Origin of the sequence: Robiginitalea aestuariiviva (genome assembly GCF_029537735.1) — a bacterium.
In the GTDB taxonomy this organism is placed as follows: Bacteria; Bacteroidota; Bacteroidia; order Flavobacteriales; family Flavobacteriaceae; genus Robiginitalea; species Robiginitalea aestuariiviva.
Window position 1 is genome coordinate 826,838 of the sequence record NZ_JARPUQ010000001.1, and the last position, 461,373, is coordinate 1,288,210.

The 461,373-nt window shown below is 55.0% G+C and carries 409 protein-coding genes and 3 tRNA genes (2 of these 412 only partly in view); 193 read left to right on the forward strand and 219 right to left on the reverse strand.

All coding sequences use genetic code 11. The features are described 5' to 3' along the window. The 5 genes from OZ410_RS03700 to OZ410_RS03720 all read right to left on the reverse strand — a co-directional run. Window positions 1-60: the start of a 3-keto-disaccharide hydrolase gene (locus OZ410_RS03700; RefSeq protein ID WP_277706567.1), read on the reverse strand. Its footprint begins 732 nt before the window's first position; the window shows 60 of its 792 coding nt (coding positions 1-60); its start codon is at window positions 58-60; its stop codon lies off the left edge, out of view. A gap of 710 nt (window positions 61-770) precedes the next feature. Then, window positions 771-1,838, reverse strand: a complete 1,068-nt coding sequence (locus OZ410_RS03705; protein WP_277706568.1) for a DmpA family aminopeptidase — start codon at window positions 1,836-1,838, stop codon at window positions 771-773. Window positions 1,839-1,978: 140 nt separating this feature from the next. After that, a complete protein-coding gene (locus tag OZ410_RS03710) occupies window positions 1,979-3,385 on the reverse strand; it encodes a glycoside hydrolase family 30 protein (protein ID WP_277706569.1) in 1,407 nt (468 codons plus the stop codon). Between the two features lie 25 nt (window positions 3,386-3,410). Beyond that, window positions 3,411-4,997 (reverse strand): serine hydrolase domain-containing protein, encoded by a 1,587-nt coding sequence (locus OZ410_RS03715; protein ID WP_277706570.1) that lies wholly within the window; start codon window positions 4,995-4,997, stop codon window positions 3,411-3,413. Between the two features lie 155 nt (window positions 4,998-5,152). Then, window positions 5,153-5,497 carry a hypothetical protein gene (locus OZ410_RS03720; protein ID WP_277706571.1) on the reverse strand — a complete coding sequence of 115 codons (345 nt, stop codon included), beginning with the start codon at window positions 5,495-5,497 and terminating at the stop codon, window positions 5,153-5,155. 127 nt (window positions 5,498-5,624) lie between these two features. On the opposite strand from OZ410_RS03720, the gene OZ410_RS03725 reads away from it, so the two are divergent. After that, window positions 5,625-8,756: a WD40/YVTN/BNR-like repeat-containing protein gene (locus OZ410_RS03725; protein WP_277706572.1), complete on the forward strand. Its 3,132-nt coding sequence runs from the start codon at window positions 5,625-5,627 to the stop codon at window positions 8,754-8,756. Between the two features lie 179 nt (window positions 8,757-8,935). On the opposite strand, the gene OZ410_RS03730 is transcribed toward OZ410_RS03725, so the two are convergent. Together OZ410_RS03730 and OZ410_RS03735 are read right to left on the reverse strand one after the other, a co-directional pair. Continuing rightward, window positions 8,936-10,228 carry an aminopeptidase P N-terminal domain-containing protein gene (locus tag OZ410_RS03730; protein ID WP_277706573.1) on the reverse strand — a complete coding sequence of 431 codons (1,293 nt, stop codon included), beginning with the start codon at window positions 10,226-10,228 and terminating at the stop codon, window positions 8,936-8,938. Between the two features lie 90 nt (window positions 10,229-10,318). Next, window positions 10,319-10,618 carry a hypothetical protein gene (locus tag OZ410_RS03735; protein ID WP_277706574.1) on the reverse strand — a complete coding sequence of 100 codons (300 nt, stop codon included), beginning with the start codon at window positions 10,616-10,618 and terminating at the stop codon, window positions 10,319-10,321. A 112-nt stretch (window positions 10,619-10,730) separates the two neighbouring features. On the opposite strand from OZ410_RS03735, the gene OZ410_RS03740 reads away from it, so the two are divergent. The 5 genes from OZ410_RS03740 to OZ410_RS03760 all read left to right on the forward strand — a co-directional run bounded on the left by OZ410_RS03740 (window position 10,731) and on the right by OZ410_RS03760 (window position 18,438). Beyond that, the gene (locus OZ410_RS03740; protein WP_277706575.1) at window positions 10,731-13,580 is read left to right on the forward strand and encodes a WD40/YVTN/BNR-like repeat-containing protein; all 2,850 of its coding nucleotides are present in this window, start codon (window positions 10,731-10,733) and stop codon (window positions 13,578-13,580) included. Between the two features lie 203 nt (window positions 13,581-13,783). Next, window positions 13,784-14,452, forward strand: a complete 669-nt coding sequence (locus OZ410_RS03745; protein ID WP_277706576.1) for a succinate dehydrogenase cytochrome b subunit — start codon at window positions 13,784-13,786, stop codon at window positions 14,450-14,452. 2 nt (window positions 14,453-14,454) lie between these two features. Beyond that, a complete protein-coding gene (locus OZ410_RS03750) occupies window positions 14,455-16,458 on the forward strand; it encodes a fumarate reductase/succinate dehydrogenase flavoprotein subunit (protein ID WP_277706577.1) in 2,004 nt (667 codons plus the stop codon). Between the two features lie 8 nt (window positions 16,459-16,466). Beyond that, the gene (locus OZ410_RS03755; RefSeq protein ID WP_277706578.1) at window positions 16,467-17,213 is read left to right on the forward strand and encodes a succinate dehydrogenase/fumarate reductase iron-sulfur subunit; all 747 of its coding nucleotides are present in this window, start codon (window positions 16,467-16,469) and stop codon (window positions 17,211-17,213) included. A gap of 70 nt (window positions 17,214-17,283) precedes the next feature. Further along, on the forward strand, window positions 17,284-18,438 hold the full coding sequence (locus OZ410_RS03760; protein ID WP_277706579.1) for a methionine aminotransferase: 1,155 nt from the start codon (window positions 17,284-17,286) through the stop codon (window positions 18,436-18,438). Here OZ410_RS03760 and OZ410_RS03765 read toward each other — a convergent pair. The 9 genes from OZ410_RS03765 to trhO all read right to left on the reverse strand — a co-directional run bounded on the left by OZ410_RS03765 (window position 18,435) and on the right by trhO (window position 27,599). Next, window positions 18,435-19,595, reverse strand: a complete 1,161-nt coding sequence (locus tag OZ410_RS03765) for a serine hydrolase domain-containing protein (RefSeq protein ID WP_277706580.1) — start codon at window positions 19,593-19,595, stop codon at window positions 18,435-18,437. The genes OZ410_RS03760 and OZ410_RS03765 overlap by 4 nt on opposite strands. Before the next feature lie 4 nt (window positions 19,596-19,599). After that, window positions 19,600-20,130, reverse strand: a complete 531-nt coding sequence (locus tag OZ410_RS03770; protein WP_277706581.1) for a GNAT family N-acetyltransferase — start codon at window positions 20,128-20,130, stop codon at window positions 19,600-19,602. A 373-nt stretch (window positions 20,131-20,503) separates the two neighbouring features. Then, entirely contained in the window at window positions 20,504-21,157 is a 654-nt protein-coding gene (locus OZ410_RS03775; RefSeq protein WP_277706582.1) for a 3-oxoacid CoA-transferase subunit B, read from the reverse strand. Window positions 21,158-21,214: 57 nt separating this feature from the next. After that, complete coding sequence (locus OZ410_RS03780; RefSeq protein WP_277706583.1) at window positions 21,215-21,589, reverse strand: four helix bundle protein; 375 nt, start codon at window positions 21,587-21,589, stop codon at window positions 21,215-21,217. A gap of 77 nt (window positions 21,590-21,666) precedes the next feature. Further along, window positions 21,667-22,365 (reverse strand): CoA transferase subunit A, encoded by a 699-nt coding sequence (locus OZ410_RS03785; RefSeq protein WP_277706584.1) that lies wholly within the window; start codon window positions 22,363-22,365, stop codon window positions 21,667-21,669. Window positions 22,366-22,407: 42 nt separating this feature from the next. Further along, entirely contained in the window at window positions 22,408-24,759 is a 2,352-nt protein-coding gene (locus OZ410_RS03790) for a penicillin-binding protein 1A (protein ID WP_277706585.1), read from the reverse strand. Between the two features lie 4 nt (window positions 24,760-24,763). Then, on the reverse strand, window positions 24,764-25,246 hold the full coding sequence (locus OZ410_RS03795) for a gliding motility lipoprotein GldH (protein WP_277706586.1): 483 nt from the start codon (window positions 25,244-25,246) through the stop codon (window positions 24,764-24,766). Beyond that, complete coding sequence (locus tag OZ410_RS03800; protein WP_277706587.1) at window positions 25,239-26,405, reverse strand: PSP1 domain-containing protein; 1,167 nt, start codon at window positions 26,403-26,405, stop codon at window positions 25,239-25,241. Before OZ410_RS03800 ends, OZ410_RS03795 begins: the two co-directional genes overlap by 8 nt. Window positions 26,406-26,534: 129 nt before the next feature. Then, the gene (trhO, locus tag OZ410_RS03805; protein ID WP_277706588.1) at window positions 26,535-27,599 is read right to left on the reverse strand and encodes an oxygen-dependent tRNA uridine(34) hydroxylase TrhO; all 1,065 of its coding nucleotides are present in this window, start codon (window positions 27,597-27,599) and stop codon (window positions 26,535-26,537) included. A gap of 299 nt (window positions 27,600-27,898) precedes the next feature. Between trhO and recA the strand changes: the two genes are divergently transcribed. The 4 genes from recA (at window position 27,899) to OZ410_RS03825 (ending at window position 31,456) form a co-directional block, all read left to right on the forward strand. Next, window positions 27,899-28,900 carry a recombinase RecA gene (gene recA / locus OZ410_RS03810; protein WP_277706589.1) on the forward strand — a complete coding sequence of 334 codons (1,002 nt, stop codon included), beginning with the start codon at window positions 27,899-27,901 and terminating at the stop codon, window positions 28,898-28,900. An 84-nt stretch (window positions 28,901-28,984) separates the two neighbouring features. Further along, window positions 28,985-29,398, forward strand: a complete 414-nt coding sequence (locus OZ410_RS03815) for a hypothetical protein (protein WP_277706590.1) — start codon at window positions 28,985-28,987, stop codon at window positions 29,396-29,398. 50 nt (window positions 29,399-29,448) lie between these two features. Continuing rightward, window positions 29,449-29,982, forward strand: a complete 534-nt coding sequence (locus OZ410_RS03820) for an RNA polymerase sigma factor (protein WP_277706591.1) — start codon at window positions 29,449-29,451, stop codon at window positions 29,980-29,982. A 10-nt stretch (window positions 29,983-29,992) separates the two neighbouring features. Then, entirely contained in the window at window positions 29,993-31,456 is a 1,464-nt protein-coding gene (locus tag OZ410_RS03825) for a porin family protein (RefSeq protein WP_277706592.1), read from the forward strand. A gap of 18 nt (window positions 31,457-31,474) precedes the next feature. On the opposite strand, the gene OZ410_RS03830 is transcribed toward OZ410_RS03825, so the two are convergent. Then, window positions 31,475-32,227, reverse strand: a complete 753-nt coding sequence (locus tag OZ410_RS03830; RefSeq protein ID WP_277706593.1) for a lysophospholipid acyltransferase family protein — start codon at window positions 32,225-32,227, stop codon at window positions 31,475-31,477. A 152-nt stretch (window positions 32,228-32,379) separates the two neighbouring features. Here OZ410_RS03830 and trpS point away from each other — a divergent pair, with 152 nt between their 5' ends. Beyond that, entirely contained in the window at window positions 32,380-33,348 is a 969-nt protein-coding gene (gene trpS / locus OZ410_RS03835) for a tryptophan--tRNA ligase (RefSeq protein ID WP_277706594.1), read from the forward strand. Between the two features lie 159 nt (window positions 33,349-33,507). On the opposite strand, the gene dprA is transcribed toward trpS, so the two are convergent. After that, window positions 33,508-34,638 carry a DNA-processing protein DprA gene (dprA, locus tag OZ410_RS03840; protein WP_277706595.1) on the reverse strand — a complete coding sequence of 377 codons (1,131 nt, stop codon included), beginning with the start codon at window positions 34,636-34,638 and terminating at the stop codon, window positions 33,508-33,510. Between the two features lie 33 nt (window positions 34,639-34,671). Between dprA and OZ410_RS03845 the strand changes: the two genes are divergently transcribed. Both OZ410_RS03845 and OZ410_RS03850 read left to right on the forward strand, forming a co-directional pair. Then, the gene (locus OZ410_RS03845) at window positions 34,672-35,658 is read left to right on the forward strand and encodes an HU domain-containing protein (RefSeq protein WP_277706596.1); all 987 of its coding nucleotides are present in this window, start codon (window positions 34,672-34,674) and stop codon (window positions 35,656-35,658) included. A 52-nt stretch (window positions 35,659-35,710) separates the two neighbouring features. Continuing rightward, window positions 35,711-36,229, forward strand: coding sequence for an acyl-CoA thioesterase (locus OZ410_RS03850; protein ID WP_277706597.1), 519 nt, complete (start codon window positions 35,711-35,713; stop codon window positions 36,227-36,229). Here OZ410_RS03850 and OZ410_RS03855 read toward each other — a convergent pair. The 19 genes from OZ410_RS03855 to OZ410_RS03945 form a co-directional block, all read right to left on the reverse strand. Continuing rightward, on the reverse strand, window positions 36,226-37,062 hold the full coding sequence (locus OZ410_RS03855) for an aldo/keto reductase (protein WP_277706599.1): 837 nt from the start codon (window positions 37,060-37,062) through the stop codon (window positions 36,226-36,228). The two genes, OZ410_RS03850 and OZ410_RS03855, sit on opposite strands and share 4 nt — an antisense overlap. A 10-nt stretch (window positions 37,063-37,072) precedes the next feature. Then, complete coding sequence (locus OZ410_RS03860; RefSeq protein WP_277706600.1) at window positions 37,073-38,269, reverse strand: murein hydrolase activator EnvC family protein; 1,197 nt, start codon at window positions 38,267-38,269, stop codon at window positions 37,073-37,075. Between the two features lie 32 nt (window positions 38,270-38,301). Next, entirely contained in the window at window positions 38,302-39,078 is a 777-nt protein-coding gene (gene lolB1, locus OZ410_RS03865; RefSeq protein WP_277706601.1) for a lipoprotein insertase outer membrane protein LolB1, read from the reverse strand. Next, window positions 39,075-39,962, reverse strand: a complete 888-nt coding sequence (locus OZ410_RS03870) for a tetratricopeptide repeat protein (protein ID WP_277706602.1) — start codon at window positions 39,960-39,962, stop codon at window positions 39,075-39,077. The genes lolB1 and OZ410_RS03870 overlap by 4 nt, the downstream gene beginning before the upstream one ends. Before the next feature lie 38 nt (window positions 39,963-40,000). Continuing rightward, on the reverse strand, window positions 40,001-40,435 hold the full coding sequence (dut, locus tag OZ410_RS03875; protein ID WP_277706603.1) for a dUTP diphosphatase: 435 nt from the start codon (window positions 40,433-40,435) through the stop codon (window positions 40,001-40,003). Continuing rightward, on the reverse strand, window positions 40,432-41,898 hold the full coding sequence (locus OZ410_RS03880) for a lipopolysaccharide biosynthesis protein (RefSeq protein WP_277706604.1): 1,467 nt from the start codon (window positions 41,896-41,898) through the stop codon (window positions 40,432-40,434). Before OZ410_RS03880 ends, dut begins: the two co-directional genes overlap by 4 nt. Window positions 41,899-41,951: 53 nt before the next feature. Further along, a complete protein-coding gene (locus tag OZ410_RS03885; RefSeq protein ID WP_277706605.1) occupies window positions 41,952-42,476 on the reverse strand; it encodes a hypothetical protein in 525 nt (174 codons plus the stop codon). A gap of 121 nt (window positions 42,477-42,597) precedes the next feature. Beyond that, window positions 42,598-43,464: an ATP synthase F1 subunit gamma gene (gene atpG, locus OZ410_RS03890; protein WP_277706606.1), complete on the reverse strand. Its 867-nt coding sequence runs from the start codon at window positions 43,462-43,464 to the stop codon at window positions 42,598-42,600. 55 nt (window positions 43,465-43,519) lie between these two features. Continuing rightward, window positions 43,520-45,100, reverse strand: coding sequence for a F0F1 ATP synthase subunit alpha (atpA, locus tag OZ410_RS03895; protein ID WP_277706607.1), 1,581 nt, complete (start codon window positions 45,098-45,100; stop codon window positions 43,520-43,522). Between the two features lie 54 nt (window positions 45,101-45,154). Beyond that, window positions 45,155-45,691, reverse strand: coding sequence for an ATP synthase F1 subunit delta (atpH, locus tag OZ410_RS03900; RefSeq protein ID WP_277706608.1), 537 nt, complete (start codon window positions 45,689-45,691; stop codon window positions 45,155-45,157). A 3-nt stretch (window positions 45,692-45,694) separates the two neighbouring features. Continuing rightward, window positions 45,695-46,195, reverse strand: coding sequence for a F0F1 ATP synthase subunit B (locus tag OZ410_RS03905; RefSeq protein ID WP_277706609.1), 501 nt, complete (start codon window positions 46,193-46,195; stop codon window positions 45,695-45,697). Between the two features lie 78 nt (window positions 46,196-46,273). Further along, window positions 46,274-46,465 (reverse strand): ATP synthase F0 subunit C, encoded by a 192-nt coding sequence (gene atpE / locus OZ410_RS03910; protein WP_015753297.1) that lies wholly within the window; start codon window positions 46,463-46,465, stop codon window positions 46,274-46,276. A 39-nt stretch (window positions 46,466-46,504) separates the two neighbouring features. Continuing rightward, window positions 46,505-47,638, reverse strand: coding sequence for a F0F1 ATP synthase subunit A (atpB, locus tag OZ410_RS03915; RefSeq protein ID WP_420917743.1), 1,134 nt, complete (start codon window positions 47,636-47,638; stop codon window positions 46,505-46,507). Between the two features lie 104 nt (window positions 47,639-47,742). Continuing rightward, window positions 47,743-48,147 carry a DUF6168 family protein gene (locus OZ410_RS03920; protein ID WP_277706610.1) on the reverse strand — a complete coding sequence of 135 codons (405 nt, stop codon included), beginning with the start codon at window positions 48,145-48,147 and terminating at the stop codon, window positions 47,743-47,745. Window positions 48,148-48,149: 2 nt separating this feature from the next. After that, the gene (locus OZ410_RS03925) at window positions 48,150-48,344 is read right to left on the reverse strand and encodes an AtpZ/AtpI family protein (protein ID WP_277706611.1); all 195 of its coding nucleotides are present in this window, start codon (window positions 48,342-48,344) and stop codon (window positions 48,150-48,152) included. Between the two features lie 22 nt (window positions 48,345-48,366). Next, a complete protein-coding gene (locus tag OZ410_RS03930) occupies window positions 48,367-48,816 on the reverse strand; it encodes a bactofilin family protein (RefSeq protein ID WP_277706612.1) in 450 nt (149 codons plus the stop codon). Window positions 48,817-48,821: 5 nt separating this feature from the next. Further along, window positions 48,822-51,377, reverse strand: coding sequence for a type IX secretion system periplasmic lipoprotein PorW/SprE (gene porW / locus OZ410_RS03935; protein ID WP_277706613.1), 2,556 nt, complete (start codon window positions 51,375-51,377; stop codon window positions 48,822-48,824). A gap of 153 nt (window positions 51,378-51,530) precedes the next feature. Then, window positions 51,531-52,235, reverse strand: coding sequence for an ABC transporter ATP-binding protein (locus OZ410_RS03940; RefSeq protein WP_277706614.1), 705 nt, complete (start codon window positions 52,233-52,235; stop codon window positions 51,531-51,533). Window positions 52,236-52,249: 14 nt separating this feature from the next. Beyond that, window positions 52,250-53,725 (reverse strand): DUF5687 family protein, encoded by a 1,476-nt coding sequence (locus OZ410_RS03945; protein WP_277706615.1) that lies wholly within the window; start codon window positions 53,723-53,725, stop codon window positions 52,250-52,252. A gap of 125 nt (window positions 53,726-53,850) precedes the next feature. On the opposite strand from OZ410_RS03945, the gene OZ410_RS03950 reads away from it, so the two are divergent. Continuing rightward, the gene (locus OZ410_RS03950; RefSeq protein WP_277706616.1) at window positions 53,851-54,903 is read left to right on the forward strand and encodes a ferredoxin--NADP reductase; all 1,053 of its coding nucleotides are present in this window, start codon (window positions 53,851-53,853) and stop codon (window positions 54,901-54,903) included. 1 nt (window position 54,904) lies between these two features. On the opposite strand, the gene OZ410_RS03955 is transcribed toward OZ410_RS03950, so the two are convergent. Both OZ410_RS03955 and OZ410_RS03960 read right to left on the reverse strand, forming a co-directional pair. Next, the gene (locus tag OZ410_RS03955; RefSeq protein ID WP_277706617.1) at window positions 54,905-55,687 is read right to left on the reverse strand and encodes a patatin-like phospholipase family protein; all 783 of its coding nucleotides are present in this window, start codon (window positions 55,685-55,687) and stop codon (window positions 54,905-54,907) included. Window positions 55,688-55,774: 87 nt separating this feature from the next. Further along, window positions 55,775-57,322, reverse strand: a complete 1,548-nt coding sequence (locus OZ410_RS03960) for a Do family serine endopeptidase (protein WP_277706618.1) — start codon at window positions 57,320-57,322, stop codon at window positions 55,775-55,777. A 348-nt stretch (window positions 57,323-57,670) separates the two neighbouring features. On the opposite strand from OZ410_RS03960, the gene OZ410_RS03965 reads away from it, so the two are divergent. The 3 genes from OZ410_RS03965 to OZ410_RS03975 all read left to right on the forward strand — a co-directional run bounded on the left by OZ410_RS03965 (window position 57,671) and on the right by OZ410_RS03975 (window position 59,900). Then, window positions 57,671-58,006, forward strand: coding sequence for an arsenosugar biosynthesis-associated peroxidase-like protein (locus OZ410_RS03965; RefSeq protein WP_277706619.1), 336 nt, complete (start codon window positions 57,671-57,673; stop codon window positions 58,004-58,006). A gap of 23 nt (window positions 58,007-58,029) precedes the next feature. After that, window positions 58,030-59,085, forward strand: coding sequence for an arsenosugar biosynthesis radical SAM (seleno)protein ArsS (gene arsS / locus OZ410_RS03970; RefSeq protein ID WP_277706620.1), 1,056 nt, complete (start codon window positions 58,030-58,032; stop codon window positions 59,083-59,085). Between the two features lie 200 nt (window positions 59,086-59,285). Then, complete coding sequence (locus OZ410_RS03975) at window positions 59,286-59,900, forward strand: TetR/AcrR family transcriptional regulator (protein ID WP_277706621.1); 615 nt, start codon at window positions 59,286-59,288, stop codon at window positions 59,898-59,900. Here the strand turns inward: OZ410_RS03975 and OZ410_RS03980 are convergent. The 3 genes from OZ410_RS03980 to OZ410_RS03990 are packed head-to-tail and all read right to left on the reverse strand — an operon-like array spanning window position 59,864 to window position 62,500. After that, the gene (locus OZ410_RS03980) at window positions 59,864-60,946 is read right to left on the reverse strand and encodes a glycosyltransferase family 9 protein (RefSeq protein ID WP_277706622.1); all 1,083 of its coding nucleotides are present in this window, start codon (window positions 60,944-60,946) and stop codon (window positions 59,864-59,866) included. The genes OZ410_RS03975 and OZ410_RS03980 overlap by 37 nt on opposite strands. Then, window positions 60,930-61,535: a DUF4254 domain-containing protein gene (locus tag OZ410_RS03985; protein WP_277706623.1), complete on the reverse strand. Its 606-nt coding sequence runs from the start codon at window positions 61,533-61,535 to the stop codon at window positions 60,930-60,932. The genes OZ410_RS03980 and OZ410_RS03985 overlap by 17 nt, the downstream gene beginning before the upstream one ends. Before the next feature lie 26 nt (window positions 61,536-61,561). Next, on the reverse strand, window positions 61,562-62,500 hold the full coding sequence (locus tag OZ410_RS03990; protein WP_277706624.1) for a DUF6427 family protein: 939 nt from the start codon (window positions 62,498-62,500) through the stop codon (window positions 61,562-61,564). A gap of 39 nt (window positions 62,501-62,539) precedes the next feature. On the opposite strand from OZ410_RS03990, the gene OZ410_RS03995 reads away from it, so the two are divergent. Continuing rightward, complete coding sequence (locus tag OZ410_RS03995) at window positions 62,540-62,761, forward strand: DUF6341 family protein (RefSeq protein ID WP_277706625.1); 222 nt, start codon at window positions 62,540-62,542, stop codon at window positions 62,759-62,761. An 18-nt stretch (window positions 62,762-62,779) separates the two neighbouring features. Here the strand turns inward: OZ410_RS03995 and purD are convergent, their stop codons facing one another. The 8 genes from purD to OZ410_RS04035 form a co-directional block, all read right to left on the reverse strand. Beyond that, a complete protein-coding gene (gene purD / locus OZ410_RS04000; RefSeq protein ID WP_277706626.1) occupies window positions 62,780-64,054 on the reverse strand; it encodes a phosphoribosylamine--glycine ligase in 1,275 nt (424 codons plus the stop codon). 64 nt (window positions 64,055-64,118) lie between these two features. Beyond that, the gene (locus OZ410_RS04005; RefSeq protein WP_277706627.1) at window positions 64,119-65,105 is read right to left on the reverse strand and encodes a UDP-glucuronic acid decarboxylase family protein; all 987 of its coding nucleotides are present in this window, start codon (window positions 65,103-65,105) and stop codon (window positions 64,119-64,121) included. 12 nt (window positions 65,106-65,117) lie between these two features. Next, on the reverse strand, window positions 65,118-66,428 hold the full coding sequence (locus OZ410_RS04010; protein ID WP_277706628.1) for a UDP-glucose dehydrogenase family protein: 1,311 nt from the start codon (window positions 66,426-66,428) through the stop codon (window positions 65,118-65,120). A gap of 117 nt (window positions 66,429-66,545) precedes the next feature. Beyond that, a complete protein-coding gene (locus OZ410_RS04015) occupies window positions 66,546-67,904 on the reverse strand; it encodes an undecaprenyl-phosphate glucose phosphotransferase (RefSeq protein ID WP_277706629.1) in 1,359 nt (452 codons plus the stop codon). Between the two features lie 57 nt (window positions 67,905-67,961). Further along, window positions 67,962-69,050 (reverse strand): DUF1972 domain-containing protein, encoded by a 1,089-nt coding sequence (locus OZ410_RS04020; RefSeq protein ID WP_277706630.1) that lies wholly within the window; start codon window positions 69,048-69,050, stop codon window positions 67,962-67,964. Then, on the reverse strand, window positions 68,995-70,764 hold the full coding sequence (locus OZ410_RS04025; RefSeq protein ID WP_277706631.1) for an O-antigen ligase family protein: 1,770 nt from the start codon (window positions 70,762-70,764) through the stop codon (window positions 68,995-68,997). Before OZ410_RS04025 ends, OZ410_RS04020 begins: the two co-directional genes overlap by 56 nt. Window positions 70,765-70,766: 2 nt before the next feature. Beyond that, window positions 70,767-71,879, reverse strand: a complete 1,113-nt coding sequence (locus OZ410_RS04030; protein WP_277706632.1) for a glycosyltransferase family 4 protein — start codon at window positions 71,877-71,879, stop codon at window positions 70,767-70,769. Between the two features lie 468 nt (window positions 71,880-72,347). After that, entirely contained in the window at window positions 72,348-73,340 is a 993-nt protein-coding gene (locus tag OZ410_RS04035) for a hypothetical protein (RefSeq protein WP_277706633.1), read from the reverse strand. On the opposite strand from OZ410_RS04035, the gene OZ410_RS04040 reads away from it, so the two are divergent. Next, the gene (locus OZ410_RS04040; protein WP_277706634.1) at window positions 73,321-73,587 is read left to right on the forward strand and encodes a hypothetical protein; all 267 of its coding nucleotides are present in this window, start codon (window positions 73,321-73,323) and stop codon (window positions 73,585-73,587) included. The genes OZ410_RS04035 and OZ410_RS04040 overlap by 20 nt on opposite strands. Window positions 73,588-73,615: 28 nt before the next feature. Here OZ410_RS04040 and OZ410_RS04045 read toward each other — a convergent pair whose 3' ends face one another. The 16 genes from OZ410_RS04045 to OZ410_RS04120 form a co-directional block, all read right to left on the reverse strand. Then, a complete protein-coding gene (locus OZ410_RS04045) occupies window positions 73,616-74,962 on the reverse strand; it encodes a hypothetical protein (RefSeq protein WP_277706635.1) in 1,347 nt (448 codons plus the stop codon). A gap of 146 nt (window positions 74,963-75,108) precedes the next feature. After that, window positions 75,109-76,410, reverse strand: a complete 1,302-nt coding sequence (locus OZ410_RS04050) for a lipopolysaccharide biosynthesis protein (RefSeq protein ID WP_277706636.1) — start codon at window positions 76,408-76,410, stop codon at window positions 75,109-75,111. 148 nt (window positions 76,411-76,558) lie between these two features. Beyond that, window positions 76,559-77,602, reverse strand: a complete 1,044-nt coding sequence (gene pseI / locus OZ410_RS04055) for a pseudaminic acid synthase (protein ID WP_277706637.1) — start codon at window positions 77,600-77,602, stop codon at window positions 76,559-76,561. Further along, window positions 77,599-78,480 (reverse strand): methionyl-tRNA formyltransferase, encoded by an 882-nt coding sequence (locus tag OZ410_RS04060; RefSeq protein ID WP_277706638.1) that lies wholly within the window; start codon window positions 78,478-78,480, stop codon window positions 77,599-77,601. The genes pseI and OZ410_RS04060 overlap by 4 nt, the downstream gene beginning before the upstream one ends. Beyond that, window positions 78,477-79,043 carry a GNAT family N-acetyltransferase gene (locus OZ410_RS04065; RefSeq protein WP_277706639.1) on the reverse strand — a complete coding sequence of 189 codons (567 nt, stop codon included), beginning with the start codon at window positions 79,041-79,043 and terminating at the stop codon, window positions 78,477-78,479. Before OZ410_RS04065 ends, OZ410_RS04060 begins: the two co-directional genes overlap by 4 nt. After that, a complete protein-coding gene (gene pseF, locus OZ410_RS04070; RefSeq protein ID WP_277706640.1) occupies window positions 79,027-79,719 on the reverse strand; it encodes a pseudaminic acid cytidylyltransferase in 693 nt (230 codons plus the stop codon). Before pseF ends, OZ410_RS04065 begins: the two co-directional genes overlap by 17 nt. Continuing rightward, the gene (gene pseC / locus OZ410_RS04075; protein WP_277706641.1) at window positions 79,712-80,896 is read right to left on the reverse strand and encodes a UDP-4-amino-4,6-dideoxy-N-acetyl-beta-L-altrosamine transaminase; all 1,185 of its coding nucleotides are present in this window, start codon (window positions 80,894-80,896) and stop codon (window positions 79,712-79,714) included. Before pseC ends, pseF begins: the two co-directional genes overlap by 8 nt. Next, window positions 80,896-81,912 carry a UDP-N-acetylglucosamine 4,6-dehydratase (inverting) gene (pseB, locus tag OZ410_RS04080; protein ID WP_277706642.1) on the reverse strand — a complete coding sequence of 339 codons (1,017 nt, stop codon included), beginning with the start codon at window positions 81,910-81,912 and terminating at the stop codon, window positions 80,896-80,898. The genes pseC and pseB overlap by 1 nt, the downstream gene beginning before the upstream one ends. A 288-nt stretch (window positions 81,913-82,200) precedes the next feature. Continuing rightward, on the reverse strand, window positions 82,201-83,055 hold the full coding sequence (gene rfbD / locus OZ410_RS04085; protein ID WP_277706643.1) for a dTDP-4-dehydrorhamnose reductase: 855 nt from the start codon (window positions 83,053-83,055) through the stop codon (window positions 82,201-82,203). Further along, complete coding sequence (gene rfbC / locus OZ410_RS04090; RefSeq protein WP_277706644.1) at window positions 83,052-83,597, reverse strand: dTDP-4-dehydrorhamnose 3,5-epimerase; 546 nt, start codon at window positions 83,595-83,597, stop codon at window positions 83,052-83,054. Before rfbC ends, rfbD begins: the two co-directional genes overlap by 4 nt. Further along, on the reverse strand, window positions 83,594-84,466 hold the full coding sequence (gene rfbA / locus OZ410_RS04095) for a glucose-1-phosphate thymidylyltransferase RfbA (RefSeq protein WP_277706645.1): 873 nt from the start codon (window positions 84,464-84,466) through the stop codon (window positions 83,594-83,596). The genes rfbC and rfbA overlap by 4 nt, the downstream gene beginning before the upstream one ends. A gap of 19 nt (window positions 84,467-84,485) precedes the next feature. After that, window positions 84,486-85,547: a dTDP-glucose 4,6-dehydratase gene (rfbB, locus tag OZ410_RS04100; protein ID WP_277706646.1), complete on the reverse strand. Its 1,062-nt coding sequence runs from the start codon at window positions 85,545-85,547 to the stop codon at window positions 84,486-84,488. After that, window positions 85,544-86,545: a hypothetical protein gene (locus tag OZ410_RS04105; protein ID WP_277706647.1), complete on the reverse strand. Its 1,002-nt coding sequence runs from the start codon at window positions 86,543-86,545 to the stop codon at window positions 85,544-85,546. Before OZ410_RS04105 ends, rfbB begins: the two co-directional genes overlap by 4 nt. Continuing rightward, the gene (locus tag OZ410_RS04110) at window positions 86,538-88,220 is read right to left on the reverse strand and encodes a DUF6909 family protein (RefSeq protein ID WP_277706648.1); all 1,683 of its coding nucleotides are present in this window, start codon (window positions 88,218-88,220) and stop codon (window positions 86,538-86,540) included. The genes OZ410_RS04105 and OZ410_RS04110 overlap by 8 nt, the downstream gene beginning before the upstream one ends. Window positions 88,221-88,284: 64 nt before the next feature. Further along, on the reverse strand, window positions 88,285-89,784 hold the full coding sequence (locus OZ410_RS04115; protein ID WP_277706649.1) for a GH3 auxin-responsive promoter family protein: 1,500 nt from the start codon (window positions 89,782-89,784) through the stop codon (window positions 88,285-88,287). A 2-nt stretch (window positions 89,785-89,786) separates the two neighbouring features. Further along, entirely contained in the window at window positions 89,787-90,656 is an 870-nt protein-coding gene (locus OZ410_RS04120; RefSeq protein WP_277706650.1) for a M23 family metallopeptidase, read from the reverse strand. A gap of 166 nt (window positions 90,657-90,822) precedes the next feature. Between OZ410_RS04120 and OZ410_RS04125 the strand changes: the two genes are divergently transcribed. The 3 genes from OZ410_RS04125 (at window position 90,823) to OZ410_RS04135 (ending at window position 94,056) form a co-directional block, all read left to right on the forward strand. Then, a complete protein-coding gene (locus OZ410_RS04125) occupies window positions 90,823-91,005 on the forward strand; it encodes a twin-arginine translocase TatA/TatE family subunit (protein ID WP_277706651.1) in 183 nt (60 codons plus the stop codon). 252 nt (window positions 91,006-91,257) lie between these two features. Continuing rightward, on the forward strand, window positions 91,258-93,699 hold the full coding sequence (locus OZ410_RS04130) for an OmpA family protein (RefSeq protein ID WP_277706652.1): 2,442 nt from the start codon (window positions 91,258-91,260) through the stop codon (window positions 93,697-93,699). Window positions 93,700-93,894: 195 nt separating this feature from the next. Further along, window positions 93,895-94,056, forward strand: a complete 162-nt coding sequence (locus OZ410_RS04135; protein WP_277706653.1) for a DUF6747 family protein — start codon at window positions 93,895-93,897, stop codon at window positions 94,054-94,056. Window positions 94,057-94,120: 64 nt separating this feature from the next. On the opposite strand, the gene OZ410_RS04140 is transcribed toward OZ410_RS04135, so the two are convergent. The 3 genes from OZ410_RS04140 to OZ410_RS04150 all read right to left on the reverse strand — a co-directional run bounded on the left by OZ410_RS04140 (window position 94,121) and on the right by OZ410_RS04150 (window position 97,987). Continuing rightward, window positions 94,121-95,122, reverse strand: coding sequence for a DUF4837 family protein (locus OZ410_RS04140; RefSeq protein WP_277706654.1), 1,002 nt, complete (start codon window positions 95,120-95,122; stop codon window positions 94,121-94,123). An 11-nt stretch (window positions 95,123-95,133) separates the two neighbouring features. Further along, window positions 95,134-96,693, reverse strand: coding sequence for a lytic transglycosylase domain-containing protein (locus tag OZ410_RS04145; protein ID WP_277706655.1), 1,560 nt, complete (start codon window positions 96,691-96,693; stop codon window positions 95,134-95,136). 103 nt (window positions 96,694-96,796) lie between these two features. Further along, complete coding sequence (locus tag OZ410_RS04150; RefSeq protein WP_277706656.1) at window positions 96,797-97,987, reverse strand: phosphoglycerate kinase; 1,191 nt, start codon at window positions 97,985-97,987, stop codon at window positions 96,797-96,799. Window positions 97,988-98,092: 105 nt separating this feature from the next. Between OZ410_RS04150 and OZ410_RS04155 the strand changes: the two genes are divergently transcribed. Both OZ410_RS04155 and OZ410_RS04160 read left to right on the forward strand, forming a co-directional pair. Next, complete coding sequence (locus OZ410_RS04155) at window positions 98,093-99,229, forward strand: DNA polymerase III subunit (RefSeq protein WP_277706657.1); 1,137 nt, start codon at window positions 98,093-98,095, stop codon at window positions 99,227-99,229. A 12-nt stretch (window positions 99,230-99,241) separates the two neighbouring features. Continuing rightward, window positions 99,242-99,640: a DoxX family protein gene (locus tag OZ410_RS04160; RefSeq protein WP_277706658.1), complete on the forward strand. Its 399-nt coding sequence runs from the start codon at window positions 99,242-99,244 to the stop codon at window positions 99,638-99,640. 46 nt (window positions 99,641-99,686) lie between these two features. Here OZ410_RS04160 and OZ410_RS04165 read toward each other — a convergent pair whose 3' ends face one another. From OZ410_RS04165 to OZ410_RS04185, 5 genes are all read right to left on the reverse strand, one after another. Further along, the gene (locus tag OZ410_RS04165) at window positions 99,687-100,196 is read right to left on the reverse strand and encodes an OmpH/Skp family outer membrane protein (protein ID WP_277706659.1); all 510 of its coding nucleotides are present in this window, start codon (window positions 100,194-100,196) and stop codon (window positions 99,687-99,689) included. A gap of 244 nt (window positions 100,197-100,440) precedes the next feature. After that, the gene (locus OZ410_RS04170; protein ID WP_277706660.1) at window positions 100,441-101,277 is read right to left on the reverse strand and encodes a class I SAM-dependent methyltransferase; all 837 of its coding nucleotides are present in this window, start codon (window positions 101,275-101,277) and stop codon (window positions 100,441-100,443) included. A 63-nt stretch (window positions 101,278-101,340) separates the two neighbouring features. After that, entirely contained in the window at window positions 101,341-103,209 is a 1,869-nt protein-coding gene (mnmG, locus tag OZ410_RS04175) for a tRNA uridine-5-carboxymethylaminomethyl(34) synthesis enzyme MnmG (protein WP_277706661.1), read from the reverse strand. A gap of 1 nt (window position 103,210) precedes the next feature. Continuing rightward, entirely contained in the window at window positions 103,211-103,630 is a 420-nt protein-coding gene (ybeY, locus tag OZ410_RS04180) for an rRNA maturation RNase YbeY (protein ID WP_277706662.1), read from the reverse strand. After that, on the reverse strand, window positions 103,623-107,024 hold the full coding sequence (locus tag OZ410_RS04185) for a hypothetical protein (RefSeq protein ID WP_277706663.1): 3,402 nt from the start codon (window positions 107,022-107,024) through the stop codon (window positions 103,623-103,625). Before OZ410_RS04185 ends, ybeY begins: the two co-directional genes overlap by 8 nt. Window positions 107,025-107,095: 71 nt before the next feature. Between OZ410_RS04185 and OZ410_RS04190 the strand changes: the two genes are divergently transcribed. The 3 genes from OZ410_RS04190 (at window position 107,096) to OZ410_RS04200 (ending at window position 110,726) form a co-directional block, all read left to right on the forward strand. Next, window positions 107,096-108,142 carry an alkane 1-monooxygenase gene (locus tag OZ410_RS04190; protein WP_277706664.1) on the forward strand — a complete coding sequence of 349 codons (1,047 nt, stop codon included), beginning with the start codon at window positions 107,096-107,098 and terminating at the stop codon, window positions 108,140-108,142. 49 nt (window positions 108,143-108,191) lie between these two features. Further along, window positions 108,192-109,712, forward strand: a complete 1,521-nt coding sequence (gene gltX / locus OZ410_RS04195; RefSeq protein WP_277706665.1) for a glutamate--tRNA ligase — start codon at window positions 108,192-108,194, stop codon at window positions 109,710-109,712. 84 nt (window positions 109,713-109,796) lie between these two features. Further along, window positions 109,797-110,726, forward strand: a complete 930-nt coding sequence (locus tag OZ410_RS04200) for an SPFH domain-containing protein (protein ID WP_277706666.1) — start codon at window positions 109,797-109,799, stop codon at window positions 110,724-110,726. A 239-nt stretch (window positions 110,727-110,965) separates the two neighbouring features. Here OZ410_RS04200 and OZ410_RS04205 read toward each other — a convergent pair whose 3' ends face one another. Continuing rightward, window positions 110,966-112,654 carry a glutamine--tRNA ligase/YqeY domain fusion protein gene (locus OZ410_RS04205; RefSeq protein WP_277706667.1) on the reverse strand — a complete coding sequence of 563 codons (1,689 nt, stop codon included), beginning with the start codon at window positions 112,652-112,654 and terminating at the stop codon, window positions 110,966-110,968. 278 nt (window positions 112,655-112,932) lie between these two features. Between OZ410_RS04205 and OZ410_RS04210 the strand changes: the two genes are divergently transcribed. The 6 genes from OZ410_RS04210 (at window position 112,933) to OZ410_RS04235 (ending at window position 132,309) form a co-directional block, all read left to right on the forward strand. Beyond that, the gene (locus tag OZ410_RS04210; RefSeq protein WP_277706668.1) at window positions 112,933-115,185 is read left to right on the forward strand and encodes an Ig-like domain-containing protein; all 2,253 of its coding nucleotides are present in this window, start codon (window positions 112,933-112,935) and stop codon (window positions 115,183-115,185) included. An 8-nt stretch (window positions 115,186-115,193) separates the two neighbouring features. Beyond that, entirely contained in the window at window positions 115,194-117,341 is a 2,148-nt protein-coding gene (locus tag OZ410_RS04215) for a PorP/SprF family type IX secretion system membrane protein (RefSeq protein WP_277706669.1), read from the forward strand. Beyond that, entirely contained in the window at window positions 117,342-130,787 is a 13,446-nt protein-coding gene (locus OZ410_RS04220; protein WP_277706670.1) for a T9SS type B sorting domain-containing protein, read from the forward strand. Window positions 130,788-130,806: 19 nt separating this feature from the next. Further along, window positions 130,807-131,769 carry a PorP/SprF family type IX secretion system membrane protein gene (locus tag OZ410_RS04225; RefSeq protein ID WP_277706671.1) on the forward strand — a complete coding sequence of 321 codons (963 nt, stop codon included), beginning with the start codon at window positions 130,807-130,809 and terminating at the stop codon, window positions 131,767-131,769. A gap of 45 nt (window positions 131,770-131,814) precedes the next feature. Further along, the gene (gene folB / locus OZ410_RS04230) at window positions 131,815-132,174 is read left to right on the forward strand and encodes a dihydroneopterin aldolase (RefSeq protein WP_277706672.1); all 360 of its coding nucleotides are present in this window, start codon (window positions 131,815-131,817) and stop codon (window positions 132,172-132,174) included. 64 nt (window positions 132,175-132,238) lie between these two features. Beyond that, window positions 132,239-132,309 (forward strand) — tRNA-Cys (locus OZ410_RS04235). A gap of 33 nt (window positions 132,310-132,342) precedes the next feature. Here OZ410_RS04235 and OZ410_RS04240 read toward each other — a convergent pair. The 3 genes from OZ410_RS04240 to rnr form a co-directional block, all read right to left on the reverse strand. Further along, a complete protein-coding gene (locus tag OZ410_RS04240) occupies window positions 132,343-133,008 on the reverse strand; it encodes a LysE family translocator (RefSeq protein WP_277707169.1) in 666 nt (221 codons plus the stop codon). 6 nt (window positions 133,009-133,014) lie between these two features. Next, window positions 133,015-133,674 carry a head GIN domain-containing protein gene (locus OZ410_RS04245; RefSeq protein ID WP_277706673.1) on the reverse strand — a complete coding sequence of 220 codons (660 nt, stop codon included), beginning with the start codon at window positions 133,672-133,674 and terminating at the stop codon, window positions 133,015-133,017. 65 nt (window positions 133,675-133,739) lie between these two features. Further along, window positions 133,740-135,926, reverse strand: coding sequence for a ribonuclease R (rnr, locus tag OZ410_RS04250; protein WP_277706674.1), 2,187 nt, complete (start codon window positions 135,924-135,926; stop codon window positions 133,740-133,742). Window positions 135,927-136,530: 604 nt separating this feature from the next. Between rnr and OZ410_RS04255 the strand changes: the two genes are divergently transcribed. The 3 genes from OZ410_RS04255 to OZ410_RS04265 are packed head-to-tail and all read left to right on the forward strand — an operon-like array spanning window position 136,531 to window position 138,340. Further along, window positions 136,531-136,962, forward strand: a complete 432-nt coding sequence (locus tag OZ410_RS04255; protein WP_277706675.1) for an RpiB/LacA/LacB family sugar-phosphate isomerase — start codon at window positions 136,531-136,533, stop codon at window positions 136,960-136,962. 21 nt (window positions 136,963-136,983) lie between these two features. Beyond that, window positions 136,984-137,895, forward strand: coding sequence for a cation diffusion facilitator family transporter (locus tag OZ410_RS04260; RefSeq protein WP_277706676.1), 912 nt, complete (start codon window positions 136,984-136,986; stop codon window positions 137,893-137,895). A gap of 1 nt (window position 137,896) precedes the next feature. Next, window positions 137,897-138,340: a GNAT family N-acetyltransferase gene (locus OZ410_RS04265; protein WP_277706677.1), complete on the forward strand. Its 444-nt coding sequence runs from the start codon at window positions 137,897-137,899 to the stop codon at window positions 138,338-138,340. Here OZ410_RS04265 and OZ410_RS04270 read toward each other — a convergent pair. From OZ410_RS04270 to OZ410_RS04300, 7 genes are all read right to left on the reverse strand, one after another. Next, the gene (locus tag OZ410_RS04270) at window positions 138,337-138,714 is read right to left on the reverse strand and encodes a hypothetical protein (protein WP_277706678.1); all 378 of its coding nucleotides are present in this window, start codon (window positions 138,712-138,714) and stop codon (window positions 138,337-138,339) included. The two genes, OZ410_RS04265 and OZ410_RS04270, sit on opposite strands and share 4 nt — an antisense overlap. Before the next feature lie 87 nt (window positions 138,715-138,801). Next, window positions 138,802-139,866: a Gfo/Idh/MocA family protein gene (locus OZ410_RS04275; RefSeq protein WP_277706679.1), complete on the reverse strand. Its 1,065-nt coding sequence runs from the start codon at window positions 139,864-139,866 to the stop codon at window positions 138,802-138,804. After that, window positions 139,863-141,989: an outer membrane protein assembly factor BamB family protein gene (locus tag OZ410_RS04280; protein WP_277706680.1), complete on the reverse strand. Its 2,127-nt coding sequence runs from the start codon at window positions 141,987-141,989 to the stop codon at window positions 139,863-139,865. Before OZ410_RS04280 ends, OZ410_RS04275 begins: the two co-directional genes overlap by 4 nt. 47 nt (window positions 141,990-142,036) lie before the next feature. Continuing rightward, window positions 142,037-142,891, reverse strand: coding sequence for a fructosamine kinase family protein (locus tag OZ410_RS04285; protein WP_277706681.1), 855 nt, complete (start codon window positions 142,889-142,891; stop codon window positions 142,037-142,039). Between the two features lie 9 nt (window positions 142,892-142,900). Next, window positions 142,901-143,824: an MBL fold metallo-hydrolase gene (locus tag OZ410_RS04290; protein ID WP_277706682.1), complete on the reverse strand. Its 924-nt coding sequence runs from the start codon at window positions 143,822-143,824 to the stop codon at window positions 142,901-142,903. Between the two features lie 3 nt (window positions 143,825-143,827). Then, entirely contained in the window at window positions 143,828-145,456 is a 1,629-nt protein-coding gene (locus OZ410_RS04295) for a S41 family peptidase (RefSeq protein WP_277706683.1), read from the reverse strand. Continuing rightward, window positions 145,380-145,820: a ribonuclease P protein component gene (locus OZ410_RS04300; RefSeq protein WP_277706684.1), complete on the reverse strand. Its 441-nt coding sequence runs from the start codon at window positions 145,818-145,820 to the stop codon at window positions 145,380-145,382. Before OZ410_RS04300 ends, OZ410_RS04295 begins: the two co-directional genes overlap by 77 nt. A gap of 122 nt (window positions 145,821-145,942) precedes the next feature. Between OZ410_RS04300 and OZ410_RS04305 the strand changes: the two genes are divergently transcribed. Beyond that, a complete protein-coding gene (locus tag OZ410_RS04305) occupies window positions 145,943-147,799 on the forward strand; it encodes a glutamate-cysteine ligase family protein (RefSeq protein WP_277706685.1) in 1,857 nt (618 codons plus the stop codon). Continuing rightward, a complete protein-coding gene (locus tag OZ410_RS04310; RefSeq protein ID WP_277706686.1) occupies window positions 147,786-149,027 on the forward strand; it encodes a succinylglutamate desuccinylase/aspartoacylase family protein in 1,242 nt (413 codons plus the stop codon). Before OZ410_RS04305 ends, OZ410_RS04310 begins: the two co-directional genes overlap by 14 nt. On the opposite strand, the gene OZ410_RS04315 is transcribed toward OZ410_RS04310, so the two are convergent. From OZ410_RS04315 to OZ410_RS04330, 4 genes are read right to left on the reverse strand one after another with little or no spacing between them, the layout of a single operon-like run. After that, the gene (locus OZ410_RS04315; RefSeq protein WP_277706687.1) at window positions 149,024-150,874 is read right to left on the reverse strand and encodes a M1 family metallopeptidase; all 1,851 of its coding nucleotides are present in this window, start codon (window positions 150,872-150,874) and stop codon (window positions 149,024-149,026) included. The genes OZ410_RS04310 and OZ410_RS04315 overlap by 4 nt on opposite strands. A gap of 14 nt (window positions 150,875-150,888) precedes the next feature. Then, complete coding sequence (locus OZ410_RS04320; protein WP_277706688.1) at window positions 150,889-152,505, reverse strand: S8 family peptidase; 1,617 nt, start codon at window positions 152,503-152,505, stop codon at window positions 150,889-150,891. Between the two features lie 17 nt (window positions 152,506-152,522). Continuing rightward, the gene (locus OZ410_RS04325) at window positions 152,523-153,428 is read right to left on the reverse strand and encodes an SMP-30/gluconolactonase/LRE family protein (protein WP_277706689.1); all 906 of its coding nucleotides are present in this window, start codon (window positions 153,426-153,428) and stop codon (window positions 152,523-152,525) included. Further along, window positions 153,412-154,272: an MBL fold metallo-hydrolase gene (locus OZ410_RS04330; RefSeq protein ID WP_277706690.1), complete on the reverse strand. Its 861-nt coding sequence runs from the start codon at window positions 154,270-154,272 to the stop codon at window positions 153,412-153,414. The genes OZ410_RS04325 and OZ410_RS04330 overlap by 17 nt, the downstream gene beginning before the upstream one ends. A 180-nt stretch (window positions 154,273-154,452) precedes the next feature. On the opposite strand from OZ410_RS04330, the gene OZ410_RS04335 reads away from it, so the two are divergent. After that, complete coding sequence (locus OZ410_RS04335; protein ID WP_277706691.1) at window positions 154,453-156,321, forward strand: cation:proton antiporter; 1,869 nt, start codon at window positions 154,453-154,455, stop codon at window positions 156,319-156,321. A gap of 19 nt (window positions 156,322-156,340) precedes the next feature. On the opposite strand, the gene OZ410_RS04340 is transcribed toward OZ410_RS04335, so the two are convergent. The 3 genes from OZ410_RS04340 to OZ410_RS04350 all read right to left on the reverse strand — a co-directional run bounded on the left by OZ410_RS04340 (window position 156,341) and on the right by OZ410_RS04350 (window position 159,576). Continuing rightward, window positions 156,341-156,568 (reverse strand): GTP-binding protein LepA, encoded by a 228-nt coding sequence (locus tag OZ410_RS04340; protein ID WP_277706692.1) that lies wholly within the window; start codon window positions 156,566-156,568, stop codon window positions 156,341-156,343. A gap of 67 nt (window positions 156,569-156,635) precedes the next feature. Continuing rightward, window positions 156,636-158,432 carry a translation elongation factor 4 gene (lepA, locus tag OZ410_RS04345; protein WP_277706693.1) on the reverse strand — a complete coding sequence of 599 codons (1,797 nt, stop codon included), beginning with the start codon at window positions 158,430-158,432 and terminating at the stop codon, window positions 156,636-156,638. Between the two features lie 40 nt (window positions 158,433-158,472). After that, window positions 158,473-159,576: a TolB family protein gene (locus OZ410_RS04350; protein WP_277706694.1), complete on the reverse strand. Its 1,104-nt coding sequence runs from the start codon at window positions 159,574-159,576 to the stop codon at window positions 158,473-158,475. A 37-nt stretch (window positions 159,577-159,613) separates the two neighbouring features. Between OZ410_RS04350 and OZ410_RS04355 the strand changes: the two genes are divergently transcribed. From OZ410_RS04355 to dusB, 3 genes are all read left to right on the forward strand, one after another. Continuing rightward, window positions 159,614-160,843, forward strand: a complete 1,230-nt coding sequence (locus OZ410_RS04355; RefSeq protein WP_277706695.1) for a M28 family peptidase — start codon at window positions 159,614-159,616, stop codon at window positions 160,841-160,843. A gap of 86 nt (window positions 160,844-160,929) precedes the next feature. Next, window positions 160,930-163,341, forward strand: a complete 2,412-nt coding sequence (locus OZ410_RS04360) for an outer membrane beta-barrel family protein (protein WP_277706696.1) — start codon at window positions 160,930-160,932, stop codon at window positions 163,339-163,341. 54 nt (window positions 163,342-163,395) lie between these two features. Next, entirely contained in the window at window positions 163,396-164,388 is a 993-nt protein-coding gene (gene dusB, locus OZ410_RS04365; protein WP_277706697.1) for a tRNA dihydrouridine synthase DusB, read from the forward strand. On the opposite strand, the gene OZ410_RS04370 is transcribed toward dusB, so the two are convergent. Both OZ410_RS04370 and rbfA read right to left on the reverse strand, forming a co-directional pair. Then, window positions 164,385-165,593: an ABC transporter permease gene (locus tag OZ410_RS04370; protein ID WP_277706698.1), complete on the reverse strand. Its 1,209-nt coding sequence runs from the start codon at window positions 165,591-165,593 to the stop codon at window positions 164,385-164,387. The two genes, dusB and OZ410_RS04370, sit on opposite strands and share 4 nt — an antisense overlap. A 1-nt stretch (window position 165,594) precedes the next feature. Then, a complete protein-coding gene (gene rbfA / locus OZ410_RS04375) occupies window positions 165,595-165,987 on the reverse strand; it encodes a 30S ribosome-binding factor RbfA (protein WP_277706699.1) in 393 nt (130 codons plus the stop codon). Between the two features lie 50 nt (window positions 165,988-166,037). Between rbfA and mce the strand changes: the two genes are divergently transcribed. From mce to OZ410_RS04400, 5 genes are all read left to right on the forward strand, one after another. After that, window positions 166,038-166,442, forward strand: coding sequence for a methylmalonyl-CoA epimerase (mce, locus tag OZ410_RS04380; RefSeq protein WP_277706700.1), 405 nt, complete (start codon window positions 166,038-166,040; stop codon window positions 166,440-166,442). Window positions 166,443-166,574: 132 nt separating this feature from the next. Beyond that, the gene (locus OZ410_RS04385; protein WP_277706701.1) at window positions 166,575-167,669 is read left to right on the forward strand and encodes an FIST signal transduction protein; all 1,095 of its coding nucleotides are present in this window, start codon (window positions 166,575-166,577) and stop codon (window positions 167,667-167,669) included. A 1-nt stretch (window position 167,670) separates the two neighbouring features. Then, complete coding sequence (locus OZ410_RS04390; RefSeq protein WP_277706702.1) at window positions 167,671-168,840, forward strand: sensor histidine kinase; 1,170 nt, start codon at window positions 167,671-167,673, stop codon at window positions 168,838-168,840. A 94-nt stretch (window positions 168,841-168,934) separates the two neighbouring features. Then, a tRNA-Ile gene (locus OZ410_RS04395) sits at window positions 168,935-169,008 on the forward strand. A 386-nt stretch (window positions 169,009-169,394) separates the two neighbouring features. Beyond that, a complete protein-coding gene (locus tag OZ410_RS04400) occupies window positions 169,395-169,685 on the forward strand; it encodes a DUF2188 domain-containing protein (RefSeq protein WP_277706703.1) in 291 nt (96 codons plus the stop codon). A gap of 67 nt (window positions 169,686-169,752) precedes the next feature. On the opposite strand, the gene OZ410_RS04405 is transcribed toward OZ410_RS04400, so the two are convergent. The 4 genes from OZ410_RS04405 to OZ410_RS04420 form a co-directional block, all read right to left on the reverse strand. Then, complete coding sequence (locus OZ410_RS04405) at window positions 169,753-171,249, reverse strand: SulP family inorganic anion transporter (RefSeq protein ID WP_277706704.1); 1,497 nt, start codon at window positions 171,247-171,249, stop codon at window positions 169,753-169,755. Window positions 171,250-171,315: 66 nt separating this feature from the next. After that, window positions 171,316-172,272 carry a TIR domain-containing protein gene (locus tag OZ410_RS04410; RefSeq protein ID WP_277706705.1) on the reverse strand — a complete coding sequence of 319 codons (957 nt, stop codon included), beginning with the start codon at window positions 172,270-172,272 and terminating at the stop codon, window positions 171,316-171,318. A gap of 88 nt (window positions 172,273-172,360) precedes the next feature. After that, window positions 172,361-173,749 (reverse strand): MltF family protein, encoded by a 1,389-nt coding sequence (locus OZ410_RS04415; protein ID WP_277706706.1) that lies wholly within the window; start codon window positions 173,747-173,749, stop codon window positions 172,361-172,363. Between the two features lie 97 nt (window positions 173,750-173,846). Next, window positions 173,847-174,008, reverse strand: coding sequence for a hypothetical protein (locus OZ410_RS04420; RefSeq protein ID WP_277706707.1), 162 nt, complete (start codon window positions 174,006-174,008; stop codon window positions 173,847-173,849). Window positions 174,009-174,235: 227 nt separating this feature from the next. On the opposite strand from OZ410_RS04420, the gene OZ410_RS04425 reads away from it, so the two are divergent. The 9 genes from OZ410_RS04425 (at window position 174,236) to OZ410_RS04465 (ending at window position 184,601) form a co-directional block, all read left to right on the forward strand. After that, window positions 174,236-176,647 carry a zinc-dependent metalloprotease gene (locus OZ410_RS04425; RefSeq protein WP_277706708.1) on the forward strand — a complete coding sequence of 804 codons (2,412 nt, stop codon included), beginning with the start codon at window positions 174,236-174,238 and terminating at the stop codon, window positions 176,645-176,647. Window positions 176,648-176,820: 173 nt separating this feature from the next. Further along, window positions 176,821-177,219, forward strand: a complete 399-nt coding sequence (locus OZ410_RS04430) for a DUF983 domain-containing protein (protein WP_277706709.1) — start codon at window positions 176,821-176,823, stop codon at window positions 177,217-177,219. Beyond that, window positions 177,216-177,848, forward strand: coding sequence for a Crp/Fnr family transcriptional regulator (locus tag OZ410_RS04435; protein ID WP_277706710.1), 633 nt, complete (start codon window positions 177,216-177,218; stop codon window positions 177,846-177,848). Before OZ410_RS04430 ends, OZ410_RS04435 begins: the two co-directional genes overlap by 4 nt. After that, the gene (locus OZ410_RS04440; protein WP_277706711.1) at window positions 177,845-179,575 is read left to right on the forward strand and encodes a SulP family inorganic anion transporter; all 1,731 of its coding nucleotides are present in this window, start codon (window positions 177,845-177,847) and stop codon (window positions 179,573-179,575) included. The genes OZ410_RS04435 and OZ410_RS04440 overlap by 4 nt, the downstream gene beginning before the upstream one ends. 67 nt (window positions 179,576-179,642) lie before the next feature. After that, on the forward strand, window positions 179,643-181,061 hold the full coding sequence (locus tag OZ410_RS04445; RefSeq protein WP_277706712.1) for an MBL fold metallo-hydrolase: 1,419 nt from the start codon (window positions 179,643-179,645) through the stop codon (window positions 181,059-181,061). 116 nt (window positions 181,062-181,177) lie between these two features. Beyond that, a complete protein-coding gene (locus tag OZ410_RS04450; protein WP_277706713.1) occupies window positions 181,178-182,590 on the forward strand; it encodes an MBL fold metallo-hydrolase in 1,413 nt (470 codons plus the stop codon). Between the two features lie 221 nt (window positions 182,591-182,811). Then, window positions 182,812-183,375 (forward strand): Tll0287-like domain-containing protein, encoded by a 564-nt coding sequence (locus OZ410_RS04455; protein WP_277706714.1) that lies wholly within the window; start codon window positions 182,812-182,814, stop codon window positions 183,373-183,375. Next, complete coding sequence (locus OZ410_RS04460) at window positions 183,372-184,079, forward strand: aspartate/glutamate racemase family protein (protein ID WP_277706715.1); 708 nt, start codon at window positions 183,372-183,374, stop codon at window positions 184,077-184,079. Before OZ410_RS04455 ends, OZ410_RS04460 begins: the two co-directional genes overlap by 4 nt. Window positions 184,080-184,094: 15 nt before the next feature. Further along, window positions 184,095-184,601 (forward strand): rhodanese-like domain-containing protein, encoded by a 507-nt coding sequence (locus OZ410_RS04465; protein WP_277706716.1) that lies wholly within the window; start codon window positions 184,095-184,097, stop codon window positions 184,599-184,601. Window positions 184,602-184,617: 16 nt separating this feature from the next. Here the strand turns inward: OZ410_RS04465 and OZ410_RS04470 are convergent, their stop codons facing one another. The 4 genes from OZ410_RS04470 to OZ410_RS04485 are packed head-to-tail and all read right to left on the reverse strand — an operon-like array spanning window position 184,618 to window position 188,143. Continuing rightward, window positions 184,618-185,499 (reverse strand): sterol desaturase family protein, encoded by an 882-nt coding sequence (locus OZ410_RS04470; protein WP_277706717.1) that lies wholly within the window; start codon window positions 185,497-185,499, stop codon window positions 184,618-184,620. Window positions 185,500-185,501: 2 nt separating this feature from the next. After that, window positions 185,502-186,449 carry a sulfurtransferase gene (locus tag OZ410_RS04475; RefSeq protein WP_277706718.1) on the reverse strand — a complete coding sequence of 316 codons (948 nt, stop codon included), beginning with the start codon at window positions 186,447-186,449 and terminating at the stop codon, window positions 185,502-185,504. Beyond that, window positions 186,433-186,921 (reverse strand): monoheme cytochrome C, encoded by a 489-nt coding sequence (locus OZ410_RS04480; RefSeq protein ID WP_277706719.1) that lies wholly within the window; start codon window positions 186,919-186,921, stop codon window positions 186,433-186,435. Before OZ410_RS04480 ends, OZ410_RS04475 begins: the two co-directional genes overlap by 17 nt. A 1-nt stretch (window position 186,922) precedes the next feature. Beyond that, entirely contained in the window at window positions 186,923-188,143 is a 1,221-nt protein-coding gene (locus OZ410_RS04485; protein ID WP_277706720.1) for a sulfite oxidase, read from the reverse strand. A gap of 228 nt (window positions 188,144-188,371) precedes the next feature. Between OZ410_RS04485 and OZ410_RS04490 the strand changes: the two genes are divergently transcribed. From OZ410_RS04490 to OZ410_RS04510, 5 genes are all read left to right on the forward strand, one after another. Further along, window positions 188,372-189,619: an NAD(P)/FAD-dependent oxidoreductase gene (locus OZ410_RS04490; RefSeq protein WP_277706721.1), complete on the forward strand. Its 1,248-nt coding sequence runs from the start codon at window positions 188,372-188,374 to the stop codon at window positions 189,617-189,619. Window positions 189,620-189,699: 80 nt separating this feature from the next. Further along, on the forward strand, window positions 189,700-190,260 hold the full coding sequence (locus OZ410_RS04495) for a YeeE/YedE family protein (RefSeq protein ID WP_277706722.1): 561 nt from the start codon (window positions 189,700-189,702) through the stop codon (window positions 190,258-190,260). Next, a complete protein-coding gene (locus OZ410_RS04500; RefSeq protein WP_277706723.1) occupies window positions 190,260-190,673 on the forward strand; it encodes a YeeE/YedE family protein in 414 nt (137 codons plus the stop codon). The genes OZ410_RS04495 and OZ410_RS04500 overlap by 1 nt, the downstream gene beginning before the upstream one ends. Before the next feature lie 103 nt (window positions 190,674-190,776). Next, entirely contained in the window at window positions 190,777-192,129 is a 1,353-nt protein-coding gene (locus OZ410_RS04505) for a glucoamylase family protein (protein WP_277706724.1), read from the forward strand. Continuing rightward, window positions 192,119-192,964: an endonuclease/exonuclease/phosphatase family protein gene (locus tag OZ410_RS04510; protein ID WP_277706725.1), complete on the forward strand. Its 846-nt coding sequence runs from the start codon at window positions 192,119-192,121 to the stop codon at window positions 192,962-192,964. Before OZ410_RS04505 ends, OZ410_RS04510 begins: the two co-directional genes overlap by 11 nt. On the opposite strand, the gene OZ410_RS04515 is transcribed toward OZ410_RS04510, so the two are convergent. Further along, a complete protein-coding gene (locus OZ410_RS04515; RefSeq protein WP_277706726.1) occupies window positions 192,961-193,719 on the reverse strand; it encodes a sulfite exporter TauE/SafE family protein in 759 nt (252 codons plus the stop codon). The genes OZ410_RS04510 and OZ410_RS04515 overlap by 4 nt on opposite strands. 67 nt (window positions 193,720-193,786) lie before the next feature. Between OZ410_RS04515 and OZ410_RS04520 the strand changes: the two genes are divergently transcribed. Both OZ410_RS04520 and OZ410_RS04525 read left to right on the forward strand, forming a co-directional pair. After that, window positions 193,787-195,619 carry a sodium:solute symporter family protein gene (locus tag OZ410_RS04520; RefSeq protein ID WP_277706727.1) on the forward strand — a complete coding sequence of 611 codons (1,833 nt, stop codon included), beginning with the start codon at window positions 193,787-193,789 and terminating at the stop codon, window positions 195,617-195,619. 3 nt (window positions 195,620-195,622) lie between these two features. After that, window positions 195,623-196,711: an acyltransferase family protein gene (locus OZ410_RS04525; RefSeq protein ID WP_277706728.1), complete on the forward strand. Its 1,089-nt coding sequence runs from the start codon at window positions 195,623-195,625 to the stop codon at window positions 196,709-196,711. Here OZ410_RS04525 and OZ410_RS04530 read toward each other — a convergent pair. After that, window positions 196,701-197,300 (reverse strand): riboflavin synthase, encoded by a 600-nt coding sequence (locus OZ410_RS04530; RefSeq protein ID WP_277706729.1) that lies wholly within the window; start codon window positions 197,298-197,300, stop codon window positions 196,701-196,703. The genes OZ410_RS04525 and OZ410_RS04530 overlap by 11 nt on opposite strands. Window positions 197,301-197,358: 58 nt before the next feature. Between OZ410_RS04530 and pdxA the strand changes: the two genes are divergently transcribed. The 8 genes from pdxA to OZ410_RS04570 all read left to right on the forward strand — a co-directional run bounded on the left by pdxA (window position 197,359) and on the right by OZ410_RS04570 (window position 204,874). Beyond that, entirely contained in the window at window positions 197,359-198,435 is a 1,077-nt protein-coding gene (gene pdxA, locus OZ410_RS04535) for a 4-hydroxythreonine-4-phosphate dehydrogenase PdxA (RefSeq protein ID WP_277706730.1), read from the forward strand. Between the two features lie 56 nt (window positions 198,436-198,491). Beyond that, complete coding sequence (locus tag OZ410_RS04540; RefSeq protein WP_277706731.1) at window positions 198,492-199,037, forward strand: YceD family protein; 546 nt, start codon at window positions 198,492-198,494, stop codon at window positions 199,035-199,037. Window positions 199,038-199,042: 5 nt separating this feature from the next. Continuing rightward, complete coding sequence (gene rpmF / locus OZ410_RS04545; protein ID WP_277706732.1) at window positions 199,043-199,240, forward strand: 50S ribosomal protein L32; 198 nt, start codon at window positions 199,043-199,045, stop codon at window positions 199,238-199,240. A gap of 162 nt (window positions 199,241-199,402) precedes the next feature. After that, complete coding sequence (locus OZ410_RS04550; protein WP_277706733.1) at window positions 199,403-200,398, forward strand: beta-ketoacyl-ACP synthase III; 996 nt, start codon at window positions 199,403-199,405, stop codon at window positions 200,396-200,398. Window positions 200,399-200,425: 27 nt separating this feature from the next. Further along, complete coding sequence (gene accB, locus OZ410_RS04555) at window positions 200,426-200,917, forward strand: acetyl-CoA carboxylase biotin carboxyl carrier protein (RefSeq protein ID WP_277706734.1); 492 nt, start codon at window positions 200,426-200,428, stop codon at window positions 200,915-200,917. 59 nt (window positions 200,918-200,976) lie between these two features. Then, window positions 200,977-202,332 (forward strand): acetyl-CoA carboxylase biotin carboxylase subunit, encoded by a 1,356-nt coding sequence (gene accC, locus OZ410_RS04560; protein ID WP_277706735.1) that lies wholly within the window; start codon window positions 200,977-200,979, stop codon window positions 202,330-202,332. Between the two features lie 25 nt (window positions 202,333-202,357). After that, window positions 202,358-203,476, forward strand: a complete 1,119-nt coding sequence (locus tag OZ410_RS04565; RefSeq protein ID WP_277706736.1) for an NAD(P)/FAD-dependent oxidoreductase — start codon at window positions 202,358-202,360, stop codon at window positions 203,474-203,476. 69 nt (window positions 203,477-203,545) lie between these two features. After that, entirely contained in the window at window positions 203,546-204,874 is a 1,329-nt protein-coding gene (locus tag OZ410_RS04570) for a GntP family permease (protein ID WP_277706737.1), read from the forward strand. Here OZ410_RS04570 and OZ410_RS04575 read toward each other — a convergent pair. The 6 genes from OZ410_RS04575 to OZ410_RS04600 all read right to left on the reverse strand — a co-directional run bounded on the left by OZ410_RS04575 (window position 204,871) and on the right by OZ410_RS04600 (window position 211,557). After that, window positions 204,871-205,848 (reverse strand): ABC transporter ATP-binding protein, encoded by a 978-nt coding sequence (locus OZ410_RS04575; protein ID WP_277706738.1) that lies wholly within the window; start codon window positions 205,846-205,848, stop codon window positions 204,871-204,873. The two genes, OZ410_RS04570 and OZ410_RS04575, sit on opposite strands and share 4 nt — an antisense overlap. A 54-nt stretch (window positions 205,849-205,902) precedes the next feature. Next, window positions 205,903-208,059, reverse strand: a complete 2,157-nt coding sequence (locus tag OZ410_RS04580) for a prolyl oligopeptidase family serine peptidase (protein WP_277706739.1) — start codon at window positions 208,057-208,059, stop codon at window positions 205,903-205,905. Window positions 208,060-208,143: 84 nt separating this feature from the next. After that, window positions 208,144-209,133 carry an aspartate-semialdehyde dehydrogenase gene (locus OZ410_RS04585; RefSeq protein ID WP_277706740.1) on the reverse strand — a complete coding sequence of 330 codons (990 nt, stop codon included), beginning with the start codon at window positions 209,131-209,133 and terminating at the stop codon, window positions 208,144-208,146. A 203-nt stretch (window positions 209,134-209,336) separates the two neighbouring features. Beyond that, window positions 209,337-209,744, reverse strand: coding sequence for a large conductance mechanosensitive channel protein MscL (gene mscL, locus OZ410_RS04590; RefSeq protein ID WP_277706741.1), 408 nt, complete (start codon window positions 209,742-209,744; stop codon window positions 209,337-209,339). 68 nt (window positions 209,745-209,812) lie between these two features. Next, entirely contained in the window at window positions 209,813-210,919 is a 1,107-nt protein-coding gene (alr, locus tag OZ410_RS04595; RefSeq protein WP_277706742.1) for an alanine racemase, read from the reverse strand. Next, a complete protein-coding gene (locus OZ410_RS04600) occupies window positions 210,919-211,557 on the reverse strand; it encodes a thymidine kinase (protein ID WP_277706743.1) in 639 nt (212 codons plus the stop codon). The genes alr and OZ410_RS04600 overlap by 1 nt, the downstream gene beginning before the upstream one ends. A 106-nt stretch (window positions 211,558-211,663) precedes the next feature. Here OZ410_RS04600 and OZ410_RS04605 point away from each other — a divergent pair, with 106 nt between their 5' ends. From OZ410_RS04605 to OZ410_RS04620, 4 genes are all read left to right on the forward strand, one after another. Continuing rightward, the gene (locus OZ410_RS04605) at window positions 211,664-212,347 is read left to right on the forward strand and encodes a hypothetical protein (protein ID WP_277706744.1); all 684 of its coding nucleotides are present in this window, start codon (window positions 211,664-211,666) and stop codon (window positions 212,345-212,347) included. 64 nt (window positions 212,348-212,411) lie between these two features. Continuing rightward, entirely contained in the window at window positions 212,412-213,092 is a 681-nt protein-coding gene (gene rsmI, locus OZ410_RS04610) for a 16S rRNA (cytidine(1402)-2'-O)-methyltransferase (RefSeq protein ID WP_277706745.1), read from the forward strand. 54 nt (window positions 213,093-213,146) lie between these two features. Then, the gene (locus tag OZ410_RS04615) at window positions 213,147-214,199 is read left to right on the forward strand and encodes a succinylglutamate desuccinylase/aspartoacylase family protein (RefSeq protein WP_277706746.1); all 1,053 of its coding nucleotides are present in this window, start codon (window positions 213,147-213,149) and stop codon (window positions 214,197-214,199) included. Continuing rightward, window positions 214,196-215,320, forward strand: coding sequence for a DUF819 family protein (locus OZ410_RS04620; RefSeq protein ID WP_277706747.1), 1,125 nt, complete (start codon window positions 214,196-214,198; stop codon window positions 215,318-215,320). The genes OZ410_RS04615 and OZ410_RS04620 overlap by 4 nt, the downstream gene beginning before the upstream one ends. Before the next feature lie 12 nt (window positions 215,321-215,332). On the opposite strand, the gene OZ410_RS04625 is transcribed toward OZ410_RS04620, so the two are convergent. After that, window positions 215,333-215,923 carry a carboxymuconolactone decarboxylase family protein gene (locus OZ410_RS04625; protein WP_277706748.1) on the reverse strand — a complete coding sequence of 197 codons (591 nt, stop codon included), beginning with the start codon at window positions 215,921-215,923 and terminating at the stop codon, window positions 215,333-215,335. Between the two features lie 46 nt (window positions 215,924-215,969). Between OZ410_RS04625 and OZ410_RS04630 the strand changes: the two genes are divergently transcribed. Both OZ410_RS04630 and recJ read left to right on the forward strand, forming a co-directional pair. Next, on the forward strand, window positions 215,970-216,398 hold the full coding sequence (locus tag OZ410_RS04630) for an OsmC family protein (RefSeq protein WP_277706749.1): 429 nt from the start codon (window positions 215,970-215,972) through the stop codon (window positions 216,396-216,398). 46 nt (window positions 216,399-216,444) lie between these two features. Beyond that, the gene (gene recJ / locus OZ410_RS04635; RefSeq protein ID WP_277706750.1) at window positions 216,445-218,157 is read left to right on the forward strand and encodes a single-stranded-DNA-specific exonuclease RecJ; all 1,713 of its coding nucleotides are present in this window, start codon (window positions 216,445-216,447) and stop codon (window positions 218,155-218,157) included. Here recJ and OZ410_RS04640 read toward each other — a convergent pair. Further along, complete coding sequence (locus tag OZ410_RS04640) at window positions 218,154-218,930, reverse strand: UDP-2,3-diacylglucosamine diphosphatase (protein WP_277706751.1); 777 nt, start codon at window positions 218,928-218,930, stop codon at window positions 218,154-218,156. The genes recJ and OZ410_RS04640 overlap by 4 nt on opposite strands. 8 nt (window positions 218,931-218,938) lie before the next feature. Next, complete coding sequence (locus OZ410_RS04645; RefSeq protein ID WP_277706752.1) at window positions 218,939-219,391, reverse strand: 6-pyruvoyl trahydropterin synthase family protein; 453 nt, start codon at window positions 219,389-219,391, stop codon at window positions 218,939-218,941. Between the two features lie 85 nt (window positions 219,392-219,476). Between OZ410_RS04645 and OZ410_RS14470 the strand changes: the two genes are divergently transcribed. Next, window positions 219,477-219,635, forward strand: a complete 159-nt coding sequence (locus OZ410_RS14470; protein ID WP_338156643.1) for a hypothetical protein — start codon at window positions 219,477-219,479, stop codon at window positions 219,633-219,635. Between the two features lie 48 nt (window positions 219,636-219,683). Further along, window positions 219,684-219,992, forward strand: a complete 309-nt coding sequence (locus OZ410_RS14475; protein ID WP_338156648.1) for a 2OG-Fe(II) oxygenase — start codon at window positions 219,684-219,686, stop codon at window positions 219,990-219,992. 5 nt (window positions 219,993-219,997) lie between these two features. Here the strand turns inward: OZ410_RS14475 and OZ410_RS04655 are convergent, their stop codons facing one another. The 3 genes from OZ410_RS04655 to OZ410_RS04665 are packed head-to-tail and all read right to left on the reverse strand — an operon-like array spanning window position 219,998 to window position 222,563. Continuing rightward, window positions 219,998-220,771 carry an enoyl-CoA hydratase/isomerase family protein gene (locus tag OZ410_RS04655; RefSeq protein ID WP_277706753.1) on the reverse strand — a complete coding sequence of 258 codons (774 nt, stop codon included), beginning with the start codon at window positions 220,769-220,771 and terminating at the stop codon, window positions 219,998-220,000. A gap of 15 nt (window positions 220,772-220,786) precedes the next feature. Next, entirely contained in the window at window positions 220,787-222,121 is a 1,335-nt protein-coding gene (locus OZ410_RS04660; protein ID WP_277706754.1) for an MATE family efflux transporter, read from the reverse strand. Then, window positions 222,114-222,563 (reverse strand): GNAT family N-acetyltransferase, encoded by a 450-nt coding sequence (locus OZ410_RS04665; protein ID WP_338156644.1) that lies wholly within the window; start codon window positions 222,561-222,563, stop codon window positions 222,114-222,116. Before OZ410_RS04665 ends, OZ410_RS04660 begins: the two co-directional genes overlap by 8 nt. A 121-nt stretch (window positions 222,564-222,684) precedes the next feature. Here OZ410_RS04665 and OZ410_RS04670 point away from each other — a divergent pair, with 121 nt between their 5' ends. Beyond that, complete coding sequence (locus OZ410_RS04670; protein WP_277706756.1) at window positions 222,685-223,482, forward strand: universal stress protein; 798 nt, start codon at window positions 222,685-222,687, stop codon at window positions 223,480-223,482. A 261-nt stretch (window positions 223,483-223,743) separates the two neighbouring features. On the opposite strand, the gene OZ410_RS04675 is transcribed toward OZ410_RS04670, so the two are convergent. Next, window positions 223,744-223,817 (reverse strand) — tRNA-Ala (locus tag OZ410_RS04675). 124 nt (window positions 223,818-223,941) lie between these two features. On the opposite strand from OZ410_RS04675, the gene OZ410_RS04680 reads away from it, so the two are divergent. Further along, a complete protein-coding gene (locus OZ410_RS04680; protein ID WP_277706757.1) occupies window positions 223,942-224,652 on the forward strand; it encodes an SDR family oxidoreductase in 711 nt (236 codons plus the stop codon). Here the strand turns inward: OZ410_RS04680 and OZ410_RS04685 are convergent. The 4 genes from OZ410_RS04685 to OZ410_RS04700 form a co-directional block, all read right to left on the reverse strand. Beyond that, window positions 224,630-227,389, reverse strand: a complete 2,760-nt coding sequence (locus OZ410_RS04685; RefSeq protein WP_277706758.1) for a PD-(D/E)XK nuclease family protein — start codon at window positions 227,387-227,389, stop codon at window positions 224,630-224,632. The genes OZ410_RS04680 and OZ410_RS04685 overlap by 23 nt on opposite strands. 65 nt (window positions 227,390-227,454) lie before the next feature. After that, complete coding sequence (locus OZ410_RS04690; RefSeq protein WP_277706759.1) at window positions 227,455-228,813, reverse strand: OmpA family protein; 1,359 nt, start codon at window positions 228,811-228,813, stop codon at window positions 227,455-227,457. Between the two features lie 112 nt (window positions 228,814-228,925). Beyond that, window positions 228,926-230,119 carry a glycine C-acetyltransferase gene (kbl, locus tag OZ410_RS04695; RefSeq protein ID WP_277706760.1) on the reverse strand — a complete coding sequence of 398 codons (1,194 nt, stop codon included), beginning with the start codon at window positions 230,117-230,119 and terminating at the stop codon, window positions 228,926-228,928. Window positions 230,120-230,123: 4 nt separating this feature from the next. Then, on the reverse strand, window positions 230,124-233,258 hold the full coding sequence (locus OZ410_RS04700) for a UvrD-helicase domain-containing protein (RefSeq protein ID WP_277706761.1): 3,135 nt from the start codon (window positions 233,256-233,258) through the stop codon (window positions 230,124-230,126). Between the two features lie 96 nt (window positions 233,259-233,354). On the opposite strand from OZ410_RS04700, the gene OZ410_RS04705 reads away from it, so the two are divergent. Further along, window positions 233,355-233,963: a superoxide dismutase gene (locus OZ410_RS04705; protein ID WP_277706762.1), complete on the forward strand. Its 609-nt coding sequence runs from the start codon at window positions 233,355-233,357 to the stop codon at window positions 233,961-233,963. A gap of 658 nt (window positions 233,964-234,621) precedes the next feature. On the opposite strand, the gene OZ410_RS04710 is transcribed toward OZ410_RS04705, so the two are convergent. The 4 genes from OZ410_RS04710 to purN all read right to left on the reverse strand — a co-directional run bounded on the left by OZ410_RS04710 (window position 234,622) and on the right by purN (window position 238,794). Further along, window positions 234,622-236,523, reverse strand: coding sequence for an amidophosphoribosyltransferase (locus OZ410_RS04710; RefSeq protein ID WP_277706763.1), 1,902 nt, complete (start codon window positions 236,521-236,523; stop codon window positions 234,622-234,624). Between the two features lie 36 nt (window positions 236,524-236,559). Then, entirely contained in the window at window positions 236,560-237,486 is a 927-nt protein-coding gene (locus OZ410_RS04715) for a PfkB family carbohydrate kinase (RefSeq protein WP_277706764.1), read from the reverse strand. An 83-nt stretch (window positions 237,487-237,569) separates the two neighbouring features. After that, window positions 237,570-238,205, reverse strand: coding sequence for a ribonuclease H1 domain-containing protein (locus OZ410_RS04720; protein ID WP_277706765.1), 636 nt, complete (start codon window positions 238,203-238,205; stop codon window positions 237,570-237,572). Continuing rightward, complete coding sequence (gene purN / locus OZ410_RS04725) at window positions 238,198-238,794, reverse strand: phosphoribosylglycinamide formyltransferase (protein ID WP_277706766.1); 597 nt, start codon at window positions 238,792-238,794, stop codon at window positions 238,198-238,200. The genes OZ410_RS04720 and purN overlap by 8 nt, the downstream gene beginning before the upstream one ends. 123 nt (window positions 238,795-238,917) lie before the next feature. Between purN and OZ410_RS04730 the strand changes: the two genes are divergently transcribed. The 5 genes from OZ410_RS04730 to pyk all read left to right on the forward strand — a co-directional run bounded on the left by OZ410_RS04730 (window position 238,918) and on the right by pyk (window position 243,265). Then, on the forward strand, window positions 238,918-239,151 hold the full coding sequence (locus OZ410_RS04730; RefSeq protein WP_009778413.1) for an acyl carrier protein: 234 nt from the start codon (window positions 238,918-238,920) through the stop codon (window positions 239,149-239,151). A 107-nt stretch (window positions 239,152-239,258) separates the two neighbouring features. After that, the gene (fabF, locus tag OZ410_RS04735) at window positions 239,259-240,509 is read left to right on the forward strand and encodes a beta-ketoacyl-ACP synthase II (RefSeq protein WP_277706767.1); all 1,251 of its coding nucleotides are present in this window, start codon (window positions 239,259-239,261) and stop codon (window positions 240,507-240,509) included. Between the two features lie 7 nt (window positions 240,510-240,516). Further along, window positions 240,517-241,248: a ribonuclease III gene (gene rnc / locus OZ410_RS04740; RefSeq protein WP_277706768.1), complete on the forward strand. Its 732-nt coding sequence runs from the start codon at window positions 240,517-240,519 to the stop codon at window positions 241,246-241,248. A 106-nt stretch (window positions 241,249-241,354) separates the two neighbouring features. Next, window positions 241,355-241,816, forward strand: a complete 462-nt coding sequence (locus OZ410_RS04745; RefSeq protein ID WP_277706769.1) for an IPExxxVDY family protein — start codon at window positions 241,355-241,357, stop codon at window positions 241,814-241,816. A 6-nt stretch (window positions 241,817-241,822) separates the two neighbouring features. Continuing rightward, on the forward strand, window positions 241,823-243,265 hold the full coding sequence (gene pyk / locus OZ410_RS04750) for a pyruvate kinase (RefSeq protein ID WP_277706770.1): 1,443 nt from the start codon (window positions 241,823-241,825) through the stop codon (window positions 243,263-243,265). Here pyk and dinB read toward each other — a convergent pair. Further along, complete coding sequence (gene dinB / locus OZ410_RS04755) at window positions 243,262-244,344, reverse strand: DNA polymerase IV (RefSeq protein WP_277706771.1); 1,083 nt, start codon at window positions 244,342-244,344, stop codon at window positions 243,262-243,264. The genes pyk and dinB overlap by 4 nt on opposite strands. Before the next feature lie 74 nt (window positions 244,345-244,418). Between dinB and OZ410_RS04760 the strand changes: the two genes are divergently transcribed. Both OZ410_RS04760 and OZ410_RS04765 read left to right on the forward strand, forming a co-directional pair. After that, window positions 244,419-244,889, forward strand: a complete 471-nt coding sequence (locus OZ410_RS04760; RefSeq protein ID WP_277706772.1) for a CYTH domain-containing protein — start codon at window positions 244,419-244,421, stop codon at window positions 244,887-244,889. Then, window positions 244,880-245,386 carry a YciI family protein gene (locus OZ410_RS04765; protein WP_277706773.1) on the forward strand — a complete coding sequence of 169 codons (507 nt, stop codon included), beginning with the start codon at window positions 244,880-244,882 and terminating at the stop codon, window positions 245,384-245,386. Before OZ410_RS04760 ends, OZ410_RS04765 begins: the two co-directional genes overlap by 10 nt. 7 nt (window positions 245,387-245,393) lie before the next feature. On the opposite strand, the gene pheS is transcribed toward OZ410_RS04765, so the two are convergent. The 13 genes from pheS to OZ410_RS04830 form a co-directional block, all read right to left on the reverse strand. Continuing rightward, on the reverse strand, window positions 245,394-246,413 hold the full coding sequence (gene pheS, locus OZ410_RS04770; protein ID WP_277706774.1) for a phenylalanine--tRNA ligase subunit alpha: 1,020 nt from the start codon (window positions 246,411-246,413) through the stop codon (window positions 245,394-245,396). Between the two features lie 120 nt (window positions 246,414-246,533). After that, window positions 246,534-248,399 (reverse strand): SulP family inorganic anion transporter, encoded by a 1,866-nt coding sequence (locus OZ410_RS04775; RefSeq protein WP_277706775.1) that lies wholly within the window; start codon window positions 248,397-248,399, stop codon window positions 246,534-246,536. Between the two features lie 94 nt (window positions 248,400-248,493). Beyond that, complete coding sequence (locus tag OZ410_RS04780) at window positions 248,494-249,123, reverse strand: carbonic anhydrase family protein (protein WP_277706776.1); 630 nt, start codon at window positions 249,121-249,123, stop codon at window positions 248,494-248,496. Between the two features lie 12 nt (window positions 249,124-249,135). Further along, window positions 249,136-250,716, reverse strand: coding sequence for a SulP family inorganic anion transporter (locus OZ410_RS04785; protein ID WP_277706777.1), 1,581 nt, complete (start codon window positions 250,714-250,716; stop codon window positions 249,136-249,138). Window positions 250,717-250,779: 63 nt separating this feature from the next. Beyond that, window positions 250,780-251,085 carry a hypothetical protein gene (locus tag OZ410_RS04790; protein WP_277706778.1) on the reverse strand — a complete coding sequence of 102 codons (306 nt, stop codon included), beginning with the start codon at window positions 251,083-251,085 and terminating at the stop codon, window positions 250,780-250,782. Between the two features lie 55 nt (window positions 251,086-251,140). Then, window positions 251,141-251,911 carry a tetratricopeptide repeat protein gene (locus OZ410_RS04795; RefSeq protein ID WP_277706779.1) on the reverse strand — a complete coding sequence of 257 codons (771 nt, stop codon included), beginning with the start codon at window positions 251,909-251,911 and terminating at the stop codon, window positions 251,141-251,143. After that, window positions 251,912-253,690, reverse strand: coding sequence for a BatD family protein (locus OZ410_RS04800; protein ID WP_277706780.1), 1,779 nt, complete (start codon window positions 253,688-253,690; stop codon window positions 251,912-251,914). Further along, window positions 253,691-254,518, reverse strand: coding sequence for a tetratricopeptide repeat protein (locus OZ410_RS04805; protein WP_277706781.1), 828 nt, complete (start codon window positions 254,516-254,518; stop codon window positions 253,691-253,693). After that, the gene (locus OZ410_RS04810; protein ID WP_277706782.1) at window positions 254,519-255,565 is read right to left on the reverse strand and encodes a VWA domain-containing protein; all 1,047 of its coding nucleotides are present in this window, start codon (window positions 255,563-255,565) and stop codon (window positions 254,519-254,521) included. A 7-nt stretch (window positions 255,566-255,572) separates the two neighbouring features. Further along, on the reverse strand, window positions 255,573-256,574 hold the full coding sequence (locus tag OZ410_RS04815; protein ID WP_420917744.1) for a vWA domain-containing protein: 1,002 nt from the start codon (window positions 256,572-256,574) through the stop codon (window positions 255,573-255,575). Continuing rightward, the gene (locus OZ410_RS04820) at window positions 256,571-258,208 is read right to left on the reverse strand and encodes a hypothetical protein (RefSeq protein WP_277706783.1); all 1,638 of its coding nucleotides are present in this window, start codon (window positions 258,206-258,208) and stop codon (window positions 256,571-256,573) included. Before OZ410_RS04820 ends, OZ410_RS04815 begins: the two co-directional genes overlap by 4 nt. Next, entirely contained in the window at window positions 258,205-259,071 is an 867-nt protein-coding gene (locus tag OZ410_RS04825; protein ID WP_277706784.1) for a DUF58 domain-containing protein, read from the reverse strand. The genes OZ410_RS04820 and OZ410_RS04825 overlap by 4 nt, the downstream gene beginning before the upstream one ends. Window positions 259,072-259,135: 64 nt before the next feature. Beyond that, a complete protein-coding gene (locus OZ410_RS04830; RefSeq protein ID WP_277706785.1) occupies window positions 259,136-260,137 on the reverse strand; it encodes an AAA family ATPase in 1,002 nt (333 codons plus the stop codon). 162 nt (window positions 260,138-260,299) lie between these two features. Here OZ410_RS04830 and OZ410_RS04835 point away from each other — a divergent pair, with 162 nt between their 5' ends. From OZ410_RS04835 to OZ410_RS04845, 3 genes are read left to right on the forward strand one after another with little or no spacing between them, the layout of a single operon-like run. After that, on the forward strand, window positions 260,300-261,175 hold the full coding sequence (locus tag OZ410_RS04835; protein ID WP_277706786.1) for an aldo/keto reductase: 876 nt from the start codon (window positions 260,300-260,302) through the stop codon (window positions 261,173-261,175). Window positions 261,176-261,186: 11 nt separating this feature from the next. Then, entirely contained in the window at window positions 261,187-261,933 is a 747-nt protein-coding gene (locus tag OZ410_RS04840; RefSeq protein ID WP_277706787.1) for an SDR family NAD(P)-dependent oxidoreductase, read from the forward strand. Further along, window positions 261,930-263,066, forward strand: coding sequence for an ATP-binding protein (locus tag OZ410_RS04845; protein ID WP_277706788.1), 1,137 nt, complete (start codon window positions 261,930-261,932; stop codon window positions 263,064-263,066). The genes OZ410_RS04840 and OZ410_RS04845 overlap by 4 nt, the downstream gene beginning before the upstream one ends. On the opposite strand, the gene OZ410_RS04850 is transcribed toward OZ410_RS04845, so the two are convergent. Both OZ410_RS04850 and OZ410_RS04855 read right to left on the reverse strand, forming a co-directional pair. Next, window positions 263,063-264,994, reverse strand: coding sequence for an amylosucrase (locus tag OZ410_RS04850; protein WP_277706789.1), 1,932 nt, complete (start codon window positions 264,992-264,994; stop codon window positions 263,063-263,065). The genes OZ410_RS04845 and OZ410_RS04850 overlap by 4 nt on opposite strands. Beyond that, window positions 264,991-265,944 carry a carbohydrate kinase family protein gene (locus tag OZ410_RS04855; RefSeq protein WP_277706790.1) on the reverse strand — a complete coding sequence of 318 codons (954 nt, stop codon included), beginning with the start codon at window positions 265,942-265,944 and terminating at the stop codon, window positions 264,991-264,993. The genes OZ410_RS04850 and OZ410_RS04855 overlap by 4 nt, the downstream gene beginning before the upstream one ends. A gap of 216 nt (window positions 265,945-266,160) precedes the next feature. On the opposite strand from OZ410_RS04855, the gene OZ410_RS04860 reads away from it, so the two are divergent. From OZ410_RS04860 to OZ410_RS04870, 3 genes are read left to right on the forward strand one after another with little or no spacing between them, the layout of a single operon-like run. Next, window positions 266,161-267,279, forward strand: coding sequence for an SPFH domain-containing protein (locus OZ410_RS04860; protein WP_277706791.1), 1,119 nt, complete (start codon window positions 266,161-266,163; stop codon window positions 267,277-267,279). A gap of 40 nt (window positions 267,280-267,319) precedes the next feature. Then, window positions 267,320-268,405: a TFIIB-type zinc ribbon-containing protein gene (locus OZ410_RS04865; RefSeq protein ID WP_277706792.1), complete on the forward strand. Its 1,086-nt coding sequence runs from the start codon at window positions 267,320-267,322 to the stop codon at window positions 268,403-268,405. Next, complete coding sequence (locus OZ410_RS04870) at window positions 268,402-269,127, forward strand: metallophosphoesterase (protein WP_277706793.1); 726 nt, start codon at window positions 268,402-268,404, stop codon at window positions 269,125-269,127. The genes OZ410_RS04865 and OZ410_RS04870 overlap by 4 nt, the downstream gene beginning before the upstream one ends. A 16-nt stretch (window positions 269,128-269,143) precedes the next feature. Here OZ410_RS04870 and OZ410_RS04875 read toward each other — a convergent pair whose 3' ends face one another. The 6 genes from OZ410_RS04875 to OZ410_RS04900 all read right to left on the reverse strand — a co-directional run bounded on the left by OZ410_RS04875 (window position 269,144) and on the right by OZ410_RS04900 (window position 273,978). After that, window positions 269,144-269,662, reverse strand: coding sequence for a hypothetical protein (locus OZ410_RS04875; protein ID WP_277706794.1), 519 nt, complete (start codon window positions 269,660-269,662; stop codon window positions 269,144-269,146). A gap of 503 nt (window positions 269,663-270,165) precedes the next feature. Continuing rightward, window positions 270,166-271,719 (reverse strand): L-piperidine-6-carboxylate dehydrogenase, encoded by a 1,554-nt coding sequence (gene amaB / locus OZ410_RS04880; RefSeq protein WP_277706795.1) that lies wholly within the window; start codon window positions 271,717-271,719, stop codon window positions 270,166-270,168. A gap of 90 nt (window positions 271,720-271,809) precedes the next feature. Beyond that, window positions 271,810-272,175, reverse strand: a complete 366-nt coding sequence (locus tag OZ410_RS04885; protein ID WP_277706796.1) for a DUF1304 domain-containing protein — start codon at window positions 272,173-272,175, stop codon at window positions 271,810-271,812. Between the two features lies 1 nt (window position 272,176). Next, complete coding sequence (locus OZ410_RS04890; protein WP_277706798.1) at window positions 272,177-272,719, reverse strand: 3-hydroxyanthranilate 3,4-dioxygenase; 543 nt, start codon at window positions 272,717-272,719, stop codon at window positions 272,177-272,179. A gap of 78 nt (window positions 272,720-272,797) precedes the next feature. Next, window positions 272,798-273,277, reverse strand: a complete 480-nt coding sequence (locus OZ410_RS04895) for a CAP domain-containing protein (RefSeq protein ID WP_277706799.1) — start codon at window positions 273,275-273,277, stop codon at window positions 272,798-272,800. Between the two features lie 182 nt (window positions 273,278-273,459). Then, window positions 273,460-273,978: a CvpA family protein gene (locus OZ410_RS04900; protein ID WP_277706800.1), complete on the reverse strand. Its 519-nt coding sequence runs from the start codon at window positions 273,976-273,978 to the stop codon at window positions 273,460-273,462. A 71-nt stretch (window positions 273,979-274,049) separates the two neighbouring features. On the opposite strand from OZ410_RS04900, the gene OZ410_RS04905 reads away from it, so the two are divergent. The 3 genes from OZ410_RS04905 to OZ410_RS04915 are packed head-to-tail and all read left to right on the forward strand — an operon-like array spanning window position 274,050 to window position 276,446. Next, on the forward strand, window positions 274,050-274,406 hold the full coding sequence (locus OZ410_RS04905) for a hypothetical protein (RefSeq protein WP_277706801.1): 357 nt from the start codon (window positions 274,050-274,052) through the stop codon (window positions 274,404-274,406). Further along, entirely contained in the window at window positions 274,403-274,717 is a 315-nt protein-coding gene (locus OZ410_RS04910; RefSeq protein ID WP_277706802.1) for an antibiotic biosynthesis monooxygenase family protein, read from the forward strand. The genes OZ410_RS04905 and OZ410_RS04910 overlap by 4 nt, the downstream gene beginning before the upstream one ends. 58 nt (window positions 274,718-274,775) lie before the next feature. Then, window positions 274,776-276,446 carry a glycerol-3-phosphate dehydrogenase/oxidase gene (locus OZ410_RS04915; RefSeq protein ID WP_277706803.1) on the forward strand — a complete coding sequence of 557 codons (1,671 nt, stop codon included), beginning with the start codon at window positions 274,776-274,778 and terminating at the stop codon, window positions 276,444-276,446. Here OZ410_RS04915 and OZ410_RS04920 read toward each other — a convergent pair. Beyond that, entirely contained in the window at window positions 276,443-277,432 is a 990-nt protein-coding gene (locus OZ410_RS04920; protein ID WP_420917745.1) for an NAD(P)H-dependent glycerol-3-phosphate dehydrogenase, read from the reverse strand. The two genes, OZ410_RS04915 and OZ410_RS04920, sit on opposite strands and share 4 nt — an antisense overlap. A 138-nt stretch (window positions 277,433-277,570) precedes the next feature. Between OZ410_RS04920 and OZ410_RS04925 the strand changes: the two genes are divergently transcribed. Then, on the forward strand, window positions 277,571-278,491 hold the full coding sequence (locus OZ410_RS04925; RefSeq protein ID WP_277706805.1) for a nicotinic acid mononucleotide adenyltransferase: 921 nt from the start codon (window positions 277,571-277,573) through the stop codon (window positions 278,489-278,491). A gap of 72 nt (window positions 278,492-278,563) precedes the next feature. On the opposite strand, the gene OZ410_RS04930 is transcribed toward OZ410_RS04925, so the two are convergent. Continuing rightward, complete coding sequence (locus OZ410_RS04930; RefSeq protein ID WP_277706806.1) at window positions 278,564-279,415, reverse strand: AraC family transcriptional regulator; 852 nt, start codon at window positions 279,413-279,415, stop codon at window positions 278,564-278,566. Window positions 279,416-279,558: 143 nt separating this feature from the next. Between OZ410_RS04930 and OZ410_RS04935 the strand changes: the two genes are divergently transcribed. Continuing rightward, window positions 279,559-280,527, forward strand: a complete 969-nt coding sequence (locus tag OZ410_RS04935; protein ID WP_277706807.1) for a phytanoyl-CoA dioxygenase family protein — start codon at window positions 279,559-279,561, stop codon at window positions 280,525-280,527. Between the two features lie 12 nt (window positions 280,528-280,539). On the opposite strand, the gene OZ410_RS04940 is transcribed toward OZ410_RS04935, so the two are convergent. From OZ410_RS04940 to OZ410_RS04950, 3 genes are read right to left on the reverse strand one after another with little or no spacing between them, the layout of a single operon-like run. Then, the gene (locus OZ410_RS04940) at window positions 280,540-281,022 is read right to left on the reverse strand and encodes a c-type cytochrome (protein ID WP_277706808.1); all 483 of its coding nucleotides are present in this window, start codon (window positions 281,020-281,022) and stop codon (window positions 280,540-280,542) included. A gap of 41 nt (window positions 281,023-281,063) precedes the next feature. Then, window positions 281,064-282,026, reverse strand: coding sequence for a YheT family hydrolase (locus OZ410_RS04945; RefSeq protein WP_277706809.1), 963 nt, complete (start codon window positions 282,024-282,026; stop codon window positions 281,064-281,066). Between the two features lie 48 nt (window positions 282,027-282,074). Further along, window positions 282,075-283,046, reverse strand: coding sequence for an NAD(P)H-dependent flavin oxidoreductase (locus OZ410_RS04950; protein ID WP_277706810.1), 972 nt, complete (start codon window positions 283,044-283,046; stop codon window positions 282,075-282,077). Between the two features lie 103 nt (window positions 283,047-283,149). Here OZ410_RS04950 and OZ410_RS04955 point away from each other — a divergent pair, with 103 nt between their 5' ends. Continuing rightward, a complete protein-coding gene (locus OZ410_RS04955; RefSeq protein ID WP_277706811.1) occupies window positions 283,150-283,626 on the forward strand; it encodes an acyl-CoA thioesterase in 477 nt (158 codons plus the stop codon). Here OZ410_RS04955 and OZ410_RS04960 read toward each other — a convergent pair. From OZ410_RS04960 to OZ410_RS04970, 3 genes are read right to left on the reverse strand one after another with little or no spacing between them, the layout of a single operon-like run. After that, a complete protein-coding gene (locus tag OZ410_RS04960) occupies window positions 283,601-284,503 on the reverse strand; it encodes a DMT family transporter (protein WP_277706812.1) in 903 nt (300 codons plus the stop codon). The two genes, OZ410_RS04955 and OZ410_RS04960, sit on opposite strands and share 26 nt — an antisense overlap. After that, a complete protein-coding gene (locus OZ410_RS04965; protein ID WP_277706813.1) occupies window positions 284,500-284,853 on the reverse strand; it encodes an arsenate reductase family protein in 354 nt (117 codons plus the stop codon). The genes OZ410_RS04960 and OZ410_RS04965 overlap by 4 nt, the downstream gene beginning before the upstream one ends. Window positions 284,854-284,857: 4 nt before the next feature. After that, window positions 284,858-285,610, reverse strand: a complete 753-nt coding sequence (locus tag OZ410_RS04970) for a DUF3298 and DUF4163 domain-containing protein (protein ID WP_277706814.1) — start codon at window positions 285,608-285,610, stop codon at window positions 284,858-284,860. 119 nt (window positions 285,611-285,729) lie between these two features. Here OZ410_RS04970 and OZ410_RS04975 point away from each other — a divergent pair, with 119 nt between their 5' ends. From OZ410_RS04975 to OZ410_RS05010, 8 genes are all read left to right on the forward strand, one after another. Further along, entirely contained in the window at window positions 285,730-286,890 is a 1,161-nt protein-coding gene (locus OZ410_RS04975) for a cystathionine gamma-synthase (protein WP_277706815.1), read from the forward strand. A gap of 151 nt (window positions 286,891-287,041) precedes the next feature. Beyond that, entirely contained in the window at window positions 287,042-288,385 is a 1,344-nt protein-coding gene (gdhA, locus tag OZ410_RS04980) for an NADP-specific glutamate dehydrogenase (RefSeq protein ID WP_277707171.1), read from the forward strand. Between the two features lie 89 nt (window positions 288,386-288,474). Further along, window positions 288,475-289,194, forward strand: coding sequence for a DNA repair protein RecO (recO, locus tag OZ410_RS04985; protein WP_277706816.1), 720 nt, complete (start codon window positions 288,475-288,477; stop codon window positions 289,192-289,194). Next, a complete protein-coding gene (locus OZ410_RS04990) occupies window positions 289,178-291,607 on the forward strand; it encodes a TonB-dependent receptor plug domain-containing protein (protein ID WP_277706817.1) in 2,430 nt (809 codons plus the stop codon). The genes recO and OZ410_RS04990 overlap by 17 nt, the downstream gene beginning before the upstream one ends. A 129-nt stretch (window positions 291,608-291,736) precedes the next feature. Beyond that, window positions 291,737-295,138, forward strand: coding sequence for an isoleucine--tRNA ligase (ileS, locus tag OZ410_RS04995; RefSeq protein ID WP_277706818.1), 3,402 nt, complete (start codon window positions 291,737-291,739; stop codon window positions 295,136-295,138). Between the two features lie 4 nt (window positions 295,139-295,142). After that, entirely contained in the window at window positions 295,143-295,526 is a 384-nt protein-coding gene (locus tag OZ410_RS05000; protein WP_277706819.1) for a TraR/DksA family transcriptional regulator, read from the forward strand. Window positions 295,527-295,590: 64 nt separating this feature from the next. Further along, window positions 295,591-296,181 carry a DUF4097 family beta strand repeat-containing protein gene (locus tag OZ410_RS05005; RefSeq protein WP_277706820.1) on the forward strand — a complete coding sequence of 197 codons (591 nt, stop codon included), beginning with the start codon at window positions 295,591-295,593 and terminating at the stop codon, window positions 296,179-296,181. Window positions 296,182-296,245: 64 nt separating this feature from the next. Continuing rightward, entirely contained in the window at window positions 296,246-296,866 is a 621-nt protein-coding gene (locus tag OZ410_RS05010) for a lipoprotein signal peptidase (RefSeq protein ID WP_277706821.1), read from the forward strand. On the opposite strand, the gene OZ410_RS05015 is transcribed toward OZ410_RS05010, so the two are convergent. Beyond that, window positions 296,863-297,426 carry a 5-formyltetrahydrofolate cyclo-ligase gene (locus OZ410_RS05015; RefSeq protein WP_277706822.1) on the reverse strand — a complete coding sequence of 188 codons (564 nt, stop codon included), beginning with the start codon at window positions 297,424-297,426 and terminating at the stop codon, window positions 296,863-296,865. The two genes, OZ410_RS05010 and OZ410_RS05015, sit on opposite strands and share 4 nt — an antisense overlap. Window positions 297,427-297,925: 499 nt before the next feature. Here OZ410_RS05015 and uvrC point away from each other — a divergent pair, with 499 nt between their 5' ends. The 10 genes from uvrC (at window position 297,926) to OZ410_RS05065 (ending at window position 312,456) form a co-directional block, all read left to right on the forward strand. Further along, window positions 297,926-299,716, forward strand: coding sequence for an excinuclease ABC subunit UvrC (gene uvrC / locus OZ410_RS05020; RefSeq protein ID WP_277706823.1), 1,791 nt, complete (start codon window positions 297,926-297,928; stop codon window positions 299,714-299,716). Between the two features lie 14 nt (window positions 299,717-299,730). Beyond that, window positions 299,731-301,986, forward strand: coding sequence for a patatin-like phospholipase family protein (locus tag OZ410_RS05025; protein WP_277706824.1), 2,256 nt, complete (start codon window positions 299,731-299,733; stop codon window positions 301,984-301,986). 186 nt (window positions 301,987-302,172) lie between these two features. Further along, entirely contained in the window at window positions 302,173-303,315 is a 1,143-nt protein-coding gene (hppD, locus tag OZ410_RS05030) for a 4-hydroxyphenylpyruvate dioxygenase (protein ID WP_277706825.1), read from the forward strand. A gap of 413 nt (window positions 303,316-303,728) precedes the next feature. Then, the gene (locus OZ410_RS05035) at window positions 303,729-304,475 is read left to right on the forward strand and encodes a DUF3108 domain-containing protein (protein WP_277707172.1); all 747 of its coding nucleotides are present in this window, start codon (window positions 303,729-303,731) and stop codon (window positions 304,473-304,475) included. Window positions 304,476-304,484: 9 nt separating this feature from the next. Continuing rightward, complete coding sequence (locus OZ410_RS05040) at window positions 304,485-305,450, forward strand: tryptophan 2,3-dioxygenase family protein (RefSeq protein WP_277706826.1); 966 nt, start codon at window positions 304,485-304,487, stop codon at window positions 305,448-305,450. Window positions 305,451-305,454: 4 nt separating this feature from the next. Next, entirely contained in the window at window positions 305,455-306,774 is a 1,320-nt protein-coding gene (locus OZ410_RS05045; RefSeq protein WP_277706827.1) for a M23 family metallopeptidase, read from the forward strand. After that, entirely contained in the window at window positions 306,755-308,389 is a 1,635-nt protein-coding gene (gene pgi / locus OZ410_RS05050; RefSeq protein ID WP_277706828.1) for a glucose-6-phosphate isomerase, read from the forward strand. Before OZ410_RS05045 ends, pgi begins: the two co-directional genes overlap by 20 nt. Window positions 308,390-308,560: 171 nt before the next feature. After that, a complete protein-coding gene (locus OZ410_RS05055; protein WP_277706829.1) occupies window positions 308,561-311,278 on the forward strand; it encodes a TonB-dependent receptor in 2,718 nt (905 codons plus the stop codon). A 127-nt stretch (window positions 311,279-311,405) separates the two neighbouring features. Beyond that, window positions 311,406-311,843, forward strand: a complete 438-nt coding sequence (locus tag OZ410_RS05060; protein WP_277706830.1) for a hypothetical protein — start codon at window positions 311,406-311,408, stop codon at window positions 311,841-311,843. Window positions 311,844-311,865: 22 nt separating this feature from the next. Further along, window positions 311,866-312,456, forward strand: a complete 591-nt coding sequence (locus OZ410_RS05065; RefSeq protein ID WP_277706831.1) for a 3-keto-disaccharide hydrolase — start codon at window positions 311,866-311,868, stop codon at window positions 312,454-312,456. Here the strand turns inward: OZ410_RS05065 and OZ410_RS05070 are convergent. Continuing rightward, window positions 312,443-313,510: an endonuclease/exonuclease/phosphatase family protein gene (locus tag OZ410_RS05070; RefSeq protein ID WP_277706832.1), complete on the reverse strand. Its 1,068-nt coding sequence runs from the start codon at window positions 313,508-313,510 to the stop codon at window positions 312,443-312,445. The genes OZ410_RS05065 and OZ410_RS05070 overlap by 14 nt on opposite strands. A 77-nt stretch (window positions 313,511-313,587) precedes the next feature. On the opposite strand from OZ410_RS05070, the gene OZ410_RS05075 reads away from it, so the two are divergent. The 4 genes from OZ410_RS05075 to OZ410_RS05090 are packed head-to-tail and all read left to right on the forward strand — an operon-like array spanning window position 313,588 to window position 319,003. Then, window positions 313,588-316,320, forward strand: coding sequence for a TonB-dependent receptor (locus tag OZ410_RS05075; RefSeq protein ID WP_277706833.1), 2,733 nt, complete (start codon window positions 313,588-313,590; stop codon window positions 316,318-316,320). Next, a complete protein-coding gene (locus OZ410_RS05080) occupies window positions 316,308-317,699 on the forward strand; it encodes a DUF5689 domain-containing protein (protein WP_277706834.1) in 1,392 nt (463 codons plus the stop codon). Before OZ410_RS05075 ends, OZ410_RS05080 begins: the two co-directional genes overlap by 13 nt. Before the next feature lie 59 nt (window positions 317,700-317,758). Continuing rightward, window positions 317,759-318,229 carry an ankyrin repeat domain-containing protein gene (locus tag OZ410_RS05085; protein WP_277706835.1) on the forward strand — a complete coding sequence of 157 codons (471 nt, stop codon included), beginning with the start codon at window positions 317,759-317,761 and terminating at the stop codon, window positions 318,227-318,229. 3 nt (window positions 318,230-318,232) lie between these two features. Then, window positions 318,233-319,003 carry a nitrilase family protein gene (locus tag OZ410_RS05090; RefSeq protein ID WP_277706836.1) on the forward strand — a complete coding sequence of 257 codons (771 nt, stop codon included), beginning with the start codon at window positions 318,233-318,235 and terminating at the stop codon, window positions 319,001-319,003. Here the strand turns inward: OZ410_RS05090 and OZ410_RS05095 are convergent. Both OZ410_RS05095 and OZ410_RS05100 read right to left on the reverse strand, forming a co-directional pair. After that, window positions 318,987-320,600 carry an Ig-like domain-containing protein gene (locus tag OZ410_RS05095; protein ID WP_277706837.1) on the reverse strand — a complete coding sequence of 538 codons (1,614 nt, stop codon included), beginning with the start codon at window positions 320,598-320,600 and terminating at the stop codon, window positions 318,987-318,989. The genes OZ410_RS05090 and OZ410_RS05095 overlap by 17 nt on opposite strands. Before the next feature lie 58 nt (window positions 320,601-320,658). Beyond that, entirely contained in the window at window positions 320,659-321,153 is a 495-nt protein-coding gene (locus OZ410_RS05100; protein WP_277706838.1) for a ComF family protein, read from the reverse strand. Between the two features lie 253 nt (window positions 321,154-321,406). On the opposite strand from OZ410_RS05100, the gene OZ410_RS05105 reads away from it, so the two are divergent. Further along, window positions 321,407-322,303: a hypothetical protein gene (locus tag OZ410_RS05105; RefSeq protein ID WP_277706839.1), complete on the forward strand. Its 897-nt coding sequence runs from the start codon at window positions 321,407-321,409 to the stop codon at window positions 322,301-322,303. Window positions 322,304-322,340: 37 nt separating this feature from the next. Continuing rightward, entirely contained in the window at window positions 322,341-323,894 is a 1,554-nt protein-coding gene (locus OZ410_RS05110) for a glycine--tRNA ligase (protein WP_277706840.1), read from the forward strand. Here the strand turns inward: OZ410_RS05110 and OZ410_RS05115 are convergent. Beyond that, on the reverse strand, window positions 323,891-325,966 hold the full coding sequence (locus OZ410_RS05115; protein ID WP_277706841.1) for a TonB-dependent receptor domain-containing protein: 2,076 nt from the start codon (window positions 325,964-325,966) through the stop codon (window positions 323,891-323,893). The two genes, OZ410_RS05110 and OZ410_RS05115, sit on opposite strands and share 4 nt — an antisense overlap. A 108-nt stretch (window positions 325,967-326,074) precedes the next feature. Here OZ410_RS05115 and OZ410_RS05120 point away from each other — a divergent pair, with 108 nt between their 5' ends. From OZ410_RS05120 to OZ410_RS05130, 3 genes are all read left to right on the forward strand, one after another. Further along, entirely contained in the window at window positions 326,075-326,839 is a 765-nt protein-coding gene (locus tag OZ410_RS05120; RefSeq protein WP_277706842.1) for an exodeoxyribonuclease III, read from the forward strand. Between the two features lie 19 nt (window positions 326,840-326,858). Beyond that, window positions 326,859-327,896, forward strand: a complete 1,038-nt coding sequence (locus OZ410_RS05125; RefSeq protein WP_277706843.1) for an NADP(H)-dependent aldo-keto reductase — start codon at window positions 326,859-326,861, stop codon at window positions 327,894-327,896. Window positions 327,897-327,981: 85 nt separating this feature from the next. Beyond that, entirely contained in the window at window positions 327,982-329,400 is a 1,419-nt protein-coding gene (locus tag OZ410_RS05130; RefSeq protein ID WP_277706844.1) for a hypothetical protein, read from the forward strand. On the opposite strand, the gene radA is transcribed toward OZ410_RS05130, so the two are convergent. The 5 genes from radA to panC form a co-directional block, all read right to left on the reverse strand. Further along, window positions 329,397-330,755 (reverse strand): DNA repair protein RadA, encoded by a 1,359-nt coding sequence (radA, locus tag OZ410_RS05135; RefSeq protein ID WP_277706845.1) that lies wholly within the window; start codon window positions 330,753-330,755, stop codon window positions 329,397-329,399. The genes OZ410_RS05130 and radA overlap by 4 nt on opposite strands. Window positions 330,756-330,821: 66 nt before the next feature. Then, window positions 330,822-331,967 carry an alpha/beta hydrolase gene (locus OZ410_RS05140; protein WP_277706846.1) on the reverse strand — a complete coding sequence of 382 codons (1,146 nt, stop codon included), beginning with the start codon at window positions 331,965-331,967 and terminating at the stop codon, window positions 330,822-330,824. Between the two features lie 25 nt (window positions 331,968-331,992). Continuing rightward, window positions 331,993-332,958, reverse strand: coding sequence for a lysylphosphatidylglycerol synthase transmembrane domain-containing protein (locus OZ410_RS05145; protein WP_277706847.1), 966 nt, complete (start codon window positions 332,956-332,958; stop codon window positions 331,993-331,995). A 2-nt stretch (window positions 332,959-332,960) separates the two neighbouring features. After that, complete coding sequence (panD, locus tag OZ410_RS05150) at window positions 332,961-333,311, reverse strand: aspartate 1-decarboxylase (RefSeq protein WP_277706848.1); 351 nt, start codon at window positions 333,309-333,311, stop codon at window positions 332,961-332,963. A gap of 13 nt (window positions 333,312-333,324) precedes the next feature. Further along, complete coding sequence (gene panC / locus OZ410_RS05155; protein ID WP_277706849.1) at window positions 333,325-334,173, reverse strand: pantoate--beta-alanine ligase; 849 nt, start codon at window positions 334,171-334,173, stop codon at window positions 333,325-333,327. Window positions 334,174-334,275: 102 nt separating this feature from the next. On the opposite strand from panC, the gene OZ410_RS05160 reads away from it, so the two are divergent. From OZ410_RS05160 to OZ410_RS05185, 6 genes are all read left to right on the forward strand, one after another. After that, window positions 334,276-335,085 (forward strand): glycogen/starch synthase, encoded by an 810-nt coding sequence (locus OZ410_RS05160; RefSeq protein ID WP_277706850.1) that lies wholly within the window; start codon window positions 334,276-334,278, stop codon window positions 335,083-335,085. Between the two features lie 6 nt (window positions 335,086-335,091). Continuing rightward, window positions 335,092-336,891, forward strand: coding sequence for a DUF4270 family protein (locus OZ410_RS05165; RefSeq protein WP_277706851.1), 1,800 nt, complete (start codon window positions 335,092-335,094; stop codon window positions 336,889-336,891). 108 nt (window positions 336,892-336,999) lie between these two features. After that, window positions 337,000-338,847, forward strand: coding sequence for a glutamine--fructose-6-phosphate transaminase (isomerizing) (glmS, locus tag OZ410_RS05170; RefSeq protein ID WP_277706852.1), 1,848 nt, complete (start codon window positions 337,000-337,002; stop codon window positions 338,845-338,847). A 250-nt stretch (window positions 338,848-339,097) separates the two neighbouring features. Next, window positions 339,098-341,881: a TonB-dependent receptor gene (locus tag OZ410_RS05175; RefSeq protein WP_277706853.1), complete on the forward strand. Its 2,784-nt coding sequence runs from the start codon at window positions 339,098-339,100 to the stop codon at window positions 341,879-341,881. Between the two features lie 152 nt (window positions 341,882-342,033). Next, complete coding sequence (atpD, locus tag OZ410_RS05180; RefSeq protein ID WP_277706854.1) at window positions 342,034-343,542, forward strand: F0F1 ATP synthase subunit beta; 1,509 nt, start codon at window positions 342,034-342,036, stop codon at window positions 343,540-343,542. A 30-nt stretch (window positions 343,543-343,572) separates the two neighbouring features. Next, complete coding sequence (locus tag OZ410_RS05185; protein ID WP_277706855.1) at window positions 343,573-343,851, forward strand: F0F1 ATP synthase subunit delta/epsilon; 279 nt, start codon at window positions 343,573-343,575, stop codon at window positions 343,849-343,851. A gap of 49 nt (window positions 343,852-343,900) precedes the next feature. Here the strand turns inward: OZ410_RS05185 and OZ410_RS05190 are convergent, their stop codons facing one another. Continuing rightward, window positions 343,901-344,446 (reverse strand): GNAT family N-acetyltransferase, encoded by a 546-nt coding sequence (locus OZ410_RS05190; RefSeq protein WP_277706856.1) that lies wholly within the window; start codon window positions 344,444-344,446, stop codon window positions 343,901-343,903. A 47-nt stretch (window positions 344,447-344,493) separates the two neighbouring features. Between OZ410_RS05190 and OZ410_RS05195 the strand changes: the two genes are divergently transcribed. From OZ410_RS05195 to bioD, 3 genes are read left to right on the forward strand one after another with little or no spacing between them, the layout of a single operon-like run. Further along, window positions 344,494-345,648, forward strand: coding sequence for an aminotransferase class I/II-fold pyridoxal phosphate-dependent enzyme (locus tag OZ410_RS05195; protein ID WP_277706857.1), 1,155 nt, complete (start codon window positions 344,494-344,496; stop codon window positions 345,646-345,648). Next, the gene (locus tag OZ410_RS05200) at window positions 345,641-346,021 is read left to right on the forward strand and encodes a putative signal transducing protein (protein WP_277706858.1); all 381 of its coding nucleotides are present in this window, start codon (window positions 345,641-345,643) and stop codon (window positions 346,019-346,021) included. The genes OZ410_RS05195 and OZ410_RS05200 overlap by 8 nt, the downstream gene beginning before the upstream one ends. Before the next feature lie 2 nt (window positions 346,022-346,023). Further along, on the forward strand, window positions 346,024-346,650 hold the full coding sequence (gene bioD / locus OZ410_RS05205; protein ID WP_277706859.1) for a dethiobiotin synthase: 627 nt from the start codon (window positions 346,024-346,026) through the stop codon (window positions 346,648-346,650). Here the strand turns inward: bioD and OZ410_RS05210 are convergent. After that, window positions 346,635-348,116, reverse strand: coding sequence for an ArnT family glycosyltransferase (locus OZ410_RS05210; RefSeq protein ID WP_277706860.1), 1,482 nt, complete (start codon window positions 348,114-348,116; stop codon window positions 346,635-346,637). The genes bioD and OZ410_RS05210 overlap by 16 nt on opposite strands. A gap of 65 nt (window positions 348,117-348,181) precedes the next feature. Here OZ410_RS05210 and bioA point away from each other — a divergent pair, with 65 nt between their 5' ends. The 4 genes from bioA to OZ410_RS05230 all read left to right on the forward strand — a co-directional run bounded on the left by bioA (window position 348,182) and on the right by OZ410_RS05230 (window position 352,709). Then, window positions 348,182-349,471, forward strand: coding sequence for an adenosylmethionine--8-amino-7-oxononanoate transaminase (gene bioA, locus OZ410_RS05215; protein WP_277706861.1), 1,290 nt, complete (start codon window positions 348,182-348,184; stop codon window positions 349,469-349,471). After that, entirely contained in the window at window positions 349,461-350,615 is a 1,155-nt protein-coding gene (locus OZ410_RS05220; protein WP_338156645.1) for a beta-ketoacyl synthase N-terminal-like domain-containing protein, read from the forward strand. The genes bioA and OZ410_RS05220 overlap by 11 nt, the downstream gene beginning before the upstream one ends. A gap of 83 nt (window positions 350,616-350,698) precedes the next feature. Next, complete coding sequence (bioB, locus tag OZ410_RS05225; RefSeq protein WP_277706862.1) at window positions 350,699-351,781, forward strand: biotin synthase BioB; 1,083 nt, start codon at window positions 350,699-350,701, stop codon at window positions 351,779-351,781. Window positions 351,782-351,848: 67 nt separating this feature from the next. Then, complete coding sequence (locus OZ410_RS05230) at window positions 351,849-352,709, forward strand: cupin-like domain-containing protein (RefSeq protein WP_277706863.1); 861 nt, start codon at window positions 351,849-351,851, stop codon at window positions 352,707-352,709. Here the strand turns inward: OZ410_RS05230 and OZ410_RS05235 are convergent. The 4 genes from OZ410_RS05235 to OZ410_RS05250 all read right to left on the reverse strand — a co-directional run bounded on the left by OZ410_RS05235 (window position 352,706) and on the right by OZ410_RS05250 (window position 357,807). After that, entirely contained in the window at window positions 352,706-353,179 is a 474-nt protein-coding gene (locus tag OZ410_RS05235) for a regulatory protein RecX (protein WP_277706864.1), read from the reverse strand. The genes OZ410_RS05230 and OZ410_RS05235 overlap by 4 nt on opposite strands. Continuing rightward, window positions 353,176-355,605 (reverse strand): alpha-L-rhamnosidase-related protein, encoded by a 2,430-nt coding sequence (locus OZ410_RS05240; RefSeq protein ID WP_277706865.1) that lies wholly within the window; start codon window positions 355,603-355,605, stop codon window positions 353,176-353,178. The genes OZ410_RS05235 and OZ410_RS05240 overlap by 4 nt, the downstream gene beginning before the upstream one ends. Before the next feature lie 100 nt (window positions 355,606-355,705). Continuing rightward, entirely contained in the window at window positions 355,706-357,256 is a 1,551-nt protein-coding gene (locus tag OZ410_RS05245; protein ID WP_277706866.1) for a ribonuclease E/G, read from the reverse strand. 260 nt (window positions 357,257-357,516) lie between these two features. Further along, window positions 357,517-357,807 (reverse strand): HU family DNA-binding protein, encoded by a 291-nt coding sequence (locus tag OZ410_RS05250; RefSeq protein WP_277706867.1) that lies wholly within the window; start codon window positions 357,805-357,807, stop codon window positions 357,517-357,519. A 120-nt stretch (window positions 357,808-357,927) separates the two neighbouring features. Here OZ410_RS05250 and mutY point away from each other — a divergent pair, with 120 nt between their 5' ends. Genes mutY through OZ410_RS05275 form a run of 5 tightly spaced genes read left to right on the forward strand, consistent with a single transcriptional unit; the run spans window position 357,928 to window position 362,313 of the window. Beyond that, window positions 357,928-358,980, forward strand: a complete 1,053-nt coding sequence (gene mutY, locus OZ410_RS05255) for an A/G-specific adenine glycosylase (protein WP_277706868.1) — start codon at window positions 357,928-357,930, stop codon at window positions 358,978-358,980. A gap of 15 nt (window positions 358,981-358,995) precedes the next feature. Continuing rightward, complete coding sequence (locus OZ410_RS05260) at window positions 358,996-359,463, forward strand: single-stranded DNA-binding protein (RefSeq protein ID WP_277706869.1); 468 nt, start codon at window positions 358,996-358,998, stop codon at window positions 359,461-359,463. Between the two features lie 19 nt (window positions 359,464-359,482). Continuing rightward, window positions 359,483-360,811, forward strand: coding sequence for a gliding motility-associated protein GldE (locus OZ410_RS05265; protein WP_420917746.1), 1,329 nt, complete (start codon window positions 359,483-359,485; stop codon window positions 360,809-360,811). Continuing rightward, window positions 360,801-361,358 (forward strand): gliding motility lipoprotein GldD, encoded by a 558-nt coding sequence (gene gldD / locus OZ410_RS05270; RefSeq protein WP_277706871.1) that lies wholly within the window; start codon window positions 360,801-360,803, stop codon window positions 361,356-361,358. The genes OZ410_RS05265 and gldD overlap by 11 nt, the downstream gene beginning before the upstream one ends. 4 nt (window positions 361,359-361,362) lie before the next feature. Then, window positions 361,363-362,313 (forward strand): pyridoxal-phosphate dependent enzyme, encoded by a 951-nt coding sequence (locus OZ410_RS05275; RefSeq protein WP_277706872.1) that lies wholly within the window; start codon window positions 361,363-361,365, stop codon window positions 362,311-362,313. Here OZ410_RS05275 and OZ410_RS05280 read toward each other — a convergent pair. After that, window positions 362,310-362,750 (reverse strand): hypothetical protein, encoded by a 441-nt coding sequence (locus tag OZ410_RS05280; RefSeq protein ID WP_277706873.1) that lies wholly within the window; start codon window positions 362,748-362,750, stop codon window positions 362,310-362,312. The genes OZ410_RS05275 and OZ410_RS05280 overlap by 4 nt on opposite strands. 60 nt (window positions 362,751-362,810) lie before the next feature. On the opposite strand from OZ410_RS05280, the gene OZ410_RS05285 reads away from it, so the two are divergent. Then, a complete protein-coding gene (locus OZ410_RS05285) occupies window positions 362,811-363,710 on the forward strand; it encodes a DMT family transporter (protein ID WP_277706874.1) in 900 nt (299 codons plus the stop codon). Between the two features lie 17 nt (window positions 363,711-363,727). Here OZ410_RS05285 and OZ410_RS05290 read toward each other — a convergent pair whose 3' ends face one another. Next, window positions 363,728-365,806: a M16 family metallopeptidase gene (locus tag OZ410_RS05290; protein ID WP_277706875.1), complete on the reverse strand. Its 2,079-nt coding sequence runs from the start codon at window positions 365,804-365,806 to the stop codon at window positions 363,728-363,730. 4 nt (window positions 365,807-365,810) lie between these two features. Further along, window positions 365,811-367,130 carry a M16 family metallopeptidase gene (locus OZ410_RS05295; protein WP_277706876.1) on the reverse strand — a complete coding sequence of 440 codons (1,320 nt, stop codon included), beginning with the start codon at window positions 367,128-367,130 and terminating at the stop codon, window positions 365,811-365,813. Between the two features lie 172 nt (window positions 367,131-367,302). On the opposite strand from OZ410_RS05295, the gene OZ410_RS05300 reads away from it, so the two are divergent. The 3 genes from OZ410_RS05300 to rpmA all read left to right on the forward strand — a co-directional run bounded on the left by OZ410_RS05300 (window position 367,303) and on the right by rpmA (window position 368,721). Next, on the forward strand, window positions 367,303-367,752 hold the full coding sequence (locus OZ410_RS05300) for a DUF4199 domain-containing protein (protein ID WP_277706877.1): 450 nt from the start codon (window positions 367,303-367,305) through the stop codon (window positions 367,750-367,752). 126 nt (window positions 367,753-367,878) lie between these two features. Beyond that, window positions 367,879-368,418 carry a 50S ribosomal protein L21 gene (gene rplU / locus OZ410_RS05305; RefSeq protein ID WP_277706878.1) on the forward strand — a complete coding sequence of 180 codons (540 nt, stop codon included), beginning with the start codon at window positions 367,879-367,881 and terminating at the stop codon, window positions 368,416-368,418. A gap of 42 nt (window positions 368,419-368,460) precedes the next feature. Next, window positions 368,461-368,721, forward strand: coding sequence for a 50S ribosomal protein L27 (gene rpmA / locus OZ410_RS05310; RefSeq protein WP_277706879.1), 261 nt, complete (start codon window positions 368,461-368,463; stop codon window positions 368,719-368,721). A 192-nt stretch (window positions 368,722-368,913) separates the two neighbouring features. Here the strand turns inward: rpmA and ahcY are convergent, their stop codons facing one another. Continuing rightward, window positions 368,914-370,230, reverse strand: coding sequence for an adenosylhomocysteinase (ahcY, locus tag OZ410_RS05315; RefSeq protein WP_277706880.1), 1,317 nt, complete (start codon window positions 370,228-370,230; stop codon window positions 368,914-368,916). A gap of 136 nt (window positions 370,231-370,366) precedes the next feature. Between ahcY and OZ410_RS05320 the strand changes: the two genes are divergently transcribed. From OZ410_RS05320 to OZ410_RS05340, 5 genes are all read left to right on the forward strand, one after another. Further along, window positions 370,367-371,017 carry a 4'-phosphopantetheinyl transferase family protein gene (locus tag OZ410_RS05320; RefSeq protein WP_277706881.1) on the forward strand — a complete coding sequence of 217 codons (651 nt, stop codon included), beginning with the start codon at window positions 370,367-370,369 and terminating at the stop codon, window positions 371,015-371,017. Window positions 371,018-371,079: 62 nt separating this feature from the next. After that, complete coding sequence (locus OZ410_RS05325; protein ID WP_277706882.1) at window positions 371,080-371,340, forward strand: thiamine-binding protein; 261 nt, start codon at window positions 371,080-371,082, stop codon at window positions 371,338-371,340. Continuing rightward, window positions 371,324-371,956: a nicotinamide riboside transporter PnuC gene (gene pnuC, locus OZ410_RS05330; protein ID WP_277706884.1), complete on the forward strand. Its 633-nt coding sequence runs from the start codon at window positions 371,324-371,326 to the stop codon at window positions 371,954-371,956. Before OZ410_RS05325 ends, pnuC begins: the two co-directional genes overlap by 17 nt. Then, window positions 371,917-374,025 (forward strand): DUF4301 family protein, encoded by a 2,109-nt coding sequence (locus OZ410_RS05335; protein WP_277706885.1) that lies wholly within the window; start codon window positions 371,917-371,919, stop codon window positions 374,023-374,025. The genes pnuC and OZ410_RS05335 overlap by 40 nt, the downstream gene beginning before the upstream one ends. Before the next feature lie 703 nt (window positions 374,026-374,728). Further along, window positions 374,729-376,963: a TonB-dependent receptor gene (locus tag OZ410_RS05340; protein ID WP_277706886.1), complete on the forward strand. Its 2,235-nt coding sequence runs from the start codon at window positions 374,729-374,731 to the stop codon at window positions 376,961-376,963. Here the strand turns inward: OZ410_RS05340 and OZ410_RS05345 are convergent. After that, window positions 376,960-377,406, reverse strand: a complete 447-nt coding sequence (locus OZ410_RS05345; RefSeq protein ID WP_277706887.1) for a Rieske (2Fe-2S) protein — start codon at window positions 377,404-377,406, stop codon at window positions 376,960-376,962. The genes OZ410_RS05340 and OZ410_RS05345 overlap by 4 nt on opposite strands. A 121-nt stretch (window positions 377,407-377,527) precedes the next feature. Between OZ410_RS05345 and greA the strand changes: the two genes are divergently transcribed. The 4 genes from greA (at window position 377,528) to OZ410_RS05365 (ending at window position 379,419) form a co-directional block, all read left to right on the forward strand. Next, a complete protein-coding gene (gene greA / locus OZ410_RS05350; RefSeq protein ID WP_277706888.1) occupies window positions 377,528-378,001 on the forward strand; it encodes a transcription elongation factor GreA in 474 nt (157 codons plus the stop codon). A 77-nt stretch (window positions 378,002-378,078) separates the two neighbouring features. Beyond that, window positions 378,079-378,342: an autorepressor SdpR family transcription factor gene (locus OZ410_RS05355; protein WP_277706889.1), complete on the forward strand. Its 264-nt coding sequence runs from the start codon at window positions 378,079-378,081 to the stop codon at window positions 378,340-378,342. Further along, window positions 378,339-378,983 (forward strand): SdpI family protein, encoded by a 645-nt coding sequence (locus tag OZ410_RS05360; RefSeq protein WP_277706890.1) that lies wholly within the window; start codon window positions 378,339-378,341, stop codon window positions 378,981-378,983. Before OZ410_RS05355 ends, OZ410_RS05360 begins: the two co-directional genes overlap by 4 nt. Before the next feature lie 43 nt (window positions 378,984-379,026). Next, a complete protein-coding gene (locus OZ410_RS05365; protein WP_277706891.1) occupies window positions 379,027-379,419 on the forward strand; it encodes an HIT family protein in 393 nt (130 codons plus the stop codon). Here the strand turns inward: OZ410_RS05365 and OZ410_RS05370 are convergent. Together OZ410_RS05370 and OZ410_RS05375 are read right to left on the reverse strand one after the other, a co-directional pair. Further along, window positions 379,412-379,762 carry a hypothetical protein gene (locus OZ410_RS05370; protein WP_277706892.1) on the reverse strand — a complete coding sequence of 117 codons (351 nt, stop codon included), beginning with the start codon at window positions 379,760-379,762 and terminating at the stop codon, window positions 379,412-379,414. The genes OZ410_RS05365 and OZ410_RS05370 overlap by 8 nt on opposite strands. Next, the gene (locus OZ410_RS05375; protein WP_277706893.1) at window positions 379,759-380,913 is read right to left on the reverse strand and encodes a sensor histidine kinase; all 1,155 of its coding nucleotides are present in this window, start codon (window positions 380,911-380,913) and stop codon (window positions 379,759-379,761) included. Before OZ410_RS05375 ends, OZ410_RS05370 begins: the two co-directional genes overlap by 4 nt. 107 nt (window positions 380,914-381,020) lie before the next feature. Here OZ410_RS05375 and OZ410_RS05380 point away from each other — a divergent pair, with 107 nt between their 5' ends. The 4 genes from OZ410_RS05380 to aat all read left to right on the forward strand — a co-directional run bounded on the left by OZ410_RS05380 (window position 381,021) and on the right by aat (window position 384,472). Next, entirely contained in the window at window positions 381,021-381,914 is an 894-nt protein-coding gene (locus tag OZ410_RS05380) for a flavin reductase family protein (protein WP_277706894.1), read from the forward strand. A gap of 69 nt (window positions 381,915-381,983) precedes the next feature. Then, window positions 381,984-382,361, forward strand: a complete 378-nt coding sequence (locus OZ410_RS05385) for a DUF3127 domain-containing protein (protein WP_277707174.1) — start codon at window positions 381,984-381,986, stop codon at window positions 382,359-382,361. A gap of 41 nt (window positions 382,362-382,402) precedes the next feature. Further along, a complete protein-coding gene (locus OZ410_RS05390) occupies window positions 382,403-383,779 on the forward strand; it encodes a short-chain fatty acid transporter (RefSeq protein WP_277706895.1) in 1,377 nt (458 codons plus the stop codon). 24 nt (window positions 383,780-383,803) lie between these two features. Beyond that, window positions 383,804-384,472 (forward strand): leucyl/phenylalanyl-tRNA--protein transferase, encoded by a 669-nt coding sequence (gene aat / locus OZ410_RS05395; RefSeq protein ID WP_277706896.1) that lies wholly within the window; start codon window positions 383,804-383,806, stop codon window positions 384,470-384,472. On the opposite strand, the gene OZ410_RS05400 is transcribed toward aat, so the two are convergent. From OZ410_RS05400 to OZ410_RS05410, 3 genes are read right to left on the reverse strand one after another with little or no spacing between them, the layout of a single operon-like run. Continuing rightward, window positions 384,469-385,056, reverse strand: coding sequence for a hypothetical protein (locus OZ410_RS05400; protein ID WP_277706897.1), 588 nt, complete (start codon window positions 385,054-385,056; stop codon window positions 384,469-384,471). The genes aat and OZ410_RS05400 overlap by 4 nt on opposite strands. Next, the gene (locus tag OZ410_RS05405) at window positions 385,043-385,606 is read right to left on the reverse strand and encodes a DNA-3-methyladenine glycosylase I (protein WP_277706898.1); all 564 of its coding nucleotides are present in this window, start codon (window positions 385,604-385,606) and stop codon (window positions 385,043-385,045) included. The genes OZ410_RS05400 and OZ410_RS05405 overlap by 14 nt, the downstream gene beginning before the upstream one ends. A 35-nt stretch (window positions 385,607-385,641) precedes the next feature. Beyond that, on the reverse strand, window positions 385,642-385,992 hold the full coding sequence (locus tag OZ410_RS05410; protein ID WP_277706899.1) for a hypothetical protein: 351 nt from the start codon (window positions 385,990-385,992) through the stop codon (window positions 385,642-385,644). A 151-nt stretch (window positions 385,993-386,143) separates the two neighbouring features. Here OZ410_RS05410 and OZ410_RS05415 point away from each other — a divergent pair, with 151 nt between their 5' ends. From OZ410_RS05415 to OZ410_RS05435, 5 genes are all read left to right on the forward strand, one after another. Beyond that, window positions 386,144-386,830 carry a TetR/AcrR family transcriptional regulator gene (locus OZ410_RS05415; RefSeq protein ID WP_277706900.1) on the forward strand — a complete coding sequence of 229 codons (687 nt, stop codon included), beginning with the start codon at window positions 386,144-386,146 and terminating at the stop codon, window positions 386,828-386,830. After that, entirely contained in the window at window positions 386,823-388,499 is a 1,677-nt protein-coding gene (locus OZ410_RS05420; RefSeq protein WP_277706901.1) for a peptidase domain-containing ABC transporter, read from the forward strand. Before OZ410_RS05415 ends, OZ410_RS05420 begins: the two co-directional genes overlap by 8 nt. Then, the gene (locus OZ410_RS05425; RefSeq protein WP_277706902.1) at window positions 388,492-389,841 is read left to right on the forward strand and encodes an HlyD family secretion protein; all 1,350 of its coding nucleotides are present in this window, start codon (window positions 388,492-388,494) and stop codon (window positions 389,839-389,841) included. Before OZ410_RS05420 ends, OZ410_RS05425 begins: the two co-directional genes overlap by 8 nt. Window positions 389,842-389,845: 4 nt before the next feature. Next, the gene (locus OZ410_RS05430; RefSeq protein WP_277706903.1) at window positions 389,846-391,270 is read left to right on the forward strand and encodes a TolC family protein; all 1,425 of its coding nucleotides are present in this window, start codon (window positions 389,846-389,848) and stop codon (window positions 391,268-391,270) included. 84 nt (window positions 391,271-391,354) lie between these two features. Then, window positions 391,355-391,981 (forward strand): thioredoxin family protein, encoded by a 627-nt coding sequence (locus tag OZ410_RS05435; RefSeq protein WP_277706904.1) that lies wholly within the window; start codon window positions 391,355-391,357, stop codon window positions 391,979-391,981. Here the strand turns inward: OZ410_RS05435 and OZ410_RS05440 are convergent. The 5 genes from OZ410_RS05440 to OZ410_RS05460 form a co-directional block, all read right to left on the reverse strand. Then, a complete protein-coding gene (locus tag OZ410_RS05440) occupies window positions 391,940-392,629 on the reverse strand; it encodes an energy transducer TonB family protein (RefSeq protein WP_277706905.1) in 690 nt (229 codons plus the stop codon). The two genes, OZ410_RS05435 and OZ410_RS05440, sit on opposite strands and share 42 nt — an antisense overlap. Window positions 392,630-392,724: 95 nt before the next feature. Beyond that, the gene (gene truB / locus OZ410_RS05445; RefSeq protein WP_277706906.1) at window positions 392,725-393,435 is read right to left on the reverse strand and encodes a tRNA pseudouridine(55) synthase TruB; all 711 of its coding nucleotides are present in this window, start codon (window positions 393,433-393,435) and stop codon (window positions 392,725-392,727) included. Window positions 393,436-393,446: 11 nt separating this feature from the next. After that, entirely contained in the window at window positions 393,447-394,247 is an 801-nt protein-coding gene (locus OZ410_RS05450; protein ID WP_277706907.1) for an undecaprenyl-diphosphate phosphatase, read from the reverse strand. After that, a complete protein-coding gene (locus OZ410_RS05455; protein WP_277706908.1) occupies window positions 394,248-394,517 on the reverse strand; it encodes a DUF3098 domain-containing protein in 270 nt (89 codons plus the stop codon). Window positions 394,518-394,551: 34 nt separating this feature from the next. Beyond that, window positions 394,552-395,430, reverse strand: coding sequence for a cell division protein FtsX (locus OZ410_RS05460; protein ID WP_277706909.1), 879 nt, complete (start codon window positions 395,428-395,430; stop codon window positions 394,552-394,554). A 116-nt stretch (window positions 395,431-395,546) separates the two neighbouring features. Here OZ410_RS05460 and leuS point away from each other — a divergent pair, with 116 nt between their 5' ends. From leuS to OZ410_RS05475, 3 genes are all read left to right on the forward strand, one after another. After that, a complete protein-coding gene (gene leuS, locus OZ410_RS05465; protein ID WP_277706910.1) occupies window positions 395,547-398,384 on the forward strand; it encodes a leucine--tRNA ligase in 2,838 nt (945 codons plus the stop codon). A 224-nt stretch (window positions 398,385-398,608) separates the two neighbouring features. After that, window positions 398,609-399,712, forward strand: a complete 1,104-nt coding sequence (gene ald / locus OZ410_RS05470) for an alanine dehydrogenase (RefSeq protein WP_277706911.1) — start codon at window positions 398,609-398,611, stop codon at window positions 399,710-399,712. Window positions 399,713-399,819: 107 nt separating this feature from the next. Then, entirely contained in the window at window positions 399,820-400,515 is a 696-nt protein-coding gene (locus tag OZ410_RS05475) for a zinc metallopeptidase (protein ID WP_277706912.1), read from the forward strand. Window positions 400,516-400,524: 9 nt separating this feature from the next. On the opposite strand, the gene OZ410_RS05480 is transcribed toward OZ410_RS05475, so the two are convergent. Both OZ410_RS05480 and OZ410_RS05485 read right to left on the reverse strand, forming a co-directional pair. Then, entirely contained in the window at window positions 400,525-400,995 is a 471-nt protein-coding gene (locus tag OZ410_RS05480) for an Lrp/AsnC ligand binding domain-containing protein (protein ID WP_277706913.1), read from the reverse strand. A 45-nt stretch (window positions 400,996-401,040) separates the two neighbouring features. Continuing rightward, window positions 401,041-402,414, reverse strand: a complete 1,374-nt coding sequence (locus OZ410_RS05485) for a saccharopine dehydrogenase family protein (RefSeq protein ID WP_277706914.1) — start codon at window positions 402,412-402,414, stop codon at window positions 401,041-401,043. A 70-nt stretch (window positions 402,415-402,484) separates the two neighbouring features. Here OZ410_RS05485 and OZ410_RS05490 point away from each other — a divergent pair, with 70 nt between their 5' ends. Together OZ410_RS05490 and pckA are read left to right on the forward strand one after the other, a co-directional pair. Further along, on the forward strand, window positions 402,485-402,874 hold the full coding sequence (locus OZ410_RS05490) for a DUF423 domain-containing protein (protein WP_277706915.1): 390 nt from the start codon (window positions 402,485-402,487) through the stop codon (window positions 402,872-402,874). A gap of 65 nt (window positions 402,875-402,939) precedes the next feature. Further along, on the forward strand, window positions 402,940-404,556 hold the full coding sequence (gene pckA, locus OZ410_RS05495; protein WP_277706916.1) for a phosphoenolpyruvate carboxykinase (ATP): 1,617 nt from the start codon (window positions 402,940-402,942) through the stop codon (window positions 404,554-404,556). 65 nt (window positions 404,557-404,621) lie between these two features. Here pckA and OZ410_RS05500 read toward each other — a convergent pair whose 3' ends face one another. From OZ410_RS05500 to OZ410_RS05510, 3 genes are read right to left on the reverse strand one after another with little or no spacing between them, the layout of a single operon-like run. Next, window positions 404,622-405,368 (reverse strand): uroporphyrinogen-III synthase, encoded by a 747-nt coding sequence (locus tag OZ410_RS05500; protein ID WP_277706917.1) that lies wholly within the window; start codon window positions 405,366-405,368, stop codon window positions 404,622-404,624. A gap of 5 nt (window positions 405,369-405,373) precedes the next feature. Next, entirely contained in the window at window positions 405,374-406,033 is a 660-nt protein-coding gene (locus tag OZ410_RS05505; RefSeq protein ID WP_277706918.1) for a DUF4271 domain-containing protein, read from the reverse strand. After that, on the reverse strand, window positions 406,033-407,697 hold the full coding sequence (locus tag OZ410_RS05510) for an ArnT family glycosyltransferase (protein ID WP_277706919.1): 1,665 nt from the start codon (window positions 407,695-407,697) through the stop codon (window positions 406,033-406,035). Before OZ410_RS05510 ends, OZ410_RS05505 begins: the two co-directional genes overlap by 1 nt. A 128-nt stretch (window positions 407,698-407,825) precedes the next feature. Here OZ410_RS05510 and OZ410_RS05515 point away from each other — a divergent pair, with 128 nt between their 5' ends. The 3 genes from OZ410_RS05515 to OZ410_RS05525 are packed head-to-tail and all read left to right on the forward strand — an operon-like array spanning window position 407,826 to window position 410,273. Next, a complete protein-coding gene (locus OZ410_RS05515; protein WP_277706920.1) occupies window positions 407,826-408,554 on the forward strand; it encodes a polyprenol monophosphomannose synthase in 729 nt (242 codons plus the stop codon). A gap of 1 nt (window position 408,555) precedes the next feature. Next, complete coding sequence (locus tag OZ410_RS05520) at window positions 408,556-409,890, forward strand: dihydroorotase (protein WP_277706921.1); 1,335 nt, start codon at window positions 408,556-408,558, stop codon at window positions 409,888-409,890. Continuing rightward, window positions 409,890-410,273, forward strand: coding sequence for a DUF4296 domain-containing protein (locus OZ410_RS05525; protein ID WP_277706922.1), 384 nt, complete (start codon window positions 409,890-409,892; stop codon window positions 410,271-410,273). Before OZ410_RS05520 ends, OZ410_RS05525 begins: the two co-directional genes overlap by 1 nt. Window positions 410,274-410,279: 6 nt before the next feature. Here OZ410_RS05525 and OZ410_RS05530 read toward each other — a convergent pair whose 3' ends face one another. After that, window positions 410,280-411,290 carry an NAD-dependent epimerase/dehydratase family protein gene (locus OZ410_RS05530; RefSeq protein WP_277706923.1) on the reverse strand — a complete coding sequence of 337 codons (1,011 nt, stop codon included), beginning with the start codon at window positions 411,288-411,290 and terminating at the stop codon, window positions 410,280-410,282. Window positions 411,291-411,386: 96 nt separating this feature from the next. Here OZ410_RS05530 and tyrS point away from each other — a divergent pair, with 96 nt between their 5' ends. Together tyrS and OZ410_RS05540 are read left to right on the forward strand one after the other, a co-directional pair. Continuing rightward, the gene (gene tyrS / locus OZ410_RS05535) at window positions 411,387-412,682 is read left to right on the forward strand and encodes a tyrosine--tRNA ligase (protein WP_277706924.1); all 1,296 of its coding nucleotides are present in this window, start codon (window positions 411,387-411,389) and stop codon (window positions 412,680-412,682) included. 12 nt (window positions 412,683-412,694) lie between these two features. Continuing rightward, entirely contained in the window at window positions 412,695-413,336 is a 642-nt protein-coding gene (locus OZ410_RS05540; protein WP_277706925.1) for a hypothetical protein, read from the forward strand. Here OZ410_RS05540 and OZ410_RS05545 read toward each other — a convergent pair. The 3 genes from OZ410_RS05545 to OZ410_RS05555 all read right to left on the reverse strand — a co-directional run bounded on the left by OZ410_RS05545 (window position 413,333) and on the right by OZ410_RS05555 (window position 415,160). After that, window positions 413,333-414,310: a long-chain-fatty-acid--protein ligase gene (locus OZ410_RS05545; RefSeq protein ID WP_277706926.1), complete on the reverse strand. Its 978-nt coding sequence runs from the start codon at window positions 414,308-414,310 to the stop codon at window positions 413,333-413,335. The genes OZ410_RS05540 and OZ410_RS05545 overlap by 4 nt on opposite strands. Before the next feature lie 75 nt (window positions 414,311-414,385). Next, a complete protein-coding gene (locus OZ410_RS05550; RefSeq protein ID WP_277706927.1) occupies window positions 414,386-414,700 on the reverse strand; it encodes a T9SS type A sorting domain-containing protein in 315 nt (104 codons plus the stop codon). A gap of 151 nt (window positions 414,701-414,851) precedes the next feature. Then, complete coding sequence (locus OZ410_RS05555; protein ID WP_277706928.1) at window positions 414,852-415,160, reverse strand: T9SS type A sorting domain-containing protein; 309 nt, start codon at window positions 415,158-415,160, stop codon at window positions 414,852-414,854. Window positions 415,161-415,380: 220 nt separating this feature from the next. On the opposite strand from OZ410_RS05555, the gene OZ410_RS05560 reads away from it, so the two are divergent. The 9 genes from OZ410_RS05560 (at window position 415,381) to OZ410_RS05600 (ending at window position 421,775) form a co-directional block, all read left to right on the forward strand. Then, window positions 415,381-416,067 (forward strand): response regulator transcription factor, encoded by a 687-nt coding sequence (locus OZ410_RS05560; RefSeq protein WP_277706929.1) that lies wholly within the window; start codon window positions 415,381-415,383, stop codon window positions 416,065-416,067. Next, a complete protein-coding gene (locus OZ410_RS05565; RefSeq protein ID WP_277706930.1) occupies window positions 416,067-417,128 on the forward strand; it encodes a sensor histidine kinase in 1,062 nt (353 codons plus the stop codon). Before OZ410_RS05560 ends, OZ410_RS05565 begins: the two co-directional genes overlap by 1 nt. A gap of 58 nt (window positions 417,129-417,186) precedes the next feature. After that, on the forward strand, window positions 417,187-417,864 hold the full coding sequence (gene trmB, locus OZ410_RS05570) for a tRNA (guanosine(46)-N7)-methyltransferase TrmB (protein WP_277706931.1): 678 nt from the start codon (window positions 417,187-417,189) through the stop codon (window positions 417,862-417,864). Continuing rightward, complete coding sequence (locus tag OZ410_RS05575; protein WP_277706932.1) at window positions 417,861-418,490, forward strand: LysE family transporter; 630 nt, start codon at window positions 417,861-417,863, stop codon at window positions 418,488-418,490. The genes trmB and OZ410_RS05575 overlap by 4 nt, the downstream gene beginning before the upstream one ends. A gap of 2 nt (window positions 418,491-418,492) precedes the next feature. Further along, window positions 418,493-418,825 carry an MGMT family protein gene (locus tag OZ410_RS05580; protein WP_277706933.1) on the forward strand — a complete coding sequence of 111 codons (333 nt, stop codon included), beginning with the start codon at window positions 418,493-418,495 and terminating at the stop codon, window positions 418,823-418,825. A gap of 87 nt (window positions 418,826-418,912) precedes the next feature. Next, window positions 418,913-420,052, forward strand: a complete 1,140-nt coding sequence (locus tag OZ410_RS05585; protein WP_277707175.1) for an Mrp/NBP35 family ATP-binding protein — start codon at window positions 418,913-418,915, stop codon at window positions 420,050-420,052. A 2-nt stretch (window positions 420,053-420,054) separates the two neighbouring features. Then, on the forward strand, window positions 420,055-420,294 hold the full coding sequence (locus OZ410_RS05590) for a NifU family protein (protein ID WP_277706934.1): 240 nt from the start codon (window positions 420,055-420,057) through the stop codon (window positions 420,292-420,294). A 64-nt stretch (window positions 420,295-420,358) separates the two neighbouring features. Then, entirely contained in the window at window positions 420,359-421,420 is a 1,062-nt protein-coding gene (locus OZ410_RS05595; protein ID WP_277706935.1) for an NAD(P)/FAD-dependent oxidoreductase, read from the forward strand. Window positions 421,421-421,442: 22 nt separating this feature from the next. Continuing rightward, complete coding sequence (locus OZ410_RS05600; RefSeq protein WP_277706936.1) at window positions 421,443-421,775, forward strand: 2Fe-2S iron-sulfur cluster-binding family protein; 333 nt, start codon at window positions 421,443-421,445, stop codon at window positions 421,773-421,775. 15 nt (window positions 421,776-421,790) lie between these two features. On the opposite strand, the gene OZ410_RS05605 is transcribed toward OZ410_RS05600, so the two are convergent. From OZ410_RS05605 to OZ410_RS05615, 3 genes are all read right to left on the reverse strand, one after another. Continuing rightward, window positions 421,791-422,168, reverse strand: a complete 378-nt coding sequence (locus OZ410_RS05605; protein WP_277706937.1) for a HEPN domain-containing protein — start codon at window positions 422,166-422,168, stop codon at window positions 421,791-421,793. A gap of 58 nt (window positions 422,169-422,226) precedes the next feature. Then, on the reverse strand, window positions 422,227-425,757 hold the full coding sequence (gene nifJ / locus OZ410_RS05610; protein WP_277706938.1) for a pyruvate:ferredoxin (flavodoxin) oxidoreductase: 3,531 nt from the start codon (window positions 425,755-425,757) through the stop codon (window positions 422,227-422,229). 190 nt (window positions 425,758-425,947) lie between these two features. Beyond that, the gene (locus OZ410_RS05615) at window positions 425,948-426,301 is read right to left on the reverse strand and encodes a 4Fe-4S dicluster domain-containing protein (RefSeq protein WP_277706939.1); all 354 of its coding nucleotides are present in this window, start codon (window positions 426,299-426,301) and stop codon (window positions 425,948-425,950) included. Between the two features lie 143 nt (window positions 426,302-426,444). Here OZ410_RS05615 and OZ410_RS05620 point away from each other — a divergent pair, with 143 nt between their 5' ends. Further along, window positions 426,445-428,304: a 2-oxoacid:acceptor oxidoreductase subunit alpha gene (locus OZ410_RS05620; protein ID WP_277706940.1), complete on the forward strand. Its 1,860-nt coding sequence runs from the start codon at window positions 426,445-426,447 to the stop codon at window positions 428,302-428,304. Between the two features lie 3 nt (window positions 428,305-428,307). Next, window positions 428,308-429,318, forward strand: a complete 1,011-nt coding sequence (locus OZ410_RS05625) for a 2-oxoacid:ferredoxin oxidoreductase subunit beta (protein WP_277706941.1) — start codon at window positions 428,308-428,310, stop codon at window positions 429,316-429,318. 30 nt (window positions 429,319-429,348) lie between these two features. Here the strand turns inward: OZ410_RS05625 and OZ410_RS05630 are convergent, their stop codons facing one another. The 7 genes from OZ410_RS05630 to OZ410_RS05660 are packed head-to-tail and all read right to left on the reverse strand — an operon-like array spanning window position 429,349 to window position 434,793. After that, a complete protein-coding gene (locus tag OZ410_RS05630) occupies window positions 429,349-429,924 on the reverse strand; it encodes an electron transport complex protein RnfA (RefSeq protein WP_277706942.1) in 576 nt (191 codons plus the stop codon). Window positions 429,925-429,926: 2 nt separating this feature from the next. Further along, window positions 429,927-430,532 (reverse strand): RnfABCDGE type electron transport complex subunit E, encoded by a 606-nt coding sequence (locus OZ410_RS05635; RefSeq protein ID WP_277706943.1) that lies wholly within the window; start codon window positions 430,530-430,532, stop codon window positions 429,927-429,929. Further along, the gene (locus OZ410_RS05640) at window positions 430,529-431,137 is read right to left on the reverse strand and encodes an RnfABCDGE type electron transport complex subunit G (RefSeq protein WP_277706944.1); all 609 of its coding nucleotides are present in this window, start codon (window positions 431,135-431,137) and stop codon (window positions 430,529-430,531) included. The genes OZ410_RS05635 and OZ410_RS05640 overlap by 4 nt, the downstream gene beginning before the upstream one ends. Continuing rightward, the gene (locus tag OZ410_RS05645; protein WP_277706945.1) at window positions 431,134-432,144 is read right to left on the reverse strand and encodes an RnfABCDGE type electron transport complex subunit D; all 1,011 of its coding nucleotides are present in this window, start codon (window positions 432,142-432,144) and stop codon (window positions 431,134-431,136) included. The genes OZ410_RS05640 and OZ410_RS05645 overlap by 4 nt, the downstream gene beginning before the upstream one ends. 2 nt (window positions 432,145-432,146) lie before the next feature. Further along, a complete protein-coding gene (rsxC, locus tag OZ410_RS05650) occupies window positions 432,147-433,475 on the reverse strand; it encodes an electron transport complex subunit RsxC (protein WP_277706946.1) in 1,329 nt (442 codons plus the stop codon). Further along, window positions 433,468-434,355, reverse strand: coding sequence for a Fe-S cluster domain-containing protein (locus OZ410_RS05655; protein ID WP_277706947.1), 888 nt, complete (start codon window positions 434,353-434,355; stop codon window positions 433,468-433,470). The genes rsxC and OZ410_RS05655 overlap by 8 nt, the downstream gene beginning before the upstream one ends. A 6-nt stretch (window positions 434,356-434,361) precedes the next feature. Beyond that, complete coding sequence (locus OZ410_RS05660; protein ID WP_277706948.1) at window positions 434,362-434,793, reverse strand: SoxR reducing system RseC family protein; 432 nt, start codon at window positions 434,791-434,793, stop codon at window positions 434,362-434,364. Window positions 434,794-435,010: 217 nt separating this feature from the next. Here OZ410_RS05660 and OZ410_RS05665 point away from each other — a divergent pair, with 217 nt between their 5' ends. Beyond that, window positions 435,011-437,200 carry an acylase gene (locus OZ410_RS05665; protein WP_277706949.1) on the forward strand — a complete coding sequence of 730 codons (2,190 nt, stop codon included), beginning with the start codon at window positions 435,011-435,013 and terminating at the stop codon, window positions 437,198-437,200. Window position 437,201: 1 nt separating this feature from the next. On the opposite strand, the gene OZ410_RS05670 is transcribed toward OZ410_RS05665, so the two are convergent. The 8 genes from OZ410_RS05670 to OZ410_RS05705 form a co-directional block, all read right to left on the reverse strand. Next, window positions 437,202-437,840, reverse strand: coding sequence for a hypothetical protein (locus OZ410_RS05670; protein ID WP_277706950.1), 639 nt, complete (start codon window positions 437,838-437,840; stop codon window positions 437,202-437,204). A 61-nt stretch (window positions 437,841-437,901) separates the two neighbouring features. Further along, a complete protein-coding gene (locus tag OZ410_RS05675) occupies window positions 437,902-438,984 on the reverse strand; it encodes a dipeptidase (protein WP_277706951.1) in 1,083 nt (360 codons plus the stop codon). Between the two features lie 6 nt (window positions 438,985-438,990). Further along, a complete protein-coding gene (locus OZ410_RS05680; protein ID WP_277706952.1) occupies window positions 438,991-440,106 on the reverse strand; it encodes a D-TA family PLP-dependent enzyme in 1,116 nt (371 codons plus the stop codon). A 2-nt stretch (window positions 440,107-440,108) separates the two neighbouring features. Continuing rightward, a complete protein-coding gene (locus tag OZ410_RS05685) occupies window positions 440,109-440,573 on the reverse strand; it encodes a RidA family protein (protein WP_277706953.1) in 465 nt (154 codons plus the stop codon). Between the two features lies 1 nt (window position 440,574). Further along, window positions 440,575-441,891, reverse strand: a complete 1,317-nt coding sequence (locus tag OZ410_RS05690) for a gluconate:H+ symporter (protein ID WP_277706954.1) — start codon at window positions 441,889-441,891, stop codon at window positions 440,575-440,577. A 70-nt stretch (window positions 441,892-441,961) separates the two neighbouring features. Further along, the gene (locus OZ410_RS05695; RefSeq protein ID WP_277706955.1) at window positions 441,962-443,122 is read right to left on the reverse strand and encodes an acyltransferase family protein; all 1,161 of its coding nucleotides are present in this window, start codon (window positions 443,120-443,122) and stop codon (window positions 441,962-441,964) included. Between the two features lie 81 nt (window positions 443,123-443,203). After that, window positions 443,204-444,379: a helix-turn-helix domain-containing protein gene (locus OZ410_RS05700; RefSeq protein WP_277706956.1), complete on the reverse strand. Its 1,176-nt coding sequence runs from the start codon at window positions 444,377-444,379 to the stop codon at window positions 443,204-443,206. A 7-nt stretch (window positions 444,380-444,386) separates the two neighbouring features. Further along, complete coding sequence (locus tag OZ410_RS05705) at window positions 444,387-445,283, reverse strand: metallophosphoesterase (RefSeq protein WP_277706957.1); 897 nt, start codon at window positions 445,281-445,283, stop codon at window positions 444,387-444,389. A gap of 123 nt (window positions 445,284-445,406) precedes the next feature. Between OZ410_RS05705 and OZ410_RS05710 the strand changes: the two genes are divergently transcribed. Then, window positions 445,407-447,779, forward strand: coding sequence for a GAF domain-containing protein (locus tag OZ410_RS05710; protein WP_277706958.1), 2,373 nt, complete (start codon window positions 445,407-445,409; stop codon window positions 447,777-447,779). Here the strand turns inward: OZ410_RS05710 and OZ410_RS05715 are convergent, their stop codons facing one another. Further along, entirely contained in the window at window positions 447,780-448,982 is a 1,203-nt protein-coding gene (locus OZ410_RS05715) for a Pycsar system effector family protein (RefSeq protein ID WP_277706959.1), read from the reverse strand. 12 nt (window positions 448,983-448,994) lie between these two features. On the opposite strand from OZ410_RS05715, the gene OZ410_RS05720 reads away from it, so the two are divergent. Then, entirely contained in the window at window positions 448,995-452,735 is a 3,741-nt protein-coding gene (locus OZ410_RS05720; protein WP_277706960.1) for a metallophosphoesterase, read from the forward strand. Here the strand turns inward: OZ410_RS05720 and OZ410_RS05725 are convergent. Continuing rightward, window positions 452,725-453,588 (reverse strand): hypothetical protein, encoded by an 864-nt coding sequence (locus OZ410_RS05725; protein WP_277706961.1) that lies wholly within the window; start codon window positions 453,586-453,588, stop codon window positions 452,725-452,727. The two genes, OZ410_RS05720 and OZ410_RS05725, sit on opposite strands and share 11 nt — an antisense overlap. Before the next feature lie 143 nt (window positions 453,589-453,731). On the opposite strand from OZ410_RS05725, the gene OZ410_RS05730 reads away from it, so the two are divergent. Continuing rightward, window positions 453,732-455,384, forward strand: a complete 1,653-nt coding sequence (locus OZ410_RS05730) for a solute:sodium symporter family transporter (RefSeq protein WP_277706962.1) — start codon at window positions 453,732-453,734, stop codon at window positions 455,382-455,384. Window positions 455,385-455,427: 43 nt separating this feature from the next. On the opposite strand, the gene OZ410_RS05735 is transcribed toward OZ410_RS05730, so the two are convergent. The 4 genes in view from OZ410_RS05735 to OZ410_RS05750 are tightly spaced (at most 42 nt apart) and all read right to left on the reverse strand, a layout consistent with a single transcriptional unit that may run on beyond the window. Beyond that, window positions 455,428-456,330, reverse strand: a complete 903-nt coding sequence (locus tag OZ410_RS05735) for a GyrI-like domain-containing protein (protein ID WP_277706963.1) — start codon at window positions 456,328-456,330, stop codon at window positions 455,428-455,430. A gap of 42 nt (window positions 456,331-456,372) precedes the next feature. Continuing rightward, entirely contained in the window at window positions 456,373-457,713 is a 1,341-nt protein-coding gene (locus tag OZ410_RS05740) for a vanadium-dependent haloperoxidase (protein WP_420917749.1), read from the reverse strand. Continuing rightward, window positions 457,713-460,967, reverse strand: coding sequence for a VCBS repeat-containing protein (locus OZ410_RS05745; RefSeq protein WP_277706965.1), 3,255 nt, complete (start codon window positions 460,965-460,967; stop codon window positions 457,713-457,715). Before OZ410_RS05745 ends, OZ410_RS05740 begins: the two co-directional genes overlap by 1 nt. Then, window positions 460,960-461,373, reverse strand: partial view of a VCBS repeat-containing protein gene (locus OZ410_RS05750; protein ID WP_277706966.1) — the final stretch only. 2,937 nt of this gene lie beyond the right edge of the window; only the last 414 of its 3,351 coding nucleotides appear in the window; its start codon lies beyond the right edge, outside the window — the gene reads right to left on this strand; the stop codon is at window positions 460,960-460,962. Before OZ410_RS05750 ends, OZ410_RS05745 begins: the two co-directional genes overlap by 8 nt.

A 461,373-nucleotide genomic window follows, 5' to 3' on the forward strand; every position in this document is an offset into this window, starting at 1 on the left:
GTCGGTTTTACACGAGAAAATAACGGCCAGAAGGGCCAGGGAAAAGATGGTTTTTTTCATTTGGGTGGTTTGAATGGCTTAAGGTACGAAATCGGAATAAAAATTTTGAGAAGATGTTAAGCTAACCGCCGCTGCGCCGCGGTAGGCTCATTCCTTTCTGAACGGATATTAGATGCTCTGCGGCTGCACCGCGGTAGGCTCATTCCTTTCTGAATGGATATTATATGCTCCGCGACTGCGTCGCGTCGCCACTTTATGTTCATTTTCTTTGCTGGCCCAAAGAAAACGAACCAAAAGAAAAGGCCTTTCCGGCGAACTTCTGCCCCTTGAAATCTACGTCAGGCCAGTCGCACGCTGCGTAAACTACGCGGCTGCGCCGCTCCGACCCAGCTTGCCTTCGGCAGCGACTAACCTTCCTCGATTTCTTACGGTTCAGAACTTATGCCGGCATTGGGATAAAACCAAGGAATTCTTGGCGCTAACGGAGGCAATGCTTATCCCAAGCCCAAGCCCGTAAATTATAATTCCGCCGCAGGCGGAAAACCCCCGAGGTTCAGCGTAAGGTATCGGAAGCGTTAAGAAGGCGGGAAGCCTTGGACCGTCTTTAGCTTCCGGTGCCTGGTTTTGCAGTGCAAACTGAAAAAACGCCTAAGCGAGGGCGCCGTTTTCTTTGCTTCGTTTCTTTTGGGCGAGCAAAAGAAATGAAGAGATAGGGCGAGGCGGCGCAGCCGCCGAGCCTTTTGCCCCTGCCAGGAAATTTAGGCCTCCCCCTATTCTTTCAAGACTTGAAGTACTTTGCTCATATCGAGCGCCTCGATGGTACCCCGATGTCCCGACAGGGTTTCCGCTGCGGTAAGCGCATTCCAAATGGCCTCTTCGGTGGCTTCAATGGCCGCCAGGAACAGGGGAGACATGGCGTCGTTATGCAAGGTTTCCACGGTGGCGGTAATGCCGTTTGGGGTGTACAGAATGCGGTTCTGGGGGGCGGTGGAAACGGCAATCACATAGTCCCCGCTGCCGTTGCTGGCAATGCCCCCGGTGCGGGCCAGGCCCAGCATGCAGCGCTTGGCCAAACGTTTCAGGTTGCGGGCATCCAGGGGGGCATCCGTAAGCACCACCATCATACAGGAGCCGTCCGTGTCGTAGCGGTAGTTGCGGGGGATGCGGTTCAGGGCAGCCGCCAGGTTTTTTCCATTCAAAGTCAGGACCCCGCCAAAGTTGGCCTGTACCAACACGCCCACCGTGTAGCCGTTGGATTTCTCCGGCAACACCCGGGAGGCGGTGCCAATCCCCCCCTTAAACCCAAAGGCAATGGTGCCCGTACCGGCCCCTACATTTCCCTCGGCTACCGGACCGGGGCCGGCTGCGGCAATGGCCTGCAACACATCGGCCTGGGTCAGGTGGCGCCCGCGGATGTCGTTCAGGTAGCCGTCGTTGGTTTCCCCCACCACGGCGTTTACCGAGCGCACCTCTTCATTTCCCGGCTGGGTAAGCGTATAGGAAACCAGGGCCTCCACCCCCGTGGCCACACCTAAGGTATTGGTGAGCACAATGGGGGTTTCCAGGTTCCCCAGTTCCTCTACCTGGGAGTACCCGGCCAGCTTCCCGAAGCCGTTGCCCAGGTAAATGGCCGCCGGCACCTTTTCCTGGAAGAGGTTGCCGCTGTGCGGCAGGATGGCCGTTACCCCCGTGCGGATGGAATCCCCTTCTACCCGGGTGGTGTGCCCCACGGTTACTCCGGGGACGTCGGTAATGGCGTTATGGGTGCCCGGGCGCAGCACGCCCAGGGCAATGCCGTAATCCCGCAGGCGGGTCTGGCTGTGGAGGGATGGGGCCATAAGGCAACAAAGCATTAGGGTGAGGACAACAATGGGCTTCATAGGGGGTAAGGTACTAAATGTTCGGGGTGGGGTGCAAGGGGGTTGCAGGGTGGAGGGGTAGCTTGTCGCCGGGTGGGCGGGTGGGCTCCCTAAGGCCTTCAGCCGCCACTGCCCCAAACCACCGTGTTGATTTCCCCGGCTTCCATGCGGAACTGCACGCGGGTGCCTCCCAGGCTTACCGCCACTTCCCGGGGCGTGCCGGAGGTGTTCTGCAGCAGCAGGGCCACCCCGCCGTCCGGGGTGTGGTAGGCCACATTGTTCAGCCCTTCCGGCTGGGTGGAGCCCATGCGCACCGAGCCTGGGGGGATGAATTTGGAACTCTGGGCCACAATGTAATAGGCCGGGTTGCGCGTTACCACGTCCCCCTGCAGGGTTACCCCGCCCAAACAGCGGTCACAGCCGCCGCGGTCCGTATGCGGGTCCTGGTTTTCGTCCGCCGCCAGGTTCCATTGCAGCACCACTTTCGCCCAGTTGTTGGGCGCGCCAATCATCAGGTTTTCGGTATGCCAGGCCACGTTGTCCGCAAAATCCCCCGGGGCCCCGATCCACTGTTCGGTAAAGTAGAGGTGCTTGCTGGGGTGGCGGGCATGCACCTGGCTTAAGGCGTCTATACTTCCCCCATAGAGGTGAAAGGCCGAGCCGTCTATAAAGGGAGCGGCATCCGGGCGGTCCAGGATGGAAATGGGATATTCCGGCTTGTCTGCGTTGTGGTCGTAGATCACAATTTTGGTGGTAATCCCGGCGGCCTTAAAAGCCGGCCCCAGGTGGTTGGCGATAAAATCTGCCTGGGCTTCGGCCGGCATGTACAGGCTGGGGTTGTTGCCCGGGTGCAGGGGTTCGTTCTGCACCGTAATGGCATCGATGCGGATGCCGTGACCGGCCATCCCCTGCAGGTATTTGACGAAGTATTGGGCGTAGGCGGGGTAGTACTCCGGCAGCAGGCTGCCGCCCCGGGTGTCTTTGTTGTCCTTCATCCAGGCCGGGGGCGACCAGGGGGAACCCATAAGCGTTATCCCGGGCTGGATCTCCAGGATTTCCTTCAGGGTGGGGATCAGGTACAGGGTATCGTACCCCAAAGAAAAATGCTCCAGGTTGGGGTCGGTTTCCCCTGCCGGCCTGTCGTTATACGACCAGGGAAATTCATCCAAATCCGAAGCGCCTACACTCAGGCGCAAGTAGCTGATGCCTATGGCCTCCGGGCGCCTTCCAAACAGCTCTTCCAGCAGGGCCTGGCGGGCCCCGGCCTGCATGCGTTGCAGGTTTAGCGCACTGCCGCCGGTCAGGGTAAACCCGAAGCCGTCCATGGTCTGGAAGGTTTGGCCCGGATCCAGGGTAATGGACACCGCTGCAGGGTTTTCGGCCGGGGCTGTAACCAGGGTATCCGGCTGCAGGAGCAGGGCCTGGTCCAGGGTAGTCCGGTAGCGGATGGCGCCATTTTCCTCCGCCTCAGGGGGGTGGCAGGCGGCCAGGGCCAGGAACATCAGCGGGAATATTTTGAATTTCATTGGGGCGGTCATGTTAGGGTGTGCTTTATTCGTCATTGGCCTCAAAGCGCACATCCAGTTGCTGCACTTTGGGGTCCTTTTCCGGGGTCAGGGTAAAGAAAATGGAGACCTTGCCCTTTTGAGCCGGCAGCTCAAAACGCCCCCGGAGTTGATTTTCGGGTTCCAGGGGGTCTATGCCTGCAATTTCCCCGGCCTGTTCCAATACTTCATCGATTTCGGCCCGGCGGGCCTCCCGGGACTGGTCCAGGAAGAAATTTTCGGCCATCAGCCGGGCTTCCAGCTCCGGGTTGCCGGTGCGGACCCAATCGGCCACTTCGGCCTGCCGCTGCTCCAGGATTTCCGAAACCGGGAGTTTGCGGGGTTGAAGTTCCAGGGTGTCGAACAAGAGTTTATAAATCTCCCGCAGGGGCCAGGGGGAGGTGTAGGTGAGGTTCCCAAAGGCCATCAGCCCCACCCCGTATTCCGGAAAGAACACATAGTTGCTGCCAAAGCCTGGCAGGGCGCCCCCGTGAGTCACCTGCCGCACCCCGTTGCAGAACGTGGTGCTGCCCAGGCCATAGCCGTAGCCGGAAAGCACCGGGCAGGGTTCCCCCCGCCAGTCGCGCCCCTGGGCATAGAGTCGGGGGTACCTGGGTTGGTGCATTTCCCGCAGGCTGCTGCGTGATATGGGGCCGGCATCCTCCCCGGAACGGGGGGGCCAGGCCGAGAGGTGGAAGCTTACATATTTACTGAAATCCTCAATGGTAGTAATAAGCCCGCCCATGGCCCCGTAGGAGCCGTCGTGCAGCATGGGTTCGGTTTTCCATTGCTCGTCTTCCCACCGGTACCCATGGGCCAGCAGGGCTGCCGGCACGCTGTCGTATTCCCAGCAGGAATTGCGCATGCCCAAGGGCTCAAAGATGTGCTCCCGGATATACGCCTGGTAGGGCTGGCCCGAGACCCGGGAAACGATTTCGCCCAAAAGGGCGTAACCGGTATTGCTGTATTCATAGCCAAAGGAGGCGGGGTTGCTAAAGGAGACCCCTCCCTCCATCAGGTCGGTGAGCATCTGCACCGGTTCGTCCAGCTGCCGGTCGCCCCAGGGGTTGTCTTCCGGGAAGCCGGCCGTCATGGTGAGCAGATTCTGTATGGTGATGGGTGGGGTATCCGAGGTGAGGGTTTCCAGCCCTGCCATTTCGGGGATGTATTTCGCCGCCGGGTCGCTTAGGGCAAGTTTGCCCTGGTCCCGCAACCGCACTATGGCCATGGCGGTAAAGCTCTTGGTCATTGAGGCAATGCGGAAGGCGGAAGCGGGGGTAGCGGCCGCCTCGGTGTCCAGGTTTAACACCCCGGAGGAGGATGCGATCACCAGTTGGTCATCCACCACTACCCCATAGGCCATGCCGGGGATGTGTTTCTCCTTTTGGTGGGCTTCCATCAGCTCCTGCAGCTGCCCGGCAATGCCCCGGATCTTTTCGGCCCGGTCATCCGTCTCAAATTGGGCGGGGCGGTAGGTGGCCGATACGGGATGGGCCAACATTGGGGTTTGAATTTCATTTTGGGGTTCATTTTTGCAGGCGAAGAGGCCCGCAAGCAGAAGGGCCGGGGCCAGGAGGCGGAAAGGCGTTTTCATCGGTTCAGGTTTGCTGCTAATAAGGTACGAATTCGCATGAAGAAATAGGGGGTGGGCGCTTTCAGGAATTGGAGACTGCTGGGAAGTTGCAGGCTTGGACCCGATCTTGTTGCCGGGTGGGCGGGTGGGCCCCCTAAGCGGCACCGCCCCGCGCCCTACTTCCGCTTCACAAACAGCCGCAGGTAAAACAGCCCCAACAACATCAGCCACCCGGCCGGGTATGGCAACAGAAGCACCGCCCAGCCATTGGCCAGGGTGCTCTTGCCTCCGAACCCACCCAGGGCGGAGAGGAGCCATAGGGCCGCCACCCCAAAACCGATGAGCCCGGCAGCCATTTTGTAGTAGCGCGCATGGGGGTCCTGGTAGCTGTGGGTTACCCAGGCCAGTACCCCGGCCCCCAGGGCAATGAGCAGGCTGCCTTCCAGGGGGTCCAGGGTGCCCAGCAATACCAGCACCACCCCGGCAATAAACCCGAGCTGCAATCGCTTTTCCCGCTTCATCTTATAAAGGTACGCTTTTGCATGGGCCCGGCAGGCATTCGGCCCCCTTCTTTCCCCCGGATATGCCATTTGAAAAGACAAACAATTTGTATCTTCAACAGCTGACTAATTCGAATACCATCCAAATATGAAAACACTTCTGTTTCGGGCAGGCCTGCTAGTCCTTGCCCTCTGCCTGCTTCCCCTATCTGCGGAAGCCCAGCGCAGGAACCGTGCCCAGACCAACACCTACCCGGAATCCCTGTACTCGTCCATGGAGTACCGCCTGGTAGGGCCCTTCCGCGGCGGGCGTTCCGCTGCAGTTACCGGCGTGCCCGGCCAGCCCAACCTCTTTTACTTTGGCGCCACCGGCGGCGGGGTATGGCGCACCCAGAACGGGGGGCGCACCTGGGAGAACATTTCCGACGGCTACTTTGGCGGCAGTATTGGCGCCGTGGAAGTAGCGCCCAGCGACCCCAACGTGATTTACGTGGGCGGGGGCGAGACCACCGTACGCGGGAATGTCTCCAGCGGGTACGGGGTATGGAAAAGCGAGGATGCCGGGAAGACCTGGACGGCCGCCGGCCTGGAAAAATCCCGCCACATCCCCCGGCTGCGGGTGCACCCCACGGACCACAACATCGTGTTTGCGGCCGTGCTCGGGAATATCTACAAGCCCACCCAGGAACGGGGCATCTATAAGAGTACGGACGGGGGCCAGAGCTGGCGCAAGGTCCACTTTGTAAACGACATGGCCGGGGCGGTAGACCTCACCTTCGACCCCACCAACCCCCGCATCCTCTACGCCAGCACCTGGCGGGTGCAGCGTACCCCCTACAGCCTGAGCAGCGGGGGCGACGGTTCCGCCCTGTGGAAGTCTACGGACAGCGGGGAAACCTGGACCGAAATCTCTAAAAATGAAGGCTTCCCGGAAGGCACCCTGGGCATTATCGGGGTAACGGTATCCCCGGCAAACCCCCAGCGGGTTTGGGCCATTGTGGAAAACAAGGACAAGGGCGGGCTCTACCGCTCCGAAGACGGGGGCAAAACCTGGGCCCAGGTAAACAGCGAGCGCAAACTGCGCCAGCGTGCCTGGTACTACACCCGGGTGTATGCCGATACCCACGATGAAGATGTAGTCTATGTGTTGAACGTACAGTACCACAAATCTACCGACGGGGGCAGCTCCTTCAGCACCTTTAACGCCCCCCATGGCGACCACCACGACCTGTGGATTGCCCCGGAAGACCCCCAGCGCATGATTATGGGAGACGACGGGGGCGCCCAGATCTCCTACGACGGGGGAACCACCTGGAGCACCTACTACAACCAGCCCACGGCCCAGTTCTACCGGGTGACCACGGACAACGCCTTCCCCTACCGCATCTATGCGGCCCAGCAGGACAACAGTACGGTGCGGATCCGCCACCGCTCGGATGGAGGGGCCATAGACGAGAACGACTGGGAACCCACCGCCGGGGGGGAATCCGCCCATATTGCGGTAGACCCCGAAAATGACGACATCGTATACGGCGGCAGCTACGGCGGGTACCTGACCCGGGTAAACCACGACACCGGCACCGAACGCGGTATTAACGTCTGGCCGGACAACCCCATGGGGTACGGGGCCGAAGGGATGAAATACCGCTTCCAGTGGAACTTCCCCATCATCTTCAGCAAACACGACCCCAAGAAGCTCTACACCTTCTCCAACCACGTGCACATGAGCACCAATGAAGGGCAGAGCTGGGAGCTCCTAAGCCCGGACCTGACCCGCAACGACCCGGAGAAACTGGTCTCCAGCGGCGGACCCATTACCCAGGACAATACCGGGGTGGAATACTACTGTACCATCTTTGCCGCCAACGAAAGCCCGCTGAAGGAAGGCCTGCTGTGGGTAGGCAGCGACGATGGCCTGATCCACGTCTCCCGCAACGGGGGCGACACCTGGGAAAATGTAACCCCGGCCAACATGCCGGAGTGGAACATGATCAACAGCATTGAGCCTTCTGCTTTTGACGAGGGCACCTGCTATGTGGCGGCCACCCGTTACAAACTGGGAGATTTCCAGCCCTACCTGTACAAGACTACGGACTACGGGAAAACCTGGCAGCAGATCACCAATGGGATCGACAGCGAGCATTTTACCCGTGTGGTACGGGAAGATCCGAAGCGCAAAGGCCTGCTCTATGCAGGTACCGAAACAGGCATGTACATCTCTTTTGACGACGGGGCTTCCTGGAATCCCTTCCAGCTGAACCTGCCCATTGTGCCCATCACGGACCTGACCATTAAGGATAACAACCTGATTGTGGCCACCCAGGGGCGCAGCCTGTATATCCTGGACGATCTGACCGTGCTCCACCAACTGGACGATGCCAAGCGCAACGCCGCGGCGGTGCTGTACCAGCCCAAGGACGCCTACCGCACCAAGGGGCGGGCCAGCAGCACCCCCTCCCTCACTGAAGGGCAGAACCACCCGGCCGGGGTAGTCACGCATTTTTACCTGAAGGCATTCGGGGAAAAGGACAGCGTGGCCCTGACCTATACCACCACTGCCGGCGATACCCTGGCCAGCTTCAGCACTTTTGCCAAGGAACGGCGGGAAAAACTGGAGGTGAAAAAAGGCGGGAATACCCATGTGTGGGACACCCGCGGGAAAGGGGCCGAACGCCTGCCGGGCATGATCCTATGGGCGGCGCGTCTCACCGGGCCCAAAGCCGTACCCGGCACCTATCAGGTGCACCTGACGGCCGGGGGCACCACCCAGTCCCAGACCTTTAACATTGTCCCGGACCCGCGGGCCGAGGTTTCCGTGGCAGACATGCAGCGGCAGCACGACTTTATTACCGAAGTCAATGAAACGGTAGACCGGGCCCACCAATCCATCAAAAAGATCCGTAAGATCAATGAGCAGCTGGATGCCTTTATGAAGCAATACAAAGGGAATGAAGCCACAGCCGAACTCCTGGAAAAAGCCAAGGCGATGAAGGAAGGTTTCGGGGATATCGAAAAAGCCCTGTACCAAACCCAGAACCGCAGCAACCAGGACCCGCTGAACTTCCCGATCAAGCTCACCAACAAGCTGGCCCACCTGAACAGCCTGGTTGGCCGGGACGACTTCCCGCCCACGGCCCAGGACCTGGCGGTGAAACAGGAACTCAGCGCGGCCATCCACACCCAGCTGGAGGCCTTCGACAAGATGGTGGACGAGGAAATAACTGCCTTTAACAAGGCTTTCAACGCCCTGAACCTAAACTACCTCTTTATTGAAGAGTAGTTTTTTTTTTTTTGAATACACACACAAAAACCCCGGCCAGGTGGCCGGGGTTTTTAATTGGCAAATACGTGAATTTGAAAATCTGAAAGTGGGATTTGCGGTCGGCTGAAAATCGTGTTGAGAACTCCCGCAGCACACGTCGATACCCATGCGCTGACGCACATTCACCCGGGGTGACACTAGGCATTCATCAAGGCCTCGATTTCCTCGGCCAGGATGGGGATGCCCGCCATCAGGTTTACCGGGGCCCCGGTTTCCTGGATCACCACATCGTCTTCCAGGCGAATGCCGAATCCCTCTGCAGGAATGTAGATGCCGGGTTCCACGGTAAAGACCATATTGGGTTTCATAGGGGTTTTAAGCGCCCCGTAGTCGTGGGTGTCCAGCCCCAGGTGGTGGCTGGTGCCGTGCATAAAGTACTTTTTATAAGCCGGCCAATCCGGGTTTTCCTGCTGTACGTCTGCCTTGTCCAGCAGGCCCAGGCCCAGGAGTTCGGAAGTCATGATCTTCCCCACCTCCTTGTGGTACTCCGCCCAGAGGGTGCCGGGCACCAGCATTTGGGTGGCGGCGTCCTTCACGCGCAATACGGCGTCGTACACCTCCCGCTGCCGCTTGGTGAACTGCCCGCTTACGGGGATGGTGCGCGTCATATCGCTGGAGAAATTGGCGTATTCGGCCCCCACATCCATGAGGATCAGATGGCCCGCCTGGCATTGCTGGTTGTTTTCGACATAATGCAGCACATTAGCATTGTTCCCAGAGGCGATAATCGGGGTATAGGCAAAGCCGCGGGAGCGGTTGCGCACAAATTCATGCAGGAATTCCGCTTCGATCTCGTATTCCCAGACCCCGGGTTTCACAAAGCCCAGGACCCGGCGGAACCCTTTCTCGGTTATGCTGCATGCGGTGCGAATCTGCTCGATTTCCTCGGCCTCCTTCACCCCGCGTATCTCCTGCAGGATGGGGTTGCTCTTGGCCACGCGGTGGGCGGGAAACTTCTCCTTGCAGGTTTTAATAAAACGGGCCTCCCGGGTTTCGGTCTCCACGGCCTGCCGGTAGTGTTCATTGGTGTTGAAGTAGATGGTTTCCGCTTCGGTCATCAGGTCAAAGAACACCTTGTCGAAATCCGTGAGCCAGTACACGGTGCGAATCCCTGAAACGGCATAGGCCTGCTCCTTGGTGAGTTTAGCGCCCTCCCAGATGGCGATGTGTTCATTGGTTTCCCGCACAAAAAGGACTTCTTTGTGTTTGGGGTCCAGGGCATCCGGGAAGAGCAACAGGATGGATTCTTCCTGGTCCACCCCGCTCAGGTACAGGATATCCGAATGCTGGCGGAAGGGCATGGTGCTGTCCGCACTAATGGGATAAATGTCATTGGAATTGAACACCGCCAGGCTTTTTGGCGCCATATGTGCCGTGAATTTGCGCCGGTTGCGCACGTACAGGTCCGATGGGATCGGGTCGTATTTCATGGGAATTTTCGCTTTGTTTCAAAGGTAGGGAATCGACATAAAAAAAGGGGACTCCAAGGAGCCCCCATCGGTATTTAGGTTGGTTAATTACTAACGGGTAAAGGCGTTTTTCAGGGCGCCGATCACAGCCATGACCACACCACCTCCTACGCCGCCGCCGGCAACGCTTCCCAGGATGGAGGAGAGGTCCATGCTCCCGGCCGCTTCGGCCATTTCTCCACCGCCAAGGCCCAGCATGCCCAGCAGCCAGCCGCCTACTCCCCCGCCAACGATACCGGCCAGGGAATTCCCGACGGTGCCCAGCGAGAGATTTTTCAATATCTTTCCGGCTACATTGCCGCCTACGGCACCGGAAACCAGCTGAATAATTAATGGGAGGTATTCTTCCATATGTTCTAAAGGTTAGGTTTAAACAGGAAATAAATTAACAAAATATTAAGCAACCCCGCAATCGTTTGTGTAAAAATTTGAGGATTCCACAATCCAGCCAAAAACCCTTCCTATGACACGTATCCGTATTTCCCTGCTGCTCTTATTATGCTCCCCCGCACTCTTTGCCCAATCCCGGGCCACTTCTGCCCAGGATGTCTGGGCGGCCCTGGACCAGATGGCCCGGATGCAGGAGGCCTCCCTGGTGAAGAACCTCCGCCTGGAAAATATCGGCCCCAGCATTATGAGCGGGCGGGTGGTCGAACTGGCCGTAAACCCGGCCCGCCCCGAGGAATTCTTTGTGGCCTATGCCTCTGGGGGGCTGTGGCATACCCGCAATAACGGGACGCACTTTGAGCCGGTTATGGACCAGACCCCTACCCAGAACCTGGGGGCCGTAGCCGTTCACTGGCCCTCGAAGACCGTCTGGGCCGGTACGGGCGAAAACAATGCCTCCCGTTCTTCCTATGCGGGCATCGGGCTGTATAAATCCACCGACCTGGGAAAAACCTGGACCCATATGGGCCTGCCGGATTCCCACCACATTGGCCGCATTGTAATCCACCCGGACAACCCGGACGTGGTGGTCGTGGCCGTAGCCGGGCACCTGTATTCCGAAAACGGGGAACGGGGGATCTACCGCACGGCGGATGGGGGCCAGACCTGGACCCGCACCCTGTTTGTGGATGAAGCCACCGGCGCCATAGACCTGGTGGCCGCACCCGGGCGCCCGGATATCCTGTACGCCTCCTTCTGGGAACGGGATCGCAAAGCGTGGAACTTTACCGGCAATGGCCCCGGTTCCGGCATTTATAAAAGTATAGACGGGGGCATAACCTGGAACCTGGTGAGCGAACCCGGTGCCGGTTTCCCTACCGGGGAAGGGGTAGGCCGCATTGGCCTGGCCGCCTTCGACGCCAATACGGTTTACGCCGTGGTGGACAACCAGGACCGCAGGCCCGAGGCAGCAGACCCATCCGAAGACACGGGCCTATCCAAGGAAGATTTCAAAGGCATGTCTGCCAAGGCCTTCCTGGCCCTGGATAACGGGGAGCTGGCAGAATACCTGCGCAACAATCGCTTTCCGCGGGAGTATTCGGCCCGGTCGGTGAAAGATATGGTCCGCAAGGGCACCGCCAAGCCGGCGGACCTGGCCACCTACCTGGAAGACGCCAACAGCCTGCTCTTCGATACCCCGGTGGTGGGGGCGGAAGTCTACCGTTCGGAAGACGGGGGCCGTTCCTGGCAGAAAACACATGAAGGTTATATAGACGACCTGTATTACAGCTATGGCTACTACTTCGGTCAGATTGAGGTAGCGGCCTACGACAAAAACCAGATCTACATTGCCGGGGTGCCCCAACTGCGCTCCACGGACGGCGGCAAGACCTTTGCTGCTATCGATGGGGACAATGTGCATTCGGACCACCATGCCCTCTGGATTAACCCGGATAACCCCGGCCACCTGATTAACGGGAACGACGGGGGGGTGAATATCTCCTACGACTACGGCGCCCACTGGATCAAAAACAACGCCCCCCAGGTGGGGCAGTTCTACGCCATTGCCGTAGACAACCAGAAGCCCTACAACGTCTATGGCGGGCTGCAGGACAACGGGGTGTGGAAGGGCCCGCACAACGCCACGGAATCCACCTCCTGGCACGGCAATGGGGAGTATCCCTGGAAACGCCTGCTGGGCGGGGACGGCATGCAGGTACAGGTAGACCCCCGCAATGCCAGTACGGTATATACCGGCTTCCAGTTCGGGAATTACTTCCGCCTGGAGCTGGACCAGGACAAGCGCACCCCCATTCAGCCCAAGCATACCCTGGGCGAAGCGCCCTACCGGTTTAACTGGCAAACCCCCATCTTGCTCTCTTCCCACAATGCCGATATTCTTTACCTGGGCGGGAATAAACTCCACCGCTCCATGGACCGGGGCGATACCTGGGCGGCCATTTCCGAAGACCTGACCACGGGCGGGAAAAAAGGAAACGTCGCCTTCGGCACCCTGACCACCATATCCGAATCCCCCTTCCAGTTTGGCCTGCTCTACACCGGCAGCGACGACGGCCTGGTGCACCTGAGCCGCGATGGAGGCGGCAGCTGGACACGGATTTCCGACAGCTTCCCGAAAGGCCTCTGGGTAAGCCGGGTGGCTGCCTCCGCCCACGAAAAGGGCCGGGTCTATGTGGCCCTGAACGGCTACCGCTGGGATGATTTTACCCCGTATGTGTATGTAAGCGAAGATTACGGCAACACCTGGAAATCCCTGGCTAAAGGGATTCCGGCTTCGCCGGTGAATGTGGTCCTGGAAGACCCGAAGAACCCGGACCTGCTCTATGTGGGCACGGATAACGGCCTGTACGTGTCCCTGGACCGCGGCCAGCACTGGCAACTGATGCAGAACGGCATGCCCCGGGTGGCCGTACACGACCTGGTGGTACAGCCCGAGGCCGGCCACCTCTTGGTGGGCACCCATGGGCGCAGCATTTATAAGGCAGACATCCGCCCCCTGCAAAACACCGGGGCTGCAGACCTGGAAAAACCCCTGCTGGTCTACGACCTGGAAAATCTGCGGCATTCCGGCCGCTGGGGCAGCTCCTGGTCTACCTGGGGCGAGGCCTTTACCCCCGGGGTGGACGTGCGCTTTTACAGCGCGAAAGGCGGCGTGGTTTCGGCCGAGGTCCGGAGCGCGGACGGGGTGGTGGTGAGCGCCACAGAGATGGAGGCCGACCCCGGCTTTAATGTGCTCTCGTATGACGTGGCCTTCTCCAAGGAAGGGAAAAGCGCTTACCTGAAGAAAAACAAGGCCAAGCTGGAGGTGGCAGACAACGGCAAGACCTACCTGCCCAAAGGGGAATACACCGTGGTGCTGAGCCTGGGCGGGGCCACAGCCGAAGGCAGTTTTACGATCGAATAAGGCCGATGGGCCGGCGCCCGAAAGCCCTCGTATGGTGATGAACTGCATCCCCCCGCAAATCCCCGGAAAAATGCCGATTTGCAGCCCGAAGGCGAGGCAGGCACTTTAAATCCGTTCTAAATGCTGCAGCATCAGGGGCAAAGTTTGTTAAAACGCCTTCCGGGCTGTATTTTTGTAAGGCTAAAAAATTAAACCAAATCCATATGAGCGGATTCGCTACCTCATCCATTGCCCGAAAGGTCGTTATGGCGCTTTCCGGGCTTTTCCTGGTGCTTTTCCTGTTGCTGCACGTAACGATCAACCTCTCCTCGGTGGTGAGCCCGGATACTTTTAATACCTGGTCTCACTTCATGGGGTACAACGCCGTGGTGCAATTCCTCATGCAACCCATCCTCATTGCGGGCGTAATCGTCCACTTTGTGATGGGCTTTGTACTGGAGGTGCGCAACAACAAAGCCCGGGCCGTCAAGTACGTACAGTACAAGGGCGGCGCCAATGCCCCCTGGGTTTCCCGGAACATGATCATTTCCGGCCTGGTCATCCTGGCCTTCCTGGGGCTCCACTTTTATGATTTCTGGGTGCATGAGATGACCTACAAATACCTTGAGGCCAACCCGGAGGACCCCACCCGCTACTACGCGGAGACCGTAGAGAAGTTTGCCCCCATCTGGCGGACGGTGATCTACGTGGTGTCCTTTGTACTGTTGTCCCTCCACCTCTGGCACGGATTTGCCTCCTCCTTTCAGTCCATGGGGGTTAACAACAAGTACAGCCCGGCCATTCGCAACTTCACCCGGCTTTACGCCATTGTGGTGCCGCTGCTGTTTATCTTCATCGCCTTATACCATCACCTTAACCCGATAACGCACTAACTATGGGAATCCTGGATTCTAAGGTCCCTTCCGGCCCGCTGGCCGAGAAATGGACCCAACATAAAAACGACATCAACCTGGTTAGCCCGGCCAACAAACGCAATATCGATATCATTGTGGTTGGTACCGGTCTGGCAGGGGCATCGGCCGCGGCCACCCTGGCGGAATTGGGCTATAACGTAAAGACCTTCTGCTACCAGGACTCTCCCCGGCGCGCCCACAGTATTGCCGCTCAAGGGGGCATCAATGCCGCCAAGAACTACCAGGGCGACGGCGACAGCCCGTACCGTCTGTTCTACGACACCATTAAAGGGGGCGATTACCGTTCCCGCGAAGCCAACGTATACCGCCTGGCCGAAGAGTCCGTGAATATCATTGACCAGTGTGTGGCCCAGGGGGTCCCCTTTGCCCGGGAATACGGCGGGCTGCTGGACAACCGCTCCTTCGGGGGGGTACTGGTATCCCGCACCTTCTACGCCAAGGGGCAGACCGGCCAGCAATTGTTGCTGGGGGCCTATGCGGCCATGAACCGGCAGATTAACCGCGGCAAGATCAAAAGCTACAACCGGCACGAAATGCTGGATTTGGTCCTGGTGGACGGCAAGGCCCGGGGCATCATCGCCCGCAACCTGGTAACCGGCGAAATCGAGCGCCACGGGGCGCACGCGGTGGTCCTGGCCTCCGGGGGATACGGGAATGTGTTCTTCCTCTCCACCAATGCCATGGGTAGCAACGTAACCGCAGCCTGGCGGGCCCACCGCCGGGGCGCGTTCTTTGCCAACCCCTGCTTTACGCAGATCCACCCGACCTGTATCCCCGTGTCCGGAGACCATCAGTCCAAACTCACCCTGATGTCCGAGTCCCTGCGGAACGACGGCCGTATCTGGGTGCCCAAAAAACTGGAAGATGCCCAGGCCATCCGGGAAGGGAAACTCAAGCCCACCCAGCTTGCCGAGGAAGACCGGGATTACTACCTGGAGCGCCGCTACCCGGCCTTCGGGAACCTGGTCCCCCGGGACGTGGCCTCCCGCGCCGCCAAGGAGCGTTGCGATGCCGGCTATGGAGTAAACAAGACCGGAGAAGCCGTTTACCTGGATTTTGCCTCGGCCATCCAGCGCTATGGCAAGGAAAAAGCCCTCACCTCCGGGATCAAAGACCCGGATGCCGCCACCATCACCCGCCTTGGGGAAGAAGTGATTGCGGCCAAATACGGCAACCTCTTCCAGATGTACGAGAAGATCGTGGATGAGAACCCGTACAAGACCCCAATGATGATCTACCCGGCTGTGCACTACACCATGGGCGGGCTGTGGGTAGACTACAACCTGCAGACTACCATCCCGGGATGCTACTCGGCCGGGGAAGCCAACTTTAGCGACCACGGCGCCAACCGCCTGGGGGCCTCCGCCCTGATGCAGGGCCTGGCCGACGGCTACTTTGTGCTGCCCTACACCATTGGGGACTACCTCTCCAACGACATCCGCACCGGTCCCATCGACACGAATTCCGAAGCCTTTGATAAAGCCGAGGCAGACGTGCGCACCCGCATGGAGCAATTGGTGAACAACAAGGGCACCAAGTCTGTGGACTACTTCCACAAAAAGCTCGGGAAGATCATGTGGGATAAATGCGGGATGTCCCGGAACGAAGCAGGCCTGAAAGAAGCCATCGCGGAAATTGCAAAACTCCGGGAGGAATTCTACACGGATGTCCTGATCCCCGGCGGCATGGACGAGATGAACCAGGAACTGGAGAAGGCCGGCCGCGTGGCCGACTTCCTGGAGCTTGGCGAACTCTTTGCCAAAGATGCCCTGCACCGCAACGAATCCTGCGGCGGGCACTTCCGGGAAGAATATCAGACCCCGGAAGGGGAAGCCCTCCGGGACGACAAGAACTTTACCTATGTGGCTGCCTGGGAGTACAAGGGTGAGCCCAAGGATGCCGTCCTGCACAAGGAGGAACTGACATACGAAAACATTGAACTGAAAACCAGAAGCTACAAATAAAACGTTCTATGAAGCTATTACTGAAAATATGGCGCCAAAAGGACGCCTCCTCCCCGGGAAAAATGGTGGATTACCCCATTGACGGGATTGAAGGGGACATGTCCTTCCTGGAAATGCTGGACGTACTCAATATGCAACTCATCGAGAAGGGGGACGAACCCGTAGTCTTTGACCACGACTGCCGCGAAGGGATTTGCGGGAGCTGTTCCCTGATGATCAACGGGGAGCCCCACGGGCCGGACCGGCTGATCACCACCTGCCAGTTGCACATGCGCAAATTTAAGGACGGGGATACCATCGTAATCGAGCCCTTCCGGGCCACCGCCTTCCCGGTGATCAAAGACCTGATGGTAGACCGTTCCGCTTTTGACCGCATCCAGCAGGCCGGGGGCTATATCTCTGTGAACACCTCCGGGAATACCGTGGATGCCAATGCGATCCCGATCGAAAAGGAGGCTGCGGATGATTCCTTCAATGCCGCCACCTGCATCGGTTGCGGGGCCTGTGTGGCCGCCTGTAAAAACGCCAGCGCCATGCTGTTTACCTCCGCCAAGGTTTCCCAGTTTGCCCTGCTGCCGCAAGGGCGGGTGGAAGCGACCGAGCGGGTACAGAACATGGTACGGCAGATGGACCTGGAAGGCTTCGGGAACTGTACCAATACCGGCGCCTGCGAGGTGGAATGCCCCAAGGGTATTTCCCTGGAAAACATCGCACGTATGAACCGGGAATACCTCATGGCAACCGCCAAAGGGTAAGGCCCCGGCATAACTCTCATAACCCCTGCCGACACCGGACAGGGGTTTTTTTGTTTTAAACCTGAAAACCATGGCCGCAACTCCAAGCCTCCACTCCAAACTCCCCCTCTGGGAACCCTCCATCTTCGACACCATGAACCAGGTGTCCCGGAAATACAATGCCCTGAACCTGGCGCAGGGGTATCCGGACTTCGGCACGGACCCGGAACTGGTTCGCCTGCTGCAACAGGCCGTTGCAGACGGCCATAATCAATATGCCCCCATGGCCGGGGTGTATACCTTGCGGGAAGCCATTGCGGCTAAAACGGAATCCCTGTACGGGGCCTGCTATGATCCCGAAACGGAAATCACCCTTACCAACGGGGCCACCCAGGCCATATTTACAGCCATTGCGGCCAGCATCCGGCCCGGGGATGAGGTGATCATCTTTAAGCCGGCTTATGATTGTTACGAGCCTACGGTAAAGGCCCATGGGGGGATCCCGGTGTTGCAGCAGCTGCAGGGAGAGGATTTCCATATCGACTGGGAAGCCCTGGAAGCGGCCATCGGGCCCAAAACCCGCATGCTGGTGCTGAACAGCCCGCACAATCCCAGCGGCACGGTCCTGAAAGCAGCGGACCTGCTGCGCCTGGAAAAATTACTGGAAAACACGAACATCCTGGTGTTGAGTGACGAGGCCTATGAGCACCTGGTCTATGACGGGTTGGAACACCAGAGTTTCTGCCGGTACCCCGGGCTGCGGGAGCGCACCTTTATTTGCGCCTCCTTCGGGAAGACTTTCCACGTTACGGGATGGAAATTGGGGTATTGCCTGGCCCCTGCCGCCCTGATGCAGGAATTCCAGAAACTCCACGAATTCATTGTCTTCTCGGTGAACCACCCGGCCCAGCGGGCCGTATGCCAGTACCTGGAGGACCCCTCACGCTACCTGGACCTCAATGCGTTTTTCCAACGCAAACGGGACCTCTTCTTAGAAGCCCTGCAGGGCTCGCGCTTCCGATGGAAACCGTCTGAAGGCACCTATTTCCAGTTGCTGGATTACAGTGCCATTTCCGGGGAACCGGACCGGGATTTTGCCGAGGCCCTGGCCCGGGAACACGGGGTAGCCGCCATTCCCATCTCGGTCTTTAACCTGAACCGGGAAGACCGACACCAGTTGCGTTTCTGCTTCGCCAAGGCCGATGATACCTTGCTTAGGGCCGCCGAAATCCTCTGCCGCCTCTAGGGTAACGCCTCAAAGACCTTGGCTACAAAAGCGCCGATCTCGGACGGTTCCAGCCAGCGCAAGACCATAACCACATCCTGGTCCGGGGCCACCACAATAAAGTTGCCGCCAAATCCCGCGGCGTAATAGACGTTCTCGGGCACGCCTTCCCAATGCCTGGGTCCCTGTTGATTCAGCCACCACATGTACCCATAATTGGGATTGGGGGCAGAAGGGGTGGTAGCCTCCCGGATCCATTCGGGGCTGATAAGCTGCTTACCATCCCATTTTCCATCCGAAAGGAAGAGTAGTCCAAAGCGCGCCATATCCTCCGCGCTGATAAAGATCCCGGCCCCGGAGTGCCCGCCTCCGGTTACCGATTGCATTTTATAGCCGTCTATGGTGGTCCAGGCATGGTCGTACCCAAACCACCGCCAGGTGGTGGAGGCCCCAATGGGATCCATAATGTGTGTTTTCAGTACCGCCGGCAGGGGCTGCCGCCACAAATGCGTAAGGGAATAGGCCAGGACGTTTACGCGCACGTCGTTGTATTCCATGACCGTGCCCGGCTCCCGCAGCTCCCGAAAGCGCCAATCGTCCAGGCCCCCTTCGCGTGGCGGGCGGTCTGCCCAGTCGTGCAACCCCCAAAGGGAGCCGGACCAATCCGAATTCTGCTGCAGCAGGTGCGCCCAGGTTATTTTGGCATTGTGGGCCCCGCTAAAAGTGCCATCCCAAATGGTCTCGCCTACCGGGGCCTGGGTGTTTTGGAGCAGGCCCTGATCCGAAGCCACCCCGGCTACGGTAGACAGGAAACTCTTGGTCACACTAAAGGTCATGTCTACCCGACGGATATCCCCCCAGGAAGCTACCATATACCCGTTTTTAAGGATCATCCCGGCAGGCCCGCCCCGCTTTTTCACCGGCCCCAGGATTTCGTGAAACGGCTCCCGCTGGAACCCCTCCAGGATAGCCCGCCGCAGATCGCGGGGGCCGGAATACTCGTGTGCTTCCGCAAAGGCCACAGCCTCGCTGAGGCGGGATGCATTAATCCCCACGGCGCGCGGCGCCCTGGATTCCCATTCCGCGCCATGGGGCGGGTAATACCAGGTGTCCTGGGCAGGTGCATTCGAGACGGCAAACACGGCCAGCAACAGCAAGCCTAAGTGGATCTTTTTCATGTATTCAGGGTTTTGGGTTGATCTCCCACCGCATCATCCAGTCCATTTGGCGGTCCTGGCCAATGTAATAGGGGTGTTTGTCAAAAATAACGAATCCGTGGCGCTGGTAAAACGCCATGGCCCTGGGATTGTGCTCCCATACCCCAAGCCATACGTACTCTTTCCCGGCCGCAAGGGCCCACTGCCCTACCTGTTCCAGCACCCAGGCGCCAATGCCGGCCCCTTGTTCTGAAGCCAATACATAGATGCGCTCCAGTTCCATGCCGGCATCCTCCTGCAGTTCGGTCTGGGCATTTCCCCAGTTTACTTTCAGGTATCCTACCCGCATGCCGTCCTTGCAGATAAAGGAAAAACGGGTTTGGGGGTGGTGGATTTCAGACAGGAGTTGTTTGGGGTGGAAAGCCGATTCCAGATAGGCCTGGAAATCTTCCGGGTTATTCTGGGCGGCAAAAGCCTCGGTAAAGGTATGGATGGAGAGTTGGCGAAGAGCCTCCAGGTCTTCCGGGGTACAATCGATCAGTGCAAACTGGGCCATGGCCTAAAAATACGATGGCGCGACCTAAGCCGCCACTTTTGCCCATTAAAAAAGCCCTTTCTTTGGGGGGAAAGGGCTTTTTTACTTCATAGGTAAATGCTAAAGCATGAATAGCTTTTTAGTGAGGCGGATGAATCCACGAATAAAATCGTTGTAATAAATCCGAACCTCTTCCTGCTTAGGCATTTGGTTCACTTTGGATTCCATAGTTCATAGGTTTGCGGGACATGGTTTTTGAGGGTTTCTCAAAAGCCGCCTAAATATAAAACGCCAGGCCGAAAAAACCTGAGAAATGTTGTAAATATTGGGCTGTGCGTGGTAAAATTCCCACCACCTGTAATGAGGGTAATTTGCGAAAGGTAGTTTTCGGGCCTCAGAGGGCCATTTCAGGGACCTCGTCCGGGATAGTCAGACGACCTTCAGTGGCGTTGCGAATGTCTTCCACAGATACCCCGGGAGCTCGCTCAAGCAAGAGGAAACCCGCTGGGGTAATCTCCAGCACAGCCAGGTTGGTGACCACCTTTTTCACACACTGCACCCCGGTGAGCGGCAGGGTACATTCGCGCAACAATTTGGACTGCCCCGCTTTGTTGGTATGCATCATGGCCACGATGATGTTTTCGGCAGAGGCCACCAGGTCCATGGCTCCCCCCATTCCCTTCACCATTTTACCTGGGATTTTCCAGTTGGCAATGTCGCCGTTGTCCGCCACTTCCATGGCCCCCAGGATGGTGAGGTCCACATGCTGCCCCCGGATCATGGAGAAACTCAGGGCCGAGTCGAAGAAAGAAGCCCCGGGCAGGGTGGTAATGGTCTGTTTGCCGGCGTTGATCAGGTCCGGGTCTTCTTCCCCTTCCCAGGGAAACGGTCCCATCCCCAGCACGCCGTTTTCGCTCTGGAATTCCACCGAGATATCGTCCCGCACAAAATTGGCCACCAGGGTGGGGATCCCTATACCGAGGTTTACGTAGTACCCATCCTGTACTTCCTGGGCAATGCGTTTGGCAATTCCGTTTTTATCTAACATTTGTTCAATTTGAAAATTTGGCAATTGGAAAATTTGAAAATGGCGTCCCTCTTCTTTTCATTTTTCAATTGTTGTTCTATTCCTTCTCTTACTGGTGGCTATTATTTTCGAAATAATGAGCATAATCTCATTCAACTCTCCTTGTAATTCTTTAGGTGGGCTCGGATACAGGTTAGATGCCTCACACAACTTCAACCAATAATTAGTTTCTTCCCCTTCTTTGGCTGCAATCTTGAATTTGTGGATAAAGTCGGCATTGCTTTCGGCATTCTGTGCTTCTGAAACATTGGCCCCAATTGAAGTGCCTGATTTAAACAATTGGGCACTCATTTCAAATTTTCTCGATTTACGCAGGATTTCTGTAAATCCTATTAAATGCAATGCGAAATCAAAAGTTCTCTTTACAATAAGATTGTTTTGGCTGGTACCCATAGCATGCAGATTTATAATCCCATTCTACCATATGACCGTGCACAATCCTATCATTTTCAAATTTGCAAATTCACTAATTATCTCATGCGCACCGTTCGTTGTTCAATGCGCTTCTCGTATCCGGTTCCCTGGAATATGCGCTGCACAAAGATGCCGGGGATGTGGATTTCATTCGGGTCCAGGCTGCCGGCCGGGAGTAATTCCTCTACCTCGGCCACGGTAATCCGGGCAGCCCCGCACATGCAGGGGTTGAAGTTTCTGGCGGTACCCTTAAAGACCAGGTTCCCGGCTTCATCGCCTTTCCAGGCCTTGACAAAGGCAAAATCCGCCTGGAAGGCTTCTTCCATTACGTACATCTTCCCGCCAAATTCGCGCGTTTCCTTGCCCTCGGCTACCTCGGTCCCGTACCCGGCAGGGGTAAAAAAGGCAGGGATGCCGGCCTGGGCGGCCCGGCACTTTTCGGCCAAAGTGCCCTGGGGGGTCAGGGTTACTTTCAATTCCCCACTGAGCATCTGCCGTTCAAACTCGTCATTTTCGCCCACATAGGAAGAGATCATATGGTCTACCTGCCGCTCCTGCAGGAGCAGGCCCAGGCCAAAATCGTCCACCCCGGCGTTGTTGCTGATGCAGGTCAGGCCCCCCACCCCCAGGCGCACCAGTTCGGTGATGGCGTTCTCCGGGATGCCGCACAGGCCAAAGCCCCCAAGCATCAGGGTCATGCCGTCGGACACCCCCGCAAGGGCCTCCGAGGCGTCAGCTACATTCTTTCGTATCATAACAGCTATTTCCTTCTTAAAGGTACAAAAAGGGTGGGTGCCCTAAAAGTCGATATCGTCCAGGTCGTCCTCCAGGGGCGGGGCGGTTTCCTCATCTGCTTCCGGAGTTTTAGAGCAGTCAATCCGGATGCTCATGTCCTCCGGCTCCTCAAAATCCTCTTTGGATACCTCCAGGTCGGGGTCGGCGTAATTCTCGCGCATATACAGCCCCCAGATGGGAAGGGCCATAGAGGCCCCCTGCCCGTAGGCAATGCCCTTAAAGTGCACGGAGCGGTCCTCGCCCCCAACCCAAACCCCGGTAACCAGGTTAGGTACCATCCCGATAAACCACCCGTCACTCTGGTTCTGGGTGGTCCCGGTCTTTCCGGCAATGGGGTTATCAAATTTATAGGGGTACCCAGTAATCACTTCCTTATATACGATGTTGTTCACATTGGAGGTGTGCCGTAGTCGGGTCCCGGAGCCGCCCTGGGTAACGCCTTTGAGCAGGTCCACCATGGCGTAGGCTACTTCCTCACTCAGCACATCCCGGGTTTCGGGGGTATATTCGTAGAGTACGGTCCCGTTCCGGTCTTCAATCCGCGTAACCATGACCGGCTTCACATAGACCCCTTTATTGGCAAAGGTGCCATAGGCCCCCACCATCTCATACACGTTAAAATCCGGGGTGCCCAAGGCAATAGAGGGCACCTCGGGGATCTCCCGGGTAAGGCCCAGGTTTTTTACGATGGAAACCACCGGCTTGGGGCCAACCTCATCGATTAGCTGGGCGGTTACCGTATTCACGGAATTGGCCAGGGCCGCCTTCAGGGTATAGCTGCGGCCGGAATATTTCCCGTCTGAATTCTTGGGGCACCAGGGATCCGGGTTGCCGTGTTTCCCGGCTTCGATGCAGTATTGGGTATCCGGCAGGGTGTCGCAGGGGGAGCGGCGCAACTGGTCTATGGCTGCGGCATACACAAAGGGCTTAAAGGTAGAGCCGGCCTGGCGGGCACCCTGAATCACGTTGTCGTACTGGAAATGGCGATAATTCACCCCGCCCACCCAGGCTTTTACATGCCCGGTCTGGGGCTCCATGGACATCATGGCCGCCCGCAGGAAGGTCTTGTAGTAGCGGATGGAATCCAGGGGGGTCATCACCGTATCTTTCTCGTAGGTCGGAGCCTTGCTCCAGTCAAAGACGGTCATTTCCGCTTTCTGGTTAAAGGAGTCCCGGATTTCCTTTTCGCTCTTGCCCTGGCGCTTCATGGCCCGCCACCGCTCGGAGTTCTTCATGGCACGCTCCATAATCCCCCGTATCTCATCCGAGGTAAGGTCCAGAAAGGGGGTGGTGGGGTTGCGATCCGGGGTATTTTGTACAAAAAATTCCTTCTGCAGACGCTCCATATGCTGGCGCACGGCATCCTCGGCGTGGGCCTGCATGCGGGAATCAATAGTGGTATACACTTTCAGGCCATCCAGGTAGATGTTCCAGGTATCCCGCTCCCCTTCCAGGGCCGGTTTGGGGTTTTTGGCAATCCAGTCCTTCAGCCAGCCCTGCAGGTACATGCGGAAATAGGGCGCCGGGCCCTGGCTGTGTGTTTCCGGGTTGTAATTGATATCCATTTCCAGGGCGGAGAGGGAATCCCGTTGGGCTTCGGTAATGTATTCGTATTTAGCCATCTGGGCCAGGACAGTGTTGCGCCGGTTGCGCACCAGTTCTTCCCGCCGGATGGGGTTATACAGGGAGGAATTCTTCAGCATCCCCACCAGCACGGCAGACTCTTCCGCCTTCAGGTCCCGGGGTTCCTTGCCAAAGAAGATTCGGGCAGCAGACCGGATCCCATCGGCATTGTACCCGAAGTCGTAAATATTCAGGTACATGGCAATGATCTCTTCCTTGGTATAGTTGCGCTCCAGGCGGGTGGCTATGACCCATTCCTTGACCTTCTGGGTTATGGCTTCCATCAGGTTGCGGGAGCGAACCCCTACGAATAACTGCCGGGCCAGCTGCTGGGAGATCGTACTGGCGCCGCCCCGTTGCCCCAAAAAGGCCACGGCGCGCAGCGTGCCCCGCGCATCAATGCCGGAGTGCTCGTAATAGCGGGCATCCTCGGTAGCCACCAGAGCGTCCACCAGGTTTTTCGGGAGTTCGGTAAAGGGCACATCCGTGCGGTTCTCGTCCAGGTATATTTTCCCGAGGGTCTTGCCGTCGGAAGAAATGATTTCGGTGGCCAGGTTGGTCTGGGGATTTTCCAGGCGCTCAAAGGTGGGCATTTCCCCGAATACGCCCCAGGAGGCCAACAGGAAAACAGCAGCTACGATAAAAACTCCGCTGCCAAAGAGGATCCAGAACCATTTGATGAAAGGCCAAAAGCGATTGTTGGGTTTCTTTTTGCCGGGTGTACGTGCCATGTGCTTAGTCTTGTTTCAGTTCCAACTGCAGTCCCACATCCAATACCCCGGGAAGGGATTCCAGCCCCGCAACGCTCCCATTGCGGCGCATGGCTTGTGAGACCCGTACGGTATATACGCCATTTTCGGGAAAAACGACGTCGCGGCGAAATCCGAGTTTGTTTGTGATCACACTACCGGTGCCGCTGCCCAACCAACGCCCACTGGCGTCGGCCATTTCATATTCCAGGGTATCCCGGGTTGCCGTGCCATCCGGGCCGGTCATTTCTGCGATCAGAAAAAGGTTGCTGAACGGGTAGGAGGCATCGTTGCGCAGCAATATATACAGGTTATGGGCGCGGGTGGTATCCTGCGGCTGGAATTGGAATTCCATGACCTGGTCCCGGCCCCAGGCACCCCCCTGGGTACTTTGATATTCCGAGTAGGCGGGGGCATTGCAGGAAGCCCCAAGCAACAGGACTGCGAGAATCAGGAGGAGTCTATGCATTTTTTACCTTGCCTTTGGGTGATGGATTTCTGCGCTTCTTGCGCCCCTTTTTGCGCCGGCGGTTGTTCTTGGGCCGGTCAAACCGGGTGAGGCTGTCCTGCCCCACGGCGTTCTCGAAGGTAACCTCTTCTGCACTGTAATTCTGTGAGGCGTATTCCTCCAAACTGTTCACGCGTTGCTTTTTCGCATTCAGGGCCAGGATTTCCAGTACCTGGTCCTTGGTCAGGGTATGCCAGTTGCTGGGGTCTTCCTTGTAGGAAAACCAGAGCACTCCTTTGAAAATGTCGCTTTTTTGGCAAAATGCCACCCCTTTTTCGGTTTGCAGTCTGGCATCGGTGGGCGGGAAATCCTTCAGGGCATCCAGGTAGGTATCCAGTTCGTAGTTCAGGCAGCATTTGAGCTTCCCGCACTGACCAGCCAGTTTTTGGGGGTTCAGGGAAAGTTGCTGGTACCGGGCCGCAGCCGTGCTCACCGAACGGAAATCCGATAGCCAGGTAGAACAGCAGAGCTCGCGCCCGCAGGAACCAATCCCTCCCAGGCGCTGGGCTTCCTGCCGGTACCCGATCTGCCGCATCTCGATGCGGATGCCAAAGGCTTTGGCCATGTCTTTGATGAGCTGGCGGAAATCCACCCGGTCTTCGGCGGTGTAATAAAAGGTGGCCTTGGAACCATCCCCCTGGAATTCCACATCGGAAATTTTCATTTGCAGGCCCAGAATAATGGCCATTTCCCGGGCTCGTTTCTTGATTTCCTCTTCCTGCCCGCGGCATTTCTGCCATTTGTCTATATCGCGCTGGGTAGCCTTGCGGTACAGCTTGGGCAGGTTGGCGTCTGCCGGCACTTTTTTGCGGCGCATCTGTACCCGGACCAGTTCCCCGGTCAGGGTCACAATGCCCACATCATGGCCGGATTTGGCCTGAGTGGCCACTACATCGCCCAGGGCCAGGGAAAGCCCCTCCGTATTCCTGAAAAATTCCTTTCTACTATTCTTAAACCGGACTTCAACCGCATCGAAGGCCTCCTGCCCTGCCGGCAACGACATATTGGAAAGCCAGTCAAAAACGGTGAGTTTATTACAGCCATCCGTACCGCAGGTACCATTGTTCCTACATCCGCGCGGCTGTCCATCCGAACCGGTTGAACAACTGCTACACCCCATTTCATATATATTGATTCCTGCCCCTATCCCTTCGGGCGGGCCGGAATTGGGTTCATACTAAATTTCCTTCCGTAAATATAGGACAATTTTAGCACAGCCTGGCGGGGTGCACGGGAGGGATTCAGGGCCTCAGGACACCGGATCCGGTTGTTCTGCTGCAGGGCTTTTTTTGAACTTCAGGACTTCTGAGCGCCCTTTCTTGAATATCAGGTTGCTCTTCTGTTTGCCCTTGCGGAGCTTTTTTTGCTCTTCCTCGGGCAGGGCCACGATGTCCTTGCAGGCATCCGAACAGCAGTGATCCATGGCCCGGGCACAGTCCTCGCACTGGATAAACAGCAGGTGACAGCCCTCGTTGGCACAATTCACATGGGTGTCGCAGGGTTTGCCGCACTGGTGGCATTGCGCAATCACATCTTCTGAAATGCGTTCGGCCCGGCGGTGGTCAAACACGAAGTTTTTACCGCGGAATTTGTTTTCCAATTGCTGCTGGCGCACCTGGCGGGTGTATTCGATAATCCCGCCTTCCAGCTGGTAAACCTGCTTGAAACCCTTGTGGCGGTAGTAGGCGCTGGCCTTTTCGCACCGGATGCCTCCGGTACAGTACATCACCAGCTTCTTGGACTCCTTATGGTCGCGCAGTTGCTCCTCGATCAGGTCCAGGGAGTCCCTGAAGGTATCCACATCCGGAGTTATCGCCGTTTCAAAATGGCCGATCTCGCTCTCGTAATGGTTGCGCATATCCACCACGATGGCCTCGGGGTCTTCGATCAGAGCATTGAACTGGGCCGCACCCACATGGATGCCCTTGTTCGTAACGTCGAAGGCATTGTCGTCCAGCCCGTCGGCTACTATTTTACGGCGCACCTTGATCTTGAGTTTCAGGAAGGATTTGTTGTCCTGTTCAATGGCGATATTCAGGCGAACGCCCTCCAGGAAGGTGATGCTGTCCAGGTGCTCCTTGAACCGGAGGAACTGGTCCGCTGGAACGGAGAGCTGGGCATTAATCCCCTCGCGGGCTACATAAATCCGACCCAGGACATCCATGGCGCTCCAGTGGATGAACAGGTAGTCTCTGAAAAGTTGGGGGTTGCCCAGGTGCGCATATTGGTAGAAAGAGATCGTAAGGCGGTCTTTCCCCGCCTCTTCAATAAGGGCTTCTCTTTCTTTTGCGCTTAACGTATTGTACAGTTGCATGCTATACGAATATGGGTTAAACAAAAGAATGATGGAGCTGCAAAAATAGACAAAGCTTTGAGATACAGGCAAAAAAAAGCGCCCCGGGAATCTTCCCGGGGCGCCGTGGACCGCAATCAAACTTTCTCCTTCATAGCAGAATCGTGAAATTCAGATGCGGTTTCACGCTTTTTCTTTGCCTTGCTTTTGTGCCTGTATACAGGTTAGATGCGCCAGAAGGCAAAAGGTTGCTTTGGCCATTGTGATTCTAGCAAAAGAAATGGTAATTTAGCCCTCCTCTAATGTAATCCCACACACCCATGAGCAGTGAAAAAGAAGCGAAACTGAAAGCCTTAAAACTAACCCTGGACAAACTGGACAAGACCTACGGCAAAGGTGCCGTAATGAAGATGGGAGACACCGTGGTCCAGGATGTTGAGGTCATTCCTTCCGGCTCCCTGGGGCTGGACATTGCCCTGGGGGTTGGCGGCTATCCCAAAGGCCGGGTCATCGAGATCTACGGCCCGGAATCTTCCGGGAAAACCACCCTTACCCTGCACGCCATTGCAGAGGCCCAGAAAGCCGGAGGTATTGCCGCTTTTATCGATGCAGAACACGCCTTCGACCGCTTCTACGCCGCCAAACTTGGGGTAGATATCGACAACCTGATCATCTCCCAGCCGGACCATGGGGAACAGGCCCTGGAAATTGCAGACAACCTGATTCGCTCCGGCGCCATCGACATTGTGATTATCGACTCTGTAGCGGCCCTGACCCCCAAAAGCGAGATTGAGGGTGAAATGGGAGATTCCAAGGTAGGGCTGCATGCACGCCTCATGTCCCAGGCCCTTCGGAAACTTACGGGCTCCATCAGCAAGACCCATTGTACCGTAATCTTTATCAACCAGTTACGGGAAAAGATCGGGGTGATGTTCGGAAACCCGGAGACCACCACCGGAGGGAATGCCCTGAAATTTTATTCTTCCGTTCGCCTGGATATCCGCCGCTCCACCCAAATCAAGGATACGGATGGCAACGTACAGGGGAACAAAACCCGGGTGAAAGTGGTTAAAAACAAAGTAGCACCCCCTTTCAAGACTGCGGAATTCGACATTATGTATGGGGAAGGCATCTCCAAGATCGGAGAAATTCTGGACCTGGGGGTAGCCTATGAAATCATTAAAAAGAGCGGCTCCTGGTTCAGCTATGGCGATACCAAACTGGGGCAGGGACGGGACGCCGTCAAAGTGCTCTTAAACGACAACCCGGAACTGCTGGAGGAACTGGAGGGTAAAATCAAAGAGGCCATAAAGGCCATTTAAGGCCTTCCCCCTTTTTTCAGGGCTTTTCCAAGCAACCTTTGACCGCTCCGGGCATCTAGTATACACTATAAAACCGATGCCGGTATGAAACTGTTCAAGGGAATATCCATTTTGCTTTTGCTGGTGGCCCTCCAGGGTTGCGATGTAAACGACGACGATGTCGACTATCACTTTGTAACCCTGAACATTGTGGATGCGGTACTGCCGCAATCCTTCCAGCAAAACCAGACCTACGAAATTCTGGTCACTTACCAATTGCCTAACGGCTGCACCTCTTTCGAGGGGTTCGACATCATTTCCGAAGACACCACTATTCGCCGGGTGGTGGCCATTGGGTCGAAACGGGACGGCCAGGCCTGCACCCAGGCTATTGAGGAAGTCCAGACCAGTTTCCAGTTCATCTGCCTGTATTCAGACACCTATGTCTTCCGGTTCTTTACGGGCCTGGACGAGAACGACGTACCCCAGTATATGGAGTACGAAGTGCCGGTGAACTAAACCTTGGAAGGCCACCCTTACCAGCCCACCGCATAACCGAACCAACACTTTTGACCGAGGAAGAACTCATAAAGCAGTGCAGCAAGGGCAACCGTGAGGCACAGGAATACCTCTATCGCAGGTATTCTGCTGCCCTGTTCGGGATATGTCTGAAATACTCCCGAAACAAGGCGGAGGCCGAAGACAATCTTCACGACAGCTTTATGATCATCTTCGAGAAGATCCACCAGTTCCGCAGAAAGGGTTCTTTCGAGGGCTGGCTAAAACGCATTACGGTGAATACCGTTTTGCAGAAATACCGCAAGCAGGAGCCTATGGCCGTGGTCAGGGAGACCCTAGAAAACCAGGAGGCCCAGGAGGCGCCCAGCCTTGAGGGGGTGCCCCTGCCAACCCTGCTGAAATGCATTCAGGAACTGCCGAACAAGTACCGGATCACCTTTAACATGTATGTGTTGGATGGCTACAGCCATAAGGAGATCAGTGAGGCCCTGGGAACATCGGAAGGGACGTCCAAATCCAACCTGGCGCGCGCCCGATCCATCTTAAGAGATAAGTTAAAGAACATCAATATCCATATTGCCTAACCCTACACACATGGACCCAAAAGATTCAGACCAATTATTCAGGGAACGCCTGGGGAGCTTTTCCCAGGCTCCGGAGCCGGAGGTATGGGACCGGATCCGGGCCTCCCTGGATCGCAAAAAATCCAGGCGCGTATTGCCCATTTGGTGGTACGGCGCCAGTGCAGCTGCCATTTTAATCCTGGGGCTGCTCCTATGGAACCCCTGGGGGCCCGGGGGTGAAATTGAGCCGCTGGCCCCGGCCATATCGGACACCGAAACCCGGACGGCCCCCGAGCAACCCGATACCGGAACCCTGCCCATCGAGACCCTGCCGGAATCCGGAGTTACCCAGCAAAGTAGTACCGAAGAGGTGATCCGGGAGACGCCCGCTACTCAAAAGCCGCTTTCTCCAGGGGTACCCCGCCGTGAGCAGGTTACGCAGGCCCCTGCACGGGAACCCGGGGCATCCCGTATAGCCGGTGCTCAGTTAGCGGTTTCCGAAGCTCAGGAAGCAACCGATCCTAATGAAGTGGCATCGGAAATTGTCAATAATACCGATCGGGATATAGATGAAACATCCATAGACGCCACCCGTACAGCGCCCATAACTACTCGCAACACAGACCAGGCCTTGCTGGCCCAGACACAGGCGGATAAGGCTGCAGAATCGCCCAAAGACTCGCTTGTCGAAAACCAGAAGCGATCCCTTTTTGAGGTCCTGGAGGAACAGGAAGAGGCGGCTTTGACCCAAACCGAAAACACACAAGGCAAATGGAGCGTTGGGCCCAGCCTGGCCCCGGTCTATTCCAACGCCTTCGGGGACGGGTCCCCCATTTCGCCCAATTTTGCTCCGAACAACAAATCCGGGACCGTACATATGAGCTATGGCCTTGAAGTGGCCTATGCCGTTTCGGACCGGGTGAGTTTCCGCTCCGGGGTACATCGCGTGGATTACGGCTACAATACCAACGATGTGGCTTTTACTTCCACCATGGCCGTAGGGCCTTCCTCCCTGATACGGACCATCAGCTATTCCGAAAATGCCAAAACCCTGGTGGTGCAGAGTACTGCCGGCAGTGATGCCAGCGCCATAACGCAAAATGCAATGGACGTGGACGGTCCCAGCCCGCAGCGCGAAGGCCGGATGGAGCAGTCCTTTGCCTATCTGGAAGTTCCCCTGGAAATGGAATACCGGGTGCTTACCGGTCGTTGGGGCATCAATATTATTGGAGGGGTAAGTTCCCTTTTCCTTACGGACAATGCGGTACGCCTGAATGCAGATGGGGGCACTACCGAACTGGGGGAAGCCACCAATATGAACAGCGTGAACTTCAGCACCAATTTCGGCCTGGGGTTCACTTACGACCTGAGCCCGGCCATGCAGTTGCGCATGCAGCCCATGTTCAAATACCAGCTGAACACGTTTTCAGACACGGCAGGCAACTTCCAGCCCTATGCCCTGGGCGTATACAGCGGTATGCGGTTTCGTTTTTAAATATTCCGTAAGGTATATTTAGTCGACTGTCCCTTTGGGGCCGGCTTCCAGGTGTTTCAGGATCCGGGCCCGGACCTGGTCTTTCAACCGGTGCCGGTCTCCGTCCAGCAGGCCCGTGGTCTCCTGAAAGGACAATACCCGTACCCGGAGCGGGCCCGGTACCCCGGCAAAGAAACGAAAGGGAAAGCGGCGTTTGCAATCGTAGAAAACCATCGGTACAATCGGGATCTGGTGGGCAATTGCCAGGCGAAAGGCACCATCCTTAAAGACGTCCAGGATCACGGATTCATCCGGCACCCCGCCCTCCGGGAATATACAGATCCCAAGGCCCCGCTGGAGCCGCTGGTTGGCACGGCGATATACCGCAGACCGACTTCGGGCATCGGCCCGGTCTACCATAATAGAAACCCGCTTGTAGAAAAACCCGAAAACAGGAATGCGGACCAGCTCTTTCTTTCCCACAAAAACAAACGGTATTTTGGAAACCCTCAACATCAGCATGATGTCCAGCATACTGGTGTGGTTGGCCACCAGCATGTAACTCTTCCCTTTTTCCAGGGGTTGGTCAAACTCGATTTTCGGTACGCAGCCCATCCCGTAGAGGATGGTGGAGGCCCAAAGGTTGCGGGCCAGCCAGTAAAACTGGGGGAAAGTGCGTTCGGACAGGGTGGATAGGATCAGCAGGGGGGCGAAAAAGATAATGGGGAGGGCTACCAGAAGGTAGAACCAAACCCGCCATAACGCCTGTGCCGCCCTGATCATCACACTCATGGTCTCCAAATGTAAGCAAATGGGGCATTTTGCGCATCCCTGTACCCATTAATGACGGGAATGTACCGTCCCGGCTGGCCTTTTTGCCCCCTTATATTGGGGAATTGGCTGAAGGCCTTTACCTTTGCGCTTTACCCAAAGCCAAGAGCCTTATGCCACGGATCCTTACCGGCATTCAAAGTACCGGCACGCCCCACCTCGGAAACATCCTGGGCGCCATACGCCCGGCCATCGAAATGGCCGCCGGCCCCAGCAATGATTCCTACCTGTTTATTGCGGATATGCACTCCCTGACCCAGATCAAGGACGGGGAAACCCTTCGCAACAATACCTATGCCACGGCTGCCACCTGGCTCGCTTTTGGCCTGGATATCGACAAAACTGTTTTTTACCGCCAGAGCGACGTGCCCCAGGTTACCGAACTGGCCTGGTATCTGGAGTGCTTTTTCCCGTACCAGCGCCTTACCCTGGCCCATTCCTTCAAAGACAAGGCGGACCGGTTAGAAGACGTCAATGCCGGGCTATTTACCTACCCCATGCTCATGGCCGCAGACATCCTCCTCTACGATGCGGACATTGTGCCCGTGGGCAAGGACCAGTTGCAGCACCTGGAAATGACGCGCGACGTGGCCATGCGTTTCCACAACAAACTGGGGGAAACCTTTGTACTGCCCGAGGCGAAAGTGCAGGAGGAAACCATGTACATCCCCGGTACGGACGGCCAGAAAATGAGCAAGAGCAAGGAGAACACCATCGACCTCTTCCTGCCGGACAAAGCCCTGCGTAAACAGGTGATGGGGATTGTAACGGACAGCACCCCCCTGGAAGACCCCAAGGACCCGGATACCGATACCGTTTTTGCCCTCTACAGCACCCTGGCCCGCCCCGAACAGGTGAAAGAAATGCGGCGGAATTACGAGCAGGGCAATTACGGATATGGCCATGCCAAGCAAGCCCTCTATCAATGCATCCTGGAGGAATTCGGCGAGGCCCGGGAACGGTTCCACTACTTTATGGACCATAAGGACCAGATTGACGAGGCCCTTGAAAAAGGGGCGGAAAAGGCCCGGAAGGTAGCCAATGAAGTACTGGACCGGGTACGCACTAAACTGGGCTACTAAATATTCCCAAACCGACCGCCGGGTCGGAAACTGAACCCATTATCGGATCGTTGTACCGGGAAAATTCCGATCAACACAGGCAAAAATCCCATAAAGGCGTATAAACCGGGCTATCCTTCCCTTTAAACCTTTGGCTAACCGACCGAAGCGTCGGTGCCCTCATCCCTTCCGGGCATAGCGTTTTCCCGGATAGGGGCGGATATAGCCCCCCATTTCCAGCTGAAACAGGGCCAGGGCTACCGCTGAAACGGGAATCCCGCACCCCACGGCGATATCATCCAATTGCCGGGCGCCATCCCCTTCCAGAAAACCCCAAACAGAAAGTGCCGTTTCCCCCAATTCTTCGGGTGGTGGCAAGGCTGCAGGTGCCAGGGGGCCTTCAGGGGCATGCCAGGGCAGGGCAGGGCCCAGATCCGCGGCTTGCTGCAGCAATTCCGCCTTTTGTTCGCGGATGAGCTTGTGGCATCCCGCACTGTTGGGGTCGGTTAGGCGCCCAGGCACGGCAAAAACCTGCCGGTCGTATCCAAAAGCCAGGTCTGCGGTCACCAGGCTGCCGCCCTTTTCGGGGGATTCCACCACAATGGTGGCCTGGGCCATGCCTGCAATAATGCGGTTCCGCCTCAGGAAGAATCCCGGCTCCGGTGGGGTGCCGCTGGGAAATTCGGTTACAAAACCCCCACGAGACATCAGTTCGGCCTTAAACCGGTCGTGTTCGGGGGGATATATACGGTCCAGGCCATGGGCCAGGCAGGCTACGGTCTGCAGCCCTAGCCGTGCTGCTTCCCGCTGGGCACAGATATCCACCCCATAGGCATACCCGCTAATGATCAGGGGGTCATTCCCGGCCAAATCCCCCACCAGCCGCCGGCACATTTGGCCCCCGTAGGCCGTCATCCGGCGCGTGCCGACAATGGCAATCGCGGGCCCTGTCGGGTTCAGATCCATTTCCCCCAAAGTGTAGAGCAGGATGGGGAAATCCGCACACTGCAACAACAACTGCGGGTATTCGGGGTGGGTAAAGGGCAGGCAACGTATACCTTTGGCGTGTACAAACGCCCATTCCTTGCGGGCCCGGTCCCGATACCGCGGCTGGCGCAATCCTTCCCGCGCTTTGGGGGATAACCGTACCCCCTCTGCCTGCAGATCCCGTTCAAATACCGCCCGGGCACTCCCGAAATGGCTAATCAGCCGCCTGGCCTGTACCGGGCCCAACCCGGGAATTAATTGCAGCCGGATAAATGCAAGGGTCTCTTCCTCCGCCAGTTGACCAAATATTTTACCCTTTCCCACGTTAGTATTGTTGATAAAACCTCCTGCCCCACGTTGCCGGAAAGGTTGAATTTTTCCATCTTTGCCTATATGGGACTCTCCGAATACATCGATGCATTACTTTACAGGTACCCCTGTGTGGTAGTGCCCGCCTTTGGTGCATTCCTGACCCAAAATAAGCCCGCCTACCTGCAAAAAGAGAGCAGTACCTTCTATCCGCCTTCCAAGGCCCTCTCCTTTAACGGGCAACTCAAGAGCAACGACGGCCTGCTGGTTAACCATATTGCCCAGGCGGAACAACGGCCTTTCGAAGAAATCCTGGAACGCGTACAGCAAAAGGCCCGCGAATGGAGCCGTACCCTCCATGCCGAGGGCGAACTGGAATTACTCCCCCTGGGAACCTTCAAAAAGGAAGCCGAGGGCAACATCCGGTTTGAACCCCGCAGCAAATCCAATTACCTGACTGCCTCTTTCGGGCTTGCCTCCCTGGTAGCCAACCCGGTAAGCCGGGAGGTCATGAAGGAAGAGGTCTCCGAAATGGAGCAGCGCATCCCCTTCTCCATTACCCCTGAAGCCCGCAACACCCCTGGGTTACGCCCGCTGTTAAAATACGCTGCGGTAGTCCTGCTGGCCCTTTCTGCCGGTATCAGCGGCTTTAGTTTTTATCAACAACAGGGCCTGCGGTACGAGCAGGTATGGAATGCCTCCGAGCAGGAAGTTACCCGTACCATTGAAGCAGCCACCTTTTTCAGCACCAGCCCGCTGGAACTACCCGCCATCACCCTGGAATTGGAGCGACCCAAAGCCGAAAAGGTCCACCACATCATTGCCGGGGCTTTCCGGTACCGCCAAAATGCGGATAAGAAAATCCGGCAGTTGCAACGGCAGGGCTATGCGGAGGCCTTTTATGTGGGCACCAACCCCTATGGCTTACACCAGGTAGCCTACGGAAGTTACTCCGATGCGCAGGAGGCCCTGGCCGCCCTGCGGGAAATCAAGCGCACCGTATCCCCGGACGCCTGGCTGCTTTCCCAGAAGTAAATCCCTTTTCTCCTTCGCCCCGGGGGCGTATCTTTGCGCCAAAACCACCCGGATGAACGCCAAGACACCCAGCGAATCCCGTACCGTGATGACGGACCTGGTCCTGCCCAGTGAAACCAACCCCCTGAACAACCTTTTCGGGGGCGAGCTCCTGGCGCGCATGGACCGGGCAGCCAGTATTGCGGCCCGCCGCCATAGCCGCCGGATTACCGTTACCGCGTCTGTTAACCACGTAGCGTTTAACCGCTCTGTGCCCCTGGGGAGTGTGGTTACCGTGGAAGCGGCCCTGTCCAGGGCCTTTAAGACCTCTATGGAGGTGTTTATAGACGTATGGATCGAAGACCGGTTTAGCGGGGAACGCACCAAGGCCAATGAGGCTATTTACACCTTTGTAGCGGTGGATGATACGGGCATCCCCACGGAGGTGCCCCCCATCCGGCCGGAAACAGACCTGGAAAAGGAGCGGTACGAAGCCGCCTTGCGGCGCAAGCAATTGAGCCTGGTACTGGCCGGCAAGATGAAACCCCACGATGCCACGGAGCTGAAGGCCCTTTTTATGGGCGGGGACTAAAAGTCGAAGGTATCCGGGTCCGGCCCGAAACGGTGGCCGCGGTCCAGGGCGTCAATCCGCTGCATATCCGCTGGCGAAATTTCAAAATCAAAGAGGTCCGCATTCTCCAGGATGCGGGATTGGCGTGAAGACTTCGGGATGGTAGCCACCCCCTTTTGCAAATCCCACCGCAACACCAGCTGCGCCGGGGTCTTCCCGTAATGGCCGGCCATTTCCAGTAATTCCGGCTGGTCCTTTATCCGGCCCTGCATCAGGGGCGACCAGGCCTGGTACTGGATCTGGCACGCCTGGCAATACTCCAATAATTCCTGTTGCACCAGATACGGGTGGAATTCCATCTGGTTCACCATGGGGCGGATGCGGGAGGTTTCTTCCAGGGCTTCCAAATGGTGCTTCAGGAAGTTGCTGACCCCTATGGCCCGAACCCTTCCTTTCTTATAAAGCTCTTCCATCGCCCTCCAGGTATCCCGGAACTTGCCGCGTACCGGCCAGTGCACCAGATACAGATCCAGCACTTCCAGTCCCAGCTCCTCCATACTGCGCTCAAAGGCATCCAGGGTGCTGGCATACCCCTGGTCTGCATTCCAAACCTTACTGGTTACAAAGATGGCCTCCCGTGGCAGGGCACTTTCCCGGACCGCCTGCCCCACCCCGGACTCATTGCCGTAAAAACTGGCGGTGTCAATATTCCGGTACCCGGCCTCCAGGGCCCAGGCGATGGCCTGTTCTACCTCCCCCCCGTTTTCGGAAAGGTATACCCCAAGCCCCAGGTAGGGCAGGGTAACCCCATTCTGCAAAGGGAAACCCCCTGAAATATCTGATATTATACTCATTGGTTTTGTATTAAAGGCGATAGATCCATTCCTCCGGATTCAGGCGCGTAGCATCCCGATACAGATAAAATTTGAGCTGGGTAAGCCCATTAGACTGATTGGTATAAACCTCGCCGAGGGCCTCTTTAGCCTGTACCTTGTCGCCTTTCTTTACATAGAGTTGCGAGAGGTTGTAATAGGTGCTGATGTAGTTCCCATGCTTGATTTGCACGCCCTTGTTACCCCCTGGTACGGCCAGGATGGCAATAACCTCCCCTTCAAAGACCGCCCGGGCTTTGGCCCCCTGGTCTGTGGCGATAATGACCCCGTTGCTCTGGTGCTTGATGCCCGGATAAACCGCATCCTGGTATACGCCGTAACCCTGTTTCTTCACCCCCTTTTCCACGGGCCAGATCAGCCGGCCCTTGTTGGCCGAAAAATTGCTGGCCAGGGCACTGGCCTCGGGGGTAAGCGCGAAGGTACTGGCAGTACCGCCGCGGGCCCGGGATTCCCGGTTCGATTCGGCAATGGCCGAACGGATAAGGCGTTCAATCTGCCGGTCTATGGCACGGGCTTCCTTGCGTTTGGCTTCAATTTCGGCCGCATACCCGCTCTCGTTCTGGCGGATGGTCTTGAGCAATTCCTTCTGGTTTTGCACTTCGGCCATTAACTGATCCCGCACCCTGCGGTTCTGGGTAATGAGAAGCTCCTTTTCCTTCCGCTGGGCGGTCAGGTCTTGGTTCAGGGTGGTGAGTTCAGTGGTTTTTTCCTGGATTTCACGCCCCTGCCGCTCCCGGAATTGGGCGTATTGCTTCATATACTGCATCCGCTTAAAGGCCTGGTACCAGGATTCTGAGGATAGCAGGAAAAGCAACCGGTGCTGTTTGGAGCGGTTGCGATAGGATTTACGGATCATTTCGGCATAATCCGCCTTCAGGCGTTCCAGGTCTTCCCGCAGCTTACTGATGTTCCGGATGTTGGCATTGATGCGGCGGTTTAAGAGGTTGGACTGCTGGTTGGTGATTCGGATGAGTTGCTGCTGCCGGCTTATTTTCTGGTCCAGGGCCTCCATTTGGTCCAGGACACTCCCCTTTTGGCGACGTTCACTCAACAGCAGCCGGTTAATCTCCCGGATCTCCTGCTCTATCTGCGCTTTGCGGGCCTCTAAGGCCTTTTGTTCGGAGTTCTGGCCATAGGCGCCGGAGGCTGTCCATAAGGCTGCCAGCACGCATAAAACCGATGTATGCCTCCGCCAGGCGCTCACTTGGCTGCGATGGGGTTAAGGCCTTTGGGGATGCGATAGGGAAACCGCAAGTCCCGGTTGATTTCGACCTGTTTATAGGTAATCCCGATATCGATGCGCTGGTCCGCCTCAATGGCCGCAATATGTACCCGGTCCGGCACCACCTGCCCGGAAACCTGCTGGTAGCTGGAATACCGGATCTCCATAAGGCGTCTGGCCTCCGGTTGGGAAAGTTGCTGGGATGCCAGACGGAAATAACTGGGTTCGATCTGGAAAAACAGCTTGTACAGGCCGGCCGCCACCCGGGGTTTTAACTCATATGCCTCTTCGGAATAGTCCAGGTCGTATTTGGCTTCCCGCAAATCCACGACAGCCTGGCCCAAAAGCAGATTCTGCAATTTCTCAAAATCGATTTCAGAACCCAAGAGGCCGCTCAGGTAATCGAAGTCCCCGTCAAAAAATTCGTTTTCCAGTTTGTTGTAAAAAGAGACCCGGGTGGGGGTTATATAGACTTTGACCACCCCCAGGGGGGCGCTCAGCCAGATGATTTCGTTCCGTTTCATCCGGAAGGATACCGTTACGCTTTGTTCGGCTTCCCCATCGGAATAGTCTATGCCCATGCGGCCGCTCAGGGTTTTAAAATCGGAGCGGGCGGACATGTGGTTGCGGATCACATTGCGCACCGTTAATCGCGGGTCGATTTTAGCCCCGCCCAATACCTTGGTGGACCCGCAGGAGGAGGCCATGAAGACCAGAGTCAGCATCCAAATGGTATTTCGAATCAGCGCTTTCATAATCCGGTTTTGATTTTATCGGCGTACCACTTTGCCTTTTCGGGATGGCCCAACAGGCGGTGCGCTTTTTCCAGGGCCTGGTACATACGGATGCCCCAGGCACCGGGTTCCAGCAAGAGGGATTCCCCGGTCTCCAGTTCCACAAGGGCTTCGGAGGCACGGTCCAGTTCCAAAAGGGCCAGTCCCCTGAAAAAGTAGAATTGGGGCTGCAGGGGGTAGCGCTCCACGGCTTCTGTAGCCCGGGCTAGCAGGGCAGGCCAGGCCTGCTCCTGTTCCAGGGTAGTGAGCTCCAGCACCCATTGTTCATCTTCGGAGGGAGCGGTTTTTTCTATGACCTGTTGGGCCGGGGTATCCGCCGCTAATTCAGGAACGGTTGCCAGTTGGGCCGCCCGTTGGCGAAGGGCCTGGATTGAGCCGGTTTCCGGAAGGCCTTCCAGATACGCCTGGGCTTCCTTCCCCTTTTCCTGTTCCACATACCAGCGGGCCAGGTTTTCCCGAACGGCTGGTTGCTCAAGAGGCACCCCCTGTATTTCCTTTTCGGTTTGATGGCGGGCCTGCAGTACCCGCATCAGGGTATGCAGGTACCAGTATTCCTCCGGCCGGGCCTTTACGGCAGCCAGGGCATGTTCCCGGGCTGCATCCCATTGCTGGGCCGCGGCCAGCACCCGGGCCAGTTCGTGGTCTACCACGGGGTTATCCGGTTCCATTTTCTGGCATTCGTACAACAGGTCCCGGGCCCGGTCGTAATTTTCGATCCCCTTTTCCCGTAAGGCTTCAAAAAAAGCTTCCTGAAAGGCATCCGTATAGGCCTCAAGGAAAAGTTCGGCGCTGGGTATATCCTGGGCATGGGAAACCCTTCCTGCGAGCATGCAGGCCAGTAGCATCCATATGCCAGGGTTTTGCACTTTCATTGCGTTTATGCTTACTTCTTTCCCGTACTGCCAAAGCCACCCGATCCGCGCTCCGTTTCACTCAGGGCCCCGGTTTCTTCCCAGGATACCTGCTCAAAAGGCGCCACCACCATTTGAGCAACACGATCGCCGTGGGTTATGGTCACGGGCTGGTTGGATACATTCACAAGAATCACACCAATCTCACCCCGGTAATCGGCATCGATGGTGCCCGGGCTGTTCAGCACAGTAATCCCCTGTTTGGCCGCCAGGCCACTGCGGGGTCGGATTTGGGCCTCGTACCCCGGGGGTAACTCCAGGTACAGGCCGGTAGGGATAATGGCCCGCTCCAGGGGGGCCAGCTCCACCGTTTCTTCCAAATGTGCCCTGAGGTCCAGCCCGGCGGATTGCGGGGTCTGGTATTCGGGCAGCGGGTGCCCGGAACGGTTGATCACTCTAACCTTCATCTTCCACCTATCAATTTGAATAACAACTCCTTTTCGAGCCGATACAACACTCCCAAAAATACAAAAAGAAGGGGGAGGCCTGCATACAAGCTTCTGTTAAAACCATAGAAGGCCACGGCCGAAAACACCAGGGAAAGGCCCAGGTAAAAGGCAATTTTCCGCAGGTTATAGGGTATGGGGTAATACTTCCTGCCCAACAGGTAAGACAGGACCATCATGCTGCCATAGGCCGCCAGGGTTGCCCAGGCCGAGGCGTAATACCCGTAAACGGGAATAAAAATCACGTTAATCGCAATGGTGATAACCGCCCCCACAATGGAAATCACGGCCCCAAATCGAGTGCGGTCGGTAACCTTGTACCAGACCGAAAGGTTGTGGTAGACCCCCAGGAAAAAACTGGCCAGCAAGATGATCGGGACAATAGTCATGGCCTCCCAATAGGCCTCGTTCTGGATAAACAGCACCTTCAGTACATCGGCGAAGACCACTACGGCAAGCAGGATTACACTGCCCAGCACCACAAAATAGTTAGTGATCTGTGCATAGGCCCTTTTGGGGTTTTCGGACTGGGCATGGCTGAAGAAAAACGGTTCAATCCCCAGGCGGAAAGCCGTGGCAAACAGGGTCATAAACATAGCCAGCTTATAGCAGGCCGCGTACTTGCCCACCTCGGCACGGGCGGCGTCCTGGCTCATGGGCAACAATTCGGACAACAGGTATTTATCGAACACCTCGTTAATGGTAAAGGCAATCCCGGCCACCATAACGGGCAGGCCATAGCGCAGCATACGCCGCAGCAGGGCCCGGTCCCATTCCCATTTCAGCTGTATGTAATTCCCACTGAGGATAAGCAGGGTAATCCCGCTGGCAATCAGATTGGCGATCAGGATATAGGAAATTTGGAAATCCGGCAGGTAAAGCCTCCCCCAGATCCCTGTGGGGTCTTCCGTGGCCAGTTTGGGCAGGGCCAGCAGGAAGAAGAGGTTAAACAGGATGTTGGTGGCCACATTGGCCACTTTAATAAAGGCGTATACCCCCGGTTTTTCCATGGCGCGCAGGCGGGCAAAGGGAACAATCACCAGGGCATCCAGGCTCAGGATGATCAGGAAATACCAGAAATAGGAGGTGTCGATATTCATCAACCCGGCCAGGGGGGTGCGGAAGGTGGCCCCCAGCAGGAAAAAGCCAAAGGTGGAAGCCAGGATCGAAATCAGGGCGGTAGACAGCACGCGGCCCTTGTCCTGTTCGGCTGCATGGAAGCGGAAAAAAGCCGTTTCCATCCCATAGGCCAGGATTACATTAAAGATGGCAAAGGCGGTGAAGATCAGGGTCAGTTCCCCATAGCCTCCGGGGGGCATGACCCCCGTATACAAAGGCACCAGAAGGAAGGACAACATGCGTGGGAGCACCGTTGCCAACCCATAGATAAAGGTTTGCTTAAAGAGTTTCTGAAACAGCTTCAAAGGGGGCGGCCTTATGGTTCCCTAAAGTAGACATTTCCCGAACGCAGACAAAGTCAGTTTTGGGGCCGGGTCGGGAGGATACGACCGGGTTTCTCTACAATCCCGTCAATCCTGAAATAATAAGTGCGCCCATCTGCCTTACGGGTGTAGGCCAGTACGGCCTGGTCCCGCTCCAGCTCAAAAGGCATGGCCTGGGTTTCCGGCAGGGGCATGGGCGGCTGGTTCCCCACTTCCCGGGTGGAATCTGCATGCATTACCCGGTCCGGGACCTGCAGCGGCGTCCGGGTGTAAGAGGCCGTTAAGCGCATCCCGGTATCGGTGTCCTCTATTCGGGGATCCAGGGCACGCCCACGGAAATAAAGGGTTTCCAGGACCATGGCTTCCGGGTCTTCAGGTACCCAGCGCATGCTCAATACCGTGCCGGAGCCTGAAGCTTCGCGGCCCCCGGTCCAGTCCCGGACCACAGGGTCCGAAATCCGGAAGGGCGGGTCCGCCTCAAAACCCTTTTGGGAGGCGCAGCCCAGGGCGCCCAGCACCAGCAGGGTCATTCCCAATGGTATGCCGCGTAAAGATTTCATAGGCTATCTTTCTTGTAAAGATAGGGAACCAATTATGATGCCAAAGCCCCAAACCCCTCCCCAAAGGCATAAAAAAACCCTGGCCGGGGCCAGGGTCTGTTTTTTTTGGGATTAAGGCCGATTAGGCGTTGCTCAGGGCTTCCGCACCGCCAACAATCTCCAGGATTTCGTTGGTGATGGCAGCCTGGCGGGCTTTGTTGTAGGTCAGGGTGAGCTGTTCCTTCAATTCGCCTGCGTTGTCTGTCGCCTTGTGCATGGCCGTCATCCGCGCACCGTGCTCGCTGGCAAAGGAATCCCGAACCGCTTTGTACAGCTGGGTCTTCAGGGATTTAGGGATCAACTGCTCCACGATTTCTGCCTCGGAAGGCTCAAAAATGTAATCGCCTTTGGTGGTTTCCGCTGCCTCTGCCGCAGGTTGGATGGGCAGGAAGGTCTCGGTAGTCACGATCTGGGTGGCCGCGTTTTTGAAGCGGTTGTACACCAGCTCAATACGGTCGTATTCCCCGGTGGAAAAGCGCTCCATCAGTTCATCCGCAATGGCGGCTACAGCCTCGAAGGTAAGGTCGTCGTAGATGGCACTGTGGTCGGAAACCAGGGTCTGCTGCTTGCGCAACAGGTCTCCGGCTTTTTTCCCGATGGTCACAAAATGCACCTGCTTGCCGGCATAGGTATCCTTGACCAGGGCAGCGCACTGCTTGCTGATGTTGGCATTGAAGGCGCCACACAGGCCCCGGTTGGAGCTGATGGCCACCACCAGTACCTTCTGTACCTCGCGCGCCTCTGCATAACGACTGCCGCCGTCTGCATCCAGGTTGGCGCTCAGGTTCTGCAGCAACTCGGTGAGTTTATCCGCATAAGGGCGCATGGCCGTGATGGCATCCTGGGCTTTTTTCAGCTTGGCCGCAGACACCATTTTCATCGCAGAGGTGATCTGCATGGTGGAAGACACCGATGCGATCCTATTGCGTATTTCCTTAAGGTTTGCCATTTACGATGGTTCTTAAGCCCCCGGGGTGGCCTGCTGGCCGCCCCGGGGATGGGTATTAGGCTTTATACTTGGCCGACAGGTCCTTACACACAGCGGTAAGGGTATCGGTTATCTCGTCGGTAAGCTTTCCTGCCTTCAGGGCATCCAGCACATCGCGGTGCTTGGCCCCGAGGAATTCCAGGTAATCCCGTTCGAATTCCTTCACCTTTTCTACCGGCACATCGCGCAGCAGGTTCTTGGTCCCTGCAAAAATGATGGCAATCTGGTCTTCTACGGTAAAGGGGTCTCCCTGGGCCTGCTTCAGGATTTCCACGTTGCGGCGACCCTTTTCGATTACGTTCAGGGTAGCGGCATCCAGGTCGGAACCGAATTTGGCGAAGGCTTCCAGTTCGCGGAACTGAGCCTGGTCCAGCTTCAGGGTACCGGCCACTTTCTTCATGGATTTGATCTGGGCAGAGCCCCCAACACGGGATACGGAGATCCCCACGTTGATCGCAGGGCGAACCCCCTGGTTAAAGAGATCCTGCTCCAGGAAGATCTGACCGTCCGTAATGGAGATCACGTTGGTCGGGATATAAGCGGAAACGTCGCCCGCCTGGGTTTCGATAATCGGGAGGGCGGTAAGGGACCCGCCGCCTTTTACCTTTTCCTTCAGGGATTCCGGGAGGTCGTTCATGTTCTTGGCCACGGAGTCGTCATTGATCACCTTGGCTGCGCGCTCCAGCAAGCGGGAGTGCAGGTAGAACACGTCCCCGGGGTAGGCCTCGCGTCCGGGCGGACGGCGAAGCAGCAGGGATACCTCACGGTAGGCTACCGCCTGTTTGGACAAATCGTCATAGATGATCAGGGCCGGACGTCCGGTATCGCGGAAGTATTCCCCAATGGCAGCCCCGGCAAAGGGAGCGTACACCTGCATGGGGGCCGGGTCGGAAGCGTTGGCCGCTACAATGGTGGTGTAAGCCAGGGCGCCTTTGTCCTCCAGGGTTTTGGCAATGGCTGCCACGGTGGAGGCCTTCTGGCCCACGGCTACATAGATACAGTATACAGGCTCGCCTGCATCGTAAAACTCTTTCTGGTTGATGATGGTGTCGATACACACGGTGGTTTTCCCGGTTTGGCGGTCACCGATCACCAGCTCCCGCTGGCCACGGCCAATCGGGATCATGGCATCAACAGCCTTAACCCCGGTTTGCAGGGGCTCGTTTACCGGCTGGCGGTAGATTACCCCGGGGGCTTTCCGCTCCAGCGGCATCTCGTACAGCTCTCCGCCAATAGCGCCTTTTCCGTCAATGGGGTTACCCAGGGTATCCACAACACGGCCTACAATACCTTCTCCTACGTTGATGGAGGCAATGCGCTGGGTACGCTTTACGGTGGCCCCTTCCATTACTTCCTTGGACGGGCCCAGCAGTACAACCCCCACGTTGTCTTCCTCCAGGTTCAACACGATGCCTTCCAGGCCGCCGTCGAACTCCACGAGCTCCCCGTACTGGGCATTGGAAAGGCCGTAAACCCGTGCAATACCGTCCCCTACCTGGAGTACGGTTCCTACCTCGTCCAGGGTGGCGGTGGCCTCAAACCCGGATAATTGCTTCTTTAAGATTGCTGATACCTCAGCGGCTTTAATTCCTGCCATTTTCTTAGTCGTATAAAAGGCGACCCCGCCGTACGGGCGGGTCGGAGTTTACAATTATTTCTGTACTAAAGTTCTTTTTAAATGGGCCAGCTTGCCGTCCAGGCTGGCATTGTATTCCAAATCCCCCACGCGCAGCACAAAGCCGCCGATCATATTGGGGTCAATCTCGTTGTTCAGGGTCACATCCTTACCGGTAATGACCTTGAGTTGTTTGAGGATTTTCTGCTCCAGGGCTTCGGTAAGGGGCACCGCAGTAAGTACGCTGGCCACATCCTGCCCCTTGAGCTCCTCGTAGAGTTGGATGAACTGCCCGGCCACTTCGTCGAGCAGGCCAATACGCTTGTTTTCCTCCAACAGGGCGAAAAGGTTAAGGGTGGTCTTGGAAGCCTTTTTGAAAAGGCCTTCCAGGATCGCCTGCTTGTCCGACCCCTTGATCACCGGGCTGTTCAGAACCGTGCGGAGGTCCCGGTTTTCGGCCAGGGTCTCGCGGATCAGGATCATGTCCTGCTCCGCCTGCTCCAGTTGCTTCTGCTCCTGGGCATACTCCATAACGGCCTTGGCGTAACGCGCTGCAGCTCTCAGTTCACTCATGGATTAGCGGAGTTTGATGTCGCCCACCAGCTGGTCGACCAGTTTCAGTTGTTTATCCTTGTTGCTCAGTTGCTCGCGCAGCACCTTTTCGGCAATCTCCACGGACAGCTCAGCCACCTGGGCCTTGATATCGGCGATGGCAGCTTTCTTTTCGCCTTCAATGCTCTGCTGGGCCTGGGCGATGATCTTCTCGCCCTCTGCCTGTGCCTGGCTCTTGGCGTCGGCTACCATTTTATCCTTGATGTCGCGTGCCTCCTTCAGCATCGCTTCGCGCTCTGCGCGGGCTTCCTGCAGGAGTTTCTCGCTGTCGGCCGTAACGTTCTGCATTTCCTTCTTGGCTTCCTCGGCGGCGGCCAGGGCACTGCGGATACCTTCTTCCCGCTGCTCTACGGCCTTCAGGATGGGTTTCCAGGCAAATTTGTGCAGCAACCACAGCAAAAGGGCAAAGAGGATGATCTGCCAGAAAAACAGACCTGCTGAAAACTCGTTGACTAACTTTTCCATTGTTTTGTTGTTGTTTGGGATTCCAGAAACAAGGGCGACCCGGACCAACCGTCAGGGTCGCCTTTGTGTGGGCTTGACTTATCCGGCGAAAATCGCGGCGAAACCAATACCTTCAATAAGCGCCGCTGCAATCAGCATCGCTGTTTGAATCTTACCGTAGGCTTCGGGTTGGCGGGCAATCGCCTCCATAGCGCGTCCACCGATCATACCGATACCGATACCGGCACCGATTACGGCCAGACCTGCACCTACTACACTTGGAATTTCCATAAAACAGGTATTAAAGGATTAAACAATTCGATTCTAAAATTATAAATGTGCCAGTTCGGGTTCGTCCCCATGGTCGTGGTCGTGCTCTTCAGAAGCAAATCCGAAATACAGGGCCGCCAGCATGGTGAAAATATAGGCCTGCAGCAGGGCTACCAGTACCTCGATCATCGAAATGGCAAAGCTCAGGCCGAAGGACAGCGGTCCGCCGATCCAGCTCTTGAATATAAAAATCAACCCGATCAGGCTCATCAGTACCACGTGCCCGGCTGTCATGTTCGCATAGAGACGGATCAACAGGGCAAAGGGCTTGATAAAGATCCCCAGGACTTCAATCGGCACCAGGATCAGGTAGAGGATGGCTTTCCCATACCAGGGCATCCCGTCGCCCAGGGGGTCAAAAATGTGTTTCCAGTAGTCCTTGGTCCCTGTAAAATTGGTGAGCAGGAATACCAGGACGGCCAGGGCCGTGGTTACGGCAATATTCCCGGTAACATTTACCCCCAGGGGAGTAAGGCCAAACATATTCAGAAACCAGATAAAGAAGAATACGGTGAGCAGGAAGGGCATGTACCGCTTGTATTTCTTCTCGCCAATGTTGGCAATGGCAATATCGTCGCGGATGTAGAGTACAATAGGCTCAAAGAAGCGCCCGATACCCCGGGGCACAGCCCCGTGTTTGGCGTAGCTGCGCGCCAGGCTGCTGAAGATCCACAGCAGCAACAGGGCGGTCACCAGCATCATAAAGACGTTCTTGGTGATGGAGAAATCCAACGGCTTGGCGTTGGTGGGGTGGTGGTGGTCGTCCAGAGTTACGTCCCCGGCGGCATTGGTCTTGTAGATTTTACTGTGGTAGAGGGTATAGTAATTGCCATCGACCTCAGCCACGGATTCCCCGTGGTGCAAACGGGAGGAAGAGAAGATTTTCAGGCCGTCATCCCAGAGGATTACCGGCAGGGGGAAGCCCACGTGGTGCATTTCGCCAGCATCATCCGTGTAGGAGAACAGGGTAAAATCGTGGGAGTCCTGAAGGTGGTGTTCGATGAATGCGTCTATCTCGGCCTTGATCGCTTCCCGGGAGTTTCCCTGAACTTCCGGGCTTTCTTTGGCAAATGCCGCAGATCCGATCATAAAGAGGGAAAACAGGAGGCATTTGCTTACAAAGGTCATTCGCATATTGCTCAATTCTAGGGGTCGCTAAAAATCGCTGCAAATGTAAGCTATTCCTCTAAAAAGAAAAAAGCATTTAAAAGTTTATTTTAAGGCGGTTAGCCCCGGGCTCAGGGGGTTTCTTCCTTTTCCAGTTGCCGCAGCAATCCCGAGGCAAAAACCACCTCCAGGACTAGGGCCGTCAGGTAGGGGGCAAAGAAGGAAAAGAATTCGGCCCGGCTCAGGGTGTCGTCGGCATGCAGCTCCGGGTAGATCAGCAGGAAGAATGCGAGGAATTTCAACAGGCTTCCCCCGATAAACAGAAAGCCCAGGTAGTGGCTGGCCCGCTGCCGGAAGACGTACAGGACGGCTACGATCCCAAAGGCGAGCACAAAATTTACAGTATAGGACCGTGGGAGCAGGTCGCCCAGGGCAGGGAGACCCATTTGGGCCCGGATAAAGGCATGCCCCGCCAGCACCAACCCCATCGCTAAAAGCAGTACCCCAAAAAACCGACTAAGGAACCCAACTTTCATGTTCAGTATTTAACATGCCGGATCTGGCGCAGCACCACCCAAAGCGCAATCCCGACCGCCGCTAAGGTGCAGAGGGCAGTAAAAAGACGCTTTTCATTCTGGTAATGGGCATCCAGCCAAAGGCCTGCCTGGGCCCCCAGATAAATGATAACCCCCATCTCCACGGCAATCCCGGAGAGTACTGCCAGGTTCCGCAAGGGGCTGCGATTGGGTTTTGGATCAGGAGACTTTGGCACGTTCGCCTTTATTGGCCAGGCTGCCTAACCCGGACTTCGGGTCGGAACCGGCAGCGGCTGACCCGGCAGATCCCTTCCCGGACATGTTGCATGAGGCGTTAAACGTAGCGCCGGGCTCTACAGAGAGTTTGGAAACACTCACGGTCCCTTCGATTACGGCGGTGTTTTTCAGGGCCAGCAGGTCGCTTACGATGAGTTCCCCGTTAAAGCTGCCCTCAATATCGGCATTGACGCATTCCACCTTGCCGTGGATATAACCGTCCTTACCTATGACGACTTTTCCGGAGGTTTTCACATTGCCGTCCAGCTTCCCGTCTATACGGAAGTCCGCTTCGGAAATAATGTCCCCTTTGATTTTGGTATTCTTCTCAATCCTGTTGGGCTGCCCTCCGATTTCGTTCATAGTCCTAGGTTTTTTGTTATCTGAAAACATGGTAATTAGGGTTTTGGGGTTTGAATTTGAGCCAGGTATTCCGGCAAATTCTTGTGGATTTGTACCACCTGATAATTGGGCGATAAAATTACAAAATTCTCATTATCAATCCGGTAATCCCGGTTCTTTTTCAGCAATTCCACATAGCCCAGGGCGCGGTCGCGGGTGGAGAACCCATGGACCACCACAAACTGGTCCTCCAGGTTGTAAATGTCCCGCGATACCCGGTTGTTGTAATTCAGGTCGGTGATGGATTTTTCCAGCCGGGCCATCAATTCCTCGGCCTCGGCCTGCTGGTACCTTTTAAATGGAAAGACCACCTTCCAGTTCTGGGTGCCCCGGGCACTTAAAGAGGTTGTAAATTCCCGGGATTCCACCTGGGGCAGCTGCTCGGTCACGATCTGATGGGCTTGTCGGCCCTCGGGCGTGTTGGGATAATTCAGGGCTACATAATTCAACGCCTCGCGGAAGGGTTCAAAGCCTTCCAGGCGACCTATGGCATTGGCCTTAAGCAACTCGAGTTTGGGTATCAGGGGGTCTCCGGTCCATTGGTTGATCGCCGCTTCGGCCCCGGTAATCACCTGCAGGTAGCGCTGGGCCTCAAAAGCTTTGAAGAGTTGGCCATAGCGCGCCTGGGGGCTGTTCTCCAGAGCGGCCAGTTCAATTTCCGGGTTGGTCAGGATAGCGGCGTAGCGTGAGTCCGGGTGGTTGCGGATAATCTCCTGCCGCATGCCTTCCTGCAAAGGGCTGCCCTGGGCCTCATAAATCTTGTAAAGGTTGTACTTGGATGGCAACACCAGCCGCGCTTCAGGGTTGCTTTCTAACACCGCTTCCAGCTTGGACGCCGCCAGCAGGGGTTCCGAAAACTTTTCTTTGTAGATCAACCCCAGCTGGTAGTTGGCAAAATTGCGCTCCCGCCTTAAGCTGTCTGCCACGGCAGGGTCTGTGGGAATCCGGTCCAGGTAGTAATCCAAATTGAATTTTTCATCTTCCGGGATTCCGGCCGGGCCGTCCCCACCCTGGCTGGCCAGGTCGCCGGGGGCGTCGGTATTCAGTACCCGGGCTTTGTTGCTCCACCGCCAGTTGTCTTCCAGCTCCCGGTTGCCCCACCGGTCCTTAAAGGCGGTACGGCCATAGCCCAGGCTGGTGATGTTGTAGAAATAGAATTTCCCGCGGTTTGCCTTACCCCCGCGGCTTTGTGCAAAGGCGTTAAACCCGGCTTCGGCCCGGTCTTCGCGGACCTTGGCCTCTGCCTCGGCCAGGGCCCGCAGGGAATCGATGTGGGCCTGGAAATAAATGCGCCGCTGTATCGGGCTCATCTCGTACAGGTGCAGTACGCTGTCTGCGTGGTGCACAATATTCTCGTTGGCGATAACGTCGTCCAGGTTTTCCCGTTTTTTCCGGATGGCCCGGTGGCGGCGGGTGCCATCGTCCAGATTTAACAGTACGCTATCGTAATAGGCCCCGGCCTGGCTGAAGGCATTTTCGTCAAAGTAGTACCCCGCCAGGTCCTCGTAATTAAAGGCGCTAATCACACGGTCATTATCGGTAGCCCTCAGGGAGCGGTTGTAATAGGCTACCGCCAGGCTGTCCTGCCCGGTCGTTTGGTGAAAATCGGCGAGTTGCCGGTATATCTTATCCAGGAAAGGGCGGTTCTCCCGTTGCCGCTCCAGGCGGGTCAGGTATTCCAGTACCGCCTCCCTGTTTTTTGGGGTGACCGGGGTGTTCTGTATTTTTTTGAGGTGGGCATTGAGCCAGTAAACCCGGGGGACTTTCCGGTTCAGGGCAATAACCTTGTCGAAGGCCATGTTGGCGCTGTCGCGATGCCCCAGCTGGGTGTACAATTGCCCAACGATAAAATGGTAGCGGGCCCTTTCCTCGGGCTTCCGGGTATACGCCGCCGCTACGCGCAATTGCATCAGGGCCGAATCCGGCGCCTGCAGTTCCACAAAGGCCTGCCCCATAATGGCCCGGGCGTCCGCGTATTCCTGATCCTTCAGGTCTTCGTACCGCAGCAGGCGCTTGAGGTTTTTCAGGGCCAGTTCCTGGTAGCCCAGGCGCAGATGGGTTTTTTCCCGCCAGATGGACGCCTCATTGAGCTTGTCGCTCTGGTCGTATTTCCGGAGGATGTAGTTGAAGGCTTCCAGGGCCGGGATGTAGCGCTCATCAAAGTACCGCGCCTTGCCCAGCAACAGGAAGGCCTCGTCCGTCTGGGGGTTGCGCTCCCGGTCGTCAATGTCCATACTGTGCTTCTGTATGGCCTTGGCCGCCTTTTCCTCGGCCTTCAGGAAATTCGGGTTGTTGTCTTCCGAATCCAGCTTGATTTCCCCGGAAACTTCCAGGCGCTCTACAGGCAGCAGTTCCCAATAATTGTCCCGGTAATTGTTGCGCAGCTCCTCCCGCCCGGCTTCAAAGGCCAGGTTGCCGTTATACAGCACATTGTACTTGGTATTCAGGGCGTGCCAGTTGCGGTTCACCAGGGCGTCCTTTTTGGTGGAACAGCCCACGGCGAGCAACAGCAGCCCCGCGAGGAAGGTCAAAGATGCAGATCGAAGCTTCAAATTTCCCGGTATTCGTCAGTTATCAAAACTGCAAATAGGGGGTTTTAGTATACCGGGAGCCCTATAAATGTCGGGGGATTGTCGACGAAGTGCCTTTAAGGGTGGGGAGCCTGGCATTGGGGCCGTGCCCTGAACCGTGTGCCCGATTGAAAATCAGGCGATCTGCCCCTCAAAAAAGGTCTCCAGTTCGCGCAGGGTTTCCGGGGTGGTTTGGATATCCCGCACCACTTCGCCTTTGGAGAGGACCACAATCCGCTCGCAGACTTCGGTTACGTGAATCAGGTCGTGGCTGGAAACCAGCACGGTAACTTCCCGTTTGGCGGCCAGGTCTTTGATTACCTGTTTCAGGCGGATCTGGGTGGTGGGATCCAGATTGGCAAAAGGCTCATCCAGGATCACTACTTCGGGGCTGCCGATGAGGGCAGCCACAATGCCCACCTTCTTCTGGTTTCCCTTGGAAAGGTCCCGCAGGTACTTCTTCTGCCCCAGGATTTCGCCGTGGAAAAATTCCGAGAAATTCTCCAGTAGGGCATCCACGTCGGCCCGGGACTGCCCCCGCAATTCCCCAATAAAGTAGAAATACTCCTCCGGGGTCAGGTACCCGATCAGGAAGCTTTCGTCAATAAAGGCCGAGGTAAAGGGTTTCCAGGCTTCGCTGGAGCGGACCTCCACCCCGTTATTTACGATATGGCCTGTGGTGGGCTGGATCAGGTCCAGCAACAGGCTAAAAAGGGTGGTCTTCCCGGCCCCGTTGTTGCCGACCAGCCCAAAAGCCTGCCCCTTGGGGATTTCCAGGGATTCCAGGTTCAGGACGGTTTGGGTGCCGTAGGTCTTAGTGAGGTTTTTGGCTTCTATCATGGCAATGCGATGGTTCAGGCCCCTTGCTGCTTGTAGGCCAGCAGGGTTTTGTATTTCTCTTTTTTGTAAATCTTTTCAATCATCCGGAAGGCGCGCTCCTTAAAGGCAAAGCCGGCCAGGCCCACTACAACCACCATCAGGTACCCGGCCGTATCGTTCCAGAGCAGCTGCCCCAGCCAGAACACCAACAGGGGGAGGAGGAGTTTGGGGATGGTCAGCAGCAGGGTTTTACCGTTAAAGGCCTGCCGGTCCCCGAAGGCTTTTTTGTTGGATCCCAGGTCTATTGGGGTTTTGATATAGGCTCCACCCCAGAGTACCAGATAGGAGTTCACCCCCAGGTTATAGACCGTCCCAACCAAGATGGCCAGATAAGCCTTCCACCCGAAATAAAGGTAAAAAACCGCCAGCAGGGCACTGACCCCCGTAGCGATCACGATGAGCCACCATTTGGAATTCAGGTATTCCCGGTAGCGGATGTTCTGGCTCATCATTAAGGGGTAGTAGGCGCTGTCCCAACTGGGCACGTACTGCCCGAAGGTGAAGAGGAAGCCCCCGGAAACAAAAATACCGGCAAACACCTGCATGACGGGGGTTTCATACACCTCCACCGAACCGGTAAAGAAGAAAAGGCCGTAGAACAGGAAGAGGAAACTCACCAAAACTGTGGTCCGGGAGCGCTTGTTGCGCTTGATGAGTTTGATGTCGTTTTTCAGGAAGGTGCCCAGGTTGCCAAAACGGTTCAGCCAGGTATAGTCTTCGGTTTTGCCTACCTCCTGTTTGGCCGAAAGGCCGGCATCCAGATACATATGCCGCTTAAAATAAGTATAAGCCCATGCGATGGTCCCTGCCAGCACCCCCCATGGGAGGACGGCCGTCCACGGCACATCGTAAAACAGATCAAAGACGGGGGCGGTATATACGGTAACATCGAACCACCCGTAATACTGGGCAATGCCAAAAAGGGCCAGCACCAGCACCAGAGGGTAAAAAACCCGGTCCACATTGTTGAGCAGGATGTTCAGGAAATTGTTGGTGAGAATCAGGGCCAGGCAGGCCAGGTGCCACCCTACCACCGAAAGAACCGGATACCCTTTAACAAGCAAGACCACGGAAAATGGGATGAAGAAGAAGGCGTGGCTGATGTTAAAAAAGGAAAGCAGGGTCTTGCCCAGGGCATACCGTACCACCTGGGTCTTAGGCAGCGGCAGGTAAAGCAGGGGCCGGATGTTCATCACCGGCATCTTCTGGAGCATATACCTGAGGTAGAGGTCGAAGGCCAGGTAGTAAATCAGGAACCGGTTCACCACCCGCAGCGGATCGCCCAGGCCGGCTTTTTCGATAATGAAATAGGACCCCACCCCCAGGCTCAGGAAGACCAGGATAAAATACAGGGCCCCCAGGGCCATCAGGATCTTAAACCAGATTTCCGTCTTAAAGGAAGCCGAGCGGACAAAGGCCTTCCATTGAAGGCGGATAAAATGTTTGAACATCGGGTTGGTAACTTTGTTCGAGCTGTTAGTATCGCCGAAGGCTTTTTTGTTACACCTAAAAAACCCCTGCCCGAATTGGGGCAGGGAAAGCTACGGGTTTCTTAATTTTGCACAAAAATTTTTGGATGGCCTCATTTGTGACCCTACCCGTTTCTGAAATCCGGCAACTGACACCGGATGCCGTGGAAGTCTGTTTTAAAATCCCCGCAGACCAAAGGGCTGCCTTTGCCTTTCGGGCCGGGCAGTATATCACCCTGAAACAAACCATTAAGGGAGCGGAAGTTCGCCGGGCGTACTCCATTTCCTCGGCCCCACATGGCGATACCCTGTGCGTAGGCATTAAAAAAGTTTCCGGCGGGGTGTTCTCCACTTTTGCCAATGAAACCCTTCGCGCCGGGGATACCCTGGAGGTGATGCCGCCCCAGGGCCGCTTTGTTTTTGAACCCGAGGGTGGGGCCCGAAACCTGGTAGCCATTGCGGCCGGCAGCGGAGTGACCCCCATCATGAGCATCATGCGCACAGCCCTGGAAGAAACTTCGGATGCGCGCGTAGTGCTGCTGCTTGGGAACCGCAACCCGGGGGAAGCCATGTACCTGCAGGACATCCAAGACCTTTGCAATAAATATAACGATCGGTTTTTTGCCTATCACGCCTACAGCCGGGCCCAGGAGGACGGGGCCCTCTTTGGCCGTATAGACCGGAGCCTGCTGAATTTTGTATTGAAAAATAAGCACAAGGGGGAGGTGTTTGACCGCTACTACCTCTGCGGCCCGGAAGAGCTGATCCGGGAAGCCGAAGGCACCCTCACCGAAAGCGGCGTGGCCCCGGAGGCCATCTTGCACGAACTTTTCACCACCCCGGATGCCGGGGAGGAAGCGGCTAAAGTAATTGCCGAAGGGCAGGCCCAGGTAGAAATTATCCTGGACGACCAAACCTATACCCTGGCCATGGACCAGAAGGACGTAATTCTGGATGCAGCCCTGAAGGCCAAAATAGATGCCCCTTATAGTTGTCAGGGCGGGGTGTGCAGTACTTGTATTGCCCGGATCACCGAGGGCAGTGCCCATATGGCCAAAAACCAGATTTTAACGGATTCCGAAATTGCCGAGGGATTGGTGCTCACCTGCCAGGCCCACCCGACCAGCCCTACCCTGCGGGTAGATTACGACGACGTGTAGTTCAGGAGGTTTGGCGCCCCAGGGCTTCCAGTTTCCGGGCGGCATGGTCATACCCGATCTGGTAGGCTTCTTCAATCCCCTTTTTGTCCAGCACTCCGATCTTTTCCAGCTCCATGGGTTCGAATACCAGGTCGCAGCTGTGGATTTTTTCACGGTTGATGGCGTACATCATCAGCCCGGTTGTCCGGTTGGTGAGCTGAATGGAAGATGAGATTTCCTTTTTTGAAATTTCCGTAATCACCGAAACATTGCTGCCAATCACATAGTCCACCTGAGTCCGGATAGGTTCCAGCGGGAAATTGTTCATGATGCCACCATCTGCATAGAGCTCCCCTTCAATAGCCACCGGGCTGAATACCGGGGGCAGTGCCGCGGAAGCCAGGAGGGGACGGATGAGCTCCCCTTCATAAAAGAAGCGCTCTTCTCCCTTTTGCAAATTGGTGGCTGCTACAAACAGGGGGCGTTGCAGGGCGTCAAAACGGTTTTCGGGCCAGTATTTGGAAAATAAGCCCTGATACCGTTCGGTATCCATGAGGCCCGGTTTGCTGAAACTGAAGAAGTTATATCGGAATATCGGGGTTTCCTTAAAGAACTGCAGCATCTGCCGGGTATCGGTCCCGGAGGCGTACAGGGCCCCAACCAGTGCCCCCACACTGCTGCCGGACACCCAATGGGGCTGTATATCGAATTCCCGGAGTGCATGCAGGGCCCCGATGTGGGCCATCCCGCGGACACCCCCGCCCGAAAGCACCAGCCCCACCTTATTCATTTCCGGCAATTCCATCCCCAGTGATTTCCTACAAATATAAAGCGGCGGGCCATAGCTCCAAGAACTACGGCCCGCCTTCTTTAATTCAATGTCAGGGTCTGGTCAGGAATCCAGGCCAAACGCATAATAGTACCGCTTGGGAGAATCCGGATACCGGCCTTCGAGCATCACTCCGCCGTTGCGGGAGCCATCCAGAGCTTCGCGCAGGCCTTCTACACTGTTCACAGCCTTACCGTTAACAGCAGTGATAATAAAGCCATCCCGCATCCGCGTTTCCTGCCGTAGCTTGCCCGGCAGCAGGCGGGAAACCGCTACCCCCCCATCCAGGCCAAGGGTTTCTGCACGCTCCGGGTCCAGGGCTTTGAATTCGGCCCCCAGGTCCTTAAAGAAGGTGCCGCGATCCGCAGCCACCAGCGCGGTATTCCCGGCTGTGTTTTTCAAAACCACCTCGCGGGTGAGGGTCTTGCCGTCCCGCACCAGGCGAATGCTAACCTTGTCGCCCGGGCGATACCCGGCAATAAGCTCCTGCAGGCGGGGCGAACTGCCCACAGCCTTGTCATCCACGCCGGTAATAATATCACCAGTGGCAATGCCGGCTTCCGAGGCCGCGCTGTTCTCATTCACGGCGGCCACAAAGGCCCCGGGAATCATCTCGATTTGTTTTTCCCGGGCCAGGCGGCCACTCATGTTCTGGATCTGAACCCCCAGGATCCCGCGCTGTACGGAGCCAAAATCCAGCAGATCTTCCACCACCTTAGACACCAGGTTGCTGGGCACGGCAAAACCGTATCCGTTATAGGTGCCGGTGCGGCTGGCTATAGCCGTATTGATACCGATAAGGTCCCCATTCAGGTTTACCAGGGCGCCCCCGCTGTTCCCGGGGTTGATGGCCGCATCGGTCTGTATAAAACTCTCTACCGCCAGGGCTTCCCGGTTAATGTTGATGTTACGCGCCTTGGCGCTCACAATCCCGGCCGTAACCGTGGAGTTCAGGCTAAAGGGGTTGCCGATGGCCAGCACCCATTCGCCCACCTCCACATCGTCGGAATTCACAAAGGCCAGGGGTTTCAGCTGCTCTGCATCAATTTTAAGCAGGGCCAGGTCCGTAGTCGGGTCAGTGCCCACCACTTCGGCCGGGTAGGTTTCATTGTTGTGCAGGGTTACTTCAATCTGCTCGGCATCTGCAATCACGTGGTTATTGGTCACAATGTACCCCTTGTCGTTGATCACCACCCCAGAACCGCTGCCGATTTGCGGCAGGATTTCGGGTGCTTGCCGGTCGGGCTCGGGTTCAGCAGGCTGGCCCGGTTGTGGGCTGTATGGCTGAAACGGGTTCTGCCGGAAAAACTCCCGAAACGGGTCCGGCAGTTGACGGTACCCAGCCGCCGGGCGGGAAGCCCGGGAGGTAACATGCACCACCGCATCCAGAACCTTATCCGTGGTTTTGGTGAAGTCCAGGGGTTGGATGTTCCCATCTTTATCGGCCGTGTACAATACCGGCTTTTCCCCTTGGTAAGCCGCCGTTTGCAAGGCTTCGGTTTCCGACTGCCCCTGCCGGGACAGGCCAATTACCCCTAAACTTACAAACAGTGCGATGGCGCCGGAGAACAGATACGTCCTGAGCGGGCCGTTCATTTTAATCTCTTTCATCTTCATTTGCTTTAAGGTTACGCTTTTTGAAAATCTGCTTTCCAGGGCGCAAAGGATATGCCAGAGGCAGGGGGTGTCGTGCTAAACTTTTGTAAAAATTGCCCCTAAGGCCCTGTTCCCATCCGGATCGCCTCCAGCTAACGGCAGGAATAAACCGCAGCAGGACATTGCCCGCCAACCCGGGCTGACAATCCGTCCTGAATCCTGTTAAAATTTCATGGGGCCGTAATGCAGGCATAACCTGTGCGACGAAAGTTGCAATCCACAGCGTTCCGGCATTGACCCGGGCCACAGAAAAACGTACCTTCGATCCCTTTCTGAGGCCGCCGGCCACCTAAAAAGAATCCTATGGCATCACAGTATTACGACCCCGCAGACCTGAGGAAATTCGGGAAGATTACAGAGTGGAGTGAAGAGCTCGGCACCAAATTTTTTGAATATTATAATAAGGTCTTTGAGGAAGGCGCCCTGAGCGCGCGGGAAAAATCCCTGATTGCCCTGGCGGTTTCCCATGTGGTTAAATGCCCCTATTGCATTGATGCCTATACCAAGGACGGGCTGCAGCGCGGGATCACCAAGGAAGAAATGATGGAAGCGGTACATGCCGGGGCCGCTATCGAAAGCGGCGCCACCCTGGTGCACGCCGTACAGATGATGAACAAACACAACAAACTCTCCATGTAACGGAGGCCCCAAAAAACCGCTCCATGGCCACAAAATCCCTCAAAGCCCGAAACAAGGAATTGGCAGCCACTGCCTACCAGCTTGATATCCTAAACGGCGGCCTTTTTGCCGATGGCGAATTGCCACGTTTTGCTGATAAGCTGGCGCAAACCGGGCAGGGGCCCCTCAGGCCGCGGCAACTGGAAATCCTGCAGATCAACCTGGGGTATATGTGCAACCAGGTCTGTGAGCACTGCCATGTAGATGCCGGGCCGGATCGCAAAGAGATCATGACGCGGGAAACCATGGAGCAGTGCCTGGAAGTGATCCGCACCACCGGTGCCCACACCCTGGACCTGACCGGCGGGGCCCCCGAGATGAACCCGGATTTCCGCTGGTTTGTGGAGCAGGCCGCCCAGGCCGGGATACAGGACTTTATTGTGCGATCCAACCTGACCATTATCCGGGCCAACAAAAAGTACCACGACCTGCCGGAGTTCTTTGCCCGGCACAACATCCACGTAGTTTCTTCCCTGCCCCATTATACCCGGGGGAAAACCGACAAGCAACGGGGTAGCGGCGTCTTCGACAAATCCATTCAGGCCCTTAAAGACCTGAACGCGGTAGGGTACGGGATGCCGGACAGCCCCCTGCGGCTGGATTTGGTCTACAACCCGGCCGGGGCTTTCCTCCCGGCAGACCAGCAGGCCCTGGAACACGATTTCAAAAAAGCCCTGATGGAAGATTTCGGGATTTCCTTCCACCAGCTCTTCGCCATCACCAACCTCCCCATTTCGCGTTTCCTGGATTACCTGATCGCCTCCGAAAATTACGAGGACTATATGACGGCCCTGGTGGATGCCTTTAACCCGGCTGCCGTAGCCAATGTGATGTGCACCAATACCCTCTCCGTAAGCTGGGACGGATGGCTGTACGACTGCGACTTCAACCAGATGCTGGGGCTGAAGGTCAACAACCCGGTGCGCCATATTTCCGAATTCCACGAGGCAACCCTGATGGACCGGGATATTGTGATTTCCCAGCATTGCTATGGCTGTACGGCCGGCGCGGGCAGCTCCTGCCAGGGCAGCGTGGCCTGACCTTATGCGCTTCATCCCGTAAACTGCGTCGTTGGACCGACTGCCTGGTCGGTTTCTCCGTCGGCTTTTTCGGTCGTTGATCGGGATAATTGTCGCTGGACGAATTTTTTGTAGGGTTTATCTTAAAATGCTGGGGGCCTCCCCTTACTGCGGGTTCTTTGTATAGACCGATCCGTCGGTTTCCCAAATCAATACCTATCATGGACAAGAACCTCAAAAGCATGACCACCATGCACCGGATGCAACAAACCGGGCTGGAGCTGTTCTACAAACAGGGCTTCTACAATACCAGTGTGGACGACATCCTGAAAAGCCTCGGGCTTTCCAAAGGGGCCTTCTACTACCACTATCCTTCCAAAGAGGAATTCTTTATCAATATTGTACAGCAACTGGTCTTCCGCAAGGTGTATAGCATGCTCATCGAGCCGGTAGAGGGGCGGAACAATCCCTTACACGCCATTGAAGTATGCCTGGACGAGGCCCTGGAAACCGCGGAACACAACACCATGGATTACGGGTTTGTGCTGGCGAATTTCATCAACGAATTCAACGGGCGCAACGAGCAGATCACCAAGTACCTCACGGACATTTGCAAGGTGTGGGAGGTGAACCTGGTAGCAACGCTGCAAAAGGGAAAAACGGACGGCTTTGTGGAACGTCATGTAGACAGCGAAGCCGTAGCCACCTATATCATTTCATCTTATTTCGGGATCCGCACCCTGATGGTGAGCGGCAATAAAAAAGTGTTGCGCTACCAGTACATACAGCAGCTGCGGAATTACTTCCGGTCCCTCTCACCCGTGGTCATTGCCTGACCGGGCGGCCTTAGGAATTCCAGGATTTTTGAAGCAACCGCCTCCAGCGGGATACTCTCCATGACCGACTCATAGCCAGCAGGCACCTTATTCCCGTATACAGACGTTGGGATGGCCGGGTATTGCTCGCGGTCCGAAACCAGGGCATGGGCTTCGGGTTGCCCATAGGGCGCAAACCCCAGGTAGGGGTGGGTAACGCCCCAGAGGGTGAGTACCGGGACCCCATACATGGCCGCCAGATGGCCATTCCCGCTATCCATAGCCACCATCAGGTCCAGGTTGGAGATCAGGGCCAGCTCTTGTTCCAGCCCCGCCTTGCCGGCAAGGGAAACACAATTGCCAAAACGGGCCGCCCAGCCTTCCAGAATTTCCGTTTCCCGGGCCCCGCCCCCCAGCAGATACACCGTTAGCCCGGGTTCCTTTTCCAATAACGCCAGGACGCGTTCGGTAAGGGCTTCCGGGTAGCACTTCCCGGCATGTGCCGCAAAGGGTGCAAAACCAAGCCGGAGGTGGCCCTCCACGCGCAGGGAGGCAAAGGCCTCAGGCCAGGGTTCTTTCGGGAGGATATCGGCCGGGGTGAGCTCCAGGGGAAAACCCAGGCTGTCAAAGACCTCCGCATAGCGCTGGTGCGTGGTTTTTAAGGGGCGGAAGAAGGGTTTTTGAGTGGCCGTAAGGGCTTTCTTTTCGGCCCGCCCTTTATCCTGCCTGCGTACCGGGGTGCCGGACAGGGTAAAGAATATCCCCAGGATTCGGGTGCGCAAGACGTTGTGGAGGTCTGCCACCCCGGTAGGCTGGGATTGCCGTAAGGCGCGGAACAACTTCCAGAGGCCGGTCAGACCCTGGAATTTTTGTTTCGTATCTATGGGAAAGACCTCTGCCCCGGGAATCTTTTGAAAAAGCGGAGCATAGGCGGTTTTGGTGGCCAGCAGCAGACGGATGCCCGGGTTGGCGCGGCGCAGGGCAAGCAGGACGGGAAGGGTCATAGCCACATCTCCCAGGGCAGATAACCTGAGGACTAAAAGCCGTGGGTCACTGCTTTTTTTCACGCAATACGGGGTTGAGCTCCTCGTCGTTGTACATCTTCATCTGCTTGTACACCTTCATGTACTTGCGACCGGCCTCAATGTCTGCCAGCAATTGGTCGATGGCCGTGGAAAGATCCTTGCGTTGCTCCAGCAATACCTCCAGCTTGGCCTGGCACCCCTGCCGGTGTGCCTCGGCGGCCTCGGGGCGGGTAGCCTCCTCCCGCATGTGATAGATCTTCAGCGCCAGGATGGAGAGGCGGTCTATGGCCCAGGCGGGGCTTTCCGTATTGATGGTAGCCCCGTCCTGCACTTCTACCGATTGGTATTTTTGAAGGAAGTAACTATCGATATACTCCACCAGGTCCGTGCGGTCCTGATTGCTCGCATCGATTTTACGCTTGAGCTCCAGGGCGGCCACGGGGTCGATCTCCGGGTCCCGGATCAGGTCTTCGTAATGCCACTGAACCGTGTCGATCCAGTTTTTCCGGTAGAGCAGGTGCGCCACCTCGGTTTTGGGATAGGGGTTCTCGAAGGGTTGGTCTACCCGGTCCTTTACGTGATATGCATCAATACACGCCTCAAAAATGCCAAAGGCAAAATCGCTGAACATCTGAACGGTTTTGGGCAAAGATACGCTTATTTCAACACCCACTGGGTGGCAAAGACGGCCGCTGCGGCCAGGGTAAGTCCAATGAGAACGGCCTCCAGCATTTTTTCCTTTTTCAGGGTTTCCAGGTATTTGGACATCAGGGTTGCCCCGGGAAAGAAGGCCAGTAATTCCACATGTGCGCCCTGTCCCGTTTCCAGTAAAACCACTGCCATGGACAGCAGGAAAGCCAGCACGGTAAGCCGCATTACTACAATCCGGCCCTGCCCGCTTTTCCCCAATCGCAGGAATGCCACTCCCGAAGCGGCTAAAACCAGGAAGGAGAACCCGCCCAGCCGCAGGTGCTGGTCCCATTGTTCCCAAACCCCATCCCACCGGATGCCCCTAAACTGATAATGTTCCCTGAAAAAGTCCAGGTCTCCCCATTGCAGGGCCCAGGCCAGGGCCAGTAAGCCAAAGACGGCCATGGCAGCCAGGGGGACCAGCCAGGTGCGCAGCGAACGGGGTTCAAAAACATAGACAAAAACCCAGCAGAGCAACAGGTACAGCAAGGCCCAGGGGATAAACAGGCTGGCCACCAGAAACCAAAGCGTTGCGTCAAAAACCTTGTACCGCGTGGCCTTCAGCGACCGGAGGCTAATCAGCCTGCGCAGCCCCAACAACACAAAAAAGTGCCCCAGCAGCCCATCGGGGTCCAGCAGCACCTTGGGAAAGGTCAAAACCAGCAGGGCAAAGAGCAGGATCACGTAGGAGTGGGTAGCCGTGAGCTGGTTACGCTGCACAATAAAATTCAGCAGGAAGACGCTCAGCAACAGGGCAGCCATCGGGACCAGGGCTTCCACGGGGTTTTGGGGCCGGGCTTCCCCCGGGTAAAGCCAAAGGCGGCAAACCCAGAAAAGCACCGTTAGGAAGGCCAGTACCAGGATGTAATTTACCGGTTTTGTTTTCCCAAAAACACTTGAAATCATCGCTGGTTTTCGTATGTTTGCACCGTAAATATAGGTACTATGAGAGCTTTTTTTGAAGGAGTGGAAGACTTATTCGTGAATTTCCTGTTCAAGCCTTTTGATTTTTTCCGCTTCCTTGAAAACTGGTGGACCGCCAATACCGTCAACTGGATTTTTGTAATCATAGGGGCGGTAGCCATGGTTTATTGGCTCCAGCAATTACGCATCTTTGATGCCCAGGGGGAGGAAGACCACAGCATCACATCCCACTCTTACCTGTAGTAAGGCCCCCGGCCTTTACTACAGGTCAAACCCGATATCTTTCCGGAAATTGGCATCCTGAAATTGGATGCCTTCTATTGTTTTATAAGAGGTTTTAAGGGCCTCCTTAAAGTCTTGTCCATACGACGTAACGGCCAGCACGCGCCCGCCACTGGTGTGTACACTGCCGTCGGGCCCCGCCTGGGTGCCGGCGTGGAATACCACCGAATCGGATGTGTTGCCCAGCCCTAAAATTTCGTGTCCCTTGGCGTAGGAACCGGGGTAACCGCCGGAGACCATTACCACCGTGGTAGCCGCTTCCGGGCTCACCTCAAGGGTGGTTTTATGCAGGGTGCCGTTCGCCGTGGCCTGCATCAGCTCCAGGAAATCCGACGCAATCCTGGGGATGACTACCTCCGTTTCCGGGTCGCCCATCCGCACATTGTATTCGATCACATAGGGATCGTCCCCCACCTTGATCAGACCAATGAAAATAAAGCCTACATAAGGGATATTTTCCTGTTTCAGGCCCTCCACGGTAGGGATAATAATGCGCTCCTCAATCTTTTGCATAAACCCTGCATCGGCAAAGGGTACGGGGGAAACAGCGCCCATCCCGCCTGTATTCAGGCCGGTATCCCCTTCCCCGATCCGCTTGTAATCCTTGGCTGTGGGGAGGATTTTATAGGAGTTGCCATCGGTGAGCACAAAACAGCTGAGTTCAATCCCGGAAAGGAATTCCTCGATCACCACCCGGGCACTGGCCGCCCCGAACTTGGCTTCCAGCAACATGGCCTTGAGTTCTTCCCGGGCCTCTGCCAGGGAATCCAGAATCAATACCCCTTTCCCGGCCGCCAACCCATCTGCCTTCAGCACATAGGGCGGAGTAAGGGTTTCCAGGAAGGCGTAACCCGCCTCCAGGTCTTCCGGCCCAAAACTGCGGTAGGCCGCCGTAGGGATGTTATGGCGGCTCATAAAGGCCTTGGCGTAGTCCTTGCTGCCCTCCAGCATGGCCCCTACCTTAGCGGGCCCGACAATGCCGATATGGCGCAGCTCCTCCCGGGCTTCAACGAAATCCCGGAAGCCTTGTACCAGGGGCACTTCCGGCCCAACCAGGATCAGGCCTATTTCATTTTCCAGGGCGGCGTTGCCAATGGCTTCAAAATCTTCGACGGAAAGGGGCAGGTTTTTGGCCAGGGCGGCCGTTCCCGCGTTTCCGGGAACCGCATATAGCTTCCCGATTTGCTTACTCTGGTGCAGCTTCCACAGCAGGGCGTGTTCGCGCCCCCCTGATCCCAGTACCATAACGTTCATAGGAGTGGTGTTTGCGCAAAAATAGGGCTTGGGGCCCAAACAAAAGGCGGTTTCCGGGAAAAGATCAGCGGCGGTTGCGGGCTGTGAAATCCCGGTGCTCCCGTTTCATGAGTTCCTCCGGCGACAATTGCCGGAAATACTCAAAGGTCTTGCGCATGCCTTCTGCCCGCTCCACCCGGGGTTCCCACCCCAGGATCTCGCGTGCCTTGGCAATATCCGGCTGCCGTTGCATGGGGTCGTCTTCCGGCAGGGGTTTGTACACGATTTTCTGATCGGTGCCCGTAAGCTTGATAATTTCCTCCGCAAAATCCCGGATAGTGATTTCGTGGGGGTTCCCGATGTTGATGGGCAGGGTGTAATCGGAGAGCAACAGGCGGTAGATCCCTTCCACCTGGTCGTCTACATAGCAAAAAGACCGCGTCTGGGAGCCGTCCCCAAAAACGGTCAGGTCTTCCCCCCGTAGCGCCTGCCCCATAAAGGCCGGGATTACCCGCCCGTCGTTCAGGCGCATCCTGGGGCCATAGGTGTTGAAGATGCGTACAATCCGGGTATCCAGCCCGTGGAAGCGGTGGTAGGCCATGGTGATGGATTCCTGGAAGCGCTTGGCCTCGTCGTACACGCCCCGGGGGCTGATGGTGTTTACGTTCCCAAAATAGGTTTCCGGCTGCGGGTGTACCAGCGGATCCCCGTATACTTCGGAGGTGCTGGCTATCAGGATGCGGGCCTGCTTTTCCTTGGCCAGGCCCAGCAGGTTATGGGTGCCCAGGGCGCCCACTTTCAGGGTTTGGATGGGGATTTTCAGGTAATCGATGGGGCTGGCAGGGCTGGCAAAGTGCAGGATGTAATGCAGGGGCCCGGGCACGTGCACGAACTTGGTGACGTCGTGGTGGTAAAACTCGAAATGCTCCTCCCGGAACAGGTGCTCGATATTTTTGAGGTCCCCCGTAATGAGGTTGTCCATGGCGATCACGTGATAGCCTTCGGCCATAAAGCGGTCGCACAAATGGGAGCCGAGGAAACCGGCGGCACCGGTAATCAGGATACGTTTCAAGCCTGTAGTGTTTTAATCCCCATGCCCGCGGCCAATGGAAGCGTAATGGAACCCTTCCTCCTGCATTTCCTGTACGTCGTACAGGTTACGCCCGTCAAAAATCACGGGGGCCTTCATGAGTGTTTTCATCTTGTTGAAATTCGGGTTGCGGAACACCCCCCATTCGGTACAGATTACCACGGCATCCACCCCTTCCACGGCCCCGTACATGCTATCGGCAAACCGGATGGCATCCCCCAGTTTGCGGCGCACATTGTCCATGGCCTCCGGGTCGAAGGCAGTTACCGTTGCCCCTGCTTCCAGCAGGGCCTCGATCATGTAGAGGGAAGGCGCCTCCCGTATATCGTCCGTTTCCGGCTTGAACGCCAGCCCCCACAGGCCAAAGTGTTTCCCTTTCAGGTCTTTCCCGAAATGGCTGTGGATCTTTGGCATCAGGGCCGTTTTCTGCCGTTGGTTCACCCGCATTACCGCATCCAGGATCTGGAAGGCATAACCGGAATCCTTCCCGGATTTGTGCAAGGCCTTTACGTCCTTGGGGAAACAGGAACCCCCGTAACCGATTCCCGGAAAGAGGAACCGCTTGCCAATGCGGGAATCCGTGCCAATCCCAATGCGCACCTTGTCTACATTGGCACCAACCTCCTCACAGAAATTGGCGATTTCGTTCATGAATGTAATCTTGGTAGCCAAAAAGGCATTAGCTGCGTATTTGGTTAATTCCGCGGACTTCTCGTCCATGATGATCACCGGGTTGCCGGAGCGCACAAACGGCTTGTAGAGCTTCTCCATGAGCTTGATGGCGCGTTCTGAGCTGGCCCCTACCACAATGCGTTCGGGCTTCAGGAAATCGTCCACCGCAAACCCCTCGCGCAGGAATTCCGGATTGGAAACCACGTCAAAGTCGCATTGGGCGTTTTGGGCAATGGCTTCCCGTACCTTTTCGGAGGTGCCCACCGGCACCGTGCTCTTATCTACAATGACCCGGTATTCGGTGAGCAGCTTCCCGATATCTTCGGCCACTCCCAGCACGTACTTCAGGTCTGCAGACCCGTCTTCGTCTTCCGGGGTGGGCAGGGCCAGGAATACAATTTCCCCATGCTCCAGGCCTTCCTGCAGGGAAGTGGTAAAGGTCAGGCGGCCGGCGTTGATGTTGCGCTCAAAGAGCACGTCCAGGTGCGGCTCGTAAATGGGCACTTCCCCGGCCTGCATGCGCTTGACTTTGTCCGCATCAATGTCCACGCATACCACCTCGTTGCCCGTTTCGGCCAGGCAGGTGCCGGTGACCAGGCCTACGTAGCCGGTGCCGATTACTGATATTCTCATGTGTGTCGATTAATTCCTGCGGAAGCCCTCCTTTTTGATCTCTTCATTCTGGGTCTTACTCCGCTGCTTCCGCCTCACAAAAATAGTGGGAATAAGCGGAACAACCGCCTGAAAGGCCTAATAGGCCTTCTCCTCCCCCTTGAACACGTTTAAAACCGTCTGCACGATGATCTTTATATCCAGCAGGAACGACCAGTTCTCAATGTAGAAAATATCGAACTTGATCCGGTTCTGGATGTCGCTGTGCTTCTCGATTTCGCCCCGGTAGCCCCTTACCTGGGCCAGGCCGGTAATCCCCGGCTTTACAAAATGCCGCACCATATATTTGTCCACGCTTTCCGCATACTCATCGGTATGTTTGAGCATGTGCGGCCGGGGCCCCACTACGGACATATTTCCAAACAGCACATTGTAAAACTGAGGCAATTCGTCAATGCTGGTCTTCCGGATGAATTTCCCGATGGCGGTCACCCGCATGTCGTTCTTCCCCGCCTGCATCCGGTCTGCGTCATGGTTCATTGCCATAGACCGGAATTTATAGCAATAAAAAGGGCGGTTGTCCAGCCCGGAGCGCTGTTGCACAAAAAAGGTAGGGCCCTTAGACTCCAACCGAATCAATAATGCCAGGATGGGGCCCAACCAAATAAGCACTCCGAAAATCACTATCAGACTAAAAGCGATGTCGAACACCCGCTTCACAAAGGCATTGATGGGGTTATGAAGCGGAATATCCCGCAATGAAAGAATGGGCAGGTAATCGTAGTATTCGAATTTGAGCTTTTTGGTATAGATATTCTTATTGTCCGGGAGGAATTTTAGGGTCTTCAGGTTATTGTCTGCAAAATTGATGAAGGCCGTCAGTTCCGCGTTACGCAATTCAGAAACCGAACAGTATATTTCGTCGACGTTCTTCTCCAGGATGTAGCCAAAGCACTCCTCCAGATCAAATGAGGCTTTGGTAGGCGAAAACTGTTTCAGGAAACTATACCCATATTCCGCATGGTCGGTAAAAACCTTGATAAGCTGGTCGGTCTTTTTGTTCTTGCCCACTACAACTACATTCCTCAAATTCCCCTTAACGGTTTTCCGGTAACGCATCAGGAGGTAATAATTGATGAACTTGATGATGCTAATGGTCACAAAAACCAGCGCTACATATTGCGCCAGCGCCAGCCGGCTCATATTGGGTTGCTTGAAAAAGCCGATAAAGGCGTAGAGGATGAGGAAATAGAAAAATAACTGGCGAAAAAGCAATTTGAGGATATGGGTGACCTTGGTATATCGGAATACCACATAAAATTCCGTGAGAAATGCTATGATTATCCAGGCGACAGAAACATATAGATGAAAAAGTATCCCCTCAGCTATGTTAATAGGCAACCGATCTGCCCAAACATTGATCACAAACAGATCAACCAAGTAAGACAAAGGCGTGATTAAGAATGAAAATCTATGCCTGTTCTTTAAAATTCCCATCTAACTCTCCTAGAAAACTCATCAAAGCTAACCAATCTGTGTTGAATTCATAAGTGCTTATCGCTCCAAACAATCCTCCATGAGCTTCTCATATTTACGATTTATCAAATCCCAGCTATAAAGAGATCTAATTTTGGAGATGTTATTAGAAATCCATGTTTGATGCTCAGATTTGGAATTCCTTAATAGCCTAAGTACATCCTCGGAGGTGTCAAAAAAGAAGGCATCATTCTCGAGGATACTCCGGTTAAAAATGTTGTTATGGGCTATGATCAGGGCATTTGAGGCCATGGCTTCCAAGAGCGAAGGGTTAGTGCCTCCCACAGAATGTCCGTGAAAATACAATTGTGAGTAATACCTCAGATTATCCAAAGCCCTTATATCGTAAATACCGCCCAAAAATTTAATGTGTTCTGAGGCACTATACCGGTCCTTGAGATATTCCCCATATGCGGTCTCATGTTTCCCTACCACCAGAAAACAGGTCTTGTTAGGGTCCATGGATATCCCATCTAATATGGTCTCAATATTATTTTCAGGCTCCAACCTGGCAATTAGCATATTATAGGCATATGGGGAAAGCTCATATGAGTTAAGAATTTCGGGGTTTGGCGTTTCAAAAACCTCGGCTCCATATGGTATGTATGTAGAATCCTTTTGATATTCGAGCTTTAGGTACTCTTGAATCCCAAGGGAATCCGCTATAAGGTGATCACTGTACTTCACGCCCCACTTTTCTGCATACTTCAAAAACTTGCGCACCCTAGGGCTATACTTACTGCGCTTCCATTCCAGTCCGTCCATGTTGGTAAGAATAAACGCCTTTTTGGGGAGCAGCCAGCCCCAAACAGAACTACTCGTATAACCCAACTGTAAAATGATATCGAAAGCCTTTCTTCTTGAATCGAGAATGCAATTCAGATCATAAATGAATTGTCCAAAAGTCCCTACTTTATGCTCAGGGTCATAGCAATGGATGATATTTACTCCCTTGAACTTGTTTTCTTTGAAAGGATGATTGTGGGGGCTATAAACATATATCTCATGCCCTTTAGATGCCATATAAACGGAAAAGTATTCAGCAAACTGTTCAAATCCTCCATGAAAGTTTGGAACGCCTCTTGTTCCTAAAATGGCTAATTTCATTATAACAGTTATTATTTGTCAGTAAAAGTAATACTGTTGTAAAAAAGTAGACTCCACGCACTCTACCGAAAACTGATTCAGTTAACATTGAAACAAACAGGAACAAACTAAAGACCATTAATAATTTATTCCGTGTTTTTATTCCAACCACAAAAGCCCAAGTAGGAATTGCCAATAAAATTACAAGTCCAAAAGCTCCTGTTTTCCAAAAAGTATCTACGAATTGATTGTGTGGGTTGTAACTTGAATGGTGAACTAAGCCCTTGTTGTTTAGTCGTTGCTTAAGCTCTTTAAAATTCGAAGCAGTAACTCCTTTCCCAAATATATATTCCTTCCAATTATCAAAAGTGGAAAACACTTCTTTCCAGACTAAAATGCGTATAGAAAGCCCATTCACTCTGGGGTCATTAGAATCCACATATTCTTCATTGAGCACACTTAAATCATGCAGGTTTAATATTTCATTAAACCTGGTTTGAATAGGTTTAAACAAAACGCCGAAAAGTAATATTATGAAAGCCCCGGCGAGAATTTTTTTAATGTTCCTTTTTAAACTTATATAAAATGCCAGATATAAAGCTACACAGGCAATTAACACCAATTTAGACCCAAGTAGAATTAAAGCTACAAATAAGAATAGTTGAAGTGCGCTTTTGAACTTATAGTCAACCCGCGTTTCTAAATAGCAAATAGACAAAAACAATAAGTAGGAAACATATACCGGATGAAGGAATTTCGAAAAATTTTCAAAAGAAAAAAACTCCTTATTTATCGTTATACCATAATCAATCAGGGCAAAGGTGAATAAGAATAAGCTTAAGAATAATCCGGATACCATTAAATAATAAATACTTTCTTTTAGCCTGATTGAACTCAAAAGGAGAGGGATAAAAACAAAGGGGAGAAATTTTTCAACCATTGAAAAGTCTCTTATCTCGCCGACTCGTATAAATAGGGTGTTCAGAAAATAAACGACAAAAAAAGCCAGAAAAAGAAGGTTAATCCAATTTGATGAAAATGATTTAACATCTAAATTTTTAATGTAAAAAAATAGACTAATAATCAGGAGAATATTAAAAAGGGGGTGCGCCGAATAAATAGAAAACAAATACGCAATGAATATATATTCCTTTGTTTTTGCTTTTGATAATTCATTAACAATATTTGTTTCTATCAATAGGAATAGAAAAACAATGACTAAGAGTGATATAGTTAAAAAAAATCTGAAATACGGTATTTTATTACATATCGTATAGGGCAGTTCAATAAAGCCATTAACCTCAAGTACGTTAAAAACGCCATCAACCTTTACCTCAATATTTTCAGAGCTGAAAAACTCTGAAAGGACTAAACTGCTTAACTCTTTATTGTCCTTTAAAAATGTGAGTTTTTTTAGTTTAAATTCCTTTCCCGGGTATTCAAAATAAATCCGAAACTTCGAAATTTTTTCATCATCTAACCCTTCCAATAGAATAGTCGAATCATTTGCTTTTTGAAATTTATAGACTTTCTTAAAATCAAGATCTGCAGAAAAGTTCTTATAGGCGTATAAAATAGGTAGCCCCTTATGCAATGCGGTCTTGTTGAGTTCTACCCTGATCGTATCAAACCCTGTTGAAAAGAAGGAATATTTTTTATTGATGTAAAGTATGCAGATAAAAGCAAATCCAATGATTAAGAAGAGATAGATAATATTTGCTTTCTTAACTATCATTCTTACTGGGAATAATCATTAATTACTCTGACCAATTGCTTGGCACTATTTTCCCAACTGTACTTCGCCAAAATTTCTTTATATAAACTCAAAAAGTTATAATTGTTATTGATAAAAAGAGAGTTATACATTTTATTCTTTAATTCTTCTACATCATAAGGGTCAAAAGTAAGCTCAGAAGGCAAATTAAAATCCTTCATTGCCGTCTTATTGGAAATCAAGATTCGTTTTCCAAAAACCATTGCTTCCAAAACCGGTATGCCAAATCCTTCTGCATAGGATGGAAAGACAAATAAAGAGCAATTTGCATAATAATGCTTTATCTCTTGGAAATGGACATTTTGCAGCCAATATACATGATGTTGCAATTCAGACTGATATTGATTCAGATAATCGCTTAATAGCGGATCATTTATGTCCCTAGAACCAATAAATACAAGCTTAATTTCTTTTTCATAAATCCTCGACTCAAAAAATGCCCTCAATACGGTTATGTGATTTTTGCGAGGTTCTATCCTGGATACATAGAGGATATACTTTTTTCCCTTTATATACTCTTCTGTTTGATAATTTCGGTTTAGTTGATAGAAGTCCTTTTCTACACCATTGAATGTTAAATGTATGTTTTCCAGCGGTATTCGATACAATTCGGAAATTTTACTTTTGGAATAATTTGATACTGTAAGTAATATATCAGCTCTTTTGGCAGACAATCTAAAGAGCAATCCATTGACCAGTCTGTATTTTAAAGGAAAGTACTTTCTAAACTCCTTCTGTTCAAACAAAATATCATGAGTAGTTACAATGTGCTTACAGTTCTTTAATAATGGTGATATGTATTGAAAATGTGCATAATCAATGTTATTTTTTTTGATTATGGACGGAAATTCAATCAAAAGTCTTTTGAATTTGTTTTTACTGGTTAGTTTCAAATAATGGACGTGCGGATGCTTTCCGAATTCAATTTCTAAATTCTCAGTATTTTTTGCCACCATAAAAAACGTCCAATTTGGACATAGCCGAAATAAGGCTATATAGAGTCCTTTTAAATAAGTCCTCGTTCCTTGATGTTTTCCGTCGAAAACATGGGCATCTACAAGAATATTAAGGTTCAATTTTTATTTTTTTAAGCTTATTTACCTTCCGATAATATTTCAAATAAAGCAGGAAGCCCTTTTTAAAGGTAAAAGGTATAGCCTTTAAAACTACTTTCAAAGTTGTCTGCCGCAGGTAAGTAAAAGTATCTTTCAAGTTATCACGCTTATTGCAGATACCCCAAGGCAGTCAATCCACTGCTAATTACGTCTTAGATAAGCGAATATGTTTATGCCTGGGTGGCAAGAGAAGGGCTTCCGACAAAACTTTTGTTAAAACCCTAGGGAGAAAGATAAAGTATGAGAAAATCTATCTGAAACCTCGTAAAGATGCAATGGATCTTTACTACTACTGGCCGAGTACTTAGAGTATTACGACTATAAGAGTAGACATCAATCTATCGATTATGAAATACGTGCTGAAATATTCAAAAAATCAGCATGAAGTTTATCTACATTTGAAGGAAGACACTCCTAAATAATGGGAATCTACAGTTTAGAAATGTACCATTCATCCCTACGCTTTTCACTTATTGTTTTTATATAAAAACCAGTTAACACAAGAATTATCACAAAAAACCACAACAATTGAGTGTTGAAATTTGAGTTTAAAAGAATGATCAATAAAGTAAGCTTAAAAAATAAGCTTTGGTTCTTTACCTGTCTCCATAAAAATACTCCAACTAGTAATATTCCAATAATTCCATAATCATACAAAAAACCCGGGAAAAAAGGAGGTCTAAATACTAGATTTGAGTTCCATTCTTCGGGATAAATGATTTTGGTGAAAAACTGTTCAGAGCTAGATGCCCCATAACCAATATAACTATGGTAATCCAAAAGATTTATTTGTTGAATATATCTGACAAAAGGGCCAATCCTTGCATGAGCACTTGAATCAATTAAATTAAGCTCATGTATAAAATTTCCTTTAAAAGAAAAAAAAAGGAAAACTACATCACGCACTCTTTCAACACCTCTACCACCAAGATTAGTAAAAAAAAACAAAATACTACCAGTAAAGATCAAAAGAAGAAAAATTGTTAAATGCTTCTTTGAAAACCTTATTTGACCAAAAACCAATAGCGCTAGAGCTATATATCCGATTGACGATTTAAAAAAAGTAATCATATATAGCAACATCAAGAAGTATACTACTAATTTCCTCTTTTCATAAATAAGTTCATTCAGAGCCGCAAATGCTATTATTACTACAAGTGCCGCATAGGAAGGCTCAGAAGACAAAGAATGAAATCTGTAAGTATTTGTTATATGATTATATTGAATCCCTAGTTGTCCTGTGCTCTGAAAATATCCTTCCGGGCGATGAAGCTCCTGTAAATCAAATAATACTATTAATTGCGAAAAAATAAGTGTGAAGAAAAAGAAAACGATAATGCACTTTAGTGCCTTTAGAAAACCTTCAACTGGTAAATATTTCTTTGAATAATAAGTCAGGTATATGAAATATATAATAAACAAGAACGAATATATTACTGACGTAATCCTGAAAGCGCTGATATTAAATGCTGAAGCTATAAGGATGTATAAAAAAATCAATGATGGTAAGCCGGTGATTATTGGAGGAATTTTAACCCTTAAAAAAGAAATTAAAACAATAAATAAAAACCCAACAACCACATATAAGGAAAACGAGACCCGCCCAATTTCAAAAGCAATCAGATTGGTAAAGGCCAAAAACAATAGAGCAATGACTAAAGATAATTGAATTAAATAATGTTTGTTTAATACATACATTATTTAATAATTTTCGTGAAAGCCTCACTTAGGAATTGAATATTCTGTTCTTTTATAGATCTTGGGTCACCAAAAGAATCTGACATGATGCCATCAAAGGAGTTTTCCATCAACCATTTTGAAAATATGTCAACACCTACTCCACTTTGATTCTTATTCAGCAGGTCTTCAAAAGAATTCGTCCTAAAATCCTTCCAGGATACCTCCATGCAATGCTTCATCCTATTAAAAAATACAGGAGCAAAGGTAAACGCATACTTCCCCATTAGTGCCGCCTCATAGGCAATTGTTCCTGAAACTGTAAAAACAGCCCTAGATATATCTAATAACTTATGTGAGTCCTCCCGATGATTTATTAAATATACATTTTTCAATTTTTTGATTTCCCTGTAAAAACTGATGCTTCTATCACCGATTGCGTTTGAGTGTTCCTTTACCAATAAAATATGGTTCATTGGAAGTATCCTCCAAATATTTTTAATTAATTCAATTTGATTCTCATAATATCTCCCCAAAACGTCAATTGAGGCTTCTGGCTGTTTGTGAAGGGTGAATAAAATAAAGTTAAGATCCTCAGGAAGTTCCTTTCGCGATTTCTCCTTGATCAAATAATTGAAAACTATTCTATTTAGAATTTCTTTCGATCTAATTTTAAAAAGTGTGAAGGGATTACTGTAAAGTGTTGGATCATTTGAATCTTGGTTGGTCCGTAAAACAAAATTTTTCAGAAGAGTCAGGTTATACCTTATAGAACTTTTTCTGGCAACAATTTTGTCATTAAGTTTGAGATATGAAGGCTTTTCAATTTCTATTTTATATTGTCCCGATAAAGAGGATATGGAAACCTCTTTAATTATAGATTGAAATTCATCAGTAAAAAAAGCAAACCTTCGATTAGGAATTCTTATTGTATGAGGATTTAAAAATTCACAATTAAGCTCTTTCGCCTTTAGCGTTAATCTATGCAAAAGAAGTTCATGAGCCCACGTAATTTCACCGAAAATATGACTCAAATTATTTCTTTTAATGAACCCATAGTATTCAAAGGCAAGTATTTGAAGATAGTCATAAGTCCATTGTTTAGATTCATACTTTAAAACCCGGTCTCCATAGATTAGTTCATTTAATTTCAAATCAAAAGGAAGTGGATTTTTCTCTAGTTTTAATATGTCCTTTTTTCCAATATACAATAGTTGTTCTTCCGGAAATTCTTTTCTAAGCTCTTGAAATTGTTTTTTACTTGGAATTATCCAATAGGAGTTAATTCCATGCTCTTTTAACTGATTTGCAATTTCAACAAAAACATATGTTTTGTAGTAATTCGCAATAAAACATATGTTCTTCATTTGATTTAAAGACAAAGTTAAAAGGTATTTATTGACACAAGGTTCCTTACCTTGAGGTTAGTACTTTCAGAAGTAGAGATTAATAGCCTTAACAATAATATTATCCACAACTTTTAAATTTTATGACGCAATTAAGTATTTAACCTTTATAAAATTTCCCTATCAGAATTGTTGTTTCGGTGACAACCTTTTACCGCAGTATAATCAATTCTAATTGTGTCCTCGATGGCTTTTTTATTACTTATAACCCCCTTTATTACCGCCAAAACTAAAAAAGCAAATAGCGTCGCAATAGAGGCGCCTATAAGCTCATATCTGGGAATCAATATAAGGTTCATAACAACATTAATTGTCATTGCAATGAGGGCTGAAGTCAGAATTAACCGGTCTTTCTTTTTAACATAAAGATCGTAATGATAGACATTAGAGATTGTTAAGAGCAACGACCCTCCAAGGAGAAAATAAAGGGCGTTTAATTCTTCTAAAAATGAACTTTTGTTCATGAATCGAAGAAAAAACGGCGCTAATGCAGCAACGAATACTATTAATAGTATAGTGGTCAAAAGACTTCTTTTAAAAAATATTCTGCGCAGCCTTTTATATTGTAGTGCCTCTTCAGCAGTTTTAACAAGTCTTGGATAAAACACCATAGTAACAGCACTGAAAGTAAATATTTCAACAGAATTAGAAAACTGTGCATAAGCAGTATATACTCCGAGTAGTTGCTTCCCGTGAAAAAAATCAATCATATATCTATCTGCAAAATTTATAACTTGAAATGATATAGATCCCATAAAAAATATGCCTGCTGTACGCACACCCCTTTTAATGAAACCAATATCAATTCCTTCAAATTTAAAGCCTCCTAGCCCTATGATTGACAAGAATATGCTACCAAATACTAGAGTTGAGGCCCAGGAAAATCCAGCCCAAAGCCAAAGGTATCGTTTAAGATCAACAGGATTGTCGATTAAAAAGAAGTCCATTAGAACTACCCAAATCCACAGTCCAGATCTGAAAAAGAGCATAAGGTTGGCTAAAACAGACCTTTCTAATGTAGTGAACACGCGATAGAGTTCCTGACCTAAATGCTCGGATATGATTAGTAACAAAAGGACAAGGAAAAGATCCGAATCTAAAAAATTAAAATAAAATATGGCCCAGAAACTTATGGGCAAAACTATTATATAGGCAAGCAAGTGAAATACAAATTGCCCTTCTAATTTGGAGTGCATACCTGACTCGCCTTCCTTTAGTATTTCGCGAGTATTAAAAACATAAAAATCAAACCCCAAAACATAAATTAGCAAGGCAATTGTAGTTACAACAAGACCAAAAGTTCCAAGGTTTGATTCGTCCATCGAATATTTCCCCAGAAAAAGTAAAAATGCGAATTTTGAAAGCAGAGTCAGTGCTCGTAAGGATATATTCGAAAAACCCGTCTTCATTAATCAGATTTAGTTTATAACACTCATCGCATAGGATTAAGCACAAAACATAATTTTATTATGCCCTGACTATAGCTTAGTTATTAGCTTTACAATATTCTAATACTGCGCAATACTTTTATTATCAAAAAGACTAAAGGATCCCCTTTTAAAAATCAAACATATCGAAATCGAGCGGTTCACCCCTTTCAACATCCTTCGTGAATCTTCTTCCCAGAATCTCCTTATAATATTTTGGATGAAGACCATATCCAGGCCGAATGGACCTTACATTCTCTTCAGTCAAAATATCTCCAGATATAACATCCTTAACAACAAAAAGCGACCTTGCAAACTTCCTATTCTTCTTAACCTTTTCAGAAAGGGTGTAATCCACTTTCCCCAGTAGTTTTTCTGTGTTCCGGACTGCTGTAACCATTTCGCCAAACTCTTGTTCATCAAGCGAAAAATCCGCATCAGGACCACCTATAGATTTATCAAGAATAAAATGCTTTTCTATGATCTTTGCACCCAAGGTGGTTGCGGTTACCGGTGCCACCCACCCATAAGTGTGGTCCGAAAATCCAATAACCACCCCAAACCTGGATCTCATGTCTGTTATGGTGTTTAAATTCGCCAACTCCAATGGGGCAGGATAAGATGAGGTGCATTTTAAAATTGAAATGTCATTATTTCCTACCTCTCGGCAAGTATTTATGGCGAGTTCAATGTCGTCTAATGTGGCTATTCCTGTTGAAATTATAATTGGCTTCATTTTTGAAGCCGCATATTTAATCAAAGGGATATCTTGAATTTCGAAGGATGCAATTTTATAAGCTGGAACATTCAAATCCTCAAGAAAGTCTACTGCGGTTTTGTCGAAAGGAGATGAAAAGCAGATTAGGCCCTCTTCTGCAGCAATTTTAAATAGTTCCTTATGCCATTCCCAGGGAGTAAAGGCTTCGCCATAAAGTTCATAGAGGGTTTTTCCATCCCACAGGGTTCCACCGTCTATTTTAAAATAGTCTTTAGAACAGTTTATCGTTAATGTATCTGGCGTATAGGTTTGTAATTTAATTGCATCTGCACCAGCTCTTTTCGCTGCGCGAATCGTTTCTATTGCAACCTCTAATTTACCATTATGGTTTGCAGAAAGTTCCGCTATAATAAAACAGGGGTTGTCACCACCAATATTTTTGTCTCCTATTTTCATTTTAAATCTGTGCTTGACTTAAACAATTCTCCCGTTTCAAATGATATCTCCATATCAGGGCAAATAATTTCAACCTCCAACGCACCGTTTGAAGTTTTAATGGTTAACGGATTTGTGTGCAGAATTGTACCATTTTTCTGTTCATAATGGTATCCGACTGAGCTTGCTTTACTGCTTCTGAAAATAATTCTTTCTCCTTGATAATAGGAAAATGCGCCAGGATAAGGAGGAGCTTGGGCACGAATCCAATTCTGTATTCTTTCTCGATACCAATCCCAATCAATTTCTCCATCTTCAGGGGTTCTTTTTCCAAAATAAGTAGCTTGAATCTCATCTTGAGCTATTCCTTCAAAGTCATTCATTGATACAAGATCAAAGACTTTATCCACCAGCTTAGGGTATACTTCAGCAAATTTATTTAGTATGGTATAGCCTGTGTCATTGGGTAATATTGGGATTTTCTCTTGAGCTAAAATTCGCCCGGTATCGCAATTTTCATCTATGACATGAGCCGTTATCCCTGTTTCTCTTTCGTTATTTATGATGGCCCATACATGAGGTGTTCTGCCCCTGTATCGAGGCAATAGAGAACCATGAATATTAAATGCAAGTTTAGAAGGCAATTGTATCAAATCGGATTCAATAAGGAACAAATAATTAATGGATACCAGAACATCTATCTCCTTGTCTGCCACAAAGGCTGTACATCGGCCCTTTCTAGGGTTTCCGATAAAAACAGGATAGCTGCTTCTATTGGCGAAATCTACAATAGCATCTGACCCTGCATCCGTAAACACAAATTCGATTTGGTGTTTAACAGAAAGATGTTTTAGTAATTTGAAGCCGAGACCCCCACTTGCGAGTAATCCTATCTTCATGGCGCATTCAGTTTGGAGTGAATTACCACATCAATGAATCTTTTATTATATAAACAATGCTGTTTTAATCGTGCATCCTCAAAATAGTGAGCCTCTTCCAGCGCATGGTATAAATGCGGTCTTAAATCAAAGGCATAAACATATAATTTATGAAGTCCCAACTCCATAAATCCAAAGGCTTCGATCAATTCTAAATATTTCTTCCAATGGAATTCGAATTCATTTTCCTCTAATGATGTATTCATTATGAAAGAAATTTCGGCATTAAGATCAGTCCAATTTATATGTACCAACCCACCGTAACCGATACACTTTCCATCCTTTGTATATGAAAAAAGATATTGTTCAGGTCTGGATTCCTCAAATAAGGATTTAACTACGCCAATAAAGTAATTATCCTGATCTATCGGTTCAAGAGGACGCTCCTGTCTAAGGTGATAAATCTGTTCATTTCGCCATTGCCTAATAGCCTCTCGGTCTTCCCATCGAATAGGAATAATCCCGTATTTACCTTTGAAAAAAGTATCCTTTCTTACGCTCGCATACTTAGTTGGCCATTCCATGCATCAGCTTATATTTTAATTCTGCCAATTGCCAGTCTACCTCATTATCTATATCCTGGACTTCGGTATCCTTGAGTACTATATACCCTGTGTTTTTGGTTATCAGGGCTCCATTGCTTTTGAATTCTATAGCATCGAACCAATAAAACTGACCACAGTCGTGAAAACGAGGTTCAAGATCCTGGGAGCGCTTAAGAGCATATTCTGTGCTTTCCCAGAACACCTGAGCACCTGATATTTTCAATGCGCGCTGTATGGGAAAGCCAAAGCAAACAACCGGGAGAACCGTATCAAAGCCCTGTAATAGATTCCTATAAGCCGCAACAAGGGTTTTAGCATTCAAAAGTGGCGCACATGGATAAATACAACAGACATTATCAAATGTGCGCTGAAACTCCTCATATCTGGACAAAACCTCTATTAGTACTGAGGCGGTGGTAGCAAAGTCATCCGAATTTTCCTTGGACCTGAAAAAGGGCACTTTTGCCCCATATTTTCGAGCTACTTCAGCAATTTCTTCATCATCCGTTGACACCATTACTTCTTCGAAAAGGCCAGATTCCAATGCGGCCTCTATCGAATAAGAAATAATGGGTTTGCCCAAGAAGTCACGTATATTTTTCCTTGGAATTCTTTTGCTGCCTCCACGGGCCGGTATAATGGCCAAATTACCCATAAAAAGATCGGATCTTTTCAATTACGTAGTCCTGCTCTTCATCAGATAGAGTAGGGTACATGGGCAAGCTTATACAGCCTTCATAGTACTTTTCTGCTTGAGGCATATCTCCCTCCTTCCATCCAAATTGCCGATAATAAGGCATTAAATGGCATGGGATATAATGGATTTGGGCGTAGATCCCCTGTTCTCTTAAATATTCATACAGCCCAAGCCTGTCTTCAACCTCAATAACATATAAATGGTAGGCGTGACCTGCAACTATTCCGGATTGCCCCTTAATAAAAGGTGATCCTTTAAAGGCTTTGAAATATTTCTCAGCTATACGCCTTCTTCTTTCCAGCCCTTGGTTGGCTCGCTTCAACTGTGAAAGCCCCAGCGCACATTGAAAATCAGTAATTCTGTAATTAAATCCTAGTTGTTGCATTTCCATATACCAGGCTGGATACCCGTCTTCTCCCCCTGCAAAGGCAATGCTGTTGGTGAACTTACTTTCATCCTTTAGGATCCCATGGGTTCGCAGTTGAAGTAGAGTATCATAGAGCTCTCGGCTATTGGTGGTAATCATACCTCCTTCTCCAGATGCTATGTGTTTTACCGGGTGAAAAGAAAAGATGGCCAGGTCCGCAAAGTTTCCATTGCCACAATTTTGTCTTTCGCCTTTGGAATCCATGAAGTAACCTCCCGGGGCATGGCAGGAATCCTCTATAATCCATAAATCATAGGCTTCTGCCAATTCTTTAAAGGCTTCCAGATTAACTGCTCTACCGGCAAAATCCACCGGTATGATACCCTTATACGTGCCTTTTGGAGCGTTCTCTAAAATCGCCCTTACCGAATTTATATCAAGCAAATAGGTGTTTGGATCAATATCGGCAAAAACGACTTCTCCACCACAGTAACGGACACAATTTGCAGAAGCCGCGAAAGTAATGGGTGTAGTAATGACTTTATCACCAGGCTGCACATCTAATGCCAGGGCGCACAAGTGAAGTGCTGCTGTACCATTGGAAACCGCTACTGCATATTCAGCGCCTACATAATGGGCAAATGCCTCTTCAAATTCTGAAATTTTAGGGCCTTGGGTTAGGTAGTCCGAAGTTAGGGCCTCGGCAACCGCTTTTATATCGTCCTCCGTTATATGCTGTCGGCCATATGGAATTGCTCTTGTTTTCATTATTTGGCAAATGAAGGGTCTACGTGTTCTGTTATAAGACTTCTTAATGTGTCTACGGTTTCCCATTCATCATTCTCACCCGAATTATAACTGAAGCCTGGGGCTACTTTTTTCGCCTTGAAGTTTGTGATGAAATCCTCCAGACTCCACCTATGGGTGGCGGGTATAATCGCATAATAGGTCCCCAGATCATAGGTGTAAAAGGAGTCAGAAGGGGTAATCATTTCTTCATGTATTTTTTCCCCAGGACGAATGCCAACCACAGGCTTAGCCGAGTCCGGACCAATAGCTTCAGCCACATCCAAAATCCGATAAGAGGGTATTTTGGGGACAAACAATTCTCCTCCCCAGGCATGCTCTAATGCATGCATAACCATATCCACCCCTCCCTGAAGAGAAATGTTGAAACGAGTCATATTGGGATCAGTAATAGGTAAATCCAACCCTTTCTTTTTGCGTTTGATAAAAAAGGGTATAACGCTGCCATTAGACCCCATTACATTGCCATAGCGCACCACTGAGAAGCGAATGGGGTTGTCCCCTTTTATATTATTGGCGGCTATAAAAAGCTTATCTGAAGTGAGTTTTGTTGCTCCGTACAGATTGATCGGGGCGCAAGCTTTGTCTGTAGACAGGGCAACTACCCGTTCTACCTGAGTCTCAAAACAGGCGTCTACCACATTCTGAGCCCCTCCAATATTGGTCTTAATGCATTCCTCCGGGTTGTATTCCGCGAGGTGAACATGTTTCATTGCAGCTGCATGAATGACATAATCTACCCCTTTAAATGCTCTTACAAGTCTGGCCTTATCCCGTACATCCCCGATAAAAAAGCGTATTTGGGGAAATTTTTCAAGTGGGTACTCCTGAGCCATCTGAAATTGTTTCTGTTCATCCCGCGACAAAATGATCAGTCTTCTAATTTCGGGATGAGTTTTAAAAATATGCTTGGTAAGTGCTTTACCCAGAGAACCTGTCCCACCCGTAATTAATAATGATTTTCCTTTGAATTCCATTTATTTGCTTTTTAGTATGCTTTTCTTTTGGTCTTCGAACAAGAATACGGTGATTCTCTCCCCTTTTGGGCACATCTTGTGCTTGTTGCTTGCTTTATATAAAACCCTCATCATTGGCTTCATATGATTAAAGGTTTCCTCTTTCTCAATCTATTAATCTCATCTTTGTCATAGCCCTATGACGTTAAACTCTATAGATATTAATAACTCAAGGCATCTGCTTAAGATGGAGAATTAAGTCCTTTATCATATGTTAATCGAGCACTAAAATCATTAGTAATTTATCCTCTAATCGAGTTTTGACAAACAGGACCTCAAAGTTTGCCTCCAATGGGGAATTGTAATTCCTAGATTCTCCTTGATCTTTGCTTTATTCAAAACACTGAAGGAGGGCCTTTGTGCATCTGTTGGATAATCCTGAGTAGTTATAGGGATGACTTTAATATCTTTCTGTAATTCTTCAAATATGGCCACTGCAAAATCATACCAGCTTGCCACACCTTCGCTGCTATAATTATAGGTCCCGAATCGATTGGACCCCGAATCTATAATTTGGAGGATTATAGAGGCTAAATCAATGGCATAGGTAGGTGTTCCTACCTGATCTGCTACAATTCTAATTGAGTCCTTTTCCTTTCCTAAACTAATCATCGTTGTAACAAAATTGCGCCCATATTCGGAATACAACCACGACGTCCTTATAATAAAGCGCTGCGGGCAGATCTCCTGAATGAATTTCTCCCCTTCCCATTTGGTTTGGCCATATACCCCTAATGGATTGGGCTCGTCCTCTTCGGTATAAGGAACCTTCCTCTTTCCGTCAAATACAAAATCTGTGGAGATATGGATAAGCGTAGTATTGAGCTCCCTGCAGGCCAATGCAAGGTTTTTGGGCCCGACGGCATTGATAAGATATGCCTTCTCAGGCTCGTCCTCGGCCTGATCTACCTGGGTATAGGCCGCACAATTAATGCAAAAATCCGGGCGATGCCTATGAAAAAAGGCATTTACCTGCTCCCTGCTGGTAATATCCAGTTCCTCGGCGTCCGTAAATATAAATTCCCAATCCGCAGACTTCCCCGCATCGCGCTGCAGGGTCTGCCCCAATTGCCCTTTGGCTCCTGTTACTAAAACCTTCTTCATAACCTTGCGCGTTCAAGCTTCGGGAGCAACAGGTCTTTCTCTGATACCAACAATTGCTCGGAAGGCAACTTCCAATCAATGTTCAGGCTAGGGTCATTATAGATGATCCCGCCTTCTGCTTCTTTGTTGTAAAAATTATCGCATTTGTAGAAGAAGTCCACATGGTCGGATAACGCGACAAACCCATGTGCAAACCCCCTGGGAATAAATAGTTGCTTCTTATTGCTCGCACTCAACAGTACCGAAATGTGTTGCCCGAAAGTGTCCGAATCCGGCCTCAGATCCACGGCAACGTCCATTACCTCGCCACGAAGTACCCGCACCAGCTTGGCCTGGGCAAAATCCCCTGTCTGGTAGTGCAGTGCCCTGACAACTCCCTTTTTAGAGTAAGACTGGTTGTCCTGTACAAAGTTTATCTGAATGCCTGAGGCTTTTTCAAACCGTTCTTGGTTGTAGGTTTCCATGAAGTACCCGCGGTCGTCTTCAAAAACCGCTGGCTCCAGAAGAAAGCAACCGGATAGCCTGGTTTCCAAAACTTTCATACCTTTCGGTTTTTAAGCGCTCCCAGCAAGTTGATGCCATACCCGCTCTTGAGCAGTGGGGTGGCCAGCTTTTCAAACGCACCAGCATCAATATACCCCATTTCGTATGCTGCCATCTCGATCGAGCCAATTTTAAGGCCCTGTCGCTCTTCAATAACCTCTACAAATTGCGAGGCCTGCATCAGGGACTGGAAGGTTCCTGTATCCAGCCAGGCTGTTCCCCGGTCCAGGATGCTCACATGGAGCTTCCCCCTTCTCAAATATTCTTTGTTGACATCTGTGATCTCCAGTTCGCCCCTTTGGCTTGGGGTAATATTCCGGGCGATTTGAACCACGTCATTATCATAGAAATAGATGCCCGGCACCGCATAGTTGGATTTGGGGTGTTCGGGTTTTTCCTCTATGCTGATGGCCTTCCCTTCTTCATCGAACTCCACTACCCCATAGCGCTCCGGGTCGTGTACCCTATAGGCATAGATAATTCCGCCATCGGGATTATTGTTTGATTGTAACAACCTGGACAATCCGGAGCCATAGAAGATATTGTCCCCAAGAATCAGGGCCACCTTATCATTACCGATAAATGAAGCGCCAATAAGGAAGGCCTCTGCCAACCCATTGGGGGCTTCCTGCACGGCGTATTCGAATCGGCACCCGTATTGTGATCCATCCCCGAGCACTTCCCGGAATAATGGCAGGTCTTTGGGGGTAGAGATAATCAGGATCTCGCGGATACCGGCGTACATTAAGGTGGACAAGGGATAATAGATCATCGGCTTGTCATATACCGGCATGAGTTGCTTGCTGATCGCAAGGGTGATCGGATGTAGTCGGGTACCGGAGCCTCCGGCCAGGATAATCCCTTTCATATTAGATTCTTTTTGGGGATTATTCCCCGTAGTACGTGGCGTAATATTCCTGATACGCGCCCGAGGTGACATGATTTAACCAATCGGTATTTTTTAAATACCAGTCGATGGTCCGGTCAAGGCCTTCTTCAAAAGTAACCGATGGTTTCCACCCCAGTTCAGTATGGATTTTATGGGCATCGATGGCATAGCGTAAATCATGACCGGGCCGGTCCTTGACAAACGTAATAAGGGACGCTGAGGTCCCTGGTTCACGCCCGAGCTTCTCATCCATCTTGGCGCATAACAGGCGTACCAGGTCAATATTCTTCCACTCATTAAACCCTCCAACATTATACGTCTCGCCCTCCTTACCGCGGTGGAAGATCAGGTCAATCGCGGCAGCGTGGTCTTCCACAAACAACCAGTCCCGGGTATAATTCCCATCCCCGTAAACAGGTAGTGGCTTTTGGTTTATGATGTTATTTATGAAAAGGGGGATGAGTTTTTCAGGAAAATGGTAAGGTCCGTAATTATTGGAACAATTACTCATTACAAAAGGCAAACCATAGGTTTCCCCATAGGCCCTAACAAAATGGTCCGAACTCGCCTTGGAGGCCGAATATGGGGAATTTGGGGCGTAGGCCGTGTCTTCAGTAAAAAATCCTTCGTCCCCAAGGGTTCCGTACACCTCATCCGTACTCACGTGGTAAAAATGTTTCCCTTCATATTCCCCTGCCCAATGCTTCTTTGCAACATTCAAGAGGTTGACGGTGCCTATTACATTGGTACGCACAAATGCCAGGGGGTCTGTAATAGAGCGATCTACATGGGATTCGGCAGCGAGGTGGATGATTCCGTCAAACCGGTATTTTTCAAATAAATCCTCCAAAAACGCCGTGTCTGTTATATCCCCTTTTTCAAAATGGTAATTGGGGGCAGCTTCAATATCCTTCAGGTTTTCCAGGTTGCCCGCATACGTGAGGGCATCCAGGTTCACAACCCGATATGACTCGCTGTACTTAGTGACAAATAATCGAACCACATGGGAGCCGATAAAGCCTGCGCCCCCGGTAATTAATATTGTTTTGGAATAACTCATTGGATATGAAGTTCTGTGGCTTTCTTATTCAAGAAGCGGATAATGGCTAACAGGAAAAATCCGCCAAGTAAAATCAGGGGGAAAAAGACCACCCGCTTCTGGAACAGGGGTTTCTGTACCTTATGGGGCTTCCCGAAATTGACTATTGTAATCGCTTCCTTACGGCTTTCCAGCTCCACTCGCTTAGCTTCTGTATCCCTGATAAGTTGGTTTTTCAGAGAAAAGAGTGAAGGCACGTTCAGGGGTTCTTGGTTCTCCAGTACAAGCCGGCCTTCGGTTGACGCCTGCTCTTGCAGCATCTTTTGGGTATAGTTCTCAATGAGTACATCGACCTGCCGGATCAGGGAGTCATTGCGTTGAATGCGGTTCATCGCATTTTCGGTATACATTTTGACCAGCTGATTATAGTACGGATTGGAGTTGATATAGTCCATCAGTTTATGGGCATAATCCTCCCCAATTTGGGCATCCCGGAAATAAAAGGTAATGCGCTGGTCCTTGGTGGTCTTGTCCTGGAGTTCACCACGCAATATATCCGAAATCCCCCCATTCCCGTCAAAATCCTTGAGCAACTCCAAAAATTGCATTTCCTGTTCAAAAGCAGAGTTGTTTTGCGCCTTAAGGGGGACAACCAAAATCTCAAAATCCTTCATCTGCTGCACATCCATCCCCAGGGAGGCGAAAAAGGCAGTGTCTTTGGCCTTTATATCAGCCTGCACTTCGCTGATAACATCATACAAATAGTTCTTGGTGTCCAGGTTGGGGGTCACAATCACATCCAGTTTTTGCTCGACCCCAACTAAAAGTTTAAGGCCCAGGCCAATCCCCACACCCAGGATGGTGAGCCCGCCCAGCCAGAAGATGTTTTTCCGTAAATAGACGTAAACGGAGAGCAGGCCCCGGAAAATGCGGTTAAAGCCTTTGCCGATCAGGGCAAACAGTTGGCCCAGGTCTATTTCGTCCGAGGAGCCCGTAGGGGTGTTGTCTGGTTTAGCCATGCGCGTTTGAGTTAAAGATTTGCATCAGTATTTTATCGGTGATCAGATAGGTAGGTTTAACCCCGGCGGTGCCCAGGCCCCCGGAGGCCAGGGTGTGTCCGGTTTTAAGCGGGTTGTCCGAGGCGTAGTACGCGTAGCGCACCTGCACGTCTTCCCGTATGCTTTTACGTATGCGGGAGGCACTTTGGATCGCTTTCTGGTAATGCACCCCTTCCATTTCCAGCCCGATCACGTTCCAGGTGGAGTTCAGGAAGAAGGTGAGGATATCTTTGTTCTGCAGGGAAGTTCCCAACACGGTAACCATGGTGCCTTCGCAGACTTCCAGGCCACAATCCTCAAAATCCGCTTTGCTGAGCTGGTTCGGAAAGGGATAGTTGTCTGCGGTGCCTTCAAAAATATGGGCCGAAGGGATCATCAGGTCCCCCTTGTCGCCCTGCAGGATGCCGGCCTTCCCCATGATGGAAATGGAATGCACGTCCAGGTAGTGCAGGTTGCCGTTAATGCGGTAGGGCTTCAATAATTCGTCTACGCTTTCGTAGGCCTGTTCCCCGAAGGCGTAGTCCATAACCAGGATCACGGGTTTGTCCTTACGGAAGGCTTCGGAGCGCTCGTAACAGCAGGCCTCGTCCGTCATGGATCCCGTATCGAAGATCTGCACGTCGATGTTGGCGCCGGAGGTGTCGTCCAGCTGTATCATCCCGTTTTTGGCCGCCAGGTTGGCCACCTTGGTCCGGAGTTTGTCATTTTCGGAATGGCTCAGGGCCTCAAACACCTCCAGGGCACCGGCCTTGGGCATTTCCTTACCCAGGGCCTTGCGCGCAAACAGCGTGTTGAGGACGCTGTGCATGTTGGAGCTGATGATGTGGATGGGCCTGCCCAGGAGCCCCTTCCTGTGCAGGGTTTCCTTGATGGTGTTGGCCCAGCGCTCCCCGTGGATGTGGTGGCCCAGCCGCTCCCGCAGCAGGGCACTGAAGGTTATGGTTCGTTTATCCCCACTGGTACGCTCTTCTATGGCCAGGCGGCCCAGCCAGTATACAATCTTAAGGAAGCGTTCGGGGTCGGATTTGGTGGCGAGTTTGGCATGAACCTCCATGACGTCCACAAAAGAACGGCCCAGGATATTGGCGGTGTGGATCAGGGCCACTTCCCGGTCTGCCTGGCTGAGTTTCCCCTTTTGCACGGCATCCTTGAGTTTGCCCCAGTCCCGGATGGTGGTTTCGTTTTCCTCGTCAATAAGTACCCGCCGGCCAATCTTGTCGGATTCGATAAACAGGAAGGTCAGGTGGGTCAGGATGTCGTAGATGTCCGAACGGCCCCGGGTGATCTCAATGTTCATCTGCTGCTCGTCGATCCGGTAGCAGTTGCGCCGGCGTTTGGGGGGGACAATGGCCTTAAAATGGGATTTGCCGTAGCCCTCGTCCGAAGTGAGGTTGATGTATTTGCACTGCTCGATCCCGTGGGGCAGGCGCTCCAGCACATAAATAAGACCCTCCAACTCTGCCTTGTCTTCGGCAATGGACCCGTAAATCTCCGGGCGCAACTGCAAGAGGGCATTTCTCAGGGTCTCCCCGGAAACCCCCATAGGCTTGTAAAACCCGCGGTTGAGCAGGTGGCGCATGGTGATGTACATGCGCTCGATGGCGTTGGTGGATTCCTGGGATCGGGTTGTTTCCATAGCTAACTCTGGGACAAAAATACATTTAATTTTCCTACAAGAAAGCAGGGGGAGCCCGATCTCCCTATGCCCCGGACAGGGCCGCCAGGCCTTCGGCCAGCTTGCGGTCGTTGGCAAGGCGTTGCACCTTGTTCTGCCCGCCCAGCTTCCCGATGGACTTCATATAGGCCTGGAACCCGCCTTTGGCAACCTTCCGCACCTTCAGGGTTTGGAGGATATTCCCGTCGATCAGGTCGAAGTAATAGCTGTTCTGCTGCTGCATGGCCTGGTCCAGCACCTGGATAAAGGTCTCCAGGTCTTCCGGCTCCCGTTCGAACTCTACCCACCACTCGTGGTAAGGCAACCCCTTTTCGGGCGGGTCGATCATGGGCGCTACTGTGAATTCCGAGACCTGACCCCCGCATTGGTTCAGGGCTGTTTCCATGGCGTATTCCACCTCCTTGGCAATGACGTGTTCGCCAAAGGCGGATATAAAATGCTTGATGCGGCCCGTCACGATCACGCGATAGGGTTTCAGGGAGGTAAAGGCCACGGTGTCCCCCAGGTTATACCCCCAAAGGCCGGCATGGGTGGAGAGGATCATCACGTAATTGACCCCCAGTTCCACCTCCCCTATGGTATAGCGCCTGGGGTTGGCTTCCTGGAATTCGTCGGCCCGGATGAATTCATAGAAGATACCCGCGCTGAGCAGGAGCAACAGGCCCCGTTCCCCCTGCTGGTCCTGGTAGGCAAAGAACCCTTCGCTGGCCGGGAACAGCTCAATGCTGTCCACATGCCGGCCGATAAGTTCCGTAAAGGTGTTGCGGTAGGGTTCAAAGTTCACGCCCCCATATATAAACAGGTTAAAATCCGGGAAGAGCTCCCCTACGGATTTTCCGGTTTGCTTTCGGAGTTTCTCAAAATACATCTGTACCCAGGAGGGAATACCCGCAATAACCGACATAGGCTGGTTAGCAGTCTCCTCCACAATACGGTCTACCTTGGTTTCCCATTCTTCAATACAGTTGGTCTCCCAGCTGGGCAGGCGGTTTTTTTGGAGGTAGCCCGGCACGTAATGGGCCGAAATCCCGGAAAGCCTTCCGGTTTGGATGCCGTTTTTTTCGGTGAGTTCGGGGCTGCCCTGCAGGAAAATCATTTTCCCGTTTACAAAGGCCGAATTCCCCGTCTGGTGAATGTAGTTCAGGATGGCATTGCGGGAGGCCCGTACCTGCTCGCGGATGGATACCCGGGTAATGGGGATATACTTAACGCCGGAGGTGGTACCGGAGGTTTTGGCCAGGTACAGGGGCTTGCCAGGCCATAATACATCTTCCTCACCCTGCAGGATGCGGTCTACATAGGGCCGGAGTCCTTCGTAATCCCGCACGGGGACCTCCCTGGCAAAATCGGCTGGGGTCTGGATACGGTCAAAATGGTGGTCCTTTCCGAAGGCGGTATTTCCTGCGGAGCGGATCAATTCCCGGAAAACCCGCTGCTGGGCGGGCACGGGGTTGGCAATCCACCAGGCATTCTTCCGGTGGACATAGGCAGCAAAGATTCGGGAGGCAATCTCCTTCAGGGTCATGGTCAGTCGAAATCTACGTAGTTGAGCGGATTCACCGGGCGGCCTTCCTGCCACAGTTCAAAATGGAGATGGGGCCCGGTGGTAAATTCGCCGGTATTCCCGACAGATGCTATCACCTCGCCGGCCCGCACCACATCACCCTGGGATTTGGCCAGGGAACCGTTGTGTTTGTAAACAGAAGTGAGGTCGTCCGGGTGTTCCAGGATAATCACATAGCCTGTGGCGGCCGTCCATTCCGCAAAGATTACCCGCCCGTTGGCTACTGCCTTGATGGGGGTGTCTACGGCTGCCACTACATCTACGGCGTAATGTTTTTGGTCCGGGTCATAACCCTGGGTGACCGTACCGCTTAAGGGGGTATACAGCAACTTGCTGCCATCGGCCGCGGGCCGTTCAAAAAGGTTGTATTTGTCTTCCAGGGCCACCTGGGCACGCAATACGCTGTCTTCCCGGATGGGGCTGAGGTCAAATTCCGCAGGGTCCAGCTTGAAGGGTTCAAAAACCGAGTCCCGGGCCAGGGAATCGTTGGCGATATCCCCGCGCAACACACTTCGGATATTATCAATATACCGATTGGTGTAATTAAGTACAGTGACCAGGGAGTCCGTTTTAAAGGTGAGTTCGGTGGCCTGCCGCTTCAGGGCCGTGGACGAATAGCCTGGGATGTATTCCCGCAAAGGGGTAAAGGCGATTAGCAGGGTGGTAAAGGCGATTAGCCCAATAGCAAGGAGGGAACCCGTAACAAAGACATTCAGCCGGCTCAGTTTAAAGGAGATCTTTTCCTCGAAGGTGCTTTCGTTGAGGATAACCAGCCGGTATTTGTGGAGGAGTTTGCGTTTGATCTCCTTCCGCCGCTTTTCTTGCTTTGCCATAATTCCTGCTGCGTTAAGCCCCTTGGTCCTCCCAGGTGTGCAGGACCTGACAGGGGGCATCGGTTAGCATTTGGGGCTTGAACCGTCTAAAATACATCTTATGCCAGAATTAAAGGGGCTAGAATTGGTTTTTTCCGTACATTTACCCTACTTAAACCGAGTTGGAATGAATGCACTTACTTTTTTCCTCGCCATAGGCCCCTGGCAGATTGCCATCGTTGTAATGGTGGTATTGCTGTTGTTCGGAGGCAAGAAAATTCCGGAACTCATGCGTGGGCTGGGAAGCGGAATCAAAGAATTCAAGGACGCCTCCCGGGAAGACGATAAACTGGAGGACAAAAAAGAATAGTCCCGTCCGCACTATATGAATAAGCGCCCTGGAGGCGCTTTTTTTATACCTTTTGGTATGGTCGAAAGGCCCATTTTTTCAGGTGCTGATCGACAAACCGCGTCCTGACAAAACTACAAGGAAGCGGCTTTCACGACAATTTCGAAACACTTCACAACAAAAAATAATCCCGGGGAGGCATAAGCATTACTTTCGGCGTTATGGGATGGAGGGGAACCGTTTCATCAACTCTAGTTTCAACAGAACCAACTCATGACCCACCCAAGGCGATCTCTGATCTTTATCCTTTGCACGCTGGCCACACTGGCCCTGGGAGCGCAGTCCGATTACTCCGGGAGCGCGGCATATGCCGACGCCGGAACCCCGACCGCACCCGGAGCCCTAAGGCAAGCGACGGCATCCCCGACCCTTACTACCTGGGAATCTTTCAGCCAAAAGGCGCGCTCCATGCATGTGGGGGCGCGACAAATGGATGGACCCATTGCCCTGCAGCCCGGTTTTTACCTGATTGCAGGGGCTTTTCAGGATTCCAGGAACATCCGCAGGTTGTTGCGCCAATTCAAGCGAAGCGATTTGGAACCCGGACAGTTTATAAACCCCGAAAACCAGCTTAATTACGTTTACGCCCAAAGCTATACCGACCCTCAGGAAGCCCTGCATGGGGTGGTTTCCAAGCTTAACGGCGCCTATGAGGGAGACCTCTGGATTCTGGCCGTGGGCCTGGATGCGTCCGAAGAAGAATTGGCCGAAAATACCTACCTGATCCAACAGGATCCCGGCGAAAAAAGCCCCGATAAGCTTATTCGCAAGGCCGATGAATATTTCGATAAGATGTGGTATGCAGAGGCCGCGGAGCTTTACGAGTCCGCCATTGCCCGGGAACCTTCAAATGCCGATGCCCGCGTGCTGAAAAACGTAGCAGACGCACACTACTTTAATACCAATATGGAGCGGGCCCTGTACTGGTACGACCGCCTGTACGACCTGCAGTCCGACCGTATGTCTGCCGAAAACCTGTTCCGGTACGCCCATTCCCTGAAAGGAAACGGCAAATATGCCCGGGCCAACCGGTTTATGAAACTCTACAACCGCGCCATGGAAACGGAAACCATCCGTCCCAACAAGACTACCCTCGAGGCGCGGCAAACAGCTCTGGACGATATTCTGAATGCCGAAGATGGTTTCCGCATCAAAAATGTTTCGGTTAACTCCAAGTACTCGGACTTTGCCCCTATGTTCTATGGGGACGACAAGGTAGTATACGCCTCCTCCGTAGACAGCGCCTTTTTTAATACCAGAAGGTATAAATGGAATGACCAGCCCTACCTGGACCTCTATGTGGCCCGGGTAAACGCCGAAGGGGAAGACCTGGGCGGGGCAGTAAAATTTTCCAAAACGCTAAACACCAAATACCATGAGGCCGGGGTTACCTTTTCCCCGGACGGGCAAACCATTTACTTTACCCGGAACAATTACAAGAAGAAACTGCGCCGGGACAAAAACGGGGTAAATCATCTGAAGCTGTATATGTCCCATAAAGTGGGCGGGCAGTGGACCGAAGCCGTGGAACTTCCCTTTAACGGGGAGGACTATTCCACCGGCCACCCGGCGTTAAGCCCGGACGGAAAACAGCTGTATTTTGCCTCGGACATGCCCGGAAGCATAGGCGAAACCGACATTTTTGTGGTCGATGTGCTGGGAGACGGACAATTTTCGGAACCGCGCAACCTGGGGCCGGAAATCAATACCGAGAAAAAAGAACTCTTTCCCTTCATAAACGGGGAAAAGCTATACTTCTCCTCCGATGGGCACCTAGGCCTGGGCGGCCTGGACGTTTACGAGGTGTCTTTTGACGCCGAAGCGGAATCCGGGTTCCTGGAGGTGCGAAATGTGGGCAAACCCATCAATAGCAATAAGGACGACTTTTCCTTTATTATCAACGAGGATACCCAAAAGGGTTATTTCGCCTCCAACCGCAGGGGCGGCAAGGGCGATGACGACCTGTATTCCTTCCAGCGCCTGTTCCCCGAAGAAGCCAACGAAAATGCCATTGCAGGGGTAGTGACCGACCTGATTACGGGTGAAAAAGTCCCCGATGCTATGGTTGGCCTGCTGGATAGCACCAATGTGAAACTCAAGGAAATGGTGACCGACGATGGCGGCAGCTTTGTCTTTGAGGACCTCGAAAGCAATACCCGGTATAAGGTGGTGGTAGACGGAGACACCTACCAGCAACAGGAATGGGAGGTAGAAACCGGCAACAATGAGCCCGTAAACATGGCCGAAATGCCGTTGCGCAAGCTGGAAGAGCGCATTATAGTGGAACAAGGCGTACGCAAGCTTAAAACGGATAATATCTACTTTGACTTTGACCGCTATGCCATCCGGGATGATGCGGCCCGCTCCCTGGACAAGCTGGTCGACACCATGAACGAATACCCGACTATGGTGATTGCCATTGAATCCCACACGGATTCCCGCGGAAAACGCGCCTATAACAAGTACCTGTCCGAAAAACGAGCCCAATCCACCCGCGATTACCTGATCCGCAAGGGAATTGCCCCGGCACGGATCCAAAGTGCCAAAGGGTATGGGGAAGAACGCCTGCTCAATGGCTGTGACGGCAGTGTAGCCTGCAGCGCAGCGCAGCACCAGCTCAACCGGCGGTCCGAATTTATCGTAGTCAGCATGTAACCCGGTTCCCCAAAAGAATATGAGGGCCTGACACCTGGCGGTGTCGGGCCTTTTTTGTGCAATCTGACCGCAAAGTGTCTCACCCTTAGGGGTATACCGGGTGGTGTTCAGCCAAAATTTAAACCGTTTGTCCGATTCTTTGTGCCTTTTGCAGGAAAATTCCCAACTTCGGGTTATCCCGATTCTTATCATGTTATGGAAAACCGTATAGAAGCACCTCCGTCCCTGCTCGCTTCCCTGGGCAGTAAATTCCGGTACCTGATCAAACGCCATTTCAGAATCCTTTCCTGGCTCTGCTTTGGCATCTGGCTGCTAACGATGTACGCCTTGTTGCATGTTCTGAGTGCGGGATTTTAGACATTACGCACTAAAAAGCCCCATGTGATCACATGGGGCTTTTTTTATTACAAAATAGCTGGGTTTAAGGGGAAACGCTAACCACCGTATCGAATTTGACGGTGCGCAGGATGGCCTCCAGCTCGAACATATAATCCCGTTTATTGGTTGCCGGGGCAAAGGTAAAGCCCTCCAGGACCATTAGCCGGTCCCGTTCCGGGTCATTGATGATGTAGGTGAGAAAGGGCCCGGCCATGGGGTAATTCACAATCTCCCAGATCCCGCGAACCTCTACGGCTTTCATTCCCCCGATTTCCGCCGGCATCACATAGGGCGCAAAGGCCTTTTCCGTACCCATATAGGTTATCTTATCCGGCACATCAGGACCGGGAATGAAGGCCTCTCCAATAGAGTCCCGCATCCGGATAATGTCGCGTACCAGGGTAGAGTCGTTTTTGAAAAAACCCCCCGGCAGCTGATAGGCGATAATATTCATGCTGCCCTTCTGGATTTCCCGGTCTATCCAGACAAAATTGTCTTCCTGCTTGCCCACCTTATACAGGGACGGGAGTCGCAGCCCTATCCCGAATTTGTCTTTCAGCACCGTCTCCTTGCTCAGGGATCGCAAAAAGCGGTCCTGGGACTCCTGCAATTCCATCTGCCGGATGGCGTTTTTGATCTGTGGGGCAAAACTGGAGATATTGGCAATCAGGGCAGAGTCCGTGGCTCCCTTAATGACCCCGACCTTCTGGGGGGTAGCGTACAGGTCGTCCTGGACCTGCGCCCCGTTAATGCTGTCTTTGGAAACATAGAGCACAGCGCGGCGGTGGCGCGTGGTGCCACGAAAAACCGAAGGCGGCATGTGTTCCAGCGTAAATTCGGGCTCATCCCAGGTAAGGCCCAGTACGGGGGCGGCAAAAAACTCCCTGACCTTATCGCCCACCTGGCCTTCCCACAACCCATTATCCATCACCACTGCCACGGTGTTGATGGCCCCGATGGACTGGGGCTTATACTTCTTTTTGGGGGAATCCTGACAGCCTGCCAAAACCAGAACACCCAACAACATTCCTATGATCCTATTCATGTGGTTTGGTTTTAAGATGAACAATTACAGAGTTTAAGCCGGGTTCCCGGCTGCAGGTTGTTCCCGCTAATACCGTTCCATTCCCGCAGGTTCTCGATAGAAATCCCGGGGTAAAGGCGGGAAATGGTCCATAAGGAGTCTCCGGGGCGCACCACATGAACCTTGGGCTGGCTCCCGGATGCGGAAGCTGTCTGAGGGGCGGGCTTGGAGCTGGGTTGGACCGATGCAACCGGTCGCCTGGGGTAAATCGTCAGGCGCTGTCCGACGCGCAGGTTGTCGCTGCGCAGGCCGTTCCAACGTTTGATCTGGCTAACACCCACCCCATAGCGCTCGGCAATTTTCCCCAGATAATCCCCGCTGCGCACGCGATAGCGGATGCGGTCCTGGGCCTGCACCAGCTGGGGCAGGGGCTTTTCCCGGGATTCCAGTTCCCGGCTGGCCCAGGTGTAGATGGAATCTTCATGGGCCACAAAACGGCCCAGGGCCCGGACCGGGAGGCGCAGGGTATAGGGTTTGCCGGCAACTTTTGGGATAATATCCAGCTTATAAGCCGGGTTGAGCAGTTGGATCTCCGCCTCCGGCAAGCCGGTGTATTTGGATATTTGTGCAAAGGTGAGGGTGTTCTTTACCCATACCGTGTCGGTTTCGAAATAGGGGCGGTGGGCCTGCCGGTAGTTCAGCCCGTGTTCTTTAGCATAGGCAAAAATGTACAGGGTGGCATAGAAAGCCGGTACATAGCCCGCGGTTTCCCGGGGCAGGAAGGGACGGATATTCCAGTAGTTGGTGCGCCCGCCGGAGCGGCGGATAGCCTTGTTTACATTACCGGGGCCGGAATTGTACGCAGCCAGCGCCAGATCCCAGTCCCCGAAAATTTCATAGAGCTTGGAGAGGTATCGGCAAGCCGCCTCGGTGGCCAGGAGGGGGTCGCTGCGCTCGTCCACATAACTGCTGACCTCCAGATCGTACATTTTACCCGTCCCGAACATAAACTGCCACAGACCTGTTGCTCCAACCCGGGATTTGGCCCGGGGGTTCAGGGCGGATTCCACAATAGCCAGGTGTTTGATCTCCAGAGGTAAATCGTGTTTGTCCAGGGCCTCTTCAAACATCGGGAAATAGAATTGGCTGGCACCCAGCATCCGCTCCATCAGGTCCCGCTTGCCAGTGAGAAAGGCATTGATAACGCGTTCCAGGGACGGGTTGTACCCGATATGGAAAGGCGTCTGCTCGTCCAGCCGGGCCAGGCGTTCCTTCAGCACTTCCGTGGAAACGGCTTTTTCGTTTTCGGAGAGCGCAGTGTCCGTTTCGGCAAGGGCCTCCTGCAACTCCACAAACCAGTCGCCGGCCCGGCTGAGCTCCTGCAGCCAGAGGCTATCCAGGGCTGCGGCCTGTTCCAGATCGGCCAGGGCGTCGTTCCCGGAGCGCGCCAGGCGAACCTCCTGCAGGTCCGGAGGGCCCGAGGGTTTCAGGATGGATGCGGAATCGGAGGCCTTGGCAGGCGCGGCCGGTTCACTTTGGGCCAACGTACCTGCAAAGGAAAGCAGGGCACACAGGGCCAGGTGCTTTTTCATGGGCGTAAAGGATTGAATGGAGTGGGGTTAACGAAAATCGGATATTTTTCCCGAAGTACGAAATCTTTCCCGTTAAAGTCCCTTCCCATTGAGGGAACTGGGGTTACCCCTCCTGTATGGCTGCAATTCCCGGCAGGGTTTTCCCCTCCAGGCTTTCGAGCATGGCCCCACCCCCGGTGGAGACATAACTCACCTTTTCCTCAAAACCGAATTGTTTTACGGCCGCCACGGAATCGCCTCCGCCCACCAGGGAGAAAGCCCCGTTTTCCGTTGCCTCGGCCACGTAATCCCCGATAGTGATCGTCCCCCTGGCAAAGGCAGGCATCTCAAAGACCCCTACGGGCCCGTTCCAGAGGATGGTGCGGGACTGCAGGATCACCTGTCCGAAAGCCTTCAGGGTTTCGGGCCCGGCGTCCAGCCCCTGCCAGCCATCGGCAATGGCATTGGCGGGCATCACCTGGGTGTTAGCCGAATTGTCGAAGGCATCCGCAGCCACCACATCCGAAGGTAGGTGTACCTCTACACCCTTTGCTTTGGCTTGTTCCAGGATGGACAGTGCCAGATCAGTTTTGTCCGGTTCACAAATGGAATCGCCAACGGTGCCCCCCTGGGCCTTTACGAAGGTGTAGGTCATCCCACCCCCAATAATCAGGTGGTCGATCTTATCCAGAATATTCTCGATGATGGTGATTTTGGAAGACACCTTGGCCCCTCCCAGAATAGCCGTAACCGGCTTTTCTCCGGTTTTCATCACCTTTTGGATGGCCTCAATTTCCCGGGCCAGCAAATAGCCGAAACACTTTTTGCCCGGAAAGAACTCTGCAACTATCGTGGTGGAAGCGTGCGGGCGGTGGGCCGTGCCAAAGGCGTCGTTTACGTAGATGTCGCCCCAATGGGAAAGCTGCTCCGCAAAGGCGCGGTCCCCTGCCTCTTCCTCGTTGTGGAACCGCAGGTTTTCCAGCAGCAGGATTTCCCCGCTTTGAAGGTTCTCCACAGCCTCGGCTACCTCGGGGCCCACGCAGTCCTGAACAAATTTAACCTGAACCCCAATAATCTCAGAAACGGTTTCTGCAATATGGGAAAGGGACATTTCCGGAGTGGGTTTGCCTTTGGGTCGCCCCAGGTGGCTCATTAGCACCGCACTGCCCCCGTCTTCCAGAATCTTGATGATGGTGGGCTTTGCGGCTTCGATCCGGTTGGTATCGGTTACTTCAAAAGCGTCATTAAGGGGCACGTTAAAGTCTACCCGTACCAGTGCTTTTTTGTCGTTAAAGTCAAAATCGTCAATAGTCATGTGTCTCGGTTTAAAAGCAACCCCAAAAATAACCAATAATCCGCAGGGGTGCGCAGGGCATTGAAAAAATAAGGCTTCATAGGCAAAAGCCCTATCTTTGGGACCATGCGCTTCTCGGATATTTTAGGGTTACAACACCTGAAATCCCATCTCACTTCCAGTGCCGATGCGGGCCGCATCCCGCATGCCCAGTTGTTCGTGGGGCCCGAGGGTTGCGGCGCCCTGCCCATGGCCATTGCCTATGCGCGTTACCTGTTGTGTTCCTCCACGACAGATGCGGTGGCATGCCATACCAAGTTTGACCACCTGAGCCACCCGGACCTGCATTTTGCCTTTCCGGTTTCCTCCTCAGATACCGTAAAAAGCCACCCGGTAAGCGACCATTACCTCTCGCAATGGCGGAGTTTTTTGCAAGAACAACCCTATGGCAACCTCTTTGACTGGTACCGCACCATCGGCATTGAACGCAAACAAGGACAGATTGGGGTGGACGAAGCCCAGGACATTTCACGCAAACTGAGCCTGAAATCCTATGAGGGCGGATATAAGATTATGCTGGTTTGGATGGCGGAACGCATGAACGCCCCGGCCGCCAACAAGCTGCTCAAACTGATCGAAGAACCCCCTGCCAAAACCGTCCTCATCCTGATTGCGGAAGATGAAGAACAAATCCTTCAGACCATCCGTAGCCGTTGCCAGGTATTGCACTTTCCCCACTTACCCGAAAGCGTCATTGCCGATGGCCTGGTGGCAAGGGGGGCCAACCGCAGCGAAGCCATGCAGATTGCCCAGGAGGCCAACGGCAACTACAACAAGGCGCTGGACCTCATGGTTAAGGATTCCGAAGACCTGGTTTTTGAACGCTGGTTCATACAATGGACCCGCACTGCCTTTAAGGCGAAGGGAAACAAAGGGGCCGTTCATGAGCTTATATTGTGGAGCCAGGAGGTTGCCAAAACCGGGCGGGAGACGCAGAAGAAATACCTGCAGTACTGCCTCTCGGTAATGCGACAAGCCCTCTTGCTCAATTACAAGGCAGACCCCCTGGTGTTTATGAAAATGCACCAGGACGGATTTGACCTCAAACGCTTTGCCCCTTTTGTACATGAGCGCAATATCCAGCCCATTGTGCGGGAACTGGAGTCTGCCATCTACCATGTGGAACGCAATGGCAACGCCCGGATCATCTTCACCGATTTGTCTATAAAGCTCACTCGCCTATTACACGTAAAACCCTCTTAACTATTTGATATTGTGGATGTTATAATTTCTTACGCCCCAGAATTGATCCTTTTGGCCTTCCTGGCCATCACGTTTTTGCAAAGTGGCCTGGACAAGGTACTGGACTGGAAAGGCAATGCCTCCTGGCTTAAGGATCACTTTTCAAAATCACCCCTGGCGGGGAGTGTTCCCCTGTTATTGGGGATCATTACCATGGTGGAGTTGGCGGCAGGCGCCCTAAGCCTTGCCGGCGGAGTGGTACTGATGGGAAGCGGGGACAAATCCCTTGGAATATACGCCTGCCTTACGGCCGCTTTGGCCTTGTTGATGCTTTTCTTCGGGCAGCGCATGGCCAGGGATTACGAAGGGGCGCGTACTTTGGTGGTTTACCTGATCCCCACTGTATTCTTGCTGGTTTTGCTTCAGGCATAAAAAAACCCGGCCGGGGCCGGGTATATTTTCAGGGTCTAAAACCGGGCTATTTCTGGTACTCGTCGTTCAGGATTTTGAGAATGGCCTCGGTAACATCCAGGCTTTCCTGCCCGTAGAGTACACTACTCCCCTCGCCTGCGGCAAAGACATAGGTGTATCCGTTATCCGTCCCGTATTTGGCTATGGTTTCCTTAACCTGGGTAAGCAGGCTATCGGATTTCATCTGCCCCATACGCTGCATCTGCTGTTCTTCCTGTTGCAATTGCTGACCTACCAGCTGCGCCCGTTGTTGCAGAGATGTCATTTCTTCCTGGGCTCTTTGTTGCGAAGAGTTCCTGGAGCGGTTTTGCACATCCTGGGCTTCCAGCTGAAATGCCTGCGAAATACTGTCGCGTTTGCGATTAAAGGTTTCCGCTTTCAATTGGTAGCTGGATTCCAAATCTTGTTTCCGCTTGTATCCATCCATGAGTTTGGCATAATCCACATGGGCAAACTTGGCTTGCTGGCAACTAACTGCCAGAGCGGCCACTACCAAAATGCTTAAAATTCCTTTCATTGTCTGAGAATTAGGGTTGCGGCAAAAATAGGAAAGCCCCTTGGATCCCCTGTGCTTTGCATGCGTGTTTTTCGCATCATCATTCAAATCTATGGTTATGCGTCACAACATTGCGTAGGGCTATTTGTTTGAGTGCGTTTTAAAGCCCTGTAATTCGCGATTGGATTTTTAAGGTCACAGCCTCCGGCTTAGGGCTGTACGCTGGCTCAAACGGCTTTGGATTGGCTTTGGTGGTCCTGACGGCTCAGTACCGACGGAAATAATACGTTAAGGCCGAATATTGACCCGTAAAGAGGGCGCAACCATTGGAATACATTCCTTTGAAAAACCCCCGGATCATTGGGAATCGTTTTTGGCGATAGCGCTCGGATAACCAGGCCACATAAAAGGCATCCATCCACATGGGCCGAATTTGTGTACAGGTAAACCCATAAGGCTGCAGGGTATTTTGGATCCCCTGGCGCGAAAAATGCCACAAGTGGCGAGGCACATCATAGCCGGCCCAATGGCCTGCATAATGCCGAGCATCCCAGGATTGATAATTGGGCAGTGCCAGTACGAGTAACCCGCCGGGTTCCAGGTGTGCCTGCAACCAGTTTAGCTGTACCTCCAAATCCGGGATGTGTTCCAGCACATGCCAGAGGGTAATGACATCGAACTTCTGTGCCGCAATAGTATGCAAGTCTGGATGCAATTCCACCCCTTTTTGAAGCGCCTGTTTCCGCGCTTCGGCATTGGGTTCCATTCCTTGGGCCTCGAAACCTTTTTCCCGGGCTTTGCGTACAAAGGCCCCGGTTCCGGCACCCAGGTCCAACAGGCGTCCTTGGGTCGGAATGACACGGGCAATGCCTCCTAATTTGCGGGATAGGTTAAGGGCGCGGGCGCGGGCATAAAACCAGCCCAAAAGACCGCTTCCTCCATCCGTATGGGAAAGGTAGTCCGGGCTGTCGTAATATCGGCTCAGGTCTTCCGGGCAGGGTCGGGTACACAAGACCCCTTCCGTGCCTGCAGGCACCACATGGAACCCTTCCCCGCTCACCATAAAGTCTCGGGTTTCCATACCGCCTTCCTTTTGCTTCATGCTAATATGTTGACCCATTTGCCCTAAAAATAGTATAAAATACAAAAGTGTTCCACGTGGAACCTACCTGCCCAGGAACACCAGGAGTACGCTCAAATCGCTTGGCGAAACCCCACTAATGCGGGAAGCCTGGGAGAGGGTTGCAGGGCGGATATCGGTTAGTTTCTCCCGGGCTTCAAAGGAAAGCGACTTTACCTGATGGTAATCAAACCCTTCGGGGATACGCACATTCTCCAGGCGTTGCAGTTTATCCGCATTGGCCTTCTCCTTTTCGATATAGCCTGCATATTTAACGGCAATTTCTGCCTGCTCTAAAACCTCCTTGCCCAGGCCTTCCGCTTCTACATAATCGGACACTGCTTTCAATTGCAGCATGTGTTCCATCTGCACCTGAGGACGAGAAAACACCCGGTGCAGTTTATCCGCCTGTGTTACCAGGCTGGACCCTACCTGCTCCAGGATGGGATTTACTTCCTCCGGTTGATAACTGGTACTATTGATAAAGGCAACCAACGCTTCGCTGGCCTCCTTCTTTCTACACATTTGCCTGAACCTTGCCTCACTGGCCAGCCCCATCCGGTAACTTTTTTCGGTAAGCCGTAAATCCGCATTATCCTGCCGGAGCAACGTCCGATATTCCGCGCGGGATGTAAACATCCGGTAAGGTTCTTCCGTCCCTTTGGTAATCAGGTCGTCAATAAGAACCCCGATATAAGCCTCGTCCCGCCTCAGTATGAAGGGATCTTTTTCATTTAATTTCAGATGGGCATTAATGCCAGCCAACAGACCTTGGGAGGCAGCTTCTTCATACCCCGTGGTGCCGTTGATCTGCCCGGCAAAATACAGATGGGAAACCAATTTCGTTTCCAGGGTATGCTTGAGTTGCGTAGGCGGAAAATAATCGTATTCGATGGCATAGCCCGGTCGAAAGAATTTTACTTTTTCAAATCCAGCCACGGCCCTCAGGGCAGAAAATTGAATATCCTCTGGCAGGGAGGTAGAAAAACCATTTACATAAACCTCTACCGTATTCCAGCCTTCCGGCTCCACAAAAATCTGGTGCCGATCCTTGCCTGCAAACCGATGTATTTTATCTTCTATAGACGGACAATACCGTGGTCCTATACTTTGGATGTTCCCATTAAACATGGGTGAACGATCAAACCCTTCCTTAAGCAGGTCGTGAACGAGGCTACTTGTATAGGTCATAAAACAGTCCCGCTGCTTTAGGAGCTTCCCGGTATCCAAATAGGAAAACCGATCAGGATTATCATCCCCGGGTTGAGGAATCATTTTGGAATAATCCAGACTTCTCCCATCTACGCGTGGGGGTGTACCGGTTTTCATCCGGCCCGAGTCAAAGCCAAGGGCGGTTAACTGTTCGGTTATTCCTGTGCTCGCCCGTTCCCCCGCGCGACCCCCACCAAAATTTTTGATACCGATATGTATCAGTCCATTTAAAAAAGTACCATTGGTCAGGATTACCGCCTTTGCCCGCACATCTATACCCAATGCGGTACGTACGCCTACAACGCGATCTCCTTCTACTAAAAGCGCACTTACCATTTCCTGGTAAAAATCAAGATTTGGCGTTTGCTCCAGCATGGTGCGCCATTCCTCAGCAAAACGCATCCGATCATTCTGGGTGCGCGGGCTCCACATGGCAGGACCTTTGGATTTATTGAGCATTTTAAATTGAATGGCGGATCGGTCACTGACAATGCCACTATATCCACCTAAAGCATCAACCTCGCGAACAATCTGTCCCTTGGCGATGCCCCCCATGGCCGGATTACAGCTCATTTGCCCAATCGTCTGAAGATTCATGGTAATGAGTAGGGTATGCGAGCCCATATTGGCCGCAGCAGCGGCAGCCTCACACCCTGCATGCCCGCCTCCGACTACAATTATGTCATAATCCTTTCCGAACATATTAATGTTTCACGTGGAACAATTTCATGGCTGCATCTTCCGCCTTTCTCATTTTATTCCGTTCGGCATCTGTGCTATCCTGCATTCCCAGAAGATGAAGTATGCCATGTATCATAACCCTGCGCAATTCGTCCTTGAAGTCTACACGGTAATCCCGGGCATTGTCTTTGACGCGATCGACAGAAATAAAAATATCACCGGTAACATCATCCCCAGCTGAATAATCAAATGTGATGATATCGGTATAATAATCATGCTTTAAATATTCTTGATTCATTGCCAGAAGTTCCTCGTCATCCAGAAAAACATATTGGATTTGGCCTGGCTCCCGTTCATATTCCCGAATGATCGTTATAATCCATTCGGTATATTTATCGGTATCAGTTAAAGCGAAGTCAGTTTTGCTATGGTAGTCAATCATTACCTTTAAAATACTGCCGAACCTTATCCTTGTAACGGCCGCGCAAAGGTAATACTTGTTTATTCAAAATTTCCACCTCTATTTCCTTCTCTTGCAGCAGGATTGGTCTCGAAAAGACCGGGTTGGTAAATGACCTGATATTGGTTTGGCTTTCTCGTTCTTCCCTTTCGCCTTGTGAGAGCTCCGCATCCTCCAGGCGCAGTAATTGTTGCTGAATACGATTTAATCGCTCCCCCGTACGCTGGGTTATCCCATTACGCAGTAAATCCGATTCAAACCGTTCCATTTCCTGCAGAATACCCTTAGCCAAGTCCTGATCACTTTTACGAATCATGTCCTCTAACTGGCGTTCCAGGGCCGCCCGTATCCGTTGCTGCTCCTTATAAATTTCAAATACTTCAGCCAATTGGGTCTCATTTAATCCCTGACCCCGTTCTCCCTCCTGAGGATTGCCATTCCCCTGGTCGCCTTGACCCTGATTATCTGATTGCTTATCCCTTTGTTCACCCCTATTCTGTCCCTCTCCCTGACTGCCTTGAGCCCCGTCTCCCTGAGCGGAACCCGAGGGCGACCCTTTAGGTGTTCCCCCTAGGCCTTCCTGCAATTCTTGTTGACTTTTAATGATATCCGGCAATTGCATGCCTTCTCCCTGCCCCTGACCTGCGCCCATTTGCAGCGACTGCTGCATATTCTCCAGGATTTCGGCCAAAAGCGCCGCTAAATCATTAGAGGCCGTAATAACGTACTGGGAATAAGATGTGGCCCGATACCATTGGTTTTCGGCAAGACTTTCTATTCCCTTGTCCAGATTATAGTAAACATCGGTAACCTTTTGATTGACCTCTTCTCCCAGTTCGGGTCGTCGTAAGGACAGGGTAAACAGACTGTCATCCACATGTTCAAACAACTCCTTTAATTCCTGTTGGGCCCGAATGTCGCCGGAGATGCTCATGGTGGCATTTTCCTTATCCCGAACCTGATCGAACAGTAGTTCTTCTTTGAAAGAGAAAACCAATAAATTATCCAATATCTGTCTTAACACTTCCGCATCCTCAGCACTATCGGATGAACTGCCGGACATACTCATGCCTGAAAGGGCATCTGAAAGCTCCTGCATCATACGGGCAGCATTCTTTTGTGCCCTTTTTGCATCCGAAGGCGCGTTATTCCCGGAGGCATCATTCGCCTCCTCAGGCATTTGTTGCTTAATGGCGTCAAGGGCCTGTTCCTGATTATCCGAAACCGATTTCTCCTTGCCTTTATCGCGTTTCCAGTCTAAGGGCTTTTGCAGTTGTTGATTGTCACGTTCCAACTCCCCAAGCTCCTTCCCAATATTTTGAAAATCCTCTATTAAATCCTCCTGTACGTCCGCCTCCCGCTCCGGGTTCGCATAATTAATCTGACCCAACGTATCCTGCTCCCTGGCTAATTGGCCAAGCTTCTGGGCCAAGACCCGGCTGCGCTGTTCGACAAAATAACGCTTGGTTAATTCCAGTATTTGTTCCAGGCTTCTTTGATTATTGTTTTGTTGCCTGGATATTTCCTCTAACCGCTCCTGTAGTTCTTCCTTTTCCAGTTGATCTAACACCTCCTGTAGTTCCTCCATCAGGCGGGCATTTTTTTGAGCTTCCAGCTCTTGTCGCTCCAGTCGCTCCTGCAATAATTCCTTAAACGGGGTTTTTTCCTCTGTTTCACTGAGGCTTTTGGATAATTCCCGATTGTACTTCTGCATTAACTCCTCCTGCTGGAACTGACGTTCCATTATATCCCTTAACTCCCTTTGTTCATTATACGAGAGTGTTTTTTGTTCCAGGTTATCCTCTTGCATTTGCTCCATGGCTTCACGTAATTCCTGACCCGTCTCAATCTGGTTTTCCATTTTTCGAAACAAGCCCTGTTGCGCCTCAATCCGTTCCTGCCTTAGAATGAGCTCTCCTTTATTCTCCAACACAAAGGTTTGGCTACGGGTTTCCTTACCGCCCCTTAACCCATCGTTATCGGATACCACAAACTCCAGGGCATATGACCTGTCTGGCAATACATTCAGGCCTGAAGGATACGTATAATAAAACCGTTCACGTCGGGATTTACCGCCTGGAATGTTCAGCCTGATAACTGAATCAGGCATTTCCGTAGGCCAGACCTCAAGTCTTATCCCGTCCAGCCCATAGTCGTCTGCAGCTTCCCCTTCAAAATACAAAAGCCCGGGTTGCAGGGAGTCCATATGCATCCGGACATCCAACTCCGGATACTGATCCGTAACCACCGAAATGGCATAGGCTATTTTATCGAAGTCCCTAACGCCTGTATTGGAGGTGCTCAGGGTATAATTCTCTGATGTCCTGAAGACCTTTTCCAGGGTAAAAACCTGACCTTCCCTTTTAAAATTCAAGGTATCCCCGCTATCCTTATAAGTTACCGTATCAGTATGAACAGCACCTATCTGCCAGGATACTTGTGTTCCTTCAGGCACCGTGGCGTTTCCGCTTCCCCTTAAACTCTCAGCAGGCCGATTTAAATATGTGGGATACTCCAAACGCATTTCCATGCGCTCAATCATGGGAACATCAAGCACCTGTAATTGATACCCGCCGGACTGCACAGACCCGGAACGGAAATAAAATTCTGTAGTTTGAAGTGGTGGCCGTAAGGTATACGTGAACTCCCCCTGAGATGCTTCCATGAGCAAAGGAGAACCGCCGATGACCACTTCAGGATTATCGGGCCGGATATCCCCAACCGTCCTTACCCGCAACACCACCGTTTCATTCTCAAGTACAACCAGTTTTGTGTTCACCAACTGAAACCTAAATGGTGCCGGAGGGGTATATGCCATTTCATAATGCCTTATTCGTTGGTATGACTCCCACCAATCCAGGGCCTTTCCACTTATTGCGAGGATCATTACTATAACTGCAGGAATGGCAAGGTACCTGGCGTACCTCCATACAGTCCTCCACGGTAAAGCTTGGGTAAAATTAACCCCTTTCAACGCCTCAGATCGCTGTTCTATACTAGCCAGTAACAACTCCGATCGCTCCTGTTCCTGCCCCAATTCTATCAGGTTAAGCAAGCGGTCCCCTATTTTGGGAAAATGCCGACCGATAATCCTGGCGCCTTCCTCTGCGCTCAGGCCCTTCCGTATGCGAAACAAATACAAAGCCGGGCGCAACAGATAGTGAAGGACCAAACCTAACAGTATCAGGGCTAAAAACCAGAACATCACCAGACGGGCCCTTTGCCCCATCCAAAGCCAATACTCCAGGCCCGCCATCAGGATGACCAACAAGCCCCCCACAACGAGGGTAAGGATCAGGCCAATTACCAATTGCCGTTGATAATACCTGACATAAAACCCTTTCAGTTTGCCTAAAATTTCGTTGTATCGGGACAAATCCTTGTATCTTTTAAACCAAGATAGCCACTACGCCCGTAAAAGCGATTAAAAAGGATGTTAAAAGCCCCATGAAGGACCTGAAATACCTAGCCGCTTACAGTATCCCTTTATGTGCCGTCATTGGCCTGGTTTTTAAAGGCTTATGGGCCTACGCTACCCCCTTATACGCCTTTATTCTGATCCCCTTGCTCGAACTGGCATTTCCACGGGACCACCGGAATCGTACGCCAGAAGATGCCCAGAAAGCTCAGGTAAATCCCATATTTGACCTGATGCTGTATGTTAATGTGCCCTTGGTTTATGCTATACTTATTGCCGGGATTGCCCTCTTGTGTACAGAACCATTACCCGCCTGGGAGCAGACTGGTATACTACTGAGCCTGGGCATTGTTCTTGGCGTTAACGGCATTAATGTGGGCCACGAACTAGGCCATCGCAAATCCCGATGGGAGCGCATACTGGGTAAGATCCTGTTGATACCCAACCTGTACACGCATTTTTTTGTTGAACATAACTTTGGGCATCATTTACACGCGGCTACTCCGGAAGATCCGGCCACGGCGCGTTATAACCAACCTCTTTACTCCTTTTGGTTCTCCTCCATTACCCGGCAGTATCGCAACGCCTGGCACATACAGCGCCAGCGTTTAATCCGGGAAAATTGTGGGTTCTGGACCTTGCGCAATGACATGTTGTGGGGGCATTTGGCCCAATTGGCCTACCTTATTGTGATTTATGCCTGGCAAGGGCCCTGGGGGATGATATACGCCATGATAGCCGCCCTAGGTGGCGTTTTGCTCCTGGAAACCGTGAACTACGTGGAACATTACGGCCTCTTGCGTAAAAGACTGCCTTCCGGCAGGTACGAACGCGTACGGGAAATCCATTCCTGGAACAGTGACCATGTAGTAGGCCGAATTGTCCTGTATGAACTCACACGCCACTCCGACCACCATTTCAAATCGACTATTAAATATCCCTTGCTGCGCTCCCATGAAACCGCTCCCCAAATGCCTTTCGGCTATCCCACCTCTATGGTCATTGCCGCCATCCCGCCCTTGTGGTTTTACATTATGAACCCACGCATTCCTGCCGCCATGAAGCCCGCCCTATAGGCTTGCCACTTCCCCCATCCTCCCTATCTTTGTGGCTGAAATACTGTCTATGGAATCTAACGTTCGCGTCCGCTTTGCCCCCAGTCCTACCGGGCCCCTGCATATTGGAGGGGTACGCACCGCCCTGTTCAATTACCTCTTTGCCAAACAACATGGCGGGACCTTCATTCTCCGGGTTGAAGACACGGACCAGAACCGTTTTGTGGAGGGTGCCGAAGCCTATATCATTGAGGCGCTGGATTGGCTGGGCATCCCATATGACGAAGGCCCAGAAAGGCCTGGCACCAAGGGACCCTACAGGCAGAGCGAACGCAGGGATATCTACCGTGCATACGCCGAAAAGCTCCTTGCCACCGGGTGGGCCTATTATGCCTTTGACACCCCGGAAAGCCTGGAACACCACCGGAAAGAACACGAATCCAAAGGCAAAACCTTTATTTACAACTGGCATAACCGGGAAAAACTGGACAACGCGCTTACCCTGAGCTCTGAAGCCCTGCAGTCCCGCCTGGCCCAGGGCGACCCATACGTGATCCGGTTTAAATGGCCGGTAGACCAGGTCCTGGTCCTGGAGGACCTTATTCGCGGCAGCATCCGCATCGATACCAACCTGCTGGACGACAAGGTCCTGTTCAAAAGCGATGGCATGCCCACCTACCACCTGGCGAATATTGTGGACGACCACCTTATGGCAATCAGCCATGTGATCCGGGGCGAAGAGTGGTTGCCATCCCTGGCCCTGCACGTACAGCTCTACAAGGCTTTCGGGTGGGAACCGCCCCAATTTGCCCATTTGCCCCTGATCCTGAAACCCACTGGCAAAGGAAAACTGAGCAAACGCGATGGGGAAAAACTTGGGTTTCCGGTCTTTCCCTTATCCTGGAAGGAGAGCCAGGGCTATCGGGAGGCGGGATTTCTCCCGGAAGCCGTCCTGAATTTCCTGGCCATGCTGGGTTGGAATCCCGGTACCGAGCAGGAGCTTTTCAGCAAGGAAGAGCTTATTGCCCAATTTAGCCTGGAGCGGGTGCAAAAGTCCGGGGCTCGCTTTGACCCGGAAAAGAACAAATGGTTCAACCACCATTACCTGCAGGCGCGCCCCCTGGAAAGCCTGTTGCCGGAATTCCGCCAGGAGCTTAGCAGACTGTTGCCCGATGCAGGACCATTTGAGGACGCCTACCTGCACCGGGTCCTGGGCCTGATCCGGGAACGCGCCTCCTTCCTTTGGGAAGCCTGCGAAGCGGGTCGCTATTTCTTTGAAGCGCCTGCAACCTATGACGAAAAGGCCGTGAAAAAACAATGGAAGCCAGAAACCCCTGACCGATTGCAGGCCGTGGCTGAAGTCCTTTCGGTCCTGGATGAATTTTCAGGTGAACGGGCAGAGGCGGCCGTTAAGGAGTGGATTGCGGCCTCCGGACTTGGGTTCGGGCAGGTGATGCCCCCCCTGCGGTTGGTACTGGTAGGAGCGATGCAGGGCCCTCACATTTTCGATATTATGGAACTGCTTGGTAAAGGGGAAACCCTTTCCAGGATTGAACGGGCCATTGCCGTGTTGGGAACGACACAAGGGTAAAACCCCTGTAACATTTCACTGGACATACCGACATATTAAGGAAGCTTTCGTATCTTCCTTAATAACCCCTTAAACACTACACCGATGGGAAATATTATTGCCTGGTTACCCGTAATCTTACTGGTCCTTTTCGTTTTTTTCAGCTGCTTTTTTGTGGTGAAACAACAGACGGCCGCCGTTATTGAACGCTTTGGTCGCTTTCAGAGCATCCGGAATTCCGGGCTACAGATGAAAATCCCGCTGGTGGACCGCATCTCGGGAAAACTCAGCCTGAAAATCCAGCAGCTGGATGTCATTGTGGAAACCAAGACCCTGGACGACGTATTCGTGAAGCTAAAGGTTTCGGTTCAATATGTCGTGATCAAGGACAAGGTCTACGATGCCTTTTACAAGCTGGAATACCCGCACGAGCAGATTACTTCCTATGTTTTTGACGTGGTCCGGGCCGAAGTGCCCAAGATGAAACTGGACGATGTCTTTGTAAAGAAGGACGACATTGCCATTGCGGTAAAATCCGAATTGCAGGATGCCATGCTGGAATACGGCTATGATATTATCAAAACCCTGGTAACGGATATTGATCCCGATGCGCAGGTGAAAGCTGCCATGAACCGCATCAATGCCTCGGAGCGCGAAAAGATTGCCGCCCAATTTGAAGGGGACGCCGCCCGTATCCTGATTGTGGAAAAGGCCAAGGCCGAAGCCGAGAGCAAGCGGCTGCAGGGGCAGGGGATTGCCGACCAGCGCCGGGAGATTGCCCGGGGCCTGGAGGAATCCGTGGAGGTCCTGAACAAGGTAGGCATCAATTCCCAGGAAGCCTCCGCGCTTATCGTGGTCACCCAGCACTACGACACCTTGCAGGCCATAGGGGAGGAGACCAACACCAACCTGATCCTGCTACCGAATTCGCCTCAGGCGGGAAGCGATATGCTGAACAACATGGTGGCATCCTTTACGGCCAGCAACCAAATTGGTGAAGCCATGAAACAACAGAATAAGAAAAAAGAATCCTGACCCCTTGCGCAAGACCCTAAAAAAAGCCCCGGGACTTCCCGGGGCTTTCTTTTTTTTATGCGATCCGGCCAAAGCAGCCGATTTTAGACCAAAAACTTCGATAAAGGCGTTCTGCGGCATTATAATGGCCTCTACGCCCAAGCACAAGCAAGGGCGATTAAAAAGCTTGGAAAACGCCTGAAAACATGTGGGTTTTCATGGAATATATCAATTGGTATTCAAAATACAATTGATTTTATCTATTCTGCCTTTTGCTCGATTTTAGCCCAGGTATCCCGCAGGGTAACGGTACGGTTGAACACCAACTGCCCCGGGGTGGAATCCCGGTCTACACAGAAGTATCCCATCCGCTGGAATTGGAAACGTTCTCCTGGGTTAGCATCCTTCAGTCCGGGTTCCACCCAGGCCTGGATGACTTGCAGGGAGTCCGGGTTGATAAAATCGAGGAAGTCCTTGTCTTTATGCTGGTCCGGGGTGGCGTCGGAAAACAAGCGGTCGTACAACCGCACCTGAGCCGGGATGGCGTGGTCGGCAGCAACCCAGTGCAGGGTACCCTTCACCTTGCGCAGGCTTTCCTCGGTCCCACTGCCGCTGCGGCTCCTGGGGTCATAGGTGCACTGGATCTCGGTAATGGTTCCATCGGCATCCTTTGTCACAGTTTCCGCCTTTATGATATAGGCGTTCTTCAGGCGCACTTCCCCCCCTAATTTCAGACGGAAGAATTTTCGGTTCGCCTCTTCGCGGAAATCTTCCCGTTCAATATAAAGCACTTTGGCAAAAGGGAGCTCCCGGGAGCCGCTCTGCGGGTCTTCCGGGTTATTCTCGGCCTCCAGCCATTCGGTCTCCCCCTCCGGGTAATTGGTGATGACCAGGCGCACGGGGTCCAGGACACCCATCACCCGGGGCGCAATTTTGTTCAGGTCTTCCCGCATGTGGAATTCCAGCAGGGAAACATCCACCACATTCTCGCGCTTGGCAATCCCGATGGTCTCTGCAAAATTACGGATGGCGGCCGGAGTACATCCACGCCGACGCAGTCCGGAAATAGTGGGCATGCGGGGGTCGTCCCAGCCTTCTACATGCCCTTCTTGCACCAGCTGCAGGAGCTTCCGCTTACTTACAACCGTATGGCTCAGGTTGCGGCGGGCAAATTCGCGCTGTTTGGGCCGCAGTCGGTTTTCAGCTACCACCTGATCCAGGAACCAGTCGTACAATTCCCGGTGCGGTTGGAACTCCAGGGTACACAGGGAATGTGAAATCTGTTCGATATAATCGCTCTCCCCGTGGGTCCAATCGTACATCGGATAAATACACCAATCGGTATTTGTGCGGTGATGCGCCTTGTGAAGGATGCGGTACATGACCGGGTCCCGCATGAGCATATTCGGGGAAGCCATGTCTATCCTGGCCCTCAAAACATGGGCTCCTTCAGGAAACTCGCCGTTTTTCATGCGTTCGAACAGGTCCAGATTTTCTGATACCGATCGGTTTCTGTGCGGGCTGTCGGTACCGGGTTCCGTGGGCGTACCTTTCTGGGAGGCAATCACCTCGGAGGTCTGGCTGTCTACATACGCCTTGCCATTGCGGATCAGGGCTACGGCCCAGTCATACAATTGTTGGAAATAATCGGAGGCATAGCGCTCCTCGGCCCACTCGAAACCCAGCCATTCCACGTCTCGCTTGATGGCATCGACATACTCCTGTTCTTCCTTGGTGGGGTTGGTGTCATCGAAACGCAGGTTTACCGGCGCCTGATACCGTAATCCAAGTCCGAAATTTAGGCAAATGGAACTGGCGTGGCCAATATGCAGGTACCCGTTGGGCTCCGGTGGGAAACGGAAACGAAGTTGCTCCCGGGAATACCCGGATTTGAGATCATCTTCTATGATGTGCTCAATGAAATTCAGGGATCTGGAACCCTCTTTCATACGTCAAAATTAAGGCGGTAAAGGTAGGAAAAATGCTGCTCATCCCCGCAAACACGTACCTCATCCATACAAAAGGACCCGTTTCACAACAGTTTTAATCCGACCGACAACAATAAATTCAGTATGGGCGGCCCTTGAGCCATATTTGTTATGTATTGATAGGTTCGGACCCTTCCGGTCGAGCGGCATAAAATTCCCGATTAAAGGGATGTGTACCGGAAGCCGACCTTTCAAAGTAGGGCAAACCAAAAGTTGTTAACGCTTAAATGAACCCCGTCATGGACAAAAAATTACGCCTCGTCACAGCCCTACTGTGCGGATGCCTGTGGATCCAATCCGGATCTGCGCAGGTGCTTAATGCCCCGGTGGCCGCTCCCAACCAGACCCCCCCGGCCGGATCTACCCCATGGTCTGCCGCCTGTGCTTCTGCCAGCTTCAATGACTATTGGGTAAACTTTACCTGGAGCCCACCCCTGGTAAATGCCGATAACGAATTCATTCTGGAACTCTCCGATGCCGACGGGAACTTTAGCAGCCCCGTAGAATTGGCGCGGGATGGCTCCAAGAATACCACCTTTGATTTCTATTTCCAGTTCGCCCTGCCCACGGATACCCGCGGGGAGGGATACCGCCTGCGCGTCCGCAGTACCAGTCCGGCACAAACGAGCCCCACCTCACCGGCCTATCCCATGTACTACCTGGACGTGAACAGCGGCATTACCATTCGCCCCCAGGGGCAGGCCGATTTTGGCAACGGGACCGCCCAGGTCTGTGATGGCAACTCCATTACCCTGGAAGTCTATAACCTGGCAAATGCCGATACGTATCAGTATAACTGGTACCGCAGCGGCACCTTGTTGGCAGACAAGGGCCCGTCCATTTCCGTCACCCAAGGCGGGATGTACAATGCCGAAATCGATTATGGCGCCTGCTCCGGTTCGGGCAATACGCTTTCCAACCTGATTGATGTGACCTCGGGCACCAGCCTGGGGATTGCCATCAACCCGCCAGCCAAAACCGAGCTGTGTGCGGGGGAAACCCTTTTGCTGGAGGCGAATATCTCCGGCCAGGGGCTCACCTACACCTGGCTGAAGGACGGCAGCCCCATTACCGCGCCCACCGTAGACAATTCTACTTATACCGTGGATGCCGGCGTGGCAGGCTTTGAAGGGGATTATCAGGTAGAGGTCTTTGGCCCAGGTGCCTGTGTAGAGCAATCCGCCGCCGTAAGCATCGGGAATGCCGGAAACTTTACCGTTTCCCGCGACAACCCGGCCTCCGTTGTGGTACTGCCCGGGCAAAACACCACCCTGCAAGTAACTTCCAGCGCCTCAGGCGTAACCTACCAATGGTATAAGGACGGCAGCCCGGTTACAGGCGCTACCGCCAATACCCTGGTTGTAACCGATACCCAAACCGGCAGCTATTTTGCGCGGGTTTCCCTGACGGGGGGGGCCTGTGCGTCTACTTCCGTAGATTCTGAAGCCGTAACGGTTGTTGCCCCGGCGTCCCTGGAAATGGACATCGCCTACAGCGGCTCCTATGCGGACTGTGCCAACACCAGTGTAGTGCTTGAAGTTACCGAAATCCGTGCCCTGGATGGTGGTGGCAACGCCACTGTGGTTACCGCAGACATCCTGGCGGGCATGAGCTTCCAATGGAGCCACGACGGGACCCCGGTAAGCGGGGCAACCGCGTCCTCCATCAGCCTGGCGGATATTGCCGAAAACGGCTCCTACACCCTGGAGGGCAGCATCTCTTCCTACAATACCACCTCAAACAGCCTTTCCGTGAACCTGAGGGTAGATGAAAATCTGGCCATCAGCAGCAGCCAAAACACCGTCTGCGGCCCGGCCGAACCGGTTTCCATCACCACCACCACAGATTTGACCGGGGTAACGTTTGACTGGTTCCGGGACGGGGTTAACCTGAACCTGGGCACGGCCAGTATAGACGTGGGCACCCCCGGTACCTACCAACTGGTGATTCAGCGCAACGGCTGCCCGGTCCCTTCTAACGAAGTGACCCTGACCGGCCTGGATGAAAACCTGATTACCCTGGACCCGGGCACCGATGTACGGATCCCCGAGGGCACCACCCGCACGGTAAATGCCTCCGGCGGAGACACCTATCGCTGGCTGGACAGCAACAATATTGAATTGAGTACGGCCTCCTCATACGCCTTTAGCGAGGCAGGACAATACCTCCTGATCGCTACGATTGGCGGTTGTGAAGTGGCCCGTCCCATCACCATTTCCTATCTGGACACCTTCCGGGTACCCAATGTGATTTCGGTGAACGGAGACGGGATTAACGACCAGTGGATCCTCCCGAACACCTATTCCGGGAAGTCCGATGTAATCGTGACCATTTACAACGATAAAGGAGAGGAAGTATTTAACGAGTCGAATTATCAGAACAACTGGCCGGCCTCTGCCACCAGCTTCGCTTCTCAGAACATGGTGTTCTATTATAAAATCAGAAGTGCCGGTAAAGTTCTCAAACAAGGAACCATTACCGTTATACGCTAACCCAACCGATGAAACGCAAATTCCTGTTCTTGATGGTATGGATTGCCCTGCTTCCGCAACTGAGCGCCCAGGAGGACAACCCTTTTATCGCCTACGACGTGCCGTCACAGAACTTGTTGAAATTCAACAGGTTTTTGATCAACCCCACTTTTTCCACGGTGCGGGAAGACAAATCCTATGTGAATTTGCTTCATCGAAACCAAGCGGTATCTTTTGACGATAACAACCAGATGTACTTCCTGAGCTACAGTGGCCGGATCGGCGACCGTTCCGGCCTTGGGCTCAGCCTGTATACCCAACGGGAAGGTACCCTGAGCAACTACGGGGTACTGGCGAATTACGCCTATGGGGTAAAACTGAGCGACAAGAGCAACTTTACCTTTGGCGCCAATCTTTCCTATTACAATAGCGGGTTTGATGAGAGCCGGGCCAACCCGGTGGAAACAGACCCTTTCCTGAGTGGATTCCAGGACAGTTCCTTTCTGACCTTTCAACCCGGATTTAACCTCTCTTACGGGGCTTTCGATTTTGGTATGTACGCAGAAAACCTGATCGATTACAACCTGAAAACCAACGAAGCCATTACGAGCTTTAAAGACAAAACCTTCTCCGGGCACCTCCAATATACCCATCAGTTTCAAAACGATTCCGGGGTGTTTGAAGGTGGTCGCCTGATGCCGCTGGCACGAGCCAGAAAGGTAGGGGAAGACGACTTTGTGCTGGGCGGAAACCTTATCCTGGACCTGCCCAAGGTGGGTTGGTTACAAGGGGGTTACGATAGTTTTTACGGCGCCTCTGCCGGTATCGGGTTCAACCTGAACCGCAGGCTTTCCATTGGCTACACCATGGAAAAAGGCCTCTCCGACAACTTTGACAACTTTGGGGTAACCCACGAGATATCCTTTGCCTATTCCTTCACCCCGAACCTTACGGAAGACCGGGTTATGCTGGAAGACGGTTACGAGGATTCCCTGGTGGAGGCCTCCCCCGAAGACAGCCCGGAAAGCGCCACGGAAAAAGACGCAGAAATCGCAGAATTGAAACGGCGGCTTTCCGAGAATGATGACATCCTTGCCGAATTGATGTTCCGTCAGGATTCCCTGGAACAAAACCGACAGCGCGACCTGGAAAAACGCTTCGAGATGGTGATGCGCATGGTGCGGCAGGAAACCGGGGGTAACCGCCCGGACCTGGAGGAAAAGGCGCGTCAGGTGTACTACCTGAACAACCAGAAGGACGAACTGGCTGAGGTTTCCAAAGCAAATATTCCAACTGGTATTAATGAGGCTGTCGCTGAAGATACGGCCCCCGTAAACACCGGCATGCAGCCCGAAGAAACCCGACAGGAAACCGCCGTGGTGGCCGTGCAGGAGCCCACCCGCAAGGAGGTTGTCCGCAAGGACGACATCCAGCCGGTGCAGGCTGTAGCCGCACAACAGGCGCCTGTTCGGAAGGCCATGGAAACGGCCCAGGCCACCACAGCAGTTAAACACCGCAAGTTCCGCGACCTGAACGGCGTAGAAGACGGGTACTATGTGGTTGCCAACGTGTACCGGGGCACCAAATACATGCACGCCTTTGTGGAGCAATTGCAGCGAGAAGGCCTGGACGCCGCCATTATCGACAACCCCAACAACGGCCTCAAGTACGTGTACCTGAAGCGCTTTGACCAGTGGAAGGATGCCGAAAGCGCCGTAAAAACCGGCCTGCAAGGCCAGTACACCGACCAGATGTGGGTAATGAATGTTGCCAACCGCTATACCAATGAGGCCTATGCCGCCAATGCAGACCGCATCCGGGAAGCCTCTGCCAAATACGAGCGGGATGTGTTGCGCCAGAATGTAATTGTGCGCGACAAACTGGCCGAGAAAAACCAAACCGAAGACCAGCAACCCGGGATGGGCGGGTATACCGACTATTACCTGATCGTCAATGTTTTTGCCAACCCCAACAATGCCAACCGTTTTGTAAGGACCCTGAATGCACAAGGCCTGAGCGCAAGCTACTTTATCAATCCGGAAAACAACTATCGCTACGTTTACCTGAAGCGCCACGACAATTGGAACAGCGCTTTAATATCCTATTACTCAAAACTCAATAACGCGTACGATGACAATATGTGGATTATGCGCGTGACCCCAAATCTTATCGCCTAAATGAGACCAGCCACACTCAGATATGCGTTTATCCCCCTGTTACTCCTTTGGGCAGTAGCAGGCTTCGCACAGGAATTCAACTCCTTTGATATTCGTTACCAAAACAATATCAAGGGAGATCTGACTTTTATCGCCAACAACATTGTGAGCCGGGACGATGGAAGCGGGTCCCCCGAGGACCCGTACAACGCCACCGGAAGCGCCTCCACCTACAATGACTGGCTCAATATGCAGTACATTGACGTGGACTCGGATCCGAGCACGTTCAGTTCCAGTGCTGCCACTTTTACCTTTCCGGAGGCCAGCTGTAATCTGATCCGGTATGCCGGACTTTACTGGTCCGCCACTTACCCCAGCGAGCAGGCCGGCCAGGCCGTAGGCACTAACCGGCAAAGCGACTTTAACCAGGTTAAGTTCCAGGTGCCAGGCGGCACCTACGTGGATATAACGGCCGATGAGGTCATTTACGACGGATTTACCAGCGCGGACAATTCCGTGCGCCAGAACAGCCCCTATGCGTGCTACGCGGACGTAACCAGCATTGTTTCCGCCCTGGCCAACCCCGAAGGCGAATACACCGTGGCAAATATTCGCTCCGTAACGGGTTCCCTGTCTCCTGGAGGCGGGGCGGCCGGGGGCTGGACGCTGGTGGTGGTCTTTGAAAACCCTACCCTGTCCGGGAAGCTGATCACGACCTTTGACGGCTTTGCCCGCGTGCGCAGCCAGAACCCGACGGTAGACATTAACTACTCCGGTTTTAACACCATCCCCGCCGGCCCGGTGCGCGCCGATATTGGCGTTGCCGCCCTGGAAGGGGACAACCGCATTACCGGCGACCAGCTGCAAATCAGCGCCGCCAGCGTAGCCGGTTTTACCAACATCAGCGACGCAGCCAACCCGGTAAATAACTTTTTCAACAGCAACATTAGCGAAGATGGCAGTGTAGTGACCGCCCGTAACCCCAACAGCGTGAATACGCTGGGGTACGACACGGACATGTTCCTTCTGGCCAACCCGCTGAACGCGGTAATCCCGAACAACGAAACGGCCGCTACCTTCCGGTTCACCTCTACCGGAGACCAGTACTACCCGTTTTTCAACTCGTTTAACATCGAGATCATCGAGCCCAACATTGTGCTCGAGAAACGCGTGGAGGACATTGCGGGCAACGACATTACCGGGGCCGGCGTAAACCTGGGCCAGTTGCTGGATTACGTGCTCACCTTCCAGAATATCGGCAACGACGGGGCCACGAACTACACCATTCGGGACATCCTGCCTATCAATGTTACCCTGGATGAGACCAACATGACCCTGCCGGCCGGGGTAACCTATACCTACGATCCGGGCACACGAGAAGTGATCTTTACCATTCCGGATAACCTGGTGGAAGAAGGGGACCCCACCTACAGTATTCGCATGCGCGTTCAGGTGGCCGAGAACTGCTTCGATTTTATCGATGCCTGTACGGACCTGATCCAGAACCTGGCGTATTCCACCTACCAGGGGGTAATCAACAACAACCAGATTACCGACGACCCCAGTGTTTCGGACTTTGACGCCTGTGGTTTTGTAACCCCGGGGGCCACCAACTTCCTGCTGGACGACCTGGAAAACTGCGATTTCTCCCGTACGGTAGAGCTCTGCGGAAACGACGTATTACTGGATGCCGGGGACAATTTTGACAGCTATGTCTGGTATGTGGATAACAATGCCGACGGGCTAATCGACGCCGGCGACACCGTGATTACCGACGGAGACCCGGACAACGACCCCAGTACCCTGCTGGTTACCGAAACCGGACAGTACATCGTAGACAAAATTGTGGCCGACCCCTGTAAGGGCTTCGAGGAAATCATCACCGTAACCCTGCCGGGCCAGACCCAGACCAACCCAATCATAACCCTGATCAACGACCCCAACAATACCGTTGACGGGGAAGTGGTTACCTGCCCCAACGACGGGGACCTGCTGCCCAAGATCTTCCTCTGTGGGCTGAATGACACGGAACTCATCGAAATCAACATCCCGGATGCCACCAGCATTGTTTGGGAAAAACTGGACGAAGCCAGTTGTGCGGATGCCGGGGACGACTGTGCCAACAAAAACTCCGCCTGCACCTGGAACCAGGTAGACACCGGTTTTGATTTCCTGGCCTCGGATGCCGGGGAATATCGGGTAGTGATCAACTACCAGAACGGATGTTTCACCCGCTTTTACTTCAACATCTTTAAAAACCCGCTGGACCCGCAGTATACCTCCCAGGATATCATCTGCGCCTCCCCGGGGAATATTACTGTAACCAACATTCCCGCGGATTACGAGTTCCAGCTGCTGGACGCCACCAACGGGAATGTACTGGTGCCTTACAGCGCCGGCAACGGACCCAGCTTTGACATCGCTACCAATGGCGCCTACACCGTAGCCATGCGCCAGGTTGGGGTAGTGGACGGATGCGAATTCTTTGTAGAAAACATCGGAATCCTGTCCCGGGATTTCCAGGTGACCATGACCCCTACCGCAGCGGACTGCTCCGGTCTTGGCTCCCTGGCCATCTCTGTGCTGGATGTGGAACCCCAGTACTACTATGAAATTTCCCAGGGGGGAACCCCTGTGGATACTTTCGGGCCCAGTGCGGACAATAATTACACTTTTGCCGGGCTGAACCCCGGGGTGTACGACGTGGAAGTCTCTACAGACGACGGCTGCCTGCACACCCAGCAAATCACCATTGAGGACAATAGCGATCTGGAGCTGACCGCCCGGATTTCCCAGCACATTACCTGTAAGGAAGGGAACATCCTGATGGAATCCACCGGCGGGAAGACCCCGCACACCTATGCCATCTGGTCTTATGTGGACGACGACGGGGTAACCCAGATTTCCTACCCGGACCCCTCTGCCATCCCGGCTTCTGCCTTCCAGACCAGCCAGATCTTTGATATCTGGGATCCGGGAACCTACACTTTTGTAGTGGTGGACCGCAATAACTGTTTTGACATCTCCAACCCGGTTGTAATTGAATTCCGCCCAGCTGCCGAATTCGACGCTACCACGGTTACTGATGTTCTGTGTTATGGAGAGGCCACCGGGGCGATTCAGTTCAATCTGATAAACAGCAATGGATACCAGCTTACCTACTACCTGTTTGACGCTACCGGATTCAACGAAAACAACTACAACTACGCCAATGCCCTGGCCACTAATGCCTCCGGGTATTTCCCCGGCCTCACAGCCGGCGACTACGTAATCGTAATCAACCAGCGCAAGGGTAGTGCTTCCTGCGATTATTTCGAGTATCAGACGGTGTCCCAGCCCCAGTTTGCCTTGAGTGCAGACGCGGTGCTCACCCAGGCCTATACCTGCCTGCAGGACGGTATTATCCAGGCCCAGAACGTGATCGGGGGAACGGCCCCCTACGAGTACAGCCTGGACGGGGTTAACTTTGGCGCTTCCGACACCTTTACCGGCCTGACTGCCGGCACATACAGCATTACCCTGCGGGATGCGGCCGGGTGTACTTTCGTAACCGCCCCCATCACGATTGATCCGCTCCTGGCGCCGGACGACCTGGTTTTTGCCCCTACGGCAGTAACCTGCCCCGACCAGACTTCGGATGTAACCGTGACCGTTTCCAACGGCACTGCGCCCTATACCTTCGAAATTATTGCCCCGGCCGCCGGGGTGCCGGACAGCGCTTCCGGGAACTCGGCCTCCTTTAATGGCCTGGCCCCTGACACCTATACCTTCCGGGTAACCGATGCCAACGGCTGTACCTACCAGGAGAACCTGACCATTAACCCCATTACGCCTATTGCCGTAAACGGGCAACAAATCAGCACCGTAAGCTGCTTTGGCGGCGCAGACGGGGAGGCCGTATTCAACGTGGCCGGCTTTGCCGCCTCCTTTGATTACACCGTTAGCGGGCCCGCAAGTTCTTCCGGCACTGCGGAGACCAACGGCACCATCTCCCTTACCGGCCTTGCCGCCGGCACTTACGACATTACAGTTACCGATACAGATACCAACTGTACGGATACCGCTTCCGTAACCATCGAGGCTCCGGCCAACCCTCTCGCCTTTACCTTTACCACTACAGCTATTAGCTGTGTAAGCGACGGCGCCGTGACCATCTCCGCCACAGGAGGGTGGGGCAGCTACAGTTATAGCCTGACCCAACCCGATGCAACCGTACTCGGACCTCAGGGCAGCGCTACGTTTAACAACCTGACCCAGGCGGGAACCTACACCATTACCGTAGCGGATGCCAACGGATGTGTGGCCACAGACACCTTTGGCCTGGTGGCTCCGTCCCTGCCCGTAATAAGCCTTGACGCAGCCACAGACCTGTGTTACGATCCGGCCACAGGGGTTACCCTTACCGCCAACGTAACCGGAGGCACTGCCCCCTTCTCCTTCAGCCTGAACGGCGGGCCCGGACAGTCTTCCAACACCTTCTCGGGCCTGGCTCCGGGGAGCTACACCGTAATAGTGGCGGACAGCAACGGCTGTACGGACACCTCTGCCGCAGTAACCGTAGCCCCCCAGCTTTCCGCTTTGGCGGTACTGACCAAGGAACTGGATTGTTCCGCCAGCCCCGACGCCGTTATTGACGTAACCATAAATGGCGGCTACGCTCCCTTTACCTACCAGGTAAACGGCGGGGCTTCCGTGGCCGTAGCTGGTAATGCATTTACCTATACCACCGCAACGGATGGCACCTTTACCTTCACCATCACCGATGCGGAGGGATGTACCACCCAGACCGCAGTAACTGTTAGCCCCATCACCAACCCCGTGGCCACGCATACCGCAGTGGACCCGACCTGTGCGGGGGATGCCGATGGCTCTGTTACCATTACCGTGGACCCGAATTTTGGCACTGCCCCCTACCAGATCGATTTCAACGGGGCCGGGTTCAGCAACCAGACGGTTTACAGCAACCTGCCTGCAGGGACCTACACCTATCAGGTGCGGGATAGCAAAGGTTGTTTGTACTCCGGTTCGGTAACCCTTACCGCCCCGGACCCGATTGCAGCCGATGCCGTACTGATCCAGGCCTACACCTGTTTGCAGGATGGTTCTATCCAGGTTCAGAATGTAACCGGGGGAACACCCGGCTACACCTATAGCATTGACGGGGTAACCTTCCAGGCCTCCGACACCTTTACCGGGCTTACCGAGGGCTCCTATACCATCACGGTACAGGATGCCTCCGGGTGTACCTTTGTGACCGTACCGGTGGTGATTCCGCCCCTGGACCCGCCCACGGACATCAGCTTTAGTGCCACCCCTCCGTATTGCCCCACGCAAACTTCGGACGTGACCCTTACCGTAACCGGGGGCACTGCGCCCATCACCTACGAAATCATTGCCCCGGCTGCAGTAAACAACGGCAACAATAATGTATTTGCCGGCCTGGCTCCGGATACGTATACCTTCCGGGTTACGGATGCCAACGGCTGTTCCTATCAGGAAAACTTCACCATTAATCCCGTAACCCCTATTGCCGTAACCGGATCCCTGGTCAACAATGTGAGCTGTGTGGGCGGTGCCGATGGTGCAGTAGACTTTGCAGTGACCGGATTTGCTTCTACCTACGCCTATTCCGTAAACGGAGGAGCAACGGTAACCGGGCAATCCGCTGGGGTAATTAACCTGACCGGCCTTTCCGCAGGCACCTATACCATTGCCGTAACCGACGAAACCACGAATTGTACCGATACCGCTGCCGTAACGGTAAGCGAACCGGCCACCCCCCTTGCCTTTACCTTTGCAGTAACCCCCCTAACCTGTGTGGCAGACGGTGCTGTAAGCATCACCGCAACAGGCGGATGGGGCTCCTATACCTATCAACTGGAGCAACCGGACACCAGTGTTTTGGGCCCGCAGGGCAGCAATACCTTCTCCGGCCTTACCCAAACCGGCACGTACACCATTACCGTTGAAGACGCCAACGGATGCGTGGTAACCGACACCTTTGACCTGGTTACCCCCTCCAGCCCGGTGGCGAGCATTGATGCCGCATCCACCCTCTGCTTCAGCACGCCCGCCGGCGCCACGATTGTAGTGGGCGTGACCGGAGGCACCGCTCCCTTCTACTACAGCATGAACGGCGGGGCCCTGCAGACGTCCAACACCTTTGCAGGCCTGGTTCCGGGCAACTATACCTTTACCGTTACAGATAGCAACGGTTGTACGGACACCGTGGCCCAGACTATAGAGCCGGAGCTTACCGGCAATGCCGTCCTGCTGAAGGACCTGGATTGTACGGTTTCTCCCGATGCCGAAATTGACGTTACGGTAAGCGGCGGATATGCGCCCTTTACCTACGAAGTGGACTACAATGGCGGCGGCTTTGCCCCCTACGCAGGTGCATTCCCCTATACCACGGCTGCCGCTGGCACCTACCAGTTCCGCATTACAGACAGCCAGGGCTGTGTGGCCCTGACCAATACGGTAACGGTGAGCCCGATTGTGTTGCCCCAGGCCACAGCCTCTACCATTGACCCCACCTGTAACGGGGATTCCAACGGAATCATTGAAATTGAAGTGGACCCCAACTTTGGGCAAGCGCCTTATCAGGTGGACTTTAACGGGATGGGCTACAGCAACCAGACCGTCTATACCGGGCTGCCTGCCGGCACCTACAACTATACCGTACGGGACGCCAAAGGATGTCTGTACACCGATAGCGTAACCCTGAATGATCCGCCCCTGTTCGATGCCAACATCACAGTAACCGATGTATCTTGTAGTGGCACCGTGGGCGGTGGAGACATTCCTGGACGTATTGATATCTCCATCATTAGCGGTGGAACCCCTGGCTTTACCTATACCCTGTACGACCAGTCCAACAACATTGTACCGGTAACCGGGTCTAACCCCATTGTGACTTCCAGTACCACGGTGAGCTTTGACGGCCTGCTATTCGGGGATTACTACGTGCGCATCATTGATGCCAACGGATGTGAATTCTACCAGAACCCGGTGCGGGTGCGGGCTAACCCGTTCCTGACCCTGGATTCTTCCGTGATTGCGGATTGTGCCACCGGAGGAACCGTAACCCTGTCTGCCGACGGCGGATCCGGAGATTACACCTTTAGCATTTATGGTCCCGGGACCCCTCCGGATAGCGAAACATCCGGCCCGGGTGCCCTGGAGGAACAAGCCGTATTCCTTGGCCTGAACGCCGGACAGACCTATGTGTTTGAAGCCATTGACAACTCTACCTTGTGTACCAGTTATGTGGAGGTGGCCATCCCCGCCCTTTCCGGGATTGAGGTGGTTCCCACCCCTGCCGTTACCGATGTAAGCTGCTTTGGGGATACCAATGGCTCCATTGCCTTCCAGTTCCAGAACTTTGACGGCAGCGTTACCGATATCAACTACTCCATCCTGGAGGCCCTTACCAATAACCCCACAGGGTTTACAGGCACGGTTACCGGCCCTGCCGGAGGCCCGACGCCCCTGGAGACCGTTACCGGCCTGGCGCCCGGGGATTATGTGCTTTACTTTGAAGAGGCCACCAGCCCCTTCTGTTCCAATACCTACGATTTCCGGATTTTGGAGCCTTCGCCCATCACCTTCAACATCGTAGACCAGAACAACGCCAACTGTAATGAGGACGCCCAGGTTACCGTACAGGCAACCGGAGGTTCCGGCGGCTTTACCTATGCCTTTGTACAGGATGGGGTAGCCCCCGTACCCGGCGACTTTACCGCTAGCAGCTACGCCGAACTGGACCCGGCCGTGAACACCAACTGGGATGTTTACGCCATGGATGTTAATGGATGTATGACCCCTCCCCTGGATGTGGTAATTGCTGCAGATCCCGAGCCGGTGATTTCCGGCGTTACCTACCAGTGTACTGCGGACGAAGGCGATATGGTTATAGACGTTACCTTGGATATAGCCGGGGTAGCCCCCTATTTCCTGAGTCTGGACGGCGGCGCTTTCCAGTCTTCTTCCCTGGTAAATGCAGGGGATGTCCAAACCCTTACCGGTCTGAGCTCCGGCACGCATACCATTACCATCCGCGATGCAAATGGGTGCGGGAACACCATCAATGTAGAGATCTATCCGCCTTCGCACCTGACCACCGAGGCCCTGATCCAGCCTACCTGTGCCCTGGATGACGGACAAATCCTCCTTACGGCCTATGGTGGCTCGGGGGCTTACCAATACGAACTCTTTCTGGGTGGGGTAAGCGTAACTGGCGCGCCCCAGGCCAGCCCGCTCTTTACCGGGTTAGGGCCGGGAACCTATACGGCCTTTGTATACGACACCCTGGCTTCCGGTTGCGACGCTTCATCCAGTATTGTATTGAGCGTGCCCACCACTGTGGCCTTTACCACCAATATTACCGATGTAAGCTGTAATGGCGGCGCAGACGGCATTATTGAAGTGGTCCTGGATCCCGGCATGGACAACCCGCCCTATACCTACCAACTGTTTGACGCCCTGGGCATCGTGCCCATTACCGGGCCGCAAACCAGCCCGCTCTTTACCGGGTTGGCCCCCGGCGATTACACCGTAAGCGTTACCTCCGGCCGCAGCTGCCAGACTACTGAAGTGGTCACTGTAGGCGAGCCGCCTCTGGTAACGGCCACAGCTGCCGCCACGGACTTTGCCTGTAACGCAGACAATTCCGTTGCCCAGGCTGTCATTACCGTAACCGGAGGAGGAGGCACTGCCCCCTACCTGTACAGCATAGACGGGGTAAACTTCCAAACAGCCAATACCTTCAACATCAGCGACACCGGCGCGTCACAGACCTTTACCGTTTACGTTCGGGATGCCAACGGGTGTATGGATACCGATTCCATTACCATCGACCCGCTGCCGGTTATTACCGATGTTAGTGTAAGCCAGCTGGTTGCCATTACCTGTGCCAACGACGAGCAGGTACGCGTAACCGTAACCGGTGGCTCCGGAGATTTTGACTTTGAACTCCTGCCCCCGGGAAGCGCCCCGGTTCAATCCCCCGGCGCCGGCGTATACACCGCCGACTTTAACCTGACAGCCCCAGGAGACTACGTCTTCCGTATTACCGATAACACCACCGGATGTACCTTCACCTCAGCACCTTATACCGTAGCCCCCTACGACCTGATCGAGGCTGTGGCTACGGCTGTAACCCCGGTAGATTGCTTTGGCGATGCCACCGGTGAACTCTCGCTGCAGGTGAACAACTACACCGGGAATTACACCTATCAGGTCTTTGACGGGGCCGGTACCCCGGTAACCGGCGTTGTAGCTGCCAGCACGGCAACCAACCCCATCCTGATCGGAAGCCTCTCCGGAGGAAACTACTACGTGGAAGTCATTGCAACAGATGCACCCTTCTGCGACGATCTCTCCAATACGGTAACCATTGCCTCCCCGGCAGCCCCGGTGAGCCTGGTGGAAACCGCCAACATCAATGCCAATTGCAACACCGGTGCCCAGGTAACCGTGGCTGCCAGCGGCGGAACCCCAGGCTACACCTATGCCTTTGTGCCCACAGGGAATGTGCCTGTGGCAGGAGATTACTCCACCAGCGCTACCGCAACCCTGAGCCCGGCTTCCTACCCGGCCGATTACGATGTGTACGTTCAGGACAGCAATGGATGTACCACCTTTATCACCGTGACGGTAGATGAGGACCCCCTGCCGACCGTTACCGCCCCGGTTTATGCCGTGGACCAGTGTACCTCCGACGGTACCAGCTATACCTTTACCGTAGCCGGTACAGGCGTAGCCCCGCTTAGCTACAGCATTGGCGCAGGATTCCAAAGCTCCACCACCTTTACTGTAAGTGCCCCGGGCACCTACACCGTAACGGTGCGCGATGCCAACGGCTGTACCGCTACCGATACCATTACCATCCTGCCCCCGCTGGCCCTCACGCCTCAGCCTACAGCACAGCCTACCTGTGCGCTGAACGACGGGGAGATTACCATCGCTGCAACCGGCGGTTCCGGTAGCTATGCCTACGACCTGCTGGATAACGGCGGGGTTAGTGTGATCGGTGGGGTGCCTCAGGCCTCCCCGGTATTCTCCGGCCTGGCTCCGGGTAACTACACCGCCGTGGTATACGACACTTCCGGTACCGGTTGTGATGCCCAGGCACCGGTTTCCCTGGAAACGCCCACCCCGGTGGCCTTTACCACAACCGCACAGGATGTAAGCTGTGCCGGTGGAGCCGATGGCGTAATCACCGTTACCCTCGATGCCGGACAGGACAACCCGCCCTATTCCTACGAGCTCTACGACGGCTCCATGGCTCTGGTGGCAGGCCCCCAGGCTTCCAATGTATTTACCGGCCTGGTTGCCGATAACTATACCGTACGGGTTATCTCCGGACGCAACTGTGAGGCCAGCCAGGCACAACCCGTGGCTGAGCCAGCACCTATGGCGGTTTCGGCAGTAGCAACGGCTTTTGCCTGTGCCGCGGATAATTCTGTGAACACGGCTACCATCACGGCCACAGTACCGGCAGGTGCAGGCACTGCACCCTACCTGTACAGCCTGGATGGCGTGAATTTCCAAACCTCCGCTACCTTTGAGGTGGCCGACACCGGGATGGCACAAAACCTGACCGTGTACGCCCGGGATGCCAACGGTTGTATGGCCACGGCCCCGATTACCCTGGAGCCGCTGAACACCTTTACCGCAGCGGTAAGCCAGAACATCGCCATTACCTGTATCAATCCCGAGGAAGTGCTGATTACCGTTACCGACGACGGCAACCCGGCCAACACCTACACCTTCGAGTTGCTGCCTATAGGCAACCCGGATGGGGTGCTGACCGCTACGCCCACCAATACCTCGGCTATTTTTGAACTGAGTGCCCCTGGTAGCTATGTCTTCCGGGTTACAGATAACGCTACCGGCTGTTATGTGACTACCGCCCCTTATGAGGTAGCACCCTACGACCTGGTACAGACCCAGATTACCCCGGCCACCCCGGTGACCTGCTTTGGTGGCACAGACGGGTCCCTTACCCTGGAAGTGAACAACTATACAGGCACCTACGATTACGAGGTGTTCTTTGCCGACGGTACCACCACCGGCATATCCGGCAGCGCGGATACCGGGGTAAACCCGATTACCATCAATGGCCTCAGTGGCGGCAACTACTATGTGCGTATTACGGAAACCGCAGCGCCCTTCTGTACGGAAGACAGCAATGTGATTACCATCGTGTCTCCGGATATGCCGCTGACCACTGCCGTAAGCCAACTGGCCGACGTAACCTGTACCAACGACCAGGGCGAAGTGCTGGTAACCCCCACCGGCGGATATGCCCCCTATGACCTGGTGCTGACCAACACCACAACCGGGCAGGTATACACCGCCAATGATGTGGCCGGCTATGTGTTTACAGGCCTTAGCGAAGGCGCGTACACCGTTTCGGTAACCGATGCGGCCGGGTGTGTGGCCAACGATGCCATTACCCTGGTACAGCCTGTACCGGTAAGCGCGGATATTACAGCCGCCCCCAACGTCCTGACCTGTTACGGGGATACCGACGGGGTGGTGACCGCCATCAACGTGGCTGGCGGATCCGGCAACTATCAATACCAGCTGAATTACTACGATGCTACCGGAACCACCATCGAGTTCACCTCCGGTGAGCAAAGCAGCCCGGTATTCACTGGTCTGGGTGCAGGCACCTACAGCATCACCGTAACGGACGGATGGAACTGCGACGTGGAAACGCCCCAGGTTACCATTACCGAGCCTACGGATGTCATGAGCAACCTGGTGCAGTCTGCGATGCTGACCTGTACCACCAATGCCGAACTTATCCTGACCGCAAGCGGCGGGACCGCACCCTACGAATTCAGTACTGATGGGGTGAATTATACGCCCATGTCCGGAGGGGATACCCACACCTTTAGCGTGGCAGATGGCGTTTACCAATACTACGTACGCGATGCCCAGGGCTGTGAAGCAGACCTTTCCAACCAAATCAGCGTGGATCCGGTACCGCCCCTGGAAGTCACCATAGACGAAAGTGCGGCCCTGATCAACTGTACGGGCGAGATGACCGCTTCCCTGGTGGCCACCGCTACCGGCGGGCTCGGCAACTACCAGTACGAGCTCTTTGGCGACGCCGCCCTAACCAACCTGCTTAGCGGTCCGCAACCGGACGGCACCTTTGGCGGGCTGGGCGTAGGCAGCTATTGGGTACGGGTAACCAGCCAGGATTGCGAGGCGGTATCCAGTGAAGTGATTATCACGGAACCGGCACCCCTGCAAATTGACCTGGAAGAATTCACCAACGTGACCTGTGCGGGAGAGGACGACGGTACCATTACCGTGGAAGTATCCGGAGGCACCGGCAACATCCTCTATGCCATTAGTCCGAACCTGGACCAATTTGACGATGCCAACGTGTTTACCGGCCTGGCTGCAGGGGTATACGATGTGATTGCCCAGGACGAAAACGGGTGCTTTATCACCTTCCAGTTCACTATTACCGAGCCCATGCCGCTGCAAGCGGATGCCGTATCCACCCCCGAGGTGTGTGCCGGCAGCGCCGACGGTACCATTGAGCTGACCATCAGCGGCGGTACTGCACCGTACCAAACCGCATTCAATTCCAACCTGGATAGCGCCTTTGGCCCGGCCCAGACCACCTTTACCGACCTGGCCGCCGGCACCTATGTGATCTTTGTGCGGGATGCTCAGGGCTGTGAAACCAACGTTATTATTGAGGTTGAGCCCGGCGTAAACCTGAACGCCACGGTAACCCCGGTATACGAATGTACGGGCAACATCCCCAACAATTACCTGGAGGTATTGCTGGAAGACCCCAGCCTGAGCGACCAGGTGATGTACGCCCTGGATTCCACCGACCCGGCAGACATGCAACTGGATCCGGACTTTACCAACCTGGCCCCCGGCCCGCACTACCTGGCTATTTCCCATGCCGGCGGATGCGTTCAGACCGTGGATTTCGAAATCGAAGGCTTTGAGCCCCTTACCCTGGTGCTGGAGCAACAGACCATTAACGAAATCACAGCCATTGCGGATGGCGGCGCCCCGGAGTACACCTTCTTCTTCAACGGAGAGGACTACGGCACGGACAACACCTACAACATTACCGAAACCGGGACTTACCTGGTCGAAGTAGTAGACCAGAACGGGTGTGTGGCCCAGGCTGAAATCTTTATGGAATTCATCGATATCGAATTCCCGAACTATTTCACGCCAGACGGGGATGGAAACAACGATTTGTGGTTGCCTGACAACATGGAAGGCTTCCCTGAAATACTAATCAAAATATATGATCGTTATGGTAGAGTAGTTGCTGAACTTTCCTATGGAGTACCCGGATGGGACGGCACGTACAACAGCAAGGAATTGCCTACCGGAGATTACTGGTATGTCGTGAAGCTCAACGGCGAGCGCGACCAACGTGAATTTGTGGGCCATTTCACTTTATATCGATAGTTGACCACATAACCTAAACATGCGCAGGAGCCTTTATTTTGTAGTGATGATGCTGGGGTTGCTCAAAGTCGCAGGACAGGAGTTAAACTCTCCGCAACTTTCGCAGTACCTGGCGGACAACCCCTTTGTACTGGCACCTACGTATGCGGGGATAGGAGACCATGTAAAGGTGCGCCTGAACGGGTTAAGCCAGTGGGTGGGCATCAAGGATGCCCCCCAGACGCAATCCCTTGCAGCCGATGCGCGCATCGGAAACCGTTCCGGTCTGGGGGTTTTCCTCTATAACGACCGCAACGGATATACTCGCCAGCAGGGGGCGCGGCTCTCTTTTGCCCACCACCTGACCCTGGACCGGTACGAAGACGAATTCCTCTCCTTTGGGATTTCGTATAACTTCAACCAGTTCCGCATCGATATTGAGCAATTCCGCGAGGCCAATGGGGACCCGTTTAATGACCCCAGCGTTACGGACGACCGCTCCACCAGCAACCACAACTTCGATGTGGGGGTCATGTACCGCTACAACAAATTTTATGTGAGTGTGAATGCCTCCAACCTGCTGGACAAGGACCTGACCAGCTTTAATCCTGTTTTTGAGCCGAACCACCTGCGTAACTATTACGTATACACGGGCTTCCGCTACTCCAAAAACAAGAATAGCCGGCTGGAGATCGAACCTTCTGCCCTGTATAAGATCTTTGAAAGCGACGGCCGGAGCGAAACCGACCTGAACGTAAAGCTCCGCCTCTACGACTTTGAGGACTACTACTACGGGGGGATCAACTACCGCTTTTTGAATGACCAGATTGGCCGTCCGCTCTATATTGCGCCTTTCGTGGGCTTTAAAAAGAGCAACTTCTATTTCGGCTATTCCGTACAGGTGATTCTGAACGACATCCTGGCCTACAGCTACGGTACCCACGTGGTTACCGTGGGGATGGACCTCTTCCAGGGCTTGAGCAATTGCCGCTGTACCTACTGATCCCGGTTCCTGCATTTTCCCTAGTTTTGCACAAATCCATGGGTTATGGGCATTATTCGCCTCGAAAATGTGCGGCTCTACGGCTTTCACGGCTGTTTGAAGGAAGAAGCCAAAATAGGCTCTGATTATCGGGTAGACCTGGAAATCACGGCAGACCTGGACCGCGCCAGCCGCTCGGACCAGCTGGAAGACACGGTAGACTATGTACACCTGCAGCGCATCATCCGGGAAGAAATGGCCCGGCGCACCAAGCTCATCGAAACGGTCGCTGCCCGCATCCTTGACCGGATAATGGAAGAGTTGCCCACCGTACAAACCTCCCGGGTTTGCGTTTCCAAGATCAACCCGCCCATTGGGGGCGATGTACAACAGGTAACCGTTGAACTGTCTAAAATACGGGACTAAATATGCAAATTTGGGTTTCGAGGTGGCCTAAAATATATTAACTTTGTAGCCCAATTCTGAATAGGGCATCGTGGCCGAGTGGCTAGGCACAGCTCTGCAAAAGCTTGTACAGCGGTTCGAATCCGCTCGATGCCTCTGAAAAAACCTCCGGAAATTCCGGGGGTTTTTTTATTCCCGTATCATTTCAATGCGTTGTTCCAGGGCTCGGCGTTCGCTGGGCAGGAAGCCTTCCAGGATCAGGATAATCCCGCATATCACCAGCAGGATACCCAGGATTTTCTTGAGCCAGTGGATCCGGTGGCGCGTCAGTTTGCTGCGCAATTGTTTGGCCAGTAGTATTTTGACAATATCTGTGGCCAGGTAGGTGGCCAGCATGGCAGTAAAGAAGGTAATGATGCGGTGGGAGTCATTTTCAAGGCTTGGACCCACAATGATGATCACCCCCAGCCAGAAGACCAGGACCCCGATATTGATAAAATTCAGGAGGAAGCCCTTTACCATAAGACCCAGATAATCCGTACCCCGGGTCACAAAATTGGGGTTCTTGCCTTTAAAGTCCGACCGGAACACCGTGGCCAGCCCATACACCAAAAGGATAACGCCCCCGAAAACATAGAGCCCCGGCTGGTTACTCAGGTTTTCCAGTAACTGGTAGCTACTGAAGTAGGCAATGACCAAAAAGAGGATATCCGCCAGGATAACCCCGATATCCAGGCTTAACCCCGCCCGGAAACCTTTGGTGGCGCTGGTTTCAAGCAGGACAAAAAACACAGGGCCTATCATGAAGCTCAACAAGAACCCCAGGGGAATGGCTGCCTGTATATCGTCCCAAATCACTTTTTACATCCGTTTTATGGTTCCGCCAAATACGGTTTTTTCATCCATTTTATCCGGGTTGCCGTACACGAGCACCTGCCCCCCGGCCTTTACCGTGGCCTGTACATAGTCCGAGGCATGGATTTCTGCCATAGACCCCGCATTCACATTCACCGTGCAAAACCCGGTCTTAAAGTCTTTTCCGCGGTATTCCCCGCCGGTATTGATCTGAACGTCCTGGTTCTGGGAGGTCCCTGAGGCGGTAATGATACCACCGGTCACGGATTTAACCAGGAATTGGGTGACTTCTGCCGCCACGCGGATTTCCCCGCCTTCCTGGGCTTTTACCTCCAATACGTCCTGCCGGATTACCGTTTCGGCCCGGATCAGTGCATCCTCATTCACATCGATTATGCGGGGTGCACGGGTATAGTAGATATCGACAAAGGTGCGGTATCCGCTGAAGATGCGGGTAATCTGCATGCGGATTTTCAGTACCCCGTCCGTGTTGACCACAGCTACCTTATCCGTGTCCTCGCCCCGGATAACCGCCTGGTTCCTGTCCGAAGGGATCAGGTTTACCGACAGCCCGTCAAATACCTTAAGTTCGTGGTATTCCCCCAGCGTATGGGTAATGGTTCCTTCCTGCCCCACCGCGGGAAAAATTCCCCACAATAGCGCCATGCACCATACCAGCCATGTTTTTAGGTAACCCATAGGCATCTCTTTTCCAGGTGCCGGGGAACCCCCTATCGTTTGCCGATCAGGGCAAAATCCAGGTGGCGTTTGATCAGGTCGGTGTGTTTGACCATCACGCGAACCTCATCCCCCAGCTGGTAAACGGAACCTTTGCGTTCCCCTACCAGGGCATACTGCCTTTCATCAAAGGTATAATAATCATCCTTTAAATCCCGGATCCGGACCATGCCTTCGCACTTGTTTTCGACGATCTCCACGTAAATACCCCATTCGGTTACCCCGGAGATCACCCCATCGAACTCCTGGTCGCGATGGTCTTCCATGAATTTTACCTGCATGTACTTCACTGAATCCCGCTCGGCATTGGCTGCCAGGATTTCCATGCTGGTGGAATGTTTGGCCTTTTCCTCATAGGTCTTTTCGGCCGGGGTCTTCCCGCCCTTCAGATAGTGGTCCAGCAACCGGTGTACCATCACATCCGGATAACGGCGGATGGGGGAGGTAAAATGGGTATAATAGTTAAAGGCCAGGCCGTAGTGTCCGATATTCTGGGTACTGTATTCGGCCTTGCTCATGCTTCGGATAGCCAGGGTATCTACCAGGTTTTGCTCCTTTTTCCCTTTTACATCCTCCAGCAACTGGTTAAGCGAACTGTTCAGGGATTTCGGATTTTTAAAATCCAGGCTATGGCCAAAGCGCTTCACAATACCGTTCAGCACCATGAGCTTATCTTCGTCCGGACGGTCATGAACCCTATAAATAAAGGTCTTAACCGGCTGTTGCTTCCCGATAAAGGCCGCTACTTCCCGGTTGGCCAGCAACATAAACTCCTCAATGAGTTTGTTGGCATCCTTGCTTTCCTTTACATACACCCCTACAGGCTGGTTGTTCTCGTCCAGGTGGAATTTAACCTCCACCTTATCGAAAGAAATCGCGCCATAGTCCATCCGCCGGCGGCGCATGATCTTGGCCAACTGGTCCAGGGTGGTAATCGCATCCACCAAAGCCCCTTTTACCTGATATGCCCCTTCTTCCCGGATGGAAACCGTTTCGGGGATCTCGCCTTTTCCGGTTTCTATAACATGCTGGGCTTCCTCGTAGGCAAAACGCTCGTCCGAGTGAATAGCCGTACGGCCAAACCACCGCTTTTTCACCTGCGCATTGGCATCCAGTACAAATACGGCAGAAAAGGTGTATTTATCTTCGTGGGGCCGCAGGGAGCAGGCATTATTGGAAAGGATTTCGGGCAACATGGGCACTACCCGGTCTACCAGGTATACCGAGGTGGCGCGCTCATAAGCTTCCTCTTCCAGCAGGGTATCTGCCTGCAGGTAATGGGATACATCGGCAATATGGATACCTACCTCCACGTCCCCGTTCTCCAGGGGGCGAAAAGACAGGGCATCGTCAAAATCCTTGGCGTCTTTCGGGTCGATGGTAAAGGTGAGTACATCGCGGAAATCCTTTCTGCGGGCTACTTCAGCCTCATCGATACGAGTATCCAGCGCATTGGCCTCGGCCTCAACTTCCGGCGGAAAACGATAGGGTAAACCATATTCGGCCAGGATGGAATGGATTTCGGTATCGTGTTCCCCCGGAATTCCGAGTACCTCGATCACCTTACCGAAAGGCGAATCTGCATCTTCAGGCCAATCCAGCATTTCCACCAGCACCTTTTCATGCTCCTTGGCTCCCTGCAAGTCATCCAGACGCACAAAAATATCGGTATACATCCGGTGGTCTGTAGGGCGTACAAAGGCAAAACTCTTATACGTATCCACAATCCCGACAAAGGCGGTCTTCTTGCGCTTTACCACCTTGAGGATCTTTCCTTCCGGCCGGCTTTGTTTACGCTTCTGAAACAATTGTACCTCCACGGTATCTCCGTGAAAGGCCCGATTCAGGTTGGGATAACTCACAAAGATATCCTCCTCCAGTTCTTCGGTAACCACATAGCCGTTCCCCTGGGAGTTTACATCCAGGGTGCCCGTAAAACTGGTGGGAACATATATGGCTTTGTACTTGCCGCGTGCGGGTTGGGCAATCCGATTCTTTTCGGCCAGTTGCCCCAGGCGTTTGATCAGCAGGTTTCTTTGGTCGGTACTGGTAATCTGTAGTTGTGCGGCAATTTGCTTGTAATTAAAGCTCTTTTGAGGTTCCGCCTCCAGTACGGTGAAAATTCCCTTGGTAACTTCATTGTTCAAGTGGTTCTTCGCCCGCTTCTTCTTCTTCGACATTCAGGATTTTATTTCGGGCGAAATTACAAATAATATCGCTAGCTGATTCCCAGACCAATACCGGGAACACAGCGCTTCATTCACAATCTTATACATATCTATATTTTTTTCTTTTTAAAATGAATGATTTTTGGGTATGATTATAGGGTGTTAATAGCGTGTAGAAAAACCTTGGCGGAAATTTGGAGAAACGGTTATTAAATAGCTATTAACAGAAAATCCCATCCCCAGAATACTGGTATTACGTCTATTAATAGATTTCTAAACGGGTTTTCATAACCGCTATTAACGGGTTTTCCGGATTCTTTTTGGAGGTTATCCCTGTTCATTGGTTTTTCGCAACCTATAATAATCGGGGTAGAACTCCTGAAAACCTATGCTAGGATATCTGGGGAAAGATGCGTAATGAAGAAATCTCCCGGAATATCAAAGAGATCTTTTCAAATACTTATAGACAATTTCTTAACGTCTTCTTAACGCTATTATTGCAGCGCAGCGAACAAACTTCTTTGTGGCCTGTCTGCCTGTTGTGCCGGGTTAAAAATCAGCGGAATCCGCTACGGGTTTTGTACCTTTACCCTGCGCACCTGAAAAAAACATCCCTATGAAAATCGCAATTGGAAACGACCATGCCGGTACCGAATATAAACTGGCTATAATAGGTTTACTCAAGTCCATGGGGATTGAGGTATCGAACTATGGTACGGATGGTTCGGATGCTGTGGATTACGCAGATTTCATTCACCCCGTAGCCAGCGACGTGGCTTCCGGCGAGGCGGACTTCGGCATTATTATCTGCGGCAGCGGCAACGGGGCGGCCATGACTGCCAACAAACACCAGGAAATCCGGGCGGCCCTTTGCTGGAACAAGGAGATCGTATCCCTGGCCCGCGAGCATAACAATGCCAATATCCTGAGTCTCCCGGCCCGCTTTATTGCCATTCCTCAGGCCCTGGATATGGTGCGCACCTTTCTCAACACCCCGTTTGAAGGCGGCCGTCACCAGCGCAGAATTGAGAAAATCCCGTGTATGTAAGGGAGTGCAGAAACCGGCCGTATGTCGCATAACCACAGCCATCACCATCATCACAAGGAACTGCAGGGTAAAAACCTGTTGATTTCCATCTTCCTGAACATCCTGATTACTGCAGCCCAGATTGTGGGTGGGTTTATGTCGGGCAGCCTGGCATTGTTGTCGGATGCCCTACATAATTTCAGCGATGTCGTATCCCTGGTCATCAGCTATATTGCCAACCGCCTGGGGCGCCGGGCAGCCTCTTCCCGAAGGACCTTCGGGTACAAACGGGCCGAAATCATTGCGGCATTTGTGAATTCCGCCTCCCTGATCGTGGTGGCGGTATTGCTGATCAAGGAGGCCGTAGAGCGCTTCCTGGAACCCCAGCAGATCGGATCCGTTATGGTAATTGTCCTGTCATTGCTGGGCATCCTGGCCAACGGGTTCAGCGTATGGCTCCTGCGCAGCACGGCCGAAGGGAATATGAATATGCGCTCGGCCTATCTGCACCTGTTTACAGATATGCTGGCATCTGTAGCCGTTTTGGTGGGGGGCCTGCTCATGTATTTTTTCGGGTGGTACTGGATAGACCCGCTGCTCACCATTCTTATTGGACTCTATCTCATTTATATGGGGTATGACCTGCTGAAATCGTCTACGCGCGTACTCATGCTATTTACGCCGGACAGCATAAAGGTTCAGGAAATCGTGGCCTCCATCAGCGCCATGGAACCGATCAAGAATGTACATCATGTTCACATCTGGCAACTCAATGAGGATGAGGTGCACCTGGAAGCCCACATCGATTTTCAGGAAGACATCCTGCTTTCCGAGTTCGATCGCATCCTGTGCGATATAGAAGCCAAGGTACATAACGAATTCGGCATCAACCACGTGAACATTCAGCCGGAGTTCGGGAAGTGCGACAGCAAACAAGTCATTGTGCAGGACTGATATGGAGATCCGGATCAAACGTTTTCAGGAATTAACCCCGGAGGAGTTATACGCCCTTTTGCAATTGCGAAGCGAAATCTTTGTGGTGGAGCAGGAGTGTATTTACCTGGATCCGGATGGGAAGGACCTCAAGGCCCTGCACGTTCTGGGGATGGAATCTGGCAAACTCGTGGCCTACACCCGTCTTTTTGCACCTGGGGCCTATATGGAACAAGCCAGTATTGGCCGCGTGGCCGTTCGGATGGAAAACCGGGGGAAGGGGCTGGCACGCCAGATTATGATCGCTTCAATGGATGCGATTGGGCAACATTACCACACGGCACACATCGCCCTGTCCGCCCAGCGTTACCTGGAGGATTTTTATCGGGACCTGGGCTTTGAAGCTACAGGGGAACCGTATCTGGAGGATGGTATCCCCCACATTGAAATGCATCGGGTGCCCTAAGTGATCTTTATGGGCTGCTTGTTGTTCAGGTTCAGTTCCTGCAACAGGGTATGGGTAAACTTGTAATGCCCCCTGAAGGTGATGATGCGAAAGCGGTTCGATTTCATCCGGCTGAGCGTATCGAGCAACAGCCACTTGGACTTCAGCAAGGTTGGCGCATCGGACTTCAGGCTCAGGTCAAAGAGGTATTTCCGACCGTTTTTTATAGCCGTGATATCCGGCGTGACGGAATTCCCGGTACTTTGCTTGATAAAGGACTTGGGGGTTTCATACCCGTCCATATCCGCCTTGATGTTTTGAAAGCCGCGCGCTTCCAGGTGTTCAATCGACTTCTCCAGTAGTTCCTGATGTTCTTCTTTTTGTGGCTTGATCATAACGTATAAAATACAAATTCTCAGGTCATATCCAAATCTGACGAAGGGATTAACATAAGATTATTGTATTCAGGGCCAGGAATTTAATCAGAGATAGACCGTCTTCCCGCTGCGGGCGGAGGCATCGGCAGCCAGTACAATCTGCAGGCTGTGAACGGCATCGTTCAGGTGGTCTGTCAGATCCAGATCTTGCCGGATGGCCTTCAGGAAATATTCCTGTTCCAGGCGGCAAAGGCCATCGTGGTCCGGTTCGTCTGCCGTACTGACAATTTCATCCTCCCGCGCGAAGTTTCCATCGGCATCCAGCTGGCTGTGGTGCAGGCGCAGGCTCCCGGTTTTGGAGTGCCCTTCAATATCGTCCGAATCCCCTTTTTCAGAATCCTGTATGGAGACGCAGCCGCGCGGCCCGATCACATCCTTTACAAAAAAGGCGGTTTCGCTCATCATAGGCCCCCAACCCGCTTCGTACCAGCCTACGGAGCCGTCTTCAAAGCGAACCTGCAGCTGGCCATAGTTGTACATGTCTTTATCGATTTCGTCGCTTAGGTGGGCTCCTATGGCGCTCACGCTTACCGGGCGCGAACGGGTCATCAGGCACATGATGTCTACGTAATGCACCCCGCAATCCACAATGGGCGACATGGATCGCAGCAACTGTTTGTGGGTGTACCACTGCTGTCCCGAACTCTGTTGGTTCAGGTTCATGCGCATCACCAGGGGCTTTCCGAGTTCCCGGGCCAGGGATACAAATTTTTCCCAGGCGGGGTGTACCCGAAGGATGTATCCCACCACCATTTTTTTGCCTTTTTCCAGCGCCAGGTTTACCAACTCCCGTGATTCGGCAACGGTTAGCGCCAGGGGTTTTTCTACAAACACATGGCAATGGTGATCCAGGGCCTGGCGCACCAGGGCGGCGTGCGTATCCGGATAGGTGTTTACGGAAACGGCATCTGCGGGTCCGTGGGCCAGTGCTTGGTCCAGGCTGGAAAAGGTGGGATATCCACCCAGTTCGGCCGAGAGCCTTTCCCGGCTTTCCGGGTTGCGGCTTACCAGGCCAACCAATTGAAAGCCGTCCAGCTGGTGGTAGGCGCGGGCATGGCTGGTTCCCATGTTCCCGCATCCCACAACGATGATTTTTATTGGGTTTTTCATGGTGAAGGGATATGAAAGGCGATAATGGTATTCCCGGCTGGGGTGCCCAGTTTTTCACCCCCGCAGGCCAGGGCAATGAATTGCTTACCCCCGGCTTCGTAAAGGGCAGGGGTGGCAAAAGCGGCTGCCGGGAGGGCAACTTCCCAAAGCAAGGCTCCCGTATGCCGGTTAAAGGCCCTGAAGTATCCATCTTTGGTGGCGGCGATAAACAGCAGCCCGTTTTCCGTCACTACGGGCCCCCCGTAATTTTCAGTCCCGGTGGGCGGATGCCCCTGCTCCCGTAGGGCAGGCGTGTCGCCCAGCGGGATGCTCCAGAGGTATTCCCCCTGGTTCAGGTCTATGGCATGCAGGGTGCCCCATGGGGGCGAGATGGCCGGCAGCCCATTGGCATCGAGGAATTTGTCATAGCCCTTGTGTTCAAAGGGGAGTTGAGGTACTCCGGATGGGGCAGACCCTACTTCCTGTTTGTCAGTGCCCTCCATCAGGTACGCGATCAGGGCTTCTTTATCGGCAGGATCCAGGTTCGGGAACCCGGGCATCATCCCCTTGCCAGCCTGTAACAGGGTATGGACTTCTTCAATGGTCTTTCGCCGGTTCAAACCCAGCAGGGAGGGATACCCGCTCAGGGGGAGCCCGCTGCGGTCTGCCTGGTGGCAAACGGCGCAATTACGCGCGTAGGTGATTTCCCCGGCAGAGGCGTTTTCCGGGATGGTCGGTGCAGACATTTGCAGGAACCAGGCCATCTCGTTCGAATTCACGTACAGAATGCCGTTTTCCGGATCTGCCCCGGCACCTCCCCATTCGGCCGCCCCATCGTACCCCGGCAACAGCAATACCGGTTCCAGGCCCGGGGGGGCATACTGCCTGCGGTCTGCCGCCCGAAAGCGCTCCAGCACCTCTTCCGGGTTGGGGGCATATGGGCTCAGGTCTGCCTCGGTCAGGTCCTGCACCTGCCGGGCAAAGGGAGCGGGTTTTACCGGCAGGGGCTGGGTGGGCCAGGCTTCTTCCCCCTCCAGGGTTGAAGGAGGCACCGGCACTTCTTCAATCTCAAACAACGGTTCTCCGGTTACCCGGTTAAAAAGGTAGACGTATCCCTGTTTGGTCACCTGGGCCACGGCGGGAATTTCCTCCCCGTTGCGGGTTACGGTTAAGAGGTTGGGCGGTGCCGGGGGGTCCCGGTCCCACAGGTCATGATGGGTAAACTGGAAATGCCAGAGGCGCTCCCCGGTGTTGGCATCCAGGGCCAGCAGGCAATTCGCAAAGAGGTTCTCTCCTAGCCGCTGCCCCCCGTAGAAGTCCGGGGCGGCAGAACCTGTGGGCACATATAATATTTCCCGCCCCTCATCCAGGGCCATTCCGGCCCAGTTGTTTGCGGCTCCCACCAGGCCTTTGCGGTAGGTTTCCGGATCTTCCCAGGTTTCGTACCCTGTTTCACCGGGGTGTGGGATGGTGTGGAAAACCCAGTTCAGGGCTCCGGTGCGGACGTCAAAAGCCATGATGTCTCCCGGGGCAGCCCCGGGGCCCTCGGATACGCGCAAGGGCATAATAATGTGGTTCTTAAAAATAGTTCCCGGGGTATTCGAGATCACAAATTGATTCCGGGCGCTTTCCGGGAGGCCGGAGCGGAGGTCTACCTGCCCGCCTTTCCCAAAAGAGACCACGGGTTTTCCCGTAAGGGCATTCAGGGCCCAAAGGGATTCGCCCCGGGTGTAAAAAATGCGATGGTCCTCCCCGTCGCTCCAGTAACTCACCCCCCTGCTGGTAGAGTGCCAGGCCTTCAGGGAGTCCCCGAACACCCAAACGGGCCGGCCGGTGCGCGCATCCAGTGCAAATACCCGCAGGGCTGCAGAGACGCCAAATAAAAGGGTATCGACTACCAGGGGGTTCATTTGCATTTGCCCGGCATCTGGCAGTTCGTAGGTCCAGGCCACTTCCAGAGCCGACACATTTTCCGGAGTAAAGGCGTCCAGTTTTGAGAAATGGCTTCGGCCTGCATCGCCCAGGTAACGGGACCAGGTATAAAAGGAAGCCTCTTCGGAACTCCTGGCGGGGGAGTGGGGCTCGCAGCCCGAAAGGGCGCATAAAACAACCAGGCCCAGCAGGGATAAACGGATAGGTGTCATACGCCCCAAGGTAGCGAATTCACCCCGGATTCTTCAGGGCAGGCCGGTTAAAAGAGCTCCCGGCGCAGCCTAAGGACCGCGGGCAGGTAAGAGTTTCCGAAGAGGTTCAGGTGGGCCAGCAGGTAATAGAGCTGATACCACTGCTGGCGCACCTCCCAGCCTTCCTGTTGGGGTGCCAGGGCGTAGTACCCGTCGTAAAAGGCTTCCGGAAACCCACCAAAAAGCCGGCTCATGGCCAGGTCTACCTCGGCATGCCCCCGGTACACTGCAGGGTCGATCAGCACGGCATCCCCGTTCTCTGCGATCAGGAAATTCCCGCCCCAGAGGTCGCCGTGTAAGAGCGATGGAAAAACCTCCGGGGTGTGTTCAGCCATCTTTTGGCAGAGTTCTTCTGCCGTTGGGATTTCGGATTGTGCCATAAGGCCGGCAGCGATGGCCATCCGATATTGGGGCATTAGGCGGTGGTGGACATAAAACGCGACCCAATCCGCTTCCCTGGGGTTTTTCTGGGGCAGGCGCCCCAGGAAGTTGTCCGAATCCCAGCCAAAAGCGGGAGCTTTCTGCAAGTGCATACGCGCCAGGTTGGCGCCAAAGGCCCGGCATTCCTCCGGGCTGCCAGGGCGGGAAGGGATCCATTCCATCACCAGGCAGGCCCCATTTTCCAGGGGATACACCCCATCGACTTCGGGCGTGCGCAATACCCCTGCAGCCCCCAGGGCCTGTAGCCCCTCAGCTTCTGCCCTGAGCCCGGTATAGGCCGTGCCGCCGTCAAGGGTTTTCAAAAACCGGAGCCCATGGGGTGTTACCATCCGGAAAGCGCGTGCGGTATCGCCCCCGCCCAGGGGTTCCAGGGAAAGGACGGGGATGCCTGTGGCGTTTTGTAATCGGGCTTTGAAAGGCATCAGCAGGGGTTAAAGCCGGAACACCTGGCCCTGGCGGGCAATGTGGAATCCGGCAGCCTCCACAGCCTTTGACGCCTCGCTTTCCGGGTCCAGCAGGGGGTTGGTGTGGTTCATGTGAATAAAGAAGACCTTCTCTTTTTCGGCTTCCGGCAGGCGGGCAAACCGCGCCATACTTTCGGAAACAAAGGGGTGGGGGATTTCGGAAATGTCCCGGTAGCCTACTTCGGAGGCATCGAAAAAAGTGGCATCCAAGAAGGCGTAATCCACAGCCCGGATATGCGCTTCAATATCGGTTTCCCAGCGTTCCCATTTATCGATGTCCGGGATAAAAAGCGCTGTTTTCCGGGGCCCTGCGATCAGGAAACCCACCGTCTCGGAGTATTCGTCCCGGTGGGGTACCCGCACAGGGGTTACCTTCAGGTTGGGGCCCAGGCTTGCAGCCTTTCCGTCTTTCAGGGGCGCCAGGTGGATGTTCCCTGCGGAAACGAGCTGCCTCCATGGCCCGTTCCGGCGCAGGAAGCGGCTCATCCGGGGCATGGCATACACCGGGATTCCAGGGGCATTCAGGGCCTCTCGCCCCAGGAATTGCAGACCGGAATAGTGCCCGATATGGGCATGGGTCAGGAAGATGCCGGACGGCAGGGGTAAGCCTGTGGCCCGGTGTAACGCATCCATTTGCGCCCCCAGGTCGGGCGTAGCCTCAAACAGGTAGGAGGTACCTTGTGCCGGGTCGGACAGGCCCAGGCATACCACGTGTCTGGGGGCCATTTTTTCGGGTTCCGGCGAGGCACAACAGGCGCGCTGGCAGCCAATGTGCGGCAGCCCGCCGTCCTGTACGGTTCCCAGTACTATGAGCGAAACCCCTTCCTGCTGGGCTGTTGCGGTGCCGCCCAGCACAAGGCTGGTCCAAACCAAGAAAAGCAGACGACGCATGGGCTAACGGAGGATTTCGGCGTAACGCTTAGGGCTGGACAGCAGCTCCCGGGCGGCCAGGATGGCCGTGTCACGGTTCAGGAAAGACTCGTAGAGCCCCTCCCGGTAGACGTACCGTTTAATGATTTCGTCCTCCAGGGCCTTGGTAAGCTCCGCGGAGTAGGTGTCCAGGGCGGCCAGCTTCTTTTTCTCCAGCTGCAGCAACAGGTCGCGGAATTCGCCTTCCAGGCTTTCGTCAAAAACGATGGATTCCCGGGCAGTCAGTGCCTCCCGCAGGGCATGTTCCGTCTTGGTTTCAAAATCGAAGCCGCTTTTCGCCACAAATTCCTTGAATGCCCCATACTGGCTTGCCCCCAGGTGAAAACTACCCGGGTTTTCCAGCTGGTGGGTGTAGAAATACTGGGTGGCAAAGTCAAAAACCACGTGGTTGTCTACCAGGGCGCGGGTCAGGTCATTGCTGCGCATGTCTGCAATTTCTACATCGGGCATCACCCCGCCCCCATCGGTGACCTTACGGCCATTGCGGGTGCGGAATTCCTGGAATTCTGTATTGCGGACGGCGTTGCCGCTGGCATCCCGGTTCCAGTAATCCAGGGACTGAATGCAACGGCCGGAAGGGGTGTAATAGCGGCTGATGGTCACCTTCAGCTGGGTGCCGTAGGTAAGTTTAAGGGGGCGCTGTACCAACCCTTTTCCAAAACTGCGGGCGCCCATTACTACGGCCCGGTCCAGGTCCTGCAGGCTGCCGGAAACGATTTCGCTGGCCGAGGCGCTGCGGTCGTTTACCAGCACCACCAGCGGGATTTCAGTGTCTTCGGCCTTGTTCCGCGTTTTATAGGTTTGGTTGAACTTTTTGACTTTGGATTGGGTGGTGACAATCAGCTCGCCTTTGGGCACAAACAGGTTGGTGACGTTTATCGCTTCGGTCAACAACCCTCCCGGGTTATCTCTCAGATCCAGGATGATCCGCTCTGCCCCCTGCCCTTTCAGATCCAATAAGGCTTCCCGGGTCTGGGCCGAGGCCTTGGCATTAAAGCGGGAGAGGACAATATACCCCGTTTTGTCGTCGGCCATCCGGTAAAAAGGGACGGCGTCTACTTCAATCCCCCCGCGGGAAACGTCGGCGGTCTGCAGGGATCCCTGCCGGCGGAAGGTAACAGTGACCGTGGAATTGTTAGCGCCTTTTAGGAGCTCTACGGCATCTTCCTGGAAGTCTGCCACGGACACATCCCCGATCTTTACAATTTCATCGCCGGCCCGGAGCCCGGCCTGGTCTGCCGGATATCCCTTGTAGGGTTCCACAATAACCAAACGGTCTTTGTACGAACGAACCAGGGCTCCAATTCCGGAGTATTCTCCGGCATTACTGATTTTATAGGCCTCCACATCCTGTTCGTTCAAATAGACGGTATAGGGGTCCAGGTCCGAAAGCATATTTTTGATGGCGGTGTCCATCAGCTCGGCCGGGTTGGTCTCGTCCACATAATTCATGTTCAATTCCTTGAACAGGGTGGTAAAGATTTCGATCTGTTTGGCGACCTCAAAAAAGTCGTTTTTAAACGCGGTGGTCCCGAGGAAGATCAGGACGGCCGCCAGGGGGACCAAAACGCGGGTCTTCAGCAGCTTCTTCATGGGTTTGGATTTTTTGCAGCAATTCTTTTACACACCGGTGTATGGTAGGAAAGTCCGGCAGTTCTTTTCCAAGGTATAAAAATACCAACGCATAGCTTCCCTGTGTATTGTTAAAAAAGGCCTCCTTTTCCAGGCGGTAGGCTTCCCGCATCAGCCGTTTGGTACGATTGCGCTGGTATGCCTTTCGCAGGTTCCGCTTAGAAACCGCGAAGCCAGCCTGTGCCCGGACCCTGCCCGGCATGGGGGTTTTCAGGAAGGTGGCCCGCAGGGGGTAGGCCTTCAGGGAAACACCCCGGGCAAACAGCTCTTCCCAGAGCCGCTGGCGTTTGAGTTTTTCGGATTTTGGAAAGCGTTGGCCGGCCATGCCCAAAAATAGGAATAATTGGGGCCATCACAGGGGTGACAATTATCATAAATCTCCGGGCCGGTGGCTCGTAACTTGCCGTGAGCCGGCATTTCAAAAGGACCGGCCCAAAAAAGAAACCCATGGGAACCTTAGCCGTTAAACCCCTGCAGGGGGCTGCGGAGCGGGAGCGCTATTTCCATCGCCTGCTTACGGATATCGCCGCGCTGGAGCAAATGCTGCAACAGGACTGCTTTGACCGGGAATGCATGCGGATTGGGGCGGAGCAGGAATTTTGCCTGGTCACCCGCAATTGGGAGCCGTCGGACCAGGCCGTGAATATCCTCAAGGATATCCAGGACCCGCATTTTACCTCCGAGCTCACCCGCTACAACCTGGAGGCGAACCTGGACCCCCTTCCCCTTAGCGGGAAGTGTTTTTCCCGTATGCACGAGCAGTTAAACAGTTTGATGGACCATGCCCAGCAGGTTGCCGAGCAACACGATAACCACATTATCCTTACCGGCATCCTCCCCACTATAGGCACCCACCACCTTTCCACAGACTACATGACCCCTGTGGAGCGTTATAAAATCCTGAACGAGGCCGTAAAGGGCGTACGCGGGGCAGATTTGGATATCCACATAAAAGGGGTGGATGAGGTGAACCTGAACCACGACTCCATCATGTACGAGGGCTGTAACACCAGTTTCCAGGCCCACCTGCAGATTGACCCGGACCGGTTTGCCGACACCTACAATTGGGCCCAGGCCATTTCCGGCCCTATCCTGAGCATCTGCACCAATTCCCCCATGCTAATGGGGCGCGAACTCTGGGAGGAAACCCGGATAGCTCTCTTTACCCAAAGTGTAGATACCCGCAAAAGTACCTTCCTGCTCAATGAACGGGAACCCCGGGTAGGCTTTGGCACTGCCTGGGCCAGCGGCACCCCGGCGGATTTTTTCAAGAAATCCATCGTGCGCTTCCGCAGCCTGATCTCCACTGACTTTGAGGAGGCGAACAGCCTTGAGGTGCTCCGGGAGGGAGGGGTACCGCGCCTGGCGGCCTTAAACCTGCACAACGGCACCGTATACCCCTGGAACCGTCTTTGCTATGGGCGGGGCGGTGAAAAACCCCACCTGCGGATCGAAAACCGGTACCTCCCTTCGGGCCCTACCACTGCGGACGAGATTGCAAACCTGGTCCTGTGGGTAGGGGTAATGAGCGGCAAGCCCCGGGCCTGGGAAGATATCCACACCAAAATGGATTTCCGCGATGCCAAAAAGAATTTCTTCAATGCAGCCCGATACGGGATGGCAGCCCAGTTTCACTGGGACGGGAAGATCATCCCTGCCCGCGAACTGCTGCGCGATTTCTTCCTCCCGATGGCCTATCAGGGCCTGACCCGACTTCAGGTAGACCGGGCGGATATCGAACGCTATCTTAAAATCATTGAAAACCGCATTGGCAGCCACAACGGGTCCGAATGGATGGTACAGACCTACCGCGAACTCCGGCACACCCTGAATGCCCCGGAGGCCCTTCGGAAATTAACAGCCTGCCTCTTTGACCGCTCCTTTAAAGGATACCCGGTAGATGCCTGGAAAAAGACCTGCCATACGGAATCCCCCACCCGGTTTAAGCACCCCCGGGTGGGAGACCTAATGAGCACCCGTATTGTCACGGCCCAGGAGGAAGACAGTGCGGCCCTGGTGGTAGAGATCATGAAATGGAACGGGTTTCACCACCTGCCTATCCTGAATGGACGCAATGAACTGTCTGGCCTGCTCAGCTGGACCGATGTGGCGGAGATCAGCGATAAGCCTGAAATATACCATACCGGGATACGGGCCCTGATGCGCACCGAACTGATTACTATTGGCCGGGAAGCTTCGGCCAAGAAAGCCCGGAAACTGATGAACCAACACCAGATCAATTGCCTTCCCGTGGTAGAGGGGCATGCCCTGGTGGGAATACTGACCTCCAATGACCTCCCCTAGCCCTGCAATCGAACACCCATGTGCACAACGCACGATCACCGGGGAGCGGCTTATCGGCTGTTTCCACGGGAGGGTGCCCGGCCCTACCCTGATTTGCCTGGGGGGCATCCACGGGAATGAACCTGCCGGCGTACAGGCCCTGGATCGGGTATGCACCGCCTTGAAGCAGGGTAACGTGCCATGGGAAAAGGGGCATTTTTATGCCTTTCGGGGCAACCTGGAGGGCCTCAGGCGCCATGTGCGTTATATAGACCAGGACCTGAACCGCATTTGGAGGCGGGAAAACATCCGGGATATCGAAAAGCGCCTGCCGGGAGAACGGACTTGTGAGGAGCGGGAATTGCTGGAACTCCACGGGTGGATCCGGGAAATTCTCTCCCGCCATACCCCCCCATTCTATTTCCTGGACTTGCATACCACCTCCAGCCAGACCCTGCCGTTTATCACCATTAACGACGCGGTCATTAACCGGAAGTTCGCCAGTCTGTTTCCCGTCCCGGTAATCCTGGGGATCGAGGAATACCTGGGGGGCCCGTTGCTGAGCTATATCAATGAACTGGGCTATGTGTCCATGGGGTTTGAGTCGGGCCAGCATGATTGCCCGCGGGCTGTGGACTACGCGGAGGACTTCCTTTGGCTGACCCTGGCGTATTCAGGACTGCTCGCGGAATCGAATATCCCGGAATTCCAGCAGCGGCAGATCCGTTTGCGGGAAGGGGCCGAGGGAGACCACCATTTCTACGAGGTGTTCCACCGGCATGGCCTTGAAGACCCCTCGGCTTTCCGGATGGTACAGGGTTATCGGAGTTTCGAGGAGGTGCCCAAAGGGCGGTTACTGGCGCACGACCATGGTACTCCCGTCTATATGGGTAAACCCGGGATGCTGTTTATGCCCCTATACCAGAAACAGGGGGAGGAAGGCTTCTTCCTGATCCGGAAAATCCCCTCATGGGCGCTGCGTTTCTCTGCCTGGTTGCGACGGTTCCGCTTCCAGGATGTCCTGGTACTTTTGCCGGGCATCCGATGGACAGAAAAAGGAAGCGACACCTTGTTGGTAGACCTGCGGGTAGCGCGCTTTTTCAGCAAGCCGATATTCCACCTGCTGGGGTATCGCAGCCGCTTCAAGGACCATTCCCACCTGGTGTTATCCAACCGGGAACGCCCCGCCCGCAACGCAGATTACCAGGGGTTGTTCTGGTTTGAACGCCGGAACACCACCCCGGGTTAGGGGGTGGGTTGCCAGCTGTTGTTTTCCGTGTCTATGTCCGCCATCAGGCCCGAGGGATCTATAACCACCGCCTGCACGGCACTAAACGGCATGTCGATCTCGAAGGTGTATGTGGGTTGTGCCCAGGGCCAGTCCGCCAGGACTGTCCGGTCAATGCCAGGGTAGGGATTGCCCTTTTCCCCCCGCATCATCCGCAGGGGCAGGTAATACCCTTCCCGGGAATTGTCCTTGCCTACCACCAGCAGGTCTACAGGCATGGGCATAAGCCCGATGCGCTTCAGGGTGATCCGGGTTTTGTCTCCCGCCGCTGCCACTTCTTCAATGGCGTAGTCTATAGTGTTGGTGGTCTGGGTCCAGTCTACAAGATACCATTCCAGCTCCATCCCACTCACTTTTTCGGCAGTCCGGATGATGTCGTTGGGCACCGGGTGCTTGAATTTAAAATCCCGGTAATAACGGCGCAGGGCTTCCATCAGTTTATCCTGCCCGATCACATAGCCCAGCTGGGCCAGGAACACCGCCCCTTTGCTGTAGGCCGAAATGCCGTACCCGGTATTGAAGGCATAGCGGTCCGCATGGGTGCTCATGGGCTGTTCCCGACCGGATTGGGCCAGGCGGTAGTACCCCATATAAGACCCCCGGAAGGGGTTTTCCTGCCCCCGTTCCATAATGGTATTCATGCAGAGTGCGGAGATAAAGGAAGTAAAACCTTCGTCCATCCATTCGTGCCGGGCTTCGTTGGTGGCCAGTACGTGCTGGAACCAGGAGTGTGCCATTTCGTGTACCATAACCCCTACCAGGCTTTCAAAAGAGCGCTCGCCGGTAATCAGGGTGCTCATGGCATATTCCATCCCGCCGTCCCCGCCTTGTACCACGGAGTACTGCTCGTAAGGGTAGGGCCCGACGTTGCGGTTAAAAAAGCCCATGGCCTCGGCAGTTTTGGGCTGGAGGTTTTTCCAGTTTTCCAGCAATTCGGGCTTGTCCTTGTAGAAGAAATGGAGCACGGGCCCGTTTTCCATTTTTAAGGTGTCATGGCGGTATTCCGGGTCTGCCGCCCACATAAAATCGTGGACCATGGGGGCTTTGAAGTGCCAGGTCAGGGTTTTCCCTTTGGGTTTGCGCACGGTGGTGCCAGGGGCCTCGTACCCATGGCCGATCTCCTGGGGGTTTTGCAGGTAACCCGTTCCACCTACTACATAGTCTTTGTCCAGTGTGAGTTTTACATCAAAATCCCCCCATACCCCGTGGAATTCCCGGGCAATATAAGGGTCGGCGTGCCAGCCTTCAAAGTCGTATTCCGCCATTTTGGGATACCACTGGCTCATGGACAGGGCCACCCCTTCCCGGTTGTTGCGCCCGGATCGGCGGATCTGCAGGGGTACCTGCCCCTCGAATTGCATTAGGAATTCCGTGGTAGCCCCCGGCAGGACAGGTTGTGCCAGGTTTACCACCAGGACAGTGCCCTCCAGGGAATGGCTTACGGCCTGCCCGTCCTGGGTGAGGGAGGTGGCGCGCAGGTATCCGATTTCATCCGGGCCCAGCGCAGCAATACGGCTTTTCCCGTCTTCGGTCATCCGGCCGTCCGGGTCTTCGATACTCTGCAGGCGCAGGTCCATTTCGCTCCCGGGTTGGAAGGCGTTAAAATACATGTGGTAGAAAACGCGGCTAAGGGTGTCCGGCGAATGGTTGGTGTAGCGCAGGATCTGGGTACCGGTATAGCGGTAGGTTTTTACATCCATATCTACCTCCATGGTGTAGTCTGCGTGTTGTTGCCAGTAACTTGAGTTGCCCTGGGCAGCCAGTTGGAACCCGGCCAGCAGCAGCAACCCCCAAATGTGTCGAATCATCGTTTGCTGTAGTTTTAGAATTTAGTGGCCCCGCTGTTTACGCGATCGGCCAGAATAAGGGCGTTATAGAGGTTTGCAATGCGGCCGGAGCGGGAGATCTTGGCAAAATCCCGGGCGTTGGACGGGTCTCCGCCCAGGATCACCTGGCGGGATACCGGCAGGCCCGATTGCAGGATTATCTTCTTCACCTGGGAAGCCGTTAGCTTCGGGTACAGGGAGCGGATCAGGGCGGCAATGCCGCTCACCGCCGGGGCTGCCATGGAGGTCCCGCCCTGGAATTCATAGGTGCTGCCGGGCATGGTGGAGTAAATCTGCCCGCCCGGGGCAAAGACATCCACATTGCTGGCGCCGTAATTCGAAAAAGAGGCCACCATTTCGGACCCGTAGGTAGGGGCCAGGGCGCCCACGGTAATTACATTGTCCGCAATCTCATCGCCGGTGCCCACCTGGTCGTTCGGGTAATTGGGGTTTTGGGGCAGGTCCAGATCTTCGCTGTCATTCCCGGCAGCATGGACAATCAGCACATCGTTCTTGGCGGCATAGCGGATGGCGTCGTATACCCATCCGGCTTCCGGGGAATAGGACTTTCCGAAGCTTGCGTTAATCACCCGGGCACCGTTGTCCACGGCATAACGGATGCCCAGGGCCACATCCTTGTCGTATTCGTCCCCGTCCGGGACCATGCGCACGCTCATGATCTGCACGTTGCGGGCAACCCCGTCCACGCCAATGCCATTCCCGCGTTCCGCCGCAATGATACCGGCCACGTGGGTGCCGTGGGATTCATCTTCTTCCCGGTTGCCAGGGTCTCCGTTCCCATACCCGGTGTCGGCGAGGTCGTAAGGGTTGTCCCCCACGCTTTCCCTGCCGTTAAACTCCACATTCAGGTGGTAGTTCAGCTGGTTGGTAAAATAGGTGACGCCTTCCTTGATTTCATCCAGGATTTCCGGGATGCTGTCTGCATAAGCATACATCTGCAGCAGGATGCCCACGCTTTGCTGTAAGGCCGGGTCCTGGGTTTCGATGGCTTGCAGGTCCTCTTCGGTGTAAGCCTCTTTCCCCAGGTGTGCCTTTACGGTTTGGTCTGCCCCCTGTACAGCCTGCAGGATGCGCTCGTATTGTTGTTTGTTGGCCGTGGCTTCACCCACCTCGGCTTCCAGGTTGGCCCGTGCTTTTTGCTGCAGGGCGGCATCGCCCAGGCCCAGGCGCAGGATACGCGCCATTTCCAGTTGTTCGTGGTAGGATTCCCCCAGGAAGTTATAGCCGTGGATGTCGTCCACATACCCGTTGTTGTCGTCGTCTTTCCCGTTCCCCGGGATTTCGTCCGTATTGGTCCAGATCACGTCGTCCAGGTCCTCGTGGTCCAGGTCAATCCCACTGTCCAGGACGGCAACCACCACGGTGCTGCCCTGCCGTTTCCCGATAATCTCGGTATAGGCCCTGTCCACACTCATGCCGGGAACGGTGTCCCGCATCAGGTCTTCGTGGCCCCAGTGTTTCAATTCCGCTTCGGAGAGTTCCGAAATCTTCAGGGGGACGGTGTCGATGTTTTCAATGGGGGTGCTCACCAGCTGTGTAGCACCGCAGCCCACCAGCAGCAGGGCCGCGGGGGCCCAGGACAATGTTTTCATTGCGATGTTTTTCATGTTTATTCGGATCCTATGGGGTAAAGGGCGCCGGGGTACGGGGCTTCAAACCATTCGAAGCATCCCCGGTCCGCCAGGGTTACATAACAGGTGCGGCCATCCGGGCCGCCAAAAGTTAAATTACTGGGCTTTTTGCCTTTCAGCCGGTATTCGCGCAGCATTTGGCCTGCCGGGCTGACCACGGCAACCGTGCCCTTGTCGTATCGGGCAATGTACACATTTCCCTGCACATCGCATCGCATGCCGTCCAGGCCAAAATCCGGGAATTGGATCAGCAATTCCCGATGCCCAAGGCTGCCATCGGCCAGTACGGGATAGCGCCAGACGCTGCGCTGCACGGATTCATTTACGTACAGGGTGCTGGCGTCCGGGCTCAGGGTAATGCCGTTGGTGGTACCCAGGCCGGAGCGGAGCCGTTCGGTGCGCCCGTCCGGGGTTACCCGCCACAGGTTGCCGGTGCTGTCCGCCCACTTGGGGTCGCTCAGGTAGAGGTTGCCGCTGGGGTGCACGCACAGGTCGTTGGGCTGGTTCATCTCCGGGTTTTCCGCAAAGACCTGCAGGGTGTCGGCCCCGGCGGGCTTGCGGTACACTTTATGACCCATGTAATCTGCGATATACATATCCCCCGCTGCATTGAATTGGATGCCATTGCCGATGCTGCCTTCCGGGAGGCGGAGATACAGGGAGGCCTCCCCGCTTGGGCTTACGCGCCCTATGGTTCCTTCTTCGGCATAATTCACGGCGTAGATATACCCGTCAGGGCCCGTGGCCGGGCCTTCGATACCCGGGGTAAATGCACCTTCTTCCAAAAGGTCGGTGCTGTCGGGCCCGGGGGTGCTGCAGGCAGCCATCAGGGAGAGGCCCAGCATCAGCAGCAGGGCCTTGGGGGAATCAGGAAAAACAGGCATCAAAGGCAAAGGTTTGGTCCAGCCGCACGCCCTTCTCGGTATGTTTGAGGGTGCAACAGGGGTTATGGGCGTCGTGCTCCAGGAACAGCACATAGGAGGCGTCGGCAGCCCGTTTCAGGAAGGGTTCTTTTTCCGCCAGGGTAAGCAGGGGCCGGGTATCGTACCCCATCACATAGGGCAAGGGAATATGCCCTACGGTGGGCAGCAGGTCCGCCATAAAGACCAGGGTTTTCCCCTGGTAGCGGATGTGCGGGATCATCTGTTTATCCGTATGTCCGTCCACAAACAGGATGCCGAAACCCAGGGGGGAATTTTCCTGGAAGGCTTCCCCGGTGCGGGGTACAAAACGCAATTGCCCGCTCTCCTGCATGGGGAGGATGTTTTCGGGCAGGAATGAGGCCTTTTCCCGGGCGTTGGGTTCGGTGGCCCATTGCCAGTGGGCCTCATTGGTCCAGAATACGGCGTTGCGGAAGGCGGGCTGGTACCCGGTGCGATCCCGGTTCCATTCCACGCTCCCCCCGCAGTGGTCAAAATGCAGGTGGGTCAGGAAGACATCCGTAATGTCGTCCCGGTGAAAACCAACCTGCGCCAGGGAACGGTCCAGGGTGTGGTCGCCCCAGAGGTAATAGTGGCCAAAGAATTTTTCGCTCTGCTTGTTTCCCATCCCGGTGTCGATCAGGATCAGCCGGTCCCCGTCTTCGATCAGCAGGCTGCGGGCCGCCAGGTCAATCATGTTGTTGGCGTCTGCCGGGTTGGTCCGGGTCCAGAGGCTTTTGGGTACTACCCCGAACATGGCACCCCCGTCCAGCTTAAAATTCCCGGTTTCGATCGGATACAACTTCATGGTATCGGTTTCAATTCCCGAAAATACGAATTCACTGCGGGGATGCCGGGCGGGTTTGGGAAATTTTAAGGGAAATCCACAGCTGTGCATGCGGAAAAGACAAACAATCCCCGCCAGGGGCTTTCCGATCCCGGCAAATGTGTATTTTTGGTTTTCACCCTTAGGGGAAAACAGCACTGCATGGTAGAACTGGCCGGAATAATCATACTGGGAATCTTTGCCCAATGGGTGGCCTGGCGGCTGAAGTTGCCCGCCATTCTCCCCCTGATCCTTATCGGTCTGATTGTGGGCCCGGTTGCTACCTTGTATACCGAAGATGGCAGTAAGCTGATCGAGCCCATCTGGAATGGGGAAGCCGGTCTGTTTCCCGGGGAAGGTCTCTACTATTTTGTCTCCCTGGCCATCAGTATTATCCTTTTTGAAGGGGGGCTTACCCTGAAGCGCTCCGAGGTGTCGAATGTAGGCCCTGTCATCACTAAACTCATTACCCTGGGGACCGTAGTCACCTTTTTCTGCGCCGGGGTTGCGGCCCACTTTATTTTCGGGATCAGCTGGCAGATGTCGTTTTTGTTCAGCGCCCTGATCATTGTGACCGGCCCGACTGTGATTACTCCCATCCTGCGAAACATCCCCTTGAAAAAGGATATTTCCGCCATCCTGAAATGGGAGGGTATCCTCATTGATCCCATTGGCGCCCTGGTAGCGGTACTGGTCTTTGAGTTTATCAGTGTGGGGGAAGGCCATGCCTACACCAAAACCGCCCTGATCGAATTCGGGAAGATCCTGCTTTTCGGGTTTACCTTCGGGTTCACTTTTGCCCACGGGCTGGCCTTTGCGATCAAAAGGAATTTTATCCCGCACTACCTGCTGAATGTAGTTTCCTTATCGGTGGTGTTGCTGGTATTTGTGGAATCGGACCTGTTTGCCCACGAATCGGGCCTGCTGGCGGTGGTTGTGATGGGGCTGGTACTCGGTAATATGGACCTGCCCAACATCAAGGAACTGCTGTATTTTAAAGAGTCCCTCAGCGTCTTGCTGATCTCCATCCTTTTTATCCTGCTGGCAGCCAACATTAACCTGGCAGACCTGGAGCTGATCTACACCTGGAAAACCGCCCTGCTTTTTGGCATTATTGTGTTCCTGATCCGGCCGCTGGGGGTAATGCTCAGTACACAGGGCTCCGAGTTAAAGGTCAATGAGAAATTATTTATCGGGTGGGTAGGCCCCCGGGGGATCGTCGCCGCCGGGATCGCCTCCCTTTTCGGCTCTAAATTGCTGGCGCGGGGCGAGCCCGGGGCAGAATATATCACCCCCCTGGTCTTTACCGTGGTTCTGGGAACCGTACTGCTGAATGCTACCACGGCCCGGTTGGTCGCTAAGCTGGCAGGGGTCTTTTTGAAGAAATCCGAAGGTATCCTGATTGTGGGGGCATCCAAAGCCTCCCGCCTGATTGCCCAATACCTGCAGCGCAACGATCGCCACGTGGTGGTGATCGACAACAACCCGGCCAATATCGAAAAGGCCAAGGAACACGGCCTGGAGGCCTTTACGGCGAACATCTATTCGGACACGTTAACGGATAACCTGGAACTCACCGATGTGGGGTACCTGATTGCCATGACCGCCAACTCCGACATCAACAAATACGCCATCGAGAAATTCAGGGACCAGTTTGGTGAGAACGGCTCCTTCCGCATTGTGGATACAGACGAAATGGGGGACCCTGAGGTCAAGGGCCGGCAGGAGCTTTTTTCCCAGACAGACGACTTTGTGAAATTCATGGACGCGGTGCGCAAAAACCCGGCCATCCACGAGGCAGACCTAAAGGACGAGAACCAGTATCAGAAACTCTGCGAGCGCATCAATGCAGACGATGACATGGTACCCCTGTTTATTAAGGATACCGATGGAGAACTCCACATTATTCCCTCCTATGTGCGCGGGGGCGGTGCCATTCATGAAGGGTACAAGCTGGTGTATATGGGGAAAGCCCTGAACGCGGAGCGGGACGACACCCAGGTGGTGTCCCTGTACGGGAAACCCGTGTAATACGGTCCCTGTCCTGGATCTAGTAAGGTTCGGTACGGTGCACCTTCACCTGCATGTCCGCCTCGGTAAGCGGAAATTCCTGCCCGGCAAGCAGCCTGAAGAAGGGAGTTGCCGCTTCCCTGCGGATTTTTTCCGAGAGCAGTTCCAGGTCTACTTCCCCGCTCTCCTGTTGCCAGACAAAAATGGAATTCTGCTGCACCTGCACAATGCGGTGGCTCGCTGTAAAATGGGCAATGTAGGTAGTCATGGGCGGAAGCAGGCTAAACGAATCCGGGCAAATGTAGGCAAAACCCTACATTCTCAAAACACTTTTGTCAATCGTTCAGCTTGAGCACAGCCATAAAGGCCTGCTGGGGGATCTCCACATTCCCGACCTGCCGCATCCGCTTCTTCCCTTTTTTCTGCTTCTCCAGCAGCTTTCGTTTCCGGGAGATGTCTCCCCCGTAACACTTGGCGGTCACATCCTTGCGCAGGGCCTTTATGGTTTCCCGGGAGATGATTTTGGCACCGATAGCCGCCTGGATGGGGATGTCGAATTGCTGGCGGGGGATAAGCTCCTTCAGCTTTTCGCACATCTTTTTCCCGATATGCTGGGCGTTGTCGAAGTGGACCAGGGCGGACAAAGCGTCTACCATCTGCCCATTGAGCAGGATATCCACCCGTACCAGTTTGGAGGTGCGCATCCCGATGGGGCTGTAGTCAAAAGAGGCATAGCCCCGGGAAACGGTTTTCAGCCGGTCGTAAAAATCGAAGACAATCTCGGCCAGAGGCATGTCGAAGTTCAGCTCCACCCGGTCCTGGGTCAGGTAGGTCTGCCCGGTGATTTGCCCCCGCTTGTCGATACAGAGGGACATGACGTTGCCCACATAATCGGCCTTGGTAATAATGGTGGCTTTGATATAAGGCTCTTCCACCCGGCTTAACGTGGAAGGCTCCGGCAGGTCCGAAGGGTTGTTGACCACCAGGGGGGTTTCCGGCTCCTTATTCGTATAGGCCAGGTAGCTCACGTTGGGGACCGTGGTGATCACGGTCATGTCGAACTCCCGTTCCAGGCGTTCCTGTATGATTTCCATGTGCAGCATCCCGAGAAAACCACAGCGGAACCCGAAGCCCAGGGCGGCACTGCTTTCGGCCGTAAAGACCAGGGAAGCATCGTTCAGCTGTAATTTTTCCATGGAAGACCGCAATTCTTCAAAGTCTTCCGTATCTACCGGGTAAATCCCGGCAAAAACCATCGGTTTTACGTCTTCAAAACCGGCAATGGCTACCGGGGAAGTGTTGGCGGCATCCGTGATGGTGTCCCCCACCTTGACTTCCCGGGCCTCTTTGATCCCTGTAATCAGGTAGCCTACGTCTCCCGTACGGATCTCCTGCCGGGGCATCTGCCGGAGCTTAAGCGTCCCGATCTCGTCCGCATGGTATTTCTTGCCGGTGGCCACGAATTTGATATGCTGCCCTTTGTGGATCTTCCCGTTCATCACCCGGAAATAGGTTTCCACGCCCCGGAAGGGATTGTAGACGGAGTCAAAAACCAGGGCCTGCAACGGGGCTGAGGGGTCGCCTTCTGGGGCGGGGATGCGTTCAATAATGGCCTTCAGGATGGCGTCTACGCCCAGGCCGGTTTTTCCGCTGGCGGGGATCACCTCTTCGGGCTTGCACCCCAGCAGGTCTACAATATCGTCGGTAACTTCCTCGGGGTTGGCGCTCGGGAGGTCCACTTTGTTCAGGACCGGGATAATCTCCAGGTCGTTTTCCAGGGCCAGGTAGAGGTTGGAAATGGTCTGCGCCTGAATGCTCTGTGCGGCGTCTACCACCAGCAGGGCGCCTTCGCAGGCCGCGATGGAGCGGGATACCTCATAGCTGAAATCCACGTGGCCGGGGGTGTCAATCAGATTCAGGATATAAGTTTCCCCCTCATAAACGTATTCCATTTGGATGGCGTGGCTCTTGATGGTGATGCCGCGCTCCCGTTCCAGGTCCATGCTATCCAGCAACTGGTCCTGCTTTTCCCGTTCGGTAACCGAACCGGTGTGGTCCAGCAGCCGGTCGGCCAGGGTACTCTTGCCGTGGTCGATGTGGGCGATGATGCAGAAATTGCGGATATGCTTCATAATGCGTTGAAATTGGGGGCAAAGATACGTGATCGGGGCCTCAATCCTGCCATTCGGCTATAAACAAATTCGTATCCCGCGTGCCTCCGTTATTCCGGTTGCTGGCAAAGACCAGATATTTGCCGTTGTTGGAAAAGACCGGGAAGGCGTCAAAGGTCTTGCCGTGGGTAACCCGGGTGAGGTTGGTGCCGTCCGTCCCGATCATGTAGAGGTTGAAAGGGAAGCCGCCCTCGGCTTCAAAATTACTGGAAAACAGCACCTTGTCTCCATCCGGGTGAAAGAACGGGCACCAGTTGGCATTGCCCAGGTAGGTGAGTTGCCGCAACCCGGACCCATCTGCATTGCAGATAAACAGCTCCATATTGGTGGGCTGCACCAGCCCCTGGGCCAGCAGGCCCTTGTATTCCGCTATTTCCTCAGGCGTTTGCGGGCGGGAAGCCCGGAAGATGATCTGGCTGCCGTCCGGGGAGAAAAAAGCGCCCCCGTCGTACCCGAGAGCATCCGTGATCTGGGTGACCCCGCTGCCGTCCAGGTTCATGGTGTAGAGCTCCAGGTCCCCGCTGCGGTCCGAGGTAAACACGATCTTATCGCCCTTAGGGCTCACGGTGGCCTCGGCATCGTACCCGGGAAGGTCTGTAAGTTGGGCCGTGATATTGCCCTGCAGGTCCGCCACAAAGATGTCGAAGGAATCGTAAACCGGCCAGACGTACTTCCCGTTCAGGCGCAGGGGGACTTCCGGGCAGAGACTATCCTGCAGGTGGGTGGAAGCGTATACGATGTGCTTGTTGTCCGGCAGGAAATACCCGCAGGTGGTGCGGCCCATCCCGGTGCTGACCATGGGGGGCTTGTTGTCCCGGAAGGTATCTGAGGCGTTCATCACAAACATCTGGTCGCACTCCAGCCCCCAGGATGCCGTGTTGGCCTGGAAGATCAGCTGCTGGTCGTCAAAACTCCAGTAGGCTTCGGCATTGTCGCCCCCAAAGGTGACCTGCCGGATGGACTTAAAGTGGGTCTCCCCAGGGTAGATCAGGGTATCCGAGGCCATAGCCATGGGGCTTTCACCCTCACTTTGGACGGCTACTGTCCGGGTACAGGTGCACTTGCCAAGCAGGATAATGGGGATTAACAGTGCCGGTATTCTCATGGGTTGTTTACTTTTAGGCAAAAATATACGGAAAGCCATGAAGTACGCACAACTTTTTCTGGGGACGGCCCTGGTTTTGGCCGCCTGCCGCACTGAAGCCCCTGTGGAAGTGACCCTGCAGGAGGATGTTGGCATCCTGGCCGCGGATTCCCTGATGGGCAGGGAAACGGGAACGGACGGGGCCCGGATGGCTGCCGATTATCTGGAAGGACGGCTCCGGAACATGGGGCTTAAACCGGCTGGTGCCCAGGGCACCTACCGCCAGACTTTTGTCTTTAAGCCGCGTCGGGACCCACATGCCCAGATTACCTTCGAAGAGGCAGATAGTGCCGGGATTGCCGGGATGAATGTTATGGGACTGATCGACAAAGGGGGCTCCCGCACCGTGGTATTGGGCGCCCACTACGACCACCTGGGAATGGGGGGCGAGGGTTCCCTGCACCGGGGCGAGGCGGCCGTGCACAACGGGGCGGACGACAACGCCAGCGGGGTAGCGGTCCTGTTACACCTGGCGCAGGAAATCAATCGTTGGGAGGAAGCGCGGGACAACTACCTTATCCTCTTATTTTCCGGGGAGGAAATGGGGCTTTTGGGCTCCAATTACTTTTCAAAAAACCCAACCCTGAGCCTGGACGAAGTGCCCTTTATGCTGAACCTGGATATGGTGGGCCGGCTGCGGCCGGACAGCACCCTCTCGGTAAGCGGTACGGGCACCAGCCCGATCTGGAACCAGGTGCTCAACAGCCAGAACCCCGGATTTAAACTGGTGTTGCAGGAATCCGGGGTGGGCCCGTCCGACCACACCTCCTTTTACCTGCAGGATATCCCCGTGCTCCATTTTTTCACCGGGCAGCACCCGGACTACCACCGCCCTTCGGACGATGCCGGCAAGCTGAATTACGAAGGGATGGAAGCCATTTCGGCCTACCTGATGAAGGTGCTCCGAGCCATGGAAACCCAGCGGGAAGTGGCCTTCCGCAAGACGAAAAACGAAAGCGAGGAAGTGCCTGCCTTTAAGGTTGCTCTGGGGGTGGTCCCGGATTACCTCTTTGAGGGGCCGGGCATGCGCATAGATGGGGTTAGCGAAGGCAAGGCGGCCCAGCAGGCCGGGCTGCAGAAGGGCGATGTGGTGTTGCGCCTGGGCGATAGCACCGTAACGGACATGATGAGTTATATGCGCGCCCTGGCCAGTTTCCAGCCCGGCGACTCTACTGAAGTGGTGGTGGGCCGGGGCACAGATTCCCTTCGGGTTTCGGTCCGGTTTTGAACGCTGAAATGGCGTAACGCCCCATCAGGAATACATAGTTGAGGGTAAGAAAATTTTTATAGCTTTACCCAAGTCCAACCCAACGCGTGAAAACCTACATCCTACTTATTCTGGGGCTGCTTCCCCTGGCCCTGACCGGCCAGCAATTCCAGATATCCGGTACCCTGAAAGACAGCGAAGGCAAAGCCCTGCCCTACAGCAATGTGATCCTGCTGCGCGCTGCCGATTCCGTGCAGGTAAAGGGGACCTCCGCCGACGAAAGCGGGATCTTTGTGCTACGGGATGTGCCAGGCGGCTCATATCTGCTGCAACCCCAGTATTTTGGGCATAAATCCCTGATTTTACCCCTGGAGCTCACCGCAGACCTGCAGTTGGGAGAGGTGGTATTGGAACTGGAGGGCAATGCACTGGACGAAGTGGTGATTACCGCTGCCCGCCCCATCATAGAACGCCTGGCAGACCGGCTGGTGTTCAAAGTGGAAAATACCGTGATCAGCGAGGGCACTACCTGGGATATCCTCAGGCGCACCCCCGGCGTAGTAGTGCTGGGCGACAACCTGGAAATCCGGGGGAAAAGCGTAACCGTATACCTGAACGACCGGAAGGTGCAACTGTCATCCGACGAAATCCTCGACTTGCTCAAAGGCCTGTCCGGGGATGTGGTGTCTGCCGTGGAAGTGATTGCGGATCCCCCCGCCCGGTACGAGGCAGCGGACGGGGCCGTGCTGAACATCCGCACCCGCCAAAACATTGTGCCCGGATACAAGGGCAGCGTACAGGCGCGCTGGGAACAGGCTATTTTCCCCAAGTACCGCCTGGGGACCAGCCACTACTATAAGGGAAGGCAATGGGGCCTGTTTGCCAATTACAGCATCAGCCCAAGGAAGGAGTTCAAGCGGACGGATTCTTATGTGAATTTCTTTGACCCGGCCCAAACCGTTTACGCCCGGTGGAATACCGACATGGAAAAGATAGGCCGTTCCCTGGCCCAGCAAGCCACCCTGATGCTGGATTATTCCCCGTCCGAAAAGGACCAATTCAACCTGACCACCACCCTGAATACCTCCCCCAACAAGCGCAACGCCTACCTGCTGGCTACCGTGATGCGCAATGCACAGGGGCAGGTAGATTCCACCCTGAGGACCTGGAGCAATGTGGAAGACGACATGCTGAATGCTTCGGCAAACCTCAATTATGAGCGCAAACTGGCCAGGGAAGGAGCATCCCTGAAGGCCAACGCCCATTACACCTACTACGAACTGCGTCGAGACCAGGTGGGCAACAGCGATTATTTCAACCCCTCCGGGGCCTTCCAGCGGAACTTCCGGTTTTCCACCGAGGCCTTCCAGGATATCCACATTACCACCGCCCAGGCCGATTATTATGCCCCGCAAAAGTCCGGGAGCTTCGAGGCGGGGGCCAAAGGTTCGTTTATCCGCAGCAACAGCCGGATCGATTACCTGGATGTAAACGATACCCAACCGCCTTTCGATATTGCCCTGTCGGACCGCTTTACCTACGACGAGGCTGTGGGGGCGGCTTATATGACCCTGAACCGGGACTGGGACCCCTGGTCGCTGAAACTGGGTCTGAGGGCCGAACACACCGAGGTGCGGGCCCGCAGCCTTACCCTGGACGACATTACCCGCCAGAGCTACCTGGAGTTTTTCCCGTCCGTGTATCTGGGGCGTACCCTGGGCGAAGACAACAGCCTGAATTTTTCGTATAACCGGCGGCTTACCCGGCCCAATTACCAGGACCTGAACCCTTTCCGGTTCTTCCTGAATGAAAACGACTACGACGAGGGGAACCCCAACCTGGTGCCCAACTTCAGCCACAACCTGAATTTGAACCTGACCCTGAAGAACACGGTTTTTATCGACTTCTATTATCGGGACAATGGCCGTTACATTAGCCTGCTAAGCTTCCAGGACAACGAGGCCCAGACCCTGTTGCAGATCATACAAAACGTGTATAAAAGCCGCTCCTACGGGGTGGATTTTACCGTGTCTGCCTCCCCGGCTTCCTTTTGGGATCTGTATGCCTATACCTCGGTCTTCCACGAGGCCGAGACCTTCCTGGCCGTTGAGAGCGACATAGAAACCTATACCAACCGGGTGAGCGGGTTTTACGGGTACTTCAACAATGCCTTTACGCTCTCCAAGGACCGCACCTTTACTGCAGACCTGACCCTGGTGTACCTGAGCGGCTTCCTCTATGGCACCTACAGGATGAGCGAAAACACCACCCTGAATGCGGGGCTGCGCAAGAGCCTCTGGAAGGGCAGGGCTATTGTATCCCTGGTAGCGGAAGATATCCTGCAGCGGGCCAACTCTACCTATACCACCCGCTATAATAACCAGGACAACGGGTATTACGGCCTGCCGGAAACCCGCTTTGTGCGCCTGGGCTTTACCTATAATTTTGGGAATTATCGCCTGCAAAACCGGTCTGCGGACCTTCGGAAATCGGAGCTCCAACGCATTGAGGACGAGTAGTTTTCGCCAAATGGGGCCGAATTTGTACTTTTGACCCCCAAAATCCCGAGGCCCATGCCCCGTATCGGCTCAATTGAACTCCCGGATTTCCCCCTGCTGCTCGCCCCTATGGAGGATGTGAGCGATCCGCCCTTTCGCACCCTGTGCAAGGAACAGGGCGCAGACGTGATGTATACGGAGTTTATCTCATCCGAAGGCCTGATCCGCGATGCGGCCAAGAGCGTCATCAAACTGGATATTTACGAAAAGGAGCGCCCTATCGGCATCCAGATCTTTGGCGCCGAGATGGATTCTATGCTGCAGGCCGTGGATATTGTGACTGCCACGGGCCCGGATATTATCGACATCAATTTCGGGTGCCCGGTGAAAAAGGTGGTCTGCAAGAATGCCGGGGCGGGCATCCTCAGGGACATCCCCCTGATGGTAAAGCTCACCGAGGCTATGGTCAAACGCACCCACCTGCCGGTTACGGTCAAAACCCGCCTGGGCTGGGACCACGACTCCATTAAGATTGTGGAGGTGGCCGAGCGTTTGCAGGATGTGGGGATACAGGCCATTTCCATCCACGGACGCACCCGGGTACAGATGTACAAAGGACAGGCCAACTGGCGCCCCATCGCAGAAGTTAAGAACAACCCGCGCATGCACATCCCCGTTTTTGGCAATGGGGACGTAGATACTCCGGAGGCGGCCGTGCGCATGCGGGACGATTATGGTCTGGACGGCGCCATGATAGGACGCGCCTCTATTGGTTACCCCTGGTTTTTCCGCGAAGTAAAACACTTTATGCAGACCGGAGAGCACCTGCCGCCCCCCAATATGGAGGCCCGGGTAGCCGCTGCCCGCCGCCATCTGGAAATGGCCATTGCCTGGAAAGGGGAAAAACTGGGCGTACTGGAAACCCGCCGCCACTATACCAACTACTTCAAAGGGATCCCCAACTTTAAGCCCTACCGCACCCAAATGGTGACCTCGGACGAGGCCGCAGAGGTGTTTGCCGCCTTCGACGCTGCCCTGGAAGCGTTTTCCGACTACGAATTTGCCTAGAGGCCCAGCCGTTTTTTGCTGATCCGGTTGCTGGCAATGCGGGAGGCGAGCAGGCCCAGCACAAAAATGGTAGCCAGTACCAACCCGGCATTGGTCCATTGGAAGGCTACGGGATAGGCCAGGGAAGGCGTAATCTTAAGCCACCCGAAGGCGAGCTGACTCCCGATCAGCAGCCCGCCCATACATAGGCCGATCAGGCCCCCGGCTGCAGTAACCAGGATGCCCTGCAGGAAATAGATCCGCCGCAGCTGGCGTACGGAAAGCCCAAGGGCATACAAGGTTCGGATGTGTTGCTGCTTGTCCAGGATCATCATGATAATAGCTCCCACCACATTAAAGAGCGCGATGATGAGCACCAGGGTAAAAATCAGGTAGGTAGCCAGGTTTTCCGTGTTGAGCATGCGGTACAGGGTCTGGTTCAGTTCCCTGCGGTCCCGCAGTTCCACCTGGTTTCCCAGAATTTCGGAAATCCCCCTGCGAACCTCCGAAAGGGCGTGGTCCGGGTGTACCCTGAAATTGATGCCCGATACTTCCGTGCTGTCCCGTTCCAGCAGGGCCTGTACCAGCTTCAGTTCCGCAAAGACGTATTTCTTGTCCAGGTTTTCCTCAATTTGGTATACCCCGCTCAGCACGGCGGGGAGCTGGTTGTACGGCTGGTCTCCCAATCCCTGGGGAGACAGGTTCCCACTGCCCGGCTTCGGGGCCAATACGATCAGGGGGCTGCGATAGTCCTGCACCGCTAAAGACAGCCGGCTGGCAATCGTAATACCGGCCACCACCTGCTGGTTTTCCAGGTCCCATAGCCCCAGGTATAGGGTGCTGTCTACATCGGTGACTTGCGGATATTGGGCGTCCACCCCTTTGATGTAGGCGATCATGCTTTTCTGCTGGTGGGTCAGGTAAACCCGCTCTTCCAGTTCGCGGGCATAGGAGGCCAGCCCACCCAGGGTGTCCAGGGCCAGTGCCTGTTCGGAGCTGAATTGAAAGGCTTTTCCCGTGGCCGGTACGGCTTTCAGGTCCGGGTCGAAGGTATTGCTGAAGGAGAGGCTGAAGGATTTCAGGCCGGAAAAACCGGAAAGTACGATAAACAGGGAAGCAGACCCGATTACGGTTACGGCAAAGGTTACGGCGTTAATGATGTTGACCGCGTTGCGGCTGCTTTTGGAGCGGATGTACCGGCGTGCGATGTACAGGGCAACATTCACCTCAGGACTTTTTGCGCCGCACCAGCAGGTCCCGGTTTTCGATGGGGTTTTCCCCTCCTTTCAGGGACTTGTCGATTTGTTCAATATATTCCAGGGAATCGTCCAGGAAGAAGTGCAGTTCGGGCACCCGCCGGAGCTGGTGGCGGGTACGCCGCGCCAGTTCGTGCCGGATTTGAGGCCCGGCGGCTTTGATCCCGTTCATCAGGGGCGTGGCCTCCGGTACGGGAAAAATACTTACGTAGACCCGGGCAATCGAGAGGTCTGACGTGACGTAGACCTTGGTCACGGAGAGTACCACCCCGTGGATGCCGCTATCCGTTGCAGCTCTCTGGAGGATGTCTGCCAGGTCCTGTTGCAGGACCCCGGCGATCTTTTTCTGGCGTTGGGTTTCCACGGTCCAAAAGTACGCACAAATGCCGTATTTTCGCAGGACAAGTCAAAACCATGCGTAAAATAGAGCATATCGGGATTGCCGTGGCTAACCTGGCCGCCTCCAATGCCCTGTTCGAAAAACTGCTCGGCAGCCCGGCTTACAAGACGGAAGAAGTAGCCTCCGAAGGGGTGCGCACTTCTTTTTTCAAAAGCGGCCCGAACAAGATCGAATTGTTGGAAGCCACCCACCCGGACAGCCCGATTGCAAAATTTCTGGAGCGCAAAGGCGAAGGCATCCACCACATTGCTTTTGATGTGGAAGACATCCGGGCGGAAATGGCCCGCCTGCGGGAAGAGGGCTTTACCCTGCTGAACGAGGAACCCAAGCGCGGGGCCGATAACAAATGGGTGGCTTTCCTGCATCCGAAAAGCGCCGGGGGGGTGCTGGTGGAGCTCTGCCAGGAGATTCCGGATTAACGGGCACGCACTTCCATTCAACGGGCCATTGGCACCATCCGTCGACACCTACCTGCCATTGGTCGCCTGATGAAACGTAAAATACGCCTTACAGCGTTTTTTTGCAGGTTCTAAGGTAACTCCTCTCGCCCTATGTATATCGCCGATTCTACCATTGACCAAATGGTGGCCCAGATCCTGGACCATGCCCAGGGAAAAACCTCATCCCTCCTGGTTGGGGAACACTCCTCGTTTAACATGGAGGAGCTCATAGACGCCCTGAATGCGGCTGGCGCCCGTTTCCTGGGGGGCATATTTCCCAAGGTGATACATGACAATACCATATACGAAACGGGCATTGTTCAGAATACTTTTGAAAATGTAGAGGAAATTTTTACAGTTAAACACCTGGATACGGGAGATTTCACCATTCCCGAGTTTCATCGAGAAACCGGCAGGGAATACACCCTAATCACCTACGTGGACGGTTTAACCCAGGTAAAATCTGCCTATCTGCTGGAACTTTACAATCGTTTCGGGGCTGATGTGAACTACGTAGGCGGGGGTGCCGGAAGCCTGTCGCTGGAGCAGATGCCCTGCGTTTTTACGCACGAAGGGATCTTCCAGGACGCTGCGGTATGTGGCCTGGTGGCCATGGATGTTTCCCTGGCCGTGCGCCACGGTTGGGAAAAGATTGCCGGGCCTTTTATTGCCACCCGCACCAAAGGCAATGTGGTGCAAGAGCTCAATTGGCGGAATGCCTTTGAGGTGTACAAGGAGGTGGTGGAAGCCCGCAGCGGCAAGACCTTTACCGATTCCAATTTTTTCGATATCGCCAAGGGCCACCCCTTCGGGATTGTGCGGGAGCACACCGAGCGCATTGTTCGGGACCCCCTGGCCGTAAATGAGAAAGGCCATCTTATTTGTATAGGGGAGGTGGAAGAAAACACCTTTCTGGACATCCTGGAGGGGGAGAATGAAAATTTGATTGCCGCGGCGCGTACCGCTGTGGAGGAAAGCCTGGCCAAAGCGGCCGCCCCGAAGAAAGCCGTGATCATCGACTGTATTTCCCGCGGGCTATTCCTGGAGGAGGACATCCAAAAGGAACTGGATGGGGTAGTGGGCCCCCTCAAAGCGAAAAATCCTGATATTTCGATCAGCGGCGCCTTAACCCTGGGTGAGATTTCCTCCTTTGGCCAGGGGCTCATTCAACTCTTTAACAAGACCATTGTGATCGGGATCTTCTGAGATGGACATCAGTAAAACCATTTCGGATATTCTACTGCTTTATGAGCTGTCCATGGCCATTGGCAAATCCGTAGACTACGACGAAAACTGTTCGAGCTTCCTGAAATTGTTTCTGGCCCGGAAGGGCCTCACTGCAGCCTGGATCCTCCGCAGGGATGAAGCCGGGTATGAATGCACCTACGCCATGCCGTTGGCCAGTTGCCGGACCACCCCGGGCAACGGCTACCTGGCCGGGCTGCCCGAGGACTTTGATGCTAAAATCCTTCCGGCCAACAGCGCCAAGCTGCAATGGGTTACGCCGGTGCCGTATACGGACGGTAGTGTGACCATCTTTAACCTCCGCAACCAGGGGCTCCTATTTGTACACAGTATCCGGGAGGCGCCTTTTACCGAGTTGGAGCTAAACCAGTTGCGACCCATTATCCTGAAGTTTTCCTATAGCCTGGAGGGGTCGTCCATTGTAGCCAACCAGCAGCAATTGCTCAAGCGCCTGGAGAGCCAGAACCGTCAATTAAACGATTATGCGCATGTAGTTTCCCACGACTTAAAATCCCCCCTGCACAATATTAATACCCTGGCCGGTTGGGTACAGGACGACCATGCAGATACCCTTTCTGCGGAGGCCCTGAAGAAGCTGGACCTGATCCGGGAAAACACCGAGCGCATGGAAAAGCTCATTAGCGGCCTGCTGAACTATTCCTCGGTAAAAGAGGGCTCAGTAGAGCGGGAGGAAGTGGACCTTTACCAGACGGTTAAATCCGTCATCGGCATCCTCCCGATCACGAAAACTACAAGGGTTCGCGTAGAACCGCTACCCATGGTCTATGGGGACCCGTTGCATTTCCAACAGCTCTTTCAGAACCTGATTGACAATGCGGTGAAAAGCCTCGATAAACCCAAAGGGCAGGTAGAAGTAGGCTGCGATTTTCAGCAAACCCCAGCGGTTTTCCATATCCGGGATAACGGGAAGGGCATTGACCGAAAGTACCACGAGCGAATCTTCCAGATCTTCGAAAAACTCGATACAGAAGGCACCCGTTCCGGCATCGGGCTCTCCATTGTACAGCGCATCATTGAACACTATAAAGGCCGGATTTGGCTGGAAAGCCAGCCAGGCGAAGGCACAACCTTCTTTTTCACCCTGGGCACCACCGCAACCCGCCCCCGCTAAGCCCCTATAGTTTCTATCTCCCACCCCTTGTGATGCAGGGAAATAAACACTAGTTTTGCATGCTCTGCGGATGGCTTTCAAGGCCCCGTAAGCCGGTCCTATAGCTCAGTTGGTTAGAGCATCTGACTCATAATCAGAGGGTCCCTGGTTCGAGCCCAGGTGGGACCACATCAAGCAGAATCCCCGCGGTAAAACCGCGGGGATTTTTTATTTCCACAACGCGCCAAGCTTGCTTGAGTGCGTAGGGGGAATAAAAAAGCCTTCAGCCTGCGAGGAGCAGGCTGGGGATTCTATTTGCAGGAGCGGGACTTCTCTGGTCGCTTCCGACAGGGGAGGAAGCAACCCAGGAGGATTTACCCCAACCTCGCCCACGCACCACCTGGCTCCTCGCCCCGATTACTATCGGGGGTCCACCGGACCTTTTGCGGTCGCTCGGCCCTCTGGTCGCTTCCGACAGGGGAGGAAGCAACCCAGGCATGCATTCCACAAAGTCTCATTCCTCTCACCACCTCTCCGTTCAAAAGAGTATCTTAAGTACCCAATAACCAGTCCCAATGCCAAAAAACAGCACCTCCCGATCCTGGATAGACGTTCTGATAGAACTGGTGGAAGTGTTTTTTAAAAGCGCCCGCCAAAACAAGCGGGGAAGAACCTGGCACCAGCACGTGGTGCCCTATGAAGGGGGCTGGGCCGTAAAGCGGGAAGGGAACAAGCGAATCACCTCCAAACACCGGCTGCAGGAGACGGCTATCAGGAAAGCGAAGCGTTTGGCCCGGAAATACAAGGCAGACGTAATCATCCACAGAGGGGACGGCAGCATACGCGACCGGATCAACTTCGACTAGGGAATCGGAAAGTTCAGACCTTCTTTCTCCCATGGAATCAAACGATCCCCTGGGGCATTAATAGCTCCTATTCCCGAACATTCACGTTAATCACCTTGTCCGCCTTCAGCAAGAGCTTGTGGCTGCTGCTGGAGAGGTTGGTGAGGTAGATCTTCTTGTTAGCCTTGTGGTAGCGTTCCGTAAGCCGGTTTACTGCCTCTATGGCAGACATGTCCGCAATACGGCTTTCCCGGAAATCGATGATGACCACCTCGGGGTCCCCCGCCACGTCGAACTTTTCCTGGAACATCTTGATGGAGCCAAAGAAGAGCGGGCCGTAGATTTCGTAGTGCTTTACCCCATCCTCGTCAATGCGTTTGCGGGCCCGGATGCGGCGGGCATTGTCCCAGGCAAAAACCAGGGCCGAAATCACCACCCCGATTATGACCGCCAGGGCCAGGTTGTGCAGCAGCACGGTAACGGCCATTACCATAAGCATCACGATAATGTCGGATACGGGGTACTTATTAAAGATCTTCACGCTTACCCATTCAAAGGTCCCGATGGACACCATGATCATAAGACCCGTAAGGGCCGCCATGGGCAATTGCTCAATCAGGGAGGACCCGAACATGATAAACCCGAGCAGCGCAATGGAGGCTACCAACCCGGAAAGGCGGGCGCGTGCCCCGTTGGAGATGTTGATCAGGCTCTGCCCGATCATGGCGCAGCCCCCCATCCCGGAAAATAAGCCGGAAGTCATGTTGGCAATGCCCTGGGCCACGGCCTCCTTATTGGTCCGGCCCCGGCTTTCGGTAATCTCGTCAATGAGCTCCAGGGTCAGCAGGCTTTCGATGAGCCCCACCCCGGCCACAATGGCGGCATAGGGGAAGATAATCCCCAGCGTCTCCAGGGTAAAGGGCACTTCAGGGATATGGAAAGGTGGGAACGTCCCGTTAATGGAGGCAATGTCCCCCACAGTTTTGGTCTCGATCCCCAGGGCGGTAACCAGCAGGAAGATCGCAATAATAGCAGCCAGGGAAGCCGGGAAGGCCTTGGTCAGACGCGGCAGGCCCCAGATGATGAGCATGGTCAGGGCCACCAGGCCCAGAAGGCCATAGAGGGCCGGGCCGGTAAGCCACTCCCCGGAGGCGGTTTTAAACTGTTCCAGTTGGGAGAGGAAAATTATAATGGCCAGGCCGTTTACAAAGCCGTAAACCACCGGCAGAGGCACCAGGCGCATCAGTTTCCCCAGCCGCAAGAGCCCGGCCAGGATCTGCAGGAGCCCGGCCAGCACCACCGCCCCAAAGACGTATTCCACCCCATGGGTCTGGGCCAGGGCCACAATTACCACGGCTACAGCCCCGGTGGCTCCGGAGATCATCCCCGGCCGGCCGCCCAAAAGGGAGGTAACCAGCCCCATGGCAAAGGCGGCATAGAGGCCTACCAGCGGGGCCAGGCCGGCAATCAGTGCAAAGGCCACGGCTTCGGGCACCAGGGCAATGGCCACGGTAAGGCCCGAGAGGATTTCGGTTTTGTAATCTACGGTTTGCTTAAAGTCAAACAAGCGAAAGAACTGCTTCAAGGCTTCAGGGATTAGGCAGGGGGTTACGCCCCTGGTATTGAAAAAGAAGCCGCAAAAGTACGGGATTTATTCGGAAGGGCTTGCGGGCCAGGGGATTTCCTGCATCAGGCGGCCGGAAGAAGTATAAACCCGGAATTGGAGCATGCCGGGGTGATCCGGGTCTGGTTCCCAGCTTAAAGAGTCTGTCCTAAAAAATGGGTATTCCTGTTGGCTCTTTTGTTCCAGCGAATCCAAAAAGGCAAGGGCTGCTGGAAAGGCCAGGCCTGCATCGCTCAGGCGTTCCAGCAACCGGATTTTCCCCTGGTTGTTTGCGGCAATGGCCTGGGCCCTTACCCGGGACGTATCACTTTTTTTGCTATTCATATCGGCCATTCTGCGAACTTCCTCGGCATATTTGGCCTGTAATACCGCATAGCCCACCCCGGCCAGCAACAGGGCAATCATCCCAATAGCCAGGTTTCGGATACGCATTAACCTGCGGTGGGCAAGGACTTCCTCCCCCGCCAGGTCTTTCGGGGCTTTTCCGTGGAGCTGGGCGGCCAGTTTCAGCACTTCTTTTTTAAAGATGGCATTGGTAAGGGTCAGGTCCTCCTGGGTCCGTAATTCCCGGAGGTCAATGTAAAAGGGGGATTCGCTAATGACCTCGCGGAGGTTGTGCGGCAGGGGGTCGGTAGCGGGATCGGGTTTTGAGGCATGCCCCCAGTTCACCTCCCCTTCCGTAAGGCCAATGATAAGGGTGTCCAGGGATTTGTGCTCCAGCCAGAAGGCCACTTCCTTTTGCACCCATTTGGATTGGGCCGCCCTGGGGGAGGCCATATAAATCAGGTACTCCGATTCCAGCAGCGCCTCCTGGATGTTGGACCACAATTTTGGGGTAACGGAAAGGTTGGCTTCGTCCCGGAAAACCTCCAGGTTGCGGACTTTATACCAGGGCTTGGCAAACTTTTCCAAGGCCAGCTGCAGGGCAGGCGCCAGCCGGCCATCGGCCCCGTGGGAATACGAGATAAAGGCATTGTACTTCACCCAAACAGCATTTTTATAGGGGGATACCCCTGAAAGATACAGAAATTAAAAAGGCGGGAATCCTGAACGGCAATGTGGCCGGCCTCCGTTACCGGGCCAGGGAAGCATAATGTTCGTACCGTTCAAAGATCTGCTGCACGTACCGGTAAGGCTCCTCCCCCCGCACATATCCGTACCGCACCACTTCCCGCTGGTAGTTCTCGGGGGATTTCAGGGCCAGCAGCATGCTGTCTACATTTCGGTCCCAGGCGTTGCGGTCCAGGCCCTCCTCCTGGGCCAGGTTACGGGCGTCCTCTACGTGTTCATACCCGCAATTGTAGGCGGCCAGGGCAAATTTGATGCGCTGCAGGGAATCCTGTACCCCGTTAAAGCGGTTGTAGAGCTGGCGCAGGTACCGCGTGCCCCCGTCCAGGCTTTGTTCTGCGTCTGTACGGTCTTCTACCCCCAGTTCGGCGGCTGTTGCCGGCATGAGCTGCATCAGGCCCTGGGCCCCGGTCCAGGAGGTGGCTTCCGGGTCGAACCGGGATTCCTGATAGATCACCGAAGCCAGCAGGCGCCAGTCCCATCCCAGTTCCCGGGCCTCGGCCTTGATAGCTTCGTCAAAGGGGCTGATGCGGCCTTCGTTCAGGCTATAAAAAGGACTTTTCACCCGGCGGCTGAAGCTGCGGCGGTTCTTGAAGTATTTATTGTAGATCACGTAATAGTCATTCTGCTTTTTTTCCCGGGCGATCCAGTTGTTGATGGCAGCCAGGAAGTGTGGGGCATCCCGGGGAACGGCCCAGGCGATGCGCTGGGAAAAACTCACCGGCACACTCACATCCAGGATGGGGTAGTGGGAGGCATTGATGCGCGCCAGGTTGCGGTCGGCCACGGTGTATTTGATTTTCCGGTCCACCACCATTTTAATGATTTCGTCTGTGGAATAATGGCCCCCCAGCGTATCGATATGGATGGCCCCGCCAATTTCGCGGGAGAGGTTGTCCAGGCGTTCCAGGTAAGAGGAATTTTTTCGCACGCTAACCGTGTCCCCAATCAGTTCTACGGGGTCCTGTACCAGTTGCCCGCGGATCTGGTCCAGGTTGAGGTTCCGCCAATTCCGGGGTTTTCGCTGTACCAGCATTTGTTTGGTCAGGTACAGGTAGTCCGTAAAGGCCACATGCTTTTGCCGTTCCCGGGTAACGGCCATCCCATGGGCAACCAGGTCTACCTCGCCCTTCTCCAGGATGTCCAGCATCTGATCCAGGTTATCTGCCACCTGCAATTCCAGTTCCAGGCCCAGGTCATTTGCCAGGCGTTTGAGCATTTCGTACTCGTACCCCATGGTTTGGCCGCGGTACAGGAAGTAGCTGGTGGCGCTGTATGCGATTAGGGCTCGGAGGGTGCCACGGGCCTGTATATCAGGCAGGTCGGCCACAGGGGTCACAACCGGGGCAGGGGCCGTTTTCGGGTTGCGGCAACTGCCTGCCCAAAGCAGCATGCAGCTCAGTAAAACGGGAAGGTGCCTCATAAAAACATACCGTATGGGGTCCTTTACAGGACAGGCCCCAGGCGGTCACCAATATGGGTTTCCAGCCTCAGGGAAGGGAGGTGTTCATGGAGATCATAAGCCTATGGGTGGCTTCATCCAGAAGACCGCCTTGTAAGGTCTGAACCGCCAGGACCAAAAGGGTGACGGCAAGGATCAGGAGCAGGCCTGCGCCCAGGCGCCCCAGGAAGAGTTTGGTTTCAACGTACATGGCCTCTCAAAGGTTGTTTGGTTTCCTAAATTTCGGAAATTCAGCCGAATTAACAAAATTTTAAGAAGGCGGCACTTCTCCTTGTTACACGAACTCCTTGGGGTCATTGCCCTGATTCCGGGCCTTTCGCCTCCTATGCTGACTTGTTCAAATCGGGGTTGAATTCGTATCTTCCGGCGGTTCTTCAAACAACCTACCGCAAACCGTTTTTAATTATTCCAGACCAAATGAGAATTCGCGCAATTTTGGCAGGCGTAGCCCTGCTGAGTTTTTCCGCTACCGCCTGGGCCCAGAAAGGAGCCGATGCAGGGGCTGACAAGAAAAAGGACAAGACCAAGAAATACGAGGAGGTGATTACCGATGCGGCGGTCACTGACGAAGGGTTTATTACCACCCACAAGGTGGACGACAAATACTATTTTGAGATCCCGCAGGACCTCTTTGAAAAGGAAATTCTGATCGTATCCCGCATTGCGGGCTATGTGAAAGACCTGTCCTTTGGGGGCGCCGGGATGAAATCCCGCCCGCAACAGGTGATCCGCTTCCAGCAACGGGATAACCGGGTACTGCTTCGCAGCGTTTCCTACAACAGCGTAGCCAGTGAGGAAGACCCGGTTTACCGCAGCGTCCGCAACAACAATTTTGAACCTGTGGTCGAGAATTTTGAGGTGAGCACCTACGGCCCGGACAGCACTGTGGTGGTAGATGTAACCGGGTTCTTTACCTCGGACATCCCAATGATCGGGGCGCTTTCGGACCGGCAGCGGAAGAACTTCAAGATCAAAAACCTGGATAAGGGACGCAGCATGATTACCTCCATGAAGTCCTATCCCAAAAACCTGGAGGTACGCCACATCCTGACCTATAACGGGGACGAGCTTCCGGATAACCGCCTTACCGGGACACTCTCCCTGGAGATGAACCAATCCCTGATCCTGTTACCCGAAGACCCGTGGATGCCTCGTTTGCATGACGAGCGCGTCGGGTTTTTCAGCGTGCGGCAGACCAACTACAGCCTGGACGAGCAACGGGCGGCCAACAAGCGCTACATTACCCGCTGGCGCCTGGAGCCCAAGGACAAGGAGGCCTACATGCGGGGCGAACTGGTAGAGCCGGTCAAACCCATTGTGTATTACTTGGATCCGGGGACGCCCCCCAAATGGGCCCCCTACATTAAAAAAGGGGTGGAAGACTGGCAAAAGGCCTTTGAAAAGGCGGGCTTTAAAAATGCCATCATTGCCAAAGACGCCCCCACCCCGGAAGAGGATCCGGAATGGAGCCCGGAGGATGTGCGGTATTCTGTGATCCGCTATATCACCACAGAGATCCAGAACGCCCAGGGGCCGCACGTACACGACCCGCGTACCGGGGAAATCCTGGAGAGCGATATCCTGTGGTACCACAACGTCATGAACCTGCTGCGCAACTGGTATTTTGTGCAAACCGCAGCGGTAAACCCGGACGCCCAGGGCTATAAATTTAAAGATGAAGTCATGGGGGAATTGATCCGTTTTGTGTCCGCCCACGAAGTAGGGCATACCCTGGGCTTCCCGCACAACATGGGGTCTTCTCCGGCATACCCGGTAGATTCCCTGCGTTCGCGGACCTTTACGGATACCCACGGGACGGCTCCCAGCATTATGGACTACGCCCGCTTTAACTACATTGCCCAACCGGAAGACGGGGTGCAGAACCTCCATCCGCAAATCGGGGAATACGACGATTGGGCCATTATGTACGGATACAAATTGAACCTGGAGGCCGAAACCCCTGAAGCCGATAAAAAGATACTGAATACCTGGATCGAGGAGCGGGCCGGTGATCCCGCCCTGCGCTTTGGCCGCCTGAACGGGATTGACCCGTCTTCCCAGACCGAAGACCTGGGGGATGATGCCGTATATGCCAGCCAGCTTGGGGTGGCCAACCTGCAGCGGATTGTGCCTGCCCTCCGGAAATACACCACCGAGAACGATAAGGATTACGACGACCTCCGGGAGATGTACGGCCAGGTGTACGGGCAGTTCCGCCGGTATATCGGCCATGTGGGCCGCAACGTGGGCGGGGTGTACGAACAGACCAAATACTCCGACCAGGAAGGGGAAGTCTATGCCCATGTCCCCCGGGCCCGGCAGCAGGCTGCGGTGGGTTTCATGAACCAGTATGTCTTTGCCACCCCCACCTGGTTGCTGGATGCATCCATCCTGAACCGCATTGAGGACGAAGGGGTAACCGACCGCGTTCGCGGGCTGCAGATCGCTGCCATGCGGATGCTTTTTGACGGGGCCCGGCTGGTGCGGGTTATGGAAAACGAAGCACTTAACGGGGCTGAGGCCTATTCCATGGTAAATCTCTTTGGCGATGTGCGCCGGGGGATTTTTAGTGAATTTGATTCGGGACGGCAGGTAGATCCGTACCGCCGCAACCTGCAGCGCACCTTTGTGGACCAGATGAAGGACCTGATGGCCATGGAGGACGGCAAAATGAATTCTTCCGATATCAAGGCCGTGGCTCGCGGTACACTGAGCACCCTGAAGAAGGATCTGGAGAAGGCGGCCTCCCGCTATCGGGACCAAACCTCCAAATTCCACGTACAGGATTTGGTGGCCCGCATCGACAATATCCTGGACCCCCAGGACTAAAACGCAGAATTCCATGCCCTGATCGGGCTGGAAAAACCACCCAATGGCCCGGGAAATTGCAGTTGCCCTGCAATTGCCCGGGCCATTCCTGTTTGAGCCCTTCCCGTATACTGTAACCAAAGTCACAATAAGCAGCGGGCTTATTGGGTATCTTTGGCCGAAAATTATAGTACATGTTCGCAAAAGGCAGTAAACTGTATAGCATCCTGGCCCTGAAATGCCCCCGATGCCATGAAGGGGAATTCCTCGAGAGCCACCCCTATAACCTGGCGAACATGAACCGGGTGCGGGAGTCCTGTCCCAAATGCGGCCTGAAGTATAAGATCGAACCCAGCTTCTATTACGGGTCCATGTATGTGTCGTATGCCGTAGGGGTGGCGGTTGCCGTCGCCGTCTATGTGCTTCTGCTTATCTTTGGAATAGACCTTGGGGTAGGAGGCATTTTTGGCGTCATCGTGGGTGCCCTCGTGCTGCTGATGCCCTGGATTGGGGCCGTTTCCAAGGCCATCTGGGCTAGTTTTTTCTTCAAATACGACAAGGACATGGCCCGTAAAGCGAAAAGTACATTATGATACAGGAACTCAGAGAAAGTTACGGGGCCCAGTTTGAAGAGGCGCTGCTGGCCGAAATTGCCCAGGTGGGCACCTACAAGGAAGTACAGGCCGGGCATAAGCTCATGGAGATCGGGGAGTACATCAAAGGGATGCCGCTTTTGATCTCGGGCGTAATCAAGGTGCTGCGGGAAGACTCCGACGGGGACGAACTGCTGCTCTACTACCTGGAACAGGGAGACACCTGTTCCATGACCATGAGCTGTTGTATGGGCCAGACCCGGTCCGAGATCCGTGCCATTGCCGAAACCGATGCCCGCCTGATCATGATCCCCATCCGGAAGATGGAGGAATGGACGGCCAAGTACCGCAGCTGGCGGAATTTTGTGTTCGACAGCTACAACAGCCGGCTCAACGAGATGCTGCAAACCATAGACAGCATCGCCTTTATGAATATGGACGAGCGGCTGGAAAAATACCTGAAAGAAAAGGCGCGGGTAAACGATGAGCACATCATCCGGAACACCCATCAGGAGATCGCCTATGACCTGCATAGCTCCCGGGTGGTGATTTCCCGCCTCCTGAAGAAAATGGAGCAGCTGGGCAAGATTGAGCTGCACCGCAACTACATCAAAATCCTGGACCTTTGAAGCGCTTCTTCCCCATCCTGCAGTGGTTGCCTGCCTATAAGAAAACCTACCTTTCCGGAGATCTTTCTGCCGGCCTGACGGTAGGCATCATGCTCATCCCCCAGGGGATGGCCTACGCTATGATTGCAGGCCTTCCCCCAGTGTTTGGTCTGTATGCCGCCCTGCTCCCCCAGGTAATCTATGCGATTACCGGCACCTCCCGCCAGCTGGCGGTGGGCCCTGTGGCCATGGACTCCCTCCTGGTAGCCTCCGGTCTGGGTGCCCTGGCCCTGTCCGGGATTGAAGAATACATTGCCATGGCCATATTCCTGGCCCTGTTTATGGGAACCCTGCAGCTGGCCTTCGGGCTGCTGCGCATGGGGTTCCTGGTAAACTTTTTGTCCCGCCCGGTCATAAGTGGGTTTACATCCGCAGCGGCCATTATCATTGGGCTGAGCCAGCTCAAACACCTGCTTGGGACGGATATCGCCTCCAGCAACCAGATTCAGGTATTGCTGGTCAATGCCGCTTCCACTCTGGGGGATACCCACTGGCTTACCCTGGGAATCGGGGTGGTGGCTATCCTGCTCATCAAAGGCTTTAAGCGAGTGGCGCCCAAGGTGCCCGCTGCTTTGGTTGCTGTGGTCCTGGGCACGCTGGCTGTTTATTTTCTGGGCTGGCAGGAAGCCGGGGTCCGGATTGTGGGGGATGTACCCGGTGGATTACCCGGGTTCCGGCTCCCGGAGTTACAACCCGAACGTATTTCGGAGCTTTTCCCCATTGCCCTGGCCCTTTCCCTGATCGCTTTTATGGAAGCCATCTCTGTGGCCAAGGCCGTGGAGGAAAAACGGGGGGAAAACCGGGTGGACGCCAACCAGGAACTGGTGGCCCTGGGGCTTTCCAATATTGTAGGCTCCCTCTTCCAGTCTTACCCCACCACAGGGGGGTTTTCCCGGACGGCGGTCAATGACCAGGCCGGGGCCCATACGGGGATGGCGGCCATAGTGAGCAGCCTGGTGGTCGCCCTTACCCTTTTGTTCCTGACCCCTGCCTTTTACTACCTGCCCAATGCGGTATTGGCGGCAATCATCATGGTGGCCGTGTTTGGCCTGATCGACGTGAAATATCCCCGTCAGCTCTGGAAAAACCGAAAGGACGAATTCGTGTTGCTGCTGACTACCTTTCTCCTTACCCTGGGGGTCGGCATCAAGGAGGGCATTTTGCTGGGGGTCCTGTTTTCACTCCTCTTGCTGGTGTACCGCAGCTCCAAACCCCACATCGCCATCCTGGGGCGCATCCGCGGCACCAATTACTTTAAGAACGTAAACCGCTTTGGGGAAGACATCGAGGAGTTCCCCTCCTTTTTGATCCTCCGCTTCGACGGGCAATTGTATTTTGGGAACAAGGATTATTTCCGGACCCAGCTGCGCAAGTATATGGCCCGGAAAGGGCCGGAACTGAAGTACGTGGTGCTGAATGCAGAAGCGATCCACTACATCGACAGCTCTGCCGTGTTCATGTTGCGTTCCCTGGTGCAGGAACTCCGGACCGAAGGGATCCGCTTCCTGCTGGCCGGCGCCATTGGCCCTACCCGGGATATCATCCACACCAGCGGACTCATTGACGACATTGGGGCAGACAACCTTTTTGTACGCACTTACGAGGCCTACGAGCACTGTGCAGATGCCGCGGCCAAATCCGAGGTGCAGCACAAAATCTCTACCCAGACTGCGCGGGGCCTTATGTGACAAAAGTCACTGTGGGCCAGGAGGCTGGCCGTTATCTTGCGGAAAAATTTCAAAAAAACCCAGCCTTATGAAAGTTGAACAGATCTATACCGGATGTTTGGCCCATGCCGCCTACTATATTGAAAGCAAGGGCGAGGCCGCAGTCTTTGACCCCCTGCGGGAAGTACAGCCCTATATTGACCGGGCGCAAATCGACAATGCGGAAATCAAATATGTCTTTGAGACGCATTTCCATGCAGATTTTGTAAGCGGCCACCTGGACCTGCGCAAAAAAACCGGGGCGGAAATTGTATTTGGCCCCAATGCCAAACCTGGTTATGAGGCCACGGTAGCGGAAGACGGACAGGTTTTCCGGGTAGGAGATTGCCAGGTAAAAGTAATCCACACCCCCGGGCATACTATGGAAAGCACCACCTACCTGCTCATAGACGAGAAAGGCGAACAACACGGGATCATAACAGGCGACACCCTCTTTATTGGCGATGTAGGCCGCCCGGACCTGGCCCAGCATGTGGTTTCCGAACTTACCGAAGAGAAACTGGCCGCCCACCTCTATGATTCCCTGCGCAACAAGATCATGCCCTTGCCGGACCACCTGATTGTATACCCGAACCATGGGGCCGGGTCTGCCTGCGGCAAAATGATGAGCAAAGAAACCACCGATACCCTGGGCCACCAGAAGGAGGTAAATTACGCCTTACGGGCAGACATGACCAAGGAAGAATTCATCAAGGAATTGCTGACCGGGCTTACCACCCCTCCGGGATATTTCCCCCAGAATGTGCTGATGAACATCAAAGGGTACGAATCCCTGGATGAGATTATGGAGCGGGGTACCCAGCCCCTGGACCCGGCTGCTTTTGAAGCTGCAGCAGAAGAGAGCGGTGCCCTGGTACTGGACACGCGCAAGGCTGACGATTTTGCAAAAGGCTTTATCCCGAACAGCATCAATATTGGCCTGGAAGGTAGTTTTGCCCAATGGGTAGGCGAAATGATCCCGGATGTGAAGCACCCTTTATTGCTGGTAACCGAAGCCGGTAAGGAAGAAGAAGCGGTCACCCGCCTCTCCCGTGTGGGATATGACAATACCCTGGGATATCTGAAAGGGGGCTTCGAAGCCTGGAAGGCCGCAGGGAAGGATGTGGAAGAGACCCGCAGGATTACCGCAGCGGAACTCGAAAAACAGGTCAATGCCGGCCACAGCCCAATGATCATCGATGTGCGCAAGCGCAGCGAATACGATTCCGAGCACCTGGTGGACGCGGTCAACATCCCGCTCAATGAGCTGAATAAGCACCTGGCGGAAATCCCTAAAGACAAGCCCTTTGTACTGCACTGTCAGGGCGGGTACCGGAGTATGATTGCCGCTGCCATGCTCAAACAGCGCGGTTGGGAAAACTTCACAGATGTCGATGGCGGGTTCGATGCCCTGAAGGAAACCGGCCTGCCCAGGACCGATTATGTGTGCCCTACCACGCTGCTGTAGAGGGACATACCAAGCTTTATTGCCCCGGCCAACGCGCCGGGGCTTTTTTTGTTATGTAACCGGAGTTACTGTATGCCCGGTTGGCCGCCGGTATTTTTGGGGAAAAGTTTGAAACCATGCAAATTGAACAAATTTATACGGGCTGCCTGGCACAAGGCGCCTATTATATAGAGAGCAAAGGGGAAGCGGCCATTATTGACCCCCTGCGCGAAGTGGGCCCTTACCTGAAGCGGGCCCGCCAGGACGGTGCGGAAATCAAATACATTTTTGAGACGCACTTCCACGCAGACTTTGTAAGCGGCCACCTGACCCTGGCCGAGAAAACGGGGGCACCCATCGTTTACGGCCCCCTGGCGAATCCTAAATTTGACGCCATCATTGCCAAAGACGGGCAGGAGTTCCGGATCGGCGACCTTACCCTGATGGTACTCCACACCCCGGGGCACACCATGGAAAGCACTACCTACCTGCTCAAGGATGCCGAGGGGAAAGATCACGCCATTTTTAGCGGGGATACGCTCTTCTTAGGCGATGTTGGCCGCCCGGACCTGGCCCAGAAGGCTGCAGACATGACCCAGGAACAACTGGCGTCCACTCTGTTCGACAGCCTGCGGAACAAAATCATGCCCCTGGCCGACGAGGTGGTGGTATATCCCGCCCACGGAGCCGGCTCCGCCTGCGGGAAGAACATGATGAAAGAAACCGTGGATACCCTGGGTCACCAAAAGGAGACCAACTACGCCCTTCGGGCAGATATGACCCGGGAGGAATTCGTGGCTGAGGTCACCGAAGGCCTGATGCCACCCCCCAAATACTTCCCCCTGAACGTGAAGATGAACAAGGAGGGATACGAACATGTAGACGCCGTGCTGGAGCGGGGTACCCGCCCGTTACCGCCCGCCGCTTTTGAGGCCGTGGCCAACGAATCCGGCGCCCTGATCCTGGATGTACGCAAGGAAGAAGAGTTTGTAAAAGGCCACATCCCACGGGCTATTTTTATTGGCCTGGACGGCAGCTTTGCCCCCTGGGTAGGCGCCCTGGTAGCCGACACCGAACAACCCATCCTGCTGGTGGCCCCGGAAGGTCGGGAGGAAGAGGCAGTTATCCGCCTTTCCCGTGTAGGTTTTGACAATACCCTGGGTTACCTGGAAGGCGGTTTTGACGCCTGGAAAAAGGCCTCCTTTGAATACGACACCGTGAGCTCGGTAACAGCCGAAGACCTGGAGGAACTTATGGAAGAGGCCGAAGCCCTGCCGGTTTTTGACGTTCGCAAGAACAGCGAGTTCCTGTCCGAACACCTGGTGGATGCCGAAAACACCCCCCTGGATTACCTGAATGACCACCTGGCCGAATTCCCTTCCGAGGAGGTGTTTTACCTGCATTGTGCCGGCGGATACCGCTCTGTGATTGCAGCATCCATCCTCAAAAGCCGCGGGATCCATAACCTGGTAAACATCCTGGGTGGGTTTACATCCATCAAGGAAGCCGGGTTGCCGGTAACCGATTACGTTTGCCCGTCTACCCTCTGAGGGAAAATGTTAAATTCCCGGAATTCGATGCTTCTGTAACCGTGGTTACTGACAGCAGGAGGGAAAGATGGTAGTTTTGAGCATATCGTCCGGGGAAGCCCCCGAGCATGGGAAGTTAAACTCCCGGGCCCACCCCGGAGGAAATGGTTGAGTTGATTGTTTTTAGTGAGGAAAGCGGCCGGTTTCAGGCCGCTTTCTTTTTTTACCAAAACCGCATAGCCATGAAAAAACTATTCTACGTATTTCTGTTGCTTACGGGGGTCTGGCAGTGCCGGCAGGCGGACCCTCCTGCCCTGACCGGCCCTGAAGCCCGGGAAATAGCTCTGGAAGCGCAAACTGCCCTGGGCCAGACCCTTAAGGCCAAGTTGCAATCCGAAGGTGCTGTTGAGGCCATTGGCTTCTGCAATGTGAACGCCATCCCCATTACAAAACGGGTAGCCGAAACGCGGGGCGTACGGCTGAAACGAGTTACCGACCGGCCCCGAAACCCCGAAAACCAGGCCACCCCTGCCGAAATCGCCATGATGTTACGCTTGCAGGAAGCCCCGGATACCACCCGTCTGCAACGGGAAGATATGGAAGGGATTCACTACTATACTCCCATTTACACGGCCAACCTTTGTATGCAATGCCACGGCCAGCCCGGAACGGAAATCCCACAAGAGGTGTTGGCGGTGCTCGCTAAAAAGTATCCCGCGGATGCCGCTACCGGGTATATGCCCGGGGAACTGCGCGGATTGTGGAAAATCACCCTTCCCTTAACTGATAAACCCCGGCAACCATGAAGACCCTCGGCATGATTGGCGGCACCTCCTGGCACGCCACCGAAGCGTATTACCGCATGATCAACGAAGGGGTTTCCCGCCATATCGGAACACAGGGCAACCCCGAACTCATCCTCCACAGCATCAATATCGAGGTGATGCGTTCCCGCGATGGAGACCGGATCAGGGCCAAATACCTGGAAGTGGCACGCCTGCTGGAACAACACGGGGCCCAGGGCATCCTGATTTGTGCCAACACCCCACATATGGTGTATGAACATGTGCAACCCCGGATAGGGATTCCCATTTTACACATAGCAGACGCTACGGGTGCTGCAGCGCAGGCACAAGGCTTAAAAACCCTGGGTCTTCTGGGGAACAAACCCACCATGACCGGGGATTTTATCTCCGGCCGCCTGCAGCGGGAATTTGGCATCCGCACCCTGATCCCGGCCCTGGAGGGGCAGGAGCGCTCCAACCATTATGTTTCCAAAGAACTCACCCATGGGAAGTTTACCCCGGAAGCCCGGGCATTTTTTACCGGGGAGATCCAAAAGCTGGCCGCAGCAGGCGCCCAGGGCATTATCCTGGGGTGTACGGAACTCCCACTGCTCATCCGGCAGGAGGAGGTAGATGTGCCGGTACTGGCCACCACGGACCTCCACGCCCGAATGGCGGTCGATTTTATCCTGGAAAGGGAACCGGGCACGCCCCCCGTTTTGTAACTTCGCCCGCTCAAGATGAAACTCAGATCCTCCTTATCCGTGCTTTTACTGGGCGTTTCTTCCCTTTGGGGAACCGCCTCGGCCCAGGAAGTAGGCAACAAGGCCTATGGGGTGCTGTTGAAGGGCCTGTTGTCCCGCAACGTACCCGAGGTAGATGTGGCCGGGGCACGCAAGCTGGAGGATGCCGTTTTCCTGGATGCCCGAACCCGGGAGGAATACGAGGTGAGCCACCTGCATTCGGCCCGCTGGGTGGGGTACGAAACTTTTACCCTGTCGCGCCTGGAAGGCTTGCCGAAAACTACCCCCCTGGTGGTCTATTGTTCGGTGGGCTATCGCAGTGAGAAGATAACGCGCCGCCTGCAGCGGGAGGGATATACCCGGGTCTTCAACCTTTATGGAGGAATTTTTGAATGGGTAAACCAGGGGCAACCCGTCAGGGACGAGCAAGGAGAAACCCAACGCGTACACGCCTACAATACCCTATGGGGCGTCTGGTTGGAAACGGGGGAAAAGGTTTACTAAAAGGGGTAGCCGGCGGCTACCCCTCTGCTTTTGGTTTTGTAAATCCGTAAATATTCTGGTGGATAAAGTCCTTGGGAAATGCTTCATCCCCGGGGAACCCGATCGGGATAGTCCCGCTGTCTTCCGGCACGTAGTTGGTGCGGAACAAATAATCCCAAAGGCTCAGGCTGATTCCGAAATTCACACCGTAACTGCCGGCCGGCAGGTGATAGGCGTGGTGGTAGAGGTGCATCACCGGGTTGTTGAGGATGTATTTCAGCGGCCCCCAGGTGAGCTTGATGTTCGCATGGTTCAGGTGGCCTATGGAAATGGCGGCAAAATGCACAATATAGGCCTGCTCCGGCTCAAAGCCGCCCAGGATCATCACCCCAAAGGTCTTCAGGGGCTTGTACAGGACGTTTTCCATCCAGTGGTAGCGCAAATGCGCAGCAAAGCCCATTTCCTTCACGCTGTGGTGCACCTTGTGGAATTGCCAAAGCACGGGGTATTTATGCAGCAGGATGTGGGTAAACCACTGCACAAAATCCAGCACGATAAAGAATACCAGTAATTGCAGCCAGGCGGGCCAGGCGGCAATATCCACTATAGCCAGGCTTCGCGCGGTGACCCCGAACTCCCGGAACCCGAGTTCCAGCATCCGGTAGACCCCGCTGATGATGATGGCAAAAAGGAAGAAATTAAAGAACATGTAAAAGGCATCCAACCAGAAATCCTTGCGGAAGATGGATTGGTTCTTGCGCCAGGGGAACAGGATTTCCAGCCCCCAGACCAGCAGGGAGATGGCAACCAGGCCCCAGAAGTAGTTGGTGTACCAGGGGACTTCAAAAAGGATGGACTTCCAGGTCCAGTTCAGGGTGCCCATAAAGGCACTGCCAAAGGCTTCCAGATATTTTTCCATAGCTAATTAAAAATTTGGGTCAGACTGTCTTGTTGAATGGGGGCGTCCTCCCGCATGCTCCATTCCAGCCAGGAGCCGTCAAAGTTACGAACCCTGTTGTGGCCAAGCAATTGGGTGAGAACAAAATACGTATGCGCGGACCGCACTCCGGAATGGCAATAGGCCACCACGTCGGCGGAATCGTTTTCCATGAGGAACCCGTAACGTTTATACAGGTCTTCCGGGCTTTTAAAGCGTTTATCCTGATTGTAATGGGTGGCCCCGGCCCAGTCGCGGTTCAGGCTGCCAGGGATATGGCCTGCGCGCACCGCCCCGCTTTTCTGACGAAGGCCGCTGTATTCTTCCGGGGTACGCGTATCCAGGATCACCAGGTCCGGCTCTCCCAGCCGGGCCAGGAGTTCGGAAGCCTGTATCCCGGAACCCGGATTCCCGGTTTCGGGAAAGCGAAAAGTTGCGGGAACAGGTGTAGGGAGCTCTGTTGTCATGTCTTGCCCGGCTTCCGTCCAGGCCTGCACCCCTCCATTCAGCAGGCGAATGCGATCGTATCCGTGGGCCTGCAGTACCCACCAGAGCCGCGCAGCGTTACAGCCTGCTTCATCATCGTAGATAATCAGGGTATCCGTTTCGGCAATGCCCAGGCTGGAGAGCAGCGCCTCCAGGGCTTCTTTTCCGGCCATTAGCCCGGGTACAGCCCCTTCATGGTCCTCAATATCCGGGCGCCAGAGTTGTACGGCCCCGGGAATATGGCCTGCCTCAAAAGCAGGCTTTTTTCTAAAATCGACCAGCTTCAGGTCCGTGCGGCCCATGTTTTCCGCCAGCTCCCCTACTTCAATCAGGGCAGTGGGGTTGGCATAGGCCCAAACGGCAATGGCTTCCACCTCGGGTTCCGGGGTGCCTTTGCATGCCGTGAAGGCCATCAGCAGTGCGGCAAGGCTAATTCTCCAGGACATACCATTCGATGTTTTCCAGGTTCTGCCTGCGCCCCTTTTTCTGAGGGGCGTAGTTGGTTGCCAGGTAGTTCAGGATAATTTCTTCGTTATTTCCAAGGTCCCATAAGTTCTGGGTTTGTTGCATCCAACGGATGGTGGCCTCCCAACTTTCCCGCGACATCCGGTTTTGGGTTACCAGGCGGGCGGAATGGCAGTTGGTGCAATTGTTCACCACGGTCATATACCCTTCCTCGGCCACAAAGCCCGTACGCACATGGATGCCATCTTCCACCTTGTCCCAGTCTTCCTCGGCAACTGCGTCTGCGGCCGCTGGCTCCACTACCACTTCAGGGGCAGCCTTGAAGGCGGTCAGGCCGGGGTCTACCATCAGATAGATAAGCAGGGAGGCAATTACCAGGAAGAACCCGAAGATCATCCGAAGCATGCGCGAGATGGCCTTGGCGCTTTTGTGAAAATCGTGTTGGGGCTCCATCTTATGCAATCTTTATGGCTATACGGTGGCAGGCATTATTCAGGTACCCCTTGGGGTTCCAGCCGGGCAGTACCATGGGTTGCGCGTTGCCCCGGCTGTCTGTAGCCCGGACCCACAGTTCGTAATACCCTTTTTTCGGGAAGTTGGCGTTGCCGGAAAAATGCTGCCAGGCCAGGCGGTTCGCCGGGGCCTCCAGCGCACAGGCCTTCCAGGTGCTTCCAAAATCAATGGAGTATTCCACCTTTGACACCTCCAGTTCGCCTGCCCAGGCATGCCCGCGGAACGACAGGCTGTTTCCGGGAGAAAGCGTTGCCCCGGATTTGGGGTAGGTAATCAGGGATTTTACGGGCATGGATTCGATAATGCACATGTCCTCATCGGCCACCTTGGCGCCGGGTTCTACCGGCTCGCAGGGTACGCGGTACGAACTGCCTGTCATTTTCTCCCCATCGTGCACCCGGTCGCGGATGCTCAGTCCGGTTAGCCATTTCCCCGAAGTGGAGGCCGGCCATCCGCCGGCAATCAGGCGCAGGGGGTACCCGTGGGCCAGCGGGATGTCCTTCCCATTCATCTGGAAGGCCACCAGGGTTTCGTCCTGCAGGGCTTTTTCGATAGGGATACCCCGGGAAATGGGTTCCTTGGTCGGGTCGCCGCTCAGGTGGGTGTCTGCGGCGTGGTACCCGATGTAAACGGCATTAGATCCAACACCCACATCTTCCAGCAGGTCGCGCAGGCGCACGCCGGTCCAGGTGGCACAGGAAACCGCACCTATGGTCCATTGGTTTCCTTTGGCCGGGGGATCAAATTCACTCCGCCCGTTGCCGCCGCACTCCAGGGTAAGCTGGTAGGTGTGTTGCGGAAAGCGCGTCTTCAGGTCATTAAGCGTATAGGTTTTCGGGTTGCGGGCAGCCTCCCCGTCGAAGGAGAGGGTCCAGCCAGCCACATCGATATTTTCCGGGATCTTCCCATTGTTCCGGATAAACATGAATTTATTGGGCGTGATCTTGTCGTCCAGCAGGTGCGCCTGGGCTTCCATATTCCAGGGCTTGTCGTTCAGCAGGACCATTTGCGGGTCCTTGTTGAACATCTTAAAGGGGTCCGGGTCCTGCAGCCCCAGCAGGGGCAAGCCTACGGGCAGGCGGTTGCCGAAGACAATTTCGGCGCCCAGCAGGGCACTTAGGGCGGTAAGCCCAGATTTCTGGACGAAATGACGTCTTTCCATATACGTTAGGGTTTGAACATTTTTTAAACATAGTACTTTTTGAGAATTGATATTGTAACCAATGTTACAAAACCACAGGCTTCGCAGAAAAGCCCCTCTTGTGGAAAAGGGAGGATAAATCTTGAAAATACCCGTAAAAAGGGGCGATTTCCCACAGAACTGTAACCTCGGTTACACAGGCCTAAGGGTGGGTTGCGTACCTTTATATCGTCTTTAAAATACCTGACCATGGACAAACATTTTGAAATTCTGATCATCGGCGGAGGCACCGCGGGGATCATGACCGCTGCAACCCTGCTCAACGCAGATCGGAAATTAAAAGTAGGCATCATAGAACCTGCGGAAACCCACTACTACCAGCCCGCCTGGACCCTGGTAGGCGCAGGTACCTTCAGCTATAAAAAAACCGCCCGCCCCATGGCGTCGGTGATCCCCAAAGGCGCCACCTGGATACAGGATGCCGCTACCGGCTTTGATCCGGAGAACAATACGGTAACCACCCAAAGCAAAGGCGCCCTCACCTACGATTACCTGGTAGTGGCCCCGGGCCTGGTCTATGACAACAGCCTGGTTCCCGGCCTTGGAGATGCCCTGGATAAAGGGGTGGTCTGCAGCAACTACACCGACCCGGAACACACCTGGGAGGTAGTGCGCAATTTCAAAGGCGGCACTGCCTTGTTTACCCAGCCCACCACACCTATAAAATGTGGCGGCGCCCCCCAGAAAATCATGTATCTGGCGGAGAGCTATTTCCGCAAATCCGGAGTGCGCAGTAAAACCGATGTGGTTTTTGCCACCCCGGGCACTGTGATTTTCGGGGTGCCGGAAATCAAAAAAACCCTGCTGGAAATTGTGGACCGCAAGGATATCAACCTGCGTTTCGGCTATAAGCTGGTTAAGGTAGACGGACCCAACCAGATTGCCTGGTACGAGTTTGCCGACCATATGCGGGAACACAACCACAAACACATCAAAACGGAGACCGATGGCAACCTGACCGGTATCCATTACGACATGATGCACACGGCCCCGCCTTCAGTAGCTCCCGAATTCATTCAGAATTCCCCTCTGGTGAATGCCTCCAAGTGGGTGGATGTGGACAAACATACCCTGCAACATACCAAGTATCCCAACATTTTCAGCCTGGGCGATGTAGCCGGTTTGCCCACGGCCAAAACCGGGGCGGCCATCCGCAAACAAGTGCCTGTGGTGGTAGACAACATCCAACTGCTGCGTTCCCGCAATATCCTCGGGAACAAGGCATACAACGGATATTCTTCCTGCCCCCTGGTAACGGATTACGGAAAAATGGTATTGGCCGAATTTGATTATGACAACAATTTTACGCCCGACCCCAAGCTGAAGCAGATGCTGATTTCAGATTCCTCCAAGGAACACTGGCGGCTGTGGATGCTGAAAAAGTATGGGCTGCCTTACCTTTACTGGAATAAGATGCTCAAAGGCAAAGAGGTATAGTCCTTTTGTAACCCAGGTTACGGAACTCCGGGCAAAGCCCTTGTTTCTTTGCATCCTTAATAAACGAAACCCTTTATCTAATGGATTGGATTTATGAACCCTGGCCGTGGTATGTCTCCGGCGCGGCCATTGCCCTGATCATGCTGCTATTGCTGCTGGTGGGTAAGAACTTCGGAATGTCTTCGAACCTCAGAACCCTTTGCACCATCTGCGGGGCAGACCGGAAAGCCGAGTTTTTCCGCTTTGACTGGTCTGCGCAGAAATGGAACCTGATCGTGGTGCTCGGGGCCATTATCGGGGGCTTTATCGCCTCCTTCCTCCTGACGGCAGACCCGGCCGTGCACATTAACCCGAATACCGTCCAGGGCCTGCAGGCTCTCGGTTTTGAAAGCGCAGGCACAGCCTATCTGCCTTCTGAACTCTATGCCATGGACGTCCTGACCGACCCGAAAAGCCTGTTGCTACTGGCCATAGGTGGTTTCCTGGTAGGTTTTGGCGCCCGCTATGCAGGGGGGTGTACCTCCGGGCACGCCATATCGGGATTGAGTAACCTGCAATGGCCGTCTCTGGTAGCCGTTATCGGCTTTTTTGCCGGTGGCCTGTTTATGATTTATGTCTTATTCCCTTTAATCTTTTCGTAATGCGTACACTGAGCTATCTTCTTATTGGTATCGTTTTCGGAATTACCATGTTCAAATCCGAGGCGGCCTCCTGGTTCCGCATCTACGAGATGTTTAAGTTTGACGCCTTCCATATGTATGGTATCATCGGTACGGCCGTGGTACTGGGGGTGATCATCGTGGCGGCCATCAAAAAGTTTAAGATCAAATCCTTTTACGGGGAACCCATTGTTTTTGAACCCAAGGAAAAGCGTTTCTGGGGCTACGCCCTGGGGGGAGTGCTTTTTGGTCTGGGTTGGGCGCTGGCCGGGGCGTGTCCCGGGCCCATGTTCACCCTGGTTGGAGCCGGGTTCCTGCCCATTCTGGTGGTGATCGCCTTTGCCATTCTGGGCACCTTTGTTTATGGCCTTCTGCGGGATAAACTGCCGCATTAACTCCTAACTTTCCCTATCTTGGGGAGAGGAAAATGACCTGCGTGCCAGGGCGGGTCCGGCTATTTTGGCCCGGACCCGCCGGCCGTAGGCGAAGGCAGGTTCCATGAAAACACTTTTGAGCCTGGCGCTGTTAGGCCTGTTGTCCTGCAGCCGGGGGGACACCCCTGCCGCGGAACAGACACCTGAACCGGCAGGAACCAGTCTGTCGGACGGGGAATTACTTTCCCTGGTCCAACAAACCACCTTCAAGTATTTCTGGGATTATGCGCAGCCCCACAGCGGGGCTGCCCGGGAGCGTTACCATCCGGCAAACCCGGCCCTGGATGCCCATGTGGTTACCACAGGGGGTTCCGGTTTTGGACTAATGGCACTGCTTGCGGGCATGGAAGGGGGGCTGGCTCCCCGCGAGGCGATCCTCACCCGCCTGGAGCAAATCCTGGACTTTTTTGAGCAGGCCGATCGTTACCACGGGGCCTGGCCCCATTGGCTGGACGGCCAAACCGGCAGGGTGATCCCATTTAGCCCCATGGATAATGGTGGCGACCTGGTAGAGACAGCTTTCCTGGCCCAGGGCCTGGTCTGCATTGCGGAGTATTTCCGAACAGGGACGGAACGGGAACGGGCGCTTTCCGAAAAGGCCGAAACCCTTTGGAAGGGGGTGGAGTGGGACTGGTATACCCAGGGGCAGGAGGTGCTGTACTGGCACTGGAGCCCGGAATTTGGGTTTGCCATGGACCTTCCCCTGAAAGGCTATAACGAAACCCTGATTGCCTATATCCTGGCGGCCGCTGCCCCTCAGCACAGCATTTCCAAATCCATATACGATGCCGGATGGGCCTCAGGCGGGCAAATTGTTTCGCCTGCATCCGCCTATGGCTACCCGTTGGGCTTCCGACATGTGGGGGAGCCCGCCAATGGGGGCCCCTTGTTCTGGTCGCATTACAGCTTCCTGGGGCTCGACCCCAGGAACCTCTCGGATTCGTATGGGGACTACGGGGCGGCGGTGGGTAACCACGCCCGCATCAATTACGCGTACTGCCTGGACAACCCGGGGCAGCACCCGGGGTACAGCGCCGATTGCTGGGGTCTTACGGCCAGTTATTCTCCCAACCCGGATGGTTCCCTGGGGTACGCCGCCCACAGCCCGGATTCGGACAAGGGGATCATTGCACCCACGGCAGCCCTGTCTTCCCTCCCGTATACGCCGGAAGCCTCCCTGAAAGCCCTGCGCTACTTTTATAGCCAGCGCGGCCGGCTGCTGGGGCCGGCCGGCTTTTACGACGCCTTCAGGCCCGGAGGGGATTTTTGGGTTGCCGAAGCCTACCTGGCCATAGACCAGGGACCTATAGTGGTGATGATCGAAAACTATCGGACCGGCCTCTTCTGGGAGCTCTTTATGCGGCACCCCGATATACAGGCCGGCCTGGACAAATTAGGATTCAGTTATGGGAATTAAAACACGCTTCAGTTGCGGGATACTCCTGCTAATGGCCGGGATCGCATCCGCGCAGGACCTCTCCGTGATGACCTACAACATCCGCTATGACACCTCAGCGGATGGCCCCAATGCCTGGAAGTTCCGGAAGGATTTCCTGATCCGGCAGGTGGCCTACCACGCCCCGGATGTGCTGGGGATACAGGAAGGGCTGGCCCATCAGGTGGAGGCCATGGATGCCGGCCTGCCCCAATACACCCGATTTGGGCGCGGGCGGGATTCCCTGCCTACGGCGGGGGAATTTTCGGCCGTGTTTTACCGGGAGGACCACCTGGAGTTGGAGGAATCAGGCACGTTCTGGCTATCTGAAACCCCGGAAGCCCCGTCCCGTGGATGGGATGCGGCCCTGAACCGCATCTGCACCTATGGCCGGTTCCGTCACCGGGAAAGCGGCCGGAGGTTTTACCTGTTCAACACCCATTTTGACCATAAGGGGGAAGTGGCACGGGCCCGGAGCGTTGCCCTGCTGCTGGAACGCATGGCGGCGGTGCAGACCCAGGGGTATCCCGTAGTCCTGACCGGAGACCTGAACCTGGAGCCGGATTCGGATCCTATCCTGTTGCTATCCGGCAAGATGCAGGATGCACATGCCGCTGCTGCGGACCGGGCATACGGCCTCCCCGGAACCTTTAACGGCTTTGATTGCGAATCCCCGGTTACCCGCCGGATTGACTACATATTTGTGAGCCCGGGAGACTTTGAGGTGGTGCGGCATGGCATCCTGAGCGCTACGCGGGAAAAAGGCTTCCCTTCCGATCATTTCCCGGTACTGGCGGATTTGCGCTTTACCGACTAGCGCAGCAACATCAGCACGGCGCCCAGGGCGGTGAGGATTAGGATCAATCGGCGGAAGATGCCTTCCCGGATGCGCTTTACCAGCCAGATCCCGAAGAGCAACCCCAGGATCAGGGCAGGCAGCAGCCAGAGGTTTACATGAAGCACGCGCAGGTCTATGGTTTTCCACACGAAGATGTGGAAGGGCAGCTTAAAGACGTTAATGATCAGGAATAACCAGGCCGCGGTGCCGATAAAGGCGTTTTTGGGCAGGCGCATGGCCAGGAAGTAAATATTGGAAAAGGCGCCGGCCAGGTTCCCCACCATGGTCGTAAAGCCGGCCAGGCTGCCGATGAAACCGGCAAAGGCCCAGTGTTTAGGGACCCGTTCGGATTTGCGCAGGTCCCACCAGGCCATAATCCCCACACTGCCCAGAATAATGGCAGCCATGGCCCATTTGAAAACCGATTCGGGCAGGTCCTTCCCGGTCCACACCCCGATCAGGATACCCAGGATCATCCAGGGGAGGAATTTCCAGATATAATTCCATTGGGCATGGCGGTGGTAGTAGATCACGGCAAAGACATCCCCGAAAATCAACAGGGGCACCAGCAGCCCTGTGGATTGCCTGGCACCCAGCGCAAGGGCCATCAGGGTAACCGAGAGTACGGCCGTCCCTTTGATCCCGGACTTGGAAAGCCCCTGGATAAAGGCCGCGCCAAGCGCCAGCAGCCAGGTGGTCAATGCGAGTTCGTCGGGGGCCGGGAGGGAGGTCATAGGCAGGGGTGAGCGGGTTAAAGGTATCTTAAAAAATAATATCTTTAATCCCTAACCCAACCAAACGATGCAACTCAATACCTTAGACTACAGCCTGATTATCGGGTTCTTTAGCCTGGTGCTGCTGATCGGGATTCTGGTCTCCCGCAAATCCGGACAAAACACCACCGAATATTTCCTTTCCGGCCGCAGCATGCCCTGGTGGCTGCTCGGGTTCTCGATGGTGGCAACCACCTTTTCCACAGATACCCCCAACCTGGTTACAGACATTGTCCGCAGCAATGGTGTAGCCGGAAACTGGGTCTGGTGGGCCTTCCTGCTTACCGGCCTGCTCACCGTTTTTGTGTATGCCAAGCTGTGGCGCCGCTCCGATGTAACCACGGACATGGAATTTTACGATCTGCGTTATGGCGGCAAGCCTGCCCATTTCCTAAGGGGTTTCCGTTCGGTTTACCTGGGGATTGTCTTTAACATTATGGCCATGTCCGCAGTTACCCTGGCCGCCATCAAGATCGGGCAGGTCATGCTGGGCTTAAGCCCGGTGGAGACCGTGCTCATCGGAGGGGTAATCACCGTGACCTTTAGCGCCGTGGGCGGCTTCCGCGGGGTGGTCTATACCGATTTCATCCTGTTTTTTGTAGCCATAGCCGGGGCGGTGGGTGCTGCGATCTACCTGGTAAACCTGCCCGAGGTTGGGGGGGTAAGCCAGCTGATTGCCCACGAAAATGTAAGCGGAAAACTTTCCATCCTGCCGGACTTCAGCGATACCGAAGCCCTGATCGGGCTGCTGATCATACCCCTGGCGGTACAGTGGTGGAGTGCCTGGTACCCGGGCGGGGAGCCTGGTGGCGGCGGTTATATTGCCCAGCGGATGCTGGCCGCCAAGAATGAAAGCCACGCCATAGGCGCCACGTTCTTCTTCAACATTATGCACTACGCCCTGAGGCCGTGGCCCTGGATCCTGGTGGCCCTGGCCTCCCTGGTGCTTTACCCTGATGTAGCCAGCATTCACGAGGCCTTCCCCAACGTAGAAGCGAGTAAACTGGGGAACGACCTGGCGTATTCGGCCATGCTTACCAAACTCCCTAACGGATTGCTGGGCATTGTCCTGGCCTCGCTCGGGGCGGCCTATATGTCCACGATATCCACTCATCTGAACTGGGGGTCATCCTACGTAGTCAACGATTTCTACAAGCAACAGATCCACAAAGGGGCCTCGGAGAAGGAACTTGTAGCCGTGGGCCGGATCACTACCGTAATCCTGATGGTGTGCAGCGCCCTGCTGGCCCTGGTACTACAGAATGCCCTGCAGCTTTTTGACATCATCCTGATGTTTGGGGCGGGAACGGGATTGATCTTTATCCTGCGCTGGTTCTGGTGGCGCATAAATGCCTGGAGTGAGATTTCCGCCATGTTTGTATCCGGGATTGTTTCCCTGTTGTTCAACCTCACGGACCTTGGGACTACCCTGTTTGGGGGTGCCGACATGGCTGGAGAGGCGATCGCCGGGGTATTCCCTGGCTGGAGCCGCTTCCCGATGGTGGTGCTGATCACCACCGTGGTCTGGGTGGTGGTCACCTTTGTGACCCCGCCTGAAACCACAGGGACCCTGAGACGGTTCTATAAGAAAACGAGGCCCGGTGGCCCGGGCTGGCGCAAAATTGTGGAGGAGGCCCAGGCAGATCAGGTAGAACTGGAAGAGCCTGGCAAGGCCTGGACCGTGCCCTACGGGGTGCTGGCCATGCTCATTGGCTGCGTCCTGGTCTACGGTGCCATGTTTGCCACCGGGAACTGGATTTACGGCAATTACGCCCTGGCTTCGGGCCTGACCGTTGCCGTGGTGGTGGCCGGGTTCCTGCTGCTGCGGGTTTGGAAAGAAATTAAAGGTGATATTCTCTAAATTATGAAACAACGTATTCTCTCTGTAGACATTTTCCGGGGCCTGACCATTGCCCTGATGATCCTGGTAAATACCCCCGGTACCTGGCGCGCCATCTACGCACCCTTCCGCCATGCGGAATGGGATGGATACACCCCAACGGACCTGGTGTTTCCCTTTTTCCTGTTTATTGTGGGCACCTCCATAGTCTTTGCCTATCGGAACAAGCAACCCTCGGCGGCTACTTACAAAAAAATAGGGGTCCGGGTGCTGAAATTGATTGCCCTGGGGATCTTCCTGGGGGCCTTTACCATTCAGTGGCCCTTCTTTGACCCCTTTGAAGAAATCCGGTTCCCCGGAGTGTTGCAACGCATTGGGGTAGTCTTTGGAATTGCGGCCCTGCTCTTTTTACACCTGAACTGGAAAGCCCTGGTCGGGGTGGCCGTAGCCCTGTTGCTCGGCTACTGGGTCTGGATGGGTTTTATCCCGCTGGACGGGCAGGCACCTACCCTGGAGCGGGCGGCCAACAACTGGGCCAATTACATCGACCTGAACGTTTTCGGCTCCCATATGTACAAGGACGACTACGACCCGGAAGGGCTGTTAAGTACCCTGCCGGCCATCGTGACCAGTTTGCTGGGGATTTTTACCGGCCTGCTCCTGGTTTCCGAAAAGGCACAGAAAGTGCGCAAGATGCTTCTGATGGGCGTAGGGTTGCTGGTTGCCGGAACGCTTTGGGACCTGGTATTCCCCATCAACAAGGCGCTTTGGAGCAGTAGTTTTGTCCTGGTTACCGCAGGGTGGGCCAACCTGGTCCTCGGGGGCATTTACTACCTGACGGATGTGAAGGGCGTTCAGTTTGGGAGCATTTTCCGCTATGCGGGTTCCAACGCCATCACCCTGTATTTCCTGTCCAGTTTTGTCTCCAGCCTCATGCACCAGATCCAGGTGGGTGACGGGCAAAGCGTGCACGGCTGGCTTTTCGACACCGTGTATGCCCATAACGGAATGCCCCTGGAATTATCTTCCCTGCTTTACGCGTTGTCCGTGATGGGCTTCTACCTGCTGCTGGGCTGGTGGTTGTACAAAAAGGAGATCTTCATCAAGGTTTAGGCAGGTGGGGGGCCAGCAAGGCCGCCACGTACTTGCCGATCATATCGAATTCCAGGTTTACCCGGTCCCCGATGCGGTACCCCTTAAAGCGGGTATGCTCGTAGGTATAGGGGATAATGGCCACGCTAAAGCGGCCGGGGGAAGAATCCACCACGGTCAGGCTAACGCCGTCCACTGTAATTGAGCCCTTCTCGATGGTCCGGTTTCCCCTGTCCGGGTCATACTGGAAATGGAAGCTCCAACTGCCGTTGTGTTCCCCGATTTCCACACAGGTTGCGGTCTGGTCCACATGACCCTGCACCAGGTGGCCATCCAGGCGCGCCCCCAGCACCATGGCGCGTTCCAGGTTCACCAGGCTGCCCACCTGCAGGTCGCCCAGGTTGGAACGTTTCAAGGTCTCTTCCACAGCCGTTACGGTATAGGTTTCCCCATCCACGGCCACCACGGTGAGGCATACCCCATTGTGTGCGAGGCTCTGATCGATTTTCAGGGCCTGTGCCAATTCCGATTTCAGGCGGATGTGGAGGTTAGTTCCGTCTTGTTCCAGGGCTTCCACCACCCCAAGGGTTTCGATGATACCGGTAAACATAGTAGCGCGAATTTGAGTACTTTTATGCCATTATAAGCGGTACAAAGGTACGTTATTCATGCAGGAAGAAAGCCATAAACCAAAAGTAGGGATCTCGGTAGGGGACCTTGGGGGCATCGGGTGCGAGGTCATCCTGAAAACCTTTCAGGACAGCCGGATGCTGGACTTCTGTACCCCCGTAATTTTTGCCTCTGGCAAGACCCTGTCCCACCATATGCAACAGCTGGACCTCCAGCTGAAATTCCAGGGGGTGCAGGATGCTGCCTCGGCCATTGATGGCCGCATCAATGTGGTTAACATCTGGAAAGACCATCCGCTGGTCCCTGAAGGCAAAGCTACTGCCGAGGGCGGCACCTATGCCATCAAATCCCTGCGTGCGGCCGTGAAGGCCCTTCGGGAAGGGGATGTGGATGTGCTGGTCACTGCCCCGATCAACAAAAAGAACGTACAGAACAAGGACTTCCAGTTTCCGGGGCATACGGACTACCTGGCCCAGGAACTCGGGGGCGAAAGCCTCATGTTTATGGTGACCGATTCCCTGAAGGTGGGCCTGCTTACGGACCATGTACCCGTGCGGGAGGCCCCGGAGCTGATCACCCAGAAACGGATTACGGCCAAACTAAAAGCCATGGAGGAGTCCCTGATCCGGGATTTTGCCATTCGTAAACCCCGGATTGCGGTGCTCGGTATCAATCCGCACAGCGGGGATGAGGGAGTAATCGGAAAGGAGGACGACGAAGTCCTTAAGCCCGCCCTGAAAAAGCTCATAGATGCCGGCCACCTGGTTTTCGGACCCTACGCGGCAGACACCTTTTTTGCTTCGGACAATTACCGGAATTTCGATGCGGTCCTGGCCGCTTACCACGACCAGGGGTTGATCCCCTTTAAAACCTTATCTTTCGGGAAAGGCGTTAATTTTACCGCCGGGCTTTCGCGTATACGCACCTCCCCGGACCACGGAACGGCCTATGATATTGCCGGAAAAGGGATGGCAGATTCCTCCTCTTTTACCGAGGCGGTGTTTTCGGCCCTGGAAATCTTCCGCAACCGGACCGAATATGAAGGCCTGACGAAAAACCCCCTGCAAAAGGTTCGCCTGAAGCGCAACACCAAGGGGAAAAACCGCGAGAAATAGTTTGCTCAACTATTGGGATTTAGCAAAAATTGGGTATCTTTGCCCGCCCTAAGCGTATGGATAGAAAGATGAAGATCAGGGATTACGACATCCCCTTCTCGGGACTGAAGCTGGGGAAACATCAGTTTGAATATCAAATTGATCAAACGTTCTTTGACGCTTTTGGCTATGAGGAATTCAACGGCGCCAGCCTCCGGGCAGACGTCACCCTTGAGAAGATGAGCACCATGCTGGAGTTGGAGATGCAGGCTGCGGGCACGGTAAACGTGAACTGCGACATCACCAACGAGCCTTTTGACCTTCCGGTGGAAGGCGGGCTAAAACTGGTGGTCAAATTCGGGGAGGAGTACAACGATGAAGACGACGAGGTCCTGGTGCTCCCGCACGGGGAACACCAGTTGAACATCGCCCAGTACCTGTATGAAATGCTGGTCCTGGCCGTGCCCTCCAAGCGGATCCACCCCGGGGTTGCGGACGGCACCCTGAAAAGCGAGATGCTGAGGAAACTCGAGGAATTACAGCCAAAAGCGCCTGATAACAAGACAGACAAGACGGACCCCCGATGGGACGCCTTACGAGATTTACTAACGGATAAAAAATAACGAGCATGGCACATCCTAAACGCAAAACCTCCAAGACGCGCAGGGACAAGCGGCGCACGCATTACAAGGCTTCTGCCCCTACGCTGGCCAAGGATCCTTCTACCGGAGAGGTGCACCTTTTCCACCGGGCCCATTGGCACGAAGGTAAGCTGTATTACCGGGGTCAGGTTCTGGTCGACAAGACGGAAGAGGTCTCTGCCTGAGCCACCCTTTAACGCATCAAACTCCCGCTGCCCAGTTGGGAGTTTTTTTATGGCCCAAAAACAAGGAAAAGAAGTGCTTTTTGGAACCATGTGCCAAATAATCCTTAATTTTCACCAATTTTGAGGCCTTTTTGAAGGTTTCTTGATCAAAACAGCAACGTAATGAGTAGTATTACGGCAGCGATTACCGCTGTAGGGGCATACCTTCCCGACTACAAACTGACGAATACCATCCTTGAAACGATGGTTGATACCACGGACGAATGGATCACCACGCGGACTGGGATCAAGGAACGCCGCATCCTCAAGGATGCCGATAAAGGAACCTCATACCTGGCCATCAAGGCCGCTGAAGACCTGCTGCAGAAGAAAAACCTGGACCCGGCCGAGATTGACCTGGTGCTGGTAGGCACGGCCACCCCGGATATGCCCGTGGCTTCCACCGCGGTTTATGTGGCCGCCCAAATCGGGGCGGTAAATGCCTTTGCCTACGATATGCAGGCCGCCTGTTCTAATTTCCTGTACGGCATGTCTACAGCCGCACGCTATATCGAATCCGGCCGCTACAAGAAAGTCCTGCTGATTGGGGCGGACAAGATGAGTTCCATTATCGATTACACCGACCGGACCACCTGCATTATTTTCGGGGATGGTGCCGGCGCCGTCCTGTTCGAGCCTTCCGAGGAAGGCTACGGGCTGAAGGACGAATACCTGCGCTCCGACGGGAAGGGCCGCGAATTCCTGAAGATCGAAGCCGGGGGCAGCCTGATGCCGGCCACGGAAGAAACCGTACGCAACAAGAAACACTTTGTATTCCAGGACGGCAAATCCGTTTTTAAATTTGCCGTGTCGAATATGGCCGATGTAGCCGCAAAGATCATGGAGCGGAACAACCTGAGCCACGACGATGTGGACTGGCTGGTGCCTCACCAGGCGAACAAACGCATCATAGATGCTACCGCCAACCGTATGGGCCTTGAGGCCTCCAAGGTCATGATGAATATCGAAAAGTACGGAAATACCACTTCCGCCACTTTGCCACTGTTGCTCTTCGATTACGAGAAGCAACTCAAGAAGGGAGACAATCTTGTTTTTGCCGCCTTTGGGGGTGGCTTTACCTGGGGAGCCATCTATCTCACCTGGGCATACGATTCTTAACGAAAGCAACTAACTAAACCGAGATCCATGGATATTAAAGAAATTCAGAGCCTGATCAAGTTCGTGGCAAAATCCGGGGCCAGCGAAGTAAAGCTGGAGACGGATGAAATCAAGATTACGATCCGGACAGGTGCCGCGGGCAGGGAAGGAGAGACTACCATCGTTCAGCACGTGCCCATGGCGCACGGCATGCCGGCCCCGGCCCCTGCGCCCCAGGCCGCCCCGGCCCCGGCCCCCGCTGCCGAAGCTCCGGCCAAGTCGGATGAGAATGACTCCAAGTACATTACCATCAAATCCCCGATCATCGGGACGTTTTACCGCAAACCGGCCCCGGATAAGCCTAACTTTGTAGAGGTTGGGGACAGTATCTCCAAGGGAGACGTGCTTTGTGTGATCGAGGCCATGAAGCTCTTCAACGACATCGAGTCCGAGGTGTCCGGAAAGGTTGTCAAGGTCCTGGTAGAGGATTCCTCTCCCGTGGAATTCGACCAGCCCCTGTTCCTGATCGACCCTTCATAGGCCTGTTTAGGGCATGCGGCAAGGGAATTGTTTGAAAACCAACAGCCAACTCACGCAACATGTTTAAAAAGATATTGATCGCCAACCGCGGAGAGATCGCCCTGCGTATTATACGCACCTGTAAGGAAATGGGCATCAAAACGGTTGCCGTCTATTCCAAAGCCGACGAGGAAAGCCTGCACGTGCGCTTTGCCGACGAGGCCGTTTGCATCGGGCCCGCCCCGAGTAGCGAATCCTACCTGAAAATCCCCAACATCATTGCTGCGGCAGAGATTACCAATGCCGACGGCATCCACCCCGGTTACGGGTTCCTGTCCGAGAATGCCAAGTTCTCCCGGATTTGTGCCGAACACGACATCAAGTTCATCGGTGCCACCGGCGACCAGATCGAAAAGATGGGAGACAAGGCCACGGCCAAGGCTACCATGAAGGAAGCCGGAGTGCCTACCATTCCCGGGTCTGACGGCCTGCTGAAAGACCTGGAGCACGCCCGTAAAACCGCCAAGAAAATGGGATATCCCGTAATGATCAAGGCCACAGCCGGCGGTGGCGGGAAAGGGATGCGCGCCATCTGGAAGGAAGAAGACCTGGAAAAGAATTTTGAAAGCGCCGTAAAGGAGGCTACCGCAGCTTTCGGCAACGGGGGCATGTATATGGAAAAGCTCATCGAGGAGCCCCGCCATATTGAGATTCAGGTGATCGGCGACCAGTTTGGCAAAGCCTGCCACCTTTCGGAGCGGGACTGTTCCATACAACGCCGCCACCAGAAACTCACGGAAGAAACCCCTTCCCCTTTTATGACCGACAAACTTCGGGAAGAAATGGGGAAAGCGGCCGTACGGGCGGCCGAGTACATCAAATACGAGGGCGCGGGTACCGTGGAATTCCTGGTAGACAAACACCGGAACTTCTACTTCATGGAAATGAACACCCGGATTCAGGTGGAACACCCGATTACCGAGCAGGTGATCGATTACGACCTGATCCGCGAACAGATCCTGGTTGCCGCCGGGGTGCCGATTTCCGGGAAGAACTATACCCCCAACCTGCATTCTATTGAATGCCGGATCAATGCGGAGGACCCCTATAACGACTTCAGGCCGTCCCCGGGGCGGATCACCACCCTGCATACGCCCGGCGGGCACGGGGTGCGCCTGGATACCCACGTATATAGCGGCTATACCATCCCGCCCAACTACGACTCCATGATCGCGAAATTGATTACCACCGCCCAGACCCGGGAGGAGGCGATCAATAAAATGAAGCGGGCCCTGGACGAGTTTGTGATCGAGGGGATTAAAACCACTATTCCCTTCCACAGGCAACTGATGGACCATCCGGATTACCTGGCGGGGAATTACACCACCAAATTTATGGAGGGCTTCGTTATGGAGCCTGAAAGAGAAGGGGCTTAAGGCCCCTTTTGTTTTTTGAGCGCGTATGGAACTGAGCTTCTGGGAATACCGTTCCTGGTTCACCGAGGTGGATTATTGCATTGCAGGCGGGGGCATAACCGGGTTGTCCTGTGCCCTGGAACTGCGCAGGCAGCAACCCGGGGCCCGTATCCTGGTCCTGGAGCGCGGCAGCCTGCCCCAGGGGGCCAGTACCAAAAATGCCGGCTTTGCATGTTTTGGGAGCCTCACCGAAATCCTGGAAGACCTGGAATCCCATACGGAATCCGAAGTAGCCGCACTGGTGGAACAGCGCTACCTGGGCATCCGGCAGTTGCGGGACCGCCTGGGCGATCAGGCCCTGGGGTATGAAACCCGCGGAGGCTACGAGGTATTTCTGGATGGGGAAAGGGAGCAACAGGAAGCTGCCCTGGACCGCATGGAAGAGGTGAATGCCCTGCTCCGACCCGTATTCGGGGGGGCGGCCTTTGAAATCCGGCCAAACACTTTCGGGATGCAGGGGATTGATTCCCGCCTGGTCTGCCAGCCGTATGAAGGGCAGATCGATACCGGCCGGGCCATGCAGCAGCTGCTCTCCCTGGTGCAACGGGAAGGCATCCTCCTGCTGCACGGGTTAAGCGTTAGTTCCTACGAAGAAACGGGGCAGGGAGTGGAGGTCCATACCGCCGACTTTTCCTTTACAGCGAGGCAGCTGCTGCTGGCTACCAATGGGCTGGCCGGGGAACTGGCTTCCATTGACCTTAAACCTGCCCGGGCCCAGGTGCTGATCACGGATCCGGTACCCGGCCTGAAATTGCAGGGGTGCTTCCATCTGGAGGCGGGGTATTATTACTTCCGGAATGTGGGTAACCGGGTGCTGCTTGGGGGCGGCCGCAACCTGGATAAGGCAGGAGAAACCACAACAACCTTCGGACTTACCCCCCTGATACAGGACCGGCTGGAGACGCTTTTGCAGGAAATCATCCTTCCGGGGAACCCGGTGGGGATTGCAAGGCGCTGGAGCGGGATTATGGGGGTAGGCCCCCAGAAAAAACCGATTGTAGAGCGCCTTTCTCCCCATGTGTGTTGCGGGGTACGGCTTGGGGGTATGGGCGTGGCTATTGGCAGCCATGTGGGCGCCCGCCTGGCCCGATTGGCCCTGGACTAAAGCAGGGGTTTTTATAACTCGCGAATTTACCGGATATTACAAGGGACTCCTTTCCAAAACACACACCCTATGGAACTGTTGTACCTGCTCCTGGCCGTTATTGTCATAATTCTGCTTACCACCCGCCTTCGCCTTCACCCATTCCTGGCCCTTCTGGGGGTTTCCCTGGGGTATGGGATCCTGGCCGGGATGCCGTTGCCGGAACTTATCGAAGCCGTCAATACCGGATTTGGGGGCACCTTAGGTAAGATCGGGCTTATTATCGTACTGGGAATCATCATTGGCGCGTTTCTCGAGCAGAGCGGGGGCGCACGGGTGCTTGCGGCCCGGGTACTGGGGTGGATTGGCGGCAAACGCATCCCCCTGGCTATGGGCGTACTTGGGTACGTGGTTTCCATCCCTGTGTTTTGCGACAGTGGCTATATGCTCCTGGACCCCCTGGCCAAAAGCCTGACCCGCAAGGCCGGCATTTCCCTGGCCGGGGCCGCGGTAGCCCTTGGCCTGGGGCTTATGGTTTCCCACACCCTGGTACCACCTACCCCCGGGCCTATTGCGGCGGCGGGAATCCTGGAAGCAGACCTGGGACTGGTGATCCTCTATGCCCTGCCCATTAGCCTGCTGGCCCTGGCCGCCGGAGTTATTTTTGCGTCCCGTTATGCCCAGCGAACCCCACTGGAGGCAAAGGCCTCTGGGGAACCTGCGGTACAGGCAACACCCGAAGCAGGGGAGGAACCGGGTTTTATCAAAGCCGTTTTGCCCATTGTAATCCCCATTTTGCTGATCGTACTCAAGTCTGTCTTGATTCGCAATACCGAGGTAACCGGAATCTATGCCCTTATTGATTTTCTGGGGGAGCCGGTCATCGCGCTTATGATCGGGATGCTGCTTTCCTTTCTCCTGCCCAGGCGACTGAACCGGGAAATGCTCTCTTCCTCCGGATGGGTAGGCAAAGCCATTATGAGCGCCGCCTCCATCCTGCTGATCACCGGGGCCGGCGGGGTTTTCGGCACCGTTTTGCAGCGCTCCGGGATTGCCGATGCCCTGGGCGGGATGCTGGCCCAGTACGAAATGGGGATCTGGTTGCCTTTTGTACTGGCGGCCGCCCTGAAAACAGCACAGGGCTCCTCCACTGTAGCCCTGATTACCGCAGCGTCCATCCTCCTGCCCCTGATGCCTACCCTGGGGCTGGAATCCGAAACTCAAAAAGCCCTGGCCGTAGTGGCCCTGGGAGCGGGGTCTGCCGTCTTCTCACATGCCAATGACAGCTTTTTCTGGGTGGTTACCCAAATGTCCGGGATGGATGTGCGTACCGGGTACCGGCTCTTTGGGCTGGGGACCTTCCTGATCGGGACAACTGCCGCCCTCGGGGTCTGGGCCTGTGCCCTGATCTTCGCCTAAATAGGCAGGCGTTTATTGATGGTTTCCAGAGAGACGTTCAGGAAAATCTTCCGCCCTTTTTCCAGGTTTGCATCGTGATAAAAAGTAACCTGTGCCCCCCCTTCCAGACGTCCCACCAGCCGAAAGTGGCTGCCCAGGAAGAAAGACGCTTCCACCTGGGCCTCAAAGCCGGATTTGGCGGATAGCTTTAACTCATGGGCGTAAACAATAATCCGGCGCGTGGTGGTGGCGTAGGATTTCAGCACCTGTACGGGAATCAGGTTGGCATCCCCCAACAGTGCCGCGGTATAAAGGCGTTTGGGCTGGGTGTACATTTCTGTGGTTGGGCGAAGGTCCAGGACTTTACCTTGCTGCAACACCAGGACGCGGTCTGCATAGGGCAGCACGTCATTGTAGTCGTGGGAAGCGCAGATACAGCTGATACCTTCTCTGCGCAGCCAGCTAAAAAGGTCTTGCCGCAAAGGGTTTTTACGGAAATGGTCCATATGGCTGAAGGGCTCATCCAGCAACAGCAGCTCCGGTTTCTGGGCCAGCACCCGGGCCAGGGCCACGCGCTGTTGCTCCCCCCCGCTCAGGTAGCGGACCTGCCGGCTCCGGTAGGCGTCCAGGTCCATCAATTCCAGTAATTCCTCCGTCCTCCGGTCCGATGCTTCAGGCTCGTTCAGACTCAGGTATTTGCGAATATTGTCCTCCACACTCAGGAAGGGCATCAGGTCAAAATCCTGGGACAGGTACTTCATAAAGGGCGCTCCCGGGAGGAGTTGGTAGGCCGGACCTTTTATGGGATGGTCTTTCCATTGCACCGTGCCCTGTTCAAAGGGGAGCTCTCCGTAAATAAGTCTGAGCAGGGTGCTTTTGCCACAACCGCTTTCCCCCATTACAGCCAGGTATTCCCCCGGGGCTACGTTAAAGGAAACGCTATCCAGTACGGGGGTATCCTCATAACCAAAATAAACCTCTTGGACCTGTAGCATGGGATGAAAAAATCCGTTTCGAGAAGAAACGGATTTTTAGTGGGTTTTATTGGCTTATTCCTTAAACGTCTTTACAGCCGCAGGGTTCGGAAGCTCTTCCATCCCCATGTTGTAGAGGGTAAAACTGAACAGGTCTGCATACTGCTCAATGGTCTTGCTGATGGGGGTTCCGGCCCCGTGACCGGCATTGGTCTCAATGCGGATGAGCACGGGTGATGCTCCCGCATGTTTTTCCTGCAGGGTTGCAGCAAATTTGAAACTGTGTGCGGGTACCACCCGGTCGTCGTGGTCGGCTGTGGTAACCAGGGTTGCCGGATAGGAAACGCCTTCCTGCACATTGTGCAGGGGGGAGTAGCCTTTCAGGTATTCAAACATTTCAGGGCTGTCTGCAGCGGTGCCGTAATCGTAAGACCAACCCGCCCCGGCCGTGAAAGTGTGGTAGCGCAGCATGTCCAGTACCCCAACCGCTGGCAGGGCTACCTGCATCAGGTCCGGGCGCTGGGTCATTACGGCGCCTACCAGCAGGCCTCCGTTCGAACCGCCGCGGATGGCCAGGTATTCCGGGGAGGTATAGCCTTCGGCAATCAGGTATTCGGCGGCGGCGATGAAATCGTCAAAGACATTTTGCTTTTGCAATTGGGTGCCCGCATCGTGCCATTGCTTTCCGTATTCACCCCCGCCCCGGATGTTGGGAACGGCATAAACCCCGCCCTGCTCCATCCATACGGCATTTGCCGTGTTGAAGCTGGGGGTGAGGCTGATGTTAAACCCGCCGTAGCCGTAAAGGATCGTGGGGTTCTTTCCGTTGCGCGGCGTCCCTTTCTTGTAGGTGATGATCATAGGGACCCTGGTGCCGTCCGCAGAGGTGTAAAATACCTGCTCGGACACGTAGTTGTCCGGGTTGAAATCAATCTCCGGTTTCCAGTAGAGGTCGTACTCCCCGGTATCCACATTGTATTTGTAGGAGGCTCCCGGGGTATTGTAATTGGTAAAATTGAAGAAGAATTCCTTTTCCTCCTTCTTCCCGCCAAAGCCACTGGCGCTCCCGATCCCGGGCAGGGTGACTTCGCGCACCAGGTTACCCTGGTAATCGTACTGGAATACCTTGGAGATGGCGTCTACCATATACTCGGCAAAAAAGTAACCCCCGCCGGTATTCGGGCTGAGTACATGCTCGGTTTCCGGGATAAAATCCACCCAATGCTCCGGGGTGGGGTTCGCAGCATCCACCGTTACAATTTTTTGGTTCGGGGCATCCAGGTTGGTTACGATATACAATTTGGAGCCCTCATTTTCGATGATATAGCTGTCTGAGTCTTCGTGGTCCAGGATGGCGGTAAAGCCCTCCTGAGGCCGGCTGAGGTCCATCAGGAAAAGCTTATTGCCAGAGGTGGTGTTAGAGGCGGACAGGACCAGGTAATTTTCGTCTTCGGTAACCCGTGCGCCAATGTACCGGTGTTTTTCCGCTTCGGTGCCCCCAAATACCAGTTCGTCCTGGGCCTGGGGCTGTCCCAGCCGGTGGTAGTAGACCTTGTGCTGGTCCGTTTTGGCGGAGAGTTCACTGCCCTCCGGCTTGTCGTAGCTGGAGTAATAGAAACCTTCATTTCCTTTCCAGGAAATCCCGCTGAACTTTACATCCACCAGGGTGTCCTCCACAATCTGCCTGCTTTCGGCATCCATTACCACGATCTTGCGCCAGTCGCTGCCCCCCTCGGAAATGGAGTAGGCCGCCATGCTGCCGTCTTTGGTAAAGCTCAGGCCGGCCAGGGAGGTAGTGCCGTCCTCTGAAAAAGTGTTGGGGTCCAGGAAAACTTCTTCCGCAGCCTCGTCGGATTTACGGCGATAGAGCACATACTGGTTCTGCAGCCCGTCGTTTTTGTAAAAATAGGTGTACCCGCCCTCCCGGAAGGGGGTGCCCAGTTTCTCGTAATTCCAGAGGGTTTCCAGCCTTTTTTTAAGGGCTTCCCGGTAGGGGATCTGATCCAGGTACCCAAAGGTCACCCCGTTTTGTTCCCGTACCCAGGCTTCGGTTTCGGGGCTGCGGTCGTCTTCCAGCCAGCGGTAGGGGTCCGGAACCTCGGTGCCAAAGTAGGTGTCTACCGTATCTACTTTTGCCGTGGTGGGATAATTGATCTTCATGGCTTCGGAGTTTGGATTGCCGCAGGCGGCCAGCAGAATGGCCAGGCCCGGGATTACGAGGATTCTTTTCATGGGTTTAGCAAAATTGGTCCCACAAAAATACAACAAAAACGGCCGCCCGTTCCGGGGCGGCCGCTGGTGGGTTAGCTGGTGCGGTCAGACCAGCCCGGCTTCCAGCAGGTGCTCTGCAATCTGCACGGCATTGGTGGCGGCACCCTTGCGGAGGTTGTCGGCCACGATCCATAAATTCAGGGTATTTCGCTGGGATTCGTCCCGGCGGATGCGCCCCACAAAAACCTCGTCTTTGTCGTGGGCGGATACGGGCATGGGGTAGAGGTTACTGGCAGGGTCGTCCTGCAGCACTACCCCGGGAGAGGCTGACAGCAGGTTGCGTACTTCCTGCAGGTCAAAATCGTTGTGGAATTCAATGTTCACCGCTTCCGAATGCCCACCCGCCGTGGGGATACGCACGGCCGTGGCGGTAACGGAAAAGGTACGGTCATCCAGGATTTTCTGGGGTTCCCGGGCCAATTTCATCTCTTCTTTGGTATATCCGTTTTCCAGGAACACGTCGCAATGCGGCAGGGCGTTGCGGTTGATGGGGTGGGGATAGGCCTTTTCTCCTTCCCGTCCGGCCATTTCGTCTTCCAGTTGCTGCACCGCCTTTACCCCGGTGCCGGAAACGGACTGGTAGGTAGATACCACCACCCGCTTCATTTTGTATTTGCGGTGCAGGGGGGCCAGCACCAGAACCATCTGTATGGTCGAGCAATTGGGGTTGGCAATGATCTTATCCTTCCGGGTTAGGATGCCGGCATTGATTTCGGGGACAATGAGTTTTTTGTCCGGATCCATTCGCCAGGCAGAAGAGTTGTCGATTACCGTGGTGCCCACTTCGGCAAAACGGGGGGCCCATTCCAGGGAGGTGTCGCCCCCGGCAGAAAAAATAGCGATCTCCGGCTTTTCGGCCACCGCCTGTTCCAACCCGATTATACGGTGCTCCTGGCCGCGGAAGCTCAGGGTTTTCCCCACAGAACGCTCCGAGGCCACCAGCAACAACTGATCCATCGGGAAATTGCGCTCTTCCAGCACTTTCAGCATTACGGCGCCAACCATCCCGGTGGCGCCTACAACAGCTACTTTCATGGCATTTGAATTATTCGGCAAAGGTACGCGGGTATGCGAATTGGGCAAGGGAAATCCAGCAATCTTTTATAAATACAACAAAATGTTTTAAACAAAACAACATCCGAATAAATAAAAGAACCGCCCCGGGGTTGCCGGAGCGGTTTTTAGGGTTCAACGTTGTGGTGTAGCGGTTCCCGGACCACAAGCCGGGTAAACGGGAATTACTTCTTCAGCAGGTCGCGGATTTCCGCCAGCAGTTCCTCCTGGGTGGGGCCTTTAGGGGCTTCAGGAGCGGGCTCTTCTTTGGTGCGAACCTTGTTGTATGACTTCACGATCATAAACAGGACAAAGCCGACGATGATCAGGTTGATGATGGAATTGATCCACGCCCCGTAACGGATGGCGCTTTCCGGGCTCTCCACCGTGCCGTCTGCAGCAACCACAGCTTCAGAAAGGATATACTTCATATCCGAGAAATCCATGCCCCCGGTGAAGTATCCTACAATAGGCATCATGATGTCGTTTACAAAACCGTTAACAACCAGCCCGACGGCTCCCGCCAGGATTACAGCAACGGCCAGATCGATCACGTTGCCGGTCATGATGAAATTCTTGAATTCTTTGAACATTGGTAGTAGTGTTTAATTGGTTATTACCTCACAAGGTAGGAAAAAAGGGGGAATAAGTAACTAGATTTTTATGGAAGAATCCTGCGGGAAACACGGGGGGAAATCCCGGTAAGCAGCTCATAGGAAATGGTTCCTGCCCCCTGGGCCTGTCGCTCCGCAGAGTGTTCGGGCCCGAAAAAAATTGCTTCGTCCCCTTCCCGGCAATTGAGGTCGCTCACATCCACCATGATCATGTCCATACAGACGTTGCCTACTATGGGAGCGGGCCGGCCTCCAATCAAAAAAGTGCCTTTGCCCTGGCCATATTGCCTGCCTATGCCATCCGCATGCCCCAGGGGGAGGGTTGCAATGGTGACGGAGGCGGGGGCGCGGTACCCCATGTTGTACCCTACATAGGCCCCGGCTTCCAGGTGGTGCAGTTGGGAGATATGGGTGCGTAACCGGGCTACGGGCCGCAGTTCGCGGTCGTATTGCGGGGCGTTGCCGTAACCGTAAAGGCCAATCCCGCAACGCACCATATCCCATTGGGCTGCCGGGTAGTTCAACACCCCGGAAGTGTTTAGCAAATGTTTGAAATGGGTACCCGGAAGTTGGGTGTCTGCTGCAGCGGCAATGCGGTCAAAGGCATTAATCTGGGATTGGGTAAAGTCCTGGGCATCCGGATCATCCGAAGCCGCCAGGTGGGAAAAGACCGATTGTACTTCCAGGGGGCCACCCGCCTTCAGGTTTTGGGCTATCCAGTCCAGGTCGGCTTCCCCAAACCCTACCCGGTTCAGGCCTGTGTTGAATTCCAGGTGTACCGGATACGCGGAAAGGCCGGATGCGCTTGCCAGGTGGCTGAAGGTTTCGAACAGCCTGCGGCTGTAGAGGTTGGGTTCCAACCGGTTTGGCGCCAGGGCCTGCAGGTCTGAAGGTTGCGGGTGTAACACCAGGATGGGCAGGGCTACCCCCCCTTCCCGCAGGTGGACCCCTTCGCGGGTAAAGGCAACGGCCAGGTAATCGGCGCCCAGGGCCTGGAGTTTTCGGGCCACTGCCAGGCCATCGTGCCCGTAGGCGGCGGCTTTCACCACGCCCAGGAAGCGGGTCTGGGGCTTAAGGCGGGACCTGAGCCACTGGTAATTGTGGGCCAGGGCCCCCAGGTCGATCTCCAGGACCGTATCTCGGGTTTCCGGCATCAGGATTCTTTTTTGGAAGGCAGGATTTCTTCGTCCCGGACGTCCAGGTCCCGAATCCGCTCCTTTACCATGGCCTTGTAGTAGGCTGCCCGGCTCAGGGGTTCGTATTCGTCTGTCTCGCCCAGCAACACCAGGCGTTCACTCCGGGATTTGCGAAAACTGTAATTGGCCAGGTTCCCGGTACGGGTACAGATGGCGTGGACCTTGGTCACGTATTCTGCCGTGGCCATCAGCGCAGGCATGGGTCCAAAGGGGTTCCCTTTAAAATCCATATCCAGCCCGGCCACCACCACCCGGATTCCCCGGTTGGCCAGGTCGTTGCAGACCGACACGATTTCGTCGTCAAAAAACTGGGCCTCGTCTATGCCCACCACGTGGCAGTCGTCTGCCAGCAGGCGGATGTTGGCCGCAGCCGGCACCGGGGTGGAGCGGATTTCATTCTCGTCGTGGGAGACCACCATCTCCTCATGGTAGCGCGTATCGATGATGGGCTTGAAGATTTCTACCTTTTGCCGGGCAAACTGGGCACGCCTCAAACGGCGGATCAATTCCTCCGTCTTCCCTGAAAACATGGACCCGCAGATCACTTCGATCCAGCCGAATTGTTCTTCGTGGTTAACCGTGTTTTCGAGAAACATTTTGTAAATTTAGACGAAAGAAGGGTCGCTCCCCGTTATCCTAATTGCGACCCTATAAAAGTATTAAAAATACACACCTTCTCCCGAGGGTACATCCAAAAAAGCTATGAAACGAAAATTGAAGGAGGAACTCTTACGCTTGTGCACGGATACCCTGACCAACCCCGACCTTACGGACCTGTCCCAGCTGCACCAGCGGGCACAGGCCCTGTATGAAAAACTGGCCGTGCTCCGGTTCGTTGAAGAAAAACTGCAGGATGTGGAGGTGGACGTCAGCAAGAGCGAGGTGGCCTCCAAATTTGAGCGGATCGCCACGGCGGTGCTGCGCGAAAACAAACAGGTGCCGGAAACCAATCCGCACCACGAAGATATCATTGTGCCCGGTATCGATACCATTAAGCATATGGTTTCCGAGATGCCCGGGGGAGAAGAACTGGAAGAGGTGCTTTCGAAGCTTATCGGGAACAGCGAATTCGTTAAAAACGAACCTGAAATCCTGACGCCCGAAGTGCCTGAGCCGCCCAAAGCTGCCGTGTCCAAATCCCTGAACGATACGCTCACGGCCCGGGAGATCTCGGTGGGCCTCAACGACAGGCTCGCTTTTGTAAAGCACCTGTTCAATGACCAGCCGGAAGCTTTCCGCCAGGTAGTGGAACGGCTTAACGCTATGGAAAGCCAGGAAAAGTCCCTGGAATACATCCGGAGGGAAGTCCGATCTCAATACAACTGGGACGGGAAGGAAGCCTACGAACAGCGGTTTATGGAACTCATTGAACGCCGGTTTGCCTGAAGGCTTTTCAAGAATTGGAATCGGGCCGATCCCCTGAAGGGTTTCGGCCTTGTTTTTTAAAGGTATGGAAGCAGGCAAACTCTATTTGGTCCCCACCCCCATCGGAAACCTGAAGGATATTACCCTTCGGGCACTGGAGGTCCTTACCCAGGCAGACCAGATCCTGGCCGAGGACACGCGCACCAGCGGGAAATTGCTGAAGCACTATGGGATTGAGACTCCCATGCGTTCCTATCACATGCATAACGAGCACCGCATAGTAGAAGCCCTGGCCGGGGAATTGCAGGCAGGGCGGACCATGGCCCTGATTTCGGACGCGGGCACGCCGGGCATTTCAGACCCGGGCTTCCTGTTAGTGCGCCAGTGCCAGCAGTTGGGCGTAGCCGTGGAATGTCTGCCCGGTGCCACGGCCCTGATCCCCGCCCTGGTAGCCAGTGGCTTTCCTTCCGACCGTTTTGTGTTTGAGGGCTTCCTGCCGGTGAAAAAAGGGAGGAAAACCCGCCTGGTCCAATTGGCTTCAGAACCCCGGACCATGGTATTTTACGAATCTCCCCACAAGCTCCTGAAAACCCTGGAGCAGTTCTGTGATGTTTTCGGGGCAGAACGGCAGGTTTCTGTGAGCCGGGAACTCACCAAGCTTTACGAGGAAACCATACGGGGCAGCCTGGCCGAAGTCCTGGATCATTTCCGCGCCCGCCCGCCCAAAGGGGAGCTCGTGGTGGTACTGGCCGGGGCTTCGGGATAAAGGGATACTACGGACCCCAAAAAGGCGTACCTTACTTTCCGTGAAGGTATGCTTATGAAAATTCCCATCCTTATCTGTTTGGCATTGCTGGGCATTGGCATGCAGGCCCAGGAGAAAGACCTGTCTATCCCCGAAGTAGACGAATTACCCCTTTCTGCCCAGCCAGCCGGGACCCTGGCCCGATATTGGCTGAAGGTGGGTTCCGATGCCCAGGGGCGGTCCGTGGTGGTTCCCGTTCTGCTGGTTAAGGGGGTGGATCCGGGGCCCGTACTCGGGGTTACGGCGGCCGTGCACGGCAATGAAGTGAACGGCATCCGGGCGGCCCAGGAGCTTTGCGAACGGACCGACCCAAAAAGCCTTCGGGGCGTTGTGGTAGCCATACCCGGGCTCAACCCCCAGGCCATAACCCGGCTGGTGCGGGAATACCCGGATGGGGAGGATTTAAACCGGGTGTTTCCCGGGAAGGCCGGCGGGAACGAATCCCAGGTCATGGCCCATGCCATCAGCCAGAAACTCCTGCCCCACCTGGATTACCTGGCAGATTTGCACACGGCCAGTTTTGGTCGGGAAAACTCCCTCTACGTGCGGGCAGACCTGCAGCAGGATACCCTGCTGGCGCTGGCGACAGGTTTTGGGGCCGATGTAGTACTGGACAGCCGTGAAGCCTCTGCCGGCAGCCGCACCGGGGGTACGCTCAGGGAGGCCGCTGCAACCCAGGGCATACCGGGGTTTACGGTAGAGCTTGGCAACCCACAGGTATATCAGCCGGAACTCATTGACCGGGGGGTGGCCGGCTTATTGCAGGCCATGGATGTACTTGGAATGCGCTCCGGAACTTCGGAATCCTTTCCGGCTCCGGTTGTATGCAGCAGGTCCTTTTGGGTGTACACGGACCAGGGCGGGATGCTGGACAGCGTCCCGGCCCTGCTGGAACAAATTACCCAAGGCCAGTTAATCGGGGTGCTGCGCAATGCTTTCGGGCAGGAAATTACCCGGTATTACGCACCGGCCAGCGGGGTGGTGATCGGGCGGGCGAGCAACCCGGTGGTCCGCTCCGGGGGCCGTATTCTCCACCTGGGAATCATTGCCAAAATGGCTGAGGAATGATTCCCTGGATCATATTTGGGTGTACGGTACTCGGCATCCTTTGGTTGGGCAGGCTGCAGCTACCCTGGTTGCAGCGGTTTTTTGACTGGGTACCCAGCATCTTACTGGCCTATCTGATCCCGGCCCTGGTGTGCGGCCTGTTGGGATGGAATTTCTCGGAAGACCCCATTCACAGCTGGAGCCGGAACCTGTTTATCCCCCTGGCCATCGTCACTACCATGAGTAGCCTTTCCCTGAGTAAACTGAAGGCCGTTGGCTGGCGCCCCCTGTTGCTCTTTTTTTCGGGTTCTGCCTGGATTGCCCTGTTTCCCCTGGCAGCTCTCGGATTTTATCAGCTATGGGCCCCGGGGGAATTTCTTTTTGCACAGCCCGATTACTGGCTGGGCGTTCCTCCCATTGTGGGCAGTTGGATCGGGGGCAGTACCAGCCAGCTGGTCCTGAAGGAACTCGCCCGCTGCCCGGAGGGGATTTTTCTCTCGGTCCTGGTCCTGGATGCCCTGCTGGTAAACCTCTGGACCATCCTGATGTTCCAGTGCATCCGCCGCAGCGATGCCATCAACGCCTGGCTGGGGATACGGGAGTCCGCACCGCCTGCAGAGGTAGACCAGGCCCCTGGCGACCAGGCCAACCGGTTGCTGACGCTTCTGGTTGTGGCCGGGGCCATCCTGCTGCTGCATACGCTGGCGGACCGGTTTGCCCTTCAGGTGGTAGCTCTTTCACTGCTAGGGTTGCTGCTTGGGAATACCATTCGCAGCTGGGACCGCGGATTTGCCCTTCGCGTGGGCGGGGTTACCATCCTTTGCGTAATGGCCATACTGGGGTTTCGCCTTCGGATTGAAGCCCTTTCTTTTTCGCCGGATTTTTTCTGGTTTCTGGTCGTATGGCTGGTGGGGCATTTTGCCGTGATGCTCACACTTGCCCGTGTCCTTAACGTCCATGTGGCCTGGGTGCCTATAGCGAGTATGGCCAATGTGGGAGGTATTGCGACGGCCCCGGCGGTAACGGCGGCCTATCGAAAGGCCTGGATGCCCCATGCCGTGCTGCTGGCAATCCTGAGTATGGCCACAGGGACGTTCTGGGGAATGTTAACCCTGGAGGTCCTGACCCGGATGCTGGAATAATCCGGAGGAACTTCAGGCGTGTTTGCCGCGTTCCCACCCGTATTTGCCCAGGTATCTGTTCCCGCTTTCCACGGCTCCTTCCTCAATGGAAGTACCCATGGAGTCGTTCCAGCGGTTCAGGTATCCAAACAGGGAGATCACTCCGAGCATTTCCACAATTTCGCCTTCGTCCCAGTGGGCGTATAACCGGGATTTGATGGCCTCATCCACGGTGTTGGGCACCTGGGAAGCGGCCAGTGAAAAATCAAGGGCCGCGCGCTCGGCTTCGGAAAATGCCGGATGCGTCCGGTATTCCCAAATGTTTTCCAGTTGCTCTGCCTCGGCTCCATAGCGTTCTGCGGCCCGGATGGCATGTGCCTGGCAGTACCGGCACCCTGTAGCGTTGCTGCTCACCCAGGCGATCATGCGCTTGAGGGCCGAAGTTACCCGGCCCTCGTTGGCCATCACGGCCTTGTTCAATTCAATAAAGGCCTTGGATATGGCCGGGCGGCGTTGCATGGTCAGGACTGAATTCGGGCAGAACCCGAGGGTCTCGTTAAAGAACTCGGCCAGTTTCCAGGTTTCGGGATCTGCGTTGGGATCCAGGGGGGTTACAAGCGGCATAAAAGGGCTATTTTGTTGTACTTTTGACGGGAAAGAAACAAAAAATATGGCATCCACCAATCATATCACCCTGAAGTGGCTCGGCAATATGGCTTTCGAAAGCACCAATCCTTCCGGCCTGACTTTCCGGATTGACGCCAGCCCGGATGATGGCGGACAAGGGGAGGGCTTGCGGCCCAAGGCCCTGATGCTGAGTTCCCTTGCCGGGTGCTCCGGGTTGGACATCGCCTCCATGGTCCGCAAAATGAAGCTGGAGGTGGACGAATTCCGTGTTGAGGTGTATGGGGACCTTACGGAATCGCAGCCCCAGGCCTATGAGGCGGTTCGTGTGGCCTTCCATTTCACGGGGCGGGATTTACACCGGCCCAAATTGCAGCGTGCCGTAGACTTGTCGGTAGAAAAATACTGCGGGGTTATCCGCATGTTCAGGGAATTTGCCACCCTGGAATTCGAGACCGTATTCCACGAGGCTTAATTTCGGCCTGCATTCTTTTTGCACCGCACCCCGTTAATTTTATTCCATGCACTGGACGTACAAAGAAGTACCTGATACCCAGAAGGTCAATGCCCTTTCGGAGGCGTTGCATGTTTCGCCACTGGTTGCGGCCCTGCTGGTGCAGCGCGGGGTGGAATCCTTTGAGGCGGCCCGCCTCTTTTTCCGCCCAACCCTGGAAGACCTTCACGACCCCTTCCTGATGCGGGATATGGATGCCGCCGTGGCGCGGGTGGAGGCAGCCCTTCAAAATGGGGAGCGCATCCTGGTTTTTGGGGACTACGATGTGGACGGCACCACGGCCGTAGCCCTGATGAGCTCTTATCTGGATGCCCGGGGTGCCCCCGTGGCCACCTATATCCCGGACCGGTATGCCGAAGGTTACGGGCTTTCCTACCAGGGGATTGATTTTGCCGCAGACAATGAAATGGGGTTGATTATTGCCCTGGATTGCGGGGTAAAGGCCCTGGACCACGCGGCATATGCAGCAGAAAAAGGGATAGACCTGATTGTTTGCGACCACCACCGCCCCGGCGATTCCCTGCCCCGGGCCGTAGCCGTCCTGGACCCCAAACGGCCGGATTGCGAATACCCGTATAAGGAGCTCTGCGGTTGCGGGGTTGGCTTTAAACTGATTCAGGCCTTAGAAGCCCGGAGGGGAAATGGGGCGGAAACCCTGTTGCCTTATCTGGATCTGGTGGCCATTGCCATTGGGGCGGATATTGTCCCCATCACCGGCGAGAACCGGGTGCTGACCTTTTTCGGGCTCCAGGTGATCAATACGGATCCCCGGCCGGGGATTCAGGCCATGATCAATGCCCTGGAACGCGACCAGTTTCAGGTCTCGGACCTGGTGTTTCAGATCGCGCCCAGGCTAAACGCTGCAGGGCGCATGCAGCACGGACAGGAGGCCGTGGCCTTGCTCACGGAAAAGGACCCGGCCACGGCGGCCCGCAAGGCGGCGGAGATCGATGCCCTGAATGCCGCCAGGAAGGAAACCGACCAGGCCATGACGGACCAGGCCCTGGAGCAGATCCACAACCAGGGGGAAACCCACCGGATGAGCACTGTGGTTTATCGGGAGGATTGGCACAAGGGGGTGATCGGGATTGTGGCATCCCGCCTGATTGAAACCTATTACCGCCCCACCCTGGTATTTACGCGCAGCGGCGATAAACTGGCGGCCTCTGCTCGGAGCGTGCGGGGGTTCGACATCTATGCGGCCCTGGAATCCTGTTCGGATTGCCTGGAACAATTCGGGGGGCATACCTATGCGGCGGGGTTAACCCTGGAACCCGAGCGGTACGAGGAGTTCAAGGCCCGTTTTGAGGCCGAGGTGTCCCGGAGTATACCTCCGGAATCCCTGACACCGCAGCTTACGGTCGATTTACCCATCCAACTGGACCAGATCGATGCCAAACTGGTGCGCATCCTGCGGCAATTTGCCCCTTTTGGCCCGGGCAACCCCAGCCCGGTTTTCAGTGCCGGCCCGCTGCAGGACACCGGATATGCCCGCACCGTTGGGGGTAATGGCGACCACCTGAAGCTCGCTGTGACCCAGGGAGGGGCAGGCCCGATAGGGGGGATTGGTTTTGGCCTGGGACACTGCCTTTCCGAGATCGAGCGGGGGAAACCGTTTGAAGCCGCCTTTTCCATTGAGGAAAACCACTGGCAGGGGCAAACGCGCCTGCAACTCAAGGTAAAGGATTTACGGCCGTACCGGCCGGGGGGTGTCAGCTAGGAAGATTGCGGGGGGTGCTTCTCCAGACGGAACCCGGAGGCGTCAAATACGCCATAGGTGAAGTGCCCGATCCAATCCCCCAGGTTAAAGTAGGTGGAATCCGGGGATAGGGGGATTTCCAGGGGGAGGTGGCGGTGCCCGAAAACAAAATAATCGTAATGGGCCTCGGTGAGTTTACGCCGGGCATATTGTACCAGCCATTCGTTTTCTTCGCCCAGAAAACGCACGTCTTCATCCCCGGAAATCAGCTTGTTCTTGACGGAAAAATAATGCCCCATCCGCACCCCGATATCCGGGTGTAGCCAGCGGAACAGCCATTGCGCCAGGGGGTGCGTAAATACTTTTTTCATGCGCTTGAACCCTTTATCTCCGGGCCCAAGACCGTCCCCGTGACCAATAAAGAAGCGCTTTCCACCTATCTCGAATACCTGGGGTTTGTGAAAGACAGGGACGCCGAGTTCCGCTTCGAAATACCCCCGCATCCACAGGTCGTGGTTGCCGACAAAATAATAGACGGGAACCCCGCGGTCCGACAGATGGGCCAGGGCGCCCAGTACCCGGGTAAAGCCTTTGGGGACAACCGTTTTGTATTCGAACCAGAAATCGAAGAGGTCCCCCAGCAGGAAAATGGCAGCGGCCTCATCCTCAATGGCCCGCAGCCATCGTACAAATTCCTTTTCCCGGGGCAGGCTGGCTTCCCGGTCCGGCGCACCCAAATGGTTGTCGCTGGCAAAAAAGACTTTCTTTCCCGAGGGAAGGGCTATAGGTTTCATGGGAAGGGTCATGGGTTATCACTGGCATACCATTCCGCATAGGCTGTTCCGGTTTCCCGCAGCCGGATGGAATGCAGGCGGATGTTTTCGGGCAACCGGTCCTTAATACGCCGGGCAAAATCGATGACCATATTCTCGCTGGTGGGCTGGTAATCCGCCAGGATCACTTTGTGGCCCTCCTGTTCCAGGGTCCGGGCCAGATCTACATGGGGAGTATTGCGGTTAAAGACCGTGGCATGGTCAAACGGGTCTACAATTTCTTCCTTGACTATGGTTTTCAGGTCCCCGAAATCCATAACCATGCCCAGCTTAACCTGCCCGGGTTCGGCAATGGGCGTTCCCGAAACCGTAACGGCCAGGTGGTAGCTGTGGCCGTGGACGTTACGGCATTTGCCGTCGTACCCGTACAGGGCGTGGCCGGTTTCGAAGGTGAACTCTTTGGTGATGCGAATGGTGGACATAGGCGAATGAAATCCCTGCAAAAGTAGAAATTCTGTCTGAGCTGAACGTTTTTAGACTACATTAGCGCACTTTTTTTGGCATTCTATGTCGGATGAACTTTTTGAGCAACTGGACTTTACGCCCAACCCGCTCTACGAGAAGATCATTTCGGATCTGATGGAACAACACTACAGTGTGGTTCCGGGATTCCTGTCCGGGTCGCTAACAATGGCCCTGAGGACCCTGTTGCTGGAATTTTTTTAGGAGCTGGACCAGCTCATTGCTTATCTGAACCGGACCTGCTTCCTGGGGATTGCCAGTCGGGAGTTCCATTATGCCCTATACCCGGAAGGGAGTTATTACCGGCGCCACCTGGATGTGTTCCAGAACGACGACCGGCGGCGGCTCTCGCTGATCTGCTACCTGAATGAACCGGACTGGACCCCTGCGGATGGCGGCGAGCTGGTGCTGTATACCCAGGGGGAGAAAGGCGAGAAAGCGGTTTGGGTAGACCCGCTTCCCGGGCAGTTGGTGCTGATGGAGAGCCATATCCTGGAACATGAGGTAAAACCCACGCAAAGGCCCCGCCTAAGCCTCACCGGATGGTTTAAAACGCATTGAGGGATTCAGGATTTCGATTTAAAGGCCTTCAACTGGCGTTGGGTGGTGTCCGAAAGCGCAAGTTTACCGGTTTGTTCGGCCCGGGCAGGGAGGAGTTCCTCCCAATGGCCGGTGCCTTCCCAAAGGGCAGCTTTCATGGCTTCCAGTGCAGCAACCGGGGTTTCCGCCAGGGCTGAGGCGAAAGCCTCGCCTTCCTTGCGCAGCTCCTTCTGGGATTCATAAACGCGGGCAAAGAGCCCTTTATCTTTGGCCCAATAGGCGCTTTTCCATTCTTTGGGGCTCAGGGACATTTCGGCAAGGCCTGCGGCCCCTGTTTTACGGGCTACGGCCGGGGCGATCACCAGAGGGGCAATGCCAATACTGAGTTCCGAGAGGCGCACGGAAGCCGCTTCGCAGGCCAGGGCGTAATCCGAGGCGGCAATGAGGCCTACGCCCCCGCCTACCGCTTTTCCCTGTACCAGGGTCACAATGGGTTTCGGGCAGTTTTTCATCGCCAGGATTACCCGGGCAAAACCGCTAAAAAACTGGCGGCTTTCTTCTTCGGTGCTTACAGCCAGCAATTCGTCAAAGGAGGCGCCGGCACAGAAGGCCCGGTCGCCTTCAGATAGCAGTAAAATTACTCCAAGGTCCTTACGCGTTCCCAATTCCCGGATTTCCTGTTCCAGCCGATCGAGCAATTCGGAATTCATCGCATTGCTGGACGGGTGGCCAAATTCCACCAGGGCCAGGGAACCCTGGATGCGGGTGTAGAGACTGCCTTGGGATCGGGAGGTGGCCATGGTTTTTTTTCAAATTTATGTGTTTTGCAAGAGGGGGCGAAATTTTCGACGGAAGTCCCAAACCAAAGCGCCCCCGCGGATAGCCATCCAGACCATCATGGCCGCCCAGATGCCATAGAGCTGCCACCCCAGCCATACGCCAAGGTAAAGGGCGGGCAGGAAGCCGAGAAAGGTGGCCACCAGTAACACATTCCGCAAAAACCGCATTTTCCCCATGCCCTTGTACAACCCGTCATAAATAAAGGCCAGGGTATTTACCGGCATCCCCAGGATGACAATAATAAAGATCTGACTGAAGGCTTCAAGCACTGCCGGATCTGAGGAAAACAAGCGCCCCACCTGGTTGTAGAACACCCCGCCGGCAAGCATTAGCATTGCACTGACCACCCACCCGTACCGGAGGGCTTTACGGGCCAGCAACCACAACCTGTCGTAATCCCGGGCACCCAGGAATCGTCCCCCGAGGATTTTTCCGGCAGCGGAGTACCCGTCTATGAAGAAGGCTGCAAACAGCCATAGGTTAACGGCAATGGTGTGCGCCCCAATATAGCGGTCGCCCAGGGCTGTGGCTTCCCGGACGGCAAATAGCAGGGCGATGTTCAGGGAGAGGGTGCGCACAAACAGGTTTAAAGCCATGCCCACCAACCGTTTTAATTCGGGATGCAGGGGTAGGGTAAACCGCAAGCCAACCTGCGTCCGGCGCAGCAGCAGGAACAGGGCCAGGCCCGCCATTACCCCCTGGGCAATAAGGCTGGCCCAGGCTGCACCCTCGAGGTTCATCGGATCAATCCAGCCCGCAATCCCATAGACCAGCGCCAGGTCCAGGACAATGTTGATTAAGGTACCCGTAAGGGCAATCAGCATGGGCCAAACGGTATTTTGAAGCCCCTGGAATATTCCCATGATGGCAAAGGTGAAAAGGGTCAGTGGAAACCCCCACACCCGAATCCCGTAATACGAAACACAATACTCCAGCACCCGGCCCTGGGCATTGAGTAACTGGAAGATCCCTTCGCTAAAGGGGAGGGTGGCCAGCAGGATCAGGATACTCACCGAAACGTTGAGGTAAATGGCCTGGGCCGGCAGGGAGCCGATCTCGGACAAGCGTCCGGCCCCAAGGTATTGGGCAACAATGGCAGAAATGGCAGACCGGGTCTGGCCCAGTATCCAGATCAGCATGGACAGAAAAGCGCCAACAATCCCTGCAGCCGCCAGGGATTCTACCCCAAATTCGGGAATATTGCCGACAATTGCTGTATCGGTGATGCTCAGTACAGGTTCGGCTATACCGGCAAAGATGGCGGGGATAGCCAGGCGGTTGATACTTCTTGAACTCAGTTCTTTACTCACGTGGGGAAGGGCTTAGAATGCGTTCATAACAGTAAAAGGGGTAGGCACTCTGGTTGGGGAAATAGACCGCCCCAAGTCTTTGGTATCCCCTTTTTTCATAGAAGGTTTGATTACGGCGGTTGCGGCTGAAGGTATCCAGGCGGATGGAAACGGCTTCGGACAGGGCTGCCTCCTGCTCGGCGAAGTCCATAAGCTTCAGGGCAAATCCGAGCCCCTGGAAATCCGGGTGAACCGCCAGGCGGTGTACATACCTGTTATTGCGATTGGGCGTTAACCAGGTAATGGCTTCGTATTCTGCATCCATCCGATCCGAAAGGGCCACGCAGCCCACCAAAGCTTTTTGGTGTTCCAGAATAAAAAGTTCCTTTCGGCCAATATCTTCATTAAAGGCTTTTGCGGAGGGATAGGCCTGGTTCCACTGGAAGATGCCTCTGGCCCGCATTGCGGCCCCACAAGCCTGTGTTAGGGCCAGAATCCGGGGGATTTCATGTACTTTTGCGGGGCGAATCACGCTACTGAAGCATTTTGTGTAAATTTAGATAATAATCCATACCAGGCTTCCCATGAAAAACATCCTCGTCCCTGTTGGCAATCCGGAAAGCGCACAGGAAACCCTGAAATATGCCGTAGACTTCGCGGCGGCCTTTGACGCTCAGATTTATGTCATGGAAGTTTTAAGCCTGGGCTCCCGGGCCGGAGACCTGAAGAATGTGAAAGGCAAAATCATCGAAAGTAGCCAGGAACGGTTACGCGAACTCATTTCCGGCATAGACGCTGGAGGGGTAGACCTAAAAATTGCCACCTATACCGGAGACCTGATCGATGGCCTGAATGAATTGGAACGGGAACTGGATATTGATCTCATTATAATCGCACCCCGCAGTGTGGAAATTGATGAGGAACTTTATCTGGGCAATACTTCCGGGAAAATCATCAAACGCACAGATATCCCTACATTAATTGTTCCCAAGGGAGTCAAATTTACCCCTTACGCGTCTATCCTGACTGCTTTTCGTTCAGGGGTGCTCAAGCGAAAACGCATCCTGAAGCCCCTTTTGGCCATACAAAAACGCTTTGAGGCTACGGTAAATCTGCTCATGGTGAAAACGCCCAACTATACGGACGACGACCTGAAGATCGATACGGCACTCATGGATATGGCCTCGCAGGTTACCATGACGGAACAGGCAACCACTTACCTTGGAGTACTGGAGCATATCCAGGCCCACCAGCCAGACCTGCTTTGCGTTTTTCGCAGAAAGCGGGGTTTCTTCTCCAGCCTTTGGGAGAAGAATACGATTCGCAAGTCCGAATTCTCTGTTCGGATACCGGTACTCGTGCTCAGTGTGAAGAAGTACTAAGGGGAATCCCTTTTTTAAGTAGCCGCAAGGCCATTGCATATTCCGGCAATATGTTGTGAAAAGGGGGCGTGTTCTGCCCCCAGGGGGTAGCACTATCCCGGTAGCTGCAAACGGTTTTCCGGGTTGCCGCGTATCTTCACATCGGGGTGGGGATTAGGCTCCCCCGGGAGTGCTTAAAAACAAAAAAACCACTCGAGTTTACTCGGTGGTTTTTTTAGGCTTTGGCCCGTAATCCAAATTCTGGATGTAGTGCCTGATTTGTGGAGAATACCGGAGTCGAACCGGTGACCTCTTGCATGCCATGCAAGCGCTCTAGCCAGCTGAGCTAATCCCCCAGAAACTAGACGGCAAATTTACGCTTTTTATGTGAATTGCAAAATAGTGCCCGGGTTTTTTTATGCCCCCGGTTATGCGTCTTCCCGCCATGTAGTATCTTGTATATTCCAAAAATATGAACCGATGGAAAACATGAAAGACAAGGTCGCCTATATCACCGGTGGCTCTAAAGGAATTGGATTGGGTATTGCTCAGGTTCTGGTGCGCCAGGGCATGCGGGTAGCCATAAGTGGCAGGGATGAAAAGGCCCTGAAAGCTGCGGCCAGCTCCCTGGATGCGGAACGGGTTATGCCCCTGGTTTCAAATGTTACCTCTCTGGCAGACGAAGAGGAAGCCGTAAAGGCTATCCTCTATCGGTGGGGGCAACTCGATGTAGTGGTGGCCAATGCCGGGGTGGGCCATTTTTCGCCTGTAGACAGCCTGAGCGTAGACCATTGGAACCAGATGATCAACACCAACCTAACCGGGGTCTTTAACACCCTCAAAGCGGCTTTGCCGGCCCTGAAGGAGTCCCAGGGATACTATATTACCGTGGCCAGTCTTGCCGGGACCAATTTTTTTGCGTCCGGGGCAGGATACAATGCTACTAAATTCGGCGTGGTAGGTTTTACTCAGGCGGCTATGCTGGACTTGCGGCCTTTTGGCATTAAGGTGTCCACCATTATGCCGGGGTCTGTGGCTACCCATTTTAACCAGAATGAACCGGGGGATAAGGATGCCTGGAAGATCCAGCCTGAGGATATAGGAGAACTGGTATGGGACCTGTTAAAAATGCATCCCAGGACGCTTCCCAGCAAAATTGAAGTACGGCCTACACGTCCGGATCTGAAGTAAGCAGTTCCTGAGGGGCCATAAATGGAATCTGTGAATCAAAGATGCGGCCGATCAAGGCCTGCAGTGGGATAGCAAATGCCCCGGTCATGGCCGGGTTCAGGGTTTCGTCGCGGGATTTCTCCTTGCGCAGGCCAAACCATTGCCGCCCTTGATTCAGGTTGCGGAAAGAAACGATTCCTGCGCGAAAGGACGCCTCCGGGGCCGATTGCTGATAGAGCCAGGCATAACACAACAATTGGAAAGCCTTGTTCCGTTCAGGCCCGGTACAGGCATCTTCCCAGGAGTCAATCCGAAGGTTTGCGGGCTCTACCCGTCCGGTTTTATAGTCGATAATACGTACCTCTCCATCAATGGATTCAATCCGGTCCAGGGTGCCTTTGAGGTAGATGGGGATGTTGAGCCCGGGTACGGTTATGGAGGCTTTCAGAGGCTGTTCCACCCCCAGAATACGGACTTCATGCCTTTTGACCTCCCTGCTTTCCTGGTCCAGGAACATCTGGAGGTGCTGTTCCATGACTTTCAAGGCAATTAAGTTTTTTCCGCTTGCACGCTGGCCATGCAGATAATGCGCTGAATAGGCTTTGCCCAGAATCTCCGGGACCTGAGAGCGCATGTGCTCCAATACGCCTGCTGTGAGTACCTGGCCGGTTAATGGGCGATACAGGTCTTCCAGGGCCTGGTGCAGTACCGTTCCGAAGGTGTTCGCGGCCACGGTTTCCTCCAGGCTTTCCGATTCCGGGAGGCGCAGGACCTGCCGCTGGTAAAACTCCATGGGGTCTTTGATGAATCGGGAAAGGGCAGTTGGCGAAAAGCCGGAAGATGCAATCTCTGCCAACCGCTCCAGCAGGGCAGGTTCCTTCCGGATCGAAAACGGCCTGGGCGGCTCATGGCTGAATTCGGGAATGGCTGTCCGTTCCTTTATATAGGGCGATAAAACCGGATCGGACCGCAACTGCTGGATAAACCGGCTGGGTTCTCCACCCTCCAGGGCGTCTGCCTCCGTGTTGTAGAGCAGGTATATGTTTTTGGCCCGCTGCAGCAGCCGGTAGAAGTGGTAGGCATAAATGGCATCTTTTTCCTTGAATGTGGGCAGACCAAAATCCTTTTTGACCTCATAGGGGATAAATGAATTATGGCTTTTGCCAGCCGGGAGTACGCCTTCGTTGACCGCGGTTAAAATAACCGTTTCAAAATCCAGGTTTCTACTCTCGAGCATCCCCATAAGCTGAAGCCCTTCAAGGGGTTCCCCCTGAAAATCCAGTTGTTCTTCGGCCAGCAATTGGTCAAAGAGCAGTTCCAGGGCACTAATGGAGGCAATATAAGGGTATTTCTCGCAAAGATCCGCCATAGGGGTAAACAACCGGTAAAAATGCCGGAGTTGCTCCAAAATGATTTTGTCCGTGGCATGCTGGTATACCGTTTTAAGTTCCAGGATCAGGTTCAGGGTTTTACGGAGATGGTCCCGGGGACTGGTACTGGCAGTACTCAAAAGAAGTTCTACCACCAGCCGGGGTAAACCCAGGGCCTCCAATTTGGCTTTATCCAGGCGCGAGGGGTTCTCGGCAATGATTCGGGATCGGATTTTATGTGGGGTAATACCCAGCTTACGGAACCAGGGTTGCAATAAGGGGTTTTCCAGTAGTTCCAGGATGTGGTGAACCCCCCAGCCGGCCATGTGGTAATCCTGTGCGGCGGTAAACCGCAATCCGAAGACTTGTGCCAGCGGGCTGTGCCGTAGCGGGTAACCCATGGTAATATTTACAGCTGAGATAGTACCGGGAAGGCTATGGAGCATCGGGTCCAGGTGGGATTCATCACCAAGGACGATAGCGCATTGATCTAACCGCTCTGGCAGTTTGGCATGCAAGTCCTTTACGATCTGACCTACGTAACGCGCCTGGGCAATGGTTTTGGGCAAGCCAACTACCTGTATATTCTTTTGGGAATTTAAATGGTTACCTGTTCCCTGAAGTGTTCCCCTTAAAATGGACCATTCCCTGAGATATTTCCGGAGGAAGAGGCCGGCATCGTGAACGGGGTGCTGTACATAATGGGTGTCTGCATCCCAAAATATCTGCGCCCTTCCGGCCTGGAGAAAACCTTGTATTAGCGTTTTTTCGGCCGTATTCAGCGCATTGAAGCCAATAAAGACAAAGGTTTTATCCGGGTGGTTAGCCAGGTATTGGGGATAGGCCTCTACTGCGGTTCGGTAAACTTGTCCCTGATATCCCATCCCCTGCGCTCTCAGGGAGTTCCTCAGTTTTTGGTACAGCGGAAGCAGGATCTTCCAAAAGGCAATACGACGCTCGATCATGTCCGTGGTTTCTCCATCGGGCATCCAATGCCGGATCTCCTTCAGGGCAGCGAGATATTTGAAAAGTGACGGGGCGTCTACCAGATAGCGGTCAATTTCATTAAAGTCCTGTAACAGGGTAGGAGCCCATTTGGCAAAATCTGAAAAAGACTCCTTCTCAAGCCCGGAATCTGTTTCCAAATAGGCTTCATATAGGCAGAAAAGGCTTTGTAACCTGGGGGAATACCGTTGGTCAGCAAGATGTGACACAAAATCTTCGATACTCCAAACCTGAGGCATCAACATGGTCTTGCCGGCCTTTTTCGCCATGCGGTTTTTCAGGAAATACCCGGCGCGTTTGCTGGGCAACACCAGCACCAATTCCTCGGGGCGGGTTTTCCAGTCCGGCAATTGATCCAGTACTTGATCCAGGAAGGTTTGCATACCTTAAAAATAAAAAAAGCCCCGGCTTTGCAGCCAGGGCTTTTCTATATGGAAGCGTAATTCGCTTACTTAATCAGGTTGATCTCAACGCGACGGTTTTGAGTCCGTCCAGCACGCGTGTTGTTGGAAGCGATCGGGCGATCTTCGCCAAATCCTTTCGCAGTCAGGCGGGCTGCATCGATGCCTTCGTTGATCAGGAAGTCGCGTACCGCATTGGCACGGGCTTCGGACAGACGCTGGTTGGTAGAAGCGCTACCTACACTGTCGGTGTGACCTTCTACGGTAAAGTTGGCAGTCGGGTATTCGTTCAGGATGCGGATGATGTCTACAAATACGCTGGTAGACTCGGGCTTCAGAGAAGCTTTTCCGGTGTCGAACAGGATGGTACGAGCGTACTCATTCAGTTGCTTCTGAACTTCTTCAGTTACTTCAGGGCATCCGTTGTTAGCTACGGTACCGGCAACATCAGGACATTGGTCGTCTTTGTCAAGAACACCGTCTCCGTCTGTATCAGGCCAGGGGCATCCGTTGTTTTCAGCAGGACCAGCCTCGCTCGGGCAGTCGTCGTCTTTGTCGGCTACACCGTCGCCATCAGCATCGGGGCATCCGGACAGAGCGGCCAGACCAGCTTCATTCGGGCAGGCATCATCTTTATCAGCAACACCATCACCGTCAGAATCGGGGCATCCGTTCATTTCCATGGAGCCGGGCTCGTTCGGGCAGCTGTCTTTGGCATCTTCGATACCATCGCCGTCAGAGTCGGGACATCCGTTAAAGGCCTCAAGACCGGCAACTTCCGGACAAGCATCATCGCGATCGTAGATGCCGTCACCATCGGTATCGGTTCCACCGAAGCGGATGGAGATACCAGCCAGGTGCTGGAAGTGGCGTACGCCGTAATCTTCGAAGGCGTGCTTATATTGGGATTGCAGGGTCAGGCCGATGAAGTCGGTGAACCAGTAGTTGATACCAACGCCACCATTAACGGTACCGGCGCCGATTTCGTCAACCCAGGTGTAACCACCACCAACTTCCAGGAACGGATCAATCTTGGTTCCTTGAAGGAAGTTGTACTTGATGAGACCGTCAATCGCATAGTGAGACAGGTCGTCGGCTTGAACATCACCCAGTTTGGAAATACGGTTCAGGGAACCACGTGCACCCACTGAGAAACCGTCTCCTACATAACGCGAAAGGGAAATGTAGGAAATGGACGGAAGGATGTTCCAGTGGTCGTTCGCGTTGAAGTACTCACTGAACAGTGTTCCGGTCGGGTAGGAGGCATTAGTAGCATTGGTGGGATAAACGTCAATCGCGTTTAAACCAAGGCTGATTTGCCAGGGATTGTTTTCATCCTGAGCTTGAATGTTGTTAAACCCAAGAACAACCAGGCCAACAACCAATATTCTGCTAAGCTGTTTCATGTTCAAATTTTTAAGTTTAAGTGTTTATCAGAGGCAAATGTAAGTTGTTAAATATTATTAACAAAATCATTACCTTATTTTTTTCATGCCTAAAATGCCCGGATTACGGGGCTTAAATCACATCCAGTGCTTTTCCGACCCGGGTAAAAGCACCAATGGCTTTATCGAGATGTTCGCGGGTATGCGCAGCGGACAATTGAACCCGTATCCGGGCCTTCCCTTTTGGAACTACCGGATAGAAAAATCCGATCACATAAATGCCCTCATCCAGCAGCTGCCTCGCCATTTCCTGAGCGAGTTTAGCATCGTAGAGCATTACCGGGACTATGGCGGAGTCCCCGTCGATAATATCAAAGCCTGCCTGCTTCATCCCGGCTTTGAAATAGGCGGTGTTTTCGTCCAATTGCGTTTTGAGTGACTGGTCCCGCTCCAGTAATTCAAAAACCTTGATGGACGCCCCTACAATGGCCGGGGCCAGGCTATTGGAGAACAGGTATGGCCGGGAGCGTTGGCGGAGCATCTCAATGATTTCCTTCTTACCCGTGGTATACCCGCCCATGGCGCCCCCAAGGGCCTTGCCCAGGGTGCCGGTAATAATGTCGACACGACCCATCACATTTTTTTCCTCCAGGGTACCTACCCCTGTGGGGCCGATAAACCCTGCGGCGTGGCACTCATCAATCATGACCATGGCGTCGTATTGGTCCGCCAGGTCGCAGATGGCATCCAGCGGGGCTACCAGCCCATCCATTGAGAACACCCCGTCCGTTACGATAATTTTGAAGCGGGCCTGGTCCGCCTCGGCCTGTTGCAGCTGGCGTTCGAGGTCCTCCATATCCCCATTGGCGTAGCGGTAGCGTTTGGCCTTGCACAGCCGAACCCCGTCTATAATGCTGGCGTGGTTCAGGGCGTCGGAGATAATGGCATCCTCCGGGCCGAGCAGGGGTTCAAAAACGCCCCCGTTGGCATCGAAGGCTGCGGCATAGAGGATGGTGTCTTCCGTGCCGTAGAATCTGGCAATGGCGGCCTCCAGTTCCTTGTGTATGTCCTGGGTGCCGCAGATAAACCGCACCGAAGACATGCCAAACCCATGGGTGTCCAGGGTGTCTTTGGCGGCCTGGATCACCTCCGGGTGGGCGGACAGCCCCAGGTAGTTATTGGCGCAGAAATTCAGGACTTCCTGCCCTGTGGAAACCCGGATTACCGGGCCCTGCGGGGTGGTGATGATCCGTTCCTCCTTGAAGAGGCCGGCCTCCCGAATGTCTTCCAGTTCTGCTTGTAAATGTGCCTGTATCTTTCCGTACATAATGTTAGGGTATATCGATTAAGATTTCCGTTTCTGAAATGTAGGCCAGGATGCCGCGAACATTCCTGTGGCCCATTTGCTCCAGGGCCCTTGCATATCCGGCCAGTTGTTCGCGGTGGCCGGCTGCCGGCCGGCCGGTTTTGTAGTCGATTACCACTACTTCCTCCGGTCGGAGCACCACCCTGTCGGGTCGCAAAATTAGCCCATTTTCGGTTATGATGTCGCGCTCACAGTAGACTTGGAGCCCTGCCTTAAAGTAGGCTTGCAGTTCCGGGTGGGTCACCACGCGCTCCAGGATGCGGGTCAGGTTGACTTGTTCCTCTGCGGGGACGTAGCCTTCGGTCACCATTTCGGATACGGCGCCGCCGATGTCGCTTACCGTGGTTACCAGGCTTAACCCCAGGTGGATGAGGTTTCCCATGTTCAGCCTGCTTTCCCGTTCGGTTTCCCAAAGACGGGCCGAGGCGGTCACTAACTGAAGGTTTTTACGGTCCCCTTCAGAATAGGCCAGGGGCAGGGTTTCCTCCTCCTGTCTGCCCTTCGGATGCCGCCCAGGAGCTAATTTCCCGAAGGTATAAACCCGTTGTTCCGGATCCCATTGCCCGCCCGCCTGTAAGTAACCCCGGTACAGGGCGCCGTAGTCCGTGAGGCTTTCCTTTTCCGAATCCGACCGCAGCCGGGTGAGGATAAACATGGCCTCTGCCGCCCGGGTCTGGGCCACATACAGCACATTGAAGGCGTCCAGTTCCAGCCGCTCCTGTTCCTGCCGGTAGGCTTCCCGGGCCACGGGCCCGTAATGTTCCATTTCCTTTTTCTTGGAAACCTGCAGGAAAGGAAACCCGGCAAAAGCTTCAGGATCTACAGGCAGCCAGATACGGGGGCGTTGTTCTTTATAGATCTGGGTGTCGGCAAAGGGATAAATCACTACGGGGAATTCCAGCCCTTTGGCTTTATGGATGGTCATCAGGCGTACTGCATCGCGTCCTTCGGGGGCGGCAATGCTCAGGGTATCCGCCTTGGCTTCCCAGTAGCGGAGGAAGGTGGCCAGGGAGGAGTCCTGTTTCCGGCTGATCTCCTGCGCCAGGTCCAGCAAAGCAACGAGATAGGCGTCCCCGTTCCCGCCCAGGTCAAATTTCCCGATGGCTTCTTCCAGAATGTCGTAAACGGATCGCATAGCGGCTTCCGAGGCGTTAAAGCCCAGGGTTTCCCATATTTTTGCCGGGCGGCTTAAGCCTTCGAGCATCGCCGAATGGGCGTCTTTCCTTTCCCGCAACAGGTAACACAACAGGTCAAATACCGGGTTGGGGTCCTCAGGTTCCAGCAAATGCTGCAACAAGTGGATTAAAAAACCCACCCCGGGGTGGTTGCGCAGCAGGAGGGTTTCGGAAGAAATAATGGGGATTTCGCCTTGCATCAGGCGGTTGGAGACCGCTACCCCCTCCTGCCTTTTCCGGGTGAGCACGCAGATGTCCCCAGGGGTGTAACCGGAATCCAGCAGTTGCCGTATCAGTTCCAGGGTGCGATCCACGTAGGCCGTTTCCACTTCCGGCACCTCCGGGTCCAGAAATTCCAGGTGCACCAGCCCGGCATCCTGGTTATGGGCTGTTTGCCTGCTTTGTGAAGCGAAGAGTTCCCGGTATTCCGGATGCGACAATTGGTTCCCGTGCTGGGCAAAAAAGGTGTTGTTGAAGTGTACCAGGGTATCCCGGCTCCTGAAATTCCTGGGCAGGGTTATGGTTTCCGGCGGCACGGAAAACGGGTTGCCGGGCCCCCGGGAAAGGCCGATAAATTGTTCGGCCCGCCCGCCCCTCCAGCGGTAAATGGCCTGTTTGGCATCCCCCACCAGGATCAGGGAGCCTTGCTTTCCGCCCTCGTCCACGCTTTCCAGCGCATTGCCGATGAGCGGGATCAGGTTTTGCCACTGCAATTCCGAGGTGTCCTGAAATTCGTCAATAAAGTAATGCCGGAACTTTTCCCCCAGGCGCTCGTATATATACGGGGCGGGTTGCCCGGCAATCTCCCTGGCTATGATGGCGTTAAACCGGGCTACGGGCAGGAGCCCTTCGGCTTCCTGCAACCGCTGCAATTCCGCCTGCAGCATTCCCAGGACCGTAAATGGGGCCATGTTGGCATCTGCATTCTCTAAGAAGGCCCTTTGGGGGAGCAACTCCAGCAGGGTATTCAGGGCGCTGGCCCAGGCCGGGAGGTGTACCCGCATCAGGCTTTGCGTCTGGGCATCCACTCGCTTTGGGAAGGGGTCTTTTTCGGCAAATTCCAACAGCCATTTGGCCTGGGTGTTCACATCAAAATTCCGGTCCCGGATACGTTGCAGGAATTTCGGAAAGTACTGCCCGCTGAAATCTCCAAATTCCAAACCCAGTTCATCCAGGTGCTCCAGCACGCCCCGGGCGGTGGCCCCCAATTCTGCTTCGCATGCCGCCTGCTGGGCCTTCAGGGCCTGGCGCAGCGCCCGATAATCGGCAATGTTTTTCTGCCCCAGGGAATCCAGGTAGCGAAAATGATTTTCGTTGAACAACATCCTGCCCATTTCCATGAGGTCCCGGCCAATGTCCCAGCTCTTGTCCTCCGCGGATTTTTCAAGGGCGAATTCAATGAGGGCGTGGGTGAGTGCAGCATCTTCCCCTGTACGCTGGATCAGGGCATCCACAGCCCTGGCCAGCAGGGCATCCGTATCCAGTTCCACCTCAAAATGTGCGGGTAATTGCAGGTCCTGGGAAAAGGTGCGCAAAATCCGGTGGTTAAAGCGGTCTATGGTGGAGATATCAAAAAATGCGTAATTGTGGAGTACCTCCTGTAAGACTGTATCAGCCCGTTGGCGTAAGGCTTCACGCTCCAGGCCAAGCTGTAACTGCACGTCCCGAAACAAGTCTGAAGGAGCGTCTTCCGCCCGCGTTTCAGAAAACACCTTAAGCTGGCCCAGGATACGCTGCTTGAGCTCGGAAACCGCTTTGTTGGTAAAGGTGATAGCCAGCATTTCCCGGAAGGCCTGCCCGGCGCCCGGCGCCAGCAGCAGGCTCAGGTACTCCCGGGCAAGGGTGTAGGTTTTCCCGGAACCGGCCGAGGCATTATAGATACGAAAGGGTGAAGGTGCGGGAACCATTACCTGCAAATTACGCATTCTAAGGGGGTTCTTAACAATATATTAGCGGAAAGTGTTTGTTAAAAACCGTACTTTTGGTCAACAAGGATTATTAATTAAAATCACGCGTATTTTATGTCTTTTCAATTGCCGAATTTACCGTACGCGTATGATGCCCTGGAGCCGCATATCGATGCGCGGACCATGGAAATTCATCATACCAAGCACCATAACGGATATACCAACAACCTGAACGCTGCCATTTCAGGCACAGCCATGGAAGGCCAGTCCATTGAAGCCATTCTGGGCGGACTGGATATGGACAATATGGCCGTTCGCAACAACGGTGGAGGATACTACAACCACTGCCTGTTCTGGGAAATTATGGGTCCCAACGCCGGGGGAGCCCCTACCGGAGAGCTGGCAGACGCCATTAATGCTGCTTTCGGATCCTTCGATGGCTTCAAAGAGGCTTTCAGTAAGGCTGCTGCCACCCGTTTTGGATCCGGATGGGCCTGGCTTTGTGTACAAAAGGGAGGAAAGGTTGAAATTTGCTCAACCCCCAACCAGGATAACCCGCTTATGCCTGGCGTAGGTTGTGGCGGGCACCCGATCCTCGGGATTGATGTGTGGGAACATGCATATTACCTGAACTATCAGAATCGCCGCACGGATTATATCGGCGCGTTCTACAACGTAATCAACTGGGATAAAGTTGCCGAGAACTACGCGGCCAATAAATAAGAAGCCCAACCCTTTAGTTTAAAGCCCCGCCTTGCCGGGGCTTTTTTTATGGATTGTAGCCAATAGAAAAGGGCAGAGAAACCTCTGCCCTTTTCATCCCAAATCTTACCATAAACTTAACCTACTTATGCTATGGCAGGACTAAATTACTGGCTTTAAGAGAAATAACAAAGGATTTTACCATTTTTTTGGAAAAATCCCATAGTTTAAACAAGGTTACAGGAGGAGATAGCTTCGATATCAGCCCTTTAAAGAATAGGGTTAAACATAAAAAGGCAGGGTTCTCACCCTGCCTTTTCCCCAAATCTTACCATGAACTTAACCTACTTATGCTATGGTCCTGCCAAAGTAAGCCGGATTATTGCCCGGGAAGGATGTTTTTGGACGAACGCCAAAGAAATCCGATAAACGGTACGCTGGGAGCAGGCATCTTACAGGGGAGGCGTATGCCTTGTCGGGCGGTGAAGGGTGCAGTAGGACGGAAAATAAAAAAGGTGGAGAAACTCCACCTTTTTTGCCCCAAATCTTACCATGAACTTAACCTACTTATGCTATGGCAATTCTAAAGTACTGGCGTTCCGTCCAGTAGCAGGATAAATCCGACAAACAACCCCTTTTATCGATGAAATGCATAAAACTGTGCATTTCATCGATAAGATCAATAGGCGCGCTCGTTCCGCCCTTCGTAGAAATTCACAAAGGAACGGTTTACCACACGGTTCCCTCCTGGTGTTGGGTATTCCCCTGTGAAATACCAATCCCCGAGGTTCTTCGGGCAGGCGGCATGCAAGTTTTCTATGGTCTGGTAAATGATCTTTACTTCGGCCTTGATCTCTGGCGGACTCAGCAATTCGGCAATCTTATCTGAAATTTCCTCCGGGGTGAAAGGGGCATAAAACGCCTGCACATGATTGGGTATGGATTCCATACTTTCGGAAACCAAGGAAGCCTTGCATTTTTCATAAATCTCCTGGATAATGGCTTCGGTGCCGTGTTCCCGATGTAAGGCCAGTGCAGCGCGGAAGGCGATAAAGTCTTCCAGTTTGGCCATGTCTATGCCGTAACAATCCGGATACCGGATTTGCGGGGCAGAAGAGATCACGATGATTTTTTTCGGATGCAGGCGGTCAAGGATCCGGAGGATGCTCTTGCGCAGGGTGGTTCCGCGTACAATGCTGTCGTCAATAATAGCCAGGTAATCGCCCGGGTTCACCGACCCGTATGAAATATCGTATACGTGCGCCACCAGGTCGTCCCTGCTGCTGTCCTGGGTAATAAAAGTTCGCAGCTTGGCGTCCTTGATCGCTACCTTTTCGATCCGCGGGCGTATCTCCAGAATGGCCTGGAGTTCCTCTGGGTCTATCTCCGAACCCATGGCCAGGATCTGCTCCCCTTTTTTCTTGTTGAGGTAATTCTGGGCTTCCCGCAGCATCCCCAGGAAGGAAGTTTCTGCTGTGTTGGGGATATAGGAGAAGACCGTATTCTTCAAATCGTGGTCTATGGCCTCCAGGATCTGGGGGAATAATAACATCCCCAGTTTTTTCCGCTCCTCGTAAATCTCCTTGTCGTTGCCCCGGGAGAAATAGATTCGCTCAAAGGAACAGGCTTTGCGTTCGCGGGGCTCCTGTATTCTTTTAATCTGGGTTTCCCCGGATTTCTTGACAATAATGGCGTGCCCCGGCGGCAACTCTTCCACCTGGGCGTAAGAGGTATTGAATACCGTTTGTATAGCAGGGCGTTCCGAGGCGACCACCACGATTTCATCGTCTTTGTAATAATAGGCGGGCCGGATACCTGATGGATCCCGCAACACAAAGGCGTCCCCGTGGCCGAGTAACCCGGCCATGGCATAGCCCCCATCCCAGTTCTTGGAAGATTTCCGGAGGATTTTCCCCAGATTCAGGCGCTCCGCAATCAGGGGAGAGGCTTCCATTTTGTTAAAGCCCTCCTTTTTAATTTGTTTATAGAGTTTGGCCACCGCGTCGTCCAGGAAATGGCCGATTTTTTCCATAACCGTGATGGTATCGGCAAGTTCCTTGGGGTGCTGGCCCAACTGCACCAGGTTATCGAACAATTCCTTTACGTTGGTCATGTTGAAGTTCCCGGCCACAATCAGGTTGCGGTGCATCCAGTTGTTCTGCCTCAGGAAGGGATGGACACTTTCTATGCTGTTCTGCCCAAAGGTGCCGTAACGCACATGGCCCAAGAGAAGTTCGCCCACATACGGGATGTTTTTCTTCTGCCAGGCCACATCCTCTACCCGTTCCGGGTGTTCCTTCAGGGCGGTGTTCACCCGTTCGTTGATGCGTTCAAAAATATCCTGAATGGGCTGGGAAAGGTTGGAGCGTACCCGGCTCATGTAGCGCTCCCCTGCGTTCATGTCCAGCTTGATGCTCGCAAAACCGGCGCCATCCTGCCCCCGGTTGTGCTGTTTCTCCATCATGAGGTACATTTTGTTAACCCCGTAGAAGGCTGTGCCGTATTTCTCCTGGTAGTATTCCAGGGGTTTCAGCAAACGAATGAGAGAGATTCCGCATTCGTGTTTGATGGCGTCGCTCATGCCCGCAAAAGTATAAAATCTGGACGGTACTCCATCCTATTCTACCTCGATATCGAATTGGGTCAGCTCACGGAATTGCCGCAGGCGGGACTGAATTTCTTCGGAAGCCAGGTTCTGCAGCCTTTCGGTGCCAAAGCGTTCCACGCAAAACGAGGCCAGGTTGGAGCCGTGGATGACGGCATTTTTCAGGTTGTCAAAAGACAGGTTTTCGGTTTCGGCCAGGTAGCCCGAGAAGCCCCCGGCAAAGGTGTCGCCGGCCCCGGTGGGGTCAAATATATCTTCCAGAGGCAGGGCCGGGGCAAAAAAGATCCGGTCTTTGTGGAAGAGCAGGGCGCCATTTTCCCCTTTTTTGATAACTACGTAATCCGGGCCCATGGCGCTGATCATGGCTGCCGCCTTAACCAGGGAATATTCCCCGCTCAATTGCCTGGCCTCTTCGTCGTTGATGGCAATCACGTCAATCTCCCGGATCACATCCATTAGGGTATCCCAGGTATGGTTCATCCAGTAGTTCATCGTATCCAGCACAGTGAGCTTGGGTTTGGTCCGCATCTGCCGGATTACATCCATCTGGATTTCCGGGTGCAGGTTGCCCAGCATCAGCACATCGCTGTCGCGATAGGATTCCGGAACCACGGGGTTGAAGTCTGCCAGCACATTGAGCTCTGTGGCCAGGGTGTCGCGCCGGTTAAGGTCATTGTGGTACTTCCCGCTCCAGAAAAAGGTTTTCCCTCCCCGTACTACCTCAATTCCCGAAGTGTCAATTCCCTTATTGCTTAGCAGGTCCAGGTATGGCCTGGGGAAATCTTCTCCCACCACAGATACAATGGCGGCATCGTTTTTATACAGGGAGGCAGCCAGGCCAATAAAGGTGGCTGCACCCCCGAGAATTTTGTCGGATTTTCCAAAAGGGGTTTCAATGGCGTCGAAAGCCACCGTACCTACAATTAAAAGTTTACCCATGGGATGCTCAGCAAATTTGATGCAAATATAGGGGATTGCACGGGCTTAAGGCCTGTGCCGGGGGCAGGAATCGATGCCCGGGATCACTTCCTCCCGAAATCCGCGGGGATCTCGCCCCATGCCTTCGTTTCCCATTTCACCACCGGAGTGGTGTAGGCATGAGTCTGCAGCCAGGTCTCTGCCCGGTCAATCAACTCAAACAGCGGCTCGTTTTTGGCCGTTTCCTCTAACTTGGTATTGCATTTTTTCTTGCGTACCCAGCTAATGGCCGTGCGGGAATCCGAATAGATGACCCGGTTGCTGTCCTGTTTTTTAAGATAGGCAAGGCCGTGTACAATGGCCAGGAACTCTCCAATATTGTTGGTGCCTTCGGGGAACGGGCCCTGGTGGAACAGGCGTTTTCCCGTACGGGTGTCCACGCCCTGGTATTCCATCACCCCCGGGTTGCCGCTGGAGGCGGCATCCACGGAAATGGAATGGTAATTCGGGGCGCCCAGGCGGGCCAGTTGTTCGGCACTCAGGGATTTGCCTTTTTTTTTGCCTGCCAGGGCGGCCCGGTAGCCGCTGCGAAAGGCATGCTGGGCCTGGGATTTCTCCGGAAATCCCATATACTGGGCACCCTTAAAGCCCTCAATTTGCTTTTTACAGGCTTCCCAGCTGCTGTAAACGCCCGGGGTTTTGCCTTTCCAAACTGCGTAGAATTTATTCTTTTCAGCCATGACTCAGGCCCAGAAGGTTTTGTATGGTTTCCGGATAATGAGCGTATTCGAGCTGGTGTACTTTGGCAGCCACCATTTCCGGGGTGTCATCAGGTTTCACCGGGACACGGGCCTGGAAGATCACGGCGCCTTCGTCGTAGGCGGCATTCACATGGTGGATGGTGATGCCGGTTTCCGTTTCGCCCTGGTCTACCACGGCCTGGTGCACATGCATGCCATACATCCCCCTGCCCCCGAATTTGGGCAACAGGGCCGGGTGGATATTCACAATGCTACCGGGGTATTCGGCTATGAGGCTTTCCGGGATTTTCCAGAGGAACCCGGCCAGTACAATCAGGTCCGGTTTCAATGCCCGGAGCAGGCCCAGCAGGCCCGTTTCCTCCTGATAGGCTGTCCGGTTAAAGCAGTACAGCGGCAGCCCCAGCCGCTTGCACCGGTCTATTACCCCGGCCTTGGGGTTGTTGCAGAGCACCCCTGCAATGCGCACCCGGGTATCGCCCTTAAAAAAAGTAGCGATCCGCTCTACATTACTGCCGGAACCGGAGGCAAACAAGACCAAATTCCGGGGGTTATTTTGAGAAAAATCCATGGGAACAAAGGTAGTACGGCCATGCCTTAATTAGGTGCGGTGGCGTACATTTTATCGGGAATTGATGGTTTTAATCCAAAGTTTGTTATTTTTGCCAACAATTCAAATCTAAAACCAAACGATATGTCAGACATTGCATCAAGAGTTAAGGCTATCATCGTTGATAAGCTCGGTGTTGACGAAAACGAGGTGGTTGCTGAAGCCAGCTTTACCAACGACCTGGGTGCAGATTCCTTGGATACAGTAGAGTTGATCATGGAATTTGAAAAGGAATTCGATATTCAGATTCCGGACGATCAAGCTGAAAATATTGCTACCGTTGGCCAGGCTATTAGCTATATAGAAGAGGCCAAGTAAGTAGATACTTTCCGTAAAGTCAAATTATCCATGCTGCACAGGGCGGCATGGATAATTTTTTTTAATTTACGCATGGTATTAAATGAGATGCCAAATAGTTTGATTCTATGGAATTAAAACGCGTAGTAGTAACAGGGCTGGGAGCCCTTACTCCTATTGGAAACAATAAGGACGCTTACTGGGAAGGCCTGAAAAACGGCAAAAGCGGTTGTGCCCCCATCACCTATTTCGATACTGAAAAATTCAAAACCAAGTTCGCCTGCGAACTCAAGGATTACGATCCCAACGCCTATTTCGACCGGAAGGAAGCGCGCAAACTGGACCGTTTTGCCCAGTATGCCCTGGTTTCCTCGGACGAGGCCATTGCCGATTCCGGATTGGACCTGGAGCAGATCGACAAGTTTCGGGTTGGGGTTATCTGGGGCGCCGGCATCGGCGGGCTGGAGACCTTCCAGACCGAAGTGCTGAATTATGCAGCCGGAGATGGAACGCCGCGCTTTAACCCCTTCTTTATCCCAAAGATGATCGCAGATATTGCTCCGGGTAATATCAGCATCAAGCACGGGTTTATGGGGCCTAACTATACCACAGTGTCGGCCTGTGCCAGTTCTGCCAATGCTTTGATCGATGCCCTGAACTACATCCGCCTCGGGCATTGCGATGTGGTGGTAACCGGGGGGAGCGAAGCCGCCGTAACCATTGCTGGGATGGGCGGGTTTAACGCCATGCATGCCCTTTCCACAAGAAACGAAAGCCCTGAAACCGCTTCACGTCCCTTCGATGCCACACGCGATGGCTTTGTACTGGGGGAAGGAGCCGGGGCACTTATCCTGGAAGAATACGAGCACGCCAAGGCCCGCGGTGCTAAGATCTACGCAGAGGTAGCAGGGGGTGGCCTTTCAAGCGACGCCTACCACATGACGGCCCCCCACCCGGACGGGATTGGGGTGGTACGGGTAATGGAAAACTGCCTTCGGGATGCCGGGGTTAAGCCGGAAGAAGTAGATGCCATCAATACCCACGGAACATCTACCCCCCTGGGCGATGTGGCTGAGTTAAAAGCTATTTCCGCGGTATTCGGGGAGCACGCCCCCAATATCAATATCAATTCCACCAAATCCATGACCGGGCACCTGCTGGGTGCCGCCGGGGCTATCGAGGCCATTGCCTCCATCCTGGCCATGGAACACGGGGTGGTGCCGCCGACCATTAACCATACGGTAGTGGATGAAAACATAGATCCGAAGCTCAACCTGACCCTGAACAAAGCGCAAAAGCGGGAAGTTCGGGTAGCGATGAGCAACACCTTCGGGTTTGGCGGCCACAATGCTTGTGTGTTGTTTAAAAAAATAAGCTGAACCCCGAATGAGTTTTCCCGGAAACATCTTTAATTCCCATCCTAAGGAGGATGGGGATTTTTTTTTGGGAATAACCAGGATCCTCGGGTTTAAGCCCAAGCAGCTGGAATTTTACAAACGGGCTTTTTTGCACCGTTCCGCCAACAAGAAAGACAAGAAGGGGAACCCGATGAATTACGAGCGCCTGGAATTCCTTGGCGATTCCATGCTGGGGACCATTATTTCCAAACACCTCTACAACGAAGTTCCGGGCGGGGACGAGGGTTACCTGACCAAGATGCGGTCCAAGATCGTGAGCCGCAAGCACCTGAACGAGTTGGGGAAAGACCTGGGGCTCCTCCATTATGTGGAAAGCCGGATCCCCAAATCCCATTTTGGGGAAAACATCCACGGCAATGTCTTTGAGGCCCTTATCGGGGCTATTTATCTGGACCGCGGGTACAAATACTGCGAAAAATTCATCCATTCCCGGGTTATAGAACCGTATGTGGATATCGAGCAGCTGGAGGGGCAGGTCATCAGTTATAAAAGCCTGGTCATTGAATGGTGCCAGAAGGCCAAAAAGGAGTTCCACTACGAGGTGTATGAGGATTCCGGGAACGACCCCGTTAAGCATTTTGCCGTTAAGCTTCGCATCAACGGGCGAATAATGGCCAAGGCCCGTGCTACTTCCAAGAAAAAAGCGGAGGAAAAGGCTTCCAAGCGGGCGTTCTATGCATTACAGGATAAAATTGGGTAGGCCCGTGGCGGTTTACCGGAAAATGGGGCCTGCGGGCCCGATTCCAATGCCCATTCTAGGTGATTTCCGGGAGAACTTCTATCTTTACCGTTCTTTTGATTTGGCAATGGGCAGTACGCTAAGCATTTGGGAAGACCTGATGGAGGATACTTCCTTCGGGTTATTTGCGATTCACAGCCCATTGGAGGATTATGCCCTGGCCTATGAGCTCAACCGCGTTTGCGGCCTTCTGTTGCAACGGATGCCGGAAGACCTTTCGGACAGGGATGCTTCCATTTTCCCGGTTTTTCAGTGGCAGGACGAGGCCCATTTCCGGACCTGGACCCTGTTCGTAAACGTGGGTAGCGCCGAAACTCAGGCGGCAGACTCCGGCCTGTTTGGGGGCGAAGCTACCCGCAGGCGATCCTTCCTGATCCCTGAAAAACGAGAGGTAGACTTCTTCCTGAAGGTAGAAGGAGGGGAACCGGAAGCCGGGGTATTGCCGATTGTATTGGCCATCCCCAAAGTGATTACCGCCTACCGGTTGGAGGCGGCCAAACTAAAATCCAAACACAATCTAATTTTCTAAAGACACATGCCAACCCAGAAAAAGACGAAAATCGTGGCCACCCTGGGGCCGGCCACCAGCAATAAGGAGACCCTTCGCGACATGATTCATGCCGGGGTGGATGTCTTCCGCATCAATTTTTCACATGCCAATTACGAAGATGTGGAAGCCCGAATCCGGATGATCCGGGAACTGAGCGAGGAACTGGGGATCCACACGGCCATCCTGGCAGACCTGCAGGGCCCGAAACTCCGGGTAGGGGTGATGTCCGGCGAGGTAGTGGTTGCCCCCGGGGACGAAATTGCCTTCAAAACCGGGAAACCTTTCGAAGGGAACCAGGAGGAAGTCTATATGAATTACAAGAGCTTCCCCAAGGATGTAAATCCCGGGGAGCGCATTCTGCTGGACGACGGGAAGCTTATTTTCGAAATCCTGGAGACCAACCGCAAGGATACCGTAAAGGCGAAGGTAATCCAGGGCGGCCCCCTGAAGTCAAAGAAAGGGGTAAACCTGCCCAACACCAATATTTCCCTTCCCGCCCTGACCGAAAAAGACATTAAGGATGCCCGCTTTGCGGTGTCACAGGATGTGGATTGGATTGCTCTTTCGTTTGTACGCCACAGTCAGGACCTGATCGACCTGCAAAAACTGATCGAGGAGCACTCCGAGCACAAAATCCCGATTGTAGCCAAGATCGAGAAACCCGAAGCGGTTGAAAATATCGATAAGATTGTGGCCTACTGCGATGGCCTGATGGTGGCCCGGGGCGACCTGGGCGTGGAAGTGCCCGCAGAGGAGGTGCCCCTGATCCAAAAGCGCCTGGTACTGCGCGCCAAGAAGGCCCGGATCCCGGTGATTATTGCCACCCAGATGATGGAAACCATGATTACCAGCCTAACGCCTACGCGGGCCGAGGTAAACGATGTGGCCAACTCCGTAATGGACGGGGCAGATGCCGTAATGCTGTCCGGAGAAACCTCCGTGGGGAATTACCCCGTGCAGGTGATCCAGAAAATGGCGAGTATCCTGAAGAGTACAGAAGGCTCCGAGCTGATTAAAGTGCCGCATGATCCGCCTCAGATCCGGACGAAGCGCTACATCACCAAATCCATTTGTTATCACGCGGCTCTGATGGCCAACGAGATAAAGGCCAAGGCCATTTCCACCCTGACCAATAGCGGGTATACGGCTTTCCAGATTTCGGCCTGGCGCCCCAGCGCGCACATTTTGGTCTTTACTTCCAACAAACGGATCCTTTCCCAGCTGAACCTGCTCTGGGGGGTCAAGGCCTTTTATTACGACCGTTTTGTGTCTACGGACGAGACCATTGACGACGTAAACCGGATAGCCTGCGAGAAAGGCTTTCTGGAAGAAGGGGATATGTTGGTAAGCCTTGCGGCCATGCCCATTAAGGAAAAGGGAATGGTAAACACCCTTAGGATTACGCAGATCGAAACCTGCAACCTCTAGAACTCAAACCGCAATTGCACCGAAACCGAATCCGGCATGGGTTCGGTTTTTTCTTTTTCCGTATTCAGGTTGGAAAGGGAGATGCCCAACAGGCGGACGGATTCCTCAAGGGGCTCTTGGTACAGCAGGGATTTGGCTGTTTCCAGGATCAGGTCTGCGGAGGCCAGATACCAATCCAGGGTTCGGCTCCGGGTTTGCAGCCGGAAGTCGCTGTATTTGATCTTCAGGGTTACCGTTTTTCCGGCCATGCCTTTGGCCTGTAGCCTCCGGGCGAGTTCCCCGGCAATGTGTTCCAGCTTTTCCAGCATAAACACTTCGCTGCTGAGGTTATCTGCAAAGGTCCGTTCTGCCCCCACGGATTTGGGGGTGCGGCTGGGTTGCACCGGGCTGTTGTGGATGCCGCGGACAATCTGGTAGTAATGCGTGCCGCTCTTTCCGAAGTGCTCGGTAAGGAAGGCCTCTTCCCGGCGGTAAAGGTCTTTCCCGGTAAAGATGCCAAGGCGGTACATCCGGTCTGCCGTAACCTTGCCTACCCCGTAGAATTTCCGGATGTCCAGGGCGTGCAGGAAATCCTGTACCTCCTCAGGGGGCACAGTCTTCTGGCCATTGGGTTTATGGATGTCACTGGCTACCTTGGCAATAAACTTATTGATGGAGATGCCGGCCGAGGCGGTAAGGCCTGTTTTTTCCAGGATTTTCCGCCGGATATCCCGGGCCATCAGGGTGGCCGAAATCATCCCTTTTTTGTTTTCGGTTACGTCCAGGTAGGCCTCGTCCAGGGACAGGGGTTCCACCAGGTCCGTGTATTCATAAAAGATATCCCGAATCTGCCCGGAAATTTCCCGGTACCGATCAAAGCGGGGTTTTACAAAGATCAAATCCGGGCAAAGCTTCCGGGCCATGGCCCCGCTCATGGCGGAACGCACGCCAAAGGCACGGGCTTCATAACTGGCGGCGGCTACCACCCCACGGCGCGACCCTCCTCCAACCGCAAGGGGTTTGCCCCGAAGCTCGGGTTGGTCCCGTTGTTCCACCGAGGCATAGAACGCGTCCATATCTACATGGATGATCTTTTTCACAACACAGCCAAAAGTGATCTTCAAATTTAGGGTATATTTAACCGGCCCCCATACCCGGGGCCCTATCTTCGACTATGATTGAAATAGAACGCAAGTTCCTGGTTCGGGACCGCTCGTACCGAAAGGAGGCTGCCCGCCACTGGGCGATGGTGCAGGGTTTTCTGAGCACTGATCCCGAACGGGTGGTACGCGTCCGCCGCAGCGGTTCAGAAGCTTGGATTACGATTAAGGGAAAGACTGTTGACGGGGGAACCACCCGCGAGGAATGGGAGTTCGAAATCCCGCCGGAGGCTGCCGAGCGTTTATTGCAGCTTTGCCTGCCCGTGGTGATCCGCAAAATCCGTTACGAGGTGGTCTATGGCGGCCATACCTTCGAGGTAGACGAATTTCAGGACGACAACCAGGGCCTTACCCTGGCGGAAATTGAACTGACCGATGTGGCAGAGGCTTTTGACCGGCCCGGGTGGCTGGGAGAAGAAGTAACCGGCCGCCCGGAGTATTACAATTCACAACTCAGCAAAAAACCGTACGCGACATGGAAATAAGACCCAACATCCTGGCAGCCCTCCTGGGGCTTTTGGTCCTTTCCGCAGCCTGTGGCCGTACCGAAACCACCCCGCCAATGACAGATAAAGCGCCGGCCCCTGAACAACCCTCCACAGCCGAAATTCGCGAACAATTACGGGCGGGGGGCTACCAGGTGTTCGATTATGTGGAAGAAAGCACCGGCGATACCGTGCTGATGCAACAGTACTTTATCGCCTTCCTGAAAACCGGGCCCAACCGCAGCCAGTCGAAGGCCGAAGCAGACAGCATACAGCGCCTGCACCTGGCCCACCTGGGGCGGATGTATGAATTGGGATTTGCAGATATTTCCGGGCCTTTCGGGGATGATGGGGACATCCGGGGCATTACCATCTACAATGTGCCCACCTTCGAAATGGCAGACAGCCTGGCCAATATGGACCCGGCAGTCAAAGCTGGCCGGCTTGCCATAGAAGTCCACCCCTGGTGGGCTGCAAAGGGGTTCCCCTTGCGCTGAGAATTTCCTATAAGGCGTTTTTGAATTGCTTCAGGAAACGAACATCGTTTTCGCTCAGCAGGCGGATGTCCGGGATCTGGTACAACAGAAGGGCTATGCGGTCAATCCCCATCCCAAAAGCGAAACCGGAGTACTCCTTGGAATCGATCCCGCAATTCTCCAGCACATTCGGGTCTACCATGCCGCAGCCCATAATCTCGAGCCAGCCGGTACCCTTGGTGATTTTGTAATCCGTTTCGGTTTCCAGGCCCCAGTAAACGTCTACCTCTGCACTGGGCTCCGTAAAGGGGAAATAGGAGGGGCGCAGGCGGATGCGTGACTTCCCGAACAGGGCTTTGGTGAAATACTGAAGGGTCTGTTTCAGGTCTGCAAAGGAGACCCCTTTGTCTATATACAGGCCTTCCACCTGATGGAAGAAACAGTGGGAACGTGCAGAAATAGCCTCGTTCCGGTATACCCTGCCGGGGGAAATGGTCCGGATGGGCGGTTTGTGCTGTTCCATATACCGCACCTGCACGGAAGAGGTGTGCGTCCGAAGCAATATGTCCGGGTCGGTCTGGATAAAAAAGGTGTCCTGCATGTCCCTGGCCGGGTGGTATTCCGGGAGGTTCAGCGCAGTAAAATTATGCCAGTCATCCTCAATTTCCGGCCCTTCGGAAACGGTAAATCCAATGCCGGAAAAAATGGAGATTATCTGGTCACGCACCAGGGAAATGGGATGGCGCGATCCTACCGGCATAGGTGCTCCGGGGCGGGTCAGGTCCCCGTATCGGGCTTCTGTAGCCGTGCGCGATTCCAATTCGGCCTTTAGCGCCTCCCATTTGGCGTTCGCGGCATTCTTCAGGGTATTGACCGTTTGCCCGAATTCCTTTTTCTCCTCCTTGGGGATGTCCTTCAGGGCGGCAAAAAAGGTGCTCAGGTGTCCTTTTTTGCCCAGGTATTCAATCCGGAAGGCCTCCAGGGCTTCCGCAGTATCGGCCTGAAAGGCCTCTACCGCTTCCAGATGTTTCTTCAATTCTTCGATCATGGTCTGCAATCGTCTAAGCCGGAAATGCCGGGGGTTGTGCAAAGCCGGGCACAAAGGTAATCAAATCTTTTTAGCGGAGGGGTCAAATCTCCCTGTAGACGGGGGCTGGGGCCCGTCAATTCACACCGTATCCTCAATGTTTTCCACCACCCACGTCATACAGGCCTTAAAATTCGGGAACAGGTACTCTTCAGCAACCAGCCCTGGTATAATATCGATCCGCTCCATCAGATAGCGCGGCTGGTCCAGGACATTCACAAACAAGGTAAGTACCCCGCGCTGCCGTAGGGCGTGCAGCACATCCTCCATGGCATACAGACCGGACTGGTCCATATATTGCATGCGTCCTAAACGGAAAATCACCGCTTTGGCGGTATCCGGGATCTGTTCAGCCAGTTGCTGGAATTCACTGGTGGTCCCGAAGAACAGGGGGCCTTTGATGTGCTTGATAAAGACCTCCTGTTTCAGGTTGCCGGGGAAACCTTTTTCATCCGGCCAGGCGGATTCCGGGAACAGGGGTTTCACATCGGATCGCTGCCCGGTAAGCTGGCCGATCTGCTTCATAAACATCAAAGAGGCGATCACCAGGCCAATGCCTACGGCATACACCAGGTTCCAGAAAGTAGAGAGTACCAGTACCACCAGCATTATGAGTACCTCGGAGCTGAGGCGCAGGGGCCCTACGCGCATGTTCCGCGGCAGGCTGGGGATTGCCTTCAAACCTTTGTAATCCATCACATTAATCCCCACGGTAATAAGAATGCCCGCCAGCACGGCTGCGGGTATTTGGGAAGCAATGGGCCCCAGGACCAGGAGGACCAGCAGCAGGACAATCCCGGAAATCATCCCGGAGAGCCGGGTCTTCCCCCCGGAATTAATGTTGACAACGGTTCGGATGGTGGCCCCTGCCCCTGGAATCCCGCCAAAAAGGGCGCCAATACTGTTACCGATGCCCTGCCCAACCAGTTCCCGGTTGGGTTTGTGCTTGGTTTTGGTCATGTTGTCTGCCACTACGGAAGTCAGCAGGGAATCTATGGCCCCCAGCAACGCAAGGGTCAGGGCCGTAAAGATGTAGGGGCTGATCTGGTCTGGCCGGAAAGCCGTAAATACTTCAAGGTTGGGTACGGGAAAGCCTTCGGGGATTTGTTCGATAGGCCGGTATTTGAGCCCGGCCCCGTAAGCGATTCCGGAAACGACGATCAGGGCCACCAGGGTGCTGGGTACCGCCGTGGTGATGCGCTTAAAGCCGTAAATGATCAGGATGGTTGCCAGGCAGAGGATCAGCTCCAGCGGCTGTATGTTTTTCAGGGCTTTGTCCATAACCCGGAAGGCCCCCAGCACGCCCGAGGCCTCTTTGGCGGCCAGGGTCCGGGATTCCTTCAGGATGGCATCCGGCGTAATTTCATGGGAGCGATTGATGGTTTCATGGAAGTCCTCCAGGACCAGGATGCCCTCCCCCGCTTCCTCCCTGAGGATGTTTTCCAGGATTAACTCCTCTGCCTGCGGTTTAAACTGGGAGACGTACTGTGCGTCTTCTTTGGGGTAATACCCCAGGGCCGGCAGGATCTGGGTGACGATAATAATCACCCCGATGGCCGTCATAAACCCGGAGACTACAGGGTAGGGGATATATCGGATATACCGTCCTAACCCCATTATCCCAAGCCCGACCTGCATCAGGCCCGCCAGGAGGAATACGGTCAGGATGGCCGGCAGTGCCTTTTCCACACTGCCGTCGTTTACGGCAATAATACTCCCAATTACCACCATACTAACGGCCGTCATAGGGGCTGTGGGCCCCGAAATCTGGGTAGGAGTGCCCCCGAAAAGGGCGGCAAAGAAACTGATGAAAATGGCACCGTAAAGGCCGGCGCTTGGCCCCAGGCCGGAACTTACCCCAAAGGCCAGCGCCAGGGGCAGGGCAACAATGCCCGCAGTGAGCCCGCCAAACAGGTCTCCGCGGAAGTGGGCGAAGAAGGCTTTCATAGCCGGTTAGGTTGTGGTTTGCAGCCCTGAAGATAGCATATAAAACGCAAAAGCCGGCACCCATAAAGTGCCGGCTTTTTAAAGGTATTCCGGGTTAATCCATAAAATGGACCGCTCCGGTGGCAATGTCGTACATGGCACCCACAATGCGGATTTCACCCACATCTTCCATTTCGCGCAATACCGGGCTGTCTTTCCGGATGGCTTCTATGGTCAGGGCCACATTTTTTTCGGCCACGGCATTGACAAAGTCGATGTTTTTAGAGCTGCGGGCATTGGGATCGGCAGGCTCCTGCACGGCCTCCACGGCGGGCTTGATTTTGGACAGCAGGGCGGTCAGGTTGCCCAGGCGGGCATCGTCGCAGGCACCCTTAACGGCCCCACAGGCCGTATGGCCCAGGACTACGACTACTTTGGTGCCCGCCAGTTTACAGGCGAACTCCATGCTCCCCAGCAGGTCTTCATTTACAATGTTGCCGGCAACACGGGCACTAAAAATATCGCCCACCCCCTGGTCAAATACCAGTTCGGCAGACACCCTGGAATCGATACAGCTCAGGACGGTGGCAAAAGGGTACTGGCCAAGGGCCGTGTCCCGGACCTGTTCCAGCAGGTCCCTTTCTGCCAGGCGGCTGGCCACAAAGCGGGCATTGCCCTCCTTAAGCAGGGCAATGGCGTCCCGGGGGGTAATTTTGGATTGGGTTTCTTGGGTATGCGCTTTCATAGGGTATGGTAATTAGGCTGTTTTCTTTCGGAGTTTGAAAAATTCTACAAAACTTTCGGGGTTCACTACTTCGCCCCGTTCCGAGAACAGGTGGATCTCGATATTCCGGGCCTGGGCCTTAAAGGCGAAGTCGTCCAGGATTTCGATGATATCGTTGTCCAGGTACCGGGTTTTACGAACATCCAGTTCAAGGTACGTATTTTCGGGCAGGCTGTCCAACTCCTTCAAAATGGCCCCCTTGTTAAAGAAGGTGACCTCTTCGGCCAACGTCATTTTGATCTTGTGCTTGCCGTTACTTTTGTCCTGAATGTGGAGGAAATGGGAATTCTGGTAGCTTTTGATCAGGATCACAACAATCCCGACCCCCAAGCCCAGGCCAATTCCCACCAGCAAATCGGTAAAAATAATCCCGAACACCGTTACGGCAAATGGGATGAACTGCTTCCAGCCTTTGCGGTACATTTCCTTAAAGAGGCTGGGTTTGGCAAGCTTATAACCTACGATAAACAGGATGGCTGCCAGCACGGACAGGGGGATCATATTGAGCAAACGCGGAATAAGGATTACGGAGATCAACAGGAAAAACCCGTGTATGATGGCGGAAAGTTTGGACTGGGCGCCGGACTGGATATTGGCAGAACTGCGAACAATCACCTGGGTGATGGGCAGCCCGCCAATCAGGCCGGAAAACATATTGCCCGCCCCCTGGGCCAGCAATTCCCGGTTGGTGGGGGTTACCCGTTTCTCGGGATCCAGCTTGTCGGTGGCTTCTACGCAGAGCAGGGTTTCCAGACTGGCCACCAGGGCAATGGTAAAGGCGGTCACCCAGATTTCGGGCCTGCCGATTACCGCAAAATTAGGGAAGCTGAACTGGGCCAGGAAGGAGGCACTGTCTTCGGGTACAGGCACGCTCACCAGATGTTCTGGGGAAATGCCCAAAGTACTATGCCCCCGGGTGAAAACGAAAAACAGGATCCCCAGTACCACCGCCACCAGCGGCCCCTGAATGAGTTGGAAGATTTTGGCCTTCTTGGTCAGCACCTTGTCCCAGAGCACCAGGATTCCGAGCCCGATCAGGGCAATCAGGGTTGCGCCCGGGGAGATGTTATTTACCGTATTAAACAATTCGGAAAAGGTATTTTCCCCGTCTACCTGGAAAAATGAAAAATCCCCTTCCGGGTCTGCGTCGTACCCAAAGAAGTGCGGGATTTGTTTCAGGATAATAATAATCCCGATCCCGGTGAGCATACCCTTGATCACGGAAGATGGGAAATAGTAGCCAATAATACCGGCTTTTAACACGCCGAGCAGCATTTGGATGGCGCCGCCAAGGAAAACGGCTACCAGGAAATTTTCCCATCCGCCCAGGGCGCCAATTGCCGTAAGGACAATGGCTGCCAGGCCTGCGGCCGGGCCGCTTACCCCAATATGGGAACCGCTAAGGGACCCAACCAAAATACCGCCCACTATCCCGGCGATAAGTCCGGAAAACAACGGGGCGCCGCTGGCCAGGGCAATCCCGAGGCAGAGGGGCAGGGCTACAAAAAATACGACGATACTGGCAGGAAGGTCCCGCCTTAAACTGGAAAACATAGTTAGATTGTTTGGGGCGCCAGGGCGCCAGGTAATAATAAATGGAATTAGGATGTCGGAAAATCAGGCACGTGGTGCCTCGGGAGGGGGCAAAACAATGTCCCGGGCCAGATTGCCGGCCGGCAGGGGGAGGGTAAATGGGGTGGGGTTGTTTTGCAAGCCGTGGGTCAGGAGTCCTGGGAATGCATGGGAGCAGGTAATCTTTTCTTCCCATTTGTCCGGCCCCTGGGTTTCACCCGGTTCCTCTTCCCCCGAAGTGAGGGACAGGCAAATACCATCCTCCTGCAGTGTGTACCACAGGGAGGGCGGTGCCACAATGCACAGTGCCCATATCAGGGCCAGGGACGCTATGAAGGGTTTCAGGTCCATTTCAATCGGCTAAATACAAATATAACCGACCTGTTTACATATCCGCAGAAGGAAGCTAAAAATCTTTAAGGGCTTTCATACTGTCTTCCGGGGCCCAGCCGGTCTGACCGTCTGCAATCCGGAGGCGTACCCAGTTGTCCAGCCGATCCAGCATTTGCACCTTGGTGCCTTCGTGTAACTCAAAGACGGCTTCGGAACGCGGGTTGGGTTCTGCGTGTACGGTTACGGCCTCCGAAAAAATCACTGCGGGCTGGTCCTGCCGGTAGTCCCTGAAGTTGAGGTAAGCCATAGCCGAGGCAAAACCGGCAAGCAGCAGGGCCACCAGGGCCCCGATCAGGGAGATGCGCTTCTGGTTGGGCAGGTAGAGCAGGTAATAGAAGATAGCCCCCAGCACAAAGAGGAACATAAAGCCAATGCCAATCCCGGCCCAAACATCCATCCCGAAGAAGTAGAGCACGCGATCATAGGCTTTATGGAGATCGCTCCGGGGCAGGGGCTGTATATCGTCCAGGGTCATATTCCTGGCAAACTCCAGGTTATTCCGGATTTCAGAATCGCCCGGGTCCAGCAGGAGCGCCTTTTCATAATGGTAGATACTGGGCGCGATTTGCCCCAGCTTGTAATAGGCATTGCCCAGATTAAAGTACAGGGCGGCCGAATGCAGGTCCTGACTTAGGATGTCCTGGTAGTGCGCAATCGCATCATCATAATCCCCCGCATTGTATGCTTCGGCAGCCCTGGCAAAAAGGCTGTCCGCCGGAACCTGGGCGGCACAGGGGGCCAGCAGTATCCAAAAGGCAGAGATAAGAAACCAGTGCTTGTTCATCTATAGTACTTTGTCTAGGGCCGAAATAACCGAACTGGCCTTGTCGTAATCCTGTTGCATCCGTCCAATACTAAAGGGGCTGTATCGGGCCATTTCGCAGCTTTCCAGCAGGGCGATAAAGCCTTCCCGGGTTTCCTGGGCAATATCGCGTTTCTCGAGTACCTCCCGAATTTTATCCTTGCTGAATTCGGAGGTTTCGATTTTGAGTTTGGCCTTGAGGTAGTTGTGTAGCGCCCGTTCCAGGGCCACATAAAATTCCTCCTGGTCGCCCAGGGCATTTTTGGCACGCCCCAGGTACCGGCGCGCCAGTTTGTTGGCGCGGCGCACGCGGCTGCCCTCCACATCCTGTTCGTGCCGTTGTCTGCGTTTGCGGGCAAGGATAACCAGGGGGATTAATAATACGGGCGAGAGCAAAAGCACCCAATATTTCTGCGTCCCGAAGAAAGGCACCCGGGCCCGGGCGCTCAGGTTAGGCTGCAGCTTGATAAAATGGAATTGGTCCCCGCGTATTACCGGGGCTTTGCGTTCGGTATCTGGGGTCGGTGTTGCGGCTATGGCAGGGGTGGGACCTTCCAGCACCTGAATGGTGATTTCCTCAGAACGGAGCTTTTTATACGACTCGGAATCCGGGTCAAAATAGGTGAATTCAATTTCCGGGATGGGGTATTTCCCCTGGAAGGAGGGAACAATAGTGTAATCCTCGCTCACGCTCCCCTGCATTCCGGAGATGGTGGTTCGCACCTGCTCCCGGAATTCGGGGTCGTAAACCTCCAGCGCACTGGGGAGGTTCAGGTCGGGCAACTGGAAGAGTTTCAGGTTGCCCTTACCCGAAACCGTGACCTTGGCCTGCAGGGATTCCGAGGCATTCAGGGATTTTTTGGTGGTTTCCACCTTAAAGTCAAATTGCCCTACTGCCCCGGTAAATCCTTCGGGCTGTCCTTGCAGCGGCAGGGGTTTAACCTGGATGGTCCGCTTGCCTGCGGAAACGTTCTTATGGGTGGTGGTATAGATGCGGTTCCCGAAGAAATCCCGTCGTTCAGTAGGGATGTCCAGGGTCACGTCCAGGGCAAGGGGTTCTATGTCCAGGGCTCCGCTTTTCTGGGGGTAGAGCACCACGCGTTTAAGCACTACATACCTGTAGGGCTGTCCGTTATAGGTCCCGTTTTCTACATTGTACTTACTGAATGGGATTTCCTGGCTCCAGAAGTTGTTGTATTTGGGGTTGTCCAGCGGGCGGAAGTTCGAGACGCCCACCGCAGAGCTGAAATAGAGTTTGTAAACCACGCTTACGGGTTCATTCATATAGGGATTGGCCTTGGAAACCTCTGCCACCAGGTGCAGGTTCCGGGCCGCCACATCGTCCGAAGAAGGGGTGCCATTGGGGTTGTCCACGGCATCCGTAACGGTAATTTCCTTTGGGATGGTCTTATAGGTTTCCCCGCCGATCACAATACTGGCCTGCCCAATGGTCAAGGTCCCCTTTTCGGTGGGTTCCAGGACGTAGGAATAGGTTTTGGAATAGGATCTTACCCCGTTAATCCAGGACGAACTGATGGATTGGGAAGGCCCGATCAATACCCGGAAGCCTGCAAAATCCGGGGGGATAAAATTATCCCCATCCCGGTTCATCTCGAAATCTGCACGCAGGCGTTCATTCACCCCCAGGCGTTCCTTGCTGACCTTGAGTGCAAAGGTTACCGCTTCCGGATCCTGGGCAAGGGATAGTTGCGGCATAAGCATGCCGGCAAACAAGGCCAGTATGAGGATCCTGCGGTACATTTACCAGTCTTTTTCCGTTTTAACCGGCGCCCCTTTTACTTTCTGGGCGTCAATTTTCTCCTTCACCTTTTTTTCTTCGTTCTCCATAGCCTGCAGCAGGTTTTGGATTTGCTGGGGCGAGAGCTGGTTGGGCCTGGGCTTTTCCGGCTGTTCCTTGGAATCTTCCGGTTTGCGGTCCTTTTCTTCCTTCCGGTCGCCCTCGCCTTTTTCGTTCTCTTCCTTCTGGTCGTCTTCCCCCTGCTGGTCCTGCTGGTCCTGATTGTCGCCCTGTTGTTCGTTGTTATCCTGGTTCTGTTCCTGCTCCTGGTCCTTGTCCTGTTCCTGCTCCTGGTCTTCCTGCTGCTCCTGGTTTTGTTGTTGTTCCTCCTGCTGCTTCTTGAGCATTTCCTTGGCCAGGGCCAGGTTGTAACGGGTTTCTTCGTCCGTGGGGTTGTTGCGCAGCGCCTCCTTATAGGCTTCCACGGCTTTCTCGTATTCCTCCAGCCTCATAAAGACATTGCCTATGTTATGGAATGCCTTGTGTTTCTGGGCTTTGGTGTCCGTACGCGCCCCGGCCTCCTTATACCGGCCAACGGCCTCCCCAAAGCTTTCCTTTTCGTAATAGGCATTGCCCAGGTTGTAAGGGGCCACGGCGTTGGCCTCGCTTTTGGAGATGGCCCGCCTGTAGTTGGCTTCGGCGTCTACAAAATCGTCTGCGGCCAGTTCTTCATTGGCCTGGCGGGTGATCTCGCGGGATGCCTCCAGGGCTTTGCGCACCTGTTTCGGGTTTTCCTGGGCCCAGGCAGGGAGCGCCGGCATCAGGCAAATAAGAAAACTAATCCATCGCATCTAGGCAGCTTTTTCTTCGTTGAACAAATCCAGTTTGCGCAGCCAGGCCGTTTTGCGTTCCAGCACAAAAATATCGAGTAACAGCAAGAGGACGGCCCCGCCCAAAAACCATTGAAACTGGTCCTTGAACTCGGCAAATTGTTTGGCTTCAAACTCCATCTTATCCATTTGCTGCAGCATCTGGCTAATGGCAGAAACCGCCTCGGCAGTATTACTGCCGTCTATGTATTCCCCATTGCCCTCGGAGGCAATTTCCCAAAGGATATCTTCGTTCAGGCGGGTAATCACCACTTCCCCTTCCTGGTCTTTTTTAAGGCTTTCCAGCACCCCGTTTCGCTTGATGGGGATGGGTCCCCCCTTGGCAGTGCCCACGCCTATGGTGTACACCCGGATCCCGGCTTCCCTTGCGGCTTCCAGCGCATCCGGGATGGAAGTTTCGGTATGGTCTTCCCCGTCGGTTACCAGGAACAGCACGCGGTTGGTTTGTTCCTCATTGTCGAAATAGGTGGTGGCCAGCTTTATGGCCTGCCCAATAGCCGTACCCTGGGAAGAGAGCATATCGGTATTCATACTCTGCAGGAACATCTTGGCTGCCCCGTAATCTGTGGTGATGGGCAGCTGCGGATAGGCCTGGGCGGCATAGGCGATAATCCCCACCCGGTCACTGGCCAGCTGGTTAATGATCTCCGAGACCAGTCGCTTGCCTTTTTCCAGGCGGTTGGGGGCAATGTCTTCTGCCAGCATACTTTTGGAAACATCCACCGCAAAAACAATGTCTACCCCTTCCCGTTTCACAGTTTCCATCTTGGTCCCCATTTTGGGGTTCACCAGCCCCATGACCAACAGGGCCAGGGCGGAGAGGAACAGGAACGCTTTCAACTGGGGTTTGAACAGGGAGCGGTCCGGAGCCAGCTTGCGCAGCAGGCGGGCATCTGCAAACCTGCGCTGGGCCCGTTTTTTCCACAGGTGGTGAACGGCATATACCAGCAACAGGGCCGGGATTACCAGCAGCAGGTAAAAATAGGATGTCGCATCCAGCTGTATCATGCTCGCATCAGATAAAACTCCGGAAGAGGGTAAACCGCAGCAGCCACTCCAACAGCAGCAGGCCGCCGGCCAGCAAGACCCATGGCCTGAACTTTTCCTCGTACCGGTAGTATTTGAATTCTTCGATTTCCGTTTTTTCCAGTTTGTTGATCTCTTCGTAGATCGCTTCCAGTTTTTCGTTGTCCGTAGCCCGGAAATACTGCCCGCCCGTAGCTTCGGCAATATCCTCCAGCAAGGCTTCGTCAATCTCTACCTGCCGCATGCCGTAGCGGAAGGAGCCGTCCGGGTTGTAGCCAATGGGCGAGGGCGCATTCCCGTTGGTACCCAACCCGATGGTATAGGTTTTGATCCCGTATTCCAAAGCCAGGTCTGCCGCGGTTTGGGGTTCGATAAACCCGGCGTTATTCACCCCGTCCGTAAGCAGGATAATGACCTTGGAAACGGCCTTGCTGTCCTTAAGCCGGTTCACCGCCGTGGCCAGGCCCATCCCGATGGCTGTACCGTCGTTCAGCTGGCCGTAGGTGATTTCCCGAAGCGCCCCCTGCACTATGGATTTGTCGCTGGTAATCGGGGTTTTTGTATAGCTTTCCCCGGCATAGGCCACCAACCCGATGCGGTCGTTGGGGCGTTTGCGGATAAACTCCCCCGCCACTTCCTTTAGTGCGGTCAGGCGGTTGGGTTTCAGGTCCCGCGCCAGCATACTGGAGGAAACGTCTATGGCCATGACAATGTCGATGCCCTTGGTGGTTTTGGTCCGGGTGGATACCTCGGATGTCTGGGGCCGCGCCATGGCTGTTATTACCGCGGCAATAGCCAGCAGGCGCAGGGCAAACCCCAGCGGGTACAACCGCCCGAGCCACCCGGGGGTGCCAAACCCGGCCAGGCTGGAGATGCGCAGGCTGGGACTCTGGCGATTCCGTTTGAAGAGGTACCAGGCCAGGGCTACAGGCAGGGCCAGCAGTAACCAGAAAAACTCCGGGTTCGCAAAGGTGACGTTGCTGCCTATCATACTTCAGTTTTCACATCCAGGGATTGTACAATTCGGTCTACGATTTCCTGGGCGTAGGGATCCTCGTCCTCCCAGGTAATCACTACCTGTTGCAGGCTGCCCTTGGTGGCAAAAAGCAGGATTTGGTATTTCCCATCCAGGGCGTCGCCAGAATCCGGGATTTCAAAACGCGCACTGCCATAAACCTTTATCCCCTCAGCGCCGGAAAGGGTTTTAACCGGGTCCTGTTTGGTGATGATGTTCCGGGCCCCGGAAGCTTCGAGCTGCTGTAATACGGCTTCTATGGTTTGATCGATGTCGGGTACCGCCTCCTGGTTGTTCAGCACCGTAGACTGCACCATGATCGAAAGGCGCGCCCTGGGATTGTCGTAGCCGAAGATGTTGGTGCTGTATACGGCCTCCTGTACCTCAGGGGGTAGGGTCACTTCCTTTCTGAGCAGGACCTCAGGGGTTTGGAGCAGGATTGGCGGAAAGCCGTAGGAACTGCTCACCCATTCCCCTTCCAGCAGGGATTTGGTGGGGGTCCCGATCAGGGTATCGCGCACCGGCCTGTAACCGTAATACCCGATGGCTCCGCCCAGGGCCAGCAACAGGGCTACCCCTGCCGCCGCAGCGCTAATCCACACCCGTTTGCGCCGGCGCTCGGCCCGCAGGTTTTCCCGATAGGCTTCCTGCTCCAGGAGCTCCTCTTCCGTGGGCTCCGGCAGGGCGTCGTGGGTTTTGACCACCAGGAGTTCCACCACCTTGCGGTCTTGCTCGGCTTCGGAGACCGGCCGTTTGCTTTTGGCAAATTTCACCAGGTCTGCCGTTTCCAAAATGCCTTTGAACTGGGCCAGGGTCTGCGGCTCCAGGTTCAGCTGGCCTGCATCGCGCAGCATTTCCAGTTTGGTGATCAGTTCGGAGGTGGTACTCTCCATGGCGCTTACGTGTACCTCGTCTTCCAGGTAGGACCGGACAATGTCCGTGAGTTCCGTGTAGTATTGCTTGAATTCGTCCTGGATCAGGTAACGGGACTGTTCCAGTTGGCGGAGCTGTACCATGGCACGCTCAAACGGGGGCAACAGGGCCTGGGCCTCGGCATCGGTCAGGGGCTTTTTTCGCAGCAGCAGGAAGTATACCGCGGCGGCAACCACCACCAGTCCCAGCAACACCCATCCTATGGTTTTGATCCATCCCCAGGAACGGCCCTCTACCGTTTCCAGGGGTTTGATGTCGTACATTTTCTGGTTGACGGTATCTACGGGGACTGTGGCCACCGAGACAAAAAGGGAATCGGTAAAATATCCTCGGCCATCTACTTCAATGCGCTGGCTGGGCAGCAGGTAGTACCCGGAGTCGAACTGGGTAAGGGCATAGGTTTTGAGCAGCAGGTAGCGGTTGTCCTTCCGGGTGGTGTCGGTTTTCAGGGCTTCCACAGTTTCCAGGGGGGAGAAGGTCTGCCCTTCCGGGAAAATCACCTGAGCGGTGGTGTCCGCCTCTACTGCTACCGTGAAGCGCAATTGCTCCCCGATGCGGATGTTGGCCGTATCTACCGAGGTGCGGATCACCGGGGCCTGCTGGGCCTGGGCTACCTGCCCCTGCAGTAGAAAGAGCAGGGCGGCAATAGGGGTCCATATGGAAGTCCTGATGGTCATGCCCGTCGCTTGAAATATCCCAGTAATTTTTTCACGTAGCTTTCGTCCACCCGGCAATCCAGGGCGCCGCAACCAGCACGGGTAAAGGATTCCTGAAAATAATCTACCCGCTGCCGGTACCAGGAGGCGTAGTGCTGGCGAAGCGCCCGGGATTGGGTATTAACCAGGCGCATCTGCCCGGTTTCCGCGTCCTTCATCCGCACCAACCCGAGATTCGGGATTTCGGTTTCCATGGGGTCAAAAACCCGGATGCCGGTTACGTCGTGTTTGTTGCCGGTAATGCGGAGGGTATGCTGGTAATCCTCGGCCATAAAATCCGAAAGCACAAAGACAATGGCCTTCTTTTTCATGACATTGGAGAGGAATTTCAAGGCCCCGGAAATGGAGGTCCGGTGGCTGCGGGGCTCAAACTCCAGCAGCTCGCGGATTATCCGCAGCACATGGCTTTTGCCCTTTTTGGGAGGAATAAACAATTCCACTTCGTCTGAGAACAGGATCAACCCCACCTTGTCGTTGTTCTGCAGGGCCGAAAAGGCCAGGGTGGCCGAGATTTCCGTCAGGATTTCCCGTTTGAATTTCCCAACCGTTCCAAAGAATTCGGAGCCGCTAACATCCACCAGCAGCATCATGGTGAGCTCCCGTTCTTCCTCAAACACCTTTACAAAGGGTTCGTTGTACCGTGCCGTCACATTCCAGTCTATGGAGCGCACATCGTCTCCGTACTGATATTGTCGCACTTCACTAAAGGTCATACCCCGCCCCTTGAACGTGGAATGGTATTCCCCGCCAAAGATGTGATCGGACAGACGGCGCGTCTTGATCTCGATCTTGCGTACTTTTTTTAAAAGTTCCTTGGTGTCCATGATCGGTCAGGGCTTGAAAGGCCTTGGAAATGCCAAAGGCAGCCTCCTGGCAGGATTTCCCGGTTTAGGGGACCTCTACCTGGTTCACGATGCGGTTGATGATGTCCTCTGAGGTCACATTTTCCGCTTCGGCCTCGTAGGTGATCCCGATCCGGTGTCGCAGCACATCGTGTACCACGGCACGGACATCTTCCGGGATTACGTACCCCCGGCGCTTGATAAAGGCGTAGCACTTGGCGGCATTGGCCATGTTGATGCTGCCCCGGGGAGAAGCCCCAAAACTGATCAGCGGCTTCAGGTCTGCCAGCTCGTATTTTTCGGGGTAACGCGTGGCAAAGACAATATCCAAGATGTACTTTTCAATTTTCTCGTCCATGTAAACCTCACGCACGGCCTGCTGTGCACTGAGGATTTGTTTCAGGGTCACCACCGGGCGGATGGCGGCTTGCTCCCCGCTCAGGTTTTGCCGGATAATGAGCTGCTCCTCGGTCATCTTGGGGTAGTCGATCACGGTTTTGAGCATGAAACGGTCTACCTGGGCTTCCGGGAGGGGATAGGTCCCTTCCTGTTCCACCGGGTTCTGGGTAGCCATAACCAGGAAAGGTTCATCCAGAGGGAAGGTTTCGTCCCCAATGGTGACCTGGTGTTCCTGCATGGCCTCCAGCAGTGCCGATTGCACTTTGGCAGGGGCCCGGTTAATCTCGTCTGCCAGGATGAAATTGGCAAAAATGGGGCCGCGTTTGATTGAGAAATCGTTCTCCTTGATGTTGTAGATCATGGTCCCGATCACATCTGCCGGGAGCAGGTCCGGCGTGAACTGAATCCGGGAAAAGCTTCCTTTTACAGCCTTGGACAAGCTTTTAATGGCCAGCGTCTTGGCCAATCCGGGTACGCCTTCCAGCAGGATGTGACCCTGCCCGAGCAGCCCGATCATCAGGCGTTCGATCATGTGGCGCTGTCCCACGATCGCTTTGTCCATTTCCTGCATCAGCAGGTCTATAAAAGCACTTTCCTGCGCAATTTTCTCATTCACAGCGCTGATATCAACTGCACTGGTATCTTCCATTCAAAAAGGTTTAGTAAAAACGTGACAATAAAGTGTGTTTGGTTGCACCCCGCAAATTGGAAAATTCTGGTCGATTGCCCTGTTAACGATAGGTTAAAAAAACCCGAAAACCCCTAGTTTTATGATGCTTTTAAGGGATTTTCTCTGTACTTTCAACCTCCTATGAACAGCGATTTAAAGTTCTCCAGAATCATTGCCGGAGCCATGACCTGGGGGCAGGGCGGAAGACGTCTGAGCACCCCGGAAATGACCGGCCTGATCGGCCATTGTATGGAGCTGGGAATCCATACCTTTGACCATGCAGATATTTATGGCGGGTATACCACCGAAGAAGCGTTTGGAAAGGCCTTCGCCCAGAGCGGAATAGCCCGGGATGCCGTGCAGATGATCTCCAAATGCGGTATTCAGTACCCCAGTGCGGCCCGTCCGTTGCAGGTAAAGCATTACCAGTACGACCGGGCCTATATCCTTTGGTCAGCGGAGCAATCCCTTCAAAAACTGGGCACGGAATACCTGGATTTGCTGTTGTTGCACCGCCCCAGCCCCCTCATGGACCCGACCGAGGTGGCGGCAGCATTTGAAGCCCTTTCCCGTAGTGGAAAAGTACGGGCATTCGGAGTTTCCAATTTTACCCCCTCCCAGATCGCGCTGATTGCGTCGGCTGCCCCGGTGGAGGCCCACCAGTTTGAGTGTTCCCTGACGGCCAGGGAGGCCCTTTTTGACGGGGTCCTGGACGATTGCCTGCAGCATGGACGCCTGGCCATGGCCTGGAGCCCGCTCGGAAGTTATTTCCGGGAGGCCTCGGAGGCCAAAGCGCGTATTGATGTTGTATTTGAAACCCTGAAATCCAAATATGAAGCCTCCGAAAACCAGTTGTTGCTGGCCTGGCTCATGAAGCACCCGGCAATGATCCACCCGGTGGTGGGAACCACCCGCCCGGAACGCCTGAAAGAATCCCTGGACGCCACTGGTATTACCCTGGAATTGCAGGACTGGTTTACCCTGCTGGAGGCGGCCCAGGGCCATAAAGTACCCTAAAACCCTATCTGATGGAACAGATCGCATTGATTACAGGTGCCACCAGCGGCATCGGAAAAGCCACTGTAAACGAACTGGCCCGAAAGGGCTACCGCATTGTGGCCTGTGGCCGCCGGCAGGACCGCCTGGACGAGCTGAAGGCACAATGGGGGGACCAGCTCCATACCCTGGCCTTCGATGTCCGGGACCAGCCTGCAGTGGCCGGGGCCATCGCTGCCATCCCAGAATCCTTCCGGCCCATCCGGGTATTGGTGAATAACGCGGGCAATGCCCATGGACTGGACCCCATACAGTCCGGTTCCCTGGAGGACTGGGATGCCATGATCGATATCAACGTAAAAGGCTTGCTCTATGTAACCCGGGCGGTCCTGCCCATGATGCTTGAAACCGGAGAGGGCCATATTATCAATATTGGCTCCACGGCCGGGAAGGAAGTATACCCCAGGGGCAATGTGTATTGTGCCAGCAAGCATGCCGTGGACGCGTTAAACCAGGCCATGCGTATTGACCTGAACGAAGCCGGCATCCGCGTGGGCGCGGTTAACCCCGGGTTGGTCGAAACGGAATTCAGCCAGGTGCGCTTCAAAGGAGATGATACCCGGGCAGCCCAGGTATACCAGGGGTTCCAGCCGCTTACCCCGGAAGATATTGCCGAGATTATTGCCTTTGCCCTGAGCCGCCCGCCCCATGTGAACATCGCAGACCTGGTGGTGATGCCAACGGCCCAGGCCAGCAGTACCATTGTCCGGAAAGAATGATCAATAAGCGGCTGCTGATCAAAAGCCTCCTGGCGCACAACGACGAAAACAGTTTTTACGATAAAAAGCGCTTTATCGATATTGGCACCAAGCAGGGAAAGGCCAAATTCCTGAAACACGTCTGTGCCCTGGCCAACAGCAACCCAGCCAACCGGTCTTACATTGTGGTGGGGGTGGAAGATGCCGATAACGCCATTCTGGGGGTCGATTTCTTTGATGACAGCAAAATCCAGAACCTGGTAAATGCCTATCTGGACCATCCCCCGAAAATCGCCTACGAAAATGTGCAGTTTCCCAACCTCCCGGAGGGCAAGGTGGTGGGATTGGTAACGATCTCTGCTTCCGGGAAGGTTTGCGCCTTGCGGAAAAATATCTGGAAGTATTTTGCCGGGATGGTATTCTTCCGGGAGGGCAGTATCAGCAAACCCGTGAAGGAAGCCCAGGAGCTGGTCGATGTCAATTCGGAAGTGGTGGGCCGCATCGAACAGCACGCCCGCAATAATATTGAGCTTACCCTGGACGGGGTTATTGACTTTATCAATTACCGCCACCCGGACCTGCCCAGCCACTACAGGGTCTTTAAGGAGCAGTTTGTGGTGTGCTGGGCGGGCCACCGGAAGGTGGTTAAGGAACAGGAGTATTTGTCGCGGGTAGACATTGAACTGATCAACGAACAGGTCAAATTGTTTTATTCCGCCCTGGACGAGGTGTCCATCCGCCTGGACGAAAACTCCTTCACCATTGTGGAATACGTGTACCTGGGGCTGGAACGGCAGAAACATTACTACCCCCTGGAACAGGTTGCCATCCGGTTCCGCGAAAACGGGGCGTACCATATCGAAAGCGAGCTGATCTTTGAACCGCCCCAATACGAACGCAAGACCCTGCACCACATCTACAATTCCAGTACGGCAGTCCTGACCCGCCTGCGCAGGGGCATCCCTTTAAAACCAAGGGAGTGGGAAGATTTGGTACAAGTCCCTTCCCTCTTACTGATCTGTTACCTGAACGGTTTTGAAAATGCCCGCGAAGTTATGCTGGAGGCGCGTACCTGGATGAAGGGTTACCACCCGGATGCCCACGAATCCCTGAAGGAAGCCCTGCGAATTTTGCGTAAGGTGAGGTACAGTTAGAATTTTTTCAACCAGAGTAAGGCATAGGGCTCCAGTTCCAGCAAGCCGCTGTGAATGGAGGTTTTACTGCCATCGACCAGATTTTCATACTGCCCGCCGGAAAGGTATCCCAGGCGTTCCACCCAGCTGGCATTGAGCACCTGTGGTGCGGCGTCAAAATTCGCGATCACCAGCAGGCCCCCGGTGTTACCGCGCCGCTCCATGACCAGCAGGTGCGGGTTGCCCGGGAGGTGCCAGGAAGTGTTGTTGGCGTCCGTGAGCTCCGGGAGGGATTTCCGCAGTCCGATCAGGTGCTGCAGGCTTTGGAAAATACGCGTGGCAGGCAGGTCCGGCTCGCCAAGCCGCGCAACGGTATCCCAGTCGTGTATGGGGCGGTTCACCCAGCGGCTGTCGTCTGCCATATCCGGGTTTTTCAGATAGGAGTAATCATTGCGCATTCCCAGTTCATCCCCGGCATAGACCAGGGGCACGCCCGGGGCGGCCAGCACAATCCCGTAGAGCATAACCAGCTTATCCATGGCTGCGGTTGTGGCTTCCATATCTCCCGCCTCCAGTGCTTTTTCCAGCCCCAGCAGGGAGGCGGCACTGCCCGTGATGCGCCCGTCTCCGGTAAGGGGGTTGTACATAAACACGGCCCCGGCTGCCGGGGACCAGTCCAGGCGCTGGCAGTAATAGTCCAGCAGGAAACGCCGGTGCATCTGCGGGTTCCAGCCCAGGGCTGCAATATGGGCATCGTCAAAGCCCAGGCCAATATCGTCGTGGCAGCGGATGTAGTTGATCCAGGTGCAGGACTCTGGTTTAGCCGGCATTTCGTGCAGGCTCTTGTAGAGTAACAGGGTCTTTTTGGTGGCCACTGCATCCCAGAGGCAGGCCATCAGGGTGGCATGGTAGGCCAGTTCGCAGGCGTTTCCTTCCAGGCGCCCCTCCCCGAAATACTTCACAATTTCGTGAGGAGCCACAATGGCTTCGGCTAAAAGGACCACCCCCGGGGCCACGGTTTGCAGACAGAGCCGGAACAGGCTGATGAGCCTGTGGGCTTCCGGGAGGTTTTGGGAAACCGTACCTATTTTTTTCCAGAGGAAGGCCAGGGCGTCAAACCGCACCACGTCAATCCCCAGGTTGGCCAAATGGACCAGGTTGCCAAGCATTTCGAGGAATACCTCCGGGTTGGTGTAATTCAAATCCCACTGGTAGGTGTTGAACACGGTCATAACCCAGCGGTCCATCTCGGGGATGTAGGTAAAATTTCCGGGGGCGGATTCCGGAAAGATTTCAGGCAGGCTGGCCTCAAAGGCATCGGGCACGCTGCGATCCGGATAGGTGTAGTAATACTGCTGGTATTTCGGGTCTCCGGCCTTGGCCTTTACGGCCCATGGGAATTCGTCTGAGGTGTGGTTGACCACAAAATCCAGCATCAGGCAGATGCCGTGCTCGCGAAAGGTTTTGGAGAGCTGCTTAAAATCCGCATCAGTGCCGTAGCGGGGGTCAATGTCGGTGTAGCTGTTTACGGCGTACCCCCCGTCACTGGGCCCTTTTGGCCGTTTGGTTAGGGGCATCAGGTGCAGGAAATTGATGCCCAGTTTCTGAAAATAAGGCAACTTAGCCTCCAGGCCTTTCAGGTCTGTACTGAAACGATCCACATAGAGCTGCATCCCCACCCACCGGTGGGATTGGTACCAATTTCCCTCCTGCTGGCGTTGGAGGTCCTGGGCTTTCAGCGCTGCCGGCCGCTGTTCAAACCATTGGGCCAGCAGGCCATGCAGGCGGCTAAAGGCATCCTCCTGGTCCGGATACAATCCGAAGAACAGATCCTGCACCAATGTGAAATTGGCTGCGAGCCTTTTTTCGAACAATTCGCGGGGGATTTTCCGGCCCGGGGCCTGTAGTTTTTCTCCGGCCAGTAAGCGGTGTATTGCGTTTTGGTTCATGCCAGGGCTTGCTGGAGTTGTTGGCGGTCCGGCAGGGATTCTATGGCGCCAAAACCTGTTGTGGTGAGGGCCCCTGCGGCATTGGCTACCCGGACCATTGAGGCCAGGGCATCAAAATCCTGCCCTACTTGCAAGGGATTGTCAGTGCGGGCAAGCTGTTGCAGCAGGCATCCGATAAAGGCATCGCCTGCCCCGGTAGTATCCACGGCCTTAACCGGGATGCTGGGAACAACGGTTTTGCGTTCTCCCATACTCAGCAAGGTGCCGTCCTTTCCGAGGGTAACCACAATGATTTCAACCCCTTTTTGATGGAGGAGGTTACAGGCCTCCATGGTATCCTCGGCACCGCTCAACAGCTGGGCTTCTTCCAGGCTGAATTTGCAGAGGTTTGCCTTTTCGATAAAAGGGGTACATTTTTTTACAAAATCGGCTTCCCGGTTTTTCCAGAGATCCTGCCGGAAATTGGGATCAAAGCTGATGAAGGCCCCGCAGGTAAGGGCGTCGAAAAAATAATGATTATAGGCAGCCTCCAGTGGCCCGCCCAATAGAGCGGTAGCCGCACCCAGGTGGATGAGGTTGCCCTTGAAGTCCTCCTTAACCGATGGCAGGTATTTGAGTTCTCGGTCTGCGCCCCGGCTAAAGACAAAATCCCGTTCCCCGTCTTCGGCAATGGAAACAAAGGCCATGGTGGTGAAGGTGCTGCTGCGCTGCAGGTAACGGGTGTCTGCCCCCTGGCTTTCCAGGGTGTGCTGCAAGAAGGTGCCAAATGGATCTTCCCCCACGCATCCGATAAAGGCGCTTTGACCGCCGAGTTTGGATATGGCTGCAGCCACATTGGCCGGGGCCCCGCCTGCCTTGCGCGTAAACTGCTGTGCCCGGGAGAGGTTACTCCCCTGGTTTTCGGCTACAAAGTCGATCAATAATTCTCCGATGCAGAATACCTTTCTCATAACTGGCAGTACGGGCTTTGATGGCCGTGTTCAGGGTTGAAATGTACTTTAATTTGTGGGTTCCTCCCAAAATTGACCGATTTAAATAGGCTATATCTTTTTGAAATGCGCCGCAGATAGTATCTTGTAGGGGGTGAGAAAGATAAGCCGGGAAACTCCCCCAAGCCGGCCGACCTGGAGCACCGATTAAAGTTTAATCCTCTAACAAACAGCTGAATGGGCTTATTTGATGAAATTAAGAAGAAACTGAGCCACGAATTCATTGACATTGTCGAATGGCTGGACCAGAGCAATGACACCCTGGTCCATCGGTTCGAGCGCTACCAGAACGAAATCAAGAACGGGGCTAAGCTTGTGGTGCGGGAAGGGCAGCAAGCGGTATTTGTAAACGAAGGCCAGCTGGCGGATGTCTTTGGCCCCGGAACTTACGAGCTAACCACCAAAAACCTGCCTGTCCTGACCACCCTGAAGGGATGGAAATACGGCTTCAATAGTCCATTTAAGGCGGAAGTTTACTTTGTGAATACCCGGCTGTTCACCGATGAAAAATGGGGCACGAAAAACCCGGTGATGCTCAGTGACGAACGGTTTGGCCTTACCGAAATCCGGGCCTTCGGGACCTATAGTTTCCGGATATCCGACCCGGGCAAATTTGTCGTAAACGTGGTAGGCACGGACGGGAATTTTACCAATTATGAGGTGAATGAACACCTGAAAAGCCTGATCGTTACCCGCTTTACGGATACCGTAGGGGAGGCCAACCTCCCCCTCGAGCTCTACGCGGCCAACACGAGCGAACTCTCGGAAACCTGCCGGGAGGTCATGAGTCCCGAATTCGGGCGGGTCGGGATAGAGCTGGAAAAATTCTACATCGAAAATGTCTCCATGCCCGAGGAGCTTAAAAAGGAAATCTTCGAATACAGCCGGCTCGATAAGCTGGACCTCTCCCGCCTGGCCCAGTTCAAGGCGGCCAAGGCCATGGAAGCCGCGGCCTCCAACGAAGGGGGTACCGCCGGGGCCGGAATGGGGATGGGGATGGGCTTTGTCCTGGCCCAGCAAATGGGACAAATGATGCATCCACCCGCAGCAGCGGGCCCTGCCGCTGCGGTTCCCCCGCCAATACCCGCTGCCGTAGCTTACTACTATGCCCTTGGCGGGCAACAACAAGGGCCGGTGCCATTTGAGCGCCTCAAGGAACTCTTTGCCGCCCGGACCATTAACCGGGATACCCTGGTCTGGAAGCAGGGATTAGAGGCCTGGACGCCATTGCAGGAAATCCCGGAACTCAAATCCTTCCTGGGGGGCAGTATGCCCCCTCCTTTACCCGGAGCCTGATCCCTGAAGGAATCCCGCTGGGGCACTGTTGTTAGCTGCTATGCAAGAGACTATCCAACATTCCGAAAACCGCAAGGCGTGTGCCCATTGCGGGGCTGAACTGCTGTACAAGCCGGGCTCCGATCAATTGAAATGCCCGTATTGCGGGTTTGAGGCATTTATTGAACCCAATCGCAAGAGTTTCGAGGAACTGGAGCTGGAGCACTACCTGGACATAACCGGGAACCATGCCCATACGGATACCATCGAATTGCTGCATTGTAAGAATTGCGGGGCCAACCAGCATGTGGAAGAGCGTTTTAAGTCTCTGCATTGCGCCTACTGCGGGGAGCCGCTAATCCGGGAAGACCTGTTCCGGGAAGGGTGGGTCCTGCCCGGTGCTGTGGTTCCCTTCCAAATTGACCATCAGCGGGCCGGGCGTATTTTCCGGGATTGGGTCCGCAAGCTTTGGTTTGCGCCGTCCAAACTCAAACGGGCTGCTCTGGACCCCGAAGCCATTCACGGGTTGTACCTTCCCTTCTGGACTTTCGATGCCCGGCTAGATGCGGATTATTCAGGAGAACGGGGGGATTATTATTACGTAAGAGAACGCTACCAGACCTCTAAGGGGACGCAGACCCGTCAAGTGCGAAAAACGCGGTGGCGCCCTGCTGTCGGAAGTGTTTCCGGGTTTTTGGACGACATCCTGATTCAGGCGTCCCAGACAGCTGGCGGGGCTTTGCCGGGAGCGGTTCACCATTGGGATTTAAGCGCCCTAAGGCCGTTCCATTCCGATTTCCTTTCCGGTTTTACGACCGAAAAGTATACTGTCTCCCTGAAAGAAGGACATCAGCGCTCGTTCCGAAAGGCCAAGGAAACGGCATACCTTTGGATTCGCCGGGATATAGGCGGGGACGACCAGCGTATCCACCATGCGGACATCCGGCTATCGGAGGAAACCTTCAAACACATTCTGCTTCCGGTGTACGTGAGCAGCTACCGCTACAGGGGTAAGGCCTACCGGTTTTATGTTAACGGTCAAACGGCTCAGATCCACGGAAGCCGGCCGTATTCGGCCTGGAAAATATTCCTGACGGTGTTGCTGGTCCTGTTGCTGGTGGCTGTAATAATCTGGGTAAGCCAATGAGAACACTGGTAATCGGCGACATACACGGGGGGCTGCTGGGCCTCCGGCAACTGCTGGAGCGGGCCGCCCCTGGCCGCGAAGACCGCCTTATTTTCCTGGGGGACTATGTGGATGGTTGGAGCCAGGCTGCCGAGACCGTAGATTTCCTGATAACGCTCGCCACCCGGCACACCTGCATATTCCTGCGGGGCAACCACGACGACCTTTGCCTGGACTGGCTCCGCGACAACAGGCAACCGGAGTTGTGGCTGCGTTCCGGAGGCGCCGCTACCCAAGCTTCCTATCGGGGTGTCGGGGCGGCCGAGCGGCAGCGACACATCCAATTCCTGGAGAGTACCCTGCCCTATTTTCTGGACACGGACAGCCGCCTGTACGTGCATGCCGGATTTACCAACCAGCGTGGGGTGGAGCATGAATATTTTTCCAAAACCTTCTTCTGGGACCGGACCCTTTGGGAGATGGCCCAGGCACTGAATCCCGGACTGGACCCGTCCCACCCGAGTTACCCGCCCAGGTTGCGGCTGTACCGCGAAGTATATATCGGGCATACCCCGGTAACCCGCCTGGGCTACACCACGCCCCAAAGGGCGGCCGGGATCTGCAATGTGGATACAGGCGCCGCTTTCAAGGGGCCGCTTTCAGCCCTGGAGGTATCCTCTGGGCAGCTCTGGCAAAGCGATCCGGTGCACCTGTTGTACCCGGAGGAACAGGGCCGGAACTAAAGGTAGAAAGTAAGAGCTACAATTTCCCGTGGTCGTGTTCGTCCTGCCAGCGGGCCAATTCTTTCCATTTGCCTTCATAGGCCATACGGGCTTGCATGGGCCATGAGGAAGGGTCGTGGACCTTAAAGCGGTCCCCCCCGGAATCCAGGACTTCCTGGCACCGGGCTACCGAAGTGTCCGATAGGGCTTTCCAGGTATGAATATCAAAATTATGGAAGAGCCCTTCGATCTTCGGGCCAATGCCCTCCACAATCTTCAGGTCGTTTTCCTTCACGGACTTGCCAAAACCGGCTTTGGCCGCCTTGGGATCAAATGGGATGTTCGAGACGGCTTCCGCAGCTTGCCGGGCTTCGGAAAGGCGCACCTTGCATTGCTCCAATTCCGATTGGAGGCCTGCACTCCTGGACTTCTCGGCTTCCAGGGCAGCCCCGGCATCGCCACTTCGTTTTCCCCAGAAATAACCGATAATCAGGCAGACCACCCCAACCAGCAGGAGCAAAATCCATTGGGCGGTGCTCATTGTAGAAATATCCATATGGCGTCAGGTATTTGGTGTTAGCAAGAACGGGCCGTGGGGGCTAGGGACAAACCTGCAGCAGGCCGTACCGGGGGCAAATTTCCATGGCCACCAACGGAAGTTTAAGGTATTAAAAAAAACCCAATCTATCAGGGTCTCAGTGCCTTTTCACAACGGGAGAAGCATTCGGGGGCCAGGGCGGGGTACCACTTATACAATATTTGGTACCACCCATACAATTCGAAGCAGGGGTGTAGGTTTTGAAAGATATTTTCGGGTATCTCAGTTTCAGTCCTGCCCCTCCCGACAAGGTTACGGCACTGGGTCAGGACACCAATTCAAACCTTAATTGTTTTGGATTAGTTTGGTTAGTTTGGAAATCCGCCCTTGTTCCACCTCAACACCGGGCGGATTTTTTCTGTTTTTACCCCATTTTATCGCATTGCCTAAGGGACCAAAATAAAACATCCCCGCCGTTGCGGGGATGTCCAAAATGATTCTTGGGAATTTTCCCGAAGCCGTTACAGGTCGAATTTAATGCCCTGGGCAAGGGGAAGTTCTGCAGTGTAGTTGATGGTGTTGGTCTGCCTGCGCATGTACACCTTCCAGGCATCCGAACCGGACTCCCGGCCCCCGCCGGTTTCCTTTTCCCCGCCAAAGGCCCCGCCAATTTCCGCGCCGGAGGTGCCGATGTTCACATTGGCAATCCCGCAGTCGCTGCCTGCTGCAGAGAGGAAGCGTTCGGCCTCGCGCAGGTTGGTGGTCATTATGGCCGAGGAAAGACCTTGTTTAACTCCATTTTGCAGGGCGATGGCCTCGGTAACGTCGCCGCTGTATTTTAACAAGTACAGGATGGGGGCAAAGGTTTCTTCCTGTACAATTTCAAAGTGGTTGCTGGCCTCTGCGATGGCGGGCTTTACATAGCAACCGCTTTCGTACCCGCTGCCCGTAAGCACCCCACCGGGTACCAGCAGGTTACCGCCTTCCTTCACTACTTCCTCCAGGGCGTTCTGATACATGGCAACGGCCTGTTTATCGATCAGGGGCCCCACGTGGTTGTGCTGGTCCAGGGGGTTGCCAATGCGCAACTGCCCGTAGGCTTTGACCAGGGCGTCTTTAACTTCGTCGTAAACCGATTCATGGATAATGAGGCGACGGGTAGAGGTACAGCGCTGGCCGCAGGTACCCACAGCTCCGAAAACCGCCCCGATCACGGTCATTTTGATGTCGGCATCCGGGGTAACGATAATGGCATTGTTACCCCCGAGTTCCAGGAGGGAACGGCCCAGGCGGGCCGCCACAGCCTGGGCGACAATTTTACCCATGCGGATGGATCCGGTGGCGGAAACCAGGGGAACGCGACGGTCGGTTGTCATCATTTCCCCCACCTTGTAGTCTCCGTTGATCAGGCAGGAGATGCCTTCCGGCAAACCGTTTTCCCGGAAAACATCGGCAGCGATCTTCTGGCAGGCCACCCCGCAAAGCGGTGCTTTTTCCGAGGGTTTCCAGATACAGACATCCCCGCAAGCCCAGGCCAGGGCCGTATTCCAGGACCAAACCGCCACCGGGAAGTTAAAGGCAGAAATAATGCCCACAATCCCCAGGGGGTGATATTGTTCGTACATGCGGTGCCCGGGCCTTTCGGAATGCATGGTAAGCCCGTGGAGCTGCCGGCTGAGGCCAACGGCAAAATCGCAGATATCGATCATTTCCTGGACTTCTCCCAGGCCCTCCTGATAGGATTTCCCCATCTCATAAGAGACCAGTTTGCCCAGGGGCTCCTTGAGCTCCCGAAGCCGGTCGCCAAACTGGCGGACGATTTCACCCCGTTTGGGGGCAGGGGTCTCCCGCCAAACGCGGAAAGCGGCTTCGGCGGCCTGTACCACCCTTTCGTAATCTTTGGCGGTGGTGGCATGTACACTGCCGATCAGGGCCCCATCCACAGGGGAATAGGATTCAATGAGTTCCCCGGAGCCGAAACACTCCGAACCCGTAGAAGTTCCCGGGTTGGTGGGGGCGATCCCCAGTTGTTTTAAGGCCTGGTCTATTCCGAAATCCACAGCGGCTTCTGTCATTTTTAACTTTTTTAGTCTGTAATGTTATAGATGATACAAAATTACGAAATCTCCGGGGCCTTACCATAGGTCCCGGTTGGAATCTTATCCTCAGTGCAAGGCCAGGTTCATTCCAATAGCAAGCAGTGCAGGCAGTCCCTGGATCAGGAATATTTTCCGGTGGACGCTCCAGCCCCCATATATTCCGGCCACGGCAATGCACCCCAGAAAAAATAAGGTGATCTGCCTATGCCAAAGCGGGTCGCAGACCCAAAGGCCCCAAAGGAGTCCTGCGGCCAGGAAGCCATTGTACAGCCCCTGGTTGGCGGCCATGGCTTTGGTCTGGTGAAACAGGGGCTTGGGCAGATGCCCGAATACCCGCGGGCCACGGCTGGTCCAGGCAAACATTTCGAGCCAGAGGAAACCCAGATGCTGCAGTGCGATTCCCCCGACAAGGATATGTAGAGCCAGGACCATATTAGTCTTTTTCGGCTACAAAGCGCGGGTCCGCTTCCATCACCGTGCCGCACTCGGAGCAGGTCCGCAGGGACTCCGAGCCGTAGAAGTGCTCAAAATGGGCCAGGAAGTCCTTCTCGATGTCCTGCAGCGGAAAATAGGCTTCGTAGAGCTTGTGGTTGCAGTTGTCGCAAAACCACAACAGGCCGTCACGGGCGTTCAGGTGGGCCCGTTTGCGCTCGACCACCAGGCCAATGGAACCGGGCAGGCGTTCCGGGGAATGGGGTACCCGGGCCGGATGCAGGTACATGTCGCCTGCCCCCAGGGTAAAGGTTTTTTTGGCCCCGTCTTCCTGGATATGGACCCGGATCTCGCCCTCCAACTGGTAGAACAATTCCTCCGTTTCATTGTAATGGTAGTCCTTGCGGGCATTGGGGCCTGCCACCACCATTACGATATAGTCCTCGGCATCCCGATACAGGTTTTTGTTCCCTACCGGGGGTTTAAGCAGGTCGCGGTTTTCCTCCACCCATCGGTGCAGGTTGAAAGGGGGGGCTATAGCCATGGGATTTACATTTTGGATTAGCCTCCGAAAGGTACGAAAAACAGCTTCAAAAAGGGGGTTGAACCGGGAGGGCCGGCCTTACTGCTGGTAGAAGAGCTGGGTGAAATACAACTTCCCGTCCGGGGCCTGCTTTACGCTGATGGCCGTATGCGTAAAGTTGCCTTCGATGGTTTTGCGATGGGATTCGCTGTTGATCCAGCCCTGGAAGGCTGCCTGGGCATCCGGGTAGTCCTTGGCCACATTTTCTGCCACAGCAGTGGCGTTTGCCTCTTCGGCAATACTGGAAGCCCGGGCGCTGAAGTTGTAATGACTGATGGCTCCGGTGGCGATCATGTAATCCGTATGATCGTTGGCATAGGAATAGGCCACCGCACTAAAGGCCAGGGATTCGTACCCCAACTGGGCCCGATAGTCATTGACCAACCCCAGCAGCGCCTGTTCCACGGCGGGAACGTTGGCGGCGTGCGTTACGGGTACTTCTTCCAGGGATTCCTTGGAACAGGAAACCACCGAAGAAAGGACCACAACCAGTAATACTGCTTGCAGGAAATTTTTCATTTCGTGTTCTCATTGCAAGCAGGTCAGAAAGGTAAAGATTGGGGAATCTTTGAACCTTGGCAAAATAGCCAATTACCTAATATTACGCAATAGGGTCGGTTTCGGCCGGAAGGGCCCCTTAAAAATCGTTCAAACGCCGATTTTGTCGGGGAAGTGAGTCCAAATCCGTTATGCGGCCCGCTTTATTCGCCCAATGGATCACCATCATCGCCCTCTCTGGAGGGCTCCAGGACCCAGTGGAAAACAGCCGATCCCAGGCTGGTTAAAGGGGGGTATAAAAGCGACTCTTGAAGGGCCTCTTCGTCTACCAGGCGGATGAAGGCATTAGTCCGCTGGAAATACACCAGCAATGCGCCCAGCACTACGGCAACCTTCAGCATCCCGAATACGCCGCCGGCCAGGTTGTTCAGCATGCCCAGCATGGCCAGGTCTGCAATATTGGTCAGGAATTTACCCAGCAGCTGTACAACGATCACGATAATCAGGAAGGTAAGGATGTAGGAGGTAAGCTGTATATACCGCAGGTTCCAGTCCAGGCGGGCTTCCAGGTAATTACCGATCAGGTAGGAAAAATGGATGGCGCCGTAGATGCCGCCAATCAGGGCTATGATGGAGGCTACCTCCACAAACAGCCCGTTTTTAAGGCCCTTATAGAGGCCATAGGCCAGGAGAATACCGAGTATGCCGTCCAGGATCGTCATGCGTGCTTTTGGCAAATATAGCCTATTGATTTGTACCTTTGGGTCAAAGTTCCCTGCACGGGAAATTGCTAATGGCCCGAGACGAATTGCTTAAGGAACGCTGGGATACCCTCACCCGGAAATTGTCCGACCAGTTTGCGGAAGGAGCCCCCCTGGACCTGGATGCCATCATCTACCTGATCGGGATACAGGAACTGGGGCAATACCACCGGAAATACAAGAAGGACGAAAAAGTAAACCTGATGCATATTGCCATCTGCCGCTTGCTGGAACCCTACGGATATTATGCCTTTGATTCCTTCGATGCAGAGGGGTGGCCGCATTACACCCTGCTGGAACCCCTGCCGGTGTTGAAGGCCGGGGAACAGTCGGTGCTGATGAAGGAAGCCATTGTGGGGTATTTCCTCGAAAAAGAATATTTGCCATGACGCCCGCCCCACCGTATTATGCTGTGATTTTCACCTCCCAACGCACTGCCGGGGACCAGGGGTATGCCAAAACGGCGGCCCGGATGATGGAGCTGGCTGCCCGCCAACCGGGATACCTGGGGGTGGAACACGCCCGGGAGGAGATCGGCATTACGATCAGCTATTGGGAATCCCTCCGCGCCATTGCGGGTTGGAAGGCCGAGGCAGAGCACCAATGGGCCCAGCAACGGGGACGGGAACAGTGGTACAGCTGGTATACCGTCCGCATATGCCGGGTAGAACGCGCCTACGAATTCCGCCCGGATGCCTGAGGCGCAGCCCTATTGGCAGGCGAAGATATAATCGTAATTTTAAGGAAAAACCAACGCTATGGAAAAGCCCTTGCCGTTTTCCGCCCGGGAACGCGCCCAGCAAAAGGAACAGCTGAAAAAGGAAACCTTCGACCTGATTGTGATCGGCGGGGGGATAACGGGGGCGGGCATTGCCCTGGATGCCGCGTCCCGCGGCCTCAAAACCCTGTTGCTGGAAAAGGGGGATTTTGCTTCCGGGACCAGCAGCAAGTCTACCAAGCTCATCCATGGCGGGCTGCGCTACCTGAAACAATTCGATTTCTGGCTGGTGAAGGAAGTGGGCTCCGAGCGAGCCATCGTACACCAGCTGGCCCCGCACCTGGTCCTGCCCGAGAAGATGCTGCTCCCCCTGATTGAAGGGGGTTCCTACGGGAAATGGCTTACCTCCATCGGGCTGAAGGTCTACGACCTGCTGGCCCAGGTATCCGGGGATGACAAACGGCAGATGCTGGACAAGAAGGAAGCCCTGAAGATAGAGCCCCTTTTGCCCAGGAAAAAACTGAAAGGGGCCGGATACTACGCGGAATACCGGACAGATGATGCCCGCCTTACCATTGAGAACATCAAAACGGCCCTGGCCCATGGGGCGGTAGCCCTGAACTATATGCAGGTAGACGTATTCCGCTACGGAGAAGACGGGCGCGTGGCAGGGGTAGTGGCCACGGATATGCTGGACGATTCCCGCCTGGAGATAGGATCGGCTTACGTGATCAATGCGGCCGGGCCCTGGGTGGACGAATTGCGCGGGGTAAACCGCAGCAAGACCGGCAAGCGCCTCCATCTGACCAAGGGAGTCCACCTGGTCTTCCCCTATGAAAAACTGCCCGTGAATCAGTCGGTGTACTTCGACGTGCCGGACGGGCGCATGATTTTTGCCATCCCCCGCGGCCGCGTGACCTATGTAGGCACCACGGATACCAACTACGACGGCGACAAGGACCGGGTGGAAACCGACCTGGCCGATGCCATTTACCTGATTTCTGCGGTGAACAATATGTTCCCTTCCATAGAACTGGAACTCTCGGATGCGGAGTCTTCCTGGGCCGGGTTGCGGCCGCTTATCCACGAGGAAGGGAAATCCACATCAGAACTCTCCCGGAAAGACGAAATCTTTACTTCGGACAGTGGCCTGATCAGTATAGCAGGCGGAAAACTCACCGGCTACCGAAAGATGGCCCAACGGACGGTGAACCGCGTGGTCGGTGAAATGGAGGAACAAGGCCGCAAAGGGATAAAGCCCTGCACCACGGACCAGATTCCGCTTTGTGGCAATGGGTTTAAAAAATTCAAAGCGGTAGGCAAATATATAGATGAGGTAGCGGCTGTCCTTAAGCCCTATGGGCTGGAACGCCGCCTGGCCTGGCGGTTGGTGACCACCTACGGAAAACAGGCCGATGCGATCCTGGAACGGTTTAACCGGCTGGAATCCGAAACCGATGCCTCATGGCGCCTGATGCGGGCAGAGCTGGACTTTTGTATGGACCATGAAATGGTCCACAACCCCATGGATTTTCTGATCCGGCGTACCGGACGCCTCTACTTTGATATTGGTGCCGTGCGCCGGTATCTGGATGCGGTGGTGGCCTTTTGCGGGGAGAAGTCCGGACAGCCAGCCAAGGTGCAGCAAGGTTGGAAAAAAGCTATGGAGGAGGCCCTGCACAGCCATTCCCATTTTTCGCTGGAGGGCTAGCTGAGCTGGTCTGCCAGGTCCCGGAATACGGCTTTGGGGTTCCTGCCCTGGTACAGTACTTTATAGACGGCGTCAATGATAGGGGTCTTTACCTTTTTCTCGAAACCTTCCTTGATCTCATAGGCGCTTTTGGCGGCGTAATACCCTTCGGCCACCATATTCATTTCCATCATAGCGCTTTTAACCGTATACCCTTTTCCGATCATATTCCCGAACATGCGGTTCCGGCTGAAAATGGAATAGCCGGTTACCAGCAGGTCGCCCAGATAGGCCGAGCGGTTAATGTTGCGGTCAATATTGTAACGCCTTTTGGTGTAGCGCTTCATCTCCCGGATGGCGTTGCTCATGAGCACGGCCTGGAAATTATCCCCATAACCCAGGCCATGGGCTATCCCTGCGGCAATGGCATAGATGTTCTTGAGCATGGCGGCGTATTCCGACCCGATAATGTCTGAGGAAACCTTGGTTTTGATGTAACTGCTGGAAAGGGCACGGGCAACCTGGTTGGCCCGATCCTTATTGCTGCAGGCAATGGTGAGGTAGGAGAGTTTCTCCAGGGCCACTTCCTCGGCGTGGCATGGGCCTGTTATGACCCCGATCCGGTCGTAGGGGAGGTCGTATTTCTGGTGGAAATGCTCGCCTACAATCAGGCCGCTTTCCGGTACGATGCCCTTGATGGCCGAAAACACGGCTTTTCCCTCCAGGGAGGCAGTAAGCTTGGAGAGTTCGGTTTCCAGGAAGGCGGAGGGAATCGCAAAAATGAGCAGGTCGGCCCGGGTAACCGCTTCGTCCAGGTCCGAGGTCAGGTGCAACCGGCTGGTATCGAAGGTTACCGAACTCAGGTAATTGGGATTGTGCCCGTGCTCGCGTATATGCTCCAAAGCATCAGTATTGCGCATATACCAGCACACCTCGCTCAGGTTTTCACAGAGCATTTTAACAATGGCGGTGGCCCAGCTGCCCCCGCCCAGGACGGCAAATCTCATCTGATTTTCCACGTTCGGGTTTTGTCCCAAAAGTACTTAAAATTCGGGAGGCGGGGGGGTCGGGTGCGGGTTGTCTTTTCACTTTGGCATGTCTCTTGTATAGGTATGGGCAGGAACTAAAACCTTTTCGCCATGAGAATGAAAACTACCCTTGTGATGCTCCCGGTACTGCTCCTGGCCCTGGCCTCCTGTACCGCGGAAATATGGATCGAAGACGACTATGTGGCCGAAACGCCCTGGCAAACCCAGGATGCCCTGGAGGCCTATGACCTTTGGTATGTGGATGTGAATGCCACCCGGGGCTTGGGGGAAATCCCTTTCCTGCAGGCAGCCTTTACCCTGAGTTTTGACCGTGGGGTCCTGAAGGCCAACAATAACCTGGTTGGGATTGGCAAGACCGGTTACGGCCTGGGAATTCCTGTGGGCACCTATGCCCCGCTTAGGGGGGTGGTTTCCATTGCCCACGACCTGGACGGCCTCTGGGAACTGGAGGTTTTTGTAGAGGGCCCCAACGTGATTTCCCTCTACCATGCACCAACGGACACCTCCTATGTGCTTCGGGGGTATAGCCGGGCCGGGTTTGATTACGACGCCTTGTTCTATGACAATATCCATTACTTCCTGCAGGAGTACGAGGCCTGGGAGAAGGTTGAAACCAGCCTGGAGGGCGTGCCCAATGCCTTCGACCAGGAGCAGTGGCTTCAGTTCCTGCCGGACGGGCAGGGGGACTTCTTTCGTTCCTCTACGGATCCCGCAGGGTTGTCCCTGTCCCAGCTGGTTTGGGATTATACCGGGGGATACCAGGTATTTGACGTGCCGGGGAACCCCGATATGAAAACTTTAACGTTGGATTACGATTATATGGGCAATGAATACTTTGAGCTCTACGTTATAGATGATGCCGCCATAGCCCTGTACCATCCGGAAAGCGAAACGCTTTACCAGTTCAGGGGGCGCGGATTCCAGACCATCCTGAAAGATTCAGGGTTGGCACGGAAAAAGAGAATAGCGCGGAAACTGCCCCTTATGGATGTTGAAAGACAATGGCCGCGCGGATAATTTTTTGGTTGGTTAATTAGTTGGAAGCCGCCCCAGGCCCGGATGCAAATCCGTGTTACGGGGCGGTTTTATTTACACCGTTGCCCGCCTTGATTTCCTAAACCCGGATGGGGTTTGCCCGGCAATGGCCTTGAAGGTCCGGTTAAAATAGGAAAGGCTTTCGAAGCCACAGGCAAAACAGGCCTCGCTAACGGTATGCCCGGCCAGGAGCATGCGCCGGGCGTGGGAAATGCGGTACTGGTTCAGGAAGGTCACAAAGGTGCTGCCCGTCTCCTTTTTGAAATACCGGCAAAAGGCTTCCCGGCCCAGGTGGCATTGTTCAGCCATTTCCGCCAGGGTGATGCGGGTGGCATAACGTTCTTCCACAAAGGCGTGGATGGTGCGCAGCCGCTCCTGGTTCCGCTGCTTAAATCGATTCACATACGGGCTGCTGTGCAGCAATTCGAATTCCGAACTTCCCGAAAGGGTATAGAGGGTTTGCAGGATACTGGTAAAACGGGCAAACCCGTCCATGGCATACCATTGCTTCATGGCACGTGCCGCCGTTTCCCGGGTCTTTCCATAAAAGGCGATCCCGTACTGAGACAATTGCAGCAATTGGCGGATCCGTCCCATTTCAGGATAGGTGTCCAGGACGACCTGTTTAAAATCGGGTTTGATGTGCAGGACCTCGTGTACATATTCGCCCTGCACCCCGTAATCGAAATTGAGGTGGGGGATATTGGAACCGATCAGGACCAGGTCTGCCTCCTGGAAATCAGAAATGTGGTGCCCCACATGGCGGGTGGCATTAGCGCCTTCCAGGTAGACCAGCTCAAATTCCGGGTGAAAATGCCAGAAAAAGAGGTCGCCCAGCCGGGGGCTGTGCATCAGCCGAAAGGGGGAATCCGAGCCGCCGCCAATGGTCTCTAACTGCACTTTCATCTCATGAAAGTAATAATATTGTCCAATTTAATACTTATTGTCTTGATAATAGTCAATATAATACAAGTAACCATCAATATTGCGGTAGCCTTGCAATCCTCCGGGAAGTACTTTTATCCTCAAACCCATTAAACCTCAGCCCTATGCAGCCCGATAAAATCGAAATGGCCAATAAGGCCCACCAGGAAATCCCCGGAAACCCTTCTACTGCTACTAGCAGCACCCGGAAACTGAATGACCGTTCCAATGGCGCCCCCTTGCGGGTACTCACCGAAGCGGACTGGGACTTCTGGATCACCAACGGGTATATTGTAATAAAAGGGGCGGTACCGAAAAGCCAGGCCCGGGCCACTGCAGATTTCCTCTGGGAGTTCGAGGAAAAGGACCCAACCAACCCGGAGACCTGGTATACGCCCCCAAGGGCCGAAATGAAAATGAAGGAACTCACCGGGACGGGGATGGTGGAGGTCTACAACCACCAGCTGCTCTGGAATAACCGCCAGACCCAAAAAGTATATGATGCCTTTGTGGATATCTGGGGCACGGAAGCCCTATGGGTGACTATTGACCGGGCCAACCTGAATTTCCCGCAGCGCCCCGGTCATGAACGCAAAGGGTTTATCCACTGGGATTACGACCCGGAAACCCGGCCGCAGAATGTACAGGGGGTGCTGGCCCTGGCAGACCAGACCGATGAAAACATGGGGGGCTTTCAGTGCATTCCCTGGCTTTATCGGAATTACGACAGCTGGAAGCTTACCCAGCCCGAAGACCGGGATCATTTTCAGCCCGATATTTCAGGCCTGGAAGACAAGATTGTAAAAGTAAAGATGGAAGCGGGAGACCTGCTGATCTTCAACAGTACCCAACCCCACGGAATCCGGCCCAACCGTTCCGGGAACAAGGTGCGGATGGCCCAGTATATTTCCATGATGCCTGCAGAACCCGAGAACGATGCGCTGCGCCAGTGGCGTATCCATTCCTGGAAAAACCGCGTAGCCCCGGAGGGTTATGCCTTTCCGGGAGATCCCCGCAACTGGGAACAGACCAAATATAAAACTGCCGAGCTTAGCGGGCTCGGCAGAAAACTCCTGGGGCTGGACCCCTGGTAATACGCGATCAGGTTAGAGGGTACGCAGGTATTCCGCCACTGCGCGGGCCTCTTCCTGGGTAAGGTTTTGATTGAGCATGATGGCATTGTTGTATTCCTTCAGCAAGGCCTGGGCAATAGGGTCTTCCTTCAGCATGCCGTCCGGATTGAGGATCATATTCATTACCCACTCCGGGCTGCGGCGCTCGTATACTCCTTTCAGGGCCGGCCCGATCATGCGCTGTTCTGCCTGGTGGCAGGCGGTACAGATGGTGTTGAATTTTGCCTCCCCCTGTGCGGCGAGTTCCGCATCAATTTCGGCCGGGAAAGACACTTCCGTAACGGGGCCCACGCCCTTGTTGCTGAGGTCTACCGGGACGCCGTCCGTGGCCTGGGCAGCCGGGGCCTCCTTCTTGGTGCGGCTCATTTCAAAACCGTCGTCCTTTTTTTCCTCCTTTTTTTCGCCACAGCCTACAACAAGCAGAGTCAGGGCAAACAACGTCCAAATTTTATTCATGGCTTCCTAAATGATTAAGGCACTAAGATAAGAAATAGGTTTTAGAAAAGGCCGGTCAGGAATTCCAGGGCGCGCACTTCGTTGTAGTAGTATGCATGGCGTTGAACAAAGCCCACGTGCCCCCCGTTTTCCGGGATTTCCAGGGTGAGCAGGGGGTGATGCGCACATACCTCCTCCGGATAGCAGGCGGGCCCCAGGAAGGAGTCGTTACGGGCGTTTAGCAATAGGGTAGGACGGTCAACATGCCTAAGCCCCGGCAGGCTGCTGCATTTTTTATAGTAGTCCATGGCATCCCGGAATCCGTGTGCTTTGCTGGTGTACTGGTCGTCAAAATCCTGCAGGCTGCGGATACTCCGGATCAGGCCATCCGGGAGTCGGTCCGGGAACAGCCTTTGTTTTTCGCGCAATTTGGCTTTCAGGTTTTTCAGGAAGCGCCGGGCGTACAGGGCATTTTCAGCCTTATTCAGCTGCAGGAGGGAATCGTGCAGGTGTACCGGGGCCGAAACGGCCACGGCGCCCTTAATCCTTGCCGTGAGCGGGCCGCTTTCCCCCAGGAACTTCAGCAGGAGGTTGCCGCCCAGGCTGAACCCCTTGAGGAAAAGGGGGGCGTCCGGATATTTACGGGATACGTGCTGCACTACAGCTTCCAAATCTTCCGTGGCCCCGGAATGGTAGGAGCGGTACAGGCGGTTGGGGGTGCCGCTGCAACCCCGGAGGTTCACCGCGCAAATGCGGAAGCCCGAGGCCGAAAACAGGGCTGTACTCCCCATCATATAAGGTCGCTGGGCATGGCCTTCCAGGCCGTGCAGCAGGATCAGGATGCCACGTTCGGGACCTTGGGGGGCTGTCCAGTCCAGGTCCAGGAAATCCCCGTCGTCCAGTTCCAGGCGCTCCCGGGTCTGCGGGGCCGGCAGGACCCGGCGCAACAGGGCGGAATATATGGTGGCGAGGTGCCCATTGGCAAAGGGCCAGGGCGCCCGGTAGCTGGAAGGGGTCAGTGGCATGGCGCGCAGGGATTGCCCATGGGGGTAAGGGAAGTGAACATCTGGGGTTTAACGGTATCGGGACAAGCGTGCAGCCTGAGTTTCCAGGGCCGCAATAAACTCTTCCCGGAGCTGTTGTACCAGAGCCTCCACGGGCAGTACCTCATGGATGCTGGTCACGCCCTGCCCGGCAGACCAGATGGTTTTCCATGCCTTGGCCTCGGTGTCCAGTTCCTTGCCGAAGTCAATTTTGGTATTCTGCCGGAGGTCTTCTTCCGTAAGGCCCGCAGCCTTAAGGCTTGGCCCGAGAAAGTTGGCCGGAACCCCGGAAATGGCTGCCGTGTAAACGATGTCCCCGGCCCCGGCCTCGATGATCATCTGACGATAGGCTTCCGGGGCTTGAGATTCGGAGGTATTGATAAAGCGGGTGCCCATATAGGCCAGGTCTGCTCCCATTTGCAGGGCGGCGGCCACATCCTGCCCGGTGCTGATGCAGCCGGAAAGCAGGAGGGTCTTGTCAAAAAAGGAGCGCACCTCTGCCAGCAGGGACATGGGGTTGAGCGTCCCGGCGTGCCCGCCTGCCCCGGCAGAGACCAGGATCAGGCCGTCCACCCCGGCTTCGGCCGCTTTTTCCGCATGCCGCTTTTTTATGATGTCGTGAAAGATCACGCCCCCGTAACTGTGCACGGCATTCACCACTTCGGACACGGCGCCCAGGGAAGTGATAATCAGGGGGACCTTGTGTTTAATACAAAGTCTCAGGTCTGCCTCGAGACGTGGGTTGGTGGGGTGTACAATCAGGTTTACGCCAAAGGGAGCCGCCTTGCGTCCCGTTTCCTTTTCGAAGGCATCCAGGGCCGTCCGGATTTCCACCAGCCAGGCTTCAAAGCCTTCACTGCTGCGTTGGTTCAGGGCGGGAAAAGTACCCACAATCCCGTTTTTGCAGCAGGCGATCACCAGTTCCGGATTGGAAATGAGGAACATGGGGGCGGCCACAATGGGCAGGGAAAGGGAATCGATAAATGGGGCTTTCTGGCTCATACGTTTGGTGTATGGGCTAAAAGTAAGGATTATTTAAAGTGCGGGCCACCTCCGGGTTGGCAATTCCGCCTTACTTTTGCCCGGAATATAAAGCCCGTAACCCATGTACCTGAAGCCTTTTGAAGTACGCTGGAGCGATTTGGATGCCAACCGGCACATGGCCAACAGCGCCTACATTACCTTTATGAGTCACACCCGCATGGCCTTCCTGCAGGAGCATGGCTTCGGGCACAAGACCCTGGTGGACCACCACCTGGGCCCGGTCGTCTTTTACGAGCACATGTATTATTTCCGCGAGGTGCTGCCAGGGGTGCCGGTTCGGGTATCCCTGGAGGTACAGGGCCTGAGTGCCGACGGGATGTTTTTCGAGTTCCACCACAATTTTTACGACGACAAAGGAACCCACCTGGCCCATTGTGAAATGATGGGTGGGTGGATAGACCTGGACACCCGGAAATTGACAGGTTTGCCCCAGGACCTGCTGGAACGCTTCGAGGCCCTGGAAAAAGGGGATGCCTTTAAAACGCTCACCCGGGAAGACACCCGCCGCTACTTTAAGCGGCCGAAGGACCTGGTTTAGGCTTGCGGCTGGCCAGATAAACGCCCGCCAGAACCAGGAAAGTAGCCAGGGCATTGAGCAATCCGAACTGGTCCTGCCCGCTGAGCACCGCAAAGGCAATGCCGATAACGGGCTGGGCATAAATGAACGCACTTACCGTTGAAGCCTTGAGCTGGGTTAGGGCGTAGGCGTTACAGAGGTAGGTCATAAAGGTGGTCCCCACAATAACAAAGGCAATGGCGCCAAAGCCTTGCGCCGGTATCTCCCGCCAGGGAATCTCCAGGACTTCCGGCAGGGTGAGTGGCAGGTTAATTACCACGGCTACCGTAAAAAGCCAGCGCAGCAGCACCAGGGGGTGGTATTTCTCGATGAGTTTCTTCGCTACAATCAGATACAAACCATAAAAAGTAGCATTCACCACGAACAGGACATTCCCCATGGGGATGTTTGGCGCATTGAGGCCTTCGGCTTTGTTCATAAAGATCAGCGCCAGGGCCCCGGCCATTCCCAGGGCTATGCCCAGGGCTTTTACCCAGGTAACTTTTTCCCGGATCAGGAAAAAGGAGAAGGCGACTACAATAATGGGGGTTGTGGTTACCAGGACCGAACTATTTACCGGGGTAGACAGTTGCAGGCCTTTGAAAAAGGCCAGCATATTGATGACCATGCCAAAAACGGCGCAGAGCAGTAGCCGCCCCCAATCCCGCTTTTCGATCCGTTGCCTGGGCCCAAAGGGGGCAATGGCCCAGAGCAGGGCGGCTGCCCCGCTTACCCGCAGCAGGATAAACCCAAACGGTTGCACGTAATGGGGCATCACGCTTTTGGCAATGGTATGGTTCAACCCGTAAATGGTCGTGGCCGTTAAGGCCGCCAGGATGGCCAGGGTGCGTTTGCTCAAGGTTTGAGGGCTTCGGCTGCGGCGGCAACGGTTTTCTTGGAATTCCCGATAAATATCCGGTTGCCCAGTACGATAACCGGCCGCTTCAGGAAGGTGTAGTGTGCCAGCAGCCATTTCCGGTAATCGGCTTCGCTGAGGTCCTGCTCGTGCAGCCCGTTTTTACGGTAGAGCTGGGCCCTTTTGTTAAAGAGGGCTTCATAACTGCCCGCCAGGCTATGGAGGGCGTCCACCTGCCCGGCATTCAGGGGCTGGATCTTAAGGTCCTGTAATTCAATTCCCGGGCCGGGCTGCAGGGTTTGCAGGATGCGTTTACAGGTATCGCAAGTGCTCAGGTAAAAAATCTTATTCATGGGTTCAGGGGTTGGGTTGGGGGCGGTACGCTTCGGTTAGGTAGGGTATGGCCTGGTCAAACGGGATCAGGACTTCCAGGGGGCCGTCCGCAAAAGAAGCTACCTCGTAAGGGTTGTAGTATAGCAGGACGCCTTCAGGCAGGAAGCCGAAGTTTTCCGGGAGGTGGAAACGGTCCCCTTCAAACATAAACCCGGTACTGTTGATGGGCGCTTCTGCTCCAATGCCATAGGTGGCCCTGAAGGCGGATTCCGCCAGTTCCCGGAAGCCGGCAGGGTCCAGCAGCAGGTCTTCCGCGTCCAGCTCCTCAGCGCGCCCCTTGTCAAAGTTCAATAGAATGCGGTGCGAAAGCCCGTGAGCCCCACCCGTAAAGACATAGCCGTCCAGGGAGAGGGTAAGCAGGGCGGCACTTTCATATTGTACAAGTCCTTCTATGGTAGCTTCCCACCCCATGGTTTCCTCGGGAAAGGCAGCTGCCAGTTCCCGGTAACTTTCCCCAAAGCCGCTAATGGCCTCTTCGATGGTGGCGGCGGAGTTGGTTTCCCGGTAATCCAGCCAGGCAATCACCTCCTCGGCCTGTACCCGGTGTACCGCCTCTGCCAGGGGATTTCCCTCCGGGCCTTCCGGCAGGGCAATGGTCACCTGGGGGCACTGGGCGCAGAGGGGGCCTTCATAGGTTGTGGCCTTCCAGTCAAAAGCCGCGGGGTCCTGGCATTGCCAAAGGAACCCCAGTAACAGCATCCCCAAAAGTGTTCTCATACCGGGCAGCGTATTTTCCCCAAAGGTACAATTTTGGGATGGGCCGCCCGGCGAACGCCAAAGGAAAAGGTTGGCGGGCCACGCGGAGAATGCTAGCTTTGTGTTAAGTACAGAAGCAAATGAAAAAAGACCTGAAATTCAATTCCCTCACCATCCATGGGGGGCAGGAGCCAGACAAAGCTTACGGGGCCGTGATGCCGCCCATCTACCAGACCTCTACCTTTGCCCAGAAATCTCCGGGGGCACACCAGGGGTATGAATATTCCCGGAGCGGCAACCCCACCCGTCATGCCCTGGAGCAGGCCCTGGCCAGTATAGAAAAGGGAGCGCATGGCCTGGCTTTTGCCAGTGGTCTGGCTGCCATGGATGCCGTGCTAAAACTTTTGAAGCCCGGGGATGAGGTTGTGGCCACCAACGATCTCTATGGGGGCAGTTACCGCTTGTTTACTAAAGTCTTTGAACCCCTGGGGATTCGCTTCCGGTTCGTAGGGATGCGGGACCTTGCAGCAGTGGAAGCGGCCATAGGGGAACGCACCCGCCTGCTTTGGGTGGAAACCCCAACCAACCCCATGATGAATGTGGTGGACATCCGCGCCATGGCGGCCCTGGCCCGCAAGGCGGGGGCCATGCTGGCGGTGGACAACACCTTTGCCACCCCGTACCTGCAGCAGCCGCTGGAACTGGGTGCGGATATTGTAATGCACTCGGCTACCAAGTATCTGGGCGGGCATAGCGATGTGGTAGCCGGCGCCCTGGTCGTTCGGGATTCCGGCCTGGCCGAACGGCTTTATTTTATACAGAATGCCAGCGGAGCGGTTTGCGGTCCCATGGACAGTTATCTGGTGCTGCGCGGGATCAAGACCCTGCATGTGCGCATGCAGCGGCATTGCGAGAACGGGCGTGCCGTGGCCGAATACCTCCGGGACCATCCCATGGTGGAGGCCGTGTACTGGCCGGGGTTTGCGGACCACCCCAACCACGATGTAGCCGCATCCCAGATGCGGGATTTTGGGGCGATGATTTCCTTCCGGCCCAAAGGGGCGCGTTACGAAGATGCCGTGCGTTTTGTGGAATCCCTGGAAGTCTTTACCCTGGCTGAGTCCCTGGGCGGGGTGGAAAGCCTGGCCGGGCACCCGGCCAGTATGACCCATGCGAGTATCCCTAAAGAAGAGCGGGAGAAGAGCGGGGTAACCGACGCCCTGATCCGCCTGAGTGTGGGTATCGAGGACGCTGCCGACCTGATCGCAGACCTGGAGGCCGCCCTGAGACAGCTGGGGTAGGATTGTAAATTCCGTATTTCAGGGGGAGGATCGGCAAATTATTTTATCAAATTTTCAAAATTATATAGTTTGAATTTTGGAAAACCCATAATTTTGCCCTGATATTATTAATCCTTTAATTCACTAATCCTCAGATCGCGATATGTCCGATATGAATGCCAAAATTGAAGCCTTTATGGAGGAGGTCAAGGCCCGCAACGGCCATGAGCCCGAATTCATTCAGGCCGTGCAGGAGGTAGCCGATACGGTTATCCCCTACATTGCACAGCACGAAATCTACAACGGGAAGAATATCCTGCTTCGCATGGTAGAGCCCGAGCGCCTGATTTCCTTTCGGGTGGCCTGGGTGGACGACAAGGGGGAAATCCACGTGAACCGGGGGTACCGGATCCAGATGAATTCCGCCATCGGGCCGTACAAGGGCGGGCTGCGCTTTCACCCTTCTGTAAATGCGAGCATCCTGAAATTCCTGGCCTTCGAACAGGTGTTCAAGAACAGCCTCACTACCCTGCCCATGGGCGGTGGGAAAGGCGGGTCGGATTTTGACCCCAAAGGCAAATCGGACGATGAGGTGATGCGGTTCTGCCATGCCTTTATGACGGAGCTCTGCCGCCACATAGGCCCCAATACGGACGTTCCTGCCGGAGACATTGGGGTGGGTTCCCGCGAGGTCGGTTTCCTATTCGGGATGTATAAGAAGATTCGCAACGAATTTACCGGGGTACTCACCGGGAAAGGCCTTTCCTGGGGGGGGTCCAAAATCCGTCCGGAGGCTACGGGCTACGGAACGGTATACTTTGCCGAGAACATGCTGAAGACCCGGGGCGAAGAGATCGAAGGCAAAAAAATTGTGGTTTCCGGTTCCGGAAACGTGGCCCAGTACGCCGCCGAAAAAGTTCTGCAACTAGGGGGCAGGGTCCTGACCCTTTCCGATTCCGGAGGTTACATTTACGATAAGGACGGGATTGACGAAGAAAAGCTGGCCTGGGTGATGGACCTGAAAAACAACCGCCGTGGCCGGATTTCCGAATATGTGGAAAAATACCCCAACGCCACATACCACAAAGGGGAAACCCCCTGGGGCGTACCCTGCGACATTGCCCTGCCTTGTGCCACCCAGAATGAACTGGATGGGGACGATGCCGCAACCCTGATTAAGAACGGATGTATCTGCGTGGCGGAAGGTGCCAACATGCCTTCCACCCCCGAAGCGGTCCACGCTTTCCACGATGCCCGTATCCTGTTTGCCCCCGGAAAGGCATCCAATGCCGGCGGGGTAGCCACCTCGGGCCTGGAAATGTCCCAGAACTCCCTGCGGATCAGCTGGACGCGCGAGGAAGTGGACCAGCGCCTGCGCGCCATCATGTCCGACATCCACGACGCCTGTATCGAATACGGCAAGGAGGAAGACGGGTATTGCAATTATGTGCGGGGCGCCAACATTGCCGGCTTTGTAAAAGTAGCCGATGCCATGCTGGCCCAGGGCGTAATCTGATCTCTTATTTCGGTATAAATAGCAAATCCCCGGCCGCGAGGCCGGGGATTTTTATTGGCCTATCTTTGGGTTAGATTCTATAAAAATCCATGTCTCAGGTTACCCGCGCCATTGTCCTTTCTGCCTTGAAATACGGAGACAGCAGCCTCATTGTAAAGCTGTTTACCGATGCCCAGGGCCTGCAAACCTTTATGGTCCGGGGGGTGCTGAAGCCGCGTAAAGGCAAATTCAAGGCCGGGCTCTTCCTCCCCCTTACCCAATTGGAAATATCCGCTGCGGCCCCACCTAAAGGCAAAATGGGATACCTGCGCGAGGCGTCAATAAGTTACCCGTATGTGAGCATCCACACGGATGTGCGTAAGAGCAGCGTAATTATGTTCCTGTCCGAGATACTGACCCAAAGCATCCGGGAAGAGAGCCCCAACCCGGAGTTATTCCAGTACCTGGAGCACACCCTTCAATGGCTGGATCACCAGGACCATGTAGCCAATTTCCACCTGCGGTTCCTCCTGGGGCTTACCCGCTACCTGGGCTTTTACCCGGACCAAACCGATGCCCATGCCCCCTACTTTGACCTGCAGGAAGGTGCTTTTGTACAGTCCCAGCCGCTTAACCCCATGCTGACCGGGGAATTGCTTGAGGATTTTAACGAATTGTTAGGCACGAAATTTGATGCATTGGAACGTGTAAAATTGACACAAAAAAGAAGAAGGGCCCTGATAAAAGCCCTGGTTCTGTATTTTCAAATACATTTGCACGGTTTTAGGGAACCAAGGTCCCTGGACGTTTTAGATGAAGTGTTTTCATAGGCAATTCTTAACGGTTCTTTTCCTGGCCCTGGTAGGCATCGGGGGCCTTTCTGCCCAAGAAATACAGGTGCGTGACGCCCAGACCGGCGAACTCCTGGGGGATGTGGCCATCTATAACCTGGACCGCAGTGCTACGGCCATCACGGATGAGCAGGGGCGTGCCCGCCTGGATGCCTTCCAGCGGCGCGAGCGCGTATTTTTCCGCCACCTGGGGTATGAGGCCCTGGAGCTTACCAAAATGGCCATTGTCCGGAATGGCGGGCAGGTGAATATGAACCCCAAACGGCAGCAGTTGCAAGAGGTCATTATGTCGGTTTCCAAATGGGAGCAACAACGGCGTGAGGTGCCCCAGCGGATCGAAACCGTGACCCAGCGCGATGTGCTGCTGGCCAACCCCCAAACCTCGGCCGACCTGTTGCAACAGACCGGAAAGGTATTTGTGCAAAAAAGCCAGTACGGAGGAGGTAGCCCCATGATACGCGGCTTTGCCACCAACCGCGTTTTGTTGTCGGTCGATGGGGTCCGGATGAACAATGCCATCTTTCGGGGAGGGAACCTTCAGAATGTGATTTCTATCGATCCGCTTACCGTCCGCAAAACCGAAATCCTGTTTGGCCCCGGCTCTGTGATTTACGGCAGCGACGCCATAGGGGGGGTCATGAATTTCTATACCAAAAACCCCCGTACCTCCGAAGGGGACAGCATACAGGCGGGCGGCAACCTGCTGCTGCGGACCGCAAGTGCTGCCGGCGAATTGACCCTGCACGCCGAGGCGGAAGTGGGGTGGGAGCAATGGGCAACCCTGACCAGTGTAACCCTGAACCACTTCGGGGACCTGTTGATGGGGTCCCACGGGCCGGAAGAATACCTGCGTCCCCGTTACATTTTGACCTCCAATGGCATTGACCGGGTGCTGCAGAACCCGAACCCCAGGCGTCAGGTGCCCAGCGGCTACGAACAGACCAGCCTGATGCACAAATGGGTGTACCGCCCGAGCCGGAAATGGTCCTTCGATTTGGGACTGCATTATTCGGCCACCTCGGACTATCCCCGTTACGACCGGCTGATCCGCCCCGGGAACAACGAAGCCGGCCTGCGATCTGCCGAATGGTATTACGGCCCGCAGAAATGGTTTATGGGCTTGTTGCGCGCGCGCCAGCAGGGCGGGGCAACTTTTTATGAAGGCCTTAAAGTGGGGGCGGCCTACCAGTTCTTCGAGGAAAGCCGCAACGACAGGAATTTCGGGGACAACATCCTGTACCGCACCCGCGAGCAGGTAGACGCCTATTCCCTGAACCTGGACCTGGAGACCCGTAAAATGGGGGATCTCCGCCTGTATTACGGGTTGGAATACATCGGGAACCGGGTGCATTCTACAGGGTCGCAGCGGGATATTGACACCGGGGTTGCCCAGGCCTCTGCCTCCCGTTATCCGGACGGCGCCCGCTGGCAGAGTGCAGCGGGGTACATGAATGCCACCTACCGGGCCAAACCCAACCTGACCCTAATGTCCGGGATGCGCTACAACCACGTCTGGATCCGTGCCGCCTTTGACGACGCTTTTTACGACTTTCCTTTCCAGGATGCCAACCTGGACAATGGTGCCCTCACGGGCAGTCTGGGCCTGAGCTGGTTTCCGGTTCAAAACACCCAGGTTACCCTGAACGGTTCCACGGGTTTCCGGGCGCCGAATATTGACGACATCGGCAAGATTTTCGATTCCGAACCCGGTTCCGTGGTGGTACCCAACCCGGACCTGGAGCCGGAGTACGCCTACAATGCCGAATTGGGATTGCGCCAGAACCTGGGCGACCGGCTTATCCTGAGGGGCACGGCCTATTATACCTACCTGGTGGATGCCCTGGTGCGGCGGGATTTTACCCTGAACGGGGAACGGACTATCGATTACAATGGGGAGCCCAGCAATGTGCAGGCCATACAGAATGCAGCCAAGGCTTATGTTTACGGCTTTGAATTCGGGATGGATGCCACCCTGAGCGACCACCTGATGCTGGTGGGCAACCTGACCCTTACCGAAGGGGTGGAAGAGGACGACGACGGCAACGATTCGCCTTCCCGCCATGTGGCCCCTACCTTTGCTGACCTACACCTGAAATGGAACCGCTACCCCTGGAAATGGGATTTCTTCCTGAACTACAACGGGGAGATTCCCTACCGGGACCTGGCCTTTTCGGAACGCAGCAAGACCTTTATCTACCTGCAGGACACCGGGGGCAACCCCTATTCCCCTTCCTGGTATACCCTAAATTTAAGGGGGTCTTATACCTTTAGTGCCTTCCTGGAACTCACTGTGGCCCTGGAAAACCTTACGGACCAGCGGTACCGGCCATATTCCTCAGGGATAGCCGCTCCCGGGTTTAATGCCGTAGCCTCCATGAGGCTCCGATTTTAAGGGTTTCATAACCCCTGCCGAACCGGCATGCACCCACGGGCGTATATTCTGGTTATTTGCCCGCCCCAGATTTCAGTAAAATCACTAATTTTGCGCACTTTAACTGCTCGACCTATACCGAAGCGCCCGATGAAGTTTAAAGAATACAAGCAATTGGACCTGCCCGGGGTAGCCCGGGAAATCCTGGCATTCTGGAACCGGGGCGGGATCTTCGAAAAAAGCATCGACATCCGTCAGGATGGCAAGCCCTATGTTTTTTTTGAAGGCCCCCCTTCCGCCAATGGCCGGCCGGGGATCCACCACGTGATGGCACGAACCATCAAGGACATCTTCCCCCGTTATAAAACCATGAAGGGTTACCAGGTGAAGCGCAAGGCCGGGTGGGATACCCATGGCCTGCCCGTAGAACTGGGCGTGGAAAAGGAGCTCGGGATCACCAAGGAAGACATCGGGGGCAAAATCAGTATAGCCGAATACAACGAGGCCTGTAAAAAGGCCGTGATGCGGTATACGGACGTCTGGAACGAAATGACGGAGAAAGTGGGGTATTGGGTGGATATGGACGACCCCTATATCACCTACAAGCCCAAATACATGGAGACCGTCTGGTGGCTGCTCAAGCAGATATACGACAAGGGGTTGCTCTACAAGGGCTACACCATTCAGCCGTACTCCCCCAAGGCGGGCACGGGCCTCAGCTCCCACGAGCTGAACCAGCCAGGCACCTATCAGGACGTCACCGATACTACGGTAACCGCCCAGTTTGAGGCCGTGCAGGAAACCTTGCCGGACAGCCTGAAAGGAGACGGCAGCCCGGTGTATTTCCTGGCCTGGACCACCACCCCCTGGACCTTGCCCTCCAACACCGCCCTTACCGTAGGCCCGAATATCGAATACGTACTGGTTCAGACGTACAACCAGTATACCCATGAGCCTATCCGGGTGATCCTGGCCAAGGCTCTTCTGGGGAAGCAATTTACCGGGAAATACCAGGAGGTGGATGCAGGCGAGGCCTGGCCGGAATACACTGCAGATGCCAAGAAAATCCCATATCGGGTCTGTTCCGTTCACGCGGGAAGGGACCTGATCGGGGTGCGCTACCACCAACTGCTGGATTACGCCCAGCCCTACCAGCACCCGGAGGATGCCTTCCGCGTGATTGGCGGGGACTTTGTGACCACCGAAGACGGAACCGGGATTGTACATACCGCACCTACCTTCGGGGCGGACGATATGCAGGCTGCCCGCGCAGCCGAACCGCCTGTGCCCCCCATGCTGGTGCTGGACGAGAACGGTAACCCCGTACCCCTGGTAGACCTGCAAGGGCGCTTCCGCCCGGAAATGCAGGAGCTGGCCGGACGCTATGTGAAGAACGAATACTATGCCGAAGGCGAGGCCCCGGAGCGTTCCGTAGACGTGGAGCTGGCCATTCGCCTTAAGATGGAGAACAAGGCCTTCCGGGTCGAGAAATATACCCACAGCTATCCAAATTGCTGGCGAACCGACAAGCCCATCCTCTATTACCCCCTGGATTCCTGGTTTATCCGGATCACCGAGGTACGGGACCGCATGTTTGCCCTGAACCAGGAGATCAACTGGAAGCCCAAGTCCACAGGGGAGGGCCGCTTTGGCAACTGGTTGGCTTCTGCCAACGACTGGAACCTTTCCCGCTCGCGGTATTGGGGTATCCCCTTGCCGGTTTGGCGTACGGAAGATGGTAAGGAAGAACGGATCATCGGCTCCGTGGCCGAACTCAAGCAGGCTATGGAAGAAGCCGTGGCTGCCGGTTTTATGGAAGCCGACCTCTTCCCGGACTTTGTACCCGGAGACATGACCGAGGCCAATTACGAAGCCATTGACCTGCATAAAAATATAGTGGACCAGGTGGTGCTGGTATCGCCCTCAGGACAACCGATGCGGCGTGAAGCGGACCTGATCGACGTATGGTTCGACAGCGGCTCCATGCCTTATGCCCAATGGCATTACCCGTTCGAAAACAAGGAATTGATCGATTCCGGGGCCGGCTTCCCGGCAGACTTTATTGCCGAAGGGGTAGACCAGACCCGGGGTTGGTTCTATACCCTGCACGCCATAGCCACCATGGTATTTGATTCCGTGGCTTACCGCAACGTGGTCTCCAACGGCCTGGTGTTGGATAAGGAAGGCAAAAAGATGTCCAAAAGGTTGGGCAACGCCGTGGACCCCTTTGAAACCATGGACGAGCATGGGGCAGACGCCACCCGCTGGTACCTGATTTCCAATGCCAACCCCTGGGACAACCTGAAGTTCGATATGGATGGGGTAGTGGAAGTTAAGCGGAAGTTTTTCGGCACCCTCTACAATACCTATTCTTTCTTTGCCCTTTATGCCAACATAGACGGGTTTGCGTACCGGGAACCCGAAATCCCGATCGGGGAGCGGCCGGAAATTGACCGCTGGATCCTTTCCGAACTCAACAGTCTGATTACCCGCGTAGACCAGGCGTACGGGGAGTATGAGCCCACACGTGCGGCCCGCGCCATCTCCGATTTTGTGCAGGAACACCTCAGTAACTGGTATGTGCGCCTGTGCCGGCGCCGGTTCTGGAAGGGGGATTATGGGACGGATAAGATCTCTGCCTACCAGACCCTGTTTACCTGTTTGAAAACTGTAGCCCAACTGGGGGCACCGGTGGCGCCTTTCTATATGGACCAGCTCTACCGGGACCTGGTGGGTGCAACTGTCCTGGAAGGTGCGGAAAGTGTACACCTGACCGATTTTCCCGTGGCGGACCCCGGCCTGATCGACAAGGCCCTGGAAGGACGTATGGAAAAGGCCCAGACCATTTCCTCCCTGGTGCTGTCCATCCGGCAGAAGGAAAAAATCAAGGTACGCCAGCCCCTGCAGAAGGTAATGATCCCGGTGCTGGACGCCCGGGAACATGAAGAAATCGAAGCCGTTTCCGACCTGATTCGCTCCGAGGTGAACGTGAAGGAGATCGAATTGCTGGACGATGCCTCCGGCATCCTCGTCAAAAGCATCAAGCCCAATTTCAAGACCCTGGGCCCCAAGTATGGGAAGGATATGAAAGCCATAGCCGCAGCGGTGGCCCGGATGGGCCAGGAGGAGATCCAGAAAATAGAGCGGGAAGGCGAAATTGTACTCGAACTGGAAAATAAAAACGTTATTTTACAGTTTGAAGACGTAGTGATCAGCTCCCAGGACATTGAGGGATGGCTGGTGGCGTCTTCCGGGGCCGTTACGGTTGCCCTGGACATCACCATAAACGAAGCGCTGCGGAGCGAGGGCATTGCCCGCGAGCTCGTGAACCGGATTCAGAATCTCCGCAAGGAGTCCGGCTTTGAGGTGACCGACAGGATCGATATTACATTTTTAAAGAACGAAACCGTGGAACAGGCGGTGCGAAAGAATTTGCAATACATCAAGACAGAGACCCTGACTGCGGACCTGCAGTTTGAAGAGCAGCTGGATGAGGGTACGGCAATTGCCTTTGATGGCATCAGCACCCGGTTGTTTATCCAAAAACACTAAGACTATGGGAGAAGATATCAAAGTACGTTATTCCGACAAGGACCTCGAGGAGTTCCGCGTACTCATTGAGCAAAAAATTGAAAAGGCCAAAAACGACCTGGAATTGCTCAGAAGCGCCTATATGAACGACGGCAACAACGGCACGGACGACACCTCGCCCACTTTTAAGGCTTTTGAAGAGGGGTCCGAAACCATGAGCAAGGAGGCCAATACCCAGCTGGCCATCCGGCAGGAGAAATTTATCCGGGACCTGAAGAACGCCCTGTTGCGGATCGAAAACAAGACCTACGGCATTTGCCGGGTTACGGGAAAACTCATCAACAAGGAACGGCTGAAGCTGGTTCCGCATGCCACCCTGAGCATTGAAGCCAAGAACATGCAGAAATAACACTAAACGCCTCCCGGGGCGTTTTTTTGGCTGGTTTACGCTGGCCTTTTGGGGCTGCCTCCTTTTGGCCCCCAGCCTTTTTTATGCGCAAAAGCGGGTTAACCTGGCCCTTCCGGACAACACCCTGACCGGGATCGTTATCGACGCCGAACAGTGTTTCCAGGTGGTGCTGGAAACCGGGGATCCCGGGCAGGTGGTGGTGGAAGCCGAAATGGAAGGGGAATACCAGGGCGATATCCTGGTCAAAACCGAAATCCTGGGCAACACCCTGCACATCGGCACCGGGTTCTCTCCCATTTTTGAACGACCCAACGACAAATTGAGCGCCCACAAGGTCCTTTCCGTCCGTTTGAGGGTACACCTCCCGCCCCGGCAGTCCGTTACGGTAAACGGGCAGCGGGCCGAGATTCGGGCACGGGGCGACTACCGAAACCTGACCGTACGGGTGGTGGATGGCAGTTGCCAGCTGCGCCATACGGCGGAACAAACCCGGGTACAAACGGGATCTGCCCGTATAGAAGCCTGGGTGGAACGGGCAACGGTGGAGGCCTACTCCAGAAGCGGGGAGGTGCGGGTAGACCCGATTCCCGACGGAAACGGGCAATGGGTGCTCAGCAGCCACAGCGGCGACATCCGGGTGAACCGGCAACGGTAGGCTTGTTCCCGCGCGCATCCTTTGAAAGAATATCCCTATTTTTGCCCGGACCCAAATGAAGTAAATGCGCATCCGATATTCCCTCCTGTTGATCTTCGCCGTTTTGTTGATTGACCAGATCAGCAAATTTTATGTCAAGACCCATTTTCGCCTGGAGGAATCCGTAGAGGTGTTTTCCTGGTTTAAGATCTATTTTATCGAAAACGAAGGGGCGGCCTGGGGAACGAAGCTCAGCGACCTGCTGCCCCTGCAGGAACGCACCGCCAAGTTGCTGCTGACCCTGTTCCGCCTGCTGGCCATCGGGGGCATCGGATACTGGCTTTGGGACATTTTGCGCAAAGGGTATAACAAGACCCTCCTGCTGGCCGTAAGCCTTGTGTTTGCGGGGGCGGTAGGAAACATTATCGATTCCCTCTTTTACGGCCTGCTCTTTGACCACAGTATGAACCAGGTGGCCACTTTTTTGCCGGAGGAACCCTACGACGGCCTGTTTTACGGCAAGGTGGTGGATATGCTCTATTTCCCCATTATCGATAGCCAGTGGCCTGAATGGGTGCCTGGCCTGGGCGGAAAATCCTTCCGCTTTTTTGCCCCGGTTTTTAACGTGGCGGATACGGCCATCAGCACAGGTGTGGGCATCCTCTTATTCTTCAACAAGCGGGCTTTTGCCAAGCTGGAGGCTTAAAACGCATAGGTTTTTTTCGGAGTAACGCAGTAGTGCATCTTCAGGTCCTGGGGGTGCAGGTCTTCAATGGGCTCCGTTAGGGGGCCAAAAAGTGATAGCCCCACGCGCATGGCATCCGGCCGGGCCTGTGTCAGGAAACGGTCGTAGTACCCACCCCCGTAACCCACCCGGTACCCCCGGGTGTCGAACGCCAGCAGGGGCAGGAAGATGACGTCGGGCAGGGTTGCGGCTACCTGGGGCGCCCCTTCCGGCTCCGGGATACCCCAGGCATTGATGGCCAAGGCCGTGGACTCCTCATACCGGTGATGGGTAAGTTCGCCCCCCGGGGCTACCCTGGGCACTACAATGTCTTTATGGCGGTCGCGCAGCAGGCTGATCAGGAAACGCGTATCGATTTCCCGCTGGCGGGCAATACTCAGGAAAAGATGGAAGGTTTGTGCATGCCAGAGGGGGAGTTGCAGGCACTGTTGGGCGATGGCGAAACTGCCATCCTCAAGATGTTGGTCGGAAAAGGTCCTGCGCAGGGTCAGGTACTCGGATCGCAAGGCTTCTTTGCGCATTACCGAAAATTATAACCGCCCCGCAGGGTTGGCATTATTCCTTGGTGGAAACCGCGAAATATACCTTGAAAAAGAGCATGAGGATAAGGTACATGCCCAAAGTGATCAGATAATAGTCCATTGTTTAGCCCAATTTTGACTCTTTAAAAATAAGGAAATTTAAAGTAAACATTACTATAAACGGTATCATAAAATCGATGAAATGCACGTTTTTAGCATTTTGTTAACCATTTACGCATAATGTTGAAACAAAAACACCTGCCGCATATGCCCCATAAAACATTGAAAATCAATACTCAAGACCTGAATCTGGCCAAATCCTTGATTTTTTGACCGTTCTACAAAAAAACACCGTCAAAATGCAAGCCCCTTGCAGCCTGAGGGGATTTCCTGGATTACGGTCCATCCCAAACCTTGGCTGCATTAGGGTTTTCCCGGGCCTGCCCGCCTGTGTGCCGGATGGACAAGCTTGACTATCTTTGAGGAGAATTACCGGAAGATGCAGCAGGTCCCTGTCGAGATACAATTGAAAACCCTCCCGTCCGATCCGGGGGTCTACCAGTTCTTTGACGCCGAGGGCAAAATGCTGTATGTGGGGAAGGCCAAAAACCTCAAAAAACGGGTCAGCTCTTATTTCACCAAAACGCACGACAACGGCAAGACCCGGGTTCTGGTCCGCAAAATCAGGAGTATCCGGCACATTGTGGTGCAGACCGAATCCGATGCCCTGCTCCTGGAAAACAACCTGATCAAGGAGCACCAGCCCCGGTACAACGTTCTGTTGCGGGACGATAAGACCTATCCCTGGATTTGTATCAAAAACGAGCGCTTCCCCCGCATCTTCCCTACCCGTAATCGCATACGCGACGGCTCGGCCTACTTTGGGCCCTATACCTCCATGAAGACGGTGCGTGCCCTGCTGGATCTGATCAAAGGGGTCTATCCTTTGCGCACCTGCAATTACGACCTGTCCGAGGAGAAGGTGGAGGCTGGCAAGTATAAACGCTGCCTGGAATACCACCTGGGGAATTGCCTGGCCCCCTGTGAGGGCCTGCAGACTGAGGCCTCTTATAAGCAGCAGGTAGAGGATATCCGGGAGATCATTAAGGGGAACTTCAAAACTTCCCTGCGGTACTTCAAAAACCGGATGGAAGAGCTGGCAGCCAATATGCAGTTTGAAGAGGCCCAGCAGATGAAGGAGAAGATCGAGACCCTGGAAAACTACCAGTCCAAATCTACCGTGGTGAACCCCGGGATCACCGATGTGGACGTGTTCAGCATAGTTTCCGATCCCACCCATGCCTACATCAATTACATGCAGATTTCCCACGGGTTGGTGGTGCGTTCCCATACGCAGGAGATCAAGAAAAAACTCGACGAGTCCGATGCGGACCTGCTGGCCCTGGCGGTGGTGGGCCTGCGCGAGCGCTTTGAGTCCGAAGCCCGGGAAGTATACCTTCCTTTCCCCGTGTCCCTCCCGGAGTCCATCCGGGTGCATGTCCCAAAACTGGGCGACAAGAAGAAAATCCTGGACCTCTCCCAGCGCAATGCGCGTTTTTACCGGCAGGAGCGGTTCAACCAGATCCGCATCACCGATCCGGACCGGCACGTGAATCGCCTGATGGCCCAGATGAAGACGGACCTGCGCCTTTCAAGGGAACCCCGCCATATTGAGTGTTTTGACAACTCCAACATCCAGGGATCCAACCCGGTGGCGGCCTGCGTGGTATTCCGTGACGGGAAGCCGTCCAAAAAGGAGTACCGTCATTTCAATATCAAGACCGTGGAAGGCCCGGACGATTTTGCCTCCATGACCGAGGTAGTCCACCGGCGCTACCGCCGCCTGCTGAACCAGGGCGAATCCCTGCCCGAGCTGATCGTGATTGACGGGGGCAAGGGCCAGCTCTCCGCCGCTTTGAAAAGCCTGGACCAGTTGGGCCTGCGCGGGAAGATTGCCATAATCGGAATTGCCAAGCGGCTGGAGGAAATCTACTTCCCCCAGGATCCCATTCCCCTGTACCTGGATAAAAAATCCGAAACCCTGCGGGTGATCCAGCAATTGCGCAATGAGGCCCACCGCTTTGGGATTACCTTTCACCGGAACAAGCGAAGCAAGGCCGCCATCAGCTCGGTATTGGAAGGTATAGACGGGATAGGCGAAAAGACGGCCCGGGACCTGCTGCGGCAGTTCAAATCGGTAAAGCGTATCCGGGAGGCTTCACAGGAAGACCTTGCCGGGGTCATTGGCCCGGCAAAAGCCCGGAAAGTTTATGAAAGTTTACGCGAATAGAGTACCTTCAACCTATGCGCAGCCTGCCCCTGTTTTTCCTTATTCTTTTTCTGACCCTGCCGGCAAGCGGCCAGTTGCAGCAGGGCGGGGAAGACGTTCGCGTGGGCCTGGTCCTGAGCGGGGGCGGGGCAAAAGGCATGGCCCATATCGGGGCCCTGAAGGTAATTGAAGAGGCCGGGGTGCGTATCGATTACATCGGGGGGACCAGCATGGGGGCCATTGTGGGGGCCCTGTATGCCTCCGGGTATTCTGCGGCACAACTAGACTCCCTGTTCCGGGCCACCGACTTTACGGAACTCATACAGGACAACCTGCCACGGAGCGCCAAGACCTTCTACGAAAAGGAGGATTCCGAACGCTACGCCATTACCCTCCCTTTTAACCGGTTCCGCATCAGTTTCCCCCAGGCGATTTCCGGGGGTCAGAACATCTACAACGAACTGGTGCGTGCCCTGTACCACGTGAAAGACATCTCGGATTTCAACCAATTGCCCATCCCCTTTTTCTGTATGGCCACGGATGTGGAAACCGGAGAGGAGATCCGCCTGGACCACGGGTACCTGCCCGAGGCCATCATGGCCAGCGGCACCTTTCCCTCCCTTTTTGAACCTTCCGAAATTGAAGGCCGCATTCTGATTGATGGGGGGGTGTTAAACAATTACCCGGTAGATGAGGTGCGCAACATGGGGGCAGAACTGGTGATCGGGGTGGATGTGCAGCATGGCCTGCGCAGCCGGGAAGCCCTGCTGTCTGCGACCGAAATCCTGCTGCAGATCAACAATTACCGCACCGTAGGGCAGATGCAGCAAAAATCTGCACGGACGGATGTTTATATCAAGCCGGACATGGACCCGTATTCGGTGATCGACTTTGACCAGCGCGACAGCATTATCCGGGAGGGTACCCGGGCCGCCAAGGCCCGTTGGGGAGACCTGCTGCGCGTGGCAGCCCGCCAGCAACGCAAACCTGTGGCACGGCCACGCATACGGGTGGTGGACTCCATCACGGTAAACCGGCTGCTCATTGCCGGGAATAACGGATACAGCCGGGGTTATGTAAAAGGCAAACTCCGGTTTGACCTGGCCGAGCCCATTCCCTTTGGCCGGTTGCGGCAGGGGATCAGCAACCTGGCAGCTACCGGCAACTTCCGCACCATCCGTTACGAGCTGCTCTCCAATGGCCTGGGGGAGGACCTGATCCTGAAGCTGCGGGAGGATCCCAATCGGACTTTTATCCGCATCGGGGCGCATTACGACGACCTGTATAAATCCGGAGCCCTGATCAACCTCACCCAAAAGCACCTGCTTTCCGACGACGATGTGGGGTCCCTGGACCTGATCCTGGGCGATCATATCCGATACAACCTGCAGTATTATATGGACAAAGGCTCGTACTGGAGTTTTGGCTTCAATTCACGTTTCAACAGCTTCGGGTACGATGTGGATTACGCTACCCTGGCATCCAACTTTACAGTTCCTGCAGACCCGAACATCAACATCCTGAACCTGGATGTTTCGGACCTGACCAACCAGCTCTACGTGCAGACCGTGTTGAACGAAGAGTTTGCTTTTTCCCTGGGGGCAGAGCACAAGCTCCTGCAATACAGCACAGAAACCCTGAGCCCGCCCGCAGGAACCGACCTCCCGGCCGGAAGCAATTACAGGACCTATTTTGAGAACAGCTATTACCTGAGCGCCTATGGCACCCTGACCCTGGATACCTACGATGATCGCTACCTCCCCCAAAGGGGACTTTACTTTGACGGGGATTTCCACCTGTACCTCCTCTCTTCGGATTTTAACGACAATTTCCGGGAGTTTGCGATCGGGAAGGCGCGTATGGGGACGGCCTTTGCCCTGGGGCGCAATTTGAGCCTGAACCTGGAAACCGAGGGCGGCTTTAAGCTGGGGACCTCTACCGTAACAGCCCTGGATTTTGTGCTTGGGGGATATGGTGCCCGGCAAATCAACAACTTCACCCCCTTCCTGGGGTATGACTACCTCTCCCTGCCCGGTAACAGTTATGTAAAGGCCTTTGCCCGCATGGACTGGGAATTTGCCCCCAAGAGCCACATGTTGGTAGCCGCCAATTACGCCAATGTGGCCGATGACCTGTTCCGCACCGGCGAATGGTTTACCGCCCCGGACTTTTCGGGCTACGGCCTGGGGTATGCCTGGGAGTCTTTCTTCGGCCCTTTGCAGGTGCTGTATTCCTGGAGCCCGGAGGGCGGCAGCGGCCGTTTTTTCTTCAGCCTGGGGTATTGGTTCTGAACCGTGCAGCTGTACCTCCGTTTGACGGCTGGCCGGATTTTCCGATATTTGCAGAAAGCGGATTTATGGATCGTATTCCCATGGATATCAGCTCGCACCTGCGGGCCATGTGGTGACCCACAACGGCCGGTGGCCGTCCCGATGCGACCCTTGTCATTTCACCTTCATCCCATAAATCAAATATCGATGTCTACAGTAGATAACACCTCCCTGAAACTGCCGGTAGAAAACCCGGAAGCCGCCGATTTCCTGCCCTTGCTGGGAACGGACCACGTTGAACTCTATGTGGGGAATGCCAAACAGGCGGCCCATTATTACATGTCTGCCTGGGGCTTTCAGCCCGTGGCCTATGCGGGCCTGGAAACCGGCCTGAAGGACCGGGTATCCTATGTGGTCCAACAGGATAAAATCCGGCTGGTGCTCACCTCCCCCTTAAAGCCGGGTGGCCCGATCAACCGCCATATCGACCAGCATGGCGACGGGGTAAAGACCATTGCCCTGTGGGTGGACAACGCTACCCGCAGCTTTGAGGAGACCGTAAAACGGGGTGCCGAACCCCATACCGAACCCTATACCCTGGAAGATAAAAACGGAAAGGTAGTGCTCTCCTCCATCCACACCTATGGGGAGACCCTCCACGTATTTGTGGAACGTTCCGCCTACGACGGCCCCTTCCTGCCGGGTTACCGCGAGTGGAAGCCGTTCTACCAACCTGAACCCCTGGGTCTGAAATATATCGATCACATGGTGGGCAATGTGGGCTGGAATGAAATGAACAAATGGTGCGAATTCTACGCCAAGGTAATGGGCTTTGCCCAGCTGGTTTCCTTTGACGATAAGGATATCTCCACGGAATACACCGCCCTGATGAGCAAGGTGATGAGCAACGGCAACGGCCGCATCAAATTCCCCATCAACGAACCGGCAGAAGGTCGCAAGAAATCCCAGATTGAGGAATACATCGACTTCTACAACGGAGCAGGCGTGCAGCACCTGGCACTGGCCACCGATAATATTATTGAGACCGTAACCGCCCTGCGCAACCGCGGGGTGGAATTCCTCACTGTGCCGGCCACCTATTACGAGGACGTGCTGGACCGCGTGGGGGAAATTGATGAGGACCTGGCCCCGCTAAGGGAGCTGGGCATCCTTATAGACCGGGACGACGAGGGGTATCTGTTGCAGATTTTCACCAAGCCCATCCTGGACCGCCCCACCCTTTTTATCGAAATCATACAGCGCAAAGGCGCAAAATCCTTCGGCAAGGGGAATTTCAAGGCCCTGTTCGAAGCTATTGAAAGGGAGCAGGAATCCCGCGGGACCTTATAAAATTTTCTTATCAAAAGGCCCGGAAACCCCGGTTTTCGATAAAGTATTGTTAAGACCGGAGTTAAAGTCCGTTAAAGGCCAACCGCCTGCCGGGGGCTTATGCTACATTTGGTAGTGCAAGGGGGTGGTTCCCCGAGTAACTTTAAGTATTGGTTTTTCATAATTTAAAGTTTGGTTGGTTATTTAGGAAAAGCCCTGACCGCTAGGTCGGGGCTTTTTTTTGCCCGGAAGGGCAATCCTGGCAAAGGGGCATACAATACTTTGGAACAAATGTTGTTTATCATATTGTAAAAAAAGGAATTACGACCTTGTTTAGTTTGTATTTTTACGTCAAAACCGAGCTTGCTATGAAGCCTTTGCGCCTGTTGCTGATGTTCCTGCTTATGGGGTCCTTTGGGGGATATGCCCAGTATATGGAACCAGGGCCGGAGAAGCGGCGCACCCAGCAATCCTTTAAGGCCGGGGAATGGCTTAAGTTCCGCATCCACTACGGGATCCTGAACGCGAGCTATGCTACCCTGCACCTCACCTCTGATACCCTTCGGGGGGTGCCGGTCTATCACGTGGTGGGCCGGGGCAGGACCACCGGGTTTGCGAGCATCTTCTTTAAGGTGGACGATACGTACGAAAGTTATTTCGGGAAGGTGGATGGAAAACCCCTCCGTTTTATCCGGAACATCTCCGAGGGCGGGTATACCAAGGATATCGAGATCGATTTTAACCACGGGGAGCAGCGGGCCGTATTGCAGGACAACAAGAAGGGAGAGCAGATGTCCTTCGACATTAATGGGTCCGTGCAGGACCTGATTTCCGGTTTTTATTTTCTGCGCAACCATTACCGGGCCGAGGACCTGGTGGTAGGGGAAAGCATTGAACTGAATATGCTCTATGACGACGATGGTATTTTCCCTTTTCGCCTGAAATACCTGGGCAAGGAAATCCTGAAGACCAAATTCGGAAAAGTAGAGTGCCTGAAGTTCCGCCCCTATGTGCAATCCGGCCGTGTCTTCAAAGAACAGGAAAGTTTATCTTTGTGGGTGTCCAATGATAAGAACAAGATCCCGATCCGCATTGAGGCCGACCTGGCAGTAGGGTCTATCAAGGCAGACCTGGATGGCTTTAACGCCCTGAGGAACCAGTTCTCCATCATCATGGACTAAGCAGTCCGCATGAAGAACAAAGCCCATATCGATGATCAAATCCGGAACCTGGAAGCCAAATACAAGGATTCCGGGCAGGACCTCAGCTCTTATCTGGACGGGCTGCTCTACCAGCGTTACCTCACCTATTGGGACTACATCCACCTGGATACCCTTTTGAGCCTGCAGGTACCCAGGACCCATTTTCCGGACGAGGAGATCTTTATCATGTACCATCAGATCACGGAGTTGTACTTCAAGCTGATCCTGCATGAACAGAAGCAGATTGTAGACGACAAGTCGCAATCCGTACCCTTTTTTGTGGAAAAGCTCAACCGGATCAACAATTACTACAAGGCCCTGATCTCTTCCTTCGGCATTATGGTGCGGGGCATGGACAAGGAACAATTCCTGAGGTACCGGATGGCCCTTTTGCCGGCCAGTGGCTTCCAGTCTGCGCAGTACCGGATGATCGAGATTTATGCCACTCCCCTGGAATTGCTGGTTCACCCGGAGCTGCGGGAGGAATACGGCAGCGAGGACCCTATCGAAACACTCTACGAGCAGATTTACTGGAAACGGGGTGCCACGGACCTCAGTACCGGGGAGAAAACCCTGACCCTCAAACAATTTGAATACCGGTACACCCCGCGCTTTATTCGCATTGCCAGGGAGGTGGAGGGGAACACCATTTATCACAAATATTTAAATTTGCCCTCATCGGACCGTTCGGACCGGACCCTGGTGGATGCGTTGCAGCGCATGGACGTACAGGCCAACATCCACTGGCCGCTTATGCACCTGGGCTCTGCCCACCGGTACCTGAGCAGGGAGAAAGAAACCCTGGAGGCCACCGGGGGCACCAACTGGAAGACCTATCTGCCGCCGAGTTTTCAGCAGGTGGTGTTCTTTCCGGAGGTCCATGAAGAAGAAACATTAAAGAACTGGGGCAAGCAGTGGGTAGACCACCTCCTGAACCCCGAAAACCAGAATTGAACACATGAGACGCACGCTTTGGGGTATGATGGTGCTGGTAGTCCTGGGGTTTTCCTGTAAACGGGTGGCTTCGGACCTGCCGGACGATTCCGTAGGGGAGGAGCCGGAAATCGCGGCCCTGCAACCCCGGATCGAATACGGGTTTAACCTGGACGATTTCGAGGTGGTTACGGACACCATCCGCAAGGGCGACAGCTTTGGCGAACTCATGCTCCAGAATAAGGTGGATTACCCGAAAATTGCCACCGTGGCCGAGCGCTACCGGGATACCTTCGACGTGCGTCGCATCCGGGTGGGCAAGCCCTACCTCATCCTCAAATCCAAGGATACGGCCCAGGCGGCCCAGGTATTCATTTATCAGGAGGACCGCATTAATTACACGGTGGTGGATTTCAGGGATTCGGTACGCGCCTACAAGGAGAAGCGCCCGGTGAAATTGGTGGAGCGCGAAATATCCGGGGTAATCCCGGAAGGGGGCTCCCTGGACTACGTGTTGTACGAAAAAGGCGTGAGCACCTACCTCAGCACCGAAATGTCCCAGATCTATGCCTGGACCATCGATTTCTTCAAGTTATACCCCGGGGATAAATTCCGGATTGTTTTTGACGAAAAGTACATTGCCGACAGTATCTATGCAGGCACCGGACCCATCAAGGCGGCCTTCTTCGAGCACCACGGGGAGGGGCGATATGCCTTTGCCTACACCAACGACTCCCTGAATATGAAGGAGTACTTCGACGAGGAGGCTGAGAACCTGAGGCGGACCTTCCTGGCGGCCCCCCTCAAATACGGGTCGTACCGCCTTTCGTCCCGCTACAACCTGAAGCGCCGCATCCGCTACTACGGCTACAAGGTGCGTCCCCACAAGGGCACCGATTACGCTGCGCCCATCGGCACCCCTATCCTGGCGACGGCAGACGGGGTGGTAACCGAATCCACCCGGCGCGGGGGGAACGGGAAGTATGTGAAAATCCGACACAACGGTACTTACAGCACCCAGTACCTGCATATGAAGGCTCAGAATGTGAAACGGGGCGATTATGTGCGCCAGGGCGATGTGATCGGATGGATCGGGATGACCGGGAATACCGGCGGCCCCCATGTGTGTTATCGTTTCTGGAAGAATGGCCGGCAGGTAGACCCCCTGCGGGAGGAACTGCCCGCTGCAGAGCCCCTGGCGGAGCCTCTGCGCCCGGATTATTTCGCCTACATTGCACCCCTGAAGGAGCAGCTGGACTGCATCCCTTTTGACCCGGATCCCACCCAGCAGCAAGAGGAATTGATAACGTACAACCCAACCGAGGATGCCCTTAACCAACCTTAATCCCACGACTACACAGGCCTGGAGCCAACTTCGTGAACACTACCAAAACACCCGGGACCAACATCTGAAAGAGACTTTCCGGCAAGACCCCGGCCGCGCCGGCCGTTACAGCATCCGCTGGGAGGATTTTTTCCTGGATTACTCCAAGAACCGCATAGACGACCGCACCCTGGAATTGTTGAGGGAGCTTGCTGCCGAGGCTGGCCTGCAACAGGCCATTGAGGCCTATTTTACCGGGGAGAAGATCAATAAAACCGAAGGCCGTGCGGTTTTGCATACCGCCTTACGGGCCCCGGAAGGTGCGGCGATAACCCTGGACGGGGAGGATATCTCTGCCGAGGTGGCTCAGGTAAAAGCCCAGATCCGCGACTTTTCTGAAGCGGTAATCCGGGGGGACAAGAAAGGATATACGGGCAAGGCCTTTACCGACGTGGTCAACATCGGGATCGGGGGGTCGGACCTGGGGCCGGTGATGGTTACTGAGGCCCTCCAATATTATCGCAACCACCTGCGGGTGCACTTTGTGAGTAACGTGGACGGGGACCATGTACATGAGACCCTGAAGGGCCTGGACCCCGAAACCACTTTGTTTGTGGTGGTTTCCAAAAGCTTCACCACCCAGGAAACCCTGGCTAATGCCCTGACGGCCCGCAAGTGGTTCCTGGAGCACGCCTCCGAGCAGGATGTGGCCCTGCATTTTGCCGCCGTGTCCACCAACCAGCAAAAGATCGGGGAATTCGGGATAGTCCCGGAGCACGTCTTTACCATGTGGGACTGGGTGGGTGGCCGCTTTTCCCTGTGGAGTGCCGTGGGCATTTCCATAGCCCTGGCTGTAGGGTACGACCACTTTGAATCCCTGCTGCAAGGCGCAGCCGGGATGGACCAGCACTTCCGGACTGCTTCCTGGGAGGACAATATGCCCGTGGTGCTTGCGCTGCTCAGCATCTGGTACAACAACTTTTACGGGGCGGAAACCGAGGCGGTAATTCCCTATACCCAATACCTGCATCGCTTGCCGGCCTATCTGCAGCAGGGGATCATGGAGAGCAACGGCAAGTGTGCCGACCGCAACGGCAAGCGGGTAGGCTACCAGACCGGCACTATTATCTGGGGGGAGCCAGGCACCAATTCCCAGCACGCCTTTTTCCAGTTGATCCACCAGGGAACCAAGCTTATCCCTGCTGATTTTATAGGGTTTAAACACTCTCTGTATGGCGACCAGGATCACCACCTGAAACTGATGGCCAACTTTTTTGCCCAAACCGAGGCTCTGATGAACGGAAAAACCGCTGGGGAAGTCCGGGAAGAACTGCAGGGGAAAATGGAGCCTGAAGCCCTGGAAGCCCTGGTGCCCTTCAAGGTTTTTGAAGGCAACAAACCCACCAATACCCTGTTGATTGACCGTCTGACTCCGGCAAACCTGGGTGCGCTGGTGGCCCTTTACGAGCACAAAATCTTTGTGCAGGGGGTGCTTTGGAACATCTTCAGTTACGACCAGTGGGGCGTAGAGCTGGGCAAGCAACTGGCCTCGGCCATCCTCAAAGACCTGGAAGGCGCCAATGTAAGCAGCCATGACGCCTCTACGCTTCAACTCCTTCAAAATTTTAAGAAATAAACTGCCGATCCGGCAAAGGTGAATAACTATTCATAAGTCCTTGCCAGCCAGTCCGTTTTAAAGGGTTTTTGTGTTACTTTAGGGCTGGGGAATTTAACATTCCCTTAATACTTAAGTGGGTTTTCTAATCCACTTTTGCATCACAAGTAAAAACCTAAATAACACGAGAACATGAGAAAACTAGTCTTTACCTGGGTCTTGGCTTTTTCAAGCGTACTGGCCTTTGCTCAGGAAACCTTCACCGGGAAGGTGGTAGACGGAGAAACCAACGATCCGCTGCCGGGCGCCACCGTTGTGGCTAAGGGTACCACCATTGGGGTGGTCACCGGGTTTAACGGGAATTTTACCCTGGATGCCCCTGCAGGCTCCGTACTGGTTGTTTCCTACCTGGGGTACGGAACACAGGAAGTGCCCGGGGGGCAGGACATGGTTATTTCCCTGATGTCCGAAGCCAACCAGCTTGGTGAAATTGTATTGACTTCCAGCGTGATCGACATCGCTAAGGAACGGGAGACCCCCGTGGCAGTTTCCACCATTGCTCCAGCCGAGATCGCCCTGAAAGTGGGTAACCTGGAATTTCCGGAGATTATGAACCGCACCCCTGGGGTCTATGCGACCAAGCAGGGTGGAGGTTACGGGGATTCCCGGATTTCCCTTCGCGGTTTTGACCAACGCAACACCTCTTTCCTGATTAACGGGCAACCCGTAAACGATATGGAGAATGGCTGGGTGTACTGGTCCAACTGGCAAGGCCTTACCGACGTGGCTTCCGGAATTCAGATTCAGCGGGGCCTCGGGGCCTCCCGCCTGGCTGTACCGTCTGTAGGGGGTACGGTTTCCATCTTTACCAAGGCGGCCGAACTGAGCCAGGGTGGGGCTATTGCCCAAACCGTAGGTAACGACCTGTACTTCAAAACTTCCGTTTCCTATAACACTGGAAAAAATGAGAAAGGCTGGGCTTCTTCCTACCTGCTGAGCCGCTGGTCCGGAGACGGGTATGTAGACAATACCGCAGGAGAGGGCTGGACGTATTTCTTTGCCGTGGCCTATGCCCCGGAAGGATCCAAGCACGCCTTTAACCTGTCCCTGCTGGGCGCCGGCCAATGGCACCACCAGCGGGATGTATGGGTGTCCATCCGCGACTACGAAAACTTCGGTGATCAGGGGGAAATTGACGCCCGCTGGAATACCAACGGTGGTCTGCTGAACGGCAAGGAGTACAACGTACGACGGAACTTCTACAACAAGCCACTGGCTACCTTTAACTGGGATTGGGAAATCTCCGACAACGTTTCCCTGGCGACCTCCCTGTACGGCTCTGCCGGACGTGGGGGCGGAACCGGGCCCCGCGGGAACAACTTCCGCAACGGAGACATCGATATGTATCCCTTCCGTATTGACCTGACCGAGCACTACCTGGAGAACGGACGGGGTACCCGTCTGCCCAACGGACAGATCGATTTTAACGCCGTGGTAAACACCAACCGGGCCACTACAGATCCGTACAGCGGGTCTATTTCCAACTTTGAAGGCCTGCGGATTGGTTCCAACGGCTTCCGCGACGACGGGGTTAACCGTGCCGTAATGGTTCGCCGGGCTTCCATGAACAGCCACGACTGGGTGGGCGCCATCTCCAACCTGGATATCACCAGCGGGAAAATGCGCTACTCCATCGGGGTGGACCTTCGGAACTACAAAGGCTACCACTACCGTGTCCTGAACGACCTGTTGGGGCTGGACGGCTACTACTCTACCGGGAACCGCAACTCTGCCGGGCAGATTGTGGAAACCCTGATCGATGCCGATCCGTTCAACAACACCGGGATCAAAGGCCCGAAAATCGATTACTACAACATCGGTTATGTAGGCTGGCAAGGGGTAAACGGCTTAATCGAATACAACGACCAGTCTAAAGTGACTGCCGTACTCCAGGCCGGAGTTTCCAACCAGTCCTTCCAGCGCGAAGACCTGTTTGACCAGCCGACCAACCCGCTTTCCGAGAAGAAAAACCTGACCGGGGGCTACGTGAAGGGTGGTGCCAACTACAACTTCAACGAGCGCTCTAACCTGTTTTTCAACGCCGGGTATATCTCCCGTCAGCCTCTGTTCGATGCGGTATTCCCGAACTTCGCCAACGCGGTGAACCCTGACCTTCAGAACGAGGAAATCGTTTCCTTTGAGTTGGGGTATGGGTACGTGACCAACAACTTTAAGTTGAATGTGAACGCCTACAACACCTCCTGGGGTAACCGTTTCGTATCCCGCAGCATCCCGAATGCCCAGGGTCAGGATGGAACTGCCCAGTTCAAGGACATCAGCGTCCTGCACCAGGGGATTGAGGTGGAGGCCACGTACGACGTGAGCAACCAGCTGCGCCTGAAAGGGATGATCTCCGCCGGCGACTGGAGGTACACCAAGGACTTTAGTGCCACCCTGTTCGACAACAACAACCAGCAGATCGGTACCGGTACCCTGTACACCGACGGTGCCAAGGTTGGGGATGCCGCGCAGTTCACCACCTTCTTTGAAGCGGATTACCGCATTGGCAGCACCAGCTTTGACCTGGGCTTCCGCTACATTGACGGGCTGTACGCAGATTATTCCATCACCGATTCTGACTTCCTGCAACCGGATAACCAGGGAGCCCTGAAGCTTCCCAGCTACGCCCTGGTAGATCTTGGGGGGACCACGCGTTTTGCCCTCTTTGGTAAAGACGCTTCCCTGCGGGTGAATGTGAACAACCTATTCAACACCACCTACATTGCAGAGTCTAACTCCAACATCCACGCCACGGCCGGCTCCGACACCTGGAAGGGTATCGACAAGCTGAACTACGTGTGGTTTGGTTTCGGTACCACCTGGAACGCGACCTTCAAAATTAACCTGTAAGGCGCACAGGAACCCATATCACCCCTGGGTGAACCTGAACCCCCGGATATCACATCCGGGGGTTTTTGTTTTTGGACCCTGCCGGGACACAACCAAAAAATAGATACCTTTAGCAAAAATTCATTCCATGGAAATCCTGCGCATTGTGCACTCCTACCTGGCCTACGTGGCTTTGTTTATGCTGGTAATTGCGGTGATCAACGCCCTGGGCGGCTGGTCTTCCAAACGGATATTCAACATGCACCGCGACCTGCGGATTAGCCTGTTTGCCCTGATCCTGTGCCACCTGCAACTGGTGGTGGGCCTGCTGCTTTATTTTATCTCGGCCAACGGTTATCAGGCGATTAACAATAATGGCATAGGCGGGCTGAATTCGGCAGCCCGGCTGCTGGCCCTGGAACACCCCTTAATCAATATCCTGGCCATTGCCCTGATTACCGTGGGCTGGTCCCGCCATAAAAAGTTTATGGAGGGCGACAAGAAATTCAAAAGCATCGGCATCTTCTACGGGATTGGCCTGTTGCTGATTCTGAGCCGCATCCCCTGGGGCCAGTGGTTCAATTAAGACTTTATAAACCCCATATCTGATGAAACGCATTTTACTTCCCCTGTTTGCAGCCTGCCTTTTTGGGGCCCAGGCGCAGGAAACCGAATTGTTTAACGGCAAAGACCTGAGCGGGTGGACCGTGTACGGCACTGAAAAGTGGTACGTGGAAGACGGCCTGCTCGTATGCGAGAGCGGTCCGGACCAGGGCTACGGCTACCTGGCCACAGACCAGCATTACAAGGACTTTGAGGTGACCCTGGAGTTCATGCAGGAAGCCAATGGCAACAGCGGGGTCTTTGTGCGCTCCACGGTAGATGGCACCAAGGTGAGCGGCTGGCAGGTAGAGGTTGCGCCCCCCGGGCATGACACTGGCGGCGTGTACGAATCTTATGGCCGCGGCTGGCTGATCAAGCCCGAGGCCGGGAAGCCCGACGTTAAAATGGGCGAGTGGAATACCCTGAAGATCCGCATGATGGGCGACCAGCTTACCTCCTGGCTGAACGGGGTAGAAATGGTAAGCATCACCGATGCCAAGATCGGGGCCGGGGAAGGCTCCATTGCCCTGCAGATCCACGACGGGGGCGGCATCAAAGTGAAGTGGCGGAATATCCGCCTGGTTACTCCGCAGTAATTTCGGCAACGGGCTGTAGCAGGAAGGCATAAACAGGGAAGTGGTCGCTGTACCCGCCCTGGTAGATGCCCCCGGCATAGGTTCGGTATGGATACCCTTTGTAGGCCCCGGAAGGGGTCTTCAAAAAAGCCGGGTGGTGTATGCGCGCCTTCCAGAACCGGTAGCCCCCGGATTGCCCAAACCAATTCCCATTCCATAGGATCTGGTCAAACAAACTCCACCGGTCTGCATAGGCCAGGGTTCCCATTCCCTTGCGGTACATGTCTTCCATCGGATTGAATAACAGTCCGGGGAGCAAGCTATCTGTTTGACTGCGTGTTCCCAGGCCATAGCGCAGGCTGGCATCGGAAGGCTCGTCATTAAAATCCCCCATGGAGATAAACCGTGCCCCGGGGTCGTCCCTGAGCACGGAATCCAGTATACTGCGTTGTAAGGCTGCCGCCTGTTGTCGGTATGGGGCACTTCGGGCCTGACCCCCGCTGCGGGAGGGCCAGTGGTTTACCGAAATATATATGGGTTCCCCGTCCAGGGCGCCGTAAACCAGTAATTGATCCCGGGTATAGCGTCTGAAGTTTGCAGGGTCACGCAGCAACAACCTGCGGCTTTCTATCTCCCAAACGGAGAAGCAGTCCTTGTTATACAATAGGGCGACGTCTATCCCCCTGCGGTCCGGGGAATCAAAATGCACAATCCCGTAATTAACCCCCTGCAGAGGTGGCTGGGCCCGTAAATCTTCCAGCACCTGCCGGTTTTCTACTTCACACAGCCCGATCAAATCCGGGAGGCGCTTTGCTTCCTCTTGGCCAATGCCGGCCAGCACGGTGGCAATCCGCCCGAGTTTGGCCAGGTAGCGCTCCTGGGTCCAGGCATAGCGGCCGTCCGGCGTCCGCTCGTCATCGTCCGTAAGCGGGTCGTCTTCCGGGTCAAACAGGTTTTCCACATTGTAAAAGGCCAGGGTGCGGATGCGGTACGCACCGGAGTCGGCCGGGTTCAGATCCGGGGTATGGCAAGCGGCCAGCGCAAGTAAGCCCAGGTACAGGAAAAATCGCTTCATCCGGCAAAACTAAGGGGTGGTACTGCAAGGCAGGTGCATTCCCGTGGAATAGGTTTGCGTCCTCCAAGAAGTCCGCCATGTCCAAACCCCTATTCCGTTTCCTGTTATTATGCGGGGCTTTACTGTTGCCCATACAGCTCATCGGGCAGTCCTGTACAGTAAGAGGGAGGGTGCAACAGGCCACAGGCGGCCCGGGTGTTTCCGGGGCCGTACTCCTGACCCTTGCAAATATTCACCTGGGGGAGACCGGGGAGGACGGACAATTCATTATACCCGTTCGGGAAGGCCAGCGGGAGCTGGTGGTGCGTGCCGTCGGGTTTTTGGATTTGCGCGTTGTCCTTCCCCATTGCACCGGCGATACGCTGCAGTTAGGGCCCCTGATCCTGCGGGCGCTCCCCATGGATGAGCCCGATTATGTCTGGCTGGAAACCCTTGCCGATGAGGAAGACCAGGATCCGGGGGGAGGGCTGCTGGGGATGGGCAGGGATTTCTTTACCCGTCGCGCGGCATTCGATTTCAGTGCCGGATATTTCCGGACCAGGGGATTGGAGCAGCAGGAATTGCTGGCCACCTTCAACGGGGTCCCCATGAATAATCCCTGGGACGGCAGGCCCATGTGGAGTAGCTGGAGCGGGCTCACGGACTTGATACGAACGGCCGGCAACCACAGGGCAAGGACATTTTATCCAAGGGGTTATGGCGGGCTTCTTGGCGCTCTCGAGATCCAGGGCAGTCCTGCTGCACTCCGCCCGGGTATGCGGGTTACCCTTTCGGCCAGCAACCGCAGCTACCGGTTCCGCCAAATGGTAACATATAATTCCGGCCAGAGTAATACCGGCCTTGGATACTTAATTTCCATGGCCAGGCGGGATGGGGACCGCGGGTATCTTGACGGGACGTCTTACCAATCCCTGGCAGGCTATGCCGCCTTAGAGTGGGAATTTCTCCCTGGGCAGCAGCTGCTTTTTTCCGGCTTGCTGAGTCATACCCGTCGCGGGCTTTCCGGTGCCCTCACCGAAGAAGTCACTGCCATCCAGGGGCGCCAATACAATCCGCACTGGGGCTGGCAGAACGGAAAAATCCGCAATTCCAGAGTACAGGATACAGAGGAACCCTTATTGACATTTACCTATACCGGGAAAACCCCAAAGGCCCAATGGGAACTCGCTATAGGCCACCAGTGGGGTGGCAGCCACCGTTCCCGCCTGGGCTATTTCGGGGCGCCCAACCCGGATCCCTCGAATTACCGCTACATGCCTTCCTTTTACTACAACAGCCCCCTGGGTCCCAATTATGCAAATGTTCAGAAGGCCAGACAGGCTTTTGTTTCGCATCCCCAAATCGATTGGGAGCGCCTATACCAGACTAATTCCGGGGCCTACCCGGAAGGCCGTGCGGCGTACCTGCTTACAGGGGATTGGCAGGGAGGATCGCGCTGGAAAGGCGCCGGCAGGGTTAGCCTGATGCTGTACCGGGGGCTTTGGCTGGATGCAGGACTTCAGGCTTCCCGCAGCCTGCTTGAAGCCCGTCAGGAAATACTGGATTTGCTGGGAGCCGCGTACCATAAAGATGCCGATCCGTTTAGCGGCACCCAGAATGATTTGGAAGGCCCGGAACAGAAAGGACCGGGTGCTGTTGTGGGCTATGCCTTTGACTTGAAACATAAGGGGCTGCAGGGGTATGCTCAGGTGCGCTATCAGGGAAACAGGTGGGAAGGGGGGGTGGCCTATCATCAAGGTAAGGAGTACGCCTGGCGATACGGACATTTCCGTAACGGCCGCTACCCGGAAGACTCCCAGGGTTTCGGTCCTTCCCTGCAGGGATCATCCCAGGGGTTAAAGGGATACCTGGGTGTTCGCCTCTCAGGGCATATTTGGGCAATGGCCCATTTAGGTTCCGAATTCCGCTCACCGAACCTCCGCGACTGGTATACCGACCCCAGGGAGCACCATTTCTACATACCTGCGGAAAGGGAACGGGTGCGAGGGGCTTCCCTGGACCTGCACTTGCGCTTTCCGAGGCTCAGCGGGCGTTTGGGAGGGTATTTCAACCGGTTTGATGGTGGTCGTAGCTTAAGGTCGTATTATGCCGAAACCGCTTTTGGGGATGCTTTTGTTCGGGAACTGGCTTTAGGATTGGGGGCGCGGTTACAGGGCTTTGAAGCAGGCCTGGAATACCAGCTCAGCCCGGAAGTAAGCCTTAACCTGGCTGCCGGTCTTGCGCGCCACCGCTATGCGGGCCGGGCCGGGCTTCTCCTATTTGCCGCTCCCGGCGCAGGCCTTCCCGAGGTGGCATCCGGCCCTGAAGGGCTGGACCTGGGAGACGCGGACCTGGATGGACTGCCACTGGCCCGCGGTCCTGAAACTGCCCTGGCCCTGGGGGTTCGTTACAGGGCCCCGAAGTACTGGTGGCTCGATGTGCGGACGGTATACCTTGCCCGGAGCTTTCCCAGCCTGGCCCTGATTCGCACTACTGATGCCTTCAGGAACCCTCCAAATAATACCTTGCCGGATGGGGCTGCTTCGACTTACCGGGAACTCCCTCCCCACCCTAATCCCATTCCGGAGGCCTACCTCCTGAACCTGAGCTTTGGGAAGTCCTGGCTTAAGGGCAGCCACTATATCAGCGCCTTTATGGGCTGGAACAATGTATTTGACCAGGCCTTTCGTTCCGGGGGATACCAACAGGGGCGGATGGCTACCCAAACCGGATATAATCGGGATGCCCGGAGCGGGCACCCTTCCTTTGGCCCCCGCTACTGGCAGGGCCAGGGACGTAACTTCTTTATCAATATCGCATGGAGTTTTTAGGCAAATGGCCCCGGCTGGGGCAATGGGCCCTGTTCGGGGCGTTTCTGACCCTGACGGGTTGTACTTCCCCTGAACCGGATTCTGAATCCGATGTGGGTTGCGAAATCCCGGAAATGGAAGGGGTTGGCTTCCAGGTGCTGGAGGCCTATGGCGGGGATGCCGTGGTGGAAATTACGGATCCTATTTATGTGGAGGGCTACGTGATATCTTCGGACCGGGAAGGGAATATTTTTGGGAGGCTTTATGTGCAGGACCAGTTGGAAAACCCCGCCTATGGGGTGGAGTTAAAAACGGATCTCCTGGACCTGCAAGCCCTCTTCCCCCCTGGTGCGCGGGTGCGCATAAACCTTCAGGGCTTATTCCTTGGCCGGCAGGGGGGCGGTATGGCCCTGGGCAGTCGGAGGGATATCTTTGGCAACCCGGTATTGGACCGTATCCCTGCCCTGGCTACCCTGGATTACCTCACCCTGGCCTGTACCCCTGGCGGCACCCCAATACCTCGTGAGGTCTCCCTGGATTCCCTGAATCCTTCCTATTTGCATACCCTGGTACGCATTCCCGAGTTGGAGGTGGAAGCCGGGGCTCAGGGACAACCTTTTGCCGAGGCCGGGTCCCAGACCCGCATCCCCCTGGTTTCGTGTTCCGGACACCAGCTGGAGCTGGACAATAGCGGGTACTCGGATTTCCAGGCACTGCCCCTTCCGGCGGGTAGCGGCGCGGTTACGGGGATTTTGGTGGGCTCCAGCGGGAATTTCCGGTTGCTCCTGCGCACCGCAGCCGACCTGGATTTTGAACCCCTTTCCTGCCTGGATCGCTACCCCTTGCAGACCACGGATCAGGTAATCATTTCAGAAATTGCGGACCCGGACAATGAAGCTGGGGCCCGGTTTATTGAATTGTATAATGCCGGCGCAGAATCCATAGCCCTGCGTGGATGGTCGCTGGTGCGCTATACCAATGACAATACCTCGCCCGGCCTGCAGGAGGACCTTACAGGCCTTGAAATTGGCCCCGGGCAGGTCCTGGTCTTTACCGCCTCCGAGGCGATTTATAAACAGGTTTATGGCCGGGATCCGGACCGCGTATTCAGGCCCAACGGCCCTGCCGATTCCAATGGGGACGATAATATTCTGCTGCTGGACCCTTTTGGCACCATAATCGATGCCTTTGGGGTGCCCGGGGAAGACGGTAGCGGTACGGCACACGAATTTGAGGATGGCCGGGCCCTGCGCTTGCCGCGGGTATTTCAGGCCTCTGCGGCATTCCAGCCTGCCCAATGGATGCTGTGGAATGACACCGGGGCGGCCGGCACCCAATTGCAGCCCCGTCAGGCCCCTGCGGATTTCACTCCCGGCCTGCACCCGGACCCCTCCCAATAGGGTGGGAGGACCCCTTTACCCCCGTTGGGCAGACCGAAGATTTCCGTACCTTTACGGGCATGAATGCCAACGCCTTTTTTGACTTGATCCGCGAAGGGAACCTGTTTGGCGTGAAACAGGCGCTTGCGGAAGATCCGAAGCTTATCGGCAGCCGCGACCCCCGGGGGTCTACCCCCCTGATGCTGGCGGCCTATTACAACCACCACGAACTGGTGGCCTACCTGCTGGAGCAGGGGGCCCCGGTGGATGAGACAGACGCTTCGGGGAATACCCCGCTTATGGGGGCCTGTTTCAAGGGTTATACGGAAGCGGCCAGGGCCCTGATCGACGCCGGGGCCGATGTGAATGCCGTAAGCCCCATGGGGGGCACCTGCCTGATCTTTGCCGTGTCCTTTGGCCGTTCCGAAATTGCCCGGATGCTGATCAACGCCGGGGCCGATACCGCGGCTACCGATGCCCGGGGCCGTACCGCCATGGACCTGGCCCGGGCACAGAACCTTACGGACCTGATCGCCCTTTTGGAAGCCTGAGCCATGACCCTGGACGTTGCCCTGGTACAGTCGGAATTAAGCTGGGAGGCCCCGGAGGCCAACCGCCGGCATTTCGATGGCTTGCTGCAACCTCTGGGCCAGGGGCCGGACCTGATTGTGCTGCCCGAAATGTTCACCAGCGGCTTTACCATGCAACCCGGAAACCTGGATGCCAACGCAGGTCCCCGCACCCTGGATTGGATGGCCGAATGGGCCCGGAAGGCAGACGCTGCCGTGGCCGGCAGCCTGGTTTGGGCAGAGGGTGGCACCCACACCAACCGGATGGTGTTTATGCTGCCGGATGGCAGCTACCACAGTTACGATAAACGGCACACCTTTACCCTGGCCGGGGAAGACAAAGCCTATGCCCGGGGCAACCGGCAGGTGCTGGTGCCCTTCAGGGGTTTTGTGTTCCACCTGCAGATCTGCTACGACCTGCGCTTCCCCGTCTGGAGCCGAAACACCATGGATTACGACGCTTTGCTTTATGTGGCCAACTGGCCCGTACCCCGCATCGGGGCCTGGGATGCACTGCTCAAAGCCCGCGCCATAGAGAATATGGCCTATGCCCTGGGGGTAAACCGCACGGGCACGGATCCGAAACACCAATACTGTGGGCATTCTGCAGCTTACGATGCGTTGGGGGGGCAGCTGGCATTTCTGGAGCAGGATTCAGGGGTGCTGCGGGTAGAGCTCTCCAGGGAGCACCTGGACCAGACCCGGTCCCAGCTTCGGTTTTTGGCAGATCGGGACGCCTTTACTCCTGGATGGTAAACGTCCTGCGGTCTTCCCAGTTGGCCCGCATCTCAATGGGAGCCGGAAAATACACCACCTGTTCCGGTTGCCTTTTTTCCAGAAAACTTCCCGTATCCCAGCGTCCGTTCCCATTGGCATCCAGGATCAGCCGAAAGCGGTAAGTACCCGGTTCCAGCCAGCGGAAGACCAGTTCCTTCGGGCTGGACAGCTTTTCGGTGCGTACCAACCGGTCCCGGTCGTCCGTGAGCTCGGCCACTACGGGGTAGGTTACGGCACCTTGCAAGGTCATCCGCAGGGTCCCGTAATCTGCCGGGGAGCCTATGCTCCAACGGTTGCTGAGGCTGTCGTTGGTACCCCCGAAGAAATCCGTGACGGCGCCGGGATACAATTCCAGGGAATAAGTGCGATTAGCCTGCTTTTCAAAATCCAGGTATACCCTGCGGCCCAGGCTGTCGGCCCTGAGGGCGAAAGGTACGGGCAGGGTATCCTGATCCACCATCCGGAAGCGGGAGGTGTCCACCGCCGCCAGGGGCAGGGTCGATTCCAGGTACACCGAATCGACAGGCACCAGGTTGCGCCCGGGCACCCAGGAGAGGCGCAGGGTGTCCGGTTGGGAAGAAATGGGCTTGACCGTTACGGTATCGCGGCGGCCTTCCCTCAGGGGGTCCTGCAACACAAAGAGCAGGGAATCTGCCTCAAAAGGGGTAATCCAAAGGTTCAGGCTGTCTTTGCCGCGTTCCCGGGCCACATGGGTACGAACGGAGTCCGGCAGGGGCGTAATACGTTCCAGCAGGGGTGCACGGCCCCCCGTAAATCCAAAGACAATGTGGTTGGACGCCACAAAGGAGGGTTTGCGGATGCCATAGTCCGGAATTTCCCGGAAGAGGCGGAGCACATAGGTAGAATCTGTGGGCAGGGTAATGGTGTCCGCCACAAACCCGATCTTGTCCGCATTCGGGGTGAAGGTGTTGTCTTTACCCTCGTCCTGAATGGCTACCAGGCGGTAGCGGCCTGCCTTCAGATTATTCAGCTGGAAGATGACCGCACTGTCCAGGGTATTGGTCAGGTAATAGGGCGGCTCCTGGTAGATGGTCGAATCCGTATAGGCACTGTCAATTTCGTAGAGCATCACGCTAATGAAAGGGTCCGGGCTGCGCTTGAAGCCATCTGCCACGGCGCCAATCAGGCTCAGGGAATCCAGGTATTCCCCGGTGGAAAATACATAGGTGAGCAGGGGGTAGGGGTTACCTTCGTTATGGTCCACCACGCTCTGTCCGAAATTAAAGGTGTAGGTGGTGTTTTCCCGCAGCGTATCCTTGATATCGATCTGGATGACCTTGCTGGCCCCGCCCATGGGGGTAATCAGGGGCGGCGTTTTCATGGGGGGCGAGATGATCAGCTGGTTCTGTACATCCTGCAGGCGCACGTATTCGTCAAAGTAGAGGCGGATGCGGGTGCTCTGAAAACCCGTGGTACCGTTGGCCGGTTCGGCCCGCAGCAGTACGGGCGGTGTTTCGTCCTTCGGGCCACCGCTGGGAGACCCCCGCCTCCCGCACTGGAACAGGGCTGCCAACAGGAAAAAGGCAAAGGCCGCGGCGGTCAATTTTCGGAGCATTTTCATAGGCATATCTACCGGTCCCACAAAGAAACGACAAATTGCACAGAACGGGAAACTAAGGGACCACCGCAACGGTAGCGATCAGCACCTCTTTGCCGACCACCGCTTCCAGGGCCTGGCAGCAGGCCCGCAGGGTAGCCCCGGTGGTGATTACATCGTCTACCAGCAGGATGCGGCACCCCTCAAGGCGTTGCGGGTTTCTGACCCGGAATGTATTGCGGCTCCCTTCCCAGCGCCCGGCCCGGTCCCTGTGGGTCTGGGTATGGGAAAACCGGCTCCGCACCAACAGTCGCTCCGAGGTTTGGGCCCCCAGTTTTTCGGCCACAACCCGAGCCATGCCCGTACACTGGTTGTAGCCCCGCTTCAGGCGACGTCTCCAGTGCAGGGGAACGGGAAGGACCCAATCTACATTTCCCGTATCGGGGTCCCTCAGAAGGGTTTCGCCCAGCCAGGCGCCCAGGGTAACGCCCAGACCCTCCCGACCCTTGTATTTGAGGCCGTGGACCAGGTGCTGCACCAGCCCCCCATTTTCGTAATGGAGCAGGGCCATGGCATGAGAAACCTCCTTTTCCCCGTAAAACCGGAGGGTTGCGGCATTTTCAAGCCCAAAGCGGTATTCGGTGATCGGCAATTCATGCCGACAAAATGCACAGATATGGGATTCTCCCCGATATAAGTGGGCATTACATCCAAAACAAAGCTTGGGAAGCAGCAGGGTGTTGAGGTCATTTAGTATTTTTACCACCTTACATGTACACTGATCGATTTTTAACACCGTTTATCTGGCTCGCAGGTTATCCGAGATGAATATTCAGGAATCCAAGTTCAATTACAAGATCATCTTTGCCGCGCTAATTGCGGTCATTGTAGGCATCCTGATTGCATTCTACTACAGTTATGCACAGTCCCAGACCGAGATTTCCTATCTGGAGGACGAACGGGAACTGCTGATGAAGGACCTGACCCTTATGCGCACAGAGGTAGACCGCCTCTCTGCCCTGAATGAGGTGAACGAGATTGAACTGGAAGACAGCCGCAGCCGGGTACAGCAACTTTTGGATTCCGTAGGCCAGCTCAACTACGACATCAACAAGCTGCGCGAATATCGGAAGGAACTCCGCAAGCTGGAATCACGTTTCGACAGCCTGAAATTGCGCAACAACTACCTGCAGTACAACAACGGCATCCTGGCCAACCGTTACGACGAAGCCCGGCAGTTGCTTGACGAACTCCGCGGCCGCAGCACTTCCCTGGCAGAAGCCGAGGCCCTGCTGCGCGAAAAGAACCGGGAGCTGAGCATGGAATTGCGGCGCAAGAGCTACCTGAAGCTGGACGGCCCGGAAGGTAGCGGGTTCCGCCTCCGGAACGAGCGCCCCATACGGACCAACAAGGCCTCTACCATCGAAAAACTCCGCGGCTGCGTCACCGTACTGGGCAACCCCAGTGCCGGCAGCGAGGAAAAGGTGCTCTACCTCCAATTCCTGGGCCCGAACATGCAGGTTATCGAAGACAATGCCAATGTGGTTTCCGTAAATGGCAATATCTACAGCAAGCGAACCGAAATGCTATATCTGGGCGAGCAGATGAAAATCTGCGACTTTATTTCCGTGCCTGAAGGATCCCTGCAGCCGGGCATTTACACCCTGAATGTGTTTGAAGACGAAAAGCTGCTGGCCACTACGGAATTTCAGCTGAAATAATCCCTTCCCTTTTACCCTGAATTTCTATTTTTGCCCAATGGCAAATCAAGAAGACGATTTCAGGAAAGTAGTCTCCCATGCCAAGGAGTATGGGTACGTAGTGCAGTCCAGCGAGATTTACGACGGGCTGAGTGCCGTTTACGACTACGCGCAGAACGGGGCCGAACTCAAGAAGAATATTCGGGAATACTGGTGGCAGGCCATGGTACAACTCCACGAGAATATTGTGGGGATCGATGCGGCCATCTTTATGCACCCGACCACCTGGAAGGCATCCGGGCACGTAGATGCCTTCAACGACCCGCTGATTGACAATAAGGATTCCAAAAAGCGCTACCGGGCAGATGTGCTGGTAGAGGATTATGTGGCCAAGATCGAGGCCAAGATAGAAAAGGAGGTGGCCAAGGCTGCCAAACGTTTCGGCGACGCTTTCGATCAGGAACAATTTGAAAACACCAATCCCCGTGTGCTGAGGTACAAGGAGCAAAGCCAGACCATCCTGAAACGCCTGGCGCGTTCCCTGGAACAGGAAGACCTGGCCGATGTGAAGGCCCTGATCGAGGAACTGGAAATTGCATGCCCGCTTTCGGGTTCCCGTAACTGGACGGACGTAAAGCAATTCAACCTGATGTTTGGCACCAAACTGGGGGCCAGTGCAGACTCGGCCATGGACCTGTACCTGCGCCCGGAAACCGCCCAGGGAATTTTTGTAAACTTCCTGAATGTCCAGAAAACCGGGCGTATGAAAATCCCGTTCGGGATCGCACAGATCGGGAAGGCTTTCCGCAACGAGATCGTAGCCCGGCAGTTTATCTTTCGCATGCGTGAATTCGAGCAGATGGAGATGCAGTTCTTTATCCGCCCCGGGCAGCAGAAGGAGTGGTATGACTACTGGAAGGAGGCGCGTATGAAGTGGCACCTATCCCTGGGAATGGGCCCGGAGAATTACCGTTTCCACGACCATGAAAAACTGGCCCACTACGCCGATGCGGCCGCCGATATCGAATTTCGTTTCCCCTTTGGCTTTAAGGAATTGGAGGGTATCCACTCCCGTACGGATTTTGACCTGGGGAGCCATGAAAAATATTCAGGCAAGAAATTGCAGTATTTCGATCCGGAACTGGAAGAGCATTACGTGCCATACGTAGTGGAAACCTCCATTGGCCTGGACCGGATGTTCCTGGCGGTCTTTTCCCACGCCCTGCAGGAAGAGCAGCTGGAAGACGGCAGTTCCCGCACGGTGCTTCGCCTCCCGGCCGTACTGGCCCCCACCAAGGCGGCTATCCTGCCCCTGATCAAAAGGGACGGCCTGCCGGAACTGGCCCATGAAATCGTAGACCTGCTCAAATGGGATTTCAACGTGCAATATGACGAAAAGGACGCCGTAGGCCGGCGCTACCGGCGTCAGGATGCTGCGGGTACCCCGTTCTGCATTACGGTGGACCACCAGTCCCTGGAAGACCGCACCGTTACCCTGCGCTATCGCGATTCCATGGAACAGCAGCGGGTGTCCATCGATGCCCTGGCCGGGCATATCCATCAGGAGGTGGATATGAAGGTATGGCTCCGCCGGATGGAGCAGCCGGCTTAAAGGGTGTAGGACAAAACCGCCCCAACATAGTAATTTCGCGCGTTGCCGGGGTAGAAGTACCGCGGTTCCGCACCCCCAAAGCTCCCTGCGTTAATCAGGACGGAAGAGGCGTACCGGGTATTCAGCAGATTATTTACCCCTAGTTGCAGGCCCGCTGTAAAACGGCGGGATACGCTATGGCGGTACCCCCATTGCATGCTCACCAACTGGTAGGCATCGCTGTAGATGGAGGCATCGTCCCGAAGGGGGATGGCATCCACATACTGGTAGGTGGTGTTCCAGTACAGGCCGGAGGTGCCCTGTACCCGCAGCCCGGCATAGACGCGGTTTTTTGGCACCCCTGTAAGCGGGTTGCCGGAATAATCGTCATCCCCGTCCACAAATTCCCGGAATCGGTGCGCGCTTAAGGTATAGGAGGCGTAAGGGGCCACCACCCAACCGCGCCAATAAAATCGGTATTCCCCGCTCAGTTCAAGGCCCCTGTGGCGGGTGCGGCCCGCATTGCGGCCTATATACTGGTCTTCCCCCACCCGCTGGGCCACCAGCAGGTCGCGGATGTCCATCTGGTAGAGGGCAGCGGCCAGGGACAGGCGCCCATCCAGGGCCTCCAGGTGCCCGCCAAGTTCGTAGTTCATCCCATTTTCCTGGGCTATCTCGGGATTCACCACCCCGTCCGGATTCAGGGATTCTTCCAGGGAGGGGTTGCTGAACCCCCTGCTGGCATTGAGGTAGAGAAAAGAGCCGTTTTTTCCGTCGTAACGGAGGTCCAGGCTGGGAAGCCAAATCGGGTCGAAGGCCCGCAAACCAGATTGGTCTTCTGCCCCCGCGCCCTGCAGATCGCGGTAATCGTAACGGGTGTGGTTTACCGAAAGCCCCGCCTGTACCGAAAGGCGCTGGGTAAGGGGCCAGCGCAGGTTGCCAAATACAAAATACTGGTTGCGGAATTCCTTGTTGCGGCTCAGGCGGTCGCCCTGCAGACTGCCATTGCCATTGTTCTGCTGGTACAGGTTTTCGTAGGTGCTCCAGGTATACTGGTCCTGGTAGAGTTCCCCGCCCCAGGTAGCCAGGGCTTGCCCACCAGGGGTGTCCCATTGCAGGCGAAAGATACTGCGCAGGCCATAGCCCAGGGTGAATTCATCCAGGATATTAAAGGGCCTGGGTTCGTAGTGGTCCAGGTAGGAGAAAAACACGCTGGTAGTGTTTTCGAGGCCGCCGCCCAGGTCCAGGCGGTTGGCCAGCCCCAGCAAGCTGTATTTATTGTCTTCATACCCTTTGGCCTGAGCCCAGGTAAAGGCCGCCTGGGTGGGGTCCTCCTCAAAGGCGGTACGGCTGATCGAACTGGGGATTTCCGCCCGGCATTCAATATAGTTGGCCAGCACCTCCAGGCTGTGGTTGTCCGAAAGGGAGACCTGGGTCCCGAAGAGGAATCCGTCCCGGTCAAAGGCGTTGTTTTGCCGGTACCCCTGGGTAGTGAGGTGGTTGTACCGCACTTCGGCGCTCAGGGTACTATCCCGGTGTTCCAGCCCAAGGTTGGTTTTGAACATGCCGTAAGAGCCCACCGTGCTGCGGTTGCGCATGGAGGTACCCCTGGGCCCTGCCTGGTCGGTCTGCAGCAGGAGGGCACCCCCCAGGGCTGCCCCATAGGCGCCGGATTTAGGGCCCTTTACTACGCGAAGCGAATGCATGTTTTCCAGGTCGAAGGCTTCCAGGGTGGAAGACCCCGTACCGTTGGTCACGGGGATGTCGTTGTAATACATCCGCAATTTGTCCGTGCCGTATGGGGTGCGGGCACCCACCCCCCGGATGGTAATTCGGTTGGTATTCAGGGCCCCGGAAAGCATGTAAAGCCCGGGCACCTGGTTCAGGGTGCCCGCGAAGTCCACTGGGTTCTGCAGGCGTATGGCCTGCGGGGTAAGTACCTCGGAAGGGGTGAGGCCCAGGGGAGAGGCTGTATCGTTTTCCAGCTTCAGGACCACTTCTTCCAGGTCAATGATACTGTCTTGCGGGGTTTGCTGCCCCAAAAGGCCCGAGGTTCCTGCCAGCAAAAGACAGGTCCATAGTAGTGACTTCATATTCCGGGGGTTGGTGGCCCCAAAGATACCGCATAATTGCATTAGGAGAAGGCCGGGGGTTTCAGGGCTGCCCGCAAAGGGCTATTTTTGCACCGAAATCGGATCGATTTGAAAATTGCCTCCTACAATGTGAACGGAATACGGGCTGCCCTGCGCAAGGGCTTTTTGACCTGGTTGCAGCAAGCAGATCCCGATGTGATCTGCCTGCAGGAAATCAAGGCGCAGGAAGACCAGCTGGAACTGGAGGTCTTTGAAAAGGCCGGATATCCATATCATTACTGGTATCCCGCCCAGAAGAAAGGTTACAGCGGGGTGGCCATCCTCTCCAAGCAGCGGCCGGACCATGTGGAATACGGCACCGGGATTGCGTACATGGACTTTGAGGGCCGGAACCTGCGGGCAGATTTCGGAGGCGTCTCCGTAATGAGCCTGTACCTGCCTTCCGGGACCAACATCGCCAGGCTGGAGCACAAACTCCAATACATGGCAGATTTCCAGCAATACGTGGATGCCTTGCGTCAGGAGAGGCCCGAATTGGTGGTCCTGGGCGATTTCAACATTTGCCACCGCCCCATAGATATACACGACCCCGTGCGCAATAAAAACGTCTCCGGCTTCCTGCCCGTAGAGCGGGAATGGATCGGGAATTTTATCGATAGCGGCTTCATTGACAGCTTCCGGCATTTTAACCCGAACCCCCACCAGTACACCTGGTGGACCTACCGCGCCAATGCCCGGGCCAACAACAAGGGCTGGCGCCTGGATTACGGGATGGTAAGCGCGCCTCTGGAACCGCACCTTAAACGCTCTGTTATCCTTTCTGAGGCCAAGCACAGCGACCATTGCCCCATCCTTTTGGAACTCAGCGAATAACATTTAAACCAACTCCTGTATGCAATACACTACCCTCCCGAACACCGACATCCGCGTGAGTAAGATCTGCCTGGGCACCATGACCTGGGGCCGGCAGAATACCGAAGCCGAAGGCCATGAGCAGATGGATTATGCCGCGGAACAGGGCATCAACTTTTTCGACACGGCGGAGCTCTATCCAATTCCCGCCCATTCGGATTACCACTCCCTCACGGAGGCCTACATCGGGAACTGGTTTAAAAAAACAGGGAAACGCCAGGACATTGTACTGGCTACCAAAATTGCTGGGAAGGCTCCTTTTACCAAATTTATCCGGAACACAGGCTTTAGCCCGGATTCCATAGTGGAGGCTGTGGAAGGCAGCCTCAGGCGTTTGCAAACGGACTATATAGACCTCTACCAGTTGCATTGGCCGGAGCGGCAGACCAACTTTTTCGGAAAGCGGGGCTATGTGCATTCCGCTTCGGACCACTGGCAGGACAACATCCACCAGGTGCTCGAAACCCTTTCCCGACTCATCCAGGAGGGAAAAATCCGGCAGGTGGGCCTTTCTAATGAAAGCCCCTGGGGAACCATGCGGTTCCTGGAGGAAGCCAAGGTACATGACTTGCCGCGCATGATCACCATCCAGAACCCGTACAGCCTGCTCAACCGCTTGTTTGAAGTCGGCCTCTCGGAAATCGCACACCGCTCCAAAATCGGGTTGCTGGCGTATTCTCCCCTGGGCTTTGGGGTGCTAAGCGGAAAGTACCTTGGGGGGCAAAAGCCAGAAAAGGCCCGGGTAACCCTTTTCCCGAATTACAGCCGTTACAGCGGGGAAACTGCGGTTAAGGCCACAGAGGCCTACAAGGCCATTGCAGACCGGCACGGGCTAAGCCTGGCGCAGATGTCCCTGGCGTATGTCAACACCCGCCCTTTCCTGACCAGCAACATTATCGGGGCCACCAGTATGGAGCAACTCCGGGAGAATATCGACAGCATCCATGTGGAGCTGACCCCGGAAATTCTGGAGGAAATCGAAGGGGTACACGAGCGGTACCCCAACCCGGCGCCTTAATGGCTAAGCCATAGAGACCCTTCCCTCATTCCCGGTGGTTTAACCAAAAAGGACGCCGTAAACTGGTGTTCTAAAACCACTGGATATGAAAACCTTCCAAATTTTTCTCTGGTCTTTGATCGGGTTGTCGACCCAGGTTCGGGCCCAGGAGTTTAACGTGTTTGAAAACGGGTTGATTTATTCGCCCCCTGCGGTCGCCGAGTTGCGTGAACTTATTGCTGAAAAGGATGCGGCATTCCGAAAATGTGACCTGAACAAGACCTTTCGGTCAAGGTCTCAGACAACGGGGTATTTCATTCCAATCGAAAATGCCAGGCTGGAACACTTTCGGCTGCCGGCGGAAACGTTGTCCCTCCAGGCCTTCCTGGATAGCCTTGGGCAGGAACCTCCCAAGCAGGAGCACTTTGTCCTGACTGAAAACGTGGAATACAGGGGCAAAAATCATACACGGATATACCGAAGCCTGAAAGAGACCAGTTTCTATCTGGGTAACAGGGACTTTCAGAAGCAACGGGGCCAACGTTGGATTGGGGTCCCGGGCGGGGTCCTATACCTGGATGCGCCTTTCGTTGCAGCGGAATTGCCGGAGCGGTATGCCCGGTATCTGATGTACAGCGAATGTATGGTAGACACTACGGCGACGGTCCTGTTGGAGGATGCCCGCCGAAGCAATGGATTCGAACGAAACATGGCCTGGGAAGGCCTGGAGCGTTACATCAACCGGAAATTCGGCAAACGCGCACCCAAGTTTCCGGAAGAAGGAAGTGACCAGGCCTATAATACCTATAATGCGAACCTGTCCAAATGGCAGCAGGAGCGGGAACTTTATGTGGCGGACACCTGCAGCCGAACCTCCGCTTTTAAGGTGCAATTACAGAAGGCCCTGGACGAGGCACGCCTTTCCGGGAATTCCAACGGGAATCTGGAAATGTATGTAGCCCGCTATATTTCGCTCCTGCAGGCCCTGGAACTCAAACGCCGCCGCCGCGTTGTTGGTATGTGCAGTCAGGACAATAGTCCCAGGGTGCACGCCATGCAAATTGCCCAACTGGCTGCGGAATCCAGGCAGTGGGATATTTTCCTGCGTTCGCACCTGGATATCATGAACGACCGAATGGACCGTATGTCTGATGGGAGCTACGCTTACGATGCCCGTTTAACCTATTTGAAGGAACTCGAGGCCTTGCAGATCGATGTGCCTGAACTGATGTACGGCATTAGCCTGCGAACGGAGAACCCTTCAAGGAATCACTATTTCGGGACCATCTGGCGTGTGGGAAGGGCGTTGTCCGAAAGCAGTATTGCGCCGGAAATTAAGCGGGAACTTCTGGAGATTGTTGCGGACGACTCCCTGGACTATTTCAACCGGTTATTGATGTATTATCTGTACGCCAACATGATATATTATGCAGATCCAGGCAAGGACAAAAAGGAATATGAAGCGGCCGAAGGCCAGGGGCTGAAACTTTTACCGGAATACATGCAGGCCTGGAAACGGTCTTAGCTGAATAAGGAACGCATCAGGTCTTCCACCTTCCCAACCCCCACAATCTGGATCCCGCCTTTGGGTTTGCCCCTTTTGGCATGGGAAGAAATATAGATGCGTGAAAACCCGAGTTTTTCGGCTTCGCCAATGCGGGCGTCTATGCGGGGTACGGGTCGGATCTCCCCGGCAAGGCCCACTTCGCCGGCAAAACAGTAATCCCGGGGTACGGGGATGTCTGCCGTACTGGAGAGGATGGCGGCAAGCACGGCCAGGTCAATGGCAGGGTCGTCCACCTGTATGCCGCCGGTAATATTCAAAAACACGTCTTTGGCAGCCAGCTTAAACCCCGCCCGCTTTTCCAGCACCGCCAGCAGCATGTTCAGGCGGCGGGGGGCAAACCCGGTGGCGGACCGCTGGGGGGTGCCGTACACCGCGGTACTGACCAGGGCCTGGATTTCGATCAATAAGGGGCGCACCCCTTCTACGGTGGCCGAAATGGCCGTGCCGCTCAGGGCTTCGCTGCCTCTGGAAATCAGGATGTCCGAAGGGTTGGCTACGGGGTGCAGCCCATCCCCCTTCATTTCGTAAATGCCCAGCTCCGAGGTAGAGCCAAAGCGATTTTTAAGCCCCCGGATAATCCGGAACATGTGGTTGCGGTCCCCTTCAAACTGCAGCACCGTGTCTACCATGTGCTCCAGGATTTTGGGCCCGGCAATACTGCCGTCCTTGGTGATGTGCCCAATCAAAACCACCGGGATGTTCGAAACCTTGGCATATTTGATGAGCTCTGCCGTGCACTCCCGGATCTGGGAGATGCTCCCGGCCCCGGCTTCCAGGTAATCCGAGTGGAGGGTCTGGATACTGTCTACCACCACCAGGTTGGGTTCCAGGCTTTCGATATGCTTGAAGATGCGGCTGGTATTCGTCTCCGTCAGGATGTAACAGGCATCGGACCCGGGGGCAATACGCTGTGCCCGCATGGCAATCTGCCGCTGGCTTTCCTCCCCGGAGACGTATAGGGTTTTAAAAGGCTGCTTCAGGGCCAGTTGCAGCATCAGGGTGCTTTTCCCGATGCCGGGTTCCCCGCCCAGCAGGGTGAGGGAGCCGGGCACCAGCCCGCCCCCGAGTACCCGGTCCAGTTCCGGGTCGCCCAGCGGGATGCGCATCTCCGCTTCGGCCCGGATTTCGCCCACGGGGAGCGGTTTGGAAGCTTTCGGTCCGCCCTGCCCGCTTTTCCATCCGGCGGGGGATTCCTTTTCGAGTACCTCCTCCACAATGGTATTCCAGGCTTTGCAGGCGTTGCATTGCCCTTGCCATTTGGCATACTGGGCGCCACATTGCTGGCAGAAAAAAGCTGTTTTGGTTTTGGCCATGCCGGGTCCTTCTTTGGGTTAAAGATAGACCGGGCAGCCGGAACTCACAACATGTACGGGAAGGGCTTAGAACCCGAAATCCGCTTTCAGGGCATCCATTTTTTCCAGTGCCATTTCCTTGGTGAGGAAGTCGATTTCTTCCATGCCAAAGGCTTTTTCAAAGGTGCGGAGGGCCTTTTTGGGTTCCCCCATCTGCTCGTAGTATTCGGCTTCGAAATAAAACCCGAGCATGGTATCCGGGAAGGCTTCCTTGCAGAGGTCCGAAAGGGGCTTCAGGGATTCCGTGTCTTCCTTTTTGCGGCACCCGGCATAGATGGCCAGGATATCGTCCAGTTCCACCCGCTTGCGGAAGCCGAACAGGTCCTCGATGGTAGCGTATTTGTTTTCCAGATAGTTAAAAACAGGTTCGTCCGAAGTCAGGATTTTTTCCCGGTATTCCGTGGGGCTGATCGGCTTGAAAAGGGAAAAGGTGCGGTCCCAGGCCTTGCCGATCCCATAGGCGCCGATGGCGTTTTCATCGGCCTCCGGGTACAGGTCGTAGTAATAGTGGAGCCCGTCCCGGTTTATTTGCCGGATTTGGGCATCCAGGGCGTTAAAGCGCTGCAGGTCCGGCCCGGGCCGTCCGTCTGCGATCAGGTGGTAGAAGATCTGCTGCTCCAGGTCCGCCAGGCGTTGCGGGATGCGGGATTCCATTTCCGGTGCCAGTAAAGGGGAAATACTGATGAAGGCATTGAACAGGCTCCGCTCTTTGAACAGGTAGTAGTTCCCGAAGTTGGCGGTAATGTCGTACCCTATTATCATTTTAAAGGGCGCCACATTGTATGCGCTCACCATATAGGGGACAATCTCCAGGCCAATGAATTCAAAGAAGCCCTTCCCCTTGTCCGAGGGTAATCCGGTGTCTTCCTCGAAGGCGCAATCGTACCAGCGCAATTCGTCTTTTTCCTGGTGAATGCCCACAATGAGGGCTTCGGGCATACCCTGGTATTTGCTGTGGTAGCGCGAAGCTGCCACCACCTGGTGGAACAGGCGTTCGGCATCCAGGACCACCACCAGGGGGTATTGCTTTTCCGGGGTGTAGTTTTCGGGGATGTAATAGGTTACATCGCGCCGTTCCTGCAATTTGAAGGACTCGAAGATTTCTTGTTTTACCTGGGCCGAAAGGGGCATCAGGCTGGCTGCGGTAAGCAGGGCCGAAAGGAGACGTTTCATGGGATTGGTTTCTGCGGGGAGGCCGTTATTTGGCCCTGTTCCATAACGGCAGCAGCAGGAAAGATATTGCACCGAAGAAGAAGACCATCAGGGTCTGGGCAATCCACATAATCCACCCAAAGGCATCCCCGGAGACGGTACTGATCCCGAAAAGGGCCAGGGCCTGGCTAACGGCAATGGGGTAGAGGCCCAGCCCGCCCGGGGTGGCGGTCATGGCGAAGGCGCCGGCTACAAAGGCAACCAGGAGTTCGCCTGTATTTAAGGGCACGGTTTCGGGCACGGTGTATTTGATCACCCAGAACATACCGAAATAGGCCGTCCAGATAAAGAGGGTGTGGCCCAGAAAGGCCCATTTGCGTCGGATTTTAAAAATGCTCAACACGCCTTCCAGCAAACCCCGTACAAACCCGCGTACCTTGTTGGCAAGGGGGTGGGAAGAGCGGCGCAGGAAGGCCCGCAGCACAAAAAGGCCGCCTACCCCGCAAACCAGCAGCACAATGCTGCCGGTTAGGCCCAGCCCCTGTTCGGAGAGGAACCCCAGGATAATGTCCGTTTGCGCCGCCAGGGTAATCAGGATTACCAGCAGCAGCATAATGAGGTCTACAATGCGCTCCGTAACGATGGTCCCGAAACCTTTCTGGAAGGGTACGTCTTCGTAGGTGGCCAGGGCAGTGGCCCTTAGGAATTCCCCGGACCTGGGAATGCCCAGATTGGCCAGGTAGGCGATCAGGATGATCAGGATGTTGTTCCGCAATTTGGGCCGGTACCCCATGGGCTCCAGCAGGTAATTCCACCGGATGGCCCGGCTCACGTGGCTCAGGATGCCGATCAGGACGGATATGCCCACCCAGAACAGGTTGGCTTCCCGGATATACCGCACAATCTCGCTGCGGTCTTCCGGGGAGGTCATCTGGTAGGAATAACCGATCAGGAAGAGTCCCAGGGCAATGGGCAGGAGAATCTTCAGCGCTCTTTTCAGGCGGGGGCTCAAGGTCAGTTCAGGAGGTTGGTGGCTTCGTTGGGGAATACCAGGGCCGGGTTGAAGTTACGGGCTTCCTCCACTGCCATCCAGGCATAGGTGATCAGGATCAGAATATCCCCTACAGCCACTTTGCGGGCAGCAGCCCCGTTCAGGGTAAGCTCTCCGCTGCCCCGGGGGCCGGGGATGGCATAGGTTTCCAGGCGCTCGCCGTTGTTGTTGTTCACGATCTGCACCTTTTCGCCAGGAATGATATTCGCGGCGTCCATCAGGTCTTCATCGATGGTAATGGAGCCGATATAATTCAGGTCGGCGCCGGTTACCTTTACGCGGTGAATCTTGGACTTGACTACTTCAATTTGCATGGGGCAAAGATACTTAATTCAGGGCGATGTTGTCGATCAGCCGTACCCCGCCCAGATAGGCGGCGGCAAAGGCCCGGTACTTTTTTCCGGCTTGCTTGCGGCTTACCGGCTTCAGGGTCCGGGCATCTGCGATCTCGATGTATTCCAGGCTGAAATCCGGATGGTCGGCAAATTGCGCCCTCACATATTCCTTTACTTTCATAGCACTTTTCGTGCCAAATAAAGCCCTGGCAGCCTGCAGGGTGGCATACAGGAATGGGGCCTGCTGCCGCAGGGGTCCGGGCAGGCGGGTATTGCGGGAACTCATGGCCAGCCCGTCCGCTTCGCGGACGATGGGGCAGGGTATAATTTCCACCGGGATTTCCCGGGTTTCCACCAGTTTGCGGATGATCTGCAGTTGCTGGTAATCCTTTTCCCCGAAGTAGGCGCGGTCCGGGCCTACCAGGCGAAGCAGGGTCTCCACAATGGTGCCTACCCCGTCAAAGTGCCCTTGCCGATGGGCGCCTTCCATCACGCGGTCCAGGCCGTCGAAGTCATAACGGTCTGCATCCACCCGCTCCGGGTACATTTCCGAGATGTCCGGGGCAAATACGGCGAGCCCCGGGTCTACCTTCCCAAGAGCTTCCATATCTGCCTCCAGGGTACGCGGGTATTTCGCCAGGTCTTCGGCCTTGTCGAATTGAGTGGGATTAATAAAGATGCTTACGATAACCGATTGGTTTTCAGCCAATGCACGTCTAACCAGCTCCAGGTGGCCCCGATGCAGGGCCCCCATGGTGGGCACCAGCCCGAGTGTCCCGCCGTCCCGGCGCGCTTCCCGGGTAAATTCCCGGAGTTCGGATTTGGTTTTCAACAGTCGCATATGGCCCATAAACAGCGTGCAAACTTACTATAATTACAGGTATTCTTCATAATTTTTGTACTTTTGCACCTGCGTTGCCTCGCGAATCAAACACCACCCTCTATGAATGGTAAAAAGATATTGTTTGTATCTTCAGAATTAGTACCCTACTTACCCGAAAACGAGGTTTCCCTGATGTCTTATGAAGCACCCCGGATGGTCAACAGCAAAGGCGGCCAGATCCGGATCTTTATGCCGCGTTACGGGAACATCAACGAGCGCAGGCATCAACTGCACGAGGTGATCCGGCTTTCGGGTATGAACCTGGTGATCAACGATATGGACCAGCCCCTGATCATCAAGGTGGCTTCCATTCCCAAGGAGCGTATCCAGGTGTACTTTATCGACAACGAAGAATACTTTAAACGCAAGGCCACTTTTGCCGATGAGAACGGAGCCCTTTTTCCGGATAACGACGAACGGGCTATCTTCTTTGCCAAAGGCGTGGTGGAAACCGTAAAAAAACTCAACTGGTCCCCGGACATCATCCATGTGCACGGATGGATGGCCTCCCTGCTTCCGCTGTACCTTCGGGAGTACTATGCGGACGAACCCCTTTTTGCGGACAGTAAAATTGTCCTTTCCGTGTACGGCCGCGGGTTCGAAGGGGAACTAAACCCGGAACTTTCCGATAAAATAGCCTTCGACAACCTTCCTGAACCCCAGGTGGACACCCTGAAGGCCCCGTCCTACAATAATTTGTTAAAAATAGCCATAGATTATTCGGACGCCGTTATCTTAGCCGCCGACGATATCCCGCAGGATTTGGGGGATTACATCGCAAAGGTCGATAAACCGGTATTGCCCTACGTGCCCCTCCAGGAATTTGAGGAAGCGTATGCCGAGTTCTATAATACCGAAGTGCTAAACTAAGCGGATATGAAACGATTGCTTTACCCTGCCCTTGCGGGGTTCTGCCTCTTGCTTGTTGCGGTTTCCTGCCAGGAAGACCCGCTTACCCTGGGCCAGGGTGTCATTCAGGGGGAGCCCTTCGGAACCGGCAAAGTGAACTACGACGTCTTTGCCTATAACCGCAAAATCGATGCGGTGCCCACTAACCGCCTGCCCGTTTACCAGTTGGGAGTCTATAACAACCCCATTTACGGCCGTACCGAAGGCCGGATCACCGCCCAGCTTAACCTGGCCAACAACCAGGGGAACCCAGCTTTTGGGGTGTATTCCCAGTTGCGGGAAAACACCGATGCGGATGCCATTGCCGAAAATGAAACCCTGACTTCCGTTCAGCTGTACCTGCCCTATTTTATCGATGGGAACGAAGATTCAGACCTGGATGGGGTAATCGACAGCCAGGAACCGGGATTTGAAGACGACCCCAACAACGACTCCGACGGGGACGGACTTACCAACAACCAGGAGCGGATTGCCGGGACGGACCCCCTGAACGCCGATACGGACGGGGATGGGATAGACGACGGGGAAGACACCCTCACCCCAAGCAATATCTTCCCGAAAAAAAGGGAGCTTGACAGCATTTACGGGGATCGCGAACAAACCTTTACCCTGAAAGTGGAACGCTCTACCTATTTCCTGAACGATCTGGACCCGAATACCGGCTATCAGGAACCTGAGCTGAATTTCTCCAACCTGGAGATCAGCCCCGCTTTTGTGTCGGACGTTTTGTTTGAAGGGCCGGTCACTATTTCGGATACGGAGATCCTGACCTTTGAAGAGGACGACCCCGACACCGAGGCAGACGAGTCCCAAACGGTGGACGACCGCAGATCCCCCGGGATCCTGGTAGACCTGGACCCGCAATTTTTCCAGGAAAATTTCCTGGATAAGGAAGGGGAGCCCGAACTGCTGAGCAACGAGAACTTCCATGACTTTATCCGCGGGCTGCACCTGAGCCTGACCCCGGAGAGCGGAAAGGACCTGATGATTCTCCTGGACCTGACCCAGGCCCGGGTAACCCTGCAGTACGAGTACGATGTCAAAGACCAGGAAGAACGCGCGTCTTCCCAGTATGAATTCCTCCTGCTTTCCGGCGGGGGCAATTCCGAGATTCGGGGAAATGCAGTCAACACCTTAATCGAAGAAGCTTATCCCGCTGAGGTGGCCGACGAGATAGGCACTGATCAAAATGTATCCCGCATTTACCTTAAAGGCGGGAGCGGCACCTATGCCGAACTGGAACTGGATGGGAGTGAGATGATCAATCGCCTGCAGCAGGAAAACTGGCTGATCAATGCGGCCTACCTGGTGTTTTATGTAGACCGGGACGCCCAGGCCCAGGCGGGTAACCCTGTGGCGCCGCCCCGGTTGTATGTGTACAATGCCGAAACCAACCAGCCTTTGTACAACCCCCTGACGGAGACCAATACGGCCAATAGCGCTTCCGGGGCCTACCTGAATTATGACGGGTTTATACAAACTGATGGTGGGGCTGCAGACCGGTATTCGGTGAATATTACCGAGCACATCAACAACATTGTAATCCGGGATTCCGCGAATGCCCGCCTGGGGCTGATGATCACCCCGGACCTGCGCCTGGATGGCACTTCGCGTTTAAAGGTGCCGGGTGCAGAAGGCCCGGAAAAGGTTATGCCCGTTAGTAGTTCGCTGAGCCCCCTGGGTACGGTACTCATCGGCAGTAACGTAGATGCGGCCGACCCGCGCCGGCTGCGTCTGGAGATCCATTACACCGAGCTGAACCCCTGAAACTGCGCCTCGCAGAAATTTTAAGCCATTCATCCGGCAAATGCGATGCCCCCTTCCGGGATGTTGTAGCTTTAATCCTATCTTTGGACTCGAAAATTACGTATTGCTATGTGTGGTATCGTTGGATATATTGGCCATAGGGAGGCCTATCCCATAATCGTTAAGGGCTTGCAACGCCTGGAATACCGGGGCTATGACAGTGCGGGCATCGCACTGTACGACGGCACCGGCATTCAGGTGTCCCGTACTCCCGGGAAGGTAGACGACCTGAGGGCCAAGGCCGGGGCGGAATTGGGCCTGGACGGTTTTATCGGCATAGGGCATACCCGTTGGGCAACCCACGGAGAGCCCAATGAACGCAATGCCCACCCCCACACCTCTAACTCCGGGGACCTGGTCATCATCCACAACGGCATTATCGAGAATTACGAAGCCATCAAAAAGGAGCTTACCCAACGGGGGTATGTATTCCATTCCGATACAGATACCGAGGTTCTGGTGAACCTGATCGAGGAGGTCAAGAAGAAGGAAAATGTCAAGCTGGGCAAGGCCGTTCAGATCGCCCTGAACCAGGTGGTTGGCGCCTATGCGATTGCCGTTTTTGACCGGACCAAACCGGATGAGATTGTGGTGGCCAAACTGGGCTCGCCCCTGGCCATCGGGATTGGGAAGGACGAGTTCTTTATCGCCTCGGATGCCTCCCCCTTTATCGAATACACCAACAATGCCGTGTACCTGGAAGACGAGGAAATGGCTATTGTAAGACGGGGCAAGGAAATCAAGCTCCGCAAGATCAAGGACGATGCCATTGCCTACCCGGCCGTGCAGGAGCTGCAGCTGAATCTGGAGGCCATTGAGAAGGGCGGATACGAGCACTTCATGCTGAAAGAGATTTACGAACAACCCCACGCCATCAAGGACACCTTCCGGGGACGGATCCGGGTAGACCAGGGCCTGATTAAAATGGCCGGGATTGACCAGAACCTGGAACGTTTCCGCAATGCGAACCGCATCATTATTGTAGCCTGCGGGACCTCCTGGCACGCGGGGCTGGTGGCCGAATACATCTTTGAAGACCTGGCGCGCATCCCGGTGGAGGTGGAATACGCCTCGGAGTTCCGTTACCGCAACCCGGTCATTACCGACAAGGATGTGCTGATTGCCATTTCCCAGTCCGGTGAAACGGCGGATACCCTGGCCGCCATTAAACTGGCCAAATCCAAGGGAGCCTTTGTTTTCGGGATTTGCAACGTGGTAGGGTCTTCCATAGCCCGGGAAACCGACGCTGGGGCCTATACCCACGCCGGGCCGGAAATCGGGGTGGCTTCCACCAAGGCATTTACCACCCAGATTACGGTACTTACCCTGCTGGCCCTGAAACTGGCCAAGGAGAACGGTACCCTTTCGGAATCCCGTTATTACGAACTACTCACCGAGATTGAGGCCATACCCGAAAAGGTAGAGCGGGTGCTGGAAACTAACCCGGCCGTGGAACTTATTGCCGAGGCCTACAAGGATTCCACCAACTGCCTGTACCTGGGCCGGGGCTATAATTTCCCGGTGGCCCTGGAGGGCGCTTTGAAGCTCAAGGAAATCAGTTATATCCATGCCGAGGGCTACCCGGCGGCAGAAATGAAACACGGCCCCATTGCCCTTATTGACGAGCACATGCCGGTGATTGTGATTGCTACCCGCAAGGGGCACTACGAGAAGGTAGTGAGCAACATCCAGGAGATCAAATCCCGCAAGGGCAAGATCATTGCCGTGGTAACCGAAGGTGACGAGCAGGTTTGCGATTTGGCAGATCATGTGGTGGAAATCCCGGAGACCTCCGAATGCCTTTCCCCCTTGCTGACCACCATCCCCCTGCAGCTTTTGTCTTACCATATCGCGGTGATGCGGGGATGCAATGTGGACCAGCCCAGAAACCTCGCCAAATCCGTAACGGTAGAGTAAAAGTTGCCATACCGGTAAGGACATCCCTTCCAGGTTCCGGAGGCTCCGGGTTTAGGGCGGGTTTTACACGGGCTGATTCGCAGCCTAAAACAGGGCCGTAACTCCCATTTATTGCGGTATTTACAGGAAAAGCAGGATAATATTCCGGACTTGGATGTTATGCGTGCATAATTTTGTGAAATTATGATAACGCATCTGAAAAAATTGGTATCTTGCCTTTCAACCGAATAAAGCAAACTAAGCAAAGCACATGAGAACACTACTTCTTTCATTTATGCTCCTGGCTGGTGCCGGATTGTTCGCCCAGACCAGTGTTTCCGGGATGGTAACCGATGCAAACGGAGAACCGGTGCCCGGCGCTAATATCGTAGTGGTAGGGACCAGCGTAGGGACCACCGCAGATTTTGACGGTAACTTTACCCTGGAGACTACCCAGGCCCCCCCCTTCCAGATCCGGGTTACCAGTATCGGGTATTCCGAAGCTATGGCAGATGTTACGGCCAACGGGCAAACCCTTAATATTACCCTCCAGGAGGCACAGACCTTCCTGGACGAGGTGGTGATTTCGGCTTCCCGGACTCCTGAGCGGGTTTTTGAATCGCCCGTATCTGTCGAGCGCTTTGGTTTAAAGCAAATTGCAAAAACACCTGCCCCTTCCTTTTATGACGGTTTGCAAAACCTGAAAGGGGTCGATATCAATACGAACAGTTTAACCTTTCAATCCGTAAACACTCGGGGCTTTGCCACCTTTGCCAACACCCGGTTTCTGCAACTTGTTGATGGGATGGATAACACTGCCCCCGGCCTAAACTTCGTGCTCGGAAACCTGGTGGGGATGTCCGAACTGGAGGTGCAGAGTGTTGAGATCCTGCCCGGTGCTTCCTCCGCCCTCTATGGGGCCGGCGCCTTTAACGGGATTCTGTTTATGACCAGTAAAAACCCCTTCGATTACCAGGGGATCAGCGCTTATTTTAAAACTGGGATTACTTCCCAGGAGGCTGCCGGGGACAATGAATACTACGATTTCGGTATCCGGGCCGCCCACGCCTTCAGCGACAAGCTGGCTGTAAAAGCGAATTTCTCCTTCCTGCAAGGGGAGGACTGGCACGCCAACAGTGTTGTTGACCTTGCCAACCCGGGAGCAGATCGGACCAACCCGAATTACAATGGCCTGAACGTGTATGGGGACGAGGTAAGTACCTTGCTGAACTTTGATGCCGCAGCCGGGCTGCCCTCCGGAACGGTAGGGTCTGCCAGGGTTTCCCGTACCGGATATGACGAAGGAGACCTGCTCAATTACAATGCGCAGAGTGTTAAAACCGATTTCTCCGTGCATTACCGCCCCTGGGGCAATGATTTTGAAATCATCTATAATGGCCGCGTAGGTCGGGGAAATACCATTTATCAGGGTGCCAACCGGTATGCGATCCGGGATTTTATCCTGCAGCAGCACCGGGTGGAAATCCGAAACGACAACTTCTTTATCCGGGCCTATGAAACGTCCGAAAACGCTGGAAATTCTTATGATACGCGTTTTGCGGCCATTAACATCAACCGGCGCTGGAAGTCCGATGTGGATTGGTTTACGGACTATGCCAGGACCTTCATCGGGGCACGCCTCGGGGTGGGAACCGGTGTGCAACTGGATGAAGCTACTGCTCACGCTGTGGCACGGCAGGCGGCAGACCAGGGCCGTTACCTCCCTGGCACCCCCCAGTTTGAAAATGCCCTTCGGGCCGTATCCCAGGACGGAAATTTCGAGACCGGGGCTAAATTCATCGATAACACCAAATTCCGTCACGTAAACGGGAATTACAATTTCAGCCACCTGACCTCAGAAGTGGCCGACATCCAGGTTGGAGGCTCTTTCCGGGAGTACATATTGAATTCCAGCGGTACTATTTTCACAGATACAGATGGCCCTATTTCCTATAATGAATATGGCGCATACATCCAGGCGCAGCGGAAATTCTGGGATGAGCGCATCAAAGCAACAGTTTCCGCCCGCTACGACAAGAATGAATTCTTCGACGGCTTCTGGTCCCCCAGGGCTTCCCTGCTTGCAACCCTGGGCCCTGAAAAGAACCATAACCTTCGGGTATCCGTTCAGCAGGGCTTCCGGAACCCCACCACCCAGGACTTGTTTATCGGTCTGAATGCCGGTGCTGCGATACTTGTAGGTTCTGCACCCGACAACCTGGACCGGGATGTGCGCCAGTTCGATTTAAGCACCAGTGGACAGGCCATTACCGGGAATGAGCGGGCCACGGTAGTAGGCCGGGCTGCTTATGAAAATGCATTCTCCCTGTCTTCCGTACAGGCAGGCGCACCAACAGCCGCGTTGACGGACCTGGTAAAGCCCGAGGAAATTACAGCCTACGAAGCCGGGTACCGCGGAAAAATCGGCAGTGTATCCCTGGATATCAGTGGATATTACAACCGCTATAAGAATTTCATTGCCAATACCCTGGTGCTCGTACCCCTCTATGGGGATACCGGTACTCCGGGTGCTGCTATTGGAACGGCGGAAGGCCCCGACCAGTTGGCACTTGCTGCCCTGCAGAATGGTGATGTTGAGGTGTACCAGAATTACACGAATTCCCCTGTGGATGTAACCTCCTGGGGCGTGAATGCCGGGGTGGATATTCGGCTGCCTGGCGGTTTTGATCTGGGAGCGAACTACGCCTATATCGAACAGGATTTCGATGAAACGGCCAATCCGGATTTCCGGACGCAGTTTAACGCCCCGAACCATAAGGTTAAGGCCTCCTTTGGGCATACAGAGCTCTTTAAGAATTTCGGATTCAATGTAAATTATCGCTGGTCTGATGAGTACCTGTGGCAAAATACCTTTGCGGATGGCATCATCGATTCCTACAGTGTGCTGGATGCGCAGGTAAACTATAATGTGCCTTCCATCAAGTCCGTATTCAAGGCGGGCGGCTCCAACATCCTGGGCGATGAGTATTTCTCTGCAGTAGGTACCGGGGCCGTGGGATCCATTTTCTACGTCTCCTGGACCGTGAATCCGTAAGGCTTGCGGATAACGTTTTTAAAGCGCCGGATTTCCGGCGCTTTTTTTGTGTCAAAATCCGGGGTAATCCATTCGGAATTAGAATGGAAAACCCTATCTTTGCAGCCGAAAAAACAGAGCCAAATTTCTCTAGTTCGCTTAAAAATAAAATAATGGCAAATCAATCAGGTAAAATTTCCCAGATCATCGGACCGGTTATTGACGTAGCGTTTCCCTCCGGATCTGAACTCCCCAAGATTTACGATTCTCTGGAAGTAAAACGCCCGGATGGATCCGTTCTGGTACTGGAAGTACAATCCCACATCGGTGAGAATGCCGTTCGTGCCATTTCCATGGACTCCACCGACGGCCTTGGCCGCGGGACTGAAGTTGCCCAGACCGGTGCAGCCATTCAGATGCCCATCGGAGACGCGGTATACGGCCGCCTGTTCAACGTGATCGGGGATGCCATTGACGGCCTTGGCAACCTGCCCAAAGCTGGTGCCGACGGCCTGCCCATCCACCGGGAAGCCCCTAAATTCGAAGACCTTTCCACCTCTACGGAAGTACTCTTTACGGGGATTAAGGTTATCGACCTGATTGAGCCTTATGCCAAAGGGGGAAAGATCGGACTCTTCGGGGGAGCAGGGGTTGGAAAAACCGTACTGATCCAGGAGCTGATCAACAACATTGCCAAAGGACACGGGGGACTTTCCGTATTCGCAGGGGTAGGGGAACGTACCCGTGAAGGGAACGACCTGCTGCGCGAGATGCTGGAATCCGGTATTATCAAGTACGGTGACGACTTCCTGCACTCCATGGAAGAAGGCGGTTGGGACCTGAGCAAGGTAGACAAGAAAGCCATGAAGGAATCCAAAGCTACCTTTGTGTTCGGACAGATGAACGAGCCTCCGGGAGCCCGTGCCCGTGTGGCCCTTTCCGGACTGACCATTGCCGAGTACTTCCGCGACGGTGCCGGAGACGGACAGGGGAAAGACGTACTCTTCTTCGTGGATAACATCTTCCGTTTCACCCAGGCCGGTTCTGAAGTATCCGCCCTGCTGGGCCGGATGCCTTCTGCGGTAGGTTACCAGCCCACCCTGGCTACCGAGATGGGGGCCATGCAGGAGCGTATTACCTCTACCAAGAAAGGCTCCATTACTTCCGTACAGGCGGTTTACGTACCTGCGGATGACCTTACCGACCCGGCACCGGCAACCACCTTTGCCCACCTGGATGCCACTACGGTACTCTCCCGGAAAATTGCCGAGCTGGGGATTTACCCTGCGGTAGACCCGCTGGATTCCACTTCCCGTATCCTTACCCCCGAGATCCTCGGGAAAGAGCACTACGGATGTGCCCAGCGCGTTAAGGAGCTGCTGCAGCGCTATAAAGAGCTTCAGGATATCATCGCCATCCTGGGGATGGAGGAACTTTCCGAAGAAGACAAACTGGCCGTGGCCCGTGCCCGCCGGGTACAGCGTTTCCTGTCCCAGCCCTTCCACGTGGCCGAACAGTTTACCGGTATCCCCGGGGTCTTCGTAGACATCAAGGACACCATTAAAGGGTTCAACATGATCATGGACGGAGAGCTGGATCACCTGCCGGAATCTGCCTTCAACCTGAAAGGGACCATCGAGGAGGCTATTGAAGCCGGAGAAAAAATGCTGGCGGAAGCCTAGGAAAGTCCTCAACCCTAAAAAGCAAGCTTTATGTACCTAGAAATCGTTTCGCCGGAAGCCACCTTGTTCTCAGGGGAAGTTACCTCGGTAACTGTACCCGGGATCAACGGGGAATTCCAGATGCTGCAGGACCACGCGCCCATCGTATCCCTCCTCCAGGCCGGACAGGTAAAGTTTACCGGCCAGGTAGAAATTGCGGAAGAATACGCAGACCGGTTCACCAGGTCTGCGGACGGAAAAACCGCGCTGCCTATCCGTAGCGGGACCATAGAGCTTCAGAATAACAAGGTGATCGTACTGGCCGATTAGTCACAACGATTCCATCATACAGCAACCCCGGTATTCCACCGGGGTTTTTTTATGGCCAGATGACCACGTGCCAGAGGGTGTCCCCTTCCTGGTGTACGGCGAGTTCCCGAAAGCCGATGGCCAGGTGCGCTCCCAGGGAATGCCGGTTGGCATCGGACACCTCAGTGATCAGAGGGAGGGGGGCGCACTGCTGCTTCAGGCATGCGTACATGGCTCGGAAAACCCCGGTCCCCCGGGCTTCCCTGGCCACGCAAACCTGTCCCATAACCCGGTACGCTTTCGGGGCATTTATCTGCTCCCGGATACAGGCAAACATGGGCCCCAGGGCAGGCACCTGGTCCTGGAGGTCCGGGTGGAGGCAAAGGGCATAGCCCACCACGCGGTTGTCCCATAAGGCCACCACCTGAGGACAAGCCTCCTGCATGAGTTGCAACAAGGGCAGGGAATGGGTCAGGGTCACAAAACCTTCCTGCCGTTCTTCCTCCGGCGGGAGGGTGCCTTTCAGGTTGATGCGCTGCAGGGCAAGGATTTGCTCAAGCTCCCCGGAAGACCGGGCCGGACGGTACTGAACCTCCGCAGGATTCAAGGACTTCATAGGCCATAAATATAGCCGATTCAAGGGGGATATGCTACCTTTAGGGCATGGACGAATTCCCCCAAAAACTTTGGGAAAAACTGGAATTGCGCCGGCAGGAAGATAGCCTTAGGAAGCTTTCCGAACCGTCGGGGTTAATTGACTTTTCCTCCAACGATTACCTGGGGCTGGCGCGCCTACCCCACAACCTGGATGGGCTACAACGCCCGGGGGGGAGCACCTCTTCCCGCCTCATCCGGGGCAACCATAAGGGATTTAACCGGGCCGAGGCCCTGGCCGCCCGGTATCACCAGGCAGAGAGCGCCCTGATTTTTAATTCGGGCTATGACGCCAACCTGAGCCTGCTGGCGTCGGTGCCGCAGCGGACGGATATCATCTTCTATGACCAGCAGGCCCATGCCAGCATCCGGGACGGGATTCGCCTTTCCCAGGCCCGCGCCTACTCTTTTCAGCACAACAATTTAGCGGCCTTGTTGCAGCGGTACCAGACGGTCTTCGCCAAGGGCAGGCCGGAGGGTTCCGAAGTTTATGTGGTTACGGAAAGTGTCTTCTCCATGGAAGGGGATGGCCCGCCCCTGGAGGAAATGATGGCCTTTTGCGAGGCCCACCACTGCCGGTTGATCCTGGACGAAGCCCATGCCACGGGCGTGTTGGGGCCCGGCGGCAGGGGGATGGCTGCGGCCCTGGGCTTGGAAGGCCGCATCTTTGCCCGGGTAGTGACCTACGGCAAGGCCATGGGCAGCCACGGCGCTGCAGTTCTCGGTAGCCAATCCCTTAGGGATTACCTGATCAACTTTGCCCGGAGTTTGATCTACACCACGGCCCTCCCGCCGGAGAGCCTGGCCCGGATTTCCTGGGCCTATGAATTGCTTTCGGGGCCGGAAGGCACCCGGCTGCAGGAGGAATTGCGTGCCAACTGCGAGACCTTTCGGGGTGCCGTCCGTCAGTTTGGCCTGGAAGCGCGGTTCCGGGGCGGGCTGGCCGCCATCTTTGCCTATCAGGTGGGCGGCAATGCCCGAACCCGTTCCCTGGCAGCCGCCCTGGCGCAGCACGGATATGATGTACGGGCCATCCTGGCGCCTACGGTACCCCCCGGAGAGGAATGCCTGCGCTTTTGCCTGCACAGTTTCAATACGGAGCAGGAAATCATGGAGGTTTTGCGTATTTTAAGCGTATCATCTGAAGGAACAAAACATGAATAGCAACTACAAAGTGATCGGGACATTTGAGTATGTAGCGGATGCAGAACTGCTCAAAACCCGCCTGGAAGCCGAAGGCATCCCGGTCTTGCTCAAAGACGCCAATATCATGCAGGCAGAGCCCTTTATTGCCACCGCCATAGGAGGTGTTAAGGTAATGGTACCCGGAGAAAATGAGGCCCTGGCCCGATCCCTGTATGATGAGGTGCGCGCCTATGCTCAGGATGACGCGGGGAACCCCCTGAAATGCCCCAATTGCCAGGCCGCCCGCATGGAACGCTACCTCAGGCCCAAAGGGGTATGGTACCGCTTGTTTCCGTTTCTCGAACCCCGAAAGTATGTCTGCCTGGAGTGTGGCATGATTTCAAAACCCTAAACATGAACACCTTTTTTGTAACCGGGATTTCCACCGAGGTGGGAAAGACCCTGGCATCCTGTATTTTGGTGGAAGCCCTGCAGGCCGATTACTGGAAGCCAGTACAGGCAGGAGACCTGGATCATTCCGACAGCCATAAGATCCAGAACCTGGTCCGGAATCCCCGGACGGTAATCCATCCCAATGCCTATGCCCTAAATACGCCCATGAGCCCCCATGCCGCGGCCGATATTGACGGGATCCGCATAGACCTGAATCAGATCACGCCCCCAAAGACACAAAACCACCTGGTTATTGAAGGCGCCGGCGGGCTGCTGGTGCCCCTGAATGAGACGGATACCATCCTGGACCTGATCCGGCCCGGGTATAAGGTGGTGGTGGTTTCCCGCCATTACCTGGGGAGCATTAACCACACCCTGCTTACCCTGAACCCCTTGATGGAAAAAGGCCTGGAGGTATACCTGCTCTTCAGCGGGGACGAACACCCCACCACCGAGGCCATCATCTGTTCCAAAACCGGGGTCCCGGTCCTGGGGCGGATCCCGGAACTGCCCAGGGTGGACCAGGCAGCGGTATCGCGTTGTGCGGGAGAATTGGGAGAATCCCTTCGATTTCACAACCTCTTATAAATGGCAGCCTGCCCTACACGGGCTTCCACGCAGTAATGCTGGTCCAGGTAGGATTCTACATAGTGGTTTTCTTCCGGGTACCATTTGGCAAAGGCCGGTTTTCCGTCCCGGCAGACCACCCATTCAGGTTGGCGCCTCTCAAAAAGCATGCGAAGTTCTGCGGCTGGGTTTGCCTGGGTGCCGGGAATAAACGGGTAGAGTTCCCCACGGCAGATATTGGTCGGGTGGGTCAGGGCCGGGCTTGGGGGCTGTAAATCCATAAGCCAGTACCCGATATGGTATTCCAGAAAAAGGACGTTTTCAGCCCCAGGATGATGATCATTCATGTACTCGGGCACATCTACCCCTTCCCCGTTGTACAGGCGACCGTGTGCCCTGTAATTCCCGATAACGTTGCCGTACTCCAGGTAGCTTTCCACAGGTAGCAGCAGTAACAGCCCCCAGAAATAAGTGCCGATAAAGCGGGGTACGCTGGGGACTTTCATATGAAGCCCGGCAAAGAGCAGGACCAGGAAAACTGGGTAGAATTGCAACAGGTAATGCCCGTTCAGCTTCCCGCCTTTCAGGAAGGCCAGCAGGATTCCGGCCAACAGGTACAGGACCAGGCGCTGGCTGCGTTCCTGCCATTTCAGCCATCCGCGGCGATACCCCAGAATCAAGAAGGCGCCCACCCCCAGGTAAAAGGGCAGGTTTTTTAAAGGGACCCCTTCCTGCTGACCCGAATAGGCCAGGGGTGCCCGAACCACTGAATCCCACCACAGGCTTTCCTGCCCCGCGGCTAGGTAGGGCCAGAAGGAGGCCAGAACCGTGAGCCCGCCGCCCAGTGCGGTTAAGGCTAAAAGTCGCAGTGCCCTAAGGTTCCGGATATAAACGGCTTCGGCCAGCAGGGATAAGCCCAGGATCAGGAGGGCCACCATGAGGTTGCTTTTACATAAAACCGCCATCCCGGCCAGGACGCCGGCCAGCAGGAAAGTGCCTGCCCGTCCCCCGCGTATCAACAGTAAAAGGGCCGGCAACAGGAAAACCATGCTCAGGTGTTCTGACATCACCCCCTGCACGCTGTTGAAAAGGCTCATCAGGAACATACAGAACAAGCCGGCGGCAAAACCGGCTTCCCGACCTGCGGCCCGGGTCGTAAGCCGAAAAGTAAAAAAGCTGATCAGCCCTGCGGCAAGCCACCCCAGTATCCGGATAGCCAAAAGGCTTTTCCCGAAAAGGGCAATGGGAAGCGAAAAAATCCAGAATAGCAAAGGGGGTTTCAGGTCCCAGAGCTCGGCATATGGCAGGTGACCATCCACCACGGTCTGGGCCACCAGGATAAAGGTGCTTTCGTCCCGGTCTACGTAATCCCGGAAAAAGAACGGGAGGCGCATCAGCAGGGAACCCAGGAGGTAAAAGCCTAAAAAAGAGTAGGATACGGCCGAATTTACCCAACGGGAAGCGGTCTTTGCCAGGCGGCGTACCATGGGCTAATGGGGATTATTTCTCATCTTTGCAAGATAGAAAATCAAGATAAGTAAAGCCCCCCGCAGTGGAGAATCTTTCCGAGCGCGACGCACGCCATATCTGGCACCCGCTAACCCAGCACCAAACCCACCCTGCAGCCTGGCCCATACAGAAAGCAGAGGGGGTTTACCTCTATGACGAGGCCGGCCGCAAGTACATCGATGCGATTTCGTCCTGGTACACGGCCGTATACGGGCACTGCCACCCGGAAATCACCGGGCCGGTAGCCCGGCAGATGCAGGAGCTGGACCAGGTGGTCTTTGCGGGGTTTACCCACCGCCCGGCTGTGGAACTTGCCGAACGCTTGCTGGGGCTCTTGCCCGGCAATCAGGAAAAGGTATTCTTTTCGGACAATGGGTCTACCTCAGTGGAGGTTGCTATTAAAATGGCCCTGCAATACCATTTTAACCAGGGGAAACGGCGGCAGGTGCTGCTGGCCCTGGAAGAGGGGTTTCACGGAGACACTTTCGGGGCCATGTCGGTTTCCGGTCTCTCAGTTTACAACGGGCCTTTCCAAGACCTGAGCCTGGAAGTGATCCGCCTTCCGGCACCAACCGGAAAGAATAATGAGGCAGCCTTGGAGATGGCCCGGAAGATGGTAGCGGAACATGCCGTAGCAGCCCTTATTTATGAACCCCTGGTGCAGGGGGCAGCCGGGATGCGGACCCTGGACCCCGATGGTCTGGCAGCTATACTGGAAGTGGTCCGGGAAGCCGGCGGGCTCTTGATTGCCGACGAGGTGATGACCGGTTTTGGAAAAACCGGTACCCACTTCGCGTCCGAGCAGCTTCCGTTGAAACCAGACCTGATCTGCCTGTCCAAAGCCCTTACTGCAGGGTTGGTCCCTATGGGGCTGACCAGCTGTACCCGGGAGGTATTTGAAGCCTTCCTGGGGCAGGATACCGGGAGGGGTTTCTTTCACGGACATACCTATACGGCCAACCCCCTGGCCTGCAGGGCGGCCCTGGCGGCCCTGGATCTCTTGCAATCCCCTGCCATTCAGGAAGGTATCCGCCACATATCCGGGCAACACGAGGCGTTCGCCAGGGAACTGGATGGCCACCCCATGGTGGAAGAGGTACGGCATTGCGGGGTTATTTTTGCCCTGGACCTGAAGGTGCAGACCGACCGCTACAGTAATTTCAGGGACACCCTGTACCGGTTTTTCATGGACCGGGGGGTGTATCTGCGCCCTCTGGGGAATACGGTTTACCTGCTTCCCCCATACATCACGGCCCCCGAAGAACTCGAAACGCTATACGCTGCCATACGGGAGCTGCTGGACACTCTAGAAGCGGGAACCTATGCTGGCTAATCCGGTATCCATAACAGGCATGGCCTCCCTCTCCGCCCTGGGCAGTAACCGGAACGCGGTTTGGGATGCCTATGGCACACAGACCCATGCCCTGACCCAGCATGACTTCGGAAGCCAACAGGTCTGGGCAGGCGCCCTGCCCCAGCCCGAAAAGACGCGGCTGGAGGCTCTGGCCCAGTCCCACCTGCCGTATCGCCGGCTGGACCCCACAGCCCTGATGGCCATTGCGGTAAGCCGGCGTGCAGTACAGGAGGCCGGGTGGGGCGCCGATACCCGTTTTGGAGTCAATTTCGGGTCCTCCCGCGGGGCTACATCCCTCACGGAGGAATTTCTCACTGACATGCAGGAAGGCAGGCGGCTCAGCAGCCTGGCATCCCCCCATACTACTTTGGGTAATATCAGTTCCTGGGTGGCCCAGGACCTGGGTGCCTCCGGGCCCGACCTGTCCCATTCCATTACCTGCTCCACGGCCCTGCATGCCGTGCTCAATGGGGTGGCCTGGCTCCATTCCGGCCTGGCTTCCCGGTTTCTGGTGGGGGGCAGTGAAGCCCCGCTAACCCCGTTTACCCTGGCCCAGATGCAGGCGCTGAAAATCTACAGTTCGCGGGGAGGAGATTACCCTTGCCGGGCCCTGGACCTGGAAAAAGAAGACAATACTATGGTCCTTGGCGAAGGGGCTGTTGCCCTTTGCCTGGAACCCGGGAATAGGCCAGGTTCCCTGGCCCAGATACACGGGATCGGCTATGCAACCGAGGCCCTGGCCCACCCGGCATCCCTTTCCGCAGAGGCCCGCTGCCTGCAGCGCTCCATGCACATGGCCCTGGAGGGCGTTTCCCCCCAGGAGGTGGGCGTAGTGGTGATGCATGCTCCGGGCACCCTGCAGGGCGACCGGGCAGAACTGGAGGCGGTCCGGGCTGTTTTTGGAAACCGGATGCCGGCCATCACCTCCAACAAATGGAAAATTGGCCATACCCTGGGGGCCTCGGGCCTCTTGTCCCTGGAGCTGGCCGTGGGGATGCTCAGGCATAAGCAGGTTATTGGGACACCCTTTACCCACCCGGGTGAACTGGAAGGGCGTTACGCCCTGATCAATGCAGTGGGCTTCGGCGGGAATGCCGTAAGCCTGCTAATCGGACACCCCTGATTGGGAAAAGTTGGGTTTCCCGTAGAATTGTCCATCCAGATCGAATCACCTATTTTTGGGGAATCGATTCAACACCAAGACGCATGAGTGATATCCGAAACGACTGGACGCGGGAGGAAGTAATGGCAGTGTACAACCAGCCTATGATGGAATTGCTCTATCAGGCGGCAACGGTCCATCGCAAATATCACGACCCCAATACGGTACAGGTGTCCACCCTGCTGTCTATCAAAACCGGCGGATGCCCGGAAGATTGCGGGTATTGCCCGCAGGCGGCCCGCTACCATACGGATATTGAGGGCAACGACCTGATGAGTGTTTCCCAGGTGAAGGCCCAGGCCCTGCGGGCCAAAGCCTCCGGGAGTTCCCGGGTATGTATGGGAGCGGCCTGGCGAAATGTCAAGGACGGGCCCGAATTTGAACAGGTGCTGGAGATGGTACGTACCATCAACAAACTGGACATGGAGGTTTGCTGCACCCTGGGCATGCTCACGGAAAACCAGGCGCAGCGTCTGGCGGAAGCCGGCCTTTATGCCTATAACCACAACCTGGATACCTCCGAAGAATACTACAAGGATGTGATTTCCACCCGGGCCTTTGAGGATCGCATGGAGACCATTGGCAATGTGCGGAAGACCAATGTGACCGTTTGCAGTGGCGGCATCATCGGGATGGGGGAATCCCTGGAAGACCGTGCCGGCATGCTGGTGGCCCTGAGCACCCTGAACCCGCAGCCGGAATCCGTTCCCATCAATGCCCTGGTTGCCGTACCCGGCACGCCCATGGAAGAAATGGAGCCGGTGTCTATATGGGAAATGATACGGATGGTGGCCACCACCCGCATTATCATGCCCCAGACCCAGGTCCGGCTTTCTGCAGGCCGTACCGATATGAGCCGGGAAGGGCAGGCGCTTTGCTTCTTTGCGGGGGCCAATAGCATCTTTGCCGGAGACAAGCTCCTGACCACCCCCAACCCGGATGTGAACGAGGATATGGACATGTTCCGTACCCTGGGCCTGGAGCCCCAGAAGCCCTTTGTCAAAAAGGCCCAACCCCAGACCGTGGAAGCCGCGGATTCCCAGTTGGCTCCCCTGGGCGAAAAGCCCCGCTGGACCCGTCCCGGGCACACCATTGCCCGTAACGAGGAAGCGCGGAAGACCAGCTAGCGGTGTTAAATTCGCGGAAGAATTCTGCGCTATTTTTACCTTAGCGAAAGAAAAAACGCACAATCCGTTGGAACTGCAAGACGTACCCCGGGTATCCCGCCTCAGTAAAGAAGCTTTCCTTAAGGGGTATTTCAAGCCCCAGCAGCCGGTGGTCATCGAAGAGGCCATAGCCCACTGGCCGGCTTATTCCAGGTGGAACCTGGAGTATATGCGGCAGGTGGCCGGCCAGAAGGAGGTGCCCCTGTACGACGACCGCCCGGTGGACTACCGCGACGGCTTTAACGAACCCCATGCCCGGATGCGCATGTCCGAGTATATTGACCTGTTGCAGCGGGAACCCACCCGTTACCGCATTTTCCTGTGGAACCTGCTCAAGGAAGTCCCCGGCCTGCAGGAAGATTTTGATTACCCGGATTTCGGGCTGCGGCTCATGAAGGGGTTGCCCATGCTTTTTTTCGGCGGCAGGGATTCCTATACCTTTATGCATTACGACATAGACCTGGCCAATATCTTCCATTTTCATTTCGATGGGGAGAAGGAGTGTATCCTGTTTCCGCAGTCCGAGAACCGCTTCCTCTACAAGGTGCCCCATTCCCTGATTACCCATGAAGGGATTGATTTTTCCAACCCCGATTACGAAAAATGGCCCGCCTTAAAGCAGGTAAAGGGGTTCCGGGCCCGGCTCAATCACGGGGAGGTGCTCTACATCCCGGAAGGCTATTGGCATTATATGAAGTATGTGACCCCGGGCTTTTCCATGAGCCTTAGGGCCATTGCCCGCCATCCGAAACGCCTGAGCCGTGCCTTGTACAACATCTTTGTGATGCGCCATTACGACAACCTGATGCGCCGCATCCAGGGGCAGCGGTGGATCGATTGGAAGAACGAACGGGCCGTAACGCGTACGCATAACCGCTTAAGGGATTAGAGGTCTTCCAGGACCTCCAGGATGCGTTCCTGTTCCCACCCCCGGTAGTAGAGGTACTGGTAGAGTTTCTGCTTTTTCTGTGGCGCGGGTTCCTGCGCAAGGGTCTCCCGTTTTTTTTCCGCCAGTTCGAATAACCGTTCACGGTACTCGCCCTCCGGAATGGAACCAAGGGCTTTCCGGATCAGGAAATCCGAAATTCCCTTTTGCTTCAGCCCGGCCCGCAGGCGTATTTTTCCCCATCCCTTCTGTCGGAATTTGCCCTGGGCAAAGGCCAGGGCAAAACGCTCTTCGTTCAGGAAGTTATGCTGGATCAGGTGTACCAGGATGGCGTCGACCGCTTCGGGGATCATCCGCATACCGCGCAATTTCTCCGCCACTTCCTGATGGCAACGCTCCTGGTAGGCGCAATAGCGTTCCATACGCCGCCTGGCTTCTTCTACCGTATAGGATTTCCGGCCAAATGCACTCATAATGGTTTGGGGGTATAGGTGAGTTCCAGTACGTCCCCCGTTGTTACGGCCATTCCTTCCCCATCCCGGGAGGTGCCAGGATGCAGCTCGGCCTTCGCGCCAGCGGGGGCTTCCAACCGCCATCCGGGCTGGGTCTGGGTCACTTTCAGGTGAATGCGCCCGTCCGGAAGCCGCTGGAAATAGACGGAGATGGAATTCGACCCTATTTTTACATTTTCCAGGCTGGCTGTATCCCAGGTAGCCGGCATTTGGGGGTCTATGCGGATGCGCTGCTGGGAAGCCATCGGATCTATCCCGAAAAACTGTTCCACAATGGGCACGGCAAACCCGTAGAGGTTCCAGGCCTGCACCATCATCCCGTAATCCGGGGAAACTTCATACATACTACCGGGCAGGGCATAACTAAAGCTGCGCGCCATCCGATGCAAATAATCCAGGGCCTCGTCCGGACGGCCGTAGTTGTTTTCGGCCACGGCCTGTACCCCGGTGGGCAGGGTCATAACAGCCCCGGTATAGGAAAAGACCTTGCTGCCCTGGAAGGAGCCCTGGTCCGTGCCGGCGCTTTCGTCCCGGTCAATCCCGGTGACAAACATCCCGAAGGGGTTGGTGAACTGCCGGGCTGTTTGCAGGGCCCGGATCGCCTTGGCCGAATCCGCAATGCCGGTTTCCATGGGGGTATTGACCACCCAGTTGTGGTGAAGGACAAAAGGGCGGAGGCCCGCCTTCGGGTTGGCCAGGATGGCCTTGCGGGTTTCCTGTAGTTCGGCCAGGGCCCAGGGCTTGTTCAGGGTGTCTGCCCGCACCATGGCGTCTTCAATCAGGTGCAGGGCCTGCTGGTCCGTGCCCAAAAAGTCTGCAAAGGAGCCAAATTCTTCGGACCAGAATTCGGCATTGATTTTCCGGGCCAGATCCCGGGCCCTGGCCAGGTATTTCTCAGCTGCCTCGGTTTCGCCCAGTTCCCGGGCCATCAGGCCGGCGTGGTAGTAGGCGGCCTGGGTATAGGCAGCCACGTCGATCATTTCGCTGTCCAGCCCGTGAATTTCCATCATCCCAAAACCGTCCGGGAAGCCATTCCCGTTGGCGTCGTTGGCTTCCATCAGCCAGTCCATGCCCTGCTTCACGGTCGGGTAATAGGTCTGGAGGAATTCCTTATTCCCGTTCCACCGGTATACCTGCCAGATCAGGGATGCAAACTGGGGGGTTTCGTTGATATTCCCGGGGTTAAAGACCGCCCCGTTGGACGACATTTCATGGAGTATGCGCCCGTTGCCGTTTACGGCCCGGGAAACGCTGTCCAGCAGGCGGATGGTCTGGTAAACTACCTGGTCCTGCCCCACGGCCATATAACCCCTAAGGGCATATTCGCTGTCTACCCCGAACCACCAGGGGTAATCCGGGATGCCGGCCGTGATTCCGGTGCCTATGCCCGGCACCTCCTGGATCATCCAGTCTGCATTGTACTTGAGCCATTCAAAGGTTTGGCGGATGGCCGAATCCGGGACGCTCAGTTTGGATTGTTCGGCCAGGGCTGCGTACCGGTCGCGTTTGGCAGCCAGATAGGTGTCCGCATTGGCGAGTAAATCCTTATAGGTGCTTTTTGCCTGGGATTCTGAAAGGGAAGAACCAGCAATAGCAATTCGGATTCGCTCGGTATGACCTGGTGGCACAGTAAGTCTTTGGGCAATCCGAAGACGTTTGAATTCCTTTTTTTGGGAGGAAACATTCAGGTTAGGCGCTCCCAAATTAATTTTAATAATTTGCTCTTTAAACGGTATACCCGTGTCGTTTGGGCCGAATAGCATATACCATGGGTTCAAAGAGTCCTTAGATACCCACGCATTCAGATCGGAATCGTACTTCGAAATATCATAGCCATCATACATTTTTGTACGTGCCCCCAACCAGGTAGGTCGTAAATCGGGCCGGGCATATACCGCAAAATTTGCTATAAAGTCATTTGGTCCTGAGTTGGTAAATTCGTACTCCAGGACTACGCCCTCCTTGCTATCAGGGACAAACTGCCATCTGGAAACGCTCAGGGACAAGGAATCCAAGACGTAGTCATGACGGTTTGCCATGGGATAATTCGTAAAGGCAACCGCATTTTGCAGGGGGATAGGTTTCTCGTCCTTGAAGAGATATGCCTCAAACCCATCCATCAGTTTGATCGGATGGGCCCAGATGCCGCCCATTTCCCCTTTGATATGCCACCCGAGGTCCGGAAAACTCCCGTCCTGGTGGCCCACCATATAGGCCCGGTCTCCCGGGGTCACATAAGGGCTGCGCAGGTACTCCGCCCTGCCGGTAAGGGAAGGGGTGTTTTCCAACAAGGAGGCAAGGGACTGCGCTTTGTCCGGGGTTTGCGGATTACAGGATGCGAGTAACATACAAACCGCGGCGAGGACAGGAATCTTTTTTTCGAGCATGGTCTGGAGGCTTAGAGCCATAAAAATAAACAATCCTCAGGGCGGGAGGGGGAGGGGACTGGACAAAAAAAAACCGGCCCCTGTGCCGGGGCCGGTTCTTTTACGCTTCAATGGCTTTGCCTTCCTTGTCCTGAAATTGATATTCGAGATACTTAAAGGCATCCCGGGGTTGGATTTTAACCCATTTCTTGTGTTCCAAAAACCATTTGGAACGGATGGAAGGGAATCCCTTGGTCAGGTATGCTGCAATAAACGGGTGGGCGTTCAGCACAATGTGCTTGATTTTACCGTTCCGTTTTACGATCTGCTCCAGCTCATGGCTGAGTTTTTCGATAAGCACGATAGGCGCTTCTACTTCCTGTCCATTGCCGCTGGGGTCTACTTCGGTGGTTTTTATATTAACCTCCGGGCGTACCCGCTGGCGGGTGATCTGTACCAGCCCGAATTTGCTGGGTGGAAGGATTTTGTGCTTGGCGCGGTCGTCTTTCATTTCGTCCCTGAGCCGGTTGTACAAACGCTTGCGGTGTTCCGGGCGTCCCATATCGATAAAATCGATAACAATGATGCCGCCCATGTCCCGAAGGCGAAGTTGCCGTGCAATTTCAGAGGCTGCCAGCAGGTTGACTTCCAGTGCGGTGTCCTCCTGGTTTTTGGCCTTGGTGGAACGGTTTCCGCTGTTCACGTCAATCACATGGAGCGCCTCGGTGTGTTCAATCACCAGGTAGGCACCCTTGCTCATGGAAGCCGTGCGTCCGAAGGAGGTCTTGATCTGCCGTTCGATCCCGAATTTCTCAAAAATCGGGACGGAAGAATTGTACAGCTTTACAATAGACTCTTTGTCCGGAGCAATTTCGTGCAGATAATCCTTGATTTGGTTGTAAAGGGTTTCGTCGTCCACATGGATTCCGGTGAAGGTGTCGTTAAAGACATCCCTCAGGATCGAGGAAGCCCGGTTGAGTTCGACCAGGACTTTGGACGGGGTGGAAGCCCTATGCAATTTTTTGCACATGGATGTCCATTTGGACATCAGGTTTTCCAGATCCTTGTCGAGTTCCGCAACTTTTTTGCCTTCTGCAACGGTCCGGATAATGACACCAAAACCTTTGGGTCTGATGCTCTGGACCAAACGTTTGAGCCGGCTTTTTTCCTCATTGCTCCCGATTTTCTGCGACACGGAAACCCGGTCGGAAAAGGGAACCAGAATGAGGTAGCGGCCAGCAATGGAGATTTCAGAACTGATCCGCGGGCCTTTGGTGGAAATCGGTTCTTTTACGATTTGCACCAGCATGGCCTGGTTCGGCTTGATAACATCTTTGATGCTACCGTTTTTGTCAATGTCTTTTTCGAATGGAAAATTCTTGAGCGAATAATCCCGCATCCTGCCGGAGCGGGCCTGTTTGATGAATTTGAGGAGGCTCAGAAGCTGTGGCCCCAGGTCGTGATAATGCAGGAATGCATCTTTTTCATAACCCACATCCACAAAGGCGGCATTCAGGCCTGTTACCGGCTTGCGGATTTTGGCCATGAGCACGTCGCCAACATTGAAGTTGTGCTCGTTTTCGTCTTTGTGAAGCTCTATGAGTTTTCCATCCTTCAGAAGGGCAAAATCTACGGAATCAGAGTTGGATCTTACGATTAATTCTCTGTTCACCTGATTCGATTTTGCATCACGCCCCCCCAACAGGGAGCATGAAAGGATTAAACATTATGTTATACAGGTTTTAAATAAACCTGATGAAATCCGTTAGGCGAATTTCTATGTCAAAGAACGTCTTAAAGGAAAAAAAGTAGTGCTTAACACACTACTTTTTCTTGTGGCGGTTAGCTCTCCTGCGCTTTTTGCGCTTGTGGGTAGCTACCTTATGTCTTTTTCTTTTTTTACCGCTCGGCATAGCTCCTAATTAACAGTTATTATTTTACCTGAACGTTGCTCTTCACTCCTTCTACAAACACCTTGGCGGGTTTGAAGGCGGGGATGTTGTGAGCAGGTATCTTAATGGTCGTGTTTTTTGAAATATTACGCCCGGTTTTCTCGGCACGGGTCTTGATGATGAAGCTTCCAAAGCCCCGCAAATAGACATTGTCTCCATTCTCCAGGGATGCCTTCACCTCCTCCATGAAACTCTCAACAGTGGCTTGTACGTCCCCTTTTTCCATTCCCAGTTTTTCTGAGATTCTCGATACGATATCTGCTTTGGTCATTGTTATTTTGTTATCTCTAGGTTTCAGGGATGCAAATATATAAATATTATTCAATCTAATTGGCGCCCGGAGATTTTTAACTGCTTAAAAGCCTTAGTTTTGCAGCCCTATTCAAATCCCATGCCGTTTTCAGACATCATTTTGCAGTGGTACGACCAAAACAAGCGGGATCTGCCCTGGAGGGGAAGCAGGGATCCGTACGTGATCTGGTTGTCTGAAATCATGCTGCAGCAGACACGCGTGGCACAGGGCATGCCCTACTTCCTCGATTTTATGGAACATTACCCGGCAGTGGAAGACCTGGCGCGGGCCTCTGAGGAAGAGGTACTGAAGCGCTGGGAGGGCCTTGGATATTACTCCCGGGCCAGAAACCTGCACCATACGGCCCGGCATGTTGCGTTTACCCTGGGCGGGGCCTTCCCTCAGTCCTATAAAGGATTGTTGGAGCTCAAAGGGGTGGGGCCCTATACCGCCGCGGCCATCGCTTCCGTGTGCTTTGGCGAGGCAGTAGCGGTGGTGGACGGAAACGTCTACCGGGTGCTGAGCCGGTATTTCGGCGTGGACCTTGAAGTAAACAGTTCGGAAGGGGTTCGCTATTTCCGGGAATTGGCGGCTTCTCTGATACGTGAGGACCGACCAGGGGATTACAACCAGGCCGTTATGGAATTCGGGGCCGTGCAATGTACGCCTAAATCCCCTTCCTGTCAGCAGTGCCCCTTGTCTGGCAGTTGTCGCGCCCTGGAGACGGGAAAAGTAAGGGAGTTACCGGTTAAACGCCGGGGCAAGGAAGCCCGCCTACGAAGGTTGCATTATCTGGTTCCCGTGGGCCCTGGGCTGGAAACCTGCCTCTTGCGCCGGACGGGCCCGGGGATCTGGCAGGGACTTTTTGAATTCCCCTGCCTTGAAACCGAGTCGGAACCCACCCGGGATTCCATGGCCGCGTGCCTGCAAACTACAACCGGGGTCCCCCAGGAAAGCATAGCGGATATCCGTTGTTTTAATGCGGAGCCCATTGTCCATAAATTATCCCATCAGCACCTGGTAACCACCTTCTGGATTGTATTTCTGGATCGGGCCCCCGCCTCTGCCGTGTCGCTTGAAGAGGCCCGTTCCCGACCCTTGCCCGTGCTGATTGCCAATTTCATGGATACGGTTAAAAATTCGTACTTTTGATTCAATTTCATTACTATGAGCGGAACACTAAATAAGGTCATGCTGATTGGCCACCTCGGCGACGAGGTGAAACTCCACTACTTTGAAGGGGGCAACTGCATTGGCAGGTTCCCTATTGCCACCAATGAATCCTATACCAACCGGCAGACGGGGGAAAAGGTTACCAATACCGAGTGGCACAACATAGTGGTGCGCAACAAGGCCGCCGAGATTTGTGAGAAGTACCTCAAAAAAGGAGATCTTATCTACGTGGAAGGCCGGCTCAAAACGCGTCAGTGGCAAGGCGAAGACGGTGCTACCCGGTACACCACCGAGGTACAGGTAACCGATTTTACCTTCCTGTCTCCCAAGGGAGAGGGGGGTGGCCGACCGGAGGATTACGCCCCGGGCCAACAGGGCGGCACCCAGAAATCCCGCCCGGAACCTGCCGGGAACCCGGCCCCGGGTATGCCCCCGGACGAGGATGACGACCTGCCCTTCTGATCAACCCTAACTGAAGAATTTGGACCCGGACCCCCTTTCTGCAATTTTGCCCCTGATGGCTTTTGACGGAATCCTGGCCCTGAAAACCGTGCTGCTGATCTGCCTGCTGGCGGGGTCGGCCTTAATTTCAGGTGCCGAAGTGGCCTTTTTCGGGCTTTCCCAAACCGAACTCAACGATTTTCGCGACAATGGCGGTAGTCCCGGACGACTGATTTACCGCTTGCTGCAAAAGCCCAAGAAACTGCTGGCTACCATTCTGGTCACCAACAATGCCATTAATATCGGGATTGTTTTGCTGCTCACCGATATGGGGGAGACCTGGTTTGCCGGGATGGATCAGGTGTACCTGGGGTTTATTTCCCTTCGCTTTGTCTGTGAAATTGTCCTGGCCACCTTCCTGATCCTGTTGTTCGGGGAAATTCTGCCCAAGGTATACGCCAACCGCAACCGGATGGCCTTCTCCAGACGCATGGCCTATGCACTGCGGGTGCTGGATGTGTTGTTCACCCCCCTGACGACCCCCATGCGGGCCGGTACCCTGCTGCTGTACAAGCGGCTGGGCAAGCAAAAGTCCAGCCTGAGTGTGGACCATCTTTCCCAGGCCCTGGAACTGACTTCCGAAGGGGATACCACCCGCGAAGAACAGAAAATACTGGAAGGGATCGTATCCTTTGGCAATACGGATACCAAACAGGTAATGCGCCCGCGCCTGGACATTTTTGCCCTGAGCGACGACATGAAATACCCCGAGGTGCTGGAGGAAATCAAAAAGAACGGCTATTCCCGCATCCCGGTCTATTCCGAGAATGTGGACAAGGTCATCGGGGTGTTGTACGTGAAGGATTTACTGCCCTACTTAGACCGGAAATCCTTTAACTGGACCTCCCTGATCCGGGAGCCCTTTTTTGTGCCTGAAAACAAAAAACTGGACGACCTGTTACTGGAATTCCAGAATAAGAAAAACCACCTGGCCGTTGTGGTGGACGAATTCGGGGGGACCTCTGGGATTGTGACCCTCGAAGATGTGATTGAGGAAATTGTGGGGGATATCAGCGATGAGTTTGACGATGAAGACCTGGTGTTCTCCAAACTGGACGACCACACCTACGTCTTTGAAGGCAAGACCAACCTGAAAGACTTTTATCGGGTGGCCCGTATTGCGGACGAATCCCTTTTTGAACAACAGAAAGGGGAGGCCGAAACCATTGCCGGGTTTGTGCTTGAAATTTCAGGGGGCTTCCCCAAGCGAGGCGAGACCGTGGCTTTTGAAGGGTTTGAATTCGTGGTGGAAAGCCTGGACCGCAAACGCCTGAAGCAAATTAAAGTAACCCTGCCGCATGACATTTAACCGTATCCTGATTACTGTCGGGGCCCTGATTTTCCTGGCCTCCTGCGGGCCGGACCCGGTCCCCAAACCCAAGGCCATGCTGCGCCTTGACTATCCCAGCCATGCCTACCGCATGCTGGAATCCGATTGCCCGTTCACCTTTGAATACAACCGTTTGGCGCGCCGGGAGGGCCAGGGGGGCTGTAATATGGTGCTGGATTACACCCCTATGAAGGGCTCCATTTACCTGACCTATAAAACGGTTGAAGGCAACCTGAACCAGCTGCTGAGCGATGCGCAGAAGCTCTCGTACGAACATGTAGTCAAGGCGGATAACATCCTGGAGCAGCCCTATGTGGATCCGGATCATAAGGTCTACGGCATGTTTTATGAAGTGAAGGGGGATGCGGCTTCCCAATCCCAGTTCTACGTAACGGACAGTGTGTCCCACTTCGTAACCGGGTCGGTGTATTTCTATGCCCGCCCGAATTACGATTCCATCCTGCCCGCGGCCGCATATCTGCAGAACGACATCCGGAGGCTCATGGAGAGCATCCGCTGGAAATAAAGTTATGGCATCCTTAACCTTCACCCCGGAAATGCTGGCTGCGGCCAGGGAACTGGTGGGACCGCACGTGCACCACACCCCGGTAATGCATTCCCGCCTGCTGGACCAGCTGGCCGGAGCCCCGCTTTTTTTCAAATGCGAAAACTTCCAGCGCGGAGGCTCGTACAAACTGCGAGGGGCAACCCATGCGTTGCTTCGGTTGCAGGAACAGGCCCCCGTTCCGGCGGTGGTTACCCATTCGTCCGGGAATTTTGCCCAGGCCCTTTCCGTAGCCGCCCAGGCCGTGGGGATCCCCGCCCACATCGTGATGCCGGAAAATGCCCCGGCAGTTAAGAAGGCTGCGGTTCACACCTATGGCGGGCGGATTACAGAATGCGCGCCTACCCTCGAGGCGCGGGAGGACGCTGCCGCCCGCATATCCGAAGAGACCGGGGCCGTGTTTATTCATCCTTCGAACGACCCCATGGTGATGCTGGGACAGGGAACCGCCTGTGCCGAGCTTCTGGAAGAGGTGCCGGACCTGGAGTGTGTGGTTGCCCCGGTGGGCGGGGGTGGCCTTTTGGGGGGTACGGCCCTGGCCTGCACCTTCACGGACAATGCCTGCGAACCGATTGGGGCTGAACCCTTGCGGGTAGACGATGCCTATCGTTCCCTGCAAAGCGGACGGATTGAATCCAATTCCCGTACGGATACCGTGGCCGATGGCCTGCGCACCGTGCTGGGCTCCCATACTTTCCCGGTATTAAAGCAATATGTGAACACCATTATCCGGGTGGAGGAGGCGGAAATCATCACTGCCATGCGCCTGGTTTGGGAACGGATGAAAATTGTGATAGAGCCCTCCAGTGCGGTTGCCCTTGCTGCCGTATTAAAGGACCCGGGCTACATAGGTGGCCGCAAAACGGGTATTATCGTATCCGGCGGCAATGTAGACCTTGGCAAACTTCCATTCTAGGGGGCCGGAACGGAGTCCAGCAGGGCTTTTGCACGTTCAATGCTGCCAAATACCTGCTCCTTCATAGCCTGTACGCTTTCTTCTTCTTCCCGGATCCAATCCTGTTTTTCGGGGCTTATGGGTTCAATCCCCTTAATTTCCTCGTAGTTGAATCGATCTCCGAAATTTTTCATCCAGTCCATCATGGATTCATGGGCCTGCTGGAGGTCTTCCATAGCTACCCGATAGGGCGCTCCGGCCTCGATGCTGTCGGCCAGGGGTTTCAATTGGGCTACCAGCTTGGCAATGGTGCCCATTTCGGGCATTACCTCGTCATGGATTGCGATAATAGCTTCCATGCGTTCGCGGTTGGGGTCTTCATTTTTTGGGGTTTCCCGGCAGCTGGCAAATAAGGTCAGGGCTGCGATCAGGGCCAGTTTGAATGTGGGATTAGACATCTTCATGGGGGTTGGGGGATATATCTATCAAAAGTAGGAACTTTGCAGCAAAATGCGGCTATGAGCGATTCGAATAAGCGGTGGGCCTACCTCCTGGTTTTGGCCCTGATCTGGGGCAGTTCCTATATCCTGATAAAAAAGGGCCTGGTTGGCTTTACCGCATTCCAGCTGGGGAGCGTGCGGATTGTGATGGCCGCCCTGATGCTTCTGGCCATCGGGTTTCCCTCCCTGAAGACCATTGGCCGGGGGCAGTGGAAATGGGTGGCCCTGAGCGGCGTGGTGGGTAGCTTGCTGCCCATGTACCTGTTTGCCTTTGCCGAAACGGAGATCGACAGCAGCATTGCTGCAGTCCTGAATTCCCTGGTGCCCCTGTTCACCCTTTTTGTGGGCTACTTTGCCTTTGGGATTGCCTTTAGCCGCAACCAGGTTGCCGGGGTGGCGGTGGGCCTGCTGGGGGCCCTGGCCCTGATCCTGCTGGGGGCCGACATCAATCCCGGGCAGGATTACCGCTTTGCCCTGCTGGTGGTATTGGCGTCCCTGGGCTATGCCTGTAATGCGAACATCATTAAAAGTAAGTTGTCCGGGGTAAGCCCCATGGGGATTGCGGCGGGAAATTTTATCTGTATCCTCCCTGTGGCGGCGGTGTTGCTGCCCTTTTCCGGGGCCCTGGGCGGAGCCGTTACGGCCGGGCCTGAATTCTGGCCTTCCCTGGGCTACATTTACCTGCTGTGCCTTTTTGGTACCTGTGTGGCCAAGGTGATGTTCAACAAGCTCATCCAGATTTCCACCCCGGTCTTTTCGGTTTCGGTTACCTACCTGATCCCTGTGGTAGGCATTGCCTGGGGCTTACTGGATGGCGAGCGATTCAGCCCCATGCAGGTAGGAGCCGCCTGTACTATCCTGCTTGGGGTATACCTGGTGAATAAAACAAAAAGGCACCCCCGAAGGCGTGCCTTATAAACGTTGGGAGGCAGGGGTCAGTCAAAGTCCGAATCCTGAACCTGATAGTTCACCACCGCTTCCAGTAATTTGCTTTCCACCTGTTGCGGGCCCATGGCCTGCACCTTAACGGAAGGGAAGAGGATGCCGTCTACCTCCTGGTAATCCTTGATCAGGATTTCCTGGTTCTGGGTCTGCCCGTTCATATTGATTACCGAAGCTTCCTTTACCTTCAGGCCGGTTTCCACATCGTAGAAATAACTGGCCTGAACCACCTGCCCGGGAATGTCGATCCGGTAGGCTGGGCGTCCGTCCACCTCTTCAGTGCCGGCAAGCTTGGCCTGTGGGTTGGCCACCAGGGCCTGTTCGGCAAAGATGCCCAGGGTTTGCTGCATATCTTGCTTCATGGGTTCCGGCAGAGGCATTTTATTGGGTCCCTGCTTCATATAGAGTTCATCTCCCTTGGCAATTACGCCCATCATGGGGGAATTGTTCATATAGGTAGTCTGGGCAAAGCGGTCTGCCGTGCGTAGCTCTTCGGTCTTCAGGGTAGCCCCCATGGCCGTGCCTTCGTAAACCAGCTTCAGGCTTTCGATCTGGCCTACTTTCTCCTTGCCCCCAATGGCTTTGAAGTAGGCATCTACTACGGATTGTACGCTAACCCCTTCGGGTACGGCAGCGGAGTAATCCGGTTTTTCGGCCGGTTCCACCATCTTGTCGTAAAACTTGATAGGTACGGCCTTCCCGTTAAACTGGAGTGTTTCCAGGTTTTCGAGCACTTCGCTGCCTTTGCCGGCAATCACCACCCGGGCATTATCCGTATCGAAATACTTCTGGGCGGCCTGCTGGATATCTTCCTTCGTAAGGGCATTAAGGCGCTCCAGGTAGGTCTTGTAGTAATCGGAGGGCAGGTCCTGGGTCTCGATGTTCAACGCATAGCGCGCCACGGTGGAGGGTTGCTCCAGGGCCAGCACAAAGCTGCCTGTATATTTGGCCTTGGCAATCTCCAGTTCCTTATCCGAAACGGGTTGGGTGCGCATCCGGTCAATTTCCTTCAGGATTTCCACCACGGAACTGTCGGTAACCATATTGCGCACGCTGGCCGAGGCGCTAAAACGGGAAGGCCCGTATTTATCGCTTCCAATCCGGGAATAGGACCCGTAGGTATACCCTTTGTCTTCCCGCAGGTTCAGGAAAAGCCGGGCTTCCGCTCCTCCACCCAGGATTCGGTTAGCTACCAGGGCAGCCAGGTAATCCGGGTCTTTCATCTGCAGGTTTACCAGGTTTTGTACCGTGATTTCGGACTGCACCGCATTGGGCATGTCCACAAAGTTTACCTGGGTGTATTGGGCATCCTTGGGGGTGCCATAGGAAAAGGAAGGGGGGGAAGCCTTGGTCCAGGGCGTAAAATACTCCGAGGCCAGTTCCTTTACCTGGTCGTAGGTCACATCTCCGATAACCACCAGGTAGGCGTTGGCCGGCACAAAATAGTTGCGGTAGAATTCCTCCACGTCAAAGAGGGTCACCCGGTTCACGGATTCCTCCGTGGTAAACTCCCCAAACGGGTGCCCCTTGCCATAGGCCAGGGCACGCTGGGCTCGGGAAGCGATGGAGGAGACGTCTTTCTCCTCGGTTTTCAGGGACGTCAGCAGTTTCTCCTTCTCCTTGTCGAATTCTTCCTGGGTAAAGTTGGGATGGATGGCGGCATCGGCCATCAGTTCCAGGATACGGGGGAAGTATTTGCTCAGGCTCTGTGCAAAGGCGCTTTGGGAACCGAAGTTGATGGAAGCCCCCAGAAAATCCACCTCCTCGTTGAATTCGTCCATGGAGATGTTCTGCGACCCCTTGCCCAGCAGGCTTCCGGTGAGGGAAGAAACCCCGGCCTTTTCGCCTTCCAGGATGGGCGGGTTGTCTATGGTGAGCTGTATGGCCACCCGGGGCAGTTTGTGGTTTTCCACTACCAGGACGGTAAGACCGTTCTTGAGTTCAAAGCGCTGGGCCTGTTCCAGGTTGATTTCCGGGGCAGGGCCGGATGCCGGCATTTTGGATCGGTCTACCTGGGCATACATCCCCAGGGTCAGGGCTCCGAAAAATAAGGTGAGAATATATCGTTTCATCGTCTTAATTGTCTAAGTTTTCTTCCGGCAGGTAGTCGATGACCACCCGCTGATTCGGCTTCAGATATTTTTCTGCCACTTCGCGGATTTCCTCCCGCGTTATGGACCGGTAAATGTCGATTTCCTTGTTGATCAGGGAAGTATCCCCGTACAGCATATAATTGCGCGCCAGGGAATTGGCGATGCCCTGTATGCTGGAATTCGAGTTGACAAACCGGTTTTCAAATTTGTTCTGCAACTTGGTGTAATCCCGCTCGGAAATGAGCTCGGACCGCACTTTGGTAATTTCCTCCTCTACCTCGGAAACCAGGGTGTCCAGGGAGGTGTTCCCCACCGGCAGGCTAAAGACAATGTACATGCCGTAGTCTTCCTGCCCAATGTTGAAGGCGCCAACCTGCAGGGCCTGCTTCTGGTCGTCCACCATTTTTTTGTAGAGCTTGGAACTGCGGCCGTCGCTCAGGTAGGAGGAGATCATATCCAGAACATAGGCATCCCTTTCCTTAAAGCCAGGGGTGCGGTATGCCACAATGGACGCAGGAATCTGGATGTTTTTGTCGTAGGCCTTGCTGCGGATTTCCTCCGTAATGGGGTCCTCCTGCGGATAATTGCGTACGATGTCTGCCCCGCGGGGGATGCTGCCGAAATAGTCTGCGACCATTTTTTTGGTTTTGGCAGCGTTAATGTCTCCGGCTACCACCAGGACGGCGTTGTTGGGAACGTAGTACATCTGGTTATAAGCGATTACGTCTGCCAGGGTGGCTGCGTCCAAATCTTCCATATACCCGATGTTCGGGTCCTTGTAGGGGTGCTTTGAAAAGAGGCTCTTGCCCAGCACAGGGAGGATCTGGCCGTATGGGGAATTGTCATAGCGCAGGCGTTTCTCCTCTTTAACCACTTCCTGTTGGGTGTCTACCCCTTCCTGGTTGATTACCGGGTGGAGCATCCGTTCAGATTCCATCCACAGGCCCAGTTCCAGGTGGTTGGAGGGGAAGACCTCGTAGTAATAGGTACGGTCCTGGGTGGTGTTGGCATTGTTCTGCCCCCCGTGGGAGGACACAATCTCAAACCATTTCCCCTTTTCGATGTTTTTGGTTCCCTCAAACAGCAGGTGTTCAAAGAGGTGGGCAAAGCCGGTACGACCTTCGGTGCGGTCCTTCCCGCCCACATGGTACATGACCGAGGTCACCACCACGGGTGCCGAATTGTCCTGGTGCAGGATTACGTGAAGCCCGTTATCCAGGTCGTATTCCTCGTAGGCGACCTCCTGGGCGGATACCCATCCTGCGGCCCCCAGCAGGAGGCCGATTAGAAAGCATTTTTTCATGGTTAATGTTTTTGTTATGTATACTAGGGGTCCGGCAGGGGGAGATTCGGACCAGCCCTAAATTAAGGCCATTTGGGCAATTCCCTAGGGGGATGCTGGGCTTTAACATTACTTTAAAAACAAGCGCCTCAAAATGCGTATCTTATAGGGAGCTATAAAACAACAACATATCATGAAAAATTACGCCCTGCCCATCAGGTTTGGGATTGCAACCAGCGGAAGTCTGATCGCGTATTTCCTGGTCCTCTCCCTTTTTGGTTTGCATACCAATGTCTTTTACAGCCTCTTTAACGGTGTAATCACCGGTTTTGGGATTTATGAAGCCATCAAGGTCTTTAAGCTGCGCAAAGGGGTGGCCTTCGAATACGGGAGCGGCTTTACCGCGGGGGTGGTTACCGGCGTTACGGCAACCCTTATTTTCACCCTGTTTTTTGCTGTTTACAGCACTGAAATCAGCGCGGAGTTCCTCCCGAATCTCTCCACCGCCTTTTTCGAGGATTTCAAAGAATTTCAGGGGATTGTTTTCCTGACGGTTGCCGTAATGGGTTTTGCTACCACCCTGGTGCTAACCCTGGCCTTTATGCAGTTGTTTAAGACCTCCAATAACCCCCGTAAAAAATGATCTAAAAATCGCGCTTAGCCGCTTGTCTATTGAGAATTAAGCTTTATATTTGCACCCGCCTTTTCGGCTGCATCCGACAAACGTATGGAACGGCGAAAAGGATAACGATCATTAATTTTTGATGCTATGTATGCAATTGTAGAGATAGCAGGGCAGCAATTTAAAGTTGCGAAAGACCAGAAGGTTTTCGTGAACCGCCTCAAGACGGAAGAAGGAAAAAAGGTGACTTTTGACCAGGTGCTTCTGATCGAGGACGGAGGAGCGGTAACCATTGGCGCCCCCGCTATAGACGGTGCTGCCGTGGAAGCTAAAGTGGTTCAGCACCTGAAAGGAGACAAGGTAATTGTCTTTAAAAAGAAACGCCGTAAAGGATACCGCGTTAAGAACGGTCACCGCCAGCCCCTGACCCAACTGGTTATTGAGGGTATTGTGGCGAAAGGTGCCAAGAAAGCTGCTCCGGCCAAAGCCGAAGTAAAAGCTGCCCCGGCCCCCAAGGCTGAGAAAAAAGCTGCCCCGGCCCCCAAGGCCGAGAAGAAGGCCGAGCCGGCTCAGGATCTGAGTGGGAAAACTGTGGCCGAGCTGAAAGAAATGGCCAAGGCTGCAGGAGTTAGCGGGTATTCATCCATGAAGAAAGCCGAGCTCATCGAAGCCCTCGGCGGAAAATAAAAGTCATAATCCGGGACCAGTTCCCGTAAAAACGAAAATATCATGGCACACAAGAAGGGAGTTGGTAGCTCCAAAAACGGACGGGAATCGGAATCTAAACGCCTTGGCGTTAAAATTTTCGGAGGCCAGAAAGCTGTTGCCGGAAATATCATCGTGCGTCAGCGCGGAACCCGGCACAATGCGGGTGACAATGTTTACATTGGCAAGGACCACACCCTGCATGCCAAGGTAGACGGCGTCGTACGCTTTTCCAAAAAGTCCGGAGGCAAGTCTTTTGTCTCCATCGAGCCTTTCGAGGCCTAAAATACTTCGAATTACACACGAAGGCCCCGGCTGCGGTTTTTACCGCTGCCGGGGTTTTTTTATGGGCCAATCTTTGCGTGTTACTGTGTTTTTGAGGTATTCCTGCCACAGATTTCCGGAGCCACCCGATTGTGCTGAAACAAAAAAGGCCCCGGAGAATTCCGGGGCCTTGTGGTGGCTTGATGCCAGGTTTTAGTAGCGGTAATACTCCGGTTTAAAGGGGCCTTCCACGCTAACCCCGATATACTTGGCCTGTTCCGGCCGCAGGGTGGTCAGCTCCGCTCCCATCCGGCTCAGGTGCAGGGCCGCTACTTTTTCGTCCAGGTGCTTGGGCAGGGTGTAGACCTGGTTGTCATAGCGGTCGCTGTGGTTCCAGAGCTCCATTTGGGCCAGGGTCTGGTTGGTGAAGCTGTTACTCATTACAAAACTCGGGTGGCCGGTGGCACACCCCAGGTTTACCAGCCGCCCTTCGGCCAGTACAATAATGTCCTTGCCTTCAAGGGTGTACTTATCTACCTGGGGCTTGATTTCATCTTTGGTGTCTCCGTAATGGGTGTTGAGCCAGGCCATATCAATCTCGTTGTCGAAGTGCCCGATGTTGCAGACGATGGCTTTGTCCTTCATGGCGCGGAAGTGCTCTTCCCGGATAATGTCTTTGTTCCCCGTGGCGGTAATCAGGATATCCATCTGCCCCACTACATTCTCCAGTTGTTTTACCTCGTACCCGTCCATACACGCCTGCAGGGCGCAGATCGGGTCAATCTCGGCAATGGTAACGATAGCCCCGGCCCCGCGAAAGGAGGCAGCGGTCCCTTTGCCCACATCGCCGTAACCGGCTACCAGGACGCGTTTGCCTGCCAGCATGGTATCGGTGGCGCGGCGGATGGCGTCTACGGCACTCTCACGGCAACCGTATTTGTTGTCGAACTTGGATTTGGTAACGGAGTCGTTTACGTTAATGGCCGGCATGGGCAGGGTGCCCTGCTTAACCCGGTCGTACAGCCGGTGAACCCCTGTGGTGGTTTCCTCGGAAAGCCCCCGGATACCTTTGGCCAGTTCCGGATACCGGTCCAGGACCATGTTGGTCAGGTCTCCGCCGTCGTCCAGGATCATGTTCAGGGGCTGACGCTCTTCCCCGAAAAACAGGGTTTGTTCTATACACCAGTCAAATTCCTCCTCGGTCATTCCCTTCCAGGCATACACAGGAATACCCGCTGCGGCAATGGCCGCGGCGGCATGGTCCTGGGTAGAGAAAATATTACAGGAGCTCCAGGTTACCTCAGCGCCCAGTGCCACCAGGGTTTCAATAAGCACAGCCGTTTGAATGGTCATGTGCAGGCAGCCGGCAATCCGCGCCCCTTTCAGGGGCTGGCTGGAGCCGTATTCTTCCCGCAGGGCCATCAGGCCTGGCATTTCGGCTTCCGCCAACAGGATTTCCTTCCGCCCCCAATCGGCCAGGGAGAGGTCCTTTACTTTGTAAGGGAGGTATTCGATGCTTTTGGTGTCCATCTTCACAGAATTTTTATTTGCGGCTCCGGCATGGCACCTTGGGTTCCTGCTTTGGTACTTTTTAATTTGTACCTTGGACGGGTGCACAGGCGGCCTGAAATTTTTGTGCAAAGGTACTATTATTGAATCAGAAGTCATGCCTCTTTTTAAGACCATCGAAACCGAACCCGGCTGTACCTTGCTGATCTGGAAGGTATCCGAGCCGGAAGCGGACCTTGCCCGCGGGATTTCCCTCCGTCCCGAGTGCAGCGCCCGCCTGTCCGGCATGCGCTCCGAAATCCATCGCAGGGGGTTCCTCAGCATCAGGCACCTGCTGGCCCTGAAAGGGTATACGGATTTTGACCTGACATACGACGAGGCCGGCAAGCCCCACCTTTCGGACGGCACCCATATTTCCATTACCCACTCCTTCTCCTTTACCGGCATTATCCTTTCGCGCCAGGCGCAGGTAGGGATCGATATTGAGATGCAGCGGGAGAAAATCATGAAAATCGCCCATAAGTTTACCCCGTTTCGGGAATATCGCTCCCTGGCTAACGACGAGGCCATTGTGCGAAAGCTCACCATGGTCTGGGGGGCCAAGGAATCCATTTATAAAATCCTGTCTCAGCCTGGCCTGAGTTTCCTGAACCACATCTGCATAGACGATTTTACCCTGGAGGCTGCCGAGAGTACGGGCCGGGCGGTTTTCCACGGCCTGCGGGCAGACTTCCGCACCCATTTCCTGGAATTCGAGGGGTATACCTGCGCATATGCCATCCGCACAGGTGAATCAGGGTCTGCTTAGATTGCCGGGCGATTTTCCCGCCTGCGCCAGAGTCCCTACCTTTGAGGCCTGAATTCACACCCATGAACGTTTCCGTGGAATTGACGCTGAGCCCGCTGCAGGATCAGTACGAAGCCGAGATTATCCGCTTTATCAAAGCCCTGAGGGCCTCTGGCCTCACAGTGTTGGAAAACCCCCTGAGTACCCAGGTATTCGGAGAGTACCGGGAGGTGATGTCTCTGCTTCAGGAGGAGATGGAACGGAGTTTGCAACGGGTGGAGCAGGCCGTTTTTTTCATCAAGATGGTCAAAACGGACCGCAGCGATTATGAGCCCCATTTTTGACTTCTTTTTTGATCCCTACCGCCAGCGGGAGGTGCACCTGATTATCCTGGAGGCCATTGCCTTTTTTTTCGGCATTGCCAGCGTGGTTTATGCCAAACGGGAGCATATCTGGGTATACCCGACAGGCTTGATTGCCACGGTGATCACCATGTATATTTTCCTGCAGGACGAATTGCTGGGCGATATGATGCTGAATTTGTACTACTCCCTGATGAGCATCTATGGCTGGTGGAACTGGTCCCGTAAAAAAGGGGGGGAGCACCTGGTGCATATTTCCCGGACCACTCCCCGGGAAAAGGCCATAGGGGTAGTCCTGTTTGTGCTGACCGTAGGGGTTACCTACGGTGTTTACCGCCTGTTTGGCACCCGCATTGACTGGACCAACTACCTGGATATGGTTACTTCCGGCATTTTCTTTACAGCCATGTGGTACATGGCCCTGAAAAAAATCGAAAACTGGACGCTCTGGATTCTGGCAGACGTCATTACCGTGCCTCTGTACGCATACCGGGGCTGGGGGATGCTTTCCCTTCAATACCTGATTTTCACCCTGCTCGCAATACAAGGATACATCGCATGGAAGAAACACTTGGCCAACAGGCTTCAGACCTCGTAAAAGTGGTCCTTTTTGGCCCGGAGAGCACAGGGAAAACCACCCTGGCTGCGCGCCTGGCCGAACATTACCAGACGCTTTGGGTCCCGGAATATGCCAGGGAATACCTGCAGGAGAAGTGGGATCGCACCGGGAAGACTTGCGAAAACCACGATCTGATCCCCATTGCCAGGGGTCAGATTCGACTGGAGAACGAAGCGGCCACCCGGGCGGAGCGGTTGCTGATCTGCGATACGGACCTGCTGGAAACCAAGGTGTATTCGGAAACGTATTACGGAGGGTTTTGCGACCCGCTATTGGAGGAATACGCCCTGAAAAACACTTATGACCTCTATTTTCTGACGGATATTGATGTGCCCTGGGAAGCGGACGATTTGCGGGATCGCCCTCACCAGCGCGAGGAGATGTTTGCCTATTTCAAAGGGGCCCTGGAGCATGCCAACCGAAGATTTGTTATTTTAAGGGGCAGCCTTGAACAGCGGCTGGAGAAAGCGATTTCCCACATCGACAACCTATTGATCATGCACGAATTTTCACCCGAAGACCTAGAATTCATGAAAACCCAGGGGTACTCCCCTGAAAAAGCCGCCAAACAGATCGAGATTTTCCGGGAGGGGATTCCCCCGGTGAAGCTCAGTAAAGCAGCGGTTGTGGGCGATGGTATCCTGCGGCTCTCCCAGGAAAGGCAGGAGGCGCTGCTGACGCGCTTCCGCAACCAAAGGGATGCCCTGAAGGTGGTTAAGTTTACCCCGGCTTCCGGGGCAGCATCCCGGATGTTCAAGGCCCTTTTCGGATTTCTGGATAGCTTCAACCCCGGGAAGGATTCCCTGGAGGCCTACCTGAAGCAGCCGGAACACGCGGATATAAAGACCTTCTATGATGGCCTGGAGGATTTTCCGTTTTATGAGCAGGTCAGGGCGATGCGCTCTCAAGACCCCTCAGACCCCGGGGCTTTCCTGCACGCCTTTGTTTCGGAACTCCTGTCCGAATCCGGGATGAACTATGGTTTTTACCCCAAGGGCCTGTTGGCGTTCCACCGTTATGGAAAGAACCTGGCTACACCTTTTGAAGAACACCTCTATGAAGGGGCTGCGTATGCGCAGGCCAAAGGGACCGCACACCTGCATTTTACCATTTCCCCCCAGCATGAGGCTTTGTTCCGGGAGGAATACCAGCGGGCGGGGCAGTCGGTTTCCCAGGCTACTTCCTGCAGGTTTGAGGTAGGTTTTTCCTTTCAGAAACCCGCTACGGATACCCTTGCCGTTACCCCGGAAAATGAACCCTTCCGGGACGAAAACGGCCAGCTCCTGTTCCGGCCCGGGGGGCATGGCGCCCTGATCGAAAACCTGGACGAGCAGGACGCCGATGTCCTTTTCATCAAAAACATAGACAATGTGGTGGTGCGCACAGCTCAGGAGGACGTAGCGCGATGGAAGGAAATCCTTGGGGGCTTGTTGCTGGAACTGCAGGAGGAGGCCTTTCGCTATGCCCGCATGCTGGAGGAAGGCAGCCTGGATCTGGATTTGCTTATGCGTATCCGTGATTTCCTGCGGGATCGGCTTAATGTGCGTTTCCCGGAGTCATACCACCGCCTGAGCCCGGACGATCAGGTGGCCGTATTAAAGGACAAGCTCAACCGTCCCCTCCGGGTTTGCGGTATGGTTCGCAACGAAGGAGAGCCAGGTGGTGGCCCGTTCTGGATTCAGGATGTTTCCGGGAATGAATCCCTGCAGATCGTGGAGTCTGCACAGGTAGATTTACAGGATGCCTCCCAACAGGAACTTTTTAAAGATTCCACCCACTTTAACCCGGTAGATCTGGTGTGCGGGGTAAGGGACGCCTATGGCAAGAAATATCTTCTGCAGCATTTTGTGGACGAACGCCAGGGCTTCATTACCGGAAAGACCTACGAGGGCCGCCCCCTCAAGGCCCTAGAGCTGCCCGGACTCTGGAATGGGGGTATGGCCTTTTGGAACACGGTATTTGCTGAGGTTCCGGTGAGCACCTTCAACCCGGTTAAAACCGTGAATGACCTGCTAAAGCCCGCCCATAAGGGTAAGGGCGGGGAGTAACCTCATTTGCCAAAACATGTAAAGGCCCTTTGCGGGCCTTTTTTTTTTGCTGGGATGTGACCCGGCGGAAAAGGGTGTGTCTTAAAGATGAGAACCCCGAAAATGCCGCTCCGGTGAACACTTTTAAACGCGCTGCCATGATATATCTGCTCTTTTGTGCGGTCACCCTCATGCTTTTGCTGAGTTACACCCACAACAAACGATCCTCCGGCACCCCGGAAGCTATAGAACAGCTGAAAGAAAAGGATTCGACTATACTAGCACTAACCATAGTCTATCCGATTTCGGAACCCCTGTCCCGGTTTGCGAAGTAGTTTCTAAGGGACCATGGCGAGTACCTGCGGCTTAGGCCAAGGGTTGGTCCCGGCGAACGCTTTTTATGGACGGGGGCTTCTGAAAGCCAACCCCGGGAAAATTTCCCGGGGTTTTTTTGTGTCCGTACTTTTGGGGCGTTGCCATCCGGCGTATATTTGCAGGGTCTCATAAGGGGTGCTCCGCGCAGCGGGGCTGAGATTATACCCGATGAACCTGGGCAGGTAATGCTGCCAAGGGAAATCCGGAAATGCAATCCGCTTCAGGCGGTAGCAGTCGGAACGAGCTGCCCGGGCCTTTGCCCGGCAACTTCACGACAAGGCGGTGCAGATGCCGCAAAACCGAGTTTAACCAGAATAATGGCCCCTTTTATTCGTAATGTATTTTACGAATGAAACGCATTTATTCCTTAGTAGCCATCGTTGGGCTGGCTACGCAATCCATGGCCCAGCAACAGGAGCAGGACACCGTCCTGCAGGATCAGATTAACCTGGACGAAGTTCTGGTTTCGGCGGTACGCGCCGGGCAGGACGCGCCGGTAACCTTCTCTAATTTAAAGGCCGAGCGTATTCGCAGCCGCAACCTGGGGCAGGACATCCCCATCCTGATGAATTTCCTGCCATCGGTAGTGACCACCTCGGATGCCGGGGCGGGTATAGGGTATACCGGTATCCGGGTGCGAGGCAGTGATGCCACCCGGGTGAACATCACCATAAACGGCATCCCCTATAACGATGCGGAATCCCAGGGGACCTTCTGGGTAAACATGCCGGATTTTGCTTCGTCTACGGAAAGCCTGCAATTGCAAAGGGGTGTGGGGACTTCCACCAACGGGGCCGGGGCCTTTGGGGCCAGCCTCAATTTGCTTACCGACGCCGTTGCACGCAAAGCCTATGCCGAAGTGGCGGGCTCTGCCGGCAGCTTTGGCACCCACAAGGCCACGCTGAAATTCAGCACAGGTGTTTTGGGCCAGGGGTTTGAGCTCAGCGGCCGCCTTTCGCGTATCGCCTCGGACGGCTACATTGACCGGGCATCCTCCGACCTGGATTCCTATTTCCTGCAAGGGGCGTATGTAGACAGCAACACCCTGGTGAAAGCCCTGCTCTTTGGAGGGCACGAGATTACCTATCAGTCGTGGTACGGGTTTGACCCTGCCGTGTTGGGCGCTATTGGGGTAGACGCCAGCCTGGAAACCAACCGCAGGTACAATGTGGCGGGCATCCAATTTGACGATGCCGGGAATTTTGAGGGGTTCTACGAGAACCAGGTAGACAACTACAAACAGGATCACTTCCAGCTGCACTGGAGCGAAAGCTGGAGCCCGGCCCTGCGTACCAACCTGGCCCTGCACTATACCCGGGGGAGGGGCTTTTTTGAGGAATACGTAGACGACTGGTATTACACCAATGTCTTTTTTGCCCCGGATGCCCAGCTGGATTTCCTGGGGCAGCCTGCCGTGGAGGTAGACGGGCAAACGCGGTCCTCCACCGATTACATCCGCCGCCGTTGGCTGGACAATGACTTCTACGGCACTGTATTTTCTGCGAGGTACCAGGCAGAGGAGCTGCAGGTAACCCTGGGCGGCGGCTGGAATACCTACCGCGGCGATCATTTCGGGGAAGTGCTCTGGGCCCGCTATGCCCCGGGCATTAACCGGGGGGACCGGTATTACCAGGACGATTCCCGCAAGGACGACGGCAACCTTTTCCTGAAGGCCGATTACCAATTCGGGGAGGCCTGGCGCGTATTTGCGGACCTGCAATACCGCGGGGTGCAGTACCAGGCCAATGGGGCGGAGACCGGCCTGGTAGACGACCGTTTTAACTTCTTTAACCCCAAGGCCGGGATTACCTACGGCCTGGGAGCAGGGCAGGACCTTTACTTTTCCTATGCCGTGGCCAACCGGGAGCCCAACCGGAACGACTACGAAAACGGGAACCCCCGGCCGGAACAGCTCCAGGATTTTGAACTGGGGTGGCGATGGACCAAACCCGGCACCAGCCTGCGGGTAAATGCCTATTACATGCGCTATAAGGATCAATTGGTGTTAACCGGAGAACTCAACGATGTAGGCGCTCCGCTGCGCGCCAATGTTGGGGATTCCTACCGTACAGGTATTGAGTTGGATGCGGCATTGCGGCTGGGTCCCAAATGGGAATGGCAACCCAACCTGGCTCTGAGTGTAAACCGCAATGTCGATTTCTTTTTCCGCCGGGACGGGGAACTGCGGGACCTCGGGAATACCGAAATAGCCTATTCTCCGGGTGTTGTAGGAGCCAGCAGGCTGGTATACCGGCCCTCGGAGGCCTGGCAAGTGGCCCTGCTCACCAAGTATGTGGGCGACCAGTACATGAGCAATATCGAGGCCGAGCGGTCTCGCCTGGATGCGTACTGGCAAACCGATGTAAACCTGCAATACGTCATTCCCGCATCCGGGCGTATGCCGGAAATTGCCCTGAACCTGCTGGTGAACAACCTCCTGGATGCCCAGTTCAGTTCCAATGGGTATTTCTATACCTATGACGACGATTTCAGCAACCCGGGCACCATTACCACCATTGAAGGGGTGGGGTACTATCCCCAGGCGGGCATACACTTCCTGGCCGGGGCTACCGTGCGGTTTTAATTGCTGAGGGTAAGGACACTGCCGGTGCGCACGGCACGGTATTCGAGCATATCGTAATACCGGGCTTCCCCGGATGGACGGTTCAGCAGCTGTCCGGTAAAGAGGCTGTATTCATAGTCTTCACAGCTACATCGGGCCACCTGCCCATCCACTTCCATGGTAGAACAGGAGTTGGGTGGGTGGTTCGGGCAGCTGGCTTCAAAGGCCCGGTAAACGTCAAACCCGGTGTTCATAACAACCACGCCCCGAATGCCCACTCCGGCCCCGCTCAGGTAAACGGGGTTACCCGTGGTGTTCAGGGGGCTGTACAGGGGCAGGTTCAGGTTCAGGTCGTACCGGAAACCCAATTCAGGCAGGTACGGGTTTCGGTTCACAGTATCCTGGGTGCACCCCAACGACATCAGTAGACCCATAAGGAGGAAGGACTTTCTTAACCCCTTCATAACGCACGGTTTTGGCACACAAAAATGTGTAAAATTTGTCTATCTTTGTTTTAAATCCTCTAAATAACCTGCTTTTAGCCGGGTATTACGGGGGATTTTCTATTTAGTAAACGTACAGATTATGAGTCAGGTATCCTACTATACGCCGGAAGGATTAAAGAAGTTGAAGGATGAGCTGAACCACCTCCGGGATGTGGAGCGGCCCAAGGCCTCCCAGGCCATTGCCGAGGCACGGGATAAAGGGGACCTTTCCGAGAATGCCGAATACGATGCGGCCAAGGAAGCCCAGGGCCTGCTGGAAATGAAAATCGCAAAGCTGGAGGAGTTGGTGTCCAATGCGCGCCTGATTGACGAATCCCAGCTGGATACCTCCAAGGTACTGGTGCTCTCTACCGTAACCCTGAAGAATACCAAGAATAACCAACAACTGACCTATACCCTGGTTGCCGAAAGCGAGGCAGACCTCAAGAGCGGGAAGATCTCGGTAACTTCACCGATCGGGAAAGGGTTGCTGGGCAAACAGGTGGGCGACATTGCCGAAATCCAGGTGCCCAACGGGACGCTGGCCTTCGAAATCCTCGACATAAAAAGGTAAGGTAACCCCGCCCAATTCAGGGGGAGGGTTGTTTTTTTCAATTAATATTTAGATATTTACCTAAATATATAAGTTTTTTGAACGCTCTTTTTAAAGCCCTTAGCGACCCCACCCGTCGGAAAATCCTGCAGCTGCTCAAGGCACAGGAGCTTACCGCAGGCGATATTGCCGGGCACTTTTCCATTTCCAAACCCAGTATTTCGCACCACCTGGACCTGTTAAAGCAAGCCGGCCTGGTTTCCGTACGCCGGGACGGCCAATACCTGTTTTACGCCATCAACACCTCCCTGCTCGAAGACCTCATGCAATGGGTCCTGGACCTTAAAAACGAACCATCATGAAAACGACCCTCCGAACCGAATTGCCCCTGCTGATTTTGGTGGCTGTGCCCTTTGTTTACCTCTGGTCCATTTGGGGCCAGTTGCCGGAATCCGTACCCCTGCACTGGAATGTAGAGGGGCAGGTAGACCGGTATGGATCCCGAAACGAGCTGCTGGTGATCCCGCTGGTCACCTCCCTGCTCATCTATGCGATCCTGTTGCTGGTACCCCTGATCGATCCCAAAAAGCGCATCCAGGAAATGGGTCCCAAATATACCCAGTTGCGGTATGCCCTGGTCACCTTTATGTCTGGCTTGGGGGTGGTTATTCTCTACATGGTACAACAGGAAGAAGGGCAGTCTCCCCGCCTGATTTTTGTGCTGGTGGGCCTGCTTTTTGCAGTCTTGGGGAATTACATGAAAACGGTCAAACCCAATTATTTTATCGGGATCCGTACTCCATGGACCCTGGAAAATCCGGAGGTTTGGGACAAGACCCATAACCTGGGCGGGAAGCTCTGGGTTGCCGGTGGCCTGCTGGTGGTTTTACTCTCTTTGCTTACCGAAGGCCGGCTGCATTTTTACCTCTTTATGGGGGTGGTGGCGGTGATTGCCGGCATCCCTATGGTGTATTCCTACCTCTTGTACCGGAAAGCGGGCTAGGCATCCCCGGGATGTGTATCTTTAAGGGGTAAAACCCAACGTCATGGCCAGTATATTCACGAAGATTATTAACGGGGACATCCCCTGCTACAAGGTTGCCGAGGATGCAGACCACTTTGCCTTTCTGGACATCAACCCCAATAGCCCCGGACATACGCTGTGCGTACCTAAACAGGAAACCGATAAGCTCACGGAACTGGACCCGGAGGCCTACGCGAACCTCATGGCCTTTGCGCGCCGGGTAGCCCTGGCGCTGGAGCAGAGCGTGGATTGCCTGCGCATTGGCTTTACGGTTATTGGCCTGGAGGTGCCGCACGTACATGTGCACCTGATCCCGCTCAACCGCATGGAGGATGCCACGTTCCAGAAAAAGGTGCAGCTCACCGAAGCGGAGTTTGAATCCCTGGCCGCCCGGATCCGGGGGCATCTCAGATAAGTCCGTTCAAGAGGGCATAGGCCACGGCCGCAACGGCCGCAACCCCCAGTAGCATCAGGATGTAGAATAGCGGTTTTAACCGGATGGTTGCCTTTTTGGGTTCCACCAGTTTCTCGTAGTACTCCACGCTGCGTTCAATGTCTTCGGTCCAGGAAACCGGATAAATCACATTATTGCAGGTATTGCAGCGCAATTCCCGGTGCACTTCCCCGAATACCCTGTGGATTAACCGCGTTACCCGGTGGCGCTGGCTGAACCGGAGGGTCATGTCCTGGTTAAAACATTCCGGGCAGTTGTTGCTCAGGGGGGCTTCGCGAATCACGACGTCTCTTTCTTTACTCATGGGGTCTCTTTCATGCGCAGGGTAATCTGCATAACTGTGCCCTCTTTCCCGGAGGTGAGGACCTTCACCCTGCCTTTGTGGTATTCTTCTACAATCCGACGCACCAGGGAGAGGCCCAGTCCCCAGCCCCGCTTTTTGGTGGTATAACCCGGATCGAAAATCCGGGTCCAGTGGTTCTTGGGGATACCTTGTCCGGTATCCGAGATCAATATTTTCACCCATGGCGTTTCTGCCACGATGTCTATGGCGATCTGGCCGCGGCCTTTCATGGCATCAATACCGTTGCGCACCAGATTCTCTATAGTCCAGTTGTACAGGGACCGGTTCAGGTCGACCATAATAGGCGCCTCCGGGGCCTGGAATCGGAATTGAATGAGTTTGGAACTTCGCAATTGCAGGTATTCCACAGCCTGTTGGGTTTCCGCTACAAGGTCGTGGGGTTCCAGACGGGGGAGGGAACCAATCTGCGAAAACCGCTCCGTAATGGTTTGCAACCGCCCGATATCTTTCTCAATTTCCCGGGTGATTTCCGGGTTCAGGGATTCTGCCTTCAGCAGTTCGTTCCACCCGAGCAGGGAGGTTAGGGGCGTCCCAATCTGGTGGGCCGTTTCCTTAGCCATCCCGGCCCATAATTTGTTCTGCTCTGAAGCCTTGTTGGTCTTAAAGAAAAAGAAGATGACCGCGCCGAAGAGGAAGATGATCAGCAACAACGCAATGGGGTAGTATTTCAGCTTGTTGAGCACTTCCGAATTGCCGTAGTACAGGGTGCCCAGGGTTTCCCCCTGATAGTCGATGCGGATGGGGGTGTTCTCCCCGCGGAAGGTGGCGATAAGTTCCTGGATCTCCTCCTGGTCCGTTACCGAGACCCCGGGCAGGTTGTTCACCTTGTAGGACCCATCCGCATTCACCAGGATCATGGGGGTGCTGTGGTTGGTCTGCAGCACCAGCAGGGTGAGGTTCCCCAGGTCCTGGTCTTCCGAACTGCGCAGCAGCTCGGACTGGGCCGTGGCCCAGATTTCCATTTTATAGCGTTCCTCCTCCTTGAACTTCCGGAAGAAGCTGTTGGTATTCCAAAGGATCAGGCTCACAATCGCAAATGCGGTGAGCAGCAAAAAGGCATTGGAGAATTTAGAAGGCGGATTCAGTCGCATACGCCAAAGGCTGGTCTTGCTAAGATAACTGAAAATGGACGGAAATGTTGTGGCAAACCCAGGGAGCGGGCCTCGCTTTCGCCCCTAAATTTGCTACCTTTGCGGGTATGGAAAAAAAGATGCTGACCCTCTTGCCGGGGGCGCTGGAAACCCGGAAATTGCACGGCTACCTGCTGGGTGCTGTAGGGCCCAGGCCTATTGCCCTGGCCAGTACGGTGGATGCCGACGGCAACCCCAACCTTTCCCCGTTCAGCTTTTTTAACGTATTCAGTTCCAACCCGCCAATATTGATCTTTTCCCCTTCCCGCCGGGTACGGGACAATACCGTAAAGGACACCCTGGAAAATGTGCGGCAGGTACCGGAAGTGGTAATCAATACGGTCTCTTATGGGATGGTGCAGCAAATGTCCCTTTCCAGTACGGAATACCCCAGGGGGGTGAATGAATTCAGGAAGGCCGGTTTTGGCATGCTGCCTTCACAGGAAGTGCGGCCCTGGCGCGTAGCAGGTGCCCCTGCCCAGTTTGAGTGCCGGGTAACCGAAATCAAACCCCTGGGCGATCAGGGGGGTGCCGGGAATCTCATATTTTGTGAGGTGGTGGCCCTGCACCTGGACCCTGAAGTACTCGGGGCCGACGGAATGCCGGACCCGGCCCTGCAGGACCTGGTTGCCCGTATGGGGGGCAATTGGTACAACCGCGCCTCTTCCGGGCTTTTCGAGGTCCCCAAGCCTTTGAGCCACCCGGGTATTGGGGTGGATGGTATTCCGCCCGAAATCCTGCACAGCAATGTCCTGACCGGAAACCACCTGGGCTTGCTGGGCAATGTAGATCGCCTTCCGGATCCTGAGGCAGTAGCTGCTTTTGTAGCCGAACGCATGGATGTGCGGGGTGTGCTGAGTTCGGGAGACAAGGAGCGCATTCATGAAAAGGCCCGGGAGTTTTTAGACGGGAATGATGTATCTTCCGCCTGGAAAACCCTGCTGGCGTCCACCGAGAACTAACCCCGGGACCGGGCATGCCCTTCCCGCATATATTCCTTTCAACACCTAAATATTATGACGCAAGATCCTATGGAAGTACAAGGAACTATCAAAAAGATCGAATCCACCAAAACCTTTGGCAACAACGGTTTCCGCAAACGCGAACTGGTCCTGACCACGGACGAGCAGTACCCCCAGTTTTTGCTGATTGAGTTTGTACAGGACAAAACCGACCTGCTGGATGCCTACCAGGTGGGGCAGCAGGTAAAAGTCAGCATCAACCTCAGGGGCCGGGAATGGACCAGCCCCCAGGGGGAAACCAAATACTTCAATTCCATCCAGGGGTGGCGTATTGAGGCTATGCAGGCAGCCCAGCCGGATGCAAACATGCCTCCCGTACCGCCCATGGAAGCCTTTGAACCTGCGGACGACCTCAAGGAAGAAGATTACGACGACCTGCCGTTCTAAGGTATCGGAGGTTTCTTTCCAGAGCCATTAACCCTCGCCCCATGGGACTGAGCAATACCTTGCTGGCCGGTTTTCGCCGTGTCCTGCCATCCCCCTTTGTCATCGCCCTGCTGTTGACCGGGCTTACCATGGCCCTTGCCTGGGGCTTTGGGGAGTACCCGGACCGCGCCGGCGCCTGGAAGCAGGTGTTGCGGGCCTGGGAAGGCGGGGTATGGAACCCGGGGTTGCTCGTTTTTGCCTACCAGATGATGCTGATCCTGGTGCTGGGGCATGTGGTGGTCCTGAGCCGGCCCATGGAACGGGTAATCGGCCGCATCACCGCCCTGGCACGGGATGGGGCCTCTGCTGCGCTGCTGGTCGCTTCGTCCACGGTGCTGGTGGCGTTCTTTAACTGGGGCCTGGCGCTGATCTTTGGCGCTATCCTGGCCCGCAAGGTGGGGGAACACGCCCAGCAACGCGGCATTGCCATCCATTACCCCCTGGTGGGTGCCTGCGGGTACCTGGGCTTGATGACCTACAACGGGGGCATCAGTTGTTCCGCCGCTATCAAGGCTTCGGAGCCCGGGCATATCACTACCCTGTTGCAGGGGGTGGTAGCCCCGGAAGCCCTGGCGGCCTATCCTGCCAGTATCCCAACCTCCCTTACGGTGTTCCATCCGTCTAACCTATGGACATTTGCCGCCTTGCTTATTGGGTTAAGCACCCTGGCCTGGTGGCTGGGAAAGCGAAGCCCGGGCCAGGCCCCCAGCTTAGCCGAAACTACACTGGGGCCGGTGGAGGAAGTGCCCCTGAAAGGCGCCGAACAGCTGGACAGGAACGCATGGGTGTCCAGGGTTTTTGCCGGGGTCATTTTTACGGCATTTTTCCTGCAATACTGGCCCCGCCTTACGCGCTTTGACCTGACCCCGGATATGCTGAATTTCTTTATGCTGGGCCTGGGAGTGCTGCTGCATGGCAGCATAGGCAATTTCCGCAGGGCTGTAGGGGCAGCCATAGGGGGAACGGCTGGTATTCTGATCCAATTCCCGCTGTATTTCGGGATCATGGGAATTATGGCAAACAGCGGCCTGATCCAGATGGTCTCCGATTTTTTTGTAGCCATCGGGACGGAAACCACCTTCCCGATTTACACCTTCATCAGTGCCGGGATTGTAAACCTGTTTATTCCCAGCGGCGGCGGGCAGTGGGCGGTACAGGGCCCAGTAATCCTGCAGGCTGCCATAGATTTGGGGGTGTCCCCTTCTAAAACCCTTATGGCCCTGGCTTACGGCGACCAGCTGACCAACATGATGCAGCCTTTCTGGGCCCTGCCCCTCCTGGGGATTACCGGTCTCAAAGCCCGGGAGATCCTTCCCTATACCCTCATCTTTATGCTTTTCGGAGTCGTGGCCTTTCTCGTGGGCTTGCTTTTTTGGTAACCGGGATGCTATCTTGGGGTTATTATGTCGGATACCCGCAGGCCCATACCATTTTTAACCGACGCCCTGGTATTCCCACCCGCCGAAACGGCTGGGGGAGAAGGCCTGGTGGCTGCCGGGGGCGACCTGAGGCCGGACCGCCTGCGGCTGGCATACCGCTCGGGCATATTCCCCTGGTTTAACGAAGACGCCCTGATATTGTGGTGGAGCCCGGACCCGAGAATGGTGTTGTTTCCGGGAGAGCTGCGGGTTTCGAAGAGTATGCGGCGCCTGCTGAATTCCGGGGTCTTTCAGGTGACCAAAAACCGGGATTTTGAGGCGGTAATCCGGGCCTGCGCCGCCGTTCCCAGGCCCGGGCAGGAGGGAACCTGGATTACGGAAGGGATGATTGCAGCTTACCTGGAACTCCATCGATCCGGGGATGCCGTTTCCTATGAGGTATGGGAGAACGACCGCCTGGTGGGCGGCTTATACGGGGTAGACCTGGGGCATGTTTTTTGCGGGGAAAGTATGTTTGCCCATGTTTCCAACGCCAGCAAGGCGGGCTTTATCCATATGGTACAGGACGTAGAAGCTGCGGGGTATGCCATGGTGGATTGCCAGGTATATACCCCCCATTTGGAAAGCCTGGGTGCCCGGGAAATTCCCCGGTCGGAATTCCTTCAGATCTTAAGGCAGGGCGCGGTGTCCTAGTAAAGGATTCGGTCGAAATTGGCAGGCAGGGATTCCCGGTACTCCAGGAATTCACCTTCCGCATTAAAAAGGTACTCCAACTGTACCCTTTGCCCCGTGGTGCGGGCCTCCAGTATCAGGTGATATCGGATTTCAGGGAGCAGCAGGTTCTGGAATGCAGCCCGCAAGGCAGGGGCTTCGGCCGGGAACTGGCTGCGGGGGTATTGTTGCAGGATGCGCCGGACGTTGTAGTGGGTATGCGTTCGGGAAAGGTAGGCCTGTATGGCCGCCCAGGTATCATCCGGAATGTCTACAGGCTGGATATAAACGCCAAGGGCCTGAAATTCCCCTGCGGACAGGAAAGCCGCCCGGTAAACCAACCGATCTTTCTTAAACCGCATCAGGTAACGCACCCGGTTTTGGTCTTTCTCCTTGTAATAGCGCAAACGGCGGGCATCTTCCAGGTAGGGTTTCAAAGTTTCCCGGGCCTGTTGCGGAAATTGTGCTTTTCGGATGCGGTAGGCGCGTTCGGAGGCTTCCTGGCTATACCCCTGTAACACCGTCAGGAAGAAAAGCAGGATCGGTAAATACCTACACTTCCCCATATCGAAAACAACGGGTTTCGTGGTCGTTTACCATGCCGGTGGCCTGCATATGGGCATACACCACGGTACTGCCCACAAATTTAAAGCCCCGCTGTTTGAGGTCCTTGCTGATGCGGTCCGAAAGGGGGGTGTTGGCCGGGGCCTGCCGGTAATCGGAAATTTGGTTGTGCAGGGTTTTACCGTCGGTAAACCCCCAATAGTACTGGCAAAAGGAGCCGAAAGTTTCCCGGATTTTCAGATAAGCCTGGGCATTGGTAACCGCAGCCCTTATCTTCAGGCGGTTGCGGATAATACCCGGGTTGCCCAACAGGGAAGCTATCTTAGCTTCGTCATAGCGGGCAACCCGGGTGTAATCAAAATCATCGAAGGCCTCACGGAAATGCGGCCTTTTCTTTAGAACCGTAATCCAGCTCAGACCTGCCTGAAAGGTTTCCAGGGTAAGGAATTCGAACATTTTAAGGTCGTCCCTTACTGGAACACCCCACTCGGTATCGTGGTAGGCCTCGTAGACGGGGTCCCCAAGGCACCATCCGCATCGGTGTTTCTCCATGCTTTAAAGGTAGCCTAAAGGGGCTTGCGGTCCAACTAATCCAGGGCGACCAGTTCTCCTGCTTCTATAGCCTCGGGCCAGTGGGCGGCTACAGTGCGGAAATTACGGAAGAATTTGGCGCCATCTTTCCGTTTCAGGATAACCACCTGGTTCCCGTTTTTCCGGCTGACGCGATCTACCACCACGGTAAGACCGTCTGTAGCGGCCATGTTGGCAATGCCGCCCCTTTTGATAATAAAGTTGGCTCTGGGGAACTGGATGTGCTGGTAGGTGCCTTCCGGCTTTTCGATGCGAAACTCGGCACCCTCCTGTACGGTAACGGCCTGGCTATAGGACAGCTGTCCAGCCAGCAAAACTGTCAATAATGTAAAAAAAACTCTTTTCATGGCTTCAAAATATTAAAATGACAATATGCGGTAGTCAATATTACAAATATAAGAAAATACCAGAGGATTATAATCATATTACTATCGTTAAATAATAGTTAAACACACATAAAATGATAGTAATACTATTAAATTTGCGAAAATTCCTATCATGGAAAGATTGATTCGCAACCTGAAAATCACCATCAACCCCAAGGTGTATGTGAAAGACCCGGAGTCTTCCGACCTTGGCAAGCGCCTGGTGGAACAGGGTATCGCCCTGATCGACCAGCAGGGGTTTGAACACTTTACCTTTAAAAAACTCGGGGATCTGGTGGGCTCTAACGAGAGTTCGGTATACCGATACTTCGAGAACAAGCATAAATTTCTGCTCTATCTGTCCTGCTGGTACTGGGGGTGGATGGAGTACCGGCTGGTGCTGAACACCCTGGGGGCGTCCGACCCGGAAGATCGACTAAACAAAGCCCTGGAAATCCTGACCCAGCCCGTTGAGTTGGATATGGCTTTTGCCCATGTGGATGAGGTAGCCCTGAACCGGATTATGGTGAATGAGCACGCCAAACCTTTTTTGACCAAGGCCGTAGATCGGGAAAACAAGGAAGGATATTTCGAACCGTACAAAAGGTTGGTGGAACGCTTTGCGGAAATGATCGGGGAGGTGAATGGGGATTACCCGTTTGCCCGTAGCCTGGCCAGTACGGTGCTGGAGGGTTCCCTCCACCAGCATTTCCTGGAGAACCACCTCCCATCCCTGACCAATTGCAAACAACCTGGCTCCATAACCCACTTTTTCAGAGGCCTCGTAACCTCAGTTCTTAATTCCAGTGAATATGTCTAAACCCATACTTACATCCTGGCAGCGATTGATGGGGCTGCTGAGCCTGGAGAAAAAGGACCTGGCACAGATATTCTATTATGCCATTTTTGCCGGGTTGGTAAACCTTTCCCTGCCCTTGGGGATACAGGCCATCATCAACCTGATCCAGGGGGCCCAGGTAAGCACATCCTGGATTGTCCTGGTGATCCTGGTGACCCTTGGGGTAGCCTTTGTGGGGATCCTGCAACTCATGCAGATCCGCATCATCGAAAACCTGCAGCAAAAGATTTTTACCCGCTCGTCCTTTGAGTTTGCCTACCGCTTCCCAAAGATCAAAATGAGCGCGTTAACCCGGTTTTACCCGCCGGAGTTGGCCAACCGGTTCTTCGACACCCTCACGGTACAGAAGTCCCTGTCCAAAATCCTGGTGGATTTTCCAGCGGCCCTGTTGCAGATCGTTTTCGGCTTGCTGCTGCTTTCCTTTTACCACCCTTTCTTTATCCTGTACGGACTGTTGCTGTTGTTGCTGATTTACGTGGTCTTCAAATACACGGCCCAGCGCGGCCTGGATACCAGCCTTCAGGAGTCCAAATACAAGTACAAGGTAGCCCACTGGATACAGGAAGTAGCGCGGTCCATTATCAGTTTCAAACTTTCCGGGAAAACCTCCCACGCCGTGAACAAGAACGATGCCCTGGTGACCTCCTACCTGGAAGCCCGGGAGAGCCACTTCCGCATCCTGGTGATCCAGTTTATCCAGATGATCGGGTTTAAGGTACTCGTTACCGCCGGGCTGCTCCTTATCGGGGGGCTTTTGGTACTCAACCAGGAGATGAACATCGGGCAATTTGTGGCCGCCGAAATCATCATCCTTCTGGTCATAAGCTCAGTGGAGAAATTGATCCTGGGTCTGGAGACCTTTTACGACCTACTCACTTCCCTGGAAAAGCTCGGGCAGGTGGTAGATAAGGAACTCGAACCCATGGGCGGGGAACGCCCCTTTGCCGAAGGCGAAGGCTTCCGGGTGGAGGTGCGCGACCTCCACTACCGCGTACCAAGCGGGGAAAAGACCATCCTCAATGGGGTAAACCTCACCATGACGCCCCAGTGCAGCGTATTGCTGAAAGGGCCGTCGGGATCCGGAAAATCTACCCTGCTGAGATTAATAGCGGGCATCCTGGAACCGGACGCCGGGCAGATCTTTGTGAACGACATTTCCCTGAAAGGAGTGCAGCTGAATTATTACCGGTCCCACCTGGGCAAATCCATGCCGGAGGAATCCCCCTTTGAGGGGACCATTTTGGACAACCTCACCTTTGGGGATGCCACCATCCCCATGGAGCGCATATACTGGGCTTTGGAGAAGACCAAACTGCTCCAGTTTGTAAAGGAACAGCCCCAGGGACTCAATACGATCCTGTACCCGGAAGGCCGGCAGATTCCCTTTACCATAGGAAAAAAGCTGGTCCTTGCGCGGAGCATCCTGCGCAACCCCAAATTGTTGCTGCTGAAGGACCCGCTGGACAATTTTGACCCCTCCGAGGCTTCTGAGGTTATGGATTTCCTGACGGACCCCGCCAATGGGTGGGCCCTGCTGGTGGTGAGCGAGAACGAGCGCTGGGCTTCGCGTTGCGGCCGGGTGGTGTATATGGAGGATGGTAGAATCTTAAACGAAAGAAAAGATGCTTAACATATCGCCCAACAAATTGAACGATAAGGTGGACCTGAGCCGTTTTGAGGCGGCCCGCCGGGTGTTCCACCGTAGGCACTACAAGCATTTTAACCGCTTTTTGCTGGCGTTTGCGGGCATTGGGGTGGTAGTGCTGTTCCTGCCCTGGACCCAGAATATCAGCGGGGAAGGCTACCTCACTACCCTGCGGCCAGACCAGCGGCCGCAGACCGTGCAGTCACCCATCCCCGGCCGGATCGAAAAATGGTACGTGCGGGAAGGGGACCTGGTGCAGGCCGGGGATACCATCCTGTTTATGTCCGAGGTAAAAAACGAATACTTCGACCCCAGGCTTATTGAGCGCACCGGGCAGCAGATACAGGCCAAGAACATGGCCGTGTCTTCCTACCAGGAGAAGGGCCGGGCCCTTGAGGCGCAGGTTGGCGCCCTGGCCACGGAGCGCCGGTTAAAACTGGAACAGGCCCGAAACAAGCTGCTGCAGGCCCGCCTGAAGGTGGAAAGCGACAGCCTGGACCTGGAGGCCGCCCGAACCCAGATCACTATTGCGGAGCGGCAGTACGAGCGTACGTCCACCCTGCAGGAGGAAGGCCTTAAGGCTGTTACGGACGTGGAGGAGAAGCGGATGAAATTGCAGGAGTCCCGGGCCAAGCTGATCTCACAGCAAAACAAGCTGCTGGCCAGCCGCAACGAGGTACTGAATGCCGAAATGGAGATCGGCCGGGTGGAAGCCGAGTATACGGACAAGATATCCAAGGCCCGCAGCGATCTGTTTACCGCCCGTTCGGCCCAGTTCGATTCGGAGGCCCAGGTGACCAAACTGGAAAACGAGTACGCCAACTACGAGCGACGGAGCGAACTCTATTACGTGCGCGCGCCTCAGACGGGCTATGTAAACAAGGCCCTGCGAGCCGGGATTGGCGAAACCTTTAAGGAGGGCGACCAGCTGGTGAGCATTATGCCATCCGAATACGACATGGCCGTGGAGACCTTTGTAGACCCGATAGATCTGCCCCTGGTTCACCTGGGGGAAAAGGTGCGGATCCAGTTTGACGGCTGGCCCGCCATCATCTTTAGCGGCTGGCCCAACGTTTCCTACGGGACCTACGGGGGGGAAGTCGTGGCTATTGAGACCTTTATCAGCCCCAATGGGAAATATCGCATCCTGCTGGCCCCGGACCCGGAAGACCACTCCTGGCCCAAGGACCTGCGGGTAGGCTCGGGCGCCAATACCATTGCACTGCTGGAAGACGTCCCTATCTGGTTTGAGCTCTGGCGGAAACTCAATGGTTTCCCGCCGAATTACTATAACCCCGTCGAGGGTGGAAAAACCGCTTCAAAGTAACGCTATGCGCAATACGCTGTTGGTCTTTTTGCTGGCGCTCTGCGGGCCTGTACTCCGGGCCCAGCCGCAGGATAGTATTACCCTGGGGTTTGCAGAGTACCTGGCCTATGTGAAGCAATTCCACCCCGTGGCCAAACAGGCCAACCTGGTCCTGAGTTTGGGTGAGGCCAACCTGTTGCGTTCCCGTGGCGGGTTCGACCCGAAACTGGAGGTGGATTACGACCGGAAGCAATTCAAGGGGACCGAATATTACGACCGCCTGAATGCCGCCTTTAAGATCCCGACCTGGTACGGGGTGGAATTCAAAGGGCAGTTTGAACAGAATGAAGGGGATTTCCTGAGTCCGGACCAGGTAGTCCCGACCGATGGTCTGTACAGTGCCGGGGTTAGCGTTTCGGTAGGCCGCGGCCTGTGGATTAATGAGCGGATGGCTACCCTGCGGAAGGCGCGGCTGTATGCCCGCCAGAGCCGCGCAGAGCGGGACCTGCAGGTTAACCAGGTGTTGTACGATGCCTCCCTGGCTTATTTCGATTGGTTGCAGGCATATAAAGACCTGCTGGTGTACGAGCAATTCCGGGCCAATGCAATTCTGCGGTTTCGGGGCATACGGGAAAGCGCCCTGGCCGGCGACCGCGCAGCCATAGATACGGTGGAAGCCCGCATTGCGGTCCAGAATCGGGAACTGGGCCTGGAGCAGGCACGGGTGCGGTACCTGCAGGCCTCCCTGGATTTGTCCAATTTCCTTTGGATGCAGGATAACACCCCGGTAGAGTTACAGGAAGGGGTAACCCCGGACCCGGATCCTGCACCTGCAGTAGCCGAGGCCCTGGGCATCCGGGACTGGATTATGGACAGCCTGGCCCTGGAGGCCCACCCCAAGCTCCGGGCCCTGGAGTTCAAGATTGAAGGCCTGCGGGTAGACCAGCGGCTGAAAACCAACGAGCTGTTGCCCCAGATTGACCTGGAATACAATTTCCTGACCCAGACCCCCGAGGTCATCCGTTCCTTTGAAACCCAGCAGTACAAGGGTGGGGTTACTTTTCGGATGCCCTTGTTTCTGCGCAAGGAGCGGGGGGCGCTCAAAATGGCGCGCTTCAAGTTGCAGGATGCCCAGTTTGAACGGGACAACGCCCGCCTGAGCATTCGCAACAAGGTGCTGGGCACTTTTGGCGCCCTGCAATCCTTTGACCGGCAAAATGCCCTGATTGCTGGGATGGTATCGGATTATGCCCGTATGCTGCAGGCCGAGGAGCGCAAGTTTAGTTTTGGGGAGAGCTCTTTGTTCCTGGTCAATTCCCGGGAGCGGAGCCTGATCGATACGCGGCTTAAGTCCAATGCAGTGCAAAACAAATACCTGCAGACCCAGGCCAAACTCTTCCAGGTACTGGGGATCAACCCCACAGAAATTGCGCCTCCCGGTACCCGGTAGGCCCTGAGGTTGGCGGATGTAAGGTTTGGATTCCCGGGGCTACTAAGCCCGGGTGTATAGAGAAAGGAGCACCAAAAGATGCCTATGAGCCAGAAAGACCTGATACAACATGCCCTGGAGGGCGCCATGGATTACCCTACCTACAGGGATACCGTTGCCGCCCAGGCCCGGGAGGGGAGGACTTCGGGCCCCGAGCAGACCGAATCCCTGATCCACTATACGAAACTGAACCACCAGCGGATGAAACGCTGGGACCGTACCTTCCGCCTGGGCGAAGACCTCAAAGTAGCCCTGGACCAGGGGGTGGAGGCTATTTGGCTGGTGTTTACGGAAACCTGGTGCGGGGATGCTGCGCCCATACTTCCCATTATGGAAGCACTGGCCAGTTACTGCCCGGGCCTCTCCCTGAAAATCGCCTACCGGGACCAGCACCTGGAACTTATGGAGCACTATCGCACTGATGGCGCTCTGGCCATACCAAAACTCCTGGTATTGAACCGTGAAGGCACGGAGGTAACGGAAAGCTGGGGGCCCCGGCCCGAACCCCTGATGGACCAGGTTCGCGCCTTTAAGGCAGCACACGGGAAGCTCACTCCGGAATTCCGGGAATCCCTGCAACGGTGGTACAATAAGGACAAGGGTCAGGCAGCGGCGGCCGAGCTGGCGGCCTTACTTACTTTGAAAGATGTAGGTAATGGTGCCCTTTTGTAATGCTTTGGCATCCGGGTTAAACCGGGCTTTCAGGGCGTAGGCAATGGCATTTTCGACCAGGCATCCATTGGAAGTGCCTGAGCTTTTCGCATTGAAACTCGCATCGGTAACGCGTCCGCCGGCATCCACTTCGATATTGATGACCACCTTTCCTCCCTCTATACACGTGTAAATGGGCGGGGGCAGGTCATAGGCATTGCGCTCCACCAGCGAATAGGAAATGGAGGTGCGCCGGTCTTTCAAGAGGTTGGTGTATTCCTTTTTCTCGGCTTCCTTGGCATCCAGCTTTTCCTGCATTTCGGCCCGTTTCTGGGTGAGTTCCCGCAATTGTTCCTCATAGGCCCCGTCTTCGCCCGGGCTTTCGTTGGGGTTTTCTGCCCCGGAGGCTTCCCGCTCCTGCAGGATTTCTTCCAGGGTTTTCAAGGGTTCGGGGTCCCCGAACTGGGGCTTAACCGTTTCATTGAGGGCCATGTGGGACTTGATGGGTTCGGAAGCGTCGGCCAGTTGTTCCTCCAGCTCCTGCAGTTCCGGTAAATCTGCCTCGTCCAGGCTCATCTCGATGACGTATTCCTCTTCCACCTGGGCGCCCAGATGGATGTTGAATAGCGTCAGCACCACAATGCCCAGGGTGCATCCGGTGATGATCATGGATAAGTGACTTCGGGTCAGATTCATAGTGCTATAACCCCCAAATTACGGTTTTAGTATAAATTTCAGGACCCACGGGGTTTGTCCTTCAGGGCTTAAAGCGAAAAGCCCGCTTCGCGGAAGCGCGCCTTAAAGGCATCCGGGGTTACTGCATTATCTACGGAATAAGACCCTATTTTGGTTCTTTTCAGGGCAGAAAGGTAGGCCCCGCACCCCAGTTCCTGCCCCAGGTCGTGGGCCAGGGAACGGATGTAGGTGCCCTTGCTGCAATCTGCCGTAAAGCGCACCTCAGGCCAGTCAATCCCGGTAATTTCCAGGCGGGTAATGGTTACGGTGCGTTCCGGCACCTCTACCTCCTTGCCTTTCCGGGCATATTCGTAAAGGCGTTTTCCATCTTTTTTGATGGCCGAAAAGACCGGGGGGCGTTGGCGGATGGTACCCGTGAAGCGCGCAGCTGCCGCCTCCAGGTCGGCCGGGGTAAGGCCTTCCCAGCTACCTGAGGGTTCGGGCTCGGTTTCCAGGTCGAAGGAAGGGGTGGTATGGCCCAGCACCAGGGCGCCTTCGTACGTCTTGGGCATGCCCTGTAAATCTGCAATGGTCTTGGTGGCCTTCCCGGTACAAATCAGCAAAAGTCCGGTGGCCAGGGGGTCCAGGGTCCCGGCGTGTCCCACCTTGATTTTCTTGAGGTCAAAGGCCCTGCGCAGGGTCCACTTCACCGCATTGAGGGCCTGGAAGCTGGACCAGCCATAGGGCTTGTCCACCAACAGGACTTGTCCTTCCAGAAATGCGTCACGGGAAAGTTCCAAAACGATAGGGGTTAAGGGTGCAGCCAGGTGCCGGCAAGAATGGCTACAAGGCCCACCACCAGGCAATATACGGCAAAATAGGTGAGTTTACTGTTGCGTACCAGCCGGATCATCCAGGTGCAGGCCAGCAGCCCTGCCACAAAGGCCGCCAGGAACCCGGCGCCCATCACCGCCATATTTTCGCTACCCAGTTTCAGCTCTCCGCTTAAAAGGTCTTTTGCGATTTTCCCGAGGATCAGGGGTACCACCATCAGGAAGGAAAAACGGGCTGCTTTGCGCTTGTCCACCCCCAGCAAGACGGAGGTGGCAATGGTGGCGCCGCTGCGGGAGATCCCCGGCAGCATAGCGATGGCCTGGGCCCCGCCAATGATCAGCGAATCCAGGAATGAGACTTTTCTGTGGGTGTTGCGCGCCCGGTCTGCCAGAAACAGCAGGGCTGCGGTGCCCAGCAGCATGGCGCCTACAAAGACGATATTCCCGCCGAAGAATTGTTCCAGTTCGGCTTCAAAAAACAGGCCGATAAGAGCTGCAGGGACCATGGAAATCACAATCTTCAGGGAAAACCGGGTTTCTTCGTTGTTCTTGAAGCGCAGCAGGCCTGACAGGATTTCCCAGACGTCGCGCCGGAAGACCACCAGGGTACTCAGGGCCGTGGCAAAATGCAGGACCACAGTGAACAGGAGGCTTTCTTCGGGAACAGAGGTGTCTCCCAAAAGGGCCTTTCCCAGTTCCAGGTGGCCGCTGGAAGAGACCGGTAAGAATTCGGTGAGCCCCTGGATGATGCCCAGCAGGATGGCGTCGATCAGTTCCAATTAGCGCGATTTCTTACCCGGGGAGGCCAGGATGGCGTAAACTTCGATGCCCAGCCCGATCAGGACCAGGGCAGGGGCCAGGCGGATCCGGCGAAAACTGTAGATGTCCGGGTTAAAGACAGCGGGGTCATCGCTGCCGCCCCCGGCCATCAGGATATACCCCAGGGCAATAAAGACAAGCCCCACAAACATAAAGAGGTAATTGCGTTTCTGGAAGACGAATTCCCGTTTGCTTTTGGCGGGGCCGCCCTGTTGTTTTTTCTTGCTCATAGGTCAAAGGTAAGGATTTTGAAGGCTCCCCGGATTAGTAATACAAGTCGTCCGTGCGGAGGTTCAAAAAGCGTTGAGTGGCAAAAAAAGTGCTGATACCGGCAATGATCACCCCCAGAACCAGGACGCCGGCAAAAAGCCCGCCCATGGTAATGGGGTCTTCCATAAGGCCCAGGTCAGGGAAATTCAGGTCCAGGTAGACCAGCAAACCGTACAGGGCGCCCAGGGCCAGGATTGCCCCCAGCAGGCCCAGCTTGATGTTGGTCCAGATAAACGGCCTTCGGATAAAGGATTTGGTAGCCCCCACCATTTGCATGGTTTTGATGATAAACCGCTTGGAGTAAATAGACAGGCGAATGGAACTGTTGATCAGCAACACCGCAATAAGGGTAAAGACCGCGGAAGCGATCAGGATGCCCAGGCCCACCCGTTGCACGTTCTCGGTGAGCAGGGCAATGGTGGGGCGGTCGTAGCTCACTTCCTCCACAAAATCCGTGGCCTGCAGGGTTGAGGCAATGGAATCGATTTGTACGGGGGAAACGAAGGCGGCCTTCAGTTGCAGGTCGATGGAATTTTTAAGCGGGTTGTAGCCCAGGAAATCCATAAAGTTTTCCCCGATCTCCTCGCTGTGCAGTTCGGCGGCGGCTTCCTTGGAAACATAGGTGGCGTTTTTGGTAAAGTCTTCCATCACCAGGCGTTTTTGCAACTGGTCTATTTCTACCTGCTTGGCGGTATCCTTGAAAAAGACGGAGAGGGTTACCTGCTCTTTGAAGTGGTCTGCCAGCTTTTTGGTGTTCAGCACCAACAGCCCCAGGACACCAAGGAGTAACAACACCAATGCAATACTCAGGGTAACTGAAAAATAGGAGGAAATCAGTTTCCGTTTCTGGTAGCGCTCGAAGGATTTACTCATGGTGGCATTCAGGCAAGTGGAGTTCCGGTGTAAAAATAGGAAAGTAAATGGATTCCGTTTATTTTTGCCCCGTTAAATGCCCCGGGATTCTCCTTTGGGGCGCGTACCCAGCAGACATGTTTTACGACCACAAGGAAATTGAAGCCAAATGGCAAAAATATTGGGCGGATCGCCAAACCTTTAAAGCGGAATGGCCATCGGAAAAACCCAAGTTCTACGCCCTTACCATGTTCCCGTATCCCTCCGGGGCGGGGTTGCATGTGGGGCACCCGCTGGGGTACATTGCCTGTGATATCTACGCCCGGTTCAAACGCCACCAGGGCTTTAACGTGCTGCAGCCCATGGGGTACGATTCCTTCGGGTTGCCGGCCGAGCAGTATGCCATACAGACCGGGCAGCACCCGGCCCTGACCACCGAGGTCAATATTAACCGGTACCGGGAGCAGCTGGATGCCCTGGGCTTTTCCTACGACTGGAGTCGGGAAGTGCGCACCTCCCGCCCGGCCTACTACAAATGGACGCAGTGGATCTTTATGCAGCTGTTCGACTCCTGGTACAACCGGGAAACGGACCGGGCCGAACCCATTTCCACCCTTGTTGCCCGGTTTGAAGCCGGAGGCAACCAGGGTCTGGATGCGGCCTGTGATGCAGACACCCCGATATTTACAGCTACACAATGGAATGCCTATACCGCGGCCGAACGCCAGCGGATGCTGCTGCGCTACCGCCTTACCTACCTGGCGGAGGCCGAGGTGAACTGGTGCCCTGAACTGGGCACGGTCCTGGCCAACGACGAGGTGGTAAACGGGGTCTCCGAGCGCGGAGGCTTCCCGGTAGTGCGCAAAAAAATGACCCAGTGGAGCATGCGGATCACCGCCTATGCCCAGCGCCTGCTGGACGGGCTGGACCGCATAGACTGGCCCCAGCCCCTGAAGGATGCGCAGACCAATTGGATCGGTCGCTCCGTGGGGGCTTCCGTGGTGTTTAAAACCCAGCCCACAGCCCATCAGCCCGATACCTTCGATATTGAGGTCTTTACCACCCGCCCGGATACCATCTTCGGGGTGAGTTTTATGACCCTGGCCCCGGAGCATGAACTGGTGGAAAAAATCACCACGCCCGAACAGGCCCGTGCCGTACAGGATTATGTGGCAGCCAGCGCCCGTCGCTCCGAACGGGAGCGTATGGCCGATGTTAAAACTGTTTCCGGTGTCTTTACCGGGGCTTATGCGGCCCATCCCCTTACCGGGGAACCCGTGCCAGTTTGGATCGGGGACTATGTGCTTGCTGGCTACGGAACGGGGGCGGTTATGGCCGTGCCTTGCGGGGACCAGCGCGATTTTGATTTTGCCCGTCACTTTGGCATCCCCATCCCGAACATCTTTGAAGGGGTGTCTGTAGAGGAGGAGGCCTATGAGGACAAACAAAATGCTGTAATCGCCAACTCCGGTTTTATCAGCGGCCTGGGGCAGAAGGAAGCGGCGCGGCAGGTAATCGCAGCCCTGGAAGAAAAGGGCTTGGGCCGGGGTACCATCAACTACCGCTTGCGCGATGCGGTCTTCAGCCGCCAGCGCTACTGGGGGGAACCCTTCCCGGTGTATTATGATGCAGAGGGCTTGCCCCACCTGCTTCCGGAGCATTGCCTGCCCCTGGAATTGCCGGAGGTGGAGAAATACCTGCCCACGGAAACCGGGGAACCACCCCTGGGGAACGCCACCCGTTGGGCCTGGGACGCCCAGGCAGAGGCCGTTACCGACAATGCCCGGATTGACCATAAAACCGTCTTCCCGCTGGAACTCAATACCATGCCGGGCTGGGCAGGCAGTTCCCAGTACTTTAACCGCTACATGGACCCGCGCAACGACCAGGCCCTGGTTTCCCCGGAAGCCATTGGGTACTGGAAGGACGTGGACGTTTACATCGGGGGCAGCGAACATGCCACAGGCCACCTGTTGTATTCCCGCTTCTGGCAGAAATTCATGTTTGACCGGGGATGGGTGCCTGTGGACGAATACGCCCAAAAGCTGATCAACCAGGGAATGATTTTGGGGACCAGTGCGTTTATCCACCGCCGAAGCGGCACACAGACCTACCTGAGTAGCGGCCTGGCCAAAGGCGAACAGACCGAGCCCATTCGCGTGGACGCCAACCTGGTAAATGCTTCCAACGAGCTGGATACCGAAGCCCTGCGCTCCTGGCAACCCCAGTACGCCGAAGCCGAATTCCTGTCCGAGAATGGGGTTTTCAAGGTAGATCGGGAAGTGGAGAAAATGTCCAAATCCAAATACAACGTGGTGAACCCGGACCAGATCTGCGAGGAGTACGGGGCAGACGCCCTCAGGCTCTACGAGATGTTCCTTGGGCCGCTCGAGCAGTCCAAGCCCTGGAACACGGCCGGCCTGAGCGGGGTGTACAGTTTCCTCAAGAAACTCTGGCGACTCTACCACCAGGGCCCGGACCGCAGCTTTGAGGTGCTGGACGGGGAGCCTTCTGCCGAGAGCCTGAAAACCCTGCACAAGACCATTAAAAAGGTAACGGAAGACATCCAGGAGTTTTCCTTTAACACATCGGTATCTTCCTTTATGATCTGCGTGAACGAACTCACGGCCCAGAACTGCCGCGAACGGGCTGTGCTGGAACCCCTGGCCGTCCTGATTGAGCCCTATGCCCCCCATATGGCCGAGGAGCTCTGGCAGAAACTCGGGCACCAGGATTCCATAGCCCGGGCGCCTTACCCGGCCTTTAACCCGGATTTCCTGGTGGAAAGCACCAAGGAATACCCGATTTCCTTCAATGGGAAGCTGCGGTTTACCATGGAACTCCCCCTGGATTTGAGTAAGGACGAGCTGGAAGCCCGTGTCATGGCCGATGCCCGCACCCAGGAACAATTGCAGGGCCGAACTCCCAAAAAGGTGATTGTGGTGCCCGGGCGTATTGTCAATATTGTCGGCTAGGGTAAGCCAGCCACACCGCATTTGTATCAAAGGGGGCTCAGGCCCCCTTTTTTGTGAAGAATATTGTTGAAAAAAGAATAAAAACAAAGTATACCCCCTAAAAAATAGGGGGTATACTTGTATATATTTAATAATTCATCGACATACCCCCTACTTTTAACGAGTATAATACCAAAAAGTATTACTTTCGACCAATTTTACACCAACCGCTAAACAAAAACATCATGGTAATCGGTATTCCAAAGGAAATCAAGAACAATGAAAGCCGCGTGGGGATGACCCCGGCGGGCGTATTTGAACTCGTACAAAAAGGCCATACGGTACATGTACAATCCGGGGCCGGCGTTGGCAGTGGGTTCCAGGATATAGATTATAAGGCTGTGGGGGCGCACATTCTGGATACCATTGGGCAGGTGTATACCCTGAGCGATATGATCGTGAAGGTAAAGGAGCCCATTGCAGAGGAATACCACCTGGTGCAGAAGGGGCAGGTAATCTTTACCTATTTTCATTTTGCTTCCAGTGAGGAACTGACCCAGGCCATGATCGACCGCAAGGGGGTTTGCATTGCCTACGAAACCGTTGAGGATGAAGATGGCAGCCTGCCCCTGCTGACCCCTATGAGCGAGGTGGCCGGGCGCATGGCCATCCAACAGGGGGCCAAATACCTGGAAAAGCCCAAAAAGGGCAAGGGGGTGCTGCTGGGCGGGGTGCCTGGCGTGCCGCCCGGTAAGGTGCTGGTCCTGGGCGCGGGTACCGTGGGGATACAGGCGGCCAAAATGGCAGCGGGCCTGGGGGCCCACGTAACCATCATGGATGTAAACATGAAACGCCTTCGGTACGTGAATGACGTGATGCCCAACCACGTGGTAACCGAATATTCCAACGAATACAACCTGCGCAAGCACCTGCAAACCCACGATCTCGTAGTAGGTGGGGTACTGCTCAAAGGCGCGCGCGCCCCCAAGCTGATCCGCCTGGATATGCTCAAACTCATGCACCCGGGTGCCGTGATTGTAGATGTGGCGGTAGACCAGGGCGGCTGTGTGGAAACCTCCCGGCCCACTACCCACGAAGACCCCATCTTTATTGTGGACGACGTGGTGCACTATTGCGTGGCCAACATGCCCGGGGCTGTTCCCTATACGTCCACCCTGGCCCTGACCAATGTGACCCTGCCCTACGTGCTGGCATTGGCCGAAAAGGGCTGGGAGCGCGCCTGTGCAGAAGATGCCTCCCTGCAGAAAGGCCTGAACATCGTTAAGGGGGAAGTCGTATACCCGGAAATTGCCGAGGCCTTTGATTTATCCGAACTCGCAACCATCTGACAAGGGGCTGCCAGTTTTTCCGCTCTTTTCCGCAAAAATGAGATCCGGCTGGTATGGCCGGATTTTTGCTATAATTCCCGTACATTTAATTCAAAAGCGCATAAACCATGATGGGATATTATATACTGATCGGGGCCATTGCCCTGATAAGCTGGCTGGTGAGCTCCCGCCTGAAAAACAAATTCCGCCATTACTCCAAGGTGCATTTGCAAAACGGGATGAGCGGGGCGGAGATCGCCGAAAAAATGTTGCAGGACCACGGGATCCGGGATGTGAAGGTGGTGAGCACCCCCGGGATGCTCACAGACCATTACAACCCCAGAAATAAAACTGTGAACCTGAGCGAAGGGGTGTACCACCAGCGCAACGCGGCGGCAGCGGCCGTTGCGGCCCACGAATGCGGCCATGCCGTACAACACGCCCAGGCCTATGAGTGGCTCACCATGCGCTCCAAACTGGTGCCTGTGGTGAGTGTTACCTCCGGGCTGTCCATGTGGGTGGTTATCGGCGGGATTGTGCTGGGGGCTGCCTCCGGGGCCGGGCTAGGCTTCTGGGTGGCTGTTGCCGGGTTGGGGATGATGGGTTTTGCCACCCTCTTCAGCTTCGTGACCCTGCCTGTGGAATACGATGCCAGTAACCGCGCCCTGGCCTGGCTTAAACACAACAACATGCTCACGCCTCAGGAATACAAGGGGTCCGAGGACGCCCTGAAGTGGGCGGCCCGCACCTACGTGGTAGCGGCCATTGGCTCCCTGGCTACCCTGGTGTACTGGGGGATGCAGGTCCTTGGCGGGCGGGATTAGGTTTCCCGCTCAGATTGCGATCTGCCGGTCAATTTGCTGATCCAGCGAAATGAAGGTTTCCGTTCGGGACACTCCTTCAATTTGCTGGATTTTTTTGTTGAGCAGGTGCATCAGGTGTTCATTGTCTTTACACAGCACCTTGATCAGGATAGACCAATTTCCCGTGGTGTAGTGGCATTCCAGCACTTCCGGGATTTTTTCCAGCTCTTTCACCGCATAGGGATTGCTCATGGCCTTGTCCAGGAAGATGCCAATATAGGCCATAGTGGTATAGCCCAGGGCTTTGGGGTTTACCATAAACTTGGAGCCGGCCAGCAGGCCGGATTTTTCGAGCTTGCGCAGGCGTTGGTGGATAGCCGCCCCTGAAATGCCAATATGCCGGGCAATTTCCAGGATGGGTTTCCGGGCGTCTTCCATCAGGTAGCGCAGGATTTTTTTGTCAATCCCGTCAATCTGGAGGGCGTCCTTGTTTCCTTTCATGTCTGGGGCGGTTTACCCGTTAAAGATAGCACATTACGCCGTAGTTCAGCTGGCTACAGAATCCGGGTTGTACCCCAGGTAGGGAACCTCGTATTCCCGGAAGGCGATCCCCTGCTTTTTTAGCCCTTCCAAAACCGGCTGGTAGACCTCCTCGCGGATGGGGATTTGTGCCCCGGGCTGGCTTACCTTCCCGTTCAGGATCAGCAGGGCGCCTATGGCTACCGGCAGCCCCACGGTCTTGGCCATGGCCGTAAGGCGACGGTCTTCTCCCAGGACCACCATATTGGAATCCAGCTGGTGCTTTTTCCCGTTTAGCAGGTACCCGAATTTGTGGTACATCACAATCATGTCCTTTTCCTCCGGCCCCAGGGTCCAGCTGGCCTCCAGGATTTCCTGCAGGACCTGGGCCGGGGTGGCATCTTCCTGCCGGATCTTCCGGCCCGCATCAAAGAGATGGAGCTCCAGGAGCTTGCCCCAGATAATGTCGTCCTGGTCAATTTTGAGGTAGTGCCGCAGTTTGAGTTCCACGGAATCTGTCGGGGAATAGGGCAGGAAGAGGTTTACGAATTCCCGGTAAGACATGCCCCGGGAGTTTTCGATGCGGTAGCTGTCGTCCGTCATTCCCAGTTGCACAAAGATGTTCCAGGCCCTGGAAAAGCCTACCCGGCGCATGGTGCCCCGGTATAGGGTAAGCGCGTCTTCCAGCCCATAGGCCTTGCGATAGCTCAGGGAATCCCGGTTGGCGTAGGCCTCAAAGGTGCCGTAATCCTGGATTTCCAGGAATTCCGTACGACGAAACAGTTTGTGGTAGGGAATGTACTTGTAGGTGCCTTCCTGAATGAATTTGGCCGCCCCGCCCTGCCCGGCCAGGACTACGTTCCGCGGGTTCCAGGTAAACTTGTAATTCCAGAGGTTGGTGTCGCTCTCCGGGGCCACCAGCCCGCCGGTAAAGGATTCAAAGAGCAACATCTTTCCTCCCCTGGCCTTGATGCGGTCAATCACCTGCATGGCACTCATGTGGTCAATGCCAGGGTCCAGGCCCATCTCATTCATAAAGACCAGGCCCTTTTTCCGTACCTCTGCATCCAGTTCGCGCATGCCCGGGCTAATGTAGGAGGCTGTGATCAGGTTTTTGCCAAAGGCCAGGCAGTCTTTGGCCACCTCCAGGTGCAGGGTGGGGGGCAGCATAGAAATCACCAGGTCTGTTGCCTGCACGGCGGCCCTGCGTTCTTCTGCATTGCCGATATCCAGCCCCCGGATTTCACTGCGCTCGTGTTTGGCCACCGATTCGGGCAGGTGTTCCGTGTTCTTATCGGCTATGGTGATTTGAAGGTCTTCCCTGCGGGATTCTTCCAGCAGGTGGTGCAGCAGGTAGGTGGCGGATTTGCCCGCGCCGATAACCAGGATGCGTCTTGGCATATTACTTGGGATTTGGCTGAGATCAAAAATATCAATTGTTACATTTGTAAAAAAATATATCCGAACAGTTATGAACAAAACAATCTGGGCTGTTGGCGCTTTTTTCGGATTGACCGCAGTAGCCCTGGGGGCCCTGGGTTCCCATGCCTTGCGGGAAAGCCTTACGGAAGCTGCCCTCGGGAGCTTTCAGACGGGAGTGCAGTATCAGATGTACCACGCCTTGTTCCTGCTGGTCCTGGGGTCTCAAAAATGGTTAACCGGACGCCACCGGAAACTCGTCTTTGGGTTGGTCACGGCGGGGGTGGTATGCTTTTCCTTTTCCATCTATGCCCTCAGTACCCAGACCCTCACCGGCCTGGACTTTGGCAGCATTGCCCTGGTTACCCCCTTGGGGGGCGGTTTGTTGCTGGTTGGATGGGGTTGGGTCCTCTATAGGGCCCTGGTTGCTATTCGCCGATAATTTGCCGGAATTCCCTTCCGGCTACCCAATATTTTTGAGAAATTTGCACCATTAAAAACCAAGTTATGAGTTCATCCGCTTCGGATACGAAAACGATTTCGCTGGAACCCTATGGGATTTCAGCCGGGCAGGTTCACTATCAGTTGCCAGCCGATGCCCTGCACCGCATCACCCTGGAAAAGGGGATGGGACAGGAAGCCGATTCCGGCGCCCTTGCGGTGAATACCGGGGAATTTACCGGGCGTTCGCCCCAGGACCGATTTATTGTCCGGGACAACATCACAGAGGATAAGGTCTGGTGGGGGCCGGTTAACCTCCCGTTTCAACCCGATGCCTTTGACCGCCTTTACAACAAGGTGGTGGCGTACCTGGAAGGGCGTGAGGTTTTTGTCCGCGACTGCTTTGCCTGTGCAGACCCCAACTATCGCATGGGCATCCGGGTCATTAACGAGTATCCCTGGTCCAACCAGTTTGCCTACAATATGTTTATCCGCCCCACAGCGGAAGAACTGGAGGGCTTTCAGGAAGAATGGGTGGTGGTAAATGCCCCTGGCTTTAAAGCCGACCCGGCTGTGGACGGGACCCGACAGCACAATTTTGCCATCCTGAATTTTACACGGAAAGTGGCCCTGATCGGGGGAACCGGGTATACGGGCGAGATCAAAAAGGGTATTTTTTCGGCATTGAATTTTATCCTCCCGGTCTACAAGAATACCCTGCCCATGCACTGTTCTGCCAATGTGGGGGAAGACGGGGAAACGGCAATCTTTTTTGGCCTTTCCGGTACCGGGAAGACTACCCTCTCCACGGATCCCGTGCGCAAGCTCATCGGCGATGACGAGCACGGGTGGACGGCCGAGGATACGGTTTTTAATTTCGAAGGGGGATGTTATGCCAAGGTGATTAACCTGAGCGCGGAAAATGAACCGGAAATCTATAAGGCTATCCGCAAAGGCGCTATTCTCGAGAATGTGATTATGGACAAGGCGGGGAAGGTAGATTTTGAGGACACCTCCATCACTCAAAACACCCGCGTTAGCTATCCGTTGTACCACATCGATAACCGGGAGGAACCCTCTATCGGGCATAACCCGAAGCATATCTTCTTCCTTACCGCGGATGCCTTTGGCGTGTTGCCCCCCATTTCGCGCCTGACCCCTGCCCAGGCTGCCTATCACTTTATTTCCGGGTACACCGCCAAGGTAGCCGGAACGGAGGCCGGGGTAGACGAACCTGTACCTTCCTTCTCGGCTTGTTTCGGGGCGCCCTTTATGCCGCTTCACCCCACCGTGTATGCCGAAATGCTGAGCCGGAAGATGAAAGAGTCCGGCACCAACGTCTGGCTGGTCAATACCGGGTGGACTGGCGGCCCTTACGGGGTAGGTACCCGGATGAAGCTCAAGTATACACGCGCCATGATTCATGCGGCCCTGAACGGCGATCTCGGGCTCTATACCTACGACACCTACCACATCCATTCCGTCTTTGGGGTGGCCCAGCCCCGGCAGTGCCCGGGCGTGCCTACCCAGGTCCTGAGCCCCCGGGCTACCTGGAACAACGATGAGGCGTATTATAAAACGGCGTTTAAGCTTACCAACGCTTTCCGGGAGAACTTCAAGAAGTTTGAAGCCTATGCCAGCGAGGAAATCCGTCGCGGCGGCCCACAGCGCTACGCCTTCTAAAATAAAAAGGGCTTCCCGGACGGATCCGGGAAGCCCTTTTTTAATACCACAGAGGCTGGCTGCGGTTATTTCTTATTGACCTCGTTGATGTATTTCTGAAGGGCCATGGTCATGGACGGGGTCTCCGGCGTAGGGGCCTGGATATCGATGCGAAGCCCGGCATCCGTGGCCGCGTTTACCGTGGAATTACCGAAGACGGCAATCCGGGTGTTGTTTTGTTCAAAGTCCGGGAAGTTTTTCAGCAGGGATTCGATGCCGGAGGGGCTGAAAAAGACCAGGATGTCGTAGTACACGTCCCGCAGGTCGGACAGGTCGCTAATAACGGTTTTGTAGAAAATACCGCGGGTCCAGTTAATGCCGGCCGCGTCCAGGGTTTCGGGCACCTGCGGTTTTAACACGTCCGAAGAGGGTAACAGGTATACCTCGTCCTTGTATTTCTTAAAGAGGGGCTGCAGGTCTACAAAATTGCGTTTTCCCACATAGATCTTCCGCTTGCGGTAAACCACATATTTCTGCAGGTAGTACGCCACGGCCTCGGACTGACAGAAGTATTTCATGGTATCCGGCACCTTGAAGCGCATCTCGTCTGCAATGCGGAAAAAGTGATCTACGGAATTCCGGCTGGTCAGGATAATGGCCGTATATTTCGAGAGGTCGATCTTCTGCTGACGGACGGATTTGGCATCTACCCCTTCCACATGGATGAAGGGGCGGAAGTCCACCTTGACCTTCTCCTTCTCAATGAGCTTCAAATAGGGACTGTTCTCCATTTTCGGTTCCGGCTGTGAAACCAAAATCGTCTTTACCTTCATACCCTTCAAGCGTTTACCAGATTATAAATAATCAATAATGGCGCAATTTCAAGTGCGCAAAGGTACAAAATAAAATAGAAAAAGCGCGTGGATACGAACATTTGGTGCATTTTCAGGATGTTGATTGCACCGATAATATTGACCACCAGCATTAGGATAAATCCTGCAAAAAGTAGCGCTTTAGCCTGCGGCCACAAGTAAATTAACAAGAGGTTTGCCAGAAAAAGACACAGGCTGCTGTAATTGAAATAGCTCCACTTCTGAAAAATCAAAAAACTTACGGCTGTCTGCGCCTCAAACAGGTAGCCGCCCAGGAGTTGTATCCCGGCCTTGACCAGGGTAAAAGCCAGAAGCCCGCCCAGTACCATCCAGAAGACAAACAAACCGTCCCACCGACTGGCGGCCGGAACCAGCGCCAGGATGGCAAAATACCCGAAAAGGGACAGGTTCATGAGCTGGAAGAGGCTCATGGAAATATGGAACCCACTGTGCAATTTCCCTTTTTTATTATTGAGGATCAGGTATTTATTGTTGAATGGAAGAATCAGGAAGTTCAGGAACCGGTTATAGGAAAGTGCTTTGGCAAAAACCAGGCAAAGCAGGCTTAGCAGGACAATCAGGCTCATCCAGTCTGCAGTGACCATTTGACGTTGTATGGCTTCCATCAGGGTTCCAGTTTTTGCGGCATGCCATTCAGCCCCCAATGCAGCCCCGGCAGACGAACCACAGCCCTCAGGTAAGCAGCCTGGTCCGTAACCCCTTTGGGCATTTCAAACTGGAATTGCAGGGTGTCCGAGGGTTGGATCAGGCGGCCTTCCTCCCATTCGATGGGCTGCACCGGGATGGACCGGATGATCCGTTTGTAAGGGTCCAGCAGGGCCAGGCCATACTGCAGGGAATCTGCCGCAACGGCTGCGGCATAGGGGTTGCGCACCCGGAAATCGTGTGTGCCTGAAAGAGTTAGCGGGTCTCCCTGGTCTACCCAGGCCTCCAGCTTTCTCAGGCTTTGGAAGGGGTCCATAAACGTGCCGTATTTCCGCTGCCCGCGGTCGTCCAGATACCAGTATGGGCCTTCCCGGGGAACAACCGGGGCGTAGAAGACCCGTCTCCCCTGCATATACGCCTCGGAATCGTCTATGGAGTACTGGTTTTTGCGGTAGTGGTCGTTATTCATGGAAAAGGAGGGCCTGCCGCTGTAGAAACTGTACATGGAGGCCTGGCGATAGGAGTTTTCGAAGACCACTTCGGCCCCGTCTGCCGTTTTCAGTAGGCGCTCCACCCAGGCCCGGTTCCCGTGGGCCTCAAAATGCACGGGGAACAGGGGCTCGTAGGCCAGCCCCAGCCGCAGCCAGAACAGGATAACCAGGTTGGCTATGGCAGCGCGCAAAAACCATTTGCCCCAGGCGGGTTGTTTGGCCAGCTGTTGCCCTACAATCAGCGCCAGGGGGATGCAGCAGGCAATGAGCCACTGGGTCTGTATCCTTCGCTGGAAACTGGAGACAAAAAAGAAGATTAAAATCCCCCAGGCCATGTATTGCAGGGCCTTCTGAAAGCGGTCCGTACCCCGGTGGCGGTACAGGGCCGCATACACCCATGGGAAGGTAAGCCCGAAAAGGGCGATGAGGTTCAGGAAATACCCGGCCGTAAATTTGGCAAAGTTGTAGGGTTGGTTGGGTCGCTCAAACAAGTGGTACCGGACCGTGACGAAATCCTGCTGGTACAACCACCCCAGGTGGGGGGCATAGGCGGTCAGGGACACAGCCAGGGCCATCCAGGCCCAGCGGTTGCGCAGCAGCCCGGGGTTAGACGCCAGGGTGAAAAGGATCACCAGGGCTGCGTGGTACTTGCTGTACATAAGCCCGGCCATAGCCAGCCCCAGAAAAAGGGCCTGCAGGGGCCCGGGGTCCTGCAGGAATTTGCGATAAACCCAGAGGAAGAGGGCGGTAAAGAAAAGCAGGGGGGTGTCCGGCAGGGCTAGAAAGCCATAGGCTTGCAGCAATACGATGGACAGGAACCACAGCAGCAGTGCCCCTGCCCGTTTGTGTTTTCCCGGAGCATCTATCAGGCTCCATAACAAGCAGAGGGTGCCAATACCCATAAAGGTGCTGAGCAGGCGTACGCCAAGCTCCCCGCTAAACAGCTGGCTGCCGGCCCAGATCATCCAGGCCACCATGGGCGGATGGTCAAAGTAACCCCAGGCGGGCTGTTGGGCGTAATACCAGTAGTAGGCCTCGTCGTAGAGGAGTTCGGTCAGGGAAGCCTGCAGCAGATTCAGGCCCAGCAGGCCCACGAGGCCCCAAAGCAGTACCCGCGGAAGATGTGGTCTCATAGGCACCGGAATTGCCGCCAAAGGTACAAAATATGCCCATGCACCAGCCGCGGAAGGGGCTACAAAATGGCAGCTTCTTGACTTCGGCCCAATGAAAAATGGTATTTTTGCTACCAAATCCGTAAGGCATGGCAGAAGGCTTGGTGATCATCCCGACCTATAATGAAATCGAAAATATCGAAGCCATTATCCGTGCCGTCTTTGACCTGCCCAGGGCCTATGATGTCCTTATTGTAGATGACGATTCCCCGGACGGCACGGCACAGCGGGTCATGGAATTGCAGGAAGAATACCCCGGCCGGCTGCACCTGGAGCGACGGAAAGGCAAAACCGGGTTGGGCACCGCTTACATTCATGGCTTTAAATGGGCCCTGGAGCGGGAATACCCCTATATCTTTGAGATGGATGCAGACTTCTCCCACCGTCCCACGGATTTGCCACGGCTGCACCGGGCCTGCCTGGACGGGGCAGATATGTCCATCGGCTCCCGGTACAAAAAGGGGGTAAATGTGGTGAACTGGCCCCTGCACCGGATGCTGCTGTCGTACGGGGCATCCTTTTACGTGAAACTGATTACCGGGATGCGGGTACACGACCCTACCGCCGGATTTGTCTGTTATAACCGCAAGGTGTTACAGGCCCTGGACCTGGACCAGGTTCGCTTTGTGGGCTATGCCTTCCAAATCGAAATGAAATACCGGGCGTACAAGAAAGGCTTTCGCCTGCAGGAAGTCTCCATTGTTTTTACGGACCGGGAGAAAGGGCAGTCCAAAATGAGTAAGACCATTGTGTGGGAAGCGGTGTTTGGGGTGCTGGGAATGAAAATGAGGAGTTTATTCAAGAAAAACGGTTTCTGATATGTCGCGTATACTGCTGAAAAATGCCAGGTTGGTCAATGAAGGGCAGGTGTTTGAGTCCGACCTTTTGATCGAGGGCCGGTTCATCCACCGCATCGACCGGGATATCTCGGACCCCCAGGCGCGGGTCATTGACCTTGCCGGGCATTTCCTGTTACCGGGCCTGATTGATGACCAGGTGCATTTCAGGGAACCCGGACTAACCCATAAGGGCGACATCCGCTCGGAAAGCCGGGCGGCCGTGGCCGGGGGGGTCACCTCCTTTATGGAGCAGCCCAACACCAACCCCCAGACCACTACGCTCGAAAAACTGGAGGAGAAGTTTGCCATGGCAGCCCGTTCTGCCTATGCCAATTACGCCTTTCCCCTGGGCGGCACCAACGATAACCTGGAGGAAATCAAACGCCTGGACCCCAAAGCCACTTCCGGGATTAAACTCTTCCTGGGATCTTCTACCGGGAACATGCTGGTGGACGATCTTGAGGTGCTGGAAAAGATCTTCCGGAGCACTTCCCTGGTGATCTGTGCCCACTGTGAAGACGAGGCTACCATCCGGGCCAACATGCTGCGGTATACCGAGCAATACGGGGAGCAGATCCCGATCCAATGCCACCCTGAAATCCGCAGTGCGGAAGCCTGCTACCTGTCTTCCAGCCGCGCTATTGCCCTGGCCGAGGAAACCGGGGCACGCCTGCATGTTTTCCACCTTTCCACCGGGAGGGAAACGGCCTTGTTCCGAAACGATATACCCCTCTCTGAGAAAAAGATCACGGCAGAGGCCTGTGTACACCACCTTTGGTTTTCCGATGCGGATTACGCCTCCAAGGGGGCCTTTATCAAGTGGAACCCGGCCGTGAAATCCCCAGAGGATCGCAGCCAGCTCTGGGAGGCGGTCCTGGACGACCGCATTGATGTGCTGGCCACGGACCATGCCCCCCATACCCTGGAGGAGAAGGCCAACCCCTATCCGAGTTGCCCGTCCGGAGGGCCCCTGGTGCAGCATGTGTTGCCGGCCCTGCTCGAGAAATACCGGGAAGGGGTGATCCCCCTGCCCAAGATCGTGGAAAAGATGTGCCATAACCCGGCCATCCTGTTCAATGTAGACCGTCGCGGATACTTGCGCGAAGGCTATTACGCAGACCTCACCGCCGTACGAACCGACCTGCCCTGGGCCGTGTCCCGGGAGAATGTCCTGTACAAATGCGGATGGTCGCCCTTTGAGGGGCAGACCTTCCAGTCGCGGGTGATGTATACCTTTGTAAATGGCCATCTGGCCTATGAAAACGGCAAGGTGTCCGATATCCGGGCTGCCATGCGACTTGAATTCAACCGCTGATGCGCCACAGTCTTTACACCATACTGTTTTTAGCCTGCTGGGGATGCGGGGAAGCCCTGATCGAACCCCCGGAGAACCTGATTCCCGAGGAGCAAATGAGCGAAATCCTGTATGATATTGCCATTGTGGAATCCATCAATAGCAGTTATCCCGGGGTCCTCAAACGGAATGGGATACAGGTCATGCCCTTTATCTACGAGAAATACGGGATCGATAGCCTGCAGTTTACCCAAAGCGACCTCTATTACGCCTCCAGGCCCGTAGTATACCAGAAAATCTATGAAACGGTTGAGGCCCGGCTGATCCGGGAGAAGGACAGTATTACCAAGGTAATCCAGGGGGCCAATGACCCGGAAAAGGAAGGAGAGGAATCTCCGGAGTAATTGGGTTTATGAGCGCACCCCCCGATCGCGCTTAAAGGCTTTCAGACAGTTGTCAATCACCTCCTGAACAGGTTGGAAGCGATAGCCCAGGGTGGCTTCCACCCGGGCAGCGCTGAAGGCTTTGGGTTGGCCCAGCCCCCGTGCCGTTCGTTTGCTCAGCCGGCGCTCCCGCCCGGTTATCCGGGTGCGCAACCAGTCCAGACGCCACAGGATTTCCAGTTGCCACGGGTGCAGTATCTGTTTGGGGGGCGCAACCCCCAGGCCTTCGGCAATGTGATCGATCACGGCCTTATAGGTCAGGTTCTCCGATATCAGAATATACCGCTGCCCGTAGTGGCCCCCGGTAGTGAGCCCAACCATACAGGCCACCACATCCCGGATCCCGATAAACCCGGTTCCCCCCGGGGGGTAGTATCGCATACCCGAGGCCGTGCGGCTGAAAAAGAGGTTGCTGCCCGTGTCCCAAAACCCCGGACCGAAAATCACCCCGGGGTTTACAATGACGGTTTGTAAGCCTTCCTGCCCACCACGCCATACCTCCATCTCCGCCAGGTATTTGCTGGTAGCGTACACGTTGGTGCGGGCCGGGTCCCAGGTATCGGATTCGGTCAGGGGAGGCGTAGTTCCGGCTACGGTAGAAATCGAACTCACATGGCAGAAGGTTTTCACCCCCAGCCCCAGACAGGTGTTTACCATATTCCGGGTCCCTTCCCAGTTGGTTTTGAGCAGGGCGTCTTCCCGTGACGGGTCAAAGGATACCAGGCCGGCACAATGGTAGACGGTATGCACCCCTGCCATAGCGGTTTCCAGGAAGGGAAGGTCCAGGATGTCTCCTTCCACCCATTCCAGCAGGGCTTCCCGGCCGGCTTCCCCGGGATGTTCGCGACGCCAGTGCGCCAACACGCGCTCCCGTGCGGAAGCACTGCGGCAGATTGCCCGGACCCGGGTATTGCGGCCCAGCAATTCCCAGACCAGATAACTGCCCACCAAACCTGTTGCGCCCGTTACGAAGACCATGTCGCAAAATTAGGGAATCCCAGCGGCATATTCGGGGCAGAAGCCGCCCGGACCGGGCGATTTAACTATCTTTGCTCCGCAAAAAATCTGATGAGGATGGTTTCGAATTTTGTTGAGGAACTCCAGTGGAGGGGCATGTTGCACGATATAATGCCCGGTACCGAAGAACACCTTCAGGAAGGGATGCATTCCGCCTATGTGGGCATTGACCCCACAGCGGACTCCCTGCATATCGGACACCTGGTTGGGGTGATGATGCTGCGCCATTTCCAACGGGCCGGTCACCGGCCTATTGCCCTGGTAGGAGGTGCTACCGGGATGATCGGGGACCCTTCGGGGAAGTCTGCGGAACGCAACCTGCTGGACGAAACCACGCTGCGCCACAATCAGGAAGCCTTGAAAAGCCAGCTGGCCCGATTCCTGGATTTTGACAGCAATGCGGACAATGCGGCCATCCTGGTGAACAATTACGACTGGATGAAGTCATTCAGTTTCCTGGATTTTATCCGGGACGTGGGGAAGCACATCACTGTAAATTACATGATGGCCAAGGATTCCGTCCGTAAACGGCTGTCCGAAGAATCGAACGAAGGCATGTCCTTTACGGAGTTCTCTTACCAGTTGGTGCAGGGGTACGATTTCCTGCATCTATACCGCTCCCACCAGTGCACCCTGCAGATGGGGGGCAGCGACCAGTGGGGCAACATCACTACCGGCACCGAACTAATTCGCCGGATTGACGGGGGCAAAGGGTTTGCCCTGACCTGCCCGCTGATTACCAAGGCAGACGGCACCAAATTCGGCAAAACCGAAAGCGGTAACGTTTGGCTGGATGCCGGGCGTACCTCCCCCTACAAATTCTATCAGTACTGGATGAATACCTCGGACGCCGATGCGGAGAAGTATATCAAGATCTTTACCCTGTTAGGGCGGGACGAAATTGAAACCCTGGTAGCGGAGCACAGCCAGGCTCCCCACCAAAGGGCGTTGCAACGGCGGCTTGCCCGGGAGATTACCACGATGGTCCACTCCCGGGAAGATCTGGAGCGGGCCGAACTGGCCAGCGAAATCCTCTTTGGGAAGGCTACGGCCGAAGCCCTGAAAGCCCTGGACCAGGCCACCTTTATGGAAGTTTTTGAAGGTGTCCCCCAGGCCCGGCTAAGCCGGGAAGACCTGGCCGATGGCCTGGATATGATTGCCGCCCTTTCCGCCCGGACCGGGTTTTTAAAATCCAATGGGGAAGCCCGGCGGGAGCTGGGGCAGAATGCCATTTCGGTAAACAAGAACAAGGTAGATGAAGCCTACCGCATTACGGCAGACGACCTGATTTCCGATCGCTTTGTACTGCTGCAGCGGGGGAAAAAGAATTACTTCGTCCTGATGGTGGACTAATCCTCTGGGCAAATGTCCGATTCAATTCCTGTTTACCGGTCCAGGGATGTAAAAGCCAGCCAGGACTTTTACGGGCCGCTCCTGGCAGACCGCCGGCAATGGCCTTCCGTTGCCGGGCACCTGGAGGCCCTTGCCGGACGTTTGCAAACAGGGTTCCAGCGCCGGGAGGCATATGGGGAGATTGCCCGCAAAAACCACCTGCCTGCACCCAGCCCCATCCCGGAAAACCCGGAGCAGCTCGCACGCCTTTGTATTGCCCGGGAATACGGTTTTCCAACCTGGGAGGCGGCCCTGAGCGCGAAAGACCCCTATAACCTGGAATTTGAAGCCGCCCTGGATGCCTTCCTGGCAGGGGACCTTTCGGATTTGGCGGGGTTGCTGCAGGCCTATCCGGACCTGGTATTCCAGGCTTCCCCCTATGGGCACCGGGCCACCCTACTGCATTATGCGGCCTGCAATGGAGTGGAAATCTGGCGGCAGCAGGTGCCGAAAAATTTGCCGGAAGCGGTGCAGCTACTGCTGGAGGCCGGCGCTAAGCCCATGGCCCTTGCCCATGTCTATGGGGGCGCTTTTACTACCCTGGAATTACTGCAAACCAGCGCACATCCCGCCGCTGCCGGGATAGCTCCCGCGCTTGCGGCATTGTTATCCTAGAGCATCAGCAGGTTACACCCGCGGATGTCCGAATGATCGAACCGGCCCAGGATTTCGAAGGTGCCGTCCGTATGCGTTTTTCCCAGGTCCTGTGTGGCTATGAAGGCACAGGAGTACCGGTTGGCCAGGTCTATAACATTAACCCCTCCGGTTCGCCCGTGGGGCCATTCGGACAGGGGGTCTTCGGTATCCCTGATCCGCACCTGCATCCATGGCGGGCATCGGAATAAGCCGTTTCCGCTGGAATACGCCTGGGAAAGCAATTCCGTCATGCCGTATTCCGAATGGATCCGGGGTTGTCCGAAGCCCTTTGAAAGTTCGGCATGGAGGGCTTCCCGAACCATTTCACGCCCCCGGCCTTTCATGCCTCCCGTTTCCATGATGGTAGTATTCCGAAGGTTCATGGGATGGGACCTTGCCAGGTCCAGCAGGGCATAGGAAACCCCGATCAGCAAGGTGCGGCCAGCTTCCCGGTCTGCCTGAATGATCCGGGCGGCCAGTTCCTCCGGGTTTCCGGTAAGGTACCCCCCCAGGGGGTGTGCGCTCTCCTGCATCAGGGCATCCACCATATAGATCAGGGAAGAGCCGGGTTGTTGTTGGTAAGAAGGCAGCAGGGCCAGGATACTGTGATCTGAAGGCGGGCCGTAGAATCTTTTAAAGGCATACAGGAAACTCTGGCGGTAGCGCTCGGGGTCTGCCACGTGGTGCTGGCTCCGAACACTTCCGGTGGTGCCGCTGCTCTGGAAGACCAGTTTGGATGCATTGCCTTTGGCCAGCAGGGTATGGGTCTTGAAAAAGGAAATGGGCAGGAAGGGAAGGTCGGAAAGGGTACGCACATTACCCGGGTGCCGGCCCAGGTGTTCGCAAAAGGTGCGATACAGGGGCACATGGGCAAATTGGAACGCAAAAGTTTCCAGGGCTGCCTCCTGAAAGGCTGCGGGGGTGTCTATCTCGAAAAAGGGAAATTCCTCCATGGGGCTCCAGCTGTGGCAAAAATAGCCAATGCCCCGATAGTTTCGGTGGATGGAGTCTAAACCTGGGGAAGGGAATTAACGAATGACCAGTTTCTTGGTAGCCACGGCGCCCTGCTGTTCAATCTGCACCATATAAACACCGGGCGTAAGCATGTGGATGGGGAGGGCATTGCCGTTGATGCGGCGTTCCAGCACAGCCTTTCCGAAAAGGTCGAAAATCCGAACCGTCTTCGGGGCATCCTCCCCCCCGGAAATATAGACGAAATCCCCGCTGGCAGGGTTTGGGCTCAGGGTAAAGGAAACCTCCTTCTCAGCGGGTTCGCGGCGCGACTGCTGTGCCGAGAGTGATAGGGCGACCAGTGCAAAAAGCAGCAGGTAGAGCTTTTTCATGAAGGTGGCGTGATTTGGGATCAACAGCCTAAAGGTAAGGCAGATGCGCCCCTGCGAATAGTATTTGTTGTGAATGGTGAGAAAATGTAGGTAAATCGAAGGCTGCCTGCATTTCATCGATAATTCCGTACCGTTTATCGATCAGAAAGGGTTACCGGACCACCAGTTTGCGGGTCGTTACCTTTTCCCGTTCAAAGACCTGTATGAGGTAAACCCCGGGTTCCAGATCGGAAATATTCAGCTCATTCCCCAGTAAAGTGGTTTCCAGAACCGGCGTGCCCAGCACGTCGTAAATCCGGATTTTTTTGGGAGCCTTGCGGGCCGTGATAACGTAAACTTTCCCTTCTGTGGCGGGGTTTGGGTAGAGTTTGAAGCCGTCGATATCCCCTTTCTCCGGTGCGCGCTGCGCCAGGGCGGAACTCAGGAAAAACAAAAAGATCAGGGTGTAAAACTGCTTCATATTCAAATCCCTGCAAAGGCCGTGCCACAAAGATAGGATTTTTGCATTCCCACGGCCATCCTCAGGATTAATTTCGCAAGATTTCCGGAATTCTCCAAACGCCGGCGTTATCGGCGGTAAAAGTTACCAAAAGGTTAACACCTTTTATTTCAGGTGGGGGGCCAAACGGCCGTGCCGGTTTTTGTGTATTTTTGAAGGGATCAATCCAAACCTTCCCCGCATGAAAAATCAGGATATCAAGATTTTACTGGTAGACGATGAGCCGGATATTCTGGAAATTCTCAGCTATAACCTCTCCTCGGAAGGCTACCAGGTTTTTACCGCCAAGAATGGGGCCGAAGGGGTGGATAAGGCCACTAAGAAACAGCCGCACCTGATTATCCTGGACGTAATGATGCCGGAAATGGACGGGATTGAGGCCTGCGAGATTATCCGCAGGACCAAGGGTTTGGAAGATACCCTGATCGCCTTCCTCACCGCCCGGAGCGAAGATTATTCCCAGGTTGCCGGTTTTGATGCCGGGGCGGACGATTACATTACCAAACCCATCAAACCCAAGGTATTGCTAAGCAAGGTTAAGGCCCTGCTGCGGCGCCTGCGCAGTGAACAGGATGCCCCTGAAGATATTCTGAAGGTGGGCAAACTGGTGATCAACCGGGAGCAGTACAAGGTTATCAACAACGGGGAAGAGCTTATTTTACCCCGCAAGGAGTTTGAATTGCTGGCCCTGCTGGCGTCCAAGCCGGACAAAGTCTTTAAGCGGGAAGTGATTCTGGACAAGGTCTGGGGGCAGGAAGTCGTTGTGGGGGGGCGCACCATAGACGTGCACATCCGTAAACTCCGGGAAAAAATCGGAGAGAACCATTTTAAAACCGTCAAAGGGGTCGGATACAAGTACGTGCAGTAATGGCCACGCAAATTCGCAAGTCTTACCGCTTTGCACTGCGTTCTTCCCTGCTCATCACTTTGCTGCTCGGGGCTGTGGCCCTGTTGGCCCTTTTAATAGCCGGGCAGTTTCAATCCTATCTGTTGGTCCTGGCCATCTTTTTACCGGCGGTGTTTGGGGTTTCCTTCCTGGTGATACAGATCCGGGCCGAAAAATTCATTTACCGCCGTATCAAGCAGATTTACGACGATGTAGCCCTGCTGGAATCTTCCTCCCTGGCTTCTGCCCCCATAACCACGGACATGAAGACCCTCACCGAGGAAATCGAAAAATTCGCCAAGGATAAAAAAGTGGAGATCGATACCCTCCGAATCCGGGAGGAATACCGAAAGGAATTTCTGGGCAATGTTTCCCACGAACTCAAGACACCCCTCTTTACCGTTCAGGGTTATATTGAAACCCTGCTGGACGGAGCCATGGAAGACAACAAGGTCCGGAAAAAGTACCTGCAGCGCGCGGCCAAGGGGGTAGAGCGACTCATTTACATTATCAAAGACCTGGATCTGATCACCAAACTGGAAATTGGCGATATGCACCTGGAGCGGGAGGCCTTCGACATTGTGGAGCTCATCCGGAATGTTTTTGAATTGCTTGAGATGAAGGCGTCCAAGAAGGGAATTTCCCTGGTTTTTGATCAGGAGTACACCGCTCCCATCTCGGTATATGCAGACCGGGAGAAAATTCAACAGGTGCTTACCAACCTGGTGGTGAATTCCATCAAATACGGCCACCGGGACGGGACCACGGAAGTCAGTGTGGAGAATCTGATCAAGAACAAGGTCATTGTCCGCGTAACCGATAATGGGGAAGGTATTGCCGAGCAGCACCTGACCCGCCTCTTCGAACGGTTCTACCGGGTAGACAAGAGCGGCAGCAGGAAAGAAGGGGGCAGCGGGCTGGGCCTGTCCATCGTTAAACACATCATCGAGGCGCACAACGAAAAGATTTATGTGGAGAGCGTGGTGGACGTGGGCAGTGAATTTTCCTTCACTCTGGAAAAAGCCCACCCTCAGAAGGCCTGACCCTGCCCTTTCCCACGCCCTTTTTCTTACTTTTGCCGGCAAAACCCAACCCACCGCCATGGGCAGCAAGAACAAACTCAAGCGCTTCCGCGACAACGAATCTTTCCCCAACGTCATCCAGCCGGCCCGGCAGGAGGTCCTGGACGGCACCTTCGCCCTGAGGGGCACATGGTCCGAACACTTCGGAAATGCCAATCCCATTGTGCTGGAGCTGGGCTGCGGCAAAGGGGATTACACCCTGGCCCTGGCCCGCCGCAACCCCGGGGTCAATTACATTGGGGTGGATATCAAAGGGGCGCGCATCTGGAGAGGGGCCAAGACGGCCCTGGAGGAATCCCTGCATAATGTGGCCTTTTTACGGAGCCATATTGAGTTGATCCACCTGCTGTTCGGGCCGGCCGAAGTGGCCGGGATATGGATCACCTTCCCCGACCCTCAGATCAAGTATAAACGCACCAAACACCGGATGACCAACCCGGCCTTTCTGGAGCGCTACCGCGACATTCTTGCTCCCGGTGGCCTGATCCACCTGAAGACGGACAGCGAATTCATGCACGGCTATACCCTGGGGCTTTTACACGGCCTGGGATGGCCCATCCACTATGCCAACCACGATATCTATCGCCTGGATGGTGCCCCCCCCGAAGCGACACAGATCCAGACTTTTTACGAAAAACAGTATCTTGAACGGGGTAAGGCCATTACCTACCTGCTGTTCAGCCTGGATTCGAAATGACGCACTTGCTGATTTTGTTTTTTGCCACCTTTTCCGCAGCTTTCATGGCTACGGTGCCACCGGGGCTGCTCAATATGAATGCAGCCAAGGTGAGTGTGGAAAAGGGAAAGTCCAACGGGCTGATCTTTAGCCTGGGGGTCTCCACCATGATTATGGTGCAGGCGTATATTGCGGTCCTCATATCCAAATTCCTGTACCGCCACCCGGAGGTGATCGCCTGGATTCAGAAGGCTGCCCTAGCCGTTTTCGCCTTTTTTGCCATCTACTTCTTCTTACTGGCCCGGAGAACGGGCGAGAGACCGGTAAAAATGGTGCGGGTGAGCCGGAAGAACAGCTTCTTCAAAGGCTTACTCCTGGCTGCGCTCAACTTTTTGACCATCCCGTACTACAGTGCTTTAAACGCCATGTGGAATACCTCGGGTTGGATTCAGTTCAAGTTCTGGGATATTGCCATTTTTGTACTGGCCGCCGGCTGCGGCACCTACGCGGTCCTGTATCTCTATACGGTATACTTCAAAAAACTGGAGGCCCGTTCCGGCGCTTTCTCCAAGAATTCCAACTACGTGCTCAGTGCGCTAATGTTGTTTCTTTTGGTCATTACCCTGATCCGAATTTTTTACACCTGAGTATGGCAGGCGAAACCGACCCTTTCTTCGATCGCGTTTACGCCGTGGTACGGCAGGTCCCCTACGGTCGGGTAACCTCTTACGGGGCGATAGCGAAATTTCTGGGCATGGCGCGCAGCGCCCGCGTGGTAGGGTGGGCCATGAACCAGTCCCACGGGATGGAGGACGTCCCTGCCCATAGGGTGGTGAACCGCAACGGCCTGCTAACCGGGAAACACCATTTTCAGGGGACCAACCTCATGCAGCAATTGCTGGAAAACGAAGGGGTAGCGGTGCGGGATAACCAGGTAACGGATTTCAAACGCCTCTTCTGGGACCCGTCCGAGGAACTCTAGGGCGTTGGTTTTCCTGTTGTACCTTCTGGATTTGGATTCCAAGCCGTATCTTTGTGCACTATAGCGAACCTGGATAAGATTATGTCGATTAAGCTGGATAAGAAGGAGATACTGGATGCCCTGGCAACCATAACCGTTCCCGGAGAGGGCGGAAATATGGTGGAAACCGGTGCCGTGCGCAACGTGCAGGTATTCGGAGATGAAGTGATCGTAGACCTCACCATCAAAAACCCGAGCCTGCAGGCGCGGAAAAAGACGGAGGTCAGCATTTTGAAAACCATCCACGACCAGGTATACCCCAAGGCCAAGATCAAGGTAAATGTGCAGGTAGAGGCCCCGGCGGCCCCCCAGGCCAACCTGATCAAGGGTAAGGCCATACCCGGCATCAAAAACGTGATCGCCGTGGCCAGTGGCAAGGGTGGGGTAGGGAAGTCTACCGTTACGGCCAACCTGGCGGTTACTTTGGCGCAGATGGGCTTTGAGGTAGGGCTGCTGGATGCCGACATCTATGGTCCGTCTATCCCCATCATGTTCGACGTGGTGCATGAAAAGCCCCTGGCGGTGACAGTGGACGGCAAGTCCCGTATGCGGCCGGTGGAAAGTTATGGGGTAAAAATCCTGTCCATCGGGTTCTTTACGGAACCCAACCAGGCGGTAATCTGGCGTGGCCCTATGGCGGCCAAGGCCCTAAACCAGATGATTTTTGACGCCCATTGGGGCGAACTGGATTTCCTGTTGATAGACCTGCCGCCGGGAACGGGGGATATACACCTGAGTATTATGCAGGCCCTCCCGGTTACCGGGGCGGTGGTGGTGAGTACCCCCCAGCCCATAGCCCTGGCCGATGCGCGCAAAGGGGTAGCCATGTTCCAGCAGGATGCCATACAGGTGCCCGTGCTGGGAGTCCTGGAGAATATGGCCTATTTTACACCGGAAGAGTTGCCGGACAACAAATATTACATCTTCGGAAAACACGGGGCGCGGGACCTGGCCGAGGACCTGGGCATCCCCTTTTTGGGGGAGGTTCCTTTGGTTCAGGGCATCCGCGAGGCAGGCGACGTGGGCAGGCCTGCCGCCCTGCAGTCGGGCACGCCTGTGCAGGAAGCCTTCCAGGAAGTAACCCGCAATGCGGTAAGCGAGCTGGTGGCGCGCAACGAGCAGTTGCCCCCGACCGAAGCAATTAAAATCACGACCATGGCTGGTTGTTCCGCCGTGAAAAAGAATTAGGTATGACGTCTGAGGAATTAAAGTCTAAAGTAGAGGAGGCGCTGGAAGAAATCCGCCCTTTTCTCCAGAGCGACGGAGGTGATATTGCCCTGATCGGCATCGAGGAAGACAAACTCGTGAAGGTCAGGCTGGAAGGCACCTGCGTTGGCTGCTCCGTAAATCAGATGACCCTGAAAAGCGGGGTGGAAATGACTATCAAGAAGCACGCTCCCCAAATCGAACAAGTCGTCAATGTTGAGTAACTCGTGTTTGAAAAATGCATTGGATTAACCGTGCAGTTTTCAACCGAATGAACCGACAAAACGTATGATAAAAACCGACATCCTTATTATAGGAGCCGGACCTACAGGTCTTTTTGCCGTTTTTGAAGCGGGCCTGCTGCAGTTGAAGTGCCATCTGATCGATGCGCTGCCGCAGCCCGGGGGCCAATTGGCCGAAATCTACCCAAAAAAGCCCATTTATGATATCCCCGGCTTCCCGGAAGTGCTGGCAGGCGATCTGGTCGATAACCTGATGGCCCAGATTGCACCCTTCCAACCCGGATTCACCCTGGGGGAGCGGGCGGACACGATTGAACCCCAGGAAGATGGTACCTTCATCGTTACCACGAGCGAAGGGACCCGCCACCAGGCCCCTGTAGTGGCCATTGCCGGTGGCCTGGGCAGTTTTGAGCCCCGCAAGCCAGAGCTGGACCGCCTGGAGGACTTCGAGGACCGGGGCGTTACCTATATGATACGCGAACCGGAAGCCTACCGGGGCAAGCGGGTGGTGATTGCAGGGGGTGGCGATTCCGCCCTGGATTGGAGCATTTACCTGGCCGAAGTGGCCCGGGAAGTGACCCTGATTCACCGCCGTACCGAGTTTCGCGGGGCCCTGGATTCCGTAGAAAAAGTGCAACAACTGAAGAATGAAGGCAAAATCCGCCTGATCACGCCGGCAGAAGTGGTGGGCCTGGAGGGTGCTGACCGTCTTGAGGCGATTCGCGTACACCGCGGCGGGCTGGACGGGGAGGAGCTCACCCTGGAGACGGATGCCTTTATCCCCCTTTTCGGGCTTTCGCCCAAACTGGGGCCCATTGCCAAATGGGGCCTGGAGATTGAAAAGAATGCCATCAAGGTAGACAACACCCTGGATTACCAGACCAACATCCCCGGCATTTACGCCATAGGGGATGTAAACACCTACCCAGGGAAACTCAAATTAATCCTCTGCGGTTTTCACGAGGCCACTCTGATGTGTCAGAGCGCCTACCGGCGTATTTACCCGGACAAGCGCTATGTTATGAAATATACCACCGTAGGGGGCATCCATGGCTTTGATGGCAGCAAGAAAGAGGCCCCTAAAGCCGTTGTAAAAAGCATCGACTAAGCCCTGTAAATCCCGATAGCAGATGAGCGATATCAGCGTTACGATCATAGACCGTCACGGACACCCCCACCAGGTAGAGGCGCCTACCGATATGAATATGAACCTCATGGAACTGGTCAGGGCCTACGAACTGGCCCCGGAAGGTACCATAGGGGTATGCGGTGGGATGGCCATGTGCGCCAGTTGCCAGTGCTATGTGCTTAGCCCCCACGCCCTGCCCGGCAAATCCGACGAGGAGGAGGCTATGCTTTCCGAAGCCTTTTATGTGCGGGATGCCAGCCGGCTGGGCTGCCAAATCCACCTCACGCAAGAATTAAACGGCTTGGAGGTGGAATTGGCTCCCGAGGGTTCTTAAGTCCCAACCCAGCGCTCAGGCAATCACATGTTCCCGCCTTAAGAAGGTATCCAGGCTGTCTGCAATATCGAAGCAACGGCTAAAGCTGGAGGGTTCGTTCCTGAACCGGGACTCCTCTTTGTGGGCGTTGCAATCAAAGCCGGATAAATGGATTTCCTCAAAGTGGGGATTCAACACCAGGCACCGCTGGTACAGGGCGTCTATCCCGGCATCTTCCGGCATACGGGTTCCATGGAGGGCCAGAAAGCCTTTCAGATAATTTTCAATGGCCGCATGGGCATTGCTGCATACCAGGGAGCGTACCACATCTTCTTCCGGGCGGCAGAGCTCGTTATTCGCTTCGCGCAGCTTTTCCAGGGCCTTTTCGAACAGGATTGAAGCTTGATCTTTCACAACAATCGGGTTATAGGGTTCAACCAAAAAGGGGGTGCGATATCGCGATCCGCCGGAATTACATATTCCGGAAAAGTTCCAGGCGTTCCCAACGGGTATCCACCTCTTCCTGAGCCTGCCGCAACAGGGTAGCACCCAGTTCGGCATCTTCCTTAGCCACGCGTTTGAAACGGGTCTCGTGGTACATGAATTCATCTACCGGGACGGCTGGCGGCTTGGAATCCAGCTTGAATTTCTTGCCTTTGGGCTGTGCCGGGTCAAAGCGGAACAGCGGCCAGTAACCGGTTTCCACGGCCTTGGTCTGGTGCAGGGCACCATCCTTGAGGTCGTACCCGTGTTCCCCGCAGTGGGAATAGGCCACAATCAGGGAAGGCCCGGGGTAGGCTGCAGCCTCCTCGATGGCCCGCAGGGTCTGCAGATCCTTGGCGCCCAGGGCCACCTGTGCCACATAGACGTTCTGGTATGAAATGGCCTGCAGGGCCAGGCTTTTCTTGCCGGTGCGTTTACCGGAAACGGAGAACTTGGCGCTGGCGCCCAGCGGGGTAGCCTTGGAGGTTTGTCCGCCTGTATTGGAATACACTTCCGTATCCAATACCATAATGTTGATGTCCTCGCCGGAGGCCAGTACGTGGTCCAGCCCGCCGTAGCCGATGTCATAGGCCCAGCCATCGCCGCCAACGATCCAAACGGCTTTATTCCGCAGGTACTCGGTCAGGCGCAGCAATTTACGCGCTTCAGGGGTATCCTGGGCTTTCAGGACGGCGTTCAGGGCATCGATATCCTCAAACTTTTTCTGGCGCTGGGCTTCATCGGTTTCCGGGTTGTCCAGGATGGCATTGGCCAGGTCCTGTCCAACTACCGGTGCCAATTCGCGCAGGAGCTGAACTGCAATTTCCTGCTTTTTGCCCAGGGCCAGCTTCATGCCGAACCCGAATTCTGCGTTGTCCTCAAAAAGAGAGTTGGCCCAGGCCGGCCCGCGCCCTTCCTTATTGGTTTTATAGGGCGTGGTGGGCAGGTTGCCCCCGTAGATGGAGGAACAGCCGGTGGCATTGGCAATCATAATGCTGTCGCCGTATAGCTGGGTCAGCATTTTGATGTACGGGGTTTCCCCGCAGCCGGAACAGGCCCCTGAAAATTCAAAGAGGGGCTCCAGGAACTGCGATCCCTTCACATTGGTAATCTGCAGGGCGGTACGGTCGTATTCCGGTAGTTCGGCAAAGTAATCCCATTGGGCATCTTCGGCCTCCTGTACCTCCAGTTTGGGGTGCATATTGATGGCCTTGAAGTTTTCATTTTCCTTGCTGGTAGCCGGGCAAACGGCAACGCAGAGGTCGCAACCCGTACAATCTTCCGGGGAAACCTGCAGTACATAGGATTCTTCCGCGGCGTTAAAGGGCCGGCCTTTGGCAGGTACGGCCTTCATGCCCTGCGGGGCGTTTTCCAGGTCCTGGTTCGGCACCACTTTGGCCCGGATGGCAGCGTGCGGGCAAATAGCGACACATTTGTTGCACTGGGTACAGAGGTCTGCGTCGTCCCATACCGGGATAAAGTTGGCAATGCCCCGTTTTTCGTACTGGGAGGTGCCGGTGGGGAAAGTACCGTCCACCGGGAAGGCACTTACGGGAAGTTCGTCCCCGCGTCCGGCCAGGATTTTACCCAGGACTTCCTGAACAAACGGGTCGTCCGTCCCGGTCATCATCGGTTTGAAATCCCGGGTATTGGTAATCTGGTCCGGGTAGGCTACCTGGTGCAAGTGCGCCAGGGCGGTATCCACGGCCTTGAAGTTCATCTGCACCACCTTGTCTCCCTTATGGGAATACGTTTTAACAATGGCATCCTTGATTTTCTGGATGGCCTCCTCCCTGGGCAGGATCCCGGAAATAGCAAAGAAGCAGGTCTGCAATACGGTGTTGGTCCGCTTGCCGAGTTTGGCTTCCTGCGCCACTTTAGAGGCGTCTATGACGTAGAAGTCGAGCTGGTTTTCCACGATTTCCTCCTGCATTTTCCGCGGCAGCTCATTCCAGATTTCGGTAGGGCCGTACGGAGCGTTCAGCAGGAAGGTGCCTCCCTTGCGGATATTTTTCAGGATGTCGTATTTCTCGATAAAGTTAAACTGGTGGCAGGCAATAAAGTCTGCCTTGTGGATCAGGTAAGAAGAGTAGATGGGCTCCGGCCCGAAACGCAGGTGCGATACTGTTTGCGCCCCGGCTTTTTTGGAGTCGTATACAAAATACCCCTGCACGTAGTTGTCGGTGGTTTCTCCAATGATCTTGATGGAGTTTTTGTTGGCGCCAACGGTACCGTCGGAACCCAGACCATAGAACATACAGTTAAAGGTGTGCTTGAGGGTTTCCAGGCGATCCCCCACTTCCAGGCTACGGTGGGAAACGTCGTCGTTAATCCCCACGGTAAAGTGGTTTTTGGGCTTGGGTTTATCCAGTTCGTCCAGCACGGCTTTAACCATGGCCGGGTCGAATTCCTTGCTGGAAAGGCCGTAGCGGCCACCGATAATTGCCGGCATGGTGCGGCTACTTTCCATAAATGCAGTAACCACATCAAGGTAAAGGGGTTCGCCTGTACTTCCAGGCTCTTTGGTGCGGTCCAGGACCGCCACTTTCCGGACGCTTTCCGGAATGGCATCCACAAAATGGGAAATGGAGAAGGGACGGAACAGGCGTACGATCACGGCCCCTACTTTTTCGCCCCGTTCTGCCAGGGTGTTAATGGTTTCGATAACCGGCCCCTGTCCAGACCCCATGATTACCAGGATCTTTTCGGCCTCCGGATGCCCCACGTAGTAGAAAAGGCTGTATTTCCGGCCGGTATGGGCGTAAAATTCGTCCATGGTGTCCTGCACAATGCCTGGCACCTTGTCGTAATAGGCATTGGCTGCTTCCCGGGCCTGGAAGAATACATCCGGGTTCTGGGAGGTGCCCCGCACCACGGGGTGGTCGGGGTCCATGGACCGTTTCTTATGGGCCATAACGGCTTCCTCCGGGATCATTTCCCGGATGATATCGTCCGGGATGGCATCGATTTTGGAAATCTCATGGGAGGTGCGGAACCCGTCAAAAATATTGAGGAAGGGTACCCGGGCTTTCAGGGTGGCGGCCTGGGAAATCAGGGCAAAGTCCATGGCTTCCTGCACCGACCCCCCAAAGAGCATAGAGTAACCTGTCTGTCGCGCGGCCATCACATCGGAGTGGTCCCCGAAAATGGAAAGGGCATGGGTGGCTACCGTGCGCGCTGCAATATGGATAACGTTGGGCAGGAGTTCCCCGGCAATCTTATACAGGTTCGGGATCATCAGCAACAACCCCTGAGATGCGGTAAAGGTGGTGGTAAGCGCGCCTCCCTGCAGGGAACCGTGAACCGCACCGGCGGCCCCGCCCTCACTCTGCATTTCCACAATCTTGGGAACGTTTCCCCAGATGTTGGTTTCGCCCCTGGCGCTAAAGACATCCACGTGTTCCCCCATGGGGGAAGCCGGGGTAATGGGGTAGATGGCACAGACCTCATTGGTCTTGTGGGCGATTCGGGCTACGGCCTCATTCGCATCGCAAATGAGTTTGGGAAATTCTTTTTTCATGACGGGAGGGTTCTGTTAGCATTCATGGGCCCTATGTTCGGGAAATGGGCGGGTTCCGGGCGATTTGCCTCGGATGTGTGATCCCTGTAAAAGTAGAGGTCCTAAGGATCTCAGAATATGATAATTATCACGTACGGGCAGTACCCCGGGGCCTGGCTTGGGCCGGGCCCGGGGGTATGCCAAAGGGGTATTATTCCCCGTGCAGCCAGGCCTTTTTGGCCAACAGCTGCTCTTCGGTTTCTTCGTGGCTTTCGTCCGGAACGCAACAATCAACCGGGCAAACGGAGGCGCATTGGGGTTCGTCGTGGAAGCCCTTGCATTCGGTGCATTTATCCGGCACGATGTAGTAGAACTCGTCTGAAATCGGGTCGTTCGAGGCGTCGGCATCTACGGCTTCCCCGGAGTTGGGGACCGTAACGGAGCCGCTCAAAGCGGTTTCGTCGGAATAGGACCACTCGTCTCCCGGTTCGTATATGGCATTGTTCGGACACTCGGCAATACAGGCGTCGCAGTTAATGCATTCATCGGTGATTATGATAGCCATGGCGTACAGGGTTTAAGGATTGAGCCCTAAAATTAGGGTTCCGCAAATCCGCATTTAATGATAAAAATCAGGATTCCTTCATAAGAGGTGGGGTATATTGCCATGGTATTGAGCCTCATACCTTTAATTAAAGCCTACTACCGATGATATCATTAGAACAGGAACAGTCCGGCATCGAGTCCCTGGAGCATGTGGTGGTCCGGTTTGTTGGCGATTCCGGAGACGGAATGCAGCTGACCGGTACACAATTCTCCGATACCTCTGCCATGTTTGGCAACGATATTGCCACCTTCCCCAATTACCCTTCCGAAATCCGGGCCCCCCAGGGAAGCCTGTACGGCGTTTCCGGCTTTCAGGTGCACATCGGGAGTATTGAAGTCAGTACCCCCGGCGATACTGTAGACCTGCTGGTGGCCATGAACCCCGCAGGCCTTAAAACCAACCTCTACGCCGTAAAACCCGGCCATACCTTAATTGTGGATGCGGATGCCTTTACCAAAAAGAACCTGGATAAGGCGGAATACGAAACCAACCCCCTGGAAGACGGCAGCCTGGAGAACTACCGCGTTATTGAGGTGCCCATGAGTTCCCTGACCAAGGAGGCCTTAAAGGATATTCAGGGGCTGGATAACAAAACGATCAGCCGCAGTAAGAACATGTTTGCCCTGGGGATGGTCTATTGGATGTACCACCGTTCCACCGAACACACCGTTGCATTTTTCAACAAGAAATTCAAGAACAAACCCCTGCTTATCGAGGCGAATACCAAGGTCCTGAACGCGGGGTATTACTATGCGGAGACCCTGGAGCTGATCCCCAACGCCTATACCATTGCCCCGGCTAAAATGCCAGAGGGTACCTACCGGGTGATTATGGGGAACACGGCTACCGCCTGGGGTTTTCTGGCAGCGGCGGAGAAATCCGGACTGGAGCTTTTCCTGGGTTCCTATCCCATTACCCCGGCCTCGGACATCCTCCACGAACTGGTCAAGCACAAGCACTTTGGCGTCAAAACCCTGCAGGCCGAAGATGAGATAGCCGGGATTACCTCGGCCATCGGGGCTGCCTTTGCCGGCCGATTGGCCATTACCACTACTTCAGGCCCCGGCCTGGCCCTGAAGGGAGAAGCCCTGGGCCTGGCTATGATGGTGGAACTCCCTCTGGTCATAGTAGATGTTCAACGGGGCGGGCCCTCCACCGGCCTGCCGACCAAGACCGAACAATCCGACCTGTTACAGGCCATGTACGGCCGCAACGGGGAGAGCCCGGTAATCGTCATTGCCGCCAGTACCCCGGCCAATTGTTTCCATTACGCTTTCGAGGCGGCACGCCTTTCCGTGGAGCACATGACCCCGGTAATCCTGATGACTGATGGCTATATCGCCAATGGTTCGGCCCCCTGGAAAATAAAGTCGGTTGCGGAACTGCCCGAAATCCGGAACAACCTCCTGAAGGATGCGCCGGAACACTGGCATCCCTACGACCGGGATCCGGACACCCTGGCCCGTTACTGGGCCGTTCCCGGTACTCCTGGCCTGGAACACCGCCTGGGCGGGCTGGAAAAGGACAGCACCACGGGCAATGTGTCCTATGTACCTGAAAACCATGAATACATGACTGAAATCCGGGCCGAAAAGGTGCAGCGGGTACAGCAGAACATCCCGGATGTTACCCCCGAGTTTGCCCAGGAAGGCGAGCTGCTGATCGTGGGGTGGGGGGGTACCTACGGGGCCCTGCACACCGCGGCCAAGCAGTTGCATGAAGAGGGCTATGCCGGCGTCGGGTTTGCCCATTTCAATTACATCAACCCCCTGCCCCCCAATACAGAACAGGTGCTTCGCCGCTACCGGAAAATTTTGGTTTGCGAGCTCAACAGCGGGCAGTTTGCCAAGATCCTTAAAATCCAGTTCGACGACCTGCCATTGGCCCAGTTCAACAAGATCCAGGGCCTGCCCTTCGGAAATGAGGAACTCCTCGAACAATTCAAAAAACATTTGTCTTAAGCCATGGAAACCACTTTGCCCAAGTATACCTATAAGGATTTTGCCAGCGACCAGGAAGTGCGCTGGTGTCCCGGATGTGATGATTACGTAATCCTCAGGTCCATGCAGAAGGCGTTGCCCGAAATGGGGGTGCGCAAAGAAGATGTAGTCTTTATCTCGGGGATCGGGTGTTCGTCCCGCTTTCCCTATTATATGGACACCTATGGCATGCACGGCATCCATGGCCGGGCCCCGGCCATTGCATCCGGGGTTAAGCTGGCCAACCCGGAGCTAAGCGTCTGGGTCATTACGGGCGATGGCGATAGCATGGCCATTGGCGGCAACCACTTTATCCATGTGCTGCGCCGGAACATTGACCTGAATATGATCTTGTTCAACAACCGGATATACGGTCTGACCAAGGGGCAGTTTTCCCCTACTTCCACCGTAGGCCAGCGTACCAAATCCTCCCCTTACGGTAATACCCAGCCGCCCTTCCTGGCAGGGGAACTGGCCATAGGGGCCCAGGCGCGTTTTTATGCCCGGGCCGCCGGGAATATGCCCAAGGAACTCACGGACATCTTTATCGCCGCCGAGCAGTTCAAGGGTACTTCCCTGATCGAGGTGCTGCAGAATTGCGTCATTTTTAACGACGGCTGCTTTACCGGGGTAACGGACAAGGAGGTGCGGGAAGACAAGCAACTTCATGTGGAGCATGGACAGCCCATGATCTTTGGCAAGGCCCGCGATAAGGGCCTCGTGTTAAACGGCCTGCGCCTGGAGGTGGTTACCCTGGGCGAAAACGGCATCACCGAAGCGGACCTCCTGGTCCACGACGCCCAAGAACCCGACCCCACCATGCACCAGATGCTGGTTCGTCTGGAATTCCCGTTGGTGACCGGGATTATCCGCAGTGTACCCGACGTAACCCTGGAAGAGCGGGAAGACGCCCTTACCGCAGAGGTCAAGTCCCGTTCGGCCTTTACCAAGGCAGACGACTTGTTCTTCTCCGGGGAGACCTACAAGGTTGGGTAATATTTCGACACCCCTTTTGTGAATGCCGGCCTATACCAGGCCGGCAAACCCCAGGAAGGCCAGGGAGAGGATCCCGGCAACCAGGAGGTTGATGGGGACGCCCTTCATGCCTTCGGGCAGGTTGGCCAGTTCCAGGTATTCCCGTATACTGGCAAACAGGATTAGTGCCAGGGCAAACCCGAGGGAGCTGGAGAACGCGAAAAAGACGGCTTTAAGCAGGCTGGCATCGACCAGGCCGAGGGCCAGAATGGCTACCCCGAGCACCGCACAGTTGGTGGTGATCAGCGGCAGGAATACCCCCAGGGCCTGATACAGGGGCGGGCTCACTTTCTTCAGTACGATTTCTACCATTTGCACCAGGGCGGCAATGACCAGGATAAAGGTGATGGTGCGCAGGTAATCCAGGCCCAGCGGCAATAGCAGGTACTGGTGCAACAGGTAGGTGACTGTGGTGGCAATAGTCATGACAAAGAGTACGGCGCCGGACATGCCCACCGAGGTGGACACCTTTCCGGAAACCCCCAGGAAGGGGCAAATCCCCAGAAATTGGGAAAGTACAATGTTGTTGACAAAGACCGCGCTGATAAGGATGACCCAGTATTCCATGGCTATGCGACTTTACGGGTTAGGCGATTAAAGGCGATCGCCAGGTAGGACAAGGCGATAAAGGCCCCGGGGGGCAGGATAAACAGGATAAAGGTGTTGGCGTCTTCCGGCACAAACCGGAACCCGAAGAGGCTACCGTTACCCAGGACTTCCCGGGTGGCCCCCAGTACGGTTAGCGCCAGGGTAAAGCCAATGCCCATACCCAGGGCGTCAATCACCGAGGCGGGCAGGTTGTTCTTGGAGGCAAAAGCCTCTGCGCGACCCAGGATCAGGCAGTTTACCACAATGAGCGGGATAAAGATGCCCAGCTGTTCGTACAGGAAGGGGATAAAGGCTTCCAGCACCATTTCTACAATGGTGACAAAGGAGGCGATAACCACAATAAAGGCGGGGATGCGAACCTTGGCTGGGATCTGGGTTTTAATCAGGGAGACCACCACATTGGACATCAGCAGGACAAAGAGGGTGGCTACGCCCATGCCCAGGCCATTGTAGGCGGAGGAGGTCACTCCCAGGGTGGGGCACATCCCCAGCAGCATTACAAATACCGGATTTTCCTTAATTATGCCTTTCAGGAAATTTTCTTTGGGTCCTGGAGTCTGTTTCATGGCTTCCGGGTTTGGTTCGGCCGGCCCTCCATTTGGGACCGGTACACTTCATAGGCCTGTTGCACGGCTTCGGCAAAAGCCCGCGTACTGATGGTTGCCCCGGCCAGGGCGTCTACCTGTCCCCCGTCTTTACGTACGCGAAGGTCAAAGGTTGCGGGGTCTTTCTCCCTGAATTGTTTCAGAAAGGCCTCTCCCTTCATCTTGGTACCCAGGCCGGGCGTTTCCTTCTGTTCCAGCACAGCGATGTTGCGGATACTGCCATCCGGGTTAAAACCTACCAGCAGGCGTACGGTACCATTGTATCCTTTTTCGGACCCGCCAGTGACGGCCACTCCTACCAGGGTGCTGTCCTGCATGGCCGGATAGAATTCCAGGCTGTCGGGAGCTCCTTCCCAGGAAAGGCGTACGGCTTCATCCACCGGACTGTTGGTAAAGGCCGGCAAGACGTTTTTTAGGGCGTTAACCTTCCGTTCCAGCCGGGCGCGGGCCTTGGGTTCCAGGGTCAGTTCGTTTACATAGCCCAGGGAAATTCCTGCGATCAGGGTAATCGCGAACAGGGCAAAGACCATGTTGAACAGGGAGGAAGCTTTCTTTTTCACGGTCATACGATTTTGGCTTTGATCCGCGAACCGAATCGCCGGGGTTTAAAATAGCGGTTGATCAGGGGGACAAAGGCATTCATGATCAGGATGGCAAAGGAGATACCTTCCGGGTAGGATCCAAACAAGCGGATCACCACCGTAAGGACTCCGATCCCTATGGCAAATACCACCATGCCTTTCCGGGTAACCGGGCTGGTGACCAGGTCGGTGGCCATGTAAAAGGCGCCCAGGATGGCCCCGCCGGACAGGAGGTGGATCAGGGGGTTGGCGTAATGCTCGGGGTCTACGGCCCAGAAAATGCCGGTCATCAGGGCCATGGTGGCCAGGACCACTACCGGGATGTGCCAGGAAATCACCCGCCGGGCCAGCAGGTAGCCCCCCCCGGCCAGCAGGGCCAGGGCAGACATCTCGCCCAGGGACCCGGAGGTAAACCCAAGCAGCATGTCCATGCCCGACGGGATGCGTGGCGCGAGTGTACTCATGGTTTCCCCGAATTGCAGCCCTTCCTTCAGGATGCCCAGGGTAGTGGCCCCGGCAACGGCATCTACATTGGGGCCTACACCTTCTGCCGCCATGGGCCAGAGGGTCATTTGCACGGGGAAGGAAATCAGGAGGAATACCCGCCCGACCAGGGCCGGGTTAAAGACATTGAACCCCAACCCCCCAAAGGACCATTTGGCGATGCCGATCGCCACCAGGCTGCCGGCAATGACCATCCAGACGGGCAGGCCCGCCGGCAGGTTAAAGGCCAGCAGGATCCCGGTTATCAGGGCAGACCCGTCCCCCAGGGTGGTCTCAGTCTTCATCAGGTATTTCTGGATGAGGTATTCAAAGAGCAGGCAGGAAACCACAGCGGTGGTGGTGGTAATCAGGGCCGGAATGCCGAAGACATAGACAGATACCAAAAAGGCAGGGATCAGCGCGATGACAACATCGTACATCAGCCTTTTGGAGGTCCGGTCCGAATGTACGTGGGGGGAGGCGGAAACGATAATGGGTTGGGACTCCATGGTCAGGCGGTTTTGGGGGTGAGGCCTTTAACCACCGATTTCCCGAAGCGGATATAATCCAGCAGGGGGCGGTGGGACGGGCAGACATAGCTGCACGAACCACATTCAATACAGGTCAGGATGTCTTCGTTGGAAGCATGGGAGTACATCCCTTTTTCGGTCAGGTTCATCAGCAGGTGGGGCTCCAGCCCCATGGGGCAAACCGAGACGCATTCCCCGCAGCGGATGCAGTTCCGGGGCTCGCCCCGGCTGGCTTCCTCTTCCCCAATCACCAGGATACCGGAAGTCCCTTTGGTAACGGGGACGTCGGTACTCTTCAGGGCCTTGCCCATCATAGGGCCCCCACTCACGATTTTACGGGTCGCTTCGGGCACCCCACCCACAGCTTCCAGCAGGTCGGCAATGGGCGTCCCGATCCTGGCCCAGAAATTGGAAGGGGCCTGCAGGTGCTTCCCGGTAACGGTTACGACCCGTTCCATCAGGGGCCGGTTGTGCTGTACCGCCTGGTAGATGGCAAATATGGTCCCGACATTATGAACCACCACACCTACATCCAGGGGCAGCCCGTTTTTGGGGACCTCCCGGCCCAGTAAGGCCCGGACCAGTTGTTTTTCCCCGCCCTGGGGATATTTTACCTGCAGGGCGGCAATCTGTATGCCGGATCCCTTGGGGCAGCGCTCGCGGAAGCGCTCAATGGCGTCCCGTTTGTTGTTTTCGATTCCGATGATGGCCCGGCCCACGCCCAGGGCGTGCATCAGGATGCGGATGCCCACCAGGATCTCGTCTGTTTTTTCCAGCATAAGCCGGTGGTCTGCCGTCAGGTAGGGTTCGCATTCCACCCCGTTCACGATCAGGCAGTCCAGATGCTGGTCTTTTTTGATGTGTAGTTTTACGTGGGCCGGAAAGGTGGCCCCGCCCAGCCCCACAATCCCATAGTCCGAGATGCGCTGCAGGATTTCCTCCGGGCTCAGGGTGATTTCAGACTTCAGGGGCCACTCCGGGACTTCGGCATTGGCCGGGTCTTTTTCGTCCGTGCGGATCACAATGCATTGTTTCTTATACCCGCTGGTGTCCACAATCATATCCAGTTTGGTCACGGTGCCCGCCACCGGGGCGTGGATATTGGAGGACACATATCCGCCTGAGCGCGCAATAACCTGGCCTATGGTGACCTTGTCCTTGCGCTCCACGATAATTTCCGCCGGGATCCCGATGTGCTGCGCAATGGGTACATATACCGTTTTGGGTATGCCCATCCGCCGGATCGGCTGTCCGGAGGTGAGTTTGTTTTCAGGCGGGTGAATCCCTCCTTTGGGAAAGGTCTTAAGCATCACTCTGGGGTTTTACCGTTACGCTTCCCGCGGTGTCCGGGGCAGGGGCAACTTTGACTTTGCGCGGCGGGAAATTGGTTTCAATGATGGAATGGGTCGGGCAGACCGGAACGCATTTCCGGCACAGGGTGCAGTATTCCGGGTCTATATACGCCAAATTGTTTTCGATGGTGATGGCATCTTTGGGGCAGGCATCGATGCATTTGGAACAGCCGATACAGGCCACGGAACAGGCTTTTTTGGCCAGGCCGCCTTTTTCTTCGTTCAGGCAGCCTACATACACCTTCAGGTCCCGTTTGTTTTTGGGACGCATTTCTATGATGTCTCTCGGGCAGGCGGTAACGCACATCCCACAGGAGGTGCATTTGTCCGTAATGACCACGGGCAGGCCGGTGGCCTCGTCCATGTACATGGCGTCAAAGCTGCAGGCAGCCACACAGTCGCCATCCCCCAGACAGCCGTACTGGCAGTCCGTTTCCCCACTGTAAATCAGCGCAGAAATGGCACAGGAGCGCGGCCCCTGGTATTCGGAGGTTTTGGGCCGGACCTCGCAACTGCCCTGGCAGCGCACCACGGCCACAGTGGGGTCCTTCTCTGCCACCTCTTTGCCCAGGGCTTCGGAGACCCATTTCATCACTTCATTCCCCCCAACCGGGCAGAAGAGGTCGGAAATATCTTCGGAGCCTACCAGTTTTTCGGCAAAGGATCGGCAGCCCGGGGAACCGCAGCCCGCGCAGTTGGCACCGGGTAAAAGTTCCTCTACCTGGGCGATCAGCGGGTTTTCATGTACGTGGAATTTCTTGGATACCACATAAAGCACCAGGCCGGCCACAACGCCCAGCAGGGTTAGCAGGATTACACTATTGAGAATACTGTCCATTATGCTTTAATCAGGTTTCAGAAGGGAAATTCTGAAGGTTTTTTTAAAATAATTCCCGAACCGGGATACCAGAAAATAGTAAGGGATCAGGATAAACAGGGATGCCGCACCGGCGGCCCATTCCTCCAGGAAGAGGGAGGTGGTGAGCAGGGTGGCGAGCATCAGCAGGAACGGGAGGAGGTAGGCCCAGAATACCGCCTGTTGGCCCAGGTCTTTCCGCAAAATCACTTCCACGGGTTCATGCAACCGGTAGGGCCCTCCGGCAGCGGTGATTTCCACCTCTTTCCCGCCGGATTCCGCCACGCCGCACAGGGCTTTGGCCCTGCAGCTTTCGCAATGAACGTCGGCATCCAGGGTTACTTTAATGGTGGTCCCGGAAATTTCGGAGACGACCCCCTGGTGGATATACACCTGTTGGTCCGTTGAACTATGGCCCATGTCTGTTGCTGTTAAACCGTGCTATTGTCTCGTGGTGAAACTACTACAAGTATTCCCGGGATTTCATGACATATATCAGCCTTCCCGTTTATGCCCTTCCCGGCGGTATTCGGAAGTCCGGCGGATTCGCCTTATTTTTACGAGCCTTCGCCCTGAGGCGCTCAAAGCCCTTGGCGAAAACAGGATTTTTCCTGCCCAAACCAAACAATTGTCATACATGAGGACCCTGAAGTATTTTGTTTTTGTCGCTTTTGTTTCCCTGGTTTCCTGCCGGCAGGCGCCGCCCACGGAGGCAGAGCAGTGGGAGGCGCGCGCTTCACGCATCACCATTCACCGGGACGATTTTGGCGTGCCGCACATTTATGCCAGGACCGATGCGGATGCCGTATTCGGGATGCTTTACGCCCAGTGTGAGGACGACTTTAACCGCGTGGAACAAAACTATATCTGGGCCATAGGCCGCTTGGCGGAGGTAGAAGGGGAAGATGCCCTTTACAGCGACTTGCGGGCCCGTATGTTTATGTCCAGGGAGGAGGCCATGGAGGCGTATCGCAACAGCCCGCCCTGGCTGCAGGCCCTCTGCGATGCCTTTGCGGACGGAATCAACTACTACCTGCACACCCACCCGGAAGTGAAACCCCGCCTGCTCACGCGCTTTGAACCCTGGATGCCCATGTACTTTAGCGAAGGATCCATTGGGGGCGACATTGAGCGGATCAGCACCCGGAAGATTCGGGCCTATTATGAAGAAGGGGCCGAATTGCCCCGGCAGGAAGTGGAGGCCCTGGAGCGTCAGGCGGCCGAGGCAGAACCCCAGGGGTCCAACGGGATTGCCATTGCCGGCGCGCTTACCCAATCCGGCAATGCCATGTTGCTGATCAACCCCCACACCTCCTTTTATTTCCGGGGCGAGATCCACGTGGTAAGTGAAGAGGGATTAAACGCCTATGGGGCAGTTACCTGGGGGCAGTTCTTTATCTATCAGGGCTTCAATGAAAAAACGGGGTGGATGCACACCTCCACCTATACGGATGTGATGGACGAATTCCTGGAAACCGTTGCGGTTTCCCAGACCGGGGAGCCCGTGTACCAATACGGGGAAGTATGGCGGCCGGTTCAGGCTTCCGAGGTTACCCTGGCCTATGCTTCCGGGGATTCCCTGGCCCATAAGACCTTCCCTTTATACCGGACCCACCACGGGCCCATTACCCACCAGCAGGAGGGCAAACCGGTGGCTTCTGCCATGATGTGGGATCCCGCCCGGGCCCTGGAGCAGGCGTTTATCCGCACCAAGCAGGACGGGTATGAAGGCTTCCGGCAGATGATGGACATCCGCACCAATTCCTCAAACAATACGGTTTATGCAGATGCAGACGGGAACATTGCCTATTTCCACGGGAATTTTATTCCCCGCCGCGACCCCCGCTTCAATTACCGGGAACCTGTAGATGGCAGCAACCCGGATACGGACTGGCAAGGGCTGCACACGGTAGATGAGAATATCCTGGTGCTGAACCCGCCCAACGGCTGGATTCAGAATTGCAATTCCACCCCCTATACTTCAGCCCTGGAATACAGCCCCAAACGGGAAGACTACCCGGGGTATATGTCGCTGGACCGGGAAAACTTCCGCGGGGTACACGCCATTGAACTGCTCAAGGGACGCAGTGGCTATACCCTGGACAGCCTTATTGCCCTGGCCTATGATCCGTACCTACCCGCCTTTGAAGCGCTTATCCCGGGCCTGGTGGAGGCCTTTGACCGTAACCCGGCAGCGTACCCGGAACTCAGGGATCCCGTTGAGGTCCTGCGCGCCTGGGATTTCCGGACCTCGGAACAAGCCGTGGGCATGACCCTGGCCCATTTTTACGGTACCCGCTATGCCCGGGAAGGGGAGGCCCCGGAAGGGCTCACCCCTATGGAAACCCTGACGTATTTTGGGGCAGATTCCCCTGGGGACGAACGCCTCGGGGTTTTTGCCCGGACCGTGGCCCAGCTGGAGTCGGATTTCGGGCGATGGGATGTGCCCTGGGGCGAAGTTAACCGCTATCAGCGCCTGAACGGCGACCTCAGGCAGGCCTTTGACGACGCCAAGCCCAGTATTCCTGTTGGGCTGGCCTCCGGGCGCTGGGGCGCCCTGGCCGCATACGGGGCGCGGTACCACAACAATACCAAAAAGATTTACGGTACGCGGGGCAACAGCTTTGTGGCCGTGGTGGAGTTCGGGGACCGGGTCAAGGCCAAAACCCTGCTGGCCGGCGGGCAGAGCGGGGATCCGGATTCGCCCCACTTTGACGATCAGGCCCAGCGGTATGCCGATGCGAAATTCAAGGATGTGCCGTATTACAAGGAGGACGTGATGGCCCGCGCCCGGGAAACATACCACCCGGGGGAGCGTAGGCCCTGATTCATTCGTCCTTGACGATGATCAGAGAGGCCTTGGAGCCTGTGGAAAGCAGCCACTTGTTGGAATAGATGAGTTTGCCGGTATCGTCATAGACGTCTACCTGCGCGGTGTTGGGTCCGGTGGAACCCTGGTTCAGGGCTTCAAAATCCAGGCGGTTAAATCCTTTGTCCAGCTCCAGGTTCAGGCCTTTGTAGGCCCCGGTAAGGAGGATGTTGTGCTCCACCACCTCCCCGTTCACAAAGATTCGAACGCGGTCGCCATCCACAAATTCATGATCCCGGCAAACAATGCCCACAAATTTGGATGAGGTTTTGAAGTCGCCCAGGTACATGTCGCCGAAATGCCGGTCGGATTTCCCCTTTTCGGACTCCCCCAGATTCGGTTTTAAGACCAGGTCGTGGCCGGCCTGTTTCAGGTCCCGGTCCGGGAGCATGCGCACCTCACCCCGTCCTGTATTCAGGCCCAGGTCGTATTCCGGCAGCTTCTTGGGCAGGGCAGGCGGAGACAGGACCGGTTTGGACGTACCTTCCTTATCCGGCTCCGCTTTGATGTCCAGCGGCTTGGTTGCGGGAATGTCGCTTTGGGCCGACAGGGTGTGGGCACAAAACAGCAAAAAGGCAATCAGGGTTATGCGCATCATTATTCTTCTAACGTAAAAGTAGCAAATACCTTGCCGGAGCGCCCCAAAAAGCTGTTAAAAATCAGATTGAACCCCGGGAGGGCAGATTTCTGTTCAGAAACCGTATCCCATTGCCCTGTAGGATATTGCGAAGGTCTTCCGGGGAATACCCCATGCCGGAGAGCAGGTCCCCGATGCGGTGCAGGTCTGCGATGCTGTCCATGTCCGATGGGCCTTGTTCCCGTCCGAAGCCGCCATCCAGGTCCGTGCCTAGGCAGCAATGGAGGCTGTTACCAGCCAGCTGGCAGACATGGTCAATATGCCGGGCTGCGTCTTGCAGGGTTACCGGGGTGTTGGCCGGGTTGGATTGACCCTTAATCCATCCAGGCACCAGCATCCAGGCATCCAGGGCCGCGCCAATCACAGCCCCCCGATCCAATAGCAGGCGCAGTTGTTCGTCCGAGAATTGCCGTTGGTCCGGCACCAGGGCCCTGGCATTGGAGTGGCTGGCCCAAACAGGCCCCTGGAAGACCTCCAGGGCTTCAAAGAAACAGGCATCGCTCAGGTGGGTTACATCCAGTACCATCCCCAGCCGGTCCATTTCGCGGAGTAGTTCCCTGCCCCTTGGGTTTAGCCCGCCTTCCGTATGGGTGCCCATGGCATAGGTGCCCGGCCCGTAGTGGGCCGGGCCCAGCATCCGTAAGCCGTCCTGGTAGGACCGTTCCAGCAGGCCGGGTTCCACGATGGAATCCGCCCCTTCCAGGCTCAGGACAAACCCGATGGGCCGGGGTTCATCCCTGTGGTTTTCCCAGATGGCCAGGTGTTCATCGAGGTCTTCCCGGGTACGGATCTGTCGCAATTCCCCCTGGCGCTCCATTTCCCGGTACCACGCCAGCTGGCCCTGGGTCTGTGCCCAGGCCTGTTCGGGGGAATGCCATCCGGGGAGGGGGTTGCCGGGCTTTACGTACCGGGCAATCAGGGTGGCTACGCACAAACCGATCCCGCCCTTGCGCATTTCCGGGAAACAAACCGTTCCCTGGCCGCGGTCCCGTTTATCCGTTTGTCCGGCCTCCCGTTGGCGGATTTCCTCTAATGGGAGCCTGAAGTCCCGGTTCCATTCCATGGCATTCATGGCCAGATCCAGGTGGGCATCAAATAGCATCATCTTCTTCTATTGAAAGGTGTAATCCCGGGCGGCTACCTCCCAGCTACCCGTTACGATTCCATTTTCTACGGTGAGCAACCAGCGATATTTGGGGACGGTGGGGCAGACGTGCATGGGGATGCCGTAAACAGGCTGCCCGGGTTCCAGCCCGGGGTCTTCTATGGCCTGCAATACCAGGTGTTCTTCGCTTTGCCCGGTTTGAACGCAGGTTTCCAGGCCCATCAGGGCTACCCTGGGGAATTCCATTTCCGGGGCAATGGCTTTGTGCCCCAGGTCCAGGCAATAGGTGCCGGGGCCGGGATGGCTGATTACCCGGGTAAGGAGGACGGCCGCAGGGAGAAAATCCATATCTGCAAAGAGGCTGCCATAGCGCGCATCCCAAAGCAGGGTGGTGCCGGGGCTGAGTTCCACCCCTTCCCGCCCGGCGTGCATGGGGAAGGTTGGCGATCCCCCGGCGATGATTACAGGTACAGGATAACCGTCCGCTTCCAGGCGTTGCCTCAGGGCGGCTACCGGGGCGAAAGCTTCGTCGCAGGCCGCCTGCCGGGCCACCGGATCCGTATGGCGGATATGCCCGTCGTAAGCGTGGAGCCCACAGGCTTCTAGCCCCTCTAGCCCGGCGATTTGCTTGTACAGGGCTTCGGCTTCGGGCCCGGGGACAATACCAGTGCGGTTCATCCCCACATTGAGGTCTACAAAAAGCCGGATAAAGGCCCTGGCCTTTTTGGCTTTCCGGTGCAGGGCATCCACTACGGCCGGGTGGTCCGCCAGGGCGGCAAAACGGGTTTGGGGATAGGCTTTTTGCAGGTTCAGAAACCGGTCCTGGTTGGGCCCCACAGGTTGGTAGGCCAGCAACACGTCCGGGGCGCCACAGCGCCCCAAGAGGTCGGCTTCGGCCAGGGTGGCGCATTTGAATTTTCGGATCCCGGCCTCCATTTGCATCTGAACGATTTCGGCCGTTTTATGGGTCTTGATATGGGGCCGCAGGCGCAAGGGGTCTCCGGCCACCCGGACCATTTCCGCTATGTTGCGGGCAATGCGCTGCGGGTAGACCAGCAAGGCGGGGGAGGGTATCCCTTCCGGTTGGTTCAGGGCATACCAGGGGTGCTTTTCCGCAGCCATAACTATTTGAGTTGGAAGATGGCTTCGATCTCCACGGCTACCTGCCCGGGGAGCATCATCCCCACGGCACTGCGGGCTCCCACGCCCTTGTCCGGGCCAAAAACCTCGGCCATAAGTTCACTGAACCCGTTAATCACCAGGGGGTGGTCCATAAAATCCGGGGTACAGTTCACCATTCCCAGGGTTTTAACCAGGCATTCAATCCGGTCCAGGTCGCCAAAGTGGGCATCCAGGGTGGCCAGCATGGTCAGGCCCACCTGCCGGGCAGCGGCCTTGGCAGCGGCCAGGTCCAGGTCTGCCCCGGCCCGGCCGGTGCGGTAGGTGCCGTCTTGCAACATGGGCCCCTGGCCGGATACGTAAAGCATCCCGCCGGAAACAATCACGGGTTTATAAAGGCCCGCGGGGGGTGGTGCCGGGGGCAATTCCGGGCGAAGGGCCCGGAGGACGTCTGATGGTTTGTGTGCCATTTTATAGGAAGGTGTTGAGGATCAGGACCCCGATCAGCCCCATAACGCCCACGGTGGTTTCCATGACCGTCCAGCTGCGCAGGGTGTCCCTTACCGAAAGGTTGAAATATTCTTTAAACAGCCAGAAGCCGCTGTCGTTCACGTGGGAAAGCATCAGGCTCCCGGAGCCGATGGCCAGCACCATGAGCTCTGGACTGACCGACTGGTCCGAGACCAGGGGCAGCACAATCCCAGCGGCCGTCAGGCCGGCTACGGTGGCCGAACCCACGCAGACCCGGATTACCGTGGCAATACCCCAGGCCAGGATCAGGGGGGAGATGCTGGAACCCTTTAGCAGTTCTGCGATGTATTCGCTTACCCCGCTATCTACCAGCACCTGTTTCAGGGCCCCGGCCCCGGCAATGATCAGGGTGACCATGGTAATACCCTTTACCCCTTCGGAAACGGTATCCATAACTTCCTTCATACTGCGGCCCCGGGCCAGCCCCAGGGTGTAGATGGCCACCAGCACGGCAATGAGCATGGCTATGACCGGGTTGCCGGCAAAGGCGAGGATTTTATAGGCTATCCCATCTTCCGGCAGCACATACCCGCTCAGGGTGGCGATGGCAATCAGCACCACCGGCAACAGGGCCGTAAAGATGCTGATGCCGGTTCCAGGCATCTCCTCGTCCTTTAGGATGGTGGGGTTGATGAATTCTTTCATGGGCGTGGCCTGGATTTTCCCCAGGGTCCGGGCAAAAAGGGGCCCGGCCACGATGATGGCCGGGATGGCCACCAGGATCCCGTAGACCAGGGTTTTGCCAAAATCGGCCTGGAACATCCCGGCAATAGCCGTAGGTGCCGGGTGAGGGGGAAGGTAGCCATGGGTTACCGAGAGGGAGGCCAGCATGGGGACACCCACATAGAGCAGGGGAAGCCCTGTGGCGGCTGCTACGGTAAACACCAGGGGGACCAGAATCACAAAGCCCACAGAGTAAAACATGGGGATGCCCACGATAAAGCCGGTGAGCACCACCGCCCATTGGATGTATTTCTTGCCAAACTTATCCACCAGTTTGGAGGTGATGCGCTGGGCTGCGCCGCTGTCTGCCACCAGTTTGCCCAACATCGCCCCAAGGCCCAGGATCAGGATCAGGAAGCCCAGGGTGCTGCCGATGCCGTTTTGCACGGACGACACCAGATCTTCCAGGGGCATGCCTTCGGCAAAGCCTACCAGGAGGGAAACGATAATAAAGGCGATAAAGGCGTTCAGCTTAAAACGGGCCACCAGCAGGAAGAGGAGCAGGATTCCCCCGATCACGATCAATAAGGGCATGGGATAGAGCTTGGTTCGTTGGTTTGTTGCTCCTAAAGATAGCATTTTCCCTGCCACCCCAGAGATGGGATCAGGGTTCCTGCCCGGGAGTACCTTTCTCCCGTGCCCCTCCCCGGGGTTTTTGGGGTTTCAGGCCAAAGAAGGGGTGTAGCGGGCGGATGGGCAGGATTACATACTGATACAACAGCCAGCTGCCCCCAAAGGTACCCCCCAACAGGATCAGGCACTTGGGCCAGAACCCCCAGCCGGTGCCCAGCAGGAAATAGGCCAGGATCAGGGTCAGGGTTTGGTGCAGGATGTAAAAAGGGTATACCGCCCGGTTGCTGTAGCGCAGGGCCGAACTGGGCCGGTTCAGGTAAGCAGCGGCATAGCCAAACAGGACAAAGATCCAGGTCCAGAGGTTAAAGACCTTCACCCCGGCCTCCGTGAAATGCCGCAGGGTGGTATCCGGGATTTGCCAGAGCAGGGCCAGGGCAGCATAGCTGAGGACGCCCAACAGCAGGTTTCGGCGCCGGTGGCGTTTGGCGTGTTCCCAGAAGTCCGTACCCGCGGCCACCAGGAGAAAGCCATAAAAGAAAAGCGTGCCAAAGTTCGCCAGGGCAAACCAGTCGCCGATCAGGGCATGGGTAACATTGAAGAAGGGTTCCAGGAACGCTTCCCACAGGTAGAGGGGTAATAAAAAGGTTAGCCAGCCCCAGGGCTGCTGTAACCGTTTGCGGACCCATTGCACCAGGGCCCCGGGGTGGTCCTTGATCTGCCGGAAGGGGACTGCCAGGAGAAGGGAAAATACGAGCAGGTAAGGCAGGAACCAGAGGTGGTGCCAGCTGATATTGCCCTCCGGGTAAATACCCGAAAAGGCCGGCCCGGTCAGGTAGGCCCAGTAAGAACCGGTAAACTGCCCCCGGGCCAGACGCTCCAGGTAGACCTGGGGAGGAACGATAACCAGCATCCCGAAGAGCAGGGGTATCAATAGCCGACGCAGCCGTTCCCGCGTATATTGCCCCGGGCTGCGGAAGGCATAGGCGTAATAGGTGCCCATGCCTGAAATCACAAAAAGGATGGGCAGGCGCCATTGGTTCACAAAACTCATAGGCCATCGAAGTTCCGGGTAGAGGACCTCGTTTTTCAGATGCCATCCCCAGGGCACAAAGAACATCCCCACGTGGTAGAAGATTAGCAGGGCAAATACGCCAACGCGCAGCCAGTCCAGATCGTAACGCCTTGTTTTCATCGGTTTGGTTTTTAGGCAAAGCTCAGGGCTTTTTGGGGACTGGCCTCATAAAAGAGGGCGTGAAATGTCCGGATGTGCAATTCAGGACGCCTCGCCGGAACGCAGGAATTGGGAAGGGGAAGCCCCTGTGTGCTTTTTGAAGGCCGTATAGAATGCAGACTTGGAACGAAACCCCACACTCTGCCCCACCGCCTCAATGGTGAGGTGCCTGTAATCTTCCGATTCCAGACGGGAAACAGCCAGTCGCACCCGGTACCCATTCAGAAAGTCATTGAAATTCCCGCCGGTTTCCTGGTTGATCAGGCGCGAAAGGGTATTGGGGTGTGTGCCCAGGCCCTGTGCCAGCGATTTCAGGGTGGCTTCGGGGGCGGTATAGAATGCCTCTGCTTCCATGAAGTCCTGTACCCGCCCCAGGCTAAGGCTGCCCGTATTACCGCCGGAGGTTTCGTATTTGTCCAGCAGCCAGGTCCGCTGGAAAAAACGGGATTCCGACAGGAAGGCCAGGAGGGTGGCCAGAATTACACTGAACATAAATAGCGACAGGTAATGGTCGCCTCCGTCGTCTTCGTAGTTCAGATATACCCCCAGTAACATGGCCAGGGTAAGCCCTATAAAAACCAGGATAAAGCGCCCGAACCCGTATTTGGAGATGCGCACATCGGCAGCCGGGCTGCCAAAATCCTTCCGGTGTCGCAGCCAGAGGCGCAGCGCCCAAAGGCCGTAGATAAGGAAACCGAACAACAACAGCCAACGCTGGGCGTCTTTTATCGTGTGGTAGGTATATGTAGTGCCTTCCGGCACCGGCGCAAAGGAGATGAAGTCAAAATAGGCAGCCTTGTAGGCATTGAATTTTATGGCCAGGGGCGAGGTATAATAACCGATTTGGGAAAGGGCGTACAACAGGCCCGGGGCCAGGTGGAGCCCCACAACCCACAAAGGGAGGGGCTGTCTCAGGATTAAAAACCGGATGCTCAGGAACAACAGGGGCGCGTACAACAGGGTAAGGGGTTCGGTAGAATCGTTCCAGGCCAGGGTGTATTTCATCCAGCCCGTATAGCAAAGGAAGGTGTCGAAGGTGGTCACTGCCATGCAAAGGGAAAGCAGGGCCAGGTAGTGCAGCCCGCGGTTGTCGCGGGGGGCGCGGAACCAGATGGTCAGGGCCAGGACCACCCCCAGCAACACCCCGGTAAATGTCAGGTAGGACACCGCATTGTGCCGGATGGGGATTTGGTCGATAAGTGCCTGGAGGGATTCCATGCCGGGGCTAGGTTTTGGCGTAATCCGAGAGTTTTTCCGGGCCTTCCAGCAGGAGGCGCACCACCTGCAGGACCCCCTCTTCCGTGGTGGAGATCTGCCATTTGATCAGGCTGATCCGGCCGTTTTCGATCTCCAGGCCCGTTATACTGCGCGGATGCACACAACTCCCGTCGTTAAAGAAGGGGATTTCCCCCGGTTCCGGGAAGCGCGGGCGGTGGGTGTGCCCGGCAATGGTGATGCGCATCCCGTTTTCCAGGATCCATTTCTTGATGCGCCGCTCAATGCGGATCAGCTCCTTGTAGTTCCGGGCCGGGGAGGTGGGATCTGCAATACCCACCACCTGCAGGGGCTTCCATAAGACCCGTACCAAAAAACGGCTCCAGCGCCAGAAGGTGTAGTTCCACCAATCTGCCTGGTGGCCGTGGCAGAGGAAGAGTTCCTGTCCGGACTCCTGGTGCTGCAAACGGATGCCTTCCTCATAGCGGAGCCCCTGAAACAAGGGTTTCCGCTTACCTTCAATAGGCTCAAAATAGGTGCCCAGGTGCTTTTCCACATAGGCTGGGTCTTTGTAGACCATGTCGTGGTTGCCCCAAAGCATAAACAGCCGGCCTTCCTCATGGAATTGGCGCAGCAGCATATAGACATTCTTATGGGCTTCAAAAATGGCTTTGAACTGCACGTTTTCCCAGAGTTCGTCCCCGTCTCCCAGTTCAAAGTACTGGAATCCCTCACGGTAATAGTGTTTTAAGGCGTGGAAATAGATGTTCCGGTTGTTTGCAAAGTCGTCTGCAAAGCTGTTGTCGCCCCGGTGGCAGTCGCTTAGCAGCACCATGCGGGAAGTGTCGTCAAAAGGGATTACCCGGGCCTGGTGGTAGGCCCGGTCCAGACGGCGTCGGAAACTCATGCCATTCGTTTTGATAAATATCCAAAAAATGTGCGGATTGGCGCCCTTTTACACCCCTCCGCGTGCAATTTTGTAATTTTACAGGCTTCCCGCAGACTAAGGGGAACAGATCCGAGCCGGCCTATGGAAAAAGTACTACCACTGCAATACCTGATCAGTTTCGACAAATACCTGCGGACATACGACCAACTCGCAGCCGGGGGACCCGGTTTTCAGCGGGAAAAAGCGCGATATATCCTGGATGCCCAGGCGCCCTATCCCGAGTTGCGCCAGGGGTTTACCGAGGTAGAGAAGCTTCATCAGTACGGGGAAGTACTGCAGGTCATCCTGCAGGATGCCTTTTCTTCTGTGCTCGGGGAAAACGAGATTAAGGCCCTTACCCTCCCGTACCACAACATCCTGTTTAACCCTTCGGCCAGGCTGGAGCGCATCCTGCAAGAGGCCGGGGAAGGCTTTAGCCCGGACCTGAGGCACCGGGAAGAAGGCGTGGACTACATGATGGCTTGCACCGTGATCCTTAATTTTTATTACGGGTATCAACTGGATTTCAGCCGGCCGTATTTTTATGAGATCCCGGATGCCCAGGGGGTATTGCGGCATTACCGCGTGATGTACAATGCGGACTTCCTCGAAATCCTGCCCACCGATACGGTACCCGAAATTACCCAACAAGATGTGGACGAGCTGCTGCAGCGCCCCAACGACCTGGAGCTCTGGAAATCCAAGATCCCGCCCCGCAGCTTCATCGTTAAAGGTTTTGCCATTGCCAATATGTTCGACGTTACCAACGACCAGAGTATATCGACCATCAAATCCAAGCTCATTTCCAGCGACAAACGGGGCAGCGACCAGTTTATGCACGATCTGCAGGACACCTTCCGCTCCTTCTTCCGGCAGAAGGACCTGCGCGTGGGCTTTATTACGTACAATGCCAAACTGGACCGCTTTGAACGGGTCCATGGCAAGGGCATTGAAAGTTTTATCCTGAAAGGGCTGGAAGCGGAGGATTGTTCGCATGCGCTCTGCGATGGCTCCTACGAAAAACTCATCGCGGAGCACCAGTATTTCGTGATCCCGGATATGGGCCGGTTCCAGTGCCAGTCCAAAGGCCATCCTTTCTATACCGGGCTATATGAGCAGGGGGTGCGCAGTGCCGTTTTTGCCCCCATTGCCGAAGGGCAGGAAATGCTGGGGGTGCTGGAAATCGTCTCCGGGGAAGCCAATGCCCTGAACGGGGTGAATGCCAACAAGCTGGACGACGTGATGCCCTATATTGTTTCGGCCGTACAGCGCTCCAAGATCGAGGAGGAGAACCTCATCGATGCCATTATACAGCACGAGTGCACTACCGTACACGATTCGGTCCTCTGGAAATTTCAGGAAGAGGCCAAACGCTTTATCATCGACCAGCTGGAGGGGCGGGAACCCGGGTTTCGCGAAATCAGTTTTGACCAGGTGTACCCCCTGTACGGGCAAACCGATATCAAGGACTCTTCCCGGGCACGGAACGAGGCTATACAGCGGGACCTGATGATCCAGCTTACGCGGGTACGCCAGGTGGTAAGCCAGGCCCTGGAGCATGAGCCCATACCCGTCTATGAGGAACTGGTCTTTCGTCTGGACCGTTACCTGAAAGAGGTAGGGGAGGTATTGCATACCAATACGGAGCAGATGGTGTACAACTTTATTCACGAAGAGGTGAACCCGGTGCTGGAACATGTTCAGGGTCTTAACCCGGACCTGGAAAAGGCTGTAACGGAATACAGAGCGGGCCTGGATGCCCAGACCGAATCCTATTACGACCACCGCCGCAACTACGACCAGAGCATCCTGCGGATCAACAAAACGATGGCCTCCTTGCTGGACCAGCGCCAGCAGGATGCCCAGGCCATGTTCCCGCATTATTTTGAACGCTACAAGACGGACGGGGTAGAACACAATATGTATATCGGGGATTCTATTTCCGCCGACCGGCAGTTTGACCCTTTGTACCTGAACAACCTGAGGCTGTGGCAGCTGCAGGTGGTGTGTGAGATGGAAAATGCGTACTACAACCTCAAACCGGATTTACCCGTGCCCCTGGATGTGACCTCCATGATCCTGGTGTACCACACCCAGTTGTCTATCCGCTTCCGGATGGATGAAAAACGCTTTGACGTGGACGGTACGTACAACGCCCGCTACGAGGTGATTAAAAAGCGCATCGACAAGTCATACATCAAGGGGACCCGCGAGCGGCTGACCCAACCGGGAAAACTGGCCATTGTGTACTCCCGCAAGGCCGACGAGCTGGAGTACCTGCGTTACATCGCCTTTTTGCGGACTAAGGGGTACTTTACGCGTCAGGTGGAAATCGTGGAGCTGGAAGGCCTGCAAGGGGTCACCGGTTTAAAAGCCATTCGGGCGGAAATTGCTTACCACCGGCCCGGGGCCCAGGGGGAAGCCGAAAAGGAATTCTACAACTACGACGACCTGATGAAGGCCCTGGAGGCCTGATCAGGGCGTGAGTTCCAGCAAGCGGTCCGGGCCGTAGTATTTCAGGGCCAGGAAAAAAGCGAGCACAGACAGGATCATCCCGATCAGGAATAGGGTATAGGTCCACCGCAACAACTTGTACTTGCGGTTCAGCACCAACCCCAGGAAATACAGGTCCTTGGTGAGGGTGTCGTACAGGTATTGCTTGTCTTTGATAAGTTCCTGCATGGCCCATTCGTACTCCTCCAGTTTCATTTTGTGGAAATTCCCGAAGAACAGAAGGTTTACCTTGCGCTGGGCCACATCTTCCTTGGTGAATTCCCCGCTGGTGATGTTGGGCCGGGTGGCCAGGATGGACAGGGTCATGGACCCGATGCTGAAGGCGATAAAAATCAGCGTAGGGACAATCAGGTAATCGTTGGACGGGTTGTCCAGTTTAGGGATGAGGTTGGCAATCACCAGGGAGATGATGATGGCGTTTACCGATAGCAGGATGTTCGCCTTGGTGTCCGCAATATCGCTTAATTTCAAATGGTTCCGCATCGAAACGCGGTACATGGTCTGTATGCCCCGCTCCGGGCTTTCGGCCTTAAGCTGGGCTTTGAGCGCTTCTTTCTTGGCGATTTTTTTGCGTTTTTTTCCCTCTTTCAACAGGTGGGCCACATTTTTGTCTTTGCCCGGTTGCCAGTGTTCCTGGGCGTAAGCGGTGTAGTAGTGGTGCTCGGTGCGGAACATCTGGATATTGGCTTCCCGCCAGGTTTCCGGAGTGTAGGTAGCTACCCCCAGTTGCTCTAATTCCTCCCGCAGCAATTCGGATATTTCCGGGTAGTCTTCCTGCCCCAGGTGGGCCGCATCGGCATCCCGGATAATTTCTTCCGCAAGGTCCCGCGGCTGGTGGTAGCGCTGGGTGGCCATAATCAGGTCGCAGACCCGATCGATACGCTCCGGGCTAAGCTTCTGGCCGGAGAGGAAATCCCGGGCGATGTCGCAACTGGATGCCTCGTGCTTCTCACACCCCCGGGTATACCCGGTATCGTGCAGCCAGGCGGCCAGCAGCAGGGCCTCTGCATCCCCGGGCCCGGGGTCGTGATGCGCTAGCAATTCTTTCGTACCTTGCACTACCCGCTGGGTATGCCTGAGGTTGTGGTATAGAAATCGCGGGTCCAGTTGCTCCGAAAGCACTTGGCTGGCAAAGGTTTCGGTGGCTTCCAGCAGTTTACTCATGCGTCTTAGGAATTGGACTTACAAAGTACGAAAAATATAGCCGTTTCGCCCCTGGCCGGGTGGCTGGCGGTATGGGTTTTCGCCCTGTTACTGCTGCTGCAATCTGCCTGTGCCACCTATGCCCCCAAGATAGCCGACACTCCTTATGAAATACCCCTGGATTCGGCCAGTGTGGCGCATACCTTCTATCTGATCGGAGATGCCGGATATTCGCCCGTAGGCGGGATGAACCCTGTCCTGCAGCGATTCCGCGACCGCCTGAGCACCGCCCCGGTAAACAGCACGGCCCTCTTCCTGGGGGACAACATCTACCCTAAAGGCCTGCCCGAACCCGGGGAGAAGGACTACCCCGAGGCCGAAAGCCACCTGAAGGCCCAGCTGAAGACCCTGGAGCACTTTCCCGGGAGGCCCCTGTTCATCCCGGGTAACCACGACTGGTATAACGGCGGGCTGGAGGGCCTGAAACGGCAGGAACGCTATGTGGAAAAATACCTGGACCAGAAAGACGTGTTCCTCCCGGAGGACGGTTGTCCGCTGGAGGTGGAACAGCTGGGGGATTCCCTGGTGCTGATTCTCCTGGATACGGAATGGTACCTCACCAATTGGGACCGCAAGCCGGCCATTAACGACGATTGCCCCATCAAAAGCCGGGAGGCCTTCTGGAACGAATTGGGGAGTGAGATCAAAGAGCACGCGGGCAAGACCATTGTATTGGCCGCCCACCACCCCAGTATGACCTACGGGGAGCACGGGGGGCAGTTTACCCTCAGACAGCAGATATACCCGGCAGGGGAAGGCCTGCCCCTGCCCGTGCTGGGCACCCTGGCAAACCTTTTTCGAAAAACAGCAGGGGTCTCCCAGGAAGACCTGTTCCACAAACGGTACCGGCAATTGCGTACCCGTTTGCTCACCCTGGCGCAGTTTGGGGAGCGGGTGATCCTGGCTTCGGGCCACGAGCACACGTTACAGTATATCGTGGAGAACGGGATTCCCCAGATTGTGAGTGGGGCCGGAGCCAAGAAAGGAGCAACCCGTTTACTGGGAGGCAGCCGGTTCTCCACGGGCCACAGGGGTTATGCGGTACTGGAGGTACTGGAAAACGGGGCTTCGCGTGTGCGTTTCTACGGGGTGGACGATATGGGGGTGGAATCCCTGCTCTATGCCACTGCGGTACACCCCGCCCCCGATACTTCCCCGGCTTTTGGGGAAACCCGGGACTTTCCGCCCGCCACACGTGCTTCAGTCTACACCCGGCAGGAGGTAGACAAAAGCGGCTGGCATAAATTCCTCTGGGGGGAGCGGTACCGGGAGGCCTACGGGACAGAGGTGACTGTGCCCACGGTGCTGCTGGATACCCTGTACGGCGGGGTGGTGCCCGTGCGAAAAGGCGGTGGCCAGCAATCCAAATCCCTGCGCCTGCGGCACGCCAGCGGGCGGGAATACGTGATGCGGGCCATGCGGAAACAGGCCGAACAAAACCTGCAGGCCATGGCCTTCCAGGACCAGTATGTGATGGGTACCCTGAACGAAACCGCCCTGGTTTCCCTGCTGGAGGACCTGTACACCGGGGCCCATCCCTTTGCCCCGTATGCCCTGACCCCCCTGCTGGATACCCTGGGGCTGTACCATACCAACCCCCGCCTGGTCTACATCCCCAAGCAACCGGCCCTGGGGTCGTATAATGCGGATTTCGGGGACGAGTTGTATATGCTCGAGGAACACCCTTCGAAAGGGCACGAGCATCTGGCCAGTTTTGGGTATGCCCCGGATATTGAGAGCACCTCCGACCTGTTGGAAAACCTCAGAAAAGACGAAAAGTACCGGGTCGATACCGGGTTGTTTATCCGGGCCCGCCTCTTCGATATGCTGATCGGCGACTGGGATCGCCACCAGGACCAGTGGCGGTGGGCCGAATTTGAGCAGGGAGATACCGTGGTTTACCGACCCATCCCCAGGGACAGGGACCAGGTCTTCTCCATCATGGGGGATGGCCTGGTGGGTGGTTTTCTGACCCGTACCGTCCCGGCCGTTAAAAAAATGGAGGGCTTTGGCCCCAGGGTCCGGAACATCCGGACCTTTAATACCAACCCCTTCCCCCTGGATATGGCCCTGCTGAACCAGACCACCCTGGAGGAGTGGCTTCGCGAGGCCCGCTGGATCCGCAGCCGGATAGACGCAGGGGTGGTGGAGGCGGCCTTCAGCGGGTTTCCCCAGCAAGTGCGCGGCCCGGTTACCGATGGCCTGGCCAAAACGCTACTGGCCCGCCTGGAAACCCTGGAAACCATGGCTACAGATTATTACAAGGCCTTGCAGCGTTATGTGGTGGTACAGGGGACGGACAAGGACGATTGGTTTGAACTCAAAGGGGTGGGGGACAACCAGGTTTCCATAACCGGATACCGCAACATTGGAGGGGAAAAGCGCAAGCGTTTCTTCCACAAGGTTTTTGACCCGCAACAGACCCGGGAGGTCTGGGTATACGGCCTGGACGACAAGGATCGGTTTGAAGTGGACCTGCCCCGGGGAAACCGCATCCGTATCCGGATCATCGGGGGGCTGGGCAAGGATCGCTATGAGGTGAAGGGCGGAAAAAAGGTCAGCATTTACGATTACGCCTCCAAGACCTCCGAAGTACCTTTAAAACAGGGTGGTCGCCTTCGCTTTACCGATAATTACGAAGTAAATACCTTCCAGCCGCTAAAGCTCGGCTCCTATAGCAACCAGCTACTGCCCACCCCTGGCTATAACCCGGACGACGGCTTCCGGATGGGGCTATCGTACACCCACACCCGCTACGGTTTCCGCCGCAACCCCTATACCTCCCAATACCAGTGGAACGGGGCCTATTATTTTGCCACCAGCGGGTTCGACCTTAATTTCTCCGCCGAGTTTGCCGGGGTTTCAGGACCCTGGAACATGTTGCTGCGCACCCGCTATACCAGCCCGAATTACAGCCGGAATTTCTTTGGGATCGGCAATGAAACCCCGAATCCCGAAGATGCCCTGGGGATGGATTACAACCGGGTTCGCCTGCGCACCCTGGAATTTGCCCCGGCCCTGGTCTGGCGCGGCCCCCTGGGCGGAAACCTGCGCCTGGGCCTGGATTACCAGTACGTGACCGTGGAAGAAACGCAAGGGCGTTTTGTCAACACCTTTTATCAGGCTAACGGGTCGGAAAGCACCACCGAATACCTGGGGGCCCATGCCGCTTACCGTTATGAAAATACGGACAACCCGGCTTTCCCCACCCTGGGGATGTCCGTGGGGCTGGATGCCGGGTACCGGCAGCGCAGGACCGATCCGGGCCAGCACTTCGGCTATGTGGCCCCCACCCTTTCCCTGGACCACCGACTGATTCCGTCCGGTAACCTGGTATTGGCCACGCGTTGGAAAGCCCATTGGAATCTGGGCAACGGGTATGCCTTTTTCCAGGCTGCGCAAATCGGGGCCAGCGACGGGCCAAGAAGCTACCGTAACCAACGTTTTTCCGGAAAATCGGCCTATTATCAGGTCACGGACCTGAGGTACCAGTTCGGGCGGGTGCGCACCGGGGTGGTGCCTCTGTCCCTGGGGCTTTTTGCCGGATATGATTATGGAAGGGTCTGGTCCCCGGGCCTGCCGTCTTCCCGCTGGCACACCTCCTATGGGGGCGGGGTGTTCCTGAACGGCCTGGACCTGGCCACCGCCCGCCTGGACTGCTTTACGGGGGCCGAAGGGGTTCGGGTTTCCTTTGGGCTGGGCTTTACTTTCTAGTCCGGGGCAGGGGGTACCGATAGAGGTTGCCCCCATGCCCGCCATTTTTCTCATCGGCCAGGTAGAGTAGGGTATCCGAGGCAAAACAGATGCTTTCCAATTGGGCCCGCGTACCCAGGTCTATTTGCCGGATGGGGCCATTGAAACCGGTTTCCCCGAAACCTTCCAAAACCCATAGCGTACCGTAGCCCAGCATTACCAGGCAGGATCCGTCCGGGGAAAGGGCCGCATCGGTTACCTGGCATGCCCCGCGTTGGCTGCAGGTCTGCAGGGTGGCCACCCGTTGGGCCAGATAGGTGCCTGGCTGGTCCGGCAGGCGGTATACATGGGTAGTGCCCGGAAAGGGTTCTGCCCGGTTCTTGGTAAACAGGTAGAGGTAACCGTTGGAATGTACCATGGCCTCCGCATCAAAATTCCGCTGGTCCTTCGATGGGGGGAAGGCCTGTTGGTCCGGGTAGGCAAACCGGATGGTTTGTGAAGGGATCTTGTCCCCTTTTTCCATGCGCGGATCCGGTAAGAGGTAAATCTTCAGGTCTTTGCGGGTATTCGCATTGTTGCCGATATCCCCTACATACAGCCGCCCTTCCGGCCCGTGGGTAAGGGCCTCCCAGTCCCGGTTTTTTGCGTCCTTTACCTCAAATTCCCGCAGCAGGCGGCCCAGGGTATCCACCTCCCGGATTACGTCCGGGTTGCCGCTGTCTTCCACCACCCAGAAGGAGCCAGGGCTCAGGGTAACCATCCCGGAACATTCATTCACGCCCCGAGGCAGGTTGGCAACCTTATGCAATTGTCCGTACTGGGAACAGCTGCAAAACACAAGTAAGAGGAAGGCAAACAGGCTTTTCTGCATCATGGGTAACATGGGGTGGCTGGAGGCTTAAAAATACGGCTTTTATACCGTCCTGTGCCAGGTGGGGAGCCGCCTGGCCGGAATTCCCCCGCAGTTTGGGAATAATCCAATATATTTAGGATCGAAACAAACCAAAACCATCCAAAATGATCGGAATCTTATCCTTTGTAGGATTTACGCTACTGGTTGCTGTCATCTCCTACCTGGCCACCCGGAAAACCAATGAGTCCACTTCGGACGGCTATTTTCTGGGGGGCAGGAGCCTCACCGCCGGGGTCATTGCCGGCTCCCTGCTGCTGACCAACCTCTCTACCGAACAAATTGTGGGCCTGAACGGCAGTGCCTACCGGGACGGTCTTTCCGTTATGGCCTGGGAAACCCTGGCCGCCATCACCATGGTGCTGACGGCGGTGTTCCTGTTGCCCCGCTACCTGAAGGGCGGCCTGACTACCGTACCTCAGTTCCTGGCCAAGCGTTTTGACGTGACCACCAAAACCATTACCTCTGCTCTTTTCCTGACCGGTTATGTGGTGGTGTTGCTTCCGGTAATCCTGTATTCGGGTTCCGTGGCCATAAGCGGCATGTTCGATATACCTACCCTGCTGGGAGTTTCCGAAAGCTCCGCCATTGTAATCTGCATTTGGGGCATCGGGATTGTGGGGTCCATCTATGCGGTTTTCGGCGGGCTGAAAGCCGTAGCTGTATCCGATAGTGTAAACGCCGTGGGGCTGCTTATAGGCGGGTTGCTGATCCCCGTTTTCGGGCTTATGGCCATTGGGGACGGCAGCGTCTTTTCCGGCCTGGATACGCTCATGGCCGCCAATCCGGAGCGCTTCGATTCCACGGGGGAATCCTGGCAGGAAGTTCCCTTTATGACCATTTTTACCGGGATGATGCTGGTACAGCTCTTTTACTGGGGTACCAACCAGCAGATCATACAGCGCGCCCTCGGCGCCAAGAACCTGGCCGAAGGGCAAAAGGGCCTGCTGCTTGCCGCCTTCGTAAAGATCCTCGGGCCCATTATCCTGGTGTTGCCAGGCATGATTGCCTACCATTATTTTGAGGGCGGCCTGGCCTCCAGCAACATGGCCTACCCGGAGCTGGTGCGGGCGGTATTGCCCACCACCCTGGTCGGGTTTTTTGCAGCTGTGCTTTTCGGGGCTATTCTGAGTTCCTTCAACAGCGTGCTCAACTCTTCGGTTACCCTCTTCGGAATCGACATCTACAAGCAGCATATCAATAAGGAAGCTTCTGAAGCTACCACAGTAAAATACGGCAAGGTATTCGGGGTGATCCTGGCCCTGGCCGCTATGCTCGTGGCCCCTATCATCGAAAAAGCCGGGAGTATTTTTGCCTACCTACAGGAGGTTAACGGGATTTACAACATCCCCATCCTCACCATCATCGTGGTGGGGTACCTCACCAAACGGGTACCGGCCATTGCGGCCAAAATTGCCATCTTCCTGGGTTCCGGGTTGTATATCGTCAGCCAGTTCTTTATTGGCCCCAACCGGGTGGAAGCGGCCCTGGAGGCCGCCCGCAACGCGGGGATTACCGACGAAGTCATGCTGCGGCAGGTAGAGGCCGACGCCTATCCGCACTACCTCCATATCATGGCCATCCTCTTCCTGCTCAATGTGGGCATCATGCTGCTGATCGGGAAATTCCGGCCCAAGGCAGACCCTTATGTGCTGGAATACACCCAACAGGTGGACATTACGCCCTACAAACATGTGAAACGGGTAGGGATTGCCATCGTTTTAATCGTGGTACTGATCTACATCCTCTTCGCCAAATAAAAAAAGCCCCGGAAACGGGGCTTCTTTTTTTTAGGGAATCTGGTTATTCCGATTCCACAATCGGGAGGTAGATTTCTGCCTTCCAACGGAGGGCATCCCCGCCCAGGGTAGGGTTGTTGAAGAAGACTTCCACCGGGGTGGGGTCTACCGGGATGTTGTGCTCCCGGGCGTAATCCAGCAGGGCATACCAGGCCCGGTCAGAGGTAATGTAATTCCCATTGTATTCGGCCTTCAGGGCCCGCTCCGGGAAAATCCGTTTGTACTGAACATCCGGGTGCTGGGGCAGGCGGTCCGACCGCACTATGGGGAAACAAAAATTAAAATCCAGACTGTCCTTCTGCTGGTCCCATTGGTTTACCACAATCATAGGCGGGCCGTTCAGGGTAACCTGGTTCTGCATCAGCAGTTCCGTCAGCAGCATGTAGTTGTCCATCATCCCTCCGGCTTTGCCATGCTGGGAGGTTTTCAGGTTTACATAGGCATAAAAGGTGCTGGGCAGTTCTGCTTCCCCAACGATGCTGACGTTAAACAAGTCCAGGTGGGCATTGAGCTCTTCGGCAAAGGTGCGCACCATGCGCCGGCTCTGGCGTTCCACCAGGGAATTTCCAAAAAGGACATCCCATTTGTTGCCCAGGCTGTGGTCCCGGTCCCTGACCTTGACGATCACCTGGGAGGTTTCGGCGTCAATGGGATTGATTTCCCATTGGTAGGAATGCACGGAATCCCCCACCATGACCTCTTCCTGCAGATGACGCAGGTCTTCCTGGGAAATGGCGGAACCCGGAACGCCGTTTTCCTTGTGCCAGATCTTAACAGACTGATTAATGGTTCCAGGAATGGTATCTGCGGTAAAGCGTACCATGTAGTCGTAGGGGTAGATGAAAAAGTAGCCGACGGCTGCCATGAGGGCTATCGCCAGCACGATCCATACGGTTTTTTTCAACATAGTTAGAATCGATTTAGGATGATACTCAGATAAGGTTCGGGACTACTGCATGGCAGTATCCCCTTCCATATTTAAATGTTCTACGACAAATTCCCCCAGATTCCGACCTTGTTTTATCCCTACTTCCACAGCGGAACGGTAGTGGATACCCCCGTACATCCGGCTAATGGCAGCCTCATTCGCAGCCTGCCGGAAGGATGTGTAGGAGCGTACCGGCAGGCCAAACCGCAATTCGGTGTCGTCGTCGAAGGCGAAATCTTCCCCGAAAATGCTGGTCAGGGCTACGGAAGCGGCCCCGGAAACCACACTGTGGCCACTGGTGTATTCCGGGAAGGGCGGGGTTTGCAGTACGGGTTTCCAGTTCTCATCAATGTACTGGTTGATCAGGGTCTCCGGCCGGATCAGGTTGCTGCGGTATTTCTCGTCCCAGCAGCTGATAAAGCCATCGGCAATGGCAATGGAAGTTTTGGTATAGGCTTGCACTGTCTTGTCAAAGTCCGCTCCGGACTTGCGGCAGGCAATTTTGGTAATTCCGATCCAGTGCGCCCCGGGGCTGATCTTCTTGGTGGCAAACATCAGGTGCCCGCGGGTGACCGAGACATAGGGGTTGCAATCCCAGAATTGCGCAATGGCAATTTCATCAGAAGTGTCGCCCCGCTGGGTAATATCCATACTCACATCGTAGACCTCTTTCACTTCTTTGTAAAAGTCGCTGCCCTCTTCCATGGAGAAGGGGGGCGGGGGAACGGGTTTGAATTGTGCAGCCGAATCGATCACAAAGGGGCGGATCTTATTCCAGTGGGGCTCGATCCCCTCCATATAGGCCGGGGGGGTGGGTTGCCAGCGGGAAGGGTCCTCCGTATCTACGGTAAACTTGGACATGGTCCGGGTTTGCTTGTAGTTGTCTTTGTCCATCCAGGCGGCAATGGCCCCGGCCACTTCCAGGCCATACGTCCGGGAGGCCTCAAATTCTTTCGGGTTTTTGGCTTCCCAGACCCCGTACAGGCTGTCGCGGAAGGATGTGATCATCTCCTCCGAGAAAATCAGTTGCCGGCTTAAGTCCATATGGGCGATCAGGGCTGCCAAACGGTAATTTACAGGCGCTCCGGACTGAGGTTCCGGGATGGCGCCCAATTCGGATACCTGCCCTTCCAGGGATTGGTATGCCGGATTGTACTGGGCCAGGATCTCGTAGGCGGCAATGTTGGGGTAGGCATAGATGCGGCTGGCCACCGGGGGGCTGAAAATATCGTGTACCATTACATCGGTAACCCGGTCTACCGAGGCGTGGTATTCCTCGGGGGTGATCACAATAGGTTCGGCCGGGGCCCCGCAGGCCAGGCCCAGCAGGACAATCAGGACGGATCCGATTCGCATGTTCATCATTTCTTGTTTTTAGAGGTTAGGGCATATAGGCTTGCCGGCGCGTCGTTGCAGACCACCAGCAGGTAAGGGGTTTCGTTTATCGTAATCACGGCCAGGTGGCGTACGGACCGGTTCATTAGGTCCAGCCCGATCCGGTTTCCCGGAAGTACGGTACCGTCGGGTTTTAGCAGGGCCCCGGGAAAGCCATCCAGGCGGCCCATGTAAGGTTTCAGGCCAAAGTAGTTTCCGCCGGCCAGGAGTTCCTGGGTGCCGTCTCCGGTAAAATCATAGGGCAGCAGGGCCGTAACGGGGGCGGTTTGCAGCAATTCCGGGAAGGGTATAAAGGTGTACCAGCCGGAATCGTTGCGCAAATACCCGGAGCGCAGTTCGTTTACTTCCAGGACCTGGCTTTGCTCCAGGGCTTCCTCCCCGAAAATTTCCGGGACACTGCGGCCGGCAAAACTTTTATACTGCGGGAATTTTTTTCGCAAGAAGACCATTTGGGACCCCAGTTCATCCAGGCCTACCAGGGGGTAGTAGGTCTCGCCTTTGGCCGTGGCCAGGACTGGGTCTGTACTGCCGTTGCGGTCAAAATCCGCTACAAACAACTTCATGGGGGCGTCTTCGGATGCCCGGAATTTGGAGTTGGTACCCCAATTCCCCAGGGCGTAATCCACATCTCCGTCCCCGTCCATGTCCACAGGGGCAATGGCCTGCCACAACCCACTCACCTGGGGGCCTTCCACGGCCTGGAACCCCTCGCCATCCCAGGCGAAGAACTTCGGGGCCATCCATTCCCCGACCACGATCAGGTCGGTTCGGCCGTCCTGGTTGAAATCCGTCCAGAGCGCATCGGTTACCATGCCCAGGGCTTTGCCGTTAAGGGCTTCAGAAACGGACAGCTGCCCGTTCTGGTTTTCCAGCAGGTACGAGTCCGGCAAAGTACCGAAAGCCCCGGTAACGGACTGGTTGCCCACAAAAAGGTCCAGGTCTCCGTCCCCGTCAAAATCAAAGGGTTTCAGGACGGAAGAATTCTGGAAGTCCTCCGGCAATTCAGTGGGGGTCCAATGCCCTTCGGTACTTGGAAAATACTGATTTCTCAGGGCCTGCGAAGCCCCGAAAAAGTCGGAGCCCCCGTTGGCCAGGACCAAATCTGCCAGCCCGTCCCCATTGAAATCGGCCAGGGCGGCTGCCACGTTTTCACGCAGGCTGTCTGCCGTAAATTCCGGAATGGCAGTCCGGGTAAAGGCGGAGTCCCCCTGCAGGTAGATGGCCGGCGGCACCCGCTTGGAGCCGCCGAGCACCAGGTCGGTTTTCCCGTCCCCGTTCAGGTCCCCTGTGGCCAGGGCAGGCCCGCGGTCGGCAAAACTGTAGGGCAGGAGCTTTTCCCGGTTAAAGTCCGTATACCGGTCCTCGGTGTGTACAAAATCGAGGCCCAGGCTTGCCGGGGCCGCCTGGAATACCGGGGCCCGGGGTTGCGTTTCATGGTCGTAGGAATAGGGTAGGGGGTTATCCGGTTCCAGGATGGTCGTGGTATTCAGGGCCGGCTGGCGCACCACCTGATAGGAGTTGTCCGGCCAAACCACCACCAGGGAATCCGGTTGCTGGTCCTTCGGGAACCCAAAATGAACCATGGGCTCGGAAGAGGCCTGGAAGCCGCGTACCGGGAAAAGCTCCCGGAATTGTACCTGGCCGCCGGTATAGGCGTAAACCTTACTCCCAACGCCGTAGGGATTTTTCGGGCCAAAATCCAGGCGCAGCTTCAGGTACTGCCCGGCCCCGTTGGTGGTATTCACCAGCACGCTGGCTTCGCGGTTCAGGTTGTTGATTACGAGGTCCAGGTCTCCGTCATTGTCCAGGTCCCCCCAGGCCGTGGCCCCGGAAAGCAGGGTGTCCGGCCGGATCCAGTCCTGGCTGCGGTCCGCAAACCCCAGGCCGGGCTGCCCTTCAAACACGTAATTATGTGCACTGCCCGAAGGCATCAGCCCCAGGGCTTCCTGGTCTACCAACCGGGTGTTGTCCATGGTGCTGCTGATCTTTTCGTTGGAGATGAACCGGACAAAATCCAGGTCGTTGGGGCGTTTGGGGATGCCGTTGGAAATAAACAGATCCTGGTGGCCATCCAGGTTCCAGTCCCCAAAGAGGGCGCTCCAGCTCCAGTCCGTCGCGGCTACCCCGCTCAGCAGGGCCGTCTCCATAAAGCGGCCGCCTGGCTGGTTCACATAGAGCATGTTGCGGGTAAACTGATAATAGTACCCGAAGGCCTCGGTCCGCATCTTCTGGGTCTGCACATTGTCGTCCCCTTCGGAAGATTTCAGGGGCACTTCCTCTTCCGGCAGCATATCCAGGGAGATCAGGTCCGGCCGCCCATCGTTGTTGATGTCGGCCACATCGCTGCCCATGGAAAAGCGGCTGGTATGCCCAAAGTAGTCCCGAAGGCTCTCAGTGAAGGTGCCGTCCCCGTTATTCAGATAGAAGTAGTCGTCTTCGTGGAAGTCGTTCCCGATGTAGAGGTCCGGGTACCCGTCCTGGTTAAAATCCGAAATCGCCAGGCCCAGGCCGTAGCCGTTAATACCCCCGTAAATACCTGCGGTTTCGCTCACATCGGTGAACTTGCCCCCATCGTTGCGCAGCATGCGGTCTCCGGTCTCGTAGTTCCGGGTGTAGCGCAGCTCGGCCTTGCCGTAGGAGTCCTGGGTATGTACGGCGTGGTTCAGCAGGTACATGTCCAGATCGCCGTCCAGGTCGTAATCGAAGAAAGCCGCGTTAGAGCTGTAGGTATCAAAATCCAGCCCGAATTCCGCTGCACGCTCGGTAAAGGTGCCGTCCCCGTTATTGATAAAGAGTTCGTTGTGCCCCCTGAAGCCATTGATCCCCACCACGGCGCAAACATAGATGTCCAGCAGGCCGTCCGCATTCACATCGGCCATAACTGAGCCCGTATTCCAGGTGCTGTTCCCGGCCACCCCGGCGGTTTCGGTCACATCTTCAAAACGCATTCCCCCCCGGTTCAGGTAAAGCTTGTTCGGCACCTGGTTCCCGGATAGGTACACATCGGCCAGGCCGTCCGCATTCACATCGCCTATGGCCACCCCGCCCCCGTTGTAGAAGTAGAGGTAATCCAGAATGTTCAGGGTTTCGGTTTCCTCCAGGGTATTGGCAAAACCAATGCCGGTTTGGCCTGCCCCGGGGGTTTCGAACAGGGACCCTCCCTGGTTGCAACCCGCCAGCCCCAACAGGCATAAAATCCCTATGCAGAGTCGTTTATTCATGGATCTCAAATAAGCGGGGTTTACTATTGTTGGCCGCCGCCAGTACGTAGGTGCGGCCAGATTTGTCTTTGAGTTCCCTCAGGTATTTAACCTCCTCCGGCACAAAGAACCCGCTGGTGTTATAGGGTTGCCAGGTGAAATTCAGCTTCCCGTCGCCCAGCAGGACGTTCCCGTAGCTGGCATCCAGGCGGGAAAACTGCGGCTTGAATTCGTAATTGTTCCCGGCCATGATCAGGTCCAGGTTGCCGTCTCCGTTCACATCCCTGCAGTCGATATCGCAGACGCAGGAAAATTGCACCCTGGGCGGGAGGGCCTGGATGCGGTACTGGCCGTTCCCTTCATTAATGGCTATAGCCGATTCTGAAAAGTTGACCTTCTTCACTATGGAACGCTGTACCAGTTCCGG

Coding starts and splice junctions, on each gene's coding strand:
- rsxC (WP_277706946.1), bottom strand. CDS start 433,475: ATGCTTAAGACCTTTCCCAAAGGAGGGATTCACCCGCCTGAAAACAAA.
- OZ410_RS04575 (WP_277706738.1), bottom strand. CDS start 205,848: ATGCTACAGGTCCAAGAGGTTTATTTTGGTTATGAGGATACCCCCGTA.
- OZ410_RS04970 (WP_277706814.1), bottom strand. CDS start 285,610: ATGAGAACACTTTTGGGGATGCTGTTACTGGGGTTCCTTTGGCAATGC.
- OZ410_RS04040 (WP_277706634.1), top strand. CDS start 73,321: ATGAAATATATAATAAACAAGAACGAATATATTACTGACGTAATCCTG.
- OZ410_RS04505 (WP_277706724.1), top strand. CDS start 190,777: ATGAAAACACTTTTGAGCCTGGCGCTGTTAGGCCTGTTGTCCTGCAGC.
- OZ410_RS04940 (WP_277706808.1), bottom strand. CDS start 281,022: ATGAATAAAATTTGGACGTTGTTTGCCCTGACTCTGCTTGTTGTAGGC.
- OZ410_RS04305 (WP_277706685.1), top strand. CDS start 145,943: ATGGGAACCTTAGCCGTTAAACCCCTGCAGGGGGCTGCGGAGCGGGAG.
- OZ410_RS05660 (WP_277706948.1), bottom strand. CDS start 434,793: ATGGGCCATAGTTCAACGGACCAACAGGTGTATATCCACCAGGGGGTC.
- OZ410_RS05590 (WP_277706934.1), top strand. CDS start 420,055: ATGACGTCTGAGGAATTAAAGTCTAAAGTAGAGGAGGCGCTGGAAGAA.
- OZ410_RS04630 (WP_277706749.1), top strand. CDS start 215,970: ATGGCATCCACCAATCATATCACCCTGAAGTGGCTCGGCAATATGGCT.
- OZ410_RS05365 (WP_277706891.1), top strand. CDS start 379,027: ATGGCCAGTATATTCACGAAGATTATTAACGGGGACATCCCCTGCTAC.
- OZ410_RS05485 (WP_277706914.1), bottom strand. CDS start 402,414: ATGCCAAGACGCATCCTGGTTATCGGCGCGGGCAAATCCGCCACCTAC.
- OZ410_RS04765 (WP_277706773.1), top strand. CDS start 244,880: ATGGAAATAAGACCCAACATCCTGGCAGCCCTCCTGGGGCTTTTGGTC.
- OZ410_RS04700 (WP_277706761.1), bottom strand. CDS start 233,258: ATGCGTAATTTGCAGGTAATGGTTCCCGCACCTTCACCCTTTCGTATC.
- OZ410_RS05710 (WP_277706958.1), top strand. CDS start 445,407: ATGGAAAAAGTACTACCACTGCAATACCTGATCAGTTTCGACAAATAC.
- OZ410_RS04730 (WP_009778413.1), top strand. CDS start 238,918: ATGTCAGACATTGCATCAAGAGTTAAGGCTATCATCGTTGATAAGCTC.
- OZ410_RS05065 (WP_277706831.1), top strand. CDS start 311,866: ATGAAACGCATTTTACTTCCCCTGTTTGCAGCCTGCCTTTTTGGGGCC.
- OZ410_RS04425 (WP_277706708.1), top strand. CDS start 174,236: ATGAGAATTCGCGCAATTTTGGCAGGCGTAGCCCTGCTGAGTTTTTCC.
- OZ410_RS04945 (WP_277706809.1), bottom strand. CDS start 282,026: ATGCCACTGACCCCTTCCAGCTACCGGGCGCCCTGGCCCTTTGCCAAT.
- bioD (WP_277706859.1), top strand. CDS start 346,024: ATGAACACCTTTTTTGTAACCGGGATTTCCACCGAGGTGGGAAAGACC.
- OZ410_RS05440 (WP_277706905.1), bottom strand. CDS start 392,629: ATGATCATCACCGGATGCACCCTGGGCATTGTGGTGCTGACGCTATTC.
- OZ410_RS03755 (WP_277706578.1), top strand. CDS start 16,467: ATGAAGCTATTACTGAAAATATGGCGCCAAAAGGACGCCTCCTCCCCG.
- OZ410_RS05340 (WP_277706886.1), top strand. CDS start 374,729: ATGAAACGCATTTATTCCTTAGTAGCCATCGTTGGGCTGGCTACGCAA.
- OZ410_RS04815 (WP_420917744.1), bottom strand. CDS start 256,574: ATGATAGGCAGCAACGTCACCTTTGCGAACCCGGAGTTTTTCTGGTTA.
- OZ410_RS05235 (WP_277706864.1), bottom strand. CDS start 353,179: ATGAGTGCATTTGGCCGGAAATCCTATACGGTAGAAGAAGCCAGGCGG.
- OZ410_RS04475 (WP_277706718.1), bottom strand. CDS start 186,449: ATGTCCTGGAGAATTAGCCTTGCCGCACTGCTGATGGCCTTCACGGCA.
- OZ410_RS05095 (WP_277706837.1), bottom strand. CDS start 320,600: ATGCTCCGAAAATTGACCGCCGCGGCCTTTGCCTTTTTCCTGTTGGCA.
- hppD (WP_277706825.1), top strand. CDS start 302,173: ATGTCTACAGTAGATAACACCTCCCTGAAACTGCCGGTAGAAAACCCG.
- leuS (WP_277706910.1), top strand. CDS start 395,547: ATGTTTTACGACCACAAGGAAATTGAAGCCAAATGGCAAAAATATTGG.
- ileS (WP_277706818.1), top strand. CDS start 291,737: ATGAAGTTTAAAGAATACAAGCAATTGGACCTGCCCGGGGTAGCCCGG.
- OZ410_RS03855 (WP_277706599.1), bottom strand. CDS start 37,062: ATGAGTATAATATCAGATATTTCAGGGGGTTTCCCTTTGCAGAATGGG.
- rnc (WP_277706768.1), top strand. CDS start 240,517: ATGAGTTTTCCCGGAAACATCTTTAATTCCCATCCTAAGGAGGATGGG.
- OZ410_RS04790 (WP_277706778.1), bottom strand. CDS start 251,085: ATGGACCTGAAACCCTTCATAGCGTCCCTGGCCCTGATATGGGCACTG.
- OZ410_RS04925 (WP_277706805.1), top strand. CDS start 277,571: ATGAAAACTACCCTTGTGATGCTCCCGGTACTGCTCCTGGCCCTGGCC.
- pyk (WP_277706770.1), top strand. CDS start 241,823: ATGCCAACCCAGAAAAAGACGAAAATCGTGGCCACCCTGGGGCCGGCC.
- OZ410_RS05640 (WP_277706944.1), bottom strand. CDS start 431,137: ATGACCGTGAAAAAGAAAGCTTCCTCCCTGTTCAACATGGTCTTTGCC.
- OZ410_RS04685 (WP_277706758.1), bottom strand. CDS start 227,389: ATGCAAACCTTCCTGGATCAAGTACTGGATCAATTGCCGGACTGGAAA.
- OZ410_RS04520 (WP_277706727.1), top strand. CDS start 193,787: ATGCAACTCAATACCTTAGACTACAGCCTGATTATCGGGTTCTTTAGC.
- OZ410_RS04155 (WP_277706657.1), top strand. CDS start 98,093: ATGCGCTTCTCGGATATTTTAGGGTTACAACACCTGAAATCCCATCTC.
- pnuC (WP_277706884.1), top strand. CDS start 371,324: ATGAGCCCCATTTTTGACTTCTTTTTTGATCCCTACCGCCAGCGGGAG.
- OZ410_RS05685 (WP_277706953.1), bottom strand. CDS start 440,573: ATGGCACACAAACCATCAGACGTCCTCCGGGCCCTTCGCCCGGAATTG.
- OZ410_RS03995 (WP_277706625.1), top strand. CDS start 62,540: ATGAGAGCTTTTTTTGAAGGAGTGGAAGACTTATTCGTGAATTTCCTG.
- OZ410_RS04860 (WP_277706791.1), top strand. CDS start 266,161: ATGGGCTTATTTGATGAAATTAAGAAGAAACTGAGCCACGAATTCATT.
- OZ410_RS04540 (WP_277706731.1), top strand. CDS start 198,492: ATGGATAGAAAGATGAAGATCAGGGATTACGACATCCCCTTCTCGGGA.
- OZ410_RS04010 (WP_277706628.1), bottom strand. CDS start 66,428: ATGAGAATATCAGTAATCGGCACCGGCTACGTAGGCCTGGTCACCGGC.
- OZ410_RS05220 (WP_338156645.1), top strand. CDS start 349,461: ATGCTGGCTAATCCGGTATCCATAACAGGCATGGCCTCCCTCTCCGCC.
- OZ410_RS04855 (WP_277706790.1), bottom strand. CDS start 265,944: ATGAGAAAGGTATTCTGCATCGGAGAATTATTGATCGACTTTGTAGCC.
- OZ410_RS05725 (WP_277706961.1), bottom strand. CDS start 453,588: ATGATGCAGAAAAGCCTGTTTGCCTTCCTCTTACTTGTGTTTTGCAGC.
- OZ410_RS05715 (WP_277706959.1), bottom strand. CDS start 448,982: ATGAGTAAACTGCTGGAAGCCACCGAAACCTTTGCCAGCCAAGTGCTT.
- OZ410_RS05530 (WP_277706923.1), bottom strand. CDS start 411,290: ATGGTCTTCGTAACGGGCGCAACAGGTTTGGTGGGCAGTTATCTGGTC.
- OZ410_RS04215 (WP_277706669.1), top strand. CDS start 115,194: ATGAAACGCAAATTCCTGTTCTTGATGGTATGGATTGCCCTGCTTCCG.
- OZ410_RS05335 (WP_277706885.1), top strand. CDS start 371,917: ATGGAAGAAACACTTGGCCAACAGGCTTCAGACCTCGTAAAAGTGGTC.
- OZ410_RS04580 (WP_277706739.1), bottom strand. CDS start 208,059: ATGAAAAGAATCCTCGTAATCCCGGGCCTGGCCATTCTGCTGGCCGCC.
- OZ410_RS05025 (WP_277706824.1), top strand. CDS start 299,731: ATGCGCAGCCTGCCCCTGTTTTTCCTTATTCTTTTTCTGACCCTGCCG.
- OZ410_RS03905 (WP_277706609.1), bottom strand. CDS start 46,195: ATGGAAAAGTTAGTCAACGAGTTTTCAGCAGGTCTGTTTTTCTGGCAG.
- OZ410_RS04110 (WP_277706648.1), bottom strand. CDS start 88,220: ATGGAAACAACCCGATCCCAGGAATCCACCAACGCCATCGAGCGCATG.
- OZ410_RS05325 (WP_277706882.1), top strand. CDS start 371,080: ATGAACGTTTCCGTGGAATTGACGCTGAGCCCGCTGCAGGATCAGTAC.
- OZ410_RS04310 (WP_277706686.1), top strand. CDS start 147,786: ATGACCTCCCCTAGCCCTGCAATCGAACACCCATGTGCACAACGCACG.
- OZ410_RS03785 (WP_277706584.1), bottom strand. CDS start 22,365: ATGATACGAAAGAATGTAGCTGACGCCTCGGAGGCCCTTGCGGGGGTG.
- OZ410_RS05415 (WP_277706900.1), top strand. CDS start 386,144: ATGGAAAGATTGATTCGCAACCTGAAAATCACCATCAACCCCAAGGTG.
- OZ410_RS04430 (WP_277706709.1), top strand. CDS start 176,821: ATGTTCGCAAAAGGCAGTAAACTGTATAGCATCCTGGCCCTGAAATGC.
- OZ410_RS04570 (WP_277706737.1), top strand. CDS start 203,546: ATGGAACTGTTGTACCTGCTCCTGGCCGTTATTGTCATAATTCTGCTT.
- OZ410_RS04710 (WP_277706763.1), bottom strand. CDS start 236,523: ATGAGCGACGCCATCAAACACGAATGCGGAATCTCTCTCATTCGTTTG.
- ahcY (WP_277706880.1), bottom strand. CDS start 370,230: ATGGACACCAAAAGCATCGAATACCTCCCTTACAAAGTAAAGGACCTC.
- OZ410_RS04930 (WP_277706806.1), bottom strand. CDS start 279,415: ATGAAAGTGCAGTTAGAGACCATTGGCGGCGGCTCGGATTCCCCCTTT.
- OZ410_RS05295 (WP_277706876.1), bottom strand. CDS start 367,130: ATGAAAAAATGCTTTCTAATCGGCCTCCTGCTGGGGGCCGCAGGATGG.
- OZ410_RS04825 (WP_277706784.1), bottom strand. CDS start 259,071: ATGGACACCAAGGAACTTTTAAAAAAAGTACGCAAGATCGAGATCAAG.
- OZ410_RS04385 (WP_277706701.1), top strand. CDS start 166,575: ATGTATATCGCCGATTCTACCATTGACCAAATGGTGGCCCAGATCCTG.
- OZ410_RS05040 (WP_277706826.1), top strand. CDS start 304,485: ATGAAGAACAAAGCCCATATCGATGATCAAATCCGGAACCTGGAAGCC.
- OZ410_RS05080 (WP_277706834.1), top strand. CDS start 316,308: ATGGAGTTTTTAGGCAAATGGCCCCGGCTGGGGCAATGGGCCCTGTTC.
- OZ410_RS04800 (WP_277706780.1), bottom strand. CDS start 253,690: ATGTACCGCAGGATCCTCATACTGGCCTTGTTTGCCGGCATGCTTATG.
- aat (WP_277706896.1), top strand. CDS start 383,804: ATGTCGGATACCCGCAGGCCCATACCATTTTTAACCGACGCCCTGGTA.
- dusB (WP_277706697.1), top strand. CDS start 163,396: ATGCCCCGTATCGGCTCAATTGAACTCCCGGATTTCCCCCTGCTGCTC.
- OZ410_RS05125 (WP_277706843.1), top strand. CDS start 326,859: ATGCAATACACTACCCTCCCGAACACCGACATCCGCGTGAGTAAGATC.
- nifJ (WP_277706938.1), bottom strand. CDS start 425,757: ATGAAAAAAGAATTTCCCAAACTCATTTGCGATGCGAATGAGGCCGTA.
- OZ410_RS04760 (WP_277706772.1), top strand. CDS start 244,419: ATGATTGAAATAGAACGCAAGTTCCTGGTTCGGGACCGCTCGTACCGA.
- OZ410_RS03950 (WP_277706616.1), top strand. CDS start 53,851: ATGGCCTCATTTGTGACCCTACCCGTTTCTGAAATCCGGCAACTGACA.
- rfbD (WP_277706643.1), bottom strand. CDS start 83,055: ATGAAGAAGGTTTTAGTAACAGGAGCCAAAGGGCAATTGGGGCAGACC.
- OZ410_RS04920 (WP_420917745.1), bottom strand. CDS start 277,432: ATGAGATTTGCCGTCCTGGGCGGGGGCAGCTGGGCCACCGCCATTGTT.
- OZ410_RS05480 (WP_277706913.1), bottom strand. CDS start 400,995: ATGAAAGGAAACAAGGACGCCCTCCAGATTGACGGGATTGACAAAAAA.
- OZ410_RS04480 (WP_277706719.1), bottom strand. CDS start 186,921: ATGGAGCCCCAACACGATTTTCACAAAAGCGCCAAGGCCATCTCGCGC.
- purD (WP_277706626.1), bottom strand. CDS start 64,054: ATGAACGTTATGGTACTGGGATCAGGGGGGCGCGAACACGCCCTGCTG.
- OZ410_RS05565 (WP_277706930.1), top strand. CDS start 416,067: ATGGCCACGCAAATTCGCAAGTCTTACCGCTTTGCACTGCGTTCTTCC.
- OZ410_RS04420 (WP_277706707.1), bottom strand. CDS start 174,008: ATGTACGTTGAAACCAAACTCTTCCTGGGGCGCCTGGGCGCAGGCCTG.
- OZ410_RS05240 (WP_277706865.1), bottom strand. CDS start 355,605: ATGCTCGAAAAAAAGATTCCTGTCCTCGCCGCGGTTTGTATGTTACTC.
- OZ410_RS04805 (WP_277706781.1), bottom strand. CDS start 254,518: ATGCGATGGATTAGTTTTCTTATTTGCCTGATGCCGGCGCTCCCTGCC.
- amaB (WP_277706795.1), bottom strand. CDS start 271,719: ATGACAGAAGCCGCTGTGGATTTCGGAATAGACCAGGCCTTAAAACAA.
- OZ410_RS04935 (WP_277706807.1), top strand. CDS start 279,559: ATGCAGCCCGATAAAATCGAAATGGCCAATAAGGCCCACCAGGAAATC.
- OZ410_RS03760 (WP_277706579.1), top strand. CDS start 17,284: ATGGCCGCAACTCCAAGCCTCCACTCCAAACTCCCCCTCTGGGAACCC.
- OZ410_RS03775 (WP_277706582.1), bottom strand. CDS start 21,157: ATGTTAGATAAAAACGGAATTGCCAAACGCATTGCCCAGGAAGTACAG.
- OZ410_RS05510 (WP_277706919.1), bottom strand. CDS start 407,697: ATGAGACCACATCTTCCGCGGGTACTGCTTTGGGGCCTCGTGGGCCTG.
- atpH (WP_277706608.1), bottom strand. CDS start 45,691: ATGAGTGAACTGAGAGCTGCAGCGCGTTACGCCAAGGCCGTTATGGAG.
- OZ410_RS05435 (WP_277706904.1), top strand. CDS start 391,355: ATGAGCCAGAAAGACCTGATACAACATGCCCTGGAGGGCGCCATGGAT.
- OZ410_RS05520 (WP_277706921.1), top strand. CDS start 408,556: ATGTCGCGTATACTGCTGAAAAATGCCAGGTTGGTCAATGAAGGGCAG.
- OZ410_RS05035 (WP_277707172.1), top strand. CDS start 303,729: ATGGAACCAGGGCCGGAGAAGCGGCGCACCCAGCAATCCTTTAAGGCC.
- OZ410_RS05370 (WP_277706892.1), bottom strand. CDS start 379,762: ATGAGTAAAGAAAGAGACGTCGTGATTCGCGAAGCCCCCCTGAGCAAC.
- OZ410_RS04045 (WP_277706635.1), bottom strand. CDS start 74,962: ATGAAGAACATATGTTTTATTGCGAATTACTACAAAACATATGTTTTT.
- OZ410_RS03830 (WP_277706593.1), bottom strand. CDS start 32,227: ATGAGTGTGATGATCAGGGCGGCACAGGCGTTATGGCGGGTTTGGTTC.
- pheS (WP_277706774.1), bottom strand. CDS start 246,413: ATGATCGAAGAATTGAAGAAACATCTGGAAGCGGTAGAGGCCTTTCAG.
- OZ410_RS03955 (WP_277706617.1), bottom strand. CDS start 55,687: ATGGAATTGCCGGAAATGAATAAGGTGGGGCTGGTGCTTTCGGGCGGG.
- OZ410_RS05045 (WP_277706827.1), top strand. CDS start 305,455: ATGAGACGCACGCTTTGGGGTATGATGGTGCTGGTAGTCCTGGGGTTT.
- OZ410_RS04330 (WP_277706690.1), bottom strand. CDS start 154,272: ATGAAGTTGTATCCGATCGAAACCGGGAATTTTAAGCTGGACGGGGGT.
- OZ410_RS05540 (WP_277706925.1), top strand. CDS start 412,695: ATGTCCGATTCAATTCCTGTTTACCGGTCCAGGGATGTAAAAGCCAGC.
- OZ410_RS04845 (WP_277706788.1), top strand. CDS start 261,930: ATGATCAATAAGCGGCTGCTGATCAAAAGCCTCCTGGCGCACAACGAC.
- OZ410_RS04785 (WP_277706777.1), bottom strand. CDS start 250,716: ATGTTTTCCAGTTTAAGGCGGGACCTTCCTGCCAGTATCGTCGTATTT.
- OZ410_RS04745 (WP_277706769.1), top strand. CDS start 241,355: ATGGGCAGTACGCTAAGCATTTGGGAAGACCTGATGGAGGATACTTCC.
- OZ410_RS04620 (WP_277706747.1), top strand. CDS start 214,196: ATGATTCCCTGGATCATATTTGGGTGTACGGTACTCGGCATCCTTTGG.
- OZ410_RS04125 (WP_277706651.1), top strand. CDS start 90,823: ATGAATGCACTTACTTTTTTCCTCGCCATAGGCCCCTGGCAGATTGCC.
- OZ410_RS04245 (WP_277706673.1), bottom strand. CDS start 133,674: ATGGCGCTATTGTGGGGAATTTTTCCCGCGGTGGGGCAGGAAGGAACC.
- OZ410_RS04165 (WP_277706659.1), bottom strand. CDS start 100,196: ATGAAAGGAATTTTAAGCATTTTGGTAGTGGCCGCTCTGGCAGTTAGT.
- OZ410_RS05015 (WP_277706822.1), bottom strand. CDS start 297,426: ATGCGCAAAGAAGCCTTGCGATCCGAGTACCTGACCCTGCGCAGGACC.
- OZ410_RS05375 (WP_277706893.1), bottom strand. CDS start 380,913: ATGCGACTGAATCCGCCTTCTAAATTCTCCAATGCCTTTTTGCTGCTC.
- OZ410_RS05195 (WP_277706857.1), top strand. CDS start 344,494: ATGGACGAATTCCCCCAAAAACTTTGGGAAAAACTGGAATTGCGCCGG.
- OZ410_RS04220 (WP_277706670.1), top strand. CDS start 117,342: ATGAGACCAGCCACACTCAGATATGCGTTTATCCCCCTGTTACTCCTT.
- OZ410_RS05695 (WP_277706955.1), bottom strand. CDS start 443,122: ATGAAAACAAGGCGTTACGATCTGGACTGGCTGCGCGTTGGCGTATTT.
- arsS (WP_277706620.1), top strand. CDS start 58,030: ATGGCCACAAAATCCCTCAAAGCCCGAAACAAGGAATTGGCAGCCACT.
- OZ410_RS05380 (WP_277706894.1), top strand. CDS start 381,021: ATGGAAAAAAAGATGCTGACCCTCTTGCCGGGGGCGCTGGAAACCCGG.
- OZ410_RS03725 (WP_277706572.1), top strand. CDS start 5,625: ATGAAAACACTTCTGTTTCGGGCAGGCCTGCTAGTCCTTGCCCTCTGC.
- OZ410_RS05630 (WP_277706942.1), bottom strand. CDS start 429,924: ATGGAATACTGGGTCATCCTTATCAGCGCGGTCTTTGTCAACAACATT.
- OZ410_RS03800 (WP_277706587.1), bottom strand. CDS start 26,405: ATGGGGTGTAGCAGTTGTTCAACCGGTTCGGATGGACAGCCGCGCGGA.
- folB (WP_277706672.1), top strand. CDS start 131,815: ATGGGCATTATTCGCCTCGAAAATGTGCGGCTCTACGGCTTTCACGGC.
- OZ410_RS03985 (WP_277706623.1), bottom strand. CDS start 61,535: ATGTTCAGCGATTTTGCCTTTGGCATTTTTGAGGCGTGTATTGATGCA.
- OZ410_RS05595 (WP_277706935.1), top strand. CDS start 420,359: ATGATAAAAACCGACATCCTTATTATAGGAGCCGGACCTACAGGTCTT.
- OZ410_RS04340 (WP_277706692.1), bottom strand. CDS start 156,568: ATGACTACCTACATTGCCCATTTTACAGCGAGCCACCGCATTGTGCAG.
- OZ410_RS04670 (WP_277706756.1), top strand. CDS start 222,685: ATGAAAAACATCCTCGTCCCTGTTGGCAATCCGGAAAGCGCACAGGAA.
- OZ410_RS05680 (WP_277706952.1), bottom strand. CDS start 440,106: ATGGCTGCGGAAAAGCACCCCTGGTATGCCCTGAACCAACCGGAAGGG.
- OZ410_RS04645 (WP_277706752.1), bottom strand. CDS start 219,391: ATGTCCACCATTCGCATCACCAAAGAGTTCACCTTCGAAACCGGCCAC.
- OZ410_RS04915 (WP_277706803.1), top strand. CDS start 274,776: ATGGAAAAGCCCTTGCCGTTTTCCGCCCGGGAACGCGCCCAGCAAAAG.
- OZ410_RS03765 (WP_277706580.1), bottom strand. CDS start 19,595: ATGAAAAAGATCCACTTAGGCTTGCTGTTGCTGGCCGTGTTTGCCGTC.
- OZ410_RS05300 (WP_277706877.1), top strand. CDS start 367,303: ATGAAAAATTACGCCCTGCCCATCAGGTTTGGGATTGCAACCAGCGGA.
- OZ410_RS03735 (WP_277706574.1), bottom strand. CDS start 10,618: ATGGAAGAATACCTCCCATTAATTATTCAGCTGGTTTCCGGTGCCGTA.
- OZ410_RS04690 (WP_277706759.1), bottom strand. CDS start 228,813: ATGAAACAGCTTAGCAGAATATTGGTTGTTGGCCTGGTTGTTCTTGGG.
- OZ410_RS04170 (WP_277706660.1), bottom strand. CDS start 101,277: ATGAAGCAAAAGGAAGGCGGTATGGAAACCCGAGACTTTATGGTGAGC.
- OZ410_RS04465 (WP_277706716.1), top strand. CDS start 184,095: ATGAAACTCAGATCCTCCTTATCCGTGCTTTTACTGGGCGTTTCTTCC.
- OZ410_RS05460 (WP_277706909.1), bottom strand. CDS start 395,430: ATGAGTAAATCCTTCGAGCGCTACCAGAAACGGAAACTGATTTCCTCC.
- rnr (WP_277706674.1), bottom strand. CDS start 135,926: ATGTCGAAGAAGAAGAAGCGGGCGAAGAACCACTTGAACAATGAAGTT.
- mutY (WP_277706868.1), top strand. CDS start 357,928: ATGCCGTTTTCAGACATCATTTTGCAGTGGTACGACCAAAACAAGCGG.
- OZ410_RS04680 (WP_277706757.1), top strand. CDS start 223,942: ATGGAAAACATGAAAGACAAGGTCGCCTATATCACCGGTGGCTCTAAA.
- OZ410_RS04200 (WP_277706666.1), top strand. CDS start 109,797: ATGGGAAATATTATTGCCTGGTTACCCGTAATCTTACTGGTCCTTTTC.
- rpmA (WP_277706879.1), top strand. CDS start 368,461: ATGGCACACAAGAAGGGAGTTGGTAGCTCCAAAAACGGACGGGAATCG.
- OZ410_RS05110 (WP_277706840.1), top strand. CDS start 322,341: ATGGCAAATCAAGAAGACGATTTCAGGAAAGTAGTCTCCCATGCCAAG.
- OZ410_RS04460 (WP_277706715.1), top strand. CDS start 183,372: ATGAAGACCCTCGGCATGATTGGCGGCACCTCCTGGCACGCCACCGAA.
- tyrS (WP_277706924.1), top strand. CDS start 411,387: ATGGTTTCGAATTTTGTTGAGGAACTCCAGTGGAGGGGCATGTTGCAC.
- accC (WP_277706735.1), top strand. CDS start 200,977: ATGTTTAAAAAGATATTGATCGCCAACCGCGGAGAGATCGCCCTGCGT.
- OZ410_RS05690 (WP_277706954.1), bottom strand. CDS start 441,891: ATGCCCTTATTGATCGTGATCGGGGGAATCCTGCTCCTCTTCCTGCTG.
- OZ410_RS04285 (WP_277706681.1), bottom strand. CDS start 142,891: ATGCCTTTCAAAGCCCGATTACAAAACGCCACAGGCATCCCCGTCCTT.
- kbl (WP_277706760.1), bottom strand. CDS start 230,119: ATGTACGGAAAGATACAGGCACATTTACAAGCAGAACTGGAAGACATT.
- OZ410_RS04795 (WP_277706779.1), bottom strand. CDS start 251,911: ATGAACAAGCACTGGTTTCTTATCTCTGCCTTTTGGATACTGCTGGCC.
- rfbB (WP_277706646.1), bottom strand. CDS start 85,547: ATGAGTTATTCCAAAACAATATTAATTACCGGGGGCGCAGGCTTTATC.
- OZ410_RS05500 (WP_277706917.1), bottom strand. CDS start 405,368: ATGAAGGTAAAGACGATTTTGGTTTCACAGCCGGAACCGAAAATGGAG.
- OZ410_RS05175 (WP_277706853.1), top strand. CDS start 339,098: ATGAGAACACTACTTCTTTCATTTATGCTCCTGGCTGGTGCCGGATTG.
- OZ410_RS05655 (WP_277706947.1), bottom strand. CDS start 434,355: ATGGACAGTATTCTCAATAGTGTAATCCTGCTAACCCTGCTGGGCGTT.
- mscL (WP_277706741.1), bottom strand. CDS start 209,744: ATGTTCAAAGAATTCAAGAATTTCATCATGACCGGCAACGTGATCGAT.
- OZ410_RS05360 (WP_277706890.1), top strand. CDS start 378,339: ATGAAAACGACCCTCCGAACCGAATTGCCCCTGCTGATTTTGGTGGCT.
- OZ410_RS04895 (WP_277706799.1), bottom strand. CDS start 273,277: ATGAAAAATTTCCTGCAAGCAGTATTACTGGTTGTGGTCCTTTCTTCG.
- OZ410_RS04850 (WP_277706789.1), bottom strand. CDS start 264,994: ATGAACCAAAACGCAATACACCGCTTACTGGCCGGAGAAAAACTACAG.
- OZ410_RS04300 (WP_277706684.1), bottom strand. CDS start 145,820: ATGGCCGGCCAACGCTTTCCAAAATCCGAAAAACTCAAACGCCAGCGG.
- OZ410_RS03720 (WP_277706571.1), bottom strand. CDS start 5,497: ATGAAGCGGGAAAAGCGATTGCAGCTCGGGTTTATTGCCGGGGTGGTG.
- OZ410_RS04975 (WP_277706815.1), top strand. CDS start 285,730: ATGAAAAAAGACCTGAAATTCAATTCCCTCACCATCCATGGGGGGCAG.
- atpG (WP_277706606.1), bottom strand. CDS start 43,464: ATGGCAAACCTTAAGGAAATACGCAATAGGATCGCATCGGTGTCTTCC.
- OZ410_RS05275 (WP_277706872.1), top strand. CDS start 361,363: ATGGCATCCTTAACCTTCACCCCGGAAATGCTGGCTGCGGCCAGGGAA.
- fabF (WP_277706767.1), top strand. CDS start 239,259: ATGGAATTAAAACGCGTAGTAGTAACAGGGCTGGGAGCCCTTACTCCT.
- OZ410_RS03975 (WP_277706621.1), top strand. CDS start 59,286: ATGGACAAGAACCTCAAAAGCATGACCACCATGCACCGGATGCAACAA.
- OZ410_RS03870 (WP_277706602.1), bottom strand. CDS start 39,962: ATGCTACTGGCCTGCATGCTCGCAGGAAGGGTTTCCCATGCCCAGGAT.
- OZ410_RS05190 (WP_277706856.1), bottom strand. CDS start 344,446: ATGAAGTCCTTGAATCCTGCGGAGGTTCAGTACCGTCCGGCCCGGTCT.
- OZ410_RS04530 (WP_277706729.1), bottom strand. CDS start 197,300: ATGTTTACCGGTATCATCGAAACCCTTGGGGTGGTGGAAGCCCTGGAA.
- OZ410_RS04315 (WP_277706687.1), bottom strand. CDS start 150,874: ATGATTCGACACATTTGGGGGTTGCTGCTGCTGGCCGGGTTCCAACTG.
- OZ410_RS05455 (WP_277706908.1), bottom strand. CDS start 394,517: ATGAGCAAGAAAAAACAACAGGGCGGCCCCGCCAAAAGCAAACGGGAA.
- OZ410_RS04625 (WP_277706748.1), bottom strand. CDS start 215,923: ATGCCGCTTGTAACCCCCCTGGATCCCAACGCAGATCCCGAAACCTGG.
- OZ410_RS04835 (WP_277706786.1), top strand. CDS start 260,300: ATGAACAGCGATTTAAAGTTCTCCAGAATCATTGCCGGAGCCATGACC.
- atpB (WP_420917743.1), bottom strand. CDS start 47,638: ATGCGAATGACCTTTGTAAGCAAATGCCTCCTGTTTTCCCTCTTTATG.
- OZ410_RS03965 (WP_277706619.1), top strand. CDS start 57,671: ATGGCATCACAGTATTACGACCCCGCAGACCTGAGGAAATTCGGGAAG.
- rpmF (WP_277706732.1), top strand. CDS start 199,043: ATGGCACATCCTAAACGCAAAACCTCCAAGACGCGCAGGGACAAGCGG.
- OZ410_RS04350 (WP_277706694.1), bottom strand. CDS start 159,576: ATGAGAATACCGGCACTGTTAATCCCCATTATCCTGCTTGGCAAGTGC.
- OZ410_RS05670 (WP_277706950.1), bottom strand. CDS start 437,840: ATGATGCGCATAACCCTGATTGCCTTTTTGCTGTTTTGTGCCCACACC.
- panD (WP_277706848.1), bottom strand. CDS start 333,311: ATGCAAATTGAAGTAGTCAAGTCCAAGATTCACCGCGTAAAGGTAACC.
- trpS (WP_277706594.1), top strand. CDS start 32,380: ATGCCACGGATCCTTACCGGCATTCAAAGTACCGGCACGCCCCACCTC.
- OZ410_RS05525 (WP_277706922.1), top strand. CDS start 409,890: ATGCGCCACAGTCTTTACACCATACTGTTTTTAGCCTGCTGGGGATGC.
- OZ410_RS05320 (WP_277706881.1), top strand. CDS start 370,367: ATGCCTCTTTTTAAGACCATCGAAACCGAACCCGGCTGTACCTTGCTG.
- glmS (WP_277706852.1), top strand. CDS start 337,000: ATGTGTGGTATCGTTGGATATATTGGCCATAGGGAGGCCTATCCCATA.
- OZ410_RS05550 (WP_277706927.1), bottom strand. CDS start 414,700: ATGAAAAAGCTCTACCTGCTGCTTTTTGCACTGGTCGCCCTATCACTC.
- OZ410_RS04830 (WP_277706785.1), bottom strand. CDS start 260,137: ATGGAAGATACCAGTGCAGTTGATATCAGCGCTGTGAATGAGAAAATT.
- OZ410_RS05000 (WP_277706819.1), top strand. CDS start 295,143: ATGGGAGAAGATATCAAAGTACGTTATTCCGACAAGGACCTCGAGGAG.
- OZ410_RS04150 (WP_277706656.1), bottom strand. CDS start 97,987: ATGACTATTGACGATTTTGACTTTAACGACAAAAAAGCACTGGTACGG.
- OZ410_RS04640 (WP_277706751.1), bottom strand. CDS start 218,930: ATGAAACCTATAGCCCTTCCCTCGGGAAAGAAAGTCTTTTTTGCCAGC.
- OZ410_RS04665 (WP_338156644.1), bottom strand. CDS start 222,563: ATGCGGGCCAGAGGCATCTTCCAGTGGAACCAGGCCTATCCCTCCGCA.
- OZ410_RS05400 (WP_277706897.1), bottom strand. CDS start 385,056: ATGGGGAAGTGTAGGTATTTACCGATCCTGCTTTTCTTCCTGACGGTG.
- OZ410_RS05010 (WP_277706821.1), top strand. CDS start 296,246: ATGCGCATCCGATATTCCCTCCTGTTGATCTTCGCCGTTTTGTTGATT.
- OZ410_RS04910 (WP_277706802.1), top strand. CDS start 274,403: ATGACGCCCGCCCCACCGTATTATGCTGTGATTTTCACCTCCCAACGC.
- OZ410_RS05130 (WP_277706844.1), top strand. CDS start 327,982: ATGAAAACCTTCCAAATTTTTCTCTGGTCTTTGATCGGGTTGTCGACC.
- OZ410_RS04900 (WP_277706800.1), bottom strand. CDS start 273,978: ATGACGATCCTGGACGGCATACTCGGTATTCTCCTGGCCTATGGCCTC.
- OZ410_RS04065 (WP_277706639.1), bottom strand. CDS start 79,043: ATGGAATGGCCAACTAAGTATGCGAGCGTAAGAAAGGATACTTTTTTC.
- rplU (WP_277706878.1), top strand. CDS start 367,879: ATGTATGCAATTGTAGAGATAGCAGGGCAGCAATTTAAAGTTGCGAAA.
- OZ410_RS05165 (WP_277706851.1), top strand. CDS start 335,092: ATGAAACGATTGCTTTACCCTGCCCTTGCGGGGTTCTGCCTCTTGCTT.
- OZ410_RS03930 (WP_277706612.1), bottom strand. CDS start 48,816: ATGTTTTCAGATAACAAAAAACCTAGGACTATGAACGAAATCGGAGGG.
- OZ410_RS05665 (WP_277706949.1), top strand. CDS start 435,011: ATGAGGACCCTGAAGTATTTTGTTTTTGTCGCTTTTGTTTCCCTGGTT.
- OZ410_RS05735 (WP_277706963.1), bottom strand. CDS start 456,330: ATGTTGAAAAAAACCGTATGGATCGTGCTGGCGATAGCCCTCATGGCA.
- OZ410_RS05645 (WP_277706945.1), bottom strand. CDS start 432,144: ATGGAGTCCCAACCCATTATCGTTTCCGCCTCCCCCCACGTACATTCG.
- gdhA (WP_277707171.1), top strand. CDS start 287,042: ATGAATGCCAAAATTGAAGCCTTTATGGAGGAGGTCAAGGCCCGCAAC.
- accB (WP_277706734.1), top strand. CDS start 200,426: ATGGATATTAAAGAAATTCAGAGCCTGATCAAGTTCGTGGCAAAATCC.
- OZ410_RS05700 (WP_277706956.1), bottom strand. CDS start 444,379: ATGGAATCCCTCCAGGCACTTATCGACCAAATCCCCATCCGGCACAAT.
- OZ410_RS05075 (WP_277706833.1), top strand. CDS start 313,588: ATGTCCAAACCCCTATTCCGTTTCCTGTTATTATGCGGGGCTTTACTG.
- OZ410_RS04115 (WP_277706649.1), bottom strand. CDS start 89,784: ATGACCCTGAAGGAGATTGCCTCCCGAATCTTTGCTGCCTATGTCCAC.
- OZ410_RS04060 (WP_277706638.1), bottom strand. CDS start 78,480: ATGAAGATAGGATTACTCGCAAGTGGGGGTCTCGGCTTCAAATTACTA.
- pseC (WP_277706641.1), bottom strand. CDS start 80,896: ATGAAAACAAGAGCAATTCCATATGGCCGACAGCATATAACGGAGGAC.
- OZ410_RS04210 (WP_277706668.1), top strand. CDS start 112,933: ATGGACAAAAAATTACGCCTCGTCACAGCCCTACTGTGCGGATGCCTG.
- OZ410_RS04400 (WP_277706703.1), top strand. CDS start 169,395: ATGCCAAAAAACAGCACCTCCCGATCCTGGATAGACGTTCTGATAGAA.
- OZ410_RS03730 (WP_277706573.1), bottom strand. CDS start 10,228: ATGAAATACGACCCGATCCCATCGGACCTGTACGTGCGCAACCGGCGC.
- uvrC (WP_277706823.1), top strand. CDS start 297,926: ATGCAGCAGGTCCCTGTCGAGATACAATTGAAAACCCTCCCGTCCGAT.
- OZ410_RS04820 (WP_277706783.1), bottom strand. CDS start 258,208: ATGACCATCAGGACTTCCATATGGACCCCTATTGCCGCCCTGCTCTTT.
- OZ410_RS05705 (WP_277706957.1), bottom strand. CDS start 445,283: ATGAGTTTCCGACGCCGTCTGGACCGGGCCTACCACCAGGCCCGGGTA.
- OZ410_RS05475 (WP_277706912.1), top strand. CDS start 399,820: ATGATGGGATATTATATACTGATCGGGGCCATTGCCCTGATAAGCTGG.
- OZ410_RS05085 (WP_277706835.1), top strand. CDS start 317,759: ATGAATGCCAACGCCTTTTTTGACTTGATCCGCGAAGGGAACCTGTTT.
- gldD (WP_277706871.1), top strand. CDS start 360,801: ATGACATTTAACCGTATCCTGATTACTGTCGGGGCCCTGATTTTCCTG.
- OZ410_RS04955 (WP_277706811.1), top strand. CDS start 283,150: ATGTACCTGAAGCCTTTTGAAGTACGCTGGAGCGATTTGGATGCCAAC.
- gltX (WP_277706665.1), top strand. CDS start 108,192: ATGGAATCTAACGTTCGCGTCCGCTTTGCCCCCAGTCCTACCGGGCCC.
- pckA (WP_277706916.1), top strand. CDS start 402,940: ATGAGTTCATCCGCTTCGGATACGAAAACGATTTCGCTGGAACCCTAT.
- OZ410_RS05385 (WP_277707174.1), top strand. CDS start 381,984: ATGGAAGTACAAGGAACTATCAAAAAGATCGAATCCACCAAAACCTTT.
- OZ410_RS03945 (WP_277706615.1), bottom strand. CDS start 53,725: ATGTTCAAACATTTTATCCGCCTTCAATGGAAGGCCTTTGTCCGCTCG.
- pseI (WP_277706637.1), bottom strand. CDS start 77,602: ATGAAAATAGGAGACAAAAATATTGGTGGTGACAACCCCTGTTTTATT.
- OZ410_RS04445 (WP_277706712.1), top strand. CDS start 179,643: ATGAAAGTTGAACAGATCTATACCGGATGTTTGGCCCATGCCGCCTAC.
- OZ410_RS05635 (WP_277706943.1), bottom strand. CDS start 430,532: ATGAAACAGACTCCAGGACCCAAAGAAAATTTCCTGAAAGGCATAATT.
- OZ410_RS05625 (WP_277706941.1), top strand. CDS start 428,308: ATGGAAACCACTTTGCCCAAGTATACCTATAAGGATTTTGCCAGCGAC.
- panC (WP_277706849.1), bottom strand. CDS start 334,173: ATGCGACTGTTGAAAACCAAATCCGAACTCCGGGAATTTACCCGGGAA.
- OZ410_RS04205 (WP_277706667.1), bottom strand. CDS start 112,654: ATGAAAGAGGGTTCCAGATCCCTGAATTTCATTGAGCACATCATAGAA.
- OZ410_RS05580 (WP_277706933.1), top strand. CDS start 418,493: ATGGCAGGCGAAACCGACCCTTTCTTCGATCGCGTTTACGCCGTGGTA.
- ald (WP_277706911.1), top strand. CDS start 398,609: ATGGTAATCGGTATTCCAAAGGAAATCAAGAACAATGAAAGCCGCGTG.
- rfbC (WP_277706644.1), bottom strand. CDS start 83,597: ATGAAAGTTTTGGAAACCAGGCTATCCGGTTGCTTTCTTCTGGAGCCA.
- OZ410_RS04280 (WP_277706680.1), bottom strand. CDS start 141,989: ATGACACCTATCCGTTTATCCCTGCTGGGCCTGGTTGTTTTATGCGCC.
- OZ410_RS04335 (WP_277706691.1), top strand. CDS start 154,453: ATGGTAGAACTGGCCGGAATAATCATACTGGGAATCTTTGCCCAATGG.
- mce (WP_277706700.1), top strand. CDS start 166,038: ATGCGTAAAATAGAGCATATCGGGATTGCCGTGGCTAACCTGGCCGCC.
- dut (WP_277706603.1), bottom strand. CDS start 40,435: ATGAAGGTTAGAGTGATCAACCGTTCCGGGCACCCGCTGCCCGAATAC.
- OZ410_RS04135 (WP_277706653.1), top strand. CDS start 93,895: ATGGAAAACCGTATAGAAGCACCTCCGTCCCTGCTCGCTTCCCTGGGC.
- OZ410_RS04565 (WP_277706736.1), top strand. CDS start 202,358: ATGGAACTGAGCTTCTGGGAATACCGTTCCTGGTTCACCGAGGTGGAT.
- OZ410_RS05060 (WP_277706830.1), top strand. CDS start 311,406: ATGGAAATCCTGCGCATTGTGCACTCCTACCTGGCCTACGTGGCTTTG.
- OZ410_RS05675 (WP_277706951.1), bottom strand. CDS start 438,984: ATGATGCTATTTGATGCCCACCTGGATCTGGCCATGAATGCCATGGAA.
- OZ410_RS04025 (WP_277706631.1), bottom strand. CDS start 70,764: ATGATAGTTAAGAAAGCAAATATTATCTATCTCTTCTTAATCATTGGA.
- OZ410_RS05490 (WP_277706915.1), top strand. CDS start 402,485: ATGAACAAAACAATCTGGGCTGTTGGCGCTTTTTTCGGATTGACCGCA.
- OZ410_RS04390 (WP_277706702.1), top strand. CDS start 167,671: ATGGACATCAGTAAAACCATTTCGGATATTCTACTGCTTTATGAGCTG.
- OZ410_RS04255 (WP_277706675.1), top strand. CDS start 136,531: ATGAAAATCGCAATTGGAAACGACCATGCCGGTACCGAATATAAACTG.
- OZ410_RS05505 (WP_277706918.1), bottom strand. CDS start 406,033: ATGGAAGCCATACAACGTCAAATGGTCACTGCAGACTGGATGAGCCTG.
- OZ410_RS04605 (WP_277706744.1), top strand. CDS start 211,664: ATGAAACGAAAATTGAAGGAGGAACTCTTACGCTTGTGCACGGATACC.
- pgi (WP_277706828.1), top strand. CDS start 306,755: ATGCCCTTAACCAACCTTAATCCCACGACTACACAGGCCTGGAGCCAA.
- OZ410_RS05290 (WP_277706875.1), bottom strand. CDS start 365,806: ATGAAACGATATATTCTCACCTTATTTTTCGGAGCCCTGACCCTGGGG.
- recJ (WP_277706750.1), top strand. CDS start 216,445: ATGCACTGGACGTACAAAGAAGTACCTGATACCCAGAAGGTCAATGCC.
- trhO (WP_277706588.1), bottom strand. CDS start 27,599: ATGCAACTGTACAATACGTTAAGCGCAAAAGAAAGAGAAGCCCTTATT.
- OZ410_RS05100 (WP_277706838.1), bottom strand. CDS start 321,153: ATGGCCCTGCTCCATTACGAAAATGGGGGGCTGGTGCAGCACCTGGTC.
- OZ410_RS05410 (WP_277706899.1), bottom strand. CDS start 385,992: ATGAAAAGAGTTTTTTTTACATTATTGACAGTTTTGCTGGCTGGACAG.
- OZ410_RS04715 (WP_277706764.1), bottom strand. CDS start 237,486: ATGGGTAAACTTTTAATTGTAGGTACGGTGGCTTTCGACGCCATTGAA.
- lepA (WP_277706693.1), bottom strand. CDS start 158,432: ATGAAGCATATCCGCAATTTCTGCATCATCGCCCACATCGACCACGGC.
- OZ410_RS04105 (WP_277706647.1), bottom strand. CDS start 86,545: ATGGCTAAACCAGACAACACCCCTACGGGCTCCTCGGACGAAATAGAC.
- OZ410_RS04290 (WP_277706682.1), bottom strand. CDS start 143,824: ATGCGTCGTCTGCTTTTCTTGGTTTGGACCAGCCTTGTGCTGGGCGGC.
- OZ410_RS04870 (WP_277706793.1), top strand. CDS start 268,402: ATGAGAACACTGGTAATCGGCGACATACACGGGGGGCTGCTGGGCCTC.
- OZ410_RS05390 (WP_277706895.1), top strand. CDS start 382,403: ATGGGACTGAGCAATACCTTGCTGGCCGGTTTTCGCCGTGTCCTGCCA.
- OZ410_RS04455 (WP_277706714.1), top strand. CDS start 182,812: ATGAAAAAACTATTCTACGTATTTCTGTTGCTTACGGGGGTCTGGCAG.
- OZ410_RS05160 (WP_277706850.1), top strand. CDS start 334,276: ATGAATGGTAAAAAGATATTGTTTGTATCTTCAGAATTAGTACCCTAC.
- OZ410_RS04495 (WP_277706722.1), top strand. CDS start 189,700: ATGGATTGGATTTATGAACCCTGGCCGTGGTATGTCTCCGGCGCGGCC.
- OZ410_RS05615 (WP_277706939.1), bottom strand. CDS start 426,301: ATGGCTATCATAATCACCGATGAATGCATTAACTGCGACGCCTGTATT.
- OZ410_RS05730 (WP_277706962.1), top strand. CDS start 453,732: ATGATCGGAATCTTATCCTTTGTAGGATTTACGCTACTGGTTGCTGTC.
- OZ410_RS04885 (WP_277706796.1), bottom strand. CDS start 272,175: ATGGTCCTGGCTCTACATATCCTTGTCGGGGGAATCGCACTGCAGCAT.
- OZ410_RS03885 (WP_277706605.1), bottom strand. CDS start 42,476: ATGAAATCTTTACGCGGCATACCATTGGGAATGACCCTGCTGGTGCTG.
- atpE (WP_015753297.1), bottom strand. CDS start 46,465: ATGGAAATTCCAAGTGTAGTAGGTGCAGGTCTGGCCGTAATCGGTGCC.
- OZ410_RS03745 (WP_277706576.1), top strand. CDS start 13,784: ATGAGCGGATTCGCTACCTCATCCATTGCCCGAAAGGTCGTTATGGCG.
- OZ410_RS05115 (WP_277706841.1), bottom strand. CDS start 325,966: ATGAAGTCACTACTATGGACCTGTCTTTTGCTGGCAGGAACCTCGGGC.
- OZ410_RS03795 (WP_277706586.1), bottom strand. CDS start 25,246: ATGCATAGACTCCTCCTGATTCTCGCAGTCCTGTTGCTTGGGGCTTCC.
- OZ410_RS04705 (WP_277706762.1), top strand. CDS start 233,355: ATGTCTTTTCAATTGCCGAATTTACCGTACGCGTATGATGCCCTGGAG.
- OZ410_RS05560 (WP_277706929.1), top strand. CDS start 415,381: ATGAAAAATCAGGATATCAAGATTTTACTGGTAGACGATGAGCCGGAT.
- OZ410_RS05090 (WP_277706836.1), top strand. CDS start 318,233: ATGACCCTGGACGTTGCCCTGGTACAGTCGGAATTAAGCTGGGAGGCC.
- OZ410_RS05405 (WP_277706898.1), bottom strand. CDS start 385,606: ATGGAGAAACACCGATGCGGATGGTGCCTTGGGGACCCCGTCTACGAG.
- OZ410_RS04190 (WP_277706664.1), top strand. CDS start 107,096: ATGAAGGACCTGAAATACCTAGCCGCTTACAGTATCCCTTTATGTGCC.
- OZ410_RS04655 (WP_277706753.1), bottom strand. CDS start 220,771: ATGGCCACCTCCCGATCCCAAGGCAGTCTCTACACCCGCATCCAGGGT.
- purN (WP_277706766.1), bottom strand. CDS start 238,794: ATGGATTTTTCTCAAAATAACCCCCGGAATTTGGTCTTGTTTGCCTCC.
- OZ410_RS03770 (WP_277706581.1), bottom strand. CDS start 20,130: ATGGCCCAGTTTGCACTGATCGATTGTACCCCGGAAGACCTGGAGGCT.
- OZ410_RS04905 (WP_277706801.1), top strand. CDS start 274,050: ATGGCCCGAGACGAATTGCTTAAGGAACGCTGGGATACCCTCACCCGG.
- OZ410_RS05285 (WP_277706874.1), top strand. CDS start 362,811: ATGAGCGATTCGAATAAGCGGTGGGCCTACCTCCTGGTTTTGGCCCTG.
- OZ410_RS04525 (WP_277706728.1), top strand. CDS start 195,623: ATGAAACAACGTATTCTCTCTGTAGACATTTTCCGGGGCCTGACCATT.
- OZ410_RS03780 (WP_277706583.1), bottom strand. CDS start 21,589: ATGGGTACCAGCCAAAACAATCTTATTGTAAAGAGAACTTTTGATTTC.
- OZ410_RS05210 (WP_277706860.1), bottom strand. CDS start 348,116: ATGGTACGCCGCCTGGCAAAGACCGCTTCCCGTTGGGTAAATTCGGCC.
- OZ410_RS05070 (WP_277706832.1), bottom strand. CDS start 313,510: ATGAAGCGATTTTTCCTGTACCTGGGCTTACTTGCGCTGGCCGCTTGC.
- OZ410_RS05140 (WP_277706846.1), bottom strand. CDS start 331,967: ATGAAACGTCTCCTTTCGGCCCTGCTTACCGCAGCCAGCCTGATGCCC.
- OZ410_RS03815 (WP_277706590.1), top strand. CDS start 28,985: ATGAAACTGTTCAAGGGAATATCCATTTTGCTTTTGCTGGTGGCCCTC.
- OZ410_RS05250 (WP_277706867.1), bottom strand. CDS start 357,807: ATGACCAAAGCAGATATCGTATCGAGAATCTCAGAAAAACTGGGAATG.
- OZ410_RS04020 (WP_277706630.1), bottom strand. CDS start 69,050: ATGAAATTAGCCATTTTAGGAACAAGAGGCGTTCCAAACTTTCATGGA.
- rfbA (WP_277706645.1), bottom strand. CDS start 84,466: ATGAAAGGGATTATCCTGGCCGGAGGCTCCGGTACCCGACTACATCCG.
- OZ410_RS04050 (WP_277706636.1), bottom strand. CDS start 76,410: ATGAAGACGGGTTTTTCGAATATATCCTTACGAGCACTGACTCTGCTT.
- OZ410_RS04720 (WP_277706765.1), bottom strand. CDS start 238,205: ATGGCTGAAAAGAATAAATTCTACGCAGTTTGGAAAGGCAAAACCCCG.
- OZ410_RS03705 (WP_277706568.1), bottom strand. CDS start 1,838: ATGGCCCCATCCCTCCACAGCCAGACCCGCCTGCGGGATTACGGCATT.
- OZ410_RS04810 (WP_277706782.1), bottom strand. CDS start 255,565: ATGATACAGCTGGATGCGACATCCTATTTTTACCTGCTGCTGGTAATC.
- OZ410_RS04435 (WP_277706710.1), top strand. CDS start 177,216: ATGATACAGGAACTCAGAGAAAGTTACGGGGCCCAGTTTGAAGAGGCG.
- OZ410_RS14470 (WP_338156643.1), top strand. CDS start 219,477: ATGTCGGATGAACTTTTTGAGCAACTGGACTTTACGCCCAACCCGCTC.
- OZ410_RS04490 (WP_277706721.1), top strand. CDS start 188,372: ATGGACAAACATTTTGAAATTCTGATCATCGGCGGAGGCACCGCGGGG.
- OZ410_RS05345 (WP_277706887.1), bottom strand. CDS start 377,406: ATGAAGGGGTTAAGAAAGTCCTTCCTCCTTATGGGTCTACTGATGTCG.
- OZ410_RS04015 (WP_277706629.1), bottom strand. CDS start 67,904: ATGGGAATTTTAAAGAACAGGCATAGATTTTCATTCTTAATCACGCCT.
- OZ410_RS04260 (WP_277706676.1), top strand. CDS start 136,984: ATGTCGCATAACCACAGCCATCACCATCATCACAAGGAACTGCAGGGT.
- OZ410_RS03710 (WP_277706569.1), bottom strand. CDS start 3,385: ATGAAATTCAAAATATTCCCGCTGATGTTCCTGGCCCTGGCCGCCTGC.
- OZ410_RS03960 (WP_277706618.1), bottom strand. CDS start 57,322: ATGAAAGAGATTAAAATGAACGGCCCGCTCAGGACGTATCTGTTCTCC.
- OZ410_RS05430 (WP_277706903.1), top strand. CDS start 389,846: ATGCGCAATACGCTGTTGGTCTTTTTGCTGGCGCTCTGCGGGCCTGTA.
- OZ410_RS05515 (WP_277706920.1), top strand. CDS start 407,826: ATGGCAGAAGGCTTGGTGATCATCCCGACCTATAATGAAATCGAAAAT.
- OZ410_RS04965 (WP_277706813.1), bottom strand. CDS start 284,853: ATGAATAAGATTTTTTACCTGAGCACTTGCGATACCTGTAAACGCATC.
- bioB (WP_277706862.1), top strand. CDS start 350,699: ATGAGTGATATCCGAAACGACTGGACGCGGGAGGAAGTAATGGCAGTG.
- OZ410_RS04550 (WP_277706733.1), top strand. CDS start 199,403: ATGAGTAGTATTACGGCAGCGATTACCGCTGTAGGGGCATACCTTCCC.
- ybeY (WP_277706662.1), bottom strand. CDS start 103,630: ATGATTGACTACCATAGCAAAACTGACTTCGCTTTAACTGATACCGAT.
- OZ410_RS05425 (WP_277706902.1), top strand. CDS start 388,492: ATGCTTAACATATCGCCCAACAAATTGAACGATAAGGTGGACCTGAGC.
- recA (WP_277706589.1), top strand. CDS start 27,899: ATGAGCAGTGAAAAAGAAGCGAAACTGAAAGCCTTAAAACTAACCCTG.
- OZ410_RS03790 (WP_277706585.1), bottom strand. CDS start 24,759: ATGGCACGTACACCCGGCAAAAAGAAACCCAACAATCGCTTTTGGCCT.
- OZ410_RS04120 (WP_277706650.1), bottom strand. CDS start 90,656: ATGGCAAAGCAAGAAAAGCGGCGGAAGGAGATCAAACGCAAACTCCTC.
- trmB (WP_277706931.1), top strand. CDS start 417,187: ATGGGCAGCAAGAACAAACTCAAGCGCTTCCGCGACAACGAATCTTTC.
- OZ410_RS04615 (WP_277706746.1), top strand. CDS start 213,147: ATGAAAATTCCCATCCTTATCTGTTTGGCATTGCTGGGCATTGGCATG.
- OZ410_RS03990 (WP_277706624.1), bottom strand. CDS start 62,500: ATGATTTCAAGTGTTTTTGGGAAAACAAAACCGGTAAATTACATCCTG.
- OZ410_RS05600 (WP_277706936.1), top strand. CDS start 421,443: ATGAGCGATATCAGCGTTACGATCATAGACCGTCACGGACACCCCCAC.
- OZ410_RS05545 (WP_277706926.1), bottom strand. CDS start 414,310: ATGGAGGAATTTCCCTTTTTCGAGATAGACACCCCCGCAGCCTTTCAG.
- OZ410_RS04270 (WP_277706678.1), bottom strand. CDS start 138,714: ATGATCAAGCCACAAAAAGAAGAACATCAGGAACTACTGGAGAAGTCG.
- OZ410_RS04295 (WP_277706683.1), bottom strand. CDS start 145,456: ATGAAGAAGCTGCTGAAGACCCGCGTTTTGGTCCCCCTGGCGGCCGTC.
- OZ410_RS05260 (WP_277706869.1), top strand. CDS start 358,996: ATGAGCGGAACACTAAATAAGGTCATGCTGATTGGCCACCTCGGCGAC.
- OZ410_RS03920 (WP_277706610.1), bottom strand. CDS start 48,147: ATGAAAGTTGGGTTCCTTAGTCGGTTTTTTGGGGTACTGCTTTTAGCG.
- radA (WP_277706845.1), bottom strand. CDS start 330,755: ATGGCCAAAACCAAAACAGCTTTTTTCTGCCAGCAATGTGGCGCCCAG.
- OZ410_RS04485 (WP_277706720.1), bottom strand. CDS start 188,143: ATGGAAAGACGTCATTTCGTCCAGAAATCTGGGCTTACCGCCCTAAGT.
- OZ410_RS05185 (WP_277706855.1), top strand. CDS start 343,573: ATGTACCTAGAAATCGTTTCGCCGGAAGCCACCTTGTTCTCAGGGGAA.
- OZ410_RS04515 (WP_277706726.1), bottom strand. CDS start 193,719: ATGACCTCCCTCCCGGCCCCCGACGAACTCGCATTGACCACCTGGCTG.
- atpD (WP_277706854.1), top strand. CDS start 342,034: ATGGCAAATCAATCAGGTAAAATTTCCCAGATCATCGGACCGGTTATT.
- recO (WP_277706816.1), top strand. CDS start 288,475: ATGTCTCAGGTTACCCGCGCCATTGTCCTTTCTGCCTTGAAATACGGA.
- lolB1 (WP_277706601.1), bottom strand. CDS start 39,078: ATGAAAGCGCTGATTCGAAATACCATTTGGATGCTGACTCTGGTCTTC.
- OZ410_RS05200 (WP_277706858.1), top strand. CDS start 345,641: ATGAATAGCAACTACAAAGTGATCGGGACATTTGAGTATGTAGCGGAT.
- OZ410_RS04600 (WP_277706743.1), bottom strand. CDS start 211,557: ATGTTTCTCGAAAACACGGTTAACCACGAAGAACAATTCGGCTGGATC.
- OZ410_RS05280 (WP_277706873.1), bottom strand. CDS start 362,750: ATGTCTAATCCCACATTCAAACTGGCCCTGATCGCAGCCCTGACCTTA.
- OZ410_RS04320 (WP_277706688.1), bottom strand. CDS start 152,505: ATGAAAACATTGTCCTGGGCCCCCGCGGCCCTGCTGCTGGTGGGCTGC.
- OZ410_RS03715 (WP_277706570.1), bottom strand. CDS start 4,997: ATGAAAACGCCTTTCCGCCTCCTGGCCCCGGCCCTTCTGCTTGCGGGC.
- OZ410_RS05745 (WP_277706965.1), bottom strand. CDS start 460,967: ATGAATAAACGACTCTGCATAGGGATTTTATGCCTGTTGGGGCTGGCG.
- pdxA (WP_277706730.1), top strand. CDS start 197,359: ATGCAGGAAGAAAGCCATAAACCAAAAGTAGGGATCTCGGTAGGGGAC.
- OZ410_RS03825 (WP_277706592.1), top strand. CDS start 29,993: ATGGACCCAAAAGATTCAGACCAATTATTCAGGGAACGCCTGGGGAGC.
- OZ410_RS04585 (WP_277706740.1), bottom strand. CDS start 209,133: ATGAAAGTAGCTGTTGTAGGCGCCACCGGGATGGTTGGCGCCGTAATG.
- OZ410_RS04950 (WP_277706810.1), bottom strand. CDS start 283,046: ATGAGCCAGAAAGCCCCATTTATCGATTCCCTTTCCCTGCCCATTGTG.
- pseF (WP_277706640.1), bottom strand. CDS start 79,719: ATGGGTAATTTGGCCATTATACCGGCCCGTGGAGGCAGCAAAAGAATT.
- OZ410_RS04130 (WP_277706652.1), top strand. CDS start 91,258: ATGACCCACCCAAGGCGATCTCTGATCTTTATCCTTTGCACGCTGGCC.
- OZ410_RS05420 (WP_277706901.1), top strand. CDS start 386,823: ATGTCTAAACCCATACTTACATCCTGGCAGCGATTGATGGGGCTGCTG.
- OZ410_RS04275 (WP_277706679.1), bottom strand. CDS start 139,866: ATGAAAAACCCAATAAAAATCATCGTTGTGGGATGCGGGAACATGGGA.
- greA (WP_277706888.1), top strand. CDS start 377,528: ATGAGTCAGGTATCCTACTATACGCCGGAAGGATTAAAGAAGTTGAAG.
- OZ410_RS05620 (WP_277706940.1), top strand. CDS start 426,445: ATGATATCATTAGAACAGGAACAGTCCGGCATCGAGTCCCTGGAGCAT.
- OZ410_RS04470 (WP_277706717.1), bottom strand. CDS start 185,499: ATGGAAAAATATCTGGAAGCCTTTGGCAGTGCCTTTATGGGCACCCTG.
- OZ410_RS04840 (WP_277706787.1), top strand. CDS start 261,187: ATGGAACAGATCGCATTGATTACAGGTGCCACCAGCGGCATCGGAAAA.
- OZ410_RS04775 (WP_277706775.1), bottom strand. CDS start 248,399: ATGAAAGCCTTCTTCGCCCACTTCCGCGGAGACCTGTTTGGCGGGCTC.
- OZ410_RS04450 (WP_277706713.1), top strand. CDS start 181,178: ATGCAAATTGAACAAATTTATACGGGCTGCCTGGCACAAGGCGCCTAT.
- OZ410_RS04865 (WP_277706792.1), top strand. CDS start 267,320: ATGCAAGAGACTATCCAACATTCCGAAAACCGCAAGGCGTGTGCCCAT.
- OZ410_RS04140 (WP_277706654.1), bottom strand. CDS start 95,122: ATGAATAGGATCATAGGAATGTTGTTGGGTGTTCTGGTTTTGGCAGGC.
- rsmI (WP_277706745.1), top strand. CDS start 212,412: ATGGAAGCAGGCAAACTCTATTTGGTCCCCACCCCCATCGGAAACCTG.
- OZ410_RS03750 (WP_277706577.1), top strand. CDS start 14,455: ATGGGAATCCTGGATTCTAAGGTCCCTTCCGGCCCGCTGGCCGAGAAA.
- pseB (WP_277706642.1), bottom strand. CDS start 81,912: ATGGAATTCAAAGGAAAATCATTATTAATTACGGGTGGGACAGGTTCT.
- OZ410_RS04225 (WP_277706671.1), top strand. CDS start 130,807: ATGCGCAGGAGCCTTTATTTTGTAGTGATGATGCTGGGGTTGCTCAAA.
- OZ410_RS04265 (WP_277706677.1), top strand. CDS start 137,897: ATGGAGATCCGGATCAAACGTTTTCAGGAATTAACCCCGGAGGAGTTA.
- mnmG (WP_277706661.1), bottom strand. CDS start 103,209: ATGTTCGGAAAGGATTATGACATAATTGTAGTCGGAGGCGGGCATGCA.
- OZ410_RS04890 (WP_277706798.1), bottom strand. CDS start 272,719: ATGGCTATAGCCCCCCCTTTCAACCTGCACCGATGGGTGGAGGAAAAC.
- OZ410_RS04500 (WP_277706723.1), top strand. CDS start 190,260: ATGCGTACACTGAGCTATCTTCTTATTGGTATCGTTTTCGGAATTACC.
- OZ410_RS04415 (WP_277706706.1), bottom strand. CDS start 173,749: ATGCTGCTTTGGGCAGGCAGTTGCCGCAACCCGAAAACGGCCCCTGCC.
- OZ410_RS04355 (WP_277706695.1), top strand. CDS start 159,614: ATGAAGTACGCACAACTTTTTCTGGGGACGGCCCTGGTTTTGGCCGCC.
- OZ410_RS04510 (WP_277706725.1), top strand. CDS start 192,119: ATGGGAATTAAAACACGCTTCAGTTGCGGGATACTCCTGCTAATGGCC.
- OZ410_RS03740 (WP_277706575.1), top strand. CDS start 10,731: ATGACACGTATCCGTATTTCCCTGCTGCTCTTATTATGCTCCCCCGCA.
- OZ410_RS04145 (WP_277706655.1), bottom strand. CDS start 96,693: ATGAAAAAGCACCTGGCCCTGTGTGCCCTGCTTTCCTTTGCAGGTACG.
- OZ410_RS03850 (WP_277706597.1), top strand. CDS start 35,711: ATGAACGCCAAGACACCCAGCGAATCCCGTACCGTGATGACGGACCTG.
- alr (WP_277706742.1), bottom strand. CDS start 210,919: ATGCCGGAAACCCGAGATACGGTCCTGGAGATCGACCTGGGGGCCCTG.
- OZ410_RS04875 (WP_277706794.1), bottom strand. CDS start 269,662: ATGGATATTTCTACAATGAGCACCGCCCAATGGATTTTGCTCCTGCTG.
- OZ410_RS05740 (WP_420917749.1), bottom strand. CDS start 457,713: ATGAACATGCGAATCGGATCCGTCCTGATTGTCCTGCTGGGCCTGGCC.
- atpA (WP_277706607.1), bottom strand. CDS start 45,100: ATGGCAGGAATTAAAGCCGCTGAGGTATCAGCAATCTTAAAGAAGCAA.
- OZ410_RS04325 (WP_277706689.1), bottom strand. CDS start 153,428: ATGCCTGTTTTTCCTGATTCCCCCAAGGCCCTGCTGCTGATGCTGGGC.
- OZ410_RS04780 (WP_277706776.1), bottom strand. CDS start 249,123: ATGAAAGCGCATACCCAAGAAACCCAATCCAAAATTACCCCCCGGGAC.
- OZ410_RS04990 (WP_277706817.1), top strand. CDS start 289,178: ATGAAGTGTTTTCATAGGCAATTCTTAACGGTTCTTTTCCTGGCCCTG.
- OZ410_RS05055 (WP_277706829.1), top strand. CDS start 308,561: ATGAGAAAACTAGTCTTTACCTGGGTCTTGGCTTTTTCAAGCGTACTG.
- OZ410_RS05575 (WP_277706932.1), top strand. CDS start 417,861: ATGACGCACTTGCTGATTTTGTTTTTTGCCACCTTTTCCGCAGCTTTC.
- OZ410_RS05105 (WP_277706839.1), top strand. CDS start 321,407: ATGAATATTCAGGAATCCAAGTTCAATTACAAGATCATCTTTGCCGCG.
- OZ410_RS05555 (WP_277706928.1), bottom strand. CDS start 415,160: ATGAAGCAGTTTTACACCCTGATCTTTTTGTTTTTCCTGAGTTCCGCC.
- OZ410_RS03940 (WP_277706614.1), bottom strand. CDS start 52,235: ATGATAGAAGCCAAAAACCTCACTAAGACCTACGGCACCCAAACCGTC.